This window comes from Streptomyces parvus, assembly GCF_014648875.1.
Taxonomy (GTDB): domain Bacteria; phylum Actinomycetota; class Actinomycetes; order Streptomycetales; family Streptomycetaceae; genus Streptomyces; species Streptomyces parvus.
Genome location: NZ_BMRY01000001.1, coordinates 745,891 through 1,201,194, shown reverse-complemented (window position 1 = coordinate 1,201,194; position 455,304 = coordinate 745,891). Strand labels below are relative to the sequence as shown.

Genomic DNA, 455,304 nt, shown 5'->3' with positions numbered 1-455,304 from the left:
AGCTCCATGGCGGCGGGCATCGTCTCGAAGGTGCGGTCGTGGAGCCCCTCGGTGACGATGGCGTCGATGGCGCCGCCGGTGATGATGGCGAGTGTGCGGGAGTCGACCGCTGCGGTGCCGCGTGCCTGTGCCGCGGAGTCGATGAGCTGCGCCAGGGGCCCCCATCTGGCCTCGGGCTCGTACTCCAAGCCTCTCCGGTTGGCCGCTTCCACGATCATGCGTGTGTGCTGCGGATGCTCGTCGAAGTGACTCACCATCGAGCGGGCGTAGACGGCTGGTCTGTCCGCAGCCTCCGCGGTCAGGGTCTTCGCCGCCACCTCGTCGGTCATGACGCTGATGACGTAAGCGCACGCGGCGCCGATCAGGGAGTCCTTGGACTCGAAGTGGTAAAAGACGGCTGCCTTCGTGATGCCTGCCGCCCGGGCGATGCCGGCCAGTGTGGTGCCCGCATACCCGTTCTCCGCCACCTGCTCGATGGTGACGGCGATCAGCTGCGATCTGCGTGCCTGTTCCGTCAACGTCAGGCGGTGCCCCTCAGGGCGCTGTCTCGTTGCCATGCCGTTAATTCTACCGTACGGTCAAAATTCTGACCGACGGTAGAGAGGTGTTGGCGTGGGAGACACGACAGCGGGGAATCGAAGGGCTGAGCCGATCAGCGAACCGGGTGTCCGAGCCGCTTTGCCCTTGCATCGAACCGGCGCAACGACGTCTCGGCCCAGCCGATGGCGACGGCGTGTCGCGGCTGCCCTCACCCGCGTCTTCCGTTCGCCCTCCCCGGTCGGTCACTGGGACAGCGCCGAGGGCCAGGACCGGTTCCTCTCCACCTACGGTGCGGCTTTGCGTGACCTCCCGAAACCTGCGGTGGTGCTCGACATCCGGACCGACTACGGCCTGGTACGCGTCTACAGGTTCGACGGGAAGGCTGACGCCGGTGTCCCGTTCGTCCTGCTCCCCGGACGGGCCTCCGCTTCACCCGTGTGGGCGGACAATCTGCCGGGTCTCCTTGCGACGGGAGACGTCTACACGCTCGACCTCCTCGGCGAACCGGGAATGAGTATCCAGGGCCGCCCCATCAGCAGTGACGACGACCAGGCGGCATGGCTGAACCAAGTCCTTGAGGCGCTTCCGGAGAGGACTTTCCACCTTGTCGGACTCTCCATAGGCGGCTGGACCGCCGCCAATCTCGCCGTGCGCGAGCCGAACCAGATCGAGACTCTGATCTTGATCGACCCGGTGTACGTCGTCGATGGCATGCCCTGGAAAACCATTGCCCGGTCACTGCCCGCCTCACTGCCATGGCTGCCGAAATCCTGGCGGGACAGCTTCAGCTCCTATACCGCGGGCGGAGCACCCGTCGTGAACGTACCAGTGGCCCGTATGATCGAAGCAGGGATGAGGCACTACACACTGAGGTTGCCCCAACCGCAGCGCGTCAGCGAAGATCGCCTCGCCGCACTGCGCATGCCCGTTCTGACCATCATCGCCGGCCGGTCCGTCATGCACGATCCGCAGACCGCCGCCCGGACGGCCGAGTGCGCGATTCCAGCAGGCACTGTCCGCATCTACGAGGCCGCATCCCACGCGGTCAACGGCGAGTATCCCGAGAGAATCGCCGACGACATCGCCGCCTTCGTCACAGCACACCGAACAGAGACTCCAGCAGGCTGACCCTCGTGCACCACGACGAACGTTCTCCCCGCCATCCGGGCGCTGTTGCCGTGCGGGGTGCGGTCAGTCGCTTCCCCTGTGATCGGCCAGCCATCGGGTGGTGAAGTTGCGGGCCATGGTGAACGGATGGTGCGGGTCGACGAGGACGTGGCAGACGAACTCCGCCGTCTGGCAGTCGAAGGGTACGTCCTCACGGTCGAAGGACCGGACCAGGACGGACCAACGGTCGGGGTCGTCGCCGTCGGTCCTCCAGCAGTACAGGTCCTCGTGCTCAGTGCCTGCCCAGATGAGTAGACCGTCCTCGTCGAGAGCTGCCCACGGCTCCTGCATCAGGTTCAGGAGTCCGTCGAAAGAGCCTTCGCCGAACGTCTCGACCATGCGCTTGTAGTCGCTCGGCAGCACGGCGCCCAGACGCGACTCCACCCCCGCCCAGTCCACGTCCTTCGGCCGACCGGGGTGGCTCCAGCCGGTGATCCGTCCGAGCCGCTCCATCCAGTCGACATCCTCGTCCGGAGCGACCGCCAGAGGTTCGGGCATCTTTCTGTGAGCGACCACCAGCACCGGCCGCTCGTCACCCTCGGCGTCCCGGGCCGTTCCCGTGCCGACCCACTGATCTCCGTGAGCCCATGCCCGTATCGTCACGGCTCGGCCGTCGAAGGGGGCGAGGAGAGCCGCCCCCCTGGACTCGTCAACCGTCGGATCGCTGAAGCCGTCGAGGGCGAGGGTGCGCGGGGCAGCGCCGTATCGGCTGTCGAGCAGGTCGGTCAGGCCCTGCAGGTCTGTGTCGCCGGGCAGGTGCAGGTAGCCGTCCCGCGGGCCCAGCCCGGCCAGCAGGTCGTCGACGGCTGCTTGTGTGAGCTTCATGGAGGACAGTGAAGCTCACCGCACTGACGATGGGCACCGGCCGGCCTGACACTGCAGGTCGTGGGGGCCGGAGGGGGAGTGACAGCAGGTGTTCCGCGAGGGTGTGGTTCACCCACGTTGCTCTCTGGCACCGAGGGCACGGAGAACTGTCGTGTTCAGTGCGGTCCTTGCCTGGGAGTTCGTCATGCGGCCGGAATTGACCTCTTCACCGGCGGCATGCCCGAGGGCGATGGTGATGGTCACCAGCCAGGGGGGAGACGAGTCCGGGGTGAACTCCCCTGCTCGTTGGCCCCGTTCGATGAGGCCGCGCAGGCGGTCGGTGACTGATGCGTGACGCGCCTGGTCGTTCCCCTCCGCCGTGCCGATCGGCACGGCCTGAAAAAGCGGTGCATTGCCCTCGAAGGCATGCCAGGAGACGTCGAGGAATCGTGTCAACGCGGCCGTGGGCGGTCCTTCGTCGAGGCGGGCGGCGTCCATGGCGGCGACAGCACCCTCGGTGATCCGGTCGACGGTCGCCGTGAGGAGTGCCTCGCGCGACGGGAAGTGCGCGTAGACCGTCTGCCTCGTCACTCCCGCCTCGGTCGCGATGGCCTCCATGGCGGCGTCCGGGCGCTGCCGCAGTAGGCGGACCGCCGCGTCGAGGATGTCATTCCTGCTGCGCTCGGCGTCGGCGCGCCGTCGACGACGAGGTTCTCCAGAAGCAGTCATCTCTTACATCCTTGTCTAATTTACAGGACCCCTATATCTTACAGCGGAGTAAGAGATCGTAATCGGAAGTCATGGGGCGCGTCATGCCCGTCACGCGACTCCCGCTACCGCGCACCCGCCGATCGGAGTCTTATGAAGGCACTCGCCGACACCACTCCCGAGCAGTTCATCCAGGGCTTCTTCGAATCCCTCACCGCGCGCACGGTCCGGGGGGACGACCCGGAGTCGGTGATGGGCCGTCACTACACGGCCGACGTGGTCCAGGTCAGCGACGGAGTCCGGCTCGACCGTGACCGGCTCCTCGCGCACCTCCGCCCCGTACGCCGAAACGTGACCAGTTGGCGGTTCGACGTGCGAGAGGCCGTCGCGGACGGTGGCCGCATCGCGGCCCGTCTCACGGTTCACGCTCGGACGCGCAAAGGCGGCGAGACCACCATCGATGTCCATCTCTTCGCGGAGTTCACCGACGACGGGCGCATGCACCGATCGCACCAGCTCACCCGCGTCCTGTCGCCGACGCCCGCCGGCGCGACCGAGTCGGCCTGACACCCCACCCGCCCGTCCTGCTCCGCTGCGTGTGGAGCCGCCACGAAGAGGAACGGCATGCGCGTGCTCATCGTTCATGGGATCGCCCTGATGGCCACTGGTCTGCTCGCCGGTGCCTTCGGCTATGGTGCCGCCAATCTCGTCCCGACCTTCGACGCCGTGCCGGTCGCCATGAGGCTCGACTTCCACGCCGAGCTGATGAAGATCAACGGGATCACCGTGCAGGGGGCCATGGTGGCCTCCACCTTCGGCTCCCTCACCCTCGCCGCGCTGACACGCGGCCGGGCCCGAGCCCTCGCGGCCGCGGCGGGTCTCCTGACCTTCGCGTCCTTCCTGATCACTCGACTCGGGAACGTACCGATCAACGGCCGCATCAAACAGTGGGCCGCCACCAAGCCGCCGGCCGACCACGCCGAGATCCTGCACCGCTGGGAGCTGTTCCATCACGCCCGGACCCTTACGGCCGTTGCCGCCTTCGCCCTCCTGATCTTCCTCGCCTTCTTCGGGCCGTTCGGCGGCCGCAGGTTCGGGTCGGGGCGTTCGGGCTCCGAGCCCTCCGGGCCGCAGAGGACGATGACGCGGGCGCAGAGGCTCACCCGCGGTGCGGCCAAAGGCTCTCCGCTCGTTCCATGAAGGCAATCGTCCCCTCTCGTGGGCAGCTCCCGCACGCCCCTCAGCCCTCGTCCGTCACCGGCCACACCTCGTAGTGCAGCGTCCGGTCCCGCTTCAGCCGGTGCGCGAGCGGGACCAGCACGCCCTGCACCACCGGGTACTTGCGCGACAGCATCCGCGCCGCGTGCGTGTTCTCCTTCGTACCCGGCCGCAGCAGCCGCGCGTGCGCGCTGATCCGCGGTCCGGTCGGCGCGCCCCGCACCGTGCAGGGGGCGAGCTCCACCCGCGGGTGGTTGCGCATCCGCTCGACCTTCCACGCGGACGAGAACGTGCGGATGAACGCGTGGTCGCCCTCGACGGCGATGTTGACCGGTGTGCCGACGGAGGTCCCGTCCTGGCGTCGGGTGCTCAGCAGGACGGCGTACTGCTTGACGAAAGGAGCGAGCTCCCGGCTGGCGTCCATATATCCATTGGCGCACGGACCGGCCGCTCTGTCATGTGCGGGACGCCTCCCGCTCCCGGACCAGCGCGTCGAAACCGGCGATCAGGCGCTCCAGCCCGAACTCGAAGTGGTCGAACTCGGAGCTGAAGGTGTCCTCCGCCATGCCCGCCATCATCGGGTACGCGCCGCTGAGCATGGCCCGCTCCAGGAACGGGTGCTGGTGGTCCCAGAACGCCTCGTCGCTCAGCCCGGTCTGCGCCACGGCCTCCGCCGCGTCGGCCTGGGTGCGGGCGAGGCCCTCCACGAAGCTGTTCACCGCGACGATCACGCCGATCAGCTCGGGGTCCCGCAGGCCCATGCCGCGCAGGCCCGTGAGCGCGAGTTCCAGTCCGCGCAGGGCGCTGGGGCCGAGCACCGTACGGGCCTGGTTGATCTTCAGCAGCCAGGGGTGGCGGCGCAGCGTGTCCAGGTGCCCCCGGGCCATCCGGTCGACCGCCTCGCGCCAGTCGGCGGGGGGCTCGCCGGGGTGGTCGGCGAACGGTTCGCCGAGCACGCGGTCGAACATCAGGTCCAGCAGCTCGGATTTGCCGGGGACGTACCGGTAGAGCGACATCGTGCCCGTGCCCAGCTCGGTGGAGAGGCGGCGCATCGAGACGGCGGCCAGCCCCTCCGCGTCCGCGACGGCGACGGCGGCGGTGACGATCCGGTCCAGGGTCAGCCCCGGTTTCGGGCCGCGGCTGGGGCGCTCGCCGGTGCCCCACAGCAGCTCCAGGCTGCGCGCGATGTCGCCGCTCCCGGTGGCCGACCCGTCCGCCTTCGACGCTGCCCCGGCTGTCGTTCCGTCGTTCGTCATGGCCTCAGCGTAATGGGCCGCAAAGAAAGTGGGTACACCGTACTCATAATCGGGTACGGTGTACCCAGTTCATGCGGCCGAACGGCCGGGAATCTGGCGGAATCAGGGGGTTGTGCCATGTCCGCATCCGCATACGCGGTGCTCGCCGAGGGCGTCGTGAAGCGCTACAAGGGCAGGAAAGAGAAGGGCGGCGGCAAGCGGGCGCTCGACGGGTTCGACCTCGCCGTCCGCCCCGGCACCGTCCACGGCCTGCTCGGCCCGAACGGGGCCGGCAAGACCACCGCCGTGCGGGTCCTCGCCACCCTCCTGCGGTACGACGCGGGCCGGGCCGAGGTCGCCGGGATCGACGTGGCGCGCGAACCCCGCCGCGTACGGAGCCGGATCGGGCTCACCGGCCAGTACGCGGCCGTCGACGAAGGTCTCACCGGGCGGCAGAACCTGGAGATGTTCGGGCGCCTCTTCCACCTGGGCAACCGCCGGGCCCGGCAGCGCGCCGGGGAACTGCTGGACCGGTTCGACCTGACCGAGGCGGCCGACAAGGCCGCCAAGGAGTACAGCGGCGGCATGCGGCGCCGGCTCGACCTCGCCTCCTCGATGATCCTCCAGCCCGACGTGCTCTTCCTGGACGAGCCGACGACCGGGCTCGACCCGCGCGGCCGGGGCGAGGTCTGGGAGGCGGTCCGGGCGCTGGTGGCGGGCGGCACGACGGTGCTGCTGACCACGCAGTACCTCGACGAGGCGGACCGCCTCGCCTCGCACATCACCGTCATCGACCGGGGGCGGGCCATCGCCGACGACACCCCGGACGCCCTGAAGAACCGGGTCGGCGGCGACCGGATCGAGGTCGTCGCCGCCGACCCGGGGGACCTCGAAGCGGTGGCGTGGGCCGTCGACCGGGTGGCCGGGGGCGGGCTCGTCGTCACCGACACCCCCGCCCGCCGGGTCCACGCCCAGGTCGCCGACCGGGTGGCCGCGCTCACCGAGGTGGCCCGGAGCCTCCAGGGCGACGGCATCGCGGTGGAGGACATCGGGCTGCGCCGGCCGAGCCTGGACGACGTGTTCCTGCGGCTGACGGGCCACGGTACGACCGAGAACCACGACGCCCCGGAGGTGGCGGCATGACCACACTCGAACGGAATCCCGCGACGACCGGCGTACGCCGCCCCGGAAACGGTTCCGACCCCGGCCCCGGTCCCGACCGCGGCCACCGCCACGCCTACTGGGCCGTCGTCGACTGCTGGAACATCACCCGCCGCACCCTCACCCACTACCAGCGCCAGCCCGCCGCGATCCTCTGGCAGCTCGGCTTCCCGATCCTCTCCCTTCTGCTGTACGGCTATGTCTTCGGCAGCGCGATGATGGTGCCCGGGGGCGGGGACTACCGGGAGTTCCTGATGCCCGGCATGTTCGCCATGACCATGGCCATGGGCTTCATGAACACCGCCGTGGCCGTCGTCACCGACGCCTCGAAGGGGGTCGTCGACCGCTTCCGGTCCATGCCGATGGTCCCCTCCGCGTTCGCCTCCGGACGAGGGGCGGCCGACCTGGTGGTGTCCGCCGCCGAACTGACCATCCTGGCTGTCACGGCGCTGCTGATCGGCTGGCGCGCGGACGGCGGCCTGATGGGCGCGCTCGGGGCGTTCGGACTGCTCCTGCTGCTGCGGTTCAGCCTGATCTGGGTCGGCGTCTGGCTCGGCCTGCTGGTCCCCACCCCGGAGGCGGCGGGCGGGCTGTACGCGGTCGCCTTCCCCCTCACCATGATCTCCAGCACCTTCGTCTCACCGTCCCTGATGCCGGACTGGCTCGGCTTCGTGGCGGCCTGGAACCCGATCTCCTCGACCGCGACGGCGACACGCGAACTGTTCGGCAACCCGGTGGCGGGCGGCGGGACCTGGGTCGAGGAGCACGCGGTGCTGATGGCGGTGGTGTGGCCGCTGGTGATCACGCTGGTGTTCCTGCCGCTGGCGGTCCGCCGCTTCCAGCGCCTGAGCCGGTGAGCCTCTGAGCGCCTGAGCCGGTGAGGGGCTGAACGGCCACTGGCTCGCGGAGAAGGGCAGGAAGACGGGAAGGCGGAAGGGCGGAAGGGCGGAAAGGGGCGGTCGGGGTGGACGCGCGGCGCGTAGGGTCGGGCAGCGTGCCGACGACTCCCGCCCCGCCGCCCAGCACCCCGCCGTCCTTCACCACCGCCCGCCTCGACGCGCTTCCCCTCGAACCGGCGTACGCCGAGGAGATGGCGACCGTCCTCGCGGACCCGGCGCTGTACGGGTTCACCGGGGGCGAGCCGCCGGCCCCGGCCGCGCTGCGGGCCCGGTACGAGCGCCAGTGCGCCGGGTCGCCGGATCCGGGGGAGCGGTGGTGGAACTGGGTGCTCCGGGTCCGCGCGGCCCGCGACGGGGAGGCGGGCGGGGAGGCGGGCGGTGAACTCGTCGGATACGTCCAGGCGACCGTACGGGGGTCGCGCGCGGAGATCGCCTGGGTTCTCGGAACACCCTGGCAGGGCCGGGGTTACGCGAGCGAGGCGGCGCAGGGCCTGGTGGCGCACCTGGCCTCGGCCGGGGGCGTCCGGGAACTCGTCGCCCACATCCACCCCGACCACGCCGCGTCCGCCGCGGTGGCGCTGGCGGCGGGCCTCGGGCCGACCGAGGAGTGGGAGGACGGGGAGCGGCGGTGGGCCGCGAGCGTGACGCCTCCCCCGGCGCCGTAGAGGTGACCGGGGTCCGCCCCGGTCAGCTGACCCTGACCCCGGTCAGTCGGGCTGCTTCTCCAGGTGGGCGAGGACGCGGTTCGAGATCCGGGCCAGGGTGTCCAGCTCCTCCTGGGTGAGCGCGTCGATGAACAGCCGCCGGACGTGCTCGACGTGCACGGGCGCGGCCTCCTCGATCGCCTCGCGGCCCGCCGGTGTGGCGACGATGAACGACCCGCGACCGTCGTCGGGGCACTCCTCCTTGGCCACAAGACCGCGCTTGGCCATCCGTGCCACCTGGTGGGACATGCGGCTCTTCTCCCACTCCACCAGCTTGGTCAGGTCCATGAAGCGCATGCGCCCGCCGGCCTCGGTGAGTTTGGCCAGCACGATGTAGTCGGCGGGGGACATACGGGAATCTGCCTGGACCCGGCGTGAGAGCCGTCCGATGAGCTTCTCCTGCATGCGGATGAAGCCGTCCCAGGCGGCCTGCTGCTCCGGGTTCAGCCAGCGAGGCGTCGCGTTCATGCAAGGAGCGTAGCGAGGCCGCGCCGAGCGTCACCACCGGAGCCTCGGTGTTCGCGTCAAGTCTCCCGCGCAAGGGTGTAGTTGACTCGTCAACCGTCGCAGCCTAAGTTGGATGACACATCAACCAAATGGTGGAGGGGAATCCCATGAGCGCACCGAACAAGGCCGGACTCGACGCGCTGCTGACGCCCGAGGAGAGCGTCGTGGTGCTGATCGACCATCAGCCGTTCCAGTTCGCCAACCTGAACAGCCATGAGCCGACGATGATCGTGAACAACGTCGTCGGGCTCGCCAAGGTCGCCAAGGCGTACGGAGTCCCGACCATCCTGACGACGGTGCTGGCGGAGCGCGGCGGCCGGCTGATCCAGGGCGTCCAGGACGTGTTCCCGGACCAGGAGCCGATCGACCGGACGCTCATCAACACCTGGCAGGACGAGCGCGTCGTCGACGCCGTCAGGGCGACCGGTCGCAAGAAGCTGATCCTCGCCGGGCTCTGGACGGAGATATGCCTGGCGATGCCGGCCATCCAGGCCGCGGGCGAGGGGTTCGAGGTCTACGCCGTCACCGACGCGTCCGGAGGCGTGTCGGCCGAGGCCCACGACATGGCGGTGCGGCGCATGGTCCAGGCGGGCGTCGTGCCGATCACGTGGCTGGCCGTGATGGCCGAGTGGCAGCGCGACTGGGCCCGCGAGGACACGATCACGGGGGCCATCGAGGTGCAGGCCCAGCACGGCGGCGCCTCGGGCGTGGCCTTCGCCTGGGAGATGCAGCTCCTGGCCGGACGGGATGCCGCCTGACGCGATGTCGGCTGCGGAACGGGCCGGGTGACCGAACACCTCCACGGACTCGGCCGGGGACTGGACGTGTTCGGGATCGACCTCTCCCCGCAGATGGTCGCGGTGGCGCGGCAGGAGCATCCAGGGCTGCGCTTCGAGGTGGGCTCCATGCTCGCCCTCGAACTGCCGGTCGCGTCGCTGGGCGGGCTGCTCGCCTGGTACTCGACGATCCACGTCCCGGACAGGAACTGCCGTGCGCCTTCGCGGAGTTCCACCGCGTACTCGCCCCTGGCGGCTACGTACAGCTGGGCTTCCAGGTCGGCGACGAGCCGTTGCGGATGACGGAGGCGTGGGGCCTGGAGGTGTCCCTCGTCTTCCACCGGCGGCAGCCGGAGAGGATCGCCGAGCTGCTGCGGGAGGCGGGCCTGGAAGTGGTGTCCCGGGTGTGGCGGGAGCGCGAGACGGACGGGCCGTTCCCGGAGCGGGCGCCGCAGGGGTTCGTGCTGGCGCGCAGGCCCGTTGTCAGTGGTGGCTGTGAGGATGGGGACATCAGCACGACGGACTGACCGGCGCGGACCGGTCGGCACACGGATTGAGGGGGATCCCATGGGCGCCTGGGACATCGGCCACTTCGACAACGACACCGCCGCAGACTTCGGCGGCCGGGTCGACGACGCGGAGGCGGAGAAGAAGGCGGACGTGCTCCGGGACGTCCTGACCGCCGTCGCGGGCACGGGCCCCGAGGACTACGTGGACGGCGGGGAAGAGGCGGTGGCCGCCGCCGCGCTGGTCGCGGCCCAGTGCCCCGGCGGCGACCCCGTCACCACGCCGTACGGCCCGAAGAACCCCCTGCCGCCGCTCCCCGCGGATCTGCGCCCGCTGGCCGTCCGCGCACTGGACCGCCTCACCGCGAAGAACGCCGAGCCGCTGGACCTGTGGGCGGACGCCGGGGCGGACCAGAAGTGGCTGGCGGGGATAGCCGCGCTGCGGGCGGTGCTGGCAGCGGCGTGACCCCGCCGGCGCCTCAACGTTTCGGGCTGCCCGCCCGCACGATCTCGTCGACGTCCAGGGAGACTTCGGCGCCGATGGAGGCGGGCAGCGGGGCCTGCTGGCCGGGGGCGTAGACCTCGTGGCGGTCGTAGCCGGCGGGGAGCGGCTCGGTCAGGACGTGGACCCGGCCGTGCTTGCGGTCGACGATGACGTAGACCGGGATCTTGGCCTGGGCGTAGGCGGTGACCTTGTTGCGGAGATCGTTCTGGTAGTTCCCGGAGGTGACTTCCAGGACGAGTCGGAAGCAAGCGGGGTCGTAGCTGTTGTTCGCATGCAGGTGCTCGTCGAACTCTGCGTCGACGATTGCCAGATCGGGGATCGCGAAGTCCTGGGGGCCGCCGGGGAGCCAGAGGCCGACGCCTTGGAGGACTTCGCTCTCACCGTCATCGAGACCTGCGGAGATGAAGGGGCGCATGAGTTTGGTGAGCGCGCGTGCGTGCGGGCCGTCCGCGGGTGGGGCCACGGTGATGACGCCTCCGATGATCTCGACGCGATGCCCCGGAAGCTGCTCGGCGAGACGGTTGGCCGTTTCCAGCAGCGTTTCCGGCTCATCGTCACAGGGGTGCTCGACTGCTGCTGCAGACATTGCGGGCCTCCTGGAATGGGCTGGTGTCGAGAGCATCATCGTAGGGCGGGATTGCCCCAGATCGCGCTTCTGGCATATGCCACCCGGTCGAGTGATGCAGAAACGGCCCGGCACCCCACGTGGGTGCCGGGCCGTCTTCGTACAGCCGTACAGCCGTACAGCGGTACGGAACCGAAGGGCTAGAGCTTCTCGATCACGTAGTCGATGCACGCCGTCAGCGCCTGCACGTCCGCCGGGTCGATCGCCGGGAACATCGCCACGCGCAGCTGGTTGCGGCCCAGCTTGCGGTACGGCTCGGTGTCCACGATGCCGTTGGCGCGCAGCACCTTGGCGACGGCCGCCGCGTCGATCTCGTCCGCGAAGTCGATCGTGCCGATGACCTGCGAGCGCTTCGCCGGGTCCGTGACGAACGGGGTGGCGTACTTCGACTCGTCGGCCCAGCCGTAGAGGTGGCCCGAGGACGCCGCCGTGCGGCCCGTCGTGAAGTCCAGGCCGCCCTGGGTGTTCATCCACTTCAGCTGCTCGTTCAGCAGGAAGAGCGTGGACAGCGCCGGGGTGTTGTACGTCTGGTTCTTCAGCGAGTTGTCGATCGCCGTCGGCAGCGAGAAGAACTCCGGGACGTGCCGGCCCGAGGCGTGGATCCGGGCCGCGCGCTCCAGCGCCGCCGGGGAGAACACGCCGATCCACAGGCCGCCGTCGGAGGCGAAGGACTTCTGCGGGGCGAAGTAGTAGACGTCGGACTCGGTGATGTCGACCGGCAGGCCGCCCGCGCCCGAGGTGGCGTCCACCAGGACGAGCGCGCCCTCGTCGGCGCCCGCGACGCGCTTGACCGGCGCCGCGACACCCGTCGAGGTCTCGTTGTGGGTGAAGGCGTAGACGTCGACGCCCGCCTCGGCCTGCGGGTCCGGGTGGGTGCCCGGGTCGGAGGCGATGACGGTGGGGTCGGACAGCCAGGGCGCGAGCTTCGCGGCCTTGGCGAACTTCGACGAGAACTCGCCGAAGTTCAGGTGCTGGGACTTCGAGTCGATCAGACCGTGCGTCGCCACGTCCCAGAAGGCGGTGGAGCCGCCGTTGCCGAGGATGACCTCGTAACCCTCGGGCAGGGAGAAGAGCGCGCGCACACCGTCCCGTACCTCGCCGACCAGGTTCTTGACCGGGGCCTGGCGGTGGGACGTACCGAGGAGGGAGGTGCCGGTGGCGGCCAGCGCGTCGAGCGCCTCCGTCCGCACCTTGGAAGGACCGGCGCCGAAGCGTCCGTCGGCGGGCTTGGTGTCAGCGGGAATCTGGATGTCGGCCACGGGACGGAGCGTAGTCCCTCGGTGGCACGGCTCCGCAACCGTGTCCGTCCGATGAGACATGCGCTCCGGCCCGCGGCCCCGTGCGCGGCGGCCTACTTCTTGTCGCCGCCGAACGGGCAGCCCAGCTCCACCGGCAGCTCGTACAGGTCGTTCTGCGTCACGATCGGCTTGTTGCGCAGCTCGGACGCCGGGACCGCCAGGTCCAGTTCCGGGAACCGCTCGTAGAGGGCCGGGAGCGCGATACCCGCCTCCAGGCGGGACAGCGCCGCGCCCGGGCACACGTGCGGGCCGTGGCCGAAGGCGATGTGGCGGTTGGGGGTACGGGCGGCGTCGAACTCGCCCGCCGTCGGGCCGTACTGCTCCTCGTCCCGGCCCAGCGCGCCGAACGAGATGATCAGGCCCTCGCCCTTCGGCAGGACCCTGTCGCCGACCTCGATGTCCTCCGTCGCGAAGCGGATCAGGACGTGCGAGGTCGGGGTGTTCCAGCGCAGCGTCTCCTCGATCACGCCGTCCCAGCCGATCTCGCCGCTGAGGACCTTCTTGCGCTGCTCCGGGTGGGTCTGGAGCGCCTCGACCACGTTGACGATCAGGCTGATCGTGGTCTCGTGTCCGGCGGCGATGATCAGTTGCAGCGTGTTGACGATCTCCTCGTCGGTGAGGTGGTCACCGTTCTCGGAGGCCGCGATCAGGGCGCTGGTCAGGTCGTCGCCCGGGTTCGCCCGCTTGTCGTCGACGATCTTCGTGAAGAGGGTCCCGAGGTCCGCCATCATCTGCGGGACCTCCTCCGGCGGGGTCTGCGTCGAGAAGAACTTCTCGAACAGCTCCTTCAGCCGCGGGTGGTCCGCCGCGTCCACGCCCATCAGCTCGCTGACGACGTTCATGGGGAGGGGGTAGGCGAACTCGGCCTTGAGGTCGACCGGCTCTCCGGCGGGCAGCGCCGCCAGCTTCTCCAGGCTCGCGTTCGTGAGCGCCTCGATGCCCGCCCGCAGCCGCTCCACCCGCTTCACCGTGAGCGCCTGCGCCACCAGCGTACGGAGCCGGCGGTGGTCGGCCCCGTCGACCGTCAGCATCGAGCGGCCCGGGTTGGCCAGGCCGATCAGCGGCCAGTCCATCGGTATCTCGCCGCGCCGCCAGGCGTTCCAGACGTTGATGTCCTTGACCACCCGGCTGTCGGTGAGCAGCGCGCGGGCCTCCGCGTGGCGGGTGACCGCGTACACGTGTACACCGCCCGGCAGCTCCACCTCGGCCAGCGGGCCGGCGGCCCGCAGCGCGGCGCTCTCGCCGTCGAGGTCTCTGACGAAGGGGTCGAGCGCGATGCGGGTCATGCGGGGCCTCCGTGGCTTTCGGGTCGGCTTGGGGGTGTCTGACAATTCGGCGCGGATCAGCGGGCGGCGTCAGGTGCGGTGCATCGCAAGGCGCCGGAGAGTCCTCGTAGCGGAGCTACTAGGGCTTTTCGGCAACGCCGCGAGGTGCCGTGCCGGGCGTCGCCCGCCCGCGCGGAATTGTCAGACACCCCCGAGGGCAGGGGTGGGAGTGAAGAGCACCGGCAGGTCCGTCAGACCGCGCAGCCACGGCGACGGGCGGCGGGTGAGCTGCTCGGCGGGGACGGCGAGGTCCACGTCCGGCAGCCGGTCGAGCAGGACCTCGATACCGGTACGGGCGATGACCTCGGCGGTCTCCTGGGCCGGGAACGGGCAGCGGTGCTCGCCGTGGCCGAAGGAGAGGAAGGCGTTGTTGCCGCCGGTCAGGGCCGAGCCGTCGGTGCGCACCTGCGGGTCGCCGTTGGCGGCGGCGAGGCCCAGGAGCAGCAGGTCGCCGGCGCGGATGTGGCGGCCGCCGAGGTGGGTGTCGCGGGCGGCCCAGCGGCCGGCCACGTTCTGCGTCGGGGTGTCCTCCCAGAGGACCTCGTTCATGGCCTCGGCGACGCTGTGCCGGCCGCCGGAGAGCGAGGCGGCGAACCGGTCGTCGGTGAGCATCAGGCGCAGCGAGTTGCCCATCCAGTCGGCGGTCGGCTGGTGACCGGCCGCCATCATCACCATGAGGTCCTGGGCGACCTCCTCGTCGGTGAAGCCGCCGGTGTCGGCGATCATCCGGCTGGCGACGTCGTCGCCGGGCTCGGCGTGCTTGTCCGCCAGCAGCTGGAACATCGACGTGGCCAGGTGCTGCTGTCCGGCCAGCGCCCGCTCCCGGCCGTCGATCATGTCGTTGATCGCGCCGACCAGCGGGTGCGCCTCCTCGTCGGAGAAGCCGTAGATCCTGGCCAGGACCAGGGCGGGGAGCAGCTTGGCGTACTCCGCGATGATGTCGACCGAGCCCTTGGTGCAGAACCGGTCGATCAGCTCGTCGGCGAACTCCTCCGCGTACCGCTTCAGCGAGAACGGGTCGACGCCCTCCAGCGCGTTGCTGATCATCATCGCCCGGACGCTGTGGCGCTCGCCGACGGTGTAGAGGATCGAGTTCTGCTTGCGGCCGATCATCGGCAGCAGCGGCCAGTCGTCGGGGATGCGGTCCCACTGGTTCCACAGGTCGGAGTCCCGGCTGAAGAGGACCGGGTCGCCGGTGACCTGGTGCAGTTCGCGGTAGCCGAGGACGAGCCAGGCGGGGACGTCGCCGTCGAGGACGACCGGGGCGATCGCCCCGTGGTCGCGCCGCAGGTCCCGGTAGAGCTGGACGGGGTCGCTCTGGAAGCGGGGCCCGGACAGCGGGACGGAGGTGTGGGTGACGGGGCAGCCGGAGACAGTGGTCACGGGGCGGGCTCCGGGGTCGGGCCGGCCGCCGCCAGGGCCGCCGTGGGCGCGGCCGCCGCGGAGGCGGTCGTCCCGGCGGCCTGGAGGCGGGCGGCGGAGAGCGCGGCGAGATGCTCGACGAGCGTGATCAGCACGTACTTGCTGGAGGACCGGTCACGCGCGTCGCACTCCACCAGCGGTACGTCCTCGGAGAGGTCCAGGGCCTCCCGGATCTGCTGCTCGCTGTGGAGCGGGCCGCCGAAGTCGTTGCACGCCACGATGAACGGCGTGCCGTGGTGCTCCAGGCGGTCGATGGCGTACCAGGAGTCGGCGAGGCGGCGGGTGTCGACGAGGACGACCGCGCCGAGCGTGCCGGAGAACAGCCGGTCCCACAGGAACCAGAACCGCTCCTGTCCGGGCGCGCCGAAGAGGTACAGCACGGAGCGCTCGTCGAGCGTGATGCGGCCGAAGTCGAACGCCACCGTGGTGGACGTCTTGGCGTGGACGCCGTCGAGGTCGTCGACGGCCTCGCCCGCGCGGGTCATGGTCTCCTCCGTGTTGAGCGGACGGATCTCGCTCACGGATCGGACCATGGTGGTCTTGCCGACGCCGAAGCCGCCCACGACAACGATCTTGAGTCCGTTGTCGGCGGTGGAGCTCAGGGTGGCGCGGTCAGAGGTTGCGGAGTCCAACGAGCACCTGTTCCAGGATGTCGGGGTCGGGGAGCCGGTCCGCGACACGGGCTGTACGGGGGTGGCGGGCGCTGATCCGGCCGGTGTCGAGCAGGTCGCAGAGCAGGATGCGGACGATGCTGACCGGCAGGTTCAGGCTCGCGGCGATCTCGACGACGGCGGTGGGGCCCTGGCACATCCGCAGGATCGAGACGTGCTCGGACTGCATCCCCGGGGACGGGTCGCACTCGGCGACGACGAGCGTCACCAGGTCGAAGGCGGCGGAGTCGGACCGGCTGCGGCCCCCGGTGAGGGTGTACAGCCGGTCCGGATCGTCGTCGCGGCCCGGTCGGGGGCGGGGCGCCGTCGTCATACGGCCGGGACCTCGGCGGGTTCGCGCGGCGGCGCGACGAGGTGCTCGCCGAGCTGCTCGACGAGCTCGCTCATGTTGTGTCCGACGAGGCCCACGTCGGAGTCCTCGTCGGCGACGACGGCCAGGTGGGCCCCGGCCCCCGCCTCGACGATGAACAGCACGCCGCCGTAGAACTCGGCCATCGCGGACCGTACGCCGCCGGTGCCGTCGCCGAACTCGATGGACGCGCCGTGCGACAGGCTCTGGATCCCGGCGGAGATGGCGGCCAGCTGGTCGGCCTGGTCGACGGAGAGCTCGGGGGTGCGGCACAGCTTGAGGCCGTCGCGGGACAGGACGAGGGCGTGGCGGGTACCGGGGGTGCGGTCGAGCAGCCCCTCCAGCAGCCAGTTGAGCTTCTCGTCGGTGGTCGCGGTCATCGGGTGTTGCCTTCCGGGTGCGGGGAGTTGGCTCGTACCGCCTTGCTGAAGGTGCTGAAGCGCGCTGCCTGGACCTTCGGGTCGGTGGTACGGGCCCGGGGGGTGTCGGCTCCGCCGGGGGCGGCGTTGCCGGTACGGGCTTCGGCGGCGGCCAGCGTCCGGCCGCGGCGGCGCTTGGGCAGGCCGCTCTCGCCGAACTCGGGCACGCTGCCGGTGGACTCGGAGCCGGACTCGGGGACAGCCTCCGGCTCCGGCTCCGGCTCCGCCGCCGGGGTCAGGGGCGTGGAGGCGTCGTCCGCGTCGAGGGACCGGGCCGCGGGCACGGCATCGGCGGGGTCCGGTCCGGCGGCCGAGGAGTGCGAGGGCTCGGGCTCGGCGGGGAGTTCGACGGCGGGGGCGGTGTCCGCGGGGGCCGGTGTGGCTGCCGGGGCCGTCGGCGCGGTCGCTGCCACAGGTGCCGCCGGTGCAGCCGTCGCCGGTGCCGGGGCCGGTGCGACCGCGCGGGAGATCAGCTCCTGAGGGAGCATCATCAGCGCGCCCGTGCCGCCGCGTGCGGACGGCCGGAAGGAGACGGTGAGGCCGTGCTTACGGGCCAGCCGGCCGACGACCGCGAGTCCGAGGCGGGTGCCGGAGAGGTTGGTGAGGTTCTGGTGGTCGGCGGAGACCGCCCGCTCGGCGCGGCGCAGCTGCACCTCGCTCATGACGAGCCCGCTGTCCTCCACGGTGATGACGATGCCCGCCGGGACCTCCTCCACGTACACGTGCACCTCGGCGGTGGGCGGCGAGAAGTTCGCCGCGTTGTCGAGGAGTTCGGCGAGCGCGTGCATGACGCCCTCGGCCGCGTGACCGGCGATGGAGACATCGCTGGTGGAGTGGAGGCGCACCCGCTGGTAGCTGCCGATCCGGCCCATCGCGCCGCGCAGGATCGACTCCATGACGATCGGCTTCGCCCAGCGCCGGCCGGAACGGGCCCCGGTCAGCACGGCGATGGAGTCGGCGAGACGGCCCGCCTGGGCCGTGCGGTGGTCCAGGTGGAGCAGGTCCCCGAGCACGGACTCGTCGGTGTGCCGGTGCTCCATCTCGCGGAGGTCGGCCAGCATGCTGGTGGACAGGGCCTGCATCCGGCCCGCCGCGTTGGCGCAGGCGGCGACGGCCGCGGAGCGCTCGGTCTCGGCGCGGCTCGCACGGGCCGTCAGGCGGTCGATGCTGAGGTGGAGACGGGCCTGTTCGGCGGCGGCCGCCGCGACGATCCGCTCGTTCTCGGCGCGGGCCTCGGCGACGAGCCGGGAGGTCTCGGAGGCGGCGGCGCCCTTGATCCGGGCCGTCTCCGCCGTGAAGCGCTGGGCCTCGACGGCGGAGGCGGAGACCAGGCGCGAGGTCTCGGAGGTGAACCGCTGGGCGTCGGCGGCCCGCAGGGTGCGCAGCGTCCGCGCGGTCCCCAGGGTGTGGACGGTGACGGCCACGCAGACGCTCAGCAGCACGGCGGCCGCGCCCGCGCCCCAGGCCAGCGGGGTCCGTACCGTGTCAGGGGCGGCGGCGACGGCCCACAGGGTCAGCGTGCCGGTTGCGGCTGCCGATATCAGCAGGGCGAGAGCGGTGGGCCGGTGTGAGGGGCGCAATCGGAGTCCTCGGTGGCGGACGGTGCGGGGTGGCAGGGCGGTGGGGCAGTAGGGCGGTTCGGGCGGTGCTGGTGCGGCGAATTCAGGACACTTCGTCACGGGTGCGGGCGATCCTGCACAACTGGAACTGATAGTTCCTGCGCAAGTCTTGGTCACTATAGGAGACTTGACGGTCTGTTTGGGAAGATCTTGTGGGCTTTTTTGCGCGGCTTGTGCACTTTCATCCGTGCGCATCCCAAGAGTTCATCTGTACCGGCGGCATGCTGAAGCAATGGCCGAACAACATCGACCGCATACCGGACCGCCCGCAGGACCGTCTGCCACGGCGTCACGTGCTCCCGCGGCATCACGTGCTCCCGCGGCCTCCCCGGCTTTCGTCGCCGCGCTCCGCTCCGCCGTGCGCGGCACGAGCGACTTCGGGCCCGCCGCCCGGGCGTTGACGACGATGGACGCGTCCAACTACCGCCGCGTCCCCCTCGGTGTGCTCGCCCCGCGCGACGCCGACGACGTCGCGGCCGCGCTGATGGTCTGCCAGGAGTACGGGGTGCCGGTCGTCCCGCGCGGCGGCGGCACGTCCATCGCCGGACAGGCCACCGGCACCGGCCTCGTCCTCGACCTCACCCGCCATCTGCGGACGATCCTCGACCTGGACCCCGCCGCCCGCACGGCCGTCGTCCAGCCCGGCGTGATCCTGGACGATCTGCGGGCCGCCGCCGCACCCCACGGACTGACCTTCGGCCCCGACCCGTCCACCCACAGCCGCTGCACCCTCGGCGGGATGATCGGCAACAACTCCTGCGGCGCGCACTCGGTGGCCTGGGGCACGACGGCGGACAACGTGCGGGGGCTGTCGGTGGTCCGGTACGGGGGTGAGGCGCTGCGGCTGGAACAGGGGAGCGGCACGGGCCCGGCGAGCGCCGGCGCACGCGGGGCGGGGGCACCCCAAGGCCCCCCGGGCGTGAGCGAACTCGTCGCCTCCCACCTCGCCCTCCTGCGCACCGGCTACCCCGACCTCCCGCGCCGCATCTCCGGGTACGCCCTCGACGCGCTGCTCCCCGAACACCCCGGCGGCCCCGACCCGGTCCGGGCGTTCTGCGGCAGCGAGGGCACCCTCGGCGTCGTCACTGAGGCCACCGTGCGCCTGGTCGAAGCGCCGCGCGCCCGCGCCCTGGCCGTCCTCGGGTACGCCGACGAGTCCGCCGCCGCCGAGGCCGCCCCGGGCCTCCTCCCGTACGGCCCGCTCACCGTCGAGGGCATGGCCGCCGACCTCGTACGCGAACCGGCCGGGCTGCTGCCGCGCGGGGCCGCCTGGCTCTTCGTCGAGACCGGCGGGGCCACCGGGGCCGAGGCCCGCGCCCACGCCGAACGCGTCCTGCGGGCGGCCGACGCGGTGGACGGGACCGTCGTCACCGACCCGGCCGGGCAGCGGGCGCTGTGGCGGATCCGCGAGGACGCCGCCGGGACCGCGACCCGGATGCCCGACGAGGGGGGCACCTCCCGCGGGAGCGCAGCCGGACGTGGGGGAGAGGCCTGGCCCGGCTGGGAGGACTGCGCGGTCCCGCCCGCCCGGCTCGGCGCGTACCTCCGCGACTTCCGCGCGCTCCTCGCCGAACACGGCCTGCGGGGCACCCCGTACGGCCACTTCGGCGACGGCTGCATCCACGTCCGCATCGACTTCGACCTGATCACCGAGGCCGGGGTGGCCCGCTTCCGCCGGTTCTCCGAGGAGACGGCCGACCTCGTCGTCGCGCACGGCGGCTCCCTCAGCGGCGAGCACGGCGACGGGCAGGCGCGCGCGGAGCTGCTGCCCCGGATGTACGGGGACGAACTCGTCGCCCTCTTCGGCCGGTTCAAGGACCTGTGGGACCCGGACGGCGGCCTGAACCCGGGGATGCTGGCCCGCCCGGACCGCCTCGATACGAACCTGCGCTTCGCGGTCCTCCCGAAGGGCCCGGTCGACGTGGAGTTCGGCTATCCGCAGGACGGCGGGGACTTCGCGGGCGCGGTCCGCCGCTGCGTCGGCGTCGCCAAGTGCCGTACGGAGGAGGCGAGCGGCGCGGGCGTCATGTGCCCGTCCTTCCGTGCGACGGGGGAGGAGGCCCACTCGACCCGGGGCCGGGCCCGGCTCCTCCACGAGATGCTGGCGGGCGAGGTCATCACGGACGGCTGGCGCAGCACGGAGGTCCGGGACGCGCTCGACCTCTGCCTGTCCTGCAAGGGCTGCCGCAGCGACTGCCCGGTGGGCGTCGACATGGCCACGTACAAGGCGGAGTTCCTGCACCACCACTACAAGTCCAGGCTCAGGCCCGCCGCCCACTACGCGATGGGCCGCCTCCCGCAGTGGCTGCGCCTCGCGCGCCCCTTCGCCCGCCCGCTCAACGCCCTCGCCCGGCTGCGCCCGCTCGCCGCGCTCGCGAAGCGGCTGGCGGGGATCGCACCCGAGCGGACGATCCCGGTGCTGGCGACCGAGACGTACAGCCGGTGGCTGCGCCGGAGGCAGGGGCGCGGGACCCGGATCCTCTCGGCCAGCCGGGTGGTGCACCTCTGGGCGGACACCTTCACCGAGCACCTGTCCCCGCAGGTGGGCCGGGCGGCGGTGCGGGTCCTGGAGGAGGCGACGGGACGTACGGTGCTGCCGCCGCCCGTCCCCGGCCTGTGCTGCGGCCTCACCTACGTGTCGACGGGCCAGCTCGACGCGGCCCGCCGGGTGATGCGCCGCACCCTGGACCGGCTGGACCTCTTCCCCGGCGAGCCGCTCGTCGTCCTGGAGCCGAGCTGCGCCGCCACCCTCCGCACCGATCTGCCCGAACTCCTCCCCGGCGACCCGCGCGCCGCCGAACTTGCCTCGGCCGTGCGGACGTTCGCCCAGTACCTGGAGGAGTACGCCCCCGACTGGACGCCGCCGCGCCTGGACCGGCCGGCCGCCGGCCAGACGCACTGCCACCAGCACGCGGTCCTCGGCGACGCGGCGGAGCGGCGACTGCGTGAACGGCTGGGCCTGACCGGCGAACTCAGCGGCGGCTGCTGCGGACTCGCGGGCAACTTCGGCTTCGAGAAAGGCCATTGGGAGGTGTCCGTCGCCTGCGCGGAGGAGCGGCTGCTCCCCGCCGTACGGGAGGCGGAGCCCGGGACGGAACTCCTCGCGGACGGCTTCTCCTGCCGCACGCAGCTCGACCAGCTGGCCGGGCGGCGGGCCCGGCACCTGGCGGAGGTCATCGCGGAGGCTCTCCCGGAGCCCGCTCCGGGGGTCGGCGAGCCGGGTCCCGGGCGATGATCTCCCGGGCCAGCGAAACGAGTTGGGGGAGTTTCGGGTGCCCGGGGGCGTCCCGGCGGGCGAGCAGGACCGGGACGCCCGGGGCATCGTCGAGCGGGACGTAGGCGACCCCAGCGTGCGGGTGCAGCTCCGCGGTCGACGCGGTGGACACCCCGCTGCCGCGGCCGGCGGCGATGGCGGTGAGCCAGTCGTCGGTGTTGCCGACCGTGAGGGTGGCGGCCGGGCGGGCGTGCGGTGGCCACAGGTCCACGGTGGTGGTGCCGGAGACGGTGTTCAGGACGACGGGGCCGTCCACGAGATCGGCCAGTTCGAGCGAGGGGCGCGCGGCGAGCGGCCCGTCCGCGGTCACCGCCGCCACCCGCACCTCGGTGAACAGCACCTCGGCGACCAGCCCCGGCGCGTCCACAGGACCGCGCAGCAGCGCCGCGTCGACCTCGCCCCGGGTCAGCCCGGCGGTGCGGTCGTCGATCCGGAGCAGCTCCAGCGGGGTGCCCGGGAACCGCTCCTGCCAGGTCCGCAGCAGCGGTGTGGTGTACGGCCCGAACGCGGACCAGGCGTGCCCGAGCCGCAGTGGCCAGGTGCGCAGCCGCCCGGAGTCGAGTGCCTCGTCGAAGGCGGCGACCGCGGTGGCGGCCTTGTCGCGGAAGGCGACGCCGTCGGGGGTGAGGGCGAGGTGGTGGGTGGAACGGTCGACGAGCCGGACCCCGAGGTGCCGTTCCAGCGCGGCGAGGGTGCGGGACACGGCGGGCTGGGTCAGCCGGAGGCGGGCGGCGGCGCGCGTGATGTTGAGCTCGTCGGCGACCGCGAGGAAGGCCCGCAGATGCCGGAGTTCCACGGGGCGGCCGGGGGAGGGTTCCTCGTTCATGCGCGGGAAGCATAACGAGAGCGTGACGGGCATTTCACGGAACGCGCGGGCGTCCTTACCGTGAAGGGAAACCCGTGGCGGACAGGGTTTCTCATCCTGTACCGCCCAGTGCATTGCACTGTACCTACTCGCTTCTCCCGGAAGGCCCCCGTGAACGACCAGCGCAGCGCCGCCGAACCGGCCGCCGCAACCGTCGCCGTACCCGAAGCGGTGACGGCGCTCGAAGGCACCGGACGGTCCTGGGCCGACCGCCGGGCGGCGCTGGCGCCGATCGCCCTGGTGATCGCCGGTGGCCTGTCCGTCCAGTTCGGCTCGGCCGTCGCGGCGCTGCTGATGCCGAAGGCGGGCGCGCTGGGCGTCGTCACCCTGCGGCTGGCCGCCGCCGCGCTGATCCTGCTGGTGATCTGCCGCCCGAAGCTGCGCGGCCACTCGCGCGCCGACTGGGGCACGGTGCTGGCCTTCGGTGTCGCGATGGGCGGCATGAACACGCTCTTCTACCTGGCGCTGGACCGGATCCCGCTCGGTATCGCCGTCACCCTGGAGGTGCTCGGCCCGCTCGCCCTCTCGGTCTTCGCCTCCCGCCGCCTGATCAACGTCCTGTGGGCCGGGCTCGCCCTCGTCGGCGTGGTCCTGCTGGGCGGCGGCGGCTTCGACCGCCTCGACCCGCTCGGCGCGGCCTTCGCCCTGGCGGCCGGGGCGATGTGGGCGGCGTACATCGTCTTCAGCGCCCGCACCGGCCGCCGCTTCCCGCAGGCGGACGGGCTCGCGCTGGCGATGGTGGTCGCCGCGGTCCTCTCGCTGCCGCTCGGCATCATCGAGTCCGGGGCGAAGCTCACGGTCCCGTCCACGGTGGCGCTCGGCGCGGCGGTGGCGGTCCTCAGCTCGGTGCTCCCGTACACCCTGGAGCTGATGGCCCTGCGCCGGCTGCCCGCGCCCACGTTCGCCGTGATGATGAGCCTGGAGCCGGCCATCGCCGCCGGTGCGGGCTTCCTCATCCTCGACCAGGCCCTCTCCACGACGGACGCCCTCGCCATCGCCCTGGTCATCGGGGCGAGCATCGGCGCGGTGCGCAGCCGAACGGGCCGCCGCGAGACGTGAAGCCCGCGCGGCTCTGCCTTCAGGCGTCGGTGACGGTGATCAACGGCGTGCGGCCCGTTCCTTGATTCGCTCGCAGACGGCGTTGCCCATCTCGTCAGGCGTGCCGGAGCGTCCGCTGTCGAATCTACGCTTCTCGCCGGCCGCGAGGCCTGCCTCTCACCACCCGCACGCCGGCCCCAGCTCCGTGATGGAGTCGGCCAGCTCCGCCGGGCGCTCCGGCCACCCCGTCCGGTGCCAGTGCTCGATGCGCCAGGAGAGCCGCCGGGGCCACAGCGGGGTGGCGGGCAGGCGGTCCACCGGCACCCAGACCGGGGTGCCGCCGTAGTTGTCCAGCGTCTCGGGCGGGCCGACCTCGCCGGTCGCGGACACGAGGAAGTAGTGCTCGTGCCGGCCGTCCTTCCAGACCCGGGCGATCCGGGGGCCGACCGTTCCGCCGAGACCGGTCTCCTCGCCCAGTTCGCGCAGGGCGGCCTCTTCCGGCGTCTCGCCCTCCTCGACCCCGCCGCCCGGGATCTCGTAGAGCGGGCCGCCGTCCTCCTCGAAGCGGATCAGGAGCACGGCCCCCTCACGGATGACGACCGCCCCGGCCCGTACCCGTACCGGCGGAACCGCCGCCGGGTCGACCAGGGCCACCGGGCCCTGCGGCGCCGCGCCCTCCGCCCAGGTCCGCAGGACCGTCTCCGCCGTCCCGGCGGGCCGGATGCGGGCGTGCAGGGCCTCCTCCAGGGACAGCGCGACGCGCGGTGCGTCAGCGGCACCGGAGTGCGCGCCGGGAAAGGCGTGGTACGCGCCCTCCGCGTCGTGGTGCAGCTCCAGGATCAGCTTGTCGGCCTCGAACAGGACGGTTACCGGGCGGGTATCGGCAGTCATCGACGGAGGCTAACGCGCAGCACGGCCGGACCGCGCCCGGAATGAGGATCGGTGCGGGCAGAAAATCATGCAAGCGTGCTTGATTGTTTCCTGGTGCGCTGCCATGCTCCTGGGCACCACACCCGGTCCCGAGGGGAGCGCACGTGTCCGCTGTCGTAGCCGTGATCGACGATCTGCGCGAAGAGAGCGACGAACTCGACGAACTGGTAGGGGAGTTGGATGCCCCGGGCTGGCGCGGCCCGACCCCCGCAGACCGGTGGACCGTCGCCCACCAGATCGCCCATCTCAGCTGGACGGACGAGGTCGCGCTGCTGGCGGCCACCGAGCCGGACCGGTTCGGCGACGAGGTGACCAAGGCCCTGGCCGCCCCCGACTCCTTCGTCGACGAGGCGGCCGACGCCCTCGTCGACGCCCACGCCCCGGACGCCCTGCTCGCCCGCTGGCGCGAGGGCCGGCAGCGGCTCGACAAGGTCCTCCGCGACGCCCCGGACGGCACCCGGATCCCTTGGTACGGGCCGCCGATGAGCGTCGCGTCCATGGCGACCGCCCGGCTCATGGAGACCTGGGCCCACGGCCAGGACATCGCCGACGCCCTCGGCGTGACCCGGACCCCCACCGCCCGGCTCCGGCATGTGGCCCGGATCGGCGTACGGGCCCGGAACTACGCCTACGCGGTACGCGGGATCACCGCGCCCGAGGAGGAGTTCCGCGTCGAACTCCGCACGCCGGACGGTGAGGTGATCGCGTACGGGCCGGAGGAAGCCGCCCAGCGGATCACCGGCCCGCTCCTCGACTTCTGCCTCCTGGTCACCCAGCGCGCCCACCGCTCCGACCTCGCGGTCACCGCCGAGGGCCGCGACGCCGACCAGTGGCTCTCCATCGCCCAGGCCTTCGCCGGACCTCCCGGACCGGGCCGGCTGCCGCGCGCGGAACAGGGCGACCACCGATGAACACCGGCCCCGGCCCCGCCCCCGCCCCCGTCCTCCGCATCGGCAACGCCTCCGGCTTCTACGGCGACCGCTTCGACGCGCTGCGCGAGATGCTCACCGGCGGCCCCCTCGACGTCCTCACCGGTGACTACCTCGCCGAGCTGACCATGCTCATCCTCGGCCGCAGCCGCCTCAAGGACCCGCAGAAGGGCTACGCCACCACCTTCCTGCGCCAGTTGGAGGAAGGGCTCGGCCTCGCGCGCGAGCGCGGGGTGAAGATCGTCGCCAACGCGGGCGGCCTCAACCCGGCCGGACTCGCGGACTCGGTGAGGCAGTTGGCGGAGAGGGCCGGTGTGCCCGTCACCGTCGCGCACGTCGAGGGCGACAGCCTGCCCGTCCCGGACGGGTGCCTCACCGCCAACGCCTACCTCGGCGGCTCCGGGATCGCCGCCTGTCTGCGGGCCGGGGCGGATGTCGTCGTCACCGGCCGGGTCACCGACGCGGCCCTCGTCACCGGGCCCGCCGCCGCCCACTTCGGCTGGGGTCCGGACGACCTGGACGCGCTCGCGGGAGCCGTGGTCGCCGGGCACGTCCTGGAGTGCGGTACGCAGGCGACCGGCGGGAACCACGCCTTCTTCGGCGACCACGACCCCGCCCGCCTCCGCCGCCCCGGCTTCCCGCTCGCCGAGATCCGCGCCGACGGCTCGTCCGTCATCACCAAGCACGACGGTACGGGCGGGGTCGTCGACCTCTCCACCGTCACCGCCCAACTCCTCTACGAGACCGGGGGGGCCCGGTACGCGGGCCCCGACGTCACCGCCCGCCTCGACACCGTGCGCCTCACACCCGACGGACCGGACCGGGTCCGGATCGACGGCGTACGCGGCGAGGCCCCGCCGCCCACCCTCAAGGCTGGGCTCACCCGGCTCGGCGGCTGGCGCAACGAGGTCGTCTTCGTCCTCACCGGCCTCGACGTCGAGGCCAAGGCGGCGCTGGTGAAGGACCAGTTCGCCGACGCCCTGGAGCGCGGCGGCTCCCGCCCGCCCGCCGAGGTGCGCTGGGAGCTGTCCCGTACCGACCACGCCGACGCCGACACCGAGGAACGGGCCAGCGCCCTGCTCCGGCTCGTCGTCCGCGACCAGGACGCCGACGCGGTCGGCCGGTCCGTCTCCGGGGCCGCCATCGAGCTGGCCCTCGGCAGCTACCCGGGCTTCCATGTCACCGCCCCTCCCGGAAAGGGCGCGCCCTACGGGGTGTTCGAGGCCCGGCCCGTACCGGCGGCGGAGGTCGAGCACATCGCCGTCCTGCCGGACGGGACGCGGGAGGTGATGAAACCGTCCGCCCGCACAGAGGAGTTGGCCGAAGTCGAGGAACCGCCGCTCCCCGCCCCGTACCCCTCCGGTCCCACGCGCCGCGCCCCCCTCGGCCTGATCGCGGGCGCCCGCAGCGGCGACAAGGGCGGTGACGCCAACGTCGGCGTCTGGGTGCGCGACGACGACGCCTGGCGGTGGCTGGCGCACGAGCTGAGGGTCGAGCGGTTCAAGGAACTCCTGCCGGAGACAGCGGACTTGACAGTCGTCCGCCACGTCCTGCCCAACCTCCGCGCCCTGAACTTCACCGTCCACGGCCTCCTGGGCGAAGGCGTCGCAGCCCAAGCCCGGTTCGACCCGCAGGCGAAGGCGGTGGGGGAGTGGCTGCGGTCCCGCTGGCTGCCGATCCCCGTGGCCCTGCTCGAAGGCATCGATGTCCCGGAGGTGACCGTATGACCGTCCTGCCCACCGCGCTCGACTCCAACAGCCCGGATTACGCGGCGAATCGGGCCACCATGGTGGAGAAGCTCGCCGAGCTGGAGACCGAGCACGCCAAGGCGCTCGCGGGCGGCGGTGAGAAGTACGTGACCCGGCACCGGAAGCGCGGCAAGCTCCCGGCCCGGGAGCGGATCGAGCTGCTCGTCGACCCCGACACCCCGTTCCTGGAGCTGTCGCCGCTGGCCGCCTGGGGCAGCGACTACGCCGTGGGGGCCTCGCTCGTCACCGGGATCGGGGTGGTCGAGGGCGTCGAGTGCCTGATCACCGCCAACGACCCGACCGTACGCGGCGGGGCCTCGAACCCCTGGACGCTGAAGAAGGCCCTGCGCGCCAACGAGATCGCCTTCGCCAACCGGCTCCCGGTGATCAGCCTGGTGGAGTCGGGCGGGGCCGACCTGCCCTCCCAGAAGGAGATCTTCATCCCCGGAGGGGCGCTCTTCCGGGACCTCACCCGGCTCTCCGCCGCCGGAATCCCCACCGTGGCCGTGGTGTTCGGCAACTCCACCGCCGGAGGCGCGTACGTCCCCGGCATGTCCGACCACACCGTGATGATCAAGGAGCAGTCCAAGGTCTTCCTCGGCGGCCCCCCCCTGGTGAAGATGGCCACCGGCGAGGAGAGCGACGACGAGTCCCTCGGCGGGGCCGAGATGCACGCCCGTACGTCGGGGCTCGCCGACCACTTCGCCGTGGACGAGCACGATGCGATCCGGCAGGCCCGCCGCATCGTCGCCCGGCTCAACTGGCGCAAGGCCCAGCCCGATCCGGGCCCGGCCGCCCCGCCGAAGTACGACGAGGACGAGCTGCTCGGCATCGTGCCGGGCGACCTCAAGGCCCCGTTCGACCCGCGCGAGGTGATCGCCCGGCTGGTCGACGGCTCCGACTTCGACGCCTTCAAGCCGCTGTACGGGACGAGCCTGGTGACGGGCTGGGCGCGGCTGCACGGCTACCCGGTCGGCATCCTCGCCAACGCGCAGGGGGTGCTGTTCAGCGAGGAGTCGCAGAAGGCGGCGCAGTTCATCCAGCTCGCCAACCAGCGCGACATCCCGCTCCTCTTCCTCCACAACACCACCGGCTACATGGTCGGCAAGGAGTACGAGCAGGGCGGCATCATCAAGCACGGCGCGATGATGATCAACGCGGTCGCCAACTCCAAGGTCCCGCATCTGTCGGTCCTGATGGGCGCGTCCTACGGGGCCGGCCACTACGGCATGTGCGGCCGCGCCTACGACCCGCGGTTCCTTTTCGCCTGGCCCAGCAGCAAGTCCGCCGTCATGGGCCCGCAGCAGCTCGCGGGTGTGCTGTCGATCGTCGCCCGCGCCTCGGCCGCCGCGAAGGGGCAGCCGTACGACGACGAGGCGGACGCCGGGCTGCGCGCGATGGTGGAGCAGCAGATCGAGGCGGAGTCGCTGCCGATGTTCCTGTCCGGGCGGCTGTACGACGACGGGGTCATCGACCCGCGCGACACCCGGACGGTCCTCGGGATGTGCCTGTCCGCGATCCACACCGCACCGGTCGAGGGCGCCCGTGGCGGCTTCGGCGTCTTCCGAATGTGAGGCCCGGATGACCATCACGACTCTGCTCGTCGCCAACCGGGGCGAGATCGCCTGCCGGATCTTCCGCACCTGCCGCGACCTGGGCATCACCACGGTCGCCGTCTACTCCGACGCGGACGCCGACGCCCTGCACGTACGGGAGGCGGACCTCGCCGTACGGCTGCCGGGCGCGGCACCCGCCGACACCTATCTGCGCGGCGACCTCGTCGTGGCCGCAGCCCGGGCCGCCGGGGCGGACGCCGTGCACCCCGGCTACGGCTTCCTCTCCGAGAACGCCGCCTTTGCCGCCGCCGTGCAGGACGCGGGGCTCGTGTGGGTGGGCCCGCCGGTGAAGGCGATCGAGCTGATGGCCTCCAAGACCCGGGCCAAGGAGCTGATGGCGGGAGCCGGGGTGCCGCTGCTGGCTCCCGTGGACCCGGCGACGGCGAGCGAGGACGATCTGCCGCTGCTGCTGAAGGCGGCGGCGGGCGGCGGCGGGCGTGGGATGCGGATCGTCCGTGAACTCGATTCTCTGCCGGGCGAGTTGCTGGCCGCGGCTGCCGAGGCAGCGTCCGCCTTCGGGGACGGGGAGGTGTTCGCCGAGCCGTACGTGGAACGCGGCCGGCACGTCGAGGTCCAGGTGATGGCCGACGCGCACGACACCGTGTGGGCGCTCGGTACCCGGGACTGCTCGCTCCAGCGCCGCCACCAGAAGGTCATCGAGGAGGCCCCCGCGCCCGGGCTGGACGAGGCGCTGCGCACCAGGCTCCACGAGGCGGCGGTCGCGGCGGCCCGTGCCGTGGGCTACCGGGGCGCGGGCACCGTGGAATTCCTGGTCTCCGCCGAGGGCCGCCCGTACTTCCTGGAGATGAACACCCGCCTCCAGGTCGAACACCCGGTGACGGAAGCCGTGTTCGGGCTCGACCTCGTCGCCCTGCAACTACGGGTGGCGGAAGGCGAGCCGCTGCCGTCCCCCGAGCCCCCGCAGCCGTCCGGCCACGCGGTGGAGGCCCGGCTCTACGCCGAGGACCCGGCCCGCGACTGGCAGCCGCAGACCGGCGCACTGCTCACCCTGGAGGTGCCGGAGGGCCCGGGCCTGCGCCTGGACACCGGATACACCGGCGGCGACACGATCGGCGTGCACTACGACCCGATGATCGCCAAGGTGATCGCCCACGCCCCGACCCGAACCGAGGCCGTCCGGCTGCTGGCCCGCGCGCTGGAGAGGGCCCGCATCCACGGCCCGGTCACCAACCGCGAGTTGCTCGTACGGTCGCTGCGTCACCCGGACTTCGCGGCGGCCCGCCTGGACACCGGGTTCTACGACCGGCACCTGGCGGACCTGACCGCCCCGGGAGCCGGAGCCGGCGACCCTGCCACGGCCGCCCTCGCCGCGACCCTGGCGGAAGCCGTACGGGGAGCGGAAGCCGTACGGGGGCCGGAAGCCGTACGCGGCGCGGAAGCCGTACGCGGCGCGGAAGCCGTACGCGGCGCGGAAGGGGGGCGGGGCGCCCCGGTCGCAACCCCCGCCCCGGCCCGCTTCGGGGCCTGGCGCAACGTACCCTCGGGGCCCCAGCGCAAGCGCTACCGCAGCGAACCCGACGGCACCGAGCACGAGGTCGCCTACCACACCCCCCGCACCGGAGTCCCGGAACCGCACGAGACTCCCGGCACCCGGGTCCTGACAGCCACCCCCGACCACGTGACGCTCGAAGTGGGCGGCGTGACAAGGCACTTCGCGGTCACCGCGTACGCCGACCGGGTCCACGTGGACGCCACCGACGCCTCGTACACGTTCACCGCCCTGCCCCGCTTCACCGACCCCGCCACGCACACCGCCCCCGGCTCCCTGCTCGCCCCGATGCCCGGGACCGTCGTCCGCCTCGCGGAGGGCCTGGCGGCCGGGGTCACCGTCGAGGCCGGGCAGCCGCTGATCTGGCTGGAGGCGATGAAGATGGAGCACCGCATCCTCGCCCCCGCCTCCGGCACCCTTACCGCCCTGCACGCCGCCCCCGGCCACCAGGTCGAGGTCGGCGCACTGCTCGCCGTGGTCCAGGAGGACCCGGCCGCCACCACCCCCGTACCCCATCCCGTACCGGAGGAGACCGCATGAGCACCGCACGCACCGCCCTCGAAACCGAAGAGCACCAGGCCCTGCGCGCAGCCGTCGCCGCCCTCGGCAAGCGGTACGGGCGCGACTACATGACCACCGTCATCCGCGAGGGCAAGCACACCGACGAGCTGTGGGCGGAGGCCGCGAAGCTCGGCTATCTCGGAGTGAACCTCCCCGAGGAGTACGGCGGCGGGGGTGGCGGCATGGCCGAACTCTCCATCGTCCTGGAGGAGTTGGGTGCGGCCGGCTCGCCGCTCCTGATGATGATCGTGTCGCCCGCGATCTGCGGCATGGTCATCGCCCGCTTCGGTACGGAGGAGCAGAAGCGGACGTGGCTGCCGGGCCTTGCCGACGGCAGTCTCACCATGGCCTTCGGGATCACCGAGCCCGACGCCGGATCCAACTCCCACCGCATCACCACCACCGCCCGCCGCGACGGCGACGACTGGGTCCTCACAGGACGCAAGGTCTTCGTCTCGGGTGTCGACATAGCCGACGCCACGCTGATCGTGGGCCGGACCGAGGACGCCCGCTCCGGGAAGCTGAAGCCCTGCCTGTTCATCGTCCCGCGCGATGCCCCCGGGTTCGGGCGGAACCAGATCGACATGGAACTCCACGCCCCGGAGAAGCAGTTCGAGCTGGTCCTCGACGACGTACGGCTGCCGGCGGACGCCCTGGTCGGCGACGAGGACGCGGGTCTGCTCCAGCTCTTCGCCGGGCTGAACCCCGAGCGGATCATGACGGCCGCGTTCGGCATCGGGATGGGCCGGTTCGCCCTCTCCAGGGCCGTCGAGTACGCCCGTACCCGGCAGGTCTGGAAGGACCCCATCGGCGCCCACCAGGCCATCGCGCACCCGCTCGCCACCGCGCACATCGACCTGGAGCTGTCGCGCCTGATGATGCAGAAGGCGGCCCGGCTGTACGACGAGGGCGACGACGTCGGGGCGGGCGAGGCGGCGAACATGGCGAAGTACGCGGCCGGGGAGGCATGCGTGAAGGCCGTCGACCAGGCGGTGCACACGCTCGGCGGCAACGGCCTGACCCGGGAGTACGGCCTCGCGTCCCTGATCACCGCGTCACGGGTGGCCCGGATAGCCCCGGTCAGCCGCGAGATGATCCTGAACTACGTCTCGCACCAGTCGCTGGGCCTGCCGAAGTCGTACTAGTCCCTGTTCTCCCTGATCTGCTCCCGTCCGACCCCTCCCCATCCCTCCCCCACAGGGGTGATTCTGACCCTCCACACTCCACACCCGCACGGCGTCCCGCACCGCCACCCGGGCGGCGCGGGCGACCGCGAAGACAGGGGACCGCCATGGTGTTCCGCAGCGAGTACGCAGACGTAACGGCCCTCGACACACCCATCCACGACGCGGTTCTCGGCGAGGCCGCCGGGTTCGGTGACACCGTCGCCCTGATCGACGGGACGAACGGCATGTCCCTCACGTACGCCCAACTCGACGGCTTCCACCGGCGGATCGCCGCCGCGCTGGCCGAGGCGGGACTGAGGAAGGGCGACGTCCTCGCTCTGCACAGCCCGAACACCATCGCGTACCCCGCCGTCTTCTACGGGGCCACCCGCGCCGGAGCCTCGGTCACCACGGTCCACCCGCTGGCCACGCCCGAGGAGTTCGCCAAGCAGCTCGCGGACAGCGGGGCGAAGTGGATCGTGACGGTCTCCCCGCTGCTGCCGACCGCTCGCCGCGCGGCCGAACTGACAGGCGGGATAAGGGAGATCTACGTCTGCGACCAGGCGGAGGGCCACACCTCCGTCCTGGACATGCTGTCCTCGACTGCTCCCGAGCCGGAGGTCGCGATCGACCCGGGCGAGGACGTGGCGGCCCTCCCGTACAGCTCCGGCACGACGGGCACGCCCAAGGGCGTGATGCTGACGCACCGGTCGATCGCGACCAACCTGGAGCAGCTGAGACCGTTCATTCCCATGGGCGAGGGCGACCGCATCCTGGCGGTCCTCCCCTTCTTCCACATCTACGGCCTCACGGCGCTGATGAACGTACCCCTGCGCTGCGGCTCGACGGTCGTCGTGCTCCCGCGCTTCGACCTGGCACAGTTCCTGGAGGCCATCCAGACGCACCGCATCTCCGGCCTGTACGTGGCTCCGCCGATCGTGCTGGCGCTGGCGAAACACCCGCTGGTCGGGGAGTACGACCTGTCCTCGCTCCAGTACATCGTCAGCGCCGCCGCCCCGCTGGACGCCGAGCTGGCGGCGGCGTGCTCGGCCCGGCTGGGGGTGCCGCCGGTGCGGCAGGCGTACGGGATGACGGAGCTGTCGCCCGGTACGCACGTGGTGCCGCTCTCCGCCGAGCAGCCCCCGCCGGGCACGGTCGGCAAGCTGCTGCCGAACACCGAGATGCGGATCGTGTCGCTGGAGGACCCGGAGAAGGACGCGGAGGCCGGGGCGGACGGGGAGATCCTGATCCGGGGCCCCCAGGTGATGAAGGGCTACCTGGGCCGCGCGGACGCCACGGCCGCGATGATCGACGAGGACGGCTGGGTGCACACGGGCGATGTCGGCCGGGTGGACGAGGACGGCTGGCTGTACGTCGTCGACCGGGTGAAGGAGCTGATCAAGTACAAGGGCTACCAGGTGGCCCCCGCCGAGCTGGAGGCCCTGCTCCTCACCCACGAGGAGGTGGCGGACGCGGCGGTGATCGGGGTGTACGACGCGGAGGGCAACGAGGTCCCGAAGGCGTTCCTGGTCCGGGGACCCGGGGCGGACGGCCTGACCGAGGACGACGTCATGGCGTACGTCGCCGAGCGCGTCTCCCCGTACAAGAAGGTGCGGCAGGCCGAGTTCATCGAGGCGGTGCCGCGGGCGGCCTCGGGCAAGATCCTCCGGCGCGAGCTGCGCGACCGTGAGAAGACGGAGAAGACGACGGAGAGGACGGACGGCACGTGACCCTGATCGCCACATCCCGGGAGCGGGGCATCGCGACCCTGACGCTGGACTCCCCGGCCAACCGCAACGCGCTGTCGGCCGCGCTGGTCGGGGAGTTGCGCGACGCCCTGGCGGACTGTGCGGGCGACGACACCGTACGGGCGGTGGTGCTGACCCACACGGGTTCGACGTTCTGCGCCGGGGCGGACCTGACGGCACCGCCGGACCCGGAGGCGTTCGTGGGCCTGATGCGGGAGATCGTGGCGCTGCCGAAGCCGGTGGTGGCCCGGGTGACCGGCCATGTCCGGGCGGGCGGCCTGGGCCTGCTGGCGGCGTGCGACATCGCGGTGGCGGGCGGGGCGTCGTCGTTCGCCCTCACCGAGTCCCGCCTGGGCCTGGCCCCGGCGGTGATCTCCCTCACGCTGCTCCCGCGCGTGGACCGTACGGCGGCGAACCGCTACTACCTCACCGGGGAGCGGTTCGACGCGGCGGAGGCGGCGAGGATCGGCCTGGTGACGGTGGCCGCCGAGGACGTGGAGAAGGGCCTTGCCCCGGTCCTGGACGGGCTGCGCCGGGCCTCGCCCCAGGGGCTGGCCGCATCGAAGGAACTGGTCACGGCTACGGTGCTGAGGAGCTTCGACCAGTACGCCGAAGACCTCATCGCCCGATCCGCCGCGTTGTTCGCCTCCGACGAGGCGAGGGAGGGGATGACGGCCTTCCTCGAACGACGGGACCCGGCATGGGTGCGGTGACACCTTCCTTCTCTGCTTCCCGGGCCGCTCACGCTCCCAAGCAGGACCGCAGCCGGGCGACGCGGCAACGGCTCCTGGAGGCGGCGGTGGCCTGCCTGGCCGAACACGGCTGGGCGGGCTCCACCGTCTCCGTCGTCGCGGAACGGGCCGGCGTCTCGCGGGGCGCGGCCCAGCACCACTTCCCGACCCGCGAGGACCTGTTCACGGGCGCGGTGGAGTACGTGGCGGAGGAACGCTCCGCCGCCCTGCGCGCGCTCCCCGTCCAGGGCCGCGCCGAGGTGGTCGCGGCCCTGGTCGACCTCTACACGGGCCCCCTGTTCCGGGCGGCGCTCCAGCTCTGGGTGGCCGCCTCCAACGAGGCCCAGCTCCGGCCGCGCGTCACGGAACTGGAGGCGCGGGTGGGCCGCGAGACCCACCGCATCGCCGTCGAACTCCTGGGCGCGGACGAGTCCCGCCCGGGCACCCGGGAAACGGTCCAGGGCCTCCTGGACATGGCCCGCGGCCTGGGCCTCGCCAACCTCCTCACCGACGACACGGCCCGCCGGGAGCGGGTGGTGGCGCAGTGGGCGGCGCTGGTGGAGGAGGGGCTGGGCTGAGGCCGGGCGGGGGCCTTCAGGTCACTCGGCGGCGGCGGGGACGGGCGTGGCCTGGTGGTAGTACATCCGCCAGCCGGTCTCCCCGTCCCGCCTGCGCCACAGCGAACTGCGGCGGGCCCGGCGCCCGCCGAAGTCGGTCTCGTACGTGAGATGCACGATCCCTGGGGCCAGGACGACCCCGCCCATCCGGGAGGGCTCGAACCGCGGCCCGCCCCCGTCACTCTCTCCGCTCCCACCATCCAACTCGGGGAGGGCGTCGAGCATCTCCTCGTACGTCCACCGCCGCCCCGAAGCCCCGACCTCGACGAACTCCGGGTCGAGGAGGCGCGCGGCGAGCGCCCGTGACCCGCGCACGCGGGGGTCCAGGAGCTGGAGCTCGGCGTCGATGGCCGCGTTCACGTCGGCGGTTTGCTGGCTGATCTGGCTCATCGGGTCATGATCGCGTAAGGGCCGGAGGAGCACACGCCCGTATCCTCAGAAGGGTTCCGTGGGCGCCGTTCGGGGGAGCAGGGGCAGCAGAGATGTGTGTGATGGATGTGGCAGTCAAAGAGGCTGCTGTCGCACGGTTCCTGCACGCACATCCGGAGGTGGCGCAGGCCGCATGCGACCACCCTGCGTTGCTGGGCTGCGCCGATGCCGACTGGTCACGCATTCCGGGGTGCCCTGAGGGGGTTCCGGCCCTGCTCCGCGGTCTTTTGGACGAGGCGGCCGGCCCTGAGGCGATGCTCGTGCTGGAGAACGTCCTGATGAACAGCGTCTTCCACGTGAGCGCGGTGATGCCGACCGCTCTCCCGTTCCTGATCCGTCTGGCGGCCGTTCCCGACATCGCTGTGCGGCCCGACCTGGTGGGTCTCCTGGTCATCGCCGCGGAGCTGTCCTCACCGGTCGACGCCGACGACGAACGCCAGGTGCTGATGTTCGGCAAGGATTCCGATCACCCGGAACGCGCGTGGTGCAGGGACGTCCTCGCGGCACACGCGCCCGCCCTGCGCGCGTTGCTGGACGAAGGGCCCCCTCCGGGTGGGCTGATCGGCGCGGACGACCGCGACTGCCTGCTCAGAGCCCTGGAACCACAGCGAGGTCCTTCCTGATGGTGCAGGCTGCTCACGGAGCCTTGAGGAGGTCGCGGAGGTTGGCCATGTGGGCCTTGACTGCGGCGATTTCTGCGGGGTCGGGGGAAGTGGCCTGTCGGCTCTCGGAGTGGGCGGCGCGACAGGGGCGGCAGAGACCGTCGGGGAGAGCTTCCGGTTGGCCGGGGCGGCCGCAGTCGGTGCACTCCACCAGGAGGCGGCGGGCTCCGGACGGTGCCGGGGTGCTGGTTCCCGGCGAGGAGTGTCCGGCAGGGCGGTGGGGCGGGATCTTGTCCGCGAGGCGGCGGCGGACGAAGCGGGGCGGGCAGTCGACCTGGGCGGGGAGGCCTGCGGTGAGGGCGGCGATCAGGTACTCGGCGTCCACGCCACGGTCGAACCACGCTGCGGCCTGCGGTTCGAGGGCGGCGCAGTCGTCGGCGGACAGCGCCAGCCGGATGTCCTTGCGGCCGAGTTCGGCCAGGGCGAGGTAGGCGGGGGAGGGGGCTGCCGGCCGGGCTGTGAGGGCTGCGAGGTCTGTGAGGGCTGGCGGAGCCGCCGGAGCCGACGGAGCCGACGGAGCTGCCGGGCCTGCTGGGGCCGCCGGGGGAACTGCCGGAGCTTTCGCGGGTGTCGTGTCCGGGGCGGCCTCGGGCGGGGTGCGGAGCGGTACGGCGGTGGAGGCCGGGGCCTCCGCAGGCGCTGCGAGGCTGGGGGATGCGGGCGCTTCCGGCGGGGCGGTCGGGGCTGTGGCCCGGGTGGCGTCTTCGGTGGCGAGGTAGGTGTTCCACCACTCGTTGTCGTGGGCGGTGCGGGACCAGAAGGTGCGGAAGACCCAGCGGGTTTCGTCGCCTGCGCCGACGGAGCACCGGACGCGCCGAAGGTGTCCGGCGACGGAAAGGGCCTTCAGGGCGGTGCCGATGGCTTGCTGTCCGTAGAGGGGCAGCTCTTTGGCGAGCTGCTTGACGCTCATCGCGGCACCGTCGGGGAGGTGGTCGACGAACCCGGCGACGTAGCGCTCACGTGTCGGGAGCAGGGCGAAGTCGTCGCCGTTGCGTGGCTGTTGGCCGGGTGCGGAGCGCTTGCCGTAGCCGGGCTTGGCCATCGGGTAGGCGGCGGGAACTGCGGGGGCGGACAGGGCGGAGCTATGGTGCTGGGTAGCCACGGATCTTCCTTAGGTTCGGGATCTTGTGGTCAGACCCCGGCTGGTGCTCCAACACCGTGTCGGGGTCGTTCAGTTCTCGCACCGTAAGCGGCCGTTACGCTCCGCCGCAAGCTGTCACGATTAGTCATACTGGCTCGCCGTGACGGGGTAGGGAGGTGGGGAGGTTTTCCCTACCCCCCTCGTTTCCCGCCGGTTAAAGAAGGCGCTCGAATCCCGGGTCTCGCATCACGCAGCCCGAAGCTCGGGACACGAGCTTCGGGGCAGGGCCCGGTTTGCGCACCCACGAACGAGTGACGGCGGAGGCTCGAAGCTCGGGTCCCGGCGCTCGGGTCTTGGCGCTCGGGTCCCGGGTATCGGCTTGCTCGGACGCGGGGGTACTGTCCACGACGATGACCTCCATGAACCCCTCGAACGTCACGAGCGGCAATGATGAGCTGGAAGCTGCCGTCTCCTACTTGTGGCGGGAGCACCAACAAGCGCCGTTCCCCGCCGGACTGCGCGGCGCGGAGCGGGCGGACATCGATCTCGTGCTCCTCGATGCCGACATCGCCGGGTGCGTATCCACCTGGCTGAGCCGTGGCGGTTCTCTCGACGATCGGCGTCGCGGTGTCCTGCACAGGCGGATCACCGACCTGGACCGGATCCTTCCCGTGCTCGGCGCAACGGACGACGCCCCCTACTGGCAGCGCTTGTACCGGCTGTCGTGCCTGGTGTCCGGGGCGGACCCGCGACCCACCAAGTGATGCGCGTTCAGGTAGAAACGGTGCGGCGCGCCACCGACGGGACCGCGACAGCCCGGGCGCGCTCGGCGGCAGGACCGCTGTCGTCAGCGTCGACGGTCTCGGCGTAAACGGCTGCGAAATCTGTACGTGCGGAACTCGGGCTTCGCGGCAGTTTGGTCGGCGGTGAACTCCTGGGGGTCGCCGGCCGGGACGTACTTCTTCCCGAGGTGGTTCACAACCCCGGTCCGGCTCTCTCGCGTGTCGTGCCAGACAGCGAGGCGGATCGGTTACCGGATGCCTTCAGGCGTTGTGAGCCTGTGCCTGATGCGCCTCCGCGATCCGGTCGATCCGTGCGGCCAGCTCGAAGTCGGCCGCTGTGAGCCGGTGCCCGGCGTCGTGCGTCGTGATCCGGAAACGTACGTGGTCCCACCGCAGATCGATGTCCGCGTGGTGGCCGACGAGCCGCTCGGCGTCCGCGACATTGACGATCAGCGCGACGCCGCCGTGGTACCGGACGCTGAACGCCCGAGTGATCGTGTCCCCTTCACGTACCCATCCCGGCAATTCCGCCAGGTGCGCCGCAATCTCCTCGTCCGACAGCGGATCCTTGCCCATCGTCAGCTCCCCTCGATCACCGGTGCCAGGATCTCTGCGAGGTCCCGGCCGACCGGGGCATCGTGCCACGGCCGCATTGCCCGCTCCAGCGTGGCCAGTTCGCGGCACATGCGGGCCGAACGGGTCTCAAAGGCGATGGTGGCTAGAGTGTGGGCGATCTCCACCGCCTGGCCCGGCTCCCGTGCTGTGGCGGCGGCGGTGGCCTGCCGGGCCATGTACACCCCTCGGTCTCGGCGGGCGGCGAGGCGGCTGGCTAGCGCTGCGGCCGCAGAGGTGCGCCGGGGCAGCACCAGTTCGGTGCGCTACCAGCGCGCGATGGTGCTGCTGGCCTCGGCGGGCGGGAACCGGGCCCCTATGATCGCCCGGCCGGTGGGGGCCGGCGAGGACACGGTGAGGGGTGTGATCCGCGCCGGTTCGCCCCCGACTCATCGAAGGATTCAAAGGACACTCGTGAGCATCCGTACGACGCACCGCGCTCTGCTGAGCCGTCTGCTGCCCGACGACCATCCAGAGGAACTGACCCTGCGGCAGGGGCAATTCCACCTCGTGGTCATGGGTGCGGACCGCGTCGTATGCCTGCCCCGTACTCGGGCAGCGGCCGCCCGATTACCCCAGCGGGTGGCCGCACTGCACGCACTCGCCGGCCTCGACCTCGGCTTCCGCACACCCGAGCCGCTGCTCCAGGGTGGAGCCCACGGCACCGACGAGGTGCCGTTCCTGGTACTCAGCCGTATTCCCGGGGAACCGCTGGCGATCGACGCCCTCAACGATGCCGAGGTGGTCGACACCGTGGCGGCGCAGTACGCGAAGCTACTGTCCGCTCTCGCCCGTTCCGGTACCGGGGAAGCGGTACGAGCAGTTCTGCCCCACGCAGCAGAAGGCCAGTGGCGGCGGTTCGCGGAGAGCGTGCGCGCGGAGCTGTTCCCGCTCATGTCCGACAGTGGACGTCTACGGGCCGAGCGGGAACTCACAGCGCTCGACAGCCTTCCCCACCTCACCCGAGCAGTGGTCCATGGCGACCTCGGTGCCGAGAACGTCCTCTGGGAGTGGAGGCACGGCCTGCCCCACCTCTCCGGAGTGCTCGACTGGGACGACGTCACACTCGGCGACCCGGCCGAGGACCTCGCAGCCATCGGCGCCGGCTACGGCCATGAGCTCCTGGAGCTGGTGCTCATCCTGGGCGACCGGTCACACCACGGGCTCCACAGCCGCATCGCCGCGATCCGGAGCACATTCGCCCTACAGCAAGCCCTCTACGCCATCCGCGACCACGACGAAGAAGAACTCGCGGACGGCCTGGCCGACTACTGCTGAGGCACACCGCCACATCCTCTGCGCCGAACACCTCGCAGAGACAGCAACCCGGTGGACCCAGGGAGTCACAGCACTGGGCGGCACCGCCCGGGAAGACCCGCCCTTGACACTGACGGGTCTGCTCGGGGTTCCGGCTGTCGGCTCTGCTCGCCCTCACTCCTCCCGCAGGCTCGTCACCAGGTCGCGCGGCAGCCCATGCGTGTCGTGCAGGTAATGGAAGTCCTCCTCGGACAGCGGGCCTTGGAAGCCGGGGCGGGCGAGCACGCGGCGGCCGCGTTCCAGGAGGCGGGCGAAGCGCTGCTCCTCGTCGAGCAGGGTCCGGAGCACGTCGGCCGGGCGGGCGTCCTGGTGGAAGTGGTCCAGGGTGTGGCGGACCAGGTCTTCCGGCAGGTCCCCCAGGCTGCGTGAGGCGTCCTGCCGCCACAGCACCGTGAGCACCCGGCGGACGAGGCGGCGCAGTACGTAACCCCGGCCCGTGTTGGACGGGCGCACGCCGTCGCCGAGCACCACGACGGCCGAGCGCAGATGGTCGCTGACCAGGCGGAGTTCGGGTTCCTCCAGGGGCCACAGGGGCGGTACGAGGCGGCGCCACGGGTCGAAGACGTCGCAGGCGAAGACGGACTGCTTGCCCTGGAGCAGGGCGGCCAGGCGCTCCAGGCCGAGGCCGGTGTCGACGTTGCGCTGGGGGAGTGGCACCAGGGAGCCGTCTCCGTGTCGGCGGTGCGTCATCGTCACGTGGTTCCACACCTCCACCCAACGGTCGTCGCCGGTGGGCGTCGACTGCGGCGGGCCGTCGCCGCTCCAGAAGAAGATCTCCGAGTCGGGGCCGCACGGGCCGACGGGGCCGTCACCCCCGTCGTCGTCCACGCTCTTCGGCCACCAGTTGTCCTCCACCGTGCGTTCCACGGGGACGCCGAGGCCCTGCCACAGTTCGAGGGAATCCGTGTCCGGCCCTGTCCCTGTCCGGTCGTCGCCGGCGTAGACCGTGGCGTGCAGCAGGCCGGGGGCGATGCCCAGGCCCTCGGTGAGCAGCCCGTACCCCCAGTCGAGGCTGCGCGGGCCCCCGTAGTCGCCCAGCGACCAGGTGCCCAGCATCTCGAAGACCGTCAGGTGCGTGGCGTCACCGACCTCGTCCAGGTCCGTCGTACGCAGACAGCGCTGCACGTTGACCAGGCGCTTCCCCAGCGGGTGGGGTTGACCCTCCAGGTACGGGGTGAGCGGGTGCATGCCCGACGTCGTGAAGAGGACGGGGTCGCCGGGGGGTGGCAGCAGGGTCGAGCCCGTGATCCGGCGGTGGCCGCGTTCTTCGTAGTACTCGACGAACGTCCTGATGAGGTGGTCCGTACGCATGGGGGTGGCTCCTTCGCGTGGCAGCGGGGGAGGCACCGGAGAACGGAACCGTTCAGTCACCCGGCCGGGGCCAGAGGCTCCGCGGCACCACCGACGGACCGTTTCCGGTCGCCGGGGGGGGGGAAGTTGAAGTCAGGCGGCGGCAACCGGCGAGCTGGTCGCTCGCGCGGTCGCGGTGGTGCTTCGGCCGGTGACGTCCATACGGCAACCCTAGCGCGGGTCCGGTCGGTGGGGCATCCGCATATACGGCCGGTCAGACCGGTGGCATCAGGTCGCTCTCGCTGATGGTGTACGTCAGCGGGGGATAGGCGAAATCCGTCTCCTGGTTCTCGCGACGCCGCAGCCGGTAGAACTCGCCCTGCTGCTCGTCGTCGGCCAGGGCGAGCCGCGTGCCCTGCGGGAGGTAGGCGTGCCCGTCGTCACGGAATCGGACCGGGCTCTTCGACGTGCGGAACGTCAACCCCAGCCATTCGTTCTCCTCCGTCTGTCCGTGCGCGTCCAGGACGATCTTGTGCTTGAGGCGCCGATTCGACGCGACGGAGAAAGTGACCACGCTGTTGTGCGTGAGAGGGATCTCGAACGTCTCCCCCTCCATGTCCTTCGACGTGAAGACCAGCTTTCTCGGGGGGCCGGCTTCCGGGTTCCGGTAGCAGGAGAAGACGGCGATGTGCGACTCGTCGGCCAGATCCAGGGCCTGGTCGGAGTGCGCGCCCATGGTCCTGTACGCGTTCGTGTAGCTCTCGAACAGGGCGTTGTTGAAGCCGGTCGGGAGTCCCGCGCGTTCTTGGATCTGCTGCGCCAGGCGCTCGTGCACCGGGCGGAAGCGCTGCGCCGGGGTGCTGTATCGCGTGGTCGTACGCACGAGAGGCACGCCGCCCGTCGCGTCGACCCTGGTGAGCACAGCGCCCCGACGGCCCTTCCCCGCAGCCTCCAGAACGGCCGACGCCGACAGTTCCGCGAAGAGGTCGTTCGCGGTCTCCTCGGTCGGCAAGGCGTACGAGCGGACCTCGTCCGAGATCCTAGATTCCGGGGGCAACGTAATCTCCCGAGTTCATGCTGAAGCGGAAATCGTCGCCGTAATCGATGAAGGACGAGGTCCTGTTCTCCTCGGCGTACAGCTTGCGCAGGTCCTCCATGCCCTCCTGCGTGGGCGGCTCCAGCTTCACCAGGTCTCCGGCCACTTTGAGGAACGTCTGCCCGTCCTTGTGCACGGCCTCGGTGCTCGAACAGCGCACCACGTAGCCCAGGCGGGTCGGGAGCAGTTCGGCGTTCAGCCCCGAGGGCCGGATCTCGTGCGTGTACAGGCGGTTGGTGGACAGCGGCATGAAGAAGACCGAGCCGGGGTGGAGGGTGATGCTGAAGTGCTGGGGAAGGGAAGCCGCCCCATCCCGCTCCTCGGCCGTCTCCTTGAGGCGGAAGTGGAGGCGCGTGAGGCCGCTGGTCCCCTTCACGCCGTAGTCGAAGGCGTCGCCGGGCATCGGCCGCAGCTGGTCGAGCCCGTCGTAGAAGGTGCAGAAGGCCATGATGCCGTTGGCCGGCATGTCCTTGGTCTTGTCGGCGTGGGCCGAGATCTTCGCCTTGGCCTGCTTGCGTTCAGCCGTGGCGCGGGTGTTGCGGTAGATCTGGGCGAGGACGTGGTTCAGCGGAGCGTGGCCCCGGAAGACGGTGTCGGCCTCGCGGTTCAGCTCATCGACCACGCTCGTGTCGGTCGGGCGGAACGTCTCGGTCGGGCCCGAGAGGTTCGTGGAGCACCGGAGCAGCCGGAAGTGCCGTTCCTCGCCGTCCTGTGCGACGGGCGTCAGATAGATCCCGCTGCGGTGGGACGTTCCCGGCTTCGTCGACTCCGTCAGGGACTGGAACACGTGCTCCGAGCTGATCCGCCCGAAGTGGTCGGCATCGAGGTCGAAGTAGCGGCGGTAGTACACACCCGCCCCGTGCACCCGCAGGGGGACGCGGCCGAGGCCGATGGTCGTCCACGGCCGGCCGGCGTTCTCGTCGTCACCGTGCGACAGTTCCCGGATCACGAACACCCGGGCAGCGGAGCGTAGTTGGTCGTCGGGTATGGCGGACAGGTCGCCGCATACGTAGACGGTCCTCCCCGCGAGGTCGGGCGGGTCGGAGGCGAGTTCCTCCGGAGTGATCGTGGACCCGAAGAAGTCTCTGATCGCCTCGTCGCCCTGTACGTCCGAAGGCGCGACCAGGACGTTGCCCGCCTCGTCGATCCGGGCCTCCGCCGCCTCTGCTGCGTGCGTCACGACGCCGCCTCCCCCTTCGCGGACTTCAAACGCGGTCGTGCGAAGTCCGTGTTGTCCACCACCACGTCCATCCTCGGCAGCGGGTCCACCTCGTCGAGGTAGAGACGCTCCGCCACCAGGTACCGGTTTCGGTGGATCGCCTCCGCGTCCGAGCCCGCCCAGTTCTGGTCGCGTTCCGCGCCGCGGCGTACGGAGAGTTCGGCGTCCACGTCCAGCCAGATCCGGAAGTCCCAGTACGCGTCGATCTCCGGCCGGAACGCGAAGACACCGTCCACGATCAGGACCGCGTCCGGGGTGAGCGGGGTCGTTTCGGCCGCGTGGTTCTCCTGCGTCAGCGGGTCGATCGAGCAGAGGGCGCACGACTCCGCCTCCGGTGAGCGGGCCGGGTCCAGGAGGAGGCGCTTGGCCGCGTCGTAGTCGTACGCGTTGCGGTAGTACCCCTCGCCCGACTCCCGGTCGTACCGGTGTCGGTCCTTCCACGGGTTCTTGAAGTCGTCCAGCGTGGCCCGGAGCACCGGGCGGCCCGACTCGGCGATGTGAGCGGCCAGTTCGTGGCCGAAGCTCGTCTTCCCCGCCGCCGTGAAGCCGTCGATGCCGACCAGGAGCCGGCCCGGTCCTCGGTCCCGGATGCGTTCCGCGACGGCCTCCGTCAGCGCGCTGCGTTCGGCCGACGCCGGTGCGGGGTGCGGCTGTTGCCAGGTCGAGGATGAGTGGCTGACGGCTGCGGGCTCACGGGGTTCCATCCGCCGATCCTCGCACCGGCTCCTGGCGGGCCCTCAGGTGGGCCCGTTCGCCCTGGTGGCCGACATGTGTCCCTGGCGATCAGGTCCGTGTGACGGTGAACAGTAGTGACGACTGAATACCCAGATGGGCAGCCGAGTCGGCCACGGTCTCGGCCAGCCAGCCGATTGCATCACACGACCACTCCGCCAACTCGCCGGACAGCACGATGCCGTGAGTGGGCGGACCGTCCCAGAAACGGTCGTCGAACGGCGGAGTGGGGAAGCTGTCCAGGGGGATCTGATCGTCAGCCGCCCCTACGAACACGTCCTGTTCCAAGCGGCTGAGGTGGCGAGTGAGCTGCGAGGCGATCGCTGGGACGGACGGGGTGCGTCCGCTGTCGATGCGGATTCTCACCGACGCGCGCGACCGTGGATCGCACTCGCCGAACCACTCGGGCGTCTGCATGGACGGCACCACCGCATAGGCCGGGCGAGTCGATGCGTCGACCCCCTGAACCGGCAGGAGGACCTGCACCGCGTCGAGTTGCACGACACCGATCCGCTCTGTTGTGTCCTGCGCGCACCGCAGGAACGGCTGTACAGGGAGCGGCCTGTCACTGGCCACCTCACTGGCCTCGACCTGGAACCACGAGATCAGTTTCGACGCCGGAGCGGCTAGAGGGTGGCTCCACCCCGCGTCGTTCATGGCCCACAGCCCCGGAGCAACGATCGTGCGCCCCTCGGAGGCGGCTTCTTGTGCAGCGCTCGCCCGGTCGTCGAGCCAGCCCATGGCGAGCGAACGCTGGAGGAACAACTGGTAGGCGTCATGCTCGGACTCGGGATCGTGCCAGGCGTGCGGGGCGAACTCGCCGTAAAGGGCGGCAAACATGGTGCCTGCGGTGTGACAGGTTGTTGGTGCGATGCCCGGTCGTGCGGCGGCATTCTGCTCTGCCATGTGTCCTTCCCCGTACTCGGCTGCGGCACCCAGGGCTTGCCTCTGAGCGGCAGTGGGCGGTGCCCTCTCAGTACACTCGACAGTTGACTTCGGCCTGGTTCATCGGCTTCTCGCCGGTGTCGATCTCGCCGATCACGTCTACCTCCACGTGATTGCGCCACGATGTCCGCTGAGTACCGCGGCAGTCGCGGCGAGCCGCCGTTCGGTGCGTGCTTCCGCCGCCGGGCTTGAGCGTCTTGGTATCTGAACACGCCTTCTGCCGCCAGGTGTTGTCCGTAAACCACTCGTACAGGCAGTTGAACACCTTGGCGCGGTCGTTGCTGCAGTTCCCCTTCTTCCACCACCCGTGCCCGGACGCCGCTACTCCGGTACCCGACCGGTGAGGGTTGTCCCTCCCGCTCACTGGGGTACATCCGAGCGCCGTGGGTTGCCGAGCTGCACTTGCTTCCTCTGCCGCATCCATGTCCATTACCCGACCGGCGCTGTCCAGGTAGACCGCGGACGTGTCGGAGTCAGATGGTGCGACGCCAGGCGCCGCAGCGCCTGGCCGCGCGTCACCATCCCGGTCGGATGCTGTTGTCGGCGCAGCCGAAGCGCCCCCGATCGTCAGAGAGGCAAGTACAGCAATGGCGGTGAGGCGAAGCTTGCCTGTGAGCATGAAGGGTCCCTTCGCGAGTCCGTAGAACGCAACTGGCTAGATCAGTGATCGCCGCTTCCGGACCAGTTTGGAGCTTTTAGTCATGACTTGACCGGAGAATGGGGAAAACTTACGTCTATGGGATGACCCCAGATGCTGCTCCGGGGCAGCCCACCGCTCAGTTGTTGCCACGTAGGTTTCCGTCGCCCACCCCTCGCACCGGCTCCTGGCGGGCCCTCAGGTGGGCCCGTTCGCCCTGGTGGCCGAAGAGGACGAGCAGTTCCACGGTGCGGTCGTCGTCGGGGCCGAGCCAGTGCGGGACGTGCGTGTCGAACTCGGCCGCCTCGCCGGGCTTCAGGACGAGGGTCCGCTCGCCCAGGATCAGGCGGAGCCGGCCGGCCAGCACGTAGAGCCACTCGAAGCCCTCGTGGGTCCGCAGGGTCGGCTCCGTGCCCGCCGGACTCGGGCGGATCAGCAGTTTGTGGGCCTGGACCCCTCCCGGGCGGCTCAGCGGTACGTACGTGAGACCGTCCCTCGTCACCGGGCGGAGGTGGATGCGCGGGTCTCCCGTGCGGGGTGCGCCCACCAGTTCGTCCAGCGGGACCGCGTGGACCTCCGCCAGCGGCAGCAGCATCTCCAGCGTCGGCTTGCGCGTGCCGCCCTCCAGGCGGGACAGGGTGCTCTCGTTGATCCCGGTCCGCTCCGCCAGCTCGGCGAGCGTCATGCCGTGCCGGCGCCGCAGTTCGCGCAGGCGGGGGCCCACCGCCGCCAGGACGTCGTCCTTGCCGCCCTTGGGCGCGGGACCCGCTGTGTCTTCCGTGGCTGCCATGCCCCCAGGTTGCCGAAACGGCATGGAAGCTTGCAAGAGCGGCAGACTGCGGCGCACCTTCCTCCTCAAGGAGCAGCGAAACGAGAGGGACCAGTCATGAGCAGCGACACCACCCGTGCCACCGACACCACCGACTCCGCCGCGTTCTGGGAGAACCACTACGCCGGCGTCGACCCGCAGTGGGGCACCCGGCCCAACGCCGTCCTCGCCGAGGTCGTCACCGCCCTGGCCCCCGAGCCGGGCTCCGGTGGCGGCGGCCGTGCGCTCGACCTCGGCTGCGGGCACGGCGGCGACGCCCTCTGGCTCGCCTCGCTCGGCTGGGACGTCACCGCCGTCGACGTCTCGGCGACCGCCCTGGAGCGCGTCGCCGCCGGGGCTGACGCGGCCGGGCTGACCGACCGTGTCCACCCGACCCGGCACGACCTCGCCCGGTCCTTTCCCGACGGGGCGTACGGGCTCGTCACCGCCAGCTACTTCCACACCCCTGTGGAGATCCCCCGCGAGCAGGTCCTCCGACGCGCCGCCGAAGCCGTCGCCCCCGGCGGCCTCCTCGTCCTCGTCGAGCACGCCTCGCTCGCCCCCTGGTCCTGGCGCGACGGCCACGAGGACGTGACGTTCCCCGGCCCCGACGACGTACTCGCGTCCCTGCGGCTCGGTGACGGAGACGGATGGCTCACCGAGCGCTGCCACGCGCCCGAGCGGACCGCCACCGGGCCCGGCGGTGAGACGGCGACCGTCACCGACAACGTCATCGCGGTCCGCCGGGTCCGGCACGCCTGAACCCGCTTGCACACGCTTGCACCCGCCTGCACTGTCAGAGGCGGGTGGCAGAGTGGAGATCGTCGGAGCCAGAAGGCCCCGGAAGGCCGGAGGGGGAGCCGTGGGGGATTACTTCCAGACCGTCATCGACCGCGACGTCACCGAGGCGGACGCCGCCCCGCTCGCCGCGCGCGTCGTCGCCTGGCTCGTCGCCGAGGGTGTCATCGGGCCCGACCGCACCGAGCCCGTGCTCGGCCGCGACCCCGGATATCCGCCGGGGCCGCGTATCCGTGAGGTCGTCGACAGCAGCGGGTGGGGCGAGCCCTGGCAGGGCGGGGGGCTCGACGTCGCCGTCACCCGCACCGTGTTCGACGCCGGGCAGTATGCCGATCCGTCCTCGGCCCGATGCCCGCGCTGCGAGCGGGACGTCGCGTTCCAGGACAGGGCCCTCCTGGAGATACCGGGGGCCTGGGACCCCTTCTCCGAGGCGATCGAGGACTGGGAGGCGGGTGTCGATGCCCTCGTGCGGTGCGCGCACTGCGACGCGTCGTCCCCGCTCGTCGACTGGACGGGGATGGAGCACTGCTTCGCCTTCGGCGCCCTCGGCTTCACCTTCTGGGGGTGGCCCGACCTCACTCCGGCCTTCCTCGCGGAGTTCGACCGCCGGCTGGACGGCCACCGTACGGTCCTCGTCAGCGGGAAGATCTGAGACGGCGGGCAGGGCGCGGCACACCGGGGCGGGCAGGGCGCGCAGGGCCGCCCCGGAGAGCCCCGACCCCGCCCCGTAACCCCGCCCCGTACCCCGAACCCCGCCCCCGGCTCAGCCCGCGACGATGTCCTCGTACCCGCCGATCTCGCGCGGGTCGCGGCTCCCCGGGCCCACGTACGTCGCCGACGGGCGCACCAGGCGGCCCGTGCGCTTCTGCTCCAGGATGTGCGCCGACCAGCCCGCCGTGCGGGCGCACGTGAACATCGACGTGAACATGTGCGCCGGGACCTCCGCGAAGTCCAGCACGATCGCGGCCCAGAACTCCACGTTCGTCGCCAGGACCCGGTCCGGGCGGCGGTTGTGCAGCTCCTCCAGGGCCGCCTTCTCCAGTGCCTCCGCCACCTCGAAGCGCGGGGCGGCCAGCTCGCGGGCCGTGCGGCGCAGGACGCGGGCGCGCGGGTCCTCGGCGCGGTAGACGCGGTGGCCGAACCCCATCAGGCGCTCGCCCCGGTCCAGGGCCTGCTTCACGTACGCCGTCGCGTTGCCCGTACGCTCGATCTCCTCGATCATGCCGAGGACCCGGGACGGGGCCCCGCCGTGCAGCGGGCCCGACATCGCACCCACCGCGCCGGACAGCGCGGCCGCGACGTCCGCGCCCGTCGAGGCGATGACCCGGGCCGTGAACGTCGAGGCGTTCATGCCGTGCTCCGCCGCCGACGTCCAGTACGCGTCGACGGCCTTCACGTGCTTCGGATCCGGCTCGCCGCGCCAGCGGATCATGAAGCGTTCGACGACCGAGTGCGCCTTGTCGATCTCGCTCTGCGGCACCATGGGCAAGCCCTGGCCGCGCGCCGACTGGGCGACGTACGACAGGGCCATCACCGCGGCCCGTGCCAGGTCGTCGCGGGCGGTCGCCTCGTCGATGTCCAGCAGCGGCTTCAGGCCCCAGACCGGGGCGAGCATCGCCAGCGCGGACTGGACGTCGACCCGGATGTCACCGGAGTGCACGGGGATCGGGAACGGCTCGGCGGGCGGCAGACCGGGGTTGAACGCCCCGTCCACCAGCAGGCCCCACACGTTGCCGAAGGAGACGTGACCGACCAGGTCCTCGATGTCGACCCCGCGGTAGCGGAGCGAACCGCCTTCCTTGTCCGGTTCGGCGATCTCCGTTTCGAACGCGACGACTCCCTCAAGACCGGGTACGAAGTCGGACATCAGGCGGCTCCCTCAGTTCGGCGGGCGGCGTGCGGTGCGCGGCGTGCTGGGCTGTGCGGAAGCCACAGCGGCCTGCCCCAAGATATTGGCGGGTTCCTCCGATGCGGGGAAGCGTGACATCCGGCACAGGGCCCCCTTTCGACGGCGTGCGGTTACGGCCCCTCGGCGCCGGGCAGACTCGGCCCCTGCGGCAGGATGGGGCCCGTGCCCACACCAGAAGGTTCCACGGGACCCCTCCCGGACGATTTCACCACCGATCCCGCGGCCATGCGCGAGCAGTACCGCTCGGAGGACTTCGTCGAGCGCGACCTCGCCGCCGATCCGATGGAGCAGTTCGCCCGCTGGTTCCGCCAGGTCGCCGTCGGCGGCGTGCTGCACGAGCCCAACGCGATGATCGTCTCCACCGCCGACGCGGACGGCCGACCGTCCTCGCGCACGGTGCTGCTCAAGCAGTACGACGACCGGGGCTTCGTCTTCTTCACCAACTACGACTCCCGCAAGGGCCGCGAGCTGGCCGCGAACCCGTATGTCTCCCTGCTCTTCCCCTGGCACCCGATGGCCCGCCAGGTCATCGTCACCGGCACCGCCTCCCGCACCTCCCGCGAGGAGACCGTCGGCTACTTCCGCACCCGGCCGCACGGCTCCCAGCTCGGCGCGTGGGCCAGCGCCCAGTCCACCGTCGTCGGCTCCCGCGAGGAGCTGATCGCCCGGTACGAGGAGCTGGCCGCCCGCTACCCCGAGGGCGAGAAGGTCCCGGCCCCGCCGCACTGGGGCGGCTTCCGGGTGGTGCCCGAGACGATCGAGTTCTGGCAGGGACACGCGAACCGGCTGCACGACCGGCTGCGGTACGTCAGGGAGAGCGGTGAACCCGGCGGCCCGTGGAGGGTCGAGCGGCTCTGCCCGTAGGGCCGTCGCCCCGGCCCCGGGCAGGGGCCCGTACAGCGCGGAAACAGGGGCGCGTACAACGCAGAAACCCGCAGGCTCTGGTTCCTCCGTGCACAGAGGAGCCGGCCGGACTTACCGGCGAGCCTGCGGGTCGGTGACTGCTTGGGATTGGCCGGCGACCGGCCTGCACTGCAGAAAGAGTGCGACGACGGGCGTCAGCCCGCAGCCACCTCACGAGTCCGAAGAGAAATCACTTCCGGAACACCTCCTTTCCTGTGTGCTCCAGAGCCTACGAGCGCCCCGCATCGCGGTACAAGCGATTTATTCGCCGGTCCGGTCCAGAAGATTTGGGCGAAGTGGATGTGTGCTGGGTCACGTTCGAGTTGAATGGTCTGACGTGCAGCAATCCACGCGGCGACGCGTGGGACGACGGCCGACACGTTCTGCGGGGGGTGCGGAGTGGGTGTTCCCAGGAGCAGGGGGGCCACCGACGAGCTCGGACCGGACGAGGACTCCGGCGGCGCGCCACCGGGGTGCTCCGGGGACCCCGGGGTCCCGGTCGGCGAGGAGGCGGTCCCCGGTGCGCCGTCCGACGGGTCCGAGCTGCTGGCGGCGCTGCTCGACGGCATGGACGCGGCGCTCTGCGCGTTCGACGCGGCCGGCACGGTCACCCACTGGAACCGCGAGGCCGAACGCGTTCTCGGCTGGTCGGCGGAGGAGGCCGTCGGCCGCAGCGGCTTCGCGGGCTGGGCGGTGCGGCGGGCCGACGCCGACGAGGTGCGGGCCCGGCTGATGTCGGCCATGGAAGCGCCCGGGCGGCAGGTGCACGAGTTCGCGCTGCTGCGCAAGGACGGCGGCCGGGTGCTCGTGCGGACCCAGTCCGCCGGGGTGCGCGGCGCCGACGGGAAGCCGGCCGGGGTCTACTGCGCGTTCAGCGAGGTGCACGCCCAGATCGACCTGGAGCGGGCCATCGCCCTGAGCGAGGCGCTGCTGGAGGACGCGTCCTGGGGTGTCGTCCTCGTCGATGTCGACCTGCGCCCCACGGTCGTCAACGCGCACGCCGCCCGCGCGCTCGGCGGAAGCCGCACCGCCCTCCTCGGCCGCCCGCTCGGCGAACTGGTCGTCCAGGGGATCGAGGAGCTGGAGGCCGCCCTGCACCATGTGCTCGCCGACGGGGCCCCGAGCGCACCGGCCGAGCTGTGGGTCACGCTGCGGACGGCCGAGGGCGAGCGGCGGCGGTGCTGGCGCAGCGGTTTCCTGCGGCTGGCCTCACCGCTGACGGAGGAGCCGGTTCCGCTCGGGGTGGGGTGGCTGTTCCAGGACGTCACCGCCGCCCGGCTCGCGGAGCAGGAGGCCGACCGGCTGCGGTTCCGGACGAGCCAGCTGCACCGTGCCGCCCGTACGGCCTCCGAGTGCGAGGACCCGATGGAGGCGGCGACCTCCCTGCTGGACTTCGCGCTCGCCGGGTTCGCCGACCACGTCCTGGTCGACCTGGTGGCGGGCGAGCGCCTGGTGCGTACGGCCGCCACGCCGTTCGACGCGCCCGGCCCGTGCCTGCTGGTCGCCGGGGGCTCCATCCCCGCCCGGTACGCCCCCGGCCACCCGGCCCTCCAGTCCGTCGAGCGCACCGGGACGGTCCGTACGAGCGCGGGCGCCGGGGCCGCCGTGTCGCCGGCCTGGGCCGTGGAGCGCCGCTGGCCCCGGGACGCGGCGCACGCACTCTGCGCGGTCCTCCGGAGCCGGGGCCGGACGCTGGGCGTGCTGACGTTCCTCCGCGCGGCGAACCGGGCCGCCTTCGAACGCAGTGACGCGGCGTACGCGGAGACGGTCGCGGCCCGGGTCGCGGGAGCGGTCGACCTGGCCCGGCAACTCATCCGTGAGTAGCCGGGCTCACGGCGTCAGCCGTGCCTGCTCCCGGGATGTTCGCTGGACGCGGCCCGTAGCGGCGCCGGATCGGGCCAGGGGACCCTTCGGGCGCGGTGGAGGCCGATGGCGATGACGGTCAGGACCGCGGCGGTTCCGGCGAGCGTCATGACCATGGACGGGGAGGAACGGTCCACGACGATGCCTCCGGCCAGGGCCCCCGTGGAGATGGTGGCCTGGAAGGAAGCGGTGAAGAGGACGGACGAGGCTTCGGGGGAGTCGGGGCAGGCCCGGGCGAACCAGGTCTGGGAGCAGACCGGCACGGCGCCGTAGGCGACGCCCCACAGGACGAGAAGGACGACGGCTCCGATGCGGCTCGTGCCGGCCAGGGGGAGCAGGAGGGTGGCCGCGGCGATCATCGCGGCCGCCGCGGCGAAGGTGGCCCGCGGGTGGCGGACCACGGCGGACCCGCCCAGGAAGTTTCCGGCGATTCCGGCCGCCCCGTAGACGAGCAGGAAGACGGTGACGGCGCCGGCGTCCACGTGCGTCACCCCTTCCAGGAACGGGGTGACGTAGGTGTAGGCGCCGAAGTGCGCGAGGACGACCAGGAAGGTGATCACCAGCGCGTACTGGGTGTTGAAGCCCTTCAGCATGCCCGTGAGTACGTGCAGGCGGGTCGGCGCCCGGGCGGGCAGCGGCGGGACCACGAGGATCAGCAGGGTGAAGACGGCGAGCGACAGAACGCCCATGACGAGGAAGGCGGTGCGCCAGCCGGCCGCATCCCCGATGAAGGTGCCGAGGGGGACGCCGAGTACGGAGCCGAGGGGCACGGCGGCGAAGATGACCGCCGTGGCCCGGCCGGCGGACGGCGCGGGCACCAGTCGGCCTGCCAGCCCTGCCCCGATCGACCAGAACCCTCCGATGGCGACGCCGACCATCACACGGGAGGCCAGGACCAGCCAGTCGCTGGAGGCCGCAGCCGCGAGGAAGTTCGCCAGCGCGAGCAGGAGGATGAACGCTCCCAGCACGAACCGTCGGTCGACGCGCCCGGTCGCCACCGTGACCAGGGGCGCCGAGGCGGCGGCCAGGAAGCCCGGCATGGTCATCATCAGGCCGGCCATGCCGTCGGAGACGGTGAAACTCGACCCGATGGAGGTCAGGAGTCCGATCGGCAGGATCTCGGTGGTGACGATGGAGAAGATCCCCAGCATCACCGACACCACGGCCAGCCACGAGACGAGCGGCGATCGGGCGGGCAGTTCGGGGAAGTCAGGGGAGTCAGGGGAGTCGAGGGAGTCGGTGGAAGTGGTCGTTGTCGTGGGCACGAAACCGTCCTGGCCTGGGCGTCGCAAGCGGAAGTGATCGCTATTGCAACAGGGACGAGAGCGGCTTTCCGGCAGTTTTCCGACGTCAACAGGAGGGCCCTGGCCCGCACTTCGGGGCGGGGCCAGGGCCACGGGGTGTCCGGTGAGCCCCTACGCCGCGTGCAGCGCCAGCGTCGGGGAGAGGCGGGACGCCCGGACCGCCGGGTACAGGCCCGCCACCGTGCCGATCACCAGCGTCGCGCCGAAGCCGCCGGCCACCGCCCACAGCGGGACCACCCACGGCAGCCCGCCGGAGTGCGCGTACACCCCCGTCGCCGCCGCGCCCAGCGCCACGCCCGCCAGGCCGCCCAGGCCCGACAGCATCAGCGACTCCGTGACGAACTGGATCCGGATCTGGCCCCTCGTCGCGCCCAGCGAGCGGCGCAGGCCGATCTCGTACCGCCGTTCCAGGACCGAGATGATCATGGTGTTGGCCACCCCGACCCCGCCGACCAGCAGCGCGATGCCGCCCAGGCCCAGCAGCAGGCTGCTGAACGCCCCCTCGGTCGCCGCCTTCGCGCGGAGCGCCGACGACGGGTCGGTGACCTTCACGTTCTGCGGGTTCCGCGGGTCGACCGTCGCCGCCATCACCTTGCGTACGTCCTCGACCGCCGCGTCCGCCGAGCGCTCGTACACCGACGTCGGGTGGCCGTCGAAGTCCAGCAGGCGGTTCGCGCCCTCCCAGCCGACCAGGGCGGAACGTTCGATCTCCGGGGCGAGCGGGAGCGGGCCGAGGATTCCGACGACCGTGAAGTAGCGCTCGCCCAGCCACACTTGGCGGCCGGGTTCCATGATGCCCAGGCGCTCCGCCGCCACATGGCCGAGCACGACCGAGGGGTAGCGTCCGGTCGCCGTGTTCAGCCAGCCGCCGCTGCTGACCTCGCCGCGCAGGACGCGCAGCAGGTCGGCCGTCGTCGCCTTCACCGCGATCCCGCCGGTGTCGTCCTCGTCGACCTTCTCCGTGCGGCGTACGGTCGCGTTGAGATCGGCGGTCGCGCCCACGTCCTGGACGCCCTTGATCCGGCCCACCATCCCGACCGACTCCTCCGGCAGCTTCACCTCCTCCCCGGCGAACATCGACTCACCGGGCGAGGCGACGAGGAGATTGGTCCCCAACTTGTCCAGCTCGCGCAGGAGTTGGGCCTGGCTGGAGGCGGATATGCCGACCACCGAGATCATCGTGGCGATACCGATGGCGATGCCCAGCGCCGAGAGGACCACCCGCATCGGGCGGCTGCGCAGTCCGGACGAGCCGACGTGCGCCACGTCCCGGGGGCTCAGCCGGGCCGCCTTGAGTCGTTCCCGCCCCCGGTCGCCCGAAGTCCGCCCACCCGAAGTCCGGCCGCCCGCGCGCCCCTTCACAGCTCCGCTCCCGCCGTCGCCGCGAGCCCGTGGGTCACGTCCGCGACCACCTGGCCGTCCCGGATCCGCACCTCGCGCGGCAACTGCGCCGCGATCTCCGTGTCGTGCGTGATCACCGCGATCGTGGCCCCTTCCCGGTTCAGATCGCGCAGCAGCTCCATCACCGCCGCCCCCGACGCCGAATCGAGCGCCCCGGTCGGCTCGTCCGCCAGCAGCAGCGCCGGCTCGCCGACCACCGCCCGGGCGATCGCGACCCGCTGCTTCTGGCCGCCGGACAGCTGGTGAGGCTTGTGGTCGAGGCGGTCCGCGAGGCCGACCCGGGCCAGCGCGTCGGCGGCCTTGCGGCGGCGTACCGAGCGGGAGAGGCCGGAGTAGAGCAGGCCCTCCGCCACGTTGTCGCGGGCGCTGACGCCCGGCACCAGGTGGAACGCCTGGAAGACGAAGCCCACGTGCTGGGCCCGCAGCGCGGAGAGCCGGCGGTCGGAGAGCGCCGCCACGTCGTGGCCCGCGATGTGGACGGAGCCCGCGGTGGGGCGGTCCAGGGTGCCGATGATGTGCAGCAGCGTGGACTTGCCGGAGCCCGACGGGCCCACGATGCCGAGGAGTTCGCCCTCCTCGACGGTGAGGTCCACCCCGCGCAGCGCGGCGACCGGGCCCGGGTACTCCTTGGTGACGCCGGCGAGGGCGACGACCGTACGGGGGCGGGACGCCGGATCCGCGACAGTGCCGGTTCCGGTACCGGTGCTCATATCTTCGGCACCCCGACCTTCATGCCCTCGCGCAGACCGCCGCCGGACACCTCGACCCGGCCCTCCGCGAACATGCCCAGCTCGACCTTCACCTCGCGGGTCGTGCCGCCCCGGACCACCTGGAGGCCGAAGCCGCCGCCGGGCAGCGCGAGCAGCGCGTTCACCGGCACGGTCAGGACGTTCTCGCGGGTCTCGCCCGTCAGGTTCACCGTGACCGGCGACTGGTCGAAGCCGCCGACCTCGTCCGGGTCGTCGAAGGAGACGGTCAGCGTGACCTTGGGGCTGTCGTCCGCCGGGTCGTCGCCGGGCTTCGCGGTCCGGCCCACCGAGGAGACCTTCCCGGGCGCGGTCGTGCCGTCCGGCAGCTCCACGCTCACCTTCGTGCCCGCCTTCGCCAACTGGCTCTCGGCCACGTCCAGTCGAAACGTCACGATGCGTTCGGAACCGGTCGTCTCCAGGACCGGGGCGCCCGGCCGGGCCTGCTCGCCCACACCCGCCCCGACGCTCTTGATCCGGACCTTCCCCGGGGCGAACGTGACGTCCCCCGGCCCGACCTTCCCGGTCTGCTGCGCGTCGTGGGACTTCTGCCAGCGCTTGACGGCCGCCGCCGTCAGCTCGGTGTACTCCTGGTCCGGGGTGAAGCCCGTGTAGCCCAGCTCCGCGAGATTGCGCTCCAGCTGCTCCACGTCCCGGCCCTTGTCGCCCGGCTTCAGCGTCCGGTACATGGGCCCGGAGCCGTACATCAGCCGGACCGGCCGCCCGTCGACCTCGTACAGCCGCTCGTTCCGCTCCACGGTCGAGCCGGTGCGCGGGGTCCAGGTCACGGTGCCCGGCGTGCCCGCGTTGACCTTGCGCTCCTTGTCGTAGCCGAGCGTCCCGTCGGCCTGGGCGCTGTCACGCAGGTCCCCGCGCTCGACCGCGGCGGTGGCCGGGGGCAGCCCGGTGTTCTTCGCCCCGCCGGTGTCCTCCTCGCCGCCGAGTCGCGTGAGGGCGACCGAACCGGCCGTCACCGCGAGCACGGCCACCGCCACCGCCGCCGTCACGGCCCGTCCCCGCCTCATCGGCCGGCGCTTTCGCACGCCTTGTTGGCCTTCTCGAACTTCTTCATGTCCTTCGACTTCAGTGCGGGCGCCGCCTGCATCGCCCCGCCGTCGAACTTCGGGTCGGGCATGTCGAAGCCGTTCTTGCGCATGCACCGGGCGTAGGCGACCATCTTGTCCTTCTCCGCCTGCGACAGCTCCTTGGGTCCGCCGCCGACCGCCTTGTCCTCGCAGGCCTTGAACGCCTTCTCCATCTTCTCCTTGCTCATCGAGCCGCCGTCGATGGTCAGGCCCATGCCGTCCTGGCCCGGCTTCGGCTCGGGGATGTCCAGGCCCTGTTCACGCAGGCACTTGCGGTGCTCCAGCGCCTGGTCCTCCTTCGTCTTCTTGCCGCCGGACGCCGATCCGCCGTCCTTCGTCCCGCCGCCGTCGCCGGAGCACGCGGTGGCCGTCAGGGTGAGGGCGGCGGCCAGCGCACAGGCCGCGGCGAGGGACCGCCCGCGTGAGCGCGCGGCGGTCCGGCGGGGAAGGGTCTGGTTCATGGGGGCTCCTCGTCGCTTGCCGACAGGTCCGTACAGGTCGGTCCGTACAGGTCCGTGCAGGTCCGTGCAGGTCCGTGCAGGTCCGTACGGGGACGGCCCGAGCGTGCGCGAGGGCGCTGTTTCGTTTCTCTCAGCCCGGATGCTTACACCGGCGAAACATCGCTTTCGGGTACACAGGGCCCATGCGCGTGCTGGTGGTGGAGGACGAGGAATTCCTGGCGGAGATGATCGCCGAGGGGCTGCGCCGTGACGCCGTCGCCGTGGACATCGCGCCCGACGGCCGGGCGGCGCTGGAGCGGCTGCGGTTCGGCGCGTACGACGTGATGATCCTCGACCGCGATCTGCCGGGGCTGCACGGTGACGAGGTGTGCCGCCGGGTGGTCGGCCTGCGCCTGCTGACCCGGATCCTGATGCTGACCGCCGCGGGGACCGTACGGGACCGGGTGGCCGGTCTCGGGCTCGGCGCCGACGACTACCTGACCAAGCCGTTCGCGTACGACGAACTCCTCGCCCGGGTCCTCGCGCTCGGCCGCCGCGCCCGCCCCGCCCTGCCGCCCGTCCTGGAGCGGGCCGGGCTGACGCTCGACACCGCCCGCCGCCAGGTCTGCCGCGACGGCCGCTACCTCTCCCTGTCCCGCAAGGAGTTCGCCGTGCTGGAGACCCTGCTGCGGGCCGAGGGCGCCGTCGTCAGCGGCGAGGACCTGATCGAGGAGGTGTGGGAGGCGGACACCAGCTACCGCACCAACGCGGTCCGCGTCACCCTCTCCAAACTCCGTACGAAACTGGGGGCGCCGCCCGTGATCGAGACCGTGCCCGGAGCCGGATACCGCATCGGGGACGGCGACAGCCGTCAAGCCCCCGACGACTCCGGGAGCGGCACCCCGTGAACAGTGAACGCACCCGTCTCGCCGCGCTGTACGGCGGACTGCTGGTCATGGCCGGCGTCCTGCTCCTGGCCATCGTCTATGTGCTGGTCAGCGAGAACGTGTACGCCGGGATCGTCACGGCCGTCGCCCCGGCCGTCCCCGCCGCCCGGCTGGAGGCGGGGGTGGCCGCCCCCGCCCTGCCCACCTCGGACTGGGCGCAGACCGCCGTCATCGAACCCGGGCAGTACGCCGTCGCGCAGAAGGTCGGCACCGCGGCCGGGGACGCGGCCCTCAGCCAGCTGCTCACCGTCTCGGGGGTCTCCCTCGCCGTCTACTCCGCGCTCTCCGTGGCCCTCGCCTGGTGGATGGCGGGCCGGGTGCTGCGGCCGGTCGGCGTCATCACCGCCCGGGCCCGCCGGCTCTCCGGGTCCAACCTGCACGAACGGATCGCGCTGAAGGCCCCGCCCGGTGAGCTGAAGGAGCTGGCCGACACCTTCGACGGGATGCTCGACCGGATCCAGCAGCTCGTCGCCGCCCGGCAGCGGTTCGCCGCCAACGCCGCCCACGAGCTGCGCACCCCGCTCGCGGTGCAGCGGGCCGCCGCCGAGATCGGGCTCGCCGACGACCCGCCGCCCGAGAAGGTCGCCTGGATCCGGGACAAGCTCATCGACACCGCGGCCGACAGCGAGCGGCTCATCGAGGGGCTGCTGCTCCTCGCGGTCTCCGACGAGGGGCTGCGGCGGCGGGAGCGGGTCGCCCTGGACGAGACCGTCACCGCGGTCACCGGGGCGCTGGGCGCCGAGGCGGAGGAGCGGGACATCACCGTCGAGGTGACCGCCCGGCCGGTGACGGTCGAGGGCGACGCGGTCCTCCTCGACCACCTCGTGCACAACCTGGTCGCCAACGCCCTGCGCCACAACCACCCCGGCGGGACCGTGACCGTCCGGGTCGGCCCGGACGGGCTGGAGGTCGCCAACACCGGGCCCCGGGTGGACCCGGCGACCGTGCCGCTGCTGTTCGAACCGTTCCGGAGGGCACGGGCCCGCCGCCACGCGCCCGGCGAGGGCGCGGGCCTCGGGCTCTCCATCGTGGCGTCGGTGGCGCGGGCGCACGGCGGGGACGCCGGCGCGCGGGCCAACCCGGGCGGCGGGCTGACGGCCCGGGTCACCCTGCCCGTACGCGCCCCGGAAGCCGGGGCCCAGGACGCGCCCACGCGCCTTCCGGCGGTCCCGGCTCAGTGACGGTGGCGGGGTCCTCCGGTGGCGCGGGCTCAGTGACGGCGGCCGGGGCGGGCGGCGGCCCCGGCTCAGTGCCGGTAGAAGATCCGGTCCCGGTTCTCCGTCATGACCCGGCCGTTCCACTCGTGGCCGCCGTCCACGTTCCCCGAGCGCAGCATCGGCGGCTCGACGCCCCGGGCCACCAGCTGCTCCACGGCGGCCGCCAGCATCGACTGCATGATCGCGCTGGTCACCACGGTCGAGGCGGGGGCGAAGGGGGCCTCGACGCCGGGGACCGTCAGCTCCGCGTCGCCGATGGCGATCTTGCTGTCCAGGACGATGTCGCAGTGGTCCCGCAGGAAGCCGCCCGAGGCGTGCCGGGAGCGGGTGTTCTCCGCGTACGCGACCGAGGTGACGCCGATGACCTTCAGCCCGAGGGCCCGGGCGTTCTGCGCCATCTCGACCGGCAGGGCGTTGCGCCCGGAGAGCGAGACGATCACCAGGAGGTCCCCGGCGGTGGCGGGGCTGGAGTCCAGGACGGCCGAGGCCAGTCCGTCGACCCGCTCCAGTGCCGAGCCGAGCGGGGCGGGCATGACGTCCACGCCGACCACGCCGGGCACGGTGAGCAGGTTCATCAGCGCCAGGCCGCCCGCGCGGTAGACGACGTCCTGGGCGGCCAGCGATGAGTGGCCCGCGCCGAAGGCGAAGAGCCGGCCGCCCGACTCGACGGTGTCCGCGACGGCCGCGCCCGCGGCGGCGATGCTCTCCGCCTCCTCGTCCCGCACCCGCGTCAGCAGGCCGATCGCCGCATCGAAGAACTGACCGGCCAGCTTGCTGTCGCTCATGGGGGAGAGCCCTTTCGACGGGATGTTGAGGCGGGTGCGGTGCGGGCGTTCGGCGGCCCGGGAATGCCTGTGCCGCCGATCACGTTGCGGTCTGGACCAGTGGACTGTCAATACCGCCCGCCGCCCGCACGCGCACCCACTTCCACCGGTCTTCCACGGGGGCGGCACGGTTGTCGGCGCCATGCGTCAGAATTGGTGCAGGGCCATCGCACGACGTTTTCTAGTCACAGCATCGAGGGGCACGTATGTCCGGACTGATCGACACCACGGAGATGTATCTCCGCACCATCCTCGAACTGGAAGAGGAAGGCGTGGTCCCCATGCGCGCCCGGATCGCCGAACGGCTGGACCAGAGCGGTCCGACCGTCAGCCAGACGGTGGCCCGCATGGAGCGCGACGGACTGGTCCAGGTCGCGGGGGACCGCCATCTGGAGCTGACCGAGGAGGGCCGCCGCCTCGCCACCCGCGTCATGCGCAAGCACCGGCTCGCCGAGTGTCTGCTCGTGGACGTGATCGGCCTGGAGTGGGAGCAGGTCCACGCCGAGGCCTGTCGCTGGGAGCACGTGATGAGCGAAGCGGTGGAGCGGCGGGTGCTGGAGCTGCTGCGCCACCCGACGGAGTCGCCGTACGGGAACCCCATCCCGGGCCTGGAGGAGCTGGGCGAGAAGGCCGAGGCCGAGTCGTTCCTGGACGCCTCCATGGTGAGCCTGGCCGAGCTGGACCCGGGGGCCGAGGGCAAGACCGTGGTGGTGCGGCGGATCGGGGAGCCGATCCAGACCGACGCCCAGCTGATGTACACGCTGCGCAGGGCCGGGGTGCAGCCCGGGTCCGTCGTGAGCGTCACCGAGTCGCCCGGCGGGGTGCTGGTCGGCTCCAGCGGTGAGGCGGCCGAGCTGGACACCGAGGTCGCCTCGCACGTGTTCGTCGCCAAGCGCTGACCGCGCCGCCGCCCGGCGGCGGCGCTGTTGTCGCGCGGCAACACAACCGTGATGTGCGCTCGCCGGTTTCCGCCCGGAACGGCAGCGCCCGGACGCCGTCACATGCCAGGCTGATGCCAGGCAGAGGACCTGAGGGTGTCGGCCGGCTCCGGTCGGCACGGTCGGGGAGGGAGCAGGGAATGCGCCCGTCACAACGGCACGCGCACCGCACGGCTGCCATCGTTGTCGAGACCGCCGACGGCCGCCCCCGGACAGGGGGCGGCCCCGGCGTCCGAAGACGCCGGGGCCGTTCCTCCCCTGTGCTGACCCGGAGCCCCGAGCTCTCAAGGTCAGTTCCCGCGGGCCCCTGTCCCCGAGCGGCCCGCCTCCCGCTGAAGATCTCCCCAGGCCGGTCGGCATCAATCCTTGACCGGTGTCACTCGAACGTGGGGTGTTGGGTGGCGGAACCCCGTTTTCGAATATGAGTTCGATAGCCTGGCGGCGCGACCACACGGTGATCGAGGACCAGAAGGGGGTGCCAGGACTATGGTGCGGCGCATCGATGTGACCGGAACCGACGGCGTACGCCTCGCGGCATGGGAGTTCGCCGACCCGCCCAAGGAGCGCGCGGAAGGGGCCGGCGCTCCCGGGGTGTTACTGCTGCACGGGCTGATGGGCCGGGCCTCGCACTGGGCCCCGACCGCCCGCTGGCTCGCCGAACGGCACCGCGCGGTCGGCCTCGACCAGCGCGGCCACGGCCGCAGCGAGAAGCCCGCCGACGGCCCGTACACCCGCGACGCCTACGTCTCCGACGCCGAGGCGGCGATCGAACAGCTCGGGCTCGGCCCGGTCACCGTCGTCGGCCACGCCATGGGAGCGCTCACCGGCTGGCAGCTCGCCGCCAAACGCCCCGACCTCGTCCGCGCCGTCGTCATCTGCGACATGCGGGCCTCCGCCCTCGGCGCCGCCTCCCAGTGCGAGTGGAGCGACTGGTTCGACTCCTGGCCGCTGCCCTTCGCCACCCTCGCCGACGTACGGAAGTGGTTCGGCGAGGACGACCCCTGGGTGGAGCGGCCGAACCCCGCGCGCGGCGAGTTCTACGCCGAGGTGATGGCCGAGGGCGAGGACGGCTGGCGCCCCGTCTTCTCCCGCCACCAGATGCTGCGCTCCCGCGCCACCTGGGTCTTCGACGCCCACTGGGAGGAGCTGGCCCAGGTCCAGTGCCCCGCCCTGGTGCTGCGCGGCCTCGACGGGGAGCTGGGCAGGGCCGAGGCCCAGGAGATGGTCCGGGTGCTGCCCCGCGGCCAGTACGCGGAGGTGGCCGACGCCGGCCACCTCGTCCACTACGACCAGCCGGACGGCTGGCGGGCCGCCGTCGAACCCTTCCTGGAACAACTGGCCGAGGACAACCGCGACGACCGCGAACCGGTCTCGCCGTAGCCCTCGGCCCGCCCCCTTCCCGAGGGCGGCGGCTCAGCCCTTGCTGACCGCCGCCAGGATCTCCGGCAGCCGGTTCGCCGTGCGCCCGGCCGCGATCCGCAGCCCCGCCCACACGAGCAACGCCCCGTACGCGAGCCCGCCCGGCACCATCAGCCACAGCGCGTCGTGGTGGTCCGTGACATGCATCCAGATCGTCGGCACGATCACCGGCGCGGACAGCAGCCCGGCGGCCAGCATGCCCCCGAGGATCGAGATCCAGGCCAGACCGCCCTGCCCGGGCACCACGTTCTTGAACGCGCCCTCCTGCGGAATCGAGTACGGGAACAGCGCCGAGGCCACCGCTCCCGTCGCCAGCATCGAGCCCAGCAGCGCGAAGGACAGGCCGAGCGCCCCCGGCAGCGACCGCCAGTCACCGATCATCGCCGCCGTCACCCCGCACACGAGCAGCGTGAACGGCAGGGTGAGCAGCAGCAGGACCAGCGCCCGCGCCCGCAGTTCGACGTACGCGTCCCGGGGCGAGGAGATCGTCAGCGCCACCATCCAGAACGCCGAGGTGTCCTGGCCGAACTGGTTGTACATCTGCATGCCGAGCATCCCGGCGGCGAAGCACGCGAAGTAGACCGAGCCGGTGCCCTGGAGGGCGTTGAGCAGCGGCACGATCGCCCCGACCGCCAGCGCCGTCACCCAGGCCGCCTTGGTCTTCGGGTCCCGGGCCACGTACCGCAGACTGCGCTGCATCACCGTCGCCGTACGCCCCTCCGGCAGGAGCGCCGAGAGCCCGCCCCGGCCGGACGCCTTCTCCCGGGTCGGCTCCGCGGCCGCCAGCGTCGAACCGTCCGGCGCGGTCATCAGCTTCACCAGGCTCCGCTGCCACAGCCACATCAGGGCCACCAGGGCGCCGACCGTGATCAGGAGCTGGGCGACGGCGACCCCGTACGCACCGTCCGACGCCGCGTCCACCGACGCCACGGCCGAGGCGCCGGGCAGCCAGCGCACCACGCCCGCCGCCGGGTCCAGCGAGGACAGCCCGCCGGCCTGGCCGAGCCGCTGCGCGCCGAAGTTGACGAACTGGATGCCCACCGCGATCACCAGCCCGCTGAGCACCGCGAGGTCGCGGCCCTTGCGGGAGTTCAGCAGCTGGACGTTGGCCGTGGCCACCGCCCTCGACAGCGCCACGCACAGCAGCATCGTCAGCGGGACCGCGAGCACCGCGAACACCACGCCCGCCGCCCCGTGCGCCAGCGCGAGGACCGAGCCGACGACCAGGCACAGGGTGAACAGCGGGCCGATGCCGACCATCGAGGACACCAACAGGGCCCGGATCAGCGGCTCGGGGCGCAGCGGCAGCATCACCAGCCGGGTCGGGTCGAGCGTGTCGTCACCGCTCGGGAAGAACAGCGGCAGCACCGCCCAGCCGAGCGCCACGATTCCCGTGAGCAGCACCACGACGGTGCCCGCGTGCTCGTTGCCGCGCAGCAGGACCAGGCCGAGGACCTGGCCCGCGGCGAGCAGCAGGCTGAAGACGAGGGAGGCGATGAACGCCGCCCTGCGCCCGCCGGACTGCCGCAGCCCGTTGCGCAGCAGCGCCAGCTTGAGCCGTACGAAGACCGGGGTCAGGCCCGTCGTCGGCGCGGCCGGGGCGGCCGCGGAGACCGGGGCGTCCAGCACGCTCATCGGGAGCCGCCCAGCCAGTCGAGGGAGTCGCCGTTGTCCCGGCCGCCCGCGCCGACCAGTTCCAGGAAGGCGTTCTGCAGCGAGGGCGCGTCGCCGCGCACCTCGGCCAGCGTGCCCTGCGCCTTGATCCGGCCCGCCGCCATCACGGCGACCCAGTCGCACAGCGACTCGACCAGCTCCATCACATGGCTGGAGAAGACCACGGTCGCCCCGGACCGGGTGTAGCGCTCCAGCACCCCCCGGATGGTCTGCGCCGACACCGGGTCGACGCCCTCGAACGGCTCGTCCAGGAACAGCACTTCGGGGTTGTGGAGCAGGGCGGCGGCGAGCCCGATCTTCTTCCGCATCCCGGTCGAGTAGTCGACGACCAGCTTGTGCTGCGAGCCCGCGAGATCCAGCACGTCCAGCAGCTGGGTGGCCCGCTTGTCCACCTCGTCGCCCGGCAGCCCGCGCAACCGGCCGTTGTACGCCAGCAGTTCACGGCCCGACAGCCGCTCGAACAGCCGCAGCCCCTCCGGCAGCACACCGATCCGGGACTTCACCTCGACCGGGTCCGTCCACACGTCGTGGCCCGCGACCTCGATCTTCCCCATGTCGGGCCGCAGCAGCCCGGTGACCATCGAGAGCGTCGTCGTCTTGCCCGCCCCGTTGGGCCCCACCAGGCCGATGAACTTGCCCGCGGGCAGCTCCAGATCGATCCCCGCGACGGCGACCTGTTCCCCGAACCGCTTCCACAGCCCCTGTACGCGGACGGCGGGCCGCACGTCATGCGACCCGCCCGTCGTCGCGTCCGTCACCGCGCCCGCTGCCGCGTCTGTCTTCGTTCGCGCATCTGCCCGGTCCGGCATGGCACAGCCTTTCGATGTCCCCACGTGGTGAGGACACCCTACGAAAGGCCCCGGTGTCCTACGAGGTCCGGGCCCGGGCGGCGGCCGCCTCCCGGGCGCAGGCGTACGCCAGCGGGCTGATCAGCTCGTCCACATCGGGCAGCCAGCGGTTGGCGTTGGTGGGACCGCAGGCCCACTGCACGGCGCCCCGGCCGCCGACCCGGGTGGGCGGGGCGGCGATGTAGTGGCCCTCGCCGCGGCCGGACAGATCGATCGCCTCGGCGTTCCAGCCGAGCGTGCGCACCAGCTCGGCGGCCTTGGCCGCGCCGCCCGGCAGCACGAAGAACAGCATCCGGCGGTCGGGCGTGCAGGTGACCGGGCCGAGCGTCAGGTCCATCCGCTCCATCCGGGCCAGCGCCAGGAAGCCCGCCGCCTCGGGGACCTCCAGCGCGTCGAAGGCACGGCCGGTCGGCAGCAGCACCGAGGCGCGGGGCTGCCGGGACCACATGCGCCGGGCCGCGGCCCCGCTGCCGGTCGCCTGGCCCGCCCAGTCCGGCCGGTCCGCGTGGGCCCCGGGCAGGGCGCAGCCGGCGTCGCCGCAGGAGCACCGCTCCCCGCCGCCCACCGCCTCCAGCCAGGTGCCGGGGAACACGTCCCAGTGACGCTCTTCCGCATACCGCACCGCGGCGTCGAGCAGCAGCTCGCTCCGCTGCTGGGGGACCTGTGCGGCTTCCGTGACTCCGATGGGCTTCTCCACGCCCAGCACAACTCCCGCCGTCACCTGGGGTTACGGCCTCCCCTGAACCGGGGCCCGGCGCATCGATCCTGCACGCGGGGCGCATCGGTGCACGGGCGGGGGCGCGCGTGAGGCGTCGCACCGAAGGAGGGGTAACCACCTCCAGGACCGCCGCCAGGACCGATCCCGGCCCGCCGCGACGGTGCGACGCGCCATGTCCGTACCGAATGCCGATGGAATATGCGCATTTCTTGTGTATGTGCCGGGCAGTGATCCCTTTCACCGATCACTGCACATAACCGATGTTTCAGGGGGACATATGGCTGCAAGGCCTCTCGTAGCCCGCCAGCCCAACGAACGGCTCCAGACGCTCATCCAGGAGGCGGCCTGTTCCAACGCGGGCCTCGCGCGCCGGGTGAACATGGTCGGCGCCGAGCGCGGGCTCGATCTGCGCTACGACAAGACCTCCGTGGCCCGTTGGCTGCGGGGACAGCAGCCCCGGGGCCGGGCTCCGGGGATCATCGCCGAGGCGCTGGGCCGCAAGCTGGGACGTACGGTCACGATCGACGAGATCGGCATGGCCAACGGCAAGAACCTCTCCTCGGGCGTCGGCCTCCAGTACGCGCCGACCGTCGCCGGGGCCGTCGAGCAGGTCTGCGAGCTGTGGCGCGGCGACGTGGGCCGCCGGGACCTGCTCACCGGGTCGGCGGTCGCCGCGTCCGCGCTCGTCGAGCCCAGCCGGGACTGGCTGATCTCGGGCCCCGACGCCCAGGTCGAGCGGACGGCGGGGGCCCGGGTGGGGATGTCCGACGTGGAGGCGGTGCGGGCGATGACCGCCGCGCTCACCGACCTCGACCACCGGTTCGGCAGCGGCCATGTCCGCCCGGTGCTCGTGCACTACCTCAACAGCGTGGTCTCCGGGCTGCTTTCGGGGGCGTACCGCGAACAGGTGGGGCGCGAACTGTTCGCCGCGGTGGCCCGGCTCACCGAGCTCGGCGGCTACATGGCGGTCGACACCGGCCAGCCCGGCCTCGCCCAGCGCTACTACATCCAGGCGCTGCGGCTCGCGCAGGCGGCGGGCGACCGGGCGTACGGCGGCTATGTGCTGGCCGCCTCGATGAGCCATCTCGCCGCCCAGCTCGGCAACCCCCGCGAGATCGCCCAGCTCGCCCGCGCCGCCCAGGAAGGGGCCCGGGGCCAGGTCACCCCCCGCGCCCAGGCCATGTTCTGGGCGGCTGAGGCCCGGGGACACGCGCTCCTCGGGGACGCCCGGACCTGCCACGCGGTGTCGGGGCGGGCCGTCGCCGCGCTGGAGCAGGCCGATCCGGACACCGGCGACGACCCGGTCTGGATCCGGCACTTCGACACCGGCTACCTCGCGGACGAACTGGCCCACTGCCACCGCGATCTGGGGCAGCCGCACGAGGCGGCCCGGCGGGCCAAGGAGGCGCTGGCCGCGCTGCCGGAGACCCGGGCCCGGCGCCGGGGCATCGCGCTGGTGCTGCTGGCCTCGGCCCAGGTGCAGCAGCGGGAGGTCGAGCGGGCCTGCCACACGGGGACCCGGGCGATGGAGCTGCTGTCGACGGTGCGCTCCAGCCGGGGCGCCGAGTATCTCGACGACCTCCAGCAGCGGCTGACGCCCTTCGGGGAGGAGCCCGCGGTACGGGAGTTCGGCGAGCGGCTGGAGCTCCAGGCGGCGTGAGGAATCAGGTGGTCGTCCCGGGCGGCCCGGGCCGCCCGGGAGCCCGGCGCGGCGGTCCGGCCCTATAACAGCGTCGTCGGGACGCGGGATGTTACCCACCCTGTGAAGGGGTGGTGAGGGGCGCCACGCGCTTGGCGGAGGCGGGCGACCACCCGATAGCGTGAGCCGACGATTCCGTAGGTTCACACGTAGGAGTCCCGGTGACGCAGAGCGGACAGGGCGGACAGGGCGGCGAGCATCAGCTCCCCGCCGCACGACCCGCGCACGAGGGTGTCGTGCTGCCCGCCGACGGCGGAGCCCCCTGGACCCCGGGGGCGCCCCCGGCCGGGCAGGACGGGCAGGGAGCTCCCGCGGGCGGTGAGCCGTGGGGGCAGCTCTGGGGGCCGCCGGGCGCGCAGCCGGACCAGCAGGCGCAGGGGGGCTACGGCTACCCGCAGGCGCAGCCCCTGCCGCCCGCGCAGCAGGCGCCGGGCCCTGAGTCGTACCAGCAGCCCGGGGCGTACCAGCAGCCCCAGCAGCACGGTTCCTACGAGCAGCCGCAGCCGCAGCCGCAGCAGCCCGGGCCGTACCAGCCGCAGTACCAGCCCCAGCACGACCAGACCCAGCCCGCGTCCCAGCCGCTCCCCTACGCGCAGCCGCTGCCGCCGGAGGCCGGGCCGGGGGCGCCGGGCGGGGACGCGGACGCCACGCAGTACATCGCGCCCGTCCCGGGCGGCCCGGGGCCCGTGGGGCCGCAGCCGGGCGGCGGGGACGCCGACGCGACCCAGTACATACCCCCGGTGCCGGGCGGAGCCCCGTACGGGATCAGGCCGGGCGCGCCGGGGGACCGGCAGCCGCCCGCGGAGTTCGACAACCTGTTCCGCAGCGAGGAACCGGCGGGCGCCACGCAGCAGATGCCGCAGTTCGACGCGGGGCAGCAGCCCCCGTCCCCGTACCAGCAGCAGGGCTACCAGCCCCAGCCCCAGGACCCGTCCCAGGGCGGCCAGTTGCCGCCGCAGGCGCCCGGCGGCTATCAGTCGGGCCTCCAGGGCTTCCAGAGCCGCGCGGAGGACGACGGGCCGGTCGGGCACCAGAGCGGGGACGCCCCGCGCCGACGGTCCGCGCACATTCCGCTGATCGCCGCCGTCGTCGTCGGCTGCGCGGTCGTCGGACTCGGCGCGGGCGCACTGATGAGCGGCGGTGGCGACTCCGGAAAGGACGACAAGCAGCCGGTCGCCGCGCAGAGTTCACCGGCCGAGGCCGAGCCCACCGCGAAGGCGGCGGCCGACCCGGCGAAGCCGCAGGCCGAGGCGCTGGACAAGCTGCTGGCCGACAGCAACGACAGCCGGGCCGCGGTGATCAGCGCGGTCGAGAAGATCAAGTCCTGCAAGGACCTGGACCGGGCGGACGCCGACCTCAGGGGCGCCGCCCAGCAGCGCCGCGACCTGGTGACCCGGCTCGACGCCCTGACCGTGGACAAGCTCCCGCAGAACGCGAAGCTGACGGCCGCGCTGAACCGGGCCTGGAAGGCCTCGGCGGCGGCCGACGACCACTACGCCACCTGGGCGCGGCAGGCGAAGAAGAACAAGACCGTCTGCAAGGGCGGCCAGGCCCGGTCGACGAACGAGACGGCCAGGGGGAACAACCAGAGCGGGGTGGCCACCGCGGCCAAGCGCGAGGCGTCCACGCTCTGGAACGCGATCGCGGTGAAGTACGGCCTGACGAAGCACGCGTACACGGAGCTCTGAGCCGGGGGAGGCCGGGACCTAGCTGCGCGGGGCGTCCGTCAGGGCGTCCGCGACGTCCACGAAGCCCTTCTTCTGGGCGGTGAGGCGGCCCTCTCGGACCACCTGGAACGTCACCTTCGTGTTGACGATGCGCGGGTAGCTCAACGTCCCGACGAGGTCCTTGAAGCGCCAGCGGAGCGTCGGGGTCAGGCCACCGGTGTCGACCTCGACGCCCCCGTTGAGGGTGGCCACGACCCGGCCCGGGGTGACGTTCTCGTCGCCGATCGCCCGGACGGCCGCCCGCAGCGCGGTGTAGGCGATCCAGGTCGTCTGGACGGTGGTGTCGTCCGGGTCGATGCGGTTGTCCCCGAAGGCGTACTTCTCGATCACGTCGCGCATCTGCTGCCAGCGGGAGTTCTTCGCGTCCGGGTACCAGCCGGTGACGTAGGCGCCCTCGAAGGGGCTGTTCCGGCCGCCCGTGCGGTCGATGAGCGGCTGGTTGACGCTGCCCAGCACGGAGGAGATCCTGACCTGCTCGCCGTCCGGCTCCAGCCGGCGGAAGGAGTCGAAGAACGTCTCCGTACGGGCGCCGAGCACCGCCGTCACACAACCGCCGCCGGACCGCTCCAGGGCCTGCGTGGCCTGCTCGTCGTAGGACGTGGCGTCCAGGGGGGCCAGGATGTCGGTGGAGGCGGGCCGGTTCGCGGCCAGCAGCCCGTTGTTGAGGAGCGGTGGCATGCCGTCGCCGCCGATGGAGTCGGGCCGCACCAGCGAGACCCGTGTGCAGCTGCCGCCCAACTGCCGCCCGTGGCCCGCCAGCAGGGCCGACTGGCCGCCGTTGACCGGGTAGGAGAGGTAGCTGCTGAACTCCTCGGTGGAGGCGCCGTAACCGCCGATGTACGGGACGCCGCCCGCCTCCAGCGCGGGCATGAAGCTCTGCCCGTGGCGGCTGTACGAACCGACGACGGCGGCCACCTTCTTGTCGACGGCCTCCCGCGCGCACCGCTCGGCGCCGATCGAGGTGTCGCCCTCGTCGCAGACGATCACCCGCAGCTCGCGCCCGTCGATGCCGCCGGTGTCGTTGACCCAGCGGGCGTACGTCTGCGCCATCGCGGGCACCCCGGCCATCTTCACCGCGTTGATGTCCTCGGACCGGTCGGGGGCCCAGGTCATCACGGTGACGGGCTCCCTGGAACCCCCCGTGGCTCCAGGGAGCACGCCGCAGCCGGACAGCAGGAGCGCCCCCGCCGCCGCCGCGCTGATGACGCCCGGGAAGGGGCGGGGAAAGGTGGGGCGTCGCCGTCCGGTCATGGAAAAGGACCCTTCCGGGCCCGGGGTAACGGCGCGGTGTGCCGTGTTCAACGGTCGGTGACGTCCAGGTGAATTGCGGGGGCCCGTGCGGAGGCGCGGTGAAGGAACGTACGATCGAGAACCGTGCAGCAAGGTTCGGAGAACTCTTCCCGTCGCGGCCGTCGCTCCTCCACCATGGGCGGCATGCCGCTCACTGACATGCCGTGGTGGCGCTGGCGCACCAACGTGCGCTCGGCGCTGCACATGCTCTCCGACCCCGTCTTCCACCACGAGTGCTGGCTCGCCGGCCGGGAAGGGTACGGGGACGTCACCGACGCCGTGTACCGCCTGGTCGAGGACACCTGGCTCGACAACTGGTCCGCCGAGAAGTACGTCGGCACCATATTCAGGGACTCCGCCGAGGCCGCCGCCGTGGACGCCGCCGCCCTGCGGGTGCTGCGGATCATGCACCAGGTCGGCGCGGACGCCCCCGTCTCCGCCTATCTGGAGCACCACGGCTGGCCGGAGGCCGTCCACGCGGCCCGCGAGGCCCATGTGATGCTCGCCACCAACGACGCGGAGGATCCGGACATACCGCCCCGCTCGCTGGATGTCATCCGCATCATGACCAGGGCCGCCTAGCGGGCGGCGGGTGTGGCACGCTACAAGGATGACCGCGCCACAGCCCGCCTCCGCCGCCATCCCGGACGCCGCCGCGACCGAGCAGTACGTCCTCACGCTCTCCTGCCCCGACAAACAGGGCATCGTGCACGCCGTGTCGAGCTATCTCTTCATGACCGGCTGCAACATCGAGGACAGCCAGCAGTTCGGGGACCACGACACGGGTCTGTTCTTCATGCGCGTCCACTTCTCGGCGGACGCCACCGTGACCGTGGACAAGCTGCGCGCCAGCTTCGCCGCGATCGGCGAGGCCTTCCGGATGGAGTGGCAGATCCACCGGTCGGACGAGAAGATGCGGATCGTCCTGATGGTCAGCAAGTTCGGCCACTGCCTCAACGACCTGCTGTTCCGTTCCCGTACGGGCGCGCTGCCGGTCGAGATCGCGGCCGTCGTCTCCAACCACACGGACTTCGCCGAGCTCGTCGCCTCGTACGGCATCCCCTTCCGGCACCTCCCGGTGACCAAGGACAACAAGCCGGAGGCGGAGGCGGCGCTGCTGGAGCTGGTCCGCGAGGAGAGCGTCGAGCTGGTCGTCCTGGCCCGCTACATGCAGGTCCTCTCCGACGATCTCTGCAAGCAGCTCAGCGGCCGGATCATCAACATCCACCACTCGTTCCTGCCGAGCTTCAAGGGCGCCAAGCCCTACCACCAGGCGCACGCCCGGGGCGTGAAGCTGATCGGCGCGACCGCGCACTACGTCACCGCCGACCTCGACGAGGGCCCGATCATCGAGCAGGAGGTCGAGCGCGTCGGCCACGACGTGACCCCCGACCAGCTGGTGGCCATCGGCCGGGACGTGGAGTGCCAGGCGCTGGCGCGCGCGGTGAAGTGGCACGCGGAGCGGCGCATCCTGCTCAACGGCCGCCGCACGGTGGTCTTCGGGTAACCGTCGGGTTCGGGCTCAGAGCCGGCTGAGCGAGGCCGCCGCGAACAGCACGTCGCGGATGGCCTCGCGGTCGCCCTCCTGGCCCGCCGCCGCTTCCACCGGCGAGATGTGGCCCGCGACGAGCCGGCAGAACTCGACCCCGTCCAGCGCGACCTGCGCCACCGCGCGCTCGGGCGCGCCGACGGCGGCCGGGGAGTCCAGCGCGATGTACCAGTCGCCTCCGCCGTGGCCCTCGATCTCCAGATGGAGCGAGCGGCCCGGCGCCCCGGCCGGGACCAGGTCCTTCGCCGGCCCGGCCAGTCCGGCGCCGCGGCGGCCCGCGAGGGCGCCCGGCAGCATCCGGGCCGCCAGGTCGATCATCCGGTGCAGATGGGCCGCGGACGGGGCCGGGTAGGGGTAGTCGACGGCGTCGGCGATGTCCCCGCCGTGCACCCAGCACTCGAACGCCCGGTCCAGGGCGGCGTCCTGGAGCGGCAGGGCGAAGGCGCCGTAGGAGACGGACGTCTCGGCGACGTTCCGCCCCGCGAAGGACGCCGTACGGATCAGCTCGTGGCTCTGGGCGCGCCAGGGTTCACGGACGGCCCGGGTGGGCGGCCGGCGCGTCGCCGACCAGTACGTCTCGGTCCGCTCGGTGGGGTCCAGCGGCGCCTTGCCGCCGTCGAGCGGGTCGTCGAGCCCGAGCGCGGCGGACAGCAGCCCGTCGACGGCCATCAGATGCCCGATCACCCCGGCGACCGTGGTCCGGCGGCTGACCTGGCGCTCCTCCTCGAACCACTGGAGCCGCACCGGGGCGTGCCACTCCGAGTCCCCGATGTCGCGGAGCAGCGCGTCGAGCCGGGCGGTCTCGGCGTCGTACGGGGCGGCCCACTCCGGCACCGGTATCCGGGCCGGGCGGCGGCCGAAGCAGCCGTCCAGCACCCGCGTGCGGAGCGTCGGGTCGAGGTCCAGGGAGCCGTCGGTGTGCAGCAGCCCCACCGCGTCCCGCAGCCGCAGCGCCTCGTCCGCGCACGGGGCGCACCCCGTGAGGTGGTCCTCCACGGCGGCGGTCTCCTCCGCCGAGCAGGCGGACAGCGCCCAGGCGCCGAGGAGAGCCTTGAGGACCTGGTGGGGGAGGTCGACCGGGGCGGAACTCACGAAGAGCTCCGGGGGCCGGGCCTCCGGGCCGCCGTCGGCCGCCTCCGGGCCGGGGCCCTGAACGGGCTCAGCGCCGGACCCGGCCTCCGGACCGCCGTCGGCCGCCTCCGGGCCGGGGCCGGGCCCGGGAGCCGGTTCCGCCGCCGGAGGTTCCGGTTCGTCCCGCTCCGGCTTCGAGGTCGACTGTTCCGGTACGGCCTCGTCCGGGGCGGTTCCGCCGGGCGGCGGCAGGGGCGGCAGCGGGACGGACGCCAGGTCGAGGTCGTCCGCCGCCCCGCGCGGGCCCGGTATCCGGCGGGCGCCGCGCACCTCCTCCTCGCCGCCCTCGCTCTCGCGTCCGTCGCCGCTCACCGGGCCCGTCCGTAACCGGGTGGCGCGGACCCTTCGAGCGGGCGGGCGTTCGCCGTGGAGAGCAGTTGCAGCCCCAGCCGGAGCCGGCGGCGCGCCTCGTCCTCGGTGACCCCGAGATCGGCCGCGGTCTGCCGGTAGTCCCTCCGGTGGATGTACGCCAGCTCCATGGCCGCCCGCAGCGGTACGGGCATCGAGGCGACGATGTAGTCGGCGCGGGCGGCGGCCGTGGCGCTGCGCACCCGCCGTTCCAGCTCCTCCGGGTCGGGCACCGCGTCATCCCCGTGCTCCGCCGCGTACGAGGAAGCCGCCGCGCTGCGCAGCCGCTGGACGGACCGGCGGTGGGTGAGGCGGGCCACCCAGGAACGCATCGAGCCCTGCTTCGGGTCGTACGCCTCGGGGTTCTCCCAGACCTGGGCGAAGACCTCGCGGGTCACCAGGTCGGCGGCGTCCTCGTCGTCGAGCATCCGGTGCGCCTGGCTGTGGACGAGAGCCGCGAACCGGTCGTAGAGCTCGCCGAGGGCCGCCGCCTCGCCGCGGGCCAGCCTCTGCTGCATCCTGCGGTCCCAGCGGGGTGCTGTGTCCTTCGCCATGAACCCCCCAGCCCCCGGCTCTGTCCTGCGTTCTGCCCAGCTCCGTGATGCACCCTGTGCCCGTGAGGACCGAATGTAGTCCGCCCGGTGTGCGGTGCACGCGCCTTTGAAGCAACTCTCCTCCCGCGGCGCGTGGCCGACGACGGTAGTCGATTTTCGGCCCCGATGCCTCCCCGACCGTCCCGACCAGCGAAAACGGGCCGAACTGCGCCTTTACGCCGGAAATCTCCTGGGCCTTGTCGGGTACTTCGGTGTTTCATGGGGGTGCGGTTGGGCAGCCGCGAGGAGGAACGGAAACTTCCGGTATTGCCGGGAGCCCCGGAACGAGAGGTCCAGTCGTGACGCTCAAGGTGGACGAGGCGGAGCAGGGCTCCTGGGCCGTGCTGCGCATAAGCGGTGAACTCGATCTGGTGACCTCGCCCGTCGTGCGCCAGTCCGTCCACGACGCGGTCGCGGAGGGGCAGCACGATGTGGTGCTCGACCTGTCCGACGTCTTCTTCTGCGACTCCAGCGGCGTCGGCGTGCTGATCGCCTCCCGCCGCCTGATGAAGTCCTGCGGCGGCCGCCTGCGGCTGATCCTCCCGGCCCGGGGCGCGGAGGACGGCTCGCACGTCAACAAGGTGCTCGGCGCGCTCGGCGTGCGCCGGCTCTTCGACGTCTACCCCGACGCACTGTCGGCCACCGACGAGGAGTGCAGGCCGCTGAGCGCCTGAAGCGGCGCCCGCCGATGCGAGGTTGTCACACAGGAACAGCTTCGCGGTGACACGTGAACGCCTCCGGCGACGTACGCTCCCCGCATGGACAGCGCAGAGTACGAGCGAAAGATCGCGCACCGCTTCGCCGCCTTCGACCAGGACGGCAACGGCTACATCGATCGCGCCGATTTCAACGCCGCAGCCGCCCGTCTGCTCACCGAGTTCGGTACGACGGCCCGTTGCGACAAGGGGCAGGCCCTCTACACCGGGGCCGAGGCCTTCTGGCAGGGCATGGCGGGTATCGCCGATGTGGACGGGGACCAGCGGGTCACCCGTGAGGAGTTCGTGGGCGGGGCGGTGAAGCGGCTCCGGGACAATCCCGAGCGGTTCGCGGAGATCGCCCGGCCGTTCCTGCGGGCGGTCATCGCGGTCGCGGACGGCGGGAACGACGGCAGAGCGTCGGTGGCGAACGTGGAGCGGGCGCTCCGGGTTCTGGGCGCCAGCGCCGAGATCGCGGGTGTCGCCGCCCAGAGCCTGGACACCGACCGGGACGGGAAGGTCGCGGAGGGCGATGTGGTGGCGGCGCTCGCCGTGTACTTCACGGTGATCGAGCCCGACGCGTAGCCGTTCCGGCGTTACGGGGGCGGCGAGCCCGCCCCCGTAACGCCTCGCTCACCCGCCGAACCGCTCCCGCAGCTTGTACTTGAGCACCTTGCGCAGCGTCTCGTTGCGGGGCAGGGCGTCCAGCAGCTCCAGTTGCTCGGGGACCTTGTGGCGGGCGAGCCCCGCGTCGAGAAGGTGGGCCGCGAGCTCGGCCGGCGTCAACGGCGGGGCACCCGGCGGCTGTTCGATCACCGCGCAGACCCGTTCGCCGCGCTCCGGGTCGGGCAGGCCGATCACCGCCGCGTCGGCCACGCCCGGGTGCGTGTGGAGCAGGTCCTCGATCTCCTTGGCGGAGATGTTCTCCCCCTTGCGGATGATGATGTCCTTCAGCCGCCCGGTGAGTGTGAGGTGTCCGCTCTCCCGGAGGAGGCCCACGTCCCCGGTGATCAGGAACCCCTCGGCGTCGAAGGCGGACGCGGAGGCCCGCGCGTCGAGATAGCCCCGGCAGACCGCCTCCCCGCGCAGCCGCACCTCGCCCTCCACGCCGTACGGCAGCGGCTTGCCGTGCTCGTCGGTGATCCGGATCTCCATGCCCTCGGGAGGCCGGCCCTCCGTCGTGGCGAGGTTCTCCGCCGTGTCGTCCGGGGCGCCCATGGTGATCATCGGGACCTCGGTCATGCCGTACCCGTGGGTGAGCTGGACCCCCATCTCCCGCACCACCGCGTGGTAGACCTCCGGCGGCTTGGGCGCCCCGCCGCCCGCGAGGAGGCGGAGGGACGGGACGATCGGGCGGTCCGGGTCCTTGCGCTGCTCGGCCAGGAACATCGTGTAGAACGCCGTCGACCCGCCCGCCACGGTCACCCCGTGGAGCCGGTACTCCGCCAGCGTGTCCGGCAGCGCGAACTGCTCGAACATCACCGCCGGGAACCCGTACAGCAGCAGCATCACCGTGTAGTCGGGTCCGGCGACATGGGCGTACGGGAACGCCATCGAGCCCACGTCGTCCGCGCCGAGCCCCAGCGCGTGGGCGAGGCACGAGCCGCCCGCGATCAGCGAACGGTCGGTGTGCAGGACGCCCTTGGGGTCGGACGTGGTGCCCGAGGTCCAGTAGATCCAGCGGACCTCCTCGCCACAGGCCGGTTCCGGCGGGGGCGGCAGGACCGCCGGGTCGCCGTCGGGGAGGACGTCGTACGCCTCGAAGACGCGCGGCGGGTCCGGGAGTTCGCCGGCGATCCGCTCAGCCATCGCGGTGTGGTCGAAGCCCCGCCAGACGCCCGGCACGGCGAAGAACGCCGCCCCCGACTCCCTCAGCGCGAACCGCACTTCGCGGTCCCGGTAGAACGGGATGACCGGACTCTGCACCGCCCCGAGCCGGGTCAGGGCGAAGGAGAGCACGGCCGTCTCCAGGCGGGTCGGCAGCTGCCAGGCGACGACGGTGCCCGCCCGCACCCCCATCCCGTACAGCCCGGCGGCCACCCGCTCCGCGCGGTCCCGCAGCTCGCCGAAGGTCAGGGTCCTCTCCTCCTGGAGCAGCACCGGGCGGTCGGGGGTGAGGGCGGTGCGGGCCTCGATCAGCTCCCAGAAGGTGCGGGAGGCGCCCAGGGTGCGGGCGAGTGCGGTCACGTCGTTCACGGCGGTCACAGGGATCCCTCCGAACTGACGGCCAGTCAGATATTGCGCAGAGCGTAGGGCTCCGCGCCTTGTCGGTCCAGGGGGGCGGGGCTAGCCTGAAGGCCGCGACTGTATCTGACGGACCATCAGAAAGCGCCTGGGTGCGGGACGTCCGCCGGGTGCGCCGGAGGGGACGACACACCATGACGGACACGGAACTGCCTCGGATCGTCAGCGTCGACGACCATGTGATCGAGCCCGCGCACCTCTTCTCCACCTGGCTCCCCGCGAAGTACCGCGAGCGCGGCCCCCAGCCGCTCACGGCGGGCATCGGGGAGCTGGCGTACACGGGCGGGAAGTACGTCATCACGATGGACCCGGACGGGCCGCCCACCGACTGGTGGATCTACGAGGACCTGAAGTTCCCGTACAAGCGGAACATCGCCGCCGTCGGCTTCGACCGCGACGACATGACCCTGGAGGGCATCACCCGGGCCGAGATGCGCCCCGGCTGCTGGGACCCGGCCGAGCGCCTCAAGGACATGGACCTCAACCACGTCGAGGCCTCCCTCTGCTTCCCGACCTTCCCGCGCTTCTGCGGGCAGACCTTCGCCGAGGCCCACGACAAGGAGGTCGCCCTCGCCTGCGTGCGCGCCTACAACGACTGGATGGTCGAGGAGTGGTGCGGAGACAGCGGAGGCCGGCTGATCCCCCTCTGCATCATCCCGCTCTGGGACATCGACCTCGCGGTCGCCGAGATCAAGCGGAACGCGGCGAGGGGCGTCCGCGCGGTCACCTTCTCCGAGATCCCCACCTACCTCGGGCTCCCCTCCATCCACACCGGCTACTGGGACCCGTTCTTCGCCGTCTGCCAGGAGACCGGCACCGTCGTCAACATGCACATCGGCTCCAGCTCCCAGATGCCCGCCGCGTCCCCCGACGCCCCGCCCGCCGTGCAGGCCTCGCTCTCCTTCAACAACGCGATGGCCTCGATGATGGATTTCCTCTTCAGCGGAGTGCTGGTGAAGTTCCCGACGCTCAAACTGGCGTACAGCGAGGGGCAGATGGGGTGGATCCCGTACGCCCTGGAGCGCGCCGACGACGTGTGGGAGGAGCACCGGGCCTGGGGCGGGGTGCGCGACCTGATCCCCGAGCCGCCCTCCACGTACTACTACCGGCAGATGTTCTGCTGCTTCTTCCGCGACAAGCACGGCATCTCCGCGCTGGACGTCGTCGGCCGAGACAACGCCACCTTCGAGACCGACTACCCGCACGTGGACTCGACTTTCCCGCACACCAAGGAGGTCGCCCTCGACCACGTCAAGGGACTGGACGAGGAGACCGTCTACAAACTGATGCGCGGAAACGCGATCCGGATGCTCGGCCTGGACCTCGACAAGTAGGCGGCGGAACCGTGGATCTCGCGTACACGGAGGCCGAGGAGGAGTTCCGGCGGCGGCTGCGGGAGTGGCTGGCCGGCGTGCTCCCCGGCCTGCCCCCGAAGCCCTCGCCCGACGACTGGCCCGCGCGCCGGGCGTACGACACCACCTGGCAGCGGATGCTGTACGACGCCGGGTACGCGGGTCTGCACTGGCCGGTCGACGCGGGCGGACAGGGGGCCACCCCGACGCAGCACCTGATCTTCCTGGAGGAGACCGAGAGGGCCGGGGCCCCCTACGTCGGGGCGAACTTCGTCGGGCTGCTGCACGCCGGGCCGACGATCGCCGCCGAGGGCACGGCCGGGCAGCGCGCCCGCTGGCTGCCCCCGGTGCTGCGCGGCGACGAGATCTGGTGCCAGGGGTTCAGCGAGCCGGACGCGGGCTCCGACCTGGCCGCGCTGCGGACACGGGCGGTGCGCGACGGCGACGACTACGTGGTCACCGGGCAGAAGATCTGGACCTCGCACGCCGAGGTCGCCGACTGGTGCGAGCTGCTGGTGCGGACCGACCCGGACGCGCCGAAACACCGGGGCATCAGCTGGCTCGCGATGCCGATGGACGCCCCGGGGATCACGGTCCGGCCGCTGCGGACGCTCGCCGGGTCCACCGAGTTCGCCGAGGTCTTCCTCGACGAGGTCCGGGTGCCGGTACGCAACCGGGTCGGGGACGAGAACGACGGCTGGCGCGTCACCATGGTCACCCTCTCCTTCGAACGCGGCACCGCCTTCGTCGGCGAGGTCGTCGCCTGCCGCCGCACCCTGGACGCGCTCGCCGACGAGGCCCGGCGCAACGGGCGCTGGGACGACCCGGTGCTGAGGCGGCGGCTCGGGCGGCTGAACGCCGGGTTCCGGGCCCTGTGGCGGCTCACTCAGGCCAACGTGAGCGAGTCCGAGCACACGGGCGTGGTCCCCGGCGTCGGCGGCTCGGTCTTCAAGCTGCGCTACTCCGGGCTCCGCCAGGAACTGTACGAGGCGGCGGCGGAGGTGCTCGGGGGCGGCGACGCGTTCGACCTGGACCGGGAATGGGTCCTGGACCGGCTGTCCTCCCTCTCCTACACCATCGCCGCGGGCACCTCGCAGATCCAGCGCAACATCGTCGCCGAGCGCATCCTCGGCCTGCCGAAGGGGCGCTGAGGCCACCGTGGACTTCCAGCTCTCGGACGACCAGCGGGCCCTGCGGTCCGGTATGCGCGACCTGCTCGGCGCGGTCTTCGACCGGGACCGGCTGCGGGCCGCGGTGGAGCGGGGCGGGGCCCTGGACCGGTCGCTGTGGCGGGAGCTGGGCGCGGCCGGGTTCTTCGCGCTGCGGCTGCCGGAGGAGGCGGGCGGGGTGGGCCTCGGGCTGCCCGAAGCGGTGCTGCTCTTCGAGGAGGCGGGCCGGGCGCTGCTGCCTGGCCCGCTGGTCGCCACACACCTGGCGGCGGGCCTGGTGAAGGGGGCCGCCGAGGGTGAGGAGGTGGTGACGGCCGTGGCCGGGGACCTGGCGGTGGCGCACCTGGCGGAGGCGGACGCGGTGCTGGTGGTGGGGGCCGAGCCGCCGGCCGGGGAGGCGACGGGCGCGGAGTCGCTGACCGGGGAGGCGCTGCGCGCCTTCGTGGCCGCCGCCCGGCCCGTACGGTCGATGGACCCGCTCACCCCGCTGCACAGTGCGCGGGCGGTCGCGGAACGTGCCCCGGCCGCGACGGAGCGCACCCCGGCGCACGCCGGGCGGTTCCGCTTCGAGGCCGCGCTGCTCACCGCAGCCGAGCAGCTCGGCAGCGCCGCACGGACCACCGAGGCGGCCGTTCAACACGCCGGAAGCCGCGAGCAGTTCGGATCTCCCGTCGGAGCGTTCCAGGCGGTCAAACATCTCTGCGCCGACATGCTCGCCCGCACCGAACCGGCCCGCGCCGCCGTGTACGCGGCCGCCGTGACCGGGGACCCGGTGGAGATCGCGGCGGCCAAACTCCTCGCCGACGAGGCAGCCGTACGCAACGCCCGTGACTGCCTCCAGATCCACGGCGGGATGGGCTTCACCTGGGAGGCAGATGTTCACCTCCACCTGAAACGGGCCTGGCTCCGGGCCGCCTCCTGGCTCACCGGGGCGGGCACCGAGGAGCTGCTCGCCGCAGATCTGGGGGCGGCGGGGCGGCTTCCGCGCAGCTCGGCGGCGCCCGGACGGCCGGTCCGGGAAGCGGGGGGCGGAGGGTGACACAGCGCATCCGCCGGGTGTCGATACCGGGTTGTGTCCTTTGCGTGATTCGTCACCGGGTGGAGTCGGGGCCCGGCTCGGGTACGCTCCGTGGGATGCGAGTGGTTCTGGAACCGGGCGATCCGGGGGCGGCCTGTGCGGCGGCGCCGGTCCGGAGCGAGGGCTCTCGCCGGAGATGTGCCGGGCCTGCCCGAAGAGCGTTTCTCGCAGTCTCTGCGCGCTCCTGTTCGACTCCCCGCAGCGTGCGTCGCACAGTATGCACCACGCGTACTCCTTCGCGCTGGAATATGCCCGAAGCGCTTGTTGCGGTGACTGTACGTCAACCATGCTGTCGCGTAAGGGAATCACGTTCCGTGACCCTGAGGAGGCGCGAGGCGATGTGTCCGCCGGTTCGGATGGTGTGAGCGGTGCAGGTGCTTCAGGTTCAGCTGGAGGTCGGTCCGGATCCCGCAGAGGTCGGGCGGGCCCGTAGGTGGGCGCGGTCGCGCCTGGTCGGATCCGGGATAGGGGATGACGAGCCGCTCGCCGAGACGCTCATCCTGCTGATCTCGGAGCTGGTCACCAACGCCGTCGTCCACACGGGCTGCCCCGCCGTGCTGCGGATGCTCTTCGGCGGCGGCGGGGCCTCCGGCGGCGCCGGGACCGTCCGGGTCGAGGTCGCCGACGCCAGCGACTGCCCGCCGCTCCAGCGGCACGCGGCGGGCGAGGACACGGGCGGCCGGGGCCTGGAGCTGGTGGACGGGCTCGCCGACCGCTGGGGCTGGCTGCCGGAGGGCGCGGGCAAGCAGATCTGGTGCGAGGTCGACCGGAGCGCGCCGGTCCGGACCGCGGAGCCCACGGTGGTCGTCCAGGGCGGCGGCGAGGTGTGCGAACCGCCGTCCTGCGTCTTCACCGACAACCTGGCCTGAGGCCGCCCTACAGGATGGCCACCGGGGCGACCGGCGACCCGGTGGCCCCGGCGAACGGCTCCGGCGCGGCGGTGAGCAGGAAGGCGTGCCGGCCCTCCTCCGCGCAGGCGGTGGACAGGGCCTCCAGGTTCCAGTTCTGGCCCTGGAGCAGGCCCATCTCGACCAGGTGCAGCGCGTGCACGGGCAGCCACAGGTCCGCGATCTCCGGCGGGAAGATCTCGAAGGTCAGGGTGTCGTTGGCGACGGCCGCGACGTCCCGGGCGTGGAACCACTCGGGCGTGCGCACGGAGAGCCCCGGCGACGGGTAGCCGTAGGCGTCCCGGTCCCCGTCCAGTGCGAGGCGCATCTGCCCGGTCCGTACGAGCACGATGTCCCCGGCCCGTACGCGTACGCCCCCGAACTCCTCCGCCGCCGCCAGGTCCTCCGGAGTGACGGCGTGATCGCCCGGCAGCCGGTCCACGCCCCGGGCGCGGGCCACGTCCAGCAGCACCCCGCGCGAGACGAGGTGCGCCACGGCGGCGATGGACGAGAACCGGGCCCCGCCGTGGGCGGTGATCGTGTCCGCCGGGCGGCCGTTGTAGATCTTCCCGCTGTGCGAGACATGGGGCAGGGCGTCCCAGTGGGTGGCCGCCTGGAGGCCCATCGTGACGGCGTCGTCGCTGGTGGCGATCGTGCCGGGGCCGAAGATCTCCTGGTTGATCTGGACCATGGTGTGCAGCGGATTGACCCGGCCCGGGATGAGTCCGCTCTGTACGCCGTCCTGCCGGAGCGGCAGCGCGAGCGGTATCCGGCGGCCGGTGCGGACGGCTCCGACGGCCTCCCGTACGACGGCGTCGGTGATCAGGTTGAGCGTCCCGAGTTCGTCGGCCTCTCCCCAGCGGCCCCAGTTGTTGACGCGCCCCGCGATCTCGTGGAACTCGGCCGGCAGGGACATGGAGGCCTCCTGGGTCTTGTGCGCGACTGTCCGACTGCCCGTAAAATCTAACGGTCCGTCAGAAATCGCGGGAAGGGGCCGGGCATGGGGAACTTCTTGGCAGGCAGGGTGGTCGCCGTGACGGGGGCTGGCCGGGGCATCGGCCGGGCGGTCGCGCTCGCCGCGGCGGCGGAGGGGGCGCGGGTCGTCGTCAACGACTACGGCGTCTCCGTCGAGGGCTCCGAGCCGACCAGCGAGGTCGCCCGTTCCGTCGTCAAGGAGATCGAGGCGGTGGGCGGCACGGCGGTCGCGGTCGCGGACGACATCTCCACGATGGCGGGCGGGCAGCGGATCGTGGACACGGCGCTGGCGGAGTACGGCCGGCTCGACGGGGTGGTCTGCGTGGCCGGGATCCTGCGTGAGCGGATGCTGTTCAACATGTCCGAGGAGGAGTGGGACCCGGTCCTCGCCACGCACTTGAAAGGCACGTTCACCGTCTTCCGGGCCGCGTCGGCGGTGATGCGGAAGCAGGAGGGCGGGGGCACGCTGATCGGCTTCACCAGCGGCAACCACCAGGGCAGCGTCTCGCAGGCCAACTACAGCGCCGCGAAGGGCGGGATCATCTCGCTGGTCCGCAGCGCGGCGCTGGGTCTGCACCGCTACGGGGTCACGGCGAACGCGGTCGCGCCCGTCGCCCGGACCCGGATGTCGGCCGAGGTCCCGATGGAGCTGAAGGAGATCGGGGAGCCGGAGGACGTGGCGGCGCTGGTCGTCTACCTGCTGAGCGAGCGGGCGCGGGCGGAGGGGATCACCGGCCAGGTCTACACGATCGCGGGCCCGAAGATCGCGGTCTGGGCCCAGCCGAGGGAGTTGCGGGCGGGGTACGCGGAGGGGGCGGCCTGGACCCCGGAACGGATCGCGGACTTCCTGCCGGGGACGGTGGGGGTGGATCCGATGCCGATGCTGGAGCGGGTGGCGGAGATGGCGGCAGCGGCGAAGTCGGGGGACCGGCCGAACCGGTGACCGCCCTCGGGGGCTCCGCCCCCGAACCCCCGCTCCTCAATCGCCGGAGGGGCTTGAAAACCAAGCCCCCGCTCCTCAATCGCCGGAGGGGCTTGAAAACCAAGCCCCTGCGGCGTTTGAGCAGCGGGGGTCTGGGGGCGGAGCCCCCAGGGACAGGAGGCACGGATGGACTTTCGTACCGAGGTGCGCGCCTGGCTGGCGGACCGCCTCACCGACACCCCCACCCCCCACCCCCGCGCGTGGGAACGCGAGTTGGGCAAGGCCGGCTGGATCGGCATCGGCTGGCCGGGCGAGGACGGCGAGACGTACGGCAACCGCCGAGCCACCCTCCCCGAGCAGGTCGTCTGGGCCGAGGAGTACGCCCGGTCCGGAGCCCCCGCCCGGATGGGCCACATCGGGGAGAACCTCCTCGCCCCGACCCTCATCACATACGGCACCGAGGAACAGAAGCGCCGCCATCTGCCCCCCGTCGCCCGCGGCGAGACCCTCTGGTGCCAGGGGTACAGCGAGCCGGGCGCCGGCTCCGACCTCGCCGGGATACGGACCACCGCCACCCCGGACACCACCACCGGCGGCTACACCGTCACCGGCCAGAAGATCTGGACCTCGCTCGCCCTGGACGCCGACTTCTGCTTCGTCCTCGCCCGCACCGACCCCGGCTCCACCCGTCACCACGGACTGTCGTTCCTGCTGCTGGAGATGGATCAGCCGGGGCGGATCGAGGTGCGGCCGATCCGCCAGCTGACCGGGACCAGCGAGTTCAACGAGGTGTTCTTCGACGGGGCCCGGGCCACGGAGACCGTCGGCGGCGAGGGCAACGGCTGGCAGGTGGCCATGGGCCTGCTCGCCGTGGAACGCGGGGTCTCCACCCTCGCCCAGCAGATCGGCTTCGCCGAGGAGCTGGGCCGGGTCGTCGCCGCCGCCGTGGCGAGCGGGGCCGCAGAGGACCCGGTCATCAGGGCCCGGCTCGTACGCCAGTGGGCCGAGCTGGACACCATGCGCCGGCACGCCCTGCGCACCCTCGGCACCACCGGCGACCCGGGCGCGCCCAGCGTCGCGAAGCTGCTGTGGGGCGGCTGGCACCAGCGGCTGGGGGAGCTGGCGGTGGCGGTCGCGGGAGAGGCGGGGGCGGCCGGACCGGAGCCGTGGACGGCGGACCGGCCGTACGAGATCGACCCCGCGCAGCACCTGTTCCTCTTCAGCCGGGCCGACACCATCTACGGCGGCTCCGACGAGATCCAGCGGAACATCATCGCCGAGCGGGTGCTCGGCCTACCGAGGGAGCCCAGATGAGAGGCGTCGTCTTCGACGGCACACGGACCGAGGTCGTCGACGACCTGGAGATACGCGACCCGGGCCCCGGCGAGGTGCTGGTGGCGATCGCCGCCGCCGGGCTCTGCCACAGCGACCTGTCGGTCATCGACGGCACGATCCCCTTCCCCGTCCCCGTGGTGCTCGGCCACGAGGGCGCGGGCGTGGTGGAGGCGGTCGGACCCGGCGTCGTCCACGTACGGCCCGGTGACCATGTCGCGCTGTCCACCCTCGCCAACTGCGGGGCCTGCGCCCAGTGCGACCGGGGCAGGCCGACCATGTGCCGCAAGGCGATCGGGCGGCCCGGGCGGCCGTTCTCGCGGGGCGGGGAGCCGGTGTTCCAGTTCGCCTCCAACTCCGCCTTCGCGGAACGTACGGTGGTGCGCGCCGTCCAGGCCGTGAAGATCCCGGCCGATCTGCCCCTCACCTCCGCCGCCCTGATCGGCTGCGGGGTACTCACCGGCGTCGGGGCCGTCCTGAACCGGGCGCAGGTCGGCCTCGGCGACAGCGTCGTGGTCATCGGCACCGGCGGCATCGGCCTCAACGTGCTCCAGGGGGCCCGGCTGGCCGGTGCGCTCACCGTCGTCGCCGTCGACAGCAACCCGGCGAAGGAGGCGGTGGCCCGGCGGTTCGGCGCCACGCACTTCCTGACCTCGGCCGACGGGGTGCGCGACATCCTGCCCGACGGAGCCGACCACGCCTTCGAGTGCGTCGGCCGCACCGAGCTGATCCGCCAGGCGATCGACCTGCTGGACCGGCACGGCCAGGCGATCCTGCTCGGCGTCCCGGCGGCGAGCGCCGAGGCGTCGTTCGTCGTCTCCTCGATGTACCTGGACAAGTCGATCCTGGGCTGCCGCTACGGCTCCTCGCGGCCGCAGCGGGACATCGCCCTGTACGCGGACCTGTACCGGGAGGGCCGGCTGCTGCTGGACGAGCTGGTGACGGAGACGTACCCGGTGGAGGACTTCGCCAAGGCGGCCGACGACGCGCACCACGGGCGGGTGGCCCGGGGGGTGCTGGTGTTCTGAGCCTTCCCGGCCGGCACAGGGTTCCCTGATACCTTCTAACGAAATTTTCAGCAGGTAGCAGGCGAGCGAGCCGGGGAAGGTGGCCGTCCATGGCCGGGTCCGACGCGAAGACTCCGCGCGAGCGCTACCGCGCCCAGGTGCGCGCCGAGATCAAGCAGCACGCCTGGGAGCAGATCGCCACGGCCGGGGCCTCCGCGCTCTCCCTCAACGCGATCGCCAAGCGGATGGGCGTCAGCGGACCCGCGCTCTACCGCTACTTCGCCGGCCGGGACGAGCTGATCACCGAGCTCGTCCGGGACGCGTACCGCAGTCTCGCCGACGCCGTCCACACGGCGGCCGTCACCGGCGCCGACCCGGCCGCCCTCGCTCACGTCCTGCGCGACTGGGCCCTGGCGGACCCCCACCGGTACTTCCTCGTCTACGGCACCCCCGTCCCCGGCTACCACGCGCCCGACGAGATCACCGGCATCTCGCAGGAGATCATGGCCGACCTGCTGACCGCCTGGACGGCCTTCGAACCGGACCCGCCCGCCTCGCCGTTCGCCGCCCACCTGGCGGACCACCGCGACTGGGCCGGGGACCATCCGGCCCCGCCCGGGGTGCTGCGGCGGGCCCTGGCGTTCTGGACCCGGCTGCACGGGGTGCTGTCCCTGGAGCTGGCGGGCCACTTCACGGGCATGGGCTTCGACCCGGACCGGTTGTTCCGGGCCGAGCTGGACGACCTGGTGGGGCGCGCGGGCTGACGCTGATGGCGTCCGTCCTAGGCGTCCGCCGACGACCGGAACGTACGCCGGTAGACCGTCGGCGGCACGCCCAGGGCCGCCTGGAGGTGCTGGCGCAGCGAGGTCGCCGTGCCGAAGCCCGCGTCCCGGGCCACCTGGTCGATGGACAGGTCCGTCGACTCCAGCAGCTGGCGGGCCCGCTCCACCCGCTGCTGGGTGAGCCACTGGCCGGGGCTGATCCCGACCTCCTCGCGGAAGCGGCGCGTGAACGTCCGTACGCTCATGGCCTCCTGCTCCGCCATGTCCCGCAGCAGGATCGGCCGGTCGAGCCGGGCCAGCGCCCAGGCACGGGCGGCGGTCGTGGTCGCGAACTGCGGTTCGGGGAGCGGGCGGTGGATGTACTGGGCCTGCCCGCCGTCCCGGTACGGGGGCACCACCGTGCGGCGGGCGATCTCGTTCGCGACGGCCGCCCCGTGGTCGCGCCGCACCAGGTGCAGGCAGAGGTCGATCCCGGCCGCTACCCCGGCGGAGGTCAGGACGTCGCCGTCGTCGATGAACAGGACGTCCGGGTCGACGCGGACCTGCGGGAAGGTCCGCTGGAAGTGGTCGGCGGACGACCAGTGCGTGGTGGCGGGGCGGCCGTCGAGGTATCCGGCCGCCGCCAGGACGTAGCTGCCGGTGCAGATGGACACCATCCGGGTGCCGGGCCGGACCAGGGCGAGCGCGGCGGCCAGCTCCTCGGTGAGCCTGCCCTCGTCGAAGACCGGGCCCAGCTCGTAGGAGGCGGGGATGACCACGGTGTCGGCGGTGGCGAGCGCCTCCGGGCCGTGCTCCACGAGAACGGCGAAGTCCGCATCGGTCCGGACCGGGCCGGGCGGGCGGATCGAGCAGGTGACCACCTCGTACAGCTTCCGGTCCCGGCCGTCCGGCTCGGTGCCGAGGGAGCGGCCGAAGATCCGCTGGGGGATGCCCAGTTCGAAGGGGAGCGCTCCGTCGAGAGCCAGGACGACGACGCGGTGCGGCATGACGGCCTCCTCGGAGATCACCGGTGGAGCGGGTGGCTGGTATAGACCACGAGCTGATACAGGTTAGCGATGTGATGGAGAAGCCGACAGATCCCATGTCCATTCCCGACGCCGATCGTGACAGCCGTAGGCTCATGGCTCGCGGGGTTGCGGCGGTGGCGGCCCTCGGGACCGTCGCCGCGGGTCTCGCCGTGCGCGCCGGGGCGGACGGGGCCCTCGCCAAGTACGCCGGGAGCGCGCTCTACACAGTGCTGCTCTGCACGCTCGTCGCCTTCTGCGCACCTCGTGCCCGCCCTCTCGCGGTGGCTGCCACGGCACTGGGTCTGAGCTGGGCGGTGGAGTTCGCGCAGCTCACCGGCGTACCGGCGGAGCTGTCGGTACACAGCACGGCGGCCCGGCTGATCCTCGGTTCGACCTTCAACGCGCCGGATCTGTTCTGGTACGCGGTGGGTGCGGCGGCGGCCTGGTCCGTGCACGCGGGGGCCCGGAGGCGCGCCTAGGCAGGACCCGATCGCAGGATCCGATCGCATGAACCGATCCCGTGGCCCGATTCCTGCGAACCGTGTCTCTCCGGCCACTCGTGGGGAAAGCCGCAGGCCAGGAAGCTGGTCCATGTGACCGAGACCATCGAAAGCGCAGCCCAGGACGGTCGGCCGCAGCCGCCGCGCGAGGCGCACCGCCGCTCCCGCCCCCGCATTCACCGGGCCTGGCTCGTCGCCGCCGTCACCTTCGTGACGATCATCGGCGGTGCGGCCTTCAACTCCCTGCCCGGCCTGCTCATCGACCCGCTCCACACCGAGTTCGGCTGGTCGCGCGGTGAGATCGGGCTCGCGGTCTCCATCGACATGGCGCTGTACGGGCTGACCGCGCCGTTCGCCGCCGCCCTCATGGACCGCTTCGGCATCCGGCGGGTCGTGGCGATCGCGCTGACCATGGTGGCGGCCGGGGCCATCGCGAGCGTCTGGATGACGGCCTCCTGGCAACTGATGATCTACTGGGGCCTGTTGGTCGGCCTCGGCACGGGATCGATGGCGATGGCGTTCGCCGCGACCGTCACGAACCGCTGGTTCGTCGCCCGCCGGGGCCTGGTCACCGGCATCCTCACCGCTGCGGGGGCCTCCGGGCAGCTCGTCTTCCTCCCGCTCTGCGCCTGGATCGTCGACGAACACGGCTGGCGGCCCGCCTCGGTCACCGTCGGCCTGGCGTCCCTCGTCGTCGTCCCGTTCGTCTGGCTCCTGATGCGCGACCACCCGGCCGATGTGGGCCTCGCCCCGTACGGCGGTACGTACGTGGAGAAGCCCGCCCCCGCCCGGGGAGCCGCCCGCCGGGCGGTGCGCGTGCTGATCGACGCGGCCCGCACCGGGCCGTTCTGGCTGCTCGCGGGTGCCTTCGCGATCTGCGGGGCCTCCACCAACGGTCTGATCCGCACCCACTTCGTGCCCTCCGCCCACGACCACCACATGCCCATCACCGTGGCGGCCTCGCTGCTCGCCGTGATCGGGGTCTTCGACGTCATCGGCACGATCTTCTCCGGCTGGCTCACCGACCGCTTCGACGCCCGCCGGCTCCTCGCCGTCTACTACGCGCTGCGCGGCATCTCGCTGCTGTTCCTGCCGATGCTCATGGCCCCCGAAGTGCGCCCGCCGATGGTCTTCTTCATCGTGTTCTACGGGCTCGACTGGGTCGCCACCGTCCCGCCGACGCTCGCCCTCTGCCGTGAGCAGTACGGCGACGACAGCGCGATCGTCTTCGGCTGGGTGCTGGCCTCGCACCAGGTGGGCGCGGCGGTGGTCGCCTTCCTCGGCGGCGTCGCGCGGGACGTGTTCGGCAGCTACGACGTGGTCTGGTACGCGGCGGGGGCGCTGTGCGCGATGGCGGCACTGATGTCGCTGGTGATCCGCCGCGGACGCGTCGTGGACCAGGCCCTGGTCACGGACAGACCGGGCGGCTAGGCAGGCGTACGGGAATGCCGGCCCGTTCGTCGGCAGTGAACGTCCGGTTGCCGATGACCTTGCACAACGCGCGCCGCCACTCCGCCGGGTCGAGGCGCAAGGGCCCGCCGGTGTTGTCCGTGTTCTGGTAGATCACGGACTTGCCGTCCGGAGTCATGTCGCGGAAGACATAGGCGCCTTCGCCCAGCATGCTGCTGGAGGGCGCGCGGCCGAAGTCGTACGACTCCCGGTAGCTGCGGCCGCCGACCCCGTAGACGCGCACGGAGCTGTTGGCGGCCACGACGAAGCCGCCCTTCCTGTCGATGAAGCTGGCTACGTACGGCTTCATCGAGTCCTCGGCCAGGCTGCGCAGGGGCCCCAGCTCCTTGTGCAGCGGGTCGCGCTGCCAGAGCTCCACCATGCCTCCGCTGCGCAGGACCGCCAGGTAGCGTGCGCTGGGGTCGATCTGTACGGCGACGGCATCGGTGGGCACCTTCACGGTCGCCTCGGTGGTTCCCGTCGTGAGGTCGACGATCCGGAGCCGGGGGTCACCCCAGACGAGCACGGCCACCTGGTCGTCCTCGGGGTATCTGCTGACGTGCGTCGTCGGCGGATCGGCGTCCGCCCGGCCCCCGGACGTCAGGGTCTTGATGTCGAAGCGGGCGCGCTCCTCGCCGGTGCGTGTGTCCCACTGCTGCACCAGGGTTCCGGAGACGGTCACCAGACGCTTGTCACGGTCGAAGAAGTACCGGAGGTCGGCGGGGGACGGTGGTGCGGGAACGGTGATGCGGGCCGTCTCCCTCAAGGTGGACGTACTCCGGATGACGATGGTGTCCTTGGCGACCCAGTCGGCCAGCAGGGTCCGTTCCGTGTCGAGCACGAGCTGGTATCCGTCCTTGGGGAGCCAGTACGGTCGCGGGCGCTTCACCTCGGCCAGTGGCGGATCGACCGCCACGGCCGTCACGGAGTGGACCTGCAGGCTCGCGCCCTCGTCCACGAGGCTGATCTGCTTCGTGCCGTCCGCACTGAGTTTCTGCTCGCTCACTTTCAGGACGTTGGGCACGGTGGGCAGTTCGACGTAGTTGATCAAGGAGTCGCTGTTCCCGGCCACGAGGATTCTGCCTCGGTTGGTCACCAGGTCCTCCGACGATTCCGTGACGCCGTCGAGCTGCGTGGACTCGCTGATCAGCTCGGACCGGGACAGGTCGACCAGGGACAGGCTCCTGCCGTCGCCCGTGGCGACACGGTGTCCGGTCGGATCGATGCTCCGCATCGTGCAGGTGGCGTGGTCGCCGTGGGCGTACCGGCCGAGTTCGGCGCCGTCCGAGATCCGCCGCAGAGTGATCGTCATGCCCGACTTTCCGTTGAGGCAGCTCGCCGCCGTCTTCCGGTCTCCCGAGACCAGGATCTGGTCGGCGGCGCGGGTGACCGTACGCGTTTTCCCGGTGGCCCGGTCGACCTCGATCAGTCCGGCGTCCATCCGGTTCCTGTCGTAGGCGGAGGTCGCCACCAGCAGGGTCCGGTTGCCGGGGCCGATCCACAGCTTTCCGGCCGCCTCCGCCGGCAGGGGCACCCGGGCCCCGGCGGTGTCACGGTCCAGGTCCCACCACACCAGCTCGTCCTCGGTCCGGGCGGCGACCATCCGTCCGTCCAGGGACATGGCGAACCCGCTGCCGGGCGCATAGGGGTAGTGCAACAGGTCTTTCGCCGACGGGAGTTCGTGTACCGGGCCGATGATCCGGTCGGCGTCCGGCCGCACCTCGAACCAGCCGGCGGACCCGTCGTCGCCGATGAAGGCGGCGCGGCTGCCGTCGGCCGAGACCATCACCCTGGACACCGCCTTGCGGGAGAAGTGCTCGACGCGCATGCCGTCGGTGAGCGAGTTCACGAACAGCGTCGCGCGACCCAGGGTCGACCGGGCGAAGACGACGTCACCGTCCCGGCTCGTCCGGAACTGCCGGACCGTACCGAGCAGACCGGAGAGCACGCGGGTCGATCCCGAGAGGCCGAGGTGCTGCCGCAGCAACTGGCTGCGCGCCTCCTGGGTGGGCGCGGTGTCGTACGCCGCGAGCGCCAGCTTCACCGAGAGGGCGGGGTCGAACTCGGCCTGGTCCTGGGAGAACTGGGTGAGGGAGCGCGAGTCGGCGAGTGCCTGGCGTTCCTCGCTCTGCTGCCGCGTGTACGCGAACATCCCCCCGAACAGCACCGCGAGGACGATCAGGATGCCGAAGCCGGACCGGACAGCCCGCCGCCTGCGGCTCCGCGAACGGTGATGGGCGCTGCCGAGTTCGAGGAATTCGTGCTCGGCAGCGGCGATTTCGGCCCCGCGGGTGTCCAGCCATGGCTTGGCGCCCGCCAGGGCGTCCACGCTCGGCAGCAGGTCGGGTGGGCGTCCGGCGGCGGTCCAGCGGCGCATGTCGTGGCGCAGGGACTCACGCCAGACCAGGAAGGAACGGTCCTCCGCGGCCCAGTCCGCCAGCTTGCCCCAGGTGGAGATGAGTGCCTCGTGGGCCAGTTCGACGGTCTCGGTCCCCCCGGCGTCCCGGCCGGTGACGAGGAGACGGGTGACGGCGAGGCGCTGCGCGACGTCCCACGCCCCGGCGTCGAGTTCGGTACGGGTGACGACGCGCCGCGTGACGCCTCCCGACTCCAGGGGTACCCGGATGAGCTGGGTGAACAGCCGCCGTGCCGCCGCCTCGTCGGCCGCCGGGACATGGGCGGCCCAGACCTCGACGAGGTGGTCGTGCAGGGCGCCGGCGACGCCGCCGATGTTCTCGTACGCCTCATGGGTGAGCGTCCCGTGTGCCTCCTGCTGCTCCCGCCAGAGCTCGTCGAGGGCGAAGCCGAGCAGGGGCAGCGCGCCGGGTTCGGCGCCGGTGTCGGCGAGGATGCGGTCGACGAGGTGGGGTTCGTAGTGGACGCCGGGGACGGCCTCCACCGGAAGGGTGATGATGTCGCGCAGGCTGCCGGTGCTCATCGGGCCGAGGGCGTAGGCCCGCCGCCCGTCGAAGGCATGGCCGAGCCCCGGGTGGTCGAGGACCGTGCCCAGGAAGTCGGCCCGGAGCGTGGTCAGGATCCGGACCGTGTCCGGCAGGGCCTCGTCGAACAGCACCGCGGCCAGCTCGTCGACGGCCGTCGCCTCGCGCGCGAGCAGTTCCTCGAACTGGTCGATCACGATCAGCAGCCGACGGGTCCCCTGCCGGTCGAGCAGCAGGGGGACGACGTCGGCCAGGGGGCGCCGGCCGGTCAGCGCCCGGCCGAGCGCCGGGGCGCGGTCCAGCCGCTCGGTCCCGGACAGGCCGGGTTCCAGCAGCGCCAGCAGTTCCTGGGCCAGCCGGGCGACCGGGCTGCTGCCCGCCGAGGGCCGCAGCACGATCACCGACGTGCCGTCCCGCCGTAGTCTCGGCACGACTCCGGCGCGGGCCAGGGAGGACTTGCCGGAGCCGGAGGGGCCCACGATCGCGGTCCAGCGTTCGCGGGAGACCATGCGGGCGACCTGGTCGGACTCCGTCCGGCGGCCGTGGAAGAGGGCGGCGTCGCTCTCCTGGAACGCAGTCAGGGACCGGAACGGCGACGGCGGCAGCACCAGGGGGCGCAGCCCGGGCCAGGCGTCCAGCAGACCGGCCGTCGGGATCAGATAGCTCGCCGGGGGTTCGCCCTCCTCCGCCACCGCCATCATGCCGACGATGCCCCTGAGTTCGTCGTCCCACACCGGACTGCCGCTGAAGCCGCCGGACACCCGGTAGCCGCCCTCGGCCAGGTCTGCCTGAATCCATCCGTGCGCCTGTCGAGCACGCAGCAGGGCCGCGTGCCACACGCCCCCGGGGCGGCCCGCCGGGAACCCGAAGACCCGCGCGGGGTGCTTCCACACGTCCGGTTCGTCCACCAGCCGGATGGGCCGGCTGCCCCGCACCCTGGTTTCCAGGCGCAGTACGGCCACGTCGCCGGCGCCGGACGGCTGGGGCGGGACCCAGTGTTCGACGCTCGCCGTGATCGGCGGGGCGCTGTCCGGGACGCCGGGGGCTGGGGCCCGCAGCAGCGGAAGCGTGACGTCGATCCGGTCGTCGGCGGAGGGCTCGGTGCCGTGGCCCGTGCCGAGGGCGGCGCTGACGACATGGGCGCAGGTCAGGGCCAGCTCATCGGTGACCAGGAACCCCAGGCCGACCGGTTCTCCCCGCCGGTCGCGGATCTGGAGCACTCCCGCTTCGAGGGCGTCGGTGCGCGTACCGGCCGCTGTCACGCTGCCGCCCCGTCCCCGCCCGGGCCGCCGTCGGGATCCGCCGCCGGGCCGGCTGGGGGCGGGGCGGCGGGCGGATCGGCGGGAGGGCGGTTCCAGACGAGCGAAACCGTGAAGTTGGCCTGTGCCGAGGTACTGGAGATCACCACGTCGGCCTCGGCCGACAGGCTCAGGCCGAACTCGACGCTGATCTCGTCGGGTCCGTGGGCCGTGCCACGGAAGCCGTCGACGAAATTCTGGGCGACCGGCCTGACCGAGGCCACCATCTCGCCCAGCGAGCGCGTGGCCCGCGCAACGACCTGGCCCGGCCGGGCGACCCTCACCAGACCGTCGCCCTCGGCCTCGACACGTACCTTCACCACTTCCGTCCGCCCGTCGGTCCCACTGACCGGCAGTTCCACGAGATAGGTCACGGCCACCCTCTTCGTCCGCACCGGCACGGTGCCGGTTCTGCTGTCACACGACCTCTTCATCGCCAACTACCCTCGACGGCAGGGGCGTTACCGACTCCGGATGTGATGCTCCGGTGCCGTCGGCGCGGCTGCCCTCCGGTCCGGCATCCGGCGGACCGCTTGTGCGGGTTGTGCGAGGTCGACACCGAGACCCTGGCCGGGGGTGCTGCAATGCTGATGAAGTTTCGGTGATGTGCGGAGGCGGAGGCCGCGTGTACGGAAGAACTCCTCAGGGACGGACGGGGCTTCGGATCGCCCTGCTCGGCCCGCTCCGGGCCTGGCGGGACGGAACACTGCTGGATCTGGGGCCGGTTCGGCGGCAGTCCGTACTCGCCGCGCTCATGCTGCGCGCGGACAGCCGGGTGAGCCATGAGCAGTTGATCGACGACCTGTGGGACGGGCGGCCGCCGGGGACGGGCCACAAGGTGCTGCCGAGCCATATCCACCCGTTGCGCAAGGCACTCGATGTCGCGGGCGCCGGGCCTGCGGATTCGGTGATCCGCAGCGGCAAGGGCTGGTACGGCTTCGTCGGCCGCGCGGTCCGGCTCGATGTGAGCGACCTGGACGAACGGGCCGCGGAGGCGCAGACCGCGAAGGCATCCGGCGACGCAGACACCGCCGTGGAGCGGTACACCGAGGCGCTTGCCCTGTTCCGTGGCGAGCCGCTGACCGGTCTGCCGGGTCAGCGCGCCCGGATGGAGCGACTCCGCTTGGGGGAACGCCGACTCTCGCTCCGGCTGGAGAGGCTGGAGTGCCTGGTCCTGCTGGGCCGGTCCGCCGACACCCTGGACGAGCTCGCCGCCCTGTCCACGTCCGACCCGCTCGACGAGTCGGTACTGGCCCTGCGCATGCGCGCTCTGTACGCCGGCGGCCGCCAGGCGGAGGCCCTGAACGCCTACGAGCACATGCGCACGCGGTTGCGCGACGAGCTCGGCGTCGATCCCGGACCGTCCCTCCGCACGATGTACGAGGCGGTGCTGCGGCAGGACGACGAACGTCTCGTCGGTCCGGTGGCCGGCCGCCTGCACAATGGGAGTTCGGGCCCCGCCGGCCCGGCCGGGGCGCACTCCACCGCGCTCCGCCCGCGGTCACGGCCCCGCCGTCCCGTCAACGAACTGCCCGGCGACGGCGGCAGCCTTTTCGGGCGGGAGGACGAGCTGGCCCGGCTGACCGCGCCCGCCGCCCCCGGATCCGTGTCGATCGTGACGGTGGACGGTCCGGCCGGGGTCGGCAAGACCGCGCTCGTCGTACGCGCCGCACGTGAGCTCAGCGCCGACCATCCGGACGGCTGCCTGTACGTGGACCTGCGCGCGCACAGCACCCGGCGACGGCAGACGCCGGAACAGGCACTTCAACACCTGCTGCGGTCGCTCGGGACGGCTCGGGGCGAGCTGCCGAGCGATCTTGACGAACTCACGTCCGTCTGGCGCGCGGAGACCAGCCGGTTACGGCTGCTGCTCGTGCTGGACGACGCGCTGGACGCCGACCAGGTCCGGCCGCTGCTGCCCGCCGGTGCCGGCAGCAGGGTGCTGGTGGCCGGACGACGGCGACTGGCCGATGTGGACGCCGACCGGCGGGTGACCCTCGAACCCCTGGAGCCCGGGGACGCGGCTTCCCTGCTCACCAGCATCGTCGGGCACGAGCGGGCGGGCCGGGAGCCGGAGGCGACGCGTGAGCTGGCCGGGCTGTGCGACGGACTGCCGCTGGCCCTGCGCATCGCCGGGTCACGGCTCCAGAACCGGGGCGCCTGGACGGTGGAGTACCTGGTGGGCCGGATGACGGACGGCGAGCACCTGCTCAGCGAGCTGACCGCCGGGGACCGGAGTGTGGAGTCGGCCTTCCGGTTGTCGTACGACCAGCTGACGCCCGAGCAGCAGCGCGCCTTCCGCACCCTGGGGCTGACACCGACGGTCGAGTTCGACGTCCTGACCCCGCAAGCCATGCTCGACGGGCCGCGCCACGCCACCGAACGCGTCCTGGAGGATCTCGTCGACACCAGCCTCCTGCAGCAGCCGCGTCCGGGCCGCTACCGCCTGCACGACCTGGTCCGGGTGCACGCACGCCGCCTCGCGCGGGCCGCGCCCGCCGAGGCGGCCCCCGCGAGCTCGGCCGCACTCGGCCTCTACCTGAGCGTCGCCCGGCTCGCCAGTGACTGGGGACCCGGCGGGTTTCCCACGGGCCCTCCGTCCACCGCTGCGCCCTTCACCCGCTGGGAGGAGGCGGAGGCATGGCTGGACGCGGCGGGCGGTGAACTCGTCGACGTCGTCGGACACGCAGCCGCCCTCGGTGAAGCGGATCACGCCTGCTGGATCGCCGAGGCGCTCTGCGACTACTTCGTCCGTCAGGGCCGATACCACGAATGCCGGACCGCTCTGGAGATCGCCCTGGCGCATGTGGACGGGGCCGCCGACCGGCGGATGCCCGCCGCCCTGCGTAACTGCCTGGGCTACACCGCCCTGCACGAACGCCGGTACACCCAGGCGCGCGGCCTGCTGACCGAGGCACTGGACCTCAGCCGACGCCACGCCCACCCGCACGAGGAGGCCCGGACCCTCACCGGGTTCGGAGCCCTCGCACTGAGCGTGGGCGAGGGCGAACAGGCCATCGTCCACGCCACGGCGGCGGTGGACCAGGCCGAGCGGCTGCACAGCTACTGGATCGCCTCGATGGCAGGCGTCATTCTCGGTCTGGCCCACTACTTCGAGGGGTGCGACCAGGAGGCACTGACCTGCTTCGCGGGCGCCCTCACCCATGCGGAGAAGGACGGAAGGCCGCGCATGCTGGGCAGGCCCTTGAGCTGCGCCGCCGACGTCCACCTCCGCCGCGGCCGGTACCACGAGGCCAAGCTGCTGCTCCACCGAGCGGTCGACCTGGTCCAGCAGGGCGGGGACGCCTTCCTCTCCGTACGCAGCCTGACCCGGCTGGGAACCGCGGAAGAAGGAGTGGGAAACCCCGACGCCGCCATCGCCCTCCATGAACAGGCTCTTTTCCTCCAGCGCCAGTTGATGTCGCCTCTCACCGAACCCAGTTACGCGTGGCTGGAGATGGACATCCGCAGCCGCCTGGGCAGCGCCTGTCTGACAGCGGGCCGCATACGTGAAGCGCACGAGCAGTTCCGGACCGTGCTCGCCGTGCACAGCACCCGCGTGCGCCGTCACCGTCCGAGATGATTCAGCAAGGAATTCCGGTCGATCTCATAAGGATCCGAGGTTCCCGGGGATTTCGACGATCCCGCTCTCCGCAGCACTTTGTTCCATCCGGTTCCAGAGCTACCGTTTCCGTATGACGCGACAAGAAAAGGAAGTTCATCTGGCGCTCAGTGGCCGCATTGTGTTCGAACAGGACATCAGCGTGGCCCAAGGGGCGCTGGTCATCAGCACACTTCAATCCGGCCCGGGGGCCGATGCCCCGATCCCTGGCCCAGAGCCGCCCGCTCTTCCTCCGGCACCGGCCGGGTGGGCGGAAAGAGAGCCCCGAGAAGCGCCGGTCATCGAAGAAGGGCGGCGGCAGGGGCAGGTCGAAAGCCCGCGCCAGGCTCTGGAGCGTTCGGACGCGAAAACCATACCGGAGAAGATGACCGCCTTCGCGGCCTACCTGCTCCACGAGGAAGGGCGTGAGGAGTTCACCCAGAGTGATATCCGCAGGCTCTTCCAGCGATCCCGTGAGCGCATCCCCTCCCACTTCTCCCGCGAGTTCGACAAGGCCGTCCGCGCCGGGTGGATTCACGAGGGGGAGGAAAAGGGTCAGTGCTACGTTTCGGAGTCGGCCAAGAATGTCATCAACGAGGGTTTCAGCAGTCTTCGGGGAAGGTCGGCCCGCAAACGGGACGGCTCCGCTCCATCAGCCGGAAAGAGCGGTCGGAAGAAGGCGCGGACCGTGCCCGTGCCCGAGGTGTTCGCCGAGTTCGACAACATTCCTTCAGCGATCGACGGGGTCGCCCCCTACCATCGGGTCGGGCTGAAGCGCGACAAACTCCTCTGGGCGCTCCAGCTGGCCCGGAATCTCGGCCTCCCGGGACTGCAGAGCACGGAAGTCGCGTGGCTCACCGATCGGCTCGGTGACGCCATACCGACGCGGGACATGAACGGTCACTTCAAGGGACTGCAGCGCAGCGGATACGCCAACCGCTCCATGGTCGGCAACATCATGCGGATCACCGAAGCGGGCGAGGAATATCTCCGGACGCTGTGACTCCGGGATGTTCGAAGGGCTCGGCCGCTGAACCGCCCGAGTCCAGGCTCAGCCGCTGAACCGGCCGAACACCCCCCGGTGGAACAGCAGCGGCTCGCCCTCCTCCGCCGCGCCCAGCGCCTCGACCCGGCCCACCACGATGAGGTGGTCGCCGCCGGTGTGGACGGCGTGGATGCGGCAGTCGATCCAGGCGGGTACGGAGTCGAGCAGCGGCGAGCCGGTCGCGGGGGCCTCCCCGTACGCCACTCCCGCGAACTTGTCCGCCCCGCTCACCGCGAACCCCCGGCACAGCGCGCCCTGTTCGGCACCCAGGATGTTCACGCAGAACACCCCGGCGCGGGCGATGCGCGGCCAGGTCGTCGACGTACGGGCGACCATGAAGGACACCAGCGGCGGGTCCAGCGAGAGCGAGGCGAAGGACTGGCAGGCGAAGCCCGTCGGGCCGTCCGTGTCGCGGGCGGTGACCACGGTGACGCCGCTGGCGAAGTGGCCCAGCACGCGCCGGAATTCGGCCGGGGCGACCGGCGGGCGCTCGTCGTCCCGGACGGCCCTCAGGTCCGGGCGGGGCAGCGCCTGGGGCAGTGCCTCCGGCGGGGTCTGCGGTGCGGCTGTCGTGGCGGCGCCGGCGGACCTGAGGTACCGGACGGCGGTGGCGGCCATGCCTGCGTGTCCCATCACGCCGTCCATTAGAACTGACGATGCGTCAGATGTGAACCCGCGTGCGGGGCGGGCGGGTCCTGCCCCCGGGTCTCACGCCCCGGTGCGCCGGGCGTAGTGGCGCTGCGCCTTCGCGCGATTGCCGCACCCCGCCATGGAGCACCAGCGGCGCGTGCCGTTCTTGGACACGTCGTGGAAGTGCAGGACGCAGGCGTCGTTCGCGCAGTGGCGGATGCGGTCGGGGCGGTCCGCGACGAGCCGCAGCCAGTTCTCCGCCGCGTACCAGGCGGGCAGCCAGGACGGCTCGTCCACCTCCACCACGGAATCCGGCATCCCGTCGGGGCCCAGCGTGCGGCGGATCCGGCCGTGGGCGAGGACCTCGTTCAGCCGGGCGCTGTCCTCGGGGATGGCCGGATCGCGGCGTACGGCCGTGGCGGCCAGGGCGTCGAGCGCCGTACGTGCGGTGAGCAGCCGGTCCAGCGTCGCGCGGTCGGCGGTGGGGGAGGCGCCGGAAGTGAGGTGCTCGCGCACCGGAGGGCTGTCGAGCCAGACGGCCAGGCCCGACACCGTGTCCAGCAGGTCGTGCCGTCCGTCCCCGTCGATCCAGCGGGTGTTGAGCAGATCGATGGCGAGCGGCTCGCCGGTCAGCGGCCGGGGGTCGGGCCCGGGGGGCTGCGTCACGGTCGGGCTCCTTCCGTCGTGGGGGAGGGACGGGCAGGGGGGCGGCTGGTTCATCGATGATAACCGGCCAAATCAAGATCACCGGTTGCGCTCACCGTTTCTAACCAACAAAATGAATGACAACGGTTACGAGATCGCCTCGTGGCCCCGACCGAAGGCACGGGATCGACCATGAGCAAGGCCAGGAACCTCCGGACCGGCCACGTCGGCCTCAACGTCACCGACCTCGACCGCTCGACCGCGTTCTACCGGGAGGTCTTCGACTTCGACGTGCTGGCCGAGGGCAAGGAGGCCGACCGCCGCTGGGCCTTCCTCGGACGCGACTCCCGGCTTCTGGTGACCCTGTGGCAGCAGAGCGAGGGCACGTTCGCCACGGCTCTCCCCGGGCTCCACCACCTCTCGTTCGAGGTGGACTCGGTGGACGAGGTCCGGGCCGCCGAGGAGGTCCTGCGGGGGCTGGGCGCGGAGTTCGCCCACGAGGGCGTCGTTCCGCACGGCGAGAGCGGCACCTCGGGCGGCATCTTCTTCGCCGACCCCGACGGCATCCGCCTGGAGATCTACGCGCCCACCGGGGCCGACCCGGCGGACGCCCCGACCGCCGGTGCTCCCACCTGCGGATTCTTCTAGGCGCCGACGGAGGGCGCGAAAGGGCAAGGTGTCGACCATGGGCGGATATCACCGGGGCGAGCTCGCCGTGCAGGAGCGGGCGGGGCTGGCCCGGCGGGCGGCGAGTGCGGAACGGGCCATCCGTTCCGACATCCCCGAGGTGGCGGCGGAGTTCCTCGGCCGGCAGCCCTTCCTGGTGGTGGGCGGCGCGGACCGGCAGGGGCGGATCTGGGCGACCCAGCTCACCGGTGAACCGGGGTTCCTGGCCGTCCCCGCGCCGGACGTCCTGACCGTCGACGCGCTGCCGCCGTCCGACGATCCGCTGGCGGGTCTGCTCTCCGGTGCCGACGGGGGTGGCACCGGCGGGGCGGGACCCGCCCGAATCGGGATGATCGCCATCGAGCCCGCGACCCGCCGCCGGATGCGGATGAACGGCCGGGCGGTCCGCGACGGGCGCGGGCTCCGCGTCACCCTCGACCAGGCCGTCGCCAACTGCCCCAAGTACATCCAGGAGCGCCACCCCCACCGGATCGCACCGGGCGAGGCGGGCGGGCAGCGGCGCGGGGCCACCGACGGAGACTCCCTGAGCCCCGCACAGCAGGAGGCGCTGCGGACCGCCGACACCTTCTTCGTCGCCACAGCCTCCGACCGGGGCGACGCCGACGCCTCGCACCGGGGCGGCAACCCGGGCTTCGTCCAGGTGGTCACGCCCTGGCTGCTGCGCTGGCCCGACTATGCGGGCAACGGCATGTTCCTGACCTTGGGGAACCTCGAACTCAACCCCGCCGCAGGGCTGTTCGTGCCCGACTGGGGCACCGGCTCCGCCCTCCACCTGACCGGCTTCGCCCGCACGGTCTGGGACGCGGACGAGGTGGCCCGGGTCCCGGGGGCGGAGCGGCTCGTCGAGTTCGAGATCACCGCTGTACGGGAGGTCGCCGCCGCCTCCCCGCTGCGCTGGTCGGCCCCGGAGTTCCACCGCTTCAACCCGCCGGTGGCATCCTGAGGTTCGCCTCTCCGGCGCTCCGGACGCTTCGGTGTCCCGGTCAGTGCCCCCGGTACTCCGGCGTACGGCGCTCGACGAAGGCCGCCACGCCCTCGGCGGCGTCCCGCGTCGTCATGTTGATCTCCTGGGCCGCCGCCTCGGCCGCGAACGCGGCGGCCCGGTCGCCGTCCAGCGAGGCGTTCACCAGCTGCTTGGCCAGGGCGAGGGCCCGGGTCGGCCCGGCGGCGAGCCGGCCGGCCCACGCGGCGGCGAGGGCGGACAGCTCCCCTTCCGGCACGGTGCGATTGACGAGCCCCATCTGCTCGGCGTCCGCCGCCGACAGCGCGTCCCCGAAGAACATCAGCTCCTTCGCCCGCTGCGGCCCCACCAGCCGGGGCAGCAGATACGCGCCGCCGCCGTCCGGGACGAGCCCCCGGCGCACGAAGACCTCGATGAACTTCGCGGTGTCGGCCGCCAGGACCAGATCGCAGGCGAACGCCAGATGCGCCCCGATCCCGGCCGCCGTGCCGTTCACGGCGGCGATCACCGGCTTCTCGCAGTCCAGCACGGCGGCGATCAGCCGTTGCGCGCCGAGCCGGATGGTCCGGGACACGTCCCCGGGGACCCGTTCACGGGCCTGCGCCGGCGCGCCGCGCAGATCGGCGCCCGCGCAGAAGCCCCGGCCGGTGGCGGTGAGCACGACGGCCCGTACGGCGGGGTCGGCGGAGGCGTCGGTGAGGAGGGCGATGATCCGCTCGCGCTGGTCCCAGGTGACGGCGTTCATGGCCTCGGGTCGGTTGAGGGTGATCCACGAGACGCCGCCGTCGAGAGCGTGCAGGACGGTGGCGTCCCGGGGGGCGGCCTGTGCCGCCTCCCCGCTCACCGGCAGACCGCCAGCGCGTCCAGGGCCACCGCGCCCTGGCCGCGGCCCAGCACCACCAGCGGGTTGATGTCCAGCTCGGCCAGGTCGTCGCCCAGTTCCAGGGCCATGCGCTGGACCCGCAGCACCACTTCCACCAGGGCGTCCACATCGACGGGGGCCCCGCCACGCACCCCCTCCAGCAGCGCCCGGCCGCGCAGTTCGCCGAGCATGTCCCGGGCGTCCCGTTCGCCGAACGGCGGGACCCGGACCGCCGCGTCGTGCAGCACCTCCACCAGGACCCCGCCGAGCCCCACCGTGACCGTCGGGCCGAACAGGGCGTCGTGGGTGACCCCGACCATCATCTCGACGCCCCGGTCGATCATCTGGCAGACCAGGATGCCGTCCAGGTCCACCGATTCGTACCGGGCGATGTCGGTCAGCTCGCGGTAGGCGTCCCGGACCTGGCTGGCCGAGGTGAGGCCGACCTTCACCAGGCCCAGCTCCGTCTTGTGGGCGAGCCGGGGCCCGGAGGCCTTCATCACCACCGGGTAGCCGACCGGCCCGGCGGCCCGTACGGCACCGGCCGCGCTGGTCACCAGCTGCTCGCGCGGCACCCGGATCCCGTACGCCCGCAGGAGCTGCTTCGCCGCGTGCTCGCTGAGCTGCTGGCCCGGGCGCAGCAGGTTCTGCGCCTTGCGGAAGGACGGCGACGGGGTGCGCGGGGCGTCCTCGAAGGGGGAGCGGTAGCGGTCGGCGAAGCGGTGGTGGTCCAGGTAGGCCTTCACGGCGGTGACGCAGTTGCGTGCCGTACGGAAGGTGGCGAGGCGCGAGGAGCCCAGCAGGGTGGTGCGGTAGGCGTCCTCGGTGCCGACGGGGGAGCCCCAGACGACGCAGACCAGCTTGTCGGTGGCCTCCGCCGCGTCCGCCAGGTCCTGGGCGAGCCGGTCGCTCATCGGGGGGAACGGGCCGGTGATCGGACAGATCAGCACCCCGATCGACGGGTCTGCGAGGATCGCGTCGATGATCTTCCGGCCGCGCCAGTCGCCGACCGGGTGGCCGCCGTTGTCGATGGGGTTGGCGACGTTCAGGTACTCCGGTATCCAGGTGTGCAGTTCGGCCTGCTTCTCCGGTGACAGGGCGGGCAGGGTGAGCCCCGCCGCCGTGGCCAGGTCCGCGAAGTGCGCGCCGGTGCCGCCGGAGATGGAGTACACGGCCACCCCCTCGGCCTTCGGGGGGCGGGCCCGGGCCAACAGCGCTGCGGTGTCCTGGAGTTCGTCCAGGCCGTCCACCCGGACCACCCCGAACTGCCGCATCGCCGCGTCGACCACCTGGTCCGCCCCGGTCAGCTTCCCGGTGTGCGAGGCGGCGGCCTGGGTCCCGGCCCCGGTGCGGCCCACCTTCACGGCGACGACGGGCACCCTGGCGCGGGCGGCCCGGTCGGCGGCGAGCAGGAAGGAGCGGCCGTCCTTGAGCCCCTCGACGTAACAGGCGACCGCCCCGACCTCGGGGAGCTGGGCGAAGTACGCGAGGAAGTCGGCGGTCTCCAGATCGGCCTCGTTGCCCGTGGGGGCCCAGTGCGAGAGCCGGATGCCCAGCTCCTGGAGGGCGTGGAGCGGGCGGCCCTGGTGCCCGGACTGGGTGATCAGGGCGATGGCGGGGCCCTCCAGGTCGTCCCGGAACCGCTCGAAGGCGTTCAGGTTGGTGTTCGGCCCGAGCAGCCGCAGCCCGGACCGCTCCACGGCCGCCGCCAGCCGGGCCTGGGCGGCCGCGCCCGCCTCCCCGGTCTCGGCGAACCCGGAGGCGAACGCCACGGCGAAGGGCACCTTTGCCTCGCCCAGCTCCTCGATCACCGGCAGCGGGTCCGCGACCAACAGGACCGCCAGGTCGACCGGCTCGGGCAGCTCGGCGACCGATCCGGCACACTCCCGGCCGAACACGGTCGGCCGGGTCGGGTGCACCGGGTGCAGCCGGGCCCCGACCCGTTCGGCCCAGGCGATCAGCTGCCGGGTGATGCCGGTGTTGGGGCGGCCCTCGGCGTCGGAGGCCCCGACGACGGCCACCGAGCGGGGCCGGAAGAAGCGGTCCAGGTCGGGCACGTCCAGGTGCAGCGGACGCCCGCTGACGTCGAGGCCGCCCTGCCGTGTGGCGGTGGGCAGACTGACGACGGCGGCGTGCGGCTCCTCGCCGCAGGCCACCACCCGGGCACGGAAGTCGGTGGTGAGGGTGCCGTGAGTCGATCCAAGCATCGTTCCGCCCACTCCTGCTCGATGGCCCGCCGGGGAACGGGCGGGGCCGGCCAATAAACTGACGCTCTGTCAGGTTACTGAACTGACGCTGCGTCAGGAATGGGTGTGCAGGCAAAGGATCGCGCGGTCACGCGGGGCGAAGCCGTGGCTCAGGGCCGTGGTGGCGGTGGGCCCGGAGGTCCGCCCCCCCGGCGTCCGGCACCGGTCTCGCCGCCGCCGGACGCTCGGACATCCCTCCCGGACGCTGAGCCATGGGCGGGGACCGCCCCGCCGCGTGAGGCTGGTGCCATGACTCAGAATGACGCTTCCGCAGACGCGACCGCAGCAGCGGCCTCCGTGCAGGGACCCGTACTCGTGACCGGCGGCACCGGCAAGACCGGCCGCCGGGTGGTGGCCCGCCTCCGTGAGCTGGGGGTGGAGACCCGGGCGGCCTCGCGATCCGGGGAGACCCCGTTCGACTGGGCGGACCCCACCACCTGGCAGGCCGCCCTGGACGGTGTCACCGCCGTCTACATCACCCCGCTCGACGCCTCGCCCTCCCCGACCCCCGCCTTCGTCGAGCAGGCCGTCGCGAGCGGGGTGCGGCGGCTGGTGCTGCTCTCGGCTCGGGGTACGGACGTGCCCGGCTACTTCGGCCCCTCCTACGAGGACGGCGGACCGCACGGCGAGGGGGAGCGGGCCGTCCGGGCCTCCGGGGTGACCTGGACGATCCTGCGGCCCGGCTGGTTCTCCCAGAACTTCAGCGAGGGCGTCTTCCTCGACGGCGTACGGGACGGGGAACTGGCCCTGCCCACCGGGGACGGGAGGGCCGCGTTCATCGACGCGGACGACATCGCGGACGTGGCCGTGGCCGCGCTCACCGAGGACGGCCACGCGGGCGAGGAGTACGGACTCTCGGGCCCGCGCGCGCTCGGCATCGCCGACGTCCTGGACGAGATCGCGAAGGAGACCGGGAAGCGCGCCGCGTACGTCCCCGTCGACACCTCCGCCTTCCGGGCCGGACTCACCGCCCAGGGCTTCACGGACTGGGAGGCCGACCTCTGGACCGACGCGCTGGACCCGATCACGTCGAGCCGGGAGGCACCCGTCCTGGACGGCGTACGCCGGGCACTCGGCCGCGAGCCGCGCGACTTCGCGGACTTCGTGCGGGACGCGGCGGCGCGGGGGGTCTGGGGCTGAGACCCGGGGCGGGGCGGGTGCGAGGCTGAGGGCCGGACCGGGGCGGAGCCGAGGCTGGGAGCCGGAGCCGGGGGCGGGGCGGGGCCGAGGCAGGGAGCCGGGGGCGGGTCCCCTGCCGCAGGGGACCCGCCGCGCCCCCACCCTCAGCGCCGGCTCAGCCCGCCGGTGCCGCCGCCTCCACCGGCCCGGCCGCCAGGGCCTCCCGCCGGAACGCGCTCGGGCTCTCGCCCCGCACCCGCTTGAACGCCGCGCTGAACCCGAACGCGTCCGCGTAGCCGACCCGGCGGGCCACGGCCGCCACCGTCAGCTCGGGTCGGGTCAGCAGGTCGGCGGCGAGCGTCATCCGCCACTCGGTCAGATACGCCACGGGCCCGTCCCCGACGAGTTCGGTGAACCGCTTCGCCAGGGTCGTCCGCGACACCCCCGCCCGGCCCGCCAGCTCCGCCGTCGTCCAGGGGTGCGCCGGGTCCTCGTGCATCGCCCGCAGGGCCGGGCCCGCCACCGCGTCGCCGAGCGCCCCGTACCACCCCGGCGGGTTCGCCTCGGGCCGGTCGAACCAGTCCCGCAGCGTGCACACCAGCATCCAGTCCAGCAGCCGGTCGAGCACGATCTGGTCCCCGGGCCGGCCCCGGCCGAGCTGCGCCTCCAGGTAGTCGCGCAGGGGCGCGCAGTCCTCCTCGTCGGGCACCACGAGGGCCGGGGGGAGCGCCCGCAGGAGCCGCTGGGGAAGCTGCTCCTGTACGTCGTAGGCGGCGGCCAGCAGAACGGTGGCGCAGTCGAACTCGGGGACTGAGCCCGATGCGGCCCCGCTGTCCCGGACCTGGTCCCAGCGCACCTCCCGTACACCGCCGGCCCGCCCCGCGCCCGTAGCGTCCACCGGGTCGTCGGTGAAGACGAACGGGGCCGGGCCCCGCACGACCGCCGCCTCGCCGACCTCCACCCGCAGCGGCTCGCCGCCCTCCGGCACGATCCACCCCGCACCCCGCAGCGGCAGACACAGGGTCAGGTACGCCCCGTCCGTGAACCGCAGCGACCAGGGTGCGCACAGCACCGAACGGCCGAACACCGCGCCCCGGCCCCGCACGCCCCGCAACAGCTCGTCGAACACGTCCATGACGTCCACGATAAGCAGAGCCCCGACCGTCCCGGACGCTCACCTATGGGGTGTCAGCGGTGGCTCAGCACATTGACCACCCGGCCGTCGGGGTCCCGGACGAAGAACCTCCGCACGCCCCACTCCTCGTCCTGGAGCGGGTGGACGATCTCCGCGCCGCTCTCCCGTACGACGGCGTACACCGCGTCCACGTCGTCCACCTCGACGCTCAGATCGGGGACGACCGGGCCGGTCAGGTCGTGGGTCATGAAGCTGACCTGCTCCTGCGGGCCGGACGGTGAGGCGACCGTGGTGATCCAGCCGAGGTTCATGACCTCCTCGAAGCCGAGCAGGCCGTAGAAGTCGCGGTTCTCCTCGACCGCTTTCGTACGGAGGTTGGGCACGACACGGCGAACGGTCATCATCGACTCCTCGGAAGAAGGGCTTCCGTCAGGTTGACCCGGCCGTCGCGGACGCGGACTTCGAGAGCGTTCGGCTCCGGGTCCTCGCAGGCACGGTAGTGCCCCAGCCGTACTGTGCCGTCCTCCCGCCGCAGGGTGTCGTGCGCGTGCTCGGCGAGCCAGCGGAGCAGCGCCCCGACCTCCTCCGTCTCGTCCGGGTGGATCTCGGTCCGGGAGGTCAGAGCCCAGCCGCCACCGGGGAGGCCGTCGCGGGCGGCCAGCGCCGAGCAGAGCGCGCCCGTCGTCCGCCGGGCCGGTCCGCTGCCCGCCAGCAGCGGGCGGGGCTCGTTCTCGATCCGCGGGACCCCGTCGTCGTCGACCACCACGCACGGGAAGTCCGTCACGACGGTGAGGTGTCCGGGCTGCGGGCCGAGCCCCAGATGCCAGCGCAGCTCGGCCAGTTGCTGCTCCGGCAGCCCCTCGCGCAGGTCGACCGTCACGGTCAGTTCGTGGACATCGCTCATGCGGCGAACCCTAAGCGGGGGCTCGGACAGTCCGCCCCGTCAGGCCGCCCGAACGGTGGCCGCCGCGTCGCGGAGCAGCCCGGGGGCCAGGCGGCGGTGGACGGCGGACAACGGGGGCCACACGGCACGGGCCAACGGGTGGTCGTAGCGCAGGAACGTACCCAGCGACACCTGCCCGTCGGCCGCCCGGACGACGAGGTTGCCGGTCAGGAACCAGGATGCCGCTTCGAGCCGGATCCAGTCCTCGCCGCGTTCGGCGATCCGCCATCCGGCCACGGTGCCGGGCGACCGCCCCCGGCTGAGCCGGAGTCCGAGGAGGCACTGCCAGATCAGCCGCTCCACGGGATCGGGGACGTCGCCGAACAGGGCGCGCGCCCACTGCTCCGCCGTCGCGTGCGTGCCGACGTCCCCGGCGAGGGTGAACACATCGGCGTAGTCGACGCGGGACAGCGAGCCGAGAGCGCGGGTGGCCGCGGGAATGCTGTGGACCCCCACGGCACGCTTGACGGCGGCGCTGCACGGCTCGCGCTCGGCTTGGGGCCGGTCGGACAGTCCGGTCATCAGGCACACCACCTTCTGTACGGCACCGTATAGAAGTAGGATAGCTGCTTTATACGGTGCCGTACAGAAGGTGGGAGGCCGCGATGGCATGTGCCAGGACGCCCCGCACGGCGTGGGTCGAGGCCGGATTGCACGCGCTCGCGGCGGGAGGGCCGGACGCCGTGCGGATCGAGGTGCTGGCCAGGTCGCTCGGTGTGACCAAGGGCGGCTTCTACGGCTATTTCGCCGACCGCCGCGCGTTGCTGGAGGAGATGCTCGACGCCTGGGAGCGCGATGTCACCGACGCCATCATCGAGAGCGTCCGTGCCGGGGGCGGTGACGCGCGGGCTCGCCTGCGCCATCTGTTCCGCATCGCGGGAAGCCCGGAAGGCGTGACGGCCGAGATGAGTACGGAGCTGGCGATCCGGGAGTGGTCGCGGCGCGATCCCGATGTCGCGCATCGGCTGCGGCGCGTCGACCGCCGCAGGATGGACTATCTGCGGGAGCTGTTCCGGGAGTTCTGCCGCGACGAGGACGAGGTGGAGATTCGCTGCACCATCGTGACGTCGGTGTGGATGGCGGCCCACTTCATCGCTTTCGACCACGGGGAGCGGACGCACGACGAAATCGAGGGCCTGGTGTTGCGGCGCGTGCTCGACGAGCCACCGGGCGACGGCGCCCCGGGCGGCGCCGGCCCGGGCGGGGCGGCGCGGTCCTGAGGGCCCGGCGTCGACGGCCTTGACGGCCTTGACGGCCTTGTTCAGCCGCGCGCCGCGCGGTCAGCCCCGGCGCGCCCTCAACGCGGCGCCCGCGACACCCTCTTGGCGATCTTCTCCGCGTCCAGGGCCATCTCGCGCAGCATCCCGCTGATCGGGTTGGTGAAGCCGGTGAAGTACAGCCCGGGTGCTCCCTTCGGTGACCGGCCGCCGTGGGTCACCGGGCGGCCCCGCCCGTCCAGGACGTCCAGGTGGCCGAGCAGCGGCTCCAGGGCGCGGTCGTAGCCGGTGGCGGCGATGACGGCGTCCGGGGTGAGCCGGGTGCCGTCGGCGAGGACCACCGTGTCCTTGTCGAAGGAGGCGACCGTCGCCACGGGGGTGACCCGGCCGTTCTTCACCGCGTCGACGAGCCCCACGTCCTGGACCGGGATCGCCCCCTCGCGGACCCGGGAGTAGAGGCCGGTGGCGGGGCGCGGGAGGCCCCGGTCGGTCAGGTCGGGCACGGCGATCCGGGACATCACGGCCCCCGCGCGGTCGACGAGCCGTACCGGCAGGCGGCGGACCAGGATGCCCGTGGCCTGGGCCGGCCAGCCGGCGGTGGAGCGGCGGACGATGTGCGGGGCCGTCCGGACCGCGATGCGCACGGCGGACGCCCGGCCCTCCGCCAGGTCTGCCGCGATCTCCGCGCCCGTGTTGCCGATGCCGACGACCAGGACGTCCTTCTCCGCGTACGGGGCCGGGTTCCGGTACGCCGCCGCGTGCAGCAGCTCGCCCGTGAACGTGTCGCGGCCCGGCCAGTCCGGTATCCGCGGGGTGTGGTTGAAGCCGGTGGCGACGACGACCGCGCGGCCCCGCAGGACCCGGCCGCCCGTCGCGGTGAGCTGCCAGTCGCCGGAGCCGTCGGAGGCCGGGTCGACGCGGGTCACCTCGACGCCCGTCACCACTTCCAGCTCATGGTGCTCGGTGTACTTCTCCAGATACCGCACCACGTCGTCCCGGCCCACCCAACGCCCGAACTTCCGCGGCATCTTCAGCCCCGGCAGCGCCGACCAGCGGCGGGTGGTGTGCAGGTGCAGCCGGTCGTAGTGGCCGCGCCAGGACGCCCCGACCCGGTCCGACTTCTCCAGGACCACCGCCCGTACGCCCCGGGCGCGCAGCGCGGCCGCGGTGGCGAGTCCGCCGGGGCCGCCGCCGATGACGTACACGGGCCGGACCTCCGTACGGTCGGTGAGGGCGACGGCGTCGTGACGGGCTGCGGGGGACGGGCTGTTGGGCATGGTTCGGAGCGTAATCGCCCGCTCTGTTGATGGGTCTCGGTCAAGAGGGAAATCGATTGCGAATTGATCACGAGCGGTGCGGGGCGGTGACCGCGCGTGCACGGACACTCCGTCATGTGGATAAGGTAAGGCTAACCTTGCCTTGACTGATGCGGGGTGACCTCCGGGGGCAGCCGCGCGGCGCCGTGCCGTGCGCCCGTCCGGGGGTGAAGGGGTGGGACGTACATGAACGGCAGACAGCTGCGGGCTCGTTTCCGGGGGGTGGCGGTGGTCGCCGCCGGGCTCCTCGTGCTCACCGCCTGCGGTGGCGGCGACGGCGACGCGGGCGCCAAGGGTGACGGGAACGGCAAGGGCAAAGCGGCCGCCGCCCGCACCGTGAAGCACGACGCCGGGACCACCGAGAAAGTCCCCGCCGAGCCGAAGCGGATCGTCTCGGTCAGCGTCACCATGACCGGCCATCTGCTGGCCCTCGACGCCCCGGTCGTCGCCTCCCAGGCCACCCCGCCCTCCGTCATCACCGACAAGCAGGGCTTCTTCACCCAGTGGTCCGACGCCGCCGCGAAGAACAGCGTCAAGGTCGCCTACCAGGGCTTCGAGCCCGACGTGGAGAAAGTCCTCGCGCTGAAGCCCGACCTCATCGTGGGCGCCTCCTCCGGCGCGGAGAACGCCGAGAAGTTCTACGACAAGCTCTCCGCCGTCGCCCCGACCCTCCTCTACCGCCACGACGACGTCTCCTGGCAGGACCTGACCGCCCGCCTCGGCAAGGACCTCGGCCTGGAGAAGCGCGCGAGCGAGGTCGTCGCCGCCCACGACAAGCGGGTCGGCGAGGTCAAGGCCGCCATCACCGTGCCGAAGCAGTCCGCCGCGCTCGTCCGCGACAACCAGTCCGCGATGACCGTCTTCACCCCCGAGTCCGCCCAGGGGCGCCTCCTCACCTCCCTCGGCTTCACCGTCCTCGAACCGCCGGCCGGCAAGGGCCAGACGCAGGGCGGCCGTTCGGACTTCGCGGAGTTCAGCCAGGAGAAGGTCGCCGACACCGCGAAGGACAGCTCGCTCCTCTTCGTCAGCCACACCCCCGAGGAGATCACCGCCGCCACCGAGCGCCCGGTCTGGAAGGACCTGTCCGCCGTCAAGGACAAGCGGGTGTACGACCTCGGCCTCGACACCTTCCGGCTGGACTACTACAGCGCGGGCAACCTGATCGACAAGATCGAGAAGGCCTTCGGCTGAAGCCGTCCTCGAAGTGATCCGTAAACAACCCACCGCACGCGTGCGGTACGCCGCCGGGCTCACGGCGGGGCTGGTCCTCCTGGCCCTCGCCGTGGCCGGCGGCCTCGCCGTGGGCGCGCAGCCCGTGCCCCCGGCCGAGGTGTTCGCCGCGCTGCTCGACCCCGACGCCCCGCACGCCTCGATCGTCCGGGAGGTCCGGGTGCCGCGCACCCTCCTCGCCGTCACGGCCGGAGCCGCGCTCGGCCTCGCCGGTGCGGTGATGCAGGGGCTGACCCGTAACCCGCTCGCCGAACCCGGCCTCCTCGGCGTCAACACCGGGGCCGCCTGCGCGGTCGTCGCCGCGACCGTCCTGCTCGGTACGCGCTCGCTCCACGCCGTCGTCTGGTGGGCGCTGCTCGGGGCGGCCGTCGCGGTCGTCGTGGTGTATCTGCTCGGCGGCCGGGGTGCGGGCCGCGGCACCCCCGAAGGGCTCGTGCTCGCCGGGGTCGCCGTCACCGCCGTCCTCGGCGCGGTCGTCAGCGGGCTCGGGGTGCTGGACGCGGATGCGTACGGGACCCTGCGGATGTGGTCCGTCGGTACGCTGGCGGGCCGCGAACTCCCGGTACTGTGGGAGGTGTTGCCCTTCCTGCTGGTCGGGGCCGTGCTCGCGCTCACCGTGGCGCCCGCCCTCAACGCGTTCGCGCTCGGCGACGAGGCGGGGCGGGCGCTGGGCGTCGCCCCCGGGCGCGTACGCCTGCTCGGCACGCTCGCCACCGTGCTGCTCAGCGGCGCGGCCACCGCCGCGATCGGCCCGGTCGGCTTCATCGGCCTGGTCGCCCCGCACGTGGCCCACCTGCTGGCCGGGCCCGACCACCGCCGCCTCATGCCGTACGCGGTCCTCATCGGGGCGGGCCTGCTGCTCGTCGCGGACATCGTGGGCCGGGTCGTCGCCCGCCCCGCCGAGATCCAGGTGGGCATCGTGACGGCGTTCGTGGGCGCGCCCGTCCTGATCTGGCTGATCGGCCGCGCGCGGCACAACCGCCGGAGCGCTTCCCGGAAGGCGGTGGCGACGGCATGAGCGTCCTCGAAAAGCCGGAGGCCGAACGGAACCGGAGCCTCTCCGGCGGACCCGTGGCCGTACGGGGCCGGGGCCTCTCCCTCCGCGTCCGCCCCCGCCCCCTCGCCGTCGCCCTCCTCCTCACCCTCCTCGCGGCGGGCACCGGTGCGCTCGCGCTCACCCGGGACGGTCTCGTACCGCCCGCCGAGGTGCTGGGCGCGCTGTTCGGCGCGGGCTCCGAGCAGGCCGCGTTCGTCGTCCTGGAGCTGCGGCTGCCCCGCGTCGCCCTCGGGCTCACCGTCGGCGCGGCACTCGGCGCGGCCGGGGCGCTGTTCCAGCAGCTCTCCCGCAACCCGCTCGGCAGCCCGGACATCGTCGGCTTCAACTCCGGTGCGGCGACCGGTGCGTTGCTGGTCCTGCTGCACGGCGACCCGGCGTACGTGGCGGCCGGCGCGGCGGGCGGCGGACTGGCCACGGCGGTCATCGTCCAACTCCTCGCCCGACGCGGCTCGTTCCGGGGCAACCGGCTGATTCTCGCCGGGATCGCGGTCGGCTCCCTGCTCGCCTCGGTCAACGCCTACCTGCTCACCCGGGCCGCACTCGACCACGCCCAGTCCGCCCAGCTCTGGCTGATCGGCAGCCTCGGCAGCGCGGAACGCCACCAGGTCATGCCCGCCCTGCTCGGCCTCGGGGCCCTCCTGCTCGCCGCGCTCCCGGTTGTCCGCCGCCTGGACCTGCTGGAGATGGGCGACGAGGCGGCGGGCGGCCTCGGTGTGGACGCGGCCCGCACCCGGGTGTTCGTCCTCCTGATCGCGGTCGGGCTGAGCGCGGTGGCGGTCTCGGCGGCCGGACCGATCGTGTTCGTCGCCCTCTGCGCACCCCAACTGGCCCGGCGCATCGGCCGGGGCACGGGGACGGGCCTGCTGCCCGCCGCCGCGATGGGCGCACTGCTGCTCTCCGCCTCCGACCTGGTGGCGATCTCGCTGCCGACGGCGGGACCACTGCCGGTGGGCGTGGTCACGGGAGCGCTCGGCGGGGTCTATCTGGCCTGGCTGCTGGGGCGTGGCCGACGGCGCTGAAGCTGTGCGGGCTGTGCGGACCTCTTGCGCGGTCGGCTCTCGTCCGGTGAACTGACGTATCGTCAGAAAACTGTGAGTGGAGGGCCGATGCAGACGATCTGGCTCGGCGGAGCGGAATGGGTCGCCGTCCTGCGCATAGGCCTCGGCCTGTGGTGGCTGGAGAGCTGGCGCCACAAGGACCGCAAGGGCTGGTTCGAGCGCGGTACGGGGATCGCGTGGGCAGCGGACATCGCGGGCAAGCACCGCTGGAGGGCCGTCCGCACGGGCTTTCAGAAGGTCGTCGAACCCCGGCCGAAGCTGATCGCGTACGTCGTCGTCTACGCCGAACTCGCTCTGGGACTGGGACTGGTGACCGGATTCCTCACCCCGGTCGCGCTGGTGGCGGGCCTCCTGCTCAACCTCCTCTACCTGACCCTGATGATCCACGACTGGGCCGAGCAGGGGCAGAACGCGATGATGGCGCTGATCTCCCTCGTGGCCCTGTTCGCGATGGCGTGGCAGACCTGGTCGCTGGACGCGGCGTTCGGGCTGTTCCTGTGAGCGCCGAACGTGCCTCTGCGGGCCCGCGCTTCGACCTTCCCGAGCCGGACGCCTTCACCCGCCCGTACTGGGACGCGGCGGCGGAAGGACGGCTGCTGATCCGCCGCTGTGCCGGGTGCGGCCGGGCGCACCACTATCCGCGCGAGTTCTGCCCGTACTGCTGGAGCGAGGACGTGGGCTGGGAGGCGGCGAGCGGGGAGGCGACGCTCTACACCTGGTCCGTCGTCCACCGCAACGACCTGCCGCCCTTCGGTTCCCGCGTCCCGTACGTCGCGGCCGTCGTCGACCTCGCCGAGGGGCCGCGGATGATGACGGAGATCGTGGAGTGCGCGCACGAGGCCCTGCGCGTCGGGATGGGCCTGGCCGTCACCTTCCGGGAGGCGGGGGAGGAGGCCGTACCGGTGTTCCGGCCCCGGGGCTGAACGGGGCGCTTTTGTGGAAGGCTGACCACTGCCATGATCCAGAGGCGCTGGGGGGACGGCGTGCGACTGTCGGAGGACGTCACGGGGTGGGCCTTCCTGGCGGAGGTGGACGGGGCCCGGCATGCCGGACTGGCGGTGGGGCGGGCGGGGCTCGGCCCGTTCACCGGAGCCGGTCCGGGCGGAAGCCTGTTCACCCGGGCGTGCGGGCGGGGGCTGGCGGCGCTCGCTTCGCTGAACGAGCTGCCGTTCGCGGAACCCGTCGACGCGCGGTGGTGCGTCCACCGGGGCGAGGAGGGCGTCTTTTCCGTACTCGGCCCGGGTGGGCTGGAGTTGGCCTACGATCTCGACCTGGACCTGCCGGCCGACTGGCTGGAGACGGCGTCCGGGACGGGCTCGCTCGTGCTGGTCGTGTCCCATGTGCTGCCTACGGACGACGACATGGTTGCCGCGCTGGCCAACGAGACCCGGCAGGGGATGGTCTGTGCGGGCCGGGTGAGGTTCGGCCCACCCGGTCACGAGGCCGCCGGGCCGCCCACGCCCACCTACGTCCTCGACCCGGTCTCCGTCCTGCTGGGGCTGGTGCTTCACGCACGGGACCGAGTGCTGTCGCTCGACGCGGCCAAGCGGCGCGCGCGTGAGCTGGAGCGGGTGCGGCGGAGTCTGGAGGAGACGGAGGAGGTCCACGGGCTGTCCGCCGGGGCGCTACTGGAACTGCTCGTCGCGGATGCGGCCCGGAGCCGGGGAGGTGCGGCCGATCTCCTGTACCTCTACTGGCGGTTGGTGACCGAGGTCGCGGAGGAGTGCGGGGCCGACGCGGTCTGGCGGGAGGCGGCCCTGCGTACGGTCGAGAGCGCGGCGCCGGTCCTCGCGGAGCGGTGCGAGCGCCCGGTGTTCGAGGACGCCGACGAGCTGTCCGGCCGCCTGATCGAGCGGCTGGAGGGCTCCCCGGACGGCTCCCCGGACCTGGCGGCTGCGCTCCTGGCGGCCGCCCGGCTGCGGCTGGCGGTCCGGGGCCCGGAGGACCTGGGCGGCGATGCGTACGCCGGGGAGGAGGGGACCGTACGGGCCGCCCAGCACGCCGCGGACCTGTACCGATCGCCGCTGTACCGGCCGTGGTTCGGCGGCACGTGGCCGTTGCTGTTCGACGCGCGGTTACGGGGCGAGGCCCGGGACCTGCTGGTACGGGCCGCCGAGTCGGACGAACGCGCGAGCGGCCCGGGCAGTGCGCTGCGCCCCCGGATCCTGGCCGCGCTGGCCCAGGTGGCCCAGGTGGTCACGGAAGAGGAGGAGGGGGAGGGGGAGGGCGGCGGCGTGGACCGGGCGACCGCGCGGGCCGCGTTCGACGCCCTGTTCGCCGCCCGCGCCGCCGCGCCGCCGGATCTGGTGCTCTTCCTGCTCCGGTCGATGGGCGACGCGCCCGCGACGTACGTCGACACCGTACGGGAGAACGTGTTCGGCTCGGACGTGCCCGCCTTCCTTGCCGCGTACGGCGGAGTCGTCGCCGCCCGGACCGTGGAGCAGGGCATCGACCTCGCCCGGCAACGTGCCGACCGGCCGCTCCTGCGCGCGGTACTGGACTGGGCCGACCGCTCTCCCCTCGCCCAGAGCCCCGCGCAGCGCCGGCAACACGTCGAGGCCCGGTTGCACGCGCTGCCCGACGACCCCACCGACTGCCCCGGCCCCGACTCCGACCCCCTCAGCCCTTTCCCGGAGTCCTTTCCGGCAGGCTGGACCCCGGTCCAGCGCTCCGCCGCCCTCCTGCACGCGGCCGCCCACGCCCGCGACCGGGGGCGGCCCGCGCTGGGCGCAGCCCTCCTGCGGCAGGCGGAACCGGGGGACAGCACGGTCGTCAGACTGCTGACGGCGGACCTCTACCGCTTGGCGGTCGAGCGGGGCGAGCCGGTCTCCGACCGGGTGCCATTCCCGTGGGGCCACTCCACCTACGCGGCGCTCTCCTACGCCTCGCTGAACCAGCAGGACCTGGCCCAGGCATGCCTGCTGCCCGTCCTCCGGGACCTGCCGAACCTCAGCGGTGACGCCCTCAAGAACGCGGTGTACGCGATCATCGTCGACGTACCGAACTTCGACACCGGCGGCGCCCCCGCGCTCGGCGAGGTCCTCCGCGACCTCGTCCACGCCGCCGTCTGGCAGGTTACCCTCGGGATCGAGTCGTTGCCGGTGGCGCTGATGATCGGCCTCCACCAGGCGGGCAAGGGGCCGGAGGCCGGGGCCTGGCGGAGGATCGACGGCCCGGTCCCCCGCCCCGCGCACATCGTCAACTACCTGGCGAGACTCCGCTCCTTGGAAAGCCCCACCGCCGTCGGCGGCGCGACGGCGAACCTGCTGAACGTCCTCGACGCGGACCTCGGTGAGGAGAACCACGAGGACGACGACACGTTCGTACGCAACCTGCGCCGCCGGATCTCCTCCTTCATCGACGACGAACTCCGCGCCCGCTCGGCCGCCTTCGTGGACGACCAGTACCTGTGGGCGCGCACCGGCGAACTGCTCGACGAGCGCAGTGTGCTGCTCACCTGGTTCCTGCCGACCGCCGTGAACGGGGCCGCCGTGCTGCTCGCCGTCACGCGCGAAGGCAGCGCGATCACCGTGCAGTTGGGCGATCCGGACGGCGACGGACCCGAGAACGCCGCCGCCTACGCCGACCGGCATCCCGTCGCCGACCTGGTCGACGCGGTCCGCACCGAGGTCGAACGCGACCCGCTCTTCGGTGAGGTGACACCGGAGGGCCGCAGGCTGCTGACGGGGTACGAGCTGCCGCTCGTGATGGGCGACCGGTGGGCCGCATGGCGGGCCCAGGGCAAGGACCGCCTCCTGCTCTGGCCGCACGGTGCACTCCACTACCTGCCGGTCGCGCTCTGCTCCGTCGACGGCCGCCTGATCGCGGACGACTGGACGGTCACGACCATCGCGGGCCTCGAAGCGCTCGTCCCCGCCGACCTCTCCGCCGGCCTCCCCGTACGCCCTCGCCCGCGCCGTACCGCCGTCATCGCCTCGGCCACCGGCGGCGTCCCCTACGGACTGCCCGCCGAACCCGCGCTGGAGGAGCACGCCCGGGCCGTCGCCGAGGCGGTCGGCGCGGACGCGGTGACCGGCCCGGCCGCGACCCGGGCCGGGCTGCTCGCCGAACTCGCCACGGCCGACGTCGTCCACCTCGCCGTCCACGGCACCATGGATCAGGACGCCCCCTGGCTGCACTGCCTCCACCTCACCCCGGACGAGGACGACGACGGCCGGGTCTTCGCCCACGACTTCCTCGAACTCGACCTGAGCGGCATCCGGTTGGTCACCCTCGCCGCCTGCGAATCGGCGCTGGGGCGCTTCGACCGGGCGGACAACGTGCGCGGCGTCCCGGCAGCCCTGGTCACCGCCGGGGTCCAGGCCGTCGTCGGCTGCCTGTGGGCCGTCCGCCCCGAACCGGCCACGTACTTCTTCCACCGCCTGTACCAGCGGGCCGACCTCGCCGACGCCCCCGAGCGGGCGTTCCGCTCGGCACAGACCGCCACCCGGGCGCGGTACCCGCAGTACCGCGACTGGGGGGCCTTCACCTTCCTCCGAGGACGGAGCACGGGAGTCACCGCATGACCGAGATCCAGTTGCACGACATCGCCCTCGAACCGGAGCGCACGCTCGGCGCCCCGGCCGACGACGGACCCTTGCGCGGCCGTCTCACCTTCGGCTGGGACCTGCTGCCCGCCGACCACGCGAGCGCCCCCGCCGACTGGCACGCGCACGTCCGTTCCACGCCGGACCGGGACTACCGCCACCTGCTGCTGGTGTGCTCGTTCCGCCCGGAGACCCCACAGGCCCCGGGCACGTTCCGGCACGCCTCCCTGGCCCTCTCCCTCTCCACCCCCGACCCGTCCGCGCGGCCGGTGGCCCGCCTCATCGACCCGGGGGAGCGCACCCGCCCGACGGCGGCAGGCCCCGGCACCGGAGTCAGCTTCACGGTCAGCACCGGCGTCGTCGACCTGGGCGTGGAGCGACAGCAGCCGGAGCCGGGCCCCGCCCGGGAGGAGTGGATCGTCCGCGGCCACGGGGCGTCCCAGCCGGACCCGCAGTGGGAGTTCCGCGGCCTGCGCCGGCTGCCCCTGGTGGGCGACCACCCGGTGGCCGCCCTGGTGGAGCTGGTGCCCGGCCGGCCGAACACGGCGGACGTCCTGGTCGCCGCCGAACTGGAGCACCGCAGCTGGGGCATCCGCCGCTACCGGGCACGCCTGGGGCCCACGGTCCACGGCATCCCGCTGAACCCGCAGGAGGCCGGCGCCTGACCGTGAGGCGGCCCGCGCCGGGGTCACTCCTCGGCCGCCTCCGGGGCCGTCACCAGCCCGTGCAGCGGCTCCGGATCCTGGACGGCGTTCCTGGACCACGCGGTCGCCAACGGCTGATCACAGCCCCGGCGCGCCCCACACCGGGAACCACCGGGACAGGTCCTTCTCCACCCGGAGGTCGTCGCCGAGGGCGCCCCGGACCTGGAGTTCCAGCTGGTTGTCCCGCTTCTCGGCGTCGCCGGGGAGCGGGGCGAACGGGTAGAACGTGCCGCGCTTGTAGAGGTAGACCAGTGCCAGCGACCGGCCGTCGGTGGACTCCGTGTCCCGGAAGCCGATCAGCGAGCAGAGCAGGTGCGGGCCGAATCCGCCGTCCTGGAGCATCGTGTTGACCGCGTGCAGGTCGTTGACCAGGCCCGCCGTGTCGTCGGCCGGGTGGGTGGCCAGCAGCCAGGTGTAGCCGTACGTGTCCCGGCTGAACTCCACCGGGATGCCGCCGCGTTCCGTGTCCGCGTCCAGCAGTTCCCGTACGTCCTCCTGGAGCCGTGCGAAGCCGCCGCCCTCCACTCCCGCGAAGCAGACCGAGCCCCGGCCGGTCGGGGTGAAGCCGGTGGCGGCCTGGAGGGTGAGGGCGGCGGAGGGGACGGCGAAGAGCTGGTCGAGGTCGGGGCGGACCGGTTTGCTCCGGCCGAGGATCGCGTCGAGCAGGCCCACGGGCGTAACTCCTTGGAGACTCAGCGGGACAGGTCGGTGGAGATGCGGGACAGCTGGTCCAGACGCTGTTCCAGCGTCGGGTGCGAGGAGAACAGCCGGCCCATGCTCTCCTTCGCGGAGAACGCGGGCATGAAGTAGAACGCGTTGTACGGCTCCGCCTTCCGCAGGTCCTCCGTCGGGATGCGGGCCATCTGCCCGCTGACCTTGGTGAGGGCGGAGGCGAGCGCGGAGGGGCGGCCGGTGAGCAGGGCGGCGGCCCGGTCGGCGGACAGCTCGCGGTAGCGGGACAGCAGCCGGGTCAGCAGGAAGCTGATCGCGTACACGACGGCGCTGATCAGCGGGATCAGGAGCAGCAGGATGCCCGCCGGGTCGTTGCCGGGGCGGCTGCGCGCGAAGCCGCCCCACAGGGCGATCCGGGTGATGATCCCGGCCAGTACGCCGAGGAACGAGGCGATGGTCATGACGGCCACGTCCCGGTGCGCGACGTGCGACATCTCGTGGGCGAGGACCCCCTCCAGCTCCTCCGGCTCCAGTCGGCGCAGCAGGCCCGTCGTCGCGCAGACCAGGGCCGTCTTCTCGCTGCGGCCGGTGGCGAACGCGTTCGGTACGTCGCTCTCGGCGATGGCCACCTTCGGCTTCGGCATGTCCGCCAGCGCGCAGATGCGGTCGATGGCGCCGTGCAGCTCGGGGGCCTGTTCGGGGGTGACCTCGCGGGCCCCCATGCCGTACGCGGCGATGCGGTCGCTGAACCAGAACTGGGCGATGAACATGCCGCCCGTGATGACCAGGATGATCGGCCAGGAGCCCCTCAGGGCCGCGAGGAGCACGCCCACGAAGACGACGTAGAGCAGACCGATCAAGAACATGGTCGTGACCATGCGGCCGGTCAGGCCCCGGTCGGGGGCGTAACGGGAGCGGGCTCGCGGCATCGGTGCCTCCCAACAGCTCAGCTGTCTCCCATACTGCCCCTTAACGGTGAGAACCGGATAAACGTGCTGTGTGCAGCGGTCTGCACCGGATCAGGGCCAGAGCAGCTCCCGCGTCCAGTCGCCGCCGCTTCCCGTGCCCGCGTCGCGGCGGTAGCGCAGCCGGATGTGGCGGCGCCGGGCGTCGCCCTGGAAGAACTCGACCTCGGCCGGCTCGACGACGTACCGGGTCCAGGTCGGGGCCTCCGCGTCCGGCTCCGCCACCGCCCGGTCCCAGGCCGCGTCCGCCGTCCGGTGCAGCTCGGCCACCGAGCCGACGACCTCGCTCTGGGCCCCGGTGAGCGCGGCGGCGAGCGCCCCGGTGGACCGGGCGTGCAGGTCGGCGTGGCTCTCGGCCGGGGTGCAGCGGACGACCGGGCCCCGGACCCGTACCTGCCGGCCCTGCGCGGGCCAGTAGAAGCCGAGCGCGGCGTGCGGGCGGGCGGCGAGCTGGTGGCCCTTGGCGCTGGTGGCGTGGGAGGCGAAGTGCCAGCCCCGCTCGTCGGCGTCGTGCAGGAGCAGCGTGCGTACGTCGGGGAGCCCCTCGGCGTCGGCCGTGGCCAGCGACATCGCGTGCGGCTCGGGCTGCCCCGCCGCCACGGCCTCGGCGAACCAGGCGTGGAAGAGGGCGAGGGGCGCGGCCGGGGCCGCCTCCGGATCGAGGGCGGGCAGCTCGGTGTCCCAGACGCGCTGGGCGTGCAGAAGGTCGCGGAAGGGGCGCTGGGAGGTGTCGTCGGTCATGGGGCCATTGGACCGCATCGGGCGGTCCACCGGTGTAGCCCTGTGAGACACGGCGCGCTACCGTGAGGGCATGAAGACCATTACGCAGCGGGAGTTCCGGAACAACTCCGCCGAGGTCATGGACGCGGTGGAGGGCGGGGAGACCTTCCGCATCACCCGGAACGGCATAGAGGTCGCGGAACTGCGTCCGATCAGTCGCAAGAGGCAGCTCAGCGCCGAGGAGCTCGTGGCCCGGCACCGGCGGCTGCCCCGGGTCGACGGTGACCTGCTGCGCCGCGAGGCGGACGAGTTCTTCGGCGCGGAGGACCGGGTCGGCGACGAGGACGTGTGGGAGCGCAACGGTGGCTGAGCGGTACCGCACGGGGGTGCTCGACACCTGTACGTACATCGACCTCGACCTGCTGGAGCCGGAGCGGCTGCCCGTGCTGCCCGTCCTCACCGCCGTATCCCTGGCCGAACTCCAGCAAGGGGTGGCCATGGCGAAGGACCCGCTGGTGCGGGCCGCCCGGACGGAGAAGCTGGGGGCGGCCGTGGCGGACTTCGAGCCGCTGCCCTTCGACGGGGACGCCGCCGCGCGGTACGGGACCCTCGTCGCGCTCGTCCTCGCAGCCCGGCGTGATCCCCGACCGCGCCGCATGGACCTGATGATCGCGTCCATCGCATCGGTCCGGGGGCTGCCGCTCTTCACCCGCAACGCCGACGACTTCAAGGGGCTGGAGAGCATGGTCACTGTCGTCGGGCTGTGATGAGGACCGGGCCCCTCACCCCCGCCCCAGCACCACCGTCCCCGACGAGCAGAACCAGCCGCCCGTCCCCGACGCCACCGCCAGCTCCGGCAGCCCGCCCCCGGCCCTCACGACCTGCCGGGGCCCCGCCTCGCCGCGCAGCTGCCGTACCGCCTCCACCAGCAGGAACAGCCCGCGCATCCCGGGGTGGCAGGCGGACAGGCCGCCGCCGTCCGTGTTCACCGGGAGCTCGCCGCGCAGCCCGGTGCGGCCCTTCTCGACGAACGCGCCGCCCTCGCCCTTCGCGCAGAAACCCAGGTCCTCCAGCGTCACCAGCGTCATGTACGTGAACGCGTCGTAGATCTCGGCCAGGTCGATGTCGGCCGGCCGCACCCCGGCCCGTTCGAAGGCCAGGCGGCCGGAGACGGCGGCGGGGGAGACCGTGAAGTCCTCCCACTCGGACATCGAGGCGTGCGACGTGTGCTCCCCGGTGCCGAGGATCCACACCGGGGCCTTCGCCGTGTCCGGTACGTACTCCTCGGCGGCCAGCAGCACCGCGCAGCCCCCGTCGCTGCGGATACAGCAGTGCAGCTTGGTGAACGGGTCCGCGATCATCGGCCCCGACAGCACCTCGTCCACGGTGATCGGCTCCCGGAACATCGCCTCCGGGTTCGCCGCCGCGTTCGCCCGTGCCGTCACCGCCACCTCGGCGAGCTGCGCCGGCGTCGTGCCGTACGCGTGCATGTGGCGGCGGGCGGCCATCGCGTACTTGGCGATCAGGCTGTGCCCGTACGCCGCCTCGAACTGCGCCGGCCCCCGTGCCCCGAACGACAGGTTCGACGTGCGGCGGCCCGCCCTGATGTCGGCCCGGGCCGTCGACCCGTAGACCAGCAGCACCGCTCTCGCCCGGCCCGCCGCGATCGCGTCCGCCGCGTGGGCCGCCATCACCTCCCAGGTGGCGCCGCCCACCGCCGTCGAGTCGACCCAGGTGGGCCGCAGCCCCAGATACTCGGCGACCTCCACCGGGGCCAGCGCCCCGAGCCCCGCCGAGGCGAAGCCGTCGACGACCGACCGGTCGAGTCCGGAGTCGGCGAGGGCGCGGCGGGCGGCCTGGGCGTGCAGGGCGTACGGCGTGGCGTCGTCGACGCGCCCGCAGTCCGCGAGGGCGACACCGACGACAGCGACCTTGCGGGGACGGGAGGCAGACATGAATCTGACGGTACATCAGATGCGGGATGCCGCAACCGTGCCTGCGCGACACCTTCCTCGCCTCGCCCGCATGCGCGACTCTGGGAATTTCCGGCCCTCCTCCCTAATATGACGGATCGTCAGATCCGGGGTCGTCGGGTGCCCCGGGGTGGAAGGAGCCCGCCGATGGACACCGCCCTCACCACGGAACAGCACGAGATCCGCCGCGCCCTGCGCGACCTGCTCGCCCGGTACGGCGGACCCGGCGCGATCCCCGCCGCCGTGGGCACCGCCGAGGGCTACGACCCGGCCCTGTGGCGGCGGCTCGCCGGGGGCCTCGGGCTGCCGGGCCTCGCGCTCGCGGAGGAGTACGGCGGGGCCGGCTGCACGGCCGCCGAGCTGGCCCTGGCCTGCGAGGAGACCGGGCGGGCGCTGCTGCCCTCACCGCTCCTCGCCACCGCAGCCCTCGCCGCACCCCTGATCGCCGCTCTCGGCACCCCTGACCAGCGCGCCGCCCTTCTGCCCCGGATCGCCGACGGGACCCTGACCGCCGCCCTCGCCCTCCCCGGCGGCTCGCTCGCCACCGCCCTCGGCCTCACCGGCGACAACCGCGACGGGACCTGGGCGGGCGGCGGCCGGGCCGGCGGCATCCAGGCCCACGGGGAGGCGGGCGAGCGGCGGCTCTACGGCGAGGCCGGCCGGGTCCTGGACGGGCACAGCGCCGGGCTGCTCCTGGTCGCCGCCCACACCGGGGGATACCCGCGCAGCCGTACGCAGGTGTTCCTGGTCCCCGGCGACGCACCCGGGCTGACCCGCACCCGGCTCACCGCCCTCGACGAGACCCGCCCCCTGGCCCGCGTCGAACTGCGCGACACCCCCGCCGAGCCGCTCGGCGCGGACGGCACCGCCGACGCGGCCGCCGCCCTCGCCGCCGCCGGACGCACGGCCGCCGCGATCCTCGCCGCCGAAGCGGTCGGCACGGCGGCGGGCGCCCTGGAACGCACCGTGGAGTACGTGAAGACGCGCGAACAGTTCGGCAGGGCCGTCGGCTCGTTCCAGGCCGTCAAGCACCGCCTCGCCGACCTGTACGTACGGGTCGAGGCGGCCCGCTCCGCCGCGTACCACGCCGCCCGCGACCCCGAGTCCGGGCCGCTCGCGCTCGCCCAGGCCCTGGAGGCGGCCAGGATCACCACCGGCGAGGCCGTCCAGCTGCACGGCGGCATCGGCTTCACCTGGGAGCACGAGGCGCACCGCTACCTCAAACGGGCGGCGGGCGACGAACTGCTCTTCGGCCCGGTCCACCGGCTGCGCGACCACGCGGCGGAACGGGCCGGGCTCTTCGGACCCGCCACCGCCGCTTCCCGGGTCCCGCACGGGGCGGGCGTCCGGTGACCGGCACCCGGGGCGTGCGACTGGTCCAGCGGGTCTCCTCGACCCGGGCCTTCGCGCTGATCGCCCCGCACGTGGTTCCCGTCCTGGACCGGGCCGTGCACCGGCTCACCCGGGGCAGGGTGCTGCTCAGCGCCCGGATGCTGCCGGGGCTCGTCCTCACGGTGCCGGGGGCGCGCACGGGCCGGCCGAGGACCACCCCGCTGGCCTGTATGCCCGAGGGGGAGGTGGAGGGCGCCTGGATCCTGGTCGGCAGCAACTTCGGGCGCCCGGGGCACCCGGCCTGGACCGCGAACCTGCTGGCCCGCCCGGACGCGGCCGTCGTCAACTGGCGCGGCCGGGACATCCCCGTACGCGCGACCCTGCTGGAGGGCGAGGAGCGGGCCCGGGTGTGGGAGGCCGCGCTCGCGTTCTGGCCTCCGTACGCGGCGTACCAGCGGAGGGTGGAGCGGCAGATCCGGCTGTTCCGGCTGGAGCGGCGGTAGCCGGAGAGCGGCGGTCGCGGGCGTCGTCCGGGGTGGCTGGAGCGGCGGTCTTGCGCACCGTCCGGGGTGGCCGGAAACGGAGAGTGCGGGCATCGTCCGGGGACGCCGACGGCGGACCACCCGCGGGGGTGCGTGGGGTGGTCCGCCGTCGGGGAGACAGGACGGGGCGGGGGTGGGCCTACTTCGTCGGCTTCTTGCCGGTGATGCCGAGGTGGACCAACAGCGCCAGGTTCGGCCGCAGTTCGGCCTGCTTCACACCCCAGGTGGTGAACCCCTTCTGGTGCGAGGCGACCGCGGCCAGCATCGCCACCAGGGAGCCCGCCATCGCCGCCGGGCTGACGTCCTTGTCGACCTTGCCCTTGCTCTGGAGCTCCTTCACCGAATCCGTGAGGGAGTTGGTGACGGAGTTCAGGATCTTCATGCGGATCTTGTAGAACCGTTTGTCCCCCTCGGCCGCGCCGAGGTCGATCACGCGCAGAATCGCGTCGTTGTGCCGCCAGAAGTCGAGGAATCCCTCGACGAGTTGCTCGGAGGTGGTCCAGCCGGCCTTGCCGACCCAGGAGCGTCCGGCGACCAGTTCGGTCAGTCCGGCACCCTCCTTGGCGACTTCCTCGGCGATTTCGAGGACGGCGCCCTCCACGTCGGGGAAGTACTGGTAGAAAGTCGCGGGTGAAGTCCCGGCCTTCCGGGCGACGTCGATGACTTTGACGTCCCGGTACGGCGAGGAGCTGAGCATCTCGCTGAGGCAGTCGAGCAGCTTCTGCCGCGTCGCCTGACCGCGTCGACCGGCCACGCGGCCGTCGACGGTGCGTACTTGTCCTGTCATGCCGTCAGCTTACCGAGGGGTGACGGGGGCGCGATTCGGCCGACTGCAAATGGGGAACGGCGCAGGACCGGCGGGGTGGGCGGGGGCGGGGAGCGGCGGTTTTCGGCCGCGGTCAGGGAGGGTGACGCAGCCGCACGGGGAGGGCGGCGGAGCTGCGGGTGTTACGTACGGTAAATATTATCAACAGCCTGTGGATAACTTCGGTGGACAACTTTCGTCCACATGCTGGGCGGCCTCTTCATCAACCGGGCAAATGTTCTCTATAGGTGCATCCGCCAGGCGTTCGCCGTGCGTCGGGGCGCGCGGGGCCGGGGGCGACGTTACGTTGACTGTGACGGGCGTCACGATGCCGACGCCGCTGGTGGCGTCACTGCTACGGAAGGACCCGGTCCCATGGCCGCATTCGCGCATTCCGCGCCGTGCTGGGCGGACGTGCAGCTCTCCGACCTCGAAGCGGGCAAGCGCTTCTACGGCGGGCTCTTCGGCTGGACCTTCCGGGCGGGCGACGGCATGCCCTTCGCGGACGCGCTCAGCGGCGGCCGGCTGGTCGCCGCGCTCGCCGCCAAGAAGGACGGCCGGATGCCCACGGCCTGGGGCGTCTACTTCTCCACCGACGACATCCGGGCCACCGTCGCCTCTATCCGCGAGCACGGCGGCCAGATCATCACCGACCCCGTACGGGCGGGGCGCGCCGGGATCGTGGCGGAGGCGGCCGACCCCGGGGGCGCGGTCTTCGGGCTCTGGCAGCCGGAGGAGCGCGCGGGCTTCGAGAAGCAGAACGACCCCGGCTCCTTCTGCTGGACCGAGGTCTACACCCGGCAGCCGGACCGCGTGGACCCCTTCTACGAGAAGGTCTTCGGCTTCCACGGCACCGACCTGGACGAGGCGGGCCACGACGTCTCCGACGACGCCGAAGCGCTGGTCGACTTCCGGATGTGGTCCCCCGAGGGCGTCGAACCGGGCCCGGACACCGCCGTCGGCGGCCGCAGCGTCATCACGGACGCCTTCCCGGCCGAGATGCCGAGCTACTTCCTCATCTACTTCGCCGTCGCCGACTGCGACGCCGCCGCCGAACTCGCCGTACAGCTCGGCGGCCGGGTCGCCCAGCCGCCCTTCGACATCCCCTACGGCAGGATGGCCGTGCTCCACGACGACCAGGGGGCCGCCTTCGCCGTACTGCAGCCCAGCGAACTGCTTCCGTGACCGGTGCGGGTGAACCCGGTGTGGCCGGATACGGGATGAAGTGACATGGGACACCCCGATCCGCCCCCGGGTTCGCAACCGGGGCCCGGGCCAGGAAGAATCGGGGTGTGCGCAGGGCGGGATTCGACCGGGCGGTAATTCGCGGACTTCGTCGCCGAGGTCCGTACGGGGAGGTGGCAGGCAAGTGGTGGAGCAGCTGACGCAGCACGACCCGAGACGGATCGGCCCGTTCGAGGTGCTGGGACGGCTCGGGGCCGGCGGCATGGGGCTGGTCTATCTCGCCCGCTCGGCGTCCGGCCGGCGGGTGGCGATCAAGACGGTGCGGACCGAACTCGCCGAGGACCAGCTCTTCCGGGTCCGCTTCACACGTGAGGTCGAGGCCGCCCGTGCCGTCAGCGGGTTCTACACCGCCGCCGTGGTCGACGCCGACCCGCGCGCCGCCGTGCCCTGGCTCGCCACCGCCTATGTGCCCGCGCCCTCGCTCGAAGAGATAGTGAACGAGTGCGGTCCCATGCCGACGCAGGCCGTGCGCTGGCTGGCCGCCGGTATCGCCGAGGCTCTCCAGTCCATCCACGGCGCGGGCCTCGTCCACCGCGACCTGAAGCCGTCCAACGTCCTCGTCGTCGAGGACGGCCCCCGGGTGATCGACTTCGGCATCGCGTCCGGCGTCTCCAACACCCGCCTGACCATGACGAACGTCGCGGTCGGCACGCCCGCGTACATGTCGCCCGAGCAGGCCCGGGACTCCCGCAGCGTCACCGGGGCCAGCGACATCTTCTCGCTCGGCTCGACCCTCGTCTTCGCCGCCACCGGGCACGCCCCCTTCCACGGGGCCAACCCGGTCGAGACGGTGTTCATGCTGCTGCGCGAGGGCCCCGACCTGGAAGGGCTGCCCGACGACCTGCGGCCGCTGATCGAGTCCTGCATGCAGATGGACGCCACCCAGCGGCCCAGCCCCGCCGACCTCCAGGCCCAGCTCGCTCCGCACCTCTTCGCCTCCGGCGGCGACGACAGCGGTACGGCCTCGGCCTGGCTGCCGTCCCGGGCCACCGCGATGATCGAGGCCCGCCGGGGCGGCGGCCGGACCGCGCCGCCCGCGGCCCCGGTGTCGCCCCCGCCGCCTCCTCGGCAGCCTCCGAGGGCCCCGGGGTCGGACACCGCCTGGCGCAGCGGGGCCGATCTGCGCTCGCCCTCCCCGCTGGCCTCGCCCTCGCCGATGTCCGGCGGGCCCGCCCCTTCTGCGGGACCGTCCGCGGCTCCCGACAGCGGGCCCGTCCGGCTGCCCGGCGCGAAGGTGCCGATCGGGCCCGGCCCGCGTGCCGGGGACGGGCGCGGGGCGGCCGCCGCGCACCCGGCCCCGGCGACCGGCTGGGTCCGCCCGCCCGCCGGGGTGAACGGTTCACCGGCCGCGGCCCCCACCGCCGCCGTCCCGCCCCCGGGCCCCGCCCCGGAGGGCGCGGCCCCCGCCCCCGACCGCTGGCGGCCCTGGCGCTTCCGCATGTCCAACGACGTGTGGGGCACGCCCGTCGTCTCGGGCGATCTGCTGTACGTGACGTCCTTCGAGGTCCACGCGCTGGACGTGGGCAACGGCCGACGCCAGTTCAAGACCCGGGACGTGGCCTGGGCGATGGCCGTCGAGGGCGGCAGGATCCACGCCTCGGACGGCCCCTCGCTGTACGCCCTGGACGCCACGACCGGCGCCGAGCAGTGGCGCCTGTCGACCGACGCCTGGGTGTACGCGGTCAGGGCCGACCGGGGCACGGTCCTGACCGCGACCCGGGGCGGCGGCGTCCAGGGCTGGGAGGCGTCCAGCGGCGAGAAGCTGTGGGAAGTCACCGGCGCGCAGAGCGACTTCGAGACGGCGGAGGCCGGGCCGGTCATCCACGACGGCACGGTGTACGTCTGGCAGGACGCCCGGCTGCGCGCGCTGGACGCCCGTACGGGCCTGGAGCGCTGGTCGTACCCGATCGGCGACGCGGCCTCCTGCGGCGGCGTCCCGGTCCGGGTCACCCCGGCCACCGACGGCTACGTCTACGTCGCGGCGGGCACCCGCGTGCTGGCGGTGGAGACCGGATCCGGCCGGGTGCGCTGGCACTTCGAGGCCCCGGCGGTCTTCCTCTCCCCGCCCGCGTTCGCGCCGGGCCCGGCGGTGACCGGCGGCGGGGTGTACCTCGCTGACTACCTCGGCACGGTGTACGCACTGGACGCGACGACCGGCAAGGACCGCTGGCGGATCGCCACGGAGGCCCGCTCCTCCATCGAACCTGTGCTGGTCGCGGTGGGCAACGTGCACGTCGGCAGCGGCAGCGCGCTGTACACCCTGGACGCGGTCACGGGCACTCCGAAGTGGCGCTTCGCGGCGGGCGGCGACGTCGTGGGCGCGCCGGTGGTGGCGGACGGCCGGGTCCACTTCGGCTCGGCGGACCATGTGCTGTACACCCTGGACGCGGCGGGCGGCCAGCTCCGCTGGAAGCTGGCGACGGGCGGCGAGATCACGGGCTCGCCGGTGGCGCAGGGGGGCGTGGTGTACGCGTGCAGCAAGGACCGCTGTGTGTACGCGCTGGACGCGCTGAAGGGAACGGGCACGGGGAACCGGGCGCGGACCTGAGCGGGTTGCTTTTGTCCTCAATCGCCGGACGGGCTTGATTTCCCTGCCCGTCCGGCGATTGAGGACGGAACCCTTGCTCGGGAGGGCGGCGAGGCTGCGTGGTTCCAGGGTCAACCCTGTCGCGGGGGCGGCGGCGGGTGGGGAGGGTGCACCGGGTCCCGGGGGTCGTCCTCCGGATGCGGGACGGCCTGCGGATACGACCGCGTACGGGGATCACGGGGATCGGGCCCCGTGTACGGGTCCACCTCCGGCTCCGGCCACGGCGACGTCTGCACGGACATCCCCGGCTCCTGCGTGGGCGGCCACGTGTCCACCTGATCCGCCGTCGGCACGGCGAACGGCTCCACCGGCTTCCGCTCCCGCTCCCGCCGGCTCCGCCGGCCCGTCATCAGCAACGCCCCGATCAGCATCAGCACCCCACCCGCCAGCGCGTTCACCACCCCCACCTGCAACCCCTCCCCGTCCCCGCCCACCACCAGGGACCCCGCGGCCTGTCCCTGGCGGACCATCCACAGGATCGTGAAGCCCAGCACGACCAGGCCCGCGAGGGAGACCACGAGCCGCGAGCGGAGCACCACGCCCAGGACCACCAGCAGCGCCGCCCCCAGGAACGGCAGCAGGATCGAGACCAGCACCCCCGACTCGGTGGGGGTGATCCCCTCGAAGAGGTCCGCCACCCGGTAGTCGTGCCCGGCCCGCCCGCCGTACCAGTCGCGGAACGGGCTCAGCACGGCGGAGGCGGCCCCGGCCAGGGCCACGACGGAGCCGAGGATGTTGCGGATCATCGCCAGGCCTCCAGGGGCGTACGCGAACGGCCCCCGTCACCGACGCTACGCCGGGACGACCACCCCCGCCACGCAGACCATGACCGGACCGTGACAGGGTCATGACCTGAACAGGGAGTCCCGCACGGCATGCTGAGGGTCGCAACGCACGCCACCGGCTCCACATACGGCAACGAAACACAAAGGGGGGCTGCATCCATGATGCGGCAACAGATGAAGCTCGCGGCGGTCCTGGTCGTGGTGGTGCTCGCGCTCACCGGATTCTCGACCTCCAGCAGCGGCGGCAAGAGCGGCAAGAGCAAGAGCGGCAGTTCGAGCGGTGGCGGCTGCTCCAGCTCGAAGAAGAGCAACAACGGCTACCGCGACACGGACTACAACGACGACGACTACGACTACGGCGACAGCTCCTCGTCCTCCGGCTCGTCCGACTCCTATTCCACCCCGACGCCCACCGCGTCCGACGGCGCACCCGCCGTCCGGGTGATCCGCTGCGCCACGCCGCGCAAGGGCAAGCGCAAGGCGGTCACCTCGTCGCTGATCGAGGTCCAGTCGAACGACCGGTACGCGCAGGATTACGAGATCGACGTCCGGTTCGTCGACGCCCGCGGCAACACCGTGGACACGGCCGAGGCCACCACGACCCTCGACAGCGGCGACTCCAGCAGGCTCACCGTACGCATGGAGAGCCCCGGCAAGGTCTCCCGGGTCAAGCGCTGCGTAGTGACCGCCGAGGTGGTCTGACCGCACGGCACGCGCGCTCACCGCACCCGGGGCTCCCCGCTCGCTCCCCGCATCCCGAACAGCTCCGCCTGCCGGTCAGGGGGCAGGTTGCCGAGGGCGATCAGCGCCGGGGCCTGGGCCATCGCCTGGGTCCTGGCCGCCTCCTTCGCGGACCACACCGCCCGGACCGTGCCCTGTACCGCGTCCGTCGGGTGTCCGGCGATCACGGCCGCCGCTCGCAGCGCCGCCGCCACCGCGCCGCCCGGCTCCGTCACCTCGCTGACCAGGCCGACCGCGTGCGCCCGCTCTGCGCTCACCCGTTCCGCGGTGCCCATCAGGGACATCCGGGCGACCTCCCCGTACGGCATCCGCTGGGCCATCGCGATCGCCTCGTACGCCGAGACCATCCCGTACGTCGTGTGCGGGTCGAAGAACGTCGCCTCCCGGGACGCGACGACGAACTCCGCCTCGCCCAGCAGGTAGAACGCCCCGCCGCAGGCCATCCCCTCCACCGCCGCGATCACCGGCTTCCACAGGTCGTTCGCCTTGGGGCCGATGCGCAGGAGCGGGTCGTCGAGGGCGTACGGGGAGGGGGGCTGCGGGACCTCGACCGCCCGGTCGATCCCGGTACAGAAGGCGCGCGTCCCGGCCCCGGTGAGGACGGCGGCCCGGACACTCTCGTCGTACCGCAACTCCTGCCACATCGAAGCGAGTTCACCGGCGGTCTCCAGGTCGATCGCGTTGAGCTTCGCCGGCCGGTCGAGGGTGACGAGGACGACCCCGGCCGCGGCCTCCCGCTCGATGCGCAGCGCCACCGCTCACCGCTCCAGGAGCCAGCGGACGAGCGTGACCGAGCCGTCGGGCCCCGCCGGGCAGAAGGCGGCCCGCACCGGAGCCCCGATCCGCAGCCGTGCCGGATCGACGGAGTTCAGCGGTGCGTCGGGCGAGGCGACGACGTTCCCGGCGAGACGGATCCGTGGGGCATCCGCCAGCTCGACCAACACCGCGTTGTACGGGGCCTGTTCGGCGTAGGCGGGGAGGAGGGGCGGGTGCGGGACGACGTACGACCAGAGCCGCCCGCGCCCGCTCATCAGCCGCCATTCGCTCGCGAAGGACCCGCAGTGCGGGCAGCAGGGCCGGGGCGGGAAGCGGAGTTCGCCGCAGGCGGGGGAGGCGCAGGCCTGGACACGGAGTTCGCCCCGGGCGGCGTACTCCCAGAAGGGCGCGCCGTCCTCGTCGACGACGGGCAGCAGCAGGGCATCGGAACCGGAGTCGGGACCGGGACCGGAAGAGGACATGTTCATGGGGACCTCCTCAACTCCTCAACAGAACAGCGGATGTCGGCACACCCTCACCGGCGGTGACCAGGCAGGTGGCGGCGTCCGGCACCTGGGCGGTGGAGGTGCCGCGCAGTTGCTTGACGCCTTCGGTGATGAGGTTGAAGCCGTGGACGTACGCCTCGCTCAACCCGCCCCCGCCGGTGTTGACCGGCAGCCGTCCGCCGCTCTCCAGCGCCCCGCCCTCGGTGAACGCGCCGCCCTCGCCGCGCGCACAGAAGCCGTAGCCCTCCAGGGAGAGCGGGACGAGCGGGGTGAACGCGTCGTAGATCTGGGCGACATGGACGTCGTCCGGACCGAAGTCGGCCTGCTTCCACAGCTGTCGGGCCGCCGTCCAGGCCGGCCCGGTGAGCGGGTCGTCGTTCCAGTAGTTGACCATCCCGTGGTGCTGGGCGGGCAGCCCCTGGGCGACGGAGTGGAGGTAGACGGGCCTTCGCCGGCAGTCGCGGGCGCGCTCGGCGGAGACGATGACACAGGCCAACGCCCCGTCCGTCTCCAGGCAGTTGTCGAAGAGGCAGAGGGGTTCGCTGATCCAGCGGGAGGTCATGTACATCTCGCGGGTCAGCGGCCGGTCGTACATGATCGCGTCCGGGTTCTGGTTGGCCCGGTTGCGGCAGGCGAGGGCGACGTTGAAGAGGTGGTCGCGGGTGGCCCCGTACTCGTGCATGTAGCGCCGGGCGAGCATGCCGATCTCGTCGGCGGGGCGCAGCAGCCCGTAGGGCCGGGTCCACTGGGCGGGGGTGGGGAGCTGGACGGCGGTGTTCCTCCACGGCCGGGGTCCCGACCCGCGCTTCCGGGACCGCCAGGCGACCCCGACGCTCGCCTGCCCGGTGGCGATGGCGGCGGCGAGATGGCCGAGCGTGGCGCAGGAGCCCCCGCCTCCGTACCCCACCTTGGAGAAGAAGGTGACGTCCCCGGCCCCGATCGCCTTGGCGACCTCGACCTCGTCGGTCTCCTCCATGGTGTACGAGGCGAAGGCGTCGACCTCCGAGGGGGCGATGCCCGCGTCGTCGAGGGCGGCGAGGATCGCCCGGCAGGCGAGGGTCTTCTCGGACTCCGGGAGCCGTTTCGCGAACGCCGTCTGCCCTATCCCGGCTATCGCCGTCGCGTCCTTGAGCGTCGCCATCCGCTGACCTCCCGCACTGTCGCCCCTGCTGACAGCGGCAGAGGCTATCGCTAATCTGACGGATAGTCAGCTAGTGCGGCGGCGGAAGGCGGGCGCGTGATGCGGGGCGACGAGGAGTGGGGCAGCATCCCGGGGCTGGTCCGGGCGGCGGCGAGAAGGTACGGCCCGGCCGAGGCGGTGGCCGACGGCCGCACCCGGCTCTCGTACGCCGAACTCGGCGACCGGGTGGAGCGCGCGGCGGCCGCGTGCATGGCGGCCGGGGTGGAGCCGGGGGACCGGGTGGCGATCTGGGCCCCGAACACGACGGAGTGGATCGTCTCGGCGCTGGGTGCGGTGAGCGCGGGCGCGGTGCTGGTCCCCCTCAACACCCGCTTCAAGGGCACGGAGGCGGCGCACATCCTGCGGCGCAGCCGGGCGAGGCTGCTGTTCGTGACGGGTACGTTCCTGGGCACGTCGTACGTGGCGTCGTTGCGCCGGGCGGAGGTGAAACTGCCGGACCTGGAACGGGTGGTGGTGCTGGCGGACACGGCTCCCGAGGACTACACGAGCTGGCCGGACTTCCTGGCGGCGGGGGAGGGGGTGACCCCCTCGGCGGTACGGGACCGAGCGGCGGCGATCGCCCCCTCGTCCCCCTCCGACATCATCTACACCTCGGGCACGACGGGTGCGCCGAAGGGGGCGGTGATCACCCACGCCCAGACGCTGCGCGCGTACGAGATCTGGGGCGACCTGGCGGGCCTGCGCGAGGGCGACCGCTACCTCATCGTGAACCCGTTCTTCCACACCTTCGGCTACAAGGCCGGGATCATCGCCTGCCTGATGAGGGGGGCCACGATGGTGCCGCAGCCGGTGTTCAACGTGGACACGGTGCTGGCGAACATCGCGGCGGAACGGATCTCGGTCCTCCCCGGCCCGCCGACCCTCCACCAGTCCCTGCTGGACCACCCGGCACGCGCGGCGCACGACCTGGCGGCCCTGCGCCTGGTGGTGACGGGGGCGGCGGTGGTCCCGCTCCAGCTGGTGGAGCGCCTGCGCAACGAACTGGGCATCGCGACGGTCCTCACGGCGTACGGCCTCTCGGAGGCGAGCGGCATCGTCACGATGTGCCGCAGGGGCGACGCACCGGAGATCGTGGCGACGACCTCGGGCCGCGCGATTCCCGGCACCGAGATCCGCGTCCTGGCGGACCCGGGCGCTCCGGGCGAGATCCAGGTCCGCGGCTTCACCGTGATGACCGGCTACTTCGAGGACCCGGACACGACTGCCGCCACGATGACGGAGGACGGCTGGCTCCGCACCGGCGACGTGGGCGTCCTGGACCCGGCGGGCAACCTCAGGATCACGGACCGGATCAAGGACATGTTCATCGTGGGCGGCTTCAACGCCTACCCGGCCGAGATAGAGCAGCTCCTCGGCCTCCACCCGGACGTGGCCGACGTCGCGGTCATCGGCGTCCCGGACCCCCGCCTCGGCGAGGTCGGCAAGGCCTACGCGGTCCGCCGCCGGGGCGCGACGCTCACCGCGGACGACCTGATCGCCTGGTCCCGCCGCGAGATGGCGAACTTCAAGGTCCCGCGGACGGTGGAGTTCGTCCCGGAACTCCCGCGCAACGCGAGCGGCAAGGTGGTGAAGGGGGAGCTGCGGGGATCGCCGGATGGCAGGAAATGAGTGGGGCTGGCGAGTTTCCGGCGGCATGGTCGTGCGTATGGCAACCAAGAAGTACACCGTCACCCTGCCGGAGGGGCTGGCGGAGGAGATCCTGGCCGAGGTCGGCCCCGGAGGGTTGAGCGCGTACGTCACTCGGGTCGTCGAGCGCCGACGCGAGCAGGACCGGCTGGGGGAGCTGGTGGCATGGATACAGAAGGAGTACGGCCCGCTCACCGAGGAGGAGCAGGCCGCGTCCGCCGCCGAGCTGCGCGACATCGAGCGGTGGTTCGAGGAGCGGGGCCTGTAGCCGTAGCCTCGGACACGCGGAAGGGCGGGGCCTCAGATCTTCTCTGCTGTGACGCGAGGGTGGTCGGCCGTGAGGAGGCTGATGTCCTCCACATCGGACGTCAGGATCGTCACCCGGCCAGGGTGTGCCAGAGCGGTTGCGCAGAGCAATGAGTCGATCGCGTACTTGTGGCCGTGCAGTCCGGCGTTGCGAAGCAGGGACGCGGCGGTGTGCGCGAGGGTCTGGCTGACCGGTTCGACGCGGATGCGTGACAGCGTCCAGGAGAGTGCGGCGGGATTGATCCGTGGGTGGATCACCTCGACCAGGACCACTGCCGAGGTGATGACCGGGATGTCGGCGTCGCGAGCTGCCTCCAGCCATTCCTGAACCTCTCGGTTCCGCTGGACAGCCTGCGCGAGCCCTTCGCTGTCGAGGACCAGCGCACCGCTCACGCGGCTGCTCCGGCTTCGGGAGGGCTGCTCGTCAGCTTGGCGCGCTTGTCGGCCACGGCGTCGGGGTCGACGGGCCCGTTCGCCGTCTCGAAATCGGCGAGGAGCTCGTCCAGGCCGTCTCGCTCGATCTGTCGCTGCGCGGCCATTTCGAGGTAGGCGGAGACGCCGCGTTTGCCGACCCGCTCGCGGATCGCGTGCAGGGTGCCGGCGGTGAGGGAGACGGAGATGCCGCTGCTGGGGCCGTCTCCGGGGGGGAAGTCGGGGGTTTCGACCATGGGGCCACTTTAGCATTTTCTATGCCATACCACTGGTGTCGCCCGGACACGGGTGAGGGGCCCGAGCGTTTCCCCGTCTCGGGCCCCTCGCACATTCCCCCGTGCGGCGACCGCGGTGGCTCCCCCTCGGCGCCACCGCGGCTGCTTCCCCCTTGGGCCCCCGCTCAGCGCGGGTCCGGCCCCGTCATGTGGCTGTCCGTGGGCTTGATCGTGGGCTCGCCCGTCATGTGACTGTCCAAGGGCTTGATCGTGGGCTCGCCCGTCATGTGACTGTCCAAGGGCTTGATCGTGGGCTCGCCCGTCATGTGACTGTCCTCGGGCTTGACGTCGCCGGCGGTCCCGGGCTGAGCCTTGGGCGGCTTGATCTTCTTCGCTTCGCTCATGGGTGAACTCCGTTACTCGGTGCGTGGATGGTTGGCGAAGCCCGTCCGGCTGCTCCCCCGTGGGCTGCCGGACGGGCTATTCAGAGCCGTTCACCTTAGTGCTCGGTTCCACTGCCGAAACGTCTGCCCCCCGACGCGACGTGTCGACGGGAGCAAGACTGCACGCCGTCGATAAACGAACGATGAACGTGCTGTCAGCCCTCGCTGGGGGACCTCGTCGAGGAGAGCAGCAGGGAGACGGACTCGCCTTCAGGAGCCTTCAGTTGGTCGAAGACGGAGAGCGCCTCCCGCCAGCAGACCTGTGCCCGGTCAGCCTGTCCTATGCCATGCAGCGCCTGGCCCAGCACAGTGAGCACATTGGCGCGGCGCCACTCTCCGCCTATGTGGAGCAACACGGTGAGCGCCTGCTCTGCCAGGGCGGCCGCTTGTGCCGGTTGCTCTGCGGTGAGTTGTACCTCGGCCAGACGGAACAGCGTCATTCCCTCCCAGAGACGCTGACGGCTTTCCCGGAACACGGACAGGGCTTCGGTGAGCCGCCCCACCGCCTCTTCCGGCCGGTTCGCACGTGCCAGGGCCAGCCCCAAGGCGTAGCGGCCGTTCGCCAGCCGCAGAGTGAGGCCCATGCGGTTGTAGAGAGCCACGCCCTCCTCTGCCAGCTTCACCGCACTGTCGGTACGACCCATGGCGAGATGGACGCGGGAGAGGTTGCACAGAGCACTGGCCTCCCCAGCTTGGTTCCCGTCTGCGCGAAACGACGTGCATGCCTGCCTCAGCAGAGTCTCGGCCTCGACCTGCTGGTTTCGGTAACCGGCGATGATTCCCAGCTCGTTCGGCGCATTGCAGTGCGTCCACACGTCGTCCACCGACGGGGCCAGTGACATGGCTCTGCGAGCCTCGTCCTCCGCCTCGCCGAAACGACCGGCCATGCTGTGCACCTGCGCGAGCGTTGTCCGCGCCCGAGCCTCCGCGTACGGGTCGCCGACGTCCACAGCCGCGTCCCTGACGACGGTGGCCGCGGACTCGAACTGACGCGCGTTCGCACCGGACTCGGCGAGATCCTTCGAAGCCAGCAGAAGGCCCACAGCCCGCCGGACCGACGCTGCGTCACGGTTCTGCTGCACGCAGGCAAGCAGACAGCCCGCCTCCGCGTAGAGCCAGTCGAGGGCGCGCTTGTGATCAGTGAAGGACAATCCCTCGTACTCTGTCACTTCCAGGTGGTCCACGGTCCGGTCCCCCGGCCGCTCCAGCGCATACACCCCCGCCGCCGTAGCCAGATAGAAGTCCAGCAGCCGCGACAACGCCGACTCCCGCTCCACCGCCTCCTCGTCCCGCTCCGCGCACGCACGCGCGTAGAGGCGGACCAGGTCGTGGTAGCGGTAGCGGCCCGGGGCGGCGGACTCCACCAGGCTCGTGTCGACCAGGGCCTCCAGGAGGTCCTCCGCCTCGTGCGGGTCCAGGTTCAGCAGGGCGGCGGCCGCGGCCAGGGAGATGTCCGGGCCGTCCGCGAGGCCCAGGAGGCGGAAGGCGCGGGCCTGGGCCGGTTCCAGTTGGCCGTAGCCGAGTTCGAACGTGGCCTTCACCGCGAGGTCCCCCGCCTGGAGCTCGTCCAGTCGGCGCCGCTCGTCGGCGAGCTTCGCGGCGAGGACCGACACCGTCCACGTGCGGCGCGCCGCCAGGCGGGAGGCGGCGATGCGGATGGCCAGGGGCAGGAAGCCGCACGCGGCCACCACGTCGAGGGCCGCATCGCGCTCCGCGCCCACCCGCTCCGCGCCGACGATCCGGGTGAAGAGAGCCAGCGCCTCCTCCGGCGACATCACGTCCAGGTCCACCAGATGCGCCCCGGCCAGGTCCACCATCCGCACCCGGCTCGTCACCAGCGCCGCGCACCCCGGCGTACCGGGCAGCAACGGGCGGATCTGGGCCGCGTCATGGGCGTTGTCCAGGAGGATCAGGATGCGGCGGCCGTCCAGCGCCGAGCGGTACAGCGCCGCCCGCTCGTCCAGCGTGTCCGGGATCGCCGAGTCCGCCGTGCCCAGGGCGCGCAGGAACGAGCCGAGGACCGTCTCCGGCTCGGCCGCCCGCGCCCCCGCGCCCTGGAGGTCGACGTACAGCTGCCCGTCCGGGAAGTGCCGGCGGGCGTGGTGCGCGACGTGGACCGCCAGGGTGGTCTTGCCGACCCCGCCGATCCCCGCCACCGCGGAGACCGCCATGACCGAGCCCTCCGCCGTCGCCAGCCGGCTGCCCAGCTCCGACACGAACGCGGAGCGCCCGGTGAAGTCGGGCACGGTGGCCGGGAGCTGCGCCGGCTTCAACGGCGCCGGCGCGGGCGCCGGTTCGTCCGCCGGGCGGGCCAGCTCCTCGTCCGCGCGCAGGATCCGCTGCTGGAGCTGGGCCAGTTCGGGGCGCGGGTCCACGCCCAGTTCCTCCGCGAGGAGCCGCCGCGTGTCCGCGTACACCGCGAGCGCCTCCGCCTGCCGGCCGCTGCGGTACAGCGCCACCATCAGCAGCTCCCGCAGCCGCTCCCGCAGCGGGTGCGCCGCGGTCAGCGCGGTCAGCTCGGAGACCGCCTCCGCGTGGCAGCCGACCTCCAGGTCCAGATCGAGCCGCGTCTCGGTGAGCTGGAGCCGCCACTCTTCCAGTCGGGTCCGCTGGTTGTCCGCGTACGGGCCGGGCACGGAGGCCAGCGCCTCGCCGTCCCACAGGCCCAGCACCTTGTTGATCAGCGTCCGGGCCTGGCACCGGTCCCCGGCAGCCCGCGCCTTCTCCGCCTCGGCCGCCAGGTCCTGGGCCAGGGTCAGGTCCAGCGCGCCCCGGTCGGTCCGGATCGCGTATCCGCCGGACTCGCTCACCAACGTGTCCTGGCCGAGGATCTTGCGCAGCCGGGAGGCGTACGTCCGGATCGTGGCCAGCGCCTGCGAGGGCGGGTCCTCGCCCCAGAACGCGTCGATCAGCTCGCCCGCGGTGGCCGTCCGGCCCTCGCGCAGCAACAGCGCGGTCAGCAGGGCGCGCTGCTGGGGTGAGCCGGAGGAGAGCAGCTCCGAGCCCCGCCAGGCCCGTACGGGGCCCAGCACGGTGAACCTGAGAGCTTCCGCCGTACCCGGTTTCTCCGGAGCACGCTGCTCCGGTACGCGCATGCGTGGCCCGCTGTCACGGTCCATTGACGCCCCCTGTCCTGCTCGCCTGCCGGTCCCGCTCGTCTGCGGATCCTGCCGGCGGTGCCCACGCCCGGATGTCCGTCCTGCGCCGAAGTGCGGTGTGCATCCGGATGGCGCGGTACCGCTGGTATCGCGCTCAACAGTCTGCCTTGTCTCGGGCGGACTCGTCAGCAGTGGGTGACGCTCTGCACAAGCCCTCGACAACGATTCGGGAACCGTGCCCGTTCCCTGCCCGTCGCGAATGCCCGCACAGTAGCTGACGGTTCGTCAGATCGGCGCTACCGTGGAACGCATGGAGACCTTCCCGAAGATCATCTCGGTGGACGACCACACGGTGGAGCCCGCTCATGTCTGGCGGGACCGGCTCCCGTCCAAGTACGCCGACTCCGGCCCGCGCATCGTCCGCGCGCCCCTGAAGGAAATGACCTTCCTCGGGGGAAAGTTCGCGCCCGTCATGGGCGCCAGGGGCGACGACGGGCCGGTCGGCGACTGGTGGGTGTACGAGGACCTGCACCGGCCGCTCACCCGCCTGGACACGGCCGTCGGCTACGACAGGGACGAGATCAAGCTGGAGATCATCACCTACGAGCAGATGCGTCCCGGCTCCTTCTCGGTCCCGGACCGGCTCGCCGACATGGACGTCAACCACGTCCAGTCGGCGCTCTGTTTCCCGACCTTCCCGCGGTTCTGCGGACAGACCTTCACCGAGGCCAAGGACCGCGAGCTGGGGCTCCTCGGCGTGCGCGCGTACAACGACTGGATGGTCGAGGAGTGGTGCGGCCCCGAGGCGCACGGCCGCCTCATCCCGCTCACTCTCATCCCGCTGTGGGACGCGGAGCTCGCCGCCGCCGAGGTGCGGCGCAATGCCGCGCGGGGCGTGCGCGCCGTCGCGTTCTCCGAGATACCTCCCCATCTCGGGCTTCCGTCCATACATGCGGACGACTGGGATCCGCTCCTCGCGGCCTGCGACGAGACGGGCACCGTCATCGCCATGCACATCGGTTCCTCGTCGCGGATGCCGTCCACCTCCGCCGACGCCCCGCCCGCCGTCGGCTCCACCATCACCTTCGCCAACTGCTGCTTCTCGATGGTCGACTGGCTGATGAGCGGCAAGTTCGAACGCTTCCCCAACCTCAGGATCATGTACGCGGAGGGGCAGATCGGCTGGATCCCCTACATCCTGGAACGCGCCGACGTGGTCTGGGAGGAGAACCGCGCCTGGGGCGGCGTCGCCGACAAGGTTCACCGCCCGCCTTCCGAACTCTTCGCCGAGCACGTCTACGGCTGCTTCTTCGACGACGCCTTCGGGCTGAAGAACCTCGACGCGATCGGCGTCGGCAACGTCCTCTACGAGACGGACTACCCGCACTCCGACTCCACCTGGCCCCGCTCCCGCGAGGTCGGCGAGGAGCAGATGGGCCACCTCGCCCCGGACGTCATCGACCGGATCGTCCGCGGCAACGCTATTGAACTGCTGGGACTCACGGAGGACGGGCTCTGGGCGGGCCCTTGAGCCTGCGGCGGGTAACGGGGAGAGGGCCCGTGCCCCCGCCTGTACGGGGAGGAGGCCGTGCCCCCGCCCGTACGGGAAGGAGACCGCGCCCCCTCCCCGTACAGGCGGCCGCCTCAGACCTTCGCCACCGGCTCCTGGAGTTCCGTCACCCACCGCTCCCGGTCCGGCGGGCACTCCAGGTTGACCTCACGGGCGTACCCCGTGGAGCGGTAGCCGTTGGCCTCCAGCCAGCGGGCCAGGGTGTTGGCCGCCGGCAGCACGTCGTCCATCGCGCCCCGGTGCACGATCGTCGCCGCCTCGAACGGCGGCAGCTCCACCACCCGCACCCCCGTGTCCCCGACCGCGCCCACCGGGCCGGATACCGTCACCCCGGCGTGCACGACGATCCCGCCGCCACCCCCGGGCTCGTCCTCGTACCGGGCGATCCCGGGACCGGTGGGCCGGACGCCCGCGCCCTCCAGGAGCGGGAAGAGCCGCTCGTACAGCGGGCCGATCACCGGCCCGATGTCCTCGGGCTGATAGCTCGCGGCCGTCCCGGTCAGCTCGGCCACCCGGACCGCCGGAACGGTCTTGATCACGACGTCGTCGGCAGGCATGTGCCCCTCGCTCTCGATCGACCGGAGCCTCGCCTCGACCCGGGCCAGCCGCGCCGTCGCCGCTGCCGCGGCCTCGGCCAGCTCCGCCCGGCGCAGCCGCAGCATCCCGCGCAGCTCCTCCGGGCCCACCTGCTCGTCCAGGACCGCCCCCACCTGCTGGAGCGTGAAGCCGAGGTCCTTGAGCGCGATGATCCGGTTGAGCCGGGCGAGCTGGGCCGCGCCGTAGAGGCGGTAGCCGGTGGCGGGGTCGGTACGGTCCGGGCGCAGCAGTCCGATGGCGTCGTAATGACGCAGCATCCGCGGCGACACCCGTCCGTACCTGGCGAAGTCTCCGATGGTGAACATGATGGCTCCACTGCACCCCTTCACACGGGGTCAAGGTCAAGCGGTACCGGGGTGCGGGTCGTATACAGGCAGGAGCCCCGTTCCTCCGCCGAAGCGGGGGAGCGGGGCTCCTTGGGTACTGCTATGTGCGGCCGCGATCGACCGACCCGGGCAACTAGGCCGGGGTGACGTTCTCAGCCTGCGGACCCTTGGGTCCCTGAGTGACGTCGAAGTTCACGACCTGGTTCTCCTCGAGGGAGCGGAACCCGGACGCGTTGATCGCGGAGTAGTGAACGAAGACATCCGGGCCGCCGCCGTCCTGGGCGATGAAGCCGAAGCCCTTTTCAGCGTTGAACCACTTGACGGTTCCGGTAGCCATAAGCCCTCCTTGGGCCAAAGGGTTGCCCTGCTCCAGAACCTGCAAACAAGTCTGAAAACTACAAAAGCCTGCGGGTTACATGCTCCGCAGGCTCTGTACTGCAAGGGAAACCAAACTGCAACTTGCGGGCGAGCCTAGCACGCAGCCTCCGGAGAGCGGTAGAGGGAAAGATCACTTCACCCGAAGGTTTGATCGACCCGTCGGGCGACCGGCGAGAGGCCCGTGAAAAGGGGGGTGCGCGGGCCCCGGTGGTGCCCACGGCCGGATGCGGGTCTAGCCTCGCGATGTGGACAATTCAACCGTCTCCCCCCGCGAAGGCGACGACGACCGTCGCAGCCGGCCCCGCGTCGGCCACATCCAGTTCCTGAACTGCCTCCCCCTCTACTGGGGCCTGGCGCGGACGGGAACCCTGCTCGACCTGGAACTCTCCAAGGACACCCCGGAGCGGCTCAGCGAGCAGCTGATCAGGGGAGACCTGGACATCGGTCCGGTCACCCTCGTGGAGTACCTGCGCAACGCCGACGACCTGGTCGCCTTCCCCGACATCGCGGTCGGCTGCGACGGACCCGTCATGTCCTGTGTCATCGTCTCCCAGCTCCCGCTGGAGCAGCTCGACCGGGCCCGGGTGGCACTCGGCTCGACCTCGCGCACCTCGGTGCGGCTGGCCCAGCTGCTGCTGGCCGAGCACTACGGCGTCCGGCCCGACTACTACACCTGCCCGCCGGACCTGGGCCTGATGATGCAGGAGGCGGACGCCGCCGTGCTGATCGGCGACGCCGCGCTGCGCGCCAATCTGCACGACGCCCCCCGGCTCGGGCTCCAGGTCCACGACCTGGGCCAGATGTGGAAGGAGTGGACGGGGCTGCCGTTCGTCTTCGCCGTCTGGGCGGCCCGCAAGGACTTCCTCGCCGCGCACCCCGAGCAGGCGGCCCAGGTCCACGAGGCGTTCCTGGCCTCGCGGGACCTCTCGCTGGAGGAGGTCGCCAAGGTCGCGGAGCAGGCGGCCCGCTGGGAGGCCTTCGACGCGAAGGTGCTGGAGCAGTACTTCACGACGCTCGACTTCCGCTTTGGCCCGGACCAGCTGGCCGGCGTCCGCGAGTTCGCCCGCCGTACGGGCGCGGACACCGGCTACCCGGCGGACGTCCGGGTGGAGCTGCTCGGCGTCTGAAGCCGGCGGCCTGACCCGGGAAAGGGGGAATTCCCTTATCCCCTTCCCGGAACAGGTCTGCCGGATAGGCGCACGGGGCAGTGAATGGTGGGCCGCGGAACAACACATTCGCGCCTTTCCTCGGGGCGAAAAGATCCCCTCCTGACCGGAGAAGGGGGAATGGTCCGGCCGTTTCCCGGTGACCACGCCGGTGGCGCCCCCTAGGCTTCGGTCCGGGTCCGGACCGACCCCAGGGATTACCGTCCACGGTTTCACCGTCCGCAGGGATCATCCGCAGGGATCACAGGGTTCACAGGGGGAGTCCATATGCAGCCGCTGGAAGCGGGCGAACCGCACACCATCGGTGCCTACCGGCTGCTCGGCAGGCTCGGCGCGGGCGGTATGGGCCGGGTCTATCTCGGCCGCAGCGCGGGCGGACGTACGGTCGCGGTCAAGGTGGTCCACCCCCACTTCGCCCTCGACGAGCAGTTCCGCGCCCGGTTCCGGCGCGAGGTGGAGTCCGCCCGCCGCATCGGCGCCCAGTGGACGGCCCCGGTCCTGGACGCCGACCCGGACGCCCCGGTGCCGTGGGTGGCCACCGGTTACGTCGCGGGGCCCCCGCTCTCCCAGGCGATCACCGAGCACGGCCCGCTGCCCGAACACGCGGTACGCACCTTGGGCGCGGGCCTGGCCGAGGCGCTCGCCGTCGTCCACGGGCAGGGCATTGTCCACCGCGATGTGAAGCCCTCCAACGTGCTGCTCGCCCTGGACGGCCCCCGCCTCATCGACTTCGGGATCGCGCGGGCCCTCGGCGCGACCGTCTCGCTCACCTCCACCGGCGTCTCCGTCGGCTCGCCCGGCTACATGGCGCCCGAGCAGATCCGGGGCCGGGACGTCTCCGGCGCGGCCGACGTCTTCTCGCTGGGCGCGGTCCTGGCGTACGCGGCGACGGGCGCCGCCCCCTTCCCGGGCGACTCCTCCGCCGTACTCCTCTACAAGGTGGTCCACGAGGAACCCGAACTGGGCGATCTGGAGGGCGAGCTGCGCGACGTGGTCGCGGGCTGCCTCGCCAAGGACCCGGCGGCCCGGCCCGCCCCGGCCGACCTCGCCCGGGCGCTCGCTCCCGGCGGGGCGGCGGCGATGGTGGCGGGCGGCTGGCTGCCGGGCCGGCTGGTGCGCGAGGTGAGCCGGTCCGCGGTGGCGCTGCTGGACCTGGAGCCGCAGGACGCGCCGGTGCAGTCGGGGCCCGTGCCGTTCAGCAGCGCGTCGCTGGGGGCGGGGATGGGGCCGGGGCCCGGCCCCCGGTCCCGGCCGGAGGAGGCCGCACCGGGCAGGGCCGGGGAGTTCGGCCCGCCCGCCGTGAACCCGCAGGAAACGCCGTACGGGACGCCGCGTTCTCGGGAAGCCGCACAGGAGGCGCCGAACCGGACACCCCAACCGGCGGAAGCCCTGCGGGAAGCGCCCCGGGACGCGTCGCGGGACACCTCCCAGGAACCGCCCCGGGAATCGCCGCAGGACGTGCCGTTCCGGGCGCCGCATCCGCAGGACGACGCGTACGGGACTCCGCATCCGCAGGACGACGACGTCTACGGGACGCCGTCCCCTCCTCCGCCACCGGCGCCCCCGCGCGCGAAGCCCACCGCACCCCCGCCCCCCACGCACGCCGGGACCTACCGGCAGGACGGCGGCGGTGGGCACGGCGGCCACGGCGGCAGCGGGCTGCCGGGGCAGCGCGGCGCCGACCCCCGCCTCTCCCTCACCGTCAGCGCCGAGAACCGGCAGACCCCCGGCGAGCGGCGCGGCCGCCGCGTCAGCTGCACCGTCGCCCTGGCCGTGGCGGGCGCGCTCGCGGCCGTCACGATCGGCACCGGTCTGCTCGACGGCCTCTTCCCGGGCGGCGACGCCGACCGGGACCGGGGCAGCGACGCCGCCGCGACCCCGTCGAGGTCCGCCTCCCCGCCGGCCGGGGAGAAGCCGACGCCCACCGAATCCGGCGCTGACGCGAGCGAGCCCCCGGCCGCCGCCCTGCCGAAGGCGTACGTCGGCACCTGGAAGGGCCCCGTCACCGAGAGGACGACCGGTCAGCCCCACGGCACGCTCACCGCCGTCTTCACCGAGGGGAAGCGCGGGGAGCAGGTCGTCCGGATGAGCACGACCATCTCGCAGCTCGGCATCACCGTCACCTGCAACAGCGTCGGCACCCTCGCCTCCGGCACCGCGGAGGAGCTGAACATCCGCGAGGCCACCGACCCGGACCGCCCCAGCACCCCCGGCCTGTGCACCACCACCGAGGCCGACCTGGTCTTCCGCCTCGCCGAGGACGGCACCCTGGACTACCGCTCGAAGGAACGCGCCGCCGGTCTCCCGTACGGGAAGCTCACCCGGTCCGGCGACTGATCGCACAAGGGGCTGGCGTACGCTGGATCGGTCCGTGGATCCTCAGAAAACCGCCGAAAGGTGACAGCCCGGTGACCGAGAAGGCCGACCTTCAGCCCGTCCTCGACCGAGCCGCCGAAGGCGGTCGGATCACCCCGGAGGAGGCGCTCGACCTCTACCGGTCCGCGCCGCTGCACGCGCTGGGCGCCGCCGCCGACGCCGCCCGCCGCCGCCGCTACGCCGGTACGGAACACATCGCGACGTACATCATCGAGCGCAACATCAACTACACCAACGTGTGTGTGACGGCCTGCAAGTTCTGCGCCTTCTACGCCCCGCCCAAGGCCACCGACAAGGGCTGGACCCGCGACCTCGACGACATCCTGCGCCGCTGCGCGGAGACCGTGGAGCTGGGCGGCACCCAGATCATGTTCCAGGGCGGCCACCACCCGGACTTCGGCGTGGAGTACTACGAGGAGCACTTCTCCGCGATCAAGAAGGCCTACCCGCAGCTGGTCATCCACTCGCTCGGCGCCTCCGAGATCGAGCACATGGCCCGGATCTCGAAGGTCTCCGCCGAGGAGGCCATCAGCCGCATCCACGCCGCCGGGCTCGACTCCTTCGCCGGCGCGGGTGCCGAGCTGCTGCCCGCCCGGCCGCGCACCGCCATCGCCCCGCTCAAGGAGTCCGGCGAGCGCTGGCTGGAGATCATGGAGATCGCGCACGGCCTCGGGGTCGAGTCGACCTCCACCATGCTGATGGGCACCGGCGAGACCAACGCCGAGCGGATCGAGCACCTGCGGATGATCCGGGACGTCCAGGACCGTACGGGCGGCTTCCGCGCCTTCATCCCGTACACCTACCAGCCGGAGAACAACAAGCTGAAGGGCCGCACGCAGGCCACGCTCTTCGAGTACCTGCGGATGATCTCCATCGCCCGGCTCTTCCTCGACAACGTCGCCCACATCCAGGGCTCGTGGCTCACCACCGGCAAGGAGGTCGGCCAGCTGTCGCTGCACTACGGCGCCGACGACCTCGGCTCGATCATGCTGGAGGAGAACGTCGTCTCCTCGGCCGGTGCCAAGCACCGCTCCAACCGGCTGGAGATCATCGACCTGATCCGCAAGGCGGACCGGGTCCCCGCCCAGCGCGCCACGACGTACGAGCACCTCGTCGTGCACGACGACCCGGCGATGGACCCGGTCGACGAGCGCGTCGTCTCGCACATCTCGTCCACCGCGATCGAGGGCGGCACGGCGCACCCGGAGCTGAAGCTCCTCAACGCCAACTGACGTATCCGTGCTGACGATTCATGCCGCGCCCCTGGTCCTGCCGGTGGGCGCGGCGGCTGTCGTGGACGGGGCGGTCGCGGTGGACGGTGACCGGATCGCCGCCCTCGGGTCGTACGAGGAGGTCGCCGCCGCGCACCCGGCCGCCCGGGTCCGCCGCTGGCCCGGCCTCATCGCCCCCGGGCTGCGCCAGGACCGGGCCCGGGAGCTGCTCACCCGCTGCTACCACCCGGACCCCCGCGAGGCCGACGAACTGGGTGAACTCCCGCTGTGGGGCGAGGATTTCGAGCGGATCGCGGTGACGGCTGACGCGCCCCGGCGGGCGGGCAGCGTGCGGCGCGGGCTCCAGCGGATGCTGCGGCACGGCACCACGCATGTGGCGGGCCCGTTCGGTGCGGACGACCCGGCGCTGCGTACGGCCGTCGCCCGGTCGGGGCTGGTCGTCCAGGTCGCGCCGCCGCCTGTCCCGGTACGGGAAGGGGTGCCGGACCTGGATCCCTTCGCGGCGGGCGGCGATCTGGCCCGTACGGCGGGCGCCCCGCTGACCGTGGGCGGCCGGGCCGACCTCGCGGTCTTCGACGTGCCCGACGAGGCGGCGCTGTACGGGGACGGGCCCCGGCCCTGCGTGGCGACCGTGCTCGCGGGACGGCTCGTGCACCGCGCCCGCTGAGGCCCGGGGGCCCGGCCACCGCGCCCGCTGAGGCCGGGGACCGGCGGGTGTCACGGCACCTTCGGGCCGCCCAGGTAGCGTCCCTTCGCGTCGTACGGCCAGGCGTTGGCGACGCAGCCCTTCAGCCCGTCGATCTGCTGCATCATCGCGGGCGCGGGGCGCCCCTTCCCCGGGCAGGTCTCGTGGCCGCGCCCCAGCCAGTGGCCGACCTCGTGGTTCACGATCAGCGCCCGGTACTCGGAGACGGGCCCGTCGAACTGCGGTGAACCGAGCTGCCAGCGCTTCAGGTTGACCATCACCTTCTCGCCGCCCCGGCAGTTGACCTCGCCACGCGTGTTCAGGCCGTACTCCCCGCACATCCGGTCCGTGGTCGCCGGAGTCGCGATCCGGATCACCAGCCCGGCCGATCCGTCGGCGACCTGGCGGAACGAGCGCTCGCCGCCGTGGCTCCAGCCGCGCGGGTCGGCGAGGACGGCGGCGATGTCGGCGGCGGCCCGGTCGGGGTCGACGCCGATGCCGTCCTCCACCTCGACCCGGTACGCGCTGCCCCCGCCCGTGGACGCGACGCCCGCACGGGCCACGGTGAACGTGCCGGGGCCCGAGGCGGGGATGTCCTCGGGGCCGAGGGCGTCACCCTTCCGGGACGCGTCCGTGTCGGCCGAGGCGGACGGCGTCGGGGTCGGAGTCGGCGGCGGAGTGGGGTCGGGGGCGTCCTCCAGCGGCTTCGACGCGTTGTCCGGTCCGGTCTCCGGGGCCGTACGGGAGGGGCCGGGGGCCGCGTCGGCCGGGCCGCCCCCGTGGAGCCAGGGGCGGCCGACGAGGAACGCCGCACCCGCCACCACCGCCAGCACCAGCACGGCCAGCGAGAGAACCCGCCGCCGGCTCCGCTGCCGCCGCCGCACCCGCGACCGCGCCGCCGCCCGGGACCGGGGAGCGGGAGCCGGCCGGGACCGGGAGCCGGCCCGAGGGCCCGAACGGGGAGCGGGAGCCGGCCGGACCCGGGGCGGCGGCACGCGCAGCCGGAACGTGTCCTCGTCGCGGGCCGGTTCCCCGTACGCGGGCGGCAGCGTGCCGGTCGTGCGGCGGCGCGTCACGAGCGGCCCTCCGGGTGCCGCGTTTCCCCGGGGCCGGGCCCGGGCGGGACCGACAGGGAGGGCGTGGGCGGCCCGGGGGGTACGGGCGGCACGGCCGCGGACTCCGTCGGCACGGGGGTGGCGGTCGGGCTCGGCATGTCGGGGGGCTGCTCCGTACGTCGGGGGGACGGGGTGGGCGAGGCGGCGGGGGGCGGGGCGGGCCGGGAGACGGCCGGTACGGAGGGCGCGGCGGGACCCGTGTCCGGTCCCGGCAGCAGCCGGGGGCCGAGAGCGGCGAGCCCCAGGGTCAGCGCGGTGACCGCGACGAAGGCGCCCGCGACCGCGAACCCCCGGCTCCTGGACCGCCGCCGGTGGCCCTCCCGTACGGCGTCGGACACCAGATCGGGCTGGAGGGACAGGCCGCCGACGGTCCGGTGCAGGGCGTCCCGGAACAACTCCTCGTCCCGGACCGGATCCTCGTCACGCGTGCGGCGCGGCGGCAGGTGCTTGCGCGGTTCAGCGGTCATGACCGGGCCCTCAGCTTCCGGTGGAGTAGAGCTGGACGTCGCCCATCCGGGCGCGCAGGCGGACGAGCGAACGCGAGCACTGGCTCTTCACCGTGGACTCGCTGCACCGCAGCAGCGACGCCACGGTCTCCACGCTCAGGTCGTCCCAGTACCGGAGGACGACCATCGCCCTCGCCCGGGGCGGGAGTTCGGCGAGGAGAGCGAGCAGGGTGACCCGGAGGTCGGCGCCCGGCGCGGGATTGGGGTGGGGGCGGGGTGCGTTGCGGTTGTGGGCGAGCAGATCCCGTACGGAGCGGCGGCGTTCGGCGACGAAGGTGCGCACCAGCACGGTCTTGGCGTAGGCGTCGAGGTTGTCCGCCCGGCTCGCCCTGCGCCAGTGCTGGAACAGCTTGGCGAGCGTCGTCTGCGTCAGGTCCTGCGCTCCCTCGGTGTCTCCGCACAGCAGGTAGGCCGTCCGGTACAGCCGGCGCTGCCCGGTCCTGGCGTACGCCTCGAACGCGGCGCGCTCGCCGTCCGCCATGGCGGGCTGAGCCCCTGCCGGCATCCGCCCTCCCCTCTCTCTCCTCGACCCCCACCCGTTACAGAGCACCCGTGTGCCGAAAAGGTTGAAGAGGAGTGAAGATCAGTTCGAGACGGTGTGTGCGCCCGACCGTCGGTGGTTCGGCGCGTCCTGTTGCTGCCGGAGGCGGCATCCACCGCCGGGTCGCGGAGCGCGTGGCCGGCGCGGGCTACCGCCCTCACTGATCCCGGCGGTGCGGCTGCTTGAATGGAAGGGTGACCCGAGCCTCCCTGGAAAAGCAGCCGCACGAAGTCGCCTCGATGTTCGACGGTGTGGCGGCCAACTACGACCTGACCAACGACGTGATCTCGCTCGGCCAGGCCCGGCTGTGGCGCAAGGCGGTCGCGGCGGCGGTCGACGCCCGCCCCGCGCAGAAGATCCTCGACCTGGCGGCCGGTACGGCGACCTCCTCGCAGCCCTTCGTCAAGGCGGGCGCCTACGTCGTGCCCTGTGACTTCTCGCTCGGCATGCTCAAGGTCGGCAAGGAACGCCACCCGTGGATGCCGTTCACGGCGGGCGACGGGATGAAGCTGCCGTTCAAGGACGAGACGTTCGACACCGTCACGATCTCCTTCGGGCTGCGCAACATCCAGGACACCGAGGTCGCGCTGCGCGAGCTGTACCGGGTGACGAAGCCCGGCGGCCGGGTCGTGATCTGCGAGTTCTCCCAGCCGACGTGGACCCCGTTCCGCACGGTCTACACGGAGTACCTGATGCGGGCCATCCCGCCGGCCGCCCGCGCGGTGTCGTCCAACCCGGACGCGTACGTCTACCTCGCCGAGTCCATCCGCGACTGGCCCGACCAGCCCGCCCTCGCCGCACTGCTCCAGAAGGCGGGCTGGTCGAACGTCGCGTGGCGCAACCTGACCGGCGGCGTGGTGGCCCTGCACCGGGCCACCCGCGCCTGATCCACGCTCCGGCTCACAGCTCCAGCCGGAAGCAGACGGCCTCCGCGCCGCGCGGGGTCTCGTACGACTCGGCCCGCCGCATCCCGAGCCGGTCCGCGACCGCCATCGACCGGGCGTTACGGGAGTGGATCATCGCGACCACCTCGTCCACCCCGGCCGCCCGCACCCGCTCCAACCCGGCGCGGGCGGCGGCGGTGGCGTACCCGCGCCCCCATGCCGTACGCCCCAGGCGCCAGCCGATCTCGATCGCGCCGACCGGGCCGTAATGCGTGTGCGGCCAGGGCTGCGCCCCGGTGAAGCCGAGCACGGTGTCCGCTTCGTCCGTGAGCGTCCACAGGCAGTAGCCGAGCTCCGCGTCGTGGCGGCGCTGGCGGGCGGTGAGCTCCTCGTACACGGAGAAGTCGGCCCGTCGGCCCCCGAAGAACTCCATCACCTCGGGGTCGTCGAAGACCCGGTACCAGGTCAGGGCGTCTTCGTCGGTCGGAACACGGAGGCGTACGGCGGGGGCCGAAGCGTGGGGCGTGGCAGGCGCGATCGACATGAGGGAGCCCTTCGGAGGGTTGTTTCGCAGGCCCCCATAGACTGCACGGGACATGTGCCGCGCGGCACGCGAATTCGAGTCTTCGGGAGATCCGACCGTGACCGAGCCCCTCTCCGAGCACAGCGCGGATGTCATCGTCGTCGGAGCGGGCCCAGCCGGCTCGACGACCGCGTACTACCTCGCCAAGGCCGGACTCGACGTCCTGCTGCTGGAGAAGACCGCCTTCCCCCGCGAGAAGGTCTGCGGCGACGGGCTCACGCCCCGCGCCACGAAACAGCTCGTCGCCATGGGCATCGACATCTCCGAAGAGGCGGGCTGGCTGCGCAACAAGGGCCTGCGCATCATCGGCGGCGGCGTCCGCCTCCAGCTCGACTGGCCGGACCTCGCCTCCTACCCGGACTACGGGCTGGTCCGTAAGCGCGACGACTTCGACGAGCAGCTGGCCCGACAGGCGCAGAAGGCCGGCGCCCGCCTCTACGAGCGCTGCAACGTCGGCGCCCCCATCCGCGACGAGCGCACCGGCCGCATCACCGGCGTCGAGGCGAAGATCGGCGAGGAGAAGACCCCGGTCACCTTCCACGCCCCGCTCGTCGTCGCCGCCGACGGCAACTCCACCCGCCTCTCCCTGGCGATGGGCCTGCACCGCCGCGACGACCGCCCGATGGGCGTCGCCGTCCGGACGTACTTCACCTCGCCCCGCCACGACGACGACTACCTGGAGTCCTGGCTGGAGCTGTGGGACCGGCGGGGCGCCGAGGACCGGCTGCTGCCCGGCTACGGCTGGATCTTCGGCATGGGCGACGGCACCTCCAACGTCGGCCTCGGCATCCTCAACTCCTCGTCCGCCTTCAAGGAGCTGGACTGGCGCGAGGTCCTCAAGGCCTGGTGCGCCTCGATGCCGGAGGACTGGGGCTACACCCCCGAGAACATGACGATGCCCATCCGTGGCGCCGCTCTCCCCATGGCCTTCAACCGCCAGCCGCACTACACCAAGGGCCTCCTCCTCGTCGGCGACGCGGGCGGCATGGTCAACCCGTTCAACGGCGAGGGCATCGCGTACGCCATGGAGTCGGGCCAGATCGCGGCCGACGTCATCGTCCAGGCGCACGCCCGCTCCACCCCCGCCCAGCGCGAACTGGCCCTGAACAACTACCCGAAGGTGCTCAAGGAGACCTACGGCGGCTACTACACGATGGGCCGCGCCTTCGTGAAGCTGATCGGCAACCCGAAGGTCATGAAGGTCGCCACCCAGCGCGGCCTGACCCACCCGCTGCTGATGAAGTTCACGCTCAAGATGCTCGCCAACCTCACCGACCCGCAGGGCGGCGACGCGATGGACCGCATCATCAACGGCCTGTCGAAGGTGGCCCCGAAGGCCTGAGGGGGGCACTCACCACGGCGGCCGACCGGCTGTACGAGTCGGCCGGGTCCGAGGAGGCGGACCACTTGTGGTCCTGCACGCTGTCGCCGGGGCCGCCGCCACTCGTCGCCGCGCGCACCCGCTCGTAGTGCCGGGCCACCCGCGCCCGGTTGCCGCAGGACGGCTTGCACCACTCCTGGCGGCCGTGGCTCTTGACGAAGTACCGGACGCAGCGCGGTGCGTGGCAGGCGCGCAGGTGCTCGCGCTGCGGCCCGCTCAGGAAGTCGACGGCGTCGCGCGCCAGCGCCGCTACCAGCCGTACGCCCGGGTCGTCCTCGGCCGAGAACAGGCCTGCCGTGGGCGGCCCCTCGGCGGGCCAGCGCAGTTGGGGAGCCACGGGCTCCCGGGCCGCCGCCGCGTTGAGCAGCCTCAGGGCCTCCTCGACGGGCAGCAGGCGGTGGGCGTCGGCCGGGCTGGGCGGGGCCGGGCTGACCACCCGCGCGAACAGGGCCCGGACGGCCCGCCGTACATCGACGACCGCCTGCCTGAGCTCCTCGTCGACGACCAGGTCCCCGGGGACGGTGGCGGTGGCCGGCAGGCCGGACCGCTGCTGGAGCCAGCGGGTCGTTCCCCGGACCGTGTCCAGGTCGTCGAGGACCCCGCCGTCCCCGTCGTGCCGGACGGTGCTCACCAGCTCCATCACGGGCCGCTGTGCCACTGCTCGTTCCCTCCCCGCCTCTTGTGCGCCGTCTCTTGAACGCCCGTGCCTCCCACTCTAGAGTCCTAACGGAAGAAGGAAAATAGGCGTTAGACGGGGGAGTGCTGCTCATGTTGCTTGCTCAGATCAGCGATCTGCACCTGGACGGCAGTGACCGCGCCAGAATCCGGACGAGCCGCGTCATGGACCATCTGCGATCCCTGCCCTGCCCGGTCGACGCGTTGCTGGTCACCGGGGACATCGCCGACCACGCGGCGGAGGCCGAGTACGAGGAGGCCGTACGCCTGCTGGACGCGCCGTTCCCCGTCCTCGCGTGCCCCGGAAACCACGACGCCCGCCCCGCCTACCGCAAGGCGTTCCTCGGCGAGGCCCCGGCCACCGCGCCCGTCAACCGGGTCCACCACATCGCCGGAACCGCCATCCTGATGTGTGACGCGACCATCCCCGGCCGTGACGAAGGGCGCCTCGACGCGGAGACGCTCGCCTGGATCGACGCCACGCTCGGCGCGCTCCCGGACGGTGTCCCCGCACTGATCGCCTTCCACCAGCCGCCCGTCGAACTCCACCACCCGCTGGCGGACGCCACGATGCTCCAGGAGCCCGAGCGGCTCGCCGCCCTGCTCGACGCCCACCCGCGGGTCGTCGCCGTCCTCACCGGGCACGCCCACACGGCCGCCGCCTCGACCTTCGCGGGCCGCCCCCTGATCGTCGGCCCCGCCGTCACCTGGACCCTGCGCCTGCCCTGGGAGGGCGACCGGCCCGCCGACCGGGACCAGCCGCCCGGCCTGGCGTTTCACGTCCTGGGCGAGGACCGGCGGCTGACCACCCACTTCCGTGTCGTCCTCTGATCCGGACCACGGGATTTAATCCTCGGCCCCCCAGGTGATCGTGTGCGATGATTTGCGCGCCTGCCGGGCCCCGTCGGTGACCCGGGCCGGCCCACGCCCGCCCCCGCCCGTCCGTGGCGGCACGCGGTGCGTGCCAATCTCTTTGACGCACCCTCATATCGCATCCTCTTATCGAACGCAGGCCTGCGGGGCACGGAACAAGCCGCTACAGCGCTGCTCGACCCCGAAGGACAGTCAGCCATGACCACCGCTTCCCTGCCGCAGCACCAGGACCTCTTCCTGGAGCCCCGCTTCGCCGTGGACCTGACCGTGCCGGACGACGACGAGGACTTCGACGCCGCGTACGACGCGCTCCCCGCGCCCACCACCTCCGCCCGGGAACAGGAACGCCCGAACCGCCGCCCGCGCCGCCGGTAGGATCTCGCCCATGACGAGCCCCGAGTCGGACAGACTCCGGCCACCGGTGCGCCGGTGGCCGTGTCCGTGCTGAGCTCCGCCGGCTGACCCCTCCCGGGTCACCGGTCCCTCCGTCACGGTTCCACGCCCGCCGGATCACCGCGGGTACGGGCCGTTCCCCCTCGCGTACGTGCTGAAGCACCGCCGTACGCGGTATTCGTGCCACCGGCCGATCAGCGCCGGGCACTTCTTCGCGCCGCCCGCCGGACCTCCGGCGCGGCTGTCCGCGCGGCCCGTATCCCCGCACCCGGTCTGTCTGTCCACCCGACGGTTCCGTCCAAGGGGCTACTCACCCATGCCATTCGCCGTCTACGTCCTCGGGCTCGCGGTCTTCGCCCAGGGCACCTCCGAGTTCATGCTGTCCGGACTTCTCTCCGGCATCGCCGCCGACCTCGGCGTCTCCCTCTCCGCCGCAGGCCTCCTCACCTCCGCGTTCGCCGTCGGCATGGTCGTCGGCGCACCCCTCATGGCGCTGTTCAGCCGCGCCTGGCCGCGCCGCAGCGCGCTGCTCCTCTTCCTCGCGGTGTTCGTCGCCGTCCATGTGGTCGGCGCTCTCACCCCCGGTTACGGGGTGCTCCTCGCGACCCGTTTCGTCGGGGCGCTCGCCAACGCGGGGTTCTGGGCGGTCGCGCTGAGCACCGCCGTCGCGATGGTCCCCGACCGGCTGAAGGGCCGGGCCGCCGCCGTGGTGGTCGGGGGCGTGACGATCGCCTGCGTGGTGGGCGTCCCGGCCGGTGCGGTGCTGGGGGAGAGCTGGGGGTGGCGGTCGGCGTTCTGGGCGGTCGCGATCGTCTCGCTGCCCGCCTTCGTCGCGGTCCTGCGCACCGTCCCGGGTACGGACGTGGGTGCCGATCCCGTACCCGTACGGGACGAACTGCGCGTTCTGACCGGTCCCCGGCTGCGGCCGGTCCTGCTCACGATGGCGCTCGTGCAGGGGGCGACCTTCTGCGCGTTCTCCTACCTGGAGCCGCTCCTCACCCGGGAGACGGGCCTGGGCGCGGGGTGGGTGCCGGTGTCCCTGGCGCTCTTCGGGGCGGGGGCGTTCGCCGGGGTCACGGTGGCCGGCCGGTTCGCCGACGACCACCCGGTCGCCGTCGTCGCCACGGGCCTGGCCGCTCTCACGGCCGGCTGGTCGGCGCTGGCGTTGACGGCGGGCAGCCCGGTGCTCACCCTCGCCCTGATCCCGCTGCTCGGCCTGCTCGCCTTCGGTACCGGCACCGCCCTGATCACCCGGGTCCTGGGCCTCGCCCCCGGCGCCCCGACGCTGGCCGGCGCCTTCTCGACGACCGCGTTCAACCTGGGGGCGGCGGTGGGCCCGTGGGCGGGCGGCCTGGCCCTGGACGCGGGGTTCGGCTACCGGGCGCCGGTCGGGGTCAGCGCCGCGCTGATGGTCCTGGCGCTGCTCGTCGCCGCGACGACGGCGAAGAGCCGCCGCCCCCGAGCGGGGGAGCGGCGGCTCTCAGCGGTGAACCGGTGCGCCCGAGGGCGCCGCGGATCGCCGGGCGAACGCCCGGGGACCCGCTTGTGAATCAGAGAACGCGGACCGCGCCGGTCGGCCGGTCGTAGTCCAGGGAGCGCTGCACCGTGCCGGTGCTGGAGTTCTGCGCACCGACGAACTCGCCGCCACCGACGTAGATCGCCACGTGGTACGCGCTGCCCGCGCCGCCCCAGTACAGGATGTCGCCGGGCTGGAGGTTGTCCAGGGAGACCTGGGTGCCGGCGGTCGACTGGGACTGCGAGACGCGCGGCAGGTCGATGCCCGCCGTGCGGTAGGCGGCCTGGACGAGGCCCGAGCAGTCCCACGCGTTCGGGCCGGTGCCGCCGGAGACGTACGCGTCGCCGACCTGGGCCTTGGCGAACGCCACGATGGAGGCGGCGGAACCGCTCACGTTCGAGGAGGAGGACGGGGCGGAGGCGGAGCTGCCGGAGTCCGAGGAGCCGGAGGAGGCGCTGAGCGTCGTGCGCTCGGCGGTCCGGGAGGCGCGCTCGGCGCGCTCCTCGGCCTCCGCCTTCGCCTTGGCCTTCGCGGCGGCTTCGGCCTTCTTCTTGGCCTCGGCCTCGCGAACGGCCTCGGCGTAGGCCTTCTTGGCCGTCTTCGCGGCCTTCTCGGCGGCGGCGTCCTCGCTGGCACGCGTCTCCAGGTCGAGGGCGACCTGCTGCGTGGCCTGGGCGGAGGCGGCGACCGCGGTGGAGAGGCCGTCCGTGATCGTGGGCATCTCGATCGTCTGGGTCACCGGCTCGGCCTGGGCCGGACCGGCGGCACCCGCGACCGCGATGGTGCTGAGGAAGCCACCGGCAACTCCGGCCCGCAGTGCCGACTTCGAGGCGCGCTGACGGGGCTTCCGGTGGCTGGGTATGTGAGCGGTGTGGGACATGGGTACTAGCGCTATCAGGGCTGTAGGGGTCCCATCAAGAAACGTGTGTTGCGACACAGTTACGTTCGGAATCTGTGAATCCGCTTTCTGGGCGCCTTTATTGACGCCGTAACGGGCAAAACGGGCAGTCGTGATCAGGCCCGTGATCACCGTCTTTCAGCAATACGCCCGAATTGCCCGTCGCTTACCACCCGTTCACACCGATGGCCAAGCCCGGCTTTCTGGCGCGGTGGGGCGAGTGGCGCAGGTCACAGTGTGGGTGTGCGGGGGCAGGCAACCCTCGCGGGCGCGATGCGCGTGGGCCGGGTCGAGTGGCGGGCACTCCCGGGCCCCTCTTCGGGGGTGCGTGAAGCCCCTTCCGGAAGTTCGTGAATGCGCGCACATGTCCCCTTCGGTCCCGGTCGCCCCTCGTCCGGGTGAGTACCGAAGTCGGCCGCCTCCCTTATCACCTCCGGGCGGTCCACCGCCAATTTGCTTGTACTGGCTTTCTATTGATAGCGCTGCACGTCTTTGACCAGCGGTAACACCATCGAATGTCACGTCTCGTGATCACTCGGCCGCTTCGCGTACGAAGATCACCGCTCATACGACTTCATGATCCTTCGTCAGGTGGTGGAGATCACAAAGTCGTTGTCGTACCCCGTGTCGCAGATCACAGGGGACCGGGCATAGGATGCGGGGCAGTCGGGCTTGTGAACTGCCTCACATGTGCACGATCTTGATGAGGTGGCGAGCCGGTCGCCCGATGCGGTCCAAAGGTCAAGGACGACTGGAAGGAGCGAGGAGCGTGAATGCCTACGCGCCCATCCTCGTGCTCGGCGCCCTCGGGGCAGGGTTTGCGATCTTCTCCGTGGTCATGGCCACGCTTATCGGCCCCAAGCGCTACAACCGGGCAAAGCTCGAAGCGTACGAGTGCGGTATCGAACCCACCCCGACTCCGGCCGGTGGCGGCCGCTTTCCCATCAAGTACTACCTGACGGCGATGCTTTTCATCGTCTTCGACATCGAGATCGTCTTCCTCTATCCCTGGGCGGTCTCCTTCGACGCCCTGGGGATCTTCGGGCTCGTGGAGATGCTGCTCTTCGTGCTCACCGTCTTCGTCGCCTACGCGTATGTGTGGCGTCGCGGCGGCCTGGAATGGGACTGAGGGGCTGAGGGGCACACCATGGGACTCGAAGAGAAACTGCCGAGCGGCTTCGTTCTGACCACGGTCGAGCAGGCCGCGGGCTGGGTGCGGAAGGCCTCCGTCTTCCCGGCCACGTTCGGACTGGCCTGCTGCGCCATCGAGATGATGACGACCGGTGCGGGCCGCTACGACCTGGCGCGGTTCGGAATGGAGGTCTTCCGCGGATCGCCGCGCCAGGCGGACCTGATGATCGTCGCGGGCCGGGTGAGCCAGAAGATGGCGCCCGTCCTGCGGCAGGTCTACGACCAGATGCCGAATCCCAAGTGGGTCATCTCCATGGGGGTTTGCGCGTCATCTGGCGGTATGTTCAACAATTACGCCATTGTGCAGGGTGTTGATCACATTGTTCCGGTAGATATCTATTTGCCGGGTTGTCCGCCCCGTCCCGAGATGCTGCTGGACGCCATCCTCAAGCTCCACCAGAAGATCCAGGACGGCAAACTCGGGGTCAACGCGGAGGAGGCCGCCCGCGAGGCCGAGGAAGCGGCCCTCAAGGCACTGCCCCTGATCGAGATGAAGGGGCTGCTGCGGTGAGCGACCACACCCACGGCGAGGGACAGAACGGCAACGCCGTACCCGCCCCGCGCGACACCGGCGGCGAGGTCATCCGCGTCCGCAAGGGCATGTTCGGCGCTAACAACGGCGGCGACACCTCCGGCTACGGCGGCCTCATCCGCACCGTCACCCTGCCGGGAGCCGCCTCCCGGCCCTACGGCGGCTGGTTCGACGAGGTGGCCGACGAGCTCGAAGGGGCCCTGGAGGAACAGGACCTGCTCCCCGAGAACGCCATCGAGAAGACCGTCGTCGACCGCGACGAGCTGACCTTCCACATCGCCCGCGAGCACCTGCTCCAGGTCGCCCGCACCCTGCGCGACGACCCCGCCCTGCGCTTCGAACTCTGTACGGGCGTGAGCGGCGTCCACTTCCCGGGCGACAAGGGCCGCGAGCTGCACGCCGTCTACCACCTGCGCTCGCTCACCCACGGCCGGATCATCCGGCTGGAGGTGTCCGCCCCGGACAGCGACCCGCACATCCCGTCGCTCGTCGAGGTCTACCCGACGAACGACTGGCACGAGCGCGAGGCGTACGACTTCTTCGGGCTCGTCTTCGACGGGCACCCGGCCCTGACCCGGATCATGATGCCGGACGACTGGCAGGGCTTCCCGCAGCGCAAGGACTACCCGCTCGGCGGCATCGCCGTCGAGTACAAGGGCGCCCAGATCCCGGCTCCGGACCAGCGGAGGTCGTACTCCTGATGACCACTCCCCACGCGACACCCCGAGCGACTACCGAGGGGACCGTATATACGGTCACCGGCGGCGACTGGGACGAGGTCGTCGAATCCGCGGTGAAGTCCGACGACGAACGCATCATCGTCAACATGGGCCCCCAGCACCCGTCCACGCACGGCGTGCTCCGCCTCATCCTGGAGATCGACGGCGAGACCGTCACCGAGGCCCGCTGCGGCATCGGCTATCTCCACACCGGCATCGAGAAGAACCTCGAATTCCGCAACTGGACACAGGGCACCACCTTCGTCACGCGCATGGACTACCTGACGCCGTTCTTCAACGAGACGGCGTACTGCCTGGGCGTCGAGAAGCTCCTCGGCATCGAGGACCAGATCCCCGACCGGGCCACCGTCATCCGCGTGCTGCTGATGGAGCTCAACCGGCTCTCCTCGCACCTGGTCTGCATCGCCACCGGCGGCATGGAGCTCGGCGCGACCACGATCATGATCTACGGCTTCCGCGATCGTGAACTGGTTCTCGACCTCTTCGAGCTCTTCACCGGACTGCGCATGAACCACGCGTTCGTCCGCCCCGGCGGCCTCGCCCAGGACCTGCCCCCGGGCGCGGTCGACCAGCTGCGCGAGTTCATCAAGACCATGAAGAAGAACCTGCCGGAGTACGACAAGCTCGCCACCGGCAATCCGATCTTCAAGGCCCGTATGCAGGGCGTCGGCCACCTCGACCTCACCGGCTGCATGGCGCTCGGCGCCACCGGCCCGGTGCTGCGCTCCGCCGGCCTCCCGCAGGACCTGCGCAAGTCCGACCCGTACTGCGGCTACGAGACCTACGACTTCGAGGTCCCCACCGCCGACACCTGCGACTCCTACGGACGCTTCCTCATCCGGCTGGAGGAGATGCGCCAGTCGCTGCGGATCATCGAGCAGTGCATCGAGCGCCTGGAGCCCGGGCCGGTCATGGTCGCCGACAAGAAGATCGCCTGGCCCGCCCAGCTCGCGCTCGGCCCCGACGGTCTCGGCAACTCCCTCGACCACATCCGCAACATCATGGGCACCTCCATGGAAGCCCTGATCCACCACTTCAAGCTGGTGACCGAGGGATTCCGGGTCCCAGCCGGACAGACGTACACCGCCGTCGAGTCCCCCAAGGGCGAACTCGGCGTGCACGTCGTCTCCGACGGCGGCACCCGCCCCTACCGGGTCCACTTCCGCGACCCGTCCTTCACCAACCTGCAGGCCATGGCGGCGATGTGCGAAGGCGGCCAGGTCGCCGACGTCATCGTCGCCGTCGCGTCCATCGACCCCGTGATGGGAGGCGTCGACCGGTGACCACCTCACGCCAAGACGTCAGTCTGGGGATGCCGCAGCTCCCCGCCACCCCCTACCCGGCCGAGGTACGCGCCCGGCTCGACGCGGACGCCAAGGAGGTGCTCGCCCGCTACCCGGGCAGCCGCTCCGCCCTGCTGCCGCTGCTGCACCTCGTGCAGTCCGAGGAGGGATACGTCTCCCGTACGGGCATCGCCTTCTGCGCCGAGACGCTCGACCTCACCACCGCCGAGGTCACCGCCGTCTCCACCTTCTACTCCATGTACCGGCGCAGGCCGAGCGGCGACTACCAGGTCGGCGTCTGCACCAACACCCTGTGCGCGGTCATGGGCGGCGACGCCATCTTCGACACGCTCAAGGAGCACCTCGGAGTCGGCAACAACGAGACCACCGAGGACGGCAAGGTCACCCTCGAACACATCGAGTGCAACGCCGCCTGCGACTTCGCGCCCGTCGTGATGGTCAACTGGGAGTTCTTCGACAACCAGACGCCCGAGAGCGCCACGCAGCTCGTCGACGACCTGATCGCCGGCCGGACCGTCGAGCCCACCCGCGGCGCCCCCCTCTGCTCGTACAAGGACACCGCCCGCATCCTGGCCGGCTTCCCCGACGAGCGCCCCGGCGCCGTCGAGGCGACCGGCGGCGCGGGCCCCGCCTCCCTGATCGGGCTGAAGCTCGCCAAGGGCGAGGCGCTTCCCAAGGCGCGCGTGGTCTCCCCGCGCGCCGGGCAGCCCGAGGGCGAGAGGCCCGAGGACGCGCGGCCCCAGGACGGGCAGCCGCACGACCCGCAGGTCCACGATCCGTCGCCGGCCGAGCGCCTCAGCTCGCACGACGCACCGCAGCAGACCTCGGCCTCCGACCCGGAGCACCCGGCCGGGCCCGCAGCCGAGGAGGGGGAGTGATGACCTTGGCCGCCGAGATCGACCACAACGGGACGAGCCCCGAGAAGCTGCTCGCGCCCGTCCTCTCCTCCTTCTGGGACCAGCCCGAGTCCTGGACGCTGGACACCTACCGCCGCCACGAGGGCTACGAAGGGCTGCGCAAAGCGCTGGCCATGGCGCCCGATGATCTCATCGCGTACGTCAAGGACTCCGGTCTGCGCGGCCGCGGTGGCGCGGGCTTCCCCACCGGGATGAAGTGGCAGTTCATCCCGCAGGGCGATGGCAAACCGCACTATCTGGTGGTCAACGCCGACGAGTCGGAGCCGGGGACCTGCAAGGACATCCCGCTCCTCTTCGCGAACCCACACAGCCTCATCGAGGGCATTGTGATCGCCTGTTACGCGATCCGTTCGTCGCATGCGTTCATCTACCTGCGCGGTGAGGTCGTCCCCGTGCTGCGAAGGCTGCACGAGGCCGTACGAGAGGCGTACGAGGCGGGTTATCTGGGGACGAACATCCTGGGTTCAGGACTCGATCTGGAACTCACGGTGCACGCGGGCGCCGGCGCGTACATCTGTGGTGAGGAAACCGCGCTGCTCGACTCTCTCGAAGGACGGCGCGGCCAGCCCCGGCTGCGGCCCCCCTTCCCTGCGGTCGCCGGTCTGTACGCCTGTCCCACTGTGGTGAACAACGTCGAGTCCATCGCGTCGGTTCCCGCGATCCTGAACAAGGGCAAGGACTGGTTCAAGTCGATGGGCAGCGAGAAGTCCCCGGGCTTCACGCTCTACTCGCTCAGCGGCCATGTCACCAGCCCCGGCCAGTACGAGGCCCCGCTCGGCATCACGCTCCGCCAGCTCCTCGACATGAGCGGCGGCATGCGGGCCGGCCACCGCCTGAAGTTCTGGACTCCGGGTGGCTCCTCCACCCCGATGTTCACCGAGGAGCACCTCGACGTCCCCCTCGACTACGAGGGCGTCGGCGCCGCCGGATCCATGCTCGGCACCAAGGCGCTCCAGTGCTTCGACGAGACGACCTGCGTGGTGCGGGCTGTCACCCGCTGGACCGAGTTCTACGCCCACGAGTCCTGCGGCAAGTGCACGCCCTGCCGCGAAGGGACGTACTGGCTGGTCCAGTTGCTCCGCGACATCGAGGCCGGCAAGGGCGAGATGGCCGACCTCGACAAGCTCAACGACATCGCCGACAACATCAACGGCAAGTCGTTCTGCGCGCTCGGCGACGGCGCGGCCTCGCCGATCTTCTCCTCGCTCAAGTACTTCCGCGAGGAGTACGAGCAGCACATCACCGGCAAGGGCTGCCCCTTCGACCCCGCCCGGTCCACGGCCTGGGCCGACGACAAGAACACCGACGGCAAGAACGCTCACCGGGGGGTGAACGCATGACAGTCACCACGAGTGCGCCCTCCGGGGGCGGCGAGGCGGCGGTTCCGCCCGAGGACCTGGTCACGCTGACCATCGACGGCATCGAGATCAGCGTCCCCAAGGGGACCCTGGTCATCCGGGCCGCCGAACTCCTCGGCATCGAGATCCCGCGCTTCTGCGACCACCCGCTCCTCGACCCGGCCGGCGCCTGCCGCCAGTGCATCGTCGAGGTCGAGGGCCAGCGCAAGCCGATGGCCTCCTGCACCATCACCTGCACCGACGGCATGGTCGTCAAGTCGCAGATCACCTCTCCTGTCGCCGAGAAGGCGCAGAAGGGCGTGATGGAGCTGCTGCTGATCAACCACCCGCTGGACTGCCCCGTCTGCGACAAGGGCGGCGAGTGTCCGCTCCAGAACCAGGCGATGTCGCACGGCGGCGCCGACTCCCGGTTCGAGGGGAGGAAGCGGACCTTCGAGAAGCCCGTCCCGATCTCCACCCAGGTGCTGCTGGACCGCGAACGGTGCGTGCTCTGCGCGCGCTGCACCCGGTTCTCCAACCAGGTGGCGGGCGACCCGATGATCGAGCTGATCGAGCGCGGCGCGCTCCAGCAGGTCGGCACCGGCGAGGGCGACCCCTTCGAGTCGTACTTCTCCGGCAACACCATCCAGATCTGCCCGGTCGGCGCGCTGACCTCGGCGGCGTACCGGTTCCGCTCCCGCCCCTTCGACCTGGTTTCCACCCCCTCGGTGTGCGAGCAGTGCTCGGGGGGCTGCTCGACCCGGACCGACCACCGGCGCGGCAAGGTCATGCGGCGTCTCGCGGCCAACGAGCCCGAGGTCAACGAGGAGTGGATCTGCGACAAGGGGAGGTTCGGCTTCCGCTACGCCCAGCAGCGCGACCGCCTCACCACCCCCCTCGTCCGCAACGCCGACGGCGAACTGGAACCGGCGAGCTGGCCCGAGGCGCTGGAAGCCGCGGCGGCCGGACTCCTCGCCGCCCGCGGCCGCACCGGCGTCCTGACCGGCGGCCGGCTGACCTTCGAGGACTCCTACGCGTACAGCAAGTTCGCCCGGGTCGCCCTCGACACCAACGACATCGACTTCCGATCCCGCGTCCACAGCGCCGAGGAGGCCGACTTCCTGGCCGCCCGCGTCGCCGGACGCGGTCGGGACCTCGACGGCGAAGGCGTCACGTACACCGCGCTGGAGAAGGCCCCCGCGGTCCTCCTCGTCGGGTTCGAGTCCGAGGAGGAGGCGCCCGGCGTCTTCCTCAGGCTGCGCAAGGCCCACCGCAAGGGCGGCCAGAAGACGTTCGCGCTCGCCACGCACGCCACCCGGGGTCTGGAGAAGGCGGGCGGCACGCTGCTGCCCGCCGCCCCCGGCACCGAGACCGAATGGCTCGACGCGCTCGCGGGCGGCGTCGGCCTGGAGGCCGAAGGGGCCGCGGCGGCCGAGGCGTTGCGCGGTGAGCACGCGCTGATCATCGTCGGCGAACGGCTCGCGGGCGTACCCGGCGCACTGTCCGCCGCGATCCGCACCGCCACCGCAACCGGCGCACGCCTGGTGTGGATTCCGCGCCGGGCGGGCGACCGGGGCGCGATCGAGGCGGGCGCGCTCCCCTCGCTGCTGCCCGGCGGCCGTCCTGCCACCGACCCGCGCGCCCGTGACGAGGTCGCGGAGCTGTGGCGGGTGGCCGAACTGCCCTCCCGCCACGGCCGCGACACCGGCCAGATCGTCGAGGCCGCGGCCACCGGCGAACTGGGCGCGCTGCTCGTCGCCGGGGTCGGCGTCGAGGACCTGCCCGACCCGAACCGCGCCATCCAGGCGCTGAACGAGGTCGGCTTCCTGGTCTCCCTGGAGCTGCGGCCGAGCGCGGTCACCGCCCGCGCGGACGTGGTCTTCCCGGTCGCCGCCGTCGCCGAGAAGTCCGGCACCTTCCTCAACTGGGAGGGCCGGGTCCGGATGTTCCAGGCCGCGCTGAAGCCCGAGCAGATGCCCCGGACGCTCGCGCCGACCGACTCCCGGGTGCTGCACATGCTGGCCGACGCCATGGACGTGCACTTCGCGCTCCCGGACCTGACCGCCGCCCGCCGCGAGCTGGACCGGCTCGGCGGCTGGGAGGGCGGCCACGCGGACGACCCGCGCGAGGGTGCGCAGCCGCTGCCCCGGCCCGGCGACGGCGAGGCCGTCCTCGCGGGCCACCGCATGCTGCTCGACCTCGGCCGGCTCCAGGAGGGCGACACCGCCCTCGCCGGAACCCGGCACGCGGCCGTCGCCCGGCTCTCGGCGGTCACCGCCGCCGAGACCGGTGTCAAGGACGGCGACCTGCTCGCCGTCACCGGACCCGCCGGCACCGTCGAACTGCCCCTGACGGTCACCGACATGCCGGACCGGGTGGTCTGGGTGCCGCTGAACTCGGTGGGACGCGGCATCCCCGCCGATACCGGAGTGAACCCGGGCGGCCTGGTGCGGATCGGCCCCGCCGCCGCACCGGGAGCTCCCGTCGAATCATCGGAGGTACGAGCGTGACTGGCCTCGCCGCACTCACGACGGCGCCCGAGCGCGTCGTCCTCGCCGCCGAGGATCTCTCGATGTTCGGCACCGACCCCTGGTGGCTCGTCGCCGTCAAGGCGGTCTTCTGCTTCGCGTTCCTGATGCTGATCGTGCTCTTCTCGATCGTCTGGGAGCGCAAGGTCGTCGCCTGGATGCAGCTGCGCATCGGCCCCAACCGGCACGGCCCCTGGGGGCTTCTCCAGTCGCTCGCCGACGGCGTCAAGCTGATGCTGAAGGAGGACGTGGTCGTCAAGGGCTCGGACAAGGCGGTCTACATCCTCGCCCCGATCCTCGCGGCGATCCCCGCCTTCATGGCGATCGCGGTCATCCCGTTCGGGCCCGCGGGCAACGAGATCTCCATCTTCGGCACCCGTACCACGATGCAGCTGACCGACCTGCCGATCGCCGCGCTGTACATCCTCGCGGTCGGCTCGGTCGGCGTGTACGGATTCGTCCTCGGCGGCTGGTCGTCGGGGTCGACGTACCCGCTGCTCGGCGGAATCCGCAGCTGTGCCCAGATGATCAGCTACGAGATCGCGATGGGCGCCGCCTTCGCCTCGGTCTTCCTCTACTCCGGGTCGATGTCGACCTCGACGATCGTGGAGGCGCAGGCGGACCGCTGGTACATCATCCTGCTCCCGGTCTCCTTCCTCATCTACATGGTGACCATGGTCGGTGAGGCCAGCCGGGCGCCGTTCGACATGCCGGAGTCCGAGGGCGACCTGGTCGGCGGCTTCAACACCGAGTACAGCTCGATCAAGTTCGCGATGTTCATGCTCGCCGAGTACATCCACATGGTGACCGTGTCGATGATCGCGGTGACGCTGTTCCTCGGCGGCTGGCGCGCTCCGTTCCCGGTCTCCGCGTTCTGGGAGGGGGCGAACCACGGCTGGTGGCCGATGCTCTGGTTCTTCCTCAAGCTCCAGGCGCTGATCTTCTTCTTCATCTGGCTGCGCGGCACCCTGCCCCGGGTCCGCTACGACCAGCTGATGAAGCTCGGCTGGAAGGTCCTCATCCCGGTCTCCGTGGTCTGGCTGATGCTCGTCGCCACCGTCCGCGCGCTGCGCAACGAGGGCTACGACTTCTCCCGGATCGTGCTGTACGTCGGCGCGGCCGTGCTCGCGATCCTGCTGATCTCGTTCGTCGTCGACATCTTCCGCGACCGGCGGAGGCGGGCCGAGACGGAAGCGGCCGGACCCGAGCCCGCCTTCGACCCGATGGCGGGCGGCTACCCGGTGCCGCCGCTGCCCGGTCAGACCCTGCCACCGGTGCCCCGGCGCAGGCCACGGCGGGAGCGGGAGCTCGTTGTCAGTGGCGGGCCGGATACTCAGAGTGACGGAAACGCGAGTGACGGAAAGGAGGCCGGCGGTGTCTGAGAAACCAGAACTCACGGGCTCATCGGGATCCGCTGGGTCCTCGGGCGAACCGGGAGCGGCGGGGGAGAAGTTCCAGAACCCCGTGGCCGGCTTCGGCGTGACCTTCAAGGCCATGTTCAAGAAGCGGCTCACCGAGCAGTACCCGGAGACGCCGAAGACGACGGCGCCGCGCTTCCACGGCCGCCACCAGCTCAACCGCCACCCGGACGGCCTGGAGAAGTGCGTCGGCTGCGAGCTGTGCGCCTGGGCGTGTCCCGCCGACGCGATCTACGTGGAGGGCGCGGACAACACCGAGGAGGAGCGGTACTCCCCGGGCGAGCGCTACGGCCGCGTCTACCAGATCAATTACGCGCGCTGCATCCTGTGCGGACTCTGCATCGAGGCGTGCCCCACCCGGGCGCTGACGATGACGAACGAGTTCGAACTGGCCAACACCACCCGCGAGAGCCTCATCTACACCAAGGACGAGCTGCTCGCCGGGCTCCAGGAGGGCATGGTCGACAGCCCGCACGCTATCTACCCCGGCATGGACGAACAGGACTACTACCGGGGCGTGGTCACCGAGGCCGCCCCCGGCACCGTCCGGCAGACGGCCGTGTCCAAGGGCGAGAACGACAAGCCCGACGAGGACCCCATCGAGTCCGCCCGGGCCGCCGACGCCCCGCAGGACAAGGGGGTGGACGCGTGAACGCGCTGGCCGCAGCCACCACCACCTCCACCGGCGAGGCCATCCAGTTCTGGATCCTGGGCACCGTCGCCGTGATCGGCGCGCTCTCCACGGTCCTGATGAAGAAGGCCGTGCACAGCGCGCTCTCCCTCGCCGGGACCATGATCATCCTCGCGGTGTTCTACCTCGCCAACGGGGCCTATTTCCTCGGCATCGTCCAGATCATCGTCTACACCGGCGCGATCATGATGCTGTTCCTCTTCGTCGTCATGCTCGTCGGGGTCACCGCGGCGGACTCCCTCAAGGAGACCCTCAAGGGGCAGCGCTGGCTGGCCGCCGGATGCGCCCTCGGCTTCGGCATCCTGCTGATCGCGGGCATCGGCAACGCCTCCCTCTCCACGTTCAACGGGCTCGGCGCGGCCAACTCCCGGCACGGCGGCAACGTCGAGGGACTCGCCAACCTCATCTTCACCAAGTACGTCTTCGCCTTCGAGATCACCGGCGCCCTGCTGATCACGGCGACGGTCGGCGCGATGGTGCTCACGCACCGCGAACGCACCGAACGGGCCAGGACCCAGCGGGAGCTGGCCGAGCAGCGCGTGCGCGAGGGCAAGCACCTCCCGCCGCTCCCCGCCCCCGGCGTCTACGCCCGGCACAACGCGGTGGACATCCCCGGTCTGCTCCCCGACGGCACGCCGTCCGAGCTCACCGTCATGCAGACGCTGCGGAAGCGCGGTCAGATCCGGGACGTCTCGCAGGAGTCCCTCGCCGATCTCAAGGCCCTGGAGCAGCGTTCCGGGGAGCGGCTCGGACGTGAGGACGCGGACGCCGTGACACGCGGGGCAGGTCCCGCGTCCGCGGCGGAGAATTCGGAGGCCGCCCAGTGAACCCGGTCAACTACCTCTACCTCGCGGCCCTGCTGTTCGCGATCGGCGCCTCCGGGGTGCTGGTCCGGCGGAACGCGATCGTGGTGTTCATGTGTGTCGAGCTGATGCTCAACGCCTGCAATCTGGCGCTCGTCACGTTCTCCCGGATGCACGGCAACCTCGACGGGCAGATCGTCGCGTTCTTCACGATGGTCGTCGCCGCCGCGGAAGTCGTCGTCGGACTCGCGATCATCGTGTCGTTGTTCCGCTCCCGCCACTCGGCCTCGGTCGACGACGCCAGCCTGATGAAGCTGTAAGGGGTCGGAAACGTGGAGAACCTGATTGCGCTGCTCGTTGCGGCGCCCCTGCTCGGAGCGGCGGTCCTGCTCTGCGGCGGCCGTCGGCTCGACAAGACGGGCCACTGGCTCGGTACGGCGCTCGCCGCCGCCTCGTTCGTCGTCGGACTGATCCTCTTCACCGACATGCTGGGGAAGGGCGCCGAGGACCGGGCCCTGCACCAGCACCTGTTCAGCTGGATCCCGGTGGAAGGCTTCCAGGCCGACATCGCCTTCCAGCTCGACCAGTTGTCGATGACGTTCGTCCTGCTCATCACCGGTGTGGGCACGCTGATCCACATCTACTCCATCGGCTACATGGAGCACGACGAGCGCAGGCGCCGCTTCTTCGGCTATCTCAACCTGTTCCTCGCGGCGATGCTCATCCTGGTCATCGCCGACAACTACCTGCTGCTGTACGTCGGGTGGGAGGGCGTCGGCCTGGCGTCGTTCCTGCTCATCGGCTTCTGGCAGCACAAGCCCACCGCGGCCACCGCCGCGAAGAAGGCCTTCCTGGTCAACCGGGTCGGCGACATGGGCCTCTCGATCGCCATCATGCTGATGTTCACCACCTTCGGCACCTTCGCCTTCGGGCCGGTGCTGGAGTCGGCGGGCGAGACGAGCCAGGGCAAGCTGACGGCCATCGGTCTGATGCTGCTGCTGGCCGCCTGCGGCAAGTCGGCCCAGGTGCCGCTGCAGTCCTGGCTCGGTGACGCGATGGAGGGCCCGACCCCGGTCTCCGCCCTCATCCACGCCGCGACCATGGTCACCGCCGGTGTCTATCTGATCGTCCGCTCCGGCGCGATCTTCAACGCCGCCCCGGACGCCCAGCTGGTCGTCGTCATCGTCGGTGCGGTCACGCTGATCTTCGGTGCGATCGTCGGTTGCGCCAAGGACGACGTCAAGAAGGCGCTCGCCGGCTCCACGATGTCGCAGATCGGGTACATGATCCTCGCCGCGGGCCTCGGCCCCATCGGCTACATCTTCGCGATCATGCACCTGGTGACGCACGGCTTCTTCAAGGCCGGGCTCTTCCTCGGCGCGGGCTCCGTCATGCACGGCATGAACGACGAGGTCGACATGCGCAAGTACGGCGGCCTGCGGAAGTACATGCCGGTCACCTTCATCACCTTCGGGCTCGGCTATCTGGCCATCATCGGCTTCCCCGGCCTGTCCGGCTTCTTCTCCAAGGACAAGATCATCGAGGCGGCCTTCGCCAAGGGCGGCACCGAGGGCTGGATCCTCGGCTCGGTCGCCCTGCTGGGCGCAGCGATCACCGCGTTCTACATGACGCGCGTGATGCTGATGACCTTCTTCGGCGAGAAGCGCTGGCAGCCGGACGCGGAAGGCCACGAGCCGCACCCGCACGAGTCCCCGAAGTCGATGACCATCCCGATGATCGTGCTGGCCTTCGGCTCGGTCTTCGCGGGCGGGTTCTTCGCGATCGGCGACCGGTTCGTCAACTGGCTGGAGCCGGTCACCGGTTACGACCACGGGCACTCCCCGCTGAGCGCGGCCACGGTCACCGGAGCCACCGTGGTGGCCCTGGTCATCGGCGTCGGCATCGCCTGGGCGATGTACGGCCGCAAGCCGGTCCCGGTGGTCGCCCCGCGCGGCTCGGTCCTCACCCGGGCCGCCCGCCGCGATCTCCTCCAGGACGACTTCAACCACGTGGTCCTGGTCCGCGGCGGCGAGCACCTCACCCGCTCGCTGGTCTACGTGGACCACTCCCTGGTCGACGGCGTCGTCAACGGCACGGCCGCTTCGGTCGGCGGGCTCTCCGGCCGGATGCGCAAGCTCCAGAACGGCTACGCCCGCACCTACGCGGTCTCGATGTTCGGCGGTACGGCGGTCGTCATCGCCGCGACCCTGCTGATGAGGGCGGTCTGATCACATGTCCTTTCCCCTCCTGACCGCGACGGCGGCGCTCCCGGCGATCGGTGCGATCGCCACGGCCGCCGTCCCCGCGGCGCGGCGCACCGCGGCCAAATGGCTCGCGCTGCTCTTCTCGCTCGGCACGCTCGTCCTGGCGGCGGTCGTCTTCCTCCGCTTCGAACCGGGCGGCGACCGCTACCAGCTCACCGAGTCCCGGGCCTGGATCGCCGACTTCGGCGTCCGGTACGAACTGGGCGTCGACGGCATCGGGGTGGCGCTCCTCGGCCTCACCGCGCTGCTGATCCCGTTCGTCATCGTCGCCGCCTGGCACGACGCGGATCCCCTGGAGACGAAGTCCACGCGCTGGCGTCCGACGCAGGGCTTCTTCGCCCTGATCCTCATGGTCGAGGCCATGGTGATCCTGTCGTTCGTCGCGACGGACGTCTTCCTCTTCTACATCCTGTTCGAAGCCATGCTCATCCCGATGTACTTCCTCATCGGCGGCTTCGGCGACCGGGCCCACGCGGGCACCGACGAGAGCGCCGCGACCCAGCGCTCGTACGCGGCGGTCAAGTTCCTCCTCTACAACCTGGCCGGCGGGCTGATCATGCTGGCCGCGGTCATCGGCCTCTACGTGGTCGCGGGCAGCTTCTCGCTCTCCGAGATCGCCGAGGCCCGCGCCAACGGCTCCCTGGAGATGGCGACCAGCACCGAGCGGTGGCTGTTCCTCGGGTTCTTCTTCGCCTTCGCGGTGAAGGCCCCGCTGTGGCCGCTGCACACCTGGCTGCCCAACGCGATGGGCGAGGCGACCGCCCCGGTCGCCGTGCTGATCACCGCGATCGTCGACAAGGTCGGCACCTTCGCGATGCTCCGCTTCTGCCTGGGGCTCTTCCCGGAGGCCAGCAAGTGGGCGACGCCGGTGGTCATCACCCTGGCGCTGATCTCCATCGTGTACGGGGCGCTCCTCGCGGTCGGCCAGCGCGACATCAAGCGGCTCATCGCCTACGCCTCGATCTCGCACTTCGGCTTCATCATCCTGGGCATCTTCGCCATGACGAGCCAGGGCCAGTCGGGCGCCACGCTCTACATGGTCAACCACGGCATCTCCACGGCGGCGCTGCTGCTGGTCGCCGGCTTCCTCATCACCCGGCGCGGCTCGCGGCTCATCGCGGACTACGGCGGGGTGCAGAAGGTCGCCCCCGTGCTGGCCGGGACGTTCCTCATCGGCGGGCTCGCCACCCTGTCGCTGCCCGGACTCGCCCCGTTCGTCAGTGAGTTCCTGGTCCTGGTCGGGACGTTCAGCGCGTATCCGGTGGCCGGCATCATCGCCACCTCCGGCATCGTGCTCGCCGCGCTCTACGTCCTGGTCCTCTACCAGCGCACGATGACCGGCCCGGTGCAGGAATCGGTCCGCTCCATGCCGGACCTCCGGGCCCGTGAGCTGGCGGTCGCGGTTCCGCTGATCGCCGTGCTGATCTTCCTGGGCGTCTTCCCGAAGCCGCTCACCGAGGTCGTCAACCCGGCGGTGGAGCACACCATGTCCGACGTACAGAAGAAGGACCCCCAGCCCGAGGTGGAGGCCGCCAAGTGAGCGCAACAGCTGTCCACAGCCTGTGGGCGACGGCGAGCGGGGTGACCGCGGCGGCGCCGGGCGACTCGTTCACGGCGCCGAAGATCGAGTACACCCAGCTGATGCCGGTCCTGGTCATCGTGGTCGCGGCCGTCCTCGGCATCCTGGTCGAGGCCTTCGTGCCGCGCCGGGCCCGCTACCACACCCAGCTCTTCCTGACCGTGGTCGCGGTGGCCGCCTCGTTCGCCGCGATCGTCGGCCTCGCCGCCGGGGGGTACGGCACCACGAAGGCCCGGATCGCGGCCATGGGGGCCATCGCGATCGACGGCCCCACCCTGTTCCTGCAAGGCACCATTCTCCTGGTCGCCATGGTGGCGGTGTTCACCTTCGCCGAGCGCCGGCTCGACCCCGGCAGCCACGGCAACCGCGTCGACTCGTTCGCCGCCCAGCCCGGGGCCGTACCGGGCGGCGAGGGCGAGAAGGCCGCGGTCCGGGCCGGGTTCACCACCACCGAGGTCTTCCCGCTGCTGCTCTTCTCGGTGGCGGGGCTGCTGGTCTTTCCGGCCGCCAACGACCTGCTGACCCTCTTCGTCGCGCTGGAAGTCTTCTCGCTCCCGCTCTACCTCCTGTGCGCCGTCGCCCGCCGCAAGCGGCTGATGTCGCAGGAGGCGGCCGTGAAGTACTTCCTGCTCGGCGCGTTCTCCTCGGCGTTCCTGCTCTTCGGGATCGCCCTCCTCTACGGCTACGCGGGCTCCCTGTCGTACGCCGAGATCGCCAACGTCGTCGACGGCTCGGTCCTGGAGATCGACCCCGCCCTCGCCGACACCATGGGCAACGACGCGCTGCTGCTCATCGGCGGTGCGATGCTCCTGACCGGCCTGCTCTTCAAGGTCGGCGCGGTCCCGTTCCACATGTGGACCCCGGACGTCTACCAGGGCGCCCCGACCCCGGTCACCGGCTTCATGGCCGCGGCCACGAAGGTCGCCGCGTTCGGCGCGCTGCTGCGCCTGCTGTACGTGGCACTGCCGGGCCTCACCTGGGACCTGCGGCCGGTCATGTGGGCGGTGGCCATCGTCACGATGCTGGGCGGGGCGATCGTCGCGATCACTCAGACCGACATCAAGCGTCTCCTCGCCTACTCCTCGATCGCGCACGCGGGCTTCATCCTCGCGGGCGTCATCGCGGCCAACCCGGAGGGCATCTCCTCGGTCCTCTTCTACCTGCTCGCCTACTCCTTCGTGACGGTCGGCGCGTTCGCCGTGGTCACGCTGGTGCGGGACGCGGGCGGCGAGGCCACCCACCTGTCGAAGTGGGCCGGGCTCGGCCGCCGCTCGCCGCTGGTCGCGGCGGTCTTCGCGGTGTTCCTGCTGGCCTTCGCCGGGATTCCGCTGACCTCCGGGTTCTCCGGCAAGTTCGCGGTGTTCAAGGCGGCGGCGGAGGGCGGGGCCGGGGCGCTGGTCGTCGTCGGGGTGCTCTCCTCGGCCGTCGCGGCGTTCTTCTACATCCGCGTGATCGTCCTGATGTTCTTCAGCGAGCCGAAGGCGGACGGCCCCACGGTCGCCGTCCCGTCCCCGCTGACCATGACGACGATCGCGGTCGGCGTCGCCGTGACCCTGGTGCTGGGCCTGGCCCCGCAGTACTTCCTGGATCTGGCGAGCCAGGCGGGGGTCTTCGTGCGGTAGCGGCAGCCCGCGCGGGAAGCACCCGCGGTATGAGCGACAGCAGCGCCGGACGGTCGGTTATCCACAGACCGTCCGGCGTTGTCGTTCCCTCCGCCTATCGTGGACGGGGACGAGAGCAGAACGGGACAGGGCCGGGCGAGCGGACCCTCGGCGGACCCTCGGGGGACAGAGCATTGGGCGTGAGCATGGACGAGACCACCGGGACGGTGACCGGGACCGGCGCCGACACGGGCGGCGAGAGCGAGGCGCGCCGGACACTGCACCGCGTCTTCGGGTACGAGTCGTTCCGCGGCGAGCAGGGCGCGATCATCGAGCATGTCGTGGCGGGCGGCGACGCGGTCGTCCTCATGCCCACCGGCGGCGGAAAGTCCCTCTGCTACCAGATCCCGTCCCTGGTCCGGCGGGGCACCGGCGTCGTCGTCTCCCCCCTGATCGCCCTCATGCAGGACCAGGTCGACGCCCTGCGGGCCCTCGGCGTCCGGGCCGGCTTCATGAACTCCACGCAGGACTTCGACGAGCGCCGCTCGATGGAGGCGCAGTTCCTCGCGGGCGAGCTCGACATCCTCTACCTGGCGCCCGAGCGGCTGCGGCTGGACTCCACGCTCTCCCTGCTGGCCCGGGGCGAGGTCTCCGTATTCGCGATCGACGAGGCGCACTGCGTCGCCCAGTGGGGCCACGACTTCCGCCCCGACTATCTGGCGCTGTCCGTGCTCGGCGAGCGCTGGCCGGACGTGCCGCGCATCGCGCTGACGGCGACCGCGACGAACACCACGCACGAGGAGATCACCCGCCGGCTCGGTATGCCGGACGCGAAGCACTTCGTCGCGAGCTTCGACCGGCCGAACATCCAGTACCGGATCGTGCCGAAGACCGAGCCCAAGAAGCAGCTCCTCTCCTTCCTCAAGGAGGAGCACGCGGGGGACGCGGGCATCGTCTACTGCCTCTCGCGCAACTCCACGGAGAAGATCGCGGAGTATCTGAGCCGCAACGGCGTGGAGGCCGTGCCGTACCACGCGGGCCTGGACGCCTCCACGCGCGCCGCCCACCAGGCGCGGTTCCTCCGCGTGGAGGGGCTCGTCGTCGTCGCGACGATCGCGTTCGGCATGGGCATCGACAAGCCGGACGTCCGCTTCGTCGCCCACGTCGACCTGCCCAAGTCCGTCGAGGGGTATTACCAGGAGACCGGCCGCGCGGGCCGGGACGGGGAGCCGTCCACGGCCTGGATGGCGTACGGACTCCAGGACGTCGTCCAGCAGCGCAAGCTCATCCAGGGCGGCGAGGGCGACGAGGCGTTCCGCCGCCGGGCCGCCTCCCACCTCGACTCGATGCTGGCCCTGTGCGAGACGGTCCAGTGCCGCCGGGCCCAGCTGCTGACCTACTTCGGCCAGGAGCCCACGGCCCCCGCCTGCGGCAACTGCGACACCTGCCTCACCCCGCCGGAGACCTGGGACGGCACGATCGTCGCGCAGAAGCTGCTCTCCACGGTGGTTCGGCTGAAGCGCGAGCGGAACCAGAAGTTCGGCGCGGGCCAGATCATCGACATCCTGCTGGGCCGCAAGACCGCCAAGGTCATCCAGTTCGACCACGACCAGCTCTCCGTCTTCGGCATCGGCGAGGAGCTGGCCGAGGCGGAGTGGCGCGGCGTGGTCCGCCAGCTGCTGGCCCAGGGCCTGCTGGCGGTCGAGGGGGAGTACGGCACGCTGGTCCTGACCGACGAGAGCGCCACGGTCCTCGGCCGGGAGCGGGACGTCCTGCTCCGCAAGGAGCCGAAGAGGCCGACGTCCCGGTCTTCGTCGTCCTCGTCCGGCGGCGGCAGGGGCGCCAAGGCCAAGGCGGCCCCCGCCGACCTCCCCGAGTCCGCCGTCCCGGTCTTCGAGGCGCTGCGCGCCTGGCGCGGGGCGCAGGCCAAGGAGCAGGGCGTCCCGGCGTATGTGATCTTCCACGACGCGACGCTGCGGGAGATCGCGACGGTCCACCCGACGACGATCGGGGAGCTGGGAGGCATCAGCGGCCTCGGCGAGAAGAAGCTCGCGACGTACGGCGAGGGCGTCCTGGAGGTCCTGGCCGAGACGTCCCCGGGAGCGGCCCCGGAGGCACCGGCGGCCCCGTCCCCCGCACCACGCACGGCCCCGGCCCGCGCCGCGGCCCCGCAGCACAGCGACCCCGAGTTCGGCTGGGACGAGGAACCGCCCGAGTACGAGTGAGGCGCGGACCGGGCGGCGGCGCGAGGGGCGGTGTGACCTACTGCGGGTCCGCCGCCCGGCTGCGGCGGGCCGTGATCGCCGTGAGGTCCAGGTCTACGGCGAACGGCACCGACACCTTCATCCGGTCGTGGAAGATCCCTGTCGAGGTGTACGCGCCGGTGGCCGGCTCCCGCTCGAAGACGTACACCACGGCTCGCCCGTCGTGGTTCTCCACCCGCCAGTAGTGGGGGATGGTCGCGCGGGCGTACTTCACGGGCTTGGTCTCCCGGTCGCGGGTCACTGAATCCCCGGAGACGACCTCGATGGTCAGCAGCACGGAATCGGCGGGCAGCCGTGTCTGGTCCATGCTCTGGATGACCCTTTCGGGCACGACGATCACATCGGGTTCGGGACGGTTGTGCCGATCGATGTCGATGGTGAAGCGGCTGATCGTGTGTGTACCGGGCAGGGCTGCGGCGCGCAGATGTTCCCCGAAGAAGCTGATGGCGCGCGAGTGGAAGAGCGTCTGCGGGCAGGGGAACACCAGGCTCCCGTCGATCAGCTCCGTGTGGGACGGCAGATTCGGGAGTGTGTCCAGGTCATCGGCGGTCCAGCCGCCCTCGGGTGGGACTGCCCACTGAGGCTCGGAGGTCTGGTCGTCCTCGTTCATCCGTGCTCCATGCGAGGAGTCTCGCGATCCCGACCAGCGTATCCGCCGGGAACCGGATCCGGATGGCCCGAACGTGTGAACGCCTCTCGTCAGGGTGACGGGCCGAGCGGCGGGGGGCGAGAAGGCGGCGGGCCTAATCCGGGTCCGTCAGTCGGCCCAGGCGGCGGGTGTTGCTGCGGCCGCAGGCCAGGCACACCAGCCAGTCCAGCCGCTCGCCGTCCCGTTCGAAGGGTTCGCTCACGACGTTCTCCTCTTCCCAGCCGCAGAACACACAGTCCGCCCCGTCGCCCTGGAGCCGCCGCATGGTCTGCAGACGGCCGCTGTGGGTGTTCAGCACGCCCACCCAGCGGCAGGCGCGGCATTCCCACCACCGCTGGTGTGGGGGACGCAAACGCGGCCCGTCGAGGATCCGTTCCGGAGGGTTTCCGCAGGCCGGGCACGCCGACAGCTCGTCGGCCGGTTCCCCGTCGGTGCCGGTCTCGGGTACGTCCATCAGTCCCCGCCCCCGCCGCAGCCGCCGCCCCCGCCCCCGTCGCTCCAGCCGCCGCTGTCGCTGCTCCCGCCGCTGGACTGGTTCTGGCGGACGTTGTGGTGGACCGCCGAGGCGAACCACAGGGCGCGGCGTACGGTCTTCATCGCGGAGCGGCCCTCGCGGCCGGCGGTGGTGAGGGTGCCGGCCAGGCCCGTCGCCGAGACGAGGCCGGCCAGGGCGCGGCTGCGCCGGTCCGGGAAGCCCCGGGACTCCGCCTGGCCGAAGCGCCACCGGGTCGCGCCCGTCAGGTCGGGGTCGCCCGGGAAGTGGCGCTGGTAGGGGAAGAGGCCCAGGAAGCGGCGGGTCTCGCGGCGCAGGATGCCGCGTTCGATCAGGTGGTCCAGGTGGCGTTCCTCGGCGTTGCGGCCGTACATCCGGATCCACGCCTTGGCGCTGGTCCCCGGGCGGAAGCGCTTCTTCTTGCCGGACGGCGGGTCGAGCGTGGTCAGCAGCGAGGCGAGCAGCGGGTGGGCCGGGTCCAGGGGATTGACCACCTGGACCCGGCCGCGCTCCTCACGTATCCGGCCCTGGAGCTCCAGCTCCGCGAGGACCGCGCCCGCCGTGCCGTACCGCAGATGTGTGCGGTCGCAGAGCGGTTTGCCGCGCTCCGGGTCCAGCGTCAGCAGGAGCAGTTCCTCGGGCAGGGTCAGGTCGGAGGCGTCGCGCGTCATGGAGCGGTGACGATCCTTCCGGTGACGTCGCCGAGGCCGACGCGGGTGCCGTGCGGGCCGGGGGCCCAGGCGGTCAGCGTGACCGTGTCGCCGTCCTCCAGGAACGTCCGCTTGCCCTCGGCCAGTTCGAGCGCGTCGCGGCCGTTCCAGGTGAGCTCCAGGAGCGAGCCGCGCTGGTGCGTGTCGGGGCCGCTGACCGTGCCGGAGCCGTACAGGTCGCCGGTGCGCAGCGACGCGCCGTTCACCGTCATGTGCGCGAGCTGCTGGGCCGCGGTCCAGTACATCGAGGCGAACGGCGGCTCGGCGACGACCTGGCCGTTGATCTCGACGGTGATCCGGATGTCGAAGCCGCCCGGCTCCTCGTCCTCTGCGTCGTCGAGGTAGGGCAGGAGCGGGAAGTCCCGGGCGGGCGGGGCGGTGCGGGCGGCGTCCAGGGCCTCCAGCGGGGTGACCCACGCGGAGACGGAGGTGGCGAAGGACTTGCCGAGGAACGGGCCGAGCGGCACGTACTCCCAGGCCTGGAGGTCGCGCGCGGACCAGTCGTTGAGGAGGGACAGCCCGAAGACGTGCTCGCGGAAGTCGGCCAGCGGGACCGGGGTGCCGTGCGCGGAGGGGACGCCGACGACGAAGCCGACCTCGGCCTCGATGTCGAGCTTCACCGAGGGCCCGAAGACGGGGGCCGGGTCGGTGGGGGCCTTGCGCTGGCCGCTGGGGCGTACGACGTCGGTGCCGGAGACCACGACGGTGCCGGAGCGGCCGTGGTAACCGATCGGCAGGTGCTTCCAGTTGGGGGTGAGCGCGTCGCCGTCCGGCCGGAAGATCCTTCCGACGTTGGTGGCGTGGTGCTCGCTGGCGTAGAAGTCGACGTAGTCCGCCACCTCGTACGGCAGGTGCAGGGTCACCGCGTCCACCGGGTGCAGCAGCGGTTCGATGTCCGCGCGGTGGGCGGGGACGGTCAGCCAGGCGGTGAGCGCGCGGCGCACGTCGCGCCAGGCGGTGCGGCCCGCCGAGAGCAGCGGCGTCAGGCTCGGCTGTGCCAGCAGCCCCGCGTACGGGGAGCCCAGCGCGTGGGCGGCGGCGCCGGCGTCCAGGACGTGGTTGCCGATGCGGACGCCGACCCGGCGCACGTCGGGGTGGTCGGGGGTGGAGAACACACCGTACGGAAGGTTGTGCGGGCCGAAGGGGTCGCCCTCGGCCAGATCGAGCGGGCTGCTCTGCTCGGGCATGTGGTGCTGCCTCGCTTTCCAGGTCGCGTTGGGGACACGTTACGTCGGGGCTCCTACCCAGCGGCAGTGCCCTGACCATCCCCAACTGTGCGTATTGCCCGGAAAGTTCGCTGGTTACCGTCGGTTCTCCCCGGAAATCCGGGGGATCCGCGCCGGAAACGGATCAGCCCGCGGTGCGCGGGATGCGCTTCTCCCAGGTGCGGTGGAAGACGACCTCCTCGCCGTCCTTGCAGATCACCTCGTCGGAGGTGATGAAGTCGTGCTCGTCGGCCGCGATCTCGGAGTGGGTCTCGACGCGGACGTCCCAGGACATCTCCGGCCGGTGCAGCCGGATCGCCCAGTCGCTGCGGGTGCGTGCGGAGAGCGGGTCGTCCTGCTGGATCGTGTACGTCTCCAGGGCGTCCTCGGTGAATTCGAGGCCGTCGGGGTAGACCCGCGTACCGCCGTAGCGGGGGTCGACCTCCAGGCGCCATTCGCCCTTGGCGACATCGCGGACGACGAGGCGTTCGGGGCGCGGCTCCTCCAAGGTGACCGGGTAGACCACGCCGAGCGGTTCGGACTGCTCCGGTTCGCCGAAGCTGATTCCCGGGTCCTCGGTGTGGCGGCGCACCGGCAGTTCGACGAAGCTCCCGTCGGCGTCGAGCGTGAAGCCCGCCGAGCCGGCCTGCGGCCAGATCCAGGGCCAGTACGCGGAGGAGATCGCGATCCGGATGCGGTGGCCGGGCGGGAAGGTGTGCCCGATGCCGTTGAGGTCGAAGACGACGTCCTCACTCTCGCCGGGCGTCCAGTCGTCGGTTCGGTCGCGGCCGTGGCGGGCGGCGAGGTTGAGGACGCCCCGGGTGACGAGCGTCGATGCGCCGTCGGGGGCGACGTCGCAGAGCCGGGCGATGGCCTGGCCGCGGGTCGCGTCCATCCGGATGCGGAGCTTCACCCGGGGGCGGCCGAGGATCTCGATCGGCGCGTCGGTGACGGGAAACTCGAAGGACACCGACTTGGCGTCCTCGTCCCGCTGGTCCGGCGGCAGGTCCGCCTCGTTGCCGAACGGGAAGAAGCGGCCCGCGTCCAGGCCGGTCTGCTGCGGCGAGGCGACGATCCGCTCGCCGCCCTGGAGGGCGTACGCCATCGGGTTCACGTTCTCCGAGGGCCAGGAGGCGTCCCCGACCCAGCGTCCCGGCAGCGTCTCGTACACCGTGGCGGGCGGGTGTGAGCCGCTGATCCAGGACCGCAGCAGCGGCTCCCGCATCACGCCCGTCTCCTTGCCCTTGAGGTGCTGGTCCCACCAGCGCAGCGTCTCCTGGAGGAAGCCGATCGCGGGCCCCGGCGGCAGCCCCCGGTCGGGGTACTGGTGCGACCACGGGCCGATGATCCCGCGCACCTGCCCGGGGTCCAGGTGCTCGACGAGCCTGAGGACGGTGTCGCGGTACGGGTCGTGCCAGCCGCCGACCGCGAGGACGTTCGCCTTGATCGCGCCGTAGTCCTCGCAGACGCTGCCGTGCTTCCAGTAGGCGTCGCGGCTCTGGTGGGCGAGCCAGGTGTGACTGAAGGGTTCGACGGCCTCCAGCCGCTTCAGCCACATCTCCTTCCAGTCGTCGCCGGCCTGCGCCGGGTCGGGCGGGCGGCAGACGAAGGCGAGCATGGTGGCCGCCCAGGCGTGCATGTCCACGGCGAGGACCGATCCGCCCATGTAGTGCACGTCGTTGTCGTAGCGGTCGTCGGCCGAGCAGACGGTGACGATCGCCTTCAGCGGCTCGGGGGCGAGCGCGGCGATCTGGAGCGAGTTGAAGCCGCCCCAGGAGATCCCGAACATCCCGACCCGGCCGGAGCACCACTCCTGCTGGGCCAGCCAGTGGATGACGGCGACCCCGTCCTCCAGTTCCTGCGCGTCGTACTCGTCGCCCGGCAGCCCCTCGCTGTTGCCGTGCCCCCGGACATCGACCCGTACGGAGGCGTAGCCGTGGCCCGCGTACCAGGGGTGGCGCTGCCAGTCGCGCGGCGCGGTCCAGTCGCTGAGCCGGTAGGGCAGGTACTCCAGCAGGGCGGGGACCGGTTCGTCGGTCAGCGGCCGCCAGATCCGGGCGTAGAGCAGGGTGCCGTCGGACAGCGGGATCCGGACGTCCTCGTGGGTGGTCTCGTACGGGAACTCGGTCGTGATGTTCATGGGGACCACCTCGGTGGGGGACGGGGTGCTTTCGAGCGGGCGTACGGGTCGGTCGGGGGGATGCGTGGGGCGTACGGGTCAGTGGACGGGGTGCATCGTGCGTTTCAGCCAGGGCGCGGCCAGGATCATCGCCACACCGGCCGCCACGGCGATCGCCCCGTTGACGCCGAAGTACGCGGGGTTGGAGACCTCGCCGTACAGCTTCACGATCTGGGCCTGGATGCCGTTGGCCAGGGCGAGGGAGAGGAACCACAGGGCCATCGTCTGGCTGGCGAACGCCTTCGGGGCGAGCTTGGTGGTGGCGGACATGCCGGAGGTCTCCAGCAGGATGTCGCCGAGCCCGAGCAGCAGGTACGAGCCGACGATCCACCAGGCCGCCATGCGGTACGTGTCGTCGGCGTGCCCGGAGGTCGGCAGGACCATCAGGATGAAGGAGAGCCCGCCGAGGATCACCCCGAACGCGATCTTGTTGGAGGCGTGCGGCTGGCGGGTGCCCATCCGGGCCCAGACGGCGGCGACGACCGGGGCGAGCGCGACCTCGAAGGCGCCGAGCGCGGAGGCGTACCAGCTGGCCGGGAAGGTGAAGCCGAGGATCTCGGTACGGGCGTTGGTCGACGCGAGCAGCATCATCGTCGAGTACGCCTGGAAGAGGATGAAGTTGAAGACGACGGACCCGAGGAAGAGGACGACGTACGGGCGGAGCCTGCCGCGTTCCTCGGCGGTGACCCGCGGGGAGCGGAACATCACCACGAAGTAGACGACCGGGGCGATCACCGAGATGACGGTGAGCACGTCGACGAACCGGTCCATCGTCAGCCAGCCCGCCAGGGCCAGCGCGGTGGCGGCGAGGGCGACCACGACCGCCCCGCCGACGATCATGAGGACCGCGCGGCGCATCGCGTCGGGGGCCAGCGCGAATTCGGCGGCGTGCTTACGCCCGGCCAGGTGACGGCGGCCCGCGACGTACTGGATCAGGCCGAAGGTCATGCCGATCGCGGCGGCAGAGAAGCCCCAGTGCCAGCTCCAGTGCTCGCCGAGCCAGCCGGTGATCAGCGGTCCGGCGAACGCGCCGATGTTGATGCCCATGTAGTAGAGGGCGAAGCCGGCGTCGCGCCGTTCGTCGTCGGTGCGGTAGAGCTTGCCGACCATGGAGGCCACATTGGGCTTGAGCAGGCCCGTTCCGGCGCTGATCAGGCCGAGGCCCACCCAGGTCATGGCGTCGGTGGGGACGGCCATGGAGTAGTGGCCGCAGGCGATGAGGATGCCGCCGTACAGCACGGCCCGGTACGAGCCGAGGATCCGGTCGGCCAGCCAGCCGCCCGCCACGGAGACCAGATAGACCAACGTGCCGTAGGCGGCGGCGACGGAGGCGGCGGTGCCGGGGTCCATGGCCATGCCGCCGTTCGCCACGGTGTCGGCGAAGAACAGCACCAGGATGGCCTGCATGCCCAGGAACGAGAACCGCTCCCAGACCTCCAGGCCGGACAGGGTCATCAGCCCCCGCGGCTGCCCGAAGAAGGCGTGGTCGTCCTCGGGCGGGGGCTGGGCCGGCTCGGTGGCAGCGCTGCTGTGGGACAAAGCGGAGACTCCTGATCGTATGAGCTGATCCCGAACATACCGGCGGTCATGGGAAGCCGCCCACGGTGATCCATAGCGGACCGGATACGCTGAAGTTGCCAGGAGAGACAGCGACACATCGACATTGAGTGTGATCGTCAGCAGACAGGAGATGCCCCCGTGACCGTCGTCGGGTCGTTCGGACTGCACGTGCGGGACCAGGCTCTTGAGGCCGATGTCCAGTCGGGGCTGGCCGCTGTCGAGGCAGGGCTGCTCGAAGCCACCAAGAGCGATGTCCCCTTCATCACGGACGCCGCCCAGCACCTGTTGCGTGCGGGGGGCAAGAGGTTCCGTCCCTTGCTGGTCATGCTCGCGTCACAGTTCGGGGATCCCGACGCGCCGGGAGTCGTCCCCTCGGCCGTCGTCGTCGAGCTGACCCACCTGGCCACGCTGTACCACGACGACGTGATGGACGAGGGCGACGTGCGGCGCGGGGTGCCCAGCGCCAACACCCGCTGGGGCAACTCGGTCGCCGTCCTCACCGGCGACTTCCTCTTCGCCCGCGCCTCCCACATCCTGGCCGACCTCGGCCCCGAGGCCGTCCGCATCCAGGCCGAGGCCTTCGAGCGGCTCGTCACCGGCCAGATCCTGGAGACCGCGGGCCCGCGCGACGGCCGCGACCCGGTCGACCACTACCTGGACGTGCTCAGCGGCAAGACCGGTTCGCTGGTCGCCGTCTCCGGCCGGTTCGGGGCGATGATGTCCGGCGCCGACGAGCGGACCGTGGACGTCCTCACCCAGTACGGGGAACGGCTCGGCATCGCCTTCCAGCTCGCCGACGACGTCCTCGACATCGCCTCCGACTCCCACGAGTCCGGCAAGACCCCCGGCACCGACCTGCGCGAGGGCATCCCGACGCTCCCGGTCCTGCGGCTGCGCGCCCAGGCGGCGGCCGACGGCAAGCCCGACGACCTGGAGCTCGTCGAGCTGCTCGACGGGGACCTGAGCAGCGACGACGCGCTGGCCGAGGTGCTGCGCCGGCTGCGCGCCCACCCGGCGCTGGAGCAGGCCCGCCAGGACTCCGTGCGCTACGCCCAGGAGGCGCGCGCCACGCTGGCGCCGCTGCCCGAGGGGTACGCGAAGGCCGCGCTGGAGGAGCTGTGCGACGCGGTGGTGCACCGCGCGGGCTGAGGCGGTGTCTGCCGTTGGCTGACGCGGTGTCACGGGGTGGCCCTCCCCTACGGGATGGCGTACGGGCCCCCTCCGGTTGTCATACCGGAGCAGTACGCGGAGTTGATTCCCCGGGCTGACGCTTCGAACCGTCCGATTTGGTCAGATGGTTATCAACGGAAGCCGCCGACCACGGAGGTAGGGCACACCATGGCACCCAACGACAGCGCAGAGACCACCGGAGAGGCCGCGGACACTGTCGTGGGCCGCCGGAAGGCGGCGCGCTACATCGTCCCCGTCGCGGTCGCGGGGGTGGCGGCCGCGACCATCGGACTCGTCCCGGCGCTCGCGAACTCGGGCGATCCGGACCTGCCGAAGATCAGCGCACAGGAACTCATCGAGAAGATCGCCGCTTCCGACGAGGAGCAGCTCTCCGGCACGTTCAAGATCAGCACGGACCTGGGCCTGCCCCTGGACGGCCTCGCGGGCTCGCTCGTACCGGGCGGCGAGGGCCGGGGCGGCGACAAGGACGCCGGCGCGGCGGCCCCGCAGGACAAGCTCATGGAGCTGACGTCCGGCACGCACACGCTGCGGGTGGCCGCCGACGGCCCGGAGCGGCAGAAGCTCTCCATCCTCGGGGACGCGTCCGAGTACAGCCTCATCCACAACCAGGGCGAGGTCTGGGCGTACGACAGCAAGTCCGACGAGGTCTACCACGCCGAGGCGCCCGAGGGCCGGGACGGCGGCGGCCACGCGGAGAAGGCCCCGAAGGCCCCCGAGGGTGCTCCGGCCACCCCGAAGGACTTCGCCGAGCAGGCGCTCGCGGCGGCCGGGGAGACCACCTCGGTGACCGTCGACGGCACGGCGCAGGTCGCCGGGCGGGACGCGTACCAGCTGCTGATCAAGCCGAAGCAGTCCGGCTCGACGATCGGCTCGGTCCGGATCGCCGTGGACGCCGAGAACGGCGTACCGCTGAAGTTCACCCTGTCCGCGGCGAGCGGTGGCAAGGCCGTCGTCGACGCCGGGTTCACCAAGGTCGACTTCGCGAAGCCCGCCGCGTCCACGTTCGCCTTCACGCCGCCCAAGGGCGCCAAGGTGACCGAGGCCGACGAGCTGGAGACCGGCAAGGACGAGCGCGGCGCGATGCAGAAGGCGCTGCCCGGACAGCTGGCCGAGCTGGACGGCCTCGCGGGCGAGGGCGGCTTCAACGTCATCGGGGAGGGCTGGACCTCGATCGCCGAGATCAGGTCCCCCGGCGGCAAGGGGCTGCCCGAGGCCGGCTCGGGCGACATCCCGGCCGAGGCGCAGGGCTTCCTCGACGCGCTCGGCGACAAGGTCACCGGGAAGTTCGGCTCGGGCACGGTCTTCAAGACGCGCCTGGTCAACGCCCTGCTGACGGACGACGGATCGGTGTACGTCGGAGCGGTGACGAAGGACGCGCTGGTGCGTGCGGCGGACGCCGCCGCGAAGTAGAACGTTTCCAGGGGCACCCCCGACACCCGGGCACCCGGGCACCCGGGCACCCGGGCACCCGGGCACCCGGGCACCTGGACAACAGGTCACCCGGACACCCGGCCGCAGTGGCCTCCGCGCATCCGCGTGGGGGCCGCGGCGGCCCAGCGCTCGACGACCCGCGCTCACGGAGAGGTGCGACCGCCATGACGGACACAGCGGCCGAGGCCGAGGACGCGCCGGAGGGGCGTGCGGCGGCCACGGGTGCGGCGCCGGGGAACCCCGCACCGGTCGCGGCCACCGGGGCCCCCGTCATCCGCACCCGTGGCCTGACCAAGCGTTACCGGGGCGGTCAGCTCGCCGTGGACGGCCTCGATCTGACCGTGCCCGCCGGCAGCGTCTTCGGCTTCCTCGGCCCCAACGGCTCCGGGAAGACCACCACGATCCGGATGCTGATGGGCCTCATCGACCCGACGTCCGGCACCGCCGAGGTGCTCGGCCGCCCGATGCCGGAGGCCGCCCGTACGGTGCTGCCGGAGGTAGGCGCGCTGATCGAGGGGCCCGCGCTGTACGGCTTCCTGAACGGCCGGGACAACCTCCTGCGGTACGACCGGGCCGACCCCACCGCCGACCCGCGCACCCGGCGGGCCCGCGTGGACGAAGCCCTGGCCCGGGTCGGGCTCGCCGCCGCCTCCGGCAAGAAGGCCAAGGCGTACTCGCTCGGCATGAAGCAGCGCCTCGGCCTGGCCGCCGCCCTGCTCCGGCCGCGCCGGCTGCTGGTCCTGGACGAGCCGACCAACGGCCTCGACCCGCAGGGCATGCGCGAGATCCGTCTCCTGGTGCGGGAGCTGGCGGCCGAGGGCACCACGGTGTTCCTCTCCTCCCACCTCCTGGACGAGATCGAGCAGGTCTGCACGCACGCGGCGGTGATGGCCCGGGGCCGGCTGATCGTCCAGGGCCCGGTCGCCGACCTCGCCGCGAGCGCCCGGGGCCGGCTCGCCGTCACCACCCCCGACCCCGGGGCCGCCGCCCGCATCCTCAAGGAGCACGGGCTCACCGGCCTGAGCACCGACGGCGACCGGCTGACCGCCGACGCCCCGCCCGCCGCCGTGGACCTCGCCGACCTCAACGCGTCGCTGGTGGGCGGCGGGGTGCGGGTGCGGTTCTTCGGCGTCGAGCGGGGTTCGCTGGAGGACGCCTTCGTCGCACTCACGGGAGAGGGATTCGATGTCGCGGGCTGAGAAGTCGCAGGCTGAACGGGCGCGTCCCGGTGACCCGCGGGGCATTCGCCATCCGCTGTGGACCCTGGGTCTCCTCCGCTCCGAGATCACCACGCTGCTGCGCCGCCACCGCACCTACGCCCTGCTCGCCGTCCTCGCCGCCGTCCCCGTCCTCATCGGGATCGCGGTCCGGATCGAGACGGGCGGCGGCGGAGGCGGCGGGGAGGGCGGTCCGGACGGCGGGGCGGGCCCGGCCTTCCTCGCCCAGGTCACCAACAACGGCTTCTTCCTGGTCTTCGCCGCCCTCGCCGCGACGCTGCCGGTCTTCCTGCCGATGGCCGTCGGTGTCGTCGCGGGCGACGCGATCGCGGGCGAGGCGAACAGCGGCACCCTGCGCTATCTGCTGGTCGCCCCGGCGGGCCGGACCCGGCTGCTGCTCGTGAAGTACGCCTCCGTCCTCGTCTTCTGCCTGGTCGCGACCCTCGTCGTGGCGGTGTCGGCGCTGGCGGTGGGCGCGCTGCTGTTTCCGGTGGGGGACGTCACCACGATCTCGGGGACCCGGATCGGCTTCGGCGAGGGGCTGGTGCGGGCGGCGCTGACCGCGCTGGTCGTGGCGGTGTCCCTGGCCGGGTTCGCCGCGATCGGGCTGTTCGTCTCGACGCTGACCGGCAGCGGGATCGGGGCGATGGCGGCCACGGTCGGACTGCTGATCACGGTGCAGATCCTGGACAGCATTCCGCAGCTGAGCGGCGTGCACCCGTATCTGTTCGCGCACTATTGGATGTCGTTCGCCGACGTTCTGCGCGAGCCGGTCTACTGGGACGACCTGAGCAAGAACTTCCAGTTGCAGGGGCTGTACGTCGCGGTGTTCGGCTCGGCGGCCTGGGCGCGCTTCACGGCCAAGGACATCACGGCGTAGGAACATCACGGCGTAGGGGACACCCCGGGGGCGGGGCGCAAGGCGGCCTGGCCGGATCGGATCGGCGGGGTCCGCACGCGCCGTCGGCCGGGCGAGCCGTCCCCCGATCGGCTCGTCGCGGCACGAACGGCACGAACGGTGCGGACAACGGGAACGACACGACACGGTACGTTCCGTTTCCGCCTGCGTATTGTTCGGTCTTTGGCGACGAGATGTCAACAAGAGATTGGCTGGAACCCCCCTATGCTCACCGAATGATCACATCGCCGAGCAGTGTGCGACGCAGCGAACGATCACGCCGCGCGATCCTGCGGTCCGCCCTCGACCTCTGTGCGGAGCGGGGGTACGGGCACGTCACGATAGAGGCCATCGCGGCCGACGCAGGGGTCAGCAAGAAGACGATCTACCGCTGGTGGCCTTCGAAGGGCGCGGTGTTGCTGGAGGCGTTCACGGACGCCCTGATCGACGCCACCCCGTTCGTCGACACCGGCGACATCGGCGCCGACCTGCGCACCCACGTCGCCGGTGCGGTGAAGCTGCTCTCGGTCCCGCCCTTCGGCCCCGCCTACGCGGGCATCCTCTCCGAACTGCACCACGACGACCGCCTGGCCCAGCAGCTGAGGGAGCAGCTGGTCGACCCGCGCGTCGAGGAGGCGATCGGCCGGCTCCGCAGCGCCCAGGACCAGGGCCAGATCCCGCCCGGCGCGGACCTCCCGCTGGCCGTGGAGATGCTGTACGGCCCCGTCTACTACCGCCATGTGCTGCGCAAGCCGGTCCAGGACGAGGAGACGATCGCCACACTGGTGGACCACGTCCTGCGGTCGCTGCGCGCGCCGGGGTACTGAGGCCGTTCCGGAAGGAGCGGGGCACTCGCCCGCGCGGGGGAGAGGGATCGGTCCGGCGGTCGATGTCACCGGTCGCGGTCGATGCGACGTTCAGTGCATGAGTACCCGTGACATGAACACCCGTGCTGAGCAACGGACGATGACGGCCACGCTGGTGTGGGGGGTGGCGTACGCTGGGTTCGGCCTGGCGTGCGTGTTGAGCGGGACCTCCTTGTCCCACTTCGGGGGTGAGGCGGAGGGCATGGGGTGGGCGGTTGTGGCGGTGGGCGTTCCGGCGGCCCTGGCCGCCGGGGCCGTGGTGCGGTACGGGATGCGGCCGGCGCTGCGGGTGCTGCTCCTGTCGGCCTGCGTGCTCACCGGGGTCATGGCGTTCAGCCTGCTGATGGACGTGATCACGCTGATGTTCGGTCAGGGAGTGGACAGCCCGGCGTCCACCGCGAACAAGGCCCTGGCGGCGGTGGGAGCCGTCCTGCTCGCGGCCACCTCACGCTCCGACCGCTCCGACCGCTCCGACCACCTGCCCGTCGTGCCCGACGGCACCGCCGTACCCAAGCCGTCCGCCGCGCCCCGGTCCGTCCAACTCGCCGCCTGGGTAGGCACGCTGGCGTTTCTCCCGTACGCGGCGATGAAGACGTACTGGGCGTCCGGCGGCACGTTCGCGGGGGTGGCCGGCGAGGAGATGCTCGCCGTCTCGGAGCGTAACGGCGCATCGGGGATCTTCCTCGCCCTGGAGTCCTGGGGCCTGGACCCGACCGCCCTGCTGGCCCTGCTCGGCGTGTTCCTGCTGTGGGGCCTGGTCCGCCCCTGGGGGCAGGTCTTCCCGCGCTGGACGCCGTTCCTCCGCGGCCGCCGCGTACCGCGCTCGCTCCCGCTCGCCCCGGCACTGCTCGGCGCCGCCACGCTGGCCCCGTACGGCGTCGTCGGGATCGGCTACCTGGCCCTGGTCACGGGCGGCGCGGTGACGATGGGGCGCGGCGACTTCCCTTCCGAGGGCGACGCGCTGCTGGTCGCCTGGATCGGGATCACCGCCTTTGCGGTCCACGGCGTCGCCCTGGTCGTCGCGGCCCGCTCGTACTGGCTACGGACGCGTCCCGTCCGGCTGCCCATGGCTACAGGAAGCACTCCAGGATCAGCGGCAGGTCCTGCAGCCACTCCTGGAGGCGGGACTTCCTGCGGGCGGCGATGACGCACGGGTGGGCCGTGCCGTGGTGCAGGTGGACGACGACCCCGAGGTGCTTGGGGCCCTCTGCCGCGTACGCCACGGTGCGGATCTCGGCCCAGGTGTACTGCGTCTCCGCGCCCTCCGGGCCCAGCGTGACGCCATCGGCGTCGATCAGGAGGGAGCTTCCGGGCCCGACCGCCACGAACGAGAGGTCGGCGCCGTCGTCCGGTGCGCCGCCCGCCGCCACCGGCCGGGTCGGGGCCGCGTACGGCAGCGGGCTGTTGGGCGGGATCGGGTACTGGTACTGGTGCTGGTGGTACTGCTGCTGGTGCGGTGGCTGGAAGGCGTTGTCCGGGGCGTACGACGGTGGCGGCGGCGCAACCACCGCGACGGTGGGGGCGTACGCCGCGGCGGGCGGGGAAGGCACCGCGTCCGGGACGAACAGGTCCAGCAGGCCCGCCGGTGTCGGCCGCTCCTCCGGGGCCTTGGCCAGGCATGCCGCGAGGACCGGACGCAGCCCCTCCGGCACGGCGGCCAGGTCCGGCGGCTCGTGCACCGACCGGTACATCAGGCCCATCGGCGTACCCGCCCCGAACGCGCTGCCGCCCGCCGCCGCGACGAGCACCGCGCCCAGCGCGAACACGTCGGCGGCCCCGTCGACCTCCTGCCCCTGGGCCTGCTCCGGTGCCAGGAACCCCGGGGTGCCGAAGGCCGTACCGGTCGCGGTCAGCCGGGTCGACTCCAGCGCCCGCGCGATCCCGAAGTCCAGGACCCGGGGGCCGTCCGACGCCATGATGATGTTGCCGGGCTTCAGATCGCGGTGGACGAGACCGCAGCCGTGGATCGCCGCCAGCGCCTCGGCGAGCGCCGCGCCCAGCCCGCGCAGCCGCGCCTCGTCCATCGGCCCCTCGGCCTCCAGGAGCGCGGAGAGGGTGGGCCCGGGAATGTACGCCGTGGCCAGCCAGGGCGCCGCCGCGTCCGGGTCCGCGTCCACCACGGGGGCCGTGTGGAAGCCGCCCACGCTGCGGGCGGCGGCGACCTCGGCGCGGAACCGCTCCCGGAAGTGCGGGTCACCCGCGAGCTCCGGGCGGGCCACCTTCACGGCCACCGACCGCCCGCCGCGGGAGCGCGCCAGATAGACGGTTCCCATCCCGCCGGAGCCCAACTCCCGCTCCACGATGTAGCCACCGATACGTTCCGGCAGATTCACGCCGCCCCCCTGTGCTCCGGCGGATCAGTATGACGCAGGCCCGGGGGCCGCAGGGGGGAGGCCCCGAGGAGGCCGCCGGGGGAGCCCTGGGAGGCCCGGCGGAAGTCTTTGCCGAACGGTCGACCAACCGCCTCCCCGCCCCGGATAGCGTCCTCGCATCCCTTCCCTTCAGAGGCGCGGGCCCTTCCGGCACACCCGGTGGAGCCCGCCGAGAGGTGTGTGCGATGAGCGTGATCAAGGTGTCGGAAGCGGCGTCCGCCCTTCCCCGGGCGTGGAGTTCGACGGCTCTCGCCCGGGTGGGGACGGCCTCGGTGCGGGTCCTGCGCATGGACGCGCTGCCGGTCGAGGAGGAGCGGCACGACGAGGCCGAGGTCCTGCTGGTGCTCGACGGCCGCCTCGAACTGTCCGTGGACGGGCACGAGGTGACGGTCGGGCCGGGTGAGATGTACGTGGTGGGCGCGGGTGCCGGCCACGCGGTACGGCCCGGCAGCCGGGGCACCCTGGTCATCCTGGAACGGGGCTGACCCCCGCTGCCCCGGCACCTGTGCCGTCGCACCGCTGTCCCCGGCACCACCACCGTCACACCCCTGCCCCCGGCACCACCACCGTCACACCCCTGCCGCCCACCGGTGGCCGGGTCCCGTGCGGCGAGTGATGCTGGTCCGGTGCGGGCCGGAACCGATCCTCCGGCGCGCCGGAGCCGGAGGGCGGGTGGATCCGTGGCGGACAGCGAGACCCCGGCCGGGCCCGGGCGGGCCGCGAGGAAGGACGGCGGGTTCGACGAGGCGCTGCTCGCGGCCCTGTTCTCCCAGTCCGCCGTCGGCCTCGCCGTCCTCGACCCCCAGCTCAGACTCGTTCGTGCCAACTCCCTCGTCGAGGGCGTGGACACCGGGGAGTACGCCGGCCTCCCGGTCAACGAGGTCTTCCGGCTCGACGACCCGGACGGCACCGAGCAGCTCATGAAGCGGGTGCTGGCCGGTGAGGGCCCGGTGCGCGACCACCTCGTGCGGGGCCGGCTGCGACGGATCCCCGGCGACCGGCAGTTCCTGACCTCCCTGTACCGCCTGCACGGCCCGGGCGGCCACGACGCCCCCGCCCTCGGGCTCATGGTCGCGGTGGAGGATGTCACCGAGCGGGAACGGGCCCGGGCGAGGGAGGCCGCGCTCGCCGCCGTGCGGGACGCGGTCGGCGGGTCCCTCGACACCGCCACCACCTGCCGTGACTTCGCCGACGCCCTGACACCCGGATTCGCCGACCTCGCCGTGGTGGAGGTGGTGGACGACGTCCTGCGCGGCGCCGAGCCGCCGGTGGGCCCGATGCCGCCCGGAACCCCGTTACGCCGTGCCGCGAGCGGCCGGTGCGACTCCGTCCGGGAGGCGGTGGAGGGCGGGAGCGGCGCCCGGGGACGGGCGGCGGGCAGCACCCGTCACCTCCCCGTCCGTACGCCCTACGCGCTCGCCGCCGCCGACCTGCGGGCCCGGCTCGTCCCGCTCGGGCCCGACACCCCGTGGCTCGGCACCGACCCGGACGGGGCGCGCGCCGTCGCGGAGACCGGCGCGCACTCCCTGATCGTCGTGCCTCTCACGCTGCGGGGAGCCGTCCTCGGGCTGGTCAGCCTCTACCGTTGCCGGGCGTCCGAACCCTTCGACGAGAACGACGTCTCCCTTGCCGTCACGGCGGCCACCCGCGCCGCCCTCGCCATCGACAACGCCCGCCGCTACGAGCGCGAGCACGTCATCGCCTCCACCGTCCAGCGGAGGCTGCTCCCGCAGGCCGAGCGTCGGCAGGCCGCCGTCGACACCGCGCACGTCCTGCTGCCCGGCCGGGACAGCGGCTGCTGGTTCGACACCATCGCCCTGTCCGGCGCCCGTACCGCGCTCGTCGTCGGCGGCGTCGCGGGCGAGGGCCTCCAGTCGGCCATCGCCATGGGCCAGTTGCGTACGGTCATCCAGGCGCTGGCGGGCCTCGACCTGGAGCCGGAGGAAGTCCTCGCCCGGCTCAAGGACACCGCCGACCGCCTCGCCCACGAACGCGCCTCCCTGCCGCCCGCCGACGGCCTCCACGGCGAACCCCTCAGCGCGGGCTGCGTCTACGGCGTGTACGACCCGTTCACCCGCACCTGCACCGTCGCCCGCGCCGGGCACCCCGCGCCGCTGATCGTCGGCCCCGACGGACGGGCGGTCGCCCTCGACGTACCGGAGGGGCCCGGGCTGTTCTCCACCGACAGCGCCCTCTTCGCCCCGGCCACCGTCACCCTGGAGGAGGGCAGCCTCCTCGCGTTCTGCACGGCCGAACTGCTCTCCGGCGACCGCGCCCCCGAACGCATCACGCGGGCCCTCGCCCGGACGGACCGCAGCCTCCAGCAGCTCGGCGACGACATCGTGTACGCGCTGCCGGACGACACCCGGGCCGCCGGCGCCGCCCTGCTCCTGGCCCGTACGAGTACGGTCTCCGACCACCTCGTCGCCACCTGGGACCTCGCCGACGAGGCCACGACGCCCGCCACCGCCAGGGTCCTCGTCCGCGACCGGCTCCAGGGCTGGGGCCTGGACGAGGACACCGTGGACGCGACCGAGCTGATCGTCAGCGAGCTCGTCACCAACGCGGTCCGCTACGGCACCCCGCCGCTGCGGCTGCGCCTCCTGCTGGACTCCACGCTCACCTGCGAGGTCCACGACGGCTCCACGGCCGCCCCGCACCTGCGGCACGCCCGGACGGTCGACGAGGGCGGCCGGGGCCTGTTCATCGTCTCCCGCCTCGCCTCCCACTGGGGAGCGCGCCACGGACCGGACGGCAAGGTGCTGTGGACCGAGCAGGAGCTGCCGGACGATCCGGCGGCCTCGGCGGCCTCGGCGGCCTCGGCGACCTCGGCGGCTCCGGCGGCTCCTGCGGGGTGAATCGCGCCACCGCGCCCGCCCCGCCCGCCGATCGCGCAGCATGGTCCTCATGACGACCCCCGCGGAACTGCTCCGCTCCTTCGCCCGCACCCGCGCCTCCCTCGACGGTGAGGAGGTCACGTACTGGTGGTCCGGAGACGTCTACTCCTGGGCCCCCGACGAGCCCTACCAGCGGATCTTCGGCTTCGAGGGCCTCAACGTCGCCCGCCTCGTCGAGGACGCGGACGCCGGGCCGGACGCGTACCAACTGCTCACCCGTGAAGCCGCGTTCTATTTGGATCCCGTCAGCCGGGAGATCCTGGAGACCTGGCAGGACCTGCCGGTGGTGCACGTCTGGAACGACCCGGCCAACCAGAAGTGGCGTCCCTTCCCGATCCCGACGACCGACCTCGGGGAGCAGGTCTGCTTCAGCCTGGAGATCCCGCTCGCCTACCCGTCGCCGCTACCGGTGGCCCAGTACCCCGAGCACTCGGCTGGGGACACCTACAAGGCCCTGGAGCTCTTCCAGTTCTTCGCGGACCGCGCCGACCTGGCGGGCCCGGCCCCCAGCGTTCCGGCCACGATGTCGCGGAGCCGGATGTCCCCGTGGCTGCCGTGGATGGCCCGGGGGCAGCGGCCCGGGGGTCTCACCTTCCACTGCCGGGGCCGCAAGCTCGGCGCGTACACCGAGGTCCCCGAACGCACCCGGGCCTACATCGCCGAACGCCACCCGGAGTTCGCGCACGCCCCGGAGCGGTGGAGCGAGCCGAACGAGACGAGCTGGACCTACTTCCGCAAGCTCCACCCGCCGCAGGGGTAGGGGCTGCCCCCGGGGCTGCCCCCGGGGCTGCCCCCGGGGCCGCTCCTGGGGCTGCTCCGTGGGCCGCTTCTGGGCCTGCTCAGGGGAGCGTGATGTTCCGGCCCGGGCCGCCCTCGACCGTGTCCTTCCCGGAGCCGCCGACGATCACGTCGTCGCCCGCCTCACCGTGCAGCATGTCGTCGCCGGAGCCGCCGAGGAGGATGTCGTTGCCGTCCCCGCCCATGACGTGGTCGTCGCCCGGGCCCGCGTACACGACGTCCTTGCCGTCGTACGCCTCGATCATGTCGTCGCCCCGGCCGCCCCACAGGAACTGGTCGCCGTCGACGGCCATCAGGTGGTCCATGCCGTCGCCGCCGTCGAGGACGACGCGCCCCATGACCATGTCGTCGCCCGCGTCGCCCCGCACGGTGTGCGCGGTGTGGGCGTGCAGCATGTCGTCGCCGGGGCCGCCGCTGACGGTGGCGACACCGGGGTCGCTGGTGGCGATCTCGTCGTCGCCGTCGCCGAGGAAGACGTCGATCCGGTCAGGCCGGGCGCTGTCGGTGGGCAGTTCGCAGACGACGTACGTCTCCACGCCCGGCTCCAGGTACGTGCAGTGGTCGCCGGGCTGGAGGGGAACCGACTCCCGGAAGCCGATCCGCCGGACCCCGTCGCCCTGGTCCATCGGGACCACGTGGAGGTCGTTGAGCTGCCCCGGGGCGGCGGTGAAGGTGATCGACTGCTTCGCCCAGTCGGCGCCGACGCGGGCCTTGCCCTCGGCGGCGGTGGGGGCCGCGACGGCCGGGGACACGGCGAGGCCGGTGGCGAGCAGGGTCACGACGGCCGACATCCTCTTGCGCTTCACGACAACTCCTCGGTGGGTCCGTGGGGCCCGCCCGCCTGCCTTTACGGAAGAGGAGGAGGGCAGGGGCATGTCAAGCGCCGCGCGTGGCGGTGGGGTCGCCACGCGGGCGAACGCAGCCTACCCGCCTTGGTCTAGACCAAACCAGGGTCCGGGGCGGGGTCTAGACGTGGCTGGCGCCGAACAGCCGCTCCAGGACCACCGCGACGCCGTCCCCCGCGTTCGTCAGGGTCACCTCGTCGGCTGCCGCGCGCAGCTCCGGATGGGCGTTGCCCATGGCCACCCGGAGGCCCGAACCGGCGAACATGGGCAGGTCGTTGGGCATGTCGCCGAACGCGACGGTCCGCTCGGCGCCGATGCCGAGCAGCTCGGCGGCCGCCGCGAGACCCGTGCCCTTGTCCACCCCGCGCGGAGCCAGCTCCACCGTGCCGGGCCCCGCCATGGTCACCGTGGCCAGATCGCCCACGGCCCCGCGCGCGGCCGCGGCCAACGCGTCGTCGCCCAGATCCGGGTGGCGTATCAGCACCTTGATCACGGGCCGCTCCCACAACTCCTGGCGCGAGCCGACGCGTTGGGCGGGCAGTGTCTGATTCGGCATCCGGTAGCCGGCCTCGATCAGGGTCACCCCGGCCGCGCCGTCCTGGTCCACGGCGGCGAACACGCTCCCGACCTCGGCCTCGATCTTGCCGAGCGCCGTGTCGGCGGCCTCGCGGTCCAGGGTGACGGAGCGCAGCAGCTGCCCGGCGTCCGCGTCGTAGAGCTGGGTGCCCTGCCCGCAGACGACGAGCCCGGTGTACGCAAGGTCCGCGAGCAGCGCCCGTATCCCGGGGACGGGGCGCCCGGTCACGATCAGATGCCGGGCGCCCGCGGCGGCGGCGAGACCGAGCGCGGCACGGGACCGGGGGCTGACGGTGTCGTCGGGGCGCAGCAGGGTGCCGTCCAGATCCGTGGCGACGAGGGTGTATGCGGGGGGCGTGGGCATGGCCCCAGCCTAGAAGGCCCCGAACGGCCGCTTGCCCGCGAGGGGGACCGGATACAGGGGCTCTCAGGCGGCGGTCCCGCCGGCGTTACGCACCAGCTGCCGCAGCACCTTCACGGTGGTGACGTAGTCCGCGTCGGGGATCCCCTCGTGGAGCGCGGCACGGATCGCGGGGGAGTTGCGCTTGAGGTCGAGGCGCGCCTGCTCCCCCTCCTCCGTGATCCACAGCCGGTGGTCCGCGTCCCGCCGCAGCCGGCCCTTTCGTACGAGCGCCTCGGCCTCGACCGCGAGGTCGTCCTCGGGCCGGAGGTACGAGGCCATGGCCCGCTGAAGCTCGGGGAGGGTCATCCCCGAGCCGTCGGGTGAGATGTCGGCGGCCGACAGATTGCGCAGCAGCCAGAACTGGGGCTGGGTGTACCCCTTCTCGGCCTGCCGCTCCCGGGTGTACGCGATCAGCGCCTCGTAGGCGACCCCGGTCCAGTAGGCGGCGGGCTGCGCGGCGAGTTCGGCGTCGCTGAGCTGCTGATCGGGCATGACGGATGCTCCCTCGGTGGCGTGACGGCCGGGACGTGATGGCCGGGGTGGCCTTACGGGCCTTACGGGCCTTACGGCGACCGTAGGACCTCAAGCTCGGTTGAGGGCAAGCGAGAGGGCTGGGGTGAGGCGGGCGAGGGGCGCGTCTTCGAATTTCCTGATCCAGCGTTGAGAGGCCCGGATGCCTCGGCAAGGGTGGCGGCGAGAGGATTGTCCGTAAACAGATGGGATGAGAACGTGCGTAAATTCGCTTCAGGGATTGCCGCGGTGGCCCTGGCGGGCACGGCCGTGCTCGGCGTCGGCCAGGCCCATGCGGCCGGTGCCCCCGCACCGGCCGCCCCCGCGTTAGCGGCGGCCCCCGCGCCGAGTTGTGTCGAGGGGGCCGGGGCGGTCGTCTTCTTCCGGTACGTGACCGTCTGGATGACCAACAACTGCGCGACCACGCAGCGGGTCACGCCGACCTGGAACCTCGAGATGGACCCGGCGCCCGGCTGTTACGAGCTCCAGCCCGGCGAGAAGGCGGAGTTCTCCAGGGACAAGCCGATCATGGGGACTAGCTGGAAGTTCCAGGGCCTTGTCACCTGCTGATCGGATTCCGTCTGTCCTTGATCGGTAACTGCTGATCGGTTCCCGCCCCTGATCAGTGACCTTGTTCCGACGGTTCCCTGTCCGCCTCCGGGCGGGCGGGGCGCCGTCGTCCCCGCGGGATTCGAACAGCGTGTCGGAGGGAGCAGTCCGTCATGCCGAACACGGCCACCGAAACGCCTGCCGGTGACGGCTCCCCGGAGACTGTGCCCCGCCGTCGGCGCTGGTGGTCCCGGTGGCCTGACCTGGCCGTGCGTCTGGCGGTCGTGTGGTCGGTGCTCTACGGGACCGCGGCGCTGTACTGGGCCCTCGGCGGCGACGGTTACCCCTTCGGGCGGGTTCACGAGGACCGTTCGTCGGGGTCGATCCTGGAGCCGAGCCGGGCCGAGGCGGTTGCCCCGGCGCTGGCCGCGTTCTGTGCCCTCGGCGTGGTCGCCGGGGTGATGATGCTGAAGCGGCTCGGTACCGGCCGGGTCCGCGAAGTCCTGCTCGGCTACGGGTGGGTGGCGGGCATCTCCCTGGCCCTCCTGATCCCCGACTACTCGCTGCTCGGCCTGCTGGCGTTCTCGCCGGTACTGCTCGTGTTCGCCTTCACCGGGGTGCCGGGGCCTCAGGACATGGGCGACATCCTGTACTGGCATCGCGGGAACCTGATGATCGTCTTCGTCGGCGGGCTGCTGTGGGTCGCCGCGACGCTCGCGTACCAGCGGCGCACCAGCGGGCGGTGCGTCCACTGCGGCCGGGCCCCGCGCGGATCGGGGCGGCGGACGGACCCTGTCAGGCTGCGCGTCTGGGGGCGCCGGGCGGTCTGGCTGGCCGTGCTGTCGACCCTCCCGTACGACATCACCCGCATCGCCTGGTACTTCGACGTGCCGCTCGGCATCACGGACGCGTTCCTGAAGGAGATGCGGGACACGCCGAACATGCTGGAGATCGGGCTCGCGCTGGGGGTGGTGTCGACCCTGGGCAGCCTGCTGACGCACGGGCTGATCGCCGGGTGGGGCGAGGTGTGGCCGCGCTGGGTGTGGTGGAAGAAGGGGCGGACGATCCATCCGGCGACCGCCGTCGTCCCGGCCGGGCTGGTGGCGGCGGTGCTCATTCCGGGCGGTCTGATGGCGGTGCGCGGCTTCGAGGCCGCCTCGTGGGGTATCACGGGGCCCGCGATCCTCTGGGTGGTGTGGGGCGCCGCGCTGGGTGCCGCCACCTATCTGTACTACCTGCGCCGCCGCGGCGTCTGCCGCAGCTGCGAGCAGGGGTGACCGGGGGCTGCGCCGGTAGTTCGGCGACGGCCCCCGGGGTTCAGTTGAGACAGAACTCGTTGCCCTCCGGGTCCGTCATGACGATCCAGCTCCCGCCCTGCTCGTCGACCGTGCGCAGCGCCCGCGCGCCCAGCGCCGTCAGCCGTTCCGCCTCCGCGTCGCGCCGGCCCGGGGCGGAGTGCACGTCGATGTGGAGCCGGTTCTTCACCGTCTTCGGCTCCGGCACCCGCTGGAACAGTAGCCGCCGCCCCTGCCCCGTACCGCTGACCTCGTCGTACGGATCGTCCGGGTGTCGGGCCGCCGCCAGGTCGAGCCAGGCGCGGCGGCCGTGGGCGTGGGTCGTGATGGCCTCGGGCACGGCTCCGGCCGTGAGCAGCTGTTCGACCAGCGGGCTGTTGTCCTCGACGACGTACCCCAGGGCCTGTGCCCAGAATCCGGCCTGCGCGTGCGGGTCGGCGCTGTCGATCACGAGCTTCCAGGACAGTGGCTGTGCAGGTGTCTCCGTCATGGAAACCGTTTATAGTGGTTACATGAGCGGAAGGGCAACCAACACGCCGGGGCTGTTGCTGCGGCACCCGGGCGGCAGTTCGTTCCGGTTCGATCCGGGCGCGCTCTGCCTGGAGCTGCTGCCGACCGGTGGACCCGGCCCGCTGTCGTACTTCGAAGTGCTGCACGAGCCGGCCGACCTGGTGCGCTGGGCGGAGGAGAGCCGGTTGCCGGGCGGGCTCGGGGCCGGCTCCGGCGAGGGGCTCGTCGTGAGCGCGGCGGAGGTGGCGGACGCGCGGGCGCTGCGGGATGCGCTCTGGCGGATCGCGGAGAGCCGGGTGCGGGAAGAGCCTCCGGCCCCGGACGACCTCGCCATCCTCAACGGCGCGGCGGCCAGGCCCTCGTTGACGTCCCGGCTGACCGTGGGCGGTGAGCGCTCATGGGCGCCGGGCGGGACCGGGACCGGGCTGCTGTCCACCGTCGCCCGCGATGCGATCGACCTGTTCACCGGGGCGTACGCCCACCGGATCCGCACCTGCGGCGCGCACGACTGCCGTCTGTTGTTCGTGGACACCTCCCGCCCCGGCAAACGCCGCTGGTGCTCGATGGAGCGCTGCGGCAACCGGCACAAGGTCCGCGCCCACCGCGCCCGGCTCACCGGCTCCGACGCGGAAGCACCAACAACCGACCAGCGCTGAGAGACGCACCGACAGACGAAGGGGTATCCGCCATGCCGACCGGACTCACACAGGACGCGGGCTGGGAGATCGGCGTCTCCCGGACCATCCACCGACCGCTGACCGCCGTCTGGGACTTCGTCGCCGGCCCGGAGGGCTCCGCGCTCTGGCTCGGCCTCGACGGCCCGCTGCCCACCGAGAAGGGCGCCCCGTACCGGACGGCGGACGGCGTCGAGGGCGAGATCCGCAGCTACCGCCCCGGCGACCGGGTCCGCCTCACCCACGGGACCTCCACCGTCCAGGTGGCCGTGACGCCCGGCAGCTCCGAGGACCGGACCGTGCTGCGCTTCCACCAGGAGCGCCTGGCGAGCGCCGAGGAGCGCGAGGAGCGCCGTACGCACTGGAAGAACGTGATGGACCGGATCGAGGCCGAGCTGACCTGAGGCCCGGACCCGGCTAGGCCCGGTCCGGGGGAGGGGCGGGGCAGGCGGGGCACGTGTGCCCGTCGATCGCGGCCAGCAGACGCGTCGCCGCCGCGCGTACGGTCCGATGGGGCGAGGTGGCCGTATCGGCCGCGGCCAGCCGGACAGCCGTGCCGCGCCCCTCCGCCACGGCGTCGTGCGCGGCGCGCGTCCACGCCGGGTGCTCGGGGTTCCCGGCGGCCAGGATCGTGGACAGCAGGTCCAGCACGCCCGCCCGGTCCCGGACCGTGTCCGTCGCCGCCAGCTCCCAGAGGAACGGCACCGTCGCCGCGGTCGAGTCGAAGACGGGCGGGGTGCCGATCCACCGCTCCAGATCGTTCAGCGCCTCGTCCGAGGACGGCGCGTCGCCCCAGGCGATCCGCGACAGCACTCCGGGAACCTGGGACGCGGAGCCGTACGCATGCTGCAGCTCGTGCCACCGCACGTTCCTCATGGCCCCCAGGACAGTCCCCATCCGGGCACTCAATCAGCCTTTACGGGCGGCGTCCACCAATGCCGGAGAACCGTTCCGCGGACGGCCTGCTCCGTGGAGCCGGCGCAGATACGCGTGTACCGAGCCGGCGTCGTCCGCCGGGGCGGACAGGCCCAGGTGGTGGTCGGGGCGGACGACGATGACGGTGCCCGTGTGGGTATTGCTGAAGGCCTCCGTTCCGTACGCGGCGGCGGCGTGACCCTCGTCGTCGACGACCGCCGTTCCCGGGCCGGACCGCGCCCCGCCCTCGTACGGCGCGTACACGCGGCAGGTCCGTACCCCGGTGTCGCCGTACGCGGCCGCCACCTCGCGCAGGACCGCCGCGCTGCCCGGTCCGAAGCCGAGGACGGTGGTGCGGGGACCCGCGAGGACGCGGTGCAGCCGGGTGCGGGCCCCGGTGGCGGAGTCCACGCACGGGGCGTCCGGGGCCCGGTCCCCGGGCTGCGGGGGGCCCGGCAAGCCGTCCCCGGGCCGCGGGGCCCCGTCGGGCCGCGGGGCCTCGTCGGGCCGCGGGGCCTCGTCGGGCCGCGGGGCCTCGTCGGGCCGCGGGGCCTCGTCGGGCCGCGGGGCCTCGTCGGGCCGCGAAGTCTCGTAGGGGCGTGAGGCCTCGTCGTGCACCAGGGCCAGGGAACTCCAGCGGTACCCGACGCCCAGGCCGGTCGTGTCCGGGGTGATCGCCGCGTCCAGGCCGCCACCGGGCCGGCGGATCGCCTCCAGCGTGGCCCGCAACCGCTCCGAGGTGAGGTCCAGGGTCCGGGCCGCCACCGGAAGCCGCTCCTCCTCGTACGTGTCCAGCAGCTCCGCCCCCGCGTGGCCGGCGAGCACCAGACCCAGCTTCCAGCCCAGGTTGAACGCGTCCTGGATGCCCGTGTTCATGCCGAGGCCGCCCGCGACGGCGTGGACGTGCACCGCGTCGCCCGCGAGGAAGACCCGTCCGGCGCGGAAACGGTCCGCCATCCGCACGTTGACCCGGTACGTCGACAGCAGCTCCGCCCGCGTCAGGGCCCGGTCGGGCGGTGCGGTGTGGCGGGCGAGCAGCCGCCGGAACCCGTCGGCGGTGGGCGCGAGGGGGCGGCCCCGCCCGTCCCGCTCCGGCCCGGCCTGGAACCACCAGCCCGTCCGCGTACCGGGGATCGGGCAGAGCATGACCGCGCCGTCCTCGTCGAACCACTGATGCCAGCGCGTACGGTCCAGGGCGCCCTCGGCCAGGTCGACATCGCCGCAGACCATCACCTGGTCCTCGGCGGTGGTCCCCTCGAACCCGATCCCGAGCAGCTTCCGCACGGAGCTGTGGGCGCCGTCGCACCCGACGACGTACCGGACGCGTTCCGTCCGGCCCTCCGCGAACGTCACGTCGACGTGCCGCCCGTCGGCCGCCTCCGTCAGACCCGCGACCTCGCGGCCCAGCTCGACGCGGACGCCGTACCCGGCCAGCCGTTCGCGGAGGATCTCCTCCAGCCGCCACTGGGCGATCAGCCGGCCCCGGTCGTAGGGGGCGTCCGGGGACGGCGCGGAGTCCGCCCACGGATCGGTCTCCGCGACCGGGAGGCGGTCGCGGTACTTGAGCATCGGCAGCGGGTCCGAACCTGCGGCGAGTACCTCATCGGCCACCCCGAGGTCGTCCAGGATCTCCAGGGACCGGGCGTTGGGGCCCTTGGCGCGTGAGGTGCGCGGGGGCGCGGGGGCGCGGGGGACCGGTCCACGATCCGTACGGCGGCCCCGCGCCGGGCCAGATCGCAGGCCAGCACCAGCCCGGTGGGTCCCGCTCCCACGACGAGTACGTCGGCGAGTTCGTTGCCCATGCCCATGCCCATGCCCATGCCCATGCCCATGCCCTTCCTTCGGTCACGCTTCCGGTCGTCTGCGACCAGGAAAACGTAACTGAGTAAGAAAAGCAACTAGGTAATCTTTTGTTGTGCGGCGTCCGGGACGGTGTCCGGGACGGTGTCCGGGGCGGTGTCCGGGGCGGCGTCCGGGACGGCGGTCGCGGCGGCACCCGGGGCGGCCGCCGCCGTCGCCAGCAGCTCCGCCGCCAGCACCCGGTTGCGCCGTGCGGTACGCAGGGCGTCCCAGGTCAGCAGTGACAGGGCCAGCCAGACAAGGGCGAACCCGGCCCACCGCTCGGGCGGCATCGCCTCGTGGAAGTAGAGGACGCCGAGACCGAACTGGAAGACCGGAGCCAGATACTGGAGGAGTCCCAATGTGGACAGCGGCACCCGGATCGCCGCCGCGCCGAAGCAGATCAGCGGGAGCGCGGTGACGATGCCCGTCGCGGCCAGCAGGAACCCGTGCCCCGCGCCCCCGGCCGTGAACGTCGAACCGCCGGTGGCTGCCAGCCAGAGCAGGAAGCCGAGCGCGGGCACGAAGAGCACGGCGGTCTCGGCGGCCAGGGACTCCAGGCCGCCCATGTTCACCTTCTTCTTCACCAGGCCGTACGTGGCGAACGAGAACGCCAGCACCAGCGAGACCCAGGGCGGCTTGCCGTACCCGATCGCCAGAACGAGGACGGCGGCCACGCTGATGGCCACCGCGGCCCACTGGGCGGGCCGCAGCCGTTCGCCCAGCAGCAGGACGCCCAGGGCGATGGTGACCAGCGGATTGATGAAGTAGCCGAGCGACGCCTCGACGACGTGCCCGTTGTTCACGGCCCAGATGTAGAGGCCCCAGTTGACGGAGATCGTCGCCGCCGCCACCGATATCAGCCCCAGCTTGCGCCGGTCGTGGACCAGTTCGCCGATCCAGGCCCAGCGGCGGACGAACATCAGGGCGACGGCGACGACGCCCAGCGACCAGACCATCCGGTGGGCGAGGATCTCGATCGCCCCGGACGGTTCGAGCAGCGGCCAGAACAGCGGGACCAGGCCCCACATCCCGTACGCGCCGATTCCGTACAGCAGGCCCGCCCGCTGCTCGTTCTTGCCCTCCATGTGTGCCCTCCCGGCCTGCCCGCGCGCGACGGCCGTATCCGGCCGACGGCACGACGGTAGCGCCGCAAGGGCTTCGTGTCATAGCCGTCTCACGGAAACACTCATGACAGTGCCGGGCCCCGAGGGGCGGGGCTCGTGGCTCAGGCGGCGGGCAAGGCGGACAGGGCGGCGCGCACGGTCTCGGTGAGGGGCGTCGTCGGGCGGCCGATGAGCCGGGCGAGGTCGCCGCTCGTCCCCGCGAGCCGGCCGCGCTCGATCGCCTCGTCCACGTCGACGAGGATCGCCGCGAAGGCCTCGGGCAGCCCCGCGCCGACGAGGATCTCCTGGTGCGCGGCGGCCGGGACGTTGTTGTACGCGATCGTCTCGCCGGTCAGCCCGGAGATCACCGCGGCGTACTCGGCGAGCGACCAGGCGGTGTCGCCGCTCAGCTCGTAGGCGGTGTTCAGGTGGCCGTCGCCGGTGAGCACGGCGGCCGCGGCGGCGGCGTAGTCGGCCCGGCCGGCGGAGGCGATGCGGCCCTCGCCCGCGTTGGCGACGACCGCGCGGTGCTCCAGGACCGGGGTCAGGTTGGCGGTGTAGTTCTCCGTGTACCAGCCGTTGCGCAGGAAGGTGTACGGCAGCCCGGAGTCGAGGATCAGCTGCTCGGTGGCCTTGTGCTCGTCGGCCAGCGTGAAGTCCGCGTCCGGTCCGCCGAGGATGCCGGTGTACGCGAGCTGGGCGACGCCCGCCGCCTTGGCCGCGTCGATGACCGCGGCGTGCTGCGCCACGCGCCGGCCCACCTCGCTGCCGGAGATCAGCAGCACCCGGTCGCCGGACCGGAAGGCTCCGGTGAGGGTCTCGGGGGCGCTGTAGTCCGCGATGCGCAGCTCCACGCCCCGGGCGGCCAGGGCGGCGGCCTTCTCCTTGTCGCGCACGACCGCGACGATCTCGCCTGCCGGGACCTCGGCCAGCAGGGCGTCGACGACGAGGCGGCCGAGTGCGCCAGTGGCTCCGGTGACAACGATGCTCATGGGGGCTCCGATTTCGATCAGCTGATGCGTCTGCGTGCTTCGAACACCACCCTAAGGGAAGCGCTAACTTTTAGAAAGTGTACTTTGCGTTCTGGGAACCGCACGCGGGGCGTAAGGCTGCGCGAGGCATACGACGAGGCCCGGGCCTGATCCTTGCGGAGATCGGGCCCGGGCCTCGGATGACGAGCCGGTGTGCCGGTGGACGTACGGAACTCGCCTCGCCTCAGCCGATGACCGTCCAGGTGTCGTTGCCCGTGAGGAGCGAGGCGAGGTCGCCCTTGCCGTCGCGTTCGACGGCGGCATCGAGCTGGTCCGACATCAGCGTGTCGTAGACGGGCCGCTCCACACTCCGCAGCACCCCGATCGGGGTGTGATGCAGGGTGTCCGCGTCGGCGAGCCGGGACAGTGCGAACGCCGTCGTGGGCGATTCCGCGTGGGCGTCGTGGACGAGGACCTGCGAGCGGTTCTCCTCCGTGACGGCCACGACCCGGAGATCGCCGGTGGCCGGATCGCGGACGACACCCTTCGGCTCCTGGGAGCCGAAGAGGATCGGCTGTCCGTGTTCGAGGCGGATGACGGCCTCGGCGGCCTGCTCCTTGTCCTTCAGGACCTCGAAAGCGCCGTCGTTGAAGATGTTGCAGTTCTGGTAGATCTCCACCAGTGCCGTGCCCGAGTGCTCGGCGGCCGCGCGCAGCACGCTCGTGAGGTGCTTGCGGTCGGAGTCGACCGTCCGCGCCACGAACGTCGCCTCCGCGCCGATCGCCAGCGACACCGGGTTGAAGGGCGCGTCGAGCGAACCCATCGGCGTCGACTTGGTGATCTTGCCCAGCTCGGAGGTGGGACTGTACTGGCCCTTCGTCAGCCCGTAGATCCGGTTGTTGAACAGCAGGATCTTGAGGTTGACGTTGCGGCGCAGGGCGTGGATGAGGTGGTTGCCGCCGATGGAGAGCGCGTCGCCGTCACCGGTGACCACCCACACCGAGAGGTCCCGGCGGGAGGTGGCGAGCCCGGTCGCGATGGACGGGGCCCGGCCGTGGATGGAGTGCATCCCGTAGGTGTTCATGTAGTACGGGAAACGGGAGGAGCAGCCGATGCCGGAGACGAAGGCGATGTTCTCCTTCGCCAGCCCCAGCTCGGGCATGAAGCCCTGGACGGCGGCGAGGACCGCGTAGTCGCCGCAGCCGGGGCACCAGCGCACTTCCTGGTCCGACTTGAAGTCCTTCATGGACTGCTTCGCCTCGGCCTTCGGCACCAGCTGCAGCAGTTCGTTGTGCCGCAGTTCGTCGGTGTCAGGCATCGATGGCCTCCTTGAGAGCCGTGGCGAGCTGCTCGGCCTTGAACGGCATTCCGTTGACCTGGTTGTAGCTGTGGGCGTCCACCAGGTACTTCGCCCGCAGCAGCATCGCGAGCTGGCCGAGGTTCATCTCCGGCACGACGACCTTGTCGTAGCGCTTCAGTACCTCGCCGAGATTCTTCGGGAAGGGGTTGAGATGGCGCAGATGAGCCTGGGCGATGGGAGCCCCCGCGGCGCGCAGACGGCGTACGGCGGCGGTGATCGGCCCGTACGTCGACCCCCAGCCGAGCACCAGCGTCGCCGCCCCGGCCGGATCGTCGACCTCGATGTCGGGAACCTCGATGCCGTCGATCTTGGCCTGGCGCGTGCGGACCATGAAGTCGTGATTGGCCGGGTCGTAGGAGATGTTGCCGGTGCCGTCCTGCTTCTCGATCCCGCCGATGCGGTGCTCCAGGCCCGCCGTCCCGGGGACCGCCCAGGGGCGGGCCAGGGTCTGCGGGTCGCGCTTGTAGGGCCAGAAGACCTCGGTGCCGTCGGCCAGGGTGTGGTTCGGCCCGGTGGCGAACGGCGTCTTGAGGTCGGGCAGCGCGTCCGTTTCCGGGATGCGCCAGGGCTCGGAACCGTTGGCCAGATAGCCGTCGGAGAGCAGGAAGACCGGCGTCCGGTACGTCAGGGCGATCCGGGCCGCGTCGATCGCGGCGTCGAAGCAGTCCGCCGGGGTCCGCGGGGCCACGATCGGAACCGGGGCCTCGCCGTTCCTGCCGTACATCGCCTGGAGCAGGTCGGCCTGCTCCGTCTTGGTCGGCAGCCCGGTCGACGGGCCGCCGCGCTGGATGTCGATGATCAGCAGCGGCAGCTCCAGGGAGACCGCGAGTCCGATGGTCTCCGACTTCAGCGCCACACCGGGCCCCGACGTCGTGGTCACGCCCAGCGCCCCGCCGAACGCGGCTCCCAGCGCCGCCCCGATCCCGGCGATCTCGTCCTCGGCCTGGAAGGTCCGCACACCGAAGTTCTTGTGCCGGGACAGCTCGTGCAGGATGTCCGAGGCCGGGGTGATCGGATACGAGCCCAGGTAGAGCGGCAGATCCGCCAGCTGCCCGGCGGCGATCAGGCCGTAGGACAGAGCGAGGTTTCCCGAGATGTTGCGGTAGGTGCCGGTGGGGAAGGCCTGCGACGCGGGGGCGACCTCGTAGGAGACCGCGAAGTCCTCGGTCGTCTCGCCGAAATTCCACCCGGCCCGGAAGGCCGCCACATTCGCCTCGGCGATCTCCGGTTTCTTCGCGAATTTCGCCCGCAGGAACGCCTCCGTCCCCTCGGTCGGCCGGTGGTACATCCACGACAGCAGCCCGAGCGCGAACATGTTCTTGGACCGCTCGGCCTCCTTGCGGGGGAGCCCGAACTCCTTCAGCGCCTCCAGCGTCAACGTCGTCAGCGGCACCGGATGGACGTTGTAGGCCTCCAGCGAACCGTCCTCCAGCGGACTGGTCGCATACCCCACCTTCGCCATCGGCCGCTTCGTGAACTCATCGGTGTTCACAATGATTTCCGCGCCACGCGGTACGTCGTCGATGTTCGCCTTCAACGCGGCGGGATTCATCGCGACCAGGACGTTGGGGGCATCGCCCGGAGTCAGAATGTCATGATCGGCAAAGTGGAGCTGAAAGGAAGAGACCCCCGGCAGAGTGCCTGCGGGGGCGCGGATCTCCGCCGGGAAGTTCGGCAGGGTGGAGAGATCGTTGCCGAAGGAAGCGGTCTCCGAGGTGAACCGGTCACCCGTGAGCTGCATACCGTCACCCGAGTCGCCCGCGAAACGGATGATCACCCGGTCCAGGCGGCGGACTTCCTTCCCGTCGCCGCCCGGGGTTCCCGTCGTACCTGACAGGGGGGCTCGCTGGCCCCCGAGGACGGCGTCGTTGGCCTCATCGGCCTTCTCTGCCGCGCTACTGACCTGGCTCGTCACTGAACTGGACCTCCCTTGGGGCGGCGGTTCGGAACCGTCCGGCGGCCGGCGGATCCCAGAGGCCACCCTACGTCTGCGTAGGTCGCCTTCCAGGGACCGATCATATGGTGGACCTTGTTTTGAGACACCCTTTTAGTAAGGCTTGTCACGTTTCGCCAGCCCCCCGATCATGGGATGGAAATCCCTGCCCCCTGGGTCTTTCGCCCTAGGTCCTCTTCGGTCAGAGGTGCCCGTCAGATGCCCGCAGGACACCCCGGATCGGGCGGCGCCCCGAGGCGTTCCGGGGTGTCCTGGCGCACTCCTTCGAGTGCACCGAGTGCAGCGAGTTCCTTCGAGTGCATCGAGTTCCTTGGACCTCGACACCTGACAGAGTGTCAGAGTCCTAGGAGTTCAGGTAGGTCAGTACGGCGAGGACGCGCCGGTGGTCGCCGTCGCTGGGGGAGAGCCCCAGCTTCAGGAAGATGTTGCTGACGTGCTTCTCGACCGCCCCGTCGCTCACCACGAGCTGCCGCGCGATGGCGGAGTTCGTCCGGCCCTCGGCCATCAGACCGAGGACCTCCCGCTCGCGCGGCGTCAGCCCGGCCAGCACGTCCTGCTTTCGGCTGCGGCCCAGCAGCTGCGCCACCACTTCCGGGTCAAGTGCCGTCCCGCCCTGCGCCACCCGGACGACCGCATCCACGAACTCGCGGACCTCGGCAACCCGGTCCTTCAGCAGATAGCCCACCCCGCGGCTGCTTCCCGCCAGCAGCTCCGTGGCGTACTGCTCCTCCACGTACTGAGAGAGGACCAGCACCCCGATGCCCGGGTAGTCCTTCCGCAACCGCACCGCCGCGCGCACCCCCTCGTCGGTGTGCGTCGGCGGCATCCGCACGTCGGCGACCACCACATCGGGAAGCGCCTGCTCGCTGTCGAGCTCCGCCACGGTCTTGAGCAGTGCCTCCGCGTCCCCGACCCCCGCGACCACGTCGTGCCCGAGATCGGTGAGCAGCCGGGTGAGCCCCTCCCGCAGCAGGACCGAATCCTCGGCGATGACCACGCGCACCCTGTTCTCCACGTTCTCCACGACTGCGAGTCCCCCACTTTTCGAATATGCCGCGTTCCCCGCGACCCCGCACGCCCCGCGCCCGACCACTGCGCGCCACGCCCCGACCGTTCCAGCATCCCAGGACCCGGACACCGATGGGGGACCTGTGGATAACCCGCCCGAATCGGGGAGGGGAGGGCGGAGGCGAGGGATAGGCGGAGGCGAGAGATAGGCGGAGGGGCGGGAAGGCAGCAGAAGGCCGGAGGCCGGGGGATGAGGCCGGGGGCCGGGGGCCGGGGGAGGAGAGGAGAGAGACGGGACGGAGGGAGGGGCGGCCCCGGTGGGCAGCGAGGCCGGCCCCCGATGAGGAGCCGGGGGGAGAGCGTGAGGTTCGTGCTCAGCCCCGCCCGCCAGACCGGCCGGCGGGGGAGGACGAGGTCCGTCCGTGCTCAGCCCCGCCAGGGCAGCTCGGCCGTTATCGTCGTCGGGCCGCTGGTCGGGGAGTCGACCACCAGAACCCCGTCCACAGCGTCCAGTCGCTCCGCCAGTCCGGCCAGGCCGCCGCCCACGGCCGACGACGCTCCGCCTTGGCCGTTGTCCGTGACCTGGAGCATCAGCCGGTCCCCCGCCCGCCACACATCGACCGTGGCCCGGGTCGCTCGGGCGTGCTTGCTGATGTTCTGGAGCAGCTCCGAGACGGTGAAATACGCGATCCCCTCGATCGCCTGCGCCGGACGCGAGACCAGGTCCACCTCGACGGTCACGGGCACCGTGCAGCGGGAGGCTATCGCGGAGAGTGCGGCGTCCAGACCCCGGTCGGTGAGGACGGCGGGGTGGATTCCGCGGGCCAGGTCGCGCAGCTCCTGAAGGGCCACCTTCACCTCGCCGTGCGCCTCGTCGACCATGCGGGCCGCGGCCTCGGGGTCGTCGGTGAGCTTCTCCTTCGCCAGCCCCAGATCCATGGCCAGGGCGACCAGGCGGGCCTGGGCGCCGTCGTGCAGGTCCCGTTCGATCCGGCGCAGGTCGGCGGCGGCGGTGTCCACCACCACGCCCCGGTCCGACTCCAGCTCGGAGACCCGGGTGGCCAGCCGGGACGGCCCCAGCAGACCGGTGACCATCAGCCGGTCCACCGTCAGCAGCCCCCGCACGATCCAGGGCGCCGCCATCACCAGCACCAGGCCCACCGCCCCGGTCGCCGCCAGTTCGAGGGGCGAGTTCAGATACTCCTCGTGGTTGCGGTCCCCGTACACCTGGATCCCGTCCTGCCCGGCGAACATCGGGAAGAGCCAGAACCACAGCGGGTACGTCAGCGCCATCAGACCGTACGTCCAGAACGAGATCGCGACGACGAACGTGAACGTGGCCCAGGGGAAATGCAGCAGCGTGTACAGCAGGTGCCGCCAGGACGCCCCGCTCTTGAGGACCGCGCCCATCCAGGACATCGGGCCGCCGGTCTTCCCCCGTACCCGCTCCGGATCCGCCACCTCCACCCGCAGCAGGGCCCGCGCCCGGTGCCGCTCCAGTGTCCCGAAGCCCCTGCACGCGGCGAGGCCGACGGCGAGGACCGGTATCCCGATGAAGGTGACCATCAGGCCCGCGCTCAACGACGTCATGGTGACCGCGAACACGAACATCACCGTGCTGAGCGGGAAGCTCAGCAGCGCGTAGAGGAGCTCGCTCCAGGCACGGGCCTCCAGCGGCGCACGCAGCGGCGCGGGGAGGAAATGCTTTGTCCGGGTCTTCCCCCCGAAGCCGGGGGCGGAACCCTCGTGCTCCCGGTCCCGCGTGTCCGGTCCGTATGCCGTGGCCATGAGTCCCGTCCGTTCCGTCTCTGTCTCAGTCTCTCAGTGGGCTGCGCTCGTGGGCTGTGCTTGTGAGCTGTGCTCGTGGTCTGTGCTTCTTGGGTGTGCCCGTGGTGGGCTGTGCGCGCGGCGGGCGCCGCCGTGGCGCCGGAGGCCGGCCCGTCGCCACGGCCCGTTCTTCTTCCGTTCTCCCTCCAGAGTGCTGGCCTGCGCCCTTCCGCACCATGAGGGCTCTCTCCGTATCCGACCGGGGGTTTTCCCTACCTCCGTTCGTTCGGACCGTCATGCCGTTCGTGTGGGCATGGCCGTCCGGTCGCGCCAGGGCAGCTCGGCGGTGACGGTCGTCGGCCCGCCCTCCGGTGAGTCCAGGACGAGCACCCCGTCGACCGCGTCGAGCCGCTCGGCGAGCCCCGCCAGCCCTGAGCCGCCGTCCAACCGGGCCCCGCCCCCGCCGTCGTCCGTGACCTGGAGCATCAGCCGGTCCCCCGAACGCCACACGTCGACGGAGGCCGACCGCGCACCGCTGTGCTTGCTGATGTTCTGGAGCAGCTCCGAGACGGTGAAATACGCGATCCCCTCGATCGCCTCGGCCGGACGCCCCCGAAGCCCCACCGACACCTTGACCGGGACCGTGCAGCGGGAGGCGATGGCGGAGAGCGCGGCGTCCAGGCCCCGGTCGGTCAGGACCGCAGGGTGGATTCCGCGGGCCAGGTCGCGCAGCTCCTGAAGGGCCACCTTGATCTCGCCGTGTGCCTCGTCGACCATGCGGGCCGCGGCCTCGGGGTCGTCGGTGAGCTTCTCCTTCGCCAGGCCGAGCCCCATGGCGAGGGCGACCAGGCGGGCCTGGGCGCCGTCGTGCAGGTCGCGTTCGATGCGGCGCAGGTCGGCGGCGGCGGTGTCCACCACCACACCCCGGTCCGACTCCAGCTCGGCGATGCGCCGCTCCAACTCGTCCGACGGAGACAGCAGCCCGCGCACCATCGCCCGGTCCACCGCCGTCAACCCCCGTGCGATGAACGGCAGCACCGGCCACAGGACGAACAGGCTCACCAGCGTCACCGCGAACGTCAGCACCCCCCACGGCAGCCGGATGAAGCCGTACAGCAACGCCCGCCAGCCCACCGGATCCTTCAGCCCCGCCCACAGCCCGGCGAAGAACCCCTGGTCCCGGTGGCCGCGCCCCAGCGGACTCGGCTCCTCCACCCGCACGCCGAGCATCCATCGCGCCCGCCGCCGCTCCAGCCTGCCCAGCAGCCGGGCGCCCTGGAGCCCGCCGACCAGCAGCGGCAGGCCGATCACGGTGACGGACAGCCCGGCGCCCACGCTGGTCACAACGACCGTGTAGACGAACCCGACGACGGCCACCGGCAGATTGGCGAGCAGATACGCGATCTCCCGCCAGGTCCACCGGTCGAGGGCGAATCGGGCGGGCGGCAGCCGGTCGGGGTCCGGCAGGGAAGGGCTCATGGTCATACCCACAGCCTGCCGGTCCGCACGCACGCACACCATGGGGCTCGTGGGTGGGGCGAAGTAGGGATAACCCCACCCGATGTCCGACGCGGCTGCTTACGCTCCGTTTAGCAGGCCCTAGACTCCCGTGCGTACAGAACCCGTGTGTACAGAACGGGCACGCGGGACAGAGGCGGACAACGAGGGAGCGGGGGCGGACGTGGCCGACGTTACGGACGTGACCGGCGTGGCGGGCACGACACTCGCCTCCGAGTACTTTGAGAGCTATTCGGTCATCGGCCTGCTCGCCCTGGTCGGCGTCCTGTTCGTCGCCGTGGCCTTCGCGGCCGGGCGGCTTCTGCGCCCCGTCGTGCCCACCCCGGAGAAGCTGCTCACCTACGAATGCGGCGTCGACCCGGTCGGCGAGGGCTGGGCGCACACCCAGGTGCGTTACTACGTCTACGCGTTCCTGTACGTGATCTTCGCGGTCGACTCCATCTTCCTGTTCCCGTGGGCCACGGTGTTCGCGGCGCCGGGATACGGCGCTACGACCCTGGTCGAAATGTTCATCTTCCTCGGCTTCCTGGCCGTGGGACTGCTCTACGCATGGAAGAAGGGCGTCCTCGCATGGGCCTGACGAGCCGGCCGACCCTCGCGTCGCAGCAGCCCCCGCCCGCCGCCGACCCGGTCCTCCTGCCCGAGCCCAAGCGCCTCGGCGTGCTCTCCCGGCTCGCACCGGAGCCGATGAAGGTCGTCCTCAACTGGGGCCGCCGCTACAGCCTCTGGGTCTTCAACTTCGGACTTGCCTGCTGTGCCATCGAGTTCATCGCCGCCTCCATGGCACGCCACGACTTCATCCGGCTCGGCGTGATCCCGTTCGCCCCCGGACCCCGTCAGGCCGACCTCATGATCGTGTCCGGCACGGTGACGGACAAGATGGCCCCGGCCGTGAAGCGGCTGTACGAGCAGATGCCCGAACCGAAGTACGTCATCTCCTTCGGCGCCTGCTCCAACTGCGGCGGCCCCTACTGGGACTCGTACTCGGTGACCAAGGGCGTCGACCAGATCATCCCCGTCGATGTGTACGTACCCGGCTGCCCGCCCAGGCCCGAGGCGCTGCTCCAGGGCATCCTCAAGCTCCAGGAGAAGATCGCGCGCGAATCCCTCGCCGAGCGGTACGCCTCCGGGGGGACGGGCGGCGGTCCGTCGACCGAGGCCCTGCGCAGCGGCCTCGTCGCCGCGCCGGCAGCGGCCCCGGCAGCCGCTTCCCGACCCGACGAGGAGGGGCGGCGATGAGCGATCGCGACCACCACACGGAATCCGGGGCCGCGGCCGGGGCCGAGGTCTACGACCGGCTGCCGGACGCGGTCACCGACGTGTTCGGCGACGGGGCCGCGGCGGAGTCGGCGTACGACCTGCTGACCGTCGACGTCCCCGCCGCCGACTGGCTCACCGCGCTGCGGACCGCCCGCGACGAACTCGGCTGCACCTACTTCGACTGGCTCAGCGCCGTGGACGAACCGGGCGTCGGCTTCCGCGTCTGCGCCCATGTCGCGGCCCTGGGCACGGGTACGGTGCGGCGGCTGATGGTCCGCACGACCGTGCCGCACGACGCGGCGGTGCTGCCCAGCGCCATCGATGTGTACGCGGGCGCGGCCTGGCACGAGCGCGAGACGCACGAGATGTTCGGCGTCGCGTTCGACGGCCACCCCCATCTCGTACCGCTCCTCCTGCCGGAAGGCTTCGAAGGCCATCCGCTGCGCAAGGACTTCGTCCTGGCCGCACGCGTCGCGAAGGCCTGGCCCGGGGCGAAGGAACCGGGGGAGCCGGCGGAGGGCCACACCGGTCCCAAGCGACGCGCGATGCTGCCGCCCGGGGTCCCCGACCCGAACGAATGGGGCCCCCTGAAGGGCCAACTCCCTCCGGCCGCCGCACGTCCGGCCCGGGCCGCCCGCCCCGCGGCCGACCGACCGCCCCGCCGGACCCGCACGGCGGGCGAGGGCTCGGCGGCCCAACGCGCCACGGCGTCGGCCCCCGGTGCGGAAGCTGTGGAAGCTCCCGCGCCGACCGGAACGGAAGCCCCCACGGCGGCCGGTACGCGGCCCTCCGCCCCCGCGACACCGGAGACCCCCGCGACACCGGAGGCGTCCACGTCCCCTGAGGCGCCCAGGGCGCCGGAGACACCTGCGGCGGCCCGCCCGCGCCGTTCCCGGTCGGCGTCACAGGGTTCCGCCAGCCAGCAGCCGGGGGCCGATGGTCCTGCGGAGACCCCGTCCGCCCCGGCGCGCCGTTCCCGCTCGGCATCGCAGGGTTCCGCCAGTCAGCGCCCGGAGCCGGACGGGCCGGGGACCACCCCCGCTCGGCCGGCTCGCCGTTCCCGGTCCGCCTCCGAGGGCTCGGCCAGTCAGCGTCCCGAGCCGAGCGAGTCGCCCGAGGGCCCGGCAACGTCGGACGCGCCCGTGCGTCCGCCCCGGGTGCGCAGCACTGACGCCCCGTGGCACGACGCCCAACCGGCGTTCGACGAACCCGAGGGCCGGGAGTCCGAGTCCCCGCACGCGCCTTCCCCGGACGAGCAACCCCCCGCCCCAGACGACCCCACCCCAGACAACCCCACCCCAGACCACCCCGCCGGAGGCGATCCCGAGTGAACGACGTTCTCGACGTCGCCCTCCGCCTGGCCATCGTCTTCGTCGTGTTCCTGGTCGCCCCCCTCCTCGTGGGCCAGACGGAACACAAGGTCATGGCCCACATGCAGGGCCGCCTGGGCCCCATGTACGCAGGCGGCTTCCACGGCTGGGCCCAGCTCGTCGCGGACGGCGTGAAGTTCGCGCAGAAGGAGGACGTGGTCCCGGCCGCCGCCGACCGCCGCGTCTTCCAGCTCGCCCCCGCCGTCGCCCTCCTCCCGTACCTCCTCGTCCTCGCCGTCATCCCCCTCGGCCCCGGCGACGGCGCGGTCGGCCAGCTCGTCGACGCGGGCATCTTCTTCGTGCTCGCCGTCATGGGCATCGGCGTCCTCGGCTCGCTCATGGCGGGCTGGGCGTCCGCCAACAAGTTCTCCCTGCTCGGCGGCCTCCGTACCGCCGCGCAGCTCCTCTCCTACGAGCTGCCGATGCTGCTGGCCGCCGCCTCCGTGGCCATGGCGGCCGGTACGGTCTCGCTCACCGGCATCCTCGACGCCTTCGCGTGGTGGTGGCTGCCCTGGCAGATCGTCGGCGCCCTGGTCTTCTTCGTGGCCGGCCTCGCCGAACTCCAGCGACCGCCGTTCGACATGCCGGTGGCCGACTCCGAGATCATCTTCGGCGCGTACACCGAGTACACCGGTCTGCGCTTCGCCCTTTTCCTCCTCGCCGAGTACGCGGGCATCGTCATCCTGTGCGCCCTGACCACCGTCCTCTTCCTCGGCGGCTGGCACGGCCCGTTCGGCGCCGACGGACTCGGCTGGCTCTGGACCCTCCTCAAGACCGCCCTCCTCGCGTTCGTCGTCATCTGGCTGCGCGTCAGCTACCCGCGCCTGCGTGAGGACCAGTTGCAGAAGCTCGCCTGGACCACCCTCGTCCCGCTCGCCCTCGCGCAGATCGCGCTCACCGGCATCGTGAAGGTGGCGATCAGCTGATGCCCCCGATCCCCGGATCCGGCCTGGCCAAGGGTCTTGCCGTCACCCTGCGCACGATGACGAAGAAGACCGTCACCGCGCAGTACCCGGACACCCAGCCCGAACTCCCGCCCCGCTCCCGCGGCGTCATCGGGCTGTTCGAGGAGAACTGCACGGTCTGCATGCTCTGCGCCCGTGAGTGCCCCGACTGGTGCATCTACATCGACTCCCACAAGGAGACGTCGCCGCCCGCCGCCCCCGGCGGCCGTGAGCGCAGCCGGAACGTCCTCGACCGCTTCGCCATCGACTTCTCCCTCTGCATGTACTGCGGTATCTGCATCGAGGTGTGCCCCTTCGACGCGCTGTTCTGGTCACCCGAGTTCGAGTACGCGGAGACGGACATCCACGAACTCACCCACGAGCGCGACAAGCTCCGCGAGTGGATGTGGACCGTGCCGGAGCCGCCCGCCCTCGACCCCGCCGCCGAGGAGCCGAAGGAGATCGCCGCAGCCCGCAAGGCCGCGGACAAGCTCGCCGCCCAGCGCGCCAAGGAGCAGCAGGAACAACAGCAACAAGAGAAGGAGCAGCAGGAACAGCAGGGCGAGAAGGGAGGAAACCCGTGATGCTGCACGCAGCCCCGTCCCTGGTCGCCTCCGCCGCAGGCGACCACCCCGGCTTCCTCTCCCCGTCCGGCGTCGAGATCGCGTTCCTCCTCGTCGGCCTCGCCACTCTGGGCGCCGCCGTCATCACCGTCACCACCAGGCAACTGGTGCACGCCGCGCTCTGGCTCGTCGTCGCGCTCGGCGGGCTGGCCGTCGAGTACCTCCTGCTCACCGCGGAGTTCATCGCCTGGGTCCAGGTACTGATCTATGTCGGTTCCATCGTCGTTCTCCTTCTCTTCGGCCTGATGCTCACCCGGGCCCCCATCGGCCGCTCCCCGGACGCCGACTCGGGCAACCGGTGGGTGGCCCTCGGCGTGGCCCTCGCCTCGGCCGCCGCCCTCGTCTGGGTCGTCGTGGACGCCTTCCGTACGACCTGGATCGACCTCGACGGGCCGGCCCAGGGCTCCACCCGAGTCACCGGCGCCTTCCTGTTCCGGAACTGGGTCCTCCCCTTCGAGGCGCTCTCCGTCCTCCTCCTCGCCGCCCTCGTCGGCGCCATCGTCCTGTCCCGCAAGCGAGACACGGAAACAGGAACGGGCACAGGCAAGAACACAGGCACAGGCAAGGACACGGGCACCGACGTGGGCACCACGAGCCGCACCGGCCCGTCCGGCGCACCCGGCAAGGGGGAGAAGCGCTGATGCACCTCGCCTATCCCGCCGTACTCGCCGCCCTCCTCTTCTGCGTCGGCCTCTACGGCGTCCTCGCCCGGCGCAACGCGATCCTCGTCCTGATGTCCGTCGAGCTGATGCTCAACGCCGTAAACCTCAACCTCGTCGCCTTCGACGTCTGGCTCCGCGACACCCTCCACTCCGGCCAGGCCCTCACGCTCTTCACCATCGCCATCGCCGCCGCCGAGATCGGCATCGGCCTCGCGATCGTCCTGGCCGTCTACCGCAACCGGGGCACCTCCGACATCGACCGGCTCCGCGACACCGCCGAGACGGACGAGGCCGAAGGGAACGAGTCCCCGGGGAAGACCAAGAAGGCAGAGGCCACCACGTGACCACCACGACCCTCGCCGCCCTCGTCCCCCTCCTCCCGTTCCTCGGCGCCCTCGCCGGGCTCGCCGTCGGCCGTACCGCCCCCGGCTTCGTCCGCCCGCTGGCGATCCTCCCGACCCTCACCGCCGCCGTCCTCGCCGTACTCGTCGCCGTCCGTCAGGGCGGCGGCCGGGCCATCGACGCCGCGACCCAACTGACGCCCACCGGCTCGGTCCCGATCGACCTGGCGCTGCATCTTGACGGCTTCGCGGTCCTGGTCGCCGTCCTCGTCACCGTCGTCGCCACCTGCGTCCAGCTCTACTCCACGGCCTACCTCCGCGACGACGCCCGCTACCCCTCCTACGCGGCCCTCGTCTCCCTCTTCACCTCCGCGATGCTCCTGGTCGTCTACTCCGGCGATCTGATGGTGCTCCTGGTCGGCTGGGAGATCATGGGCATCTGCTCGTACTTCCTCGTCGGCCACTACTGGGAGACTCCCGAGGCCCGGGCCGCCTCCCTCAAGGCCTTCCTGGTCACCAAGCTCGGCGATGTCCCCTTCCTGATCGGCCTGTTCGCGCTCGCCGCCGACACCGGCAGCTTCCGGATCACCAAGATCCTCGCCGCAGTCGCCAACGGCGGTCTTGAACACCCCACGCTCATCGCCCTGCTGCTCCTCGCGGGCGTCGCGGGCAAGTCGGCGCAGTTCCCCCTGCACACCTGGCTGCCCGACGCGATGGCCGGCCCCACCCCCGTCTCCGCGCTCATCCACGCCGCGACGATGGTCGCCGCCGGCATCTACTTCGTGGCCCGCCTGCTGCCCGTCTTCGCGGCCTCCGGCGCGGCGCTCGTCGTCCTCGCCGTGATGGCCGCCGTCACGATGCTCGGGTCCGGGCTCGCCGCCCTCGCCCAGGACGACATCAAACGCGTCCTCGCCTACTCGACGATCGGTCAGCTCGGCTACATGTCGGGCGCCCTCGCCGTCGGCGACCGGGGCGCGGCCGTCTTCCACCTCATCTCGCACGGTGCGTTCAAAGCCGTCCTCTTCCTCGCCGCGGGCGTCGTCATCCACGCCGCGGGCACCAACTCGCTCGCCGCCATGTCCCGGATGAGCGGCCTCGCCCGCCGCATCCCGGACGCCTACTGGACGATGACCGTCGCGCTCCTCGCGCTGGCCGCCATCCCGCCGTTCGCCGGCTTCTTCTCCAAGGAAGCCGTCCTCGTCGCCGCCGAGCACACCGCGCTGGGGGACCGGACCGTCGCCCCGGCCGCCGCGGGCTGGACGATCCTGATCGCCGGGCTCCTCGCCGCCGTCCTGACCGCCTCCTACGCCGTACGCCTCTGGCTCCTCGCCTTCCGCGGCCGCGGGGCCGAAGTCCCCGACCACGGCAGGCAGCCCCTCGCCATGACCTCCGTCCTGTGGATCCTGACCGTCCCCACCATCGGCTTCGGTCTCACCGCCGGCATGCTCGGCGACTGGTTCGACGGGCACGGCCTCACGCCGTCCCTCACCACCGCCGTCCTCTCCACCGGCGTCACCCTCGTCGGCGGCCTCGTCACCTACGGCGCCTGGCGGCACACCACCGCACTCGCCGCCCGCACCCCCATCGGAGCCGTGGCCGCCCACCCGGGCGCCGAACCCGCGCTCGTCGAAGCCGAGGCCATGACGTCCCACACCGCCGTCTACGGCACCGTCGCGGACGCCCCCGACCCGGCCGACCCCGGCAGGCTCCTCCTGGGCCCGCTGCACCGCCACGCGGTCACAGGCTTCCACCTCGACGCCCTGTACACGGCGCTGTTCGTCCGGCCCGTCCGGGCAGCCGCCCGCCTCGTCCGCTTCCTGGACCGCGAGGTCGTCGACACCTACGCCAACGGGACGGGCTCCGTCACCCGGCTCCTCGGTACCGCCGTCCGCCGGGCCCAGACCGGCAACGTGCAGACCTACGTCAGCGCCCTGCTCGCCGGGTCCCTCGCCCTGGCGATCGCCGCCGTCGTCTTCGCCAACGTCAACGCGGGGTCGTGACCGTGATCGATATCAGCCCGTCCGTGATGCAGTTCCTTCTTGCGTTCATCGTCGTCGCCCCGCTCCTCGGCGCCCTCGCGGCCCTGCTCCCCGCCCCGCCCGGGCTCAGAGGACGGAACCCCGACCAGGCCGTGCTCCGCCACGGCGTGACCGTCACCGGCGCCGTCCTCGTCGCCGCGATCGTCCTGGCCGCGGGCTTCGACCACGACCACCCCGCCACGATGCAGGCGACCACCGACATCAGCTGGATCCCGGCGCTCGACGTCCGCATCCACCTCGGCATCGACGGCATCTCGCTCCCCCTCCTGGTCCTGACCGCGCTGCTGACCTTCCTCTGCGCGCTGTACAGCTACTTCAAGCTGCCCGCGGGCCCCTCACCGAAGGCGTTCGTCGCCCTCGTGCTCGTCCTGGAGTCCGGCACCCTCGCCACCTTCGCCGTCCTCGACCTGCTGCTCTTCTTCCTCGCCTTCGAGATGGTCCTCATCCCGATGTACTTCCTCATCGCCCGCTGGGGCGGCGACCAACGGCAGGCCGCCGCCTGGAAGTTCATCCTCTACACACTGCTCGGCTCGGTCGTCATGCTGCTCGGCCTCCTCCTCATCGGGCTGAAGAGCGGCACCTTCGACATGGTGGCACTCGCCACTGACAACGGCCGAGGCCTCACCACATCCGTGCAGGTCATCGCCGTACTCGCGATCGGTCTCGGCCTCGCCGTGAAGACCCCGATGTGGCCCCTGCACAGCTGGCTGCCCGACGCCCACACCGCCGCCCCGACCGTCGGATCCGTCCTCCTCGCGGGCGTCCTGCTGAAGATGGGAACGTACGGGTTCGTCCGGATCCTGCTCCCCGTCGCGCCGGACGGCATGCGCACCTTCGCGCCCTACCTCGCCGCGTTCGCCGTCGTCGGCATCGTCTACGGGTCCCTCGCCTGCCTGGCCCTGGCCCGTACCGGCGCCAAGGGCGACCTCAAGCGGCTCATCGCGTACTCGTCCGTCGGCCACATGGGCTTCGTCCTGCTCGGCATCGCCACCATGACCCCCACCGGAGTCAACGGCGCGCTCTTCGCCAACATCGCCCACGGCCTCATCACCGGCCTCCTGTTCTTCCTGGTCGGCGCGGTCAAGGACCGCTACGGCACCGCCGACCTCGACACCCTCGCCGGAGCGACCGGAGCCGCCCTCTACGGCCGAGCCCCCCGCCTCGGCGCGCTGCTCGCCTTCGCCGCCGTCGCCTCGCTCGGTCTGCCCGGACTCGCCGGATTCTGGGGCGAGATGCTCACCCTGTTCGGCGCGTACAGCCCCGCCGAAGGCCTCAGCCGCCCGGCGTTCCGCACCTTCATGGCCATCGGGGCGTTCGGCACGCTGCTCACGGCCGCGTACATGCTCATCGTCGTCCGCCGCGTCTGCATGGGCGAGCACGCGCCCCACTCCCGGCTGTCGTCCGACGAGCAGCCCCAGCAGGCCCCGCGAACGGCGGACGGACCCCAGCCGTCCGGAGCCGCCGGTTCCCAGCCGTCCGGAGCCGCCGGTTCCCCGCCGTTGGAAACCGCCGGTCCCCGGACGGCCACCACCCCGCAGCTCGCCGACATCCACCCGTACGAAGCCGCCGCCTGGACCCCGCTCGTCGCGCTCACCGTCCTCGCCGGCCTCTGGCCCGCCGTCCTCCTCGGCCTCACCGACCCCGCCGTGCAGCAGCTTCTCGCAGGAGGCAAGTCGTGACCGCGGACCTCAGCACCACCGCCGGAAGCCTCGTCGCGCAGGCCCCGGCCGCGACGGCACCCGGCACCGGAGGCGCCGCCGGAAGCCTCCTCGCGGCCGATGTCCCCAGCGTCGTCCAGTCCATCGACTGGCTCGCCATCGCGCCGCCCACCCTCACCGCGCTGGCCGCCCTGGTCGTCCTCGTGGCCGACCTGTTCCTGCCCGCCCACCGCAAACGGCTCCTCGGGTACGCCACCCTCACCGCGCTCGCCGCCGCCCTGGCGTTCCTGATCCCGCTGCGCTCCGGGGACCGGTCCACCTTCTGCGTCACCACCGGCGCCCAGGCGTGCAGCTACACCGCCGACCACTTCACCGTCGTCATCCAGGCCCTCGTCCTCGGCGGCGCGTTCCTCACCGTCCTGCTCTCGCTCGACGACACCCGCAAGCTGCCGGCGGGGGAGTACTGGTTCCTTCTCCTGGCCTCCGCCTCGGGAGCGGCCCTGCTGCCCGCCTCCCGTGACCTCGCCACCCTCGTCGTCGCCCTCGAAGTCGCCTCGCTGCCCGCGTTCGCCCTCGTCGGCATCAAGCGCGGAGACCGGGGCTCCTCCGAGGCTGCGCTGAAGTTCTTCCTCTCCTCCGTCGTCGCCACCGCCGTCATGCTGCTCGGCGTCAGCTTCGTGTACGCGACCACCGGCACCCTGCACCTCACCGAGATCGCCGCCCGCCTGGACGACGTGGCTCCGGTCCTCGACACCCTCGCCAAGACCGGCGTGGCCCTCACGCTCGTCGGCTTCGCCTTCAAGACGGCCGCCGCGCCCTTCCACTTCTGGGTCCCCGACACCTACGTCGGCGCGCCCCTCCCGATCGCCGCCTATCTCTCCGTGGTGGGGAAGGCCGTAGGGTTTTCGGGCCTCATTCTGGTGACCGTCATCGCGTTCCCCTCCTATGCGGACGTCTGGGGGCCCGCCCTCGCCGTCCTCGCCGCGCTCACCATGACCGTCGGCAACGTCGCGGCCCTCCGCCAGAACGCCGCCCGGGCCCGCAGCGCCGTCCGCCTCCTCGCCTGGTCCTCCGTCGCCCAGGCCGGCTACCTCCTGGTCCCGATCGCCGCCGCCGCGTACTCCAGCGACGAACAGATCGGCTCCACCGTGGCGTACGCCCTCATGTACGCCGTCGTGAACCTGGGCGCGTTCGCGGTCGCCGCCCTCGTCGCCCGTACGCACCCCGGCAACCGGCTCTCCGACTACCGGGGCCTGTACGCCACCCGGCCCCTCGCCGCCCTGGCCCTCGGGTTCTTCCTGCTCTGCCTGGCCGGACTGCCGCCCGGCATCATCGGGCTCTTCGCGAAGGTGACCGTCTTCTCGGCGGCGGTCGACGCGGGCCTCGGCTGGCTCGCCGTCGTCATGGCCGTCAACGTCGTGATCGCTCTCTACTACTACCTTCAGTGGACCGCGATCCTCTTCCGCGCACCGGACGGAGCCCCGGAAACGGCCGGACCGGACACCGGATCCCCGGCCTCCGCCACACCCCGCCGATTCCGCGTGCCCACCCCGCTCACCACGGCGATCGTCCTCACATCCGCCGCCGGAATCCTGCTTTCCGGGGTTCCGCAGACCGTCCTGCGCTTCGCCGCCGTCAGCCTCTTCTGAGGGCGTCCGACCCCGCAAGATCGGTTTGCCCGCGGCGCACGCCGCAGGGCATGGTCTTGGCTGCATACGTCATGTATTCGGCGTGGACACGTCGGGAAAACGAGGAGAGAGAGCAGTGCTGAACGGGTTCAAGGACTTCATCCTGCGCGGGAACGTCATCTCGATGGCGATCGGTCTGGCCGTCGGTGCCGCCTTCACCGCCGTCGTCACCGGCTTCAGCAACGCCTTCATCACCCCGCTGATCGGCCTCGCCACCCGCGGCACCGGCGACTTCAGCAAGGCCCACTACACGGTCGACGGAGTCGACTTCCCCTACGGCCTCTTCATCAGCGCCGCCATCGCCTTCATCATCACCGCCGCGGTCCTCTACTTCTGCGTCGTGGTCCCCATGGCGAAGGTCCAGAACCGCTTTGCGAAGGAAGAGGCCGTCGACATCAAGGCCGCCCTCCGCGACTGCCCGCGCTGCTTCAGCGAGATCCCCGCCGTCGCCTCCCGCTGCGGCCACTGCACCAGCGAGGTCGAGCCCGATCCCGAGGCCCTCTCCCTCGCCAAGCTCCCCGCACAGCAGCACTGACCGCACAGCGGTACCGCACCTCCGAGTCACCCCGCCCCCCTCCGCATCACCCCGCACGACCGGGACGGCCCGCCGCCACCCGTACGGCCCAGCGTCACTCCGTACGGGGCCGGGGGCCCGACCGGCGCGAACACGCGGCACAGCCCCCGCCCTCCGGCCGCACGCACAAGGGAACTAGCTCCTCTCGCCTGGCGTTGACCAGTACAGGAGGCTCCACTGGGGAGTGGAGCACCACCATGCAAAGGGTTCCCCTGCTGCACCACTTGGAGGGCGTACCGTGCACCGCCGGCACAACGGGCTCAAGACCGCCGTACTCCTCGGGGGACTGTCCGCACTCATCATCGTCATCGGCAGCTTCTTCGGACGTACGGGACTGATCGTCGCGCTCCTGGTCGCCGTCGGCACCAACGCGTACGCGTACTGGAACAGCGACAAGCTGGCCCTGCGGGCCATGCGCGCCCGCCCGGTCAGCGAATTCGAGGCGCCCCAGCTCTACCGCATCGTGCGTGAGCTCTCCACGGCCGCCCGCCAGCCCATGCCACGTCTCTACATCTCCCCGACCCAGGCGCCCAACGCCTTCGCCACCGGGCGCAACCCGCGCAACGCCGCCGTCTGCTGCACCGAGGGCATCCTCCAGATCCTCGACGAACGCGAGCTGCGCGGCGTCCTCGGCCACGAGCTCAGCCATGTCTACAACCGGGACATCCTCATCTCGTCCGTTGCCGGAGCCCTCGCCTCCGTCGTGATGTTCCTGGTCAACTTCGCCTGGCTCATCCCGGTGGGCCGCTCCAACGACGACGAGGGGCCCGGCCTCCTCGGCATGCTCCTGATCATGATCCTGGGGCCGCTCGCCGCCTCCGTCATCCAGCTCGCCGTGAGCCGCTCCCGTGAGTACGAGGCCGACGCCTCCGGGGCCCAGCTCACCGGGGACCCGCTGGCCCTCGCCAGCGCCCTGCGCAAGCTCGACGCCGGGACGAAGCAGCTCCCGCTGCCGCCCGAGCCCAGGATCGAGACGGCGAGCCACATGATGATCGCGAATCCCTTCAGGCCCGGTCAGGGGATGGCGAAAATGTTCTCGACGCACCCGCCGATGGCGGAGCGCATCGCCCGACTCGAAAAGATGGCAGGTCATCGCCCGTGAAAACCATCCTGAACGTCATCTGGCTGATCCTCTGCGGATTCTGGATGTTCCTCGGCTACCTGCTCGCGGGCGTCCTGCTCTGCATCACCATCATCGGCATCCCCTTCGGCGTGGCCGCCTTCCGGATCGGCGTCTACGCCCTCTGGCCGTTCGGCCACACCGTCGTCGACCGCCGGGACGCGGGTTCGCCCTCCTGCGTGGGCAACGTCCTCTGGCTGGTCCTCGCCGGCTGGTGGCTCGCCCTCGGCCACATCACCACCGGCATCGCGCTGTGCATCACCATCATCGGAATCCCCCTGGGCATCGCCAACTTCAAGCTGATCCCCGTCTCCCTCATGCCCTTCGGCAAGGAGATCGTCCCCACGAACCAGCCCTTCGCCACCCGCTAGCCCGCCCGGACACCGGCCCCGGGCCGGGACGGGACGGGAGCGCCGGGCCGGGACGGGAGCGCGGGAATCCGGCTGACGACCCGGGAGCGACCGCGTAGCGTCCACCGCCGTGGACACCGAACGCACGACGCGTCAGCTCCGGCTGATCACCGAGACGGTACGGATCGCCGACGCGCTCGGCGTGCCGCTCTGGCTCCGGGGCGGCTGGGCCATGGACTTCTACCTCGGCGAGCCGACCCGCGACCACACGGACATCGACTGGTTCGTCCGGCAGCGGGACGCCGAGGTGCTCACGCACGCACTGCTGCGGTCGGGCTGGGAACGGCTCCCCGGCCCGCCCGCCGACCAGCAGCTCGACTTCACCGAGCAGGGTGAGGAGTCGAGTTTTGCCCTGCTCGACGAGGACCCCTGCGGCCATGTCGTCGTGGCGGGCGGTCCTTGGGCCGGGGAACGCTGGCCGGAAGGCATGCTCGACGGCACCGTCGGCCGTATCGGCGCGACGGTCTGCCCGGTCATCAGCCCGGCCGCCCAGGTCGAGATCAAGCGGATGATGCCGGTCTGGGTCCCGGGACGACCGCGTCGGCCCAAGGACGCCCAGGACATCCGAGTCCTGGAGGCCGCCCTGCGAACGGCCGCCCGGCGAAGGCCCCGCGCAACCGAACACCTGCCCGCCGCGTCTTGGATTTCAGGACGAAGCAAGGGGTAGGTGCAGCGACATGGGCATCATCAGTTGGATCATTCTCGGCCTGCTCGCCGGACTCATAGCCAAGATCCTCCTCCCGGGACGTGACCCGGGCGGCATCATCGGCACCACCCTCATCGGCATCGCCGGGGCCTTCGTCGGCGGCTGGCTCTCCAGCCAGTTCCTCGACCGCCCCATCAGCAACGACTTCTACGACACCGCGACCTGGATCGCCGCCATCGCCGGCTCCCTGGTCCTGCTGATCGCCTACCGGCTGCTGTTCGGCCACTCCCGCGACCGCCGCTGACCCGGTCGGCGCCCCGCCCGCTCTTCTACGCGTCCGGTGAAGCCATCCCGGTCTCCCGCAACGTCAGGTTCAACCGGCCGGCCCGCAGCCCCGCTGCCGGGTCGGCCGTTCCCGCGTACACCTTCGGCACTCCGTGGTACGCGAACCGCGACGGCCCGCCGAAGACGAACAGATCCCCGGACGCCAACTCCACATCCGTGTACGGCCGACCGCGTCCCTCCGTGTTCCCGAAGCGGAACACACACCTCGCCCCGATGCTCAACGACACCACAGGAGCGCCCGACCGCTCCTCCTTGTCCTGATGCATCCCCATGCGCGCGGTGTCGTCGTAGAAATTGATCAGCGCGGTGTCCGGAGCGAACCCCCGTGCGGCTTCCTCGTCCCCGTACGCCTCCGCCAACGCCGCCCGCCCCAGGTCGCCCAGCCAGTCGGGGAACGCGGCCACCCGCGCTCCGTTCACATCGTCGGCCGTACGCGCGTACCGGTACGGCTGCCAGTGCCATCCCAGGCACACGGTCCGCACCGACATCACCCCGCCGCTCGGCAGCACCGTGTGCCGGAACGGAACCGGCCCCCGCGCCCACTGACGGCACGCCACCACCAACTCCGCCCGCTGCTGCACCGAAAGCCACTCCGGCACATGAACGGCCCCCGGCGCCACGACCGTACGCGGCCGCCGGAACAGACCGTCGGAGGAGAGGGAAGGGCCGTCCGAGGAGGAACCCCTGGAGGGCGAAGGCGGCGCGGGTGTCACGGCTCGGACCGCTCCGCCCCGCCTTCGAGCCCCAGCAGCAGCTTCTTCCGCTCCAGCCCGCCCGCGTACCCCCGCAGGGCCCCGTCCGCCCCGATCACCCGGTGGCACGGCCGCACGACCAGCAGCGGATTGCGGCCGATCGCCGTGCCCACCGCCCGCACCCCGGCCCCCGAGGCGCCGACCTGTGCCGCGACCTCCCCGTACGACACCGTGCTCCCGTACGGGATCGACTCCAGCACCGCCCAGACCCGCCGCTGGAACTCCGTGCCCAGGCCCTCGGCCACCGGCACGTCGAACCGCGTCGAACGCCCCGCGAAGTACGCGTCCAACTGCCGGGCGACCTCCGTGAACGCCTCGGGGGCGCACCGCCAGCCGTCCTCGACGACCGCGCCGCCCTTCTGGCCGGGCACGGACAACGAACGCAGCCGGACGCCTCCGGCCCGCTTCCCCACGTCCGCCGCCGACTCCTCGCCGACCAGCAGCAACTCACCCAGCGGGCTCTCCACCCGCGCGTACACCGTCGTCGTCATGCCTTCTCACTTCCCCGGTCCGTACGGCCAGTCTGCGCCCGCCCGCCCACCACCACCGGCGGTATTCGGACATCGCATCCGCACGCTCCGCATGCCCCGCACATCCCGCGCGGACCGAAACGCGAAGAGGCACGCCGTCGAGGTCGGCCTCGGCGGTGTGCCCCCGTCACGTGCGGCAGTCGGCTGACTGCCGTGACTACCGGTAGTTCACGAACTGGATCGCGAACTCGAAGTCCTTGCCCTTCAGCAGCGCCTGAACGGCCTGGAGGTCGTCCCGGCTCTTCGAGCTGACGCGCAGCTCGTCACCCTGGACCTGCGCCTTGACGCCCTTCGGGCCCTCGTCGCGGATCGTCTTCGCCACCTTCTTGGCGTTCTCCTGCGAGATGCCTTCCTCGATCGTGGCGAAGATCTTGTACTCCTTGCCGGAGAGCTGCGGCTCACCGGCGTCCAGCGACTTCAGCGAGATGCCGCGCTTGATCAGCTTGGACTGGAAGATGTCGAGGATGGCCTTGACGCGCTCCTCGCCGTTCGCCTCCATCAGGATCTTCTCGCCCGACCACGAGATCGAGGCGCCCGTGCCCTTGAAGTCGTAGCGCTGGGAGATCTCCTTGGCGGCCTGGTTGAGGGCGTTGTCGACCTCCTGCCGCTCGACCTTCGAGACGATGTCGAAACTGGAGTCGGCCATGACGTGTGGCTCCTTGCGTCGAATGTGCGTGGGGATACAGGCCAAAGCCTAGCCACCGCCGCACCCTCCGGGCGCTGATCAATGAGGTGGCGGAGCACCCCTGGCCATCGGGTATTGTTTACGTCGTCGCCAAGGAGCTCACCACGAGATCCAACGCGTCGTTCGAGGCGGTGTGCCCGAGTGGCCAAAGGGAGCAGACTGTAAATCTGCCGGCTCAGCCTACCCAGGTTCGAACCCTGGCGCCGCCACGCGAACGAAGCCCCCGACCGGTTCTCCGGTCGGGGGCTTTCTCGTTGTCCAGGAATCGGTTCAGCCACCCGCCGGACGCCTCAGTTGCCCGCGACGTCCTTCACGGCCACCGCCACCGGCACGTTCCCGGAGATCGCCTCCAGGGTGAGGCCCGCCGTCGCCGGGGTGTCCAGCAGCTCCAGCAGCGTGGCCGCCACGTCGTCGCGGGGGATCGGGCCACGGCCCGTCGAGGCGGCCAGAAGGACCTGGCCGGTGCCCGCGTCGTTGGTCAGCATGCCGGGGCGCAGGATCGTCCAGTCCAGTGCGGTGCGGGAGCGTACGGCCGCGTCGGCGGCGCCCTTGGCCCGCAGATACACGTCGAAGACCTCGTCGCCGGGGTGGTCGGGGTCGGCGCCCATCGAGGAGACGACGAGGCAGCGGCGGACGCCCGCCGCCTCGGCCGCGTCGGCGAACAGCACGGCGGCGTCGCGGTCGACGGTGTCCTTGCGGGCGGTACCGCTGTTCGGCCCGGCGCCCGCCGCGAAGACGACCGCGTCCGCGCCGCGCAGCACCTCGGCGGTCTGCTCCACGGTGGCCGATTCGAGGTCCAGCACGACGGGTTCGGCGCCGGCGTCGGCCAGGTCCTGACTCTGTTGGGGGTTGCGAATGATCCCTACGGCTTCATCCCCGCGTGCGGCGAGCAGCCGCTCCAGCCGCAGTGCGATCTGTCCGTGTCCACCTGCGATGACAATGCGCATACCCCCGACCGTACGCCCGGGGGCGGTCCCGCGCTCAGTTCCTCGGCCCGGCGCCGGGGTCGGGCCGGCCCTGGCGGGGAAGTCCGCCGAGGCCCGCGGCGGCATCGGAGTCGGAGTCGCAGTACTCGCGTACGGCGCTGGTACGGGCCACGATCCGGCCGCGGTGGATGACGATGCGGCTGTACGCGAGGGAGAGCGCCGCGGAGAGCCGTTCGCCGCGTACGGCGAGGAGTTCGGCCGGGAAGCCCGCCTCGACGCGCACATCGGGCAGGCCGAGGGCCGCGCGGGCGCCCGTGGAGACCAGGGCGTACGCCTGCTCGGCGCGCAGCCCCGTCTGCGAGGCGAGGAGGTAGGCGGCTTCGAGCGGATCGCCGCGGCCGACCGGATTGGCCGTGTCCCGCAGCGCGCCGCTGCCCGCCGTGACGCGCACGCCGGCGGAGCGCAGAAGGCGTACGGGGGCGGTCGTACGGCGCTCGGAGCCGGCGCAGCCGCCCTGGGGCAGGCAGACCACGGTGATCCCGGCGGCGGCGAGCCGGTCGGCGGCGCGGGCCGCGGCGTCCAGGGGCAGGTGGGCCAGGCCCGCGCAGGGGCCGAGGGCGACGCCGGGCCGCAGCCCCGCGGCCATCGCGGCGAGCCGGGCGAGGCGTGCGGGGTCGTCGGCGTCGGTGTGCAGGTCCACCGGCAGGCCGTGCTCGGCGGCGATCTCCAGGACGGCCTCGGTGTACCCCGTGGGGTCGGGGTCCAGGTCGGGGCAGCCGCCGACGACGGCCGCGCCCATCTTCACCGCGTCCCTGAGCATCGCGAGGCTGTCCGCTCCGGCGATGCCCGTGAGGAGCCGGGGGACCGCGACCGGCATCACGTCGGCGAGGCCGCGCAGGGCCCGCCGGGTCTGGAGGACGGCTTCGAGCGGGGCGAGGCCCTGGACGTCGCCGACGCGGACATGGGTGCGCAGGGCGGTGGCGCCGTGGCCGAGCTGGAGGAGGGCCGCCTCCGTGGCGCGGCGCTGGATGTCCTCGGCACGGTGGGACGCGGGGCCCGGACTGTCGGGGCCCAGGCTGTCCGCAGTGAGGGCGGTGTCGCCGTGGGCGTGGGGTTCGGCCGGGGCGGGGAGCAGCAGATAGCCGCGGAGGTCGATCCGGGCACCGCGGGCGGTGAGGCTGCCCGCGGTGCCGACGGCCTCGATCCGGCTGCCGCTCAGGCGTACGTCCACGGCCCGGCCGTCGGCGAGGCGGGCGCCACCGAGGACGAGGGCGGGGGACTCGGCGGTGGTGGCTGCGTCGGCGCTGTCGGGCGCGTTGTCGTCGGGCCGCCGTGGCTGGCTGTCAGGCATCGCGCTCCTGGGAGGGGTGCAAGATCACACGGAGTGACCACACCCTAGGGGCGCCCGGAGGCGGCTTCCGGGAGGAGCGGAATAGTCGTACCGGTGCGCCTGCGCGAGCTGCCGACCGGGCCCGGTCCCGATGCGGGCGAGTCCTGGATCAAGGCCTGATCAGGGGGTGTGGGAGGCCCCGGTCGGGGGGCCGGAGGATGCGGGACAAACGGATTTGGGCAACCGGCCGGGGACCGTGTAATGTCTTCCTCGCTCGCCCCAATAGCTCAGTCGGTAGAGCGTCTCCATGGTAAGGAGAAGGTCTGCGGTTCGATTCCGCATTGGGGCTCTGGTGATCGGGAAACCCCGCTTCGGCGGGGGGACTCATCATCAAAGCGGTGTAGCTCAGTCGGTAGAGCAAGCGGCTCATAATCGCTGTGTCACCGGTTCAAGTCCGGTCACCGCTACTAACGGTAGCCGATTGTTGGGTCGGTCCTTCGATCGGCTACCCTTTTATGCGTTCATCCGTCCAACGTCCGTCCAAGGAGCACTCACGTGGCTGCCACCGACGTCCGCCCGAAGATCACGCTGGCCTGCGTGGAGTGCAAGGAGCGGAACTACATCACCAAGAAGAACCGGCGTAACAACCCGGACCGTCTTGAGATGAAGAAGCACTGCCCGCGCTGCAACTCGCACACCGCGCACCGCGAAACGCGCTGAATCAGGCTCGTACACGAGGCCGCCCCCTCTGGGGGCGGCCTCGTGTCGTTGTACGGGGTTCGTTGTACGGGGCCGCTCCCCGCACGGGGAGCGTGCCCTCCTTTTCGTCCTTCACCAGGTTTCTCAGGAGGTAGCGAGCTCATGGCGCTCGACCAGTCCTTCGTGGGGCGGACCTATCCGCCCACTCCGGCGTACGAGGTCGGCCGGGAGAAGATCCGCGAGTTCGCCGAGGCTGTGGGTGACACCCATCCGGCGTACGTCGACCAGGAGGCCGCCCGTGCGCTCGGTCACGCCGATGTGATCGCGCCGCCCACGTTCGTCTTCTCGATCACCTACCGGGCCGCCGGGGTGGTGGTGCAGGACCCGCAGCTGGGCCTGGACTACAGCCGCGTGGTCCACGGTGACCAGAAGTTCAGTTACGTGCGTCCGGTGCGGGCGGGGGACCGGCTGACGGTCACGTCGACGATCGAGAGCATCAAGTCCCTGGCGGGCAACGACGTTCTCGACATTCGCGGGGATGTGCACGACGAGGCCGGCGAGCTGGTGGTCACGGCGGTCACGAAGCTGGTGGCGCGCGCCGCCGAGGAGGCGTGATGACGGCGAAGGTCTCTTACGGTTCGGTCGAGGTCGGCACCGAGCTGCCGGCGCAGTCGTTCCCGGTGACGCGGGCCACGCTCGTGCAGTACGCGGGCGCCTCGGGCGACTTCAACCCGATCCACTGGAACGAGAAGTTCGCGCGCGAGGTCGGACTGCCGGACGTGATCGCGCACGGCATGTTCACGATGGCCGAGGCGGTCCGGGTCGTCACGGACTGGGCCGGCGACCCGGGCGCGGTCGTCGACTACGGGGTGCGGTTCACCAAGCCCGTCGTCGTGCCCAATGACGACAAGGGTGCGCTGATCGAGGTCAGCGGCAAGGTCGCGGCGAAGCTGGACGACAACCTGGTCCGGGTGGACCTGGTCGCGATGTGCGACGGCAAGAAGGTGCTGGGGATGTCCCGGGCCGTGGTCCGGCTGGTCTGAGGCTCACCGGCACGGTGGTCGGAGTCGAGGGGCGTTCCTCCCGTGGAGGAGCGCCCCTCGCTCGTGTCCGTTCGCACCGGGCCCTTGCCAAAGAGGTTATTGAGCAATAACTTACTTCCATGGTCAGGATGAGTGCGGAAGAGCGGCGCGAGAGCGTCGTCCGGGCGGCGATCACCGAGTTCGCCCGTGGTGGCTACAACGCGACGTCCACCGAGGTGATCGCCCGGCGGGTCGGTGTCTCGCAGCCGTATCTCTTCCGGCTCTTCCCGAACAAGCAGGCCATCTTCCTCGCCGCCGCCGAGCGCTGCCTGGAGGAGACCCGGCGGGTCTTCGCGGCGGCTTCGGAGGGGCTGGAGGGGGAGGAGGCGCTGAGCGCCATGGCCGAGGCGTACCAGCGGCTGATCGTCGAGGACGGCGAGAAGCTGATGATGCAGATGCAGACGTACGCGGCCGTCGCCGCGGCCGAGGCCTCGGGTGACCGCGCGTTCGGGGAGCCCTTGCGGGCGGTGTGGGAGCGGATGTGGGGCGACGTTCACATCGCGCTCGGCGCCGACGAGAACGAGACGACGTCCTTCCTGGCGTACGGGATGCTCATCAACACGCTGGCCTCGCTCGGCTTTCCGGCCGATCACCGCGTCTGGTCGGGGTTCCACATCTCGTCCAGACCCGCCGAGTGAACCGGGCGTCTCGGACCCGCCGAGTGAACCGGGCGTCCCGGACCCGCCGAGTGAACCGGGCGTCCCGGACCCGCCGAGTGAACCGGGTGTCCCGGGGTTGCCCGGTTTGCTGTCCGTAGAAGTTAGTGGTCAATAACTAATTTGCAGGGGAAGACATGCCAGCAGGGGGAGACATGCACGAACAGCACGGCACGGCAGACCGCGGAGGAGCGGTCTGGGCCCTCGTCATCACCAGCGTCGCCGGATTCATGGCGGCCCTCGACAACCTCGTCGTCACCACCGCCCTCCCTTCCATCCGCGAGAGCCTCGGCGGCGGCCTGGAGGATCTGGAGTGGACGGTGAACGCGTACACCCTGACGTTCGCCGTCCTGCTGATGCTCGGGGCCGCGCTCGGCGACCGGTACGGCAGGCGGCGGCTGTTCATGGCCGGCCTCGCCGTCTTCACGGTCGCCTCCGCCGCGGCGGCCCTCTCTCCGGGCATCGAGGAGCTCATCGCGTTCCGGGCGGTCCAGGGCGTGGGGGCGGCGATCATGATGCCGCTGACGCTCACCCTGATCGGCCACGCCGTGCCGCCCGAGCGGCGAGGGGCGGCCCTCGGCGTCTTCGGCGCGGTGACCGGGGTGGCGGTCGCCAGCGGCCCGCTGATCGGCGGCGCGCTGACCGAGCACATCTCCTGGGAGTGGATCTTCTGGTTGAACGTGCCGATCGGCCTGGTGCTGCTCCCGCTGGCCCGGCTGCGGCTCACGGAGTCGTACGCCCCGAAGGCACCCCTGGACATCCGGGGCACGGTCCTGGTCAGCGCCGGTCTCTTCGGGATCGTCTACGCCCTGGTCAACACCGCGAGCCACGGGTGGACCAGCCCTGCCGTCCTGACCGGGCTGATCGCCGGCACGGCCCTTCTCGGGCTGTTCGTGCGCCACGGACTGCGGGCGGAGAACCCGATGCTGCCGATGCGGCTGTTCCGCGGCCGGGCCTTCCTCGGGATCAACGCCGCGAGCCTGCTCATGTTCCTCGGGATGTTCGGATCGATCTTCCTGCTCAGCCAGTTCCTCCAGAACGGCCTCGGCCACTCGCCCACCGAGGCCGGACTGCGGATGCTGCCCTGGACCGGGATGCCGATCCTCGTGGCGCCCCTGGCCGGATATCTCTCCGACCGCTTCGGGGGCCGTCCGGTCGTGGTGACCGGGCTCACGCTCCAGGCCGTCGGGCTCGCCCTGTTCGCCCTGATCATCGACCCCGGGGTCAGCTACCTCGCCCAGCTCCCCGCCCTGATCATCGGAGGCGTCGGCATGGCGATGTACTTCGCGCCCGCCGCGAGCCTGGTGCTCTCCAGCGTCCGGCCCGCCGAGCAAGGCATCGCCTCCGGCACCAACAACGCGCTGCGGGAGGTCGGCGGGGCGCTCGGCGTCTCCGTCCTCGCCGCCGTCTTCGCCGCGCGGGGCGGCTACGGCTCACCCCGGCTGTTCGTGGACGGGACGATGCCCGCCCTCTGGATCGGGGCCGGTGCGGTCGCCCTGGGCGCGCTCGTCGCGCTCCTGATCCCGGGCCGCCGCAGCGGCGGCCACCCCACGCCGGAACCCGCCGCACCCGGCCCGGTGGAGCCGGAGCAGGGCAAGCCGGGTCAGGAGTCGCGGCCGGTGGCCGTCTGAGCCGCCCGACTCCGGCGTACGGTCCGCGGCCCCGCACGAGCGGCGGGGCCGCGGACCGTACTCTTGTCCCCGTGCAGGAACTTCACGACGCCCCTCTCGCCCCCCTGACCACCTTCCGGCTCGGCGGCCCCGCCGCCCGGCTGCTGACCGCCATGACCGACGCCGAGGTGATCGCCGCCGTCCGAGAGGCCGACGCGAGCGGCACCCCGCTGCTGGTCATCGGCGGCGGCTCCAACCTGGTCATCGGGGACAAGGGCTTCGACGGCACCGCGCTGCGCATCGCCACGAAGGGCTTCGAGCTCTCGGGGACGTCGCTGGAGCTGGCGGCCGGAGAGGTGTGGACCGACGCCGTCGCCCGGACCGTCGAGGCGGGCCTCGCGGGCATCGAGTGCCTGGCGGGCATCCCCGGATCCGCGGGCGCGACACCCATTCAGAACGTCGGTGCGTACGGACAGGAGGTGTCCTCCACCATCACGGAGGTCGTCGCCTACGACCGGCGCACCCGGGAGACCGTGACCATTCCGAACACGGAGTGCGCGTTCTCGTACCGGCACAGCCGCTTCAAGGCCGAACCCGACCGGTTCGTGGTGCTGCGTGTCCGATTCGAGCTGGAAGAGGCGAACGGGCTCTCCGCGCCCCTCAAGTACCCCGAAACGGCCAGGGCCATGGGCGTCGAGCAGGGTGACCGCGTCCCGCTGTCCGCCGCCCGCGAGACCGTGCTGGGGCTGCGCGCGGGCAAGGGCATGGTGCTGGACCCGGAGGACCACGACACCTGGTCGGCGGGGTCCTTCTTCACCAACCCGATCCTCGACCCGGCCGCCTTCCAGGACTTCCTCGGCCGGGTCCACGACCGCCTCGGGCCGGACGTGACGCCCCCTGCGTTCCCCGCCGAGGACGGCCGCACCAAGACCTCGGCGGCCTGGCTGATCGACCGCGCCGGATTCACCAAGGGCTACGGCAGCGGCCCCGCCCGGATCTCCACCAAGCACACCCTCGCCCTCACCAACCGGGGCGCGGCCACCACCGAGGACCTCCTCGCCCTGGCCCGCGAGGTCGTCGCCGGGGTGCACGCGGCCTTCGGCGTCACCCTGGTCAACGAGCCGGTGACGGTGGGCGTCAGCCTGTAGACGGCGTACGCGGGGCGTGCGCGCTCAGTACGCGATGCCCACGCCCTGCTTCACGGCCGCCGGGTCGTCGATCAGCGCGAGCATCGCGTGCGCCACGTCGGCCCGGGAGACGGTCCGGCTGCTGCGCGGCGTGCCGCCCACGACCTTCCGGTAGACACCCGTACGCGGCCCGTCCGTCAGCCTCGGCGGGCGCACCGCGGTCCAGTCCGTCGCGCTGTCGGCCAGCACCGCCTCCATCCGGGCGAGATCGGCGTACAGCTCCGCCAGGACCGCCCCGATCGCCCGGCGCATGAGCCGGTCCACCAGCGGATCGTCCGCCGGCTCCGGCCCGACCGGCACCGCGCTCACCACCAGCAGCCGCCGGGCGCCCTCCGCTTCCATCGCCGACACGATTCGGCCGGTCAGCCGCTCGGCGACCCCGTTCGCCTTCCGGCCGCGCGAGCCCAGCCCCGAGAGCACCGCGTCCCGCCCCGCGACGGCCGCCCGCACCGCCGCCTCGTCGTCCAGCCGGACGACACCGTGCGGCCCCGCGCCCTCCAGCGGCCCCGGAAGCCGGTCCGGGTCCCGGACCACCGCCGTCACCTCGTGACCCGCCGCGAGCGCCTGGCCCACGATCTCCTGACCGACGCCGCCGGTCGCCCCGAACACGGTGATCCTGATGATGCGCCCCCTGGTGGGTGAGTGTTCACTAACCTCTAGGGTGGGTGATCTCCCGCCCGGCCGTCAAGATGCCCGGGTCACGGCCTGTTGGAGCGCCCATGGACCAGAAGCCCGCCCGCGTCCGGATCGTCGACGCGGCGCACGAGCTGATGCTCTCCATCGGCCTCGCCCGGACCACCACCAAGGAAATCGCCAGGGCGGCCGGCTGCTCGGAGGCGGCGCTGTACAAGTACTTCTCCGGCAAGGAGGACCTGTTCGTCACCGTCCTCGCGGAGCGGCTGCCCAGGCTCGGCGGCCTCCTCGCCGAACTGACCGCCGGAGAGGGCACCGTCGAGGGCAACCTCACCGAGATCGCCCGACAGGCCGCCCTGTTCTACGAGCAGACCTTCCCCATGGCCGCGTCCCTGTACGCCGAACCCCAGCTCAAGCGCCGCCACGAACAGGGCGTGGGAGGGCTGGAAGCCGGGCCACACCTGCCGATCCAGCAGCTCGACGCCTATCTGCGCGCCGAACAGGGCGCGGGCCGCCTCCGGGCCGACGCGGACACCTACGCCGCCGCCTCACTGCTGCTGGGCGCCTGCGCCCAGCGGGCCTTCGCCTACGCGGCGCTCCCCGGCGGCCGACCCCCGCAGTCCCTGGACGACTTCGCCGCCTCCCTCGCCCGTACGCTCCTGGGCGGGATCAGCTAGCCAGCCAGTCGTCGATCCCGGACAGCAGCTTCTCCCGTACGTCCACGGGGGCCGCCGATCCGCGCACCGACTGGCGGGCCAGCTCGGCCAGCTCCTCGTCGGTGAAGCCGTGGTGGCGGCGCACCAGGTCGTACTGGGCGGCCAGCCGCGAACCGAACAGCAGCGGATCGTCCGCTCCCAGCGCCATCGGCACGCCCGCGTCGAACAGGGTGCGCAGGGGGACATCGGCGGGCTTCTCGTAGACGCCGAGCGCCACGTTGGACGACGGGCACACCTCGCAGGTGATCTGCCGCTCGGCGAGCCTGCGCAGCAGCCGGGGATCCTCGGCCGCCCGGACGCCGTGGCCGATCCGCGAGGCGTCCAGGTCGTCGAGGCAGTCGCGCACGCTGGCGGGCCCCGACAGCTCCCCGCCGTGCGGAGCCGCCAGCAGACCGCCGTCCCGGGCGATGGCGAAGGCCCGGTCGAAGTCGCGGGCCATCCCGCGCCGCTCGTCGTTGGAGAGCCCGAAGCCGACGACGCCCCGGTCCGCGTACCGCACGGCGAGCCGCGCCAGCGTGCGGGCGTCCAGCGGATGCTTCATCCGGTTCGCGGCGATCACCACGCGCATGTCCAGGCCGGTGTCCCGGGAGGCGCTGTCCACGGCGTCCAGGATGATCTCGATGGCCGGGATCAGCCCGCCGAGAAGCGGGGCGTACGAGGTGGGGTCGACCTGGATCTCCAGCCAGCCGGAGCCGTCCGCGACGTCCTCCTGGGCGCTCTCCAGCACCAGGCGCTGGATGTCCTCGGGGGACCGCAGGCAGGACCGGGCGATGTCGTAGAGCCGCTGGAAACGGAACCAGCCGCGCTCGTCGGTCGCCCGCAGTTTCGGTGGCTCCCCGCCGGTCAGGGCGTCGGGGAGATGGACCCCGTACTTGTCGGCGAGTTCGAGCAGGGTGGTGGGCCGCATCGACCCGGTGAAGTGCAGGTGCAGGTGGGCCTTGGGCAACAGACGTACATCACGCTCCATTGGAAGATCCTGCCGCACGGGCGGGCCGGAGCGGTAGCCGCTTTCCCCTTCCGGGGGCTGCTCGAACAAAAAAGTGCCCCCGGCCGGAAGGGGTTCCGGCGGCCGGGGGCGCTTCTCGTCAGCGGTCGGCGCGGGCCTCTCAGGCCTTGGCCTCGCCCAGCAGCTTCTGGATCCGCGAGACGCCCTCGATCAGGTCGTTGTCGCCCAGCGCGTAGGAAAGGCGCAGGTAGCCGGGGGTGCCGAAGGCCTCTCCGGGTACGACGGCGACCTCCGCCTCGTCCAGGATCAGGGCGGCCAGCTCGACCGTGGTGGCCGGGCGCTTGCCGCGGATCTCCTTGCCGAGCAGGTCCTTCACCGCCGGGTAGGCGTAGAACGCGCCCTCGGGCTCCGGGCAGAACACGCCGTCGATCTCGTTGAGCATCCGCACGATGAGGTTGCGGCGGCGGTCGAAGGCGGTGCGCATCTCGGCGACGGCGTCCAGCGGGCCGGAGACGGCCGCGAGCGCGGCGACCTGGGCGACGTTGGAGACGTTGGAGGTGGCGTGCGACTGGAGGTTGGTCGCGGCCGTGACGACGTCCTTGGGGCCGATGATCCACCCCACCCGCCAGCCGGTCATCGCGTACGTCTTGGCGACGCCGTTGACGACGATGCACTTGTCGCGCAGCTCGGGGACGATCGCCGGGAGCGAGGTGAACGTCGCGTCGCCGTAGACGAGGTGCTCGTAGATCTCGTCGGTCAGGACCCACAGGCCGTGCTCGACGGCCCAGCGGCCGATCGCCTCGGCGTCGGCCTCGCTGTAGACCGCGCCGGTCGGGTTGGACGGCGAGACGAACAGGACGACCTTGGTCTTCTCGGTGCGCGCGGCCTCCAGCTGCTCGACGGAGACCCGGTAGCCGGTGGTCTCGTCGGCGACGACCTCGACCGGGACACCGCCGGCGAGCCGGATCGACTCGGGGTAGGTGGTCCAGTACGGGGCGGGGACGATGACCTCGTCGCCCGGGTCGAGGATCGCGGCGAAGGCCTCGTAGATGGCCTGCTTGCCGCCGTTGGTCACCAGGATCTGGCTGGCGTCGACCTCGTAGCCGGAGTCGCGGAGGGTCTTCTCCGCGATGGCGGCCTTGAGCTCGGGCAGCCCGCCTGCGGGGGTGTAGCGGTGGTACTTCGGGTTGCGGCAGGCCTCGACAGCGGCGTCGACGATGTAGTCGGGCGTCGGGAAGTCGGGTTCGCCGGCGCCGAAGCCGATCACCGGACGCCCGGCGGCCTTGAGGGCCTTGGCCTTGGCGTCGACGGCGAGGGTCGCGGACTCGGAGATCGCGCCGATGCGGGCGGAAACCCGGCGCTCGGACGGTGAAGTTGCAGCGCTCATGGCCCCATGTTTGCAGACCGCGAAAGCCGTCGGCGCAGCGGTTTCATGGACCGGACAGGACCCGGACAGCATCCGGACAGGACCGGTCGGTAGTTGTCTGTTCGACGCAGCGGCCCTGAGCACGTACACTCACCTGTCGTTGGCCTTCACCAGCCACACCGTTTCCGCACCCGGTCACCGGGGAAGATGCGGTAGGTTGGTGGAAACCACCAAGGGTCGTAGCTCAATTGGTAGAGCACTGGTCTCCAAAACCAGCGGTTGGGGGTTCAAGTCCCTCCGGCCCTGCTACACACTCCTTCGCCAGGATGTGTGCGCATGTACGTACTTCATTGCACAGCCGTGCGGCTCCACCGGGCGCGGCACGGCCACGACCCGGAATCAGGTGAGTAGCGTGACGGACGCCGTGGGCTCCATCGACATGCCTGATGCCGATGATGAAGCTCCCGAGTCGAAGAAGAAGACTCGGAAGGGCGGCAAGCGCGGCAAGAAGGGCCCTCTGGGTCGGCTCGCGCTGTTCTACCGCCAGATCGTCGCAGAACTCCGTAAGGTTGTCTGGCCGACGCGTAGCCAGCTCACGACGTACACCTCCGTGGTGATCGTGTTCGTCGTCGTCATGATCGGTCTTGTTACCGTTCTCGACATGGGCTTCGCCCGGGTCGTCAAGTACGTCTTCGGCTGATCACGCGGAAGGCGTCGGACCCCGGCGCCCCTTTCGCACGTTCCACCCTTTGTATCCAGGAAGAAGCAGCCATCGTGTCTGACCCGAACCTGAACGACGCCGTCGAGCCCGAGGCCGGCGCCTCAGAGTCCGCCAAGGACGAGCTCGACATCGTTGAGGCTGCTGACTCCGTGGACCCGGACCAGGCCGAGGCCGCCGATCTCGCCGCGGGCGAGCCCGCCGAGCAGGCCGCTGTGAACGTCGAGTCCGACGAGTCCGCCGAGGGCGAGGACGCGGCAGCCGCCGAGTCCGTCGAGGAAGAGGCCGCCGAGGTCACCGACGAGGAGGAGGCCGCTCCCGTCGACCCCATCGCCGCCCTGCGCGACGAGCTCCGCACCCTCCCCGGCGAGTGGTACGTCATCCACACGTACGCCGGTTACGAGAAGCGCGTGAAGGCCAACCTGGAGCAGCGCGCCGTCTCGCTGAACGTGGAGGAGTTCATCTATCAGGCCGAGGTGCCTGAAGAGGAAATCGTCCAGATCAAGAACGGCGAGCGCAAGAACGTCCGGCAGAACAAGCTCCCCGGCTACGTGCTGGTGCGCATGGACCTGACGAACGAGTCCTGGGGCGTCGTGCGGAACACGCCGGGCGTCACCGGCTTCGTGGGCAACGCCTACGACCCGTACCCGCTGACCCTGGACGAGATCGTCAAGATGCTCGCCCCGGAGGCCGAGGAGAAGGCCGCCCGCGAGGCCGCCGAGGCCGAGGGCAAGCCGGCTCCGGCCCGCAAGGTCGAGGTCCAGGTGCTGGACTTCGAGGTCGGCGACTCGGTCACCGTCACCGACGGCCCGTTCGCCACGCTGCAGGCCACGATCAACGAGATCAACGCCGACTCGAAGAAGGTCAAGGGCCTCGTCGAGATCTTCGGCCGCGAGACCCCGGTCGAGCTGAGCTTCGACCAGATCCAGAAGAACTAGGCGCTTCCCGCCGGTTTCTGGACACATGCCTACCCAGCAGGTCAGAGGGGCTTCGCAGCCGCTCTGACCTGCTGGGTTTTTGGTCGCACAGCTATACCCGTTATCGTTGTGCGGTATGCCTCCATCCGGATGACCGGATTGGCGGCGAAACACTCTCACTAGGACCCGGAGAGAGCAATGCCTCCCAAGAAGAAGAAGGTCACGGGGCTTATCAAGCTCCAGATCAACGCCGGTGCGGCGAACCCGGCCCCGCCGGTCGGCCCCGCGCTCGGTCAGCACGGCGTCAACATCATGGAGTTCTGCAAGGCCTACAACGCCGCGACCGAGTCGCAGCGTGGCATGGTCGTGCCGGTGGAGATCACGGTCTACGAAGACCGCTCCTTCACCTTCGTCACGAAGACTCCGCCGGCCGCCAAGCTGATCCTCAAGGCCGCGGGTGTGGAGAAGGGCTCCGGCGAGCCGCACAAGACCAAGGTCGCCAAGCTGACGGCTGCCCAGGTCCGCGAGATCGCCACGACGAAGCTCCCCGACCTGAACGCCAATGACCTCGACGCCGCGTCGAAGATCATCGCCGGCACCGCCCGTTCCATGGGCATCACGGTCGAAGGCTGAGTCAGCCCCGTAACCCCCAGTGGTAGGGCCAAGCGCTGGTCCGCACCACGACTCCACACTCTGAAACCACAGGAGCAGAAGTGAAGCGCAGCAAGAACCTCCGCGCTGCGGACGCCAAGATCGACCGGGAGCGTCTGTACGCCCCCCTCGAGGCCGTCCGTCTCGCCAAGGACACCGCCACCACGAAGTTCGACGGCACCGTCGAGGTCGCCTTCCGCCTGGGTGTTGACCCGCGCAAGGCCGACCAGATGGTCCGCGGCACCGTGAACCTCCCGCACGGCACCGGCAAGACCGCCCGGGTCCTGGTCTTCGCGACCGGTGACCGTGCTGCGGCCGCGGAAGCCGCCGGAGCCGACATCGTCGGCGCCGACGAGCTGATCGACGAGGTGGCCAAGGGTCGTCTGGACTTCGACGCCGTCGTCGCCACCCCGGACCTCATGGGCAAGGTCGGCCGCCTGGGCCGCGTGCTCGGTCCGCGTGGTCTGATGCCGAACCCGAAGACCGGCACCGTCACCCCCGATGTCGTCAAGGCTGTCAACGACATCAAGGGCGGAAAGATCGAGTTCCGCGTCGACAAGCACTCCAACCTGCACTTCATCATCGGCAAGGTCTCGTTCGACGAGACCAAGCTGGTGGAGAACTACGCAGCGGCGCTGGAGGAAGTCCTCCGTCTGAAGCCGTCCGCCGCCAAGGGCCGCTACATCAAGAAGGCCGCTCTGACGACCACGATGGGCCCCGGCATCCCGCTGGACGCCAACCGCACCCGCAACCTCCTCGTCGAGGAGGACCCGGCCGCCGTCTGAGCCCTCGTGCTCACCCGGTAGCCGCGTCGTACGCGTGCACTGTGTGAACGGGCCCCGCAACCTTTCGAGGTGCGGGGCCCGTCCTCGTATCCGTAAGGCCCCACGCCTGTCAGTGCCCTGTGCCACTGTGGGCTGCTGGGGACGACGGACGATACGAGGGGTGGACCGACACCATGAGGACGAGCACGGCACGACGCATGGGTACGGCTGTCGCCGCCGCGGCGGCACTGACGTCGATGGCGGCCTGCAGTGGCTCCGACAGCGCCGGCGGCTCCGGGAAGGGCAAGGCGGACGCCGTCGCCAAGGCGAGCCCCGTGGCCGCGCTGAAGCAGGTGCAGCAGAAGACCGGCGGCGCCCAGTCCGCGAAGGTCGAGGGCACCACCGAGATGGGCAGCACGATGTCCATGAAGCAGTCCGGGGTCATCGGCTGGGCCGACGGTCTCTCGGGCGCGATCACCGTCACGTACACGGGCGGCACCATGGGCGAGGCCCTCAAGAAGGCCGGCGGCGACGGATCGGTCGAGGCGCGCTACTTCAAGGACGAGTACTACGCCAACGCGGGCGCCGGCATGGCGGCCAACACCGGCGGCAAGAACTGGATCCGCTATTCCTACAAGGACCTCGCCGAACTGGGCGGGGCCTCCGGCGACGTCATGCAGGACCAGATCCAGAACAGCACGCCCGAGGAGGGTGTGAAGGCGCTTCTGGCCTCCGGCGACGTCAAGAAGGTCGGCCAGGAGGACGTCCGCGGGGTCTCCGCGACGCACTACTCCGGCACGGTCGACGTGGCCGAGCTGACCGCGAAGAACAGCAGCCTGGACGCGAAGCAGCTGGCTGCCTTCAAGGAGCAGCTTGCGCTGGCCGGGGTGACCACCCAGACCGTCGACATCTGGGTCGACGAGAACGACCTGCTGGTGAAGAAGACCGAGCGCGCCGAGATGAAGACCGGCACGCTCAACTCGACGCTCTTCTACAGCGACTACGGCACCGAGGTCCCCTCGGAGAAGCCGGAGGCCTCGGACACCGTGGACTTCAAGGAGCTGCTGAAGCAGGGCGCTACCCCGGGTGGCGCCTCCTGACACCTGTTCCACGGGACGAACAGGGACGGATTTGCCCGTCGCCCGTCCGGTCGCGTACTCTCACCAGGAAGCCAAAGACCGCTGGTCGTCGCTGTGTCTCGAAAGAGGACGGTGACCGAAGGTTCCGCTAGATCGGACGACCTGCGCAGGTGACTGTGGAATCGCTCCCGGACTCTGTTCGGTCGAGCTGCGCCCTGGCACTTGTGCTGGGGCGTTTCGTCTTTCCCGGCCCCTTCTGAGCGGTCCTCATCACCCGGAAGGAGGCCGACGCTCATGGCAAGGCCCGACAAGGCTGCCGCGGTAGCCGAGCTGACGGACCAGTTCCGCAGCTCGAACGCCGCCGTGCTGACCGAGTACCGGGGTCTCACCGTGGCACAGCTCAAGGAGCTGCGCCGTTCGCTCGGTGAGAACGCCCAGTACGCCGTGGTGAAGAACACGCTGACCAAGATTGCGGCCAACGAGGCCGGGATCGACGCGCTGGACGACCTGTTCTCGGGTCCGACGGCGGTTGCCTTCGTCACCGGTGACCCGGTGGAGTCGGCGAAGGGTCTTCGTGACTTCGCCAAGGACAACCCCAACCTCATCATCAAGGGCGGTGTCCTTGACGGTAAGGCGCTGTCCGCCGATGAGATCAAGAAGCTCGCGGACCTCGAGTCCCGCGAGGTTCTGCTCTCCAAGCTGGCCGGTGCTTTCAAGGGCAAGCAGACGCAGGCGGCGCAGGTCTTCCAGGCCCTGCCCTCCAAGTTCGTCCGCACCGCGGAAGCTCTTCGCGCCAAGAAGGAAGAGCAGGGCGGTGCCGGTACTCCGGCTCCCGCCGAGGCCGCCGAGTAATCACGCTCAGCGGTCCAGCGGGCTCCACGTACGCCCGCCGACATATACATCCGGCACCTGCCGAATAGTGGAAGGACGCCTGTCATGGCGAAGCTGTCCCAGGACGACCTGCTCGCGCAGTTCGAAGAGATGACCCTCATCGAGCTCTCCGAGTTCGTGAAGGCCTTCGAGGAGAAGTTCGACGTCACCGCCGCTGCGGCCGTCGCCGTCGCCGGTCCGGCCGGCCCGGGCGCCGCTGCCGAGGCCGTCGAGGAGAAGGACGAGTTCGACGTCATCCTCACCGGCGCCGGCGAGAAGAAGATCCAGGTCATCAAGGTCGTGCGTGAGCTGACCTCGCTGGGTCTGAAGGAGGCCAAGGACCTCGTCGACGGCACCCCGAAGCCGGTCCTCGAGAAGGTCGCCAAGGAGGCCGCGGACAAGGCTGCCGAGTCCCTCAAGGCCGCCGGCGCTTCCGTCGAGGTCAAGTAACACCTCGGGAGTCCTCGGGACTCCCTGGGCACGTCAGGTGCCCGCGCCAAGGGCGATCACCCATCCGGGTGGTCGCCCTTCGGCGTGCCCGGGGCGGGTGCCTTGCTCTTCCGCCGACGACGAGTAGGGTGATCTTCGCCGTGCGCCTCCCGCAGACCCCTCCGGGGCGTCCCGCGGGGTTCCCGGGGGTGGCCGGTGAAGGCTCCTGGCGGGTCCGATCGGACCGGCGGGCCTTGACGAACCGGACGCGGCGCGCAATTCTCAGGACGCGTCATCACTTCGATCCGTATCCGAGGCATGGATCGAGAGTGAAGAGGGAAGTAAAGAAGCGCGCACCCCGCGCGAGGGCAAGACATAGGTGTTGAGAACAGCTGTTGCGAGCAACGTGGGTCTCTGAGAACCCCGACTGGACATCAGTGTGCCACTTGGCTACACTGACCCTTTGCGCTGCCTGTTAGCTGCCTCCTGCCCGTCACCAGGGGCATGCCCACGCTGAAGCACCGATGACCGACCCCCTCCGACCTGGTCGTTTACGACCGATTCGGAACGGCCTGTCTTTGTGTCCAGAGTGGGACCGGTACGCGCGTAGTGAGTCCGAGCCCTCGGAAGGACCCCCTCTTGGCCGCCTCGCGCAACGCCTCGACCGCGAATACGAACAACGGTGCCAGCACCGCCCCGCTGCGCATCTCTTTTGCAAAGATCAAGGAGCCCCTCGAGGTTCCGAACCTCCTCGCGCTGCAGACCGAGAGCTTTGACTGGCTCCTCGGCAACGCCGCCTGGAAGGCTCGCGTCGAGGCTGCTCTGGACAGTGGACAAGACGTCCCCACCAAGTCCGGCCTCGAGGAGATCTTCGAGGAGATCTCTCCGATCGAGGACTTCTCCGGGTCGATGTCGCTTACGTTCCGCGACCACCGCTTCGAGCCCCCGAAGAACTCGATCGACGAGTGCAAGGAGCGCGACTTCACGTTCGCCGCGCCGCTCTTCGTCACGGCCGAGTTCACCAACAACGAGACCGGCGAGATCAAGTCCCAGACGGTCTTCATGGGCGACTTCCCGCTCATGACCAACAAGGGCACCTTCGTCATCAACGGCACCGAGCGTGTCGTCGTGTCGCAGCTGGTCCGCTCGCCGGGTGTCTACTTCGACTCCTCCATCGACAAGACGTCCGACAAGGACATCTTCTCCGCCAAGATCATCCCCTCCCGGGGTGCCTGGCTGGAGATGGAGATCGACAAGCGCGACATGGTCGGTGTCCGTATCGACCGCAAGCGCAAGCAGTCCGTCACCGTCCTCCTGAAGGCTCTCGGCTGGACCACCGAGCAGATCCTCGAGGAGTTCGGCGAGTACGAGTCCATGCGCGCCACCCTGGAGAAGGACCACACCCAGGGCCAGGACGACGCACTGCTCGACATCTACCGCAAGCTGCGTCCGGGCGAGCCGCCGACCCGCGAGGCCGCTCAGACGCTGCTCGAGAACCTCTACTTCAACCCGAAGCGCTACGACCTCGCGAAGGTCGGCCGCTACAAGGTGAACAAGAAGCTCGGCGCCGATGAGCCGCTGGACGCCGGGGTGCTCACCACCGACGACGTCATCGCGACCATCAAGTACCTGGTCAAGCTGCACGCCGGTGAGACCGAGACGATCGGCGAGTCCGGCCGGGAGATCGTCGTTGAGACCGACGACATCGACCACTTCGGCAACCGTCGTCTGCGCAACGTCGGCGAGCTCATCCAGAACCAGGTCCGTACGGGCCTGGCGCGGATGGAGCGCGTCGTGCGCGAGCGCATGACCACCCAGGACGTCGAGGCGATCACGCCGCAGACCCTGATCAACATCCGGCCGGTCGTCGCCTCCATCAAGGAGTTCTTCGGCACCAGCCAGCTGTCGCAGTTCATGGACCAGAACAACCCGCTGTCGGGTCTCACCCACAAGCGCCGTCTGTCGGCTCTTGGCCCGGGTGGTCTCTCCCGTGAGCGGGCCGGCTTCGAGGTCCGAGACGTGCACCCGTCCCACTACGGACGCATGTGCCCGATCGAGACCCCCGAAGGCCCGAACATCGGTCTGATCGGTTCGCTCGCCTCGTACGGCCGCGTCAACGCGTTCGGCTTCATCGAGACGCCGTACCGCAAGGTCGTCGACGGCCAGGTCACCGACGACGTCGACTACATCACCGCCGACGAGGAGGACCGCTTCGTCATCGCCCAGGCGAACGCGACCCTCAACGACGAGCTGCGCTTCACCGAGCCGCGCGTCCTGGTCCGCCGCCGCGGGGGAGAGGTCGACTACGTCCCCGCGTCCGAGGTCGACTACATGGACGTCTCGCCGCGCCAGATGGTGTCCGTCGCCACCGCGATGATCCCCTTCCTGGAGCACGACGACGCCAACCGTGCCCTCATGGGCGCGAACATGATGCGTCAGGCGGTGCCGCTGATTAAGTCGGAGGCCCCGCTCGTCGGCACCGGCATGGAGTACCGCTGCGCCACCGACGCCGGCGACGTCCTCAAGGCCGAGAAGGACGGTGTGGTCCAGGAGGTCTCCGCGGACTACATCACCGTCACGAACGACGACGGTACGTACACCACGTACCGCATCGCCAAGTTCATGCGCTCCAACCAGGGCACCTCGGTCAACCAGAAGGTCGTCGTCTCCGAGGGCGACCGGATCATCGCCGACCAGGTGCTCGCCGACGGACCGGCCACCGAGAACGGTGAGATGGCCCTCGGCAAGAACCTGCTCGTGGCGTTCATGCCGTGGGAGGGTCACAACTACGAGGACGCGATCATCCTGTCGCAGCGCCTCGTGCAGGACGACGTCCTCTCCTCGATCCACATCGAGGAGCACGAGGTCGACGCCCGTGACACCAAGCTCGGCCCCGAGGAGATCACCCGGGACATCCCGAACGTCTCCGAAGAGGTCCTCGCCGACCTCGACGAGCGCGGCATCATCCGGATCGGTGCCGAGGTCGTCGCCGGTGACATCCTCGTCGGCAAGGTCACGCCCAAGGGTGAGACCGAGCTGACCCCCGAGGAGCGCCTGCTCCGCGCGATCTTCGGTGAGAAGGCGCGCGAGGTGCGCGACACCTCGCTGAAGGTGCCGCACGGTGAGATCGGCAAGGTCATCGGCGTCCGCGTCTTCGACCGCGAAGAGGGCGACGAGCTGCCGCCGGGCGTGAACCAGCTGGTCCGCGTCTACGTCGCGCAGAAGCGCAAGATCACCGACGGTGACAAGCTCGCCGGCCGTCACGGCAACAAGGGCGTCATCTCCAAGATCCTGCCGATCGAGGACATGCCGTTCCTGGAGGACGGCACCCCGGTCGACATCATCCTCAACCCGCTGGGTGTCCCGTCCCGAATGAACCCGGGACAGGTCCTGGAGATCCACCTCGGCTGGCTCGCCAGCCGCGGCTGGGACGTCTCCGGCCTCGGTGACGAGTGGGCCAAGCGCCTGCAGGCCATCGGCGCCGACCAGGTCGCCCCCGGCACCAACGTCGCCACGCCCGTCTTCGACGGTGCGCGCGAGGACGAGATCTCCGGTCTCTTCGAGGCCACGATCCCCAACCGCGACGGCGACCGCCTGGTTCAGCCCTCCGGCAAGGCCCAGCTGTTCGACGGCCGCTCCGGCGAGCCGTTCCCGGACCCGGTCTCGGTCGGGTTCATGTACATCCTCAAGCTGCACCACCTGGTCGACGACAAGCTCCACGCGCGTTCGACCGGCCCGTACTCCATGATCACGCAGCAGCCGCTGGGTGGTAAGGCGCAGTTCGGTGGTCAGCGCTTCGGTGAGATGGAGGTGTGGGCCCTTGAGGCTTACGGCGCCGCGTACGCCCTCCAGGAGCTCCTGACGATCAAGTCCGACGACGTGACCGGCCGCGTGAAGGTCTACGAGGCCATCGTCAAGGGCGAGAACATCCCCGAGCCCGGCATTCCCGAGTCCTTCAAGGTGCTCATCAAGGAAATGCAGTCGCTCTGCCTCAACGTGGAGGTGCTGTCCTCGGACGGCATGTCCATCGAGATGCGCGACACGGACGAGGACGTCTTCCGCGCGGCGGAGGAACTCGGTATCGACCTGTCCCGGCGCGAGCCGAGCAGCGTCGAAGAGGTCTGACGGGCCGGCCGGCCGCCTCACCCCGAGGCGGCCGGCCCTCCCCGGACCCGTTCAGACCATTGATTGAGACGAGACCCCGAAAGAGGGATTGACGACAAGTGCTCGACGTCAACTTCTTCGACGAGCTGCGGATCGGCCTTGCCACCGCGGACGACATCCGGACCTGGTCGCACGGCGAAGTCAAGAAGCCGGAGACCATCAACTACCGCACGCTCAAGCCCGAAAAGGACGGACTCTTCTGCGAGAAGATCTTCGGTCCGACCCGGGACTGGGAGTGCTACTGCGGCAAGTACAAGCGTGTCCGCTTCAAGGGCATCATCTGTGAGCGCTGCGGCGTCGAGGTCACTCGCGCCAAGGTGCGTCGTGAGCGGATGGGCCACATCGAGCTTGCCGCTCCCGTCACCCACATCTGGTACTTCAAGGGCGTTCCCTCGCGCCTCGGATACCTGCTGGACCTCGCGCCGAAGGACCTGGAAAAGGTCATCTACTTCGCCGCGTACATGATCACGTTCGTGGACGAGGAGCGTCGTACCCGCGACCTGCCGTCCCTGGAGGCGCACGTCTCCGTCGAGCGTCAGCAGACCGAGAACCGCCGTGACGCCGACCTGGAGGCCCGGGCCAAGAAGCTCGAGACCGACCTGGCCGAGCTGGAGGCCGAGGGCGCCAAGGCCGACGTGCGCCGCAAGGTGCGCGAAGGCGCCGAGCGTGAGATGAAGCAGCTGCGCGACCGTGCGCAGCGCGAGATCGACCGCCTCGACGAGGTGTGGAGCCGCTTCAAGAACCTCAAGGTCCAGGACCTGGAGGGCGACGAGCTGCTCTACCGCGAGCTGCGAGACCGCTTCGGCACGTACTTCGACGGCTGCATGGGCGCCGCCGCGCTGCAGAAGCGCCTGGAGTCCTTCGACCTCGACGAGGAGGCCGAGCGCCTCCGCGAGATCATCCGTACCGGCAAGGGCCAGAAGAAGACCCGTGCGCTCAAGCGCCTCAAGGTCGTCTCCGCGTTCCTGCAGACCAGCAACAAGCCCAAGGGCATGGTGCTCGACTGCGTGCCGGTCATCCCGCCGGACCTGCGTCCGATGGTGCAGCTGGACGGTGGCCGCTTCGCGACCTCCGACCTGAACGACCTGTACCGCCGTGTGATCAACCGCAACAACCGCCTGAAGCGCCTTCTCGACCTCGGTGCGCCCGAGATCATCGTGAACAACGAGAAGCGCATGCTCCAGGAGGCCGTCGACGCGCTGTTCGACAACGGCCGTCGTGGCCGTCCGGTCACCGGTCCCGGCAACCGCCCCCTGAAGTCCCTGAGCGACATGCTCAAGGGCAAGCAGGGCCGTTTCCGTCAGAACCTCCTCGGCAAGCGCGTGGACTACTCCGCGCGTTCCGTGATCGTCGTCGGTCCGCAGCTCAAGCTGCACCAGTGCGGTCTGCCGAAGGCGATGGCGCTGGAGCTCTTCAAGCCGTTCGTGATGAAGCGCCTGGTGGACCTGAACCACGCGCAGAACATCAAGTCGGCCAAGCGCATGGTCGAGCGTGGCCGCACCGTCGTGTACGACGTCCTCGAAGAGGTCATCGCCGAGCACCCGGTGCTGCTGAACCGTGCGCCCACCCTGCACCGCCTGGGCATCCAGGCCTTCGAGCCGCAGCTGGTCGAGGGCAAGGCCATCCAGATCCACCCGCTCGTCTGCACCGCGTTCAACGCGGACTTCGACGGTGACCAGATGGCCGTGCACCTGCCGCTCTCCGCGGAGGCGCAGGCCGAGGCCCGCATCCTGATGCTGTCCTCGAACAACATCCTGAAGCCGGCCGACGGCCGTCCCGTCACCATGCCGACCCAGGACATGGTGCTGGGCCTCTTCTTCCTCACCACGGACGACGAGGGCCGCGACGTCAAGGGCGCGGACCGCGCGTTCGGCTCCACGGCCGAGGCCACCATGGCCTTCGACGCCCGCGAGCTCTCGCTCCAGGCGAAGGTCGACATCCGCTTCCCGGTCGGCACCATGCCGCCGCGTGGCTGGGTGCCGCCGGTCGCCGAGGAGGGCGAGCCGGAGTACCAGCCCGGTGACACCTTCCGGCTGCGGACCACCCTGGGCCGTGCGCTCTTCAACGAGCTGCTGCCCGAGGACTACCCGTTCGTCGACTACTCGGTGGGCAAGAAGCAGCTCTCCGAGATCGTCAACGACCTGGCCGAGCGCTACCCCAAGGTCATCGTGGCGGCGACGCTCGACAACCTGAAGGCGGCGGGCTTCCACTGGGCGACCCGTTCGGGCGTCACCGTGGCCATCTCCGACGTCGTCGTGCCCGAGGCCAAGAAGGCCATCGTCAAGGGCTACGAGGAGCAGGACGAGAAGGTCCAGAAGCAGTACGAGCGCGGTCTGATCACCAAGGACGAGCGCACGCAGGAGCTCATCGCGATCTGGACCAAGGCGACCAACGAGGTCGCCGAGGCGATGAACGCGAACTTCCCGAAGACGAACCCCATCTTCATGATGGTCGACTCGGGTGCCCGAGGAAACATGATGCAGATGCGTCAGATCGCGGGTATGCGTGGTCTGGTGTCGAACGCCAAGAACGAGACGATCCCGCGTCCCATCAAGGCGTCCTTCCGCGAGGGCCTCACCGTTCTGGAGTACTTCATCTCCACGCACGGTGCCCGTAAGGGTCTGGCGGACACCGCCCTGCGTACCGCCGACTCGGGTTACCTGACCCGTCGTCTGGTGGACGTCTCGCAGGACGTGATCATCCGCGAGGAGGACTGCGGCACCGACCGCGGCCTGAAGCTGAAGATCGCGGTCAAGGGCGCCGACGGCGTGCTCCGCAAGACGGACGACGTCGAGACCTCGGTCTACGCCCGCATGCTCGCCGAGGACGTCGTGGTGGACGGCAAGGTCATCGCGCCTGCCAACGTCGACCTCGGTGACGTCCTGATCGACGCCCTGGTGGGCGCCGGCGTCGAGGAGGTCAAGACCCGCTCGGTCCTGACCTGTGAGTCCGCGGTCGGCACCTGTGCCTTCTGCTACGGACGCTCGCTCGCCACCGGCAAGCTGGTCGACATCGGTGAGGCGGTCGGCATCATCGCCGCCCAGTCCATCGGTGAGCCCGGTACCCAGCTGACGATGCGTACCTTCCACACCGGTGGTGTGGCCGGTGACGACATCACCCAGGGTCTGCCCCGTGTCGTCGAGCTCTTCGAGGCCCGTACGCCGAAGGGTGTCGCCCCGATCTCCGAGGCCAAGGGCCGCGTGCGGATCGAGGAGACCGAGAAGACCAAGAAGCTCGTCGTCACCCCGGACGACGGCAGCGACGAGACGGCGTTCCCGATCTCGAAGCGTGCCCGTCTCCTGGTCGGCGAGGGCGACGCGGTCGAGGTGGGTCAGAAGCTCACCGTCGGTGCGACCAACCCGCACGACGTGCTGCGCATCCTCGGCCAGCGTGCCGTCCAGGTCCACCTGGTCGGCGAAGTCCAGAAGGTCTACAACTCGCAGGGCGTGTCGATCCACGACAAGCACATCGAGATCATCATCCGGCAGATGCTCCGCCGTGTGACGATCATCGAGTCCGGCGACGCGGAGCTGCTTCCGGGCGAGCTGGTCGAGCGGTCGAAGTTCGAGACCGAGAACCGTCGTGTGGTCACCGAGGGCGGTCACCCCGCCTCCGGCCGTCCGCAGCTGATGGGTATCACCAAGGCCTCGCTCGCCACCGAGTCGTGGCTGTCGGCGGCGTCCTTCCAGGAGACGACCAGGGTCCTGACCGACGCGGCGATCAACGCCAAGTCGGACTCCCTGATCGGCCTCAAGGAGAACGTCATCATCGGTAAGCTCATCCCGGCCGGTACGGGCCTGTCCCGCTACCGCAACATCCGGGTCGAGCCGACCGAGGAGGCCAAGGCCGCGATGTACTCGGCCGTCGGCTACGACGACATCGACTACTCGCCGTTCGGCACGGGCTCCGGCCAGGCCGTTCCGCTGGAGGACTACGACTACGGTCCGTACAACCAGTAAGCGAGCGGTTGCCGCTTGAACGCCGGAGGGCGGTCACCCCGTACGTATCGGGGTGGCCGCCCTCCGGCGTTGTGCCGTGCCCGGGCTCCGGGGCGTTCTCTACCGGCCCAGCAGGGCGTGGTGGACCCGGAGCAGGGCCCGGGTGCCCACGGCCAGCAGAGGGGGCACGTCGGGCAGCGGGACCCGGCGGGCGAGGGCCAGGACGTCCACGACGATCGCGTAGTCGTCGACGACGGACTGCGGCAGGCCGGGGGTGCTCATGGCCGGGGCGTAGGCGGAAGCGGCGTCACCGTATTCGATGACGGCCAGGCTGACGTCGGTGTCGAGTGCGCTCGGTGCCGGGGATACGGGGTCACGGTGGTCGGCTGTCACGTGGGACCTCCTGGGGCCGGGCCGGTCGCCGGGACCGGTCGGTCTGGTCGGCTGACCGCATTGTCCGGCAGAGTGGGGCAGGGCGGTCAGGGCGCAAAGACGCTGTGTTCGCGCCGCCGGGTTGCCGGGATCCGGCAACCGCCTGGACGGCCGGCGGCCAGGCGTTCCGGTCCGTCGCCGGTGGTCGGCGGCCCCGCCCCGCGGGCGTGGACAGCATTTGTTTTGACCCAGCTCCGTGAGGTAGGTACGCTCAAGCCTTGTGCCTGGGGTGTGCCTGGGCTCGTGTGCGTGTCCTCAGCCGTACTGCGAGTCCGTCACAGTGGCCACCGCAATCTGCGCCCCTTCTGCCCCCAGGGCGGGAGTCCGCAGTATTCGACACACCCGACCGCGTGGGTCGGCGATGTTCCAGGTTAGTTTCACGAACGGCACACAGAAACCGGAGAAGTAGTGCCTACGATCCAGCAGCTGGTCCGGAAGGGCCGGCAGGACAAGGTCGAGAAGAACAAGACGCCCGCGCTCGAGGGTTCGCCCCAGCGTCGCGGTGTCTGCACGCGTGTGTTCACGACCACCCCGAAGAAGCCGAACTCGGCCCTCCGTAAGGTCGCGCGTGTGCGTCTGACCTCCGGCATCGAGGTCACGGCCTACATCCCGGGTGAGGGACACAACCTGCAGGAGCACTCCATCGTGCTCGTGCGTGGTGGCCGTGTGAAGGACCTGCCGGGTGTTCGTTACAAGATCATCCGCGGTTCGCTCGACACCCAGGGTGTCAAGAACCGCAAGCAGGCCCGCAGCCGCTACGGCGCCAAGAAGGAGAAGTAAGAATGCCTCGTAAGGGCCCCGCCCCGAAGCGCCCGGTCATCATCGACCCGGTCTACAGCTCTCCTCTTGTCACCTCGCTGATCAACAAGATCCTGCTCGACGGCAAGCGTTCCACCGCCGAGCGGATCGTGTACGGCGCCATGGAAGGCCTCCGCGAGAAGACCGGCAACGACCCGGTCATCACGCTGAAGCGCGCGCTTGAGAACGTCAAGCCCTCGCTCGAGGTCAAGTCCCGCCGTGTCGGTGGCGCCACCTACCAGGTGCCGATCGAGGTCAAGCCCGGTCGCGCCTCCACCCTCGCTCTGCGCTGGCTCGTCGGTTACTCCCGCGCCCGCCGCGAGAAGACCATGACCGAGCGCCTCATGAACGAACTGCTCGACGCCTCCAACGGCCTCGGCGCTTCGGTCAAGAAGCGTGAGGACACCCACAAGATGGCCGAGTCCAACAAGGCCTTCGCGCACTACCGCTGGTAGTCGCTACCCCCATCGAGACCGAGAGAAGACTGAGCCTTATGGCCACCACTTCGCTTGACCTGGCCAAGGTCCGCAACATTGGGATCATGGCCCACATCGACGCGGGCAAGACGACCACCACTGAGCGGATCCTCTTCTACACCGGTGTGAGCTACAAGATCGGTGAAGTCCACGACGGCGCTGCCACGATGGACTGGATGGAGCAGGAGCAGGAGCGCGGCATCACGATCACGTCCGCCGCGACGACCTGCCACTGGCCGCTCAACAATGTTGACCACACCATCAACATCATCGACACCCCGGGTCACGTCGACTTCACCGTCGAGGTGGAGCGTTCGCTCCGCGTCCTCGACGGCGCCGTCACCGTGTTCGACGGTGTCGCGGGCGTCGAGCCGCAGTCCGAGACTGTCTGGCGTCAGGCGGACCGCTACGGCGTGCCGCGTATCTGCTTCGTCAACAAGCTCGACCGCACCGGTGCGGACTTCTTCCGCTGCGTCGAGATGATCGTGGACCGCCTCGGCGCGACCCCGATCGTCATGCAGCTCCCCATCGGCGCCGAAGCGGACTTCACGGGCGTTGTCGACCTCGTGTCGATGAAGGCCTTCGTGTACCCCGAAGAGGCCGCCAAGGGCGAGATGTACAACGTCGTCGAGATCCCGGACAACCTCAAGGAGTCCGCCGCCGAGTGGCGCGGCAAGCTCCTCGAGGCCGTGGCCGAGAACGACGACGCCATGATGGAGCTGTACCTGGAGGGCAACGAGCCCACCCAGGAGCAGCTGCACGAGGCGATCCGCCGCATCACCCTGGCGTCGAAGGGTGGCGCCGACTCCGTCACCGTCACCCCCGTGTTCTGTGGCACCGCGTTCAAGAACAAGGGCGTCCAGCCCCTGCTCGACGCGGTCGTGCGCTACCTGCCCTCCCCCCTGGACGTCGAGGCCATCGAGGGCCACGACGTCAAGGACCCGGAGCTGGTCATCAAGCGCAAGCCCTCGGACGACGAGCCGTTCTCCGGCCTGGCGTTCAAGATCGCGAGCGACCCGCACCTCGGCAAGCTCACCTTCGTCCGGATCTACTCCGGTCGCCTGGAGGCCGGCACCGCGGTGCTGAACTCCGTCAAGGGCAAGAAGGAGCGCATCGGCAAGATCTACCGCATGCACGCGAACAAGCGTGAGGAGATCCAGTCGGTGGGCGCGGGCGACATCATCGCCGTCATGGGCCTCAAGCAGACCACCACCGGTGAGACGCTGTGTGACGACAAGAACCCGGTCATCCTGGAGTCCATGGACTTCCCGGCGCCGGTCATTCAGGTCGCCATCGAGCCGAAGTCCAAGGGTGACCAGGAGAAGCTGGGTGTCGCCATCCAGCGCCTCTCGGAGGAGGACCCCTCCTTCCAGGTGCACTCCGACGAGGAGACCGGCCAGACCATCATCGGTGGTATGGGCGAGCTTCACCTCGAGGTGCTCGTCGACCGCATGAAGCGCGAGTTCCGCGTCGAGGCGAACGTCGGCAAGCCGCAGGTCGCCTACCGCGAGACGATCCGCAAGGCCGTCGAGCGCATCGACTTCACGCACAAGAAGCAGACTGGTGGTACCGGCCAGTTCGCGAAGGTGCAGATCGCCATCGAGCCCATCGAGGGCGGCGACGCGTCGTACGAGTTCGTCAACAAGGTCACCGGTGGCCGCATCCCCCGTGAGTACATTCCCTCGGTGGACGCGGGTGCTCAGGAAGCCATGCAGTTCGGCATCCTGGCCGGTTACGAGATGGTCGGCGTCCGCGTCACCCTTCTCGACGGTGGTTACCACGAGGTCGACTCCTCGGAGCTCGCCTTCAAGATCGCCGGTTCGCAGGCGTTCAAGGAGGGTGCCCGCAAGGCCTCTCCCGTGCTCCTCGAGCCGATGATGGCCGTCGAGGTCACCACGCCCGAGGACTACATGGGCGATGTCATCGGCGACCTCAACTCCCGCCGTGGCCAGATCCAGGCCATGGAGGAGCGCAGCGGCGCTCGCGTCGTGAAGGGCCTCGTGCCCCTCTCGGAGATGTTCGGCTACGTCGGAGACCTCCGCAGCAAGACCTCGGGTCGCGCAAGCTACTCGATGCAGTTCGACTCCTACGCCGAGGTTCCGCGGAACGTCGCCGAGGAGATCATCGCGAAGGCCAAGGGCGAGTAACTCTCCCGAGCTCACGCTTTAGGCTTGTCACCGGAGCCCGGTGGGCACGCGGCACAGCGCGTCAGCACTGTGCCGCGTCCCCCGGCCCCGGCACCCCAGCAAAGATCACCCTGGCGCCGATGAAGCAAGGCGTACAGAACCACTCAGGAGGACCCCAGTGGCGAAGGCAAAGTTCGAGCGGACTAAGCCCCACGTCAACATCGGCACCATCGGTCACATCGACCACGGTAAGACGACCCTCACGGCCGCCATTACCAAGGTGCTGCACGACGCGTACCCGGACCTGAACGAGGCCTCGGCCTTCGACCAGATCGACAAGGCTCCCGAAGAGCGCCAGCGCGGTATCACCATCTCCATCGCGCACGTCGAGTACCAGACGGAGTCGCGTCACTACGCGCACGTCGACTGCCCGGGTCACGCGGACTACATCAAGAACATGATCACGGGTGCCGCGCAGATGGACGGCGCCATCCTCGTGGTCGCCGCCACCGACGGCCCGATGCCGCAGACCAAGGAGCACGTGCTCCTGGCCCGCCAGGTCGGCGTCCCCTACATCGTCGTCGCCCTGAACAAGGCCGACATGGTGGACGACGAGGAGATCCTGGAGCTCGTCGAGCTCGAGGTCCGTGAGCTCCTCTCCGAGTACGAGTTCCCGGGCGACGACGTTCCGGTCGTCAAGGTCTCGGCGCTCAAGGCGCTCGAGGGCGACAAGGAGTGGGGCGAGTCCGTCCTCAACCTGATGAAGGCTGTCGACGAGGCCATCCCGCAGCCCGAGCGTGACGTCGAGAAGCCGTTCCTCATGCCGATCGAGGACGTCTTCACGATCACCGGTCGCGGTACGGTCGTCACCGGCCGCATCGAGCGTGGTGTCCTGAAGGTCAACGAGACCGTCGACATCGTCGGTATCAAGACCGAGAAGACCACCACCACGGTCACCGGCATCGAGATGTTCCGCAAGCTGCTCGACGAGGGCCAGGCCGGTGAGAACGTCGGTCTGCTCCTCCGTGGCATCAAGCGCGAGGACGTCGAGCGCGGCCAGGTCATCATCAAGCCCGGCTCGGTCACCCCGCACACCGAGTTCCAGGCGCAGTCCTACATCCTGTCGAAGGACGAGGGTGGCCGTCACACCCCGTTCTTCAACAACTACCGCCCGCAGTTCTACTTCCGTACCACGGACGTGACGGGCGTTGTGACCCTTCCCGAGGGCACCGAGATGGTCATGCCGGGTGACAACACCCTCATGGACGTCGCGCTGATCCAGCCGGTCGCCATGGAAGAGGGCCTGAAGTTCGCCATCCGTGAGGGTGGCCGGACCGTGGGCGCCGGCCAGGTCACCAAGATCATCAAGTAGTTTCTGCTTGGTCCTTGGACCTGGTGGCTCACTGAGCTGCAAGAAGGGCCCCGCACCTCGGAAGAGGTGCGGGGCCCTTCGGCGTACGGACGGGTTCCCCGGCAGAGCATGGCTGTAGGGCCCCGGTACCTCGGGCGGTGAGGTACGGGGGCCCTACGGTTTCAGGGGGACGGCGGACCGGTCAGGTGCCCGTCGTCCCGGGTGGGGCGTTCAGGCCGTGTCCGGCTCAGACGCCCGCGATCGACTGGATCCAGGACCGGTACGCGGTGACGTTCGTGTACGCGGTCGTGGTCTGGCGGTCGCTGGTGGAGGCGACGCCGACCTGGATGCCGTTGGCGGTCATCGGGCCGCCGGAGTCGCCGCCGGCGGTGATGCCGTTGCCGCGGCGGGCGCAGATCGCCGAGCCGCCGTACGCGTCACCGCAGCCGCCGCTGACCGTCACGTTGGCGACCTTCAGGTAGCGCGACTGGCAGTTCGCCTCCGAGCCGCACTGCGAGGTCGCGCCCCAGCCCCAGACCTGGACGCTCTGGCCGACGCTCACCGAGCCGGGCGAGCCGAGGCGGGAGTAGGTGGCCTGCACGGAACGGTCCAGACGCACCAGCGCCAGGTCCGAGCTGTGGGTGTAGGTCTGGACGCCGTTCGCGACGACGCCGCCGCTGTGCTGGTCGAGGCTGCCGATGCGGAACGACAGGCCGCCGCCCGTGACGCAGTGCTTGGCGGTGAGGATCCAGGTCGGCGCGATGATCGTCGCCGAACAGGTCTCTCTGCCGTTCGAGAAGAGCCGGGCGGCCCAGGGCGCGTTCTGGGCGTAGCCGCCGCCGATGATCTGGGTGGTGGGCGGCGGGGCGTCCTGGAGCGGCGGCGCGGGTGCGGCCGTCGCGGACGGTGCGAAGAGCGAGAGGACGCAGGCCGCTGCTGCGGCGACAGCGGGCATGAGCCGGGATATGCGCATGATGCCTCGTTTCGCGCGACACGCTGGGTAGGCGTGTCCGTGGGGGATGGTGGGCAACAGGGTGCCGGAGCGCGACGAGGGCGGGGTACTAACGTTTGGCCATAACGCGGCGTTATGGGGCGGGAGTTGGGGCACGCGGTCCCTTCTACGGCCGCCAGGCCCAGGGAGCCGCGTCCGGGCCGAAGCCCACGACGACGGGCCGGCCGTCCGCCGCGCCCAGGTGGAGGGCGGCGCCGTCCAGGGCGACGGGCCCCCGGGACCGTACGGCGGCCTTCTCGGCGGTACGCACCTGGATCCGGCCCTCCGCGGACCGGCCGAGCAGCACCGGGCCGCCCGGCGACGCGGCGGCGGTCACCGGACCGTACCCCCCGAAACGGGGAACGGGGGTGGCGTCTGCGCGTACGGCCACGAGCTGTTCACGGGCGGCGGGCCGGTAGTACAGCTCCACGGACCCGTCGCGCGCGGGGAGTGCGCCGGGCGCGTGCGCGGGGACGGGGGAGCCGGTGAGCTGGGTACGGGCGGTGAGGTCGGTGTCCGGGGCGTCCTGGGTCCAGTGGTGCACGGCATGGTGCCCGGCCGCGTACACATGGACGCGCCCCGCCGTGTCCACGACCGCGGTCAGCCCGTCCTGGATCTCGCCGCCGCCCATGTCCCGCCAGCCGCTCCAGCGGCCGGTGACCGCGTCGCGCACCCGGGTGCTCAGCCCCTTCTCCGCGTTCCGTACGAAGAGGTGGACGCGGCCGTCCGCGGTGACGGCGACGGGGGTTCCGATGCGACGGCCGTGGTCGGGGCCCGTCGCGGGGTTGCCGAGACCCTGCCAGGCGCGGAAGGGGCCGCCGGGGGAGCGCTGCTCCAGAAGCACGATCTCGCGTTCGTTGTCCGAGCCGTGCCCGCCGAGCGCCGCGAACCGCAGCCCGAACAGCAACTGCCGGCCGTCCGCCGTCACCGCGGCGCCCAGCACCGGGGCGAGCGGGCCGCCGCCGAGGTCGTCCGGCGCGTCCCAGACACCGCTGCCGGGCGCGCTCTCGCGCCACCGGACCGCGCGCAGCCCGAGCACCCCGTAGGCGGTGAGCCGGCCGTCCGCCCCGGCGGCGACCTGGGCCCGGGGGCCCGGGTAGCGGTGGTGGGTGGAGCGCACCCAGCCCTTGCGGTTGGTGAGCGGCCGGTCGCCGCCCACGTTGTAGTCGCCGCAGCCGGAGGGGTTGCCGCACTCCCAGTCGGGGTCGCCGCCGTACGGGACGAGGTGGGCGGCCTTCCGCTCCAGCACGGCGGGCGGCAGGTTCTTGGGCCAGTGCCGGTTGTAGTACCCCCGGAACGAGGCGACGACGAACCCGGGCACCGGCTCCCCGCGTCCGGTAGCCCGCGCGACCCAGCGGATCAGGGCGGCCCAGGCGAAGCACCCGGCCGCGGTGTGGTCGGCGTGGTCGGAGTACCCGCGCTGCTCGCTGTCCCGGCGGCGTTCGTACTCGCTGCTGTACTGGAGGTCCGGGTCCGGGTCGAGGGTGTGCACGACGGTCGGCCGGTACTGCTCCAGCAGCCCGGTGAGGACGTCGATCAGCGACTCGTACGTGTACGAACCGGCGCGCTCCAGAGGGGAGTTGTCGGCGACGACGGTACGCAGCACGAGTCGGCGGTCCCGCCAGAGGCTGGGCAGCCCGGGGCGGCCGCGCCCGGTGTGCATCGCGGTGTTGAGGAAGACCAGCTCGACCCGGCGCACGCCGTCCGTAAGGACGTTGACCTCGGCCCGGTGGCCGCCGTGCAGGGCCGCCACCGACTTCTGCCAGGGCGTGAACCGGTCGAGCCCGAGCAGCTCGGCGTACGCCTGGCGCAGGCCCTGATGGCGGGAGGAGGAGTACGCGGCACGGTCGGGGGCCGGGCGGGGAGCGCTGGGGATCTTGTTGACGCCGTCCGCCTCGCCCGCGGTGAGATACACGCAGACCAGCGGGGTCCCGGCGTCCAGGGCCTCCCGGGTGTCCGGGTTCATGAAGTACAGATCGTCGTCCGGGTGGGCCAGCAGCTGCAGCACCAGGGCCCGCCGGGTGCTCGCTATGGCCAGACCGGGCGCCGGGTCCGCCACCGGCCCGCGCCGCCGGGGAGCCGGCACGGCACACCCGGCGGTGGCGGCGGCACCGGCCGCTCCGGCCGCGAGGAGCAGGGCGCGCCGGGGCATCCGTATCCGGCCCGGGACAGATCGATCCACCACGCCGCGCACTCCGTCCGCTCCCGCTTCCCCCGCAGCGGGCGAACGGCCGCCCTGTCCTGCGTCACTCCTGATACTCCGCGCAGGTCAGCGGCGGTCGGGCCGCGCCTGCGGGAGAGTAGACGGAGGGACGGGCGGCCGGGTTGCCCGGTCAGGGTGTGGGGTTGCGCACCAGGAAGACGTCGACGGCGTCCTCCCGCTCCAGCGTGAAGCCGTGCCGTTCGTAGAGGCGCCGGGCGGGGCTCCCCTGGAGGACGTCCAGGCGTACGGGCTGCCGCTCGGCGTCCGCGCGGTCCAGGACTCCCCGCAGGACGGCCGAGCCGATGCCCCGGCCCTGGAGCGCGGGGGAGAGGTAGAAGTGCTCCAGCCACCAGCCGTCCTCCGCCGGGCGCCGGGCCACGCAGCCCGCGAAGGATCCGGCGGCCTCGATGACCGAGGTGTGCTCGGGGGCGTAGGCGTCCCGCAGCCGCTGCCGCACGCGGTGCTCGTCGTAGCGGCCGAGCCGCTCCAGGTCCGGTCGCATCACGACGGCGCGCAGTTGGGCGATGGGCTCGACATCCTCGGGGAGGGCCTGGCGCAGGGTCCAGGGCGGCAGCGTGTTCGTCGGCATGGCGGGATCTTCCCAGAGGCCCTCCCGGGGCCCGCGACAGGTCCCGTGCCGCCGGATGCGCATCCGCGTTTGAGTACGCGCCCGCTCGGGGTAGGATTCCCGACTCGATTGGCCAGGCCCGCGCCCCGTATGGCACACTGACCAGGTTGCTCGGTTGAGTGTCAATGCTGCGCGCCTCCCGCCGGGAGGACCGGAAGCGAGTCCCACAGTACTCGTCGGCCCTGTAGGGCCGGACGTACGGGAATCTTCCGGGAAGCAATGCAGGGCGCCGGCCAGGCACCCGGTGGGTGTTCCGCCCCCGGTTCCGCGGTCCTCGGGCCCGCACCCCCTTGGTTGGGATCTCCCTGGTGGGAGATTTTCGTAGAGGGGATGCGACACGCCCGACCGCGTGGGTCGGAGGGGGAGTCCAGAGAACCCCCGGGTTCCAGAGCGTTAAACAGAGAGACAGGACTACTAGTAGCCATGGCGGGACAGAAGATCCGCATCCGGCTCAAGGCCTACGACCACGAGGTCATCGACTCCTCGGCGAAGAAGATCGTCGAGACGGTGACCCGCACTGGTGCGTCGGTCGCGGGCCCGGTGCCGCTGCCCACTGAGAAGAACGTGTACTGCGTCATCAAGTCGCCGCACAAGTACAAGGACTCTCGCGAGCACTTCGAGATGCGCACCCACAAGCGCCTCATCGACATCCTCGACCCCACGCCGAAGACGGTTGACTCGCTGATGCGTCTCGACCTGCCGGCCGGCGTCGACATCGAGATCAAGCTCTGAGGGGACGGGCCGAGATGAGCAAGAACATCAAGGGCGTCCTGGGCGAGAAGCTCGGCATGACCCAGGTCTGGGACGAGAACAACCGGGTTGTCCCGGTGACCGTCGTCAAGGCCGGTCCGTGCGTCGTGACGCAGGTTCGCACCAACGACAGCGACGGCTACGAAGCGGTCCAGATCGCCTTCGGCGAGATCGACCCGCGCAAGGTGAACAAGCCCCTCAAGGGTCACTTCGCCAAGGCCGACGTCACCCCGCGCCGCCACCTGGTCGAGCTCCGCACCCCTGACGCCAGCGAGTACACGCTGGGCCAGGAGGTCACCGCCGCTGTGTTCGAGTCCGGCGTCAAGGTTGACGTCACGGGCAAGAGCAAGGGCAAGGGCTTCGCCGGTGTCATGAAGCGTCACAACTTCAAGGGCCTCGGCGCCGGGCACGGCACCCAGCGCAAGCACCGTTCCCCCGGTTCCATCGGTGGCTGCGCCACCCCTGGGCGTGTCTTCAAGGGCATGCGCATGGCGGGCCGCATGGGTAACGAGCGCGTCACCACCCAGAACCTGACCATCCACGCGGTTGACGCGGAGAAGGGTCTGCTCCTCATCAAGGGCGCGGTCCCCGGTCCGAACGGCGGCCTCGTCCTGGTCCGTACCGCGGCCAAGGGGGCTTGAGGTAATGAGCACCATTGACATCCTTTCGCCGGCAGGCGACAAGGCCGGTACCGTCGAGCTCCCCGCGGAGATCTTCGACGCGAAGACCAGCGTTCCGCTGATCCACCAGGTCGTTGTCGCTCAGCTGGCGGCTGCCCGTCAGGGCACGCACAAGACCAAGCGCCGCGGTGAAGTCCGCGGTGGTGGTAAGAAGCCTTACCGCCAGAAGGGCACCGGCCGCGCCCGTCAGGGTTCGACCCGCGCCCCGCAGTTCGCCGGCGGTGGCGTCGTCCACGGCCCGCAGCCGCGTGACTACTCGCAGCGGACCCCGAAGAAGATGAAGGCCGCCGCCCTGCGCGGTGCCCTCTCGGACCGGGCCCGTCACTCCCGTATCCACGTCGTCACCGGCGTGGTCGAGGGTGCCGCCTCCACGAAGGCCGCCAAGTCGCTGCTCGGCAAGATCTCGGAGCGCCAGAACCTGCTCCTGGTCGTCGACCGTGCCGACGAGGCCTCGTGGCTGTCCGCGCGCAACCTGCCCCAGGTGCACATCCTGGAGCCGGGCCAGCTCAACACGTACGACGTGATCGTCTCTGACGACGTGGTCTTCACCCAGGCCGCTTTCGAGTCCTTCGTGTCTGGCCCCCAGACCGCTGAGACCGAAGGGAGCGACGCCTGATGAGCGAGGCGACCGTTACCAGCAAGACGTACTCGGACCCGCGTGACGTTCTCGTCAAGCCCGTGGTCTCCGAGAAGAGCTACGCGCTGCTCGACGAGAACAAGTACACGTTCATCGTCGCGCCCGGCTCCAACAAGACCCAGATCAAGCAGGCCGTCGAGGCGGTCTTCTCGGTCAAGGTCACCGGGGTCAACACGATCAACCGGCAGGGCAAGCGCAAGCGCACCCGCACCGGTTTCGGCAAGCGCGCCGACACGAAGCGCGCCATCGTGACCCTCGCCGAGGGCGACCGTATCGACATCTTCGGCGGCCCGACCTCCTAGTGAGGTCGAGTCGTCCGGAATCGGACGAGGACTGAGAAATGGGTATCCGCAAGTACAAGCCGACGACCCCGGGCCGTCGTGGCTCCAGCGTCGCCGACTTTGTCGAGATCACGCGGTCCACGCCGGAGAAGTCGCTGGTCCGCCCCCTGCACAGCAAGGGCGGCCGTAACAACGCCGGTCGTGTGACCGTTCGCCACCAGGGTGGTGGCCACAAGCGCGCCTACCGCGTGATCGACTTCCGTCGTCACGACAAGGACGGCGTGCCGGCCAAGGTCGCGCACATCGAGTACGACCCGAACCGCACCGCGCGCATCGCGCTGCTGCACTACGCGGACGGCGAGAAGCGTTACATCGTCGCTCCCCGTGGCCTGTCGCAGGGTGACCGTGTCGAGAACGGTCCGACCGCCGACATCAAGCCCGGTAACAACCTGGCGCTGCGCAACATCCCGGTCGGTACGACCATCCACGCCATCGAGCTGCGGCCCGGCGGCGGCGCGAAGTTCGCCCGTTCCGCGGGTGCCTCCGTGCAGCTGCTGGCGAAGGAGGGCACCATGGCCCACCTTCGTATGCCGTCGGGTGAGATCCGCCTGGTCGACGCGCGCTGCCGCGCGACGATCGGTGAGGTCGGCAACGCCGAGCAGTCGAACATCAACTGGGGCAAGGCCGGCCGCATGCGCTGGAAGGGCGTTCGCCCGACCGTCCGCGGTGTCGCGATGAACCCGGTTGACCACCCGCACGGTGGTGGTGAAGGCAAGACCTCCGGTGGTCGTCACCCGGTCTCGCCGTGGGGTCAGAAGGAGGGTCGTACTCGTGCTCCCAAGAAGGCGAGCAACAAGTACATCGTCCGCCGCCGCAAGACGAACAAGAAGCGCTAGGAGCGGGTTTAGATGCCGCGCAGTCTCAAGAAGGGGCCCTTCGTCGACGGACACCTCATCAAGAAGGTGGACGTACAGAACGAGGCAGGCACCAAGAACGTCATCAAGACCTGGTCCCGTCGCTCGATGATCGTCCCGGCCATGCTGGGTCACACCATCGCGGTGCACAACGGCAAGATCCACGTCCCGGTGTTCGTCACCGAGTCGATGGTCGGCCACAAGCTCGGCGAGTTCTCGCCGACTCGCACCTTCCGCGGCCACGTCAAGGACGACCGGAAGTCGAAGCGCCGCTAAGCGCGGGGTGGAAACGACTATGACTTACACCGAAGGGACAACCATGGAAGCCAGGGCCCAGGCGCGGTACATCCGCGTCACGCCCATGAAGGCCCGCCGCGTGGTGGACCTCATCCGTGGCATGGATGCCACGGAGGCTCAGGCGGTCCTGCGTTTCGCCCCGCAGGCCGCGAGCGTGCCGGTTGGCAAGGTGCTGGACAGCGCCATCGCCAACGCTGCACACAACTACGACCACACCGACGCCTCTTCGCTGGTCATCAGCGAGGCGTACGTGGACGAGGGCCCGACCCTGAAGCGGTTCCGTCCGCGTGCTCAGGGCCGTGCCTACCGGATCCGTAAGCGGACCAGCCACATCACCGTGGTCGTCAGCAGCAAGGAAGGAACCCGGTAATGGGCCAGAAGGTAAACCCGCACGGGTTCCGGCTCGGCATCACCACGGACTTCAAGTCCCGCTGGTACGCCGACAAGCTGTACAAGGACTACGTCAAGGAAGACGTCGCCATTCGTCGCATGATGACGAAGGGCATGGAGCGGGCCGGCATCTCGAAGGTCGAGATCGAGCGCACCCGCGACCGCGTCCGCGTTGACATCCACACCGCCCGCCCGGGCATCGTCATCGGTCGCCGTGGCGCCGAGGCCGATCGCATCCGCGGCGAGCTGGAGAAGCTGACCGGCAAGCAGGTCCAGCTGAACATCCTCGAGGTCAAGAACCCCGAGGTGGACGCTCAGCTGGTGGCCCAGGCCGTCGCCGAGCAGCTCTCCTCCCGCGTCTCCTTCCGTCGGGCCATGCGCAAGAGCATGCAGTCCTCGATGAAGGCCGGCGCCAAGGGCATCAAGATCCAGTGCGGCGGTCGCCTCGGCGGCGCCGAGATGTCCCGCTCGGAGTTCTACCGCGAGGGCCGTGTGCCCCTGCACACGCTCCGCGCGAACGTCGACTACGGCTTCTTCGAGGCCAAGACGACCTTCGGCCGCATCGGCGTGAAGGTCTGGATCTACAAGGGCGACGTCAAGAACATCGCCGAGGTTCGCGCCGAGAACGCCGCGGCCCGCGCCGGTAACCGTCCGGCTCGTGGCGGCGCTGACCGCCCGGCCGGCCGCGGTGGCCGTGGTGGCGAGCGTGGCGGTCGCGGCCGTAAGCCGCAGCAGTCGCCGGCAGCCGAGGCCCCCAAGGCCGACGCCGCCGCTGCTCCGGCTGCTGAGAGCACCGGAACGGAGGCCTGACCGAAATGCTGATCCCCCGTAGGGTCAAGCACCGCAAGCAGCACCACCCGAAGCGCAGCGGTATGTCCAAGGGTGGCACGCAGGTTGCGTTCGGCGAGTACGGCATCCAGGCGCTGACCCCGGCGTACGTGACGAACCGTCAGATCGAGTCCGCTCGTATCGCGATGACCCGTCACATCAAGCGTGGCGGCAAGGTCTGGATCAACATCTACCCGGACCGTCCCCTGACGAAGAAGCCGGCCGAGACCCGCATGGGTTCCGGTAAGGGTTCTCCCGAGTGGTGGATCGCGAACGTCAAGCCCGGTCGGGTGATGTTCGAGCTGTCCTACCCGAACGAGAAGATTGCTCGTGAGGCGCTCACCCGCGCTGCTCACAAGCTTCCGATGAAGTGCCGGATCGTTCGGCGCGAGGCAGGTGAGTCGTGATGTCGGCCGGTACCAAGGCGTCCGAGCTGCGCGAGCTGGGCGACGAGGAGCTCCTCAACAAGCTCCGCGAAGCCAAGGAAGAGCTGTTCAACCTCCGCTTCCAGGCGGCGACGGGCCAGCTCGAGAACCACGGCCGGCTCAAGTCCGTCCGTAAGGACATCGCCCGGATCTACACCCTGATGCGTGAGCGCGAGCTGGGCATCGAGACGGTGGAGAGCGCCTGATGAGCGAGAAGACTGTGACTGAGACGAACACCGAGCGCGGTTTCCGCAAGACCCGTGAGGGTCTGGTCGTCAGCGACAAGATGGACAAGACCGTCGTCGTCGCTGTCGAGGACCGCGTCAAGCACGCGCTGTACGGCAAGGTCATCCGCCGTACGAACAAGCTCAAGGCCCACGACGAGCAGAACTCCGCCGGCGTCGGCGACCGCGTCCTCATCATGGAGACGCGTCCGCTGTCCGCCTCGAAGCGCTGGCGCATCGTCGAGATCCTCGAGAAGGCCAAGTAATTCCTGAGGGGTTTCCCTCAGGTCAGTTCCGCCAGGCTCGGTGAGGGAGCCGCGTGAGTCACTTACGCGGCTCCCCGCCGGGAACCGGCAGACGATCAGGAGATAGACGTGATCCAGCAGGAGTCGCGACTGCGCGTCGCCGACAACACGGGTGCGAAGGAAATTCTCACCATTCGTGTTCTCGGTGGCTCGGGTCGCCGCTACGCGGGTATCGGTGACGTCATCGTCGCCACCGTCAAGGACGCGATCCCCGGTGGCAACGTGAAGAAGGGTGACGTCGTCAAGGCCGTCATCGTTCGCACCGTCAAGGAGCGTCGTCGTCAGGATGGCTCGTACATCCGCTTCGACGAGAACGCCGCCGTCATTCTGAAGAACGACGGCGACCCCCGCGGCACCCGCATCTTCGGCCCCGTGGGCCGGGAGCTGCGCGAGAAGAAGTTCATGAAGATCATCTCGCTCGCGCCGGAGGTGCTGTAAGCATGAAGATCAAGAAGGGCGACCTGGTCCAGGTCATCACCGGTAAGGACAAGGGCAAGCAGGGCAAGGTCATCGTGGCCTACCCCGCTCAGGACCGCGTCCTCGTCGAGGGTGTCAACCGGGTCAAGAAGCACACCAAGGCCGGTCAGACGGCTCGCGGTTCGCAGACGGGTGGCATTGTGACCACCGAGGCCCCGATCCACGTCAGCAACGTTCAGCTTGTTGTGGAGAAGGACGGCAACAAGGTTGTCACCCGCGTCGGCTACCGCTTTGACGACGAGGGCAACAAGATCCGCGTTGCCAAGCGGACCGGTGAGGACATCTGATGACTGCCACCACTGCGCCGCGTCTCAAGACGCGCTACCGCGAGGAAATCGCCGGCAAGCTGCGTGAGGAGTTCTCGTACGAGAACGTCATGCAGGTTCCCGGTCTGGTCAAGATCGTGGTCAACATGGGTGTGGGCGACGCCGCCCGCGACTCCAAGCTGATCGACGGGGCCGTCCGCGACCTCACCACGATCACCGGCCAGAAGCCGGCCGTCACGAAGGCCCGCAAGTCCATCGCGCAGTTCAAGCTGCGCGAGGGCCAGCCGATCGGCTGCCACGTCACCCTCCGCGGTGACCGGATGTGGGAGTTCCTGGACCGTACGCTGTCGCTCGCGCTTCCGCGTATCCGTGACTTCCGTGGCCTGTCGCCGAAGCAGTTCGACGGCCGTGGCAACTACACCTTCGGTCTCACGGAGCAGGTCATGTTCCACGAGATCGACCAGGACAAGATCGACCGGGTCCGGGGCATGGACATCACCGTGGTCACCACGGCGACCAACGACGACGAGGGTCGTGCCCTGCTTCGTCACCTCGGCTTCCCGTTCAAGGAGAACTGACCGTGGCGAAGAAGGCTCTGATCGCTAAGGCCGCCCGTAAGCCGAAGTTCGGCGTCCGCGGGTACACCCGCTGCCAGCGCTGCGGCCGGCCCCACTCCGTCTACCGCAAGTTCGGCCTGTGCCGCGTGTGCCTTCGTGAGATGGCTCACCGTGGCGAGCTGCCGGGCGTGACCAAGAGCTCCTGGTAACTCTCCTTCGCCCCCTGGGCGTTGGAAGTTCCCGGAGACTCTCGGTAAGCATCTGGTCGGCAGGAGCCCCGCCTTTCATGCCGTAGGCTTGAAGGGTTGGGCGCCTGCCGCCCAAGACCGACTTACTACGCCGTAGGTCCCCGCGCCGCACCCGTCCCGCCAGTGAGTGGGGAGAGGGATGGTGCATACAGGAAACCCCGGCGAGAGAGGCCGAAGGCCAATTCATGACCATGACTGATCCCATCGCAGACATGCTCACGCGTCTGCGTAACGCGAACTCGGCGTACCACGACTCCGTCGTGATGCCGCACAGCAAGATCAAGTCGCACATCGCGGAGATCCTCCAGCAGGAGGGCTTCATCACCGGCTGGAAGGTCGAGGACGCCGAGGTCGGCAAGAACCTCGTCCTGGAGCTGAAGTTCGGCCCGAACCGCGAGCGTTCGATCGCCGGCATCAAGCGCATCTCGAAGCCGGGTCTGCGTGTTTACGCAAAGTCCACCAACCTGCCGAAGGTCCTCGGCGGCCTGGGCGTGGCGATCATCTCCACGTCCCACGGTCTCCTGACCGGCCAGCAGGCAGGCAAGAAGGGCGTAGGTGGGGAAGTCCTCGCCTACGTCTGGTAGTCGGGAAAGGAAGGAAAGCTCATGTCGCGAATCGGCAAGCTCCCCATCCAGGTTCCCGCCGGTGTGGACGTCACCATCGATGGCCGTACGGTCGCGGTGAAGGGCCCCAAGGGTTCCCTCACGCACACCGTCGCCGCGCCGATCGAGGTCTCCAAGGGTGAGGACGGCGTTCTGAACGTCACCCGCCCGAACGACGAGCGTCAGAACAAGGCCCTCCACGGCCTGTCCCGCACGCTGGTGGCGAACATGATCACCGGCGTGACCGCGGGTTACTCCAAGGCGCTCGAGATCAGCGGTGTCGGTTACCGCGTCCAGGCGAAGGGCTCCAACCTGGAGTTCGCCCTGGGCTACAGCCACCCGATCCTCATCGAGGCGCCGGAAGGCATCACCTTCAAGGTCGAGTCGCCCACGAAGCTCAGCGTCGAGGGCATCGACAAGCAGAAGGTCGGCGAGGTGGCCGCCAACATCCGCAAGCTGCGGAAGCCCGACCCGTACAAGGCCAAGGGCGTCAAGTACGCGGGCGAGGTCATCCGCCGCAAGGTCGGAAAGGCTGGTAAGTAGCCATGGCATACGGTGTGAAGATCGCCAAGGGCGACGCGTACAAGCGCGCTGCTCGCAAGCGGCGCCACATCCGCGTCCGCAAGCACCTGTCGGGTTCGCCGGAGCGGCCCCGTCTGGTCGTGACGCGTTCCAACCGCCACATCGTGGCCCAGGTCATCGACGACATCGCGGGCCACACGCTCGCCTCGGCGTCGACCCTGGACACCTCGATCCGTGGTGGCGAGGGCGACAAGAGCGCCCAGGCCAAGCAGGTCGGCGCCCTGGTCGCCGAGCGTGCCAAGGCTGCAGGCGTCGAGGCCGTCGTGTTTGACCGCGGTGGTAACCAGTACGCCGGGCGGATTGCCGCTCTGGCTGACGCCGCCCGTGAAGCCGGGCTGAAGTTCTAAGCCCCGGTTCCTACGCACAGCGGACGTAACAGAGAGAGGTAATTCCCATGGCTGGACCCCAGCGCCGCGGCAGCGGTGCCGGTGGCGGCGAGCGGCGGGACCGGAAGGGCCGTGACGGTGGCGCAGCCGCCGAGAAGACCGCGTACGTCGAGCGCGTCGTCGCGATCAACCGCGTCGCCAAGGTTGTGAAGGGTGGTCGTCGCTTCAGCTTTACCGCGCTGGTCGTGGTGGGCGACGGTGACGGCACGGTCGGTGTCGGATACGGCAAGGCCAAGGAAGTTCCCGCGGCCATCGCCAAGGGTGTCGAAGAGGCCAAGAAGAACTTCTTCAAGGTCCCCCGCATCCAGGGCACCATCCCTCACCCGATCACGGGCGAGAAGGCAGCGGGCGTCGTCCTGCTCAAGCCGGCTTCCCCCGGTACCGGTGTTATCGCCGGTGGCCCGGTGCGTGCCGTGCTCGAGTGCGCCGGCGTTCACGACATCCTGTCGAAGTCGCTTGGCTCGTCCAACGCGATCAACATTGTGCACGCGACCGTGGAGGCCCTGAAGGGCCTGCAGCGTCCCGAGGAGATCGCGGCCCGCCGCGGTCTGCCCCTCGAGGACGTCGCCCCCGCGGCTCTGCTTCGTGCGCGTGCGGGAGCGGGTGCGTAATGGCTCGCCTCAAGATCACGCAGACGAAGTCGTACATCGGCAGCAAGCAGAACCACCGCGACACCCTGCGTTCGCTCGGGCTCAAGCGCCTGAACGACTCGGTTGTCAAGGAGGACCGCCCCGAGTTCCGCGGCATGGTGCAGACCGTCCGCCACCTCGTGACGGTTGAGGAGGTTGACTGACATGGCGGAGAACAGCCCGCTGAAGGCCCACAACCTCCGGCCTGCCCCGGGCGCCAAGACCGCCAAGACCCGTGTGGGTCGTGGTGAGGCGTCCAAGGGTAAGACCGCAGGCCGTGGTACCAAGGGCACGAAGGCCCGTTACCAGGTTCCGGAGCGCTTCGAGGGTGGCCAGATGCCCCTCCACATGCGTCTCCCGAAGCTCAAGGGCTTCAAGAACCCGTTCCGCACGGAGTACCAGGTCGTGAACCTGGACAAGCTCGCGACGCTCTACCCCGAGGGTGGAGAGGTCACGGTGGCCGACCTGGTCGCCAAGGGTGCCGTGCGCAACAACCACCTCGTCAAGGTCCTCGGACAGGGCGAGATCTCCGTGGCACTGCAGGTTTCGGTTGACGCCGTCTCCGGCTCCGCCAAGGAGAAGATCACCGCCGCCGGCGGTACGGTCACCGAGCTCGTCTGAGCCGCGGGACAGAACTGAGCCCGGCCGGCTGCCTCTTCGGAGGTGGCCGGCCGGGCTTTTTTTCGTGCCCGGGACCATTTCGGTGCGATGTACGGGAACCGTAAAGGCTCGGGAAAGGTTGAACGAGTGTCCACCGCACCGGCGGTGGGGGAGCGGAGGGGCGTTCACGTCCCAAATGGTGTGGCTTGGCCGGTCTTCCGCGGCGCGGGCCGGGGAGCGGGCCGTGCACCGGTGTGCGGTGCGTGTTTCCTGCTCAGTCCCGGGCCGGGTAGGGTAGCGCCGTTCATCTTTTGTGGCCTCCTTACGATGTAGGGCTGCCTTGTATCCGATCCCGTCCAGTCCCATCCAGACCCGTCGCCTCTGACGCACAGCGCGGGGGTCGCAGGAGGCACCGTGTTCACCGCGTTCGCCCGAGCGTTCAAGACGCCCGACCTGCGCAAGAAGCTGCTCTTCACGCTCGGCATCATCGTGATCTACCGGCTCGGGGCGCACATCCCTGCCCCCGGTGTCGACTACACGAAGGTGCAGCAGTGCATCGACCAGGCCGACTCGGGTGGTCTCCTCGGTCTGATGCAGATGTTCAGCGGTGGCGCCCTGCTGCAGATCACCATCTTCGCGCTCGGCATCATGCCGTACATCACGGCCAGCATCATTCTCCAGCTGCTGACCGTCGTGATCCCGCGCCTGGAAGCCCTGAAGAAGGAGGGGCAGTCCGGCACGGCGAAGATCACGCAGTACACGCGTTATCTGACGGTCGCGCTGGCCGTCCTCCAGGGCACCGGCCTCGTCGCCACCGCCCGTAGCGGCGCGCTCTTCCAGAACTGCTCCGTGGGCGACCAGATCGTCGCGGACAAGTCGGTCTTCACCACGATCATCATGGTCATCACGATGACCGCCGGTACGGCCGCCGTCATGTGGCTCGGTGAGCTGATCACCGACCGCGGCATCGGCAACGGCATGTCGATCCTGATGTTCATCTCGATCGCCGCCACGTTCCCCGGCGCCCTGTGGGCCATCAAGGAGAGCGGCAAGCTGGCCGACGGCTGGATCGAGTTCGGCACCGTCATCCTCATCGGCTTCGTGATGGTCGGCCTCGTCGTCTTCGTCGAGCAGGCCCAGCGCCGCATCCCGGTGCAGTACGCGAAGCGCATGATCGGACGCCGCTCCTACGGCGGTACGTCCACGTACATCCCGCTCAAGGTGAACCAGGCGGGTGTGATTCCGGTCATCTTCGCGTCGTCGCTGCTCTACATCCCGGCGCTGATCGTCCAGTTCTCCGGCTCCAACGCGGGCTGGGCGACCTGGATCACGGACAACTTCGTGCAGCAGAACGCCCCGTACTACATGGTGGCGTACTTCCTGCTGATCGTCTTCTTCGCCTTCTTCTATGTGGCCATCTCGTTCAACCCCGACGAGGTCGCCGACAACATGAAGAAGTATGGTGGCTTCATCCCGGGTATCCGGGCAGGTCGTCCTACTGCCGAATACCTGAGCTACGTGCTCAACCGGATCACTTGGCCAGGCTCGCTGTACCTGGCCCTGATCGCTCTTGTGCCGACGATGGCGTTGGCGGGCTTCGGCGGTGCGAACGCGAACTTCCCGTTCGGCGGGACGAGCATCCTCATCATCGTGGGTGTTGGTCTGGAAACCGTGAAGCAGATCGAGAGTCAGCTCCAGCAGCGCAATTACGAAGGGTTCCTCCGCTGATGCGAATCGTCCTCGTCGGGCCTCCGGGTGCCGGCAAGGGAACGCAGGCTGCGTACCTTGCCGAGAACCTGTCGATTCCGCACATCTCCACGGGTGACCTCTTCCGCGCCAACATGAGCCAGGGCACCGACCTTGGCAAGCAGGCTCGCGCCTACATCGACGCGGGCCAGCTGGTGCCGGACGAAGTCACCATCGGGATGGCCAAGGACCGCATGTCCCAGTCGGACGCCGTGAACGGCTTCCTGCTGGACGGCTTCCCGCGGAACGTGGGCCAGGCCGAAGCCCTTGACGTGATGCTCAAGGACGAGGGCGTGAAGCTCGACGCGGTCCTCGACCTGGAGGTCCCCGAGGACGAGGTCGTGAAGCGGATCGCGGGCCGCCGCGTCTGCCGCAAGGACAGCGCGCACGTCTTCCACCTGTCGTACAGCCCGCCGAAGACCGAGGGCGTCTGCGACGTCTGCGGCGGCGAGCTGTACCAGCGCCACGACGACAGCGAGGAGACGGTCCGTACCCGGCTGGAGGTCTACCACACGCAGACCGAGCCGATCATCGACTACTACCGGGCCCAGGGCCTGGTGGTGACCATCTCCGCGCTCGGCGAGGTCGCGGACGTGACCGCCCGCGCCATGGACGCGCTGAAGCCCTCCGACGAGGGCTGAGCGACACCCCGCACCACCCGCTGTGCAAGCCGGCCGCGGCGCCTCTGGGCGCCGCGGCCGACTGCTTGCCCCCGTATCGTTGAACACGCCGAGCCGTACCCGTCACCGTCGATGCAGAGAGGCGCCGAGCAATGGTGCAGATCAAGACCCCCGAGCAGATCGCGAAGATGCGCGAGGCGGGCCTGGTGGTCGCTGCCATTCACGCCGCCACCCGTGAGGCGGCCGTGCCCGGGGCCACCACGCACGACCTGGACCAGGTCGCCCGCAAGGTGATCGCCGACCACGGCGCGAAGTCGAACTTCCTCGGGTACGGCGGGTTCCCCGCGACCATCTGCACCTCGGTCAACGAGGTCGTCGTCCACGGCATCCCGGACGAGAAGACGGTCCTGAAGGACGGCGACATCATCTCGATCGACGCCGGCGCGATCGTGGACGGCTGGCACGGTGACGCGGCCTATACCGCCTTCGTGGGATCCGGTCACGCTCCGGAGCTGGTCGAGCTCTCCCGGGTCACCGAGGAGTCCATGTGGGCCGGGATCGCCGCGATGAAGGTGAACAACCGCCTCGTCGACATCTCCCGGGCCATCGAGACGTACATCCGCCGCCAGCCCCGCCCGGCGACCGGGAAGTACGGGATCATCGAGGACTTCGGCGGCCACGGCATCGGCACCGAGATGCACATGGACCCGCATCTGCTGAACTACGTCTCCCGCAAGCGCGGCAAGGGCATCAAGCTGGTCCCGGGCGTCTGCCTGGCGATCGAGCCCATGGTCTCGCTCGGCACGGCGCGGACGGAGACCCTCGCCGACGACTGGACGGTCATCACGACGGACGGCACCTGGTCCTCGCACTGGGAGCACTCCATCGCCCTGACCGAGCAGGGCCCGCTGGTCCTGACCTCACCGGACTGCGGGAAGGCGAAGCTCGCGGAGTACGGGATCGAGGCGGCGCCGGACCCGCTGGGATGACCTGATCCGGCGGACGGAGTCCGGCGCAGCGGCCCGACGCAGGTGAGGCGCCCCGGCGCCGAGCCCGCGAGGGCTGCGTGGGGGAGGGGCCGGGATCGAGGCCGCGCCCGACCCTCTCGGGTGATGTGACCCCTCCGGCAGGTCTAAGGATCACCCCGGCTGGGCAAACTTGACGGATTCGTCTTTTGGAGTCCGCTGACGTAGACTGACTCGTCGGCTCTGGTGCATCCGTGTGTCCACATGCAATCGCATGGCGGGCACGGGATCGCGGGAGCCGATCAAGGTAGCCGATTCGAAAGGCGAAGCGTGGCCAAGAAGCAAGGTGCCATCGAGATTGAGGGCACCGTGATCGAGTCCCTCCCGAACGCAATGTTCAAGGTGGAGCTCCAGAACGGTCACAAGGTCCTGGCGCACATCAGCGGCAAGATGCGGATGCACTACATCCGTATCCTCCCCGATGACCGGGTTGTGGTGGAGCTCTCTCCGTACGACCTCACGCGTGGCCGGATCGTCTACCGCTACAAGTAGATTTTGCCCCCACCCCGTTTCGGCGGGTGATGGCACTGACCCGGAGAACCTGACATCCCATGAAGGTCAAGCCGAGCGTCAAGAAGATCTGCGACAAGTGCAAGGTGATCCGCCGTCACGGTCGGGTCATGGTCATCTGCGACAACCTGCGCCACAAGCAGCGCCAGGGCTGACGCACGACCGCCTGCATCTCGCAGTTCTTCGCGCGACGCACGTAATACGTACATACGCAGTACCCGTCCAAGCCACGGCTGACGACACCTCCGGCGGGGGCCGGGGACCCGGACGTACCACTGCTCCTCGGGAGCGGTCGGCGGTCGGGAGTGGTACTGCGGAAGACCCCCGATCTAACAACTGGAGCCATTGAATGGCACGCGTTTCAGGTGTTGACATCCCGCGCGAAAAGCGCGTGGAGGTCGCCCTCACCTACGTCTTCGGTATCGGGCGCACCCGGTCCAAGGAGATCCTCGCCGCCACCGGCGTGAACCCGAACACCCGCGTTCGTGACCTGGCCGAGGAAGACCTCGTCAAGATCCGCGAGCACGTGGACGCCAACCTCCGCACCGAGGGTGACCTCCGCCGTGAGGTCCAGGCGAACATCCGCCGCAAGGTCGAGATCGGCTGCTACCAGGGCATCCGCCACCGTCGTGGCCTGCCCGTCCACGGTCAGCGCACCAGCACGAACGCGCGTACCCGCAAGGGCCCGCGTCGCGCCATCGCCGGTAAGAAGAAGCCGGGCAAGAAGTAGTCCTCAGCGGACGCACTGCGGACCTCCGGTCTCCCGGAACCCGCAGCAACCAGCGGTCTTCGCTGTAGGACCGATCACCTCCCCTCTCCATCTGGAGTCAAGACATGCCCCCCAAGGGTCGTCAGGGCGCAGCCAAGAAGGTGCGTCGCAAGGAAAAGAAGAACGTCGCTCACGGCCACGCGCACATCAAGAGCACGTTCAACAACACCATCGTCTCGATCACGGACCCCTCGGGCAACGTGATCTCCTGGGCCTCCGCCGGCCACGTCGGCTTCAAGGGCTCGCGCAAGTCCACCCCCTTCGCCGCGCAGATGGCCGCCGAGTCGGCCGCCCGCCGCGCGCAGGAGCACGGCATGCGCAAGGTCGACGTCTTCGTCAAGGGTCCCGGCTCCGGCCGTGAGACCGCGATCCGCTCCCTCCAGGCCACCGGCCTCGAGGTCGGTTCGATCCAGGACGTCACCCCGACGCCGCACAACGGCTGCCGTCCGCCGAAGCGTCGTCGCGTCTGACCCGCTACGGCCGGTGACGGCCGTGCGTCAGTAGCGCCGGGTCCGGGCGGTACACCTCTTACGGGGCGTACCGCCCGTACCCTTGTTACATCTGTCGGGCATCAAATAGTGGGTGCCCACGACTGAAGGATCACCGCATGCTTATCGCTCAGCGTCCGTCGCTGACCGAAGAGGTCGTCGACGAATTCCGCTCCCGGTTCGTGATCGAGCCGCTGGAGCCGGGCTTCGGCTACACCCTCGGCAACTCCCTCCGCCGCACCCTCCTCTCCTCGATCCCCGGTGCCGCTGTCACCAGCATCCGGATCGACGGTGTCCTGCACGAGTTCACCACCGTGCCGGGCGTCAAGGAGGACGTCACCGACCTCATCCTCAACATCAAGCAACTGGTCGTCTCCTCGGAGCACGACGAGCCGGTCGTGATGTACCTGCGCAAGCAGGGCCCGGGTCTGGTCACCGCCGCCGACATCGCGCCCCCGGCCGGTGTCGAGGTGCACAACCCCGACCTCGTTCTCGCCACGCTGAACGGCAAGGGCAAGCTGGAGATGGAGCTGACCGTCGAGCGCGGTCGCGGCTACGTCTCCGCCGTCCAGAACAAGCAGGTCGGCCAGGAGATCGGCCGGATCCCGGTCGACTCCATCTACTCGCCGGTGCTCAAGGTCACGTACAAGGTCGAGGCGACCCGTGTCGAGCAGCGCACCGACTTCGACAAGCTGATCGTCGACGTCGAGACCAAGCAGGCCATGCGTCCCCGTGACGCCATGGCATCGGCCGGTAAGACCCTGGTCGAGCTGTTCGGTCTGGCGCGCGAGCTCAACATCGACGCCGAGGGCATCGACATGGGCCCGTCCCCGACGGACGCCGCTCTCGCCGCCGATCTGGCTCTGCCGATCGAGGAGCTGGAGCTCACGGTCCGTTCGTACAACTGCCTCAAGCGCGAGGGCATCCACTCCGTGGGTGAGCTCGTGGCCCGTTCCGAGGCGGACCTGCTCGACATCCGCAACTTCGGTGCGAAGTCGATCGACGAGGTCAAGGCGAAGCTGGCCGGTATGGGCCTCGCGCTGAAGGACTCGCCTCCCGGCTTCGACCCGACCGCCGCCGCTGACGCCTTCGGCGCCGACGACGACGCGGACGCGGGTTTCGTGGAGACCGAGCAGTACTGATCGCCTCCGGCGGGGGGTGCCCGGGTTTCCTGGGTGCCCCGTGCCGGGCTGAGGCTTTGTCCTCAATCGCCGGACGGGCTTGATTTTGGCTGATGTCCGGCGTGGACGTCGGGCGGGCTTGAACGCCGTCCGGCAGCTATGACTTCCGTGGGGCGTCCGCCGCACGGGAACTGACACCGGTACCTGATACGGCCGGTGCAGCACACAAGGAGAAACACCATGCCGCGTCCCACCAAGGGAGCCCGTTTCGGCGGTAGCGCCGCTCACGAGAAGCTGCTTCTCGCGAACCTGGCGAAGTCGCTGTTCGAGCACGGCCGCATCACGACGACCGAGGCCAAGGCCCGCCGCCTGCGCCCCGTCGCCGAGCGCCTCGTCACCAAGGCGAAGAAGGGCGACATCCACAACCGTCGCCTGGTGCTCCAGACGATCACGGACAAGAGCGTCGTCCACACGCTCTTCACCGAGATCGCTCCCCGGTACGAGAACCGCCCCGGTGGTTACACCCGTATCACCAAGATCGGCAACCGTCGTGGCGACAACGCCCCGATGGCGGTCATCGAGCTGGTCGAGGCGCTGACCGTGGCCCAGCAGGCCACCGGTGAGGCCGAGGCCGCCACAAAGCGTGCGGTCAAGGAAGACGCCCTCAAGAAGGACGAGGCCCCCGCGGCCGAGACCGTCGAGGACGCCAAGCCGGCCGACGACGCCGAGTCCAAGGACGCCTGAGCGTTCTGAGACGGACCACGGGACGGGCCCGCATCACCCTTCGGGGCGGTGCGGGCCCGTTTCGCTGACCAGGGTGTGGAGAGGGAGACGCGGTGAGTGACCAGGCCGAGCCCGGTTTCGTACGGGTACGACTGGACCTGTCCTACGACGGCAAGGACTTCTCCGGCTGGGCGAAGCAGACCAGCCGGCGCACGGTGCAGGGCGAGATCGAGGACGCGCTGCGGACCGTGACCCGCTCGTCGGTGACGTACGACCTGACGGTGGCGGGCCGCACGGACGCCGGCGTGCACGCGCGCGGCCAGGTGGCCCATGTGGATCTGCCGGAGGCGGTCTGGGCGGAGCATGAAGAGAAGCTGCTGCGCCGGCTGGCGGGGCGGCTGCCGCTGGACGTACGGGTCTGGCGCGCGGCCCCCGCCCCGCCGGGGTTCAACGCCCGGTTCTCCGCGCTGTGGCGGCGATACGCCTACCGCGTCGGCGACCGGCCCGGCGGGGTCGACCCACTGACGCGCGGTCATGTGCTCTGGCACGACCGGCCGTTGGACCTGGACGCGATGAACGAGGCGGCCGCGCTGATGGTCGGCGAGCACGACTTCGCCGCCTACTGCAAGAAGCGCGAGGGCGCGACGACCATCCGGACGCTCCAGAAGCTGAGCTGGGTACGGGATGAGGAGTCCGGCGTCCTCACCGCGACCGTGCAGGCGGACGCGTTCTGCCACAACATGGTGCGGGCGCTGATCGGGGCGGCGCTGTTCGTCGGCGACGGGCGGCGGCCGGCCTCCTGGCCCGCCGAGGTGCTGGCCGCGAAGGTGCGCGATCCCGGGGTGCACGTGGTGCGCCCGCACGGGCTGACGCTGGAGGAAGTGGCGTACCCGGCGGACGACTTGCTGGCGGCGCGGGCCGAAGAGGCCCGGAACGTAAGGACGTTGCCGGGGGCGGGCTGCTGCTGATCCCCGACCCCGGGGGTCGGGTCAGCCGTTGGGGTCGGCGGCGGCCTGTGAGGCCTGGATCTGGCCTCTGCGGTGGATCTGACGGAAGGTGAAGTTCGTCAGGTCCTTGTTGACCGCGTAGACGTTCTCGTCGGCGGTGGTGACCCGCTTGCCGTTGAGGAAGCCGCCGATGGTGAAGTAGGCGTAGCGACCGTAGGAGTTGGAGGTGCGGAGGCAGACCGTGCCGCCCCGGCAGAAGGTGTCGACGCCTCCGCCGCTCAGCGAGGCGAGACCGCCCGAGGCCTGGTCGACGGCCTTCTTCGCACGGGCCTCCGTGTCGAAGACGGCGACGCCGACCGTGACGGCGACCCCGTCCTTGCGGTAGGTGGCCCGGATGAGCTGCTTGCAGCCGTTGTTCGTGAGGACGGAGCCGAGGGCGCCCTGGGTGCCCGTGGCGCACTTCGCGGAGCTGCTCGTCGCTCCCTTGAGGTGGACGCGGTCGCCCATGGTGAGCTTCTTGCCGGGGAAGAACCCGTCGACGGTGACCGGCGCCTTGTCCTTGTCGGCGCTGGATATGTAGTCCTTGGGGTCCGGCGGGGGCGGCGGGGCGACCGAGGAGAACGAGGGCTGGGGCGCGGAGGTGTCCTCGGGTAGCTCGGCGGGGGCGGGCAGTTGGCCGGCGTTCTTGTCGCCCTTGCCGGTGTCGCCGCCGTTCGACGTGACCACGGCGGTGGTCACGATCGCGCCGATCGCGACGGTGGCCAGCGCCCCGCCGCCGATCATCAGCAGTCTCTTGCGGCGGGCCCGCGCGGCGGACTGATCCGCCAGCGCCGCCCAGTCCGGTGTCCCGTCGCCCCCGGGCCCCCAGGAGGCCCCCCCTTGCCCAAAGCTCATGCGCGCAGTTTAGGGGGTGCGGTAAACCGGTTGGGCCTGGAGTTCGCGGACCGTGACAATGCTCGGTATGGGACATCTCGAAGCGGGCCACCTTGAGTACTACCTTCCGGACGGGCGGGTGCTGCTCGGCGATGCCTCGTTCCGGGTGGCCGACGGAGCGGTCGTCGCGCTCGTCGGGGCGAACGGGGCGGGCAAGACGACCCTGCTGCGGCTGCTCGCCGGTGAGCTCCAGCCGCACGGCGGCACGGTGTCGGTGAGCGGCGGGCTCGGCGTGATGCCGCAGTTCGTGGGCTCGGTGCGGGACGAGCGGACCGTACGGGACCTGCTGGTGTCGGTGGCCCAGCCCCGGATCAGGGAGGCCGCGAAGGCCGTCGACGCGGCCGAGGAACGCATCCTCACCGTCGATGACGAGGCCGCGCAGATGGCGTACGCGCAGGCGCTCAGCGACTGGGCGGAGGCGCGCGGGTACGAGGCCGAGACGGTCTGGGGCATGTGCACGACGGCCGCGCTGGGCGTCCCGTACGACAAGGCGCAGTGGCGCGAGGTGCGCACGCTCAGCGGCGGCGAGCAGAAACGGCTGGTGCTGGAGGCGCTGCTGCGCGGGCCCGACGAGGTGCTGCTGCTGGACGAGCCGGACAACTATCTGGACGTGCCGGGGAAGCGGTGGCTGGAGGAGAAGCTGAAGGAGACCCGTAAGACGGTCCTCTTCGTCTCCCACGACCGGGAGCTGCTGTCCCGGGCCGCCGAGAAGATCGTCAGCGTCGAGCCGAGCCCGGCGGGCAGCGATGTGTGGGTGCACGGTGGCGGCTTCGCCACGTACCACGAGGCGCGCAAGGAGCGGTTCGCGCGGTTCGAGGAACTGTTGCGGCGCTGGCAGGAGGAGCACGCCCGGCTGAAGGCGCTCGTCCTGCGCCTGCGGCAGCAGGCGGCGAACAGCCCCGACATGGCCTCGCGCTACCGGGCGATGCAGACCCGCTTCAAGAAGTTCGAGGAGGCCGGGCCGCCGCCGGAGCCGCCGCGCGAGCAGGACATCAAGATGCGGCTGCGCGGCGGGCGGACCGGGGTGCGGGCGGTGACCTGCAAGGACCTGGAGCTGACCGGGCTGATGAAACCGTTCGACCTGGAGATCTATTACGGGGAGCGCGTCGCGGTCCTCGGCTCCAACGGGTCCGGCAAGTCGCACTTCCTGCGGCTGCTGGCGGGGGAGCCGGTGGCGCACACGGGGGAGTGGAAGCTCGGGGCACGGGTCGTGCCCGGGCACTTCGCGCAGACGCACGCGCATCCGGAGCTGCTGGGCGAGACGCTGGTGGACATCCTCTGGTCCGAGCACGCGAAGGACCGGGGCGGGGCGATGTCGGTGCTGCGGCGGTACGAGCTGGAGCGGCAGGGTGACCAGGCCTTCGAGAAGCTGTCCGGCGGGCAGCAGGCGCGGTTCCAGATCCTGCTGCTGGAGCTGGCGGGGACCACGGCGCTGCTCCTGGACGAGCCGACGGACAACCTGGACCTGGAGTCGGCGGAGGCGTTGCAGGACGGGCTGGAGTCGTACGACGGGACGGTGATGGCCGTCACGCACGACCGGTGGTTCGCGAAGTCCTTCGACCGGTATCTGGTGTTCGGGGCGGATGGGGTGGTGCGGGAGAGCGGGGAGCCGGTGTGGGACGAGCGGAGGGTTGAGCGGTCGCGGTGAGCGTGCGGCGCCGTTGCGGGGGCGCTGCCCCCGGGCCCCCGCGCCTCAAACGCCGGCGGGGCTGAATTTGTGCGGCGGGGCTGACTCTGCGGGGGCGTTTTGACCCCTGTGGGGGGCGACGGTAGGCTTCACCTTTGTTATGCGTATCGGCCGCGCCCTCGTGGCGCTCAGGGCCCCTACGTAGGTTCTCTGGAGCAGTTACCAGTGGCTCGCATACGGGCATCGTCCCGGCGCTGTGAGCCCCAGCTGCATGATCGCTTCAGGGGTGCCATGTGTTGTCTGGACCTCATCCACTAAGAAGCGAAGGCTACGAAGTGCGTACGTACAGCCCCAAGCCCGGCGATGTCACTCGCCAGTGGCACATCATCGACGCTCAGGACATCGTCCTGGGCCGTCTCGCCACCACGGCTGCGAACCTCCTCCGGGGTAAGCACAAGGCGATCTACGCCCCCCACATGGACATGGGCGACTTCGTCATCATCATCAACGCCGACAAGGTGCACCTGTCCGGCAACAAGAAGACCCAGAAGATGGCGTACCGCCACTCGGGCTTCCCGGGCGGTCTCCGTTCGGTGCGCTACGACGAGCTGCTGGCGAAGAACCCCGAGAAGGCCGTCGAGAAGGCCATCAAGGGCATGATCCCCAAGAACACCCTGGGCCGTCAGGTGCTCTCGAAGCTCAAGGTCTACGCGGGCGACCAGCACCCGCACGCTGCTCAGCAGCCGGTCCCGTTCGAGATCACCCAGGTCGCGCAGTAGTTCCGGCCACCCCCTAAGACGTACAGAAAGATCTGAGGAGAATCGTGGCCGAGACCACTGTTGAGAACCCCGTCGAGGGCACCGAGGGCGAGGAGACCTTCGCCGAGGTGACCACCTTCGAGTCCGAGGTTCCCGTCGAGGGCGAGTACACCAGCGAGTCCCTCGCGGGCCGCTTCGGTGACCCGCAGCCCGCCGCCGGCCTGGGCCGTCGCAAGAACGCCATCGCCCGCGTCCGGATCGTTCCGGGCACCGGCAAGTGGAAGATCAACGGTCGCACCCTTGAGGACTACTTCCCCAACAAGGTGCACCAGCAGGAAGTCAACGAGCCCTTCAAGGTGCTCGAGCTCGACGGCCGCTACGACGTCATCGCCCGCATCTCGGGTGGCGGCGTCTCCGGTCAGGCCGGCGCCCTGCGCCTCGGCGTGGCCCGCGCGCTGAACGAGGCGGACGTGGACAACAACCGCGCCACGCTGAAGAAGGCCGGCTTCCTCTCCCGCGACGACCGTGCGGTCGAGCGCAAGAAGGCCGGTCTCAAGAAGGCCCGTAAGGCCCCGCAGTACAGCAAGCGCTAAATATCGCCTGCTCGACTGTCACGTTCGCCCCGGCGGCACACACCGTGCTGCCGGGGCGTTCGTTTATCGACGCTCGCGGGCGTATAACGGCATGAGACGTTCATCGGCCCGGTACGCCGTGCGTGTGCCCCGCCTGCGCCATGTGGGCGCAGGCCTGAGCGATGACGCCCGGCGTTCCTATTTTGTCGTTTTTTCGCCGCTTTCGTTGTTTGGTTTCTCAGTTCGTTTGCTGTGCAGTAGTGGTTTGTGGTTTCGGAGCACTTCGGAGGACACCAGTGGGACGACTCTTCGGTACGGATGGGGTACGGGGTGTCGCCAACGCCGATCTGACGGCCGAGCTGGCGCTCGGTCTCTCGGTCGCGGCGGCGCACGTACTCGCCGAGGCAGGTACCTTCGCGGGCCATCGCCCGACCGCCGTGGTCGGACGTGACCCACGGGCGTCCGGAGAGTTCCTGGAGGCCGCCGTCGTGGCGGGCCTGGCCAGTGCCGGGGTGGACGTTCTGCGCGTCGGCGTGCTGCCGACGCCCGCGGTCGCCCACCTCACCGGGGTGCTCGACGCCGACCTCGGCGTGATGCTCTCCGCCAGCCACAACGCGATGCCCGACAACGGCATCAAGTTCTTCGCCCGCGGCGGCCACAAGCTCGCCGACGAGCTGGAGGACCGGATCGAGACGGTCTACGAGCAGCACCGCACCGGTGAGCCGTGGGACCGCCCGACCGGCGCCGGCGTGGGCCGGGTCACCGAGTACACGGAGGGCTTCGACCGTTACGTCGCCCACCTCGTCGGCGTCCTCCCCAACCGGCTCGACGGTCTGAAGGTCGTCCTGGACGAGGCGCACGGCGCCGCCGCCCGGGTCTCGCCGGCCGCGTTCGCGCGGGCCGGCGCCCAGGTCGTCACCATCGGGGCCGACCCGGACGGCCTCAACATCAACGACGGCTGCGGCTCCACCCACCTGGAGCTGCTGCGCGCCGCCGTCGTCGAGCACGGAGCCGACCTCGGCATCGCGCACGACGGCGACGCCGACCGCTGCCTGGCCGTGGACGCGGCGGGCGAGGAGGTCGACGGCGACCAGATCCTCGCCGTGCTGGCCCTCGCCATGCGGGAGGCCGGGCAGCTGCGCAAGGACACCGTGGTCGGCACGGTCATGTCGAACCTCGGTTTCAAGCTGGCCATGGAGCGCGAGGGCATCCGGCTCGTCCAGACGGCGGTCGGCGACCGGTACGTCCTGGAGTCGATGAAGGCCGAGGGCTTCGCGCTGGGCGGCGAGCAGTCCGGTCACGTCATCGTCCTGGACCACGCCACGACCGGCGACGGCACGCTGACCGGCCTGATGCTGGCGGCCCGCGTCGCCGCCACCGGCCGGAGCCTCGCCGAGCTGGCCGGGGTCATGCAGCGCCTGCCCCAGGTCCTGATCAACGTCCCCGACGTCGACAAGACCCGGGTGAACACCTCGGCCGAGCTGGCCGCGGCGGTCATCGAGGCGGAGGCCGAGCTCGGCGAGAGCGGGCGCGTACTGCTGCGCCAGTCGGGTACGGAGCCGCTGGTACGGGTCATGGTCGAGGCCGCCGACATCGAGCAGGCGCGGGCCGTCGCGGGCCGGCTGGCCGATGTGGTGAAGTCCGCGCTGGGGTGATGCCCCGGCCCCGAGCCGTACGCGTACCGGCTTGAGCCGTGCGTACGCGTACGCGTACGGCTGCGCGGAGCCCTCGGGCCCGGGGCGGAGTTCTGCGCTCACGTCCCGGGCAGTGCGGGGCGTTGCACGCCGATCATGGCGGCGTCGTCGTTCAGGGGTCCGCCGACGTACCGCAGGAGGTCGTGCCTGAGGCGGTGGAGGAAGGCGTCGGGACTGCTCTCGTCCCATCCGGTGATGCGATCGGTGAGCGGGTAGAAGGCGCCGGATGCGTCGCGCGCCTCGGTGACCCCGTCCGTGTACAGCAGCAGGAGGTCCCCCGGTTCGAACGGGAAGCTGTCGATCTCGTAGCGGGGGTGTGCCAGGTCGCCCAGGCCCAGCGGGGGCGCCGGGTGCCTGGCGTGCATCGTCGTCGGGCGTCCGTCGCGCAGGACGATGGGCGGCGGGTGTCCGCAGGAGATCATCCGGACCGGGCCGTTCTGGTCGGGGATGTCCATGATGGCGGCCGTGATGAACGTTTCGCCGAGGCGGCCCGTCTCGCCCGGTTCCATCAGGTCCCAGCACACGCTGCGGTCCAGGTAGGCCACCAGCTCGCTCAGGCCCGCCTCGCGGTGGGCGGCGACCCGAAAGGCTCCGAGCAGCAGGGCGGCGTCGCTGACCGCGGTCAGCCCCTTGCCCCGGACGTCGCCGACGATCAGCCGGGTGCCGGACGTGGTGCGTGCCGCCGCGTACAGGTCCCCGCCGATCCGGGCCTCGGCCTCCGCGGCGAGGTAGAGAGCCGAGGCCCGCAGGGGCCCGAGCTTGCCGGGCAGCGGGGGCAGGACCACGCGCTGGGCGGCTTCGGACACATGGCGGACCTGCGACAGTTCCTTCGCGCGGCGCTCCCGGACGACGCAGAAGACCACCAGACTCACGCCGACCAGCATCAGGGCGATGATCTGCGCCTCGTGGTTGGCCGAGAGCAGGTCATCGGGGTCGCGGATGACTCCGATGAGGGTCTGAGCGACCACCGCGAGTGCTGCGACCGCGCCCACGGTCCTCGGCCCGCCGAACGACGGCGTGATGGCCGGGGCCGCGACGAGCAGCGGGCCGAGGTGGATGTCCGGCGGCGCGAGCACGTCGACCACGGTCACCGCGACGATCCACAGGATCGGGATGGCGACCAGCCCCCACCGAGGGCCGGGTCCTTCGGGGCGCTGCGGCATGCCTCCTCCTTACACCGCCCTCACCTGGTTCGCACCGGCTGTGGGCGCCCGTGCCTTCCGGGAGGGCCGTCCTCCGCCCGGTCACGCCCCCACGGAGGCCCCCGGCGTGCTCGCCGGGGGCTTTTGCGCACGCCCGATCCTCCACAGGCCCTTCTGGAGCAGCAGGGTCAGCGTGCCCGCGAGGACGATCCCGCCGAGGTTGGCGAGGAGCTGCTGACCCGATCCGATCGTCTGCTGGTAGTCGGAGTAGCTGAACGCGACGGCCGCGTTGGCGGCGGCCGGGACCGTCGTCACGGAGATGGCCACGCCGATCAGGGCCCCGGACTTCGCCGAGGTGAGGGAGAGTGTCCCGGCGATGCCGGCCAGGAACGCCACGACGAACGACATCCAGTCCGGGTGCCAGATGAAGCCGGTGTTCGGCCGGGGCCTGTCGATCATGTCGGGGGTGAACAGGCCGAACGCGTCCATCAGCCAGGCGAAACCGGCCGTGAGAACCATCGCCAGCGCGAAGCCGCCGATCAGGGCCCACAGCGAGCGGACCACCAGGCGCGGTGCGCGCTGCACGACGGCCGTGGAGATCCCGGCCAGCGGGCCGAACTCCGGCCCGACCGCCATCGCGCCCACGATCAGCACCGCGTTGTCGAGCATCACACCGCAGGCGGCGAGCATCGTGGCGAGGGCGAGGAAGGAGACGTAGGTGACGGAGAACGTCGACTCCTCGTGCGTCGCCTCCGTCAGCTCCTCCCACAGGACCGCGTCGGCGCTGTCGCCCGGGGCCTCGTGCTCGGCCTTGTCGGCGTGCGTGGAGAGGGTGAGGTCGAGGTTCTCGACGCTGATCGCCCCGGTCCTGTCGATGCCGAGTCGGCGCAGCGCTCCGATCAGCTCGTCGCCGGCCTCGCGCGCCACGTCGCACATCACCACGTCGCCGGCGGGGGAGCGGGCGGCGCCCGGCAGGACCACGAGGTGGGCGGTGCCGACGGTGGACCCGAGCAGGGCGACGACCTCGTCCGTGGTGTCGGCGGGCACGATCAGACGCAGGTGCAGCACGCGGCACGCCCTCCGGGGCCGAGGTGTCAGAGCTTGCGCAGGGACAGCTTCTGGACCTTGTGGTCCGGACCCTTGCGGAGCACCAGGGTGGCACGGCCGCGCGTCGGAGCCACGTTCTCCAGGAGGTTCGGCTTGTTGATGGTCCGCCACATGGTGCGCGCGTAGTCCAGCGCCTCCTCCTCGGAGACCTGGGTGTACTTGCGGAAGTACGAGGACGGGTCCTGGAACGCCGTGGCGCGCAGCTTGCGGAAGCGGTTCAGATACCAGGTCTCGATGTCCTCGGCGCGCGCGTCCACGTACACGCTGAAGTCGAAGTAGTCGGCGAGCCCGACCCTCGTCCGGCCGTCGCTGCCGGGCAGGGCGGGCTGGAGGACGTTGAGGCCCTCGACGATGAGGATGTCGGGGCGGCGCACGGTGAGCCGCTCGCCGGGGACGATGTCGTAGATCAGGTGCGAGTAGACGGGCGCGGTCACCTCGTCCTTGCCCGCCTTGATGTCCGCGACGAACCGGGTCAGCGCCCGCCGGTCGTACGACTCCGGGAACCCTTTGCGCGAGGTCAGCCCGCGCGCCTGGAGTTCCTTCATCGGCAGCAGGAACCCGTCCGTGGTCACCAGCTCCACCCTCGGGTGCTCGGGCCAGCGGGCCAGGAGCGCCTGGAGGATACGGGCGCTGGTGGACTTGCCGACGGCGACACTGCCGGCGACCCCTATGACGAACGGGGTCCCGCGCTGCGCCCCGTGCCCGTTCCCGGCGTCCCCGAGGAAGGTGTTCAGCGCGCCGCGCAGCCCGGAGGTGGCCTGGACGTACAGGTTGAGCAGCCGGGACAGCGGCAGATAGACGTCCCGCACCTCGTCCAGGTCGATGACGTCCCCGAGCCCCCGCAGCCGCTCCACCTCGTCGGCGGTCAGCGGCAGCGGCGTCTTGTCCCGCAGCGCGCTCCACTCGCCGCGCGAGAGGTCGACGTACGGGGTCGGCGCATGCTCGGTGCGGCGCTGGGGGCTCCGTGCGGGCGAAGTGATCACCCTTCATTGTTGCGGGAGTTTCAACGGAGTGGGGGGTGGGGTCGGTCACGTGGGTGGCGGGGTCCCCCGCAACGGACGTGGGCCCGGTGTCCGCTCCCCTGTGCCGGACACCGGGCCCACGCCCGGGTTTCGTGTGAGACGTACGGTCAGGGCTTCTGGCCCTTGGCGTCGACCACGGCCGCCCTGGTCCTCGCGACGTCCATCAGCAGGTCGCCGCGCTTGTAGACCGTGGGGGGTGTGCCGTCGCCCCCGGAGAACTCATACGTTCTGGTGACGACGTCCCGCTGGCCCGCGTAGCTGTAGTCCACCGGGTCCAGCAGGATCTCGCTCCGGGTGTTCGCGTCGTACGCGCGGGTCACGGCGATGACCTGGCGGCCGCTGGCGTCCCGGATCAGGTGGTCGGTCACGCCGATGCCCTTGACCGTGGCCATCGCCCGGTAGATCCGGGCCAGCGCGTCAGGTGGGAGCGGGTACGACTGCAGGAGGACGGTCAGCGCGCGGAAGCTGTGGGCGTCCTTGTCCTCCCGAGGGCCGTTGGACCCGTCGCCGGTGGGGAAGACCTTCCGCAGCTCCGCGAGGAGCGCCTCCGGGTCTTCCGGCAGTCCGGCGGCGATCCGGTAGGACTCGCGGGCGGTCCGGTAGTCCGTGTCGGACTCGTCGTTCTCCGCGGCCTTGTCGTCGTACGGGATCCAGGAGTCGGGGCTGTAGGACATGGACATTTCCTCCCGGATCTCGGCGGGCACCTCCTTCCACTGCTTCTCCTGGTCCGGGTTCTCCTCCCGGAGATAGATCCACTGGTCGTTCCGCGGCTCCGGAGGCACCTCCTGCCGCTCCAGGAAGTCGGCGGCCTCCCCCAGGGCGGCGGCCGGGCTCGACAGGTCGAGGTCGCCCGCCACCGTCGCCGGACCCGACTGCCGGGGGCCCGAGGTGTCGACGATCTGCGTCACGAAGAGCGCCGCCGCGGTGATCGCCACCACCGCGCCGAGCGAGGCGATGCGCCAGTCGGCCCGCAGCCGGAGCGTGCGGCGGCTCCTGCCCTCGATGGCCTCGGTCAGCCGCTTGCGGCCGGGGGCCAGCGTGGCCCGGTCGGGTACGGGGGCGTCGGCGCGCAGCTCCCGCAGCCGGGTCATTTCGTCCATGACGGGCTCAGCTCCTGTCCGGCCGTGGCAGGCGATGCGTCGAGCGCCGAGTCGAGCGCCGACGTGAACGCGGGGTCGGTGCTCAGGGCCGCGCGGACCTTGCGGCGGGCCCGGTTCAGCCGGGACCTCACCGTGCCCAGCGGTATCCGCAGCGCCTCGGCCACCTCCTGGTAGCCGAGGTCCGCCCACGCGACCAGCAGCAGGACGTGCCGGTCACCGGGCGACAGCGCCGCCAGCGCGCCCGCGAGCGGGGCCTGCACGGCGATCCGGTCGTCGGAGCGGTCGCTCCACGACGCGGCGACCGGGTCGTGCCCCGTCCGGGCCAGCGCCTTCAGCGCGCGGACCTCGGTGCGGCGGTGCTTGCCGATCAGATTGGCCGCGATGCCGTACAGCCAGGGCCGGGCCAGCCGGTGGGCCGTGTCGTAGCGGGCCCGGGTGCGGAACGCGATGAGGAACGTCTCCGCCGTGATGTCGTCCGCCGCGCCCTCCCCGAGGCGGCGGGCGGCGTAGCGGTGGATGTCCGGGGCGTGCCGGTCGTAGAGCCCGGCGAACAGTTCGGGCTCGTCGAGCGACTGGGCGATGACGTCGGCGTCGTCCCTGCCGTCGTCTCTGCCGGGCCCCACGGTGCCCGGCCGGGCCGGAGGTGGTCCGGTCACTGCGCCTCCAGGGTGCGTCGGTCGGTGTGTCTGTCACCCCTGTTGTCCGCAGCGGGCGGAAAGGTTCACGGGTTCCGGGAGGTTCACGGGTTCCGGAAGGGTTCACGGCTTCCGGTGTGGTTCAGGGGTGCCTCTGGAGCAGCGAGAAGGCCGGGCCGCTGCCGGGCCCGGCCGGCCCCGCCCTCCAGCCGCGTCCCGGTCGCGAACCCTCGGCCGCGTCCTGGCCCCAAACCCTCGGCCGCCTCCCGGCCCCAGTCCCTCAGCCGCGTCCTGGCGCCCCAGTCCCTCAGCCGCGTCCCGGGCGCAGCGAGCGCAGCATCCCCAGGGCCCGGCCCTTCAGCCCGCCGCGTCGCGCGGCCGGCTGCGGGATCTCGTCGGGGTCGCGCTCCGGCATCGGGACGACGGCGGCGGCCGGGACCGCCGCGTCGATGGGCGCCATCCGGTCCGGGGTGAGCTTGGCGTACAGCGTCGGCTCCACCTCCACCACGAACGCGTCGAAGCCGATGAGGTGCCGGGCTCCGTCCGGGAAGACGCGCATCGCGGCGCACGCGTCGTACCGTACGGCGATCCGCCCGCGGGGGGTGGACAGGGTGACGGCCTCCCGTCCGACGGCCAGGCTCACGGCGTCGCTCGCCCGGGACCGGTGCACGGTGCCGAGCGGTTCGGGGCCGAACGACGGGCCCGACCACTGGGGCGCCTCGGTGAAGCCCGCCCAGTCCACCCCCCGCCCCGGCACCTGGATCAGCGCGGAGTCGTACAGTTCGCGGGCCACGTCGCGCAGGTCCTCGACGGTGACAGCGGCCAGCTGCGCCCGGTGCTCGTCCGGGGTGAGGTTCTCGTGCCCCATGAGCATGTTCAGCGCGTACGAGGGCAGCGAGGCCGCGCCGATGTCCGGGATCTCGTACTGCTTGAGGAACTTCGTCCGCGCCGAGTCCAGTTCGGCCTGGTCGATGGTCCCGGCCCGCAGCCGGGCCAGTACGTCGATGAAGCCGCCGACCACCGCGTCCTGCTTCTGCGGCAGCGCGTCCGCGTAGGCGGTGATGGTCGCGTGGTCGGTGTCGCGTGGGTGGTAGCCGCAGTCGGCGGTGTAGGAGTAACCGCCCTTCTGCCGCAGGTCGGTGAAGAGCGCCCGGCCCAGCACCTCCGCGAAGAGGGCGGCCGCCGTGCTGCGCCGCACGATGCCGTCCAGGACCACTCCGCCGCTGCCGCCCGTGAGGTAGGCGGGGGTGACGGGCAGGGCCGAGGTGGGCGCGGGCAGCGGCTGCCGCCGTCCGGCGGGCAGGGTCAGGTCCAGGCCCTCCGGCACGGTGTCGCCGGTCATCCACAGGACCGCGTTGTCCCGGGTGAACCAGGTCGCGGCCCAGTCGCGGACCGCGTCGGCCGTCAGATGCAGGGTGCCGTACTCCGGGTAGCTGGCGAGGCCGTAGCCGCGTGCCCCGTAACGCCACAGCGGCAGTTGGTGGTTGGGGCCCCGGCCGCGGCCCGCCTGCTCGGTGCGCAGGATCTCCCGCTCGGTGGCGAGGCGTTCGACCGGCAGGTCCCGCAGGGAGGCGCAGACGCCGTTGAGGTAGGCGACGACCTCCTCCGGGGTGCCGGAGACCACGAAGTGGGTGTGGGTGGCGGCGGTGGACCCGTTGTAGTGCAGGTCCGAGACGCCGTGCCGGTGCAGTGCCAGGTGTTCCACGAGGTGGGTGAGGCCGGCCGTGGCCAGCGTCTCGTCGGCGGCACCGACCCGGAAGTACAGCCCCGCGGTGACTGGGCCGCCCCCGGACGTGGGCGCCAGCAGGGTCGGGATGCGGTCGACCTCGGTGCTGGTGATGAACCCGGACCCGGTGGATGCACCGTCCACGGTCGGCATGCCTTCCGGCGTCGTGGTGGCGGCGGGGCCGTCGGTCTGCTGCGTCATCGTCGGTTCAGCCCTTCGCCATCGCGCGTCTGCGGTGCTTGAGGAATTGCACTTCCCGGTCGCCGTAGTAGGCCCAGGGGTACTCGGTGGCCTTGTCCCCGAGCGTGCGGAAGAACGGGGCGGCCTCCCGGTAGTGACCGCCCAGACTCAGCGCACCCGCGAAGTCGTTGTGGTCGCCCACCCAGTGGAAGCCCGGCCGGTAGTCCGGGTGCCGTACGGAACGGTCGGCCGCGGCCAGGACGTCGTCGCGCACCTCGTTCGCGCGCAGGTAGTCGCTGGGCCGGTCGTCACTGTCGTCCAGCCAGCGTTCCAGGTGCACCTGTACGACCAGCCGGCCCGCATGACTCCCGGCGGGCGCCGCGTCCAGGCACGCCCGGGCGAACCCGAACGCCTCCTCCCAGCTCCCTCCCCACTTGGGGCACAGCTGCTGGAGCAGCAGGATCTGCGCCTGGATGTGGTGCGGGTGGTGCTCGGCCAGCCGGTCGTACCGCCGCCGCGCCTCGCTCGCCCCGAGCTCCAGACCCCGGGCGGTCGTCAGCCGGTACGACCAGGCGAGGGCGTACGCGGGTTCGTCGGCACACACGCCGATCAGCAACTGCTCGGCCCGCCGCAGCCAGCCGTGGAACTGCTGGAACTGCTCGCGCGACACGTGCTCCGCCGTGTACGAGCTGCGGATGTCCCAGCCGACGTCGATGTAGCGGGCGGCGAGCAGGGTGCGGGCCAGCGGTGACCCATGGGCGGCGACCTGGTGCTCCAGGAAGCGCTCGGAGGAGCTGAGGTCGGCGACGAGGCCCGCGGCCACGGCCCGTTCGTCCTCGTCCTCCAGGAAGTCGAAGTAGGCCTGCACGGTGTCCCAGTCGTTGCCGCGTACGGCGGTACGGAGGTCCACGAGGGAGGGGATCTGGCGGCAGCGGTCGAACTCCGCGCGGATCAGGTCGGGTGCGGTCGGAGACACGTCGGTCCTCGGATACGGGCTGCGGACGCGACCGGTGGGGGGCCGGGCGCGGGGAGCGCGCGGCGTGTCGACGAACGGGCAGGTGACGGCAGGGGGATGACAGGGAGACAGCAGGGGGGGCGGCAGAGCGAGTGGGCGGGGCGGGGCCGGAGGGATGGGCGATGTGATGATCGGAACGGGAGGCTAGCACCCCGGGTGCGGTGTACGCCGGGGAGTTTCGGGGGCTGCGGAACATCGGTACCCGCCCCGTTCCGCCTGCCTACGCGAGGGGCCCGAGGTCTCCCTCCAGGACGGTCTGGATGATCCGGGGCCGGTCCCAGAGAGCCAGGATCTCGTTGGCGATGGCCACGACGGTCAAGGGGTCCTGGTCGCCGTACGCCGTGATGGACGCGGCCGACAGGCTCCGGGGGACGGCTCCGGCGTCCAGGAGGACGCGCCAGTCCTGCGGGCAGAGTTGCAGGAACTCCAGGCCGGTGAGCTCGGCGATCTCCAGCGGGTCGGCGAGCGTACCCGCGTACGCGCACAGGGTACGCAGGCGGGGCAGTCCGATGACCGGGGCGAGGCTGAACGGTGCGCCGTCCCACACTCCGATCGAGAGGACCTCCAAACCGGGGTGGGCGGCTTCCCGCACGCTCTTGATGCTCGCGTGGTTGACGTGGGCCACGCGTGGTGGCTCCTCGCCGCGGTGCCGGTGCCCGCGCCTCTCCCGGTCCAGGATCCAGTCGGTGAGCGAGTCGGCCAACAACTCGGCGCCGACGCTCTCCTCGTGGCTGATCAGGATGATCTGCCCGGCGTGTCCACGCGGGCCGGGCGTCAGGTCGACCGCCAGTTGGTCTCCGCCGCCGTTCTCGCCGAAGACGATCCACCCGGGTGACCCGACGAGGCCCTGCACCGCGGCGTCGGGGCGCGTGACGACCGCCTCCATGGCAGCGTGCTCCCAGTGGCAGTGGCGGGTCGAAGCCTCGGCGATGTACAGCTCGTCCACGGGGGAGAGTTCGCAGCGCGCCGCTTCGAAGACACCGACCGCGGTCTCGTAGTCGTCGCCCCAGTCCTCCCAGCGCGCCCGGGTCACCCGGTAGAGCGCCTTGAGTTCCTCGGGCAGGCGGACGCCCAGGCGTGCCTCGGCGGCGGCGATCTCCTCCTCCGTCGCGCCGATGGCGTCGGGCAGCCGTTCCCGCAGCGTCCGCTCCAGCGACTCCGGGTCCGCCGAGGAGGCGGGCCCCGCTTCGTGCGCCGCGTCGGGGAGGCGGCGCCAGGGCTCGGGAAGAGCGCCTTCGACGAGGATGAGCGCACCGGGATGAGCGGTTCCGATTCCGGGTTCCACCGCCGGGCTGGGGCCGAGCAGACGAAGTACGGCCGTCCCGGCCGGGTCGATCTTCGCCGAGAACGAGACGTCGTCGACACCGGCCTCCGCCAGCGCCGTCTGCACCCGCTCCACCGCGTCGATCTCGTCCTGTATGTCCTCGGACCGGGCAGCCCGACCGCGCGGTGGCACCGGGCGAGGGAGGCCCAGACTCCAACCGCCGTGTCCGATGCGACCTGACACACGGACGGGATCTGCACCCGCCTTGGCCGCTTTGCCCGCCTTGGCGGCCCGCAGGAGCCCCAGCACGGGGTGCCAGGTCGCGAAATCATCTATCGAACGTCGAGGGGGTCTCTGAGTAGCCACGCCCAGACCGTACGGGGGGCGGCACGAGCGTGGGAGAGCGGGGCGACGAAGTCCGCCCAGGCGGCCGGGGTGAAGCCGAGGTGGCGCTCACCGGATCGTGACAGCCGCGACGTGGTGGTCCACGACGTGGCGGGCCGCGACGTGGTGACCCACGACGTAAAAGCTTTTGATTACCCGTCTTTGATCACTGGAGAAATAACCCAACCCAACCCCCCCGGGTTGACCTCTGCGGGTCCCGGTCAGCTCGGGGGAGGCGCGATCACTCACATGGGTGAAGTGTGCTAACCGAGCTGGATTTTGGCCCTGTTGGCGGGCATATGCTCACGCTGACCACCACACCAGACATGAGACGGCCCCCGGCCGGGACTGGCATCCCGACCGAAGGCCTCACCACCAAGGAAGAGACCACTTCCCGATGGATACCCAGCAGGTTAGCGCTCCCTCGCGCGCCCCGTCCGCCGGAGTCGTACACATCAACATCCGGCTCACCGACGGCTACACGATCATCTCCAACCGGCTCTCCCAGCACCGGGGCATGTCCCTGCTGGCGATCGGCGTTGGCACCCACATCCAGTCGCTGCCCGACGGGCGACGCGTCGGCGTCAAGGCGCTCGCCGAGCGCTTCCCCGAGAGCGAGGTCCGTATCGCCGCCGCGCTGCGGGAGCTGGAGGAGCACGGGTTCCTGCGCCGCACCCGGGTGCGGGCCGGGGGCGGGAAGCTCGCCACGCGTACGGAGTCGTACAACCACCCGGAGGCGGCGGCCCGGGGGCGCGTGCGTGCGGCTGTGGCTGCGCCCGTGGTTCCCGCTGTGGCTGCGGCTGCTCCTGTGGCTGCCGCTGAGCCTGTGCCTGTGCCGGTGGCTGTCCCTGAGCCTGTGCCCGTGGCTGCCGCTGAGCCGGTACGCGTACCTGTGCCGGAGCCTGAGCCCGTACGCGTAGCCGTACCCGTGCTGGAGCCGGCGCCCGCACGCGTAGCCGCACCTGAGCCGGTGCCCGTGCCCGTGCCTGTTGACCCCGTCCCCGGTCCCCGCCTCGTGCCGACCCCCACCGCTCCCCGTAAGCCCCGCCTGCCGCTGCCCGCTCCGCAGCAGCCCACCGAAGCCCTGTACGCGGCTGCGGCCGATCTGCTCGCCGGGCTCCCCAAGACCGCGCCCCTGTTCCTCCTCTCCGAGGAGGACGTACGCGGGCTCGTTCCCGGGGTCGCCGCCTGGCTGGAGCGCGGAGCGCGGCCGGATGCCGTACGGGCGGCGATCACGGATGATCCGCCCGCTCCCCTCCGGCATCCCGCCAAACTGCTGCGGCACCGGCTCGCCACGCTGCTCCCGCCGCCCCTGCCCGCCGCCGTGCCCGTCGTCCCGCTCCAGAACTGCGACGACTGCGACCGGGCCTTCCGGTCGTCCGTGCCGGGGTGCTGCCGAGGGTGCCGCGACGCGCGTGCGTACGCCGACGAGCCCGGCCTGATCAGCGCGTGAGGCGGCCGGTCAGTCGTCCGGGCCGGCCGTCTGCTCCGGGGCCTCGCAGAGCTGGGCCAGCAGGGCCGCGCGGGCCCATGCCTCCCAGGCTTCCGGGGACCAGCCCCGGTCGCGGGTGAAGATCAGGTACAGCTCGGGGCTGAGCAGCCCGTACAGCAGGTCGGCGGCGCGGGCGGTGCCGACGTCGGGGCGGGCGTCGGGCTTGGAGGTCAGCACCTCCGCCGCGGCGTGCTGAACCGTGTAGCGCGGGTCGGGGTCGGCCGGCCACTGCGCGGCGATCTCCGGGTCCGTGGCCGCCGCGGCCGCGATCAGCGGGATGACCGGGGCGACCCGGCCGAGGATGTCGCGCACGCCCCGCACGTGGGCGCGCAGTTGTCCGGCCGCGGTCGGCTCGGCGCACGCCGCGCGGAACCAGTCGCGGTCCATCGTGGCGACCGGTTCGACGTCGCCCGCGATCGCCGTGTCGACGACGTCCTTGAACAGCGTGCGCTTGTTCCGGAACACGAAGTACACGGTCTGGACGGCCACACCCGCGCGATCCGCGACCTCCTGAAGGCTGGTCGCCCCGTACCCCTGCGCCACGAACAGCTCCAGCGCCGCCGCGACGATCTTCTCGCGGGTGCGCCGCGAGCGCTCGTCCCTCTTGCCGGGGCGTTTGGCGTGCTGTCCGTCGGAACCCTTGACCGCGTCCATTGCGGGAGTCTATCTATAGAGTCAGACACTAGAGTCGAACTCTAATCTTTTGGAGGGTCGCGATGAGTGAGCACGGGACTGCTGCCGAGATCGAGCAAGAGGCCTTCGTCCGAGGTGTGCTGGAGGGCTTCTACCGGGACGGCAAGCCGCCGTGGGACAGTGGCGTCACGCCGCCCGAGCTGGTGGCCCTGGTGGAGGGGCCCGGCTCTCCGGCGCCGGGTCGGGCCCTCGAACTCGGCTGCGGCACCGGCACCAACGCGGTGTACCTGGCACGGCACGGCTGGCGGGTGGCCGCCGTCGACCTGGTCGAACTCGCGGTCCGGCAGGCCCGGGAGAAGGCCGACGCGGCCGGAGCGGACGTCACTGTGCTGTGCGGGGACGCCACCCGGCTCGACGAGCTGGGCGTGCCCGGCCCGTACGACCTGTTCTTCGACCTGAGCTGCTACTGCGGGATCCCGCCGCACCGCCGTGACGCCTACGCGTCCGGCCTCACCAGGCGTGCCGCGCCCGGTGCGCGCTTGCTGATGTTCGGGTACGGGCCCGGCGCGTTCGACGACGCGTGGTCCGGCGTGACGGCGGACGAGCTCCGCGCGAGGTTCACCGGGTGGGAACTGGCCGACGTGACACCCGGGACGAACCCGGTCCCCACCTTCTGGTTCACGCTGGTGCGCGAGTCCGCCCTCGCGTGAGCGCCCGGCGAGCGGGCGGAAAAGATTCCGGTGGCGTGTCGATCGCGGCCTGTCCCGTTCGTCGTCATGGTGTAAGCAGCCCCGAGGGCTGGGACCACAGGGGACCGGACAAGGGTTCCGACAGGCGACAGGAGCCGATCATGAAGTACATGCTGCTGATCCACAGCGGGGCCGTCGACGAGCAGGGCGGCGCGCCCCAGTGCACCGTCGAGGACTGGATGGCCTACGACAAGGCCGTCCGCGATGCCGGGATCCACGTCTCCGGGGAGTCGCTGGCCGACCTGGTCACCGCGACCACCGTGCGGGTCTCGCCCACGGGGGAGCGGACCGTGACGGACGGGCCGTTCGCCGAGACACGGGAGCTGCTGGGCGGGTTCCTCGTGATCGACGTACCCGACCTCGACGCCGCCCTCGACTGGGCCGCACGCTGTCCCGGCTCGCGCGACGGCGGCGCGGTCGTCGTCCGGCCGGTCGCGGACTTCGGGGCCTGAGAGCCGTGGCGGGCGAGGACGTCCCGCCGGCCGGCGAGGGCGACTCGGCGGGGGAGGGCCTTCCGGCGGCCGGGGAGGGCGCTGCGCTCGGCGAGGGCGCTGCCGCCGGGGAGGCCGTGGGCGCCGTCGAGGCGGTGTTCCGGGAGGAGCGCGGGCTGCTGCTCGCCTCCCTCGTCCGCCGGTTCGGGGACCTCGACCTGGCCGAGGAGGTGACGTCCGAGGCGATCGAGGCGGCCCTGCGCCACTGGCCCGCCGAGGGTGTCCCCGCCCGCCCCGGGGCCTGGCTGCTGACGACCGCGCGGCGCAGGGCCGTGGACCGGCTGCGGCGCGACCGGGCGTACGCGGCCCGGCTCGCCGTCCTCCGGGCCGACGCGGAACGGGAGGAGACCGTCGCGCCCGCGGCGGACAGCGCCGGGGCCGCTGAACTGCCCGACGAACGGCTTCAGTTGTTCTTCACCTGCGCCCACCCGGCCCTCGCCGCCGAGGACCGTACCGCCATCACCCTGCGCTGCCTCGCCGGGCTCACCACACCGGAGGTGGCCCGCGCCTTCCTCGTGCCGACGGCGACCATGGCCCAGCGCATCGTGCGGGCGAAGAGGAAGATCCGTGAGGCCCGGATCCCGTTCCGGGTGCCCGGACCCGACGAGCTGCCGGAGCGGCTGCCCGGGGTGCTCCAGGTCGTCTACTCGGTGTTCACCGAGGGGTACGCGGCCAGCTCCGGCCCCCGTCTCCAGCGGCTCGACCTGGCGGGAGAGGCGATCCGCCTCGCCCGGATACTGCGCCGCCTGCTGCCCGCCGAACGAGAGGCCGCCGGACTCCTCGCTCTGCTGCTCCTCGTCCACGCCCGGCGCGACGCGCGGACGGGGCCGGAGGGCGAGCCGGTGCTCCTGGAGGAGCAGGACCGGGGGCGCTGGGACCGGGCGATGATCGAGGAGGGCCGTGACCTGGTGGTCCGGGCGCTGACCGGCGGACCGGCCGGGCCCTACGGGGTGCAGGCGGCCATCGCCGCCCTCCACGACGAGGCGGCGGACGTGGAGTCCACGGACTGGGTGCAGATCGTGGCCCTGTACGACGTCCTGCTCACCCTCACCCCGTCCCCCGTGGTGGCGGTGAACCGCGCCGTGGCCGTGGCGATGCGGGACGGGCCGGGGGCCGGGCTCGCGCTGCTGGACGCGTTGTCGGGGGAGCCGAGGCTGCGCGCGTACCCGCCGTACGCGGTGGCCCGGGGGGATCTGCTGACCCGGCTGGGGCGGGCGGGGGAGGCGGCGGCCGCGTACCGGTCGGCGCTGGAGTCGGCGGGCACCGAGCCGGAGCGTGCGGCGCTGCGGCGGAAGCTGGGGGAGTAGGGGCTCTGTATCAGTCGATCCGGGCGCAGAGGCTGTCCGTCCTGACCGCCGGACCGGCCACCGTCTTGGTGCCGGTGGGGCTGATGCCGATCGTGTACGCCCCGTCGACGACGTACAGGCCCCGGGCCAGGCTGCCCTCGCCCACACCGACCAGGACCGGGCCGAGCACCCGCCAGAACTGGGCCCCGGAGGCGTACACGTCGACCAGCGCGGTGCCGCTCACGTCGGCGTCGTAGTGGGCTCCGGTCTCCTTGTTCGTCACCCGGATCACGAGGTCGCCCTTGTAGGCGGTCCGGGTCACGCCCTCGGCGGGCGGGGGCAGTTCGCGGCGGACCACCTCGTCGACGATCGGTTCACCGTGGACCGGGAACGCGCACCGTTCGCCCGCCGGGACGTCCCAGGGTGCGGAGGGGGCCGGCTCCCAGCCGGAACCCTGGGTGGTCGCGGACGGGGCCGCCGTCGCGGGGGCCGTGCCGAGTGCGAGTGCCAGCACGGTCACGCACGCCGTACCGAAAGCCGTACCGGCCGTACCAGCCGTGCCGAGAACGTTTTTACGCATGAGAACTCCCCGATCGTCCGTCCGGCAGGCCGTGACCCCGGCCTGCCGGACGATGATCCGCCGGGGCGCTCACCAAACGCTCACCACGGGGGTGTCGCTCGCCGGTGAGGTCAGCCCGGCCTGCTGGCCGGCGAGAACGTCCGTGGCGGAAGTCGGAGGTGGCGGGGAACCCGCTCAAAGAGTCCCGGGCGGCAGGAGTCCTCTGGTGAGCGAGAACGCGGATGTCGCGGTCTCCAGGAGCGCGTTGACGCGGCTGAGGATGCGGTCGACCCGGGCCGGGTTCTCTTCCTGGACCGCCTCCGCCAGATCGTCGGCGTATTCCTGAGCCCGTACGCCCTCCGAGGGTTCCGCGGCGCGGGCGTCGGTGCGGAGGGCTTCGACCAAGTGCTGGTGGGAGACGTCGTGCCGGTCCGCCCGGTGACCGTAGCCCGACTGCGCCACCCCATGGGCACTGTTGATGTTCGCCGCCACGAATCCGCCGGGTGACGCCGTAATGCTCACCGAGTCCGCCATCATGAACCTCCTCCGGTACTCGTTCCAGCCCCTGCGCGTGGGGAAGTACACGGCACGGCTCCAACCACGCACGCTGATCAGCTTGTGCTTGAGCGGCTCCGCAAGGATGAGCGTGGCGTCGCCCCGGTTCCACCCCTGCTCATCGAAGTGTCCCTGCATGTCCACGTCGGATCCGGGGCCCTTCGCCCTACGGCAGATCTCCCGGAACACCGCCTTCTCCAAGTGCTCGACCTGAGCCGGACGGATGGTCGGAGGCGGCAGCCGCCAGTTGCGGAATCCGTTGCGTGCCGCCCGGAGACATGCGTAGGGAACGAGCACGAGGAGGACGAGCACGACCAAGAACGCGAAGTCCTCCACCAGCTCCACTCCCTCACCTGGACAGCAGTGCCCAAACCTCATAAATATTAGGTGAGTTGAGGGTAGGTGGGAACGGGTCGGATCCTCAGGCCGAATCCGGTCGAGCTGGAGGCGCGCCCTGCAGCCCCCTGGGGGTGGCCCCGCGGGCGGGTGCGGCCGGATGCTTTCCCGATGGAATTCCAGTTGCTCGGACCGTTCGCCGGCCTTCACCGTGGCCGCCCCGTGCTCACCGGTCTCCGGCGTCAGGAACGGTGTCTGCTGGCGGTCCTCGCCCTGGAAGCGGGCCGGGCCGTGCCGACCGGGCGGCTCATCGACCTGCTCTGGAACGGCGAGGCTCCGCCCGGGGCCCGGTCCACCGTGCACACCTACATCGGCCGGCTGCGGGCCGCCCTCGGGCCCGACGGCGTACACGTGGAGACGCGGAACGACGGGTACCTCCTCCGCCCCGACGGGCACGTGATCGACGCCCGGGCCTTCGAGGACGGCGTACGGGAGGCCGCGGCGGCCGTGGGTGACGAGGAGCGGGTGCGTCACTACGACCGGGCGTTGGCGCTGTGGCGGGGCGAACTGCTCGCGGACGTCGCGGACGTGGCCCTGCGCGACCGGATCGGCCAACGGCTCGCCGCGCTGCGGCTGTCGGCGGCGGAGGAACGCGCCCGGCTCCTGCTCACGCTGGGGCGGCACGAGCAGGTCGCCGCCGAGCTTCCCGCGCTCGCCGAGGAGCACCCCGAACGCGAGCGCCTCGTCGCGGACAGCATGCTCGCCCTGCACCGCAGCGGGCGGTCCGCCGACGCGCTGCGCCTCTACCGGTCCGTGTCCGGCACCCTGCGGTCGGCCTTCGACGCCGAGCCGGGGCGGGACCTGCGGACCCTGTACGACCGGGTACGCCGGGACGACCCGGCGCTGCGGCGGGCCGAGGCGCCCACGTACGCCGTGCGGGTGCGGGGGGAGTGGCTGCCACTGAACACCGGCGGGGACCCCGCCCTGGAGTTCTGCAACACCTACGCCGGGTGGGGCGGCGAGCGGCTGCCCGGTTCGGAGTGGCTGCGCGGCTACCGCACGCTCGCGGTCTGGGCCGGGCACCTGGACCTCCTCGACGACCGTACGGTCACCCGGCTGCTGCGGAGGGCGCAGGAGCGGCCGGAGGAGGCGAGCGGGGTGCTGGCGGGGGCGCGGGAGTTCCGGAGCGCGTTGTACGGGTGCCTCGTGGACGAGCCGGGAGCGGGTGAGAGCCGTGACGGGGGCGGCGGGGCCGAGGGGCGTGCCTCGGGCTGTGGCGGGAGCGGCGGCCGGGGCCGTGACACGGCCTTCGCCCGGGTCGCCGAGGTGGTCCAGGAGGCCATGCGCCACGCCGCCTTCGTGCGGGGCGACGACGGCCTCGCGCGCTGGAACCCGCACCCGGATTCCGGGCTCCGGATGCCGCTGCACGCCGTGGCCCAGCGCGCCGCCGACCTCCTCGCCGACCCCCGCCGCCTGACCGTCCGCGCCTGCCCGGGGAAGGGCTGCGGGTGGCTCTTCCTCGACACGGCCGGCCGGCGGCGCTGGTGCAGCTTGGGGGTGTGCGGGAGGGCCGGGTGAGTGAGGGGCGAGGGGCGGCCGGGTGAATCATGGCCGGAACCCCATTCTTGACCGGCTCATGACATGGCTCCATTCTGTGCCCGTCGCACAGCTCCACCCCCCACCCCGACGGACCCAGGAGATGCCAGCATGCGACTCGTCACCCCACGGACCTCCCGGCCGAGAACCCGGCCGGCGAGGACCCGCCGCAACGCCGCCCTAGCCGTTCTGCTCGCCCTCGGCCTCGCGGCCCCCGCGACCGCCGTCGCCACCGCCGAGCCCTCCGCCCCGAACGCGGCCGTCGCCGCCGACGAGCGGGTGCTCCAGTACGAGATCGCCGGGCGCACCACCCCCGCCGCCCGCACCGACATCGCCCGCGCGGGCGTCTCGATCGACGAGGTGCACGACCACGGCGTCGTGATCACCGCGGACGCCGCCCAGGCCAAGAAGCTGCGGGCGCGCGGGCACACCCTGGAGGCCCTGCCCGCGCCCGACGCCCATGCGCACGCGCACGGGGCGGAGGATGCCGGCGTCCAGGACTTCCCGCCCGCCGACTCCCGCTACCACAACTACGCCGAGATGACGGCGGCGATCGACGCCCGCATCGCCGCGAACCCCTCGATCATGAGCAAGCGGGTCATCGGCAAGACGTACCAGGGCCGGGACATCATCGCGGTCAAGGTCAGCGACAACGTCGGCACCGACGAGGCCGAACCCGAGGTGCTGTTCACCGCCCACCAGCACGCGCGCGAGCACCTGACCGTCGAGATGTCGCTCTACCTGCTCCGCGAGTTCGCCGCCGGCTACGGCACCGACTCCCGGATCACGCAGGCGGTCAACGGCCGCGAGCTGTGGATCGTGCCGGACATGAACCCGGACGGCGGCGAGTACGACATCGCCTCCGGCTCGTACCGCAGCTGGCGCAAGAACCGGCAGCCCAACTCCGGCTCCAGCGCGATCGGCACCGACCTCAACCGCAACTGGGCCTACAAGTGGGGCTGCTGCGGCGGCTCCTCCTCCAGCCCGTCGTCGGACACCTACCGCGGCCGGGCGGCCGAGTCCGCGCCCGAGACGAAGGTCGTGGCGGACTTCGTGCGCAGCCGGGTGGTCGGCGGGAAGCAGCAGATCACGGCGGCCATCGACTTCCACACGTACAGCGAACTGGTGCTGTGGCCCTTCGGCTACACGTACAACGACACCGCCCCCGGCATGACCGCCGACGACCGCAACGCGTTCGCGGCCGTGGGGCAGAAGATGGCGGCGAGCAACGGCTACACCGCCGAGCAGTCCAGCGACCTGTACATCACCGACGGGTCGATCGACGACTGGCTGTGGGGCTCGCAGAAGATCTTCGGCTACACCTTCGAGATGTACCCGAGCTCGTCCTGGGGCGGCGGCTTCTACCCGCCCGACGAGGTCATCGAGCGCGAGACCTCCCGCAACCGGGACGCGGTGCTGCAACTGATCGAGAACGCGGACTGCATGTACCGGTCGATCGGCAAGGAGGCGCAGTACTGCTCCTAGACCCGCGAGGGCCAAGGACCGGAACAGTGGGCCCGCGCCCGGCGGTGTGACATGCCGTCGGGCGCGGCCCGCCCTGCCGTGGAGCCGCTTCCGGCCTTATGGTGCCGCTATGTGCGGAATCGTGGGTTATGTCGGTATGCAGTCGGCGCAGGACGTCGTCGTCGCGGGACTCAAGCGCCTCGAATACCGGGGCTACGACTCGGCGGGTGTCGCCGTTCTCGCGGACGGCGGGCTCGCCGCCGCGAAGAAGGCGGGCAAGCTCGTCAATCTGGAGAAGGAGCTGGGCGACCGGCCGCTGCCGGCCGGGCGGACCGGGATCGGGCACACCCGGTGGGCGACGCACGGGGCCCCCACCGACGCCAACGCCCATCCGCATCTGGACAACGCGGGCCGGGTCGCCGTCGTGCACAACGGGATCATCGAGAACTTCGCGGCCCTGCGGCGCGAGCTGACCGGGCGCGGGCACGCCCTGGAGTCGGAGACGGACACCGAGGTCGTCGGGCATCTGCTGGCCGAGGCGTTCTCGGCGGGCGGGGACCTCGCGGACGCCATGCGGCAGGTGTGCCGGCGGCTGGAGGGGGCCTTCACCCTCGTCGCCGTCCACGCGGACCAGCCGGACGTCGTCGTCGGCGCGCGGCGCAACTCACCGCTCGTCGTGGGCGTCGGGCAGGACGAGTGGTTCCTCGCCTCCGACGTCGCCGCCTTCATCGCGCACACCCGCTCCGCGATCGAGCTGGGCCAGGACCAGGTCGTCGAGCTGAGCCCCGAGGGCGTCACCGTCACCGGGTTCGACGGGGAGCCCGCCGACGTACGGGAGTACCACGTCGACTGGGACGCCTCCGCCGCCGAGAAGGGCGGCTACGCCTCCTTCATGCTCAAGGAGATCGCCGACCAGCCCCAGGCCGTCGCCGACACCCTCCTCGGCCGGGTCGACGGCGAAGGCGCGCTCCACCTCGACGAGGTCCGCATCCCGGACGTCGAGCTGCGCGAGGTCGACAAGGTCGTCATCGTCGCCTGCGGCACCGCGTTCCACGCCGGGATGATCGCCAAGTACGCCATCGAGCACTGGACCCGGCTGCCCTGCGAGACCGAACTCGCCAGCGAGTTCCGCTACCGGGACCCGATCCTCGACCAGCGCACCCTCGTCGTCGCCATCTCCCAGTCCGGCGAGACCATGGACACCCTGATGGCCCTGCGGCACGCCCGCGAACAGGGCGCCAAGGTGCTCGCGATCTGCAACACCAACGGCTCGACGATCCCGCGCGAATCCGACGCCGTGCTCTACACGCACGCCGGACCCGAAGTCGCCGTCGCCTCCACCAAGGCCTTCCTCACCCAGCTCGTCGCCTGCTACCTCGTCGCCCTCTACCTCGGCCAGGTGCGCGGCACGAAGTGGGGCGACGAGATCCGTACGGTCGTGCGTCAGCTCTCCGCGATCTCCGCCGAGGTCGAACGCGTCCTCGCCACCATGGAGCCCGTCCGCGAACTGGCCCGCTCCCTCGCCCACCACGACACCGTCCTCTTCGTCGGCCGGCACGTCGGCTATCCGGTCGCCCTGGAAGGCGCGCTCAAGCTCAAGGAACTCGCCTACATGCACGCCGAGGGGTTCGCGGCGGGCGAGCTCAAGCACGGGCCCATCGCGCTCATCGAGGAGGGCCTCCCGGTCGTCGTCATCGTCCCCTCACCGCGCGGGCGTTCCGTCCTCCACGACAAGATCGTCTCCAACATCCAGGAAATCCGGGCCCGGGGCGCGCTCACGATCGTCGTCGCCGAGGAGGGTGACGACGCCGTCGTCCCGTACGCCGACCACCTCATCACCGTCCCCGCAACGCCTACGCTGCTTCAGCCGCTGGTCGCCACCGTGCCGCTCCAGGTCTTCGCCTGCGAGCTCGCGACGGCCCGCGGCAACGAAGTGGACCAGCCGCGCAATCTGGCGAAGTCCGTGACCGTGGAGTGAGCGAGTGAGCAAGTGAGCGAACGAGGGTGGGGGCCGTGATCATTGGGGTCGGCATCGACGTGGCCGAGATCGAGCGGTTCGGCGCCGCGCTGGAGCGTACGCCCCAGCTGGCCGACCGGCTCTTCGTCGGGAGCGAGCTGACGCTGCCGAGCGGCGAGCGGCGCGGGATCGCCTCGCTCGCCGCCCGGTTCGCCGCGAAGGAGGCCCTGGCCAAGGCGCTCGGCGCACCGGGCGGGCTGCTCTGGAGCGACGCGGAGGTCTGGGTCGAGGAGAGCGGGCAGCCCCGGCTGCGGGTCAGCGGCACGGTCGCGGCCCGCGCCGCCGAACTGGGCGTACGGGGCTGGCACGTCTCGCTCAGCCATGACGCGGGGGTGGCCTCGGCGGTGGTGATCGCGGAGGGGTGAAGCCTCCCTCCCGGATCGGCCCGCCACGCCCGGCCACGCTGGCGTCCCGCCCCCCGATCGCGGAGGGTTGGACCCATGCGACGTGCCTACAGCGTGGAGACCGTACGGGCCGCCGAGGCCGCCCTCATGCAACGCCTGCCCGAGGGCGCCCTGATGCAGCGCGCCGCCGCCGGGCTCGCCGCCGCCTGCGGCGATCTGCTGCGGCGCAACGGGCGGGTGTACGGGTCCCGGGTCCTGCTCCTCGTCGGCAGCGGCGACAACGGCGGCGACGCGCTGTACGCGGGCGCCCGCCTCGCCCGCCGGGGCGCGGGCGTGCGCGCCCTGCTGCTCGCCCCCGACCGGGCCCACCCCGGCGGGCTCGCCGCGTTCCGTGCGGCTGGGGGACAGGTCGTCGACGGGCCGGACGGGCTCGGCGTGCTCGACCTCGTCGTGGACGGCATCACCGGGATCGGCGGGCGCGGCGGGCTGCGCGAGGACGCCACCGAGCTGGTGCACACGGTGACCCGGGACCGTACGCCGGTGATCTCCGTCGACCTGCCGAGCGGGGTCGAGGCCGACACCGGGGAGGTGCACGGCGAGGCCGTCCGCGCGGATGCCACCGTCACCTTCGGGACGTACAAGCCGGGCCTCCTGATCGACCCGGCCGCCGAACACGCGGGCGCCCTGCGGCTGGTGGACATCGGGCTCGGGCCGGAACTGCCCGAGCCGCCGGACCTGGAGGCGCTCCAGTACGCGGACGTGGCCGCGCTGCTGCCGGTGCCGGGCGCGGAGAGCGACAAGTACCGGCGCGGCGTCGTCGGTGTCGTCGCCGGGTCCGAGCGCTACCCGGGCGCCGCCGTCCTCGCCGTCGCGGGCGCGCTGCGCGGCGGGGCCGGGGCCGTGCGGTACGTCGGACCGGGCGCGGACGCGGTGATCGCCCGGTTCCCCGAGGCGCTGGTGCACGCCGGGCCGCCGTCGAAGGCCGGGCGGGTGCAGGCCTGGGTGGTCGGACCCGGGCTGGGGGACGGGCGGGCAGCGGAGGCCGCCGTCGCCGATGTGCTCGCCGCCGATGTGCCGGTGCTCGTCGACGCGGACGGGCTGCGGCTGCTGGACGCCGAGACCGTACGGACCCGGACCGCCCCGACCGTCCTCACCCCGCACGCGGGGGAGGCCGCCGCGCTGCTCGGCACGGCCCGCGAGGAGGTCGAGTCCGGGCGGCTCACCGCGGTGCGCGAACTGGCCGCCCGCTACCGCGCCACCGTGCTCCTCAAGGGCTCCACCACCCTGATCGCCGAGGCCCGCGACACCCCCGTCCGGGTCAACCCGACCGGCACGGCCTACCTCGCCACGGCGGGCAGCGGCGACGTCCTCTCCGGGCTCACCGGCTCCCTGCTCGCGGCCGGGCTCGCTCCGCGCGACGCCGCGTCGGTGGGCGCGTATCTGCACGGGCTCGCCGCCCGGCACGGCTCGGACGGGGCCCCGGTCTCCGCGCAGGACGTCGCCGACGGCATCCCGGCGGCCTGGCGCGACGTGCGGGCGGGGTGAGCCGGGGAGATGGTGGAGAGCGTGAGCGAATCCGTACGCGTACGCAGGGCCTACGACCCGGTCGAGGACGCCGACGGCACCCGGGTGCTGGTCGACCGGCTCTGGCCCCGGGGCGTCTCCAAGGAGCGGGCCGCCATCGACGTATGGCTCAAGGACGTCACGCCCTCGGACGAGCTGCGCTCCTGGTACCACCACCACCGTGCGGACCGGCACGAGGAGTTCGTCGAGCGCTACCGCACCGAGCTGGACGACACCGCGCACACGGAGGCGGTCGAACGGCTGGTGGGGCTCGTGCGGGGCGGCGGGCCCGTCACCCTGGTCACCGCCGCCAAGGACGTCGCCGACAGCCATGTGCCCGTGCTGGTCGACCACCTCCGGCATGTGATGAAACGTACATAAGTCCGGATACCGGCGTGCGCTGCCGGGGACGCGGCCGGGGCCTCTGAGACACTGGGCGCGATGAACGAGACAGCGTCCCTGAGAGCCCGTGCCGAGATCGACCTCGCCGCGCTGCGCGCCAATGTGCGCGTCCTGCGCGAGCGGGCTGCCGGTGCGCAGCTCATGGCCGTCGTGAAGTCCGACGGGTACGGGCACGGCGCGGTGCCCTGCGCGCGGGCCGCGCGGGCCGCCGGGGCGACCTGGCTCGGCACCGCGACCCCGCACGAGGCGCTCGCGCTGCGGGCGGCCGGACTCGACGGCCGGATCATGTGCTGGCTGTGGACGCCCGGCGGGCCCTGGCGCGAGGCGATCGAGGCCGACATCGACGTATCGGCCGGCGGCATGTGGGCGCTGCGCGAGATCGTCGCCGCCGCCGAGGCCGCCGGCCGCCCGGCCCGCGTCCAGCTCAAGGCCGACACCGGCCTCGGCCGGGGCGGCTGCCAGCCCGCCGACTGGCCCGAACTGGTCGGCGCGGCCCGCGACGCCGAACGGGCCGGACACCTCCGGATCACCGGACTCTGGTCCCACTTCGCCTGCGCCGACGAGCCCGGCCACCCCTCGATCGCCGCCCAGCTCGCCGTCTACCGCGACCTGGTGGCGTACGCCGAGAAGGAGGGCGTGGATCCCGAGGTGCGGCACCTGGCCAACTCCGCGGCCACGCTCACGATTCCCGAGGCGCACTTCGACCTCGTCCGGACCGGCATCGCGATGTACGGCATCTCGCCCGCCCCCGAGCTGGGCACATCGGCCGAGCTCGGGCTGCGCCCGGTGATGACGCTCGCCGCGGCCGTCGCCCTGGTCAAGGACGCCCCGGCCGGACACGGCGTCAGCTACGGCCACCACTACACGACTCCCGCCGACACGACCCTCGGCCTGATCCCTGTCGGCTACGCGGACGGCGTCCCGCGCCACGCCTCCGGCAGCGGGCCCGTCCTGGTCGGCGGGAAGGTACGCACGGTCGCGGGCCGCGTCGCCATGGACCAGTTCGTCGTCGACCTCGAAGGCGACCGGCCCGAGGCGGGCGCGGAGGCGGTGCTGTTCGGGCCGGGGGACCGGGGTGAGCCGACCGCGCAGGACTGGGCGGAGGCCGCCGGCACCATCGCGTACGAGATCGTCACCCGCATCGGCGCCCGGGTGCCCCGCGTGTACGTGAACGAGACGGCCGACGAGGTGACCGGGGGCGTGCCGCGGTGAGCGAGAGCAGCGCGGAGGCCGTGGTGGCCGCGGCCGCGAACGCGGCGGGAGCGGCCGGTGCGGCGAACTGGCGGCGGGCCGGGATCGCCGGCGCCGCGATAGGGGTGCTCGCCGCCGGTGCGGCGGCCGGGGTCGCCGTCGAGCGGCTCACCGTCGGACGCGGCATGCGCAAGAAGGCCCGCCTCGCGCTGGACGCGACCGGGCCCTACGGCTCGCTGCGCGGCACCCCGGGCCGGGCCGTCGCGGACGACGGGACCGAGCTGTACTACGAGGTCGACGAGGTGGAGGCCACGCCGGCGACGGCCGACGAGAGCGCCTCCTCCGGCACGCGTCGCCGCCGGCTCTTCGGGCGCAAGGCCCCCGCCCCGGTCACCGTCGTCTTCAGCCACGGCTACTGCCTCGGCCAGGACTCCTGGCACTTCCAGCGGGCCGCCCTGCGCGGCCTGGTCCGTGCCGTCTACTGGGACCAGCGCAGCCACGGCCGCTCCGGGCGAGGCCGGTCCCAGGCGGACGGGGTGCCGGTCGGCATCGACCAGCTCGGCCGCGATCTGAAGGCGGTCATCGACGCGGCGGCGCCCGAGGGCCCGCTGGTGCTGGCCGGGCACTCCATGGGCGGCATGACGATGATGGCGCTGGCCGACCAGTACCCGGCGCTGATCCGGGACCGGGTCGCCGCCGTCGCCCTGATCGGCACCTCCAGCGGCAAGCTCGGCGAGGTGAACTTCGGGCTGCCGACGGCGGGCGTGAACGCGGTGCGCCGGGTGCTGCCCGGCGTGCTGAAGGCGCTGGGGTCGCAGGCGGAGCTGGTGGAGAAGGGGCGGCGGGCCACCGCGGACCTCTTCGCCGGGCTGATCAAGCGGTATTCGTTCGGGTCCCGGGACGTCGACCCGGCGGTCGCCCGGTTCGCGGAGCGGCTGATCGAGGCCACCCCGATCGACGTGGTCGCCGAGTTCTACCCGGCGTTCACCGAGCACGACAAGAGCGGCGCGCTGCCCGGGTTCCGGGAGGTGCCCGTGCTGATCCTGGCCGGGGACAAGGACCTGGTGACGCCCAGCTCGCACAGCGAGGCCATCGCGGACGTCCTGCCCGACGCCGAGCTGGTGATCGTGCCGGACGCCGGGCACCTGGTGATGCTGGAGCACCCGGAGACCGTCACGGACCGGCTGGCCGACCTGCTCGTACGCAGCGGCACGGTGCCGGCCGCTAACGTTGGCGGACATGGAAGCACCGCACAACAGCCCGGCCGCTGAGACCGTTCCCGAGCCTGCCGGGGCGACCGATCCCGACGCCGTCGGGGCCGTGCCCGAGGCCGTCACCGTGACGCTCACCGTCACCTCCCCCGAACAGATGCAGGACCTCGGCCGCCGCCTGGCCGGGGTGATGGCCCCCGGCGACCTGGTGATGCTCACGGGCGAGCTGGGCGCCGGGAAGACCACCCTGACCCGCGGCCTCGGTGAAGGCCTCGGCGTGCGCGGCGCGGTCACCTCGCCCACCTTCGTCATCGCCCGCGTCCACCCCTCGCTGGTCCAGGGCCCGGCTCTGGTCCACGTCGACGCGTACCGCCTGGGCGGCGGGCTCGACGAGATGGAGGACCTGGACCTGGACGTGTCGCTGCCCGAGTCGGTGGTGGTCGTGGAGTGGGGCGACGGCAAGGTCGAGGAGCTCTCGGAGGACCGGCTGCGGGTCCTCATCGACCGCGCGACCGGCGACACCGACGACGAGCGGCGCGAGGTGACCCTGGTGGGCATCGGGGCGCGCTGGGCGGGGCTGCGGGAGGCGCTGGCGTAACGCCTCGGGGGTGGCCTTCCCGACAGGGTGTCGGTAAATTGTTGCGCGGGAGACCGTGGTCATGGTCACATGGGCACGAGGTGTGGTTAGGCTTACCTAACCGCGCCCTCCACCGGAGCCCCCAGGAGGCATCCATGCCGACGCCCGAGCGCGCAGCGCGACCGCAGCCGCGAACGACTCCGTCCGCCCCGTCCGTCCTGTCGATGAAAGACCTGCTGGCCTCGTGCGCCGCGGCCACCGCGGTCTCCACCCCGCCGAGCGACACCACGGGGGCCTGTGAAGCCTCCGGCGCGCCGGACCGGGACGGGGGCGGCGGCCACCCGGACGCCGTCCGGCCCCACGCGGCCTGAGCGAAGCGCGAGCCCGACGGCTACGGGACGACGACGACCTTCGCGCCGATCGTCGCGAAGGTCCACATCGCGTCGCCGTCCGCGCGCTTCATCCGCACGCCGCCGGTCTTCGACGTCGGGTCCGGGCTGGCCATCGAGCCGTCCTGCGCGGCGCTGAAGCCGATCGCCACGTTGTCCACGTTCGCGAAGCGGACCACGTGCTCGATCGGGACGCCGTCCGAGCCCTGGACCGTGCCGGAGCGCGAGGTGACCTTGTGGACCCCGGGCGGCGGGCTGACGGGGCTCGGCATGACCGTGAAGGTCCGGATCGACCTGTTGTCCTCGTTGACCAGCCACACCCGGCGGTCCTTCAGCGCGTACACGACGCGCTCGCCCTTGCCGGACGCCGCCGGGACGGCCAGCGGATCGGCCGGCTCCGGCTTGGCGGAGGGCTTGGCCGGGGCCGTCGCGGAGGTCTTCGGGCCCGGCGAGGAGGCCACCGAGTCGGGGGCGTTGGCCGAGGCCTGGTAAGCGAGGAAGGCGACCGCGGCGACCGCCGCGGCGGTGAGCCCGGCCACGATTCCCGAGCTGCTCCTTGCCACCTGAACTCCCCTTTCGGCGGCCGTCTGCCGCATGTCGTACAAGCGTTTACGTCGTACCCGCGGATACCCGGTGACGGTAGCAGCAGCGCGGGTGCGGGCCGGGACGCCGTACGGGCGCCGTAACGCCGTCGGCGGAGCCGTAGGCTGTTTGTGTGCTCTTGCTCGCCATGGATACCGCCACCCCCGCCGTCACCGTCGCCCTGCACGACGGCACGTCCGTCATCGCCTCCTCCGGACAGGTCGACGCCCGCAGGCACGGGGAGCTGCTGCTGCCCGCCGTCGACCGGGTCCTCGCCGAGGCCGGGACGAAGCTCGACGCCGTGACGGGCGTGGTCGTCGGCGTCGGCCCCGGCCCGTACACCGGTCTGCGCGTCGGCCTGGTCACCGCCGCCACCTTCGGCTCCGCCCTCTCCGTACCGGTCCACGGCGTGTGCACCCTCGACGGGATCGCGTACGCCGCGGGGCGGGACGGCCTGGAAGGGCCCTTCGTCGTGGCGACGGACGCCCGCCGCAAAGAGGTGTACTGGGCGCGGTACGAGGACGCCCGCACCCGTACGGGCGAACCCGCCGTCGACCGGCCCGCCGACATCGCCGAGGCCGTCGCCGGGCTCCCCGTCGTCGGCGCGGGCGCGAGGCTCTACCCGGAGTCCTTCCCGGACGCGCGCGGCCCCGAGCACGTGGCCGCCGGGGCGCTCGCCGCGCTCGCCGCCGAACGGCTCGCCGCCGGGCAGGAGCTGCTGGAGCCGCAGCCGCTCTATCTGCGCCGGCCCGACGCCCAGGTCCCGAAGAACTACAAGGTGGTCACCCCCAAGTGAGCGCCGCCGCCACCGCCGTCCTGCGCCGGATGCGCTGGTGGGACATCGAACCGGTGCTGGAGCTCGAACACGCGCTGTTCCCGGACGACGCCTGGTCGCCCGGCATGTTCTGGTCCGAGCTGGCCCACGCCCGCGGCCCCGGCGCCACCCGCCACTACGTCGTCGCCGAGGAGCCCGCCACCGGGCGTATCGTCGGATACGCGGGGCTCGCCGCCCTCGGCGACCTCTCCGACGTCCAGACCATCGCGGTCAGCCGCGAGGCCTGGGGCACCGGCCTCGGCTCCGAACTCCTCACCGACCTGCTGAAGGCCGCGACCGCCTTCGAGTGCGCCACCGTGCTGCTGGAGGTCCGGGTCGACAACACCCGGGCGCAGAAGCTGTACGAGCGCTTCGGCTTCGAGCCGATCGGCTTCCGGCGCGGCTACTACCAGCCGGGGAACATCGACGCCCTGGTCATGCGCCTCACCCTGCACGAACACGCGACCGACAACGCACCAGAGACCGGGACTGAATGATGGCTGCCGACGAACCCCTCGTACTCGGCATCGAGACCTCCTGCGACGAGACCGGCGTGGGCATCGTGCGCGGCACGACCCTGCTCGCCGACGCCGTCGCCTCCAGCGTCGACACCCACGCCCGCTTCGGCGGCGTCGTCCCGGAGATCGCCTCCCGCGCCCACCTGGAGGCGATGGTCCCCACCATCGAGCGCGCCCTGAAGGAGGCGGGCGTCAGCGCCCGCGACCTCGACGGGATCGCCGTCACCTCAGGACCCGGGCTCGCCGGAGCCCTCCTCGTCGGCGTCTCGGCCGCGAAGGCGTACGCGTACGCCCTCGGCAAGCCGCTCTACGGGGTCAACCACCTCGCCTCGCACATCTGCGTCGACCAGCTGGAGCACGGCCCGCTGCCCGAGCCGACGATGGCCCTGCTGGTCAGCGGCGGCCACTCCTCCCTGCTCCTGGCCCCCGACATCACCGCCGACGTCCGCCCGCTCGGCGCGACGATCGACGACGCGGCGGGCGAGGCCTTCGACAAGATCGCCCGCGTCCTGGACCTCGGCTTCCCCGGCGGCCCGGTCATCGACCGGCTGGCCCGCGAGGGCGACCCGAAGGCCATCGCGTTCCCGCGCGGTCTGACCGGGCCGCGCGACGCCCCGTACGACTTCTCCTTCTCCGGGCTGAAGACGTCCGTGGCGCGCTGGATCGAGGCGAAGCGCGCGGCGGGCGAGGAGGTGCCCGTCCGGGATGTGGCGGCGTCCTTCCAGGAGGCCGTGGTGGACGTGCTCACCCGAAAGGCGGTCCGGGCCTGCAAGGACGAGGGCGTCGACCACCTGATGATCGGCGGTGGCGTCGCGGCCAACTCCCGGCTGCGGGCCCTGGCCCAGGAGCGGTGCGAGCGGGCCGGGATCCGGCTGCGGGTGCCCCGCCCGAAGCTCTGCACCGACAACGGCGCGATGGTCGCGGCGCTCGGCGCGGAGATGGTCGCCCGCAACCGGCTCCCCTCCGACCTGGAGCTGTCGGCGGACTCCTCGCTGCCGGTGACGGAGCCGCACGTGCCGGGGGCCGCGCACGCCCACGCCCACTCGCGCGCACACGACCACGATCACGTGCACGAGATCAGCAAGGACAACCTGTACTCATGAGCGGCCCGGCCATCGTCCTGATGTGGGAGGCCCGCGCCACCGAGGGCCGGGGCGGCGAACTCCTGGAGTGGGCCCGCGCCCGCTCCGCCGAGCTGCCCGGCGAGCCCGCCCGCCGCGAACTGCTGCGCGCCCCGCAGGACCGGGTGCTCGTGATGACCTGGTGGCCGGACGCCTCGTACGGTGACGACCTCCCCGAACTCCCCGAGCCCGACGCCGACCTGATCACCCGGGCCGTGCACCGGTGGCGGTTCGAAGCGGTGGAGTGAGGCGCGGGATTCCCTCGCGTGTCCGATGAGTTCCGGCGGCGGGCCCGGTCTACCTTCCACGACGTCCGGACCGCCCGGCCCGGACGTGTGGACGGCCCGAAGAGGTGAAGGTCATGCAGAAGATCACCCCGTGTCTCTGGTTCGACGGTCAGGCCGAGGAGGCGGCCGAGCACTACGTCGCGATCTTCGGCGGTGACTCCCGGATCCTGGACACCACCTACTACGGCGACGAGGCACCCGGCCGGACGGGCTCGGTGCTCACGGTCGCCTTCCGGCTCGCGGGGCAGGACTACACGGGGCTCAACGGCGGACCGCAGTTCCCCTTCACCGAGGCGATCTCGCTCTCCGTCGACTGCGCGGACCAGGCCGAGGTGGACCGGTTCTGGGACGCGCTCTCCGAGGGCGGCGAGGAGGGCCAGTGCGGCTGGCTCAAGGACAAGTTCGGGGTGTCCTGGCAGATCGTGCCGAACGAGCTGCCGCGCCTGCTGGCCGACCCGGACCCGGCCAAGGCGGGCCGGGCGATGAAGGCGATGCTCGGCATGCGGAAGCTGGACATCCAGGCCCTGCGCGACGCCTGACCGAGGGCCCCGGGGCCGGATCGGTAGTGTTCTGCGCATGCCACGCCGTGCCCCGCTCCCGCCTCCCCCTCCGCCCGTCGAGATCCGGTCCTGGCCCGACCGCGAGGCGATGCTCGCCGACCGGGCCGTGGTCCTGGGCGAGCTGGTGAAGATGCACGTGGGGCCGGGGCGGCTCGGGCTGCTCTGGATGTGGGCGGCGCTCGCCGCGACCGGCTGGAGCGTGGTGGGCTCGGGGATCGTCTTCATCGAGCAGGGGTCCGACTTCTTCAGCGGCATCGCCGGAGTCGTCAGTCTGGTCGTCGGCGCGGCGGTCCTGATTCCGGCCGTCGTCTTCGCCTGCCTGGGCATCTCCCGGGACCGCGAGGTCCGTTCGCTCCTCGACGCGTGGGGCGCGCTCGACCGCGACCCCGAGCGCGACCGGCGGCTGCGGATGCCCGGGACGAGCCTCACCTGGCTGCTGCTGTCGTTCGTCCTGGGCGCTACGGGGCTCGCTCTCTGCGTCATCGGGCCCGCGAGCGCACGGCCGGGCCGCGAGACGTACGGGCTGGTCGCCCTGATGATGGGCGTCGGCATGGTCGCCTGGCTGACCGCGCTGGTCGGCGGGGTGACCGCCCTGGCCCACCGCCGCTGGGTGGTGCGCGTGCTCATGCTCGGCGGCAGCGGTACGGGCACGGGGGCCGGGTCCGTACCGGTCAGCCCAGCGGATGGCCGATCAGCATCGTCGGGGCACCCGCGACCCGCGTCAGGAACACCGTCGCCGCGTTCGGACCACTCAGCTTCATCCGCCGTCGCAGCTCCTCCGGTTCGACCGCCGAACCCCGCTTCTTGACGGTCAGCACGCCGACCTGACGCTCCCGCAGCAGCGCCTTCAGCCGCTTCATGCTGAACGGCAGCTCGTCGGTGATCCGGTACCCGGCGGCGTACGGCGAGGAGAACGGCTCGTCGCTCGTGATGTACGCGATCGTCTCGTCCACCAGCCGCCCGCCGCACCGCTCCACGAGGTCCGCGACCAGATGGGCCCGGATCACCGCGCCGTCCGGCTCGTACAGATAGCGCCCGACCGGGCCCACCGGCGGCGCCGGCAGCGGTGCCGGGGCGCTCAGGGTCGCCCCGGACGGCAGCAGGGTGGCCCGGAACGAACCGGGTGCGATGCCCTCGCCGTACCAGAGCACGGCCTCCTTCACGTCCCCGCCGTCCGAGATCCACTCGGCCTCCGCCTCCGGGCCGATCGCCTCGTGCGGGATGCCCGGGGCGATCTTCAGCGCCGCCCTGGGGGCCTTCAGCGCGGCGGCCGTGGCCCAGGACAGCGGCGGTGAGTACGCCTCCGGGTCGAAAATCCGCCCGCCCGTCGCCCGGCCACCGCCCCTGCCCGACGCGCTGCGCGCGGCCCCTCCTCTTGCGCCGCGCCGGGCCGGGTCCACGAAGACCGCGTCGTACGGGGCCGTGTCGATCTCCGTGACGTCGGCGCACCGCACCTCGATCAGCTCCCCGAGCCCCAGCGCTTCCGCGTTGGCGCGGGCCACCTCGGCGGTCAGCGGGTCGCGGTCCACGGCGAGCACGGAGATCCCGGCGCGGGCCAGGGCGATCGCGTCGCCGCCGATCCCGCAGCACAGGTCGGCCACGCTCCGCACGCCGAGTCCGGCGAACCGGGCGGCGCGGTGGGCGGCGACCGAGGTGCGGGTGGCCTGCTCGACCCCGTTGGGCGTGAAGTACATCCGGTACGCGTCCTCGGCCCCGAACTTGGCGACCGCCCGCTGCCGCAACCGGGCCTGGCCCAGGGCCGCCGACACCAGCTCCGCCGGGTGCGCCCGGCGCAGCCGGGTCGCGGTGGCCAGCTCGTCGGCCGGGTCGTGGTCGCGCAGCTCGGCCAGCAGCTGTTCGCCCTCGGGGGTGCGCAGCGCGGCGAAGGCGGCGCGGGCGGGGTCGTCGGCCGAGGAAGCGGAGGAGGCGGAGGGGGTCGTTGCGTTCACCCGGTCCATTGTGGGCCAGGCCGGGCGCCCGGGGTCCCTGTGGGCCGCCCGGGGGACGGCGCCGGTCCGCTCGCGGTGTCGGAAAGGGCGCACGGGCGGCGGCTGGCAGGATGCGGCGCCATGCAGCTAGTACGACAAAACGAAAAATCAGCCGGAAAACGTCACAGGTCGGGCGTCGTCGTGCTGGCGGCCCTGCTGGCCGCCGCCGTCGTCTCCGGATGCGCGGCGGAGACGGGTGATGGCGGCGCGGGGGCTCCCGGTGCACCCGCCAAGACCGTCGCCGGCCGGTCGGGCGACGCGTCCCCGCAGGCCGGGCCCGCCCGGGCCCCGGACACGTACGCCGAGAAGGTCAGGAAGAAGCAGGCCGCGCGAGCCGTCGCGGCGAAGAAGTGGAGGCTCGCCAAGACCCCGCTCGCCGCCCCCGAGCCGCCGAAGGCGAAGCCGTCCATCACCACCCGCAAGGGCTTCGAGGTCCGGAACGACAAGGGGCTGCCGCCGGTCTTCACCACCGTCCCGACCAAAGAGAAGATCGTCTTCCTGACGATGGACGACGGGGCGGAGAAGGACCCCGAGCTGCTGCGGATGATGACCGAACTGGATATCCCGTACAGCGCGTTCGTCAGCGACTACGTCATCAACGACGACTACGGCTACTTCAAGAAGATGCAGCAGCGCGGGGTGACCATCAGCAACCACACCCTCAACCACCGCTACCTGCCCGGCCTCTCCTACGCCGAGCAGAAGCGGGAGATCTGCGGCCAGCAGGAGAAGATCCTCAAGAACTACGGCAAGCGCCCCACCCTCTTCCGCCCGCCCTACGGCAACTACAACCGCGACACCCTCGTCGTCGCCAAGTCCTGCGGGATCACCGCCGTACCCCTGTGGTCCGCCGAGGCCTTCCCCGACCGCATGGAATGGCGGGAGTGGGACCAGGACCTGCACCCCGGCGACATCGTCCTCACCCACTTCCGGGGCAAGGAGGACTGGAAGGGCTCCATGCCCGACATGATCCGCCGCGTCATGAAGACCATCACGGACAAGGGCTACGCGGTGGCGAAGCTGGAGGACTACGTCTGACCCGTGCCGGTCGTACGGACGGCCCCGAATGCGCGCTCAGCGCCCGCTGCGCGCGCATTCGTCGCTGTCGCCCCCGCTGCGGCAGGGCGGGGAGGCGTAGGTGGGGGCCGGAGCCGGGGTCGGTTCCGGAGCCTCCCGGACGCTTTCCTCCACGGCGGTCGCCAGAACCATGACGCCCAGCGCCACCGCGACGACCACCTGTGTCCCGCCGGACCAGTACCACCCGCTGCGCAGCAACTCCGCGGCGACGCAAGCGACCAGGAGGGCGAGGACGGCGAACACGATGACCGGCGTCCAGTCCATGCCCGGGTCCGCGGGCGGTGGCGCGGAGACCTTGCCCCCGGTCGCCTCGTGCGACCGTGCCAGGCCCCGCATCATCAGCCAGATCGCCAGCAGCGCCCCGGCCGCCGCCTCCGCGACCACCAGGACCACGGCCACCAGCGGATCCGCGCAGCCGCCGGGGGCGGACGACGACCGCGCGGCGCTCGCCCGCTCGTCGGGTCGTCCCGGCAGTCGGCTCTCGGGGTGCGTCATCTCCGTACCGTCGTACGGAACGTGAAGCTCCGCCCCGACGTTGTCCTGATGGTGATCCGACGGAGCCCCGATCGAGACGGCGCGAGGGTGGTGAATTGGCACTCCGCTTGACCGAGTGCTAATCGCGGTCATAGTCTCGGGTCTGGCACTCCCCCCTGGAGAGTGCCAGCATCACTCTGCGCGACAGGGACAGGTCCGGCACCCGCGACGACGGATCGGTTCGGTCGCCACCCACAGACTGTTAAACCCCGTGAGATCTCCGAAGGGGGAGACCGGATCGTGTCGACCACCAGCTCCAAGGTTGCGATCAAGCCGCTCGAGGACCGCATTGTGGTCCAGCCGCTCGACGCCGAGCAGACCACGGCTTCCGGCCTGGTCATTCCGGACACCGCGAAGGAGAAGCCCCAGGAGGGCGTCGTCCTCGCCGTGGGCCCGGGCCGCTTCGAGAACGGCGAGCGGCTTCCGCTCGACGTCAAGACCGGCGACGTCGTGCTGTACAGCAAGTACGGCGGCACCGAGGTGAAGTACAACGGCGAGGAGTACCTCGTCCTCTCGGCCCGCGACGTCCTCGCGATCGTCGAGAAGTAATTCACCCACGTTTGCTTGTGTTCTGCGCCCCTGGCCCCCTGCGTAACAACTAGCCGGGCGGCGAGGGGCGCAGTTCATTTTGAGAGGGATACAGCCCATGGCGAAGATTCTGAAGTTCGACGAGGACGCCCGTCGCGCCCTTGAGCGCGGCGTCAACAAGCTTGCCGACACGGTCAAGGTGACGATCGGCCCCAAGGGCCGCAACGTCGTCATCGACAAGAAGTTCGGTGCCCCCACCATCACCAACGACGGTGTCACCATCGCGCGCGAGGTCGAGCTCGACGACCCGTACGAGAACCTCGGTGCCCAGCTCGTCAAGGAGGTGGCGACCAAGACCAACGACGTAGCGGGTGACGGCACCACCACCGCGACCGTCCTGGCTCAGGCGCTCGTCCGCGAGGGTCTGCGCAACGTCGCCGCCGGCGCCTCCCCGGCCGCCCTGAAGAAGGGCATCGACGCCGCCGTCAAGGCCGTCTCCGAGGAGCTCCTCGCGACCGCCCGCCCGATCGACGACAAGGCCGACATCGCCGCCGTCGCCGCGCTCTCCGCGCAGGACCCGCAGGTCGGCGAGCTCATCGCGGACGCGATGGACAAGGTCGGCAAGGACGGTGTCATCACCGTCGAGGAGTCCAACACCTTCGGTCTGGACCTGGAGTTCACCGAGGGCATGGCCTTCGACAAGGGCTACCTGTCCCCGTACATGGTGACCGACCAGGAGCGTATGGAGGCCGTCCTCGACGACCCGTACATCCTGATCCACCAGGGCAAGATCGGCTCCATCCAGGAGCTGCTCCCGCTCCTGGAGAAGGTCATCCAGTCCGGTGGCTCCAAGCCGCTCCTCATCATCGCCGAGGACGTCGAGGGCGAGGCGCTCTCCACCCTCGTCGTCAACAAGATCCGCGGCACCTTCAACGCCGTCGCGGTGAAGGCCCCGGGCTTCGGCGACCGCCGCAAGGCCATGCTCGGCGACATCGCCACCCTCACCGGTGCGACCGTCATCGCCGAGGAGGTCGGCCTCAAGCTCGACCAGGCCGGTCTGGACGTGCTCGGCACCGCCCGCCGCGTCACCGTCTCCAAGGACGACACGACCATCGTCGACGGCGGTGGCAACACCGAGGACGTCAAGGGCCGCGTCAACCAGATCAAGGCCGAGATCGAGTCCACGGACTCCGACTGGGACCGCGAGAAGCTCCAGGAGCGCCTCGCGAAGCTGGCCGGCGGCGTGTGCGTGATCCGTGTCGGCGCCGCCACCGAGGTGGAGCTGAAGGAGAAGAAGCACCGCCTCGAGGACGCCATCTCCGCCACCCGCGCCGCGGTCGAGGAGGGCATCGTCTCCGGCGGTGGCTCCGCCATCGTCCACGCCGTGAAGGTCCTGGAGGGCAACCTCGGCAAGACCGGCGACGAGGCCACCGGTGTCGCGGTCGTCCGCCGCGCCGCCGTCGAGCCGCTGCGCTGGATCGCCGAGAACGCCGGCCTGGAGGGTTACGTCATCACCTCCAAGGTCGCCGACCTCGACAAGGGCCAGGGCTTCAACGCCGCCACCGGCGAGTACGGCGACCTGGTCAAGGCCGGCGTCATCGACCCGGTCAAGGTCACCCGCTCCGCCCTGGAGAACGCCGCGTCCATCGCGTCGCTGCTGCTCACGACCGAGACCCTGGTCGTCGAGAAGCCGGCCGAGGAAGAGGCCGACGCCGGTCACGGCGGCCACGGCCACTCCCACTAGTACCTTCCGGTACGTCGCCGAGGCCCGGTGCCCCCGTCGCGGGGGCACCGGGCCTCGGCCCGTTCTCGCACGGAGACAGCCTGCTGGAGCAGAAATGATCGAACCCTGAGCAACGGGCGACCATTCGATCACAGGGCGGCCGGACGCGGGAGGGGGCGAGCAACTCCCGTACCGCGTATCGCGACCCGAGGCGCGACAGGCCGTCCACCGGGGCACGACGACCCCGAGGCGGACAGACCGCCTACTGCGGACCGTACTTGCGCCCCGTCCGCGAGGTGACCCCGCCGAGCAGCCCCCGCGGCGCGACCTTGACCAGCCCCATCAGCGCCTTGTAGCGCGGGTCGGGGATCGACACCGTCTTCCCCCGGTTCAGATCCGCCAGCGCCGAGGCCACCAGCTTGTCCGCGTCGAGCCACATCCAGTTCGGGATGTTGTCCGTGCCCATCCCGGCCCGCTCGTGGAACTCCGTCCGCACGAACCCGGGGCACAGCGCCATCAGCCGCACCCCCGACCCGGCCAGGTCCCGCGCCGCGCCCTGGGTGAACTGCACGACCCACGACTTCGACGCCCCGTACGTACCGCGCGGCACGAACGCCGCGACGGACGCCACGTTGACGACCCCGCCCCGGCCCCGTTCCCGCATCCCGGCGACCGCCGCCGAGGTCAGCCGCAGGACCGCCTCGCAGTGCACCTTCAGCATCGTCAGCTCATCGGCCATGGACACCTCCAGGAAGCGCCCCTTGTTGCCGAACCCGGCGTTGTTGACCAGCAGATCGATCGGGTGCGTGCGGTCCGCCAGCCGCTTCTCGACCGCCTCGATACCGCCGTCCGTGGACAGATCGGCGCGCAGCACCTCGGCCTCGATGCCGTGCCGGTCGTGCAGCTCCGTGGCCTGCTCGCGCAGCCGCGCGGTGTCCCGGGCCACCAGCACCAGGTTGTGGCCCTGGGCCGCGAGCCGCCGTGCGAACGCGGCTCCGATGCCCGCCGTCGCGCCTGTGATCAGTGCAGTCGTCATACGCGGCACGTTAGGGCATGTCCGGTGGATCTTGACCGGGGCCCCGGCGTCGGTCCTGATCCACCGGACACGCCCCAATGCCCCGCGTGGTCCGGCACCTCACCCGCCCGCTGCCCCTTCTCCACCACCACGAACTGGCCCATCATCCCGTCGTCCTCGTGGGACAGCAGATGGCAGTGGTACATGTACGGGACATCCGGATCGGAGGGGCCGTCGAACCGCAGGGCGATCCGCACGGTCGCGCCCATCGGCACCGCCACCGTGTCCTTACGCCCCCGCAACGCCGGTTCCGGCCGCTTCCCGTTCACGTCCAGCACCCGGAACTGCACGTCGTGCACATGGAAGTTGTGCGTCATGTCGCCGCCGTTGCGCAGCGTCCACACCTCCGTCGTGCCCCGGGTGACCGTCTCGTCGATCCGGTCCATCGCCATGGGCTGCCCGTTGATCCCCGACCTGCGCAGCTCGAAGTGGCGGCTGCGCACCGCGTCGTCGGCGTCCGGCAGCTCAAGACTCCGGTCCGCGGCCGGCCTGCCCGGTACCTCGGGGGAGGGGCGCAGCCGCTCGGCCGCCCGCAACTGGAGTACGTCGAAGGAGTCGTCGCCGCCGTTGAACCGCCGCTCCCAGCCGTTCCCGTCGCGCCACGGGTAGCTGCGCAGCACCGTCCGCTCGCCCGGCCGCATCGTCACGACGACCTCCGCCCGCTCACCCGGCGAGAGCTGCACCCGGTTCATCGACGCGGGCGCCGCCAGCAGCCCGCCGTCCGTCCCCACGAGGTCGAAGGCGCGGTCGTCGTCGAAGCCGAAGGTGTAGATCCGGGCGGTCGACGCGTTCAGCAGACGCAGCCGTACGCGCTCGTCGCCGACCTCGGCGTACGGGTCGAGCGTGCCGTTCACCATCGTCCGCTCGCCCAGGAAGCCGGTGTTGGCCAGGAACCGGTGGCCGTGGTCGAACTTCGCGCCGTCGAAGGTGACGTCCTGCACCATGACCGGCAGATCGTCCACCCCGTACGTCTTCGGCAGCGCGAGCCGCGCGGAGTTCTCGTCGTCGAGCAGGAACATCCCGGCGAGGCCCCGCTGCACGTGCTTCTCCGTCGCCCCGTGCGGATGCGGGTGGTACCAGAGCGTCGAGGCCGGCTGATCGACCTTCCAGTGCGGGGTCCAGGTGGATCCCGCACCGACCATCTGGTGCGGTCCGCCGTCCATCCGGGCGGGCAGGTGCATTCCGTGCCAGTGCACGCTGGACGCCTCGTCGAGGGTGTTGCGCACCCGCACCTTCACCCGCTCGCCGCGCTCGGCCCGCAGGGTCGGGCCCAGATGGTCCCCGTTGAACCCCCACGTCGGCGTCGCCGTCCCGTCCCGGAACTCCGTGCTCCCCGCCTGCATCCGCAGATCGAAGACGCGCGTGCCGTCCTTGTCCACCGTCGAGGGCGCGAGCGGCGGCACCGCCAGCTCGTTGCCGAAGCGGACCTTGCCCACCGTGCTCAGATCGGCGCTCGTCCACAGCCACGCGAACGAGCCGCCGATCCCCGCCGCGAGCACCCCCATCACGACCGTCAGCGTGATCAGAACCCGCTTCAGCCGTCGTCGCCCCCTGGTCTTCTCCATGCTCATCAGCATTCCGAGCCGACCGGCCCCCGGGCATGGGGCAGAGCCCTGAACCGCCCCCGACCGGGCCCCCTACGGCGCGACCGGGGGAGATCCCTCAGTACGGGTCGGGGTGACGGTTCAGGGTGAGGCGGCGAAGGACAGCATGCGGGCCTCGCGGACGGGCTTCTTGTTCTCGTCGCCGCTCATGATCGTCGACGTCAGGACGAGCCGTCCGTCGACGTAGGCCGTGTGCCCCATGAACATCTCGTACTCCCACCGGGCGGTCGCCGCCGGGTGCTTCACGACCTCGGTCTCCGTGCCGGCGCCGCGCGGGCCCATGAGGAAGGTCCGGCCGGGCTCACGCGAGGTCGCCGCCTCGTAGATGCGCATCGACCTGCCGTCCTCGGCGCGCAGCGCGTACAGGTGGCGAAGGTCGTCGGACTTGACGCCCCACAGGAACTTCCCGGTCTTCACGTCGTACGCGCCGACCTGGTCGGTGCCGCCCAGCATGATGAGGCCCTTGTCGACGGAGGCGCCCCGGCAGGGCTGGATGTCGTCCCCGCCCCCGCTTCCGGCACAGTGCTCGAACCCCTTGTCCCGGGCGTCGAAGGTGACGCGGTGCTTGCCCTGGGGGTCCAGGACCGTGATCCGCCAGTCCTTCGCGCTGTCCTCGTTGTTGTAGGTGGTGAAGACGACCGGATCCATGGAGATCAGAGCGCCGAAGCTCCAGCCGGTTTCCGTCCGGTAGCGCCACAGGAGCTTGCCGGTCCGGGGATCGAACTCGCGTAGCCGGCCGTAGTTCCTGCTCCGGTCCATGGAGACCATGCAGTCGGAACTCACCAGCAGCCGGGCGGCGCCGCCCGCCACACCGGTGGGGAAACAGGCCCCCTTCTGCTCGGAGGGAATCTCGTGGAGCCTGCTCCCGTCGTCCATCCGGTAGGTGGTGGCCCGTTGGCCCCGGGCGACGGAGAGGACGTCGCCGCTGATGGCGCTGTAGACGAGGAACGTGTCGTCCTCGTCACCGGGCTCGTCGAGCTTCTTGTGCCACCCCTGCTTCCCGGTCTTCAGATCGATCATCTGCATCTGGTTGCAGAGATTGCTCCGCTCGTTGTCGGGCCTCTCCTTCCGGAAGACCACGACCTTGCCGTCGGGCGTGGGGTTGGCCGGGGTCTCGCACACGGCGGAGGGGAGCGTCACGCTCCAGACCTCGGCGCCGTCCGAGAGCCGGTAGGCCGTCACCTTCCGGTACAGCGCCTGGACGGCGGTGTCGCCGACGATCCACAGGTCGTGGACCTTGTTGATCTGCTTGGGGATGTCGGTCCTGTCGTCGGCGATCCACGCCGACGCCTCGCCCGGCTTCCGCGCCGCCGCGACTTCCTTCGTCGTCGGAATGTGGCTCAACTCCGGGCCGCCCGCCCCTGGCGTACCGGACGGGGACGCCGATCCGGAGGGGCCGGGCGACTCCTTCGCCACGGGCTTCGCGGGCTCGTCCCGTCCCCGGTCGGTGAGGCCGTACACCCCGCCCGCCACGACCACGAGCACCAGCGCGACGACCGCGGCGACGACCGGACCCCGGCCGAAGCGGCGACGCGGGGGTGGCGGCGGTGGCGGTCCCGGAGCCCCGAACCCCTGGTTCCCGAAGCCCTGTCGCGCGCCGCCCCCCGAGGCGTACGGGTTACCGGGAACGGGCTGCTGCGGCGGGCCCGGGGTGTACCAGGGCTGCTGCGGATCGGGCATGGTCTTCCCCCTGAGACGTGCCACTCGGCTCGACGTCTGATTCTCGGGTGCGGGTCACTGGTGGTGGACGCGGGGTCGGCCGATCCAGTTCCCGGCCGACGCCCGTGCTGGACGGCTCGGGTGACACGGCGTCACGCGCCGCCCCCTCCGCGGTCTCCCTGCCCGGCCCTCAGCCCTGCCGTGCCACGTACTCCCGTGCCTTGCGCAGCGCCTCGGGGTGCAGCGCCTCCCCGGCGGCCAGCAGGGAGGGCAGCAGAGTGCGTTCCGTCGTCGACGCCCGGAACTGCAGGGCGGCGGTGATCTCGTGGTCGGGCCGGTGCACGATCTCGACGGGGTCCCCGGCGCGGACCGCGCCCGGTTCGACGACCCGCAGATACGCGCCGGTCACGCCCTCCTGGGTGAACCGCCGCACCCACCCCTTCTCCCCGAGATGCTCGGCGAAGGTCCGGCACGGGATCCGCCCCGAGGTCACCTCCAGCACCAGGTCCGCCCCCACCCGCCAGCGCTCGCCGATCAGCGCACCGCTGACGTCGACGCCCAGCGTCGTGAAGTTCTCGCCGAACGCCCCGTCGGCCAGCTTCCGGCCGCCCAGCTTCCGCTCCCAGGCGTCCAGATCCTCCCGGGCGAAGGCGTACACGGCCTGGTCGCTGCCGCCGTGATGGCGCAGGTCGCACACCGCGTCCCCGGCCAGCCCGCTGCCGCCGACGCCCTTGGGCCCGGGGTCGCGCACCTCCACGGGGCCCTCCACCGGGCGCTTGTCGATGCCGGAGAGGCCGCCCGGGCCTTCGGTCTGTGCGTTGGGCCGGGGACGGCCGATGTTCACGGTCAGCAGCTTCATGCGGTTACGCTAACCGCCCCGCCCCCAAAGAAGCGCATCATTAATTCGCCCCACCTCCAAGAGTTCCTTATGCTGGAGGGGTGATCGAAGCTCGCCACCTCCGTGTCCTGCGCGCCGTGTCCGCCACCGGCTCGTTCTCCGCCGCAGCCCGCGAACTCGGCTGCACCCAGCCCGCCGTCAGCCAGCAGATGAAGGCCCTGGAGGCCTCCGCCGGCACCACGCTGCTGATCCGGACCGGACGCGAGATGCGCCTCACCCAGGCCGGCGAGGCGCTGGTGCGGCACGCCTCCGGAATTCTCGCGGGGCTGACCGCCGCCGAGGAGGAGGTCGCCGCCATCGCCGGACTGCGGGCCGGCCGGGTCCGGCTGGTCTCCTTCCCCAGCGGCAGCTCCACCCTGGTCCCGGGCGCGCTGGCCGCCCTGCGCGCCGAACACCCCGGCACCCGCGTCTCGCTCGTCGAGGCCGAGCCGCCGCGCTCGGTGGACCTGCTGCGCGAGGGCGACTGCGACATCGCGCTGGCGTTCCGTTACGGGGCGGCTGGCGGCGAATGGGACGACCTGGTGGTCCGGCCGCTGCTCACCGACCGGCTGATCGGCCTCCTCCCGGAGGGGCACCGGCTGGCGGGGGCGCCGAGCGTGTCCATCGGCGAGCTGGCCGAGGAGTCCTGGATCGCGGGCTGCCCGCGCTGCCGCCGCCAGCTCGTCGAGGTCTGCGAGGAGTCCGGTTTCGCCCCGCGCATCGACTTCGCCACCGACGACTACCCGGCGGTGATGGGGCTCGTCGGGGCCGGGCTCGGCGTGGCGGTGCTGCCGGAGCTGGCCGTCGAGTCGGTACGCCCCAAGGGGGCCAGGGCCGTGCCGGTCGAGCCCGCCATCGAGCGGGAGATCGTCGCGCTGACCCTGCCGGACCTGGCCCGGGTCCCGGCGGTGGCGGCCACCCTGGACCAGCTGGCGCGGACGGCCGCCCGCTGAGACCGCGCGGGCCGCGACGCCCACCCGGAAGCCCGCCGCGGCCGGTCGCGGGCCGGATGGCTGAAGGTGCCGCAGAAACGTTTCTGCGTGGCTTCGGGGCGTACGGGTGTCAGGTGGCGCCGGAGCCCGGCCCCGCGGCGGGGACCCCCGAGGGCGCCGCGCTGATCAGCCGGGTTCTGGCCCGGCCCATCAGCTCCTCGCGCTCGTCCTCCGTCAGGCCGCCCCACACGCCGTAGGGCTCCCGTACGGCCAGGGCGTGGGCCGCGCACTCGGCCCGCACCGGGCAGCGCATGCACACCTCCTTCGCGGAGGTCTCGCGGGCGCTCCGCGCCGCGCCGCGCTCACCCTCCGGGTGGAAGAACAGGGAGCTGTCCACGCCTCGGCAGGCGGCGAGCAGCTGCCAGTCCCACAGGTCTGCGTTGGGTCCGGGAAGGCGGGAGAAATCTGCCATTGCTTGTCCCCTCGGAGCTGTGCTGCGTCGGAAGCGGCATCCTCGACCGTCCGTGATCGACGGCCTGCTGTGTTCGGACCGTCTCTGATCGGTGTGACCGAAGTCTCGACCGTACATCTACGGTGCTAGTAGATGTAAATATGACTGATTGCGAATCTAGCCACAGACACCCTCGAAAGTGAAGAAAAGCTGCCAAATAGGGCACGCCAGGGAGTGAAGATCCGGTTGACGGGTGAATCACCCGCGCCGTTCTCCTCCGTATCCGGGCCTTCACGTAGAGTGCCGAACCCGGTCGCACGACCCGTAACTCTTTCGAGTGACCGTCGTTAAGGGAACGGATGCGGTTGACGGATATCCGGCTCGGGCGCATGTCCGAGGGGGTCAACCGCACAGGTGACGACTTGTACCAGCCTGGAGGCTCAAGGTGACGCGCATCAGCTGCGGAGGACGGTCATGACATCCGTCCTCGTCTGCGACGACTCCCCGCTTGCCCGAGAAGCGCTCCGTCGCGCGGTGGCCACCGTGCCCGGCGTCGAGCGTGTGACGACGGCGGCCAACGGCGAGGAAGTCCTCCGCCGCTGGGGCGCCGATCGTTCGGATCTGATTCTGATGGACGTACGCATGCCCGGTCTGGGGGGTGTGGAGACCGTCCGGCGACTGCTCTCCGCCGACCCCGGGGCCCGGATCATCATGCTGACCGTCGCCGAGGACCTGGACGGTGTCGCGCTCGCGGTCGCCGCCGGGGCCCGCGGCTATCTGCACAAGGACGCCTCGCGCGCCGAACTGCGGGCCACCGTCACCCAGGCGCTGGCCGACCCGACGTGGCGGCTCGCCCCGCGCCGGCTGCGGTCCGCCGAGATGGGGGCGGCCCCCACGCTCACCGCGCGGGAGATCCAGGTGCTCGAAGGCATGAGCCACGGCCGCTCCAACGCGGAGATCGGCCGTGAACTGTTCCTCTCCGAGGACACGGTCAAGACCCACGCCCGTCGCCTGTTCAAGAAGCTCGGGGCCTCGGACCGTGCCCACGCGGTCGCCCTCGGATTCCGCTGGGGCCTGGTCCGCTGACGACACGGCCCGGGCCGCGCCCCGTCCGCAGACCGGCGGGCGGGGACACGGAGCGGGCCACCGGCTCCACACCCCGTATCCGGGCGCCCGCCCAGCGGTGCCATGTGACGCTTCCCGGCCGATGACGCATCCTTGAGTCGTGGAGTTCCTCGGGAACGATTCGGTCGAGCGGAAGGGGAGGGCGCAGGACATGACATCCGGCGCACCCGCTCATAACGCTTCGGTGCACAACTCCGGAGGCGGTGCAGCGGACCGAGTGGCATCAGGGCACCATGGTTCGATGCGCGATGACGAGACCACGGTGATCGGTGCCCTCGTGCACCGCGCCGTCGACGGAGACGCGCAGGCCACCCACGATCTGCTGGCCCACGTCCACCCCCTCGCCCTGCGCTACTGCCGCTCCCGGCTGAACCGCCTTCCGGGTGATGCTCGCCACTTCGTGGAGGACCTGGCACAGGAGGTCTGCGTCGCGGTGCTGATGGCGCTGCCGCGCTACAAGGACACCGGCAGGCCCTTCGAGGCCTTCGTCTTCGCCATCGCCGGACACAAGGTCGCCGACCTCCAGCGCGCCGCGATGCGCCACCCGGGGTCGACCGCCGTCCCCTCCGACGAGATGCCCGAGCGGCCCGACGACTCCCTCGGCCCGGAGGAGCGCGCCCTGCTCAGCAGCGATGCCGCCTGGGCCAAGAAGCTCCTCGCCAACCTCCCGGAGAGCCAGCGCGAGCTGCTGGTCCTGCGGGTCGCGGTCGGGCTGACCGCCGAGGAGACCGGCCGGATGCTCGGGATGTCGCCGGGCGCGGTCCGGGTCGCCCAGCACCGCGCGCTCAGCAGGCTCCGGGCGCTCGCCGAGCAGTAGCGGCACGGAGGGGCCCGCCGCCGACCGTTTCGTGCGAAGCTCCAGAACAGCTAAGTGATCTTGATCGTGGAATGAGACACCTCTCGGGGCCGTTAGCATGGACATCCGCACCGATCAAGGCCATTTGGGGAAGGTGTCATGACTGCAAACGTCGACGGAGTGCCCGAGAAATTCGCGACGCTCGGGTTGACCTACGACGACGTGCTGCTGCTGCCCGGCGCGTCCGAGGTCCTGCCCAACGCGGTCGACACCTCGACCCTCATCTCGCGCAACGTCCGGGTGAACATCCCCCTGCTGTCGGCCGCCATGGACAAGGTGACCGAGGCGCGCATGGCCATCGCCATGGCCCGTCAGGGCGGCGTCGGCGTGCTGCACCGCAACCTCTCCATCGAGGACCAGGTGAACCAGGTCGACCTGGTCAAGCGGTCCGAGTCCGGCATGGTCACCGACCCGATCACCGTGCACCCCGACGCCACGCTCGCCGAGGCGGACGCGCTCTGCGCGAAGTTCCGCATCAGCGGTGTGCCGGTCACCGACGGCGCGGGCAAGCTGCTCGGCATCGTCACCAACCGCGACATGGCCTTCGAGTCGGACCGTACGCGCCAGGTGCGCGAGGTCATGACGCCGATGCCGCTCGTCACCGGCAAGGTCGGCATCTCCGGCGTCGAGGCCATGGAGCTGCTGCGCCGCCACAAGATCGAGAAGCTGCCGCTGGTCGACGAGGCGGGCCTCCTCAAGGGCCTCATCACGGTCAAGGACTTCAAGAAGGCCGAGCAGTACCCGAACGCCGCCAAGGACGCCGAGGGCCGCCTGCTGGTCGGCGCTGCCGTCGGCGCCAGCCCCGAGGCGCTGGAGCGCGCGCAGGCCCTCGCCTCCGCCGGGGTCGACTTCCTCATCGTCGACACCTCGCACGGCCACAACAGCAACGCCCTCGCCTGGATGGCGAAGATCAAGTCGAGCGTCGGCGTCGATGTCATCGGCGGCAACGTCGCCACCCGCGACGGCGCCCAGGCCCTGATCGACGCCGGTGTCGACGGCGTCAAGGTCGGCGTCGGCCCCGGCTCGATCTGTACGACCCGCGTGGTCGCCGGTATCGGCGTCCCGCAGGTCACCGCGATCTACGAGGCCGCGCTCGCCGCCCGTGCCGCCGGTGTTCCGGTGATCGGCGACGGCGGCCTCCAGTACAGCGGCGACATCGGAAAGGCGCTCGCCGCGGGCGCTGACAGCGTGATGCTGGGCAGCCTGCTCGCGGGTTGCGAGGAGTCCCCGGGCGAGCTGATGTTCATCAACGGCAAGCAGTTCAAGTCGTACCGCGGCATGGGCTCGCTGGGCGCCATGCAGTCCCGTGGCCAGGGCCGGTCCTACTCCAAGGACCGCTACTTCCAGGCCGAGGTCTCCTCGGACGACAAGCTGGTCCCCGAGGGCATCGAGGGCCAGGTGCCCTACCGCGGCCCGCTGGCCAACGTCCTCCACCAGCTCGTCGGCGGCCTCCGTCAGACCATGGGCTACGTCGGGGCCGCGTCCGTCGACCAGATGGAGAGCAAGGGCCGCTTCGTCCGGATCACCTCGGCGGGCCTCAAGGAGAGCCACCCGCACGACATCCAGATGACGGTGGAAGCACCGAACTACAGCCGTAAGTAACGCAGGAAGTAACGCATCACCGCAGGTGAGGGGCGGACCGGAGTTCCCGGTACCGCCCCTCAGGCACGTGTCGGGGATACTGGTCAGCGCAGACGTAGAGGGAAAGGCCACACATCGTGACTGAGATCGAGATCGGGCGCGGCAAGCGCGGCCGCCGGGCTTACGCATTCGACGACATCGCTGTCGTTCCGAGCCGCCGCACCCGGGACCCGAAGGAGGTCTCGATCGCCTGGCAGATCGACGCCTACCGCTTCGAGTTGCCGTTCCTGGCCGCTCCCATGGACTCCGTGGTCTCCCCGCAGACCGCCATCCGGATCGGCGAGATGGGCGGCCTGGGCGTCCTCAACCTGGAAGGGCTCTGGACCCGGCACGCCGACCCGCAGCCGCTGCTCGACGAGATCGCCGAGATGCCCGTCGAGTCCGCGACCCGCCGGCTCCAGGAGATCTACTCCGCGCCGATCCAGGAGGAGCTGATCGGGCAGCGCATCAAGGAGGTGCGCGACTCCGGTGTCGTCACCGCCGCCGCGCTCTCCCCGCAGCGCACCGCCCAGTTCTCCAAGGCGGTCGTGGACGCGGGCGTCGACATCTTCGTCATCCGCGGTACGACGGTCTCCGCCGAGCACGTCTCCGGCGCGGCCGAGCCGCTGAACCTGAAGCAGTTCATCTACGAGCTGGACGTCCCGGTCATCGTCGGCGGCTGCGCCACGTACACCGCCGCCCTGCACCTGATGCGGACCGGCGCGGCCGGTGTCCTCGTCGGCTTCGGCGGAGGCGCCGCGCACACCACGCGCAACGTCTTCGGCATCCAGGTCCCGATGGCCACCGCCGTCGCGGACGTCGCCGGCGCCCGCCGCGACTACATGGACGAGTCCGGCGGCCGGTACGTGCACGTCATCGCCGACGGCGGTGTCGGCTGGTCCGGCGACCTGCCGAAGGCCATCGCCTGTGGCGCCGACGCCGTGATGATGGGCTCCCCGCTGGCTCGTGCCACCGACGCGCCGGGTCGCGGCCGCCACTGGGGCATGGAGGCCGTCCACGAGGACGTGCCGCGCGGCAAGCTGGTCGACCTCGGCTCGGTCGGGACGACGGAGGAGGTCCTCACGGGCCCCTCGCACACCCCGGACGGCTCGATGAACATCTTCGGCGCCCTGCGTCGCGCGATGGCCACCACCGGCTACAGCGACCTCAAGGAGTTCCAGCGCGTCGAGGTGACGGTGGCGGACTCGCAGCACCGCCGCTGACACCCCCCCCGTACCGGAAGGGCCCGGACCGCTCAGCGGTCCGGGCCCTTCCGTATGTCCTGATGTCCTGCCGGGTGTCAGCCGGCCTTCTTCGCCCCACCGACGGCGGCGACCGCGCCGAGGCCGAGGAAGAGGTATGTCATGAAGTCGGCCTCTTCCGACCATGCCTTCGTCACGGTGTCGAAGTGGTCGCCGACGACCTCGGAGAACGGGATCTGCGCCAGGTCGGAGAGGATCATCGAGATGCCGATGAGCTGGCCGAGGTAGACCCCGCCGATCGAGAAGACGGCGGAGGCGGCGATGACCGCCGGGTTGGAGCCGCCGACCTTGCTCGCCGCGAAGCCGACCAGGAAGCCCACGCCGACCGCCGCGTAGCCCACCTCGCGCTCGATGGAGCCCGCGATCACGCCGTACAGGATGCCCGCGACGATCGCCGCGCCGAGCGCGACCGCCACCCCGAGCAGGAGGTTGTCACGGGCCGGGGGAGCCGGGGCGAAGGGCGCGCCGCCGCCGAACGGGGCGCCCTGGCCGGGCTGCTGGCCCGCGAACGGGTTGCCGGTCGGGGCCGGGGGCTGCTGGCCGTACGGGTTGCCGGTCGGGGCGGCGGGGACGGGCTGACCCGGCTGGCCGGCGTAGGGGTTGCCTTCGACGGGCTGACCGCCGAAGGGCTGCTGGGGCTGGTTCGGCGGCTGCACGGGCTGGCTCACGGTGGGACTCCCCCTGGGGCGGCTGCGCACTACTGCGCGGAATACGCACGTGTGTGCGCTCTGTGACGCCGCAGAGTAGCAGCACCCCTTGCTTTCGGTCACTGACTATCTTTCGACGGTCCGTCACCTGGTGAGCCTGCGCGTTCAGAGCCGGTGCGCGGCCCCCGCCGGAGTGGCCCCCCGGGTGTCCAGGAGCAGTTGGGCTTTGACCGCGAGACCCTGGAGGTCGTAGGTGCGGTGCTGCTGGAGCAGTACGGTCAGATCGGCGGCGGCCGCCGCTTCGTACAGCGAGTCGGCGCGCGGGACGGGGCGTTCGCGGACCCGCCAGTCCAGGACGTGCGGGTCGTGGTAGCCGATCTGGGCGCCCATGTCCATCAGCCGGGTGGCGATCTCCCGGGCGGGCGCGGCCTCTTGGTCCGCCGTGTCCGGTTTGTAGGTCACGCCGAGCAGCAGGACGCGTGCGCCCCGGACGGACTTGCCGTGCTCGTTCAGGAGGGTGGCGCAGCGCTGGATGACGTAACGGGGCATCCGGTCGTTGATCTCCTGCGCCAGCGAGACCATCCGCAGCGGGGATCCCGAGGTGCGGCCGCCGTGGGGCGGGCCGCCCGGGTCGACCGGGACACCGTGCCCGCCGACGCCGGGTCCCGGGCGGAAGGGCTGGAAGCCGAACGGCTTGGTCTCGGCGCACCGGATGACGTCCCAGAAGTCGACGCCGAGGTCGTGGCAGAGCACCGCCATCTCGTTGACCAGCGCGATGTTGACGTGCCGGAAGTTGGTCTCCAGGACCTTCGTCATCTCCGCCTCGCGCGGTCCGCGGGCCCGTACGACCTTGTCGGTGAGCCGTCCGTAGAAGGCGGCGGCCGACTCGGTGCAGGCGGGGGTGAGGCCGCCGATGACCTTGGGCGTGTTGGCCAGGGTGCGGGTGCGGTTGCCGGGGTCGAGCCGGCCGGGGGAGCAGGCGAGGTGGAAGTCGCGTCCGGCGACGAGTCCGGAGCCCTCTTCGAGCAGGGGGCGCAGGAAGGTCTCGGTGGTGCCCGGCGGTACGGCGGACTCCAGCAGCACGGTGGTGTGCGGGCGCAGCCGGGAGGCCAGGGCGCGGGCGGCGTCGCCGAGCGCGGTGAGGTCGACGGTGCGGTCGGGGCCGAGCGGGGTGGGGGAGCAGATCACGGCGGTGCGGACCCGGCCCAGCTCGGCGGCGTCGGTGGTGGGCCGGAAGCCGCCCGAGAGCATGCGGCGGACCTCGGAGGCGGTGAGGGCGCCCTCGACAGGGCTCCGGCCGGCTCTCAGCTCCGCGTACGGGCGGGGATCGGGGTCGTAGCCGACGGTGTCGATTCCGGCGGTCACGGCGGCCTGGGCGAGCGGCAGGCCGAGGTGAGCGAGTCCGATGACGGCGAGGTCTGCGGGCATACGGGAAGACCCCCTTAAGTGCGGAGAGCGAAGATCGCAACTGCTGTGGACAGCGCAATGTCAGACTAGGCGTAAATATGACCTATATGTCGCATTGTGCCGCTCCGGTCACGGGGGTGTTGTCCACAGGCGGTGGCTGAACTCGGGGAGCGCGGACAGAATCGAGAGGTGGACACGGGCGGCCGGCCCCTCGGCCGGGTGGCACTCCCGTGTCCGACCACCCCGATCCACCGGGAGGCAGCAGTGAGGACAGCGACACTGGGACCCGCCGAGCGCACCCTCGCGCTCGCCGCCATGGCCGAGCGCGAACTGGACGTGCTGGTCGTGGGGGCGGGCGTGGTCGGCGCGGGCACGGCGCTGGACGCCGCCACCAGAGGCCTGACGACCGGCCTGGTCGAGGCGCGCGACTGGGCGTCCGGCACATCGAGCAGGTCGAGCAAACTGATCCACGGCGGCCTGCGCTATCTGGAGATGCTCGACTTCGCCCTGGTCCGCGAGGCGCTCAAGGAGCGCGGGCTGCTCCTGGAACGGCTCGCCCCGCACCTGGTGAAGCCCGTGCCCTTCCTCTACCCCTTGCAGCACAAGGGCTGGGAGCGGCTCTACGCCGGCTCCGGCGTCGCGCTGTACGACGCCATGTCGGTCTCCTCCGGCCACGGACGCGGCCTCCCCGTCCACCGCCACCTCTCCCGCAAGCACGCCCTGCGGGTCGCCCCCGCGCTGAAGAAGGACGCCCTGGTCGGCGCCCTCCAGTACTACGACGCCCAGATGGACGACGCCCGTTTCGTCACCGACCTGGTGCGCACCGCCGCGTCCTACGGCGCCCACGTGGCCAACCAGGCCCGGGTCGTCGGCTTCCTCCGCGAGGGCGAGCGGGTCGTCGGCGCGCTCGTCCGGGACGTCGAGAGCGGCACGGAGTACGAGGTCCGGGCCAAGCAGGTGGTCAACGCCACCGGCGTGTGGACCGACGACACCCAAGGGCTCATCGGCGAGCGCGGGCAGTTCCACGTCCGGGCCTCCAAGGGCATCCACCTGGTCGTCCCCAAGGACCGCATCCACTCCTCCACCGGCCTCATCCTGCGCACCGAGAAGTCCGTCCTCTTCGTCATCCCCTGGGGCCGGCACTGGATCATCGGCACCACCGACACCGACTGGGACCTGGACAAGGCCCACCCGGCCGCCTCCAGCGCCGATATCGACTACCTCCTCCAGCACGTCAACTCCGTCCTGAACACCCCGCTGACCAGGGACGACGTCCAGGGCGTCTACGCCGGGCTGCGCCCGCTGCTGGCCGGCGAGTCGGACGCCACCAGCAAGCTGTCCCGCGAGCACACGGTCGCCCACCCCGCCCCCGGCCTGGTCGTCGTGGCGGGCGGCAAGTACACGACGTACCGGGTCATGGCCAAGGACGCCGTGGACGAGGCGGTGCACGGCCTCGACCAGCGGGTCGCCGCCTGCGTCACCGAGGACACCCCGCTGCTGGGCGCCGAGGGGTACAAGGCCCTGTGGAACGCGCGCGCCCGGATCGCGGCCCGGACCGGACTCCATGTCGCCCGGGTGGAGCATCTGCTCAACCGGTACGGCTCAATGACCGAGGAAATTCTGGAACTCATCCTCGCCGACCCCACCCTGGGCGAACCGCTGCCCGCCGCCGACGACTATCTGCGCGCCGAGATCGTCTACGCCGCCTCCCACGAGGGCGCCCGCCATCTGGACGACGTGCTGACCCGGCGCACCCGGATCTCCATCGAGACGTTCGACCGGGGCACCCGCAGCGCCCGGCTCTGCGCCGAGATGATCGCGCCGGTGCTGGGCTGGGACCAGGGGCGGATCGACCGGGAGGTCGAGCACTACGAGAAGCGGGTGGAGGCCGAGCGGGAGTCGCAGCGGCAGCCGGACGACCTCACGGCGGACGCGGCCCGGCTGGGCGCGCCGGACATCGTGCCGATCTGAGGGGGTGCCGATCCGAGGGGTGCCGATCCGAGGGGTGCCGATCCCGTTCGTGCCGATCCGAGGGGTGGGTGCCCGCCCCGCCGGCTGCCTGCCCCGCAGAGTCCCGGACGGCGGCCATCCCCTGTTGCCTCCGGGGCAGTTGAGGCCCGCCTGCCCCCTGGGGCGGGGCGGTGGGCCGGACCGGCCTGGACGGGGAGGACCCGTTGGTAGGAGGCTGTGGGGGATTCCCTCTTCGGGCCGCGGGCGCGGCGGACCCGGACCCGGCACCAGGACCGGTCCCGGGGTGAGGGACAATGAACGCTCTGCCAGGGCGGGTTGATCGCAGAGGGGACGCATGTCGGAGGCGGAGCAGGCACGGGAGCCCCAACGGGACAAGAACGGTCGTCTCCTCGCGGGGCGATACCGGCTCGGTGAGGTGCTCGGCCGGGGCGGCATGGGTACGGTCTGGCGCGCCGACGACGAGACGCTCGGCCGCACGGTCGCGGTGAAGGAACTGCGGTTCCCCTCGGCGATCGACGAGGACGAGAAGCGCCGGCTGATCACGCGCACCCTGCGTGAGGCCAAGGCGATCGCACGGATCCGCAACAACAGCGCGGTGACCGTCTACGACGTGGTCGACGAGGACGACCGCCCGTGGATCGTCATGGAGCTGATCGAGGGCAAGTCGCTCGCCGAGGCGATCCGCGAGGACGGCACGCTGACGCCGAAGCGGGCCGCCGAGGTCGGGCTCGCCATCCTCGACGTGCTGCGCTCGGCACACCGCGAAGGCATCCTGCACCGCGACGTGAAGCCGTCCAACGTGCTGATCGCCGAGGACGGACGCGTGGTGCTCACCGACTTCGGCATCGCCCAGGTCGAGGGCGACCCGTCGGTCACCTCCACCGGCATGCTCGTCGGCGCCCCCTCGTACATCTCGCCGGAGCGGGCCCGCGGGCACAAGCCGGGCCCGCCCGCCGACCTGTGGTCGCTCGGCGGACTGCTGTACGCGAGCGTCGAGGGCTGCCCGCCGTACGACAAGGGCTCGGCCATCGCCACGCTCACGGCCGTGATGACCGAACCGCTCGACCCGCCGAAGAACGCCGGACCGCTCACCGAGGTCATCTACGGGCTGCTCGCCCGGGACCCCGAACAGCGTCTCGACGACGCCGGGGCACGGGCGTTGCTCAACGACGTCATCAACGCCCCCGACGTGCCCGCGCCCGCCCCCGCGGACTCGACGCAGATCATGGCCATCCCGCCGGCCCCCGCCGCCGACCCCCTCGTCAAGCGGGCGCCGAAGCAGCCCAAGGCCCCGAAGCCGCCGAAGCAGTCCACCGGAACGGGCGAGTCCGGCGAAGGCGCCCGCGACCGGCTGCGCGGCGCTCTGCGGTCCGTTCGCAACGCGAAGACCCCGGCGGTGGCCGCCGGAGCCGCCGCGGGTGTTGCGGCGGCGTCCACGGGCTCTCAGGCCGCCGCGGCCACGGGCTCGCCCGTCGCCCCGCCCAAGCCGCCGTCCCCGCCCGGGACTCCGGCCCCGGCCGCGAAGTCCGCGGCGGCGTCCGGGTCCGCCCCGGCGGGCGCGCGGGGAACCGTCGCGGCCCCCGCCGGAGCCGCGAAGTCCGCAGTGGCGGCGAACGCTTCCGTGCCTGGGCAGCGCCCGCCGTCCTCGACCGCCTCCACGCGTGCCTCGATCACCGACGTGGTGCCCCGCCGCACCCTCGCGATCATCGCGGCCGTCGTCGCGCTGGCCATCCTCGGCACGATCCTCGCGATCGCCCTCGGCGGCGACGACGCGGACAAGGGCGGCAAGGGCGACACCGCCGCGTCCGCCGGAGCCTCGACGGGCGGCGCCGACGACAAGGGCGAGGACACCGGCGGCGGTTCGTCCGGCGGGAAGGGCGACGGCCAGAAAGAGGGCCAGGGCCAGGAGGACGGCCGGGCCTCCGAGGGCCCGTCCGGCGAAGGCTCCGACGCCCCGAAGGGCGACGACTCCGAGGGCGACGAGGGCGACGGCGGTGACAAGCCGGGCGGCTCCCTGCCCGCCGGCTACAAGAAGGTCACCGACGCCCGGTTCCACTTCACCATGGCCATGCCCGAGAACTTCCGGCGCACCGCCATCGCGGGCACCAACTCCGGAGGCATCTACAACGCCGGACAGGGCAGCTTCCCCCGGGTCCAGGTCGACTTCAACAGCTCGCCCAAGGACGATGCCGCGGCCGCCTGGCGCGGGGCCGTCGCCAGCGCCAAGGTTCTCAGCGACGGCTACAAGCACGGCAGCATAAAGAAGGTCGAGTACAACGGCTATCCGACCGTCGCCGACTGGACGTTCGAACGCAGCCACAGCGGAGTCCGGGTCAAGGTGCTCAGCCGCGGCTTCAAGGTGGACGCCAAGCGCGGCTACTCGATCATGATCAGCTGCAAGGTGGACGAGTGGGACGGCGACGAGTGCCGGACGCTGCGCGAAACGGCGTTCGCCACCTTCACGCCCACGGACTGACCGCACGCCCACGGACTGACCGCACGCCCACGGACCGACCGCACGCCCACGGACCGGGCCGCCGGGCGCGCCCGATCCGGGCCGGTGTGAAACGTTTGTGCGGGCCGGGTTGGTGCGACCCGGCCCGTCGGCGCGTGATGCCACGTATCGTAAGAGGCCGGAGACCGTACGCAGCCGGAACGGCGGGTCAATTGCCTGTCGGACGACCGTAACTGACGGAGTCGTGCAGCTCTGATGGCCGGGGGAACAGCGCGCTCTGGGGAGGCGTCGTGGACGACTACGCGGGTCGGGTGCTTGCCGACCGCTACCGCCTTCCGCTGCCCCCGTCCGACGGGTACGAACTGGCCGAGACCCGGGCGTTCGACACCTACAGCGGCCAGGAAGTCCTCGTCCGCCAGGTGCCGTTGCCGGAGATCGTGGACGCCGAGGTACTCGACGCCGACGGGCGGGCCCCGGTGTCCGGGCGGTCCGGCGGGCGGGCGGTCCGGCGCAGTACGGACCCCGCGGTCCGGCGGGCGATAGAGGCCGCGCAGGTCGCCGCCCAGGTGCCCGACCACCCCCGCCTCGACCAGGTCTTCGACGTGTTCGCCGAGGCGGATTCGCTCTGGATAGTCAGCGAGCTCGTCGCGGCCCGGCCGCTCGCCGCGCTCCTCGCCGAGCGCCCCCTCACCCCCTACCGCGCCGCCGAGATCGGCTCCGACGTGCTCACCGCCCTGCGGGTGCTGCACGCCCACGGCTGGACCCACCGCAACATCACCGTGCGCACGGTCCTGGTGTGCGACGACGGCCGCGTCATGCTCACCGGCCTCGCGGCGGGCGCCGCCGAGGAGGCCCTCTGCGGGTACGCCCCCGCACCGCTGCCCGACGCCGATCCGGTGGCCGGTCCGACGGTGGCCGGTCCGACGACGTCCGGCATCCCGGCCCTCGCTCCCACCCCGCCGAGTGAGTTCGGCGGCGGCTACGCGCTCCCGCCGGCCAGGAGCGACGCGGGCGTTCCGGAGTACGCGGGCGCTCAGTACGCAGACGTCCAGGAGTACACGGGCGCTCAGGAGTACGCGGACGTCCAGGAGTTCGCCGATCACGGCAGCCGCGACGGGGACGGCAGCCGGGAGGTCCACGGCAGCCGGGAGGTCCACGGCAGCCGGGAGCGCCGCGAGGGCCGGGAGCTGCCCGTTCCGCCGCTGCCGCAGGGATACACGTCGGCCCGTGAGGACGACGGGCGCGACTCGCACGACCCGTACGACCTGCCGTCGGGCCGCGACGACGCCGACCCCGTCCCGGGGCCGTGGGCCGACGGGCAGGAGATCGTCCCGCGACCCGCCGCCCCCGCCGTCCCCTACACCGCCGTACGGCCCCCCGCCGAGCCGGGCGCCGCGAGCGCAGCCCAGCTGCGGGCCGCCCGCGCCGGGGCGATCGCCGCCTACCGCGCGGGCGCGCGGGCAGCCGCCCGGGTCAACGAGGACCGCCAGCAGGCCGACCGCGCGCCGGCCGACCTCACGAAGCCGCCGCGGGACGGACGCGAAGCCGCCCCGGAAGCCGGAGCCACAGGCGACACCGGAGCCGCCGGAGCCGGTGACGCGACGGACTCGGGCACCCCCGGGACCGACCCCGCCACCGGCACCCCCGAGGCCCACCCCCTCCCGTTCCAGCGGCCCGCCCCCGGCGTTCCCGGTACTCCTGCCGCCCCCCGGCTGACCGCCCCCTGGGGCAGCCCCGCCGAGGACCCCTACGACGACGAGGACGACGAGGACGACGAAGAGGGCCCCCGGCCGCCGGGCCGGCGCGTCCACCTCGCCGGGACCTGGGACGACGGACCCGGCGCCGGGCGGCCCGTCCCCGCCGGAGGTTCCGGCGCGGACGCCCTGCGCGCCGACTCCCGGCGGCCCGGCGTATCGGGCGTACCGGGCTCCGCCTCGCAGGAGCCGGCCCGCACCGCGCCGCTCCCGGTCGCGCGGGCCGCCACCCGGGCCTGGGAGGACGCCGTCGCGGGCGGCGGCGAACCGGCCGTCTACCGCGGCCCCGCCACCCCGCTCGCCGCCGAACGCGCCCGCCAGGCCCGGATCGCCGTCGTCGGGGCCGTCACCGAGCGCTGGGCCCCCGAGCAGGCGGGTCCGGTCCACGAGAACTGGCAGCTCGCGCCGCCGATCGGCCCCTCCACCGACCTGTGGGCGCTCGGCGCGCTGCTCTACCGCGCCGTCCAGGGCCACGCCCCCTACCCCGAGGAGAACGCGGCCGAGCTGGTCCAGATGGTGTGCGGCGAGCCGCCCGCCTTCGCGGAGGAGTGCGGTCCGCTGCGGCCCGTCGTCGAGTCGCTGCTGCGCCAGGACCCCACCGAGCGGCCGGACTTCGAGGAGCTGCGCGGCTGGCTGCGCTCGCTGGTGCGCTCCGCGCCGGAGCCGGAGGCGGGCGCCGACGTCGTACCGCTGCCCGCGCCCGACGCGACCCGGCTCCCCGTCGTACGCCGTCGGGGCGAGCTGGTCCGGCGGCGGCGGGGCCGGTTCGGCGGCGGCGGGGCCGGCCGGCACCGGCAGGGGAAGCGTCAGCAGCCGCCGAAGCAGCGCGGCGGCAGGCAGCACGACCGCAACGAGTCGCTGCTGCCGCCCGACCGGCCCGTGCGCAGGCCCGTGGAGTCCTGGGAGGACGAGCGCCCCGCCCGCGTGCCGCGTGCGCCCAAGGGCCCCCGGGTGCTGCGGGAACCCCCGCGCCGGGGCGAGGGGTCCCCGCGCAAGCTGGGCCGGCTGCTGCTCGTCCTGATCCTGCTGCTGATGGCCGCCGCCATCGCGTACGCCGTGATGTTCATGCCGAAGGCCGACCAGGGCCAGGACAACGGGGCGCCCGCGCCCACCGGTTCCGCCGCACCGCCCGCCGCCTCGGGCGAGCCCGAGCCCTCGGGCTCGACGGACGGATCCGACGGGCCCGGCTCCCAGCAGCCGCAGACCAGCAGGTCCGCCGCGGCCCTCGCCCCCGGCTACACGCTCCGCAAGGACGCGGAGGGCTTCGAGGTCGGCGTACCGAAGGACTGGCAGCGCAGCCCGGCCAACGCGGACCGTCAGATCCGTTACGGGAGCGACGGGTTCACCCTGCTCGTGGTGCCCGGCCGGGACACCGTGAAGTCGGCCGGCAGCGATCCGCTGGACTACCAGCGGGACAAGGAGCCCGAGCTCCAGCCGTTCCGGGACTCCAGCTGGTCCTCCTCGTCCGGCCTGCGCCGGGTCGACGTCGGCCGGCAGGCCATGGCCGAGGGGCAGTTCACCTGGCAGGAGAGCGGCGGGCGTGAGGTGTTCGTCCGCAACCTCGCCATGATCGTCGACGGTCGGTACCACGTCATCCAGGTCATCGGCCCCGAGAACGACCGCGACAGGGTCACCGAGATCTACGAACAGGCCATCGCCTCGTACCGGGTCGCCGGCTGACCTGACGTCATCGGCACCGGCCCACCACGTGCGTTGTCCGGTGCCGACAACCATCACAGTGCGGTCTCGTGGGCGATCCCCCGTATCCGCGCCGCGCCCCGCCTCCGTAATCTGGCCATCCGAGGAACGGGGCGGGGACATCACGTGGATCGATCACAGGGCACGGAAGCCGGACTGGTGCTGGCGGGGCGCTACCGGCTGGGCGACGTCCTCGGCCGGGGCGGCATGGGCAAGGTCTGGCGCGCCCACGACGAAGTGCTGCACCGCACGGTCGCCGTCAAGGAGTTGACCGCCGGGCTGTACGTCGCCGAGGCCGACCGGCTCGTCCTGCACGCCCGGACGCAGAAGGAGGCCCGGGCGGCGGCGCGCATCACGCACCCCGGCGTCGTCACCGTCCACGACGTGATCGAGTACGACAACCGCCCCTGGATCGTCATGCAGTACGTCGACGGGCCCTCGCTCGCCGACGAGGCCAAGGAGAAGGGCGACATCGCCCCGCGCGAGGCGGCCCGGATCGGACTGCACGTCCTGAGCGCCCTGCGCGCCGCCCACGGCGCCGGGGTCCTCCACCGGGACGTCAAGCCGGGCAACGTCCTGCTGGCCCGCGACGGGCAGGTGCTCCTGACCGACTTCGGGATCGCCGCGATCGAGGGCGACTCCACCATCACCCGGACCGGCGAACTGGTCGGCTCCATCGACTACCTGGCCCCCGAGCGGGTACGCGGCGGCGACCCGGGACCGGCCTCCGACCTCTGGTCGCTGGGCGCGACGCTGTACACGGCGGTCGAGGGGACCTCCCCGTTCCGCCGTACGTCCCCGATCTCCACCATGCAGGCCGTCGTCACCGAGGAGCCGCCCGCACCGGTCAACGCCGGTCCGCTCGGGGCCGTCATCACCGCACTGCTCCGCAAGGATCCGGCCGAGCGGCCCACAGCCGCGCAGACCGAGCAGATGCTGCTGGACGCCATGGAGGGCCGCGAGCCCCGGGCCGCCCAGGCGCACGTGCCGACCCAGCGCTTCCCCGAGGACGCCCGCTACGGCTACCGGGACGGCAGCGGCTCCGGCACTCCGGCCGGCCCGCCCGGCTCCGACGGCGCCACCGCCCGGCTGCCCGGAGCGGCCACCTCCGCCGCCGCGACCGCCCCGGCCGGCCAGGACCGCACCGCCCCGGCCCCCGGCCCCGCCTCCGCCCCGGTGACCCGGCGCGCCGGATCCCGGTGGCGCACGGTGCTCGTCGTGGTCGTCGCCGCGGCCGTGCTCGGCGGCGCGGCCGGGCTGCTCGCGATGAAGTACGGGGAGGGCTCGGGCTCCCCGGCGGGTGGGCGAGGCGGTCCGGCCGCCGGAAGCACGCCGTCCGCGCCCGGGACCACCCCGGAGCCCACCAGCCCCGCATCGGAGATACCCGACGGCTGGCACCGGGTCGACGACCCCGCCGGCTTCAGCCTCGTCGTGCCCGAGGGGTGGGAGCGCCAGGTGAACGAGGGCCAGATCGACTACACGCCGGACAACGGGGCCCACCGGATACGTATCAGCGTCGACCCGGACCCGGACTTCGACCATCCGTATCTGCACATGGAGAACATGGAGGAGCAGCTCTCCACGCGGCTGCCGGGCTACCAGCGGGTCGGGATGGAGAAGAACACCTTCCGCGACCGGCCGGGCGCCCTCTGGGAGTTCACCTGGAACGAGACCAAGGACCACCCGGGACCCCGGCACGGGATCGACCAGATGTACTACGGCGGCACCGGCGGCCCCGAGTACGCGCTGTATCTGACCGCCCCGCAGGAGGGCTGGGAGGCCAGCCGGGAGAAGTTCGACATCATGCTGCGCAGCTGGCGCGCGCCCAAGGCACAGCAGTGAGGGCGGGCGGTTCGGCGGAGACCGGGCGTCACGACCGGATGCCCCGCGCGAGCTGCCGTACGGTCACGGTTGCACCGAGGTGACCGAGGGGCTGGAAATTCACGCTTCCTGAGGACCGCGGGCCGACCGTCGCCGGGCGGTCGGCCGTAACGCCACTGATCAGCGGTTATGTCGCCAGCGATCACTGGCTCGTTCGAGGAGGGCGTCGAACGGCGGTGGCGGGTCCTGTGAAAAACTGTTACCGACGGGTACCCAAAGGCTCCGGCTGGACATACTCTCGGCCTCATGACGGACTCGCAGGCCCCTGACGCCCCTCTCGGTACGAACCCCGTGGCGGTCGCCCCCGCCGGGGTGCGCACGGCCGCCGACGTGGTCACCCCCGAGGTCATCGCCCAGCTGACCCGCGGAGTCGTCGGGTCGGGCCGCACCGCCAACCACACCCCCTTCACCGGGGAGAAGCTGGCCGACCTGCCCGAGTCCACTCCCGAGGACGTCGCCACCGCCTTCGAGCGGGCCCGCGCCGCCCAGCCCGTCTGGGCCGCCGTCCCCGTACGGCAGCGTGCCGCCGTCCTGCTCCGCTTCCACGACCTCGTCCTGAGCCGCCAGGCGGAGGTCCTCGACCTCATCCAGCTGGAGACCGGCAAGGCCCGGCTGCACGCCCACGAGGAGGTGCAGGCCGTCGCCGTCGCCGCCCGCCACTACGGGCGCAGGGCCGCCTCCTACCTCAAGCCCCGCCGCCACACCGGCGTCGTCCCGACCCTCACCAAGGTCACCGAACTGCGCCAGCCGCGCGGTGTCGTCGGCCAGATCGCCCCCTGGAACTACCCGCTCGAACTCTCCGTGGGCGACGCGCTGCCCGCGTTCGTCTCGGGCAACGCCGTCGTGATGAAGCCCGACACCGAGACCGCGCTCACCGCCCTGTGGGCCCGCGACCTGCTGATCGAGGCCGGACTGCCCGCCGAGGTCTTCCAGGTCGTCCTCGGCGAGGGCCCGGTCGTCGGCCCCGAGGTCGTCAGCCGCGCCGACTACGTCTCCTTCACCGGCTCCACCCGCACCGGCCGCGAGGTCGCCGTGGGCGCCGCCTCCCGCCTGGTGGGCGTCTCCCTGGAGCTCGGCGGCAAGAACGCCATGCTCGTCCTCAAGGACGCCGACGTCGAGAAGGCCGCCGCGGGCGCCGTCCGCGCCTGCTTCTCCTCCGCCGGACAGCTCTGCATCTCCATCGAGCGGCTGTACGTCCACGAGTCGATCGCCGACGACTTCGTACAGCGCTTCGCCACCCGGACCAAGGCCATGCGGCTCGGCAGCTCCCTGGCGTACGGGGCCGACATGGGCTCCCTCGTCGGCGAACGCCAGCTGGAGACCGTAGCGCGCCATGTCGACGAGGCCGTCGAGAAGGGCGCGACCCTCGTCGCCGGCGGCGTCGCCCGCCCCGACATCGGCCCGCTGTTCTACGAGCCGACCATCCTCGACGGTGTCGAGGCCCCGATGGCCGTCTGCGGCGAGGAGACCTTCGGGCCGGTCGTCGCCATCTACCGCTTCAGCGACGAGGACGAGGTGATCGCGCAGGCCAACGCCACCCCGTACGGTCTCAACTCCAGCGTCTGGACCACCGACTCCCGGCGCGGCCACGAGGTCGCCGCCCGGCTGCGCACCGGCACCGTCAACATCAACGAGGGGTACGCCCCCGCCTACGGCAGCGTCCAGTCCCCGATGGGCGGCATGAAGGAGTCCGGCCTCGGCCGGCGGCACGGCTCCGAGGGCATCCTCAAGTACACCGAGGCCCAGACCGTCGCCCAGCAGCGGCTGATCCCGCTCGCGCCCGCCTTCGGGATGGACGACGAGAAGTACGCCGCGTTCATGACGACCAGCCTCAAGGTGATGAAGGCGTTCCGGCTGCGCTGAGACGCCGCCGCCGACTTCGAGGCCGACGCCGAGGCCGTAGCGGCTTCCGCCCTTTTCGTACCGATTCCGTTCCGAGGAGTGCCATGTCCCAGGACAGCCCTGCCCAGAAACAGGCCGTGAGCCATGTCCCGGCCGAGGACGACGCCGCGTACGACTACGACGTCCTGGTCGTCGGCTCGGGCTTCGGCGGCGCGGTGTCGGCGCTCCGGCTCACCGAGAAGGGCTACCGCGTCGGCGTCCTGGAGGCGGGCCGCCGCTTCACCCCCGGCACGCTCCCCAAGACCTCCTGGGACCTGAAGAACTACCTCTGGGCCCCCGCCCTCGGCCTCTTCGGCCTCCAGCGCATCCACCTCCTCGGCAACGTCATGGTGCTCGCCGGGGCCGGCGTCGGCGGCGGGTCGCTCAACTACGCCAACACCCTGTACGTGCCGCCCGCCCCGTTCTTCGAGGACCGCCAGTGGGCCTCGATCACCGACTGGCAGGACGAGCTGAAGCCGTACTACGACCAGGCCCGCCGGATGCTCGGGGTCCGCCTCAACCCGACCATGACCCCGTCCGACATCCACCTCAAGGCCGTCGCCGAGACCATGGGCGTCGGCGACACCTTCCACATGACCCCGGTCGGCGTCTTCTTCGGCGACGGCAAGGACGCCGACGGCACCGCGAGGGCCAAGGCCGGCGGCACCGTCCCCGACCCGTACTTCGGCGGCGCGGGCCCCGACCGCAAGGCCTGCACCGAGTGCGGCGAGTGCATGACGGGCTGCCGCCACGGCGCGAAGAACACCCTCAACGAGAACTACCTCCACCTCGCCGAGCAGGCCGGAGCGGTCATCCACCCGATGACCTCCGTCGTCGCCGTCACCGAGGACCCCGAGGGCGGCTACCGCGTGCTGACCGTCCCCACCGACCGCCGCCGCCGCGCGAAGCCCACGAGGCTGCGCGCCCGCAAGGTCGTCATCGCCGCCGGGACGTACGGCACCCAGACCCTCCTGCACACCATGAAGGACCGGGGGCTGCTGCCCCGGCTCTCCGCGAAGCTCGGCGAGCTGACCCGTACCAACTCCGAGGGCCTGGTGGGCGCCCAGACCAGCGACCGCCGCTACCGCAAGAAGCACGGCACAGCCAAGGCCGACTTCACCCGGGGCGTCGCGATCACCTCGTCGATCCACCCCGACGACAACACCCACATCGAGCCCGTCCGCTACGGCCGGGGCTCCAACGCCATGGGCGCGCTGACGGTCCTCCAGGTCCCCTACGGGGCCCACCGGGTACGCCGCTGGATCGCCAACATGATCAAGCACCCCACCCTCGCCGCCCGTTCGCTCTCCAACCGCCGCTGGTCCGAGCGCACCATCATCGGCCTGGTCATGCAGTCCCTGGACAACTCCCTGACCACGTACCGCAAACCGGGCGGCATCGGGAAGGGTCTGCTCACCGCCCGCCAGGGGCACGGCGCCCCCAACCCGACGCAGATCCCGGAGGCGACCCTCGGCGCGAGCCTGCTCGCCGAGGAGATCAACGGCTTCGCGGGGTCCAACGTCGGCGAGCTGATGGGCACCCCGCTCACCGCCCACTTCCTCGGCGGCTGCCCGATCGGCGCGAGCGCCGAGGAAGGGGTCATCGACCCGTACCACCGCCTCTACGGCCACCCCGGCATCAGCGTCGTCGACGGCTCCGCCGTCTCCGCCAACCTCGGCGTCAATCCCTCGCTGACCATCACCGCCCAGGCCGAGCGCGCGATGTCGCTGTGGCCCAACAAGGGCGAGGCGGACCCGCGCCCGGAGCAGGACGCGGCCTACGAGCGGCTCGCCCCGGTCGCCCCGCGCACGCCCGCCGTGCCGAAGGAGGCGTTCGGCGCGCTGAAGCTGCCGTTCCTGGGCATCCCCGTGGTGCCGCCGAAGGGCACGGCGGAGGCCGGGGCGGACGTGGAGGGCGTGGGGAACACCCCGGTACCGAACCCGTGACCGTGCTCCACCACCCGTGACCGTACCCAATCCGTGATCTTGGGGAGGGCAACTGTTCGGGAAGCTGCGCGGTCCAACCCGTACCGCGACACCCGTCACAGCAGCCCCACAGCTTCCGCCGAGCCCCCGAGGTCCCCGATGACACGTTCCACCCCGAGAACCGTGCTGCACCGCGCAGCCGGCTCGCTCGCCGCCGCAGGCCTGCTGGCCGCCGCCTCGCTCGCCGGGGCGGCCGCCCCGGCACAGGCCGCGGACACGCCGGTGTTCACGCTCGGCGGCCCGGCCGAGACGGCCCTGCACCCGTACCCGGAGAGCGGCAAGCCGAAGTCCTCCACGGTCGGGATCAGCCTGAACAACCCGTCCGAGGACGAGGAGAACGGCGGCTTCGGCGGCTACTTCACCCTCACCTTCGACCTCAGCGGCGTCGCGGGCGTCGCCGACGTGGAGTTCGAGGGGGAGGGGAACCCGGACTGCGAGGTCACCGGCACGAAGGCCGTCTGCGAGGACTGGGGCATCTGGCCCGGCCTCCAGGACGCGGTCGACCTCGTCGTCACCGCCGCCGACGGCAGCGAGAACGGTGACACCGGCACGATCAAGGTGACCGGCGAGGCGGACGGCGCCACCTTCACGCCGTTCACCACCCGGCTCACGGTCGGCGGCCCCGACCTGGTGATGGAGCGGCTGCCGTTCAAGACGGAGCTGACCCCGGGGGAGAAGCAGCAGGCCCCGATCACCTTCGCCAACCGCGGCACGCGGGACGCCGACGGCGTCCTGCTCACCCTGCGGTACTCGCGCGGCCTCGACATCCCGCAGCGCTACTCCAACTGCGAGTACACCGTGGACGACCCGGGCGAGCCGGACTTCGGCTCGACCACGGCGCTCTGCTCCGTCGAGGGGGCCTTCGAAGCGGGCGCGACGTACACGCTGGCGACCCCGCTGACGCTGGAGGCCACCGAGCGCGCCTACTACGACACCTTCCTCTACCGCATCGAGGAGGACAGCGCCGCCCAGCGCACCGCCCAGCGCGCTGGCGCCGCCTTCGAGCGGGGCACCGGCGGCGTGCTGAAGGCCGTCCCGGCGAAGAAGGGCCCCGCGGCCCGGAGCGCCGACCTCGATCCGTACGACAACCAGCAGGACGTCGACTTCCGTACGAAGAACACGGCCGACTTCGTCGCGTACGGCGACGACGTGGCCGGGGCCGAGGGCTCCTTCGTCAAGGCCGACATCGGCTTCCGCAACGAGGGCCCGGCGTGGATCGGCCACATCCGCTCCGGCGAGGACGTCGCCACCGTCGACTTCACCGTCCCCCGGGGCGCCTCGGTCACGTCGAAGCCGGAGCGCTGCCGCGCGGTGACGGCCGACGGCAAGTACCGCGAGGACCAGACGAGCCCCGCGCCGCGTTACGTCTGCAACACCTCGATGACCGTGCGGGACGGGTCGGGCCTCGACCTGCCCTTCGAGCTGCGGGTCGACAAGGCCATGGTCGGCGCGAGCGGCGCGGTGACCGTACGCAACACCTGGCTGCAGAACCCGAAGCTCCCGTTCGACCCGAAGCCCGGCAACAACACGGCCTACCTGGTCCTGAACGGTGAGGGCGACGGCGACGGCTCCGACTCCGGCGGTGCGACCGAGGGCGGCGACGGCGGCTCCGGCGAGCCGTCCACCCCGCCGACCTCGTCCCCGGACCCGGAGGAGAGCGAGTCCGGCACCTCCGGCTCCACCACGTCCGGCGGTTCCTCGGCGGGCACGGCCGGGGGCTCCGGCGACGGCGGCGGCCTCGCCTCGACGGGATCGATCGCGCTGATCGCCTCGGGCACGGCGGCCGCGGCGCTGGCGGCGGGCCTGGTGCTGTTCACGGCGGCACGGCGGCGGGCCGCGCGCCACAGCTGAGAAGCCGAGAACGGAGGGCGGCGGAGGAGGGAGCGGGCCTCCGCCCGGATGCGTATCCGATGCGGCCGACCCGGGCGTCCCCGGGATCGGCCGCATATGGGGTGACCGGGCTGCTGTCCCCTGCGGACCGGTCACATACGCCGGGTCGTGGTCCCACGACGCACCTGCAGTACGTCACACTCCCCGGCGGAGCCACGCGTGGTTTCCTACCGATGCCGCCCCTGGTTGGCACGGACATCAGGACCAACGAAGGCACCGCGCTCCTGGTCACGCGCCGTACGGGTGAGACGGGCCCCGAACGCAGATACGGCCCGTGCGGCGCGGGCGGAGAACCGTTCCGGCCGCGCGCCGCCCACCGGGCCTCAGACCCGCCCGCGGCACAGCTCCAGCAGCGTCATCGCCAGCGCGGTGCCCGGCTTGCCCAGCGCGTCCCTGTAGTGGCCGAGCACGGCCGTCTCGCGGGCGAGGTTGACCCGGCGGCCGCCCGAGGTGATCCGGGCCTCCTGGATCACCGCCGAGACGGCCATCCGTTCCTGGACGAGACCGATGATCCGGTCGTCGAGGGCGTCGATGCGCTCCCGGGCCCCGCCGATCAGCGCGGCGGCCTCGTCGGTGTGCGCGCCGGTGGCGGTGGTGGTGTCCTTCGTGCTGATGCCGATGCTGCTCATGATGGTGACTCCTGATGGTCGGAGGCCACCCGGGGCGAACGGGCCCGGATACGAGAGACGCCCCGGGCCTGCTGGCCCGGGGCGCCTGGAACGTTGCTCGTCAGTAGCTCAAGCAGCACGACCATGGCAGCCGGCGGGCCGGATGCCATAGGTAAAGACGAAGGTCGTGTGCTGACGCATGGCGCACAGTATGGCCCCGTTTCCGTCGCCCCGACAAAACGGGGCCCGGATCGTGAGACGTGGGCCCTCGTGGCCGGCCCGGCGGAGGGTCCGGCCACGGCCGGTAGAATCGGAAGAACCGACCCTCATCACCACCGCCGGAAGGCCGCCCCGTGCCAGCAGCACCCCCCGCCGCCCCCGACGCCACGGCCGACGTGGTCCTCGTCGTCGACTTCGGCGCGCAGTACGCCCAGCTCATCGCCCGCCGCGTCCGTGAGGCCCGGGTCTACAGCGAGATCGTCCCGTCCACCATGCCGGTGGCGGAGATGCTGGCCAAGAACCCCCGCGCGATCATCCTCTCCGGCGGTCCTTCGTCGGTGTACGCGGAGGGCGCGCCGTCCCTGGACCGCTCGCTGTTCGAGGCCGGGGTCCCGGTCTTCGGCATGTGCTACGGCTTCCAGCTGATGGCGACGACGCTCGGCGGCACGGTCGACGACAACGGGGCCCGTGAGTACGGCCGTACCCCGCTGCACGTCACCAAGGCGGGCTCGACGCTCTTCGAGGGCACGCCCACCGAGCAGCCGGTGTGGATGTCGCACGGCGACGCCTGCTCGGCCGCCCCCGAGGGCTTCACGGTCACCGCCTCCACCGACGTGGTCCCGGTCGCCGCCTTCGAGAACGACGAGAAGAAGCTGTACGGCGTCCAGTACCACCCGGAGGTCCTGCACTCGACCCACGGCCAGCAGGTCCTGGAGCACTTCCTCTACCGCGGCGCGGGCATCGAGCCGAACTGGACCACCACCAACGTGGTCGAGGAGCAGGTCGCCCTCATCCGCGAACAGGTCGGCGACAAGCGCGCCATCTGCGGCCTCTCCGGCGGCGTGGACTCCGCGGTGGCGGCGGCCCTGGTCCAGAAGGCCATCGGCTCCCAGCTCACCTGCGTCTACGTCGACCACGGCCTGATGCGCAAGGGCGAGACCGAGCAGGTCGAGAAGGACTTCGTCGCCGCGACCGGCGCGAAGCTGAAGGTCGTCGACGCGGAGAAGCGCTTCCTCGACGCCCTGGCCGGGGTCTCCGACCCCGAGGAGAAGCGCAAGATCATCGGGCGCGAGTTCATCCGCGTCTTCGAGCAGGCCCAGCTGGAGATCCTCCAGGAGGAGGGCCCCGAGGTCGCCTTCCTCGTCCAGGGCACGCTCTACCCGGACGTGGTGGAGTCCGGCGGCGGCACCGGCACCGCCAACATCAAGTCCCACCACAACGTCGGCGGCCTCCCCGACGACATCGAGTTCCAGCTCGTCGAGCCGCTGCGCCAGCTGTTCAAGGACGAGGTCCGCATGGTCGGCCAGGAGCTGGGTCTCCCCGAGGAGATCGTCCAGCGCCAGCCGTTCCCCGGCCCCGGCCTCGGCATCCGCATCGTCGGCGAGGTCACCAAGGACCGCCTGGACCTGCTCCGCGAGGCCGACGCCATCGCCCGCGAGGAGCTGACGGCGGCCGGCCTGGACCGCGACATCTGGCAGTGCCCGGTGGTCCTCCTCGCCGACGTCCGCTCGGTGGGCGTCCAGGGCGACGGCCGCACCTACGGCCACCCGATCGTGCTGCGTCCGGTCTCCTCCGAGGACGCGATGACGGCCGACTGGTCGCGCCTGCCGTACGAGACGCTGGCGAAGATCTCCACCCGCATCACCAACGAGGTCGCCGACGTCAACCGCGTCGTCCTCGACGTGACGAGCAAGCCGCCGGGGACGATCGAGTGGGAGTGACCGCTCCCGCCCTCTGAGGGCCCAGGAGGCCCCAGGCCAACGCCGATGCCGTCGCTCATTCGTCTGGGCGGCGGCATTGTCGTATCGGATGGGTACGCTGAGTGAAGAGACGAGACTTCGGCGTATGGGAGTAACTATGAGCGCCGCACCCGAGGACAGGCTTGAGCAGGAGCCGAACCGGTGGCCGGTTCCGCCCGAGGGCGGCTGGACGGCGGACGACCTCGACCGGATTCCGGGCCTCCCGCCCCACACCGAGCTGATCGACGGGAGTCTCGTCTTCATGAGTCCGCAGCGGAAGTTCCACACGCGAGCCATGTGGCTGCTGGAATCCGCCCTTCTCGCCCACGTTCCCGCGGATCTGGACGTCGACCGGGAGATGACCATCAGGCTGGACACCAGCAACCGCCCGGAGCCCGACCTGCTGGTGTACCGCGCGGAGGCGGACACCGGGCCGGACCAGACCTGGTACGCGCCGGAGGACGTCGTCCTCGCCGTCGAGGTCGTGTCCCCCGATTCCCTGGAGCGCGACCGGGGCGTCAAACCGCGCAAGTACGCCGAGGCCGGGGTCAAGCACTTCTGGCGGGTCGAGCAGGGCGACGACGATCTGCCCGTCGTGTACGTCTACGAGCTCGACCCGGCGACGCACACCTACACGCCCACCGGAATCCACCACCAGAAGATGAACCTTTCCGTTCCCTTCCCGATCGACGTGGACCTCAGCGAGATCCACCGCCGGGGCCGCCGGTAATTCCCTGGCACGGGCCTCCCCGCCCGTGCCAGGCTCCTCCACCATGTCCGCCGAAGAAGTCCGCGCCATCATGTCCGCCGCCGGCAACGACCGCCTCATCTGGAACACCCCGCTCTCCGAGGACCACGCGGCCCGGCTGATCGCCGCCTGCGAGCCCGCCCCCGGTTCCCGGATCGTCGATCTCGGCTCCGGCTGGGGCGAACTGCTCATGCGGCTCGTCGAGTCCGCGCCGCGGGCCACCGGGGACGGCGTCGAGACCGACCCGGACGCCGTGGCGCGCGGGCGGAGGCTCGCCGGGGAGCGGGGGCTCGCGGACCGGGTGCGGTTCCACCCGACGCCCGCGGCCGAGTGGGCCGGGGGCGGCTACGACCTCGCCGTCTCCATCGGCTCCTCGCACGCCTGGCCCGGTGCCACCGCCCGGGAGTCGACCGGAAACGCCCTCCACGCCCTCGCCGCCGCCGTACGCCCCGCCGGGCGGGTGCTGTTCGGCGAGGGGATCTGGCAGCGGGAGCCGACGCCCGCCGCGCTGGAGGGGCTGGGCGCCGCACCGGGAGACTACGGCTCGCTGCTGGAGCTGATCCGGCTCGCCGAGTCCGCCGGGCTGCGTGCTCTCCAGGTCACCGTCGCCGACGAGCGCGAATGGGACCTCTTCGAGTCCGAGGGCCCGATCGGACGCGGCCAGCGCTGGGCCCTGGCCAACCCGGACCATCCGCTCCACGCCGCGGTGACCGCCGAGATCGACGCCCGTCGCACCGGCTACTACGGCGGCTACCGCTCCTCCTTCACCCTCGCCTATCTGGTGCTGAGCGCCTGACCCGGGCTCCACCCCTTCTCACCGACCCCACCCGGCGGTAACTTCCGATCCTGTACGCCTCTGGGAACGTGAGGAGCCGCCATGTCCGAGCAGATCGCCGTGTCCGACCCCGTCCCGGTCCCCGTCGAGCAGCTCCAGTTCGCGATGCCGCCCGTGCACGCCTCGCCGGCCGAGGAACGCACGTACCGCAGGGAACGGCTGGCGGGCGCGTTGCGGCTGTTCGGACAGCTCGGGTACGAGGACGGGGTCTCCGGGCACATCAGCGCCCGCGACCCCGAGCTGGCGGACTGCTTCTGGGTCAACCCGTTCGGCGCGCCCTTCGCCGACATCACCCCGCAGGACCTGATCCTCGTCAACGGCGACGGCCAGGTCGTCCAGGGCCGCTTCCACGTCAACCAGGCCGCGTTCGCCGTGCACGCGGCGGTGCACCGGGCCCGCCCCGACACCGTTGCCGTCGCGCACACCCACTCCACGCACGGGCGGGCGCTCGCCGCGCTCGGGGAGCCGATCGAGCCGATCACCCAGGAATCCTGCGCGTTCTACGAGGACCACGCGCTGTACGACCACTACTCCGGGGTCGTCGTGGACGAGGACGAGGGCCGACGGATCGCCGCCGCACTCGGGACGTACAAGGCGGTGATCCTGCGCAACCACGGGCTGCTGACCGTGGGGGACTCGGTGGACGCGGCCGCCTGGTGGTTCCTCACGCTGGAACGCGCCTGCCAGGTGCAGCTGCTGGCGCGGGCCGCCGGGAAGCCCGTCCTCATCTCGCACCGGGACGCCCTCACCACCCGCGACCACCTCGGCAGCGACCTGGTGGCCTGGATCAACTACCAGCCCCTGTGGCAGCGGATCAGTCGAACGTTCTGACGACACCCGCCCCGGCCCGCCCCGATGCGAGGGCCGCCCGCCCGGTACGGCACAATTCGTCGATATCGCAAGTGAGTTGGCTTTACCGGGGCGGGAAAGGGCGTAATCCTCCGTGGCGTTGGACGAAACCAGGACGAGCGGCACGTCCGACGGCGGCTGTACCTGCGGCGACTGCCCGCACGGGGCGCGTCGCGGGCACCGGCACGCGGTCGCCGCGTTCCTCGCCAAGCGGGACGAACTCGCGGCGGGCAACGGGCTGCCCGCCGGGGTCGCCCAGTCCGCATCCGCCTCCCGGCAGTGGGTCTCCGACGAGCTGACCGGGTCCGCCCGAGCCGTCGCCGAACGGGCCCGGGAGGCCGGGGACGCCTGGCTGTACCAGGTCTGGCGGTCCACCCTGCTCACCGTCTGGGGTGCGGCCGGGGTGCTCCTCGTCGGGGTCTGCGTCACCGCGATCGGGGCCGGCTGGTCCACGGCCCGCACCGCCGCCCTGCTCGCCGCCGCCGTCACGGCCGGGCTGCTCACCGCCGCCGCCCGCCTCCACCGTGCCCGGGGCGGCCTCCTCGCCCCGCTGATCGGTGAGGACAACCGGCTCTCCACCTCCCGGACGGTCGCCGCCTCCTGGGTGCTGCTCGCGGTCTTCGCCGTGCTCGTCCTCGCCCTGCAACTGGCCGGGGCCTCCGACCCGGAGGCGCGGGACGCGCTGATCGAGGGGCTCGACCTCGTGCGCTCCGCCGGGGTCGTCGCCGTGCTGGCGCTGGTGTGCGCGGTCGCCGTCGTCGTGCGCCGCGTCGTGACCGTACGGGTGCTGGGCCAGCGGCTCCAGAAGCTGCGCGCGGACCGGCCGCGCGCAGCCGACCTGCTCACCGACGACTCCGGGCGCGGGTCGTTCACCGATGTGCAGTACGTGCTGGTCAGCGCCGTCGCCGTACTGTTCGCCGGGGTCCGCCTCGCCCGCCGCCCCGAGCAGCTGCCCGATCTGCCGTGGGGGCTCGCACTGCTGGTGGCCGTCTCGGCGGCGACCTACTTCGCCGGGAAGTACGCGGAGGGCGGCCGGCCCGTCGTGCTGTCCGTCGTACGGGCCCGGGAGGCCGGGGACCTGGACGGCGCGATCCGGACCGGCGACGACATCGAGATCCGGGGCGCGGGCTTCGTACCGCCCGGCGCGGGCACTCCCGACCGGCTGGCCCGGCTCGTCGTCCGGATAGGGACCGTCCACGTCCACGTCCCGCTGGTCCCGGTCGCCGGAGGCTTCGCCAACCCCACCGACACCGTCCTCACCGTGCCCGTCCCGGTCGAGGTCGAGCCGGGAACCGTGGACGTCCAGGTCGTCACCGCCGCCGGGGTGGAGACCGACCGGATCCCGATCGACGTCACCGACTGACCGCCGCCCGCTTTCACCGATCTGCCCCGCAACCCTGGTGAGCGGCGCGCCGAAGGCGTACGTATGGTCGAAGTGACGGGACATCGGGAAGTGGGGCAGCGGTCATGAACGGTTACGGCGAGCGGGGTTCGTACGGGCTGGGCGAGCGCAGGACGCTGAGGGACCAGGCGAGCACGTACGCCCTGCTGCCGCTGCGGATCTTCCTCGGTGTCACCTTCGTCTACGCGGGCCTCGACAAGCTCACCGACAGCGCGTTCCTGTCCGCGACCGGCAACGGGTCCATCGGCGAGATGATGCGCGGCGTGCGCGACTCCTCCGCGATCCCCGCCCTCGTCGACCTGGCCCTGAAGAGCCCCGAGGGCTTCGGTTACGCCATCGCGACCGGCGAACTCCTCGTCGGCCTCGGCACCCTCGTCGGCCTCTGGGCCCGGCTCGCGGCGCTCGGCGGCGCGCTGATCTCGCTGAGCCTCTGGCTGACCGTGAGCTGGCAGGCCACCCCGTACTACTACGGCAACGACCTGCCCTACCTGATGGCGTGGCTGCCGCTCGTGCTCGCCGGCGCCCCGCTGTTCTCCGCCGACGCCTTCCTCGCCGCGCGTCGCCGCCGCAGCATGTAGGCGGCCCAGGTCACCGTCGCGGCCAGCCACAGCCCGCCGAAGAACAGCGGCAGGAAGAACGTCCACGGGACCTCCCAGGCCCCGGCCGCGTCCGCCGCGTACCCGGCGGCCAGGCCCAGCATCACCAGACCGGCGACGGCCCTGCCGGGCCGGAATTCATGACGCAGCACGGGTGACCTCCACCTGTCCGATGCCGACTTCCACGTCCAGTTCGACCGTCCCGGCGGGCTTCGTGCCCTTCGGCGGCGGCAGCGTGCGCTCGGTCGACTCGCCGTTGTTGATCCGGACCTGGACCCGCTGCCCCTCCTCCAGACGGACCTCTCCGAGGCCCACCTCGGCGCGCACCTTCACCGTCACGTCCGCCGGGACGACGACGGCCGCCCGCCCCGCCGCCACGTCGAACTCCGTGCGCACGGTCTCGCCCTTGGGCACCTTCAGGCCGGACAGGTCCAGCCGGGCGTCGCCCGTGCTCAGCTCGTAGCGCGGCTGGACGGCGGTCACCGACGCGGGCCGCCACTCCTGGCGGGCCCACGAGGTGTCGATGTCCTCCGGCAGCGCCGTCGCGCCCGCCAGCAGACCCGCCGTGACCATCGCCATGAAGACCGTGCCGAAGCCGGTCCGCCCCAGCAGCGACGCGATCAGCAGGCCGAGTCCGAAGACGGCGAGAGCCGCGACCAGACCGATCTGGAGGGCGGTTCCCAGCGGCTGGTGCTCCCAGCTCAGCCCGGTCCCCAGACCACCCGCCACCAGCGCCGTCAGGAAGACCGGGCCGCCGATGGAGCGCGGTCCGCGCGGCTCGGGCGAGGGCTGCGGCGTCCGGAACGGGGCGTCCGGAGTGGGCCGCCCGGCCTTCGCCCCGGCCCGCGCCGCGTCCGCGTCGGTGTCCGGCGGCCCCCACAGATAGCCGGAGCCGACCGGTCCGGTGGTGCCGTCCTTGACGATCGGGTCCCGCCACCACGACGGACTGCCCGGCGTCGGCGGGGCCTTCACCTCCGGCGGGGGCGTGCCGAGCCCGCCGGTGTGCGCCGGGCCCGGAGGGGCGGCCGGGGTGCCGGGCGGGGCCGCCGGGTCCTCCGGGGCCGCCGTCCGCCGGGACTGCGTCCACACGGCGAAGCCGACGACGGCCACCGTCAGCAGCGCGGCGAACGACAGCATGCCCCGGTTGTGCAGCATCGACAGGAAGAGGCCGCAGCCGATCAGCGCCAGCAGCAGCGCCACCAGGGACGCCCCGTCGACCCGCCCCGACAGCAGCTTGCGCGCCTCGTTCTCGTCCTCGCCGTCGGCGGGCAGCAGCAGCCAGGCGAAGCCGTAGAAGATCAGCCCGATGCCCCCGGTCACCGACAGCACGCCGACCACGATCCGGAAGATCACCGGGTCCACGTCGCAGTACCGGCCGAGCCCGCCGCACACCCCGGCGACGACCTTCTGCCGTGGGGTGCGCCGCAGCGTCGGCTTCGGCGCTTCGGGGGGCGCGACGCCGGGATCGGCGTTGGAGGGAGCGGTCATGCCTCCATGGTGACGGGCCGGACCGCCCGCCGGGACCCGCCCCGACCCTGGACGGTCCCTGATATTGCCCGCGTACGTCCCTGAAGGGCGGGGCGGCCGACCGGATACGGCCGCGACGGGGCCGACCGGACTCCGCGCCCCGGCTGCCACCCGGGTGCGCCGCCCGAGCGCGGGGGCGCACACGCCGGGCGGAGGGGCAGAGGTGCCGGCACCGGGCCGCACCCGGGGGACAGCATCAGGGTCACTTCGGGGGCTGACCCTGATGCCGCCCCGCGTCCGCGCGTGTGACGATCGGGGTATGCCAGCCGCCACCGCCCGAGCCGCCAGCTCCCTCGCCGCCGACCCGGAGGAGCCGCCGGTGCGCAAGCTCTACCGCAGCGCCGACGGCCGGCTGCTCGGCGGCGTCGCGCGCGGGCTCGCCGGACACCTCGGACTGCCGGTCGCCTGGGTGCGGTTCCTCTTCCTCGGGCTGTTCTTCACCGACGGCCTCGGCGCGGTGCTGTACGCGGTGTTCTGGATCGTCGTCCCGCTCGGTGTCGGCGGTGTCGACGCCCCGCGCTCCGTGTTCGAGGTCTCCGCGGACGGCCGCCGCAAGCTCCGCAAGCCGGACAAGGGCCAGTTCGTCGCCCTGGTCGCCCTGCTCGTCGGGGCCGTCGTGTTCGTCGCCAACGTCGACATGGGCAGCGAGGCCGACCGCTACATCTGGCCCACCCTGCTCATCGGCGCCGGCTCCGTCCTGGTCTGGCGGCAGGCGGACAACGCGCGCCGCGCCCGCTGGATGGAGGTCAGCCGCAACCGCAGGCTGCTCCACGTGGCCCGCGGCCTCGCCGGAGTCGCCCTCGTCGGCCTCGGCCTCGCGGTCTTCCTCGTCGTCCGGGGCTCCGCCGCCCAGTTCGGCAACGTCCTCACCGCAGCCATCGCCGTGCTGACCGGTATCGCCCTGCTCGCCGGCCCCTACCTCGTGCGGATGACCCAGGACCTCTCCGAGGAGCGCCTGATGCGCATCCGGGCCCAGGAGCGGGCCGAGGTCGCCGCCCACGTCCACGACTCCGTGCTCCACACCCTCACCCTGATCCAGCGCAACGCGGACGACGCGGGCGAGGTCAGACGCCTCGCCCGCGCCCAGGAACGCGAGCTGCGCAACTGGCTCTACAACCCCGAGGGCACCGGCAAGGACGAGGACGACGAACCGGAGACCCTGGCCGAGGCGGTCAAACGGGCCGCCGCCGAGGTCGAGGACAAGCACGGCGTGCCCCTGGAAGTCGTCGTGGTCGGCGACTGCCCCCTCGACGAGAAGCTGTCCGCGCAGATGCAGGCCGCGCGCGAGGCGATGGTGAACGCCGCCAAGTACGGTGGCGAGGGCGGGGCGGTCCAGGTCTTCGCGGAGGTCGAGGGCCGTACGGTCTTCGTGTCCGTACGGGACCGGGGTCCGGGTTTCGACCTGGACGAGGTTCCCGGGGACCGCATGGGCGTACGAGAATCAATCATCGGCCGGATGCAGCGCAACGGCGGGACCGCCCGGCTGCGTTCGGTGCCCGGCGGGGGCACCGAGGTCGAGTTGGAGATGGAGAGGGCGAGCGAATGACCGAGAACACCGAAGCCACCGGGGGCCCGGAGCGACGGGTACGGGTCGTGCTCGTCGACGACCACCGGATGTTCCGCACCGGGGTGCAGGCCGAGATCGGCCGCACCGAGGAGACCGGCGTCGAGGTGGTCGGCGAGGCCGCCGACGTCGACCAGGCGGTCACCGTCATCACCGCGACCCGCCCCGAGGTCGTCCTCCTCGACGTCCACCTCCCGGGCGGCGGCGGCGTCGAGGTGCTCCGCCGTTGCGCCCCTCTGATGGGCACGGCGGAGAACCCCGTCCGCTTCCTCGCGCTCTCCGTGTCGGACGCCGCGGAGGACGTCATCGGCGTGATCCGGGGCGGTGCGCGCGGCTACGTCACCAAGACGATCACCGGCACCGACCTCGTCGACTCCGTCTTCCGGGTCCAGGAGGGCGACGCGGTCTTCTCGCCCCGCCTGGCCGGCTTCGTCCTCGACGCCTTCGCCTCCACGGACGCCCCGCCGGTCGACGAGGACCTGGACCGCCTCACCCAGCGCGAGCGCGAGGTGCTGCGGCTGATCGCCCGCGGTTACGCGTACAAGGAGATCGCCAAGCAGCTGTTCATCTCGGTGAAGACGGTCGAGTCGCACGTCTCGGCGGTGCTGCGGAAGCTCCAGCTCTCCAACCGGCACGAACTGACCCGCTGGGCGACGGCGCGACGGCTGGTCTGAGGCCCGGGGGCGACGGCTGGTCTGAGGCCGGGTGCGGTGCCGGTGCCGGGGGCCCGAGGTCACGCCACCCGGGTCGCGCCCGCGAACGGCATCTGGTCGATCGGCGCGATGCGCACCGGTGCTCCGGGGCGCGGGGCGTGGATCATCTGGCCGCCGCCGATGTAGAGGCCGACATGGCTGATCCCGGAGTAGAAGAACACCAGGTCGCCGGGGGCCAGTTGGGAGCGCGGGACGCGTTGTCCGGCGTTGATCTGGGTGTAGGTGGTGCGGGGCAGGCTCACGCCCGCCGCCTTCCAGGCCGCCTGGGTGAGGCCGGAGCAGTCGAAGGCGTTCGGGCCGGTCGCGCCCCAGACGTACGGCTTGCCGATCGCGCCGTGGGCGAAGGCGATGGCCTGCCCGGCGCGGGAGTCGGTCGCCGACACCTGGCCGCCGCGGGCGGTGGAGCGGTCGGCACGGTCCGGGCCGCCGCCGTGCCGGGCGTCGGCGGAGCGTTCGAAGTCGGCGCGCTCGGCGGCGGTCAGGGTGTCCAGCAGCTTCCGGGCGTCGGCCAGCTTGGCGCGGATCGCGGTGCGGTGTTCGCGCAGCTCGGCACGGCGGGCGGTGAGGCGGTCGGTCTCCTCGTCGGCGAGGGCCTTGACCTGGGCGATCCGGGAGACCTGCCGTTTGATGTTCCGCAGCAGCCCGGTCTGCCGGTCGCCCGCCCGGTCGAGGTAGGAGGCGCGTTGCAGATAGGCGTCGGGGTCGGAGGAGAGCGCCAGTTGCAGGGTCGGATCCAGGGTGCCGGAACGGTACTGCGCGGTGGCCAGCGAACCGAGCGCGTGCCGGGCCGTGTTGAGGCGGTCGGTGCGGCGGGCGGCCTCGTCGGTCAGGGCGTCGAGGTTGCGGGTGGCGGCATCCGCCTTCTCCTTCGCCCCGTTGTACTTCTCGGTGGCGACCTCGGCGTCGTGGTACAGCCGGTCGACCTTCGCCTTGACCTGTGCCGCGGTGGGGGCCGGTTCGGCCGGGGCCGCGCCCGCCCCGGTGACGGAGCCGGCGGTGGCGGCCCCGGCGAGCGCCAGGGTGGCGGCGGTGCGGGCAGCAGGGCCGGTGAGCGGGCGCTGCTTGGGTTTTCGATGAGCTGACCTGCGGTGCGCTGCCACGGGGGCGGCTTCCTTCCTCTCGGCTGCCCGCCGGGGGTGGCGGCGGGGTCCGGGATGGACGCTAATCCCGGCGCGGAGAAAAGGGTCGCCATGACAGCTATTGCCCTGATGTGACGTTTCGCCGGTCACGGATGATCAAAGCGATCGAGGAAGGCTTGCCTCACTGAAAGGTAAAGATCTGGCCATGGCTAGGCTCCCGAGCCATGGACGTACTCATCAATGTCTTCGTCGCCCTGCACATCATCGGCATCGCCTCCCTGCTGGGCGGCTTCCTGACGCAGATGAAGGCCATGGGGTCGGGGACCGCCCGGTTCACCCCCGCGATGCTGCACGGCGCGCTGACCATGCTGGTCACCGGCGTGGCCCTGGTCGGCCTCAACCAGGCCGACGACCAGGCCGTGAACAACGTCAAGATCGGCATCAAGCTGGCCCTGCTGGTCGTGATCCTCGCCCTGGTCTACGTCAAGCGCGACGAGGAGAAGGTCGACAAGGGTGCGTTCATCACCGTCGGCGCCCTGACGACCGTCAACATCTTCCTCGCCACGGTCTGGACCTGAGGCCGGACCCGGTCTTCGGGGCCCGGACCGTCTCCGGCCGCCCCCGCCCCGTCTCACGCCGGGCGGACGCTCCCGTAGATCGGCATGTAGTAGATCGACTCCTCGCGCACGTTCGCACCGGGCTTCGGGGCGTGGATCATCATCCCGTCGCCCTTGTAGATGCCGACGTGGCTGATGTCGTCGTAGAAGAAGACCAGGTCCCCGGGCTGGAGGTCGGACGTGGCGACCCGCGTGCCGACCTCGACCTGGTCCCAGGTGGTCCGCGGCAGGGTCACGCCCGCCTCCCGCCAGGCCGCCTGCGTCAGCCCCGAGCAGTCGTAGCTGGAGGGGCCCGTCGCCCCCCCACACGTACGGCTTCCCGATCTGGGCGCGGGCGAAGGCCAGCACCTTCTCCGCCTTGGCGGCGTAGCTGCTGCCCGTACCGGAGCCGGACCCGGAACCCGTTCCCGTACCGCCGCCCGATCCCGACCCCGAACCGCCGCCGGACTCCTTCGCGGCCTCCTCGCGGGCCTTCTCCTCGGCCTCGGCCTTCGCCTTCGCCTCGGCGGCCTGGCGGGCGGCCAGCTTCGCCGCCTTCTCCTTCGCCTCGGCCTCCTTCTTGCGCTCCAGCTCCGCCAGCCGCGCCTTCTCCTCGGCGGTAAGGCGGGACAGCAGCCCCCGCGCCTCGGTCAGCTTGGCCTGGACGTCCTTCTTGCTGGAGGCGAGCGTGGCCTGCGTCTCGGTCAGGGTCTCCAGGCTCTTCACGGCCTCCGCGCGCTTCTTCGCCGCCGAGGCCTGCTGCGTACGGAAGTCGTTCACGGCCTTCTGCTGCCGTTCCGTCGCCCGGTCCATCAGCCGGCTCTGGTCGAAGTACCCCTGCGGGTCGTCCGCGAAGAAGAACGTCGCTGTGGGCGCGATACCGCCGCTGCGGTACTGGGCCGCCGCGTAGGAGCCCAGCGCGCGGCGCGCCTCGTTGATCTTCTCGGTCCGCTTCGCCACGTCCGCGAGCAGGCCGTCGACCTTCTTCTGCTGCGACGTGGAGGCGGACTTGGCCCGGTTGTACTCCTGGGTCGCCGTGCCCGCCTGCCGGTACAGGGCGTCGACCTTCTTCTGTACGTCCTCGATGGCGGGCTTCGGCTCCGCGGGCGCGGCCGTGGCGCTCTGCGTGGAGAGCAACGTCACGGAGGCCAGCGCGGCCGTCGTCAGCCCGACGGCGGGGGTGGTCGTGCGCACCTTCGTGCGCGGCTTGCGATGCGATGCCAAGACCGGCATCTCCTTCCGTGGACCGCCTACCGGGTTAGCTGTCGGGTTCGGACGGAACGGAAGGCTGTCCTACGGTCCGCATGCGAGGGCACGGGCCGATTCACCCCGGTTCTGCGTGTGGGTCCCCGGTTCCGAACTGCCGGGACGGCAGGCCGGATTCGGCAGAGGTGTCCGTTAGGCGCGGTTCGCCTCAGGGAGGTACGGATCACCTGACCGAGCACGCTAGCCAACCGGTGGCGCCACTGGGAAGGACGATGAGCGATATGCCCGATACATTTTCGTGACCTTTCCGGATCGGGGGTCCGACACCCCCTCCGACCGGGCGCTCCTTCACGGAACGTGGACGTCCGCTCTCCGTGCGTACGGGTGGGAACCGTCCCTTCCGGCCTTCGGCCGAACGTTGTCAGTCCGGCCGCCTAGACTCGGGAGGCGATGAGCAGCCTCTTTGACGACAACTTCCTGACCGGCCTCCAGCCCGCGGAGGACGGCCCCCCGCCGCCCCCCGAGGACCACGCGCCCGAAGCGGTGCCGGAGGGACTCTTCGAGGGCGTCTACGACGCGCCCCCGCCGCCCCGGGACGGGTACTACCGGGACGGTCACCCGCGCCCGGCGATCGACTCCGCCGCGCTGCTCGACGGGCTCAACACCGAGCAGCGCGCCGCCGTCGTGCACGCCGGGTCCCCGCTGCTCATCGTCGCCGGGGCCGGCTCCGGCAAGACCCGGGTGCTCACCCACCGCATCGCCCACCTGCTGGCCGAGCGAGGCACGCACCCCGGGCAGATCCTCGCGATCACCTTCACCAACAAGGCCGCCGGCGAGATGAAGGAGCGCGTCGAGCAACTCGTGGGCCCGCGTGCCAACGCCATGTGGGTCATGACCTTCCACAGCGCGTGCGTCCGCATCCTGCGCCGCGAGTCGAAGAAGCTCGGCTTCACCTCGTCGTTCTCGATCTACGACGCCGCCGACTCCAAGCGCCTGATGGCCCTGGTCTGCCGCGATCTGGACCTCGACCCCAAGCGCTACCCGCCGAAGTCCTTCACCGCCAAGGTCTCCAACCTCAAGAACGAGCTCATCGACGAGGAGACCTTCGCCGGACAGGCAGCCGATGGCTTCGAGAAGACCCTGGCCCAGGCGTACGCGCTCTACCAGGCCCGCCTCCGCGAGGCCAACGCCCTGGACTTCGACGACATCATCATGACGACGGTCCACCTCCTCCAGGCCTTCCCGGACGTCGCCGAGCACTACCGCCGCCGCTTCCGCCACGTCCTGGTCGACGAGTACCAGGACACCAACCACGCCCAGTACACGCTGGTCCGTGAGCTGGTCGGCCCGGCCGGGGAGAACGACGCCCCCGCCGAGCTGTGCGTGGTCGGTGACGCGGACCAGTCGATCTACGCCTTCCGGGGCGCGACCATCCGCAACATCCTCCAGTTCGAGGAGGACTACCCGAGCGCGACGACGATCCTGCTGGAGCAGAACTACCGCTCCACGCAGACGATCCTCTCCGCCGCCAACGCCGTCATCGAGCGCAACGAGAGCCGCCGCCCGAAGAACCTGTGGACCAACGCCGGATCCGGTGCCCGCATCACGGGCTATGTCGCCGACACCGAGCACGACGAGGCGCAGTTCGTCGCCGACGAGATTGACCGGCTGACGGACAAGGGCGACGCCAAGGCGGGCGACGTCGCCGTCTTCTACCGCACCAACGCCCAGTCCCGTGTCTTCGAAGAGATCTTCATCCGCGTGGGCCTGCCCTACAAGGTCGTCGGCGGTGTGCGCTTCTACGAGCGCAAGGAGGTCCGGGACGTCCTGGCGTACCTGAGGGTCCTCGCCAACCCCGAGGACACCGTTCCGCTCCGCCGCATCCTCAACGTCCCCAAGCGCGGCATCGGCGACCGCGCCGAAGCGATGATCGACGCCCTGTCGATGCGCGAGAAGATCTCCTTCCCGCAGGCGCTGCGCCGCGTCGACGAGGCGTACGGCATGGCCGCCCGCTCCTCCAACGCCGTCAAGCGCTTCAACACGCTGATGGAGGAGCTGCGCACGATCGTCGAGTCCGGCGCCGGACCCGCCGTCGTGCTGGAAGCCGTCCTGGAGCGCACGGGCTATCTCGCCGAGCTCCAGGCCTCCACCGACCCGCAGGACGAGACCCGCATCGAGAACCTCCAGGAGCTCGCCGCCGTCGCCCTCGAATTCGAGCAGGAGCGCGGCGAGGAGGAGGGCGCGGGCACGCTCGCGGAGTTCCTGGAGAAGGTCGCGCTCGTCGCCGACTCCGACCAGATCCCCGACGAGGACGAGGACGGCTCCGGCGTCATCACGCTCATGACCCTGCACACGGCGAAGGGCCTGGAGTTCCCGGTCGTCTTCCTCACCGGCCTGGAGGACGGCGTCTTCCCGCACATGCGGGCCCTCGGCCAGACCAAGGAGCTGGAGGAGGAGCGCCGCCTCGCGTACGTCGGCATCACCCGCGCCCGCGAACGGCTCTATCTGACCCGGGCCGCCATGCGCAGCGCCTGGGGCCAGCCCTCGTACAACCCGCCGTCGCGGTTCCTGGAGGAGATCCCGGAAGCGCACCTGGAGTGGAAGCGGAAGGGCCCGATGGCCGCCCCCGCCGGGCCCACCTCCGGCATCACGTCCTCCCTGTCCTCCTCCCGGTCCCGCTCCGGCCCCTCGGGCTTCGCGACCCGGCGCTCCTCGGACAAGCCGACGGTGTCCCTGGCCGTCGGGGACCGGGTCACGCACGACCAGTTCGGCCTGGGCACGGTGACGGCCGTCGAGGGCCACGGCGACCAGGCCAAGGCGACGGTCGACTTCGGCGACGAGCGCCCGAAGAAGCTGCTCCTGCGGTACGCGCCGGTCGAGAAGCTGTAGGACACGAGTGAGGGGGAGGGCTCCCGGGCCCTCCCCCTCACTCGTGTACGCGCTCTTGTGCCGTTCCGTCAGGCCGGGTTGAGACCCTTGCTGCGCAGCCACACCAGCGGGTCGATCGCCGCGCCGCCACCGGGCCGGACCTCGAAGTGCAGGTGCGGGCCGGTGGAGTTGCCCGAGTTCCCGGAGTACGCGATGACGTCGCCTGCCTTCACCGGGCCCGAGCGGATCTTGGTGCTGCTGAGGTGGCAGTACCAGGTCTCGGTGCCGTCGGCGGCCGTCACGATCGCCATGACCCCGTAGGCGCTGTTCAGCTGGGTGCGTACGGTGCCGTCGGTCGCGGCCATCACCGGAGTGCCGTACGAGACGGGGAAGTCGATGCCCGAGTGCACGGACATCCAGTTGACGCCCGCCTGGCCGTAGTAGGCGGAGAGCCCGTGCTGCTTGACCGGCAGGACGAACTTGGGGCGCAGCGCCTCACGGCGTGCGGCCTCCTCCTCGCGCTTCTTCTTCTCCGCCGCCTGCCGCTCCCGCAGGTCGATGCGCTCCTGGGTGCGGCTCGCGCGCTCGCGGAAGTCGTCGCTGCCCTCGGAGAGCTGTTCGAGCTGGTTGTTGAGCTTGTCGTTGACGGCGACCGGCTTGACCGTGCTGGGGTCGGCGACCGCCAGCGAGGCGGTCGTCTCCTCCGGCTTCTCCTCGCCGCCGGGCATCCCGACCGAGGCGGCCGCGATGCCCGCGACGCTCATCACGCAGGCGGAGGGCACCGCGACGGTCAGCAGGGCGGAACGCTTGGCGGGGTTGCGGCGGCGGGCCCGGTTGCGCGGGGCGGGGGGACGGACCGCGGTGCGGTTCACGGAGTGCGGGGCGGGGACACCGTCCCCGCCGTCCTGCCGCGGTTCGCCTTCCGGCTCCGGCGTGGCATCCGGCGCGGTGTCCTGTGCGAAGTCGTGGGTGAGGGCGGCGAACTCGGAGGTGGAGGACGCGTCGGCCGCCGGGTCACCGGCCGTGTGGTCCGGCTCGGCCGGCCCCTCGTGCGCCGTCGCGTCGGCCGGCTGCTGTTCGTACAGTGAGTGCGACGTCTGTTCGGGTTCGTACGCGGCGTCCCCGGGCGTGGCGCCGGAGTTCCAGGCGGTCGCGTCGTAGGCACCGCTGTCGTACGCGACCGTGCCGTACGCGCCGGTCTCGTAGGTCCCGGTCCCGTACGCCCCGGTGTCGTAGGCGCCGGTGGTGAAGGCGGTGGTGGCGTACGCCCCGGTCTCGTAGGCGTCCGTCCCCGTCCCGTAGGCGTCCGCCGCGTGGGCGCCGCCGGTTCCGTACGCGGTGTCCGCGGGGTACGTACCGGTCTCTTGGGCGGCCGTCTCGTAGGCCCCGGTGCCGTACGCCCCGGTGTCGTAAGCCCCCGTGTCGTACGGGTCCGCCCCGTACGCGGTCTCCGTGCCGTACGGGGCGGAGGGGAAGCCTGTGGTGGGGAACGCGCCGGTGCCGGTGGTCGCCCACTGGCCGGTCAGGTCCTGGTCGTCGACCTGCTGCCAGGCCCCGGAGGTGTCCCACTGCTGCGTGGCCTGGGCCTGGGCGGCCTGCTGGGCGTGTTCCTGGCCCTGGTCCTGAGCGGCGTAGCCGTCGTGGGTGAGCGTCTGCTGGGCTCCGGTGTTCCACGCGGAGGCGTTGTACTGGCCGCTGTGGTCGGGCTGTCCGGTCGCGTACGTGGTGGCGAATCCGGCGCCGTAGGTGCCCTGGCCGTAGGTGGCGTCGCCGTATCCGGCGGCGGGGTGACCGACGTCGTAGCCGGTGTCGTGGCCGCCGGGGAGCGAGCCGAAGAGCGGGTCGGTGTCGAAGCTGCCGGTCGATCGGTCGTCGTACCCGACGTGCCCGGCGTGGGGGTGCTGGTCGTTCACCAACGTCTCTCTCGCCTCGGCAGCAGGACTGTTCTGGGTCCCGGTCAGGGGTGTCCCAGGGGGAAGCAGTGGCCGCGACTGTACCCGGCGGTATGTGAGGACGACAATCTTCGACAGGTTTTGGGCCCGCAGGAAACGGGCAATCGGCCGTCTTTCGGTGGACGGCAGGCACAGCCTTGGCCCTATGTTCGAGTGATGTTCTATTTTCAGGCCGCGGACGTCGTCCCGGTGGAGGTGGCGTCGTCCTCTCCGGCCTCCGGTGCCTCAAGAGCCTCACGGACCGCGGCGGCCACCGTGGGGTGCACGGGCAGCGCGAGGTGTCCGATACCGGTGACGCGTACGTTCACCGCGTCGAGGTCGGGGTGGTCGACGCACGCCGTCCCGACGGGGACCATCACCTGGTCCAGCTCGCTCCAGAAGCCCACGAACCGGGTCCGGCAGCCGGGAGCGGGACCGCGCAGTTCCTCGATCACGGAGGAACCGCCGCGCATCTGCCGCACGATGGGGTGAACGCCCGCCCCGGGGGCGACGGCGGTGCCCCCGTGCGGGGTGCCGAGCGTCACCAGGGTGCGCACGCGCCGGTCACCGCCGAGCCGCTGTACGTAGTAGCGGGCGATCAGGCCGCCGAGGCTGTGCCCGACGATGTCGACCCGGCTGTGCCCGGTGCGCGCGCAGATCTCCTCCACATGCCGGCCGAGCAGCCCGGCGGCGGTACGGACGTCACGGGTCAGCGGCGAGTAGTTGAGGGATTCCGGGCGGCGGCCGTGGCGGGCCAGCGTGCGGCGCAGGACGACGAACGCGGAGCGGTTGTCGATGAAGCCGTGCAGCAGAACGACGGGCGGCGCGGCGGACGGCACGACGGGCGGCACGGTGGTGGCCGGGGCCGGGGGGTCGGTGATCGCGGGGGGCCCGGCTTCGGCGGGCGCGGTCCCGCCCCGTTCGGGGGCGAGCCCGAAGGGGTAGACGGCCAGGCGCCCGGCGAGGACGAACAGCTCCAGCGCGGTGGCGCCGAGCAGCGCGGACGACAGCCGGGGCCCCGGAGGCCGGGGCAGGCGGGTGCGGCGGGCCAGGTGGGTGAGGTGGGTCAGCGGTGAGAGGGGTGGGGGGAACTTCACGGCCGGCCTCCTGCACCGGCGTACGGGGAGGCGGCTCCCGTCCCCGTACGCCCTTGTGGGTGGCGGGACGAGGAGTGCTGCCGACCCGGCCGGGCGGCCGTGACCGGGTGCGTGGGGCCGTACCACCGTGCCGTGCGGCTGGCGGCGCGGTGGTACGGCGACCTCGTAGCGGCTCCCCTGGGAGGCGTCTTGCCGATCAGGCCCGGCGCGCGGGCCTGATCGGCAAGACACCCCCTGGCGCCGAGGCCCCGCGCGGCCGGAACTCCGCGTGATGCCGGGACGACGCCTGGCGAACATGTCCCACGTGTGATTTCCCCCTCCCCGCCTGCCGCGAAACTGTGGCTTGCGGGATGCTGTGGATAACGTTCGTTCACATCCCCGTCCCTTCAGACGCGGGAGACCAGGTGGAGGCAGTGATGGGTGTGACCGGTCCGATCCGTGTGGTGGTGGCCAAGCCGGGCCTCGACGGCCACGACCGCGGGGCCAAAGTCATCGCGCGGGCGTTGCGGGACGCCGGCATGGAGGTGATCTACACCGGGCTCCACCAGACGCCCGAGCAGATCGTCGACACGGCGATCCAGGAGGACGCCGACGCCATCGGCCTCTCGATCCTCTCCGGGGCGCACAACACGCTGTTCGCCAAGGTGATCGAGCTGCTGAAGGCCCGCGAGGCGGAGGACATCAAGGTGTTCGGCGGCGGGATCATCCCGGAGGACGACATCGCCCCGCTGAAGAAGCTGGGCGTCGCGGAGCTCTTCACCCCGGGGGCGACGACGACCGAGATCGTCACGTGGGTCAACGCCAACGTCCGCCAGGCCGCCCAGACCTGAACGCCGCACCCGGGACGGGCCCGCCGTACACGGGCCCGTCTCCGTCCCGGGCCGGAGGCGGCCCCTCCGTCACCGTCAGGCCATCAGCTCGGCCTCCATCGCGGCGCGCAGCCGCAGAGTGGAGACCAGGCGCTGGAAGGCCTCCGACCAATAGCCGCCCGCCCCCGGCGATGCCCCCTCCTGTTCGTCCTGCGCGGCCGTCAGGACCTCAAGCCGGTCGGCCTCGGCCGGATCGAGACAGCGCTCCGCGAGGCCCATCACCCCGCTGAAGCTCCACGGATAACTTCCGCCGTCCCGCGCGATGTCGAGCGCGTCGACCACCGCACGCCCGAGCGGCCCGGCCCAGGGGACCGTGCACACCCCGAGCAGCTGGAAGGCCTCCGACAGGCCGTGCGCCGCGATGAACCCGGCCACCCAGGAAGCACGTTCCCCGGCGTCCAGAATCGCGAGGAGCTTCGAGCGCTCGGCGATCGAGGCGGTCCCGGGGCCGCTCGCCACCGGCGCCGACGGGCGCCCGAGCAGGGCCCGGGCCCACCGTGGATCGCGCTGCCGGACCGCCGCCCGGCACCAGGCGGTGTGCAGCTCGTCGGCCCAGTCGTCGGCGACGGGCAGGGCCACGACCTCTTCGGCCGGACGCCCGCCGAACCGCTCCTCCCAGACACCGAGCGGGGTGGCCTCCACCAACTGCCCCAGCCACCACGAGCGTTCGCCCCGGCCCGTCGGCGGGACGGCCATGACACCGTCGCGCTGCATGCCCGCGTCGCACTCGTGCGGCGCCTCCACGGCGATGGCGGCGACGTCCCCCGTACGGTCCGGGTGCACGCAGGACATCGCGCGGGCCGCCATCCGTCCGGCGAGTGCCGATCCTGGCAGGGCGGAGAGCAGTTCGGCGGCGGTTGCGCGGACATTGCGGCTGCGGTCGGACAGGGCCTGCTCCAGGAACGGCTCGTCGGCGTCGCCGAGCCCCGACCGCAGGGAATCCAGGAACATCAGCCGGTCCTCGGCCCGTTCGGCGGACCACGTGGTGGCGAGCAGGGCGAGTCCGGCGGGCGGATCCTGCGCCCGTACGGCGTCGAGCAGCGCGACCCTTTCCGCGAACAGCCCCTCCTCCCACAGCCGGGCCACCGCGTCCGGGTCCGTGGTGTCGGTCGGCGGCGCACCGCTCGCGGAGCCCCGCAGGGCGAACTTCCAGTCGGGATTCAGCCCGGCCAGCCATCTGCCGCGCGGCCCGGCGAACGCGAGCGCCTGCGGGCGCAGGTCCGTACGCGCACGGGCGGCGTCCAGCAGCGGGGGCAGCAGAGCCGCCGGGGCGCGGAAGCCCCTCCGGTTGGCGATGGCCAGCCACTGGGGGATGAGCTCGGTGAGGTCGGGTGCGGTCCCGCGCCGCCCGCCGCCCGAGGGCGCGGAACGGTCCGCCAGCAGGTGGGCGAGCCGGTGCCGGGCGGCTTCGGGGAGCGCCGGGCGCGGATCCGGGGCGGCGGGCTCGGGCCGGGCCTCCGGCACGGCGGGGAGCAGCCCGGCCCGCCGCCGCACGGTGTGCAGGGCGGCGGCGTCCAGCAGGGCCGCGGGAGCATCGGCCGGCACGGGGCCGCCGCGCGATGCCGGAGGGCGGCGGTCGGTGCCCAGGAGAGCCGAGGTGACCAGGTCCTCCCAGGGGAGGGCGTCGACGGACGCGGACGCGGACGTGGACGTGGACGTGGAAGCGGGGGTGGTGGAGGCGTCGGCGGTGGTGGTTGCGGTGGGGCCGGTCGTGTGAGGCATCTCTTTCCCCTCCCGTGGCAGGGATGCGCGGATGTCGGACAGGGGGAGCGGACAAGGACGTAGGGCAGTGGACCGTGGCGGCGGGCAGGGGCGGTGGGCAGTGCGGTGAGGAATGTGCGTGTGTGGGCGCGGGCGCCGGTGCGCAGGCCCCGGTCGGTCTGCCCCGCCGGTCGGTCCGCCCCCGGTCGGTCCGCCCGTCCGGGTCAGACCAGTTGGACGAGCGACCCGCCCGTCGTGCCCCCGCCCTCCTCCCGCTCGCCCGGGTCCCAGGCCGCGAACGGGTCGAAGCCGCGGTGGCCCAGCTCGCCGAACACGGTGACCGGGCCGCCGCCGGACAGGGCGACGAGCTTCCACAGGCCCGGCCGGGACAGCGCGGCCGGGGCGATCGGCAGCGCGGATCCGGTGCGGGCGTCGGCCGGGCCGTCAGCGGGTTCGTCCGCGGTGCTGTCGGCGTGGGCACCGGCGGGAGCACCGGGTTGGGCACCGGCGTGGGCGTCGGCCAGCTGCCAGCCGTCCTTCGACGGCACGGGTATGACGTCGCGCAGGGTGACCGGCCAGGCCTCCAGCCAGGGGTCCTCCCGCAGGGCGTTCCCGTACACGGCCGGTGCCGCCGCTGCGGCGATCCCCGGCGGGGGACCGGCCGAGGCCGTGGTCCCGAACTGCTCGCTCGGCTCCGCCCGGAGCTGCCCGCCGCCCGGATACGGCGTCAGCTCGGCGTCGATCGTCGCCCCCACCGGCAGTGCCCGGTCCGGGGACCGGCCCGCCGCGCCGAACGAGAGCAGCAGAGCGGTGCGGCCCGACCCCCGCCCGTACAGCCAGATCCGGCGGGTGACGATCTTGCCGTCCGGGGTGTCGTACTGCGCGAGGACCAGCCAGTGGTCACGGACCGGGGGCCCTTCGGCGGACATGGGCAGCCCCACTCTCGTCCGCACGGTCGCGGCCAGCGGATCCGGCAGCCGGTCCCGGCCGAGCCAGGCCGTGTCCAGCAGATGGAGCAGCGCGCACTCCTCCAGCAACCGGACCGGCCAGCCCGCCCCGGACCCGGTGATCGCGCCCAACTCCCGCACCCGGGCGGCGAGACCGGGGGCCTGGGCGTCGACCATGCGCGCCGCGGTCTCCTCCCACAGGCCGTACCCCGAGCGGTCGGTCGCGGCCAGGCCACCGCGCAGCAGGTCGCCCAGGCGCTGTTCCAGCTCCTGGGCACCGCCCGTGACCCGCTCCGCGCGGCGCTCCGCCCGCTTTCTGGCGGCGTCCGTGTCGACGGGGCCCCGCGCGCCGTCGCCGCCCGCCGCGGAGCTGCCACCCGTCTGTGCCGCGCGTGCGCGCCGGCCCGCGAGCCATGTTGCGACCCAGTCGGCCGGCTCGGCGGGCCGGAACGCGGCATCGTCGGACGCCCGGAGCAGCAACAGCCCCAGCGCGTGCTTGCACGGGAACTTCCGGCTCGGGCAACTGCACGCGTAGGCAGGCCCCGTGGTGTCGACCACCGTCCGATAGGGCGTGCTTCCGCTTCCCTTGCACAGGCCCCACACCGCACCCGTCGCGTCGCTCCCCGTGCCGGACCACGGACCGGCCGCGCCGAGCCGCGTGCCCGCCTTGCGTGACGCCGCGTCAGGAGCCAGTGCCAGCACCTGCTCCACCGACCAGCGCGCCACCGGGGCACCGGTGGGCGAGGTCTCTCCCCCGTGAGATAGCTGCATGTCTCCGACGGTAGGGGGCGCCACTGACAATCCCCCCGACTTGCTCTCCGACCTGCTCGCCGACCTGCTCCGACCTGCGAAGCAGCGGGTCGACGGCAGATTTGACTTTGCCCTGCCTTTGCGTTTCTCTGCGGTCTCCGCGTACGGAACGGATCCGTGCCCGGGCCGATCCAGGGGGGATCCCAGATGAACCGCACCACCCGCACCACCCGCGCCCTCGCGGTCGCCGTTCTCGTGCTCGGACTCGGGGCCTGCTCGGCCGAGTCCGTGGACAAGGCGGTCGGCAAGGCGGTCGACACCACCGTGGACGAGACCTACGAGGTCACGTACGAGGTCACCGGCACGGGCGTCGACGAGATCATGTTCCACGGGGGCGGCGGCGAGGCCATGGAGCCCGAGCTGGAGACCGTCACCAAGCCGGCCCTGCCGTGGAAGAAGACCGTCACGTTGCGCGGCATCATGCCGCCCGCCGTCACCCCGGTCGCCCTGGAAGCGGGCGGTGCCGACGTCACCTGCTCCATCACCTACAAGGGCGAGGTCATCAAGGAGGCGAAGGGCGAGGGCATGCTCACGGCGGGCGGCTGCGTCGCCGTGTCGCCGGTCGTCGGCTGACGGGACCGGGCCGGACCGGGGCCGGGTCGGGGCCGGGCCGACGGGCTTCCGGGGGAGGGGCCCACACGCTCGCCAACGGGCTCTGACCTGCGGTCAGGGCCCGTTGTCAGTGGCATGGTGCACGGTGGTAACCAGATCAGGACGACCGATCTGGAGGGGGAGCCATGACCGTGTCCAACACCACCGCGGCCGTCGAGCCGGAGGCCGGCGCGCAGGTGCTGCGCCCGCACGCGGAGGACGCGTTCGCCGACGAGCTGAAAGCGCTCGCGGCGGCCGACGACCGTCCCAGGCCCGCCCGTTGGCGGCTGTCTCCGTGGGCCGTCGCCACCTATCTGCAGGGCGGGACCCTGCCCGACGGGACGGTGATCACGCCGAAGTACGTGGGCCCGCGCCGCCTGGTCGAGGTGGCCGTGACCACGCTCGCCACCGACCGGGCGCTGCTCCTGCTCGGCGTCCCCGGCACGGCCAAGACCTGGGTGTCCGAGCACCTCGCCGCCGCCGTCAGCGGCGACTCGACGCTGCTCGTGCAGGGCACCGCGGGCACGCCCGAGGAAGCCGTCCGCTACGGGTGGAACTACGCGCAACTGCTGGCCCACGGCCCCAGCCGCGACGCCCTGGTGCCCAGTCCGCTGATGCGGGCCATGTCCGAGGGCATGACCGCCCGGGTCGAGGAGCTGACCCGCATCCCCGCCGATGTGCAGGACTCGCTCATCACGATCCTGTCCGAGAAGACGCTCCCCGTCCCCGAGCTGGGGCAGGAGGTCCAGGCCGTCCGAGGGTTCAACCTCATCGCCACGGCCAACGACCGGGACCGCGGCGTCAACGAGCTGTCCAGCGCCCTGCGCCGCCGCTTCAACACCGTGGTGCTGCCCCTGCCCGGGACTCCGGACGCCGAGGTCGACATCGTGTCCCGGCGCGTCGACCAGATCGGCCGCTCGCTCGACCTGCCCGCGTCCCCGGAGGGCCTGACCGAGATCCGGCGCGTGGTGACGGTCTTCCGTGAACTGCGCGACGGAGTGACCACCGACGGGCGCACGAAGCTCAAGTCCCCCTCCGGCACGCTCTCCACGGCCGAGGCGATCTCCGTCGTCACGAACGGCCTCGCGCTCGCCGCCCACTTCGGCGACGGCGTCCTGCGCCCCGGCGACGTCGCGGCCGGCATCCTCGGCGCGGTCGTCCGGGACCCCGCGGCGGACCGGGTGGTCTGGCAGGAGTATCTGGAGACCGTGGTCCGCGAGCGGGACGGCTGGAAGGACTTCTACCGCGCCTGCCGCGAGGTGTCCGCATGAGCGGCGCGGCGGTGGCCGCCGCCGCGCCGCCGGGCCGCACCACGACCGGGTCGGCCGCCCGGCCGGTCGTCGGGCCCTGGCTGCTGGGCGTGCGGCACCACGGCCCCGGATCGGCCCGCGCGGTCCTCGCCGCGCTCCGGGCGGCCTGCCCGGCCGCCGTCCTCATCGAGGGGCCGCCCGAGGGCGACGCGCTGCTGCCTCTGGCCGCCGACCCGCGGATGCGTCCCCCCGTCGCGCTGCTCGCACACGCCGTGGACGATCCGGGGCGGGCCTCCTTCTGGCCGATGGCCGCGTTCTCGCCGGAGTGGGTGGCCATCCGCTGGGCCCTCGACCACGGCGTCCCGGTCCGCTTCATCGACCTGCCCGCCGCCCACTCCCTCGCGCTCAAGGAGCCCGCGCCCAAGGAGCCCGGGGAGGGGCCCGAGCGGGCCGAGCATGCCCAGGAGGAAGAGGTCACGCCGGTCGTCGACCCGATCCGGGTGCTCGCCGAGACCGCCGGATACGACGATCCCGAGCGCTGGTGGGAGGACGTCGTCGAACACCGCTCACCCACCGGGGAGCGCGATGACGGTGGCATGCGCCTTGAGGGCGCCACCCCCGAGGGCGCGGACCCCGATGACGCGCCCGGCGACGTCCTCGCCCCGTTCGTCGCGCTGGCCGAGGCCATGAGCGCGCTCCGCGAGGCGTACGGGGACGGCGGGCAGCCGCGTGACGCGGTGCGCGAGGCGTACATGCGGATCCAGCTCCGCACCGCGCGCAAGGAGTTCGGGGACCAAGTCGCCGTCGTCTGCGGCGCCTGGCACGTGCCCGCACTCGCCGCTCGCACCACCCTCGCCGCCGACCGCGCCCTGCTCAAGGGCCTGCCGAAGGTCAGAACGGATCTGACCTGGGTGCCGTGGACCCACCGCCGCCTCGCCCGGCAGAGCGGATACGGGGCCGGGATCGACTCGCCCGGCTGGTACGGGCACCTCTTCGAGGCGGCCGACCGGCCGATCGAGCGCTGGATGACCAAGGTCGCCGGACTGCTGCGCGGCGAGGACCGGTTCGTCTCCACCGCCCATGTCATCGAGGCCGTCCGGCTCGCCGAGACCCTCGCCGCCCTCCGGGGCCGCCCGCTGGCCGGCCTGGGCGAGACGACCGATGCCGTGCGGGCCGTCATGTGCGAGGGGTCCGACGTCCCGCTCGCCCTCGTCCGGGACCGGCTGATCGTCGGCGAGAGCCTCGGCGAGGTCCCGGACACCGCCCCGGCCGTCCCGCTGCAGAGGGACCTGACCCGCAGTCAGCGCACCCTCCGGCTCAAGCCGGAGGCATCGGAACGCGAGCTGGACCTCGACCTGCGCAAGGAGACCGACGCCGCCCGCAGCCGCCTGCTCCACCGGCTTCGCCTCCTCGACGTCGGCTGGGGCGACCCGGTCGCCGGGCGGGGCAGCACCGGAACCTTCCGGGAGAGCTGGCGGCTGAGCTGGGAGCCGGAACTGCACGTCCGGGTCGCGGAGGCCGGTGTGTGGGGCACGACCGTGCTCACCGCCGCCACCGCGAAGGCCGCGTCGCAGGCCGTGGCGGCGACGGCACTGGCCGATGTCACCGCACTCGCCGAACACTGCCTCCTGGCAGGACTGCCCGACGCACTGCCCGTCGTGATGAAAGCCCTCGCCGACCGGGCCGCACTCGACGCCGACGTCGGCCACCTCGCGGACGCGCTGCCCGCCCTGGCCCGCTCCCTGCGGTACGGGGACGTGCGCTCCACGGACACGGCGGCGCTGGCGGAGGTCGCAGCCGGACTCGCCGAGCGTATCTGCGTCGGCCTGCCGCCCGCCTGCACCGGCCTCGACCCGGACGGCGCCGAGACGCTGCGCGGTCGGGTGGAGGCCGTGCACGGGGCGATCGGCCTGCTGGACACCGGGGCGGAGCCCGGCACGGGGCTGCGTGAACGGTGGGACGCCGTGCTGCACAAGCTGGCGGCCCGGGACACGATCGCCGGAATCATCAGGGGCCGGGCGACCCGGCTGCTCCTGGACGAGGGCCGGCTGCCGGAGGACGAGGCGGCCCGGCTGATGGGCCTGGCGCTCTCGCCCGGAACCCCGCCCGCCGACGCCGCTGCCTGGATCGAGGGGTTCGTCGGCGGAGCGTCGGGCGGCGGCATGCTGTTGGTCCACGACGAGCGGCTGCTCGGCCTCGTCGACGCCTGGCTGACAGGTGTCCCCGCCGACCAGTTCACCGATGTGCTGCCGCTGCTGCGCCGCACGTTCTCCGCATACGAACCGGGCGTGCGGCGCACCCTCGGCGAGCTGGTCCGGCGCGGCCCCGTCCCCGAGGGCGCCCGGCGGGACGACGCCGCCCCGGCGACCGGAGGCTTCGGACCCGGTCTCGACCCGGCCAGGGCCGACGCGGTCGAACCGGTGCTGCGCCTGCTGCTCGGCCGCCCGCCCGAGCCCGCGGAGGCGGCCGTATGACGACGACCAGGACGACCACGAGGACGACCACGAGGACGGACCCGATGAGCCAGACGCCGGGGGAGACCACGGAACGGACGACCACGGCCTCGCACGCCCCGCCCGACGCCGAACGGCTGCGGCGCTGGCGGATGGTGCTCGGCGCGGACAGTGCCGACAGCACGGGCCGTGCCCTCACCGGCCAGGACGCGGCGATGGACAGTGCGTTGAACGCCCTGTACGGCGGGGGCGGGGGTAAGAAGCCCAGAGACAGGGGCACCGGCGGCCGTTCGGCGGGACTCGGTGCGTCGGCGCCCTCCGTCGCCCGCTGGCTCGGCGACATCCGGACCTACTTTCCCAGCTCCGTGGTCCAGGTCATGCAGCGCGACGCGATCGACCGGCTCGGCCTGGCGACCCTCCTCCTGGAGCCGGAGATGCTGGAGGCGGTCGAGCCGGACGTCCATCTCGTCGGCACCCTGCTGTCCCTCGGCAAGGCGATGCCCGAGACGACGAAGGAGACCGCCCGCGCTGTCGTCCGCAAGGTCGTCGAGGACCTGGAGGCGCGGCTGGAGAGCCGCACCAGGACCACCCTGACCGGGGCTCTGGACCGCTCGGCGCGGATCAGCCGGCCGCGCCACCGGGACATCGACTGGGACCGCACCATCCGGGCGAACCTCAAGAACTACCTGACGCTCCCGGCACCGGAGACCGCGACGACGGCGGAGACGACAGGAACGGCGACGACGGGCACGGTCGTGCCGGAACGCCTCATCGGTTACGGCCGCTCCTCCCGGTCCGCCAAGAAGGACATCGTCCTGTGCGTCGACCAGTCGGGCTCGATGGCCGCTTCCGTCGTCCACGCCTCGGTCTTCGGCGCGGTGCTCGCCTCCATGCGCACTCTCTCGACCCGGCTCGTCGTCTTCGACACGGCGGTCGTCGACCTCACGGACCAGCTCGACGACCCGGTCGACGTCCTCTTCGGCACCCAGCTCGGCGGCGGCACCGACATCAACCGGGCGCTCGCCTACTGCCAGTCGAGGATCACCCGCCCCGCCGACACCGTCGTCGTGCTCATCAGCGATCTCTACGAGGGCGGCCTACGCGACGAGATGCTCAAGCGGGTCGCCGCGATGAAGGCGTCCGGCGTGCAGTTCGTGACGCTGCTCGCCCTCTCCGACGAGGGAGCACCGGCGTACGACCACGAGCACGCGGCGGCACTCGGAGCGCTGGGCGCACCCGCGTTCGCCTGTACGCCGGACCTCTTCCCGGACGTCATGGCGGCGGCGATCAAGAAGAGACCACTGCCCATACCGGACAAGGAGCACCAACCGTAGCCAGGGACTTGCGTGACCCCCACGGGCTCGTGCAAGCATCGACACCGTCGTTCGCGGAGGGGCGCATTCCGCCGCCCTCCGCCCCCACCCGCCCGCGTATCAGGAGTTCACCCGAGGTGACCGCAACCGCCGCTGCCCGCGCAGCCGTCGACCCGCGCCCGGCGCGCGGGACGGCGGGGCGTCGCGCGGTACAGGTGGTGCTGTTCCTCGGCGGGCTGCTGGCCCTGGGCCTCCTCGCGGGCGGCCGCGCGGAAGCGCAGGAGCGTCCGGACCCGGGCGGGCTCACGGCCTCCGTGGCGGACGCCGTGCCGGGTGCCGACCAGGTCGTGGGGCCGGTGGCCGAACCGGTCGTGGAGCCGGTGGCGGACCAGGTTGTGGAGCCGGTGGCGGACCGGGCCGTGGAGCCGGTGGCCGCATCGGTCGTCGAGCCGGTCGACCGGGCCGTACGCCATCAGGCCGCGCAGCACCGAGCCGCGCAGCCCGGGCCCGTACGGAACGCGACTGCGGCACCGGCCACGAAGCCGGTCACCGAGCCCGTTGGCTCGGTCGCCTCCGCCGACCCCGGGGCTTCCGCCGGTCCCGTCGCCTCCGCCGACCCCGGGGCTTCCGCCGGTCCCGTCGCCTCCACACCCGTTCGCGTGCGTGATGCCCGCGATGCCGTGGTCGGGGGAGCGGGCGAGGCCGTCGACCGGATCGCCGGAGAGGCGCGGCCGCTGGTGGCGTCCCTGCCGGGGCTCCCTCCGCTGCTCTCCGCGCTGCCGGAGCTGCCCGTGCCCGGCGATGCCCCGGACTCACCGGGGGCGCCGGGTGCTCCGTCACCGTCGGCTCCGGACACCGGCCGTGGTGCCGAGGGTCCCACCACGCCGGGCGACACCGACGCGGACGCCCCGGCCGAGCGCGCGGCCGGTGGCCATGACCGGAGCATCGGGGCACCGGGCTTCACCTCCGCCGGGCCGGACCGGTCCGGCACGCCGGGCGCCGGGCACGCGCAACTCACCGCGCCCACGCCGACGTTCCCGCCCACGCAGGACCGGGCGCCGTTCGCCCCCTGCGGCGACCTCGCGCGCACGGCGGTGGCCGATGCCCAGGGGCCGCGCGGCGGCGACCTGCACGCGGCACCCGTCCCGGGCGGCCCGTACGCCGCGCTCGTCCGGGGAGCCGGGCTCCCCGCGACCGCCGCACCGATCACCGACAGATCCGGCGAGATCCTCGAATTCCCCGGCTAGGGCAGGCCGTTCCCCCGCCTCGACCTGCCGCGCGGGGGCGGAACAGGTCTGCCCGCGTCCGGACGAATCCTCCGGACAGCCGAACATCTTCGAAGGATCTGACACACCCATGCACAAGAACATGCGCCGATCCATAGCCGTCGCCGCCACCGCCACCGGTATGTGGGCGCTCGGCACCGCCGCTGCGAGCGCGGCCGAGCTGCCCGTGTCCGTACCGCTGTCCACCCCGGACCTGGGGGCCGAGACCCCCGACGTGGCGGAGGCAGTCGAGGACGTCACCGACGCCAAGGTGGTCAAGCACGCCAAGGCCGTCACCGACACCAAGGCCCTCGACCGTGCCGGCGACGCCAAGGACACGCTGACGGCGGCCGGGAACAAGGCCGGCGAGGCCGCCGAGGCGGTCGAGGGCGCCGGTGCGGCCGACGTGCGGGACGGCCTCCCGTCGCAGGTGCGCGCGCCGCAGGCCCCGGAGCTCCCGCAGACCCCGGAGTTCCCGCAGGCCGCCGAGGTCCCGCAGCTCGGTGACGTACAGCACCAGCAGGTGCCCGGAGCAGGCCACATCCCCGACGCGGGCATCCCCGACGCGCAGTTCCCCGATGCAGGCATCCCCGACGCCCGGTTCCCCGACGCGGGCATCCCCGACGCCCGGTTCCCCGACGCGGGCATCCCCGACGCCCGGTTCCCCGACGCGCAGATCCCGGCCGCGCCGGTCGACGAGATCGACTACCTCTTCGGGCCGATCGAGCAGATCCCCGGCTACGCGCAGAGCCAGGTGCCGTCTGCCGTCCAGGGTGGTCTGGCCGAGGCCGGGCCCGTCGTCGAGCAGACGTCCGACTCCGTGCTGCCGCCGCTCGCCGCGGGTGCGGTCGGCGTCGCCGTCCCGGTCGTCGGGCAGGCGGTCGGCGACGTCGGCACGCTCGCGCAGGGCGTCGTCGGCGAGGTCGGGCCGTTCGCCCAGGGAGTCGTCGGCGACGCCGCCACACCCTTCGTGCAGGGCGTCACGACCGAGGTCCAGCCGCTGGCGTACGGCGTCACCGGTGCGGCCGTGCCGTTCGCCGAGGGCGTCGTGTCCGAGGTCCAGCCGCTCGCGCAGGGGCTGACCGGGGACGCCGTCGCGCCGTTCGCCCAGGGGGTCACCGCCCAGGTGCAGCCGCTGGCCGAGGGCGTCGGGGCGCAGGCCCGGCCGTTCGCAGGCGGTCTGACGGACACGGTCCGCGAGGACGCCCGTCCCGCCGTCGCCGACGCGGTCACCGGCGCTCAGGGCCTCACCTCGGTCACCCCGTCCTTCGTGACGGACGCGGTGCCCGGGCGGTAGCCGGACGAGCGGGGCGCACACGGCGCACGCGCCGTAGCGATTCACTGCACCGGAGTACCCGGCCCCAGGGGACCCGGGCCGGGTGTTCCGGTGCCCCCACAGCCCTTCCCGACCTCCGGCGAGCCCCGTCCGGGGGCCGGGCGGGGCCACCGTCTGTGACCGTTATCACCGCTCAGGTGTGATCTGCGATTTAGGGTCACGCGGAGCGCGGGGATAACCTGCCGGATGGACATGCCGCGTACGCGGACACCGTGTATGCCTCCCTTGTGACAGCGCAGTCACGTTGCCCTTCGCGGCACGCCCACGCAGAAGAACGAACCGCGAGACCACTAAAAGGGACGGACGCGCGTGGACCTGTTCGAGTACCAGGCGAGGGACCTCTTCGCCAAGCACGGTGTACCGGTGCTGGCCGGTGAAGTCATCGACACGCCTGAGGCAGCCCGCGAGGCGACCGAGAAGCTGGGCGGCAAGTCTGTCGTCAAGGCGCAGGTGAAGGTCGGCGGCCGCGGCAAGGCCGGCGGCGTCAAGCTGGCCGCCGACGCCGACGAGGCGGTCGCCCGGGCGACCGACATCCTCGGCATGGACATCAAGGGCCACACGGTCCACAAGGTGATGATCGCCGAGCTGTCCCCGGAGATCGAGGCGGAGTACTACGTCTCGTACCTCCTCGACCGCACCAACCGCACCTTCCTGGCCATGGCCTCGGTGCAGGGCGGCATGGACATCGAGGAGGTCGCGGAGAAGACCCCCGAGGCCCTCGCGAAGGTCCCGGTCGACTCCAACTCCGGCGTGGACATCGCCAAGGCCCGCGAGATCGTGGCCCAGGCGAAGTTCCCGGCCGACGTGGCCGAGGGTGTCGCCGAGGCCCTGGTGACCCTGTGGGAGACCTTCGTCGCCGAGGACGCGCTCCTCGTCGAGGTCAACCCGCTGGTGAAGACCAAGGACGGCCGCATCCTGGCCCTGGACGGCAAGGTCTCGCTCGACGAGAACGCCGACTTCCGCCAGCCGGAGCACGAGGCCCTCGAGGACAAGGACGCAGCCAACCCGCTCGAGGCTGCCGCCAAGGCCAAGAACCTCAACTACGTCAAGCTCGACGGCGAGGTCGGCATCATCGGCAACGGCGCCGGCCTGGTCATGTCGACCCTGGACGTCGTCGCGTACGCCGGTGAGAACCACGGCAACGTGAAGCCCGCCAACTTCCTCGACATCGGTGGCGGCGCCTCCGCCGAGGTCATGGCCAACGGCCTGGAGATCATCCTCGGCGACCCGGACGTCAAGTCCGTCTTCGTCAACGTCTTCGGTGGCATCACCGCCTGCGACGAGGTCGCCAACGGCATCGTGCAGGCGCTCGCGCTCCTGGAGTCCAAGGGCGAGAAGGTCGAGAAGCCGCTGGTCGTGCGTCTCGACGGCAACAACGCGGAGCTGGGTCGCAAGATCCTCTCCGACGCCAACCACCCGCTCGTTCAGCGCGTGGACACCATGGACGGCGCGGCCGACAAGGCCGCCGAGCTCGCCGCGGCTGCGAAGTAAGGGACGAGGGACTCCAACACCATGGCTATCTTCCTCACCAAGGACAGCAAGGTCATCGTCCAGGGGATGACCGGCGCCACGGGCATGAAGCACACCAAGCTCATGCTGGGTGACGGCACCAACATCGTCGGTGGCGTCAACCCGCGCAAGGCCGGTACGTCCGTCGACTTCGACGGCACCGAGGTTCCGGTCTTCGGCTCCGTCAAGGAAGCGATGGAGAAGACCGGCGCGAACGTGTCCGTCCTCTTCGTCCCGCCGGCCTTCTCCAAGGCCGCCGTCGTCGAGGCGATCGACGCCGAGATCCCGCTCGCGGTCGTCATCACCGAGGGCATCGCCGTTCACGACTCCGCCGCCTTCTGGGCGTACGCGAACGAGAAGGGCAACAAGACCCGGATCATCGGCCCGAACTGCCCCGGTCTCATCACCCCGGGCCAGTCCAACGCCGGCATCATCCCGGGCGACATCACCAAGCCCGGCCGCATCGGTCTCGTGTCCAAGTCCGGTACGCTGACCTACCAGATGATGTACGAGCTCCGTGACATCGGCTTCTCGTCCGCCGTCGGCATCGGTGGCGACCCGGTCATCGGCACGACGCACATCGACGCCCTCGCGGCGTTCGAGGCGGACCCCGACACCGACCTCATCGTGATGATCGGCGAGATCGGCGGCGACGCCGAGGAGCGTGCCGCCGACTTCATCAAGGCGAACGTCACCAAGCCGGTCGTCGGCTACGTCGCGGGCTTCACCGCCCCGGAGGGCAAGACCATGGGCCACGCCGGCGCCATCGTCTCCGGCTCCTCGGGCACCGCACAGGCGAAGAAGGAGGCCCTGGAGGCCGCCGGCGTCAAGGTCGGCAAGACGCCGACCGAGACCGCCAAGCTGGCGCGCGAGATCCTCGGCGCCTGACGCAGGCCGCAGGGACACGCGTACACGGCGCGGGCCCGCACCCCTTGTCCATCAGGGGTGCGGGCCCGCGCCGTTCGCGTACGTCATCGGCCACCGGTCTCAGCGGAGTTCCGGCACCAGCCGTTCCGGGCCGTGTGCCAACTGCTCGCCCAGCGACTTCTGCAGCTTCAGATCCTGCGCCGTGAGCTTCTGCGGACCACCGCGCGGCGGTACGCCCCCGACCCGTTCCGGGGGCGAGATCGGCTGCTCGTAGTGGGTGGGCGCGGTGTGCAGGGTCAGCCCGGTCACCGCGATGAGCAGCGCGACGCCCGCGACGGCGGCCCGGGTCCACAGCCTGGCCTTGTTCTCGCTGCCGGTGCGCACGGCACGGGCCGGCCGCGGTACGGGTACGTGCTCGGCGCGGGCGAGGCCGCCGAGCCGGTCGTGCAGCAGGGCCGACTGCTCGGCGGGCGAGTCGGCCTCGGCCAGCTCGGGCAGCCGCTCGGCGACGGCGGCGCGGGCGGTCATCAGACGGCCCGCCGCCGCCAGGGTGCTGGCCTCCGTCTCGGCTGCGGTCTCCGGCAGGTCCAGGCCGACCCCGTCGTACAGGAGCAGCGTGCGCCGGTAGGCCGGGGGCAGGTCGAGCAGCGCGTCGAACAGCGCCCGCTTGCCCGGCTCCGTGGGCGGGGCGTCGGGGTGCCGGTGCGTGCGGCGCAGCCGGTGCCAGGGCGACATCGCGTACTCGTACGCCGCCGCGCGCACCCAGCCGGCCGGATCCCGGTCGACGGCCACCTCGGGCCAGCGCTGCCAGGCCAGTTCGAAGGCGCGCTCGACGGATTCGCGGGCCAGGGCGCGTCGGCCGCTCAGCAGGTAGGTCTGCCGGACGAGGCCGGGGGCGGTGCGGGCGTACAGCTCGTCGAACGCCTCGGCGGGGGAGGTGCGCCGCTCACCGAACGCCTCGGCGGGGGAGGTGCGCCGTTCACCGGGCGCCTCCGCCGCGCCGCTCGGCCGGCCGGGAGCCTCCGGCGCGCGGCTCGGCCCGTCGGCCGTCCCGGCACCGGCGCCCGGGTCCGAAGGCGGGGGCGGGGCCTCAGCCAGGGGCGGGGCCTCGGGCGGGTCGGTCGCCGCCGGGGCTGCCGCCGGGGCTGCCGCCGGCTCGGCGGTGGGGCGGTCCGCCGCAGGGCGCGCCCCGGCCGTTGCCGCCTTCGCGGTCACCACGGTGGGCTTCGCCGTGGGCTTCGCAGTGGGCTTCACCGCCGGTTCGGGGGCGATGAGTTTGGCGTACAGCGCGCGCTTGCGTCCGCGCGGGCTTGTGCGCCCCGTCTCCCAGGAGCGCACGGTGGCGCGCGTGACGCCGACCGCCGCCGCCACCTCATCCTCGCTCAACGATTTCGCCTTGCGCAGTCTGCGGCGCTCCTTGGGGGAGGGCAGCGGCGGCACGGCGGCCTCGTCGGTCGTGCTCCGGGTCATGGACGACCCCCGGCAGCACCGCGCTGGGTGAAAAAGTACATAAACGTATATTGAGCGACACGGCGGCTCTTCGCGCGTTACGCGAAATAAGCGCGTGTCGTTGGCAGCATGAGCCGTGTGACCCAAATGACGCAACGCAGCCCGCAGGTGACGGTGCGGCGGAACCGCACCCTCGCCCTGGCCTCCGCCCTGGTGAAGGGTGCCGTCGCCGCCGGGCTCGGCCTCGGGTCGCTGACGGTGCTGGTCATGGTGGTGTGGATCAGCTCCCCGTACCCGGACAGCGGACCGGGCGGGGCGCTGCGCGCGGCGGCCGGGGTCTGGCTGCTCGCGCACGGCGCCGGACTCGTGCGGCCCGACACTCTGAGCGGCGTCCCCGCGCCCGTCGGCATGGTTCCGTTGCTGCTCGTGCTGGGCCCGGTCTGGCTGGCCCACCGCGCGGCGCGTGACGCGGCGGAGTCGCAGGAGCCGCAGGAAGGGGCACGGGACGAGGCGCGGGCGGAGTGGCGGGAGAGGTCGGGCGGGCCCTCGCGGGTGGGCGCGTTCTGTGCGGTGACCGCCGGATATCTGCTGGTCGTCGCGGGTGCGGCGGCCTGTGCGCGGGGCGGCCCGCTCCACGCGGACCCGGACACGCTGGCGTTCCCGGTGGCGCTGGTCGTGGCCGGTGCGGCGGCCGCCGGGGTGTGGACGGCGGCCGGGCGGCCGTTCGGGCCCGCGCCGTCCTGGTCGCCCCTGGTGGTCCAGGAGGCCGTCGCGCGGACGCTCTTCCGGCAGCGGACCGAGGCGACGTTCCGGTCGGCGGCGGCGGGCCTGACGGTGCTGCTCGGCGGCGGCGCGCTGCTGGTCGCGGTCGCGCTCGGCCGGAACGCGGGGGCGGCCCAGGACGCGTTCCTCGGGCTCGCGGGCGACTGGACGGGGCGCATCGCCGTACTCCTGCTGGCCGCCGCGCTCGCGCCGAACGCCGCGCTGTGGGGGGCGGCGTACGGGCTCGGGCCGGGCTTCTCGCTCGGTACGGGGGCCACCGCCACCCCGCTGGGCCTCGACGGAACCCCCGCGCTGCCCCGCTTCCCCCTGCTGGCGGCGGTGCCGGACCAGGGGCCGGGCGCCCTGCCGAACTGGGCGGCCCTCGCGGTGCCGGTGGCGGCCGCGCTGGCGGTCGCCTGGTTCACCGCGCGCAGGGCCGCGCCCGCCGACGCTCCCCGCGCCCGGGCCTGGAGCCCGCGCGAGACGGTACTGGTGACCCTGCTCGCCGCGCTCGGGTGCGGCGCGGGAACGGCGCTGCTCACGGCGGTGGCCGGCGGGCCGATCGGGACCGGGGCGCTGAGAGTGTTCGGCCCGGTGTGGTGGCTGACCGGCCCGGCGGCACTGGTGTGGACGGCCGCCATCGGCGTACCGGCCGCCCTGCTGCTGCGCCTGTGGCGGCTGCGTACGCCTGGCTGGGCCTGGCGCAGGGACGTACCGGAAGCGGACGAGCCCCCGGAGCCCGAGGCGGAGGAAGCGGCGGAGGAGGACGGTGCTGTTCCCGGGCGTACGCGCCGGTGGTGGGCACCCTGGCGTGCGCGGCGCGCGACGGCGGGCGAGGACGGCGAAGCGGAGCCGGCCGGCCCCGCGTCCCCGGCCGCTTCCTCCGTACCGGCCCCCGACCCGGCACCCGAAGCGACCCCCGGCTTCGAGCCGTACGACTTCCTGCCGACCGACCCCTGGCACGGGAAAGCGAACAGGGAGGCCCGTTGGGCCTCCCTGAAGCAGGGCTCCGGCGGACTCATGGCCGACTTCCCCGCCGACCGCACGGCCGGTCGAGCCGATCGGACCGAGTCCGCCGATCCGGGCGGTCCGGCTGCTACTCCTTGACGCCGAAGAACGGCTCCAGCGGCTTCGGCAGCTTGTCGTTGCAGGCCACCGAGGCGGACTTGGTCAGGGCGTCGTTCACGCACGTGTAGTAGTCGCGGTAGACCAGTTGCACGGTGAACGACGTGCCCACGATGAGCAGCGCCAGCAGCGCGGTCACCAGACCGCCGACCGCCGTCGTGGTGTGATGCCTGCTGCTGACTGTCGAAGGTGAGGCGGGCGACGCGGGCGCAGCGGGGTCGGCGGGCGTACCCGCCGAGCCGCTGTCCACCGCCGTACGGTCCGCGGCGGAGGCGTTCTTCAGCGGAGTGCGGAGCGCGCTGATCGCCCAGTACGTCGCGAGCGCGCCCAGCAGCAGGGCGATCTCCGGGAAGTCGAAGAGGGCGAAGAAGAAGGCCCACATGCCGCCGAGCGCCGCGTAGCGGGCGCGCCGCTGTGCCGGGTCGGTCGGGTCCCAGCGCAGTCCGCCCGGGCCGCGGTCGTTCCCGCCCTTGCCGCCCGGGCCGCCCGCGCCGTTCCCGGGGCGGCCGCCGAAGCCGCCGCTGCCCCGGCCGGGCTGCCGGTCGCTCCACTGGCTGCCCCAGGCCGGGCGGTCGCCGGAACCGGAACCGGAGCCGCTGTCGTCCTGCTCGTCCGACCCCCGGTCGGGGGACGCGGAGGGGCGGCGCGGCTGCCACGGCTGGTCCGGCCGGTCCGCGGGCGGCGCGGCGAAGGGGTTCTCCTCCTGCGGCTTCCCGGCGGAACCGGAGTCCGGCGACGAGGACTGGCGTTCCCGCATCAGCAGAGCGGACCGCTCCGGGAGGGGGAAGCGGAAGGCGGTGCGACGGCGTCGGTCCGGCATGTGGTGAACGTCTTCCCCATCTCGTCATGTCCGCCCGCGAGGGCGGTTCTTCCGCCCGCAGGGACGGATTCGTCCGCCCGAAGGACGATTCGGTCCGCCCGGTGGACGGATCGCTGCCCCCTGACGCTACCTCCCGGTCACGCCCCCGTCCCGTGGGGGCCGTCGGGTGTGCCGGTATCGTTGCTGACGGTCGGCCCGTTCGTAGGGTTCCCCGTATCGGGCGAGGCGATTGCTTCGTACGACCCTACAAAGAGCATGCCGCACCTGCGTCACCACGCGGTCATCACGTGAGAAAGGGCCCCGACGTGGCCTCCCCGCCCACCCCCGCCTCTCCCGCCCGGCTGGTCGTGCTGGTCTCCGGATCCGGTACGAATCTCCAGGCGCTCCTGGACGCCATCGGCGACGACCCCGAGGGGTACGGGGCGCGGATCGTCGCGGTCGGCGCCGACCGCTTCGGGACCGGTGGCGCGGAGCGTGCGGAGCGGGCCGGAATCCCCACGTTCGTGTGCCGGGTCAAGGACCACGCGACCCGCGCCGAGTGGGACGAGGCGCTCGCCGCAGAGGTCGCCGCGCACCGTCCCGACCTCGTCGTCTCCGCCGGTTTCATGAAGATCGTCGGTCCGGCGTTCCTCGCCGCCTTCGGTGGCCGGACCGTCAACACCCACCCCGCCCTGCTGCCCAGCTTCCCCGGCGCCCACGGGGTGCGTGACGCACTCGCGTACGGCGTCAAGGTCACGGGCTGCACCGTCCACTTCGTCGACGACGGTGTCGACACCGGTCCGATCATCGCGCAGGGCGTGGTCGAGGTGACCGAGGAGGACACCCCGGAGGGCGAAGCCGCCCTCCACGAACGCATCAAGGAAGTCGAGCGCTCGCTGCTCGTCGAGGCCGTGGGGCGGATCGCCCGTGACGGCCATCGCATTGAGGGACGAAAGGTTCATCTCGGTCATGTCGGTGAATAAGCCCATCCGCCGCGCCCTGGTCAGTGTCTACGACAAGACGGGGCTCGAAGACCTCGCCCGCGGTCTGCACGAGGCGGGCGTCGAACTCGTCTCCACCGGCTCCACCGCCGGGAAGATCGCCGCCGCCGGAGTCCCGGTCACCAAGGTCGAGGAGCTCACCGGCTTCCCCGAGTGCCTGGACGGCCGCGTCAAGACGCTGCACCCCCGTGTCCACGCGGGCATCCTCGCCGACCTCCGGCTGGACGCCCACCGCGAGCAGCTCGCCGAGCTGGGCGTCGAGCCCTTCGACCTGGTCGTGGTGAACCTCTACCCGTTCAAGGCGACGGTCGCCTCGGGCGCCTCCGACGACGAGTGCGTCGAGCAGATCGACATCGGCGGCCCCTCGATGGTCCGCGCCGCCGCCAAGAACCACCCGTCCGTGGCCGTGGTCACGAGCCCCGAGCGGTACGCGGACGTCCTCGCGGCCGTGCAGGCCGGCGGCTTCGACCTGACCGCCCGCAAGCGGCTCGCCGCCGAGGCGTTCCAGCACACCGCCGCCTACGACGTGGCCGTCGCCTCCTGGTTCGCGGCCGACTACGCCGCCGACGGCGACTCGGGCCTCCCCGAGTTCCTCGGCGACACGTACACGCGCAAGAGCGTCCTGCGCTACGGCGAGAACCCCCACCAGCCCGCCGCGCTCTACACCTCCGGTGACGGCGGCCTCGCCGAGGCCGAGCAGCTGCACGGCAAGGAGATGTCCTACAACAACTACACGGACACCGACGCCGCCCGCCGCGCCGCCCACGACCACGCCGAGCCCTGCGTCGCGATCATCAAGCACGCCAACCCGTGCGGGATCGCGATCGGCGCCGACGTCGCCGAGGCGCACCGCAAGGCGCACGCCTGCGACCCGCTCTCCGCGTTCGGCGGCGTCATCGCCGTCAACCGCCCGGTGACGGTCGAGCTGGCCGAGCAGGTCGCGGAGATCTTCACCGAGGTCATCGTCGCCCCGGCCTACGAGGACGGCGCCGTCGAGGTGCTGGCCCGCAAGAAGAACATCCGGGTGCTGCGCGCCCCCGAGGCGCCCACCGCCGCGTTCGAGGTCAAGCCGATCGACGGCGGCGCCCTGCTCCAGGTCGCCGACCGCCTCCAGGCCGACGGCGACGACCCGGCCAACTGGACGCTCGCCACCGGCGAGGCGCTGACCGAGGCCGAGCTGAAGGAGCTGGCCTTCGCCTGGAAGGCGAGCCGCGCGGTCAAGTCCAACGCGATCCTGCTCGCCAAGGACGGCGCGTCGGTCGGCGTCGGCATGGGCCAGGTCAACCGGGTCGACTCCGCCAAGCTCGCCGTCGAGCGGGCGGGCGAGGAGCGGGCCGCCGGTTCCTACGCCGCGTCCGACGCGTTCTTCCCGTTCCCCGACGGCCTGGAGATCCTCACGGCCGCCGGTATCAAGGCCGTCGTCCAGCCCGGCGGATCCGTCCGCGACGAGCTGGTCGTCGAGGCCGCGAAGAAGGCGGGCGTGACCATGTACTTCACGGGCACGCGCCACTTCTTCCACTGATCTCCAAGGCGTCCGACGGCGGCCGCACCCCTTCCCGGGGGTGCGCCCGCCGTCGTGTCCGTCGTACGGAATCCGCTCGCCGCTCTGTTCTAATGACACGGCCGTAGCAATCCCCAGCAGGGACAGTCACCGTGCTTGAGCTGAACAAGAGTGGAACGGACCGGTCGGAGCCGGGGCGCCTGCCCGCCCAGGGCCCGGGGCCCGACGCCGCCCCGGACACCCGCCCGGCAGGCACATCCCCGAGCACGGGCCCGGACGCCCCCGCCGGCCGCGTACCCCTGCGCCCGTACCTCATCGCCGGCGCGATCCTGTGCGCGCTCTACTTCCTCTACTCCTACTTCCAGTACGCCCGCTTCGGCTCGCCCTCCTGGGACCTGGGGATCTTCGAGCAGGAGGTCCGGGCGTACGCGGGGTTCGACGCGCCGGTCGTCGACATCAAGGGCCCCGGCTATCTGATCCTCGGGGACCACTTCTCCCCGATCGTGGCGCTGCTCGCCCCGCTGTACTGGATCTGGCCGTCCGCCGAGTCCCTGCTGTTCGCCCAGGCCGCGCTGTTCGCCCTGGGCGCGGTCATCGTCGGCCGCACCACCCAGCAGATCCTCGGCGGGCGCTCCGGCCTCTGCGTCACCGTCGCGTACGGACTCTCCTGGGGCATCCAGGAAGCGGTGAAGGCCGACTTCCACGAGATCGCGTTCGCCGTACCGCTGCTGGCCCTCGTCTGCCGGGCCCTGCTCCTGAAGCGGTACACGGCCGCCCTGCTCTGGTCGCTCCCGCTCGTCCTGGTCAAGGAGGACCTCGGCGCGACCGTCGCCGTCGTCGGCTTCCTGCTCTTCGTGTACGGCCGCCGCCTCCAGGGCGCGCTGCTCGCCGCCTTCGGGGTCGCCGCCTTCGTCGTCACCCTCGTCGTCCTCATCCCGGCGGCCAGCAGCGCCGGCCGCTACGACTACTGGACGAAGATCGACAAGAACGGCGAGCAGGACGTCTCGATGCTGGACTCCGTCCTCGGCGTCCTCAACTCCTCCGTCAAGATCGAGATGCTGGTCTTCCTGATCGGCATCACCGCGTTCATGGCGCTGCGTTCACCGCTGACGCTGCTGATCGTCCCGACGCTCGGCTGGCGGCTGCTCTCGCAGGACAGCAACCACTGGGGCATGGTCTGGCACTACAGCGCGATCCTCATGCCGGTGCTCTTCCTCGCGCTGGCCGACGGCGTCCGCCGCAGCCGCGGATCGCACCGCCCCTGGCTCGCCTCGTACGCCAAGGTCGCCGTACCCGTCGCCGCGGCGATCGCCGTTGCGATGACCCAGCACCTGCCGCTGCGCGATCTGCTGCGCCCGGAGACCTACCGCACCGACGACGCCCGCAGCCAGGCGGCCCGGGCAGCGCTGGACGCCATCCCGGCCGGGTCGCGGGTCGAGACGGACATCACGCTGATGGCCCACCTCACCTCCGACCGCACCGTCTACTGGGTCGGCGGAGCCCCCGGCACCGCCCCCGACATCGTCGCCATCAACCTGGACTTCGGCTGGTCCCGCCCGATCCAGGACCCGGTGGCGTACGCCGAGCAGCTGCACCCGGAGGCGCGCTACCGGCTCAAGCACCGGGGCGGCAGCTTCGTGGTGATGGAGCGCACGACACCGGAGCCGGACAGGATCCCCGGCGTGCGCGACGGCTGAGCGGAGCCCCTCGACATGCCGCGAGGGCCGCACCCCGTGATCGGGTGCGGCCCTCGCGGCATGTCCGGAAGAGTCCGGCAAGGAGCTTCAGTTGGCCTTGACGACCACGGACGAGCAGACCTTGTCCGCGAACGTCTGCTTCTTCTCGTCCCACAGCGGCCAGAGCCAGCCGATGTAGCAGGCGAGGCTGTCCAGGAAGTGGGCCAGGCGGCGGACGAAGGCCATGCCGAAGCCGAGCGGACGGCCGTCGGCCTCGCGCAGCAGGCGGATGCCCACGGCCTTCTTGCCGATCGTCTGGCCGGTGGTGCCCTCCTGGTACAGCTGCCAGATGGCGAGACCGATCATCAGCAGGACGCCGAGCAGCGCGATGAAGCCGCCCGCCGCGTCACCCATGGCGCCGCCGATGCCGACGAGGATGCCGTACGGGAGGCCGATGACGAGGCCGTCGATGATCAGCCCGCCCGCCCGCAGACCCCAGTGGGCCAGCTCCGGCATGCCGCCGCCGTAACCGGGCTGCTGGCCGCCGTAACCCGGCTGCTGCGGGTACGCGCCGTACGGCTGGCCGGGCTGCTGCTGGGGATAGCCGGGCTGCTGCTGCGGGTAGCCGTAGCCCTGCGGCGGGACACCCTGCGGAGCCTGCTGCGGGTAGCCGTAACCGGGCTGTCCCTGCGGCGGGCCCTGGGGAGGCTGGCCGGGCTGCTGCCCGTACGGGTTGTTCGGGTCGCCGAAGCTCATAAGGGGTGTTCCTTCAACAGACGTGTGGGGACGAGATGGCCACACGGAGGAAGGACATCGATCAGCGGCCCGCCCCCCGTACAACCGCGGCCTTCATCGTTATAAGCGGAACCCTCGTTTGTCCAGTCCGGGGCCCCGGACGTTGTGCAAGTGCAATGTCCTGTACGGGCGTGGCGCCGGCAATTGGTATGCGGGCGGGGTCATCCGCGAGGATGGGCCCATGACTGCCCAGATTCTCGATGGCAAGGCCACCGCTGCCGCGATCAAATCCGATCTGACCGTCCGTGTGGCGGCCCTCAAGGCCCAGGGGATCACTCCCGGCCTCGGAACCCTGCTCGTCGGGGACGACCCGGGCAGCCGGTGGTACGTCAACGGCAAGCACCGTGACTGCGCCCAGGTCGGCATCGGCTCCATCCAGCGCGAACTCCCCGACACCGCCACCCAGGAGGAGATCGAGGACGTCGTCCGGGAGCTGAACGCCAACCCGGAGTGCACCGGCTACATCGTCCAGCTGCCGCTGCCCAAGGGCATCGACACCAACCGGGTCCTGGAGCTGATGGACCCGGCGAAGGACGCCGACGGCCTGCACCCGATGAGCCTCGGCCGCCTCGTGCTCAACGAGACCGGCCCGCTGCCCTGCACCCCGCAGGGCGTCGTCCAGCTGCTGCGCGCGCACGGTGTCGAGATCAACGGGGCGCACGTCGTGGTCGTCGGACGCGGCGTCACCATCGGCCGGTCCATCCCGCTGCTGCTGACCCGTAAGTCGGAGAACGCCACGGTGACCCAGTGCCACACCGGCACCCGGGACCTCTCCTCCCACCTGCGCCAGGCCGACATCATCGTCGCCGCCGCGGGTGTGCAGCACCTGATCAAGCCGGAGGACGTGAAGCCGGGCGCGGCCGTGCTCGACGTCGGCGTCAGCCGGGACGCGGACGGCAAGATCGTCGGCGATGTGCACCCGGGGGTCCGTGAGGTGGCCGCCTGGGTCGCCCCGAACCCCGGGGGTGTCGGCCCGATGACCCGGGCGCAGCTGCTGGTCAACGTCGTCGAGGCGGCCGAGCGGGCCGCCGCCGAGGCCGCCGACGCCGCCGCCGCGGGCTGACGGCCGGATCCGGAGGGAACCCCATGGGTGCTGGCAGGAGCCCGGCCGACCCCGCCCCGGCGGACCGGACGACGGACGAGCCGGACGGGCCGGACCGGGCCGAGACCGACGGGCGGAGGGGCCGCGACGAGGGCGCTTCCGAAGCCCCCGCGTCCGAACCCCCCGCGTCCGAAGCCTCCGCGTCCGAAGCCCCCGCTCCCGGCGAGGCCGCCGACGGGCAGGGCGGTCGCGACGAGGCCGCCGACGGGCAGGGCGGATCCGGCGGCTCGGGTGGCTCCGGCGAATCCGCCGGGCAGAGCGACGCCGCGCCGGCCGACGGCCCCGCGCCGGCCGCGCGGCCCCGCCGGTCGCGGCGGTTCCCGCGGTTCACCCGGGACACGGCCCGGCCCGAGGGCGGTGGCCGGGCGGCGCCCGGCGACGCGCCCGCCCCGGCCCGGCAGTGGCCGCTGCTCACCGTGCTCTGCGCGGCGGGCCTCGGCCTGTTGATCGTGGCCCTGGACCCGTTCGACCAGGCGTTCCGCTTCGGCACCATCCTGATCGGCGGCGCGCTGATCGCCGGTGCCGTGCTGCGCTGGGTGGTGCCCTCGGTCGGGATGCTGGCGGTACGGTCCCGCTTCACCGACCTCGTCACCTACGGGGTGATGGGCACCCTGATCGTGCTGCTCGCCCTGGTCGCCCAGCCCGCACCGTGGCTCGACGTCCCGATCCTGGAGGACGCGGTCCGCTTCACGATCCGCTAGGGCCTCGCATGCTCAGGGCCTCAGGGCCCCAGAGCGTGCCCGTGGTGGCCGTCCCCACCCCCGAGGGGGGACGGACACCACGGTGGAACGGGGTCACCGGGCAAGAAGCCCCGGTATGTGGCGAGATGGGCGACCTTGCCCCCGTCCTGAATCCAGCGTCATGGACATGAAAGACGGGAACAAGCGCTCACTGTGGCCTGTGGCACGGAAGTGACCATTCCGGCACGGTGTGATCGCCGCGCAACGATGGCAGACTGTCACGGCACACCGAGCGGCACGGAGCAGGCAGAGCAGTGGCCGGGCAAGGACCGGCGCAGTGTTCGAGGCGCGTGAAGATGCGTACCCCGTCCCGAATGCTCCCGTGCGCCCCCTCGGCAGGAACTGACACCCTGGCTTCGCGCATCCTCGTGGGTAGTCCACTCGACGGTCCGGAACGGACCGACGGCGGACGGACCGGAAGAAGTGCGGGCCGGAGCACCGGTCGCAGCGGGGTACAGCAAGCACGTCCGGGGGACATGAGGGGGGAAGGGAAACGCCATGCCTCGTTGGAAGGCACTGCCCGAAGAGCTCGACCCGCAGATCAGGGAGTTCGCCAGCCAGCTGCGCCGACTCGTCGACCGCAGCGGTCTGAACATCAACGCCGTGGCCGACCGCACGGGTTACAGCAAGACGTCCTGGGAGCGGTATCTCAACGGGCGGCTGCTCGCCCCGCGCGGCGCCGTCGTGGCGCTCGCCGAGGTGACGGGCACCCCGCAGCACCACCTCACGACCATGTGGGAGCTGGCGGAGCGGGCCTGGAGCCGGGCCGAGATGCGCCACGACATGACCATGGAGGCCATCCGCATCACGCAGGCCCGTGCCGCGCTCGGCGAGCTCGGCACGACCGCCCCGCCCCGCGACACCCGGAGCAAGTCCCCGGGCGTCGGCGGGGCCTACGAGCCCGGCGACGACGACACGCGCCAGCTCATCGTCCCCGCCCAGCGCGGCAGCGCACCGGGCCCCGCCCGCCGGCAGGACCGTCCGCACGACGGCGTGCCGCAGCAGGGCGGGCGGCGGCAGGAGCGGAACGCGGCGGCGGGCGCCGACAGCGGCTCCGGCAGGAGCGCGCGTGGCACCGGCTCCGGCAAGACCCCCGGAGGGCGCGGGAAGGGCGTCATGCTCGCCGTCGGGGCCGTCGGCGCGCTGATCGTCGTGGTCGGCGCGGTGCTGCTCGCGCCGGGCGGTGACGACACCGCCAAGGCGACGCCGTCCCCGAAGGCGACCCCCACCACGGAGGCCCCCGAGCTGCCCGTGGGCGTCGAGTGCAGCGGTGCGGACTGCGCCGGGCAGGACCCCGAGGCGATGGGCTGCGGCGGCGAGTTCGCCCGTACGGTGGCCAGCGCCGTGGTCGGCGGCGCAAAGGTCGAGGTCCGCTACAGCAAGGTCTGCTCCGCCGCCTGGGCCCGCCTCACCGAGGCGGCGATCGGCGACACCGTGCAGATCACCGGGGGTGCGGACCCCCAGGGCGGCGAGGTCATGGGGGACACCGACGCGTACACCCCGATGGTCGCGGTGAAGAAGGCGTCCGACGCGAAGGCCTGCGCCACGCTCACCTCCGGCACGAAGGGCTGCACCGGCCCGGGCGAGTGACGCGGGCCCGGGCCGCCGCCGCACGGACGCGAGCACGTACGCACCGCGAGCGCGCACGCACCGCACACGCGTGCGGTGCGTGACCGGTTGTGTGCGGTGCCACAGGGGGGCGGGCGGTCCGGCCCGGCCGGGTCCGATAGCCTGACCGCTGGAAATCTCTTCACGTCAAGATTGGTCGTCAGGCCGGGCCGGGCGGAAGAGGTGTCCAGCACCAGGGTCCGGCACCAGGGACGACAGGTCCTGGGGGCCGGGACCCCCACCGCCAGCTGTCTAACGGAGACCGCCATGACCCGCACTCCCGTGAATGTCACCGTGACCGGCGCAGCCGGCCAGATCGGCTACGCGCTGCTCTTCCGCATCGCCTCCGGCCACCTGCTCGGCCCGGACGTGCCGGTCAACCTGCGCCTCCTGGAGATCCCACAGGGCCTCAAGGCCGCCGAGGGCACCGCCATGGAGCTCGACGACTGCGCCTTCCCGCTGCTGCGCGGCATCGAGATCACCGACGACCCGAACGTCGGCTTCGCCGGTGCGAACGTCGCCCTGCTGGTCGGTGCCCGCCCGCGCACCAAGGGCATGGAGCGCGGCGACCTGCTCGCGGCCAACGGCGGCATCTTCAAGCCGCAGGGCAAGGCCATCAACGACCACGCCGCGGACGACATCAAGGTCCTCGTCGTCGGCAACCCGGCCAACACCAACGCGCTCATCGCTCAGGCCGCCGCCCCGGACGTACCGGCCGAGCGCTTCACCGCGATGACCCGCCTGGACCACAACCGCGCGATCTCGCAGCTGGCCGCCAAGACCGGCGCCGCCGTCTCCGACATCAAGAAGCTGACGATCTGGGGCAACCACTCGGCCACCCAGTACCCGGACATCTTCCACGCGGAGATCGCCGGCAAGAACGCCGCCGAGGTCGTCAACGACGAGGTGTGGCTGGCCGACACCTTCATCCCGACCGTCGCCAAGCGCGGCGCCGCGATCATCGAGGCCCGTGGCGCGTCCTCCGCCGCCTCGGCCGCCAACGCCGCCATCGACCACGTCCACACCTGGGTCAACGGCACCGCCGAGGGCGACTGGACCTCGATGGGTATCCCGTCGGACGGCTCCTACGGCGTCCCCGAGGGCATCATCTCGTCCTTCCCGGTCACCACGAAGGACGGCAAGTACGAGATCGTCCAGGGCCTGGACATCAACGAGTTCTCCCGCGCGCGCATCGACGCGTCGGTCAAGGAGCTCACCGAGGAGCGCGACGCGGTCCGCGAGCTCGGCCTCATCTGAGCCGCGGCAGCACCCGCACCCGTAGTACGTCGAGCGCCCCCGGCAGCAGCTGCTGCCGGGGGCGCTCGCGCGTGGTCAGCTCTTGAAGTCGCCCGGCGTGTAGTGGCCGGGGGTCAGCCGGCCGGTGACGCCGAACCGGTTCCAGGCGTTGATCACGGTGATCGCCGCGATCAGCTGGGCCAGCTCGGTCTCCTCGAAGTGCTTGGAGGCCTCCGCGTACACCTCGTCCGGGACGAAGCCGTCGGTGAGCACGGTGACCGCCTCGGTCAGCGCGAGCGCCGCCAGCTCCTTCTCCGTGTAGAAGTGCCGTGACTCCCGCCAGGCGCTCAGCTGCACGATCCGCTCGGCGGACTCGCCCGCCGCGAGCGCGTCCTTGCTGTGCATGTCCAGGCAGAACGCGCACTGGTTGAGCTGCGAGGCGCGGATCTTCACCAGCTCGACCAGGACGGGGTCCAGCCCCTGGCGGGCGGCGATGTCGAGCCGGACCATCGCCTTGTAGACGTCCGGGAGCAGCTGGGAGACGGAGATCCGCTGCGGCTCCTCGGGGGCGAGGTCGGCGGGGGCGTGGTGGTGTGCGTGCGTGGTGGTCATGAGGACGACGTTACGGCCCCGATGGCCCGCCGGTATGGTCCATTGGTATGACGGATTCCTGGGCCACTTTCGGCGCGGACCTGCATCTGGAGCCGGTCGGGCAGGGGCTGCGCAGCGGGCTGATGGAGGCGCTGCGGGAGGCGGTGCGCACCGGCCGCCTCGCCCCCGGCACCCGGCTGCCGTCCTCCCGGGCGCTCGCCGCCGACCTGGGCGTCGCCCGCAACACGGTCGCCGACGCCTACGCCGAACTGGTCGCCGAGGGCTGGCTCACCGCCCGCCAGGGCTCGGGCACCCGGGTCGCCCAGCGGTCCGCGCCGCGCCGCACCGACCCGGCGGCGGCCCCCGCCCGGCCGGCCAGGACCGGCGCCGGGTACGACCTGAAGCCCGGCACGCCCGATCTGTCCGGCTTCCCGCGCACCGCCTGGCTCAAGGCCGCCCGCAAGGCGCTCACCGCCGCGCCCGACGAGGTCTTCGGCTACGGCGACCCGCAGGGCCGTGCCGAACTGCGCACCGTGCTGGCCGAGTATCTGGCGCGGGCCCGGGGGGTGTACGCCGACCCGGAGCGCATCGTGATCTGCGCCGGCTTCGCGCACGGCCTCGCGCTGCTGGGCCGGGTGCTGCGCGGCCGCCGGGTCCGGGAGGTCGCCGTCGAGTCGTACGGGCTCGACCTCCATACGAACCTCCTCGCCGACGCCGGGCTGCGCATCCCGTGCCTGCCGCTGGACGAGCACGGCTCCCGGACCGGCGACCTGGCCGGGCTGCGCGGCGCGGGGGCGGTCCTGCTGACCCCGGCGCACCAGTTCCCCACCGGCGTACCGCTGCACCCGGACCGGCGGGCCGCCGCCGTCGACTGGGCCCGGTCCACCGGCGGGCTGATCCTGGAGGACGACTACGACGGGGAGTTCCGCTACGACCGGCAGCCGGTGGGGGCGCTCCAGGGCCTCGACCCGGAACGGGTGGTCTATCTCGGCACCGCCAGCAAGTCGCTGGCCCCGGGGCTCCGGCTGGGCTGGATGGTGCTGCCCCGGCACCTGGTCGGCGAGGTGGTGGCGGCGAAGGGCCTGGCCGACCGGGTCTCCGGCTCGCCCGACCAGCTGACCCTCGCGGAGTTCATCGCCTCGGGGGCGTACGACCGGCATGTGCGCTCCATGCGGCTGCGCTACCGCCGCCGCCGCGACCAGCTCGTCGCGGCGCTCGCCGACCGGGCTCCCGGCATCGAGGTCAGCGGGATCGCGGCCGGGCTGCACGCGGTCCTCGAACTCCCCGCGGGAGCCGAGCGTTCGGTGATCCAGGCGGCGGCCTTCCAGGGCCTGGCACTGGAGGGCCTCGCCCGCTACCGCCACCCGGACGCCCCGGCCACCCGCGACGCCCTGGTGATCGGCTACGGCTCGCCCTCCGAGAGCGCATGGGCGGGCTCGCTGGACGTCCTGTGCCGGGTGCTGCCGTAGGGCCTGTCGCAGGACCGTGCCCGTACGCGGGTTTCGAACCGGCCGTACGTCGAACTATTCTGACAAGAGATCCGGTTGCACCCAGCACGTACGAGAGAGCCGGATCCGAACGCGTACCACGGGGGAGAAACCGAACATGGCCGGACGAAGGCTGAGGTCGAGCACGGTCGTGCTCGGCGGCATGGGGCTGCTCGCCCTGACGATCACATCCTGCGGCTCGGAGCCGGACAAGCGCTGCGCCGACCGCACGACCCGCGAGCCGCTGCCCAGCTCCGAGTGCCGCGGCGGCGGCAGCGGTGGCTCGGGCGGTTCCGGCGGCGGCCGGGGCTCGTACTACTACGGCGGCAGCACCAGCAGCTACGACGGCAAGGTGCAGGGCGGCAGCTTCGACAAGTCCGCCGTCGACCGGGGCGGCTTCGGCTGCTCGAAGTCCGGCGGGGGCTGAGCCGCGATGGAGCGCCGCACGATCGAGCCGCGCCCCGGCTGGCAGGAGACCGTGGAGTCGCAGGGCGTCGTCTACCCGCTCACCCGCTACCCGGACGACTCGCTGCGCCCGTACTGGGACGAGAGCGCCTACTACGTCTTCTCACTGCCCGAGGTCGAGGCGCTGGAGGAGGTCGTCGAGGAACTGCACGCGATGAGCCTGGCCGCCGCCGCGCACATCGTCGAGCACGACCGGTTCGCCGCCCTCGGCATCACCGACCCCCGGCTGGCCGCGCTCGTCGCCGAGTCCTGGCGCCGACGCGCCGAACTGCCCTCCGTGTACGGGCGGTTCGACCTGCGGTACGACGGGAGCGGCCCGGCGAAGATGCTGGAGTACAACGCCGACACCCCCACCTCGCTGGTGGAGGCGGCCAGTGCCCAGTGGTTCTGGATGGAGGACCGGTTCCCCGGCGCCGACCAGTGGAACTCCCTGCACGAGCGGCTGGTCGACGCCTGGAAGCGGCAGGCGCCCCTGCTGCCGCCGGGCCCGCTGCACTTCGTCCACTCCGACGGCGACGAGCTCGGCGAGGACCTGATGACGGTCGCGTATCTCCGCGAGACCGCCGACCAGGCCGGTCTGGAGACACACGCGCTCTCCGTCGAGGAGATCGGCTGGGAGCGGCTCTCGGGCCGGTTCGTCGACGACCGGCTGCGCTTCATCCGCAGCTGCTTCAAGCTCTACCCCTGGGAGTGGCTGGCCACCGACCGCTTCGGTCCGCAGGTCCTGGACACCCTCGACAACGGGGGCGGCTCCGGCACCACCTGCTGGATCGAGCCCGCCTGGAAGATGCTGCTCTCCAACAAGGCGCTGCTGGCGATCCTCTGGGAGCTGTACCCCGGCCACCCGAACCTGCTGCCCGCCTACCTCGACGGACCGCGCGAGCTGGCCGGACCCGGCGGGGCGGGGTACGTCTCCAAGCCGCTGCTCGGCCGCGAGGGCGCCGGGGTCGACCTGCACGGCCCCGGCTCCCCGGCCGTCCCGCGCGACGAGCCGTGCTGCTACCAGGAGCTGGCCCCGCTGCCCGAGGTCGACGGCAACCGGGTGGTGCTCGGCGCGTGGACCGTCGAGGACGAGGCGGCGGGGCTCGGCATCCGGGAGTCGGCGGGGCCGGTCACGGACGAGTACGCCCGCTTCCTGCCCCACGTCATCCTCTGAGGACCGGCGCTTTCTACCGGGCGCTCAGCACCGTACGCAGCCGGTCCAGGCCCCAGTCCAGGTCCTCCTTGGAGATCACCAGAGGCGGGGCGATCCGGATCGTCGAGCCGTGGGTGTCCTTCACCAGCACCCCCTCCTCCATCAGCTTCTCCGAGATCTCCCGGCCGGTGCCCAGCGCCGGGGCGATGTCCACGCCCGCCCACAGTCCCCGGCCGCGCACCGCCTCCACCGCGCCGCCGCCGGTCAACAGGCCCAGCTCCCGGTGCAGATGGTCGCCCAGCTCGGCCGCCCGCTGCTGGTACTCGCCGGTCCGCAGCATCGCGACCACCTCCAGCGCCACCGCGCACGCGAGCGGGTTCCCGCCGAACGTGGAGCCGTGCTCACCGGGCCGGAACACCCCCAGCACATCCGCCGACGAGACCACCGCGGAGACCGGCACCACCCCGCCGCCCAGCGCCTTGCCGAGCACGTACATGTCCGGCACCACACCCTCGTGGTCCAGCGCGAACGTCTTCCCGGTCCGGCCCAGACCCGACTGGATCTCGTCCGCGACGAACAGCACGTTCCGCTCGCGGGTCAGCTCCCGTACGCCGGGGAGGTAGCCGGCCGGCGGCACCAGCACCCCCGCCTCGCCCTGGATCGGCTCGATCAGCACCGCCACGGTGTTCTCGGTCATCGCCTCCCGCATCGCGGTGAGATCCCCGTACGGCACGATCTCGAAGCCCGGGGTGTACGGGCCGAAGTCGGCTCGCGCCTCCGGGTCGGTGGAGAAGCTGACGATCGTCGTCGTACGCCCGTGGAAGTTGTCCGAGGCCACGATGATCTTGGCCATGCCGTCCGGTACGCCCTTGACCCGGTAGCCCCACTTGCGGGCGGTCTTCACCGCCGTCTCCACCGCCTCCGCCCCGGTGTTCATCGGCAGCACCGTCTCCATGCCGCACAGCGCCGCCAGCTCCGTACAGAACTCGGCGAACCGGTCGTGGTAGAAGGCCCGGGACGTCAGCGTGACGCGGTCCAGCTGGGCCTTGGCCGCGTCGATGAGCCGGCGGTTGCCATGGCCGAAATTGAGCGCCGAGTAACCGGCGAGCATGTCGAGGTAGCGACGGCCCTCGACATCGGTCATCCAGGCGCCCTCGGCCGAGGCCACGACGACCGGCAGCGGGTGGTAGTTGTGCGCGCTGTGCGCCTCGGCGGAGGCGATGGCGGTTTCCGTGGTCGACACGGGATCTCCGTTCGTCGTGCGGCTGGGCGGCGGGTGGTGCCCACTTTGTATCGTCGGCCGCACCTCGCGCCGGGAAACCTTCGTCCGGCGGCGCGCCCGCCGTCGTACGCGGGGCGCGCCGGAATGTGGGGTTCGTCTCAGCCGTGCGCTCCCGTGCTCCGGGACCGTGCGGTGACGCGCCCTTCCCGCCCCGCACCGGCTGCCGGAGATGCCCCGGGCACCTGAGACAATGGGGCCATGGCCTCTGATCGCCCTTCGCTCCCCACCGACCAGCCGCAGACGGGCCGCACCGGTGCGGCCGCCCGTCCGCGCGTGCTCTCCGGGATCCAGCCCACCGCAGGCTCGTTCCACCTCGGCAACTACCTGGGCGCGGTGCGCCAGTGGGTGGCGCTGCAGGAGAGCCACGACGCCTTCTACATGGTCGTCGACCTCCACGCGATCACGGTCCCGCAGGACCCCGCCGAGCTGCGGGCCAACACCCGGCTCGCGGTGGCGCAGCTGCTGGCGGCCGGCCTGGACCCCGAGCGTTGCACGCTCTTCGTCCAGAGCCATGTGCCCGAGCACGCCCAGCTCGGCTGGGTGATGAACTGCCTCACCGGCTTCGGCGAGGCCTCCCGCATGACGCAGTTCAAGGACAAGTCCGCCAAGCAGGGCGCCGACCGGGCCACCGTCGGCCTCTTCACCTACCCGGTGCTCCAGGTCGCCGACATCCTGCTCTACCAGGCGAACCAGGTCCCGGTGGGCGAGGACCAGCGCCAGCACATCGAGCTGACCCGCGACCTCGCCGAGCGGTTCAACGGCCGGTACGGCCAGACGTTCACCGTCCCCGCGCCGTACATCCTCAAGGAGACGGCGAAGATCTTCGACCTCCAGGACCCGGCGGTGAAGATGAGCAAGTCGGCCTCCACGCCGAAGGGCCTCATCAACCTCCTCGACGACCCGAAGGCCACCGCCAAGAAGGTGAAGAGCGCCGTCACCGACACGGACACGGTGATCCGCTTCGACGAGGAGAAGAAGCCGGGCGTCAGCAACCTGCTCACGATCCTCTCCACCCTCTCGGGCAGTCCGGTGGACGATCTGGAACGCAGTTACGAGGGCAAGGGGTACGGCGCGCTCAAGACCGACCTGGCCGAAGCCATGGTGGAATTCGTCACTCCCTTCCGGGCTCGCACCCAGGAATATCTGGACGACCCGGAGACGCTGGACTCCATCCTGGCCAAGGGAGCGGAGAAGGCCAGGGCGGTCGCCGCGGAGACGCTGGCACAGACGTACGACCGGATGGGCTTCCTGCCCGCGAAGCACTGAGTCCAAGGACCCTGGCGAGATCATGGCCGCAGGGGTCACACTTGCGGCGGAACGCGCGGGCCGGACACCCGGCCCGCGCGGCCTGACCGAAAACCGACCATCGACGACGGAGGAGAACGACGTGGGGACCGTAACGCTCGGCGTTTCGATCGCGGTCCCGGAGCCCTACGGCAGCCTGCTCCAGGAACGCCGCGCGAGCTTCGGGGACCCTGCCGCCTACGGCATTCCCACCCACGTCACCCTGCTCCCGCCGACGGAGGCGGACGCGGCGGACCTGCCCGCGATCGAGGCGCACCTGGAGACGATCGCCACGGCCGGCCGGCCGTTCCCGATGCGGCTCTCCGGCACCGGCACCTTCCGCCCGCTCTCGCCGGTCGTCTTCGTCCAGGTCGTCGCGGGCGCCTCGGCCTGCTCCTGGCTCCAGAAGAGGGTCCGGGACGCCTCCGGGCCCCTGGTCCGCGAGCTCCAGTTCCCGTACCACCCGCACGTCACCGTGGCCCACGGCATCGCCGAGGAGGCCATGGACCGGGCGTACGAGGAACTCGCCGACTACGAGGCCGCCTGGACCTGCGGTTCCTTCGCGCTGTACGAGCAGGGCCCGGACGCCGTCTGGCGCAAGCTCCGCGACTTCCCGTTCGGCGGAGGCGGCGGCGCGCCCGCCGTCCCCGCCCAGGGCGGCTACACCATCGAGGCGTCGTCCTCGGCCCCGTCGCTGCGGCCCTGAGAACCCGGGGTCGGGCGCCCTAGACGGGCAGGCGGCGGAACAGCGGGCGCGGCACATGCCGCAGCGCCGCCATCACCACCCGCAGCGAACCGGGCACCCACACGGTCTCCGAGCGCCGCCGCAGCCCCGTCACGATCGCCTCCGCGACCTCCTCGGGCCCGGTCGCGAGAGGCTGCTCCGGCAGCCCCGCCGTGGCCCGGGTCCGGACGAACCCCGGCCGCACCACCATCACCTGCACCCCGGTCCCCTGGAGCGCGTCACCGAGCCCCTGGGCGAACGCGTCGAGCCCCGCCTTGCTGGAGCCGTAGATGAAGTCCGCGCGCCGGGCGCGCTCCCCGGCCACCGAGGACAGCACCACCAGCGAACCGTGCCCCTGCGCCTGCAGTGCGCCGGCGCACACCAGCCCGGCGGAGACCGCCCCCGTGTAGTTGGTCTGGGCGACCCGGACCGCGGCCATCGGCTCCTCCTCGTCCCGCGCCTGATCGCCGAGGACCCCGAACGCCATCAGCACCACGTCGATGTCGCCCTCCGCGAAGACCTTGCCGAGGGCGGCCTCGTGGGAGGCGGAGTCCAGCGCGTCGAAGTCGACGGTGTGCACCTCGGCCCCGCGCCCGCGCAGTTCGGCGGCGGCCGCGTCCAGGGCGGGGGAGGGGCGCCCGGCCAGCCAGACCCGGCGGGTGCGCAGGGCGATCAGCCGGCGCGCGGTGGCCAGGGCGATCTCGGAGGTGCCGCCGAGGACGAGCAGGGACTGCGGGGCGCCGAAGGCATCCTTCACGGAGAGCTCCTGGTCAGATGGGGTGGGATTCTTCTTGAGGCGAGTCGGGGGCGAGTCGGGGGTGGGTCGCAGGCGGGTCGGGGGCGGGTCAGAGCCCGAGCCGACGCGACAGGTCCGAGCGGAACGCCCCCGCCGGGTCGAGACCCGCCCGCAGCTCCCGGAACTCCGCCAGCCGCGGGTACATCGCGGCCACCGTCTCCGGCCGCATCCGGGAGTCCTTCGCCAGGCAGACCCGGCCCCCGGCGGCGGCCACCTCCTCGTCGACCCCGTCCAGGAGGCGGGCCAGACCGGGCAGGGCCGCGGGCAGATCCAGCTCCAGGGACCAGCCGGGCGCGGCGAACGACATCAGGCCCGGGTCCGCCGCCCCGAACCGCTGGAGGACGGCCCGCACGGCCGGGCTCCGGTGCGCCGCGATCCGGCGCACCACCCGGTGCAGGGTCTCCTCCTGGCCGTATCCGACGGTGAACCGGTAGCGCACGAGCCCGCCCCGGCCGTAGAGCGGGCGTACGTCGGGGAGGGCGTCCGAGGCGTGGAAGAAGGTGGCGACCGGGCGCAGCTCACCGGTCCGCGCGCGGACCGAGCCCCGGTAGCGGACCTCGTTGCACAGGGCGGCGGCCGTGGCCGCCGGGCCGAGCAGCCCGCCCGGCAGCGGCGGGAGACCGGGGAGGAGGGACCACCCCGGCGCTGCTCCGGAGCGTTTCGGGAGTCGAGTGCGCCCCGCGTGCGCCGGGCGCATATCAGGGGTCGCGTGCTCCCCCCGGGTGAGGATCCCGCGCCCGGTCGCCCGGCCCCGGGCCATCAGGTCGACCCAGGCGGAGGCGTACGGCAGCCGGTCGCCGCCCGCGGTGAAACGGGCCAGCAGATCGTCCAGGTCCCCGGCGCGCTCGGCGGAGACCGACATCAGCCCCGTCGTGACGCGCCGGAGGCGGAGCGTGGCGCCCAGGATCACCCCGGTCAGCCCGAGGCCCCCGGCGGTCGCGTCGAAGAGGGCGGTGCCCGGCAGCACCGTACGCACCTCGCCGTCGGCGGTGAGCAGCTCCAGGGAGCTCACATGCCGGGCGAACGAACCCGCCCGCCGGTGGTCGAGCCCGGGCAGATCGGAGCCGATCGCCCCGCCGACCGTCACCCTGCCGGTCCCCGGCAGGACCGGCGGCAGCCAGCCCAGCGGCAGCAGGACCCGCAGCAGCCGCTCCAGGCTCACCCCCGCGTCGCAGCGCACCACGCCGGCGGCGGCGTCCACCCCGCCGATGCGGGCCAGGCCCGACAGGTCGAGCACTGAGCCGCCCGCGTTCTGCGCCGCGTCCCCGGGCGACCGCCCCAGCCCGCGCGCGATGACGCCCCGGGGCCCGCGCCCCCGGACGACGGCGGCCGCCTCCTCGTGACTGCGGGGGCGGAACCGCACGGCGGTCGTCGGGGCGGTGCGGCCCCAGCCGGTCAAGGACACCGTGTCGACGGACATGAGGGTGACCGTATCGCCCCAGAAATCCGCTTTGCGGCATTGGTGAATTCGCTCACCGGAACGGGTGATGGAGTGAGTGTCAGCGCATGGTGCCGGAGATCCGCAGGGCGCGTCCGGGAGAGTCCTGGGCGGGCCGCTGGTGTTCCGGGCTCAGGAGGGTACGCGTGACGTCATGGACTGGCTGAAGAAACTCCCGGTGATCGGGCCCCTGGTCGCCCGGCTGATGGAGACGCACGCCTGGCGTTCCTACGAGCGGTTGGAACGGGTCCACTGGGCCAGGCTGGCGGCGGCGATCACCTTCATCAGCTTCCTGGCCCTCTTCCCGCTGATCGCGGTCGGCGCGGCGATCGCCGCCGCCCTGCTGAGCGACAAGCAGCTCGACACCATCAAGGACAAGCTCGCCGACCAGGTGCCCGGCATCTCCGACCAGCTCGGCATCGACGGGCTGGTCGCCAACGCGGGCACGGTCGGCCTGGTGGCCGGTGCGCTGCTGCTGTTCACCGGCGTCGGCTGGGTCGGCTCGATGCGCGAGTGCCTGCGCGCGGTCTGGGAACTGGACGACGTCCAGGAGGCCAACCCCGTCGTCGCCAAGGTGAAGGACGCGGTGCTGCTGGTCGGCCTCGGCGGTGCGGTGATCGCCACCGTGGCGGTCTCCAGCATCGGTTCGGTGGCGGTCGGCCGGACCGCCGACCTGATCGGCATTCCCGAGGGCGGGGCCGGCGGCGTGCTGCTGCGGGTGGCCGCACTGGTGGTCGCGGTCGCCGCCGACTTCCTGCTGCTGCTCTATCTGCTGACGCTGCTGCCCGGCGTGGAGCCGCCCCGGCGGCGGCTGGTGGTCGCGGCGCTGCTCGGGGCGGTCGGCTTCGAACTGCTCAAGCTGCTGCTCGGCAGCTATATGAGGGACGTGGCGGGCAAGAGCATGTACGGCGCGTTCGGCGTACCGATCGCGCTGCTCCTGTGGATCAACTTCACCGCGAAGCTGCTGCTGTTCTGCGCCGCCTGGACGGCGACCGGGAGCAAGAAGGAGGAAGGCGTGGGGGAGGAGAAGGAGGGGGCAGCGGACTCCGGAGGGGGCGGAGACGGAGGAGCCGCCGGGGCCGAGGCGCCCGGCGGCTCCACCCGCGCCGACAAGGCCTAAGCCTTGTCCGCGGGCTTTCCGGCGCTCTCGCCGGCGGAGGCGGTCGGCTCGGCGGCCTCCGCCGGGTCCGCCGCCTCGCCCGCGTCCTTCGTCTCGGGCGCGCTGCGGCCCCCCAGACCCGCCAGCGGCCAGCGGCGGTTGACCAGGAACACCGCGGCGGCCACGACCACCAGCAGGCCGCCGATGATCGCCAGGGCGACCCCGACCCCGCTGGAACCCTTCGAGGCCGCCGACGCGTGCGCGGCCTCCGCCTGGCCCCCCGTGCCCTGGTCCGCACCGGCGGCGGGCGCCGCGCCCTTGCCGCCGGTCGAGGTGCCGGTACCGGTGTCCACGGACTTCGGCGGCACCAGCTCACCGACCGGGGTCACCTTGCCGCTCGCGGCGAAGCCCCAGTCGAGCAGCTTGGCGGCCTCCTTGTAGACGGCGTGGCTCTCCTCCGCCGACGGGTTCATGACCGTGACCAGGAGGACCTTGCCGTTGCGCTCGGCGACGCCGGTGAAGGTGTTGCCCGCGTGGGTCGTGTAGCCGTTCTTGACGCCCGCGATGCCCTTGTACGGGTCCACGCCGATGTCCCCGGTGATCAGCCGGTTGGTGTTCTGGATCTCGAAGGAGTCGCGCTTCTTCCCCTTCTTCTTCTCGCCGGGGAAGTCGGCCGACGCGGTCGCCGCGTACTCGCGGAAGTCCTTCTTCTGCATCCCGCTGCGGGCGATCAGCGTCAGGTCGTAGGCGCTGGAGACCTGGCGCGGCGCGTCGTACCCGTCCGGCGAGACCACCACGGTGTCCAGGGCCTGGAGCTCCTCCGCGTGCTTCTGCATCGCGGCCACCGTCTGCGGGATACCGCCGTACATCTCGGAGAGCACGTGCACCGCGTCGTTGCCCGACCGCAGGAACACCCCGAGCCACAGGTCGTGGACCGTGTAGGTGTGGTCCTCCTTGATCCCGACGAGGCTGCTCCCCTCGCCGACCCCGGCCAGCTCGCTCTCCGTCACCTTGTGGGTCTGGGTGGGCTGGAGCGCGGGCAGCACGGTGTCCGCGAAGAGCATCTTCAGGGTGGAGGCGGGCGGCAGCCGCCAGTGCGAGTTGTGCGCCGCCAGGACGTCGCCGTTCTCCGCGTCCGCCACGATCCACGACCGGCCGGTCAGCCCCTTGGGCAGCACCGGAACCCCCGGCCCCAGGTTGACCTGGCTGCCGGACATGCTGAGCCGCTCCCCGCCGAGGCTGGACATGACGGCCGGCGGCTTGGGCTGCTTGTCGTCGCTCTTGTCCTTGTCGGCCGCCACGGCCGGAGTGAGGGTGAAACCGGACAGAAGGGCGGCGGATGTGACCGTGAGGGCGATCTTTTTCAGAACAGGCACGGTCGGAAACGTACAGGGCGAAGATGTGGATGAGGACCCGGACCGGCTGACCCGCCGCAGGGAACGCCAGGACGGCCCCGTTCGGACGCCACCCCGGGCGAGGGGCCCGGGGGACGACGGCGATACTGGACCCATGAAGCTCAGCCGCCGCGTGTCCTGGTTCCTGCTCGCGTTCGGGGTGTGGAGCTGGTTCATCTGGATCACTTTCGTCAAGAACCTGTGGCAGGACGGCAGCGGGCTCGCCTTCGACGACGCGGGCGAACCGACCGGGTACTTCTGGGTGCACCTGCTGCTCGCCATCACGTCCTTTCTTCTGGGGACGGCGGTCGGCGTGATCGGGTTGCGCGGAGTCCGGGCTTTGCGCGGCACACGCGCATGACGACGGGAACATGGGGAAGCTCGGATGGCTGCAGTGGTCTTCGCCCTGGTGGCACTCGTGGTGCTGGCGCTGCTCGGCGCCGTGCACCGGTATGTGTGGCGGCGCTTCGTCGGTGACACGACGGCGCCCGGCAGCCGACTGCGCCGGGCGGGCACCGTCGCGGCCTTCGTACTGCCCCTGCTGAGCGTCGGCGCCATGACGTCGGGCCGGGTGGGCGCTCCCTTCTGGCTCCAGCAGGTGCTGGCCTGGCCGGGCTTCCTGTGGCTGGCCTGCCTGCTCTATCTGACGCTGGCGCTGCTCGTGGGCGAGGTCGTACGCCCGGTTCTGCTGCGGATCCTCGCCCGGCGGGACGCGGTGCGGGCCGGGGCAGAAAGCGGAACGTCTTCCGGAACCCCTGCGGAGACTTCCGGCACCCCCACGGAGGTCCCGGGTGAGACCCGTCCCCGTACCGAAGAGCTGGTGAAGTCTGGTTCCGGCGGGGTCTCCGCTCCCTCGGACGCGGTGGCGCGTACCGCATCCGACGCTCCCGGCCCTGTCGTGGAACCGGAAGCGGAACCCGCATCCAGCACCTCCGCCCCGGCTCCCGCCCTCCACCCCTCCCGCCGGCTCTTCGTCTCCCGGGTCGTCGGCGGCGCGGCGGCGGCCGCCGGGCTCGCCACCGTCGGGTACGGCGCGTACGGCGTGCTGCGCGGGCCGAGCGTCCGGCGGATCACCGTCCCGCTGGCCAAACTGCCCCGCGCCGCCCACGGCTTCCGGATCGCCGTGGTCAGCGACATCCACATCGGCCCGATCCTCGGCCGCGCCCACACCCGCCGGATCGTCGACACGATCAACGCGACCTCGCCCGACCTGGTCGCCGTCGTCGGCGACCTCGTCGACGGGTCCGTCGCGGACCTCGGCTCCGCCGCCGAACCGCTGGCCGCCCTCCGCGCCCGGCACGGCAGCTACTTCGTCACCGGCAACCACGAGTACTTCTCCGGCGCCGAGCAGTGGATCGATCACGTCCGCGAACTCGGTCTGGTCCCGCTGGAGAACGCCCGGGTCGAGATCGCGGGCTTCGACCTCGCCGGGGTCAACGACATCGCGGGCGAGACCGAGGGGCAGGGCCCCGACTTCGGCTCCGCGCTGGGCGACCGGGACCGGGGCCGCGCCGCCGTCCTGATGGCGCACCAGCCGGTCGTCATCCACGACGCCGTCGAGCACGGCGTCGACCTGCAGCTCTCCGGCCACACCCACGGCGGGCAGCTCTGGCCCGGCAACCTCCTCGCCGAGCTGGCCAACCCCACCGTCGCCGGCCTCGAACGCTACGGCGACACCCAGCTCTTCGTCTCGCGCGGCGCGGGCGCCTGGGGTCCGCCCGTCCGGGTGGGTGCCCCGTCCGACATCACCGTCGTGGAGCTGGCCTCCCGTCAGGCGTAGTCGCGTTGCGGATGCGACGGTCCGCAGCGCCCCGGGCCGCCATCATGAAATCCACACCGAAGGGTCACCGTCAGCTACGGAAACCCGCAGGTAGGAGACGCGAAACAGCCTTTTCGGACAGAGTCTCCCGCGCGTGTCCAATAAAAGGCTGTGAGTGCCCCATTTACTCTTCCAGATGTGAAAATCGTGTGATTGGGTAAGCGCGAACATGCGGCGACGTGCGCGTCACAAACGCGACCGCCGTGGTGGGGCTGTTAAGGGAGAGCACGGCAATGCGGTCGGTCCGGGTACGGATTCTCGCGATTCTCGCGGTATTGGTCATAGCGGGCGTCGGTGCCTGGCAACTGCTCCCGTCGGGGGAGGCGAAGTCCGACGCGATCACGGTCGGCACGTCGGATGTCGTCACGTCGCTCGACCCGGCCGGCGCCTACGACGCGGGCTCCTGGGCGATCTACAGCAACATCTACCAGTCGCTGATGACCTTCAAGCCCAACGCCGTCACGCCGGAACCGGACGCCGCCGAGAGCTGTGGGTTCGTCGGGCAGAAGCTCCAGACGTACCAGTGCAAGCTCCGTGACGACCTGACCTTCTCCAACGGCCGCAAGATCACCGCCGAGGACGTCAAGTACTCCTTCGACCGGATCTTCCGGATCAAGTCGGAGGTCGGTCCCGCGGGTCTCTTCCCGACCCTCAAGTCGGTGAAGACCGAGGGCCGCACGATCACGTTCAACCTGTCCGGCCGGGACGCGACCTTCCCGCAGAAGATCGCCACCGGCGCCGCGGCGATCGTCGACCGCACCCAGTACCCCGAGGACAAGCTCCGTGCGGGCAACCAGGTCGACGGTTCCGGCCCGTACGTCCTCAAGTCGTACGAGTCGGGGAACCGCGCCGAGCTGGTGCCGAACCTGAAGTACAAGGGCGCGCTCAAGAAGACCGGCGAAGCGGTCAACATCCGCTACTTCAAGACCTCCGAGGAACTGCAGACGTCCTGGGACAACGACGAGGTGGACATCGCCCACCGTCAGCTGCCGTCCGAGACGCTCGCCAACCTGAACGTCAACGACCCGGACGTGCGGGTGACCGAGGCGGCCAGCGCCGAGATCCGCAACATCATCTTCAACTCCCGGGCGGACTCGCCCTTCGGGGAGAAGAAGGTCCGCCAGGCCGTCGCCGCGCTCCTCGACCGCGGCCCGCTGGTCCGGAAGGTCTACCAGGGCACGGTCGACCCGCTGTACTCGCTGATCCCCACCGGCTACATCGGGCACAGCACCCCGTTCTTCGACGCCTACCCCTCCTCCGACCCGGCGCGCGCCAAGCAGCTGCTGGAGCAGGCAGGGGTGCAGACGCCGGTCGCCGTCAACTTCGCGTACCGCGAGGGCGACATGTACACCAAGGAGACCGCCGAGCTGCGCCGTCAGCTGGAGAAGGACGGGCTCTTCAAGGTCTCGGTGCAGGCCGTGGAGTGGACGAAGTACCAGAAGGAGTACGCGGCCGGTAAGTACGACATGTACACCGTCGGCTGGTTCCCCGACTTCCCGGACCCCGACACCTTCAGCCAGCCGCTCGTCGGCACCGGGAACGTCCTGCACAGCGGCTACTCCAGCAAGAAGATGGACCAGCTGATCGCCGCCACGCAGCAGTTCAGCGACCGCAGCCGCACCTCCAACGACTTCAAGGAGATGCAGGCGCTCGTCGGCGAGGACGTCCCGCTGCTGCCGCTGTGGCAGAAGAAGGACTACGTCGTCGCCAAGTCCGAGGTCGCCGGCTCCCAGTACCTCTCCGACGGCACCGGCACCTGGCGCCTGTGGGAACTGGCCTGGATCTGACGGTCCGCCCCCGGCCGACGGCCGGGGGCACCGCTTCAGTCCGACGTCGGTCCGACGTCACTCCGACGGCCGGGGCCCCGCCCCGGCCGTCGCCGTACCCGAACCCGTGCCGGCCCCCGGCAGGAACTCCACCAGCAGCCCGTGGACCTGTCGCACCAGCGGGCGCAGCACCCGGAACCGGGAGAGCGCGATGGCCCGGGCGGCGATCGGCGCAGTGCGCTCGACGAGCCGGCGGCTGCGCTCGGCGCCCTCGCTGCGGTCGTACACCCAGAAGAGCACCAGGCCCATCTGCATCAGCCACATCAACTGTGGCAGCAGCGGGGCCAGTTCCGGATCGCTCTTGACGTCCGCTCCGGCGATGCAGCGCTCGTGGATGGAGATCGCCGCGTCGCGGGCGGCGGCCGAGTCCTCGGAGAACGGGGAGAGCGGGCTGTCCGGATCGGCCGCGTTCTTGAAGAACTGGGCGGCGAAGCGGTGGTACGGCTCCGCCACGTCCAGCCAGCCGAGCAGCACGCCCCTGATGCGTACGGTCAGATCGCCGTCGCCCTCCAGCACGGGCCGGACCGCCGTCGCGTGTTCGCCGGCGATCCGGTCGTAGAAGCCCTGGACCAGGTGCTCCTTGGAGGAGAAGTAGTAGTAGGCGTTGCCGACCGAGACGCCCGCCTCCTGGGCGATGGCCCGCATGGTCGTCCGGTCGTAGCCGCGCTCGGCGAAGAGCCGGAGCGCCGTTTCGAGAATCAGCGTGCGGGTCTGCTCGCTCTTCGTGGCCTTGGCCGGCCTCTTATCCTGCACGTTCTTCTCTTCCTTCACCACGGGCCCAAGGTTATCGGGGAGCCCACGCGCCGCCGGGCGGGGCGGCGCACTCACGCGCCCCGGGCGCGCAGGGCGGGACGGCCATCGAGCGGTAGCGGGCGGCGGCCAGCACCGTGCCCCGGGCGAAGGGCCGTCCGGCCGGCGTGGTCAGCCAGTGGGCGCGGGCGCGGTACTTGGCGAGCGCCCACAGGCAGACGATCCAGGCGGCCGTCTCCCGGTAGACCTGGCCCAGGTCGCCGACCACGGTGATCTCCCGGAGCGTCGCCGCGTGGTCCAGCTCCGGGAACCGCCGCCGCGCTTCGGCCGATCCGGCCGGGACGAGATCCAGCGGTACGAGCTGCCGCTGCCGCTGGAGCCACCCCCGCAGATGGACGCAGAGCGGGCACTGGGCGTCGTAGAGCACGGTGAGCCGCCGTACGGGGCCGGGCCAGGGAGCCCCCGCGGGCGCGGGCGCTTCCCCGGCCGCGGGAGCCTTCCCGGGCACGTGGCCCGCCGCCCCGGTGGGCGCTGCCTCGGTCACCGGACTCACCGGCCGGCCGCGGGGGCGGTCCACGGGCCCTGGGCCGCCGGCGGGGTCCAGCCCTGCGGCGGGACCGGCGGGGTCTGCTCGCGCTCCAGCGCGCTGCGGCGGCGGATCCGGCTGAGCACCCACACATTGCCCAGGTGCATCAGGCCGAGCACCAGCAGCACGACGCCGACCTTCACCGAGAGGGCCTCGAACAGCTCGCGGGCGTCGGCCACCCCGTCGGTGTTCTTCAGATACAGCGTGACGAACCCGAGGTTCACCAGATAGAAGCCGACCACCAGCAGGTGGTTCACGGCGTCGGCGAGCTTCTCGTTCCCGTGCAGCACGTCGGCGAGGAAGATCCGCCCGTTGCGGCTGAGCGTGCGGGCGACCCAGACGGTGAGCGCCACACTGATCAGCAGGTAGACGACGTAGGCGACAACAGTGAGGTCCATGCCCCACCCTCCCTTGAACGCGTTCAAAACTGCTCTTGGGCATGACTGTAGACCCCTTCTTGAACATGTTCAAGAAGGGGTCCGTGAGGGGTCTCAGGGGTGCCGCAGCGGGGTGGTCAGAGGGTGGTGGCCCCATCCGGGTTCACCAGCGCGTCCGCGATCTCCGCGCGCAACGCCTCGCCGTGCAACGGCGTCAGCCCCGCGAGCGCCGTGTTCCACTCCCCGGCCGCGCTCTCCGCCGCCTCCCGCAGGCCCCGCTCCACCGGGCCCCGGGCGAAGAACAGGACCACCGCGCCCACCGGCCGCAGCAGCCACCGCCCGCGCATGCTCAGCACGACGGTGATCCGCCAGGAACCGCCCTCGGCCGGGCGCGGGGTGAGGGTGAGACGGGCTTCGGCCAGCCGGTGCACCGCCCGCCCGGAGACCGGGGCCCGGGCGGCCGGGGGAGCGGACGGGAGCCGGTCCACCGCCGCCCACCAGGCGGCCAGATCGGCCTTGCCGCGCCCCGAGAAGCGGTACAGCGAGCCGCCCCCGGGCTTGTGCCCCGAGAGGGAGAGCTCCACCGCGCGGGGCCGGCGGGGCTCGCTCAGCCGGAGCCCCACCTTCAGGGACATGCCGTCCTCCTCGACGAGGCTCTCCGCCTCGACGGAGTGCGACGGCCGCCAGGTGCGCAGGACGACGGCCTGGGGCGCATCGGGGGAGTCGCCCGCCTCGGCACCCGCATGCTCCACCGGAACCTCCCCGGCCCCCTCGGGCACCGCCGGGAACTCCCCGTACCGCGCCCCCGGCCGCAGATGACGCCCTTTCAGCAGCCGCAGGCCCTCCACCGGGCGCCCGTCGGCCAGCACGACCGATCCGCCCGGGCCCTCCCGGGAGGCGTCGAGGAGGTCCACCAGCGTGCCGGCGGCCTCCTCGAACCAGCCCCGGTCCAGGGCCGCGACGGTGACCGTGTGCGCGAAACGTGCCATCAGCGGGACCCGTGGATCAGACGCTCATGGAGCGGGCCTGGTTGAGCTGGCCCATGATCGCCGGGAAGGTGTGGGGGCCCATCGCCGGGATCATCGTGGAGTGGTGCCGGCCGCCGCTGGTGACCGTGACCTGCACGAAGCCGGTGGTCCGCTTCTCCTTCATCAGCAGGAACAGCAGCCCGATCAGGCAGAACAGCGCGAAGATGATCGCCAGCACGATCGCGTGCGCCGGGATCTTCTCCTCCGTGCGCGACATGTCCGTGGCCGTCCACACCGCGCCCTTGAGCGGCATCGACCCGGACGGGGTGACGATCGCGTCGTTCATGACGGTGATGTCGCCGATCGACAGCACCGGCACACCGCCCCCCTGGCCCGGCCCGCCCTGCGGCACCGGGAGGTACTGGCCGGGCATCGTCGGCTGACCGTGCTGCGGGTACCCGTAACCCGGCCCCGGCTGGGTCGCGGACTCGGGCAGCGGCTGCGGATAGCCGTACGCCGGAGCGGCCCCCGGGTTCGGGTAGCCGTACGCCTGGCCGTCCGCGACGGTGGGCTGGTGACCCGGCTGCTGGGGCGGGCCCCACTTGTACGCGTCGTCCGCGTACGGATTCGGCTCGCTCACGACGATCCCCGTTCCTTCTCGGTCTTCAGCTCCGCTGAACCGTACCGCCCACGCGGCCCCGGTGCAGCAACAGGCCCCGCCCCCGGCAGCGGTGAGGCTGCGGGGGCGGGGCCCGTCGGCGTAACAGGAGTTACGGGAAGGTCAGAAGCGACGCGTGATGAGCGCGCGCTTCACCTCCTGGATCGCCTTGGTGACCTCGATGCCACGCGGGCAGGCGTCCGTGCAGTTGAACGTGGTGCGGCAACGCCACACGCCGTCACGGTCGTTGAGGATCTCCAGGCGCTGCTCGCCGGCCTCGTCGCGCGAGTCGAAGATGAAGCGGTGCGCGTTGACGATCGCCGCCGGGCCGAAGTACTGGCCGTCGTTCCAGAACACCGGGCACGAGGACGTGCACGCGGCGCACAGGATGCACTTGGTGGTGTCGTCGAACCGCTCGCGGTCCTCGGGGGACTGCAGACGCTCACGGGTCGGCTCGTTCCCCTTGGTGATGAGGAAGGGCATGACATCGTGGTACGCCTGGAAGAACGGGTCCATGTCGACCACGAGGTCCTTGAGGACCGTGAGGCCCTTGATGGCCTCCACCATGATCGGCTTGTCCGGGTTGATGTCCTTGATCAGCGTCTTGCAGGCGAGCCTGTTCTTGCCGTTGATCCGCATCGCGTCGGAACCACAGATGCCGTGGGCGCAGGAACGGCGGAACGTCAGGGTTCCGTCGAGCTCCCACTTGATCTTGTGAAGGGCGTCGAGGACACGCTCCTTCGGGTCGATCTCGATCTGGAAGTCCTGCCACTGGACCTCGTCCGACACCTCGGGGTTGAAGCGGCGGATCCGGAACGTGGCCGTGATGAACGGCGAGTCGGCGAAGCCGGCCTCGGCGTTGTCGGTCTTGTCCAGGGTGGGAGTAGCCATCAGTACTTACGCTCCATCGGCTGGTAGCGGGTCGTGACGACCGGCTTGTAGTCGAGCCGGACCGACTCGGAGCCGTCATCCGCGACCTCGCGGTACGCCATGGTGTGGCGCATGAAGTTGACGTCGTCGCGGTTGGGGTAGTCCTCGCGGTAGTGACCGCCGCGGGACTCCTTGCGGGCGAGCGCGGAGGTCGCCATGACCTCGGCCAGGTCGAGCAGGTTGCCCAGCTCGATGGCCTCCAGGAGGTCGGTGTTGAACCGCTTGCCCTTGTCCTGGATGGACACGTTGAGGTAGCGCTCGCGCAGCTCGGCGATCTTGGCGACCGCCGTCTTGATGGTCTGCTCGGTGCGGAACACCATCACGTTGGCGTCCATGCACTCCTGCAGCTCCGTGCGGAGTTCGGCGACCCGCTCGGTGCCCGTCGAGTTGCGCAGCCGCTCGACCTGGTCCTGGACCAGCTGGGCCGGGTTCTCGGGAAGCTCGACGAAGTCGCTCTTCGCCGCGTACTCGGCGGCCGCGATGCCGGAGCGCTTGCCGAAGACGTTGATGTCGAGCAGCGAGTTGGTGCCGAGGCGGTTGGCGCCGTGCACCGAGACACAGGCGACCTCGCCGGCGGCGTACAGGCCCGGGACGACGGTGGTGTTGTCGGCCAGCACCTCGCCCTCGACGTTGGTCGGGATGCCGCCCATGGCGTAGTGCGCGGTCGGCTGGATCGGGATCGGGTCCGTGTAGGGCTCGATGCCGAGGTACGTCCGCGCGAACTCCGTGATGTCCGGGAGCTTGGCGTCCAGCTGCTCCGGCGGCAGGTGCGTCAGGTCCAGGTACACGTGGTCACCGGCGGGACCGCAGCCGCGGCCCTCACGGATCTCCGTGTAGATGGAGCGGGAGACGACGTCACGGGACGCGAGGTCCTTCATGACCGGCGCGTACTTCTCCATGAAGCGCTCGCCGTCCTTGTTGCGGAGGATGCCGCCCTCACCGCGGGCGCCCTCCGTCAGCAGGATGCCCATGCGCCAGATGCCCGTCGGGTGGAACTGGAAGAACTCCATGTCCTCCAGCGGCAGACCGCGCCGGTAGCAGGCGGCCTGGCCGTCACCGGTCAGGGTGTGCGCGTTGGACGTCACCTTGAAGAACTTGCCGGTGCCGCCCGAGGCGTAGATGACCGACTTCGCCTGGAAGACGTGGATCTCGCCGGTCGCCAGCTCGTACGCGACGACGCCGGCGGACTTCTTGACCCCGTCGACCTCGGTGATCAGCTGGTCCAGGACGTAGAACTCGTTGAAGAACTCCACGCCCTCCTTGACGCAGTTCTGGTACAGCGTCTGGAGGATCATGTGGCCGGTGCGGTCGCCCGAGTAGCAGGCACGGCGGACCGGGGCCTCGCCATGGCTGCGGGTGTGACCGCCGAAGCGGCGCTGGTCGATCCTGCCCTCGGGCGTGCGGCCGAACGGCAGGCCCATCTTCTCCAGGTCGAGGACGGCGTCGATGGCCTCCTTCGCCAGGATCTCGGCGGCGTCCTGGTCGACCAGGTAGTCACCGCCCTTGACCGTGTCGAAGGTGTGCCACTCCCAGTTGTCCTCCTCCACGTTGGCGAGCGCGGCGGCCATGCCGCCCTGCGCCGCGCCCGTGTGGGAGCGGGTGGGGTAGAGCTTCGTGAGCACGGCGGTACGGCTGCGCTTGGTGGCCTCGATGGCCGCGCGCATGCCGGCGCCGCCGGCGCCGACGATGACGGTGTCGTACTTGTGGATCTGCATGGTTTTCCTCTGGTCCCTCTGTCCCGGCGCCTAGCGGATGTTCGGGTCGAAGGTGAAGATCACCAGCGTGCCCAGCAGGACGGTGAACACCGTGGCGGTGTACAGGAGCATCTTCAGCCAGAAGCGGGTGTTGTCCCGTTCGGCGTAGTCGTTGATGACCGTGCGCAGGCCGTTGCCGCCGTGGAGCATGGCGAGCCACAGCATGATCAGGTCCCAGGCCTGCCAGAACGGCGAGGCCCAGCGGCCCGCCACGAAGGCGAAGCCGATCTTGGAGACGCCGCCGTCGAGCACCAGCTGGATCAGCAGGTGGCCGATGACGAGGACGGTCAGGAGGATGCCCGACAGGCGCATGAAGAGCCAGGCGTACATCTCGAAGTTGCCGCGCGAAGCCTTGGGCGTCTTGGCCGTCCGCTTGCGCGGCGGCTCGATCACGGGCGCCGGGTTGTCGACGTCGTAGAGGCTCACGCCCTCGACGTCGCCGATCGCGGCCGCGGAAGAAGTCTCGCTGGACATGGGCCTCAGCTCCCGAAGACGTCGCGTACGGCGTGACCGAGGACGGGGTACAGGGCCCCGACCATCAGCACGATCCAGATGCCCAGCACGGTCCAGAGCATCTGCTTCTGGAGGCGCGGGCCCTTGGCCCAGAAGTCCACGGCGATGATCCGGAGACCGTTCAGCGCGTGGAAGAGAATCGCGGCCACCAGGCCGTATTCGAGGAGCGCGACGATCGGCGTCTTGTACGTGGCCACGACGTCGTCGTAGGCCTCGGGGGAGACGCGGACGAGAGCGGTGTCCAGGACATGTACGAACAGGAAGAAGAAAATGAGGACACCGGTGACTCGATGAGCCACCCAGGACCACATGCCTTCCCGGCCGCGGTACAGCGTTCCAGCCGGCACGGAAGAACCCTCCGGGAGCGGGGATTGGGGTCGGCCGGCTTGACTGTCGGTCTGACCCGGCCGGGTACGGTCCACCGGCCCCGGCCATCGTAGCGACGCTTTGTCGGTTCGTTCGCGCCGGGGCCTCTGGTGTGATCAAAGTGGCAATCAAAGGGGCACGTACGGGCTAGAGCGCACCTTCTCGGTCAGGCCCCGGAGGGAGCCGCTCACCCCTCCTGCCCGGGGCCCGCGGTCATCAGCTCGACGATCCGGCTCCGGGCGAGTCGGCGCAGCTCCTCGGCGGTCACCGCCCGCTCCTCGTCCACCTCGTGCTCCATCCGGACCCGGATCCCGGCCAGCACCTGGTCCACGTGCTGGCCGGGCCCGTAGGCGTCCAGGCAGATCACGAAGGTGTGGCCGAACCTGCTCTCGTACGCCGCGTGCGCGGCCCGCAGCGCCAGGTGGGCGGCGCGGGGCGCGTCGTGGTGCAGGCAGGGCGCGGGTTCCGCGGCCAGGGCCTCGGCGATGTCGCTCGGCGAGAGGTCGTAGCCCGCCTCATCGGATGCGGCCAGTAGAGCGCCGAGATCCGGGTAGGGGCGGTGGGCGGCCATCCGGTGGGCCCAGCGGAGACTGCCGCAGCACTCCAGGAAGGCGGCCTCGGCGGCGGAGAAGGGGAGGCTGTTGAAGTGGGCCAGGCCGACGGCATGATCGACCGCCGCCCCGTCGGCGGGCGGCGCGGGGGCATCGGCCGGGACCGGCGCATCGGCCGGGGCCGGTTGGCGCGGCTGCACGGGCACGGCCGACCGGCCGGCTGGGGGCGCGGATCGCTTCGGCAGGCCGGCGGGGGACTCGCTGGACCTGGACAGCGTGGACTCCTCGTATCAATGACAGCTGTGACCCGGTGGGTCCCTGCGATCCCGCGAAGGGCCCGCAGGGGTACGCGAAGGTCTTCCGTCCCTGAAAGACAGGCGGGAGCGCAAGGAGGTTGCGCGGGGTGGGAGTGAAGAGGGAGACGAATGTGCCGCAACGCTAACGAGACCGGTCGGCGGCCGTCCGGCGGACCGCAGAAGAATCACCCGAACGGGAGAGTTTCGGAACGTGTGATGGACGTCTGACCTGCGTCGGCCGGGGGTCCGTCCGGTCGCCCGCCGTCCTCGATGGGCGAGGCCGCGGCAAAAATGCCAGCCTTGCACCCTATTCACTCGTTTCACTTGCCCTTGACCCCTCAACGGAGGAATCCGCCCGATGTCGCCCACGCGTGGTGCCCTTGTCACCGGCGCGGCTGTCACGGCCGCAGCCGCCGTCGTCCTCACCGTCGTCGTCTGGCCGGACGGATCCGGCAGCGGACCGTCCGGTGACACGGCGTCGCCCTCCGGAACCTCCGCCGAGGCCGCCGCCCCGTCGCCCTCCCGCAGCTATCCGATGTCCAGCACCCCGAGCGCGATCCCCGCGGTGCGCGAGCACACCGCGGCCCGGGGGCCCGGCTGGCAGCCGGGCGAGGACAGCACCGTCGTCATCGCCAAGGGCAGCCAGGTGCTCGCCGACGAGGCGGAGCTGCTCGCCAAGGAGCTGAAGATCCGCTACCGGGGCGCCGAGCCGGCCCGTACGGGCGACGTCGAGCTGGCGCTCGGCGCCAAGGACGCGGGCCCCGCCGAGTCGTACACGCTCACCGTGCGCGACCGGAAGGTGAAGATCACCGGCCCCGACGAGTCGGGCGTCTTCTACGGCACCCGCACGCTCAAGCAGTCGCTCAAGGCGGACGGCACGTTCCCCGAGGGCGTCGTCAACGACCGGCCGGACCGGCCGCAGCGCGGGCTGAACCTCGACATCGCGCGCAAGCACTACAGCGCGGGGTGGATAGAGGACCGCATACGCGAGATGGGCGACCTCAAGCTCAACCAGCTCGGCCTGCACTTCTCCGACGACCAGGCCTTCCGGATCGAGTCGAAGTCCCACCCCGAGGTGGTCTCCGACCAGGCCCTCACCCAGGACGAGGTCCGCCGCATCGTCGGCCTCGCCAACAGCCGGCACATCGAGGTCGTCCCCGAGATCGACTCGCCCGGACACCTCGGCGCGGTGCTGGCCGCCCACCCCGACCTCCAGCTGCGCAACACCGCGGGCGTCGAGTCCAAGGGCTCCATCGACATCTCCAAGCCGGCCGCGGCCAAGCTCATCGACGAGCTCCTGGAGGAGTACACCGAGCTGTTCCCGGGCCGCTTCTGGCACCTCGGCGCGGACGAGTACCAGGCGCTGACCGTCCAGAACCCCGCCGCCTCCTACCCCCAGCTCCAGCGGGCCGCCGAGGAGCGGCACGGCGCGGACGCCACCATCGAGGACCTGGCCACCAGCTGGCTGAACGACCGCGCGGACGTCGTCGTCCCCAAGGGCCGGACCGCGAAGGCCTGGAACGACGGGCTCTTCCGGGGCACGAAGGTCAAGGCCGACGAGAACATCGAGATCGAGTACTGGACCGGCAAGGAGATCGGCGCCCGCCCGCCGCAGGAGTACCTCGCCGAGGGCTACAAGATGCTGAACCTCAACGACGAGTTCCTCTACTACGTGCTCGGCGAGCCCAACGAGTTCGTCTACCCGACCGGCGAGCGGATCTACGAGCAGTGGACCCCGCTGGTCCTGCGCGGCACCGAACCCGTGGCCGAGCGCTACTCGAAGCAGATCCTCGGCGGCCGGTTCGCCGTCTGGGGCGACCTGCCGAACGCGCAGACCACCGAGCAGGTGGCCGACGGCATCAGGATGCCGCTCGTGGCGACCTCGCAGAAGCTGTGGGACCCGAGGAAGCCCGCGCTCAGCTGGGCGCAGTTCCAGGAACTGGCGAAGCGGACCGGCAGCGCGGGGTGAGGGCGGGCCGCCGCTGAAAGGGCTGTCTCTCCCCGCCCCCACCTGCGAAGATGCGGGACGGACAGCCCGGCAGCCGCCGGCCTGCGCAGCGTCGGCCGCGCGCTCCTGGGGAGGGACGCGCGGCCGTGCACCACACCGCGTCCCGGGGGGACTTCTCCATGCTCTGTACCCGTTGCCGTATCAGAACGGCCGTCACCGACGACGGCCTGTGCACCTTCTGCTCGGGCACCCGGCCCCCGCTGCCGGACGGGCTGATGGCCCCGGTCGCCGGTCCCGGGGGCTGGGGGGTCGCCGCCTGGCCGCGTTCGCCCGTCGGTCTCGCCCGGGCGGTGACGGCGCTGCTCGGCCTGGTGATCGCCGCCGACCTGTTCGCCATCGGCACCGGGCTGCGGCTGCGCGCCCTCTGGCAGGGGCTGGTGACGGACGGCTCCCTGGACATCTACGGCAGGGACGGCGACACGGCCGAGCGGCTGTACGGCATCGCGGCCCTCGCCCAGGGCGTGACGCTGCTGGCCACCGGCGTCGTCTTCATCATCTGGTTCCACCGGACCCGCCGGAACGCCGAGGTGTTCGACCCCTCCGTGCAGCGCATGGGCCCGGGCTGGGCGGTGGGCGGCTGGTTCGTTCCGATCGCCAACTTCTGGTTCCCCTACCGCGTCGCGAGCGGGGTGTGGGAGGCGAGTGCGCAGACCCGCCCGGACGGGGGATGGCGCACGGTTCCCCGGACCCCGCTCAACCTGTGGTGGGGCGCGTGGGTCGCGAGTCTCCTCTTCACCCGGGTCGCCGAGCGCATGTGGGACCGGGCGGAGGACCCGGAGGGGATCGTGCAGGCCGGGGGCCTGGTGGCGGCCTCCGACGCGGTGGACATCGTCGCCGCAGTCCTCGCCATCCTCTACGTACGCGCCGTGACCGGGATGCAGGTCGAACGGGCCCTGCACGGGAGGGCGCCCGGCGTCCCGGCGGCGGGTCCGGCCCCGGGAGCCCACAGGTGACACCCGCGCCAAAGTGACGATTTTCGGCCATTCGGCGCAGTATCCGGTAGACCGAGGGAGACGTCGATGAGTCTGCTGGAACTGATCGGACGGGCCGACGAGCGCGCGCTGGCCGCCGGTGCCGTGGCCTGCCTGGAACGCTGTCTGCCGCTGCTCGCGGGGCCGGAGGCGGAGCCCTTGCGCCCGCTCTGGGCGAGCTGCGAGAACGGGCAGGAATGGGCCATCCGTCTGGCGGCGGTGCGTACGGAGATGGAGCAGGCGTCGGTCTCCGACGGCCCGGCCGCGCTCGTCCGGGCCATGCTCGGTGCGGCCCCCTCCGACTTCGCCGCCGCGCCGCTGCGGGAGTGGGCCGACGCCTGCTCGCTGGTCGCGCTCAGGGTCCACGGCCGGTTCGACGCCCCGGACGGGGACGTGCCGGCGGACGAGGAGGACCTGCTCAAGGCGGCCCGCAGCGGTGAACCCGCCGCCGTGGGCCCGCTGGTCGCGGGGGAGCTGGAGCGGCAGGTCCGGATCCTGGAGATCCTCGCGGAGACCACCGGCACGGCGGGCAGCGGGGCCGGCCTCCGCAAGGCGCTGGACCTGTCCACGGAGGGCCGCCGGGTGCTGCGCGCGGTGATGTCGCGGCGGGCGCGCGGACGGAGCTGAGGGCCGGGCCCGACGGCAGCAGGTCTCCCGCCCCGGTACGGGGGTCGCGGACGAGCCCGTCCACGACCCCCGTACGCACCGACCGGGCGCTACTTCGCCGCGTCCAGCGCCGCCAGGGCCTGCGCCCACCCGACGTACTTCAGTGCGGCGAGATCGGCGACGGTCACCACGCCGAACGCCTCCTTGAGCAGGTCACCCTGACGGTCCGAGACACCCTTGAGGGCGGACACCGGCGCCGCCAGCACCTCGGGCACGCTCTTGTCCGCCCACGCCTTGTCCAGCACCTTGTCCAGGTCGATCGAAGCCACGCGCGTTCCCCTTTTCCCAGTAGATCTACAGGCGTGTAGAGCTTAGGAGGGGAGGAGCGCCGCCTGCCGGGCACCGTCGGGAAAACACCTGCGAAAGTCCGAAAGACACCGGGTCACCGCCGCCCCGCCCCGACCGTCCACCCGGCGGCGTCAGGGGCGCGTCAAGCGGACGTCAGGCAGCCGTCAAGGGGGGCGTCGCATTCATATGGACCCCGTCAAGGCGGCTTATCCCCGGGGTGGAGCCGAGGTTTGCTCGTATCGGCCGAACGGCTGATCCGTTTCCTCGCATCCTCAGGAGTTCACGATGGCCGACCTGGCCTTCGTCGCCACCACGATCGCGGTATTCGCGCTGGTGGCTCTCATCGCCCGGGCGGTGACCAGACCATGACCGCCGAAAACATCGTCGGGCTCGTCGTGGCCGTGTCCCTGCTCGGATATCTCGTTCTGGCTCTCCTGTATCCGGAGAGGTTCTGAGCACCGACATGAGTCCCCAGGCAGCTGGACTTCTCCAGCTCACAGCACTGATAGTCGCCCTCGCCCTGGCCTACCGCCCGCTGGGCGACCACATGGCCAAGGTCTACTCCTCCGAGAAGCACTACGCACCGGAGAAGTGGATATACAAGGTCATCGGCGCCAACCCGGCCGCCGAAATGCGCTGGCCCGCCTATCTGCGCGGAGTCCTCGCCTTTTCGGCGGTGAGCGTCCTCTTCCTCTATCTGCTGCAACGGATGCAGGGTTCGCTGCCCGGATCGCTCGGCTTTTCCTCGATCGACCCGGACCAGGCGTTCAACACCGCCGCTTCCTTCGTCGCCAACACCAACTGGCAGTCGTACTCCGGCGAACAGGCCATGGGCCACGTCGTGCAGACCGGCGGCCTCGCGGTGCAGAACTTCCTGTCCGCGGCGGTCGGCATGGCCGTGGCGGTGGCCCTCGTACGGGGCTTCGCCCGCTCCCGTACCGGTGAACTCGGCAACTTCTGGGCCGACCTCGTGCGCGGCACCGTCCGCATCCTGCTCCCGATCTCGGTGATCGGCGCGCTCGTCCTGGTCGCCTGCGGGGCGATCCAGAACTTCTCGGGCATCCACCAGGTCGGCCAGTTCATGGGCGGCACGCAGGAGTGGAACGGCGGCGCGGTCGCCTCCCAGGAGGCCATCAAGGAGCTGGGCACCAACGGAGGCGGCTACTTCAACGCCAACTCCGCCCACCCCTTCGAGAACCCGAACCCCCTCTCCAACCTCTTCGAGATCTTCCTCATCCTGCTGATCCCCTTCGCACTGACGCGGACCTTCGGCCGGATGGTCGGCTCCCTGAAGCAGGGGTACGCGATCCTCGGCGCGATGGCCGTCATCTGGATCGGCTTCACCGCCCTGATGATGTGGACCGAGTTCGCCCACCGGGGCCCGGCGTTCGAGATCGCCGGCGGGGCCATGGAGGGCAAGGAGACCCGCTTCGGGATCGCCGGATCGTCGATCTTCGCCGTCGCCACGACGCTGACCTCGACCGGCGCGGTGAACTCCTTCCACTCCTCGTACACCGGCTTCGGCGGCGGCATCACCCTGCTCGGCATGCAGCTCGGCGAGATCGCTCCCGGCGGTGTCGGCTCCGGCCTCTACGGCATGCTGATCATGGCGGTCATCGCGGTGTTCATCGCCGGTCTGATGGTCGGCCGCACCCCGGAGTACCTCGGCAAGAAGATCGGCACCCGCCAGATCAAGCTCGCCGCCTGCTACATCCTCGTGACCCCGGTGCTCGTGCTCGGCTTCACCGCGGTCGCCATGGCCCTGCCGACCCCCGCCGACTCGATGACGAACTCCGGCGCGCACGGCTTCTCCGAGATCCTGTACGCCTACACCTCCGGCGCCAACAACAACGGCTCCGCCTTCGCCGGGCTGGGCGCCGACACCCAGTGGTTCAACACGACCATCGGCATCGCGATGCTGCTCGGCCGGTTCGTACCGATGGTGTTCGTCCTCGCCCTGGCGGGCTCACTCGCCGAGCAGAAGCCCGTACCCGAGACCGCGGGCACGCTGCGCACCGACAAACCCCTCTACGCGGGGCTGCTCGTCGGCACGATCCTCATCATCACCGGACTCACCTACTTCCCGGCCCTGGCGCTGGGTCCGCTCGCCGAAGGGCTCGCCTCATGAGCACCGTCACCCCCACCAGAACCTCGCACGAAGCCGTTCCGACGGCCGACGGCCACGGGACCGCCGACCGGGTCGGCAGTGGTCTTTTCGACCCCCGGCAACTGCTGGAGTCGTTCCCGGACGCGCTCCGCAAGCTCGATCCGCGCGTGATGGTCAAGTCCCCGGTGATGTTCGTCGTGCTGGTCGGCTCGGTGGTCACCACGGTCCTCGCGCTCGCCGACCCGACCGACTGGTTCGGCTGGGCGATCACCGGCTGGCTCTGGCTGACCACGGTCTTCGCCAACCTCGCCGAGGCGGTCGCCGAGGGGCGTGGCAAAGCACAGGCCGACACGTTGCGCCGGGCCAGGACCGACACCGTCGCCCGCCGGATCATCGGCCCCAACGAGGAACGCGTCGCGGGTACGGACCTGCGCATCGGAGACCTGGTGGTCTGCGAGGCCGGTGACGTCATCCCCGGCGACGGGGACGTGGTCGAAGGCGTCGCCTCCGTGGACGAGTCCGCGATCACCGGCGAATCGGCTCCGGTCATCCGGGAGTCCGGCGGCGACCGCTCGGCCGTCACCGGCGGTACGAAGGTGCTGTCCGACCGCGTCGTCATCAGGATCACCACCAGACCCGGCGAGACCTTCATCGACCGGATGATCAACCTGGTCGAGGGCGCCGCCCGGCAGAAGACGCCCAACGAGATCGCCCTGAACATCCTGCTGGCGTCCCTCACGATCGTCTTCCTGCTGGCCGTGGTCACCCTGAAGCCGTTCGCGATCTACGCGGGCGCCGACGACCAGACCTCGCTGATCGTCCTCACCGCCCTGTTGGTCTGCCTGATACCCACCACGATCGGGGCGCTGCTGTCCGCGATCGGGATCGCCGGGATGGACCGGCTGGTCCAGCGCAACGTCCTGGCCATGTCGGGCCGCGCGGTCGAGGCGGCGGGCGACGTCTCCACCCTGCTCCTCGACAAGACCGGCACCATCACCCTCGGCAACCGCCAGGCGGCCGCGTTCGTCCCGGTCGAGGGCGTGACGGAAGCGGACCTCGCCGATGCCGCCCAGCTCTCCTCGCTCGCCGACGAGACCCCGGAAGGCCGGTCGATCGTGGTGCTCGCCAAGGAGACGTACGGGCTGCGGGAACGGAACCAGGGCGAGCTGACGGGTGCCGCGTGGGTGGAGTTCACCGCGCAGACCCGGATGTCGGGCGTCGACCTGGACGGCCGCAAGGTCCGCAAGGGCGCGACCGGGTCCGTCCTCGCCTGGGTGAAGGACCGGGGCGGCCGGGCCCCCGGGGACGCGGCGGCGCTCACGGACGAGATCGCCCAGGCCGGAGGCACACCGCTGCTGGTGGCCGTGGAGGACGCCGAGGGCGCCCGGGTCCTCGGGGTGATCCACCTCAAGGACGTGGTGAAGGAGGGCATGCGGGAGCGGTTCGGGGAACTGCGCCGGATGGGCATCCGTACGGTCATGATCACGGGCGACAACCCGCTGACGGCGAAGGCGATCGCCGAGGAGGCCGGGGTCGACGACTTCCTGGCCGAGGCGACCCCCGAGGACAAGATGGCCCTCATCAAGCGGGAACAGGCCGGCGGCAAGCTCGTCGCGATGACCGGCGACGGCACCAACGACGCCCCCGCCCTGGCCCAGGCCGACGTCGGCGTCGCGATGAACACCGGAACCTCGGCCGCCAAGGAGGCCGGGAACATGGTGGACCTCGACTCCAACCCCACCAAACTCATCGAGATCGTCGAGATCGGCAAACAGCTCCTCATCACCCGAGGAGCCCTCACGACCTTCTCCATCGCCAACGACGTCGCGAAGTACTTCGCGATCATCCCCGCCATGTTCGCCGTGGCGTACCCGTCGCTGGACAAGCTGAACATCATGGGCCTGGCCTCGCCCGAGTCCGCGATCCTCTCCGCCGTCATCTTCAACGCGCTGATCATCGTCGCGCTGGTACCGCTCGCCCTCAAGGGCGTGCGCTACCGCCCCGCGAGCGCCGACCGGATGCTGCGCCGCAACCTCGGCCTGTACGGACTCGGCGGCCTCGTCGCCCCGTTCATCGGCATCAAGCTCATCGACCTGCTCCTGACCCTCATCCCCGGAATCGGCTGATCCACCATGACCAACAACACCGTCAGCAGCACCGGGCGCGTGCTCGGCGCGGGCCTGCGCGCCCTGCTCGTCCTCACGCTGGTCTGCGGGGTCCTCTACCCCCTGGCCGTCACCGGCGCCGCCCAGGCCCTGTTCAGCGACCGGGCCAACGGCTCCGAGATCAAGGACGCGAACGGGCGGGTCGTGGGCTCTTCCCTGATCGGCCAGCGCTACGACCTCCCGCTGAAGGAGGGGGAGGAGTCACCCGCCCCGGACCTGAAGTGGTTCCAGCCCCGCCCCTCCAACGGCCTCGGCACCAACAGCGTCAACACCCAGCCCTCCCTGCTCGTCTCCGGCGCCACCAACCGCTCCGGCGACAACGAGGAACTGATCCGGTGGGTGAAGGACGCCAAGGCCGCCGTGGTGAAGGACAACTCGACCGCCACGTACCGGGTGAACCCCACCGACATCCCGCCGGACGCGGTCACGTCCTCCGCCTCGGGCCTGGACCCGCACATCTCACCGGCGTACGCCGGACTCCAGGTCCACCGGGTCGCCGAGAAGAACGGCCTCGACGTGAAGAAGGTCGAGGACCTCGTCAAGGACCACACCACCGGCCGCCTGCTCGGCTTCATGGGCGAGCCCCGGGTGAACGTCCTCGAACTGAACACGGCGCTCAGGGATCTGACCGGGAAGTGAGGGTCTCTCCGGGGCGCCGGGGACGACGCACGCGCGACGGACCCCGGCCGCCGGCCTGACACCACCCCGCCCCGCCTCGTCCCCGGCTCCTACGATGCCCGGATGAAGTATCGAATCAAAGTGGACGAATGGGACCAGCGCACACGGACCCCGCTGCTGCTCCTCGCCGCGTGCTTCGCCCTCGCCTACGCGGTTCCCGTCCTCGCCCCGGACGCGCCTGCGTGGATCCACACGGCCTGCCGGGCCGTGGAGTGGGCGGTGTGGGCGGCCTTCGCCGGAGACTACGCGACGCGATTGCTGCTCACGCCGGACAGGTGGGCCTTCGTCCGCCGCCATCCACTGGACCTGCTGGCCGTCGCCCTGCCGCTCATCCAGCCGCTGCGGCTGCTGCGGCTGGTCTCGACGCTGCTGCTGCTGGGCCGCCGGGCCCGCAACGCTCCCCAGATCACGCTGACCGTCTACGTCGCCGGCGCCGTCGTGGGCCTCCTGATGTTCGGGTCCCTCGCGGTGCTCCAGGTGGAACGGGACGCGCCGGACGGCAACATCCGCACGATCGGAGACGCGGTGTGGTGGTCCTTCACCACCATGACGACGGTGGGGTACGGGGACCTCGCTCCGACGACCGGGCTCGGTCGGCTGCTCGCCGTGGGGCTGATGCTCTCCGGCATCGCTCTGCTCGGTGTCGTGACGGCGAACATCGCCGCGTGGTTCATCTCCCGCTTCGAGCGGGACAACGCCGAGGAGATGAGGCAGACAGCGCTCCTTGAGGCCCTGACTTCCCGACGGTGTCCCCATCGGGCCGCGATGCTCGTACCGGGCACGATCGGGTCCGTCCGCCGTCCGTAGGCTTCAGGCCCCGTACATGGACGTACAGCGTCCTGGACCCCCCGACGGCCGAACCGATCGCGGCGAACAGAAAGCCCGCCCGGGTGGCCCGCTGCTCGCGTGGCTGCTCTGTCATATGCGGTCCTCAAGTCTCCTCGTGGCTCATTGCTCCAAACTGACGGCACGTTAGCGCGCGGGCCGCTCCCGAGCCGTTCGACGGGGCGCGGCGAATGGGCCACATGGGCCGTTGACACCCACCGGCAGGGCGTAGCGCACTGCGGGCCGCGCCGAAACGGGGAGGCTGCGGATCCGACGAAGGCCGTGAGGCCCGCGGAGCAGTCCGGGGAGGTCCGGCCGGCCGGGCGGAATCCGTGCGGTGTCGGTCACACCGTCGGCCGCGCGGGGGGCCGTGCGCAGGGGCCGGCCCTGTTCAGGGCGCAGCTGAGGAGGAGCGACGACCGGGGCCGCCACCCCCCACAGGAGAGGCCCCGGCCGTCTTCCACGGGGTCGCAGCACGACCCCGTACTCATCTCAGCGCCATGACTGCGTTTTCTGTCACACCGGAAGCGCGGCCGTCGAATTGTTGCGAGTTGTACAAGTCATGGACGTGGCCCCCACCGCTCACGTAGCGTGCTGGTTCGCGCAGGGTTGCGCAGCAGTTGACCAGCTGCGATTCAGGACGGCAGGGCGGGTTGAGGGAGTGCTGGGGGACGACGCGGAGCTGACTGCCGCGGTGCTCGCGGCACAGGACGGGGACGAGGACGCCTTCCGTGCTGTGTACCGCGCGGTGCACCCACGGTTGTTGGGCTACATACGGACGCTGGTCGGAGAGCCGGACGCCGAGGACGTGGCGTCCGAGGCGTGGCTGCAGATAGCGCGCGACCTCGACCGGTTCAGTGGTGACGCCGACCGGTTCCGGGGCTGGGCCGCGCGGATCGCGCGCAACCGTTCTCTGGACCATCTGCGGATGCGCAGCCGCCGTCCCGCTATCGGCGGCGACGAGACCGAGCTGACCACGCGCGCGGCCGATTCCGACACCGCGGGCGACGCGATCGAGGCCCTGGACACCGACCGCACCATGTCCCTCATCGCCCAGCTGCCGCAGGACCAGGCCGAGGCCGTCGTCCTGCGGGTCGTCGTCGGGCTCGACGCGAAGAGCGCGGCGCAGACCCTGGGCAAGCGGCCCGGAGCCGTGCGTACCGCCGCCCACCGCGGCCTCAAGCGGCTGGCCGAACTCCTCGGCGCCGACGCGCAGCTCCCGGCGTCCCGGGCCGACGGCGACGGGGCGTTCGACCCGGACGGCACCGCGGAGCGGCCCCCGGCCCAGGACGACGGGAGCGACGCCGGCGGCGGCACCGGGCTCGGGGCCGTGCCCTCCCAGCGGCCCGGCCGAGGCGGTCCGGCGGCACCCGCCGTGGTCACTCCCGGTGTGACGCATTCGCGACCGTGGACGCAGAAGGACATGTGATGGCCGACGAGCACTACGAGTGGCTTGACAAGGACGCGGCGGAGAGACTTCTCCGCGGCGAACCGGTCGTCCCCGTCGGCGACGATGCCCGGACCGATGCCTTCCGCCTCGCCGAAGCGCTCGGCGCGGCGCGCGCGGGGCTGCGGGCCCCGGCAGGCGAACTCCCCGGCGAGGACGCCGTCCTCGCCGCGTTCCGGCAGGCCGGCTACGGCAGCGGTGCGGACCGGCTCGCCGGCCGCGCCGCCGGTGCCGCAGTCCCCGGCAGCCCCGGCCGGCTGCACACCATCCACCTCGGCTCCGCCCCCGCCGCCCCGGCCCGCCGCCCGCGCTGGAGCCGACCGGTCCGCTTCGGCCTGGTCGCCTCGCTCGCCGGCTGTGCGCTCGGCGGGGTCGCGGTCGCCGCCGGTACGGGCGTGTTCACCGGAACCTTCGGCGGGCAGGGCTCGCCCACGCCGGCCAGCTCCGTATCGGCCGCCGTGACCCCGGGCCCGCTGATCTCCAGCGACTCCGTCGACGACCCGTCGGCCCCGGCGGACCCGTCCTCGCCCGCCGAGCCGGATACCTCCTCCTCGCCCACGGCCCGCGAGTCCGGCGGCCCCGAGGAGCCCGACGGCGCGCGGACCGGCGGCACCGGCCGGGGGTCGGGCACGGACACCCCGGACACCCCGGACCAGCCGGGCGACGACGGCCGGGAGGAGACAACCGGCGGCGGCACCGGGCAGGACGACCGCCCCGGTGGTTCCGGCGGCGACACGGACTCGGGCAACTGGTACGAGAAGTCCGTCAAGGCCTGCAAGGCCTTCCGCGCGGGCACGCTGGACGACCGGAGCCGCCGCCAGCTGATCGAGTTCGCCAAGGGCGAGAAGAACCTGGAGCGCTTCTGCGACCGCCTCCTCGGCGGGAACGGCGGCGGTGGGAACGGTGGAAGCGGCGGCTCCGGTGGCGGGGACGGCGACGACGATGACGACGACGGCGGTCAGAACGGACCGGGGGACGGCGGCTCGCTGCCGCCCGTCTCCTTCCACCCCGTACCGCGCGCCGCAGCGGCCCCGGAGGACGCTGCCGGCGCCGGGGCGGACGCCGAGGTTCCGCCCCTCCCCATGAGCAGTGGTGCGGCCACCGTACTGACCCGCTGACCTGCCCTTTCGGGGCTCGGCCGACCGTCCGTGCGACCAGGTGTGACGTTTTTCGGAGGCCGGGCGCAGTACAGAGTGGGCCGACTGGTCATCGGCCGCGCGACGAGCCGGGGTTCCCCCCGTACCTTCGGCTCAGCGCATCGGCGCGGGCGGGACACGTTCCCCCGGTCCCGCCCGCGCCCTCTCTCCGTCCGTACCGGCCGAGCAGCCGGTCACCAGTAGACGACGACCTTGTCGCCGGTCCTCACCTGGTCGAACAGCGCCGCGACCTTCTTCTTGTCCCGCACGTTGACGCAGCCGTGCGAGGCGCCGCCGTAGCCGTTGGCCGCGAAGTCGGCCGAGTAGTGCACCGCCTGGCCGCCGCTGAAGAACAGGGCGTACGGCATCGGGGTGTCGTAGAGCGTCGACACATGGTCCCGGGACTTCCAGAACACCTCGAACACCCCCTCGCGGGTGGGCGTGTACTCGGAGCCGAAACGCACGTCCATCGCCGAGACGACCTTGCCGTCGATCATCCACGCCAGGGTCCGGCTGTTCTTGCTGATGCACAGGACCCGGCCCTTCAGGCACCGTTCGTCCGGCGCGGCCACCGGCCGCTCGGTCGGCGGGCGCAGTTCGGCGGCCGTCGGCACCCGGGTCATCGCCAGCAGCCGCTGCCAGGTCACCTCGTCGGTGGAGCCGGTGACCGGCAGGCTCCGTTTGGCCTGGAAGGACCGCACGGAGTCGGCGGTGACGGAGCCGTAGTAGCCGGTGGGGTTGCGCCCGAAGTGGCCGATCTGGCGGAGCCGGGCCTGGAGTTCACGCACCCGGTCGCTCTCGGACCCGGTCCGCATCAGGACGCGCGGCGGCGGTGCGGTGCTCGGTTCCGGGGCGGGCCGGGCGGTCGTCACGTCCGGGGTCGGGGCCGGTGCGGCGGTGGACGCCGACGGGCTGGGCGGTGGCGCGGTGCGCGGTTTCGCGTCCCCGGTCACGGGAGCGGTGCGGGCGGGGGAGGGGGCCGAGGCCTGCGTGGGCCGCGCCGACGGCGGCGCCTCCTGCGCCCCCGTCGCGGCGCCCGGTTCGCACCCCGTCGCGAGGGCGGCCAGCGCGACGAGGGACACGGCGGCGACCCGACGGCCCGGTATCGGTTCGGCCGGACGCGCTCCGCCCGTGTTCCTCGTCACGCGCGAGCCTCTCCCGCCCCGGCCGTCCCACCCGCTGTCCGTGTCCACCATGTTCGATCCCCCTGGGTCACCTGTCGGCCCGGTGCCTCCTGTACGGATGCCGTACGGATTCCCGTCCGGCCCGGTCAGCGAATCCTCCGCCGGACGGCGGCCGCGCGTCCAGACCCCCGAGGTCACCCCCGGCCGATCATGGCCGGGTCCGGGCCGTCGGGACCGGCCCTCGTCCGCGCACCGCCCGAGGGTCCATACCGCCAGGTGAAACCCCCTGGACGGCGACCCGTACCGGCGTGCGACACTCCGTTCATGCTGGGTGTCACCGATCTTCCGACCTATCTCGCCGGCCTGGCGCTGATCGTCCTTCTGCCGGGTCCGAACTCGCTCTACGTGCTCTCCGTCGCCGCCCGGCGCGGCGTACGCACCGGGTACAAAGCCGCCGCGGGCGTCTGGACCGGGGACACCGTCCTGATGACGCTCGCCGCACTGGGCGCCGCGTCCCTACTGACGACCACCCCTCTCCTCTTCGCGATCGTCAAGTACGCGGGCGCTGCCTATCTGACCTGGATGGCCATCGGGATGCTGCGGGCCGCCGTGGCCCTGTGGCGCGAGCGGCACCGGCGTACCGCCGAACTCGTCGGGACGGTCGAGGCGGAGGAGAGGGCCGGGGCTTCCGGGGCGGCGGCGGGGCCCGTGGAGCGGCCCTACCGCCGGGCGCTCGTGGTCAGCCTGATCAACCCGAAGGCGATCCTGTTCCTGATCTCCTTCTTCGTCCAGTTCGTCGACCCCGGCTACGCCTACCCGGCGCTGTCGTTCCTGGTGCTCGGCACCCTGCTCCAGCTCGCCAGCTTCGCCTACCTCTCGGTGCTGATCTTCGGCGGCACCCGGCTGGCCGCCGTCTTCCGCCGCCGCAAGCGACTGTCGGCGGGGGCCACTTCGGCGGCCGGGGTCCTGTTCCTCGGGTTCGCCGCGAAGCTCTCGCTCAGCAGCGTCTAGTCCGGGGGACGGCCCGCCCGGCCGTTCTCACTGGTGCCAGGCCTCATTGGTGCCAGGCCTTCCCCCCGACGTTGCGGATCATCCGCTGCAGCACCTTGAGCGCGGCGACGAACTCCTCGTCGTCGATGCCCTCGTGGATCTCCGCCCTCGCCCGGGCGACCCGGGCGTACGTCCTCTCGCGCAGCGCCCGCCCCTCGGGCGTCAGCCGGAGCCGGGACCCGGAGTCCTCCGTGGCCAGGCCCTGCCGGAGGAGGCCGTCGACGGCCTCCTCCATGCCGTCGGTCCCGGTGTCGAGGTAGCCGCTGAGCATGGTGATCAGCTCGGCCCGGTCCCGTCCCTCCTCGTCCGCCCCGTCCAGTTGGTTGAGCACCCACCAGGGCGGCTGCGTGAGCCCGTTCTCGGCCAGCGCCGACCTGATGTGGGTGACCGTCGCCTCGTGGGCGGCCCAGCTCCAGTAGCCGATCGGCTGGAGGGCGAGTCCTGCGTCGTCGTGTGAGTAGTCCATGCCTGGAACATAGAACCTCAAGTGAAGTTGAGGTCAAGCCTCGTGGGACGTACTCCGGCGCGCGTACCCGGCCATCCGGCGGACGCGCAGAGTTCACCCGCTGTCGTGGCGGGTGTCACCCGATCCTTCCGCGGTCTCACTACGTTGTCGGGACCATGATCGAAGGTGAGGGCGCGCGTGCCGAAACTGTCCGTTGTCGTACCGCTCCACAATGTCGCGGCCTACGCCCCGACCACGCTGGGCAGTCTGGCCCGCAACGCGGACCCGGACATCGAGTTCCTGCTGGTCGATGACGCGTCCACCGACGGCACACAGGAGATCGTCGACCACTGGGCCGAGCGGCTGCCGCGCGCCCGGGTGATCAGACACGGTACGAACGTCGGCATCGCGGCCGCCCGCAACAGCGGCATCGACGCCGCCGAGGGCGACTACCTCACCTTCCTCGACGGCGACGACTGGTACGCCCCCGGCCATCTCGGCCGGCTCGTGCGCGCCGCCGAGGACCTGGACTGCGACTTCGCCCGCACCGACCACGTCCAGTCCACCGGCACCACCCGCGTCGTACGGCGCGCCCCCGCCCCGCTCCGGGACACCCTGCTCGACCCCCGCGACGGCATCGGCGCTCCCGAGCGCGAGACCATGGTCGACTACCCGTTCGTCTGGGCCGGGATCTACCACCGGCGGCTCTTCGCGGACGGCGCCCAGCGCTTCGCCACCGAACTGCGCACCGCCGAGGACCGGCTGTGGATCTGGCAGCTCCATCTGCGCGCCCGCACCTACGCGGCGCTCGGTCTGTACGGCATCTTCTACCGGCGCGGGGTCACCACCTCCCTGACCCAGATCAAGGACGCCCGCCAGCTCGACTTCTTCGCCTCCTACGACACGCTGCTCGACCAGCTGCGCGCCGACCGGGACGCGGACGCCCTGCTGCCGAAGGCCGTCCGTACCTACTGCGCGATGATCGCCTTCCACAACGAGAAGGCCGACGACTACGAGCCCGCCACCGCCCGGAAGCTGCGCGCCGAGTCCACCGCCGCGCTGGGCCGGATGCCGCAGGACGTGCTCGACCGCACCCTGACGATGATCGACGACAAGCGCGGCACGCTGCTCAGCCGTCTGCGCACCAAGCAGAAGGCCGCCTGACCCGATGACCGCCACCCCCGCAGCCACTCCCGTACGTACGCCCCCGCGCACCCAGATCTTCCAGGTCTCCACCCTGTACGGCGCGGCCACCCTCGCCGCCGCGCTCGACGCCGGACAGTTCGGCCGGGCCACCGACAGCCACCGCATCCTGCTGGTCTCCAACAACGCGGCCGTCCCCGAGACCGCCCTGCGCCTGGAGGAGATGCGCGGTTACGGATCCCTCGCCGCCCGCTTCGACGCCGTCGTCGACTGGAACGAGGCCATCAGCCCGCACCACCCCAGCGGCTGGGGCCCCCGCTCCGAGGAGACCGTCCTGTGGCAGCGGGCCTTCCGCCTCGCCTGGGACATCGCCCCCGACGCCCCCGTCGACCTCGCCGTCGAGTCCATCCAGGTCAACCCGGCCCGCGCGCTCGCCGCGATCTTCTCCGAGAGCGCCGTCCACGTCTACGCCGACGGCCTGATGAGCTACGGCCCCACCCGCAACCGGATGCCCCAGTCCATCGCCTGCCGCATCCGGCGCGTCCTCCACCTCGACCTGGTCACCTGGCTCCGCCCGCTCCTCCTCGCCGAGGCCGGCGTCGAACCCGAACTCGTCCCCGACGACGCCTTCCGCGCGGTCCTCTCCGAGATCGCCGCGGCGGCCGAGGGCGACCGGGGGCTCGCCGCCGCCGAGGCCGCCGCCCCCACCGCGATGCTGCTGGGCCAGTACCTCGCCGCCCTCACCATCCTCACCCCGGAGGAGGAAGAGGAGCTGCACATCCGGATGCTGCGCGGAGCCGCCCGCGCCGGGCACACCTCCATCCTCTTCAAGCCGCACCCCACCGCCCCGGCCCGCTACTCCCGCGCCCTGGACGAGGCCGCCGCCGAACTCGGCGTACGGCTCACCACGCTGGACAGCCCGCTGCTCGCCGAGACGCTGTACGAGCGGTGCGCGCCGACCCTCGTCGTCGGCTGCTTCTCCACCGCGATGTTCACCGCCGCCGCCTACTACGGCATCCCCGTCGCCCGCGTCGGCACCCGGCTGGTCCTCGACCGGATCACCCCGTACGAGAACAGCAACCGCATCCCGCTGACGATCACCGACCACCTCGTGCCCGACCTGGACGCGCGGGGAGGTCCGGATGCGCAGGGAGGCCCGGATGCGCAGGGTGCCGGGGAGATTCCCCGCCTGCCGCGCAACGCGCCCGACACCCTCGCCCCGCTGGTGCGGACCGTCGGCTACTGCATGCAGGCCAAGCTCAACCCCGGGCTGCGCCCCGAGGCCGAGGCCTGGCTGCGGGAACACCTCGACCCCACCACCCAGCACTACTTCAAGCGCCGCCGCCTCCAGAGCCTCACCCTGCCCGGCGGCGGCCCCCGGGGCGCGGCGGTCCGGCTGCGCCGCACCGTACGGCGCACCCGCAGCACCCTGGGCCTCTGACCCGGGGCCGGACCGGGGCCCGAAAACCCCCCGGTGCCGGCGTCCGACTCACAGAACGGCGGAACGAGCATGGGCCAGACCCTCACCGGGCTGCTCACGTCAGTACGTGCGATAGCGGGACGGCCGGGCACGCAGACCCGGGCCCGCCCCGGCGACGGACCGGACCCGGGGCTCCTGGCCGCCCTGCGGCACTGCGGCGACCACCTCGCCGCCCTCGCCGCGTCCGGCCCCCTCACCGACGCCCGCCGCACCCGGCTCATCGCGTCGATCGGCGCCCTGACAACCGCGTGCTCCACCCCGGGCGCCGACGCCTTCGACGCGCTGCTGCGGACCGGGCAGCAGGCCCTGGACAGCGGCGGCGACGCCGGGGCCCGGCTCGCCCTGGCCCTCGCCGACGAGGCGACCGCCCTGCGCGCCCGCTCCAAGGGCGCCTGGCGGCTGCGCGGCAACGCCCTGGACGCGCTCGGCCGGAGCGAGGAGGCGATCACCGCGTACGAACGCCACCTCGCGCTCCAGCAGAACACCGCCGCCTCCCGTGACGTCGAACGCCGCATCGCCACCCTCCGCGCGGCGGGCGACCGCATCGACGAGGCGCTGGCGCTGGTCGGGAACGGGGAAGAGGCCCGGGACGGGAAAGAGGACAGGGGCGGGGGCGGTGGGGGTGCGGCCGGGGCCGGGGCCGTCCGGCTCTCCCGCCGGCTCCCCGCCGCCGAGGCCCGCGCCGCCTTCACCGAACTCGTCCGGCTCCGCACCACCGAACGCGGCGCCGCCGACCCGGCCGTACGCCGGCTCGCCGCCCTCTACGCCGAGCACCGCCGGCTCTCGGACCGCGACCTGATGGCCGACCCGCTGCTCGGCGGGGCCGAACCCATCGGCGTACCGGGGCTGCGCCGGTTCCTCGCGGACCGGACCGTGTGCCTGGTCGCCGACACACCGCACACCGCCGAGCAGGAACAGCGGCCCGGCAGTTCCCTGGCCGCCCTCATCGAGGGCTACGACCTCGTCGTGCGCTGCGACGCCGTACGCCACGCCGCCCCCACCGCCCGAACCGATCTGCACGCCGTCACCCTGCGCGGCGACTCCCCGTGGAAGGGCCCCCGGTGGGACCGCAGGGCCACCGCCCGGCTGGTCTTCGGCGACCCGCTCCCGCACTGGCGGCTCGCCCTGCGCAGCCGCCTCGTTCCCGGCGCCCAGGACCGCATCGGCGACGCCACGCTGCGCCGCCCGCTGCACGATCCGGCCCTGCTCGCGGAGGCGGCGGACGCGGACGGGCCCGCGAGCACCGCGTACACCGTGCTGCGGCTCCTCGACTTCCTGGGCACCGCCGCCCGGGTGGACCTCATCGGGTTCGAAGGACCGGCTGCCCTGCCCCCGCGCGAGCGGGAGTGGATCGGGGCGCGGACCGGGACCACGGACGACACCGCAGTGAGGATCACCCTGAGATGACGACCCCCAAGCCCCGGACGAGCCCTGCGGTCCCGGCCGACCCCGCCGACGACCGCCGCGCCGTCACCGGGAAGCGCCGCATCGCCTTCGCCGTGTACGTCGCCGACGCGGGCCAACTGCCCGGGCTCCAGGCCCTCCTGCGCAGCCTCGTGCTGACCGGCCCCGCTCTCTGCGAGGACGTCGTCGTCCTGCACCCCGGCCTCCCGGACGCCTCCTTCGACGCCGCCCACCGGCTGCACCCCCGGCTGATCCCGCGCACGGCCGACGGACGCCACGACGTCTTCCGCCTCGACGGCTACGACACCGTCATCGCCCTCGCCCCCTCCCTGATCGTCCTCGGCAGCCTCGACCCGCTGCTGCGACTCCGCACGGGCGTGGCCGCCGTGCCGCGCCCCGGTCCGGACGGTGTCCCCGACCCGCGCAACGGCGTCCCCGACGACGGACTCCTGGTGATCCAGGCCCAGGACGCCGACCACTCCGTACCCGCCGCCGCCGCCCCGCGGGACATCCCGGAGAGCCTCCTCGTACCCCTGGACTCCCGGTACGACTTCCGTGCCCTGCGGCTCGGCGACGACCTGGCGGTCCCCGAGGATGTCGTCGTCCTGAACTTCGCCGACGCGCCCACGGTGCGCGGCGGCCCCGCCCACGCCGCCCGCGCGCGCTTCGACCTGGACGACGAGGCGTTCCGCGCCGCCTACCTCGCCCTCCCCGGCGCGAAACACCCCGACCTGCTGCTGCACCTCGCGCTCCCGTTCCCCGACGGGCCCCGGCCGCCGATCGACCTGGTCCGGCAGCTCGCCGAGATCCACCGGGGGCGCGGACACCACGACCGGGCCGTCGCCCTGCTGGGGGAGGCCGTCGCGGGCCGCCCCGACCTGCCGCGCTGCCACGAGACGCTCGGGGTCTGCCTGATGGCGCTGTCGCGGTACGAGGAGGCCGAGACGCACCTCCTCCTGGCGACCGCGTCCCCGGACTTCGCCCCGCGCGCGTACGGCCAACTCGCCCGGCTGGCCTGGCTGCTGGGCCGCACGTCGGACGCCCGGGGGTACGCGCTCGCCGGTCTGGAGACCGATCCGACCGATGCCAACTGCCGCGCCTGGTACGCCCGTACGTCGGAGATGGTCACGGCCGGCGCCACCTCGCCCGACATCCCGGCAGGCGAACAGCTCGCCCACGTGGCCCTGTTCGCGGACGGGGAGGAGAACGCGGGCGACAAGGTGCTGCCCGAAGCGGTCCGCAGCTGCTTCACCGCCGACACCGGCCCCGACAGCTGGCACCAGCAGCACGCACACCTGCTCGTCGACGAGGCCGGCCTCGAACGCCTCAACGCCCGGCGGGCCGTGATCGTCGGCGGTGGCGGGCTCTTCCTCCCCGACACCGCGCCCAACGGCAACAGCGGCTGGCAGTGGAACATCCCCGACGACGTGCTCGCCCGGATCACCGCCCCCCTGGCGGTCTTCGCCGTCGGCTACAACGTCTTCGACGGCCAGCGCTACCGGCGCGAGCGGTTCGCGGCCTCCCTGCAAGCCCTGGTCGAGCGGTCCGCGTTCTTCGGGCTGCGCAACCACGGCTCCGTCGCCCGGGTCCGCGAACTGCTGCCCGCCTCCCTCCGCGAGAAGGTGCGCTACCAGCCCTGCCCCACCACGGTCGCCCGCCACCTCGACCCCCGCCTCGCCGAACCGGCGGTACGCGAGGACACCGTGCTCCTCAACTGCGCCTACGACCGGGCCGGACTCCGCTTCGGCCACGACTACGGGCACTTCCTCGCGGAGATGGCGGCAGCGATCCGGGCCATGTCGGCCGCTGCTGAAGTCCGTTACGCCGCCCACATGCCCGCCGACGAACGCTTCGTCGACGATCTGCGCCGCGAGCACGGACTCACCCTCCCCGTGGAGCCGCTGTACCTGCTCTCCAACGACGCCATCCGCGACCTCTACCGGCGCGCCCGGCTGGTGATCGGGATGCGCGGGCACGCCGGGATGATCCCCTTCGGTTGCGGCACCCCGATCATCAGCCTGGTCTCGCACCCCAAACTGGCCTACTTCCTCGCCGACATCGACCGGCCCGACTGGGGCGTCTCCGTCCACGAACGGGCCCTCGGCGCCCGGCTCGCGGAGCGGGCCCTCGCGGTGCTGGCCGACCATCCGGCGGCGGTGGCCGACGTCCACGACCGGCAGCGGACGCTGTGGTCCGTGACCCGGGACAACCTCGCGGGCTTGCGTGAACTCACCGGTCTGCCCGACCCGTTCGGCGAACCGGGACCGGTCGCCGGCCCCGTGGTCCCCGCGCCCCGGTCCGCCACCGGCGAGGACCGCCCCGCCCCCTCCCTCCGCACCACCCCGCCCACCCCCTGAGGACCATGTCCACCACACCCCCCGCCTCGGCCGCCGCACCCGCACCCGCTCCCGCCGCGACGGCCCCGGAGACACCGCGCCCCGGCCGGGCCGGGCACCGCTACGACATCGACCTCGTCCGGCTGCTCTGCTCGGTCGCCGTCATCGGCCTCCACACCGGCTCGGCGTTCGTGAACACCGTGGGCCGTACGGCGGCGGAGGGGCCCGGCACCTACTGGGCGGGGCTGACCGCCGACTCCGCCGGGCGCTTCGCCGTGCCGCTCTTCTTCGCCATCGCCGGCTGGGTGGTCCTGGTCGGGGCCCCGCCCAAGGACGGCGCACGGCTGCGGCGGCGCATCGTGCGGATCGTGGTGCCGCTCGCCGTCTGGACCGCGCTCTACCTCGCGTGGGGCAAGCTCCGTGACACCAACGACGACCCGGTCCGCGGGCTCGCCCTGGACTCCCTGTTCGCCTCGGTCCGCCCGGCTTACCACCTCTGGTACCTGTACGCCTACCTCCCCGTGATCATGGTCCTGGGGCTGGTCGTCCTGGTCCGGGCGGGCAAGCGGCCGTGGGGCCTCGGTGCGGTCCTGCTCGTGCTGGCGTCCGCCCCGTCGTTCCTTGGCGATCTGGCGGAGGCGACCGGCCGCGAACTGCCGCGTTTCGGCTGGGCGTTCGCCCCGTACCAGCTGATCTACGCGGTGCTCGGGGCGCTGCTCCTCGCCGCCCCGGCCGGGGCGTTCGGCAGGCGGCGGTGGCCCTGGCTGCTGCTCACGGCGGGCGGACTCGCCGGGGTGATCGCGTACCAGCACGAGGTGCACTACGCGATCCCGTACGCGCACGTCCTGGTGGCCCTGTTCAGCTGCGGGGTCCTCGTGTCGCTGCACGGCGTGCGGGTCCCGGAGCGGATGCGGCCCGCGCTGGCCCGGCTGTCCGAGGCGTCGTTCGGGGCCTACCTGGTGCACGTCCTCGTGCTCGGAGTCCTCACCGACGCCTTCGTCCGGGCGGACCTGGGCGGCCCGGCCGCCGTGGCGCTCGTGGTCGGGATCACGGCGGCCACGACGGCCCTGTCGTTCGGTGCGGCCCTGCTGTGGGGGCGGGCGGGGGCGAGCAAGGTCCTGGGCTGAGCGCCCCGCTCCCCCGGCCGAGGCGTGACCCCCCGCGCGCCCCGGCCCGGGCGTGAGCGCCGCGCGCCCCGGCCCGAGCGTGAGCCCTCCCGCGCCCCGGCCGACGCGAACGCCGACCAGGGCTTCAGCCCCTCCCGCCCCGCAGTGCTCGCGCCCGCCGGACCACCCGGCGCAGCGCCGGGTTCGAGCGCAGGAACGCCAGCCGGGCCGGGACCACTCCGGGCAGCGCGAGCGAGGCCAGGCGGCGGCGCTTGAAGTAGCGCCAGGTGCGGCTGTCCAGATGCGCGGCGAGGTAGCGCTCGGCGGCCGGGCGCAGATCGGAGCGCACCTTCGGCCGCATCGCGAAGGCGACGGCGGCCAGCAGACCGTCCAGCTCCGCCGCCGGCTTCTCGTCCGGCGCCGCCTCCCCATCGCCCACCCCGGGCAGCACCGCATCCGCCAGCGTTGCCGCCGTCCGCTGCGGGTTCTCGTACGGGGTCAGGCGCTCCAGCAGCAGCCCCGTGCCGACCGCCGCCACCGGCAGGCCGTGGAACCGGGCCGCCCCGAACAGTGCCGCCGAGGTGCAGCCCACGACCAGCGCGGGCCGCAGCCGGTGCACCAGCACCTCGGCCGGGACCGGCAACGGGCCGTCCAGGACCGTCAGTTCGACGCCCAGCCGGTCCGCCTCCGCGCGCACCGGCGCCGGGCTCTCCCAGGGGGCGTACGGATCCGGCGCGTACACCAGCCGGGTGTGACCGAGTGCCACCGCCCCGCGCACCATCTCCCGCCGGAGCTCCGCCTCGTCGGCCGCCGGTATCAGCCCGGCCCCGGCGAGATCCTGCCCGAGCAGCAGCGCGGCCTCCTCGACGGCGGGCAACGCCACATCCGCGTCCGCGAGTTCGGCGACGACCTTGGTGATCGCCTCGGCCGGGACGGTGCGCGGCTCGACGCCGTACTCGCCGAGCAGCAGCGGGCGCACCCCGGCGACCAGGTCCGGATGGAGCAGCCGCCGCACCCGGATCCCGGTCAGCGGGGGGATCTTCTCCCCGGTCGGGCCGTACGCGCCGGGCCCCTCCGCGTACACATCGACCGGGGTGCCCGCGAACACCTGGGTCAGGGCCCGGGCGGGGCCGGCGTGCGGGGAGCCGACGACGAGCTCCAGCTCCTCCTCGCCGAGCCCCCAGGCCCGCCGGAAGTGGCGTTCCCACAGCGGCGCGTCGTCCGCCCGTGGGTTCCAGCCGTCCGGGTGGAAGGGGGTGATCGCGTCGTTCCACGAGAGCACCGCGTCGAACCGGGTGCGCAGCCGCTCGAACCCGGCGGACTCCGAGACGTCGGCGACGGCCTCCGGGGCGGGACCGGTCCGGGACAGCAGCAGGATCCGGCGGTCGGGCTCGGTGAAGCAGCCCGCGTCTATGGCCGCGGCGAGCAGCACCGCCGCCCCGGGCGAGGAGGCGTGGAAGATCCGGATGGTCATGCGGCCGAGGCCTCCTTCGTGGCGGCCGGGCGGCGGCGCAGCCTGCGCACCCGGGTCGCCCGTGTCACGTCCATGGCGTCCAGCGCCTCGTCCAGCAGCCGCTGCGGCAGACGGCCCAGGGCCGCGGCGCCGCGCGCTTTCAGTTCACGGGCGACGGCCGGTTCGAATTTGTCCAGGTCACCCAGATGGTGGGCGATGATCGCGCAGTACGTCCGTACGGCCTTCGGCAGAAACACCTCCGCCTCGCGGTCGGCGGCGGTCTCCGCGATCACCTGGTCGAATGCGCGCAGGAAATCGAGCTGGCGCACATCGCCGATCCGGGTGAGGGAAGTCGCCACCCCGCGCCGGTAGAAATGGCTGAGCAGCCCCACGGAGGCGAAGGATTCCGCCTCCCGGTGCAGTCGCCAGATCCAGGGCCGGTCCTCCGCCGTGCGCAGCCCGTCGGTGAAGTGCAGCAGCCCCCGGTCCAGCAGCCGCCGGTGGTAGAGGCCCGCCCAGGCGAACGCGTAGTCCACCGACGTGGTGCGGTGGGCGGGCAGGATCGCGGCCCGGGGATCGCTCACCACACCGTGCGGCCCGTGCGGAACCCGGTGTACGGTGCGCGCCCTGCCGTTCACCTGCACGTGGTCCGTGCGCACGAAGTCGCAGCCGAGCGCCTCGGTCCTGCCCACCAGCCGCTCGTAGTGGCCGGGGGCCAGCCAGTCGTCGCCGTCCAGGAAGGCGATGTACTCGCCGCGGGCGGCGTCCAGACCGGTGTTGCGCGCGGCCGCCAGACCGCCGTTCACCTCGTGTCGCAGCAGGACGGCCCCGGGGATCCCGTCCGCTGCCCGGCGCAGCAGCGGAAGCGTTCCGTCGGTCGAACAGTCGTCGACGAGCAGGAACTCGAAGTCCTCGCGGGCGTTGGCCCGCAGACTTCTCAGGGTGTCGGGCGCGTAGGTCTGCACGTTGAAGAACGGCACGATGACGGAGAGCTTAACCACGCGCATCACGTTAGGTGCGGCCCTGGCCCATTCCTTTTCCGCAATGCGCCCAGTAGGTGAACAACGGCCGACGCTCAGGTGAATCACCTTTTCCCGGACGGAAATTGAGGGTCTTTTCGGGGCGGTCCCCCAATCGTCGGCTCGCTGTTAACCATCTGTTGCCATCGCGTTGGGCCGCTCATCGAAATGCCTTCCTAACTTCTTCGACGTGCCCCCACGTACCAGCCATGAGGCCGAACCGGCCGAGACCCCCGCCGCCCGACCGGCGCTCCGGGTCGCCGTCCTCGCCGACTCCGACACCCGGTGGAAATGGGGTGCGCTCACCGCGCGCCGCCTGACCGCCGAGGCCGCCGGGGACGGACAGGACGCGCGCCCCGTCGAGGTCAGCGGGCTGCTGCTGCGCGGCCGGGCCACCCCGACACCCCGCCAGCTCGCGGAGGTCGGCGAGGTCGGCATCGACGCCACACGGGTCCGTGAAGTCACCGCCGTCGAGTTCCTGCACGCCGTGCGCGACGAAGGCTTCGACCTCGTCGTCCTCGCCCTCGTCGGCGGCGGCGTCCAGGCCGTGCTGCACGGCATCGCCGCGCTGGACCTCCCGCGCCGGCCCGTCGTCGTCACCGGATACGTCGGCGTCGTCTACGAGAAGCTCGCCGACGGCCTCCTGCTGCGCCACGGGGCGGACGTCGTCCTCGCCAACTCGGCCCACGACGCGGAACGTTTCCGCGCGGTGTACGAGGGGGTGGGCGCGGACGCGTCGGCCGTCACCGAGGCCGCCCTGCCCTTCCTGGGCGGAGCCCCGTACAGCCCCGAAGAGGGCCGCGACACCGTGGTGTTCGCCGCCCAGCCCTCCGTACCGGCCTCCCGTGCCGACCGGACGTACCTGCTCCGCCGGCTCGTCGAGCACGCCCGGCTGCACCCGCGCCGCGAAGTGCTGCTGAAGCTGCGCTCCAAGCCCGGCGAGCACACCACCCACATCGAGGAACTGCCCTACCAGAAGCTCGCGCAGCGGCTGCCCGGCGGCCTTCCGCCCAACTTCCGCCTGGTGTACGGGCACATGGGCGAGGTGCTGGACCGCACCGACCTCCTGGTCACGGTCTCCTCGACCGCCGCGCTGGAGTCCCTGCACCGCCGCATCCCGACCGCGATCCTCACCGACCTCGGCGTCCGCGAGGCGCTCGGCAACCACCACTTCGTCGGCTCCGGGCTCCTCACCTCCTGGGACCGGCTCGACGGCGGGACCCGGCCCCGGCCGGACGCGGAGTGGGTGGCGGGCCAGGGCGTCGCCGCCGACGGCTCGTACGGCACCGCCTACGACACCGCCCGCGCCAAGGTCACGGCCCTCCTCGACAAGGGCCAACTCCCGCCGCTCGCCCCGTACTACACGCCCGCCACCGCGCCCGGCTACCTCCCGGGCATCCTCGGCCGCCACCACCTGGCGCCCGACGGCACGCCCCTGCCCGGCGCGGCCGCCCCGCAGGAGACCGGCCGGGTCCGGGGCGCGGTCCGCGAGACCGTCCGCAACGCGGCCCGCGGCGCCTACCGCCACGGCGTCCAGCGCGTCGCCCCGGTGATCCGCCGGATGGGGGACCTGTGACCACGCCGGCGGCCTCGACCACCTCAGGAACCGCCACCACACCAGGAGCAGCGATGCAGCCGCCCCCGACCCCGACCGTCCTCGCCGTGATCCCCGCCCGCGGCGGGTCCAAGGGCGTCCCCGCCAAGAACCTCGCCGAGGTCGGCGGCATCCCCCTGGTCGCCCGCGCCGTCCGCGCCGCGCTCGGCGCCCCCGAGGTCACCGACGTCGTCGTCACCACCGACGACGGGGCGATCGCCGAGGCCGCCCGCACCGCCGCCGCCGACCTGCGCGCCGCCCACCGGCTGCACTGCGTGGAGCGCCCCGCCGCCATCGCGGGCGACACCGCGACCAGCGAAGCGGCCGTCCTGCACGCCCTGGACGTCTACGAGGCCGAGCGGGCCCGCACCGTCGACGTGGTCCTCCTCGTCCAGTGCACCAGCCCGTTCGTCTCCCGCGAGGACATCGACGGTGTGGCCCGGGCGGTCGCCCACGAGGACGCGGACACGGCCGTCACGGTCGCCCCGTTCCACGGCTTCGTCTGGCGCGACGGGCACGCGGTCGAGGAGAGCACGTACGGCGTCAACCACGACAAGTCCGTACGCCCCCGCCGCCAGGACCGCCCCCAGGACTACCTGGAGACCGGCGCCGCCTACGCGATGGACGCGGCGGGCTTCCGTACCCACCGCCACCGCTTCTTCGGCCACACCGCCCTGGTCCCCACCGACCCGGCGCGGGTGCTGGAGATCGACGACCCGCACGACCTGGCCCGCGCCCGCGCGCTCGCCCCGCTCCTGGACCCCTCCCCGCTGCCCTCCCTCGCGGACGTGGACGCGGTCGTCCTGGACTTCGACGGCACCCAGACCGACGACCGGGTCATGGTCGACTCCGAGGGCCGCGAGACGGTCGCCGTCCACCGCGGTGACGGCCTGGGCATCGCGGCCCTGCGCAAGGCGGGGGTCCCCCTCCTGATCCTCTCCACCGAGCAGAACCCGGTCGTCGCGGCCCGCGCCCGCAAGCTCCGGATCCCCGTCCTGCACGGCATCGACCGCAAGGACGAGGCGCTGAAGCGCTGGTGCGACGAGCACTCCATCGCACCCGACCGGGTCCTCTACGTCGGCAACGACGTCAACGACCTGCCCTGCTTCGCCCTCGCCGGCTGGCCCGTCGCGGTCGCCAGCGCCCATGACTCGGTACGCGCCGCCGCGCGCGCCGTCACGACCACCCCCGGGGGCTACGGCGCCATCCGCGAGATCGCGGCCTGGCTGCTCGGCCCCACCCTCACCAACACCCCTGCTGTCCCCACCAAGTAAGGAAGCACCACCATGAGCACCTCCCGCCTGCGCACCTTCGGCACCCGTACCGCCGGCCCCGGCAACCCCGTCTACATCACGGGTGAGATCGGCATCAACCACAACGGCGACCTCGACAACGCCATCGCGCTGATCGACGCCGCCGCCGAAGCCGGCTGCGACGCCGTCAAGTTCCAGAAGCGCACCCCGGAGATCTGCACGCCGCGCGACCAGTGGGACATCGAGCGCGACACCCCCTGGGGCCGGATGACGTACATCGACTACCGCCACCGCGTCGAGTTCGGCGAGGCCGAGTACACCGCCATCGCCGAGCACTGCGCCAAGCGCGGCATCGACTGGTTCGCCTCCCCGTGGGACACCGAGGCCGTCGCCTTCCTGGAGAAGTTCGACGTCCCCGCCCACAAGGTGGCCTCCGCCTCCCTCACCGACGACGAGCTGCTGCGCGCCCTGCGCGCCACCGGCCGCACGATCATCCTCTCCACGGGCATGTCCACCCCGAAGCAGATCCGCCACGCGGTCGAGGTCCTCGGCTCGGACAACATCCTGCTCTGCCACGCCACCTCCACCTACCCGGCGAAGGCCGAGGAGCTGAACCTCCGGGTCATCAACACCCTCCAGCAGGAGTACCCGAACGTCCCGATCGGCTACTCCGGCCACGAGACCGGCCTCCAGACCACGCTGGCCGCCGTCGCACTCGGCGCCACCTTCGTCGAGCGCCACATCACCCTCGACCGCGCCATGTGGGGCTCCGACCAGGCCGCCTCCGTCGAGCCGCAGGGCCTGACCCGCCTGGTCCGCGACATCCGCACCATCGAGCAGTCGCTCGGCGACGGCGTCAAGAAGGTGTACGAGTCCGAGCTCGGCCCGATGAAGAAGCTCCGCCGCGTCGCGGGCGTCGTCGCCGAGACCGAGAACGCGCCGGCCCCCGAGCCGGTCGCGGTCTGAGCGCCGACCGGTGAACCTCGCCTTCGTCGAGAGCCCGGTCCAGCTCCTGAACGTCCTGGAGTGGGTTCACACCCAGGGGGGAGACGATCCGGCCGCCACCACGGTCGTCGTCCTCCCCCCGGTCGACCCGATGTCGCGCGGTCAGCTGCGCCGGATGGCGGAGCTGGCCCGCGACGAGGGCATCACGGTCCGCTGGCAGGAGGCGCGCGGCGAGTCCGGCGCCCCCCTGAAGGCCCTGCGCGCCCTGGCCGGCCTGGTCAGACGCGCGGACCACATAGTGATCGGCGACCCGTTCTCCCGTTACGTCCAGCTCCTGCTGACCCTGGTCCGCGCCGACCGCCTCACGGTGGTCGACGACGGCACGGCCACCATGGAGTTCGTCGCCCAGCTGGCCCGCGGCGAACGGCTGACCCGCTGGCACCGCCGGGGCCGTACGGGACCGCGCGAACTGGTCCTGGCCCCGGTCACCGCCACCGCCCGCCGCCGCTTCACCCCGACGGCCCGCCACACGGTCGAGGTGTTCACCGCGATGCCGGTCGAGGCTCCGCCCGGCATCACGGTCACCCCGAACACCTTCGCCTGGACCCGGGCCCGCTTCGGCCCGCCCACCATCGGCAAGGGCGCCGACCTGGTCGGCACCTCCCTCGTCGAGACGGGCGTCGTCGACCCCGTCCCGTACCAGGAGGCGGTGGCCTCCCTGGCCCGCACCCACGGCGCCACCCGCTACTTCGCCCACCGCCGCGAGTCCGCCGAGAAACTCCACGCCCTGGAAGCCGCCACCGGCCTGGAGATAGTCCGCCCGGACCTCCCCCTGGAACTGATCGCCCGCCGCGGCCCCATCGGCCGCACGATCGTCAGCTTCCCCTCCACGGTCGTCCACACCCTCCCGCTGGCCCTGGCCGGCACGGGCGTGAACGTCGCGGTCTGCGACATCGCCCCGGAATGGCTCCGCGCCACGGCCTCGCCGCGCGCCCAGGGCTTCCTGAGCGGGGTCACGGAGACGGCGCGGGGGGTGCAGCGGCTGACGTCGGTGGTGACGTGAGACGGCTGTCACCTCCGGTGGGGCCCCGGATACGATCGGCACCATGACGACTTCGCAGAATCCGGCAGCGCTTGAGGTCAAGGAGGAACACTTCCTGGACGCCCCGACCGGCGTCGAGGCGGAGACCGAGGACGAGGACGTCCCCGAGATCGAGCGGCCGTGGAACCCTGAGCAGATCAGGGTGAATACCAAGCAGTTCTCGTTGCGCAACGTCCTGGACATGATCGACGATGACTCGCTCGAACTCGCTCCAGACTTTCAGCGCGGCCGGGTATGGAAGCACGTACAGAAGTCCCGTCTCATCGAATCCGTGCTTCTGCAGATTCCGTTGCCGGCGTTCTATTTCGCAGAGGACGCCGACGGGTACATGCGGGTTGTCGACGGACTCCAGCGACTTTCCACGATCCATGACTTCGTTCGGGGAGGCGACGAGAGGGGGTTCGTCCTCAAGGGCCTTGAGTACCTGAAGGGGACCGTGGAGGGGAAGCGGTTCGACGACTTGCCGGCCCCCTGGAAGCGGCGTATCAACAACGCGCAGATCATGGCCCACGTCATCGACCCGACTACTCCCCCCGATGTCATGTACGACATCTTCAAGCGGATCAACACCGGTGGCACACCGCTGAACGCGCAAGAGATCCGGCATTGCATGAGCAAGGACCGTAGCCGTTCGATCCTCAAGGCGATGACCTCCACGGTTGAGTTCAACGAGGCCACCAACGGCCTCGGAGGCCACACCCGCATGAATGACCGCGAGATGGCTCTGCGCTTCGCGGCCTTCTGGCTCCATGGGGCGGAGGGCTATCTCAAATTTGGAACGATGGACTCCTTCCTCCAGCGCACTACCACCATGCTCGACGACGTGAGCGAGGTGGACGACACTGCAGTGGAGCGGCTGACGGATGCTTTCCGGCGGGCGATGGAGAACGCCCGGGACGTGTTCGGCGACCAAGCGTTCCGTAAATGGCCGCAGGGACCTGAGGCAGGGAAATACCCGATCAACCGAGCGCTCTTCGAAGCGTGGGCGATCACGATGTGCGATTACGATCCGGGAGACCTGACCCGCAGGACCCCGGCTATCGTCGCTGCGGCACGTGAGTTGATGTCCGTTGACTACCGGTACTTGGACTCGATCACGTCCTCCACCGGGGACTCCCGTCGTGTGATGTACCGCTTCGAGGCCACGGAGAGGGCAGCGGAGGCCGGTCGGTGATCACCTCATTGGCCATCAGTCACTTCAAACGCTTCGCCCACGCCTCCTTCGCCATGCGGCCCCTGACCGTGCTGACCGGGCTCAATGGGACAGGGAAGAGCACGGTCGTCCAGACGCTTCTCCTCGCCCGCCAATTCGCCGATGCTCCCGTCCGCAAGGTGGTTCAGCTGAACGGACCGTACGGCTTGGCGCTCGGAGAGGCCCACGAGGTTCTGCACCCCGACGCGCCGGACTCGGTCATTGGTGTGCGCCTGGAGTGCGACGGCGGCCGGAACGTTTGCGACATGCGTTTCACCGTGCCGGACGAACAGGCGCTCTACCTGGACACATCGCTCACGCACGATGATCCGCCGGCCGAACTGAGCGGGGACGGCAGTACGTTCACCTACCTGTGCGCCGAGCGACTCGGCCCCCGGGACCAGCTCGACGTTTCGGCGGAGCATCCGGACCTTCTCGGGGTCGGGGTGCGAGGGGAGTACACCGCCCAAGTACTGGCCTTGCACGAGAGCAGGCCGGTGCGCGAGGAACTGCAGCATCCGGACACGGCAGCCACTCACGGTGTGACCGTTGTCCGTACGCAGGTCGAGATGTGGGCTTCCGACATCATCCGCCCGATCGAGATCAGCGCACAGTGGCCGCCGGGCATCACGGCAAGCACGATCCGGTTCCGGGAACCGGGACTGTTGAGCGAGGCGATCCGGCCCACCAACATGGGGTTCGGATTCTCGTACGCCCTGCCTGTCATCGTGGCGGGACTACTCTCCCGGCCCGGTGATCTGCTCATCGTCGAGAATCCGGAGGCGCATCTGCATCCAGGTGGGCAGTCCCAGCTGGGACGCTTCCTGGCGCGCGTCGCGGGTGTGGGAGCCCAGGTGATCCTGGAGACGCACAGCGACCACGTGCTCAACGGCATCCGTCTCGCCGTGGCCGAGGACCGTGTGGTCGCTCCGGACGCCACGCTGATCCACTACTTCGGTGCGCGGGAGGCAGGGGCTGTCCCCCTTGAACTCACCGCCAGGGGCGAACTGACCGACTGGCCGGAGGGCTTTTTCGACCAGATCGAACGGGACCTGGGGAGGCTGGCGCGTGCCAGGCGCAGGGGCAGGTGAGCAGGGCCGATTCGTGGTCGACGAGTCATCTTTCGACTTCCGCGGCCTCAGCGAAGAACGTCTGACAGATCTGCTCGACGAGTTCACCGACGAACTGACCGAACTGACCGAGACCCACACGGTCGCGGTCTCACCTTGGTGGGCCGAAGCGGAGTGTGCCCCCGGAAAGGAGCTGTACGACGTCCTGTACGAGGGAGGGACGCCTCGGGCAGGCCGTGACGCACGGCTGAGGATGGTCCGGACGATGGACCGCTGCCCGCAGTGGGACACGGAGACGGCAGGGCTGCCCGATGAGGTGGAGCTGGCGGACAAGGGGCCCGTCTTCGCGCTCTCCGTCGGCTATGCCTGGCTCCACGCCACACGGGGACATCACATCGGTTGTCTCGTGTTTCCCACGGCCGATCGCGATGGCTGGCACCCGGTCGTCGTGAGAGGAGCAGCCGCGTCGCCCGAGATCAAGAAGGACGTGTACTTCCTGACCGGCGTGTCTTCCCTCTCCAACTTCTGGCGCGAGCTCTTCAGCCGGGAAGACGTTGACGAGCAGGACTTCTTCGAGCGGGCGCGTGAGGCGTTTCCGGGGCTCGTCCTCGCTGACTCCTTGTCCTTCCGTAGGTTCGACGGCACCTACGGCGAGATGCGCGACTGGGTCGTCAGCGTGCTCTCCGTGGTCCACGATCACTTCGGAAACGCACTGGCGAAGCATGCGGGACAACCTGCAGACGTCAAGGCTGAGCTGGGACACCATGGTCTCAATCTGTCTCCGGAGAGCCCCAGCACGCGTTCCAAGCCCAAGATCATGAAGCAGCGGGACGTCAGGCACGGCGACGAGGACTACCGATGTGAGTGGCACGCCAAGAAGGAGCGCCACCGTAATCGCG

426 protein-coding genes, 4 tRNA genes, 6 pseudogenes and 1 riboswitch (2 of these 437 cut by a window edge) are annotated in these 455,304 nt (G+C 71.8%); of the genes and pseudogenes, 274 read left to right on the top strand and 162 right to left on the bottom strand.

What is annotated here, in order from left to right; all coding sequences use genetic code 11:
• Positions 1–557: the 5' portion of a TetR/AcrR family transcriptional regulator gene (locus IE140_RS05430; RefSeq protein WP_093440184.1), read on the bottom strand. It extends 52 nt beyond the left edge of the window; the window shows 557 of its 609 coding nt (coding positions 1–557); its start codon is at positions 555–557; the stop codon falls past the left edge of the window.
• A 307-nt stretch (positions 558–864) separates the two neighbouring features.
• Between IE140_RS05430 and IE140_RS05425 the strand changes: the two genes are divergently transcribed.
• The gene (locus tag IE140_RS05425; protein ID WP_229826695.1) at positions 865–1,668 is read left to right on the top strand and encodes an alpha/beta fold hydrolase; all 804 of its coding nucleotides are present in this window, start codon (positions 865–867) and stop codon (positions 1,666–1,668) included.
• A gap of 63 nt (positions 1,669–1,731) precedes the next feature.
• Here IE140_RS05425 and IE140_RS05420 read toward each other — a convergent pair whose 3' ends face one another.
• Together IE140_RS05420 and IE140_RS05415 are read right to left on the bottom strand one after the other, a co-directional pair.
• Positions 1,732–2,532 carry a hypothetical protein gene (locus IE140_RS05420; protein WP_150196100.1) on the bottom strand — a complete coding sequence of 267 codons (801 nt, stop codon included), beginning with the start codon at positions 2,530–2,532 and terminating at the stop codon, positions 1,732–1,734.
• A gap of 108 nt (positions 2,533–2,640) precedes the next feature.
• Positions 2,641–3,240 carry a TetR/AcrR family transcriptional regulator gene (locus IE140_RS05415; protein WP_150196102.1) on the bottom strand — a complete coding sequence of 200 codons (600 nt, stop codon included), beginning with the start codon at positions 3,238–3,240 and terminating at the stop codon, positions 2,641–2,643.
• A 132-nt stretch (positions 3,241–3,372) separates the two neighbouring features.
• On the opposite strand from IE140_RS05415, the gene IE140_RS05410 reads away from it, so the two are divergent.
• Both IE140_RS05410 and IE140_RS05405 read left to right on the top strand, forming a co-directional pair.
• Positions 3,373–3,786, top strand: a complete 414-nt coding sequence (locus tag IE140_RS05410) for a nuclear transport factor 2 family protein (protein ID WP_150196104.1) — start codon at positions 3,373–3,375, stop codon at positions 3,784–3,786.
• Between the two features lie 57 nt (positions 3,787–3,843).
• The gene (locus tag IE140_RS05405; RefSeq protein ID WP_150196107.1) at positions 3,844–4,419 is read left to right on the top strand and encodes an anthrone oxygenase family protein; all 576 of its coding nucleotides are present in this window, start codon (positions 3,844–3,846) and stop codon (positions 4,417–4,419) included.
• A 40-nt stretch (positions 4,420–4,459) separates the two neighbouring features.
• Here the strand turns inward: IE140_RS05405 and IE140_RS05400 are convergent, their stop codons facing one another.
• Together IE140_RS05400 and IE140_RS05395 are read right to left on the bottom strand one after the other, a co-directional pair.
• Positions 4,460–4,861 carry a PPOX class F420-dependent oxidoreductase gene (locus IE140_RS05400; protein WP_032777838.1) on the bottom strand — a complete coding sequence of 134 codons (402 nt, stop codon included), beginning with the start codon at positions 4,859–4,861 and terminating at the stop codon, positions 4,460–4,462.
• Between the two features lie 31 nt (positions 4,862–4,892).
• Positions 4,893–5,693 carry a TetR/AcrR family transcriptional regulator C-terminal domain-containing protein gene (locus IE140_RS05395; protein WP_150196109.1) on the bottom strand — a complete coding sequence of 267 codons (801 nt, stop codon included), beginning with the start codon at positions 5,691–5,693 and terminating at the stop codon, positions 4,893–4,895.
• Between the two features lie 117 nt (positions 5,694–5,810).
• Between IE140_RS05395 and IE140_RS05390 the strand changes: the two genes are divergently transcribed.
• From IE140_RS05390 to IE140_RS05380, 3 genes are all read left to right on the top strand, one after another.
• Positions 5,811–6,815 (top strand): ATP-binding cassette domain-containing protein, encoded by a 1,005-nt coding sequence (locus IE140_RS05390; protein WP_150196111.1) that lies wholly within the window; start codon positions 5,811–5,813, stop codon positions 6,813–6,815.
• On the top strand, positions 6,812–7,690 hold the full coding sequence (locus tag IE140_RS05385) for an ABC transporter permease (RefSeq protein WP_150196113.1): 879 nt from the start codon (positions 6,812–6,814) through the stop codon (positions 7,688–7,690). Before IE140_RS05390 ends, IE140_RS05385 begins: the two co-directional genes overlap by 4 nt.
• Positions 7,691–7,827: 137 nt before the next feature.
• A complete protein-coding gene (locus IE140_RS05380; RefSeq protein WP_150196115.1) occupies positions 7,828–8,397 on the top strand; it encodes a GNAT family N-acetyltransferase in 570 nt (189 codons plus the stop codon).
• Positions 8,398–8,439: 42 nt separating this feature from the next.
• Here IE140_RS05380 and IE140_RS05375 read toward each other — a convergent pair whose 3' ends face one another.
• Positions 8,440–8,904: a MarR family winged helix-turn-helix transcriptional regulator gene (locus IE140_RS05375; RefSeq protein ID WP_006126629.1), complete on the bottom strand. Its 465-nt coding sequence runs from the start codon at positions 8,902–8,904 to the stop codon at positions 8,440–8,442.
• Positions 8,905–9,050: 146 nt separating this feature from the next.
• On the opposite strand from IE140_RS05375, the gene IE140_RS05370 reads away from it, so the two are divergent.
• From IE140_RS05370 to IE140_RS05360, 3 genes and pseudogenes are all read left to right on the top strand, one after another.
• Positions 9,051–9,701 (top strand): hydrolase, encoded by a 651-nt coding sequence (locus IE140_RS05370; protein ID WP_032764258.1) that lies wholly within the window; start codon positions 9,051–9,053, stop codon positions 9,699–9,701.
• Positions 9,702–9,704: 3 nt separating this feature from the next.
• Positions 9,705–10,246, top strand: a pseudogene (locus tag IE140_RS05365) (class I SAM-dependent methyltransferase); the annotation flags it as partial.
• Between the two features lie 40 nt (positions 10,247–10,286).
• A complete protein-coding gene (locus IE140_RS05360) occupies positions 10,287–10,691 on the top strand; it encodes a DUF4259 domain-containing protein (RefSeq protein ID WP_150196117.1) in 405 nt (134 codons plus the stop codon).
• A gap of 13 nt (positions 10,692–10,704) precedes the next feature.
• Here the strand turns inward: IE140_RS05360 and IE140_RS05355 are convergent, their stop codons facing one another.
• From IE140_RS05355 to IE140_RS05320, 8 genes are all read right to left on the bottom strand, one after another.
• The gene (locus IE140_RS05355) at positions 10,705–11,316 is read right to left on the bottom strand and encodes a Uma2 family endonuclease (RefSeq protein WP_150196119.1); all 612 of its coding nucleotides are present in this window, start codon (positions 11,314–11,316) and stop codon (positions 10,705–10,707) included.
• Positions 11,317–11,495: 179 nt separating this feature from the next.
• Positions 11,496–12,614, bottom strand: coding sequence for a phosphoserine transaminase (gene serC, locus IE140_RS05350; RefSeq protein ID WP_150196121.1), 1,119 nt, complete (start codon positions 12,612–12,614; stop codon positions 11,496–11,498).
• 92 nt (positions 12,615–12,706) lie between these two features.
• Entirely contained in the window at positions 12,707–13,939 is a 1,233-nt protein-coding gene (locus IE140_RS05345; protein WP_109179655.1) for a cytochrome P450 family protein, read from the bottom strand.
• A gap of 180 nt (positions 13,940–14,119) precedes the next feature.
• Positions 14,120–15,361, bottom strand: coding sequence for a cytochrome P450 (locus IE140_RS05340; RefSeq protein WP_150196123.1), 1,242 nt, complete (start codon positions 15,359–15,361; stop codon positions 14,120–14,122).
• Positions 15,358–16,032: a GTP-binding protein gene (locus tag IE140_RS05335; RefSeq protein ID WP_010071692.1), complete on the bottom strand. Its 675-nt coding sequence runs from the start codon at positions 16,030–16,032 to the stop codon at positions 15,358–15,360. Before IE140_RS05335 ends, IE140_RS05340 begins: the two co-directional genes overlap by 4 nt.
• A complete protein-coding gene (locus IE140_RS05330) occupies positions 16,013–16,384 on the bottom strand; it encodes a DUF742 domain-containing protein (RefSeq protein ID WP_150196126.1) in 372 nt (123 codons plus the stop codon). The genes IE140_RS05335 and IE140_RS05330 overlap by 20 nt, the downstream gene beginning before the upstream one ends.
• Positions 16,381–16,800 carry a roadblock/LC7 domain-containing protein gene (locus tag IE140_RS05325; RefSeq protein WP_006126641.1) on the bottom strand — a complete coding sequence of 140 codons (420 nt, stop codon included), beginning with the start codon at positions 16,798–16,800 and terminating at the stop codon, positions 16,381–16,383. Before IE140_RS05325 ends, IE140_RS05330 begins: the two co-directional genes overlap by 4 nt.
• Positions 16,797–18,419, bottom strand: coding sequence for a sensor histidine kinase (locus tag IE140_RS05320; protein ID WP_150196128.1), 1,623 nt, complete (start codon positions 18,417–18,419; stop codon positions 16,797–16,799). Before IE140_RS05320 ends, IE140_RS05325 begins: the two co-directional genes overlap by 4 nt.
• A 271-nt stretch (positions 18,420–18,690) precedes the next feature.
• Between IE140_RS05320 and IE140_RS05315 the strand changes: the two genes are divergently transcribed.
• On the top strand, positions 18,691–21,693 hold the full coding sequence (locus IE140_RS05315; RefSeq protein WP_229826693.1) for an FAD-binding and (Fe-S)-binding domain-containing protein: 3,003 nt from the start codon (positions 18,691–18,693) through the stop codon (positions 21,691–21,693).
• Here the strand turns inward: IE140_RS05315 and IE140_RS05310 are convergent.
• Positions 21,632–22,558 (bottom strand): LysR family transcriptional regulator, encoded by a 927-nt coding sequence (locus IE140_RS05310; protein ID WP_093445664.1) that lies wholly within the window; start codon positions 22,556–22,558, stop codon positions 21,632–21,634. The genes IE140_RS05315 and IE140_RS05310 overlap by 62 nt on opposite strands.
• A gap of 150 nt (positions 22,559–22,708) precedes the next feature.
• Between IE140_RS05310 and IE140_RS05305 the strand changes: the two genes are divergently transcribed.
• A complete protein-coding gene (locus tag IE140_RS05305; RefSeq protein WP_032777819.1) occupies positions 22,709–23,656 on the top strand; it encodes an EamA family transporter in 948 nt (315 codons plus the stop codon).
• A gap of 156 nt (positions 23,657–23,812) precedes the next feature.
• Here IE140_RS05305 and IE140_RS05300 read toward each other — a convergent pair whose 3' ends face one another.
• Positions 23,813–24,526, bottom strand: coding sequence for an NUDIX domain-containing protein (locus tag IE140_RS05300; protein WP_150196132.1), 714 nt, complete (start codon positions 24,524–24,526; stop codon positions 23,813–23,815).
• A gap of 143 nt (positions 24,527–24,669) precedes the next feature.
• Between IE140_RS05300 and IE140_RS05295 the strand changes: the two genes are divergently transcribed.
• From IE140_RS05295 to IE140_RS05260, 8 genes are all read left to right on the top strand, one after another.
• A complete protein-coding gene (locus IE140_RS05295) occupies positions 24,670–25,476 on the top strand; it encodes a TIGR03084 family metal-binding protein (RefSeq protein ID WP_189460092.1) in 807 nt (268 codons plus the stop codon).
• Positions 25,473–27,221: an acyclic terpene utilization AtuA family protein gene (locus tag IE140_RS05290; protein ID WP_189460089.1), complete on the top strand. Its 1,749-nt coding sequence runs from the start codon at positions 25,473–25,475 to the stop codon at positions 27,219–27,221. The genes IE140_RS05295 and IE140_RS05290 overlap by 4 nt, the downstream gene beginning before the upstream one ends.
• Positions 27,218–28,816 carry an acyl-CoA carboxylase subunit beta gene (locus IE140_RS05285; RefSeq protein WP_150197747.1) on the top strand — a complete coding sequence of 533 codons (1,599 nt, stop codon included), beginning with the start codon at positions 27,218–27,220 and terminating at the stop codon, positions 28,814–28,816. Before IE140_RS05290 ends, IE140_RS05285 begins: the two co-directional genes overlap by 4 nt.
• Before the next feature lie 7 nt (positions 28,817–28,823).
• Positions 28,824–30,908: an ATP-binding protein gene (locus tag IE140_RS05280; protein ID WP_150197748.1), complete on the top strand. Its 2,085-nt coding sequence runs from the start codon at positions 28,824–28,826 to the stop codon at positions 30,906–30,908.
• Positions 30,905–32,074 (top strand): acyl-CoA dehydrogenase family protein, encoded by a 1,170-nt coding sequence (locus IE140_RS05275; RefSeq protein WP_150197751.1) that lies wholly within the window; start codon positions 30,905–30,907, stop codon positions 32,072–32,074. The genes IE140_RS05280 and IE140_RS05275 overlap by 4 nt, the downstream gene beginning before the upstream one ends.
• A 146-nt stretch (positions 32,075–32,220) precedes the next feature.
• Positions 32,221–33,825 carry a 4-coumarate--CoA ligase family protein gene (locus IE140_RS05270; protein WP_150197753.1) on the top strand — a complete coding sequence of 535 codons (1,605 nt, stop codon included), beginning with the start codon at positions 32,221–32,223 and terminating at the stop codon, positions 33,823–33,825.
• The gene (locus IE140_RS05265; RefSeq protein ID WP_150197755.1) at positions 33,822–34,556 is read left to right on the top strand and encodes an enoyl-CoA hydratase family protein; all 735 of its coding nucleotides are present in this window, start codon (positions 33,822–33,824) and stop codon (positions 34,554–34,556) included. Before IE140_RS05270 ends, IE140_RS05265 begins: the two co-directional genes overlap by 4 nt.
• The gene (locus tag IE140_RS05260; protein ID WP_032764234.1) at positions 34,544–35,152 is read left to right on the top strand and encodes a TetR/AcrR family transcriptional regulator; all 609 of its coding nucleotides are present in this window, start codon (positions 34,544–34,546) and stop codon (positions 35,150–35,152) included. The genes IE140_RS05265 and IE140_RS05260 overlap by 13 nt, the downstream gene beginning before the upstream one ends.
• A 21-nt stretch (positions 35,153–35,173) precedes the next feature.
• Here IE140_RS05260 and IE140_RS05255 read toward each other — a convergent pair whose 3' ends face one another.
• The gene (locus IE140_RS05255) at positions 35,174–35,581 is read right to left on the bottom strand and encodes a nuclear transport factor 2 family protein (RefSeq protein ID WP_229826692.1); all 408 of its coding nucleotides are present in this window, start codon (positions 35,579–35,581) and stop codon (positions 35,174–35,176) included.
• Positions 35,582–35,682: 101 nt separating this feature from the next.
• Here IE140_RS05255 and IE140_RS05250 point away from each other — a divergent pair, with 101 nt between their 5' ends.
• Positions 35,683–36,243, top strand: coding sequence for a hypothetical protein (locus IE140_RS05250; RefSeq protein ID WP_189460087.1), 561 nt, complete (start codon positions 35,683–35,685; stop codon positions 36,241–36,243).
• 13 nt (positions 36,244–36,256) lie between these two features.
• Here IE140_RS05250 and IE140_RS05245 read toward each other — a convergent pair whose 3' ends face one another.
• Complete coding sequence (locus IE140_RS05245; RefSeq protein ID WP_229826691.1) at positions 36,257–37,384, bottom strand: MarR family transcriptional regulator; 1,128 nt, start codon at positions 37,382–37,384, stop codon at positions 36,257–36,259.
• 398 nt (positions 37,385–37,782) lie between these two features.
• Here IE140_RS05245 and IE140_RS05240 point away from each other — a divergent pair, with 398 nt between their 5' ends.
• Positions 37,783–38,127, top strand: coding sequence for a hypothetical protein (locus IE140_RS05240; protein WP_150197615.1), 345 nt, complete (start codon positions 37,783–37,785; stop codon positions 38,125–38,127).
• Positions 38,128–38,261: 134 nt separating this feature from the next.
• Here IE140_RS05240 and IE140_RS35850 read toward each other — a convergent pair.
• The 3 genes and pseudogenes from IE140_RS35850 to IE140_RS05230 all read right to left on the bottom strand — a co-directional run.
• Positions 38,262–38,384: pseudogene (locus IE140_RS35850) on the bottom strand (HD domain-containing protein); the annotation flags it as partial.
• Between the two features lie 22 nt (positions 38,385–38,406).
• On the bottom strand, positions 38,407–38,721 hold the full coding sequence (locus tag IE140_RS05235) for a 4a-hydroxytetrahydrobiopterin dehydratase (RefSeq protein ID WP_150197614.1): 315 nt from the start codon (positions 38,719–38,721) through the stop codon (positions 38,407–38,409).
• A 2-nt stretch (positions 38,722–38,723) separates the two neighbouring features.
• Complete coding sequence (locus IE140_RS05230) at positions 38,724–38,936, bottom strand: hypothetical protein (RefSeq protein ID WP_308438345.1); 213 nt, start codon at positions 38,934–38,936, stop codon at positions 38,724–38,726.
• On the opposite strand from IE140_RS05230, the pseudogene IE140_RS35845 reads away from it, so the two are divergent.
• Together IE140_RS35845 and vph are read left to right on the top strand one after the other, a co-directional pair.
• Positions 38,935–39,126 (top strand): annotated as a pseudogene (locus tag IE140_RS35845) (IS630 family transposase); the annotation flags it as partial. The gene IE140_RS05230 and the pseudogene IE140_RS35845 sit on opposite strands and share 2 nt — an antisense overlap.
• Positions 39,127–39,171: 45 nt before the next feature.
• Complete coding sequence (gene vph, locus IE140_RS05225) at positions 39,172–40,035, top strand: viomycin phosphotransferase (RefSeq protein ID WP_150197616.1); 864 nt, start codon at positions 39,172–39,174, stop codon at positions 40,033–40,035.
• Between the two features lie 153 nt (positions 40,036–40,188).
• On the opposite strand, the gene IE140_RS05220 is transcribed toward vph, so the two are convergent.
• The 7 genes from IE140_RS05220 to IE140_RS05190 form a co-directional block, all read right to left on the bottom strand.
• On the bottom strand, positions 40,189–41,385 hold the full coding sequence (locus IE140_RS05220) for an alanine--tRNA ligase-related protein (protein ID WP_150197613.1): 1,197 nt from the start codon (positions 41,383–41,385) through the stop codon (positions 40,189–40,191).
• A gap of 253 nt (positions 41,386–41,638) precedes the next feature.
• A complete protein-coding gene (locus IE140_RS05215; protein WP_150197612.1) occupies positions 41,639–42,421 on the bottom strand; it encodes an alpha-ketoglutarate-dependent dioxygenase AlkB in 783 nt (260 codons plus the stop codon).
• Positions 42,405–43,640 carry a hypothetical protein gene (locus IE140_RS05210; protein ID WP_150197611.1) on the bottom strand — a complete coding sequence of 412 codons (1,236 nt, stop codon included), beginning with the start codon at positions 43,638–43,640 and terminating at the stop codon, positions 42,405–42,407. The genes IE140_RS05215 and IE140_RS05210 overlap by 17 nt, the downstream gene beginning before the upstream one ends.
• On the bottom strand, positions 43,637–44,383 hold the full coding sequence (locus tag IE140_RS05205; RefSeq protein ID WP_093445641.1) for a nucleoside/nucleotide kinase family protein: 747 nt from the start codon (positions 44,381–44,383) through the stop codon (positions 43,637–43,639). Before IE140_RS05205 ends, IE140_RS05210 begins: the two co-directional genes overlap by 4 nt.
• Before the next feature lie 79 nt (positions 44,384–44,462).
• Positions 44,463–45,317 (bottom strand): hypothetical protein, encoded by an 855-nt coding sequence (locus IE140_RS05200; protein ID WP_150197610.1) that lies wholly within the window; start codon positions 45,315–45,317, stop codon positions 44,463–44,465.
• 67 nt (positions 45,318–45,384) lie between these two features.
• Positions 45,385–45,975, bottom strand: coding sequence for a hypothetical protein (locus tag IE140_RS35840; RefSeq protein ID WP_225683084.1), 591 nt, complete (start codon positions 45,973–45,975; stop codon positions 45,385–45,387).
• A 157-nt stretch (positions 45,976–46,132) separates the two neighbouring features.
• The gene (locus tag IE140_RS05190) at positions 46,133–46,783 is read right to left on the bottom strand and encodes a helix-turn-helix domain-containing protein (protein ID WP_150197609.1); all 651 of its coding nucleotides are present in this window, start codon (positions 46,781–46,783) and stop codon (positions 46,133–46,135) included.
• A 96-nt stretch (positions 46,784–46,879) separates the two neighbouring features.
• Here IE140_RS05190 and IE140_RS05185 point away from each other — a divergent pair, with 96 nt between their 5' ends.
• A complete protein-coding gene (locus tag IE140_RS05185; protein WP_150197608.1) occupies positions 46,880–47,563 on the top strand; it encodes an SAM-dependent methyltransferase in 684 nt (227 codons plus the stop codon).
• Positions 47,564–47,663: 100 nt separating this feature from the next.
• Positions 47,664–48,251: a hypothetical protein gene (locus IE140_RS05180; protein ID WP_093445636.1), complete on the top strand. Its 588-nt coding sequence runs from the start codon at positions 47,664–47,666 to the stop codon at positions 48,249–48,251.
• A 111-nt stretch (positions 48,252–48,362) separates the two neighbouring features.
• Here IE140_RS05180 and IE140_RS05175 read toward each other — a convergent pair whose 3' ends face one another.
• A complete protein-coding gene (locus IE140_RS05175; RefSeq protein WP_150193652.1) occupies positions 48,363–49,466 on the bottom strand; it encodes a citrate synthase 2 in 1,104 nt (367 codons plus the stop codon).
• Positions 49,467–49,733: 267 nt separating this feature from the next.
• Between IE140_RS05175 and pdxH the strand changes: the two genes are divergently transcribed.
• Together pdxH and IE140_RS05165 are read left to right on the top strand one after the other, a co-directional pair.
• Entirely contained in the window at positions 49,734–50,372 is a 639-nt protein-coding gene (pdxH, locus tag IE140_RS05170; protein ID WP_150193656.1) for a pyridoxamine 5'-phosphate oxidase, read from the top strand.
• A gap of 438 nt (positions 50,373–50,810) precedes the next feature.
• Entirely contained in the window at positions 50,811–52,235 is a 1,425-nt protein-coding gene (locus IE140_RS05165; RefSeq protein ID WP_150193651.1) for a PAS domain-containing protein, read from the top strand.
• A 14-nt stretch (positions 52,236–52,249) separates the two neighbouring features.
• Here the strand turns inward: IE140_RS05165 and IE140_RS05160 are convergent, their stop codons facing one another.
• The 5 genes from IE140_RS05160 to IE140_RS05140 all read right to left on the bottom strand — a co-directional run bounded on the left by IE140_RS05160 (position 52,250) and on the right by IE140_RS05140 (position 57,271).
• Positions 52,250–53,539 (bottom strand): MFS transporter, encoded by a 1,290-nt coding sequence (locus tag IE140_RS05160; RefSeq protein ID WP_373296145.1) that lies wholly within the window; start codon positions 53,537–53,539, stop codon positions 52,250–52,252.
• 150 nt (positions 53,540–53,689) lie between these two features.
• Complete coding sequence (locus tag IE140_RS05155; protein WP_150193650.1) at positions 53,690–54,940, bottom strand: ABC transporter permease; 1,251 nt, start codon at positions 54,938–54,940, stop codon at positions 53,690–53,692.
• Entirely contained in the window at positions 54,937–55,689 is a 753-nt protein-coding gene (locus IE140_RS05150) for an ABC transporter ATP-binding protein (RefSeq protein ID WP_150193649.1), read from the bottom strand. The genes IE140_RS05155 and IE140_RS05150 overlap by 4 nt, the downstream gene beginning before the upstream one ends.
• Positions 55,686–56,750 carry an efflux RND transporter periplasmic adaptor subunit gene (locus IE140_RS05145; RefSeq protein ID WP_176741925.1) on the bottom strand — a complete coding sequence of 355 codons (1,065 nt, stop codon included), beginning with the start codon at positions 56,748–56,750 and terminating at the stop codon, positions 55,686–55,688. Before IE140_RS05145 ends, IE140_RS05150 begins: the two co-directional genes overlap by 4 nt.
• On the bottom strand, positions 56,747–57,271 hold the full coding sequence (locus tag IE140_RS05140) for a hypothetical protein (RefSeq protein WP_150193648.1): 525 nt from the start codon (positions 57,269–57,271) through the stop codon (positions 56,747–56,749). Before IE140_RS05140 ends, IE140_RS05145 begins: the two co-directional genes overlap by 4 nt.
• 182 nt (positions 57,272–57,453) lie before the next feature.
• On the opposite strand from IE140_RS05140, the gene IE140_RS05135 reads away from it, so the two are divergent.
• The gene (locus tag IE140_RS05135; protein ID WP_032764205.1) at positions 57,454–58,158 is read left to right on the top strand and encodes a response regulator transcription factor; all 705 of its coding nucleotides are present in this window, start codon (positions 57,454–57,456) and stop codon (positions 58,156–58,158) included.
• Positions 58,155–59,378: a sensor histidine kinase gene (locus tag IE140_RS05130; protein WP_150193647.1), complete on the top strand. Its 1,224-nt coding sequence runs from the start codon at positions 58,155–58,157 to the stop codon at positions 59,376–59,378. Before IE140_RS05135 ends, IE140_RS05130 begins: the two co-directional genes overlap by 4 nt.
• Positions 59,379–59,443: 65 nt before the next feature.
• Here the strand turns inward: IE140_RS05130 and IE140_RS05125 are convergent, their stop codons facing one another.
• On the bottom strand, positions 59,444–60,199 hold the full coding sequence (locus IE140_RS05125; RefSeq protein WP_006126697.1) for an SIS domain-containing protein: 756 nt from the start codon (positions 60,197–60,199) through the stop codon (positions 59,444–59,446).
• 245 nt (positions 60,200–60,444) lie between these two features.
• Between IE140_RS05125 and IE140_RS05120 the strand changes: the two genes are divergently transcribed.
• Positions 60,445–61,137: an iron-dependent transcriptional repressor DtxR gene (locus IE140_RS05120; protein ID WP_006126698.1), complete on the top strand. Its 693-nt coding sequence runs from the start codon at positions 60,445–60,447 to the stop codon at positions 61,135–61,137.
• 525 nt (positions 61,138–61,662) lie between these two features.
• Complete coding sequence (locus IE140_RS05115) at positions 61,663–62,556, top strand: alpha/beta fold hydrolase (protein WP_150193646.1); 894 nt, start codon at positions 61,663–61,665, stop codon at positions 62,554–62,556.
• Positions 62,557–62,589: 33 nt separating this feature from the next.
• On the opposite strand, the gene IE140_RS05110 is transcribed toward IE140_RS05115, so the two are convergent.
• Genes IE140_RS05110 through IE140_RS05100 form a run of 3 tightly spaced genes read right to left on the bottom strand, consistent with a single transcriptional unit; the run spans position 62,590 to position 65,823 of the window.
• Entirely contained in the window at positions 62,590–64,230 is a 1,641-nt protein-coding gene (locus IE140_RS05110) for a transporter (RefSeq protein WP_150193645.1), read from the bottom strand.
• Positions 64,227–65,078, bottom strand: coding sequence for an ABC transporter ATP-binding protein (locus IE140_RS05105; RefSeq protein WP_093445627.1), 852 nt, complete (start codon positions 65,076–65,078; stop codon positions 64,227–64,229). Before IE140_RS05105 ends, IE140_RS05110 begins: the two co-directional genes overlap by 4 nt.
• 58 nt (positions 65,079–65,136) lie before the next feature.
• The gene (locus IE140_RS05100) at positions 65,137–65,823 is read right to left on the bottom strand and encodes a bifunctional DNA primase/polymerase (protein ID WP_093445626.1); all 687 of its coding nucleotides are present in this window, start codon (positions 65,821–65,823) and stop codon (positions 65,137–65,139) included.
• A 289-nt stretch (positions 65,824–66,112) separates the two neighbouring features.
• On the opposite strand from IE140_RS05100, the gene IE140_RS05095 reads away from it, so the two are divergent.
• Both IE140_RS05095 and IE140_RS05090 read left to right on the top strand, forming a co-directional pair.
• Positions 66,113–67,495 carry an NsdA family TPR-like regulatory protein gene (locus IE140_RS05095; RefSeq protein WP_109179688.1) on the top strand — a complete coding sequence of 461 codons (1,383 nt, stop codon included), beginning with the start codon at positions 66,113–66,115 and terminating at the stop codon, positions 67,493–67,495.
• Positions 67,496–67,695: 200 nt separating this feature from the next.
• Positions 67,696–69,222, top strand: coding sequence for a hypothetical protein (locus IE140_RS05090; protein WP_189460085.1), 1,527 nt, complete (start codon positions 67,696–67,698; stop codon positions 69,220–69,222).
• Between the two features lie 18 nt (positions 69,223–69,240).
• On the opposite strand, the gene IE140_RS05085 is transcribed toward IE140_RS05090, so the two are convergent.
• Positions 69,241–70,512 carry an ABC transporter substrate-binding protein gene (locus IE140_RS05085; protein ID WP_093445625.1) on the bottom strand — a complete coding sequence of 424 codons (1,272 nt, stop codon included), beginning with the start codon at positions 70,510–70,512 and terminating at the stop codon, positions 69,241–69,243.
• A gap of 174 nt (positions 70,513–70,686) precedes the next feature.
• Between IE140_RS05085 and IE140_RS05080 the strand changes: the two genes are divergently transcribed.
• Both IE140_RS05080 and purU read left to right on the top strand, forming a co-directional pair.
• The gene (locus IE140_RS05080; RefSeq protein ID WP_032764190.1) at positions 70,687–71,133 is read left to right on the top strand and encodes an SCO4402 family protein; all 447 of its coding nucleotides are present in this window, start codon (positions 70,687–70,689) and stop codon (positions 71,131–71,133) included.
• 28 nt (positions 71,134–71,161) lie between these two features.
• Positions 71,162–72,058, top strand: a complete 897-nt coding sequence (gene purU, locus IE140_RS05075; protein ID WP_150193644.1) for a formyltetrahydrofolate deformylase — start codon at positions 71,162–71,164, stop codon at positions 72,056–72,058.
• A 15-nt stretch (positions 72,059–72,073) separates the two neighbouring features.
• Here purU and IE140_RS05070 read toward each other — a convergent pair whose 3' ends face one another.
• Both IE140_RS05070 and IE140_RS05065 read right to left on the bottom strand, forming a co-directional pair.
• Positions 72,074–73,543, bottom strand: a complete 1,470-nt coding sequence (locus IE140_RS05070) for a zf-HC2 domain-containing protein (RefSeq protein ID WP_150193643.1) — start codon at positions 73,541–73,543, stop codon at positions 72,074–72,076.
• Positions 73,540–74,133, bottom strand: coding sequence for an RNA polymerase sigma factor (locus tag IE140_RS05065; RefSeq protein WP_093445623.1), 594 nt, complete (start codon positions 74,131–74,133; stop codon positions 73,540–73,542). The genes IE140_RS05070 and IE140_RS05065 overlap by 4 nt, the downstream gene beginning before the upstream one ends.
• 338 nt (positions 74,134–74,471) lie before the next feature.
• Here IE140_RS05065 and IE140_RS05060 point away from each other — a divergent pair, with 338 nt between their 5' ends.
• Both IE140_RS05060 and IE140_RS05055 read left to right on the top strand, forming a co-directional pair.
• Positions 74,472–74,846, top strand: coding sequence for an STAS domain-containing protein (locus IE140_RS05060; RefSeq protein ID WP_093445622.1), 375 nt, complete (start codon positions 74,472–74,474; stop codon positions 74,844–74,846).
• A gap of 84 nt (positions 74,847–74,930) precedes the next feature.
• The gene (locus IE140_RS05055; RefSeq protein ID WP_032764184.1) at positions 74,931–75,452 is read left to right on the top strand and encodes an EF-hand domain-containing protein; all 522 of its coding nucleotides are present in this window, start codon (positions 74,931–74,933) and stop codon (positions 75,450–75,452) included.
• A 48-nt stretch (positions 75,453–75,500) separates the two neighbouring features.
• Here the strand turns inward: IE140_RS05055 and IE140_RS05050 are convergent, their stop codons facing one another.
• Positions 75,501–77,072 carry a class I adenylate-forming enzyme family protein gene (locus IE140_RS05050; RefSeq protein ID WP_150193642.1) on the bottom strand — a complete coding sequence of 524 codons (1,572 nt, stop codon included), beginning with the start codon at positions 77,070–77,072 and terminating at the stop codon, positions 75,501–75,503.
• Positions 77,073–77,245: 173 nt separating this feature from the next.
• Between IE140_RS05050 and IE140_RS05045 the strand changes: the two genes are divergently transcribed.
• From IE140_RS05045 to IE140_RS05030, 4 genes are all read left to right on the top strand, one after another.
• Positions 77,246–78,445 (top strand): amidohydrolase family protein, encoded by a 1,200-nt coding sequence (locus IE140_RS05045; protein ID WP_030709498.1) that lies wholly within the window; start codon positions 77,246–77,248, stop codon positions 78,443–78,445.
• Positions 78,446–78,456: 11 nt separating this feature from the next.
• On the top strand, positions 78,457–79,614 hold the full coding sequence (locus IE140_RS05040; RefSeq protein WP_150193641.1) for an acyl-CoA dehydrogenase family protein: 1,158 nt from the start codon (positions 78,457–78,459) through the stop codon (positions 79,612–79,614).
• 7 nt (positions 79,615–79,621) lie between these two features.
• Complete coding sequence (locus IE140_RS05035; RefSeq protein ID WP_189460084.1) at positions 79,622–80,671, top strand: acyl-CoA dehydrogenase family protein; 1,050 nt, start codon at positions 79,622–79,624, stop codon at positions 80,669–80,671.
• 407 nt (positions 80,672–81,078) lie between these two features.
• Complete coding sequence (locus IE140_RS05030) at positions 81,079–81,579, top strand: ATP-binding protein (RefSeq protein ID WP_093445618.1); 501 nt, start codon at positions 81,079–81,081, stop codon at positions 81,577–81,579.
• Between the two features lie 7 nt (positions 81,580–81,586).
• Here IE140_RS05030 and IE140_RS05025 read toward each other — a convergent pair whose 3' ends face one another.
• Complete coding sequence (locus IE140_RS05025) at positions 81,587–82,513, bottom strand: cyclase family protein (protein WP_093445617.1); 927 nt, start codon at positions 82,511–82,513, stop codon at positions 81,587–81,589.
• Positions 82,514–82,597: 84 nt separating this feature from the next.
• Between IE140_RS05025 and IE140_RS05020 the strand changes: the two genes are divergently transcribed.
• The 4 genes from IE140_RS05020 (at position 82,598) to IE140_RS05005 (ending at position 86,597) form a co-directional block, all read left to right on the top strand.
• Positions 82,598–83,515: an SDR family oxidoreductase gene (locus IE140_RS05020; protein WP_189460081.1), complete on the top strand. Its 918-nt coding sequence runs from the start codon at positions 82,598–82,600 to the stop codon at positions 83,513–83,515.
• A 165-nt stretch (positions 83,516–83,680) separates the two neighbouring features.
• Positions 83,681–84,808 carry an acyl-CoA dehydrogenase family protein gene (locus IE140_RS05015; protein WP_078566611.1) on the top strand — a complete coding sequence of 376 codons (1,128 nt, stop codon included), beginning with the start codon at positions 83,681–83,683 and terminating at the stop codon, positions 84,806–84,808.
• The gene (locus tag IE140_RS05010) at positions 84,805–85,854 is read left to right on the top strand and encodes a Zn-dependent alcohol dehydrogenase (protein ID WP_109179698.1); all 1,050 of its coding nucleotides are present in this window, start codon (positions 84,805–84,807) and stop codon (positions 85,852–85,854) included. Before IE140_RS05015 ends, IE140_RS05010 begins: the two co-directional genes overlap by 4 nt.
• A gap of 89 nt (positions 85,855–85,943) precedes the next feature.
• A complete protein-coding gene (locus IE140_RS05005) occupies positions 85,944–86,597 on the top strand; it encodes a TetR/AcrR family transcriptional regulator (protein WP_109179699.1) in 654 nt (217 codons plus the stop codon).
• A gap of 17 nt (positions 86,598–86,614) precedes the next feature.
• Here the strand turns inward: IE140_RS05005 and IE140_RS05000 are convergent, their stop codons facing one another.
• Positions 86,615–87,601: a GlxA family transcriptional regulator gene (locus IE140_RS05000; protein ID WP_150197704.1), complete on the bottom strand. Its 987-nt coding sequence runs from the start codon at positions 87,599–87,601 to the stop codon at positions 86,615–86,617.
• Between the two features lie 74 nt (positions 87,602–87,675).
• Here IE140_RS05000 and IE140_RS04995 point away from each other — a divergent pair, with 74 nt between their 5' ends.
• Both IE140_RS04995 and IE140_RS04990 read left to right on the top strand, forming a co-directional pair.
• Entirely contained in the window at positions 87,676–88,101 is a 426-nt protein-coding gene (locus IE140_RS04995; RefSeq protein ID WP_150197703.1) for a ribosomal maturation YjgA family protein, read from the top strand.
• 114 nt (positions 88,102–88,215) lie between these two features.
• A complete protein-coding gene (locus IE140_RS04990) occupies positions 88,216–89,553 on the top strand; it encodes an MFS transporter (RefSeq protein ID WP_093444755.1) in 1,338 nt (445 codons plus the stop codon).
• Here the strand turns inward: IE140_RS04990 and IE140_RS04985 are convergent.
• A complete protein-coding gene (locus tag IE140_RS04985; protein WP_150197702.1) occupies positions 89,531–93,772 on the bottom strand; it encodes an nSTAND1 domain-containing NTPase in 4,242 nt (1,413 codons plus the stop codon). The two genes, IE140_RS04990 and IE140_RS04985, sit on opposite strands and share 23 nt — an antisense overlap.
• Complete coding sequence (locus tag IE140_RS04980; RefSeq protein WP_229826689.1) at positions 93,769–94,182, bottom strand: CU044_2847 family protein; 414 nt, start codon at positions 94,180–94,182, stop codon at positions 93,769–93,771. The genes IE140_RS04985 and IE140_RS04980 overlap by 4 nt, the downstream gene beginning before the upstream one ends.
• A 251-nt stretch (positions 94,183–94,433) precedes the next feature.
• Here IE140_RS04980 and IE140_RS04975 point away from each other — a divergent pair, with 251 nt between their 5' ends.
• Together IE140_RS04975 and IE140_RS04970 are read left to right on the top strand one after the other, a co-directional pair.
• Complete coding sequence (locus IE140_RS04975) at positions 94,434–97,391, top strand: AfsR/SARP family transcriptional regulator (protein ID WP_229826688.1); 2,958 nt, start codon at positions 94,434–94,436, stop codon at positions 97,389–97,391.
• Between the two features lie 112 nt (positions 97,392–97,503).
• The gene (locus IE140_RS04970) at positions 97,504–98,412 is read left to right on the top strand and encodes a hypothetical protein (RefSeq protein ID WP_150198258.1); all 909 of its coding nucleotides are present in this window, start codon (positions 97,504–97,506) and stop codon (positions 98,410–98,412) included.
• Positions 98,413–98,460: 48 nt separating this feature from the next.
• On the opposite strand, the gene IE140_RS04965 is transcribed toward IE140_RS04970, so the two are convergent.
• Positions 98,461–99,072 (bottom strand): flavin reductase family protein, encoded by a 612-nt coding sequence (locus IE140_RS04965; RefSeq protein WP_150198260.1) that lies wholly within the window; start codon positions 99,070–99,072, stop codon positions 98,461–98,463.
• A gap of 90 nt (positions 99,073–99,162) precedes the next feature.
• A complete protein-coding gene (locus IE140_RS04960) occupies positions 99,163–99,750 on the bottom strand; it encodes a CGNR zinc finger domain-containing protein (protein WP_150198256.1) in 588 nt (195 codons plus the stop codon).
• Between the two features lie 171 nt (positions 99,751–99,921).
• On the opposite strand from IE140_RS04960, the gene IE140_RS04955 reads away from it, so the two are divergent.
• Positions 99,922–100,377 carry a VOC family protein gene (locus IE140_RS04955; protein WP_032777963.1) on the top strand — a complete coding sequence of 152 codons (456 nt, stop codon included), beginning with the start codon at positions 99,922–99,924 and terminating at the stop codon, positions 100,375–100,377.
• A 37-nt stretch (positions 100,378–100,414) separates the two neighbouring features.
• Positions 100,415–101,359, top strand: coding sequence for a pyridoxamine 5'-phosphate oxidase family protein (locus tag IE140_RS04950; RefSeq protein WP_150194773.1), 945 nt, complete (start codon positions 100,415–100,417; stop codon positions 101,357–101,359).
• A 40-nt stretch (positions 101,360–101,399) separates the two neighbouring features.
• On the opposite strand, the gene IE140_RS04945 is transcribed toward IE140_RS04950, so the two are convergent.
• Both IE140_RS04945 and IE140_RS04940 read right to left on the bottom strand, forming a co-directional pair.
• Positions 101,400–102,227 carry an enoyl-CoA hydratase/isomerase family protein gene (locus tag IE140_RS04945; protein ID WP_150194801.1) on the bottom strand — a complete coding sequence of 276 codons (828 nt, stop codon included), beginning with the start codon at positions 102,225–102,227 and terminating at the stop codon, positions 101,400–101,402.
• The gene (locus IE140_RS04940) at positions 102,218–104,446 is read right to left on the bottom strand and encodes an acetate--CoA ligase family protein (RefSeq protein WP_109179705.1); all 2,229 of its coding nucleotides are present in this window, start codon (positions 104,444–104,446) and stop codon (positions 102,218–102,220) included. Before IE140_RS04940 ends, IE140_RS04945 begins: the two co-directional genes overlap by 10 nt.
• A 288-nt stretch (positions 104,447–104,734) precedes the next feature.
• On the opposite strand from IE140_RS04940, the gene IE140_RS04935 reads away from it, so the two are divergent.
• The gene (locus IE140_RS04935; RefSeq protein WP_229826687.1) at positions 104,735–105,625 is read left to right on the top strand and encodes an NAD(P)H-binding protein; all 891 of its coding nucleotides are present in this window, start codon (positions 104,735–104,737) and stop codon (positions 105,623–105,625) included.
• Between the two features lie 154 nt (positions 105,626–105,779).
• Here IE140_RS04935 and IE140_RS04930 read toward each other — a convergent pair whose 3' ends face one another.
• The 4 genes from IE140_RS04930 to IE140_RS04915 are packed head-to-tail and all read right to left on the bottom strand — an operon-like array spanning position 105,780 to position 108,204.
• Complete coding sequence (locus tag IE140_RS04930) at positions 105,780–106,739, bottom strand: AraC family transcriptional regulator (RefSeq protein WP_093444750.1); 960 nt, start codon at positions 106,737–106,739, stop codon at positions 105,780–105,782.
• 53 nt (positions 106,740–106,792) lie between these two features.
• Entirely contained in the window at positions 106,793–107,140 is a 348-nt protein-coding gene (locus tag IE140_RS04925; protein ID WP_109179709.1) for a VOC family protein, read from the bottom strand.
• Positions 107,140–107,643, bottom strand: coding sequence for a hypothetical protein (locus tag IE140_RS04920; protein ID WP_150197764.1), 504 nt, complete (start codon positions 107,641–107,643; stop codon positions 107,140–107,142). The genes IE140_RS04925 and IE140_RS04920 overlap by 1 nt, the downstream gene beginning before the upstream one ends.
• A 39-nt stretch (positions 107,644–107,682) precedes the next feature.
• Positions 107,683–108,204: a hypothetical protein gene (locus IE140_RS04915; RefSeq protein ID WP_229826686.1), complete on the bottom strand. Its 522-nt coding sequence runs from the start codon at positions 108,202–108,204 to the stop codon at positions 107,683–107,685.
• A gap of 83 nt (positions 108,205–108,287) precedes the next feature.
• Here IE140_RS04915 and IE140_RS04910 point away from each other — a divergent pair, with 83 nt between their 5' ends.
• A complete protein-coding gene (locus IE140_RS04910) occupies positions 108,288–108,902 on the top strand; it encodes a TetR/AcrR family transcriptional regulator (protein WP_150197766.1) in 615 nt (204 codons plus the stop codon).
• A 77-nt stretch (positions 108,903–108,979) separates the two neighbouring features.
• On the opposite strand, the gene IE140_RS04905 is transcribed toward IE140_RS04910, so the two are convergent.
• Entirely contained in the window at positions 108,980–110,176 is a 1,197-nt protein-coding gene (locus IE140_RS04905; RefSeq protein WP_150197768.1) for a flavin-containing monooxygenase, read from the bottom strand.
• A gap of 225 nt (positions 110,177–110,401) precedes the next feature.
• On the opposite strand from IE140_RS04905, the gene fepB reads away from it, so the two are divergent.
• The 7 genes from fepB to IE140_RS36375 all read left to right on the top strand — a co-directional run bounded on the left by fepB (position 110,402) and on the right by IE140_RS36375 (position 118,772).
• Positions 110,402–111,406: a Fe2+-enterobactin ABC transporter substrate-binding protein gene (gene fepB, locus IE140_RS04900; RefSeq protein ID WP_150197770.1), complete on the top strand. Its 1,005-nt coding sequence runs from the start codon at positions 110,402–110,404 to the stop codon at positions 111,404–111,406.
• 13 nt (positions 111,407–111,419) lie between these two features.
• Positions 111,420–112,463: a FecCD family ABC transporter permease gene (locus IE140_RS04895; protein ID WP_150197772.1), complete on the top strand. Its 1,044-nt coding sequence runs from the start codon at positions 111,420–111,422 to the stop codon at positions 112,461–112,463.
• On the top strand, positions 112,460–113,521 hold the full coding sequence (locus IE140_RS04890; RefSeq protein WP_150197774.1) for a FecCD family ABC transporter permease: 1,062 nt from the start codon (positions 112,460–112,462) through the stop codon (positions 113,519–113,521). The genes IE140_RS04895 and IE140_RS04890 overlap by 4 nt, the downstream gene beginning before the upstream one ends.
• Before the next feature lie 87 nt (positions 113,522–113,608).
• Positions 113,609–114,061 (top strand): DoxX family protein, encoded by a 453-nt coding sequence (locus IE140_RS04885; RefSeq protein ID WP_150197776.1) that lies wholly within the window; start codon positions 113,609–113,611, stop codon positions 114,059–114,061.
• On the top strand, positions 114,058–114,483 hold the full coding sequence (locus tag IE140_RS04880; RefSeq protein ID WP_100559132.1) for a Zn-ribbon domain-containing OB-fold protein: 426 nt from the start codon (positions 114,058–114,060) through the stop codon (positions 114,481–114,483). Before IE140_RS04885 ends, IE140_RS04880 begins: the two co-directional genes overlap by 4 nt.
• Before the next feature lie 60 nt (positions 114,484–114,543).
• Positions 114,544–118,086: a CHAT domain-containing protein gene (locus IE140_RS36380; RefSeq protein WP_189460079.1), complete on the top strand. Its 3,543-nt coding sequence runs from the start codon at positions 114,544–114,546 to the stop codon at positions 118,084–118,086.
• Complete coding sequence (locus IE140_RS36375) at positions 118,083–118,772, top strand: hypothetical protein (RefSeq protein WP_150198209.1); 690 nt, start codon at positions 118,083–118,085, stop codon at positions 118,770–118,772. Before IE140_RS36380 ends, IE140_RS36375 begins: the two co-directional genes overlap by 4 nt.
• A gap of 117 nt (positions 118,773–118,889) precedes the next feature.
• Here the strand turns inward: IE140_RS36375 and pspAB are convergent, their stop codons facing one another.
• The 3 genes from pspAB to IE140_RS04855 all read right to left on the bottom strand — a co-directional run bounded on the left by pspAB (position 118,890) and on the right by IE140_RS04855 (position 121,189).
• Positions 118,890–119,483, bottom strand: a complete 594-nt coding sequence (pspAB, locus tag IE140_RS04865) for a PspA-associated protein PspAB (protein WP_109179721.1) — start codon at positions 119,481–119,483, stop codon at positions 118,890–118,892.
• Between the two features lie 20 nt (positions 119,484–119,503).
• A complete protein-coding gene (gene htpX, locus IE140_RS04860) occupies positions 119,504–120,412 on the bottom strand; it encodes a zinc metalloprotease HtpX (RefSeq protein WP_109179722.1) in 909 nt (302 codons plus the stop codon).
• 90 nt (positions 120,413–120,502) lie between these two features.
• Positions 120,503–121,189, bottom strand: a complete 687-nt coding sequence (locus IE140_RS04855) for a pyridoxine/pyridoxamine 5'-phosphate oxidase (protein ID WP_109179723.1) — start codon at positions 121,187–121,189, stop codon at positions 120,503–120,505.
• 70 nt (positions 121,190–121,259) lie between these two features.
• Between IE140_RS04855 and IE140_RS04850 the strand changes: the two genes are divergently transcribed.
• On the top strand, positions 121,260–121,538 hold the full coding sequence (locus IE140_RS04850; protein WP_150198211.1) for a type II toxin-antitoxin system Phd/YefM family antitoxin: 279 nt from the start codon (positions 121,260–121,262) through the stop codon (positions 121,536–121,538).
• Positions 121,531–121,935: a PIN domain-containing protein gene (locus IE140_RS04845; protein WP_006126759.1), complete on the top strand. Its 405-nt coding sequence runs from the start codon at positions 121,531–121,533 to the stop codon at positions 121,933–121,935. Before IE140_RS04850 ends, IE140_RS04845 begins: the two co-directional genes overlap by 8 nt.
• 15 nt (positions 121,936–121,950) lie before the next feature.
• Here the strand turns inward: IE140_RS04845 and IE140_RS04840 are convergent, their stop codons facing one another.
• On the bottom strand, positions 121,951–123,123 hold the full coding sequence (locus IE140_RS04840; RefSeq protein ID WP_189460077.1) for a thiolase C-terminal domain-containing protein: 1,173 nt from the start codon (positions 123,121–123,123) through the stop codon (positions 121,951–121,953).
• 165 nt (positions 123,124–123,288) lie between these two features.
• On the opposite strand from IE140_RS04840, the gene IE140_RS04835 reads away from it, so the two are divergent.
• Positions 123,289–124,494, top strand: a complete 1,206-nt coding sequence (locus tag IE140_RS04835; protein WP_150198558.1) for an acyl-CoA dehydrogenase family protein — start codon at positions 123,289–123,291, stop codon at positions 124,492–124,494.
• Complete coding sequence (locus IE140_RS04830; RefSeq protein ID WP_032777703.1) at positions 124,491–124,976, top strand: nitroreductase/quinone reductase family protein; 486 nt, start codon at positions 124,491–124,493, stop codon at positions 124,974–124,976. The genes IE140_RS04835 and IE140_RS04830 overlap by 4 nt, the downstream gene beginning before the upstream one ends.
• Positions 124,977–125,154: 178 nt before the next feature.
• On the opposite strand, the gene IE140_RS04825 is transcribed toward IE140_RS04830, so the two are convergent.
• Positions 125,155–125,802, bottom strand: a complete 648-nt coding sequence (locus IE140_RS04825) for a TetR family transcriptional regulator (protein WP_006126763.1) — start codon at positions 125,800–125,802, stop codon at positions 125,155–125,157.
• A gap of 393 nt (positions 125,803–126,195) precedes the next feature.
• Between IE140_RS04825 and IE140_RS04820 the strand changes: the two genes are divergently transcribed.
• Together IE140_RS04820 and afsK are read left to right on the top strand one after the other, a co-directional pair.
• Positions 126,196–127,005, top strand: coding sequence for a VOC family protein (locus tag IE140_RS04820; RefSeq protein ID WP_032777700.1), 810 nt, complete (start codon positions 126,196–126,198; stop codon positions 127,003–127,005).
• Positions 127,006–127,189: 184 nt separating this feature from the next.
• A complete protein-coding gene (gene afsK, locus IE140_RS04815; RefSeq protein WP_189460074.1) occupies positions 127,190–129,613 on the top strand; it encodes a protein serine/threonine kinase AfsK in 2,424 nt (807 codons plus the stop codon).
• 110 nt (positions 129,614–129,723) lie between these two features.
• On the opposite strand, the gene IE140_RS04810 is transcribed toward afsK, so the two are convergent.
• Positions 129,724–130,398, bottom strand: a complete 675-nt coding sequence (locus tag IE140_RS04810) for a hypothetical protein (RefSeq protein WP_189460072.1) — start codon at positions 130,396–130,398, stop codon at positions 129,724–129,726.
• Between the two features lie 198 nt (positions 130,399–130,596).
• On the opposite strand from IE140_RS04810, the gene IE140_RS04805 reads away from it, so the two are divergent.
• Positions 130,597–131,139 (top strand): hypothetical protein, encoded by a 543-nt coding sequence (locus tag IE140_RS04805; RefSeq protein ID WP_150197266.1) that lies wholly within the window; start codon positions 130,597–130,599, stop codon positions 131,137–131,139.
• Between the two features lie 17 nt (positions 131,140–131,156).
• On the opposite strand, the gene IE140_RS04800 is transcribed toward IE140_RS04805, so the two are convergent.
• Genes IE140_RS04800 through IE140_RS04790 form a run of 3 tightly spaced genes read right to left on the bottom strand, consistent with a single transcriptional unit; the run spans position 131,157 to position 133,581 of the window.
• Complete coding sequence (locus tag IE140_RS04800; protein ID WP_150197264.1) at positions 131,157–131,933, bottom strand: enoyl-CoA hydratase/isomerase family protein; 777 nt, start codon at positions 131,931–131,933, stop codon at positions 131,157–131,159.
• Positions 131,934–131,936: 3 nt separating this feature from the next.
• The gene (locus tag IE140_RS04795) at positions 131,937–132,416 is read right to left on the bottom strand and encodes a Zn-ribbon domain-containing OB-fold protein (RefSeq protein WP_150197270.1); all 480 of its coding nucleotides are present in this window, start codon (positions 132,414–132,416) and stop codon (positions 131,937–131,939) included.
• Positions 132,417–132,432: 16 nt separating this feature from the next.
• A complete protein-coding gene (locus tag IE140_RS04790; protein WP_150197262.1) occupies positions 132,433–133,581 on the bottom strand; it encodes a lipid-transfer protein in 1,149 nt (382 codons plus the stop codon).
• A 99-nt stretch (positions 133,582–133,680) separates the two neighbouring features.
• Between IE140_RS04790 and IE140_RS04785 the strand changes: the two genes are divergently transcribed.
• Entirely contained in the window at positions 133,681–135,249 is a 1,569-nt protein-coding gene (locus IE140_RS04785; protein ID WP_150197260.1) for a FadD3 family acyl-CoA ligase, read from the top strand.
• Between the two features lie 37 nt (positions 135,250–135,286).
• Positions 135,287–135,535 carry a hypothetical protein gene (locus IE140_RS04780; protein ID WP_229826685.1) on the top strand — a complete coding sequence of 83 codons (249 nt, stop codon included), beginning with the start codon at positions 135,287–135,289 and terminating at the stop codon, positions 135,533–135,535.
• Between the two features lie 32 nt (positions 135,536–135,567).
• On the opposite strand, the gene IE140_RS04775 is transcribed toward IE140_RS04780, so the two are convergent.
• The 4 genes from IE140_RS04775 to afsR form a co-directional block, all read right to left on the bottom strand.
• On the bottom strand, positions 135,568–135,966 hold the full coding sequence (locus tag IE140_RS04775) for a type II toxin-antitoxin system VapC family toxin (protein ID WP_093439705.1): 399 nt from the start codon (positions 135,964–135,966) through the stop codon (positions 135,568–135,570).
• Complete coding sequence (locus IE140_RS04770; protein WP_150197258.1) at positions 135,963–136,241, bottom strand: hypothetical protein; 279 nt, start codon at positions 136,239–136,241, stop codon at positions 135,963–135,965. The genes IE140_RS04775 and IE140_RS04770 overlap by 4 nt, the downstream gene beginning before the upstream one ends.
• A 164-nt stretch (positions 136,242–136,405) precedes the next feature.
• Entirely contained in the window at positions 136,406–136,624 is a 219-nt protein-coding gene (locus IE140_RS04765; protein WP_150197256.1) for a hypothetical protein, read from the bottom strand.
• Between the two features lie 194 nt (positions 136,625–136,818).
• Positions 136,819–139,782: an SARP-family global regulator AfsR gene (gene afsR / locus IE140_RS04760; RefSeq protein ID WP_150197254.1), complete on the bottom strand. Its 2,964-nt coding sequence runs from the start codon at positions 139,780–139,782 to the stop codon at positions 136,819–136,821.
• Between the two features lie 289 nt (positions 139,783–140,071).
• On the opposite strand from afsR, the gene IE140_RS04755 reads away from it, so the two are divergent.
• The gene (locus IE140_RS04755) at positions 140,072–141,292 is read left to right on the top strand and encodes an amidohydrolase family protein (protein WP_093439695.1); all 1,221 of its coding nucleotides are present in this window, start codon (positions 140,072–140,074) and stop codon (positions 141,290–141,292) included.
• A 113-nt stretch (positions 141,293–141,405) separates the two neighbouring features.
• On the opposite strand, the gene IE140_RS04750 is transcribed toward IE140_RS04755, so the two are convergent.
• Together IE140_RS04750 and IE140_RS04745 are read right to left on the bottom strand one after the other, a co-directional pair.
• Positions 141,406–142,233 (bottom strand): MerR family transcriptional regulator, encoded by an 828-nt coding sequence (locus IE140_RS04750; RefSeq protein ID WP_150197252.1) that lies wholly within the window; start codon positions 142,231–142,233, stop codon positions 141,406–141,408.
• 154 nt (positions 142,234–142,387) lie between these two features.
• Positions 142,388–142,591, bottom strand: a complete 204-nt coding sequence (locus IE140_RS04745; RefSeq protein WP_003967102.1) for a cold-shock protein — start codon at positions 142,589–142,591, stop codon at positions 142,388–142,390.
• A 286-nt stretch (positions 142,592–142,877) separates the two neighbouring features.
• Here IE140_RS04745 and IE140_RS04740 point away from each other — a divergent pair, with 286 nt between their 5' ends.
• The 4 genes from IE140_RS04740 to IE140_RS04725 all read left to right on the top strand — a co-directional run bounded on the left by IE140_RS04740 (position 142,878) and on the right by IE140_RS04725 (position 148,073).
• On the top strand, positions 142,878–143,759 hold the full coding sequence (locus IE140_RS04740; protein WP_093439689.1) for a menaquinone biosynthetic enzyme MqnA/MqnD family protein: 882 nt from the start codon (positions 142,878–142,880) through the stop codon (positions 143,757–143,759).
• Between the two features lie 306 nt (positions 143,760–144,065).
• Positions 144,066–146,135, top strand: coding sequence for a serine/threonine-protein kinase (locus IE140_RS04735; RefSeq protein ID WP_189460070.1), 2,070 nt, complete (start codon positions 144,066–144,068; stop codon positions 146,133–146,135).
• Positions 146,136–146,206: 71 nt separating this feature from the next.
• Complete coding sequence (mqnC, locus tag IE140_RS04730) at positions 146,207–147,406, top strand: cyclic dehypoxanthinyl futalosine synthase (RefSeq protein WP_093439687.1); 1,200 nt, start codon at positions 146,207–146,209, stop codon at positions 147,404–147,406.
• Between the two features lie 7 nt (positions 147,407–147,413).
• The gene (locus IE140_RS04725) at positions 147,414–148,073 is read left to right on the top strand and encodes an imidazolonepropionase-like domain-containing protein (protein WP_150196947.1); all 660 of its coding nucleotides are present in this window, start codon (positions 147,414–147,416) and stop codon (positions 148,071–148,073) included.
• Between the two features lie 50 nt (positions 148,074–148,123).
• Here IE140_RS04725 and IE140_RS04720 read toward each other — a convergent pair whose 3' ends face one another.
• The 3 genes from IE140_RS04720 to IE140_RS04710 are packed head-to-tail and all read right to left on the bottom strand — an operon-like array spanning position 148,124 to position 150,193.
• Entirely contained in the window at positions 148,124–149,167 is a 1,044-nt protein-coding gene (locus IE140_RS04720) for a DUF3152 domain-containing protein (protein WP_189460068.1), read from the bottom strand.
• On the bottom strand, positions 149,164–149,673 hold the full coding sequence (locus IE140_RS04715; RefSeq protein WP_229826684.1) for a hypothetical protein: 510 nt from the start codon (positions 149,671–149,673) through the stop codon (positions 149,164–149,166). The genes IE140_RS04720 and IE140_RS04715 overlap by 4 nt, the downstream gene beginning before the upstream one ends.
• Positions 149,674–149,683: 10 nt before the next feature.
• The gene (locus IE140_RS04710) at positions 149,684–150,193 is read right to left on the bottom strand and encodes a SigE family RNA polymerase sigma factor (RefSeq protein ID WP_093812226.1); all 510 of its coding nucleotides are present in this window, start codon (positions 150,191–150,193) and stop codon (positions 149,684–149,686) included.
• Positions 150,194–150,447: 254 nt separating this feature from the next.
• Between IE140_RS04710 and IE140_RS04705 the strand changes: the two genes are divergently transcribed.
• Complete coding sequence (locus IE140_RS04705) at positions 150,448–151,140, top strand: demethylmenaquinone methyltransferase (protein ID WP_093812231.1); 693 nt, start codon at positions 150,448–150,450, stop codon at positions 151,138–151,140.
• A gap of 13 nt (positions 151,141–151,153) precedes the next feature.
• Here IE140_RS04705 and IE140_RS04700 read toward each other — a convergent pair whose 3' ends face one another.
• Entirely contained in the window at positions 151,154–151,681 is a 528-nt protein-coding gene (locus IE140_RS04700; RefSeq protein ID WP_093440702.1) for a GNAT family N-acetyltransferase, read from the bottom strand.
• A 97-nt stretch (positions 151,682–151,778) separates the two neighbouring features.
• On the opposite strand from IE140_RS04700, the gene IE140_RS04695 reads away from it, so the two are divergent.
• The gene (locus IE140_RS04695; RefSeq protein ID WP_032764084.1) at positions 151,779–153,062 is read left to right on the top strand and encodes a geranylgeranyl reductase family protein; all 1,284 of its coding nucleotides are present in this window, start codon (positions 151,779–151,781) and stop codon (positions 153,060–153,062) included.
• A 94-nt stretch (positions 153,063–153,156) separates the two neighbouring features.
• Here IE140_RS04695 and IE140_RS04690 read toward each other — a convergent pair.
• Positions 153,157–153,741 (bottom strand): annotated as a pseudogene (locus IE140_RS04690) (CGNR zinc finger domain-containing protein); the annotation flags it as partial.
• 128 nt (positions 153,742–153,869) lie between these two features.
• Here IE140_RS04690 and IE140_RS04685 point away from each other — a divergent pair.
• The 3 genes from IE140_RS04685 to IE140_RS04675 all read left to right on the top strand — a co-directional run bounded on the left by IE140_RS04685 (position 153,870) and on the right by IE140_RS04675 (position 156,591).
• Positions 153,870–154,607: a metallophosphoesterase gene (locus IE140_RS04685; protein WP_150195926.1), complete on the top strand. Its 738-nt coding sequence runs from the start codon at positions 153,870–153,872 to the stop codon at positions 154,605–154,607.
• 240 nt (positions 154,608–154,847) lie between these two features.
• Positions 154,848–155,024 (top strand): hypothetical protein, encoded by a 177-nt coding sequence (locus tag IE140_RS04680; RefSeq protein WP_006126790.1) that lies wholly within the window; start codon positions 154,848–154,850, stop codon positions 155,022–155,024.
• A 334-nt stretch (positions 155,025–155,358) separates the two neighbouring features.
• Positions 155,359–156,591, top strand: coding sequence for a Cmx/CmrA family chloramphenicol efflux MFS transporter (locus tag IE140_RS04675; protein ID WP_150195928.1), 1,233 nt, complete (start codon positions 155,359–155,361; stop codon positions 156,589–156,591).
• Position 156,592: 1 nt separating this feature from the next.
• On the opposite strand, the gene IE140_RS04670 is transcribed toward IE140_RS04675, so the two are convergent.
• Positions 156,593–157,438 (bottom strand): C40 family peptidase, encoded by an 846-nt coding sequence (locus IE140_RS04670; protein WP_150195930.1) that lies wholly within the window; start codon positions 157,436–157,438, stop codon positions 156,593–156,595.
• A 787-nt stretch (positions 157,439–158,225) separates the two neighbouring features.
• On the opposite strand from IE140_RS04670, the gene IE140_RS04665 reads away from it, so the two are divergent.
• The 15 genes from IE140_RS04665 (at position 158,226) to recQ (ending at position 176,586) form a co-directional block, all read left to right on the top strand.
• Positions 158,226–158,585 (top strand): NADH-quinone oxidoreductase subunit A, encoded by a 360-nt coding sequence (locus IE140_RS04665; RefSeq protein ID WP_003967084.1) that lies wholly within the window; start codon positions 158,226–158,228, stop codon positions 158,583–158,585.
• 18 nt (positions 158,586–158,603) lie between these two features.
• The gene (locus IE140_RS04660; protein ID WP_006126795.1) at positions 158,604–159,158 is read left to right on the top strand and encodes a NuoB/complex I 20 kDa subunit family protein; all 555 of its coding nucleotides are present in this window, start codon (positions 158,604–158,606) and stop codon (positions 159,156–159,158) included.
• Positions 159,155–159,880, top strand: coding sequence for an NADH-quinone oxidoreductase subunit C (locus tag IE140_RS04655; RefSeq protein ID WP_032779474.1), 726 nt, complete (start codon positions 159,155–159,157; stop codon positions 159,878–159,880). The genes IE140_RS04660 and IE140_RS04655 overlap by 4 nt, the downstream gene beginning before the upstream one ends.
• The gene (locus IE140_RS04650) at positions 159,880–161,202 is read left to right on the top strand and encodes an NADH-quinone oxidoreductase subunit D (RefSeq protein ID WP_093440692.1); all 1,323 of its coding nucleotides are present in this window, start codon (positions 159,880–159,882) and stop codon (positions 161,200–161,202) included. The genes IE140_RS04655 and IE140_RS04650 overlap by 1 nt, the downstream gene beginning before the upstream one ends.
• Positions 161,203–161,231: 29 nt before the next feature.
• Positions 161,232–162,101 carry an NADH-quinone oxidoreductase subunit NuoE gene (nuoE, locus tag IE140_RS04645; RefSeq protein WP_093440689.1) on the top strand — a complete coding sequence of 290 codons (870 nt, stop codon included), beginning with the start codon at positions 161,232–161,234 and terminating at the stop codon, positions 162,099–162,101.
• Positions 162,098–163,480: an NADH-quinone oxidoreductase subunit NuoF gene (gene nuoF / locus IE140_RS04640; protein ID WP_023608518.1), complete on the top strand. Its 1,383-nt coding sequence runs from the start codon at positions 162,098–162,100 to the stop codon at positions 163,478–163,480. The genes nuoE and nuoF overlap by 4 nt, the downstream gene beginning before the upstream one ends.
• The gene (locus IE140_RS04635; RefSeq protein ID WP_150195932.1) at positions 163,477–165,987 is read left to right on the top strand and encodes an NADH-quinone oxidoreductase subunit G; all 2,511 of its coding nucleotides are present in this window, start codon (positions 163,477–163,479) and stop codon (positions 165,985–165,987) included. The genes nuoF and IE140_RS04635 overlap by 4 nt, the downstream gene beginning before the upstream one ends.
• Positions 165,984–167,387: an NADH-quinone oxidoreductase subunit NuoH gene (gene nuoH, locus IE140_RS04630; RefSeq protein WP_078566603.1), complete on the top strand. Its 1,404-nt coding sequence runs from the start codon at positions 165,984–165,986 to the stop codon at positions 167,385–167,387. Before IE140_RS04635 ends, nuoH begins: the two co-directional genes overlap by 4 nt.
• The gene (gene nuoI / locus IE140_RS04625; RefSeq protein WP_150195933.1) at positions 167,380–168,075 is read left to right on the top strand and encodes an NADH-quinone oxidoreductase subunit NuoI; all 696 of its coding nucleotides are present in this window, start codon (positions 167,380–167,382) and stop codon (positions 168,073–168,075) included. Before nuoH ends, nuoI begins: the two co-directional genes overlap by 8 nt.
• Positions 168,072–168,941 carry an NADH-quinone oxidoreductase subunit J gene (locus IE140_RS04620; RefSeq protein ID WP_088577333.1) on the top strand — a complete coding sequence of 290 codons (870 nt, stop codon included), beginning with the start codon at positions 168,072–168,074 and terminating at the stop codon, positions 168,939–168,941. Before nuoI ends, IE140_RS04620 begins: the two co-directional genes overlap by 4 nt.
• The gene (nuoK, locus tag IE140_RS04615) at positions 168,938–169,237 is read left to right on the top strand and encodes an NADH-quinone oxidoreductase subunit NuoK (protein WP_003967074.1); all 300 of its coding nucleotides are present in this window, start codon (positions 168,938–168,940) and stop codon (positions 169,235–169,237) included. The genes IE140_RS04620 and nuoK (IE140_RS04615) overlap by 4 nt, the downstream gene beginning before the upstream one ends.
• Positions 169,238–169,249: 12 nt before the next feature.
• The gene (gene nuoL / locus IE140_RS04610; RefSeq protein WP_150195935.1) at positions 169,250–171,145 is read left to right on the top strand and encodes an NADH-quinone oxidoreductase subunit L; all 1,896 of its coding nucleotides are present in this window, start codon (positions 169,250–169,252) and stop codon (positions 171,143–171,145) included.
• A gap of 4 nt (positions 171,146–171,149) precedes the next feature.
• Positions 171,150–172,721, top strand: coding sequence for an NADH-quinone oxidoreductase subunit M (locus IE140_RS04605; protein ID WP_032779461.1), 1,572 nt, complete (start codon positions 171,150–171,152; stop codon positions 172,719–172,721).
• Complete coding sequence (gene nuoN / locus IE140_RS04600) at positions 172,718–174,382, top strand: NADH-quinone oxidoreductase subunit NuoN (protein ID WP_176741742.1); 1,665 nt, start codon at positions 172,718–172,720, stop codon at positions 174,380–174,382. The genes IE140_RS04605 and nuoN overlap by 4 nt, the downstream gene beginning before the upstream one ends.
• 185 nt (positions 174,383–174,567) lie before the next feature.
• Complete coding sequence (gene recQ, locus IE140_RS04595) at positions 174,568–176,586, top strand: DNA helicase RecQ (protein WP_150195938.1); 2,019 nt, start codon at positions 174,568–174,570, stop codon at positions 176,584–176,586.
• Between the two features lie 37 nt (positions 176,587–176,623).
• On the opposite strand, the gene IE140_RS04590 is transcribed toward recQ, so the two are convergent.
• The 6 genes from IE140_RS04590 to IE140_RS04565 all read right to left on the bottom strand — a co-directional run bounded on the left by IE140_RS04590 (position 176,624) and on the right by IE140_RS04565 (position 183,400).
• Positions 176,624–177,235, bottom strand: a complete 612-nt coding sequence (locus IE140_RS04590; RefSeq protein ID WP_093440673.1) for a Uma2 family endonuclease — start codon at positions 177,233–177,235, stop codon at positions 176,624–176,626.
• A 133-nt stretch (positions 177,236–177,368) separates the two neighbouring features.
• Positions 177,369–177,728 (bottom strand): hypothetical protein, encoded by a 360-nt coding sequence (locus tag IE140_RS04585; protein ID WP_093440670.1) that lies wholly within the window; start codon positions 177,726–177,728, stop codon positions 177,369–177,371.
• Positions 177,728–178,438: a GOLPH3/VPS74 family protein gene (locus IE140_RS04580; RefSeq protein WP_093440668.1), complete on the bottom strand. Its 711-nt coding sequence runs from the start codon at positions 178,436–178,438 to the stop codon at positions 177,728–177,730. The genes IE140_RS04585 and IE140_RS04580 overlap by 1 nt, the downstream gene beginning before the upstream one ends.
• Complete coding sequence (gene fahA, locus IE140_RS04575) at positions 178,435–179,664, bottom strand: fumarylacetoacetase (RefSeq protein WP_150194796.1); 1,230 nt, start codon at positions 179,662–179,664, stop codon at positions 178,435–178,437. Before fahA ends, IE140_RS04580 begins: the two co-directional genes overlap by 4 nt.
• Positions 179,665–179,827: 163 nt before the next feature.
• The gene (locus tag IE140_RS04570; RefSeq protein WP_109179750.1) at positions 179,828–181,822 is read right to left on the bottom strand and encodes a CocE/NonD family hydrolase; all 1,995 of its coding nucleotides are present in this window, start codon (positions 181,820–181,822) and stop codon (positions 179,828–179,830) included.
• 78 nt (positions 181,823–181,900) lie between these two features.
• Complete coding sequence (locus tag IE140_RS04565; RefSeq protein WP_032779449.1) at positions 181,901–183,400, bottom strand: peptide MFS transporter; 1,500 nt, start codon at positions 183,398–183,400, stop codon at positions 181,901–181,903.
• A 159-nt stretch (positions 183,401–183,559) separates the two neighbouring features.
• Here IE140_RS04565 and IE140_RS04560 point away from each other — a divergent pair, with 159 nt between their 5' ends.
• From IE140_RS04560 to IE140_RS04535, 6 genes are all read left to right on the top strand, one after another.
• Positions 183,560–184,570 carry a polyprenyl synthetase family protein gene (locus IE140_RS04560; protein WP_093440661.1) on the top strand — a complete coding sequence of 337 codons (1,011 nt, stop codon included), beginning with the start codon at positions 183,560–183,562 and terminating at the stop codon, positions 184,568–184,570.
• 189 nt (positions 184,571–184,759) lie between these two features.
• Positions 184,760–186,022, top strand: coding sequence for a LolA family protein (locus tag IE140_RS04555; RefSeq protein ID WP_150194794.1), 1,263 nt, complete (start codon positions 184,760–184,762; stop codon positions 186,020–186,022).
• 185 nt (positions 186,023–186,207) lie between these two features.
• Complete coding sequence (locus IE140_RS04550; protein ID WP_189460066.1) at positions 186,208–187,242, top strand: ABC transporter ATP-binding protein; 1,035 nt, start codon at positions 186,208–186,210, stop codon at positions 187,240–187,242.
• Entirely contained in the window at positions 187,229–188,140 is a 912-nt protein-coding gene (locus IE140_RS04545) for an ABC transporter permease (protein ID WP_189460064.1), read from the top strand. Before IE140_RS04550 ends, IE140_RS04545 begins: the two co-directional genes overlap by 14 nt.
• 254 nt (positions 188,141–188,394) lie before the next feature.
• On the top strand, positions 188,395–188,985 hold the full coding sequence (locus IE140_RS04540; protein ID WP_093440656.1) for a TetR/AcrR family transcriptional regulator: 591 nt from the start codon (positions 188,395–188,397) through the stop codon (positions 188,983–188,985).
• A gap of 241 nt (positions 188,986–189,226) precedes the next feature.
• Entirely contained in the window at positions 189,227–190,171 is a 945-nt protein-coding gene (locus tag IE140_RS04535; RefSeq protein ID WP_229826683.1) for a hypothetical protein, read from the top strand.
• Here IE140_RS04535 and IE140_RS04530 read toward each other — a convergent pair.
• Positions 190,095–191,357, bottom strand: a complete 1,263-nt coding sequence (locus IE140_RS04530) for a serine/threonine-protein kinase (protein ID WP_150194790.1) — start codon at positions 191,355–191,357, stop codon at positions 190,095–190,097. The two genes, IE140_RS04535 and IE140_RS04530, sit on opposite strands and share 77 nt — an antisense overlap.
• Positions 191,358–191,581: 224 nt before the next feature.
• Here IE140_RS04530 and IE140_RS04525 point away from each other — a divergent pair, with 224 nt between their 5' ends.
• The 3 genes from IE140_RS04525 (at position 191,582) to IE140_RS04515 (ending at position 195,053) form a co-directional block, all read left to right on the top strand.
• Positions 191,582–191,881, top strand: coding sequence for a cupin domain-containing protein (locus IE140_RS04525; RefSeq protein WP_032764035.1), 300 nt, complete (start codon positions 191,582–191,584; stop codon positions 191,879–191,881).
• 195 nt (positions 191,882–192,076) lie between these two features.
• A complete protein-coding gene (locus IE140_RS04520; protein ID WP_229826682.1) occupies positions 192,077–194,254 on the top strand; it encodes a SpoIIE family protein phosphatase in 2,178 nt (725 codons plus the stop codon).
• Positions 194,255–194,303: 49 nt separating this feature from the next.
• Complete coding sequence (locus IE140_RS04515) at positions 194,304–195,053, top strand: DUF1838 family protein (protein ID WP_150194788.1); 750 nt, start codon at positions 194,304–194,306, stop codon at positions 195,051–195,053.
• Positions 195,054–195,132: 79 nt separating this feature from the next.
• On the opposite strand, the gene IE140_RS04510 is transcribed toward IE140_RS04515, so the two are convergent.
• The 3 genes from IE140_RS04510 to IE140_RS04500 form a co-directional block, all read right to left on the bottom strand.
• Complete coding sequence (locus tag IE140_RS04510; RefSeq protein ID WP_150194805.1) at positions 195,133–195,882, bottom strand: calcium-binding protein; 750 nt, start codon at positions 195,880–195,882, stop codon at positions 195,133–195,135.
• 175 nt (positions 195,883–196,057) lie between these two features.
• Positions 196,058–196,876, bottom strand: coding sequence for an HAD family hydrolase (locus tag IE140_RS04505; protein WP_150194786.1), 819 nt, complete (start codon positions 196,874–196,876; stop codon positions 196,058–196,060).
• Positions 196,877–196,939: 63 nt separating this feature from the next.
• Positions 196,940–197,407, bottom strand: coding sequence for a winged helix DNA-binding protein (locus tag IE140_RS04500; RefSeq protein WP_150194784.1), 468 nt, complete (start codon positions 197,405–197,407; stop codon positions 196,940–196,942).
• A 267-nt stretch (positions 197,408–197,674) separates the two neighbouring features.
• Here IE140_RS04500 and IE140_RS04495 point away from each other — a divergent pair, with 267 nt between their 5' ends.
• Positions 197,675–197,995: an alpha-amylase inhibitor gene (locus tag IE140_RS04495; RefSeq protein WP_167533485.1), complete on the top strand. Its 321-nt coding sequence runs from the start codon at positions 197,675–197,677 to the stop codon at positions 197,993–197,995.
• 152 nt (positions 197,996–198,147) lie between these two features.
• Entirely contained in the window at positions 198,148–199,251 is a 1,104-nt protein-coding gene (locus IE140_RS04490) for a hypothetical protein (RefSeq protein ID WP_109179757.1), read from the top strand.
• A gap of 40 nt (positions 199,252–199,291) precedes the next feature.
• Here the strand turns inward: IE140_RS04490 and IE140_RS04485 are convergent, their stop codons facing one another.
• A complete protein-coding gene (locus tag IE140_RS04485; RefSeq protein ID WP_150194782.1) occupies positions 199,292–199,759 on the bottom strand; it encodes a VOC family protein in 468 nt (155 codons plus the stop codon).
• Positions 199,760–199,781: 22 nt separating this feature from the next.
• Between IE140_RS04485 and IE140_RS04480 the strand changes: the two genes are divergently transcribed.
• Together IE140_RS04480 and IE140_RS04475 are read left to right on the top strand one after the other, a co-directional pair.
• Positions 199,782–200,435: a CGNR zinc finger domain-containing protein gene (locus IE140_RS04480; protein ID WP_150194780.1), complete on the top strand. Its 654-nt coding sequence runs from the start codon at positions 199,782–199,784 to the stop codon at positions 200,433–200,435.
• Between the two features lie 32 nt (positions 200,436–200,467).
• Complete coding sequence (locus IE140_RS04475; RefSeq protein ID WP_088577315.1) at positions 200,468–200,857, top strand: SRPBCC family protein; 390 nt, start codon at positions 200,468–200,470, stop codon at positions 200,855–200,857.
• 13 nt (positions 200,858–200,870) lie between these two features.
• On the opposite strand, the gene IE140_RS04470 is transcribed toward IE140_RS04475, so the two are convergent.
• The 9 genes and pseudogenes from IE140_RS04470 to IE140_RS04430 form a co-directional block, all read right to left on the bottom strand.
• Positions 200,871–201,350, bottom strand: a complete 480-nt coding sequence (locus IE140_RS04470) for a hypothetical protein (protein WP_109179760.1) — start codon at positions 201,348–201,350, stop codon at positions 200,871–200,873.
• 12 nt (positions 201,351–201,362) lie between these two features.
• A pseudogene (locus IE140_RS04465) lies at positions 201,363–203,176 on the bottom strand (FAD-dependent monooxygenase).
• A gap of 90 nt (positions 203,177–203,266) precedes the next feature.
• Complete coding sequence (rarD, locus tag IE140_RS04460; RefSeq protein WP_150194778.1) at positions 203,267–204,295, bottom strand: EamA family transporter RarD; 1,029 nt, start codon at positions 204,293–204,295, stop codon at positions 203,267–203,269.
• Between the two features lie 140 nt (positions 204,296–204,435).
• Positions 204,436–205,305, bottom strand: coding sequence for an NmrA family NAD(P)-binding protein (locus IE140_RS04455; protein ID WP_150194775.1), 870 nt, complete (start codon positions 205,303–205,305; stop codon positions 204,436–204,438).
• A gap of 223 nt (positions 205,306–205,528) precedes the next feature.
• Positions 205,529–206,602: a 2-oxoacid:ferredoxin oxidoreductase subunit beta gene (locus IE140_RS04450; RefSeq protein WP_093440625.1), complete on the bottom strand. Its 1,074-nt coding sequence runs from the start codon at positions 206,600–206,602 to the stop codon at positions 205,529–205,531.
• Positions 206,595–208,559 (bottom strand): 2-oxoacid:acceptor oxidoreductase subunit alpha, encoded by a 1,965-nt coding sequence (locus tag IE140_RS04445; protein WP_109179764.1) that lies wholly within the window; start codon positions 208,557–208,559, stop codon positions 206,595–206,597. Before IE140_RS04445 ends, IE140_RS04450 begins: the two co-directional genes overlap by 8 nt.
• A 382-nt stretch (positions 208,560–208,941) precedes the next feature.
• On the bottom strand, positions 208,942–209,601 hold the full coding sequence (locus tag IE140_RS04440; RefSeq protein ID WP_024263859.1) for a response regulator transcription factor: 660 nt from the start codon (positions 209,599–209,601) through the stop codon (positions 208,942–208,944).
• A 431-nt stretch (positions 209,602–210,032) separates the two neighbouring features.
• Entirely contained in the window at positions 210,033–211,394 is a 1,362-nt protein-coding gene (locus IE140_RS04435) for a sensor histidine kinase (RefSeq protein WP_150195274.1), read from the bottom strand.
• A 273-nt stretch (positions 211,395–211,667) separates the two neighbouring features.
• Positions 211,668–212,858: a sensor histidine kinase gene (locus IE140_RS04430; protein ID WP_109179766.1), complete on the bottom strand. Its 1,191-nt coding sequence runs from the start codon at positions 212,856–212,858 to the stop codon at positions 211,668–211,670.
• A gap of 196 nt (positions 212,859–213,054) precedes the next feature.
• Here IE140_RS04430 and IE140_RS04425 point away from each other — a divergent pair, with 196 nt between their 5' ends.
• The 15 genes from IE140_RS04425 (at position 213,055) to IE140_RS04355 (ending at position 226,530) form a co-directional block, all read left to right on the top strand.
• The gene (locus IE140_RS04425; protein WP_150195272.1) at positions 213,055–213,471 is read left to right on the top strand and encodes an NADH-quinone oxidoreductase subunit A; all 417 of its coding nucleotides are present in this window, start codon (positions 213,055–213,057) and stop codon (positions 213,469–213,471) included.
• A complete protein-coding gene (locus IE140_RS04420) occupies positions 213,462–214,130 on the top strand; it encodes an NADH-quinone oxidoreductase subunit B (RefSeq protein ID WP_150195270.1) in 669 nt (222 codons plus the stop codon). The genes IE140_RS04425 and IE140_RS04420 overlap by 10 nt, the downstream gene beginning before the upstream one ends.
• Positions 214,127–215,482 (top strand): NADH-quinone oxidoreductase subunit C, encoded by a 1,356-nt coding sequence (locus IE140_RS04415; RefSeq protein ID WP_189460062.1) that lies wholly within the window; start codon positions 214,127–214,129, stop codon positions 215,480–215,482. Before IE140_RS04420 ends, IE140_RS04415 begins: the two co-directional genes overlap by 4 nt.
• The gene (locus tag IE140_RS04410) at positions 215,479–216,447 is read left to right on the top strand and encodes a complex I subunit 1/NuoH family protein (protein ID WP_093440607.1); all 969 of its coding nucleotides are present in this window, start codon (positions 215,479–215,481) and stop codon (positions 216,445–216,447) included. Before IE140_RS04415 ends, IE140_RS04410 begins: the two co-directional genes overlap by 4 nt.
• Positions 216,447–217,049, top strand: coding sequence for a NuoI/complex I 23 kDa subunit family protein (locus IE140_RS04405; protein ID WP_093440605.1), 603 nt, complete (start codon positions 216,447–216,449; stop codon positions 217,047–217,049). The genes IE140_RS04410 and IE140_RS04405 overlap by 1 nt, the downstream gene beginning before the upstream one ends.
• On the top strand, positions 217,049–217,729 hold the full coding sequence (locus IE140_RS04400) for an NADH-quinone oxidoreductase subunit J family protein (protein ID WP_150193376.1): 681 nt from the start codon (positions 217,049–217,051) through the stop codon (positions 217,727–217,729). Before IE140_RS04405 ends, IE140_RS04400 begins: the two co-directional genes overlap by 1 nt.
• Positions 217,729–218,094 carry an NADH-quinone oxidoreductase subunit NuoK gene (gene nuoK, locus IE140_RS04395; protein WP_032763997.1) on the top strand — a complete coding sequence of 122 codons (366 nt, stop codon included), beginning with the start codon at positions 217,729–217,731 and terminating at the stop codon, positions 218,092–218,094. The genes IE140_RS04400 and nuoK (IE140_RS04395) overlap by 1 nt, the downstream gene beginning before the upstream one ends.
• Complete coding sequence (locus IE140_RS04390) at positions 218,091–220,091, top strand: NADH-quinone oxidoreductase subunit 5 family protein (protein ID WP_150193375.1); 2,001 nt, start codon at positions 218,091–218,093, stop codon at positions 220,089–220,091. The genes nuoK (IE140_RS04395) and IE140_RS04390 overlap by 4 nt, the downstream gene beginning before the upstream one ends.
• A complete protein-coding gene (locus IE140_RS04385) occupies positions 220,088–221,809 on the top strand; it encodes an NADH-quinone oxidoreductase subunit M (RefSeq protein ID WP_189460060.1) in 1,722 nt (573 codons plus the stop codon). Before IE140_RS04390 ends, IE140_RS04385 begins: the two co-directional genes overlap by 4 nt.
• Complete coding sequence (locus IE140_RS04380) at positions 221,806–223,437, top strand: NADH-quinone oxidoreductase subunit N (protein WP_150193374.1); 1,632 nt, start codon at positions 221,806–221,808, stop codon at positions 223,435–223,437. Before IE140_RS04385 ends, IE140_RS04380 begins: the two co-directional genes overlap by 4 nt.
• Positions 223,438–223,552: 115 nt before the next feature.
• The gene (mscL, locus tag IE140_RS04375) at positions 223,553–224,011 is read left to right on the top strand and encodes a large conductance mechanosensitive channel protein MscL (protein WP_032763991.1); all 459 of its coding nucleotides are present in this window, start codon (positions 223,553–223,555) and stop codon (positions 224,009–224,011) included.
• 277 nt (positions 224,012–224,288) lie between these two features.
• Positions 224,289–225,152 carry a zinc metalloprotease HtpX gene (gene htpX, locus IE140_RS04370; protein WP_032763990.1) on the top strand — a complete coding sequence of 288 codons (864 nt, stop codon included), beginning with the start codon at positions 224,289–224,291 and terminating at the stop codon, positions 225,150–225,152.
• On the top strand, positions 225,149–225,541 hold the full coding sequence (locus tag IE140_RS04365; RefSeq protein ID WP_032779383.1) for a YccF domain-containing protein: 393 nt from the start codon (positions 225,149–225,151) through the stop codon (positions 225,539–225,541). Before htpX (IE140_RS04370) ends, IE140_RS04365 begins: the two co-directional genes overlap by 4 nt.
• A 109-nt stretch (positions 225,542–225,650) precedes the next feature.
• The gene (locus tag IE140_RS04360; RefSeq protein WP_150193373.1) at positions 225,651–226,247 is read left to right on the top strand and encodes a nucleotidyltransferase domain-containing protein; all 597 of its coding nucleotides are present in this window, start codon (positions 225,651–225,653) and stop codon (positions 226,245–226,247) included.
• A 10-nt stretch (positions 226,248–226,257) separates the two neighbouring features.
• Complete coding sequence (locus IE140_RS04355; RefSeq protein ID WP_006126852.1) at positions 226,258–226,530, top strand: GlsB/YeaQ/YmgE family stress response membrane protein; 273 nt, start codon at positions 226,258–226,260, stop codon at positions 226,528–226,530.
• A gap of 25 nt (positions 226,531–226,555) precedes the next feature.
• On the opposite strand, the gene IE140_RS04350 is transcribed toward IE140_RS04355, so the two are convergent.
• The 3 genes from IE140_RS04350 to IE140_RS04340 all read right to left on the bottom strand — a co-directional run bounded on the left by IE140_RS04350 (position 226,556) and on the right by IE140_RS04340 (position 228,499).
• Positions 226,556–227,170 carry an alpha-ketoglutarate-dependent dioxygenase AlkB family protein gene (locus tag IE140_RS04350; RefSeq protein WP_229826681.1) on the bottom strand — a complete coding sequence of 205 codons (615 nt, stop codon included), beginning with the start codon at positions 227,168–227,170 and terminating at the stop codon, positions 226,556–226,558.
• A gap of 110 nt (positions 227,171–227,280) precedes the next feature.
• A complete protein-coding gene (locus tag IE140_RS04345) occupies positions 227,281–227,814 on the bottom strand; it encodes a methylated-DNA--[protein]-cysteine S-methyltransferase (RefSeq protein WP_032779381.1) in 534 nt (177 codons plus the stop codon).
• Positions 227,815–228,010: 196 nt separating this feature from the next.
• Positions 228,011–228,499 carry a YajQ family cyclic di-GMP-binding protein gene (locus IE140_RS04340; RefSeq protein WP_010056669.1) on the bottom strand — a complete coding sequence of 163 codons (489 nt, stop codon included), beginning with the start codon at positions 228,497–228,499 and terminating at the stop codon, positions 228,011–228,013.
• Positions 228,500–228,665: 166 nt separating this feature from the next.
• Here IE140_RS04340 and IE140_RS04335 point away from each other — a divergent pair.
• Positions 228,666–228,747, top strand: a tRNA-Tyr gene (locus IE140_RS04335).
• A gap of 81 nt (positions 228,748–228,828) precedes the next feature.
• Here IE140_RS04335 and IE140_RS04330 read toward each other — a convergent pair.
• Together IE140_RS04330 and IE140_RS04325 are read right to left on the bottom strand one after the other, a co-directional pair.
• A complete protein-coding gene (locus tag IE140_RS04330; RefSeq protein WP_150193372.1) occupies positions 228,829–229,485 on the bottom strand; it encodes an SDR family oxidoreductase in 657 nt (218 codons plus the stop codon).
• A gap of 34 nt (positions 229,486–229,519) precedes the next feature.
• Entirely contained in the window at positions 229,520–230,815 is a 1,296-nt protein-coding gene (locus IE140_RS04325; protein WP_150193371.1) for an amidohydrolase family protein, read from the bottom strand.
• 255 nt (positions 230,816–231,070) lie between these two features.
• Here IE140_RS04325 and IE140_RS04320 point away from each other — a divergent pair.
• From IE140_RS04320 to IE140_RS04285, 8 genes are all read left to right on the top strand, one after another.
• Positions 231,071–231,143 (top strand) — tRNA-Thr (locus IE140_RS04320).
• A gap of 45 nt (positions 231,144–231,188) precedes the next feature.
• Positions 231,189–231,261, top strand: a tRNA-Met gene (locus IE140_RS04315).
• 88 nt (positions 231,262–231,349) lie between these two features.
• Entirely contained in the window at positions 231,350–231,514 is a 165-nt protein-coding gene (rpmG, locus tag IE140_RS04310) for a 50S ribosomal protein L33 (protein WP_003956487.1), read from the top strand.
• 141 nt (positions 231,515–231,655) lie between these two features.
• A complete protein-coding gene (locus tag IE140_RS04305; RefSeq protein WP_006126861.1) occupies positions 231,656–232,108 on the top strand; it encodes a MaoC family dehydratase N-terminal domain-containing protein in 453 nt (150 codons plus the stop codon).
• Positions 232,108–232,536, top strand: coding sequence for a MaoC family dehydratase (locus IE140_RS04300; RefSeq protein WP_150193370.1), 429 nt, complete (start codon positions 232,108–232,110; stop codon positions 232,534–232,536). Before IE140_RS04305 ends, IE140_RS04300 begins: the two co-directional genes overlap by 1 nt.
• 128 nt (positions 232,537–232,664) lie before the next feature.
• Positions 232,665–233,213 (top strand): TetR/AcrR family transcriptional regulator, encoded by a 549-nt coding sequence (locus IE140_RS04295; protein WP_093440585.1) that lies wholly within the window; start codon positions 232,665–232,667, stop codon positions 233,211–233,213.
• 173 nt (positions 233,214–233,386) lie between these two features.
• Positions 233,387–234,862, top strand: a complete 1,476-nt coding sequence (locus IE140_RS04290) for an MFS transporter (RefSeq protein ID WP_150193369.1) — start codon at positions 233,387–233,389, stop codon at positions 234,860–234,862.
• Positions 234,863–234,933: 71 nt separating this feature from the next.
• Positions 234,934–235,989, top strand: coding sequence for a UDP-N-acetylmuramate dehydrogenase (locus tag IE140_RS04285; RefSeq protein ID WP_150193368.1), 1,056 nt, complete (start codon positions 234,934–234,936; stop codon positions 235,987–235,989).
• Between the two features lie 24 nt (positions 235,990–236,013).
• Here the strand turns inward: IE140_RS04285 and IE140_RS04280 are convergent, their stop codons facing one another.
• On the bottom strand, positions 236,014–236,649 hold the full coding sequence (locus IE140_RS04280) for an NAD(P)-dependent oxidoreductase (RefSeq protein WP_150193367.1): 636 nt from the start codon (positions 236,647–236,649) through the stop codon (positions 236,014–236,016).
• Between the two features lie 98 nt (positions 236,650–236,747).
• Here IE140_RS04280 and IE140_RS04275 point away from each other — a divergent pair, with 98 nt between their 5' ends.
• Positions 236,748–237,338, top strand: a complete 591-nt coding sequence (locus IE140_RS04275) for a TetR/AcrR family transcriptional regulator (RefSeq protein WP_150193366.1) — start codon at positions 236,748–236,750, stop codon at positions 237,336–237,338.
• Here IE140_RS04275 and IE140_RS04270 read toward each other — a convergent pair.
• Entirely contained in the window at positions 237,331–238,344 is a 1,014-nt protein-coding gene (locus IE140_RS04270; RefSeq protein WP_032763976.1) for an adenosine deaminase, read from the bottom strand. The genes IE140_RS04275 and IE140_RS04270 overlap by 8 nt on opposite strands.
• Positions 238,345–238,483: 139 nt before the next feature.
• A complete protein-coding gene (locus tag IE140_RS04265; RefSeq protein WP_150193365.1) occupies positions 238,484–239,710 on the bottom strand; it encodes a pyridoxal phosphate-dependent aminotransferase in 1,227 nt (408 codons plus the stop codon).
• A 212-nt stretch (positions 239,711–239,922) separates the two neighbouring features.
• Here IE140_RS04265 and IE140_RS04260 point away from each other — a divergent pair.
• The 10 genes from IE140_RS04260 to IE140_RS04215 all read left to right on the top strand — a co-directional run bounded on the left by IE140_RS04260 (position 239,923) and on the right by IE140_RS04215 (position 253,240).
• A tRNA-Trp gene (locus tag IE140_RS04260) sits at positions 239,923–239,995 on the top strand.
• A 106-nt stretch (positions 239,996–240,101) separates the two neighbouring features.
• A complete protein-coding gene (secE, locus tag IE140_RS04255; protein ID WP_010071801.1) occupies positions 240,102–240,389 on the top strand; it encodes a preprotein translocase subunit SecE in 288 nt (95 codons plus the stop codon).
• 74 nt (positions 240,390–240,463) lie between these two features.
• On the top strand, positions 240,464–241,345 hold the full coding sequence (nusG, locus tag IE140_RS04250) for a transcription termination/antitermination protein NusG (RefSeq protein WP_150193364.1): 882 nt from the start codon (positions 240,464–240,466) through the stop codon (positions 241,343–241,345).
• Positions 241,346–241,522: 177 nt separating this feature from the next.
• Entirely contained in the window at positions 241,523–241,957 is a 435-nt protein-coding gene (rplK, locus tag IE140_RS04245) for a 50S ribosomal protein L11 (RefSeq protein ID WP_006126872.1), read from the top strand.
• A gap of 80 nt (positions 241,958–242,037) precedes the next feature.
• A complete protein-coding gene (rplA, locus tag IE140_RS04240; RefSeq protein ID WP_006126873.1) occupies positions 242,038–242,760 on the top strand; it encodes a 50S ribosomal protein L1 in 723 nt (240 codons plus the stop codon).
• A 173-nt stretch (positions 242,761–242,933) separates the two neighbouring features.
• Positions 242,934–243,839, top strand: a complete 906-nt coding sequence (locus IE140_RS04235; RefSeq protein ID WP_032779342.1) for an SCO4651 family lipoprotein — start codon at positions 242,934–242,936, stop codon at positions 243,837–243,839.
• Between the two features lie 273 nt (positions 243,840–244,112).
• A complete protein-coding gene (gene rplJ, locus IE140_RS04230; protein WP_006126875.1) occupies positions 244,113–244,670 on the top strand; it encodes a 50S ribosomal protein L10 in 558 nt (185 codons plus the stop codon).
• A gap of 84 nt (positions 244,671–244,754) precedes the next feature.
• A complete protein-coding gene (gene rplL, locus IE140_RS04225) occupies positions 244,755–245,138 on the top strand; it encodes a 50S ribosomal protein L7/L12 (protein ID WP_150193363.1) in 384 nt (127 codons plus the stop codon).
• A gap of 618 nt (positions 245,139–245,756) precedes the next feature.
• Positions 245,757–249,242: a DNA-directed RNA polymerase subunit beta gene (gene rpoB, locus IE140_RS04220; protein ID WP_032763966.1), complete on the top strand. Its 3,486-nt coding sequence runs from the start codon at positions 245,757–245,759 to the stop codon at positions 249,240–249,242.
• Positions 249,243–249,340: 98 nt separating this feature from the next.
• Positions 249,341–253,240, top strand: coding sequence for a DNA-directed RNA polymerase subunit beta' (locus tag IE140_RS04215; RefSeq protein ID WP_006126878.1), 3,900 nt, complete (start codon positions 249,341–249,343; stop codon positions 253,238–253,240).
• A gap of 99 nt (positions 253,241–253,339) precedes the next feature.
• Here the strand turns inward: IE140_RS04215 and IE140_RS04210 are convergent, their stop codons facing one another.
• Positions 253,340–253,612 carry a hypothetical protein gene (locus IE140_RS04210; protein WP_032779339.1) on the bottom strand — a complete coding sequence of 91 codons (273 nt, stop codon included), beginning with the start codon at positions 253,610–253,612 and terminating at the stop codon, positions 253,340–253,342.
• Between the two features lie 447 nt (positions 253,613–254,059).
• Here IE140_RS04210 and rpsL point away from each other — a divergent pair, with 447 nt between their 5' ends.
• From rpsL to tuf, 4 genes are all read left to right on the top strand, one after another.
• On the top strand, positions 254,060–254,431 hold the full coding sequence (gene rpsL, locus IE140_RS04205) for a 30S ribosomal protein S12 (protein WP_003948652.1): 372 nt from the start codon (positions 254,060–254,062) through the stop codon (positions 254,429–254,431).
• 2 nt (positions 254,432–254,433) lie between these two features.
• Positions 254,434–254,904 (top strand): 30S ribosomal protein S7, encoded by a 471-nt coding sequence (gene rpsG / locus IE140_RS04200; RefSeq protein WP_003966970.1) that lies wholly within the window; start codon positions 254,434–254,436, stop codon positions 254,902–254,904.
• Positions 254,905–254,942: 38 nt separating this feature from the next.
• On the top strand, positions 254,943–257,072 hold the full coding sequence (gene fusA, locus IE140_RS04195; protein WP_065484990.1) for an elongation factor G: 2,130 nt from the start codon (positions 254,943–254,945) through the stop codon (positions 257,070–257,072).
• 157 nt (positions 257,073–257,229) lie between these two features.
• Positions 257,230–258,423, top strand: a complete 1,194-nt coding sequence (gene tuf / locus IE140_RS04190; RefSeq protein ID WP_003966968.1) for an elongation factor Tu — start codon at positions 257,230–257,232, stop codon at positions 258,421–258,423.
• A 226-nt stretch (positions 258,424–258,649) separates the two neighbouring features.
• Here the strand turns inward: tuf and IE140_RS04185 are convergent, their stop codons facing one another.
• The 3 genes from IE140_RS04185 to IE140_RS04175 all read right to left on the bottom strand — a co-directional run bounded on the left by IE140_RS04185 (position 258,650) and on the right by IE140_RS04175 (position 262,185).
• Complete coding sequence (locus IE140_RS04185) at positions 258,650–259,375, bottom strand: S1 family peptidase (RefSeq protein WP_150193362.1); 726 nt, start codon at positions 259,373–259,375, stop codon at positions 258,650–258,652.
• A gap of 145 nt (positions 259,376–259,520) precedes the next feature.
• Positions 259,521–261,545, bottom strand: a complete 2,025-nt coding sequence (locus tag IE140_RS04180; protein ID WP_150193377.1) for a PIG-L family deacetylase — start codon at positions 261,543–261,545, stop codon at positions 259,521–259,523.
• Between the two features lie 181 nt (positions 261,546–261,726).
• Positions 261,727–262,185 (bottom strand): GNAT family N-acetyltransferase, encoded by a 459-nt coding sequence (locus IE140_RS04175; protein WP_150193361.1) that lies wholly within the window; start codon positions 262,183–262,185, stop codon positions 261,727–261,729.
• A gap of 462 nt (positions 262,186–262,647) precedes the next feature.
• Between IE140_RS04175 and rpsJ the strand changes: the two genes are divergently transcribed.
• The 31 genes from rpsJ (at position 262,648) to truA (ending at position 280,272) form a co-directional block, all read left to right on the top strand.
• Positions 262,648–262,956, top strand: a complete 309-nt coding sequence (gene rpsJ / locus IE140_RS04170; protein ID WP_003948644.1) for a 30S ribosomal protein S10 — start codon at positions 262,648–262,650, stop codon at positions 262,954–262,956.
• A gap of 14 nt (positions 262,957–262,970) precedes the next feature.
• On the top strand, positions 262,971–263,615 hold the full coding sequence (gene rplC, locus IE140_RS04165; protein WP_006126884.1) for a 50S ribosomal protein L3: 645 nt from the start codon (positions 262,971–262,973) through the stop codon (positions 263,613–263,615).
• Positions 263,616–263,619: 4 nt separating this feature from the next.
• Positions 263,620–264,270, top strand: a complete 651-nt coding sequence (gene rplD, locus IE140_RS04160; RefSeq protein WP_032763954.1) for a 50S ribosomal protein L4 — start codon at positions 263,620–263,622, stop codon at positions 264,268–264,270.
• Positions 264,270–264,593 carry a 50S ribosomal protein L23 gene (gene rplW, locus IE140_RS04155; RefSeq protein ID WP_003966958.1) on the top strand — a complete coding sequence of 108 codons (324 nt, stop codon included), beginning with the start codon at positions 264,270–264,272 and terminating at the stop codon, positions 264,591–264,593. The genes rplD and rplW overlap by 1 nt, the downstream gene beginning before the upstream one ends.
• 38 nt (positions 264,594–264,631) lie before the next feature.
• Complete coding sequence (gene rplB, locus IE140_RS04150; RefSeq protein WP_006126887.1) at positions 264,632–265,468, top strand: 50S ribosomal protein L2; 837 nt, start codon at positions 264,632–264,634, stop codon at positions 265,466–265,468.
• A gap of 12 nt (positions 265,469–265,480) precedes the next feature.
• Positions 265,481–265,762 (top strand): 30S ribosomal protein S19, encoded by a 282-nt coding sequence (gene rpsS / locus IE140_RS04145; protein WP_003966956.1) that lies wholly within the window; start codon positions 265,481–265,483, stop codon positions 265,760–265,762.
• A 43-nt stretch (positions 265,763–265,805) separates the two neighbouring features.
• Positions 265,806–266,153, top strand: coding sequence for a 50S ribosomal protein L22 (gene rplV / locus IE140_RS04140; protein WP_004571827.1), 348 nt, complete (start codon positions 265,806–265,808; stop codon positions 266,151–266,153).
• Positions 266,153–266,983 carry a 30S ribosomal protein S3 gene (gene rpsC / locus IE140_RS04135; RefSeq protein WP_003966954.1) on the top strand — a complete coding sequence of 277 codons (831 nt, stop codon included), beginning with the start codon at positions 266,153–266,155 and terminating at the stop codon, positions 266,981–266,983. Before rplV ends, rpsC begins: the two co-directional genes overlap by 1 nt.
• 5 nt (positions 266,984–266,988) lie before the next feature.
• Positions 266,989–267,408, top strand: coding sequence for a 50S ribosomal protein L16 (gene rplP, locus IE140_RS04130; protein ID WP_003966953.1), 420 nt, complete (start codon positions 266,989–266,991; stop codon positions 267,406–267,408).
• Positions 267,408–267,632, top strand: a complete 225-nt coding sequence (gene rpmC / locus IE140_RS04125; protein ID WP_003966952.1) for a 50S ribosomal protein L29 — start codon at positions 267,408–267,410, stop codon at positions 267,630–267,632. Before rplP ends, rpmC begins: the two co-directional genes overlap by 1 nt.
• A complete protein-coding gene (gene rpsQ / locus IE140_RS04120; RefSeq protein ID WP_018490820.1) occupies positions 267,632–267,916 on the top strand; it encodes a 30S ribosomal protein S17 in 285 nt (94 codons plus the stop codon). Before rpmC ends, rpsQ begins: the two co-directional genes overlap by 1 nt.
• A gap of 108 nt (positions 267,917–268,024) precedes the next feature.
• Positions 268,025–268,393, top strand: coding sequence for a 50S ribosomal protein L14 (gene rplN / locus IE140_RS04115; protein WP_003966950.1), 369 nt, complete (start codon positions 268,025–268,027; stop codon positions 268,391–268,393).
• 2 nt (positions 268,394–268,395) lie between these two features.
• Positions 268,396–268,719 (top strand): 50S ribosomal protein L24, encoded by a 324-nt coding sequence (gene rplX / locus IE140_RS04110; protein WP_003966949.1) that lies wholly within the window; start codon positions 268,396–268,398, stop codon positions 268,717–268,719.
• The gene (rplE, locus tag IE140_RS04105) at positions 268,719–269,276 is read left to right on the top strand and encodes a 50S ribosomal protein L5 (protein WP_006126888.1); all 558 of its coding nucleotides are present in this window, start codon (positions 268,719–268,721) and stop codon (positions 269,274–269,276) included. The genes rplX and rplE overlap by 1 nt, the downstream gene beginning before the upstream one ends.
• Positions 269,277–269,278: 2 nt before the next feature.
• A complete protein-coding gene (locus tag IE140_RS04100; protein ID WP_003948630.1) occupies positions 269,279–269,464 on the top strand; it encodes a type Z 30S ribosomal protein S14 in 186 nt (61 codons plus the stop codon).
• Positions 269,465–269,688: 224 nt separating this feature from the next.
• Complete coding sequence (rpsH, locus tag IE140_RS04095; RefSeq protein WP_003966947.1) at positions 269,689–270,087, top strand: 30S ribosomal protein S8; 399 nt, start codon at positions 269,689–269,691, stop codon at positions 270,085–270,087.
• A gap of 21 nt (positions 270,088–270,108) precedes the next feature.
• Entirely contained in the window at positions 270,109–270,648 is a 540-nt protein-coding gene (rplF, locus tag IE140_RS04090) for a 50S ribosomal protein L6 (RefSeq protein ID WP_003966946.1), read from the top strand.
• A 2-nt stretch (positions 270,649–270,650) separates the two neighbouring features.
• Positions 270,651–271,034, top strand: a complete 384-nt coding sequence (gene rplR, locus IE140_RS04085; protein WP_018490822.1) for a 50S ribosomal protein L18 — start codon at positions 270,651–270,653, stop codon at positions 271,032–271,034.
• A 47-nt stretch (positions 271,035–271,081) separates the two neighbouring features.
• Positions 271,082–271,684: a 30S ribosomal protein S5 gene (gene rpsE, locus IE140_RS04080; RefSeq protein ID WP_006126891.1), complete on the top strand. Its 603-nt coding sequence runs from the start codon at positions 271,082–271,084 to the stop codon at positions 271,682–271,684.
• Positions 271,684–271,866: a 50S ribosomal protein L30 gene (gene rpmD / locus IE140_RS04075; protein WP_006126892.1), complete on the top strand. Its 183-nt coding sequence runs from the start codon at positions 271,684–271,686 to the stop codon at positions 271,864–271,866. The genes rpsE and rpmD overlap by 1 nt, the downstream gene beginning before the upstream one ends.
• 1 nt (position 271,867) lies before the next feature.
• Positions 271,868–272,323, top strand: a complete 456-nt coding sequence (rplO, locus tag IE140_RS04070) for a 50S ribosomal protein L15 (RefSeq protein ID WP_003966942.1) — start codon at positions 271,868–271,870, stop codon at positions 272,321–272,323.
• A 393-nt stretch (positions 272,324–272,716) separates the two neighbouring features.
• On the top strand, positions 272,717–274,030 hold the full coding sequence (gene secY, locus IE140_RS04065) for a preprotein translocase subunit SecY (protein WP_032779332.1): 1,314 nt from the start codon (positions 272,717–272,719) through the stop codon (positions 274,028–274,030).
• Positions 274,030–274,689 (top strand): adenylate kinase, encoded by a 660-nt coding sequence (locus IE140_RS04060; RefSeq protein ID WP_032779331.1) that lies wholly within the window; start codon positions 274,030–274,032, stop codon positions 274,687–274,689. The genes secY and IE140_RS04060 overlap by 1 nt, the downstream gene beginning before the upstream one ends.
• Positions 274,690–274,820: 131 nt before the next feature.
• Positions 274,821–275,657, top strand: coding sequence for a type I methionyl aminopeptidase (gene map, locus IE140_RS04055; RefSeq protein WP_150193360.1), 837 nt, complete (start codon positions 274,821–274,823; stop codon positions 275,655–275,657).
• 306 nt (positions 275,658–275,963) lie between these two features.
• Entirely contained in the window at positions 275,964–276,185 is a 222-nt protein-coding gene (infA, locus tag IE140_RS04050) for a translation initiation factor IF-1 (protein ID WP_003956442.1), read from the top strand.
• Positions 276,186–276,244: 59 nt separating this feature from the next.
• Complete coding sequence (gene rpmJ / locus IE140_RS04045) at positions 276,245–276,358, top strand: 50S ribosomal protein L36 (RefSeq protein ID WP_003956441.1); 114 nt, start codon at positions 276,245–276,247, stop codon at positions 276,356–276,358.
• Between the two features lie 194 nt (positions 276,359–276,552).
• Positions 276,553–276,933, top strand: coding sequence for a 30S ribosomal protein S13 (gene rpsM, locus IE140_RS04040; RefSeq protein WP_006126897.1), 381 nt, complete (start codon positions 276,553–276,555; stop codon positions 276,931–276,933).
• A gap of 104 nt (positions 276,934–277,037) precedes the next feature.
• On the top strand, positions 277,038–277,442 hold the full coding sequence (gene rpsK, locus IE140_RS04035; RefSeq protein WP_003956432.1) for a 30S ribosomal protein S11: 405 nt from the start codon (positions 277,038–277,040) through the stop codon (positions 277,440–277,442).
• Positions 277,443–277,579: 137 nt separating this feature from the next.
• Positions 277,580–278,602, top strand: a complete 1,023-nt coding sequence (locus IE140_RS04030) for a DNA-directed RNA polymerase subunit alpha (RefSeq protein ID WP_003966937.1) — start codon at positions 277,580–277,582, stop codon at positions 278,600–278,602.
• Between the two features lie 219 nt (positions 278,603–278,821).
• Entirely contained in the window at positions 278,822–279,325 is a 504-nt protein-coding gene (gene rplQ, locus IE140_RS04025; protein ID WP_006126898.1) for a 50S ribosomal protein L17, read from the top strand.
• Between the two features lie 92 nt (positions 279,326–279,417).
• Positions 279,418–280,272 carry a tRNA pseudouridine(38-40) synthase TruA gene (gene truA, locus IE140_RS04020; RefSeq protein WP_032779328.1) on the top strand — a complete coding sequence of 285 codons (855 nt, stop codon included), beginning with the start codon at positions 279,418–279,420 and terminating at the stop codon, positions 280,270–280,272.
• Positions 280,273–280,293: 21 nt separating this feature from the next.
• Here truA and IE140_RS04015 read toward each other — a convergent pair whose 3' ends face one another.
• Positions 280,294–281,145: a hypothetical protein gene (locus IE140_RS04015; RefSeq protein WP_064750842.1), complete on the bottom strand. Its 852-nt coding sequence runs from the start codon at positions 281,143–281,145 to the stop codon at positions 280,294–280,296.
• A gap of 67 nt (positions 281,146–281,212) precedes the next feature.
• Between IE140_RS04015 and IE140_RS04010 the strand changes: the two genes are divergently transcribed.
• From IE140_RS04010 to glmM, 4 genes are all read left to right on the top strand, one after another.
• Positions 281,213–282,832, top strand: a complete 1,620-nt coding sequence (locus IE140_RS04010; protein ID WP_150197510.1) for an ABC-F family ATP-binding cassette domain-containing protein — start codon at positions 281,213–281,215, stop codon at positions 282,830–282,832.
• Between the two features lie 314 nt (positions 282,833–283,146).
• The gene (gene rplM, locus IE140_RS04005) at positions 283,147–283,590 is read left to right on the top strand and encodes a 50S ribosomal protein L13 (RefSeq protein WP_006126902.1); all 444 of its coding nucleotides are present in this window, start codon (positions 283,147–283,149) and stop codon (positions 283,588–283,590) included.
• A gap of 44 nt (positions 283,591–283,634) precedes the next feature.
• Positions 283,635–284,162 (top strand): 30S ribosomal protein S9, encoded by a 528-nt coding sequence (gene rpsI, locus IE140_RS04000; protein ID WP_010058767.1) that lies wholly within the window; start codon positions 283,635–283,637, stop codon positions 284,160–284,162.
• Between the two features lie 275 nt (positions 284,163–284,437).
• On the top strand, positions 284,438–285,796 hold the full coding sequence (glmM, locus tag IE140_RS03995) for a phosphoglucosamine mutase (protein WP_150197511.1): 1,359 nt from the start codon (positions 284,438–284,440) through the stop codon (positions 285,794–285,796).
• Positions 285,797–285,894: 98 nt separating this feature from the next.
• On the opposite strand, the gene IE140_RS03990 is transcribed toward glmM, so the two are convergent.
• From IE140_RS03990 to IE140_RS03955, 8 genes are all read right to left on the bottom strand, one after another.
• Positions 285,895–286,998 carry a PP2C family protein-serine/threonine phosphatase gene (locus IE140_RS03990; RefSeq protein WP_150197512.1) on the bottom strand — a complete coding sequence of 368 codons (1,104 nt, stop codon included), beginning with the start codon at positions 286,996–286,998 and terminating at the stop codon, positions 285,895–285,897.
• Between the two features lie 81 nt (positions 286,999–287,079).
• Entirely contained in the window at positions 287,080–288,045 is a 966-nt protein-coding gene (locus IE140_RS03985) for a DUF389 domain-containing protein (RefSeq protein WP_150197513.1), read from the bottom strand.
• Between the two features lie 26 nt (positions 288,046–288,071).
• Positions 288,072–289,067, bottom strand: coding sequence for a type I pantothenate kinase (gene coaA, locus IE140_RS03980; protein ID WP_032763939.1), 996 nt, complete (start codon positions 289,065–289,067; stop codon positions 288,072–288,074).
• Between the two features lie 146 nt (positions 289,068–289,213).
• Entirely contained in the window at positions 289,214–290,206 is a 993-nt protein-coding gene (locus IE140_RS03975) for a CU044_5270 family protein (protein ID WP_150197514.1), read from the bottom strand.
• On the bottom strand, positions 290,194–290,862 hold the full coding sequence (locus tag IE140_RS03970; RefSeq protein ID WP_088576230.1) for an RNA polymerase sigma factor: 669 nt from the start codon (positions 290,860–290,862) through the stop codon (positions 290,194–290,196). The genes IE140_RS03975 and IE140_RS03970 overlap by 13 nt, the downstream gene beginning before the upstream one ends.
• Positions 290,863–291,148: 286 nt before the next feature.
• Positions 291,149–292,768, bottom strand: coding sequence for a M16 family metallopeptidase (locus IE140_RS03965; protein WP_229826680.1), 1,620 nt, complete (start codon positions 292,766–292,768; stop codon positions 291,149–291,151).
• A 7-nt stretch (positions 292,769–292,775) separates the two neighbouring features.
• Positions 292,776–293,723, bottom strand: coding sequence for a hypothetical protein (locus IE140_RS03960; protein ID WP_093440544.1), 948 nt, complete (start codon positions 293,721–293,723; stop codon positions 292,776–292,778).
• A 259-nt stretch (positions 293,724–293,982) separates the two neighbouring features.
• Entirely contained in the window at positions 293,983–295,392 is a 1,410-nt protein-coding gene (locus IE140_RS03955; protein ID WP_150196955.1) for an SMI1/KNR4 family protein, read from the bottom strand.
• A gap of 415 nt (positions 295,393–295,807) precedes the next feature.
• On the opposite strand from IE140_RS03955, the gene IE140_RS03950 reads away from it, so the two are divergent.
• Entirely contained in the window at positions 295,808–296,863 is a 1,056-nt protein-coding gene (locus IE140_RS03950) for a hypothetical protein (RefSeq protein WP_189460058.1), read from the top strand.
• A 9-nt stretch (positions 296,864–296,872) separates the two neighbouring features.
• Here IE140_RS03950 and IE140_RS03945 read toward each other — a convergent pair whose 3' ends face one another.
• On the bottom strand, positions 296,873–297,556 hold the full coding sequence (locus IE140_RS03945; protein ID WP_150198618.1) for a TetR/AcrR family transcriptional regulator: 684 nt from the start codon (positions 297,554–297,556) through the stop codon (positions 296,873–296,875).
• A gap of 62 nt (positions 297,557–297,618) precedes the next feature.
• Between IE140_RS03945 and IE140_RS03940 the strand changes: the two genes are divergently transcribed.
• From IE140_RS03940 to IE140_RS03930, 3 genes are all read left to right on the top strand, one after another.
• Positions 297,619–298,245 carry a class I SAM-dependent methyltransferase gene (locus IE140_RS03940; RefSeq protein WP_150198616.1) on the top strand — a complete coding sequence of 209 codons (627 nt, stop codon included), beginning with the start codon at positions 297,619–297,621 and terminating at the stop codon, positions 298,243–298,245.
• Positions 298,246–298,385: 140 nt separating this feature from the next.
• Positions 298,386–298,736 carry a YciI family protein gene (locus tag IE140_RS03935; protein WP_030798833.1) on the top strand — a complete coding sequence of 117 codons (351 nt, stop codon included), beginning with the start codon at positions 298,386–298,388 and terminating at the stop codon, positions 298,734–298,736.
• A gap of 116 nt (positions 298,737–298,852) precedes the next feature.
• The gene (locus IE140_RS03930) at positions 298,853–300,082 is read left to right on the top strand and encodes an RNA polymerase sigma factor (protein WP_189460158.1); all 1,230 of its coding nucleotides are present in this window, start codon (positions 298,853–298,855) and stop codon (positions 300,080–300,082) included.
• A gap of 10 nt (positions 300,083–300,092) precedes the next feature.
• Here IE140_RS03930 and IE140_RS03925 read toward each other — a convergent pair whose 3' ends face one another.
• On the bottom strand, positions 300,093–300,641 hold the full coding sequence (locus IE140_RS03925; protein ID WP_229826679.1) for a hypothetical protein: 549 nt from the start codon (positions 300,639–300,641) through the stop codon (positions 300,093–300,095).
• A 174-nt stretch (positions 300,642–300,815) separates the two neighbouring features.
• Positions 300,816–301,520 carry a hypothetical protein gene (locus IE140_RS03920; RefSeq protein ID WP_229826678.1) on the bottom strand — a complete coding sequence of 235 codons (705 nt, stop codon included), beginning with the start codon at positions 301,518–301,520 and terminating at the stop codon, positions 300,816–300,818.
• A 162-nt stretch (positions 301,521–301,682) separates the two neighbouring features.
• Between IE140_RS03920 and IE140_RS03915 the strand changes: the two genes are divergently transcribed.
• From IE140_RS03915 to IE140_RS03870, 10 genes are all read left to right on the top strand, one after another.
• The gene (locus IE140_RS03915; protein ID WP_150194734.1) at positions 301,683–303,089 is read left to right on the top strand and encodes a BTAD domain-containing putative transcriptional regulator; all 1,407 of its coding nucleotides are present in this window, start codon (positions 301,683–301,685) and stop codon (positions 303,087–303,089) included.
• A 129-nt stretch (positions 303,090–303,218) separates the two neighbouring features.
• The gene (locus IE140_RS03910; RefSeq protein ID WP_109179804.1) at positions 303,219–304,592 is read left to right on the top strand and encodes a M14 family metallopeptidase; all 1,374 of its coding nucleotides are present in this window, start codon (positions 303,219–303,221) and stop codon (positions 304,590–304,592) included.
• A gap of 109 nt (positions 304,593–304,701) precedes the next feature.
• A complete protein-coding gene (glmS, locus tag IE140_RS03905) occupies positions 304,702–306,549 on the top strand; it encodes a glutamine--fructose-6-phosphate transaminase (isomerizing) (protein WP_093440504.1) in 1,848 nt (615 codons plus the stop codon).
• 35 nt (positions 306,550–306,584) lie between these two features.
• Complete coding sequence (locus tag IE140_RS03900; protein WP_012379449.1) at positions 306,585–306,953, top strand: holo-ACP synthase; 369 nt, start codon at positions 306,585–306,587, stop codon at positions 306,951–306,953.
• 75 nt (positions 306,954–307,028) lie between these two features.
• Complete coding sequence (locus tag IE140_RS03895) at positions 307,029–308,477, top strand: NAD(P)H-hydrate dehydratase (protein ID WP_100558958.1); 1,449 nt, start codon at positions 307,029–307,031, stop codon at positions 308,475–308,477.
• A 9-nt stretch (positions 308,478–308,486) separates the two neighbouring features.
• Positions 308,487–308,876: a DUF488 domain-containing protein gene (locus tag IE140_RS03890; RefSeq protein WP_150194736.1), complete on the top strand. Its 390-nt coding sequence runs from the start codon at positions 308,487–308,489 to the stop codon at positions 308,874–308,876.
• A 60-nt stretch (positions 308,877–308,936) separates the two neighbouring features.
• Positions 308,937–310,109 carry an alanine racemase gene (gene alr / locus IE140_RS03885; RefSeq protein WP_150194739.1) on the top strand — a complete coding sequence of 391 codons (1,173 nt, stop codon included), beginning with the start codon at positions 308,937–308,939 and terminating at the stop codon, positions 310,107–310,109.
• On the top strand, positions 310,106–311,359 hold the full coding sequence (locus tag IE140_RS03880) for an alpha/beta fold hydrolase (protein WP_150194741.1): 1,254 nt from the start codon (positions 310,106–310,108) through the stop codon (positions 311,357–311,359). Before alr ends, IE140_RS03880 begins: the two co-directional genes overlap by 4 nt.
• Positions 311,328–311,897 carry a tRNA (adenosine(37)-N6)-threonylcarbamoyltransferase complex ATPase subunit type 1 TsaE gene (gene tsaE, locus IE140_RS03875; RefSeq protein WP_150194743.1) on the top strand — a complete coding sequence of 190 codons (570 nt, stop codon included), beginning with the start codon at positions 311,328–311,330 and terminating at the stop codon, positions 311,895–311,897. Before IE140_RS03880 ends, tsaE begins: the two co-directional genes overlap by 32 nt.
• Positions 311,898–312,031: 134 nt before the next feature.
• Positions 312,032–312,247: a hypothetical protein gene (locus tag IE140_RS03870; RefSeq protein ID WP_150194745.1), complete on the top strand. Its 216-nt coding sequence runs from the start codon at positions 312,032–312,034 to the stop codon at positions 312,245–312,247.
• A 20-nt stretch (positions 312,248–312,267) separates the two neighbouring features.
• On the opposite strand, the gene IE140_RS03865 is transcribed toward IE140_RS03870, so the two are convergent.
• Positions 312,268–312,861 carry a hypothetical protein gene (locus IE140_RS03865; RefSeq protein ID WP_176725654.1) on the bottom strand — a complete coding sequence of 198 codons (594 nt, stop codon included), beginning with the start codon at positions 312,859–312,861 and terminating at the stop codon, positions 312,268–312,270.
• Positions 312,862–312,995: 134 nt separating this feature from the next.
• On the opposite strand from IE140_RS03865, the gene tsaB reads away from it, so the two are divergent.
• The 5 genes from tsaB to IE140_RS03840 all read left to right on the top strand — a co-directional run bounded on the left by tsaB (position 312,996) and on the right by IE140_RS03840 (position 316,126).
• Positions 312,996–313,643: a tRNA (adenosine(37)-N6)-threonylcarbamoyltransferase complex dimerization subunit type 1 TsaB gene (gene tsaB, locus IE140_RS03860; RefSeq protein ID WP_075268353.1), complete on the top strand. Its 648-nt coding sequence runs from the start codon at positions 312,996–312,998 to the stop codon at positions 313,641–313,643.
• Between the two features lie 29 nt (positions 313,644–313,672).
• On the top strand, positions 313,673–314,158 hold the full coding sequence (gene rimI / locus IE140_RS03855; RefSeq protein WP_032779492.1) for a ribosomal protein S18-alanine N-acetyltransferase: 486 nt from the start codon (positions 313,673–313,675) through the stop codon (positions 314,156–314,158).
• The gene (gene tsaD / locus IE140_RS03850) at positions 314,158–315,282 is read left to right on the top strand and encodes a tRNA (adenosine(37)-N6)-threonylcarbamoyltransferase complex transferase subunit TsaD (RefSeq protein ID WP_150194747.1); all 1,125 of its coding nucleotides are present in this window, start codon (positions 314,158–314,160) and stop codon (positions 315,280–315,282) included. Before rimI ends, tsaD begins: the two co-directional genes overlap by 1 nt.
• Positions 315,279–315,548 carry a hypothetical protein gene (locus IE140_RS03845; RefSeq protein ID WP_032763889.1) on the top strand — a complete coding sequence of 90 codons (270 nt, stop codon included), beginning with the start codon at positions 315,279–315,281 and terminating at the stop codon, positions 315,546–315,548. Before tsaD ends, IE140_RS03845 begins: the two co-directional genes overlap by 4 nt.
• A 113-nt stretch (positions 315,549–315,661) precedes the next feature.
• Positions 315,662–316,126, top strand: coding sequence for a VOC family protein (locus IE140_RS03840; RefSeq protein WP_100559908.1), 465 nt, complete (start codon positions 315,662–315,664; stop codon positions 316,124–316,126).
• Positions 316,127–316,818: 692 nt separating this feature from the next.
• Here the strand turns inward: IE140_RS03840 and IE140_RS03830 are convergent.
• On the bottom strand, positions 316,819–318,105 hold the full coding sequence (locus IE140_RS03830) for a class I SAM-dependent methyltransferase (protein ID WP_150194750.1): 1,287 nt from the start codon (positions 318,103–318,105) through the stop codon (positions 316,819–316,821).
• A gap of 111 nt (positions 318,106–318,216) precedes the next feature.
• On the opposite strand from IE140_RS03830, the gene IE140_RS03825 reads away from it, so the two are divergent.
• Positions 318,217–319,173: a polysaccharide deacetylase family protein gene (locus IE140_RS03825; protein WP_150194752.1), complete on the top strand. Its 957-nt coding sequence runs from the start codon at positions 318,217–318,219 to the stop codon at positions 319,171–319,173.
• Between the two features lie 36 nt (positions 319,174–319,209).
• On the opposite strand, the gene IE140_RS03820 is transcribed toward IE140_RS03825, so the two are convergent.
• Complete coding sequence (locus IE140_RS03820) at positions 319,210–319,707, bottom strand: DUF6234 family protein (RefSeq protein ID WP_150194754.1); 498 nt, start codon at positions 319,705–319,707, stop codon at positions 319,210–319,212.
• Between the two features lie 279 nt (positions 319,708–319,986).
• On the opposite strand from IE140_RS03820, the gene groES reads away from it, so the two are divergent.
• Both groES and groL read left to right on the top strand, forming a co-directional pair.
• On the top strand, positions 319,987–320,295 hold the full coding sequence (gene groES / locus IE140_RS03815) for a co-chaperone GroES (RefSeq protein ID WP_003966899.1): 309 nt from the start codon (positions 319,987–319,989) through the stop codon (positions 320,293–320,295).
• Positions 320,296–320,392: 97 nt separating this feature from the next.
• Complete coding sequence (gene groL / locus IE140_RS03810) at positions 320,393–322,018, top strand: chaperonin GroEL (RefSeq protein WP_006126942.1); 1,626 nt, start codon at positions 320,393–320,395, stop codon at positions 322,016–322,018.
• 241 nt (positions 322,019–322,259) lie between these two features.
• Here groL and IE140_RS03805 read toward each other — a convergent pair whose 3' ends face one another.
• From IE140_RS03805 to IE140_RS03790, 4 genes are all read right to left on the bottom strand, one after another.
• Positions 322,260–323,033, bottom strand: a complete 774-nt coding sequence (locus IE140_RS03805; protein WP_093440480.1) for an SDR family NAD(P)-dependent oxidoreductase — start codon at positions 323,031–323,033, stop codon at positions 322,260–322,262.
• A complete protein-coding gene (locus IE140_RS03800; RefSeq protein WP_229826677.1) occupies positions 323,030–324,637 on the bottom strand; it encodes a multicopper oxidase family protein in 1,608 nt (535 codons plus the stop codon). Before IE140_RS03800 ends, IE140_RS03805 begins: the two co-directional genes overlap by 4 nt.
• A 120-nt stretch (positions 324,638–324,757) precedes the next feature.
• Positions 324,758–326,356 carry an outer membrane protein assembly factor BamB family protein gene (locus IE140_RS03795; RefSeq protein WP_150194756.1) on the bottom strand — a complete coding sequence of 533 codons (1,599 nt, stop codon included), beginning with the start codon at positions 326,354–326,356 and terminating at the stop codon, positions 324,758–324,760.
• 169 nt (positions 326,357–326,525) lie between these two features.
• The gene (locus tag IE140_RS03790) at positions 326,526–327,194 is read right to left on the bottom strand and encodes an MOSC domain-containing protein (protein WP_150194758.1); all 669 of its coding nucleotides are present in this window, start codon (positions 327,192–327,194) and stop codon (positions 326,526–326,528) included.
• 80 nt (positions 327,195–327,274) lie between these two features.
• Here IE140_RS03790 and IE140_RS03785 point away from each other — a divergent pair, with 80 nt between their 5' ends.
• Positions 327,275–328,165 (top strand): LysR family transcriptional regulator, encoded by an 891-nt coding sequence (locus IE140_RS03785; RefSeq protein ID WP_150194761.1) that lies wholly within the window; start codon positions 327,275–327,277, stop codon positions 328,163–328,165.
• 109 nt (positions 328,166–328,274) lie between these two features.
• Here the strand turns inward: IE140_RS03785 and IE140_RS03780 are convergent, their stop codons facing one another.
• Positions 328,275–328,616 carry a WhiB family transcriptional regulator gene (locus IE140_RS03780; protein ID WP_006126953.1) on the bottom strand — a complete coding sequence of 114 codons (342 nt, stop codon included), beginning with the start codon at positions 328,614–328,616 and terminating at the stop codon, positions 328,275–328,277.
• 453 nt (positions 328,617–329,069) lie between these two features.
• On the opposite strand from IE140_RS03780, the gene IE140_RS03775 reads away from it, so the two are divergent.
• From IE140_RS03775 to IE140_RS03760, 4 genes are all read left to right on the top strand, one after another.
• Positions 329,070–329,681: a response regulator transcription factor gene (locus IE140_RS03775; RefSeq protein WP_003948568.1), complete on the top strand. Its 612-nt coding sequence runs from the start codon at positions 329,070–329,072 to the stop codon at positions 329,679–329,681.
• A 280-nt stretch (positions 329,682–329,961) separates the two neighbouring features.
• A complete protein-coding gene (locus IE140_RS03770) occupies positions 329,962–330,537 on the top strand; it encodes a sigma-70 family RNA polymerase sigma factor (RefSeq protein WP_006126954.1) in 576 nt (191 codons plus the stop codon).
• Positions 330,538–330,675: 138 nt separating this feature from the next.
• Positions 330,676–332,178, top strand: a complete 1,503-nt coding sequence (gene guaB / locus IE140_RS03765; RefSeq protein ID WP_010058710.1) for an IMP dehydrogenase — start codon at positions 330,676–330,678, stop codon at positions 332,176–332,178.
• Positions 332,179–332,294: 116 nt separating this feature from the next.
• A complete protein-coding gene (locus IE140_RS03760; RefSeq protein WP_010058709.1) occupies positions 332,295–333,419 on the top strand; it encodes a GuaB3 family IMP dehydrogenase-related protein in 1,125 nt (374 codons plus the stop codon).
• A 77-nt stretch (positions 333,420–333,496) separates the two neighbouring features.
• Here IE140_RS03760 and IE140_RS03755 read toward each other — a convergent pair whose 3' ends face one another.
• A complete protein-coding gene (locus IE140_RS03755; RefSeq protein ID WP_229826676.1) occupies positions 333,497–334,126 on the bottom strand; it encodes a hypothetical protein in 630 nt (209 codons plus the stop codon).
• A gap of 144 nt (positions 334,127–334,270) precedes the next feature.
• Complete coding sequence (locus IE140_RS03750) at positions 334,271–335,533, bottom strand: nucleotide sugar dehydrogenase (protein ID WP_150194763.1); 1,263 nt, start codon at positions 335,531–335,533, stop codon at positions 334,271–334,273.
• A gap of 243 nt (positions 335,534–335,776) precedes the next feature.
• Between IE140_RS03750 and IE140_RS03745 the strand changes: the two genes are divergently transcribed.
• From IE140_RS03745 to IE140_RS03715, 7 genes are all read left to right on the top strand, one after another.
• Complete coding sequence (locus IE140_RS03745) at positions 335,777–337,483, top strand: glycerol-3-phosphate dehydrogenase/oxidase (protein ID WP_150194765.1); 1,707 nt, start codon at positions 335,777–335,779, stop codon at positions 337,481–337,483.
• Between the two features lie 334 nt (positions 337,484–337,817).
• Positions 337,818–339,959 carry a serine/threonine-protein kinase gene (locus IE140_RS03740; protein ID WP_189460056.1) on the top strand — a complete coding sequence of 714 codons (2,142 nt, stop codon included), beginning with the start codon at positions 337,818–337,820 and terminating at the stop codon, positions 339,957–339,959.
• Between the two features lie 269 nt (positions 339,960–340,228).
• Complete coding sequence (locus tag IE140_RS03735) at positions 340,229–343,372, top strand: serine/threonine kinase C-terminal domain-containing protein (protein ID WP_189460054.1); 3,144 nt, start codon at positions 340,229–340,231, stop codon at positions 343,370–343,372.
• Between the two features lie 144 nt (positions 343,373–343,516).
• Positions 343,517–345,232: a serine/threonine-protein kinase gene (locus IE140_RS03730; RefSeq protein WP_189460052.1), complete on the top strand. Its 1,716-nt coding sequence runs from the start codon at positions 343,517–343,519 to the stop codon at positions 345,230–345,232.
• Between the two features lie 285 nt (positions 345,233–345,517).
• Positions 345,518–347,134, top strand: a complete 1,617-nt coding sequence (locus tag IE140_RS03725; protein ID WP_093443166.1) for a succinic semialdehyde dehydrogenase — start codon at positions 345,518–345,520, stop codon at positions 347,132–347,134.
• 83 nt (positions 347,135–347,217) lie between these two features.
• The gene (locus IE140_RS03720; RefSeq protein ID WP_093443168.1) at positions 347,218–349,098 is read left to right on the top strand and encodes a GMC oxidoreductase; all 1,881 of its coding nucleotides are present in this window, start codon (positions 347,218–347,220) and stop codon (positions 349,096–349,098) included.
• A 138-nt stretch (positions 349,099–349,236) separates the two neighbouring features.
• Positions 349,237–350,988 (top strand): COG1361 family protein, encoded by a 1,752-nt coding sequence (locus IE140_RS03715; RefSeq protein WP_150197603.1) that lies wholly within the window; start codon positions 349,237–349,239, stop codon positions 350,986–350,988.
• 362 nt (positions 350,989–351,350) lie between these two features.
• On the opposite strand, the gene IE140_RS03710 is transcribed toward IE140_RS03715, so the two are convergent.
• Positions 351,351–351,656: a chorismate mutase gene (locus tag IE140_RS03710; RefSeq protein ID WP_150197602.1), complete on the bottom strand. Its 306-nt coding sequence runs from the start codon at positions 351,654–351,656 to the stop codon at positions 351,351–351,353.
• Positions 351,657–351,988: 332 nt separating this feature from the next.
• Between IE140_RS03710 and guaA the strand changes: the two genes are divergently transcribed.
• From guaA to IE140_RS03680, 6 genes are all read left to right on the top strand, one after another.
• Entirely contained in the window at positions 351,989–353,575 is a 1,587-nt protein-coding gene (guaA, locus tag IE140_RS03705; protein WP_032779283.1) for a glutamine-hydrolyzing GMP synthase, read from the top strand.
• Between the two features lie 136 nt (positions 353,576–353,711).
• Entirely contained in the window at positions 353,712–354,323 is a 612-nt protein-coding gene (locus IE140_RS03700) for a Uma2 family endonuclease (protein WP_030709048.1), read from the top strand.
• Positions 354,324–354,366: 43 nt separating this feature from the next.
• Entirely contained in the window at positions 354,367–355,137 is a 771-nt protein-coding gene (locus IE140_RS03695; protein ID WP_150197601.1) for an SAM-dependent methyltransferase, read from the top strand.
• An 81-nt stretch (positions 355,138–355,218) separates the two neighbouring features.
• Positions 355,219–356,007, top strand: coding sequence for a class II aldolase/adducin family protein (locus IE140_RS03690; protein ID WP_093443176.1), 789 nt, complete (start codon positions 355,219–355,221; stop codon positions 356,005–356,007).
• A gap of 112 nt (positions 356,008–356,119) precedes the next feature.
• A complete protein-coding gene (locus IE140_RS03685; protein ID WP_150197337.1) occupies positions 356,120–357,388 on the top strand; it encodes a hypothetical protein in 1,269 nt (422 codons plus the stop codon).
• A 104-nt stretch (positions 357,389–357,492) separates the two neighbouring features.
• Complete coding sequence (locus IE140_RS03680) at positions 357,493–358,005, top strand: DoxX family protein (RefSeq protein WP_150197335.1); 513 nt, start codon at positions 357,493–357,495, stop codon at positions 358,003–358,005.
• Here IE140_RS03680 and IE140_RS03675 read toward each other — a convergent pair.
• Both IE140_RS03675 and IE140_RS03670 read right to left on the bottom strand, forming a co-directional pair.
• On the bottom strand, positions 357,912–358,175 hold the full coding sequence (locus IE140_RS03675; RefSeq protein WP_078614327.1) for a hypothetical protein: 264 nt from the start codon (positions 358,173–358,175) through the stop codon (positions 357,912–357,914). The genes IE140_RS03680 and IE140_RS03675 overlap by 94 nt on opposite strands.
• Positions 358,162–359,511, bottom strand: a complete 1,350-nt coding sequence (locus tag IE140_RS03670; protein WP_109179830.1) for a PspC domain-containing protein — start codon at positions 359,509–359,511, stop codon at positions 358,162–358,164. The genes IE140_RS03675 and IE140_RS03670 overlap by 14 nt, the downstream gene beginning before the upstream one ends.
• Before the next feature lie 298 nt (positions 359,512–359,809).
• On the opposite strand from IE140_RS03670, the gene IE140_RS03665 reads away from it, so the two are divergent.
• On the top strand, positions 359,810–361,096 hold the full coding sequence (locus IE140_RS03665; RefSeq protein WP_093443182.1) for a PspC domain-containing protein: 1,287 nt from the start codon (positions 359,810–359,812) through the stop codon (positions 361,094–361,096).
• Positions 361,093–361,788 carry a LuxR C-terminal-related transcriptional regulator gene (locus IE140_RS03660; RefSeq protein WP_006126978.1) on the top strand — a complete coding sequence of 232 codons (696 nt, stop codon included), beginning with the start codon at positions 361,093–361,095 and terminating at the stop codon, positions 361,786–361,788. Before IE140_RS03665 ends, IE140_RS03660 begins: the two co-directional genes overlap by 4 nt.
• Positions 361,789–361,847: 59 nt before the next feature.
• On the opposite strand, the gene IE140_RS03655 is transcribed toward IE140_RS03660, so the two are convergent.
• Positions 361,848–362,927 carry a C40 family peptidase gene (locus tag IE140_RS03655; RefSeq protein ID WP_150197333.1) on the bottom strand — a complete coding sequence of 360 codons (1,080 nt, stop codon included), beginning with the start codon at positions 362,925–362,927 and terminating at the stop codon, positions 361,848–361,850.
• A 203-nt stretch (positions 362,928–363,130) separates the two neighbouring features.
• On the opposite strand from IE140_RS03655, the gene IE140_RS03650 reads away from it, so the two are divergent.
• Positions 363,131–363,484 carry a hypothetical protein gene (locus IE140_RS03650; protein WP_150197331.1) on the top strand — a complete coding sequence of 118 codons (354 nt, stop codon included), beginning with the start codon at positions 363,131–363,133 and terminating at the stop codon, positions 363,482–363,484.
• A 53-nt stretch (positions 363,485–363,537) separates the two neighbouring features.
• Here the strand turns inward: IE140_RS03650 and IE140_RS03645 are convergent.
• Positions 363,538–364,726, bottom strand: a pseudogene (locus tag IE140_RS03645) (C40 family peptidase).
• 7 nt (positions 364,727–364,733) lie between these two features.
• A riboswitch (cyclic di-AMP (ydaO/yuaA leader) is annotated at positions 364,734–364,900 on the bottom strand.
• 258 nt (positions 364,901–365,158) lie between these two features.
• On the opposite strand from IE140_RS03645, the gene pcrA reads away from it, so the two are divergent.
• On the top strand, positions 365,159–367,597 hold the full coding sequence (pcrA, locus tag IE140_RS03640; protein ID WP_006126983.1) for a DNA helicase PcrA: 2,439 nt from the start codon (positions 365,159–365,161) through the stop codon (positions 367,595–367,597).
• A 68-nt stretch (positions 367,598–367,665) separates the two neighbouring features.
• Here pcrA and IE140_RS03635 read toward each other — a convergent pair whose 3' ends face one another.
• Together IE140_RS03635 and IE140_RS03630 are read right to left on the bottom strand one after the other, a co-directional pair.
• On the bottom strand, positions 367,666–369,489 hold the full coding sequence (locus IE140_RS03635; RefSeq protein WP_150197329.1) for a M23 family metallopeptidase: 1,824 nt from the start codon (positions 369,487–369,489) through the stop codon (positions 367,666–367,668).
• 206 nt (positions 369,490–369,695) lie between these two features.
• Positions 369,696–370,604 carry an esterase/lipase family protein gene (locus IE140_RS03630; protein ID WP_373296144.1) on the bottom strand — a complete coding sequence of 303 codons (909 nt, stop codon included), beginning with the start codon at positions 370,602–370,604 and terminating at the stop codon, positions 369,696–369,698.
• Positions 370,605–371,020: 416 nt separating this feature from the next.
• Here IE140_RS03630 and icmB point away from each other — a divergent pair, with 416 nt between their 5' ends.
• Entirely contained in the window at positions 371,021–371,434 is a 414-nt protein-coding gene (icmB, locus tag IE140_RS03625) for a coenzyme B12-dependent isobutyryl CoA mutase small subunit (RefSeq protein ID WP_010058670.1), read from the top strand.
• Positions 371,435–371,509: 75 nt separating this feature from the next.
• On the opposite strand, the gene IE140_RS03620 is transcribed toward icmB, so the two are convergent.
• Both IE140_RS03620 and IE140_RS03615 read right to left on the bottom strand, forming a co-directional pair.
• Complete coding sequence (locus IE140_RS03620; protein WP_150196950.1) at positions 371,510–373,195, bottom strand: DUF5691 domain-containing protein; 1,686 nt, start codon at positions 373,193–373,195, stop codon at positions 371,510–371,512.
• A 203-nt stretch (positions 373,196–373,398) separates the two neighbouring features.
• Positions 373,399–374,892 carry an SWIM zinc finger family protein gene (locus IE140_RS03615; protein WP_150196951.1) on the bottom strand — a complete coding sequence of 498 codons (1,494 nt, stop codon included), beginning with the start codon at positions 374,890–374,892 and terminating at the stop codon, positions 373,399–373,401.
• Between the two features lie 186 nt (positions 374,893–375,078).
• Between IE140_RS03615 and IE140_RS03610 the strand changes: the two genes are divergently transcribed.
• The 8 genes from IE140_RS03610 to sucD all read left to right on the top strand — a co-directional run bounded on the left by IE140_RS03610 (position 375,079) and on the right by sucD (position 385,536).
• Entirely contained in the window at positions 375,079–375,504 is a 426-nt protein-coding gene (locus tag IE140_RS03610) for a hypothetical protein (RefSeq protein ID WP_088576264.1), read from the top strand.
• Between the two features lie 164 nt (positions 375,505–375,668).
• A complete protein-coding gene (locus IE140_RS03605; RefSeq protein ID WP_093443198.1) occupies positions 375,669–376,793 on the top strand; it encodes an ATP-binding protein in 1,125 nt (374 codons plus the stop codon).
• Positions 376,790–379,246, top strand: a complete 2,457-nt coding sequence (locus IE140_RS03600) for a DUF5682 family protein (protein ID WP_189460050.1) — start codon at positions 376,790–376,792, stop codon at positions 379,244–379,246. Before IE140_RS03605 ends, IE140_RS03600 begins: the two co-directional genes overlap by 4 nt.
• A gap of 44 nt (positions 379,247–379,290) precedes the next feature.
• On the top strand, positions 379,291–380,559 hold the full coding sequence (locus IE140_RS03595; RefSeq protein ID WP_150196952.1) for a VWA domain-containing protein: 1,269 nt from the start codon (positions 379,291–379,293) through the stop codon (positions 380,557–380,559).
• Positions 380,560–380,675: 116 nt separating this feature from the next.
• A complete protein-coding gene (locus IE140_RS03590) occupies positions 380,676–381,785 on the top strand; it encodes a hypothetical protein (RefSeq protein WP_189460048.1) in 1,110 nt (369 codons plus the stop codon).
• Between the two features lie 109 nt (positions 381,786–381,894).
• The gene (locus IE140_RS03585) at positions 381,895–383,100 is read left to right on the top strand and encodes a hypothetical protein (RefSeq protein WP_150196954.1); all 1,206 of its coding nucleotides are present in this window, start codon (positions 381,895–381,897) and stop codon (positions 383,098–383,100) included.
• A 348-nt stretch (positions 383,101–383,448) separates the two neighbouring features.
• Entirely contained in the window at positions 383,449–384,630 is a 1,182-nt protein-coding gene (gene sucC / locus IE140_RS03580) for an ADP-forming succinate--CoA ligase subunit beta (protein WP_032763829.1), read from the top strand.
• 21 nt (positions 384,631–384,651) lie between these two features.
• Positions 384,652–385,536 carry a succinate--CoA ligase subunit alpha gene (gene sucD, locus IE140_RS03575; RefSeq protein ID WP_006126995.1) on the top strand — a complete coding sequence of 295 codons (885 nt, stop codon included), beginning with the start codon at positions 384,652–384,654 and terminating at the stop codon, positions 385,534–385,536.
• Positions 385,537–385,635: 99 nt separating this feature from the next.
• On the opposite strand, the gene IE140_RS03570 is transcribed toward sucD, so the two are convergent.
• The gene (locus IE140_RS03570; RefSeq protein WP_189460046.1) at positions 385,636–386,985 is read right to left on the bottom strand and encodes a helix-turn-helix domain-containing protein; all 1,350 of its coding nucleotides are present in this window, start codon (positions 386,983–386,985) and stop codon (positions 385,636–385,638) included.
• 126 nt (positions 386,986–387,111) lie between these two features.
• Here IE140_RS03570 and IE140_RS03565 point away from each other — a divergent pair, with 126 nt between their 5' ends.
• Positions 387,112–388,833 (top strand): cell division protein PerM, encoded by a 1,722-nt coding sequence (locus IE140_RS03565; RefSeq protein WP_150193653.1) that lies wholly within the window; start codon positions 387,112–387,114, stop codon positions 388,831–388,833.
• On the opposite strand, the gene IE140_RS03560 is transcribed toward IE140_RS03565, so the two are convergent.
• Positions 388,823–389,671 (bottom strand): hypothetical protein, encoded by an 849-nt coding sequence (locus tag IE140_RS03560; protein WP_109179843.1) that lies wholly within the window; start codon positions 389,669–389,671, stop codon positions 388,823–388,825. The two genes, IE140_RS03565 and IE140_RS03560, sit on opposite strands and share 11 nt — an antisense overlap.
• Positions 389,672–389,976: 305 nt before the next feature.
• Between IE140_RS03560 and purN the strand changes: the two genes are divergently transcribed.
• The 3 genes from purN (at position 389,977) to IE140_RS03545 (ending at position 393,849) form a co-directional block, all read left to right on the top strand.
• A complete protein-coding gene (gene purN, locus IE140_RS03555) occupies positions 389,977–390,633 on the top strand; it encodes a phosphoribosylglycinamide formyltransferase (protein WP_032763816.1) in 657 nt (218 codons plus the stop codon).
• A complete protein-coding gene (gene purH / locus IE140_RS03550; RefSeq protein ID WP_093444728.1) occupies positions 390,620–392,173 on the top strand; it encodes a bifunctional phosphoribosylaminoimidazolecarboxamide formyltransferase/IMP cyclohydrolase in 1,554 nt (517 codons plus the stop codon). Before purN ends, purH begins: the two co-directional genes overlap by 14 nt.
• A 131-nt stretch (positions 392,174–392,304) precedes the next feature.
• Positions 392,305–393,849 carry a DUF2079 domain-containing protein gene (locus tag IE140_RS03545; protein WP_109179845.1) on the top strand — a complete coding sequence of 515 codons (1,545 nt, stop codon included), beginning with the start codon at positions 392,305–392,307 and terminating at the stop codon, positions 393,847–393,849.
• A gap of 87 nt (positions 393,850–393,936) precedes the next feature.
• Here IE140_RS03545 and IE140_RS03540 read toward each other — a convergent pair whose 3' ends face one another.
• Positions 393,937–394,584, bottom strand: a complete 648-nt coding sequence (locus IE140_RS03540) for an RDD family protein (protein WP_150193640.1) — start codon at positions 394,582–394,584, stop codon at positions 393,937–393,939.
• Positions 394,585–394,804: 220 nt separating this feature from the next.
• On the opposite strand from IE140_RS03540, the gene IE140_RS03535 reads away from it, so the two are divergent.
• From IE140_RS03535 to IE140_RS03520, 4 genes are all read left to right on the top strand, one after another.
• Positions 394,805–395,686 (top strand): bifunctional methylenetetrahydrofolate dehydrogenase/methenyltetrahydrofolate cyclohydrolase, encoded by an 882-nt coding sequence (locus IE140_RS03535; RefSeq protein WP_010058645.1) that lies wholly within the window; start codon positions 394,805–394,807, stop codon positions 395,684–395,686.
• A 23-nt stretch (positions 395,687–395,709) separates the two neighbouring features.
• Entirely contained in the window at positions 395,710–396,426 is a 717-nt protein-coding gene (locus IE140_RS03530; RefSeq protein WP_150193639.1) for a DUF3017 domain-containing protein, read from the top strand.
• A 537-nt stretch (positions 396,427–396,963) separates the two neighbouring features.
• Positions 396,964–398,055 (top strand): helix-turn-helix domain-containing protein, encoded by a 1,092-nt coding sequence (locus IE140_RS03525; protein WP_150193638.1) that lies wholly within the window; start codon positions 396,964–396,966, stop codon positions 398,053–398,055.
• A gap of 285 nt (positions 398,056–398,340) precedes the next feature.
• Complete coding sequence (locus tag IE140_RS03520; protein WP_030798693.1) at positions 398,341–399,330, top strand: malate dehydrogenase; 990 nt, start codon at positions 398,341–398,343, stop codon at positions 399,328–399,330.
• 75 nt (positions 399,331–399,405) lie between these two features.
• On the opposite strand, the gene IE140_RS03515 is transcribed toward IE140_RS03520, so the two are convergent.
• On the bottom strand, positions 399,406–399,921 hold the full coding sequence (locus IE140_RS03515) for a carboxymuconolactone decarboxylase family protein (RefSeq protein WP_150193637.1): 516 nt from the start codon (positions 399,919–399,921) through the stop codon (positions 399,406–399,408).
• A gap of 47 nt (positions 399,922–399,968) precedes the next feature.
• On the opposite strand from IE140_RS03515, the gene pdxR reads away from it, so the two are divergent.
• From pdxR to IE140_RS03500, 3 genes are all read left to right on the top strand, one after another.
• Positions 399,969–401,369 carry a MocR-like pyridoxine biosynthesis transcription factor PdxR gene (pdxR, locus tag IE140_RS03510; RefSeq protein ID WP_150193636.1) on the top strand — a complete coding sequence of 467 codons (1,401 nt, stop codon included), beginning with the start codon at positions 399,969–399,971 and terminating at the stop codon, positions 401,367–401,369.
• A 136-nt stretch (positions 401,370–401,505) separates the two neighbouring features.
• On the top strand, positions 401,506–401,814 hold the full coding sequence (locus IE140_RS03505; protein WP_093443252.1) for a hypothetical protein: 309 nt from the start codon (positions 401,506–401,508) through the stop codon (positions 401,812–401,814).
• A 6-nt stretch (positions 401,815–401,820) separates the two neighbouring features.
• On the top strand, positions 401,821–403,008 hold the full coding sequence (locus IE140_RS03500) for a glutathionylspermidine synthase family protein (RefSeq protein WP_150193635.1): 1,188 nt from the start codon (positions 401,821–401,823) through the stop codon (positions 403,006–403,008).
• A 13-nt stretch (positions 403,009–403,021) separates the two neighbouring features.
• Here the strand turns inward: IE140_RS03500 and rocD are convergent, their stop codons facing one another.
• Entirely contained in the window at positions 403,022–404,230 is a 1,209-nt protein-coding gene (gene rocD / locus IE140_RS03495; RefSeq protein WP_093443248.1) for an ornithine--oxo-acid transaminase, read from the bottom strand.
• A 312-nt stretch (positions 404,231–404,542) separates the two neighbouring features.
• On the opposite strand from rocD, the gene trpS reads away from it, so the two are divergent.
• On the top strand, positions 404,543–405,535 hold the full coding sequence (gene trpS / locus IE140_RS03490; protein ID WP_093443260.1) for a tryptophan--tRNA ligase: 993 nt from the start codon (positions 404,543–404,545) through the stop codon (positions 405,533–405,535).
• A 121-nt stretch (positions 405,536–405,656) separates the two neighbouring features.
• Positions 405,657–406,259 carry a 2'-5' RNA ligase family protein gene (locus IE140_RS03485; protein ID WP_032783933.1) on the top strand — a complete coding sequence of 201 codons (603 nt, stop codon included), beginning with the start codon at positions 405,657–405,659 and terminating at the stop codon, positions 406,257–406,259.
• A gap of 19 nt (positions 406,260–406,278) precedes the next feature.
• On the opposite strand, the gene dprE2 is transcribed toward IE140_RS03485, so the two are convergent.
• Both dprE2 and IE140_RS03475 read right to left on the bottom strand, forming a co-directional pair.
• Complete coding sequence (dprE2, locus tag IE140_RS03480; RefSeq protein WP_093443246.1) at positions 406,279–407,034, bottom strand: decaprenylphospho-beta-D-erythro-pentofuranosid-2-ulose 2-reductase; 756 nt, start codon at positions 407,032–407,034, stop codon at positions 406,279–406,281.
• Between the two features lie 88 nt (positions 407,035–407,122).
• Positions 407,123–408,493, bottom strand: coding sequence for an FAD-binding oxidoreductase (locus tag IE140_RS03475; RefSeq protein WP_150195166.1), 1,371 nt, complete (start codon positions 408,491–408,493; stop codon positions 407,123–407,125).
• A gap of 172 nt (positions 408,494–408,665) precedes the next feature.
• On the opposite strand from IE140_RS03475, the gene IE140_RS03470 reads away from it, so the two are divergent.
• Entirely contained in the window at positions 408,666–409,631 is a 966-nt protein-coding gene (locus IE140_RS03470) for a YihY/virulence factor BrkB family protein (RefSeq protein ID WP_150195164.1), read from the top strand.
• On the opposite strand, the gene IE140_RS03465 is transcribed toward IE140_RS03470, so the two are convergent.
• Positions 409,628–410,986 carry a D-alanyl-D-alanine carboxypeptidase family protein gene (locus tag IE140_RS03465; protein ID WP_229826675.1) on the bottom strand — a complete coding sequence of 453 codons (1,359 nt, stop codon included), beginning with the start codon at positions 410,984–410,986 and terminating at the stop codon, positions 409,628–409,630. The two genes, IE140_RS03470 and IE140_RS03465, sit on opposite strands and share 4 nt — an antisense overlap.
• Before the next feature lie 133 nt (positions 410,987–411,119).
• Between IE140_RS03465 and IE140_RS03460 the strand changes: the two genes are divergently transcribed.
• The 3 genes from IE140_RS03460 (at position 411,120) to IE140_RS03450 (ending at position 414,610) form a co-directional block, all read left to right on the top strand.
• Positions 411,120–411,365, top strand: a complete 246-nt coding sequence (locus IE140_RS03460; RefSeq protein WP_167533491.1) for an SCO4848 family membrane protein — start codon at positions 411,120–411,122, stop codon at positions 411,363–411,365.
• A 33-nt stretch (positions 411,366–411,398) separates the two neighbouring features.
• Entirely contained in the window at positions 411,399–412,784 is a 1,386-nt protein-coding gene (locus IE140_RS03455) for a metallophosphoesterase (protein WP_150195170.1), read from the top strand.
• A gap of 272 nt (positions 412,785–413,056) precedes the next feature.
• Positions 413,057–414,610 carry an ABC transporter substrate-binding protein gene (locus IE140_RS03450; RefSeq protein WP_093443238.1) on the top strand — a complete coding sequence of 518 codons (1,554 nt, stop codon included), beginning with the start codon at positions 413,057–413,059 and terminating at the stop codon, positions 414,608–414,610.
• A gap of 57 nt (positions 414,611–414,667) precedes the next feature.
• Here the strand turns inward: IE140_RS03450 and IE140_RS03445 are convergent, their stop codons facing one another.
• The 10 genes from IE140_RS03445 to IE140_RS03400 all read right to left on the bottom strand — a co-directional run bounded on the left by IE140_RS03445 (position 414,668) and on the right by IE140_RS03400 (position 422,308).
• On the bottom strand, positions 414,668–415,423 hold the full coding sequence (locus IE140_RS03445) for a TetR/AcrR family transcriptional regulator (protein ID WP_150195160.1): 756 nt from the start codon (positions 415,421–415,423) through the stop codon (positions 414,668–414,670).
• 10 nt (positions 415,424–415,433) lie between these two features.
• On the bottom strand, positions 415,434–415,943 hold the full coding sequence (locus tag IE140_RS03440) for a thiol-disulfide oxidoreductase DCC family protein (protein WP_373296143.1): 510 nt from the start codon (positions 415,941–415,943) through the stop codon (positions 415,434–415,436).
• Between the two features lie 5 nt (positions 415,944–415,948).
• Positions 415,949–416,383, bottom strand: coding sequence for a hypothetical protein (locus IE140_RS03435; RefSeq protein WP_093443234.1), 435 nt, complete (start codon positions 416,381–416,383; stop codon positions 415,949–415,951).
• Between the two features lie 116 nt (positions 416,384–416,499).
• Positions 416,500–417,351, bottom strand: coding sequence for a hypothetical protein (locus IE140_RS03430; protein WP_150195158.1), 852 nt, complete (start codon positions 417,349–417,351; stop codon positions 416,500–416,502).
• Between the two features lie 16 nt (positions 417,352–417,367).
• On the bottom strand, positions 417,368–417,970 hold the full coding sequence (locus tag IE140_RS03425; protein ID WP_150195156.1) for a hypothetical protein: 603 nt from the start codon (positions 417,968–417,970) through the stop codon (positions 417,368–417,370).
• 141 nt (positions 417,971–418,111) lie between these two features.
• On the bottom strand, positions 418,112–418,879 hold the full coding sequence (locus tag IE140_RS03420; protein ID WP_030084559.1) for a succinate dehydrogenase iron-sulfur subunit: 768 nt from the start codon (positions 418,877–418,879) through the stop codon (positions 418,112–418,114).
• The gene (sdhA, locus tag IE140_RS03415) at positions 418,879–420,633 is read right to left on the bottom strand and encodes a succinate dehydrogenase flavoprotein subunit (RefSeq protein WP_032763694.1); all 1,755 of its coding nucleotides are present in this window, start codon (positions 420,631–420,633) and stop codon (positions 418,879–418,881) included. Before sdhA ends, IE140_RS03420 begins: the two co-directional genes overlap by 1 nt.
• Before the next feature lie 30 nt (positions 420,634–420,663).
• Entirely contained in the window at positions 420,664–421,146 is a 483-nt protein-coding gene (locus IE140_RS03410) for a succinate dehydrogenase hydrophobic membrane anchor subunit (RefSeq protein ID WP_010058611.1), read from the bottom strand.
• Positions 421,147–421,151: 5 nt separating this feature from the next.
• Positions 421,152–421,532, bottom strand: a complete 381-nt coding sequence (sdhC, locus tag IE140_RS03405; protein WP_006127027.1) for a succinate dehydrogenase, cytochrome b556 subunit — start codon at positions 421,530–421,532, stop codon at positions 421,152–421,154.
• Between the two features lie 206 nt (positions 421,533–421,738).
• A complete protein-coding gene (locus IE140_RS03400; protein ID WP_150195154.1) occupies positions 421,739–422,308 on the bottom strand; it encodes a 2-oxo-4-hydroxy-4-carboxy-5-ureidoimidazoline decarboxylase in 570 nt (189 codons plus the stop codon).
• A 448-nt stretch (positions 422,309–422,756) separates the two neighbouring features.
• Between IE140_RS03400 and IE140_RS03395 the strand changes: the two genes are divergently transcribed.
• The 3 genes from IE140_RS03395 to IE140_RS03385 all read left to right on the top strand — a co-directional run bounded on the left by IE140_RS03395 (position 422,757) and on the right by IE140_RS03385 (position 426,004).
• Complete coding sequence (locus IE140_RS03395; RefSeq protein WP_150195152.1) at positions 422,757–424,367, top strand: beta-N-acetylhexosaminidase; 1,611 nt, start codon at positions 422,757–422,759, stop codon at positions 424,365–424,367.
• 158 nt (positions 424,368–424,525) lie between these two features.
• On the top strand, positions 424,526–425,359 hold the full coding sequence (locus tag IE140_RS03390) for a DUF4328 domain-containing protein (protein WP_150195150.1): 834 nt from the start codon (positions 424,526–424,528) through the stop codon (positions 425,357–425,359).
• A gap of 66 nt (positions 425,360–425,425) precedes the next feature.
• Positions 425,426–426,004, top strand: a complete 579-nt coding sequence (locus IE140_RS03385) for a hypothetical protein (protein ID WP_093443222.1) — start codon at positions 425,426–425,428, stop codon at positions 426,002–426,004.
• 89 nt (positions 426,005–426,093) lie between these two features.
• On the opposite strand, the gene IE140_RS03380 is transcribed toward IE140_RS03385, so the two are convergent.
• Entirely contained in the window at positions 426,094–426,312 is a 219-nt protein-coding gene (locus IE140_RS03380) for a hypothetical protein (RefSeq protein ID WP_010058605.1), read from the bottom strand.
• Between the two features lie 384 nt (positions 426,313–426,696).
• Between IE140_RS03380 and kdpF the strand changes: the two genes are divergently transcribed.
• The 7 genes from kdpF (at position 426,697) to IE140_RS03345 (ending at position 434,671) form a co-directional block, all read left to right on the top strand.
• Positions 426,697–426,786: a K(+)-transporting ATPase subunit F gene (gene kdpF / locus IE140_RS03375; RefSeq protein WP_010058599.1), complete on the top strand. Its 90-nt coding sequence runs from the start codon at positions 426,697–426,699 to the stop codon at positions 426,784–426,786.
• A gap of 8 nt (positions 426,787–426,794) precedes the next feature.
• Positions 426,795–428,459 (top strand): potassium-transporting ATPase subunit KdpA, encoded by a 1,665-nt coding sequence (kdpA, locus tag IE140_RS03370; RefSeq protein ID WP_150195148.1) that lies wholly within the window; start codon positions 426,795–426,797, stop codon positions 428,457–428,459.
• Positions 428,456–430,564 carry a potassium-transporting ATPase subunit KdpB gene (kdpB, locus tag IE140_RS03365; protein WP_150195146.1) on the top strand — a complete coding sequence of 703 codons (2,109 nt, stop codon included), beginning with the start codon at positions 428,456–428,458 and terminating at the stop codon, positions 430,562–430,564. Before kdpA ends, kdpB begins: the two co-directional genes overlap by 4 nt.
• Positions 430,565–430,570: 6 nt before the next feature.
• The gene (locus IE140_RS03360; protein WP_150195144.1) at positions 430,571–431,242 is read left to right on the top strand and encodes a potassium-transporting ATPase subunit C; all 672 of its coding nucleotides are present in this window, start codon (positions 430,571–430,573) and stop codon (positions 431,240–431,242) included.
• Positions 431,243–431,344: 102 nt separating this feature from the next.
• Positions 431,345–432,088, top strand: a complete 744-nt coding sequence (locus tag IE140_RS03355) for a potassium channel family protein (protein ID WP_229826674.1) — start codon at positions 431,345–431,347, stop codon at positions 432,086–432,088.
• A 679-nt stretch (positions 432,089–432,767) separates the two neighbouring features.
• Positions 432,768–433,535, top strand: coding sequence for an RNA polymerase sigma factor (locus IE140_RS03350; protein ID WP_150195142.1), 768 nt, complete (start codon positions 432,768–432,770; stop codon positions 433,533–433,535).
• Positions 433,535–434,671 (top strand): hypothetical protein, encoded by a 1,137-nt coding sequence (locus tag IE140_RS03345; protein WP_150195139.1) that lies wholly within the window; start codon positions 433,535–433,537, stop codon positions 434,669–434,671. The genes IE140_RS03350 and IE140_RS03345 overlap by 1 nt, the downstream gene beginning before the upstream one ends.
• Positions 434,672–434,883: 212 nt before the next feature.
• On the opposite strand, the gene IE140_RS03340 is transcribed toward IE140_RS03345, so the two are convergent.
• Positions 434,884–435,885 carry a L,D-transpeptidase family protein gene (locus tag IE140_RS03340; protein WP_189460044.1) on the bottom strand — a complete coding sequence of 334 codons (1,002 nt, stop codon included), beginning with the start codon at positions 435,883–435,885 and terminating at the stop codon, positions 434,884–434,886.
• 252 nt (positions 435,886–436,137) lie between these two features.
• Between IE140_RS03340 and leuE the strand changes: the two genes are divergently transcribed.
• Positions 436,138–436,824, top strand: coding sequence for a leucine efflux protein LeuE (gene leuE, locus IE140_RS03335; RefSeq protein WP_093444326.1), 687 nt, complete (start codon positions 436,138–436,140; stop codon positions 436,822–436,824).
• 43 nt (positions 436,825–436,867) lie between these two features.
• Here the strand turns inward: leuE and IE140_RS03330 are convergent, their stop codons facing one another.
• Positions 436,868–437,329 (bottom strand): MarR family winged helix-turn-helix transcriptional regulator, encoded by a 462-nt coding sequence (locus IE140_RS03330; protein WP_093444327.1) that lies wholly within the window; start codon positions 437,327–437,329, stop codon positions 436,868–436,870.
• Positions 437,330–437,506: 177 nt separating this feature from the next.
• Between IE140_RS03330 and IE140_RS03325 the strand changes: the two genes are divergently transcribed.
• The 5 genes from IE140_RS03325 to IE140_RS03305 all read left to right on the top strand — a co-directional run bounded on the left by IE140_RS03325 (position 437,507) and on the right by IE140_RS03305 (position 444,798).
• Positions 437,507–438,472: a glycosyltransferase family 2 protein gene (locus IE140_RS03325; protein ID WP_032783104.1), complete on the top strand. Its 966-nt coding sequence runs from the start codon at positions 437,507–437,509 to the stop codon at positions 438,470–438,472.
• A gap of 4 nt (positions 438,473–438,476) precedes the next feature.
• Positions 438,477–439,892, top strand: a complete 1,416-nt coding sequence (locus IE140_RS03320) for a polysialyltransferase family glycosyltransferase (protein ID WP_150195137.1) — start codon at positions 438,477–438,479, stop codon at positions 439,890–439,892.
• A 69-nt stretch (positions 439,893–439,961) separates the two neighbouring features.
• Positions 439,962–441,338: a tetratricopeptide repeat protein gene (locus IE140_RS03315; RefSeq protein WP_189460042.1), complete on the top strand. Its 1,377-nt coding sequence runs from the start codon at positions 439,962–439,964 to the stop codon at positions 441,336–441,338.
• Complete coding sequence (locus tag IE140_RS03310) at positions 441,335–443,692, top strand: polysaccharide pyruvyl transferase family protein (RefSeq protein WP_189460040.1); 2,358 nt, start codon at positions 441,335–441,337, stop codon at positions 443,690–443,692. The genes IE140_RS03315 and IE140_RS03310 overlap by 4 nt, the downstream gene beginning before the upstream one ends.
• Positions 443,693–443,697: 5 nt before the next feature.
• The gene (locus tag IE140_RS03305; protein ID WP_150197294.1) at positions 443,698–444,798 is read left to right on the top strand and encodes an acyltransferase; all 1,101 of its coding nucleotides are present in this window, start codon (positions 443,698–443,700) and stop codon (positions 444,796–444,798) included.
• 124 nt (positions 444,799–444,922) lie between these two features.
• Here the strand turns inward: IE140_RS03305 and IE140_RS03300 are convergent, their stop codons facing one another.
• Both IE140_RS03300 and IE140_RS03295 read right to left on the bottom strand, forming a co-directional pair.
• Entirely contained in the window at positions 444,923–446,251 is a 1,329-nt protein-coding gene (locus IE140_RS03300) for a polysialyltransferase family glycosyltransferase (protein ID WP_150197292.1), read from the bottom strand.
• Entirely contained in the window at positions 446,248–447,231 is a 984-nt protein-coding gene (locus tag IE140_RS03295) for a glycosyltransferase family 2 protein (protein ID WP_150197290.1), read from the bottom strand. Before IE140_RS03295 ends, IE140_RS03300 begins: the two co-directional genes overlap by 4 nt.
• A 208-nt stretch (positions 447,232–447,439) precedes the next feature.
• Here IE140_RS03295 and IE140_RS03290 point away from each other — a divergent pair, with 208 nt between their 5' ends.
• The 7 genes in view from IE140_RS03290 to IE140_RS03260 are tightly spaced (at most 53 nt apart) and all read left to right on the top strand, a layout consistent with a single transcriptional unit that may run on beyond the window.
• Positions 447,440–448,825: a DUF6716 putative glycosyltransferase gene (locus tag IE140_RS03290; protein WP_150197289.1), complete on the top strand. Its 1,386-nt coding sequence runs from the start codon at positions 447,440–447,442 to the stop codon at positions 448,823–448,825.
• A 53-nt stretch (positions 448,826–448,878) separates the two neighbouring features.
• Positions 448,879–450,117: an acylneuraminate cytidylyltransferase gene (locus IE140_RS03285; protein ID WP_032763660.1), complete on the top strand. Its 1,239-nt coding sequence runs from the start codon at positions 448,879–448,881 to the stop codon at positions 450,115–450,117.
• Between the two features lie 12 nt (positions 450,118–450,129).
• Positions 450,130–451,062 carry an N-acetylneuraminate synthase family protein gene (locus tag IE140_RS03280; protein WP_032763659.1) on the top strand — a complete coding sequence of 311 codons (933 nt, stop codon included), beginning with the start codon at positions 450,130–450,132 and terminating at the stop codon, positions 451,060–451,062.
• 10 nt (positions 451,063–451,072) lie between these two features.
• A complete protein-coding gene (locus IE140_RS03275) occupies positions 451,073–452,104 on the top strand; it encodes a hypothetical protein (protein ID WP_150197287.1) in 1,032 nt (343 codons plus the stop codon).
• A 43-nt stretch (positions 452,105–452,147) separates the two neighbouring features.
• Positions 452,148–453,317, top strand: a complete 1,170-nt coding sequence (locus tag IE140_RS03270) for a DUF262 domain-containing protein (protein ID WP_093444334.1) — start codon at positions 452,148–452,150, stop codon at positions 453,315–453,317.
• Positions 453,314–454,426: a DUF3696 domain-containing protein gene (locus IE140_RS03265; protein ID WP_093444335.1), complete on the top strand. Its 1,113-nt coding sequence runs from the start codon at positions 453,314–453,316 to the stop codon at positions 454,424–454,426. The genes IE140_RS03270 and IE140_RS03265 overlap by 4 nt, the downstream gene beginning before the upstream one ends.
• Positions 454,427–454,439: 13 nt before the next feature.
• On the top strand, positions 454,440–455,304 hold the 5' portion of the coding sequence (locus IE140_RS03260; RefSeq protein ID WP_150197285.1) for a hypothetical protein. It continues 77 nt past the right edge of the window; the window shows 865 of its 942 coding nt (coding positions 1–865); it begins with the start codon at positions 454,440–454,442; its stop codon lies off the right edge, out of view.

Bases quoted from the DNA above. Each gene is read 5' to 3' on its own strand.
- IE140_RS04340 (WP_010056669.1), bottom strand. From the start codon at position 228,499: ATGGCCGACTCCAGTTTCGACATCGTCTCGAAGGTCGAGCGGCAGGAG.
- IE140_RS03665 (WP_093443182.1), top strand. From the start codon at position 359,810: ATGCCAGCCGCCACCGCCCGAGCCGCCAGCTCCCTCGCCGCCGACCCG.
- IE140_RS05255 (WP_229826692.1), bottom strand. From the start codon at position 35,581: ATGAGCCAGATCAGCCAGCAAACCGCCGACGTGAACGCGGCCATCGAC.
- IE140_RS04810 (WP_189460072.1), bottom strand. From the start codon at position 130,398: ATGATCCGCAACATCCTCGGCTCCGTCGTGGCCCTGGCCGGGGCCGCC.
- IE140_RS03950 (WP_189460058.1), top strand. From the start codon at position 295,808: ATGGATACCCAGCAGGTTAGCGCTCCCTCGCGCGCCCCGTCCGCCGGA.
- nuoK (WP_032763997.1), top strand. From the start codon at position 217,729: ATGCACCTCGCCTATCCCGCCGTACTCGCCGCCCTCCTCTTCTGCGTC.
- IE140_RS04715 (WP_229826684.1), bottom strand. From the start codon at position 149,673: ATGACCGCTGAACCGCGCAAGCACCTGCCGCCGCGCCGCACGCGTGAC.
- IE140_RS04550 (WP_189460066.1), top strand. From the start codon at position 186,208: ATGACGGACACAGCGGCCGAGGCCGAGGACGCGCCGGAGGGGCGTGCG.
- IE140_RS04650 (WP_093440692.1), top strand. From the start codon at position 159,880: ATGACCACTCCCCACGCGACACCCCGAGCGACTACCGAGGGGACCGTA.
- purH (WP_093444728.1), top strand. From the start codon at position 390,620: ATGTCGGTGAATAAGCCCATCCGCCGCGCCCTGGTCAGTGTCTACGAC.
- IE140_RS05220 (WP_150197613.1), bottom strand. From the start codon at position 41,385: ATGCGTACGGACCACCTCATCAGGACGTTCGTCGAGTACTACGAAGAA.
- IE140_RS03390 (WP_150195150.1), top strand. From the start codon at position 424,526: ATGCTCTGTACCCGTTGCCGTATCAGAACGGCCGTCACCGACGACGGC.
- IE140_RS03800 (WP_229826677.1), bottom strand. From the start codon at position 324,637: ATGGAGAAGACCAGGGGGCGACGACGGCTGAAGCGGGTTCTGATCACG.
- IE140_RS05280 (WP_150197748.1), top strand. From the start codon at position 28,824: ATGACCATCACGACTCTGCTCGTCGCCAACCGGGGCGAGATCGCCTGC.
- IE140_RS05085 (WP_093445625.1), bottom strand. From the start codon at position 70,512: ATGACCGGACGGCGACGCCCCACCTTTCCCCGCCCCTTCCCGGGCGTC.
- sdhA (WP_032763694.1), bottom strand. From the start codon at position 420,633: ATGCAGATCCACAAGTACGACACCGTCATCGTCGGCGCCGGCGGCGCC.
- IE140_RS04275 (WP_150193366.1), top strand. From the start codon at position 236,748: ATGGACCAGAAGCCCGCCCGCGTCCGGATCGTCGACGCGGCGCACGAG.
- rpsM (WP_006126897.1), top strand. From the start codon at position 276,553: ATGGCACGCGTTTCAGGTGTTGACATCCCGCGCGAAAAGCGCGTGGAG.
- rplO (WP_003966942.1), top strand. From the start codon at position 271,868: ATGGCGGAGAACAGCCCGCTGAAGGCCCACAACCTCCGGCCTGCCCCG.
- IE140_RS05135 (WP_032764205.1), top strand. From the start codon at position 57,454: ATGCGCGTGCTGGTGGTGGAGGACGAGGAATTCCTGGCGGAGATGATC.
- IE140_RS03660 (WP_006126978.1), top strand. From the start codon at position 361,093: ATGACCGAGAACACCGAAGCCACCGGGGGCCCGGAGCGACGGGTACGG.
- IE140_RS05260 (WP_032764234.1), top strand. From the start codon at position 34,544: ATGGGTGCGGTGACACCTTCCTTCTCTGCTTCCCGGGCCGCTCACGCT.
- IE140_RS03825 (WP_150194752.1), top strand. From the start codon at position 318,217: ATGCAGCTAGTACGACAAAACGAAAAATCAGCCGGAAAACGTCACAGG.
- rimI (WP_032779492.1), top strand. From the start codon at position 313,673: ATGCGCTGGTGGGACATCGAACCGGTGCTGGAGCTCGAACACGCGCTG.
- IE140_RS05400 (WP_032777838.1), bottom strand. From the start codon at position 4,861: ATGGACGCCAGCCGGGAGCTCGCTCCTTTCGTCAAGCAGTACGCCGTC.
- IE140_RS04480 (WP_150194780.1), top strand. From the start codon at position 199,782: ATGAGCGGAAGGGCAACCAACACGCCGGGGCTGTTGCTGCGGCACCCG.
- IE140_RS03770 (WP_006126954.1), top strand. From the start codon at position 329,962: ATGCGCGATGACGAGACCACGGTGATCGGTGCCCTCGTGCACCGCGCC.
- IE140_RS03940 (WP_150198616.1), top strand. From the start codon at position 297,619: ATGAGTGAGCACGGGACTGCTGCCGAGATCGAGCAAGAGGCCTTCGTC.
- IE140_RS03515 (WP_150193637.1), bottom strand. From the start codon at position 399,921: ATGACCACCACGCACGCACACCACCACGCCCCCGCCGACCTCGCCCCC.
- IE140_RS05275 (WP_150197751.1), top strand. From the start codon at position 30,905: ATGAGCACCGCACGCACCGCCCTCGAAACCGAAGAGCACCAGGCCCTG.
- IE140_RS03910 (WP_109179804.1), top strand. From the start codon at position 303,219: ATGCGACTCGTCACCCCACGGACCTCCCGGCCGAGAACCCGGCCGGCG.
- IE140_RS04295 (WP_093440585.1), top strand. From the start codon at position 232,665: ATGAGTGCGGAAGAGCGGCGCGAGAGCGTCGTCCGGGCGGCGATCACC.
- IE140_RS05055 (WP_032764184.1), top strand. From the start codon at position 74,931: ATGGACAGCGCAGAGTACGAGCGAAAGATCGCGCACCGCTTCGCCGCC.
- IE140_RS04680 (WP_006126790.1), top strand. From the start codon at position 154,848: ATGACCACCGCTTCCCTGCCGCAGCACCAGGACCTCTTCCTGGAGCCC.
- IE140_RS03795 (WP_150194756.1), bottom strand. From the start codon at position 326,356: ATGCCCGATCCGCAGCAGCCCTGGTACACCCCGGGCCCGCCGCAGCAG.
- IE140_RS04325 (WP_150193371.1), bottom strand. From the start codon at position 230,815: ATGCCTGACAGCCAGCCACGGCGGCCCGACGACAACGCGCCCGACAGC.
- leuE (WP_093444326.1), top strand. From the start codon at position 436,138: ATGCTGGGTGTCACCGATCTTCCGACCTATCTCGCCGGCCTGGCGCTG.
- rpsC (WP_003966954.1), top strand. From the start codon at position 266,153: ATGGGCCAGAAGGTAAACCCGCACGGGTTCCGGCTCGGCATCACCACG.
- IE140_RS04175 (WP_150193361.1), bottom strand. From the start codon at position 262,185: ATGCCGACGAACACGCTGCCGCCCTGGACCCTGCGCCAGGCCCTCCCC.
- IE140_RS05395 (WP_150196109.1), bottom strand. From the start codon at position 5,693: ATGACGAACGACGGAACGACAGCCGGGGCAGCGTCGAAGGCGGACGGG.
- IE140_RS05285 (WP_150197747.1), top strand. From the start codon at position 27,218: ATGACCGTCCTGCCCACCGCGCTCGACTCCAACAGCCCGGATTACGCG.
- afsR (WP_150197254.1), bottom strand. From the start codon at position 139,782: ATGGACCGTGACAGCGGGCCACGCATGCGCGTACCGGAGCAGCGTGCT.
- rplK (WP_006126872.1), top strand. From the start codon at position 241,523: ATGCCTCCCAAGAAGAAGAAGGTCACGGGGCTTATCAAGCTCCAGATC.
- fahA (WP_150194796.1), bottom strand. From the start codon at position 179,664: ATGCCCGAGCAGAGCAGCCCGCTCGATCTGGCCGAGGGCGACCCCTTC.
- IE140_RS04555 (WP_150194794.1), top strand. From the start codon at position 184,760: ATGGCACCCAACGACAGCGCAGAGACCACCGGAGAGGCCGCGGACACT.
- IE140_RS04750 (WP_150197252.1), bottom strand. From the start codon at position 142,233: ATGTTCACCATCGGAGACTTCGCCAGGTACGGACGGGTGTCGCCGCGG.
- IE140_RS04855 (WP_109179723.1), bottom strand. From the start codon at position 121,189: ATGACCGACGACACCTCCCAGCGCCCCTTCCGCGACCTTCTGCACGCC.
- IE140_RS03775 (WP_003948568.1), top strand. From the start codon at position 329,070: ATGACATCCGTCCTCGTCTGCGACGACTCCCCGCTTGCCCGAGAAGCG.
- IE140_RS04580 (WP_093440668.1), bottom strand. From the start codon at position 178,438: ATGACGCGCGACGCCTCCGACCTGACCCTGCCCGAGGAACTGCTCCTG.
- sucD (WP_006126995.1), top strand. From the start codon at position 384,652: ATGGCTATCTTCCTCACCAAGGACAGCAAGGTCATCGTCCAGGGGATG.
- IE140_RS04835 (WP_150198558.1), top strand. From the start codon at position 123,289: ATGGACACCGCCCTCACCACGGAACAGCACGAGATCCGCCGCGCCCTG.
- IE140_RS04435 (WP_150195274.1), bottom strand. From the start codon at position 211,394: ATGGCCACGGCATACGGACCGGACACGCGGGACCGGGAGCACGAGGGT.
- IE140_RS03805 (WP_093440480.1), bottom strand. From the start codon at position 323,033: ATGACGACTGCACTGATCACAGGCGCGACGGCGGGCATCGGAGCCGCG.
- IE140_RS04540 (WP_093440656.1), top strand. From the start codon at position 188,395: ATGATCACATCGCCGAGCAGTGTGCGACGCAGCGAACGATCACGCCGC.
- IE140_RS05270 (WP_150197753.1), top strand. From the start codon at position 32,221: ATGGTGTTCCGCAGCGAGTACGCAGACGTAACGGCCCTCGACACACCC.
- IE140_RS04905 (WP_150197768.1), bottom strand. From the start codon at position 110,176: ATGCCCAACAGCCCGTCCCCCGCAGCCCGTCACGACGCCGTCGCCCTC.
- IE140_RS03525 (WP_150193638.1), top strand. From the start codon at position 396,964: ATGCCTCGTTGGAAGGCACTGCCCGAAGAGCTCGACCCGCAGATCAGG.
- IE140_RS03725 (WP_093443166.1), top strand. From the start codon at position 345,518: ATGACGGACTCGCAGGCCCCTGACGCCCCTCTCGGTACGAACCCCGTG.
- IE140_RS04850 (WP_150198211.1), top strand. From the start codon at position 121,260: ATGAAGACCATTACGCAGCGGGAGTTCCGGAACAACTCCGCCGAGGTC.
- rpmJ (WP_003956441.1), top strand. From the start codon at position 276,245: ATGAAGGTCAAGCCGAGCGTCAAGAAGATCTGCGACAAGTGCAAGGTG.
- map (WP_150193360.1), top strand. From the start codon at position 274,821: ATGGTGCAGATCAAGACCCCCGAGCAGATCGCGAAGATGCGCGAGGCG.
- IE140_RS05110 (WP_150193645.1), bottom strand. From the start codon at position 64,230: ATGAGCGTGCTGGACGCCCCGGTCTCCGCGGCCGCCCCGGCCGCGCCG.
- IE140_RS03965 (WP_229826680.1), bottom strand. From the start codon at position 292,768: ATGACGCAGCAGACCGACGGCCCCGCCGCCACCACGACGCCGGAAGGC.
- IE140_RS04950 (WP_150194773.1), top strand. From the start codon at position 100,415: ATGGGCGGATATCACCGGGGCGAGCTCGCCGTGCAGGAGCGGGCGGGG.
- IE140_RS03710 (WP_150197602.1), bottom strand. From the start codon at position 351,656: ATGAGCAGCATCGGCATCAGCACGAAGGACACCACCACCGCCACCGGC.
- IE140_RS05310 (WP_093445664.1), bottom strand. From the start codon at position 22,558: ATGAACGAGGAACCCTCCCCCGGCCGCCCCGTGGAACTCCGGCATCTG.
- IE140_RS04450 (WP_093440625.1), bottom strand. From the start codon at position 206,602: ATGCCTGACACCGACGAACTGCGGCACAACGAACTGCTGCAGCTGGTG.
- IE140_RS04920 (WP_150197764.1), bottom strand. From the start codon at position 107,643: ATGAGCGATGTCCACGAACTGACCGTGACGGTCGACCTGCGCGAGGGG.
- IE140_RS04735 (WP_189460070.1), top strand. From the start codon at position 144,066: ATGCAGCCGCTGGAAGCGGGCGAACCGCACACCATCGGTGCCTACCGG.
- IE140_RS03890 (WP_150194736.1), top strand. From the start codon at position 308,487: ATGGTGGAGAGCGTGAGCGAATCCGTACGCGTACGCAGGGCCTACGAC.
- IE140_RS03700 (WP_030709048.1), top strand. From the start codon at position 353,712: ATGAGCGCCGCACCCGAGGACAGGCTTGAGCAGGAGCCGAACCGGTGG.
- IE140_RS04345 (WP_032779381.1), bottom strand. From the start codon at position 227,814: ATGACGACGACGGTGTACGCGCGGGTGGAGAGCCCGCTGGGTGAGTTG.
- IE140_RS04925 (WP_109179709.1), bottom strand. From the start codon at position 107,140: ATGACCGTTCGCCGTGTCGTGCCCAACCTCCGTACGAAAGCGGTCGAG.
- IE140_RS03740 (WP_189460056.1), top strand. From the start codon at position 337,818: ATGTCGGAGGCGGAGCAGGCACGGGAGCCCCAACGGGACAAGAACGGT.
- IE140_RS04590 (WP_093440673.1), bottom strand. From the start codon at position 177,235: ATGAACGAGGACGACCAGACCTCCGAGCCTCAGTGGGCAGTCCCACCC.
- IE140_RS04030 (WP_003966937.1), top strand. From the start codon at position 277,580: ATGCTTATCGCTCAGCGTCCGTCGCTGACCGAAGAGGTCGTCGACGAA.
- IE140_RS05390 (WP_150196111.1), top strand. From the start codon at position 5,811: ATGTCCGCATCCGCATACGCGGTGCTCGCCGAGGGCGTCGTGAAGCGC.
- IE140_RS03535 (WP_010058645.1), top strand. From the start codon at position 394,805: ATGACTGCCCAGATTCTCGATGGCAAGGCCACCGCTGCCGCGATCAAA.
- IE140_RS05005 (WP_109179699.1), top strand. From the start codon at position 85,944: ATGGCCGGGTCCGACGCGAAGACTCCGCGCGAGCGCTACCGCGCCCAG.
- rpsE (WP_006126891.1), top strand. From the start codon at position 271,082: ATGGCTGGACCCCAGCGCCGCGGCAGCGGTGCCGGTGGCGGCGAGCGG.
- recQ (WP_150195938.1), top strand. From the start codon at position 174,568: ATGGACGAGACCACCGGGACGGTGACCGGGACCGGCGCCGACACGGGC.
- IE140_RS04745 (WP_003967102.1), bottom strand. From the start codon at position 142,591: ATGGCTACCGGAACCGTCAAGTGGTTCAACGCTGAAAAGGGCTTCGGC.
- IE140_RS05250 (WP_189460087.1), top strand. From the start codon at position 35,683: ATGGATGTGGCAGTCAAAGAGGCTGCTGTCGCACGGTTCCTGCACGCA.
- IE140_RS04185 (WP_150193362.1), bottom strand. From the start codon at position 259,375: ATGCGCATATCCCGGCTCATGCCCGCTGTCGCCGCAGCAGCGGCCTGC.
- IE140_RS05300 (WP_150196132.1), bottom strand. From the start codon at position 24,526: ATGACTGCCGATACCCGCCCGGTAACCGTCCTGTTCGAGGCCGACAAG.
- IE140_RS05080 (WP_032764190.1), top strand. From the start codon at position 70,687: ATGGGCGGCATGCCGCTCACTGACATGCCGTGGTGGCGCTGGCGCACC.
- IE140_RS04060 (WP_032779331.1), top strand. From the start codon at position 274,030: ATGCGAATCGTCCTCGTCGGGCCTCCGGGTGCCGGCAAGGGAACGCAG.
- IE140_RS05145 (WP_176741925.1), bottom strand. From the start codon at position 56,750: ATGAGGCGGGGACGGGCCGTGACGGCGGCGGTGGCGGTGGCCGTGCTC.
- IE140_RS04515 (WP_150194788.1), top strand. From the start codon at position 194,304: ATGACGACCCCCGCGGAACTGCTCCGCTCCTTCGCCCGCACCCGCGCC.
- rpsH (WP_003966947.1), top strand. From the start codon at position 269,689: ATGACCATGACTGATCCCATCGCAGACATGCTCACGCGTCTGCGTAAC.
- IE140_RS05290 (WP_189460089.1), top strand. From the start codon at position 25,473: ATGAACACCGGCCCCGGCCCCGCCCCCGCCCCCGTCCTCCGCATCGGC.
- IE140_RS05240 (WP_150197615.1), top strand. From the start codon at position 37,783: ATGAACCCCTCGAACGTCACGAGCGGCAATGATGAGCTGGAAGCTGCC.
- rpsG (WP_003966970.1), top strand. From the start codon at position 254,434: ATGCCTCGTAAGGGCCCCGCCCCGAAGCGCCCGGTCATCATCGACCCG.
- rpsQ (WP_018490820.1), top strand. From the start codon at position 267,632: ATGAGCGAGAAGACTGTGACTGAGACGAACACCGAGCGCGGTTTCCGC.
- IE140_RS03595 (WP_150196952.1), top strand. From the start codon at position 379,291: ATGAGCCAGACGCCGGGGGAGACCACGGAACGGACGACCACGGCCTCG.
- IE140_RS04510 (WP_150194805.1), bottom strand. From the start codon at position 195,882: ATGTCGGCCGTCGTGACCCTGCTCGCCACCGGCCTCGCCGTGTCCCCG.
- IE140_RS03690 (WP_093443176.1), top strand. From the start codon at position 355,219: ATGTCCGAGCAGATCGCCGTGTCCGACCCCGTCCCGGTCCCCGTCGAG.
- IE140_RS04965 (WP_150198260.1), bottom strand. From the start codon at position 99,072: ATGGCCGCCACCGCCGTCCGGTACCTCAGGTCCGCCGGCGCCGCCACG.
- IE140_RS03395 (WP_150195152.1), top strand. From the start codon at position 422,757: ATGTCGCCCACGCGTGGTGCCCTTGTCACCGGCGCGGCTGTCACGGCC.
- IE140_RS03720 (WP_093443168.1), top strand. From the start codon at position 347,218: ATGTCCCAGGACAGCCCTGCCCAGAAACAGGCCGTGAGCCATGTCCCG.
- IE140_RS03280 (WP_032763659.1), top strand. From the start codon at position 450,130: ATGAGCACCTCCCGCCTGCGCACCTTCGGCACCCGTACCGCCGGCCCC.
- IE140_RS04305 (WP_006126861.1), top strand. From the start codon at position 231,656: ATGGCGCTCGACCAGTCCTTCGTGGGGCGGACCTATCCGCCCACTCCG.
- IE140_RS03790 (WP_150194758.1), bottom strand. From the start codon at position 327,194: ATGAAGCTGCTGACCGTGAACATCGGCCGTCCCCGGCCCAACGCACAG.
- IE140_RS05415 (WP_150196102.1), bottom strand. From the start codon at position 3,240: ATGACTGCTTCTGGAGAACCTCGTCGTCGACGGCGCGCCGACGCCGAG.
- IE140_RS03610 (WP_088576264.1), top strand. From the start codon at position 375,079: ATGAACCGCACCACCCGCACCACCCGCGCCCTCGCGGTCGCCGTTCTC.
- IE140_RS05330 (WP_150196126.1), bottom strand. From the start codon at position 16,384: ATGACGACGGCGCCCCGCCCCCGACCGGGCCGCGACGACGATCCGGAC.
- rplL (WP_150193363.1), top strand. From the start codon at position 244,755: ATGGCGAAGCTGTCCCAGGACGACCTGCTCGCGCAGTTCGAAGAGATG.
- IE140_RS04485 (WP_150194782.1), bottom strand. From the start codon at position 199,759: ATGACGGAGACACCTGCACAGCCACTGTCCTGGAAGCTCGTGATCGAC.
- IE140_RS03620 (WP_150196950.1), bottom strand. From the start codon at position 373,195: ATGCCTCACACGACCGGCCCCACCGCAACCACCACCGCCGACGCCTCC.
- rplR (WP_018490822.1), top strand. From the start codon at position 270,651: ATGGCATACGGTGTGAAGATCGCCAAGGGCGACGCGTACAAGCGCGCT.
- IE140_RS04605 (WP_032779461.1), top strand. From the start codon at position 171,150: ATGTCCTTTCCCCTCCTGACCGCGACGGCGGCGCTCCCGGCGATCGGT.
- tsaD (WP_150194747.1), top strand. From the start codon at position 314,158: ATGGCTGCCGACGAACCCCTCGTACTCGGCATCGAGACCTCCTGCGAC.
- IE140_RS04805 (WP_150197266.1), top strand. From the start codon at position 130,597: ATGATGCGGCAACAGATGAAGCTCGCGGCGGTCCTGGTCGTGGTGGTG.
- guaB (WP_010058710.1), top strand. From the start codon at position 330,676: ATGACTGCAAACGTCGACGGAGTGCCCGAGAAATTCGCGACGCTCGGG.
- IE140_RS04570 (WP_109179750.1), bottom strand. From the start codon at position 181,822: ATGAACATCACGACCGAGTTCCCGTACGAGACCACCCACGAGGACGTC.
- IE140_RS03925 (WP_229826679.1), bottom strand. From the start codon at position 300,641: ATGCGTAAAAACGTTCTCGGCACGGCTGGTACGGCCGGTACGGCTTTC.
- IE140_RS04400 (WP_150193376.1), top strand. From the start codon at position 217,049: ATGCTGCACGCAGCCCCGTCCCTGGTCGCCTCCGCCGCAGGCGACCAC.
- rpsJ (WP_003948644.1), top strand. From the start codon at position 262,648: ATGGCGGGACAGAAGATCCGCATCCGGCTCAAGGCCTACGACCACGAG.
- IE140_RS05315 (WP_229826693.1), top strand. From the start codon at position 18,691: ATGGCCGAACAACATCGACCGCATACCGGACCGCCCGCAGGACCGTCT.
- IE140_RS04930 (WP_093444750.1), bottom strand. From the start codon at position 106,739: ATGGACGTGTTCGACGAGCTGTTGCGGGGCGTGCGGGGCCGGGGCGCG.
- IE140_RS03345 (WP_150195139.1), top strand. From the start codon at position 433,535: ATGGCCGACGAGCACTACGAGTGGCTTGACAAGGACGCGGCGGAGAGA.
- IE140_RS04675 (WP_150195928.1), top strand. From the start codon at position 155,359: ATGCCATTCGCCGTCTACGTCCTCGGGCTCGCGGTCTTCGCCCAGGGC.
- IE140_RS04330 (WP_150193372.1), bottom strand. From the start codon at position 229,485: ATGCGCATTGTCATCGCAGGTGGACACGGACAGATCGCACTGCGGCTG.
- IE140_RS03615 (WP_150196951.1), bottom strand. From the start codon at position 374,892: ATGCAGCTATCTCACGGGGGAGAGACCTCGCCCACCGGTGCCCCGGTG.
- IE140_RS03310 (WP_189460040.1), top strand. From the start codon at position 441,335: ATGACGACCCCCAAGCCCCGGACGAGCCCTGCGGTCCCGGCCGACCCC.
- IE140_RS04820 (WP_032777700.1), top strand. From the start codon at position 126,196: ATGGCCGCATTCGCGCATTCCGCGCCGTGCTGGGCGGACGTGCAGCTC.
- IE140_RS04405 (WP_093440605.1), top strand. From the start codon at position 216,447: ATGCCCCCGATCCCCGGATCCGGCCTGGCCAAGGGTCTTGCCGTCACC.
- IE140_RS03715 (WP_150197603.1), top strand. From the start codon at position 349,237: ATGACACGTTCCACCCCGAGAACCGTGCTGCACCGCGCAGCCGGCTCG.
- rplC (WP_006126884.1), top strand. From the start codon at position 262,971: ATGAGCAAGAACATCAAGGGCGTCCTGGGCGAGAAGCTCGGCATGACC.
- IE140_RS04780 (WP_229826685.1), top strand. From the start codon at position 135,287: ATGGCAACCAAGAAGTACACCGTCACCCTGCCGGAGGGGCTGGCGGAG.
- IE140_RS03945 (WP_150198618.1), bottom strand. From the start codon at position 297,556: ATGGACGCGGTCAAGGGTTCCGACGGACAGCACGCCAAACGCCCCGGC.
- IE140_RS03695 (WP_150197601.1), top strand. From the start codon at position 354,367: ATGTCCGCCGAAGAAGTCCGCGCCATCATGTCCGCCGCCGGCAACGAC.
- IE140_RS04660 (WP_006126795.1), top strand. From the start codon at position 158,604: ATGGGACTCGAAGAGAAACTGCCGAGCGGCTTCGTTCTGACCACGGTC.
- IE140_RS04940 (WP_109179705.1), bottom strand. From the start codon at position 104,446: ATGCTTGGATCGACTCACGGCACCCTCACCACCGACTTCCGTGCCCGG.
- IE140_RS05115 (WP_150193646.1), top strand. From the start codon at position 61,663: ATGGTGCGGCGCATCGATGTGACCGGAACCGACGGCGTACGCCTCGCG.
- IE140_RS05205 (WP_093445641.1), bottom strand. From the start codon at position 44,383: ATGGAACCCCGTGAGCCCGCAGCCGTCAGCCACTCATCCTCGACCTGG.
- IE140_RS03990 (WP_150197512.1), bottom strand. From the start codon at position 286,998: ATGCCGCAGCGCCCCGAAGGACCCGGCCCTCGGTGGGGGCTGGTCGCC.
- IE140_RS03470 (WP_150195164.1), top strand. From the start codon at position 408,666: ATGGACTGGCTGAAGAAACTCCCGGTGATCGGGCCCCTGGTCGCCCGG.
- rplF (WP_003966946.1), top strand. From the start codon at position 270,109: ATGTCGCGAATCGGCAAGCTCCCCATCCAGGTTCCCGCCGGTGTGGAC.
- rplW (WP_003966958.1), top strand. From the start codon at position 264,270: ATGAGCGAGGCGACCGTTACCAGCAAGACGTACTCGGACCCGCGTGAC.
- IE140_RS03670 (WP_109179830.1), bottom strand. From the start codon at position 359,511: ATGACCGCTCCCTCCAACGCCGATCCCGGCGTCGCGCCCCCCGAAGCG.
- IE140_RS04635 (WP_150195932.1), top strand. From the start codon at position 163,477: ATGACAGTCACCACGAGTGCGCCCTCCGGGGGCGGCGAGGCGGCGGTT.
- glmS (WP_093440504.1), top strand. From the start codon at position 304,702: ATGTGCGGAATCGTGGGTTATGTCGGTATGCAGTCGGCGCAGGACGTC.
- IE140_RS03505 (WP_093443252.1), top strand. From the start codon at position 401,506: ATGGCCGGACGAAGGCTGAGGTCGAGCACGGTCGTGCTCGGCGGCATG.
- IE140_RS04300 (WP_150193370.1), top strand. From the start codon at position 232,108: ATGACGGCGAAGGTCTCTTACGGTTCGGTCGAGGTCGGCACCGAGCTG.
- IE140_RS03340 (WP_189460044.1), bottom strand. From the start codon at position 435,885: ATGGTGGACACGGACAGCGGGTGGGACGGCCGGGGCGGGAGAGGCTCG.
- IE140_RS03300 (WP_150197292.1), bottom strand. From the start codon at position 446,251: ATGACCATCCGGATCTTCCACGCCTCCTCGCCCGGGGCGGCGGTGCTG.
- IE140_RS04535 (WP_229826683.1), top strand. From the start codon at position 189,227: ATGGGGTGGGCGGTTGTGGCGGTGGGCGTTCCGGCGGCCCTGGCCGCC.
- rpsK (WP_003956432.1), top strand. From the start codon at position 277,038: ATGCCCCCCAAGGGTCGTCAGGGCGCAGCCAAGAAGGTGCGTCGCAAG.
- IE140_RS05345 (WP_109179655.1), bottom strand. From the start codon at position 13,939: ATGACCCGCATCGCGCTCGACCCCTTCGTCAGAGACCTCGACGGCGAG.
- IE140_RS05385 (WP_150196113.1), top strand. From the start codon at position 6,812: ATGACCACACTCGAACGGAATCCCGCGACGACCGGCGTACGCCGCCCC.
- IE140_RS03895 (WP_100558958.1), top strand. From the start codon at position 307,029: ATGCGACGTGCCTACAGCGTGGAGACCGTACGGGCCGCCGAGGCCGCC.
- IE140_RS04890 (WP_150197774.1), top strand. From the start codon at position 112,460: ATGAGCGTCCTCGAAAAGCCGGAGGCCGAACGGAACCGGAGCCTCTCC.
- IE140_RS03750 (WP_150194763.1), bottom strand. From the start codon at position 335,533: ATGCCCGCAGACCTCGCCGTCATCGGACTCGCTCACCTCGGCCTGCCG.
- IE140_RS04955 (WP_032777963.1), top strand. From the start codon at position 99,922: ATGAGCAAGGCCAGGAACCTCCGGACCGGCCACGTCGGCCTCAACGTC.
- IE140_RS05010 (WP_109179698.1), top strand. From the start codon at position 84,805: ATGAGAGGCGTCGTCTTCGACGGCACACGGACCGAGGTCGTCGACGAC.
- alr (WP_150194739.1), top strand. From the start codon at position 308,937: ATGAACGAGACAGCGTCCCTGAGAGCCCGTGCCGAGATCGACCTCGCC.
- IE140_RS04885 (WP_150197776.1), top strand. From the start codon at position 113,609: ATGCAGACGATCTGGCTCGGCGGAGCGGAATGGGTCGCCGTCCTGCGC.
- rpsS (WP_003966956.1), top strand. From the start codon at position 265,481: ATGCCGCGCAGTCTCAAGAAGGGGCCCTTCGTCGACGGACACCTCATC.
- IE140_RS04180 (WP_150193377.1), bottom strand. From the start codon at position 261,545: ATGCCCCGGCGCGCCCTGCTCCTCGCGGCCGGAGCGGCCGGTGCCGCC.
- IE140_RS03520 (WP_030798693.1), top strand. From the start codon at position 398,341: ATGACCCGCACTCCCGTGAATGTCACCGTGACCGGCGCAGCCGGCCAG.
- purU (WP_150193644.1), top strand. From the start codon at position 71,162: ATGACCGCGCCACAGCCCGCCTCCGCCGCCATCCCGGACGCCGCCGCG.
- IE140_RS04795 (WP_150197270.1), bottom strand. From the start codon at position 132,416: ATGTCCTCTTCCGGTCCCGGTCCCGACTCCGGTTCCGATGCCCTGCTG.
- fepB (WP_150197770.1), top strand. From the start codon at position 110,402: ATGAACGGCAGACAGCTGCGGGCTCGTTTCCGGGGGGTGGCGGTGGTC.
- IE140_RS04470 (WP_109179760.1), bottom strand. From the start codon at position 201,350: ATGGGGACTGTCCTGGGGGCCATGAGGAACGTGCGGTGGCACGAGCTG.
- IE140_RS04755 (WP_093439695.1), top strand. From the start codon at position 140,072: ATGGAGACCTTCCCGAAGATCATCTCGGTGGACGACCACACGGTGGAG.
- rarD (WP_150194778.1), bottom strand. From the start codon at position 204,295: ATGGAGGGCAAGAACGAGCAGCGGGCGGGCCTGCTGTACGGAATCGGC.
- tsaB (WP_075268353.1), top strand. From the start codon at position 312,996: ATGGATACCGCCACCCCCGCCGTCACCGTCGCCCTGCACGACGGCACG.
- IE140_RS03435 (WP_093443234.1), bottom strand. From the start codon at position 416,383: ATGGACCTCACTGTTGTCGCCTACGTCGTCTACCTGCTGATCAGTGTG.
- IE140_RS05375 (WP_006126629.1), bottom strand. From the start codon at position 8,904: ATGAACGCGACGCCTCGCTGGCTGAACCCGGAGCAGCAGGCCGCCTGG.
- fusA (WP_065484990.1), top strand. From the start codon at position 254,943: ATGGCCACCACTTCGCTTGACCTGGCCAAGGTCCGCAACATTGGGATC.
- IE140_RS04765 (WP_150197256.1), bottom strand. From the start codon at position 136,624: ATGAGCGAAGCGAAGAAGATCAAGCCGCCCAAGGCTCAGCCCGGGACC.
- rpmD (WP_006126892.1), top strand. From the start codon at position 271,684: ATGGCTCGCCTCAAGATCACGCAGACGAAGTCGTACATCGGCAGCAAG.
- IE140_RS04490 (WP_109179757.1), top strand. From the start codon at position 198,148: ATGCCGAACACGGCCACCGAAACGCCTGCCGGTGACGGCTCCCCGGAG.
- IE140_RS04685 (WP_150195926.1), top strand. From the start codon at position 153,870: ATGTTGCTTGCTCAGATCAGCGATCTGCACCTGGACGGCAGTGACCGC.
- IE140_RS03355 (WP_229826674.1), top strand. From the start codon at position 431,345: ATGAAGTATCGAATCAAAGTGGACGAATGGGACCAGCGCACACGGACC.
- IE140_RS03830 (WP_150194750.1), bottom strand. From the start codon at position 318,105: ATGGACCGGGTGAACGCAACGACCCCCTCCGCCTCCTCCGCTTCCTCG.
- IE140_RS03565 (WP_150193653.1), top strand. From the start codon at position 387,112: ATGACGCAACGCAGCCCGCAGGTGACGGTGCGGCGGAACCGCACCCTC.
- IE140_RS03780 (WP_006126953.1), bottom strand. From the start codon at position 328,616: ATGGCAGATTTCTCCCGCCTTCCCGGACCCAACGCAGACCTGTGGGAC.
- IE140_RS05015 (WP_078566611.1), top strand. From the start codon at position 83,681: ATGGACTTTCGTACCGAGGTGCGCGCCTGGCTGGCGGACCGCCTCACC.
- IE140_RS03385 (WP_093443222.1), top strand. From the start codon at position 425,426: ATGAGTCTGCTGGAACTGATCGGACGGGCCGACGAGCGCGCGCTGGCC.
- kdpB (WP_150195146.1), top strand. From the start codon at position 428,456: ATGAGCACCGTCACCCCCACCAGAACCTCGCACGAAGCCGTTCCGACG.
- rpmC (WP_003966952.1), top strand. From the start codon at position 267,408: ATGTCGGCCGGTACCAAGGCGTCCGAGCTGCGCGAGCTGGGCGACGAG.
- rplE (WP_006126888.1), top strand. From the start codon at position 268,719: ATGACTGCCACCACTGCGCCGCGTCTCAAGACGCGCTACCGCGAGGAA.
- IE140_RS05230 (WP_308438345.1), bottom strand. From the start codon at position 38,936: ATGGCCCGGCAGGCCACCGCCGCCGCCACAGCACGGGAGCCGGGCCAG.
- IE140_RS05125 (WP_006126697.1), bottom strand. From the start codon at position 60,199: ATGAGCGACAGCAAGCTGGCCGGTCAGTTCTTCGATGCGGCGATCGGC.
- IE140_RS05095 (WP_109179688.1), top strand. From the start codon at position 66,113: ATGGCTGCAAGGCCTCTCGTAGCCCGCCAGCCCAACGAACGGCTCCAG.
- IE140_RS05325 (WP_006126641.1), bottom strand. From the start codon at position 16,800: ATGACCGCGACCACCGACGAGAAGCTCAACTGGCTGCTGGAGGGGCTG.
- IE140_RS03975 (WP_150197514.1), bottom strand. From the start codon at position 290,206: ATGGACGAAATGACCCGGCTGCGGGAGCTGCGCGCCGACGCCCCCGTA.
- IE140_RS04525 (WP_032764035.1), top strand. From the start codon at position 191,582: ATGAGCGTGATCAAGGTGTCGGAAGCGGCGTCCGCCCTTCCCCGGGCG.
- IE140_RS03840 (WP_100559908.1), top strand. From the start codon at position 315,662: ATGCAGAAGATCACCCCGTGTCTCTGGTTCGACGGTCAGGCCGAGGAG.
- IE140_RS05000 (WP_150197704.1), bottom strand. From the start codon at position 87,601: ATGCCGCACCGCGTCGTCGTCCTGGCTCTCGACGGAGCGCTCCCCTTC.
- IE140_RS03460 (WP_167533491.1), top strand. From the start codon at position 411,120: ATGAAGCTCAGCCGCCGCGTGTCCTGGTTCCTGCTCGCGTTCGGGGTG.
- kdpA (WP_150195148.1), top strand. From the start codon at position 426,795: ATGAGTCCCCAGGCAGCTGGACTTCTCCAGCTCACAGCACTGATAGTC.
- rplJ (WP_006126875.1), top strand. From the start codon at position 244,113: ATGGCAAGGCCCGACAAGGCTGCCGCGGTAGCCGAGCTGACGGACCAG.
- rplP (WP_003966953.1), top strand. From the start codon at position 266,989: ATGCTGATCCCCCGTAGGGTCAAGCACCGCAAGCAGCACCACCCGAAG.
- IE140_RS04290 (WP_150193369.1), top strand. From the start codon at position 233,387: ATGCACGAACAGCACGGCACGGCAGACCGCGGAGGAGCGGTCTGGGCC.
- nuoE (WP_093440689.1), top strand. From the start codon at position 161,232: ATGCCGCAGCTCCCCGCCACCCCCTACCCGGCCGAGGTACGCGCCCGG.
- IE140_RS04700 (WP_093440702.1), bottom strand. From the start codon at position 151,681: ATGTCGATCGCGCCTGCCACGCCCCACGCTTCGGCCCCCGCCGTACGC.
- IE140_RS04785 (WP_150197260.1), top strand. From the start codon at position 133,681: ATGCGGGGCGACGAGGAGTGGGGCAGCATCCCGGGGCTGGTCCGGGCG.
- IE140_RS04505 (WP_150194786.1), bottom strand. From the start codon at position 196,876: ATGCCCACGCCCCCCGCATACACCCTCGTCGCCACGGATCTGGACGGC.
- tsaE (WP_150194743.1), top strand. From the start codon at position 311,328: ATGGAAGCACCGCACAACAGCCCGGCCGCTGAGACCGTTCCCGAGCCT.
- IE140_RS03560 (WP_109179843.1), bottom strand. From the start codon at position 389,671: ATGCCGGACCGACGCCGTCGCACCGCCTTCCGCTTCCCCCTCCCGGAG.
- IE140_RS03500 (WP_150193635.1), top strand. From the start codon at position 401,821: ATGGAGCGCCGCACGATCGAGCCGCGCCCCGGCTGGCAGGAGACCGTG.
- IE140_RS03320 (WP_150195137.1), top strand. From the start codon at position 438,477: ATGACCGCCACCCCCGCAGCCACTCCCGTACGTACGCCCCCGCGCACC.
- IE140_RS05140 (WP_150193648.1), bottom strand. From the start codon at position 57,271: ATGAACCAGACCCTTCCCCGCCGGACCGCCGCGCGCTCACGCGGGCGG.
- IE140_RS03820 (WP_150194754.1), bottom strand. From the start codon at position 319,707: ATGACGCACCCCGAGAGCCGACTGCCGGGACGACCCGACGAGCGGGCG.
- IE140_RS03845 (WP_032763889.1), top strand. From the start codon at position 315,279: ATGAGCGGCCCGGCCATCGTCCTGATGTGGGAGGCCCGCGCCACCGAG.
- IE140_RS03430 (WP_150195158.1), bottom strand. From the start codon at position 417,351: ATGGCACGTTTCGCGCACACGGTCACCGTCGCGGCCCTGGACCGGGGC.
- IE140_RS04455 (WP_150194775.1), bottom strand. From the start codon at position 205,305: ATGAGCATCGTTGTCACCGGAGCCACTGGCGCACTCGGCCGCCTCGTC.
- IE140_RS05405 (WP_150196107.1), top strand. From the start codon at position 3,844: ATGCGCGTGCTCATCGTTCATGGGATCGCCCTGATGGCCACTGGTCTG.
- IE140_RS36375 (WP_150198209.1), top strand. From the start codon at position 118,083: ATGACCGAGATCCAGTTGCACGACATCGCCCTCGAACCGGAGCGCACG.
- IE140_RS03530 (WP_150193639.1), top strand. From the start codon at position 395,710: ATGGGTGCTGGCAGGAGCCCGGCCGACCCCGCCCCGGCGGACCGGACG.
- IE140_RS04770 (WP_150197258.1), bottom strand. From the start codon at position 136,241: ATGGTCGAAACCCCCGACTTCCCCCCCGGAGACGGCCCCAGCAGCGGC.
- IE140_RS03540 (WP_150193640.1), bottom strand. From the start codon at position 394,584: ATGAGCTTCGGCGACCCGAACAACCCGTACGGGCAGCAGCCCGGCCAG.
- IE140_RS04265 (WP_150193365.1), bottom strand. From the start codon at position 239,710: ATGAGCGCTGCAACTTCACCGTCCGAGCGCCGGGTTTCCGCCCGCATC.
- rplX (WP_003966949.1), top strand. From the start codon at position 268,396: ATGAAGATCAAGAAGGGCGACCTGGTCCAGGTCATCACCGGTAAGGAC.
- IE140_RS05065 (WP_093445623.1), bottom strand. From the start codon at position 74,133: ATGGCGAAGGACACAGCACCCCGCTGGGACCGCAGGATGCAGCAGAGG.
- IE140_RS05235 (WP_150197614.1), bottom strand. From the start codon at position 38,721: ATGGGCAAGGATCCGCTGTCGGACGAGGAGATTGCGGCGCACCTGGCG.
- IE140_RS04585 (WP_093440670.1), bottom strand. From the start codon at position 177,728: ATGGACGTACCCGAGACCGGCACCGACGGGGAACCGGCCGACGAGCTG.
- IE140_RS04935 (WP_229826687.1), top strand. From the start codon at position 104,735: ATGACTCAGAATGACGCTTCCGCAGACGCGACCGCAGCAGCGGCCTCC.
- IE140_RS04420 (WP_150195270.1), top strand. From the start codon at position 213,462: ATGGGCCTGACGAGCCGGCCGACCCTCGCGTCGCAGCAGCCCCCGCCC.
- IE140_RS04415 (WP_189460062.1), top strand. From the start codon at position 214,127: ATGAGCGATCGCGACCACCACACGGAATCCGGGGCCGCGGCCGGGGCC.
- rplB (WP_006126887.1), top strand. From the start codon at position 264,632: ATGGGTATCCGCAAGTACAAGCCGACGACCCCGGGCCGTCGTGGCTCC.
- IE140_RS03570 (WP_189460046.1), bottom strand. From the start codon at position 386,985: ATGACCCGGAGCACGACCGACGAGGCCGCCGTGCCGCCGCTGCCCTCC.
- IE140_RS04670 (WP_150195930.1), bottom strand. From the start codon at position 157,438: ATGTCCCACACCGCTCACATACCCAGCCACCGGAAGCCCCGTCAGCGC.
- IE140_RS04995 (WP_150197703.1), top strand. From the start codon at position 87,676: ATGGAGAAGCCGACAGATCCCATGTCCATTCCCGACGCCGATCGTGAC.
- IE140_RS04840 (WP_189460077.1), bottom strand. From the start codon at position 123,123: ATGTCTGCCTCCCGTCCCCGCAAGGTCGCTGTCGTCGGTGTCGCCCTC.
- rplQ (WP_006126898.1), top strand. From the start codon at position 278,822: ATGCCGCGTCCCACCAAGGGAGCCCGTTTCGGCGGTAGCGCCGCTCAC.
- IE140_RS05045 (WP_030709498.1), top strand. From the start codon at position 77,246: ATGACGGACACGGAACTGCCTCGGATCGTCAGCGTCGACGACCATGTG.
- IE140_RS05185 (WP_150197608.1), top strand. From the start codon at position 46,880: ATGAGCAGCGACACCACCCGTGCCACCGACACCACCGACTCCGCCGCG.
- IE140_RS03360 (WP_150195144.1), top strand. From the start codon at position 430,571: ATGACCAACAACACCGTCAGCAGCACCGGGCGCGTGCTCGGCGCGGGC.
- IE140_RS03420 (WP_030084559.1), bottom strand. From the start codon at position 418,879: ATGGCTACTCCCACCCTGGACAAGACCGACAACGCCGAGGCCGGCTTC.
- IE140_RS05360 (WP_150196117.1), top strand. From the start codon at position 10,287: ATGGGCGCCTGGGACATCGGCCACTTCGACAACGACACCGCCGCAGAC.
- IE140_RS04710 (WP_093812226.1), bottom strand. From the start codon at position 150,193: ATGGCGGACGGCGAGCGCGCCGCGTTCGAGGCGTACGCCAGGACCGGG.
- IE140_RS03650 (WP_150197331.1), top strand. From the start codon at position 363,131: ATGGACGTACTCATCAATGTCTTCGTCGCCCTGCACATCATCGGCATC.
- IE140_RS03270 (WP_093444334.1), top strand. From the start codon at position 452,148: ATGACGACTTCGCAGAATCCGGCAGCGCTTGAGGTCAAGGAGGAACAC.
- IE140_RS03410 (WP_010058611.1), bottom strand. From the start codon at position 421,146: ATGTCCAGCGAGACTTCTTCCGCGGCCGCGATCGGCGACGTCGAGGGC.
- IE140_RS03680 (WP_150197335.1), top strand. From the start codon at position 357,493: ATGAACGGTTACGGCGAGCGGGGTTCGTACGGGCTGGGCGAGCGCAGG.
- pcrA (WP_006126983.1), top strand. From the start codon at position 365,159: ATGAGCAGCCTCTTTGACGACAACTTCCTGACCGGCCTCCAGCCCGCG.
- IE140_RS03330 (WP_093444327.1), bottom strand. From the start codon at position 437,329: ATGGACTACTCACACGACGACGCAGGACTCGCCCTCCAGCCGATCGGC.
- IE140_RS05150 (WP_150193649.1), bottom strand. From the start codon at position 55,689: ATGAGCACCGGTACCGGAACCGGCACTGTCGCGGATCCGGCGTCCCGC.
- IE140_RS04015 (WP_064750842.1), bottom strand. From the start codon at position 281,145: ATGAGCTTTGGGCAAGGGGGGGCCTCCTGGGGGCCCGGGGGCGACGGG.
- IE140_RS05420 (WP_150196100.1), bottom strand. From the start codon at position 2,532: ATGAAGCTCACACAAGCAGCCGTCGACGACCTGCTGGCCGGGCTGGGC.
- IE140_RS03285 (WP_032763660.1), top strand. From the start codon at position 448,879: ATGCAGCCGCCCCCGACCCCGACCGTCCTCGCCGTGATCCCCGCCCGC.
- rplD (WP_032763954.1), top strand. From the start codon at position 263,620: ATGAGCACCATTGACATCCTTTCGCCGGCAGGCGACAAGGCCGGTACC.
- rplV (WP_004571827.1), top strand. From the start codon at position 265,806: ATGGAAGCCAGGGCCCAGGCGCGGTACATCCGCGTCACGCCCATGAAG.
- htpX (WP_109179722.1), bottom strand. From the start codon at position 120,412: ATGCCGCGAGCCCGCTCCCGTTACGCCCCCGACCGGGGCCTGACCGGC.
- IE140_RS05120 (WP_006126698.1), top strand. From the start codon at position 60,445: ATGTCCGGACTGATCGACACCACGGAGATGTATCTCCGCACCATCCTC.
- IE140_RS05025 (WP_093445617.1), bottom strand. From the start codon at position 82,513: ATGTCCCTGCCGGCCGAGTTCCACGAGATCGCGGGGCGCGTCAACAAC.
- IE140_RS04910 (WP_150197766.1), top strand. From the start codon at position 108,288: ATGGCATGTGCCAGGACGCCCCGCACGGCGTGGGTCGAGGCCGGATTG.
- IE140_RS05200 (WP_150197610.1), bottom strand. From the start codon at position 45,317: ATGGCAGAGCAGAATGCCGCCGCACGACCGGGCATCGCACCAACAACC.
- IE140_RS04500 (WP_150194784.1), bottom strand. From the start codon at position 197,407: ATGCCCGATCAGCAGCTCAGCGACGCCGAACTCGCCGCGCAGCCCGCC.
- IE140_RS05175 (WP_150193652.1), bottom strand. From the start codon at position 49,466: ATGTCCGACTTCGTACCCGGTCTTGAGGGAGTCGTCGCGTTCGAAACG.
- IE140_RS04790 (WP_150197262.1), bottom strand. From the start codon at position 133,581: ATGGCGACGCTCAAGGACGCGACGGCGATAGCCGGGATAGGGCAGACG.
- IE140_RS04545 (WP_189460064.1), top strand. From the start codon at position 187,229: ATGTCGCGGGCTGAGAAGTCGCAGGCTGAACGGGCGCGTCCCGGTGAC.
- IE140_RS03865 (WP_176725654.1), bottom strand. From the start codon at position 312,861: ATGCGGCAGACGGCCGCCGAAAGGGGAGTTCAGGTGGCAAGGAGCAGC.
- pdxR (WP_150193636.1), top strand. From the start codon at position 399,969: ATGACGGATTCCTGGGCCACTTTCGGCGCGGACCTGCATCTGGAGCCG.
- IE140_RS03585 (WP_150196954.1), top strand. From the start codon at position 381,895: ATGCACAAGAACATGCGCCGATCCATAGCCGTCGCCGCCACCGCCACC.
- IE140_RS35840 (WP_225683084.1), bottom strand. From the start codon at position 45,975: ATGCTCACAGGCAAGCTTCGCCTCACCGCCATTGCTGTACTTGCCTCT.
- IE140_RS05105 (WP_093445627.1), bottom strand. From the start codon at position 65,078: ATGCCGGACCGGGCAGATGCGCGAACGAAGACAGACGCGGCAGCGGGC.
- IE140_RS03600 (WP_189460050.1), top strand. From the start codon at position 376,790: ATGAGCGGCGCGGCGGTGGCCGCCGCCGCGCCGCCGGGCCGCACCACG.
- IE140_RS04010 (WP_150197510.1), top strand. From the start codon at position 281,213: ATGGGACATCTCGAAGCGGGCCACCTTGAGTACTACCTTCCGGACGGG.
- icmB (WP_010058670.1), top strand. From the start codon at position 371,021: ATGGGTGTGACCGGTCCGATCCGTGTGGTGGTGGCCAAGCCGGGCCTC.
- IE140_RS04475 (WP_088577315.1), top strand. From the start codon at position 200,468: ATGCCGACCGGACTCACACAGGACGCGGGCTGGGAGATCGGCGTCTCC.
- IE140_RS03315 (WP_189460042.1), top strand. From the start codon at position 439,962: ATGGGCCAGACCCTCACCGGGCTGCTCACGTCAGTACGTGCGATAGCG.
- IE140_RS05355 (WP_150196119.1), bottom strand. From the start codon at position 11,316: ATGTCTGCAGCAGCAGTCGAGCACCCCTGTGACGATGAGCCGGAAACG.
- IE140_RS04915 (WP_229826686.1), bottom strand. From the start codon at position 108,204: ATGACCGGACTGTCCGACCGGCCCCAAGCCGAGCGCGAGCCGTGCAGC.
- IE140_RS04825 (WP_006126763.1), bottom strand. From the start codon at position 125,802: ATGACAGGACAAGTACGCACCGTCGACGGCCGCGTGGCCGGTCGACGC.
- IE140_RS04235 (WP_032779342.1), top strand. From the start codon at position 242,934: ATGAGGACGAGCACGGCACGACGCATGGGTACGGCTGTCGCCGCCGCG.
- IE140_RS03605 (WP_093443198.1), top strand. From the start codon at position 375,669: ATGACCGTGTCCAACACCACCGCGGCCGTCGAGCCGGAGGCCGGCGCG.
- IE140_RS04270 (WP_032763976.1), bottom strand. From the start codon at position 238,344: ATGGAGCGTGATGTACGTCTGTTGCCCAAGGCCCACCTGCACCTGCAC.
- IE140_RS05020 (WP_189460081.1), top strand. From the start codon at position 82,598: ATGGGGAACTTCTTGGCAGGCAGGGTGGTCGCCGTGACGGGGGCTGGC.
- kdpF (WP_010058599.1), top strand. From the start codon at position 426,697: ATGACCGCCGAAAACATCGTCGGGCTCGTCGTGGCCGTGTCCCTGCTC.
- IE140_RS05410 (WP_150196104.1), top strand. From the start codon at position 3,373: ATGAAGGCACTCGCCGACACCACTCCCGAGCAGTTCATCCAGGGCTTC.
- IE140_RS05370 (WP_032764258.1), top strand. From the start codon at position 9,051: ATGAGCGCACCGAACAAGGCCGGACTCGACGCGCTGCTGACGCCCGAG.
- groL (WP_006126942.1), top strand. From the start codon at position 320,393: ATGGCGAAGATTCTGAAGTTCGACGAGGACGCCCGTCGCGCCCTTGAG.
- IE140_RS03305 (WP_150197294.1), top strand. From the start codon at position 443,698: ATGTCCACCACACCCCCCGCCTCGGCCGCCGCACCCGCACCCGCTCCC.
- IE140_RS05190 (WP_150197609.1), bottom strand. From the start codon at position 46,783: ATGGCAGCCACGGAAGACACAGCGGGTCCCGCGCCCAAGGGCGGCAAG.
- IE140_RS03870 (WP_150194745.1), top strand. From the start codon at position 312,032: ATGCCGACGCCCGAGCGCGCAGCGCGACCGCAGCCGCGAACGACTCCG.
- IE140_RS03450 (WP_093443238.1), top strand. From the start codon at position 413,057: ATGCGGTCGGTCCGGGTACGGATTCTCGCGATTCTCGCGGTATTGGTC.
- IE140_RS04430 (WP_109179766.1), bottom strand. From the start codon at position 212,858: ATGACCATGAGCCCTTCCCTGCCGGACCCCGACCGGCTGCCGCCCGCC.
- IE140_RS03915 (WP_150194734.1), top strand. From the start codon at position 301,683: ATGGAATTCCAGTTGCTCGGACCGTTCGCCGGCCTTCACCGTGGCCGC.
- IE140_RS04970 (WP_150198258.1), top strand. From the start codon at position 97,504: ATGACGCGACAAGAAAAGGAAGTTCATCTGGCGCTCAGTGGCCGCATT.
- IE140_RS04355 (WP_006126852.1), top strand. From the start codon at position 226,258: ATGGGCATCATCAGTTGGATCATTCTCGGCCTGCTCGCCGGACTCATA.
- IE140_RS03475 (WP_150195166.1), bottom strand. From the start codon at position 408,493: ATGTCCGTCGACACGGTGTCCTTGACCGGCTGGGGCCGCACCGCCCCG.
- IE140_RS03935 (WP_030798833.1), top strand. From the start codon at position 298,386: ATGAAGTACATGCTGCTGATCCACAGCGGGGCCGTCGACGAGCAGGGC.
- pdxH (WP_150193656.1), top strand. From the start codon at position 49,734: ATGCGCGAGCAGTACCGCTCGGAGGACTTCGTCGAGCGCGACCTCGCC.